This window comes from Sphingomonas sp. S6 (assembly GCF_043498045.1).
Taxonomy (GTDB): domain Bacteria; phylum Pseudomonadota; class Alphaproteobacteria; order Sphingomonadales; family Sphingomonadaceae; genus Sphingomonas.
The window spans coordinates 1-459157 of sequence record NZ_JBIEOE010000002.1; the positions used below are offsets into that span (position 1 = coordinate 1).

Annotated in this window: 397 protein-coding genes, 3 tRNA genes, 1 pseudogene, 2 riboswitches and 1 other annotated feature (1 of these 404 cut by a window edge); of the genes and pseudogenes, 207 read left to right on the forward strand and 194 right to left on the reverse strand. The window is 67.6% G+C overall.

Going from position 1 to position 459157, the window contains the following annotated elements:
* The first annotated feature begins 126 nt into the window (after positions 1-126).
* The 3 genes from ACGVWT_RS03170 to ACGVWT_RS03180 are packed head-to-tail and all read left to right on the forward strand — an operon-like array spanning position 127 to position 2689.
* The gene (locus tag ACGVWT_RS03170) at positions 127-765 is read left to right on the forward strand and encodes a 2-dehydro-3-deoxy-6-phosphogalactonate aldolase (protein WP_315460598.1); all 639 of its coding nucleotides are present in this window, start codon (positions 127-129) and stop codon (positions 763-765) included.
* Positions 762-1751, forward strand: a complete 990-nt coding sequence (gene araD1, locus ACGVWT_RS03175) for an AraD1 family protein (protein ID WP_315460597.1) — start codon at positions 762-764, stop codon at positions 1749-1751. The genes ACGVWT_RS03170 and araD1 overlap by 4 nt, the downstream gene beginning before the upstream one ends.
* A complete protein-coding gene (locus ACGVWT_RS03180; protein ID WP_315460596.1) occupies positions 1748-2689 on the forward strand; it encodes a Gfo/Idh/MocA family protein in 942 nt (313 codons plus the stop codon). Before araD1 ends, ACGVWT_RS03180 begins: the two co-directional genes overlap by 4 nt.
* A gap of 320 nt (positions 2690-3009) precedes the next feature.
* Here the strand turns inward: ACGVWT_RS03180 and ACGVWT_RS03185 are convergent, their stop codons facing one another.
* The 3 genes from ACGVWT_RS03185 to ACGVWT_RS03195 are packed head-to-tail and all read right to left on the reverse strand — an operon-like array spanning position 3010 to position 5965.
* On the reverse strand, positions 3010-4260 hold the full coding sequence (locus ACGVWT_RS03185) for an adenosylmethionine--8-amino-7-oxononanoate transaminase (protein ID WP_315460595.1): 1251 nt from the start codon (positions 4258-4260) through the stop codon (positions 3010-3012).
* Positions 4257-4874 carry a dethiobiotin synthase gene (bioD, locus tag ACGVWT_RS03190; protein ID WP_315460594.1) on the reverse strand — a complete coding sequence of 206 codons (618 nt, stop codon included), beginning with the start codon at positions 4872-4874 and terminating at the stop codon, positions 4257-4259. The genes ACGVWT_RS03185 and bioD overlap by 4 nt, the downstream gene beginning before the upstream one ends.
* Entirely contained in the window at positions 4871-5965 is a 1095-nt protein-coding gene (locus tag ACGVWT_RS03195) for an 8-amino-7-oxononanoate synthase (RefSeq protein WP_315460593.1), read from the reverse strand. The genes bioD and ACGVWT_RS03195 overlap by 4 nt, the downstream gene beginning before the upstream one ends.
* Before the next feature lie 105 nt (positions 5966-6070).
* Between ACGVWT_RS03195 and ACGVWT_RS03200 the strand changes: the two genes are divergently transcribed.
* The gene (locus ACGVWT_RS03200; protein WP_315460592.1) at positions 6071-7000 is read left to right on the forward strand and encodes a DUF4886 domain-containing protein; all 930 of its coding nucleotides are present in this window, start codon (positions 6071-6073) and stop codon (positions 6998-7000) included.
* Here the strand turns inward: ACGVWT_RS03200 and mmsB are convergent.
* The 4 genes from mmsB to ACGVWT_RS03220 are packed head-to-tail and all read right to left on the reverse strand — an operon-like array spanning position 6987 to position 11082.
* Positions 6987-7979: a 3-hydroxyisobutyrate dehydrogenase gene (gene mmsB / locus ACGVWT_RS03205; protein ID WP_315461013.1), complete on the reverse strand. Its 993-nt coding sequence runs from the start codon at positions 7977-7979 to the stop codon at positions 6987-6989. The genes ACGVWT_RS03200 and mmsB overlap by 14 nt on opposite strands.
* Positions 7892-9037 (reverse strand): acyl-CoA dehydrogenase family protein, encoded by a 1146-nt coding sequence (locus ACGVWT_RS03210; RefSeq protein ID WP_315460591.1) that lies wholly within the window; start codon positions 9035-9037, stop codon positions 7892-7894. Before ACGVWT_RS03210 ends, mmsB begins: the two co-directional genes overlap by 88 nt.
* Before the next feature lie 7 nt (positions 9038-9044).
* Positions 9045-9578, reverse strand: a complete 534-nt coding sequence (locus tag ACGVWT_RS03215; RefSeq protein WP_315460590.1) for a hypothetical protein — start codon at positions 9576-9578, stop codon at positions 9045-9047.
* A gap of 7 nt (positions 9579-9585) precedes the next feature.
* The gene (locus tag ACGVWT_RS03220) at positions 9586-11082 is read right to left on the reverse strand and encodes a CoA-acylating methylmalonate-semialdehyde dehydrogenase (RefSeq protein WP_315460589.1); all 1497 of its coding nucleotides are present in this window, start codon (positions 11080-11082) and stop codon (positions 9586-9588) included.
* A gap of 68 nt (positions 11083-11150) precedes the next feature.
* Between ACGVWT_RS03220 and ACGVWT_RS03225 the strand changes: the two genes are divergently transcribed.
* Complete coding sequence (locus ACGVWT_RS03225; protein ID WP_315460588.1) at positions 11151-12047, forward strand: LysR substrate-binding domain-containing protein; 897 nt, start codon at positions 11151-11153, stop codon at positions 12045-12047.
* Between the two features lie 113 nt (positions 12048-12160).
* Here ACGVWT_RS03225 and gyrB read toward each other — a convergent pair whose 3' ends face one another.
* The 4 genes from gyrB to ACGVWT_RS03245 form a co-directional block, all read right to left on the reverse strand.
* Positions 12161-14656, reverse strand: coding sequence for a DNA topoisomerase (ATP-hydrolyzing) subunit B (gene gyrB / locus ACGVWT_RS03230; RefSeq protein WP_315460587.1), 2496 nt, complete (start codon positions 14654-14656; stop codon positions 12161-12163).
* Positions 14657-14746: 90 nt separating this feature from the next.
* The gene (locus ACGVWT_RS03235; RefSeq protein WP_116461373.1) at positions 14747-15514 is read right to left on the reverse strand and encodes an OmpA family protein; all 768 of its coding nucleotides are present in this window, start codon (positions 15512-15514) and stop codon (positions 14747-14749) included.
* 115 nt (positions 15515-15629) lie between these two features.
* Positions 15630-16685 carry a DNA replication/repair protein RecF gene (gene recF / locus ACGVWT_RS03240; protein ID WP_315460586.1) on the reverse strand — a complete coding sequence of 352 codons (1056 nt, stop codon included), beginning with the start codon at positions 16683-16685 and terminating at the stop codon, positions 15630-15632.
* Between the two features lie 30 nt (positions 16686-16715).
* On the reverse strand, positions 16716-17498 hold the full coding sequence (locus ACGVWT_RS03245; RefSeq protein ID WP_315460585.1) for a Coq4 family protein: 783 nt from the start codon (positions 17496-17498) through the stop codon (positions 16716-16718).
* Positions 17499-17664: 166 nt separating this feature from the next.
* On the opposite strand from ACGVWT_RS03245, the gene ACGVWT_RS03250 reads away from it, so the two are divergent.
* Positions 17665-18117 carry a hypothetical protein gene (locus tag ACGVWT_RS03250; protein ID WP_315460584.1) on the forward strand — a complete coding sequence of 151 codons (453 nt, stop codon included), beginning with the start codon at positions 17665-17667 and terminating at the stop codon, positions 18115-18117.
* Positions 18118-18180: 63 nt separating this feature from the next.
* Positions 18181-18579, forward strand: a complete 399-nt coding sequence (locus tag ACGVWT_RS03255; RefSeq protein WP_207771637.1) for a glycine zipper 2TM domain-containing protein — start codon at positions 18181-18183, stop codon at positions 18577-18579.
* Between the two features lie 54 nt (positions 18580-18633).
* Here ACGVWT_RS03255 and ACGVWT_RS03260 read toward each other — a convergent pair whose 3' ends face one another.
* Complete coding sequence (locus ACGVWT_RS03260; RefSeq protein ID WP_315460583.1) at positions 18634-18807, reverse strand: hypothetical protein; 174 nt, start codon at positions 18805-18807, stop codon at positions 18634-18636.
* A 113-nt stretch (positions 18808-18920) separates the two neighbouring features.
* Between ACGVWT_RS03260 and ACGVWT_RS03265 the strand changes: the two genes are divergently transcribed.
* Positions 18921-20807, forward strand: coding sequence for a S9 family peptidase (locus ACGVWT_RS03265; RefSeq protein WP_394425289.1), 1887 nt, complete (start codon positions 18921-18923; stop codon positions 20805-20807).
* Positions 20808-20825: 18 nt separating this feature from the next.
* Here ACGVWT_RS03265 and ACGVWT_RS03270 read toward each other — a convergent pair whose 3' ends face one another.
* The 12 genes from ACGVWT_RS03270 to ACGVWT_RS03325 form a co-directional block, all read right to left on the reverse strand.
* A complete protein-coding gene (locus ACGVWT_RS03270; RefSeq protein WP_315461012.1) occupies positions 20826-21869 on the reverse strand; it encodes a cell wall hydrolase in 1044 nt (347 codons plus the stop codon).
* 213 nt (positions 21870-22082) lie between these two features.
* Positions 22083-24914 carry a pitrilysin family protein gene (locus ACGVWT_RS03275; protein ID WP_315460581.1) on the reverse strand — a complete coding sequence of 944 codons (2832 nt, stop codon included), beginning with the start codon at positions 24912-24914 and terminating at the stop codon, positions 22083-22085.
* Positions 24915-25101: 187 nt separating this feature from the next.
* On the reverse strand, positions 25102-25290 hold the full coding sequence (locus tag ACGVWT_RS03280; RefSeq protein WP_017979936.1) for a hypothetical protein: 189 nt from the start codon (positions 25288-25290) through the stop codon (positions 25102-25104).
* Positions 25291-25292: 2 nt separating this feature from the next.
* On the reverse strand, positions 25293-26429 hold the full coding sequence (gene tgt / locus ACGVWT_RS03285) for a tRNA guanosine(34) transglycosylase Tgt (protein ID WP_315460580.1): 1137 nt from the start codon (positions 26427-26429) through the stop codon (positions 25293-25295).
* Positions 26430-26472: 43 nt separating this feature from the next.
* Positions 26473-26922 (reverse strand): EF-hand domain-containing protein, encoded by a 450-nt coding sequence (locus ACGVWT_RS03290; protein WP_315460579.1) that lies wholly within the window; start codon positions 26920-26922, stop codon positions 26473-26475.
* 40 nt (positions 26923-26962) lie between these two features.
* Positions 26963-27997, reverse strand: coding sequence for a tRNA preQ1(34) S-adenosylmethionine ribosyltransferase-isomerase QueA (gene queA / locus ACGVWT_RS03295; RefSeq protein ID WP_315460578.1), 1035 nt, complete (start codon positions 27995-27997; stop codon positions 26963-26965).
* Complete coding sequence (locus tag ACGVWT_RS03300) at positions 27994-28731, reverse strand: peptidylprolyl isomerase (protein ID WP_315460577.1); 738 nt, start codon at positions 28729-28731, stop codon at positions 27994-27996. The genes queA and ACGVWT_RS03300 overlap by 4 nt, the downstream gene beginning before the upstream one ends.
* Positions 28732-28877: 146 nt before the next feature.
* Positions 28878-29384: a pantetheine-phosphate adenylyltransferase gene (coaD, locus tag ACGVWT_RS03305; RefSeq protein WP_017979931.1), complete on the reverse strand. Its 507-nt coding sequence runs from the start codon at positions 29382-29384 to the stop codon at positions 28878-28880.
* 45 nt (positions 29385-29429) lie between these two features.
* Positions 29430-30332, reverse strand: coding sequence for a polyprenyl synthetase family protein (locus ACGVWT_RS03310; RefSeq protein WP_315460576.1), 903 nt, complete (start codon positions 30330-30332; stop codon positions 29430-29432).
* A gap of 4 nt (positions 30333-30336) precedes the next feature.
* Positions 30337-30576, reverse strand: a complete 240-nt coding sequence (locus ACGVWT_RS03315; protein ID WP_017979929.1) for an exodeoxyribonuclease VII small subunit — start codon at positions 30574-30576, stop codon at positions 30337-30339.
* A 67-nt stretch (positions 30577-30643) separates the two neighbouring features.
* A complete protein-coding gene (dnaN, locus tag ACGVWT_RS03320; protein ID WP_017979928.1) occupies positions 30644-31759 on the reverse strand; it encodes a DNA polymerase III subunit beta in 1116 nt (371 codons plus the stop codon).
* A gap of 196 nt (positions 31760-31955) precedes the next feature.
* Positions 31956-32561, reverse strand: coding sequence for a porin family protein (locus ACGVWT_RS03325; protein ID WP_315460575.1), 606 nt, complete (start codon positions 32559-32561; stop codon positions 31956-31958).
* A gap of 136 nt (positions 32562-32697) precedes the next feature.
* On the opposite strand from ACGVWT_RS03325, the gene ACGVWT_RS03330 reads away from it, so the two are divergent.
* From ACGVWT_RS03330 to ACGVWT_RS03350, 5 genes are all read left to right on the forward strand, one after another.
* Positions 32698-33345: a histidine phosphatase family protein gene (locus tag ACGVWT_RS03330; RefSeq protein ID WP_315460574.1), complete on the forward strand. Its 648-nt coding sequence runs from the start codon at positions 32698-32700 to the stop codon at positions 33343-33345.
* Positions 33342-33818: a hypothetical protein gene (locus ACGVWT_RS03335; RefSeq protein ID WP_315460573.1), complete on the forward strand. Its 477-nt coding sequence runs from the start codon at positions 33342-33344 to the stop codon at positions 33816-33818. Before ACGVWT_RS03330 ends, ACGVWT_RS03335 begins: the two co-directional genes overlap by 4 nt.
* A gap of 23 nt (positions 33819-33841) precedes the next feature.
* Complete coding sequence (gene rlmN, locus ACGVWT_RS03340; RefSeq protein WP_241890134.1) at positions 33842-35080, forward strand: 23S rRNA (adenine(2503)-C(2))-methyltransferase RlmN; 1239 nt, start codon at positions 33842-33844, stop codon at positions 35078-35080.
* A 66-nt stretch (positions 35081-35146) separates the two neighbouring features.
* Entirely contained in the window at positions 35147-35596 is a 450-nt protein-coding gene (locus ACGVWT_RS03345) for a DUF4126 domain-containing protein (RefSeq protein ID WP_315460572.1), read from the forward strand.
* Positions 35597-35664: 68 nt separating this feature from the next.
* Entirely contained in the window at positions 35665-36438 is a 774-nt protein-coding gene (locus ACGVWT_RS03350) for a hypothetical protein (protein WP_315460571.1), read from the forward strand.
* On the opposite strand, the gene ACGVWT_RS03355 is transcribed toward ACGVWT_RS03350, so the two are convergent.
* On the reverse strand, positions 36439-37329 hold the full coding sequence (locus tag ACGVWT_RS03355) for a prephenate dehydratase (RefSeq protein WP_043061204.1): 891 nt from the start codon (positions 37327-37329) through the stop codon (positions 36439-36441).
* A gap of 114 nt (positions 37330-37443) precedes the next feature.
* Between ACGVWT_RS03355 and ACGVWT_RS03360 the strand changes: the two genes are divergently transcribed.
* On the forward strand, positions 37444-38163 hold the full coding sequence (locus ACGVWT_RS03360; RefSeq protein WP_315460570.1) for a cytochrome c family protein: 720 nt from the start codon (positions 37444-37446) through the stop codon (positions 38161-38163).
* 277 nt (positions 38164-38440) lie between these two features.
* Here ACGVWT_RS03360 and ACGVWT_RS03365 read toward each other — a convergent pair whose 3' ends face one another.
* Genes ACGVWT_RS03365 through ACGVWT_RS03375 form a run of 3 tightly spaced genes read right to left on the reverse strand, consistent with a single transcriptional unit; the run spans position 38441 to position 40745 of the window.
* Positions 38441-39316, reverse strand: a complete 876-nt coding sequence (locus tag ACGVWT_RS03365; protein WP_017979919.1) for a TIGR00730 family Rossman fold protein — start codon at positions 39314-39316, stop codon at positions 38441-38443.
* Between the two features lie 39 nt (positions 39317-39355).
* Entirely contained in the window at positions 39356-40030 is a 675-nt protein-coding gene (locus ACGVWT_RS03370) for an extensin family protein (RefSeq protein WP_315460569.1), read from the reverse strand.
* Positions 40014-40745: a DUF4328 domain-containing protein gene (locus tag ACGVWT_RS03375; protein WP_315460568.1), complete on the reverse strand. Its 732-nt coding sequence runs from the start codon at positions 40743-40745 to the stop codon at positions 40014-40016. The genes ACGVWT_RS03370 and ACGVWT_RS03375 overlap by 17 nt, the downstream gene beginning before the upstream one ends.
* Positions 40746-40911: 166 nt before the next feature.
* On the opposite strand from ACGVWT_RS03375, the gene ACGVWT_RS03380 reads away from it, so the two are divergent.
* From ACGVWT_RS03380 to ACGVWT_RS03395, 4 genes are all read left to right on the forward strand, one after another.
* Complete coding sequence (locus ACGVWT_RS03380; RefSeq protein WP_315460567.1) at positions 40912-42063, forward strand: phosphoserine transaminase; 1152 nt, start codon at positions 40912-40914, stop codon at positions 42061-42063.
* A gap of 132 nt (positions 42064-42195) precedes the next feature.
* Positions 42196-43773 (forward strand): phosphoglycerate dehydrogenase, encoded by a 1578-nt coding sequence (serA, locus tag ACGVWT_RS03385; protein ID WP_315460566.1) that lies wholly within the window; start codon positions 42196-42198, stop codon positions 43771-43773.
* Between the two features lie 70 nt (positions 43774-43843).
* A complete protein-coding gene (locus ACGVWT_RS03390) occupies positions 43844-44944 on the forward strand; it encodes an ATP phosphoribosyltransferase regulatory subunit (RefSeq protein WP_315460565.1) in 1101 nt (366 codons plus the stop codon).
* Positions 44945-45138: 194 nt separating this feature from the next.
* Positions 45139-46428: an adenylosuccinate synthase gene (locus ACGVWT_RS03395; protein ID WP_315460564.1), complete on the forward strand. Its 1290-nt coding sequence runs from the start codon at positions 45139-45141 to the stop codon at positions 46426-46428.
* Between the two features lie 62 nt (positions 46429-46490).
* On the opposite strand, the gene ACGVWT_RS03400 is transcribed toward ACGVWT_RS03395, so the two are convergent.
* From ACGVWT_RS03400 to ACGVWT_RS03425, 6 genes are all read right to left on the reverse strand, one after another.
* Positions 46491-46913: a hypothetical protein gene (locus ACGVWT_RS03400; protein ID WP_315460563.1), complete on the reverse strand. Its 423-nt coding sequence runs from the start codon at positions 46911-46913 to the stop codon at positions 46491-46493.
* Positions 46914-46981: 68 nt separating this feature from the next.
* A complete protein-coding gene (gene aroC / locus ACGVWT_RS03405; RefSeq protein WP_315460562.1) occupies positions 46982-48052 on the reverse strand; it encodes a chorismate synthase in 1071 nt (356 codons plus the stop codon).
* Positions 48049-48567 (reverse strand): N-acetyltransferase, encoded by a 519-nt coding sequence (locus ACGVWT_RS03410; RefSeq protein ID WP_315460561.1) that lies wholly within the window; start codon positions 48565-48567, stop codon positions 48049-48051. Before ACGVWT_RS03410 ends, aroC begins: the two co-directional genes overlap by 4 nt.
* On the reverse strand, positions 48567-49358 hold the full coding sequence (gene fabI, locus ACGVWT_RS03415) for an enoyl-ACP reductase FabI (protein ID WP_017979907.1): 792 nt from the start codon (positions 49356-49358) through the stop codon (positions 48567-48569). The genes ACGVWT_RS03410 and fabI overlap by 1 nt, the downstream gene beginning before the upstream one ends.
* A gap of 24 nt (positions 49359-49382) precedes the next feature.
* Positions 49383-50369, reverse strand: coding sequence for a YihY/virulence factor BrkB family protein (locus tag ACGVWT_RS03420; protein WP_116460620.1), 987 nt, complete (start codon positions 50367-50369; stop codon positions 49383-49385).
* Positions 50327-51268 (reverse strand): J domain-containing protein, encoded by a 942-nt coding sequence (locus ACGVWT_RS03425; protein WP_315460559.1) that lies wholly within the window; start codon positions 51266-51268, stop codon positions 50327-50329. Before ACGVWT_RS03425 ends, ACGVWT_RS03420 begins: the two co-directional genes overlap by 43 nt.
* Before the next feature lie 97 nt (positions 51269-51365).
* On the opposite strand from ACGVWT_RS03425, the gene ACGVWT_RS03430 reads away from it, so the two are divergent.
* Positions 51366-51629, forward strand: a complete 264-nt coding sequence (locus ACGVWT_RS03430; protein ID WP_315460558.1) for a hypothetical protein — start codon at positions 51366-51368, stop codon at positions 51627-51629.
* A 132-nt stretch (positions 51630-51761) separates the two neighbouring features.
* On the opposite strand, the gene ACGVWT_RS03435 is transcribed toward ACGVWT_RS03430, so the two are convergent.
* From ACGVWT_RS03435 to ACGVWT_RS03450, 4 genes are all read right to left on the reverse strand, one after another.
* A complete protein-coding gene (locus ACGVWT_RS03435) occupies positions 51762-52640 on the reverse strand; it encodes a transglutaminase family protein (RefSeq protein WP_315461011.1) in 879 nt (292 codons plus the stop codon).
* A gap of 25 nt (positions 52641-52665) precedes the next feature.
* Positions 52666-55140 (reverse strand): circularly permuted type 2 ATP-grasp protein, encoded by a 2475-nt coding sequence (locus tag ACGVWT_RS03440; protein ID WP_315461010.1) that lies wholly within the window; start codon positions 55138-55140, stop codon positions 52666-52668.
* Positions 55141-55367: 227 nt separating this feature from the next.
* Positions 55368-57896: a DNA ligase D gene (ligD, locus tag ACGVWT_RS03445; protein WP_315460557.1), complete on the reverse strand. Its 2529-nt coding sequence runs from the start codon at positions 57894-57896 to the stop codon at positions 55368-55370.
* Entirely contained in the window at positions 57889-58764 is an 876-nt protein-coding gene (locus ACGVWT_RS03450) for a Ku protein (protein ID WP_394425300.1), read from the reverse strand. The genes ligD and ACGVWT_RS03450 overlap by 8 nt, the downstream gene beginning before the upstream one ends.
* 121 nt (positions 58765-58885) lie before the next feature.
* On the opposite strand from ACGVWT_RS03450, the gene pdxH reads away from it, so the two are divergent.
* The 3 genes from pdxH to ACGVWT_RS03465 are packed head-to-tail and all read left to right on the forward strand — an operon-like array spanning position 58886 to position 61211.
* Positions 58886-59464, forward strand: a complete 579-nt coding sequence (gene pdxH / locus ACGVWT_RS03455; protein ID WP_315460555.1) for a pyridoxamine 5'-phosphate oxidase — start codon at positions 58886-58888, stop codon at positions 59462-59464.
* On the forward strand, positions 59461-60414 hold the full coding sequence (locus ACGVWT_RS03460) for a cation diffusion facilitator family transporter (RefSeq protein WP_017979898.1): 954 nt from the start codon (positions 59461-59463) through the stop codon (positions 60412-60414). Before pdxH ends, ACGVWT_RS03460 begins: the two co-directional genes overlap by 4 nt.
* Entirely contained in the window at positions 60414-61211 is a 798-nt protein-coding gene (locus ACGVWT_RS03465; protein WP_315460554.1) for a PhzF family phenazine biosynthesis protein, read from the forward strand. Before ACGVWT_RS03460 ends, ACGVWT_RS03465 begins: the two co-directional genes overlap by 1 nt.
* Before the next feature lie 145 nt (positions 61212-61356).
* Here ACGVWT_RS03465 and ACGVWT_RS03470 read toward each other — a convergent pair whose 3' ends face one another.
* Both ACGVWT_RS03470 and mnmA read right to left on the reverse strand, forming a co-directional pair.
* Complete coding sequence (locus tag ACGVWT_RS03470; RefSeq protein ID WP_315460553.1) at positions 61357-61611, reverse strand: UvrB/UvrC motif-containing protein; 255 nt, start codon at positions 61609-61611, stop codon at positions 61357-61359.
* Positions 61608-62720: a tRNA 2-thiouridine(34) synthase MnmA gene (gene mnmA / locus ACGVWT_RS03475; protein WP_315460552.1), complete on the reverse strand. Its 1113-nt coding sequence runs from the start codon at positions 62718-62720 to the stop codon at positions 61608-61610. Before mnmA ends, ACGVWT_RS03470 begins: the two co-directional genes overlap by 4 nt.
* A 494-nt stretch (positions 62721-63214) precedes the next feature.
* Here mnmA and ACGVWT_RS03480 point away from each other — a divergent pair, with 494 nt between their 5' ends.
* Positions 63215-63514 (forward strand): DUF1153 domain-containing protein, encoded by a 300-nt coding sequence (locus tag ACGVWT_RS03480; RefSeq protein ID WP_024310369.1) that lies wholly within the window; start codon positions 63215-63217, stop codon positions 63512-63514.
* Positions 63515-63612: 98 nt separating this feature from the next.
* Positions 63613-63870, forward strand: coding sequence for a GlsB/YeaQ/YmgE family stress response membrane protein (locus tag ACGVWT_RS03485; RefSeq protein WP_017979892.1), 258 nt, complete (start codon positions 63613-63615; stop codon positions 63868-63870).
* A 236-nt stretch (positions 63871-64106) separates the two neighbouring features.
* On the opposite strand, the gene ACGVWT_RS03490 is transcribed toward ACGVWT_RS03485, so the two are convergent.
* Entirely contained in the window at positions 64107-64841 is a 735-nt protein-coding gene (locus ACGVWT_RS03490) for an SIMPL domain-containing protein (RefSeq protein ID WP_315460551.1), read from the reverse strand.
* 220 nt (positions 64842-65061) lie between these two features.
* Here ACGVWT_RS03490 and ACGVWT_RS03495 point away from each other — a divergent pair, with 220 nt between their 5' ends.
* From ACGVWT_RS03495 to ACGVWT_RS03525, 7 genes are all read left to right on the forward strand, one after another.
* On the forward strand, positions 65062-66237 hold the full coding sequence (locus tag ACGVWT_RS03495) for an efflux RND transporter periplasmic adaptor subunit (protein WP_315460550.1): 1176 nt from the start codon (positions 65062-65064) through the stop codon (positions 66235-66237).
* A gap of 1 nt (position 66238) precedes the next feature.
* Positions 66239-69460 carry an efflux RND transporter permease subunit gene (locus ACGVWT_RS03500; RefSeq protein ID WP_315460549.1) on the forward strand — a complete coding sequence of 1074 codons (3222 nt, stop codon included), beginning with the start codon at positions 66239-66241 and terminating at the stop codon, positions 69458-69460.
* Between the two features lie 333 nt (positions 69461-69793).
* Positions 69794-71059 (forward strand): DUF445 domain-containing protein, encoded by a 1266-nt coding sequence (locus tag ACGVWT_RS03505; RefSeq protein WP_315460548.1) that lies wholly within the window; start codon positions 69794-69796, stop codon positions 71057-71059.
* Between the two features lie 123 nt (positions 71060-71182).
* On the forward strand, positions 71183-72289 hold the full coding sequence (locus ACGVWT_RS03510) for an ABC transporter permease (RefSeq protein WP_116460633.1): 1107 nt from the start codon (positions 71183-71185) through the stop codon (positions 72287-72289).
* On the forward strand, positions 72289-73185 hold the full coding sequence (locus ACGVWT_RS03515) for an ABC transporter ATP-binding protein (protein WP_018250648.1): 897 nt from the start codon (positions 72289-72291) through the stop codon (positions 73183-73185). The genes ACGVWT_RS03510 and ACGVWT_RS03515 overlap by 1 nt, the downstream gene beginning before the upstream one ends.
* Positions 73185-74147, forward strand: a complete 963-nt coding sequence (locus tag ACGVWT_RS03520) for an MlaD family protein (RefSeq protein WP_017979885.1) — start codon at positions 73185-73187, stop codon at positions 74145-74147. Before ACGVWT_RS03515 ends, ACGVWT_RS03520 begins: the two co-directional genes overlap by 1 nt.
* A 4-nt stretch (positions 74148-74151) precedes the next feature.
* The gene (locus tag ACGVWT_RS03525) at positions 74152-74739 is read left to right on the forward strand and encodes an ABC-type transport auxiliary lipoprotein family protein (protein WP_315460547.1); all 588 of its coding nucleotides are present in this window, start codon (positions 74152-74154) and stop codon (positions 74737-74739) included.
* A 147-nt stretch (positions 74740-74886) separates the two neighbouring features.
* Here ACGVWT_RS03525 and ACGVWT_RS03530 read toward each other — a convergent pair whose 3' ends face one another.
* Positions 74887-75741 carry a peptidylprolyl isomerase gene (locus tag ACGVWT_RS03530; RefSeq protein WP_315460546.1) on the reverse strand — a complete coding sequence of 285 codons (855 nt, stop codon included), beginning with the start codon at positions 75739-75741 and terminating at the stop codon, positions 74887-74889.
* A gap of 86 nt (positions 75742-75827) precedes the next feature.
* On the opposite strand from ACGVWT_RS03530, the gene ACGVWT_RS03535 reads away from it, so the two are divergent.
* The 3 genes from ACGVWT_RS03535 to ACGVWT_RS03545 all read left to right on the forward strand — a co-directional run bounded on the left by ACGVWT_RS03535 (position 75828) and on the right by ACGVWT_RS03545 (position 79606).
* Positions 75828-75918, forward strand: a tRNA-Ser gene (locus ACGVWT_RS03535).
* Between the two features lie 558 nt (positions 75919-76476).
* Entirely contained in the window at positions 76477-78720 is a 2244-nt protein-coding gene (locus tag ACGVWT_RS03540; protein WP_315460545.1) for a TonB-dependent receptor, read from the forward strand.
* 145 nt (positions 78721-78865) lie between these two features.
* Positions 78866-79606, forward strand: coding sequence for an SDR family oxidoreductase (locus ACGVWT_RS03545; protein WP_315460544.1), 741 nt, complete (start codon positions 78866-78868; stop codon positions 79604-79606).
* Positions 79607-79759: 153 nt separating this feature from the next.
* On the opposite strand, the gene ACGVWT_RS03550 is transcribed toward ACGVWT_RS03545, so the two are convergent.
* Together ACGVWT_RS03550 and pelA are read right to left on the reverse strand one after the other, a co-directional pair.
* Entirely contained in the window at positions 79760-80656 is an 897-nt protein-coding gene (locus ACGVWT_RS03550) for a DMT family transporter (RefSeq protein WP_315460543.1), read from the reverse strand.
* Positions 80657-80833: 177 nt separating this feature from the next.
* Complete coding sequence (gene pelA, locus ACGVWT_RS03555) at positions 80834-82075, reverse strand: pectate lyase (protein ID WP_315460542.1); 1242 nt, start codon at positions 82073-82075, stop codon at positions 80834-80836.
* A 493-nt stretch (positions 82076-82568) separates the two neighbouring features.
* Here pelA and ACGVWT_RS03560 point away from each other — a divergent pair, with 493 nt between their 5' ends.
* Both ACGVWT_RS03560 and ACGVWT_RS03565 read left to right on the forward strand, forming a co-directional pair.
* The gene (locus tag ACGVWT_RS03560; protein WP_315460541.1) at positions 82569-86147 is read left to right on the forward strand and encodes a TonB-dependent receptor domain-containing protein; all 3579 of its coding nucleotides are present in this window, start codon (positions 82569-82571) and stop codon (positions 86145-86147) included.
* A gap of 133 nt (positions 86148-86280) precedes the next feature.
* On the forward strand, positions 86281-87885 hold the full coding sequence (locus ACGVWT_RS03565; protein ID WP_315460540.1) for a family 43 glycosylhydrolase: 1605 nt from the start codon (positions 86281-86283) through the stop codon (positions 87883-87885).
* 19 nt (positions 87886-87904) lie between these two features.
* Here the strand turns inward: ACGVWT_RS03565 and ACGVWT_RS03570 are convergent, their stop codons facing one another.
* The 6 genes from ACGVWT_RS03570 to ACGVWT_RS03595 form a co-directional block, all read right to left on the reverse strand.
* The gene (locus ACGVWT_RS03570) at positions 87905-89095 is read right to left on the reverse strand and encodes a DUF885 family protein (RefSeq protein WP_315460539.1); all 1191 of its coding nucleotides are present in this window, start codon (positions 89093-89095) and stop codon (positions 87905-87907) included.
* Complete coding sequence (locus tag ACGVWT_RS03575; RefSeq protein ID WP_315460538.1) at positions 89092-92895, reverse strand: LamG-like jellyroll fold domain-containing protein; 3804 nt, start codon at positions 92893-92895, stop codon at positions 89092-89094. The genes ACGVWT_RS03570 and ACGVWT_RS03575 overlap by 4 nt, the downstream gene beginning before the upstream one ends.
* A complete protein-coding gene (locus tag ACGVWT_RS03580; RefSeq protein WP_315460537.1) occupies positions 92892-94178 on the reverse strand; it encodes an MFS transporter in 1287 nt (428 codons plus the stop codon). Before ACGVWT_RS03580 ends, ACGVWT_RS03575 begins: the two co-directional genes overlap by 4 nt.
* A 59-nt stretch (positions 94179-94237) precedes the next feature.
* Positions 94238-95032, reverse strand: coding sequence for a 2-keto-4-pentenoate hydratase (locus tag ACGVWT_RS03585; protein WP_315460536.1), 795 nt, complete (start codon positions 95030-95032; stop codon positions 94238-94240).
* 63 nt (positions 95033-95095) lie between these two features.
* A complete protein-coding gene (locus ACGVWT_RS03590; RefSeq protein WP_315460535.1) occupies positions 95096-96526 on the reverse strand; it encodes a mannitol dehydrogenase family protein in 1431 nt (476 codons plus the stop codon).
* Complete coding sequence (locus tag ACGVWT_RS03595) at positions 96523-98022, reverse strand: UxaA family hydrolase (RefSeq protein ID WP_315460534.1); 1500 nt, start codon at positions 98020-98022, stop codon at positions 96523-96525. The genes ACGVWT_RS03590 and ACGVWT_RS03595 overlap by 4 nt, the downstream gene beginning before the upstream one ends.
* Positions 98023-98135: 113 nt before the next feature.
* Here ACGVWT_RS03595 and ACGVWT_RS03600 point away from each other — a divergent pair, with 113 nt between their 5' ends.
* The 8 genes from ACGVWT_RS03600 (at position 98136) to ACGVWT_RS03635 (ending at position 109298) form a co-directional block, all read left to right on the forward strand.
* Positions 98136-99164 (forward strand): LacI family DNA-binding transcriptional regulator, encoded by a 1029-nt coding sequence (locus tag ACGVWT_RS03600; protein ID WP_116460648.1) that lies wholly within the window; start codon positions 98136-98138, stop codon positions 99162-99164.
* 79 nt (positions 99165-99243) lie between these two features.
* Complete coding sequence (gene uxaC / locus ACGVWT_RS03605; RefSeq protein WP_315460533.1) at positions 99244-100692, forward strand: glucuronate isomerase; 1449 nt, start codon at positions 99244-99246, stop codon at positions 100690-100692.
* A gap of 2 nt (positions 100693-100694) precedes the next feature.
* Complete coding sequence (gene kduI, locus ACGVWT_RS03610) at positions 100695-101537, forward strand: 5-dehydro-4-deoxy-D-glucuronate isomerase (protein ID WP_394425314.1); 843 nt, start codon at positions 100695-100697, stop codon at positions 101535-101537.
* 136 nt (positions 101538-101673) lie between these two features.
* Positions 101674-102426 carry a 2-dehydro-3-deoxy-D-gluconate 5-dehydrogenase KduD gene (gene kduD, locus ACGVWT_RS03615; protein WP_394425316.1) on the forward strand — a complete coding sequence of 251 codons (753 nt, stop codon included), beginning with the start codon at positions 101674-101676 and terminating at the stop codon, positions 102424-102426.
* On the forward strand, positions 102423-103433 hold the full coding sequence (locus tag ACGVWT_RS03620; protein ID WP_116461554.1) for a sugar kinase: 1011 nt from the start codon (positions 102423-102425) through the stop codon (positions 103431-103433). Before kduD ends, ACGVWT_RS03620 begins: the two co-directional genes overlap by 4 nt.
* Complete coding sequence (locus ACGVWT_RS03625) at positions 103420-104979, forward strand: carboxylesterase/lipase family protein (RefSeq protein WP_315461656.1); 1560 nt, start codon at positions 103420-103422, stop codon at positions 104977-104979. Before ACGVWT_RS03620 ends, ACGVWT_RS03625 begins: the two co-directional genes overlap by 14 nt.
* Positions 104980-105222: 243 nt before the next feature.
* On the forward strand, positions 105223-108258 hold the full coding sequence (locus ACGVWT_RS03630; RefSeq protein ID WP_394425319.1) for a TonB-dependent receptor: 3036 nt from the start codon (positions 105223-105225) through the stop codon (positions 108256-108258).
* Positions 108259-108308: 50 nt separating this feature from the next.
* Positions 108309-109298 carry an alpha/beta hydrolase gene (locus tag ACGVWT_RS03635; protein ID WP_315461654.1) on the forward strand — a complete coding sequence of 330 codons (990 nt, stop codon included), beginning with the start codon at positions 108309-108311 and terminating at the stop codon, positions 109296-109298.
* A 63-nt stretch (positions 109299-109361) separates the two neighbouring features.
* Here ACGVWT_RS03635 and ACGVWT_RS03640 read toward each other — a convergent pair whose 3' ends face one another.
* The 5 genes from ACGVWT_RS03640 to ACGVWT_RS03660 all read right to left on the reverse strand — a co-directional run bounded on the left by ACGVWT_RS03640 (position 109362) and on the right by ACGVWT_RS03660 (position 116580).
* Positions 109362-110390, reverse strand: coding sequence for a methionine synthase (locus tag ACGVWT_RS03640; protein ID WP_315461653.1), 1029 nt, complete (start codon positions 110388-110390; stop codon positions 109362-109364).
* A 28-nt stretch (positions 110391-110418) separates the two neighbouring features.
* Positions 110419-111405, reverse strand: coding sequence for a putative oxygenase MesX (locus tag ACGVWT_RS03645; RefSeq protein ID WP_315461652.1), 987 nt, complete (start codon positions 111403-111405; stop codon positions 110419-110421).
* Between the two features lie 123 nt (positions 111406-111528).
* A riboswitch (cobalamin riboswitch) is annotated at positions 111529-111753 on the reverse strand.
* A 75-nt stretch (positions 111754-111828) separates the two neighbouring features.
* Positions 111829-112767, reverse strand: coding sequence for a glycerophosphodiester phosphodiesterase family protein (locus ACGVWT_RS03650; RefSeq protein WP_315461651.1), 939 nt, complete (start codon positions 112765-112767; stop codon positions 111829-111831).
* A gap of 81 nt (positions 112768-112848) precedes the next feature.
* Positions 112849-115371: a TonB-dependent receptor domain-containing protein gene (locus ACGVWT_RS03655; protein WP_315471951.1), complete on the reverse strand. Its 2523-nt coding sequence runs from the start codon at positions 115369-115371 to the stop codon at positions 112849-112851.
* A gap of 69 nt (positions 115372-115440) precedes the next feature.
* The gene (locus ACGVWT_RS03660; RefSeq protein WP_315461649.1) at positions 115441-116580 is read right to left on the reverse strand and encodes an ROK family transcriptional regulator; all 1140 of its coding nucleotides are present in this window, start codon (positions 116578-116580) and stop codon (positions 115441-115443) included.
* A gap of 64 nt (positions 116581-116644) precedes the next feature.
* Between ACGVWT_RS03660 and ACGVWT_RS03665 the strand changes: the two genes are divergently transcribed.
* The gene (locus ACGVWT_RS03665) at positions 116645-117934 is read left to right on the forward strand and encodes an MFS transporter (RefSeq protein WP_315461648.1); all 1290 of its coding nucleotides are present in this window, start codon (positions 116645-116647) and stop codon (positions 117932-117934) included.
* Between the two features lie 101 nt (positions 117935-118035).
* On the opposite strand, the gene ACGVWT_RS03670 is transcribed toward ACGVWT_RS03665, so the two are convergent.
* The gene (locus ACGVWT_RS03670) at positions 118036-120606 is read right to left on the reverse strand and encodes a TonB-dependent receptor plug domain-containing protein (RefSeq protein ID WP_315461647.1); all 2571 of its coding nucleotides are present in this window, start codon (positions 120604-120606) and stop codon (positions 118036-118038) included.
* Positions 120607-120878: 272 nt separating this feature from the next.
* Between ACGVWT_RS03670 and ACGVWT_RS03675 the strand changes: the two genes are divergently transcribed.
* The 3 genes from ACGVWT_RS03675 (at position 120879) to ACGVWT_RS03685 (ending at position 125963) form a co-directional block, all read left to right on the forward strand.
* On the forward strand, positions 120879-123293 hold the full coding sequence (locus ACGVWT_RS03675; RefSeq protein WP_315461646.1) for a TonB-dependent receptor: 2415 nt from the start codon (positions 120879-120881) through the stop codon (positions 123291-123293).
* Positions 123293-124609, forward strand: a complete 1317-nt coding sequence (locus ACGVWT_RS03680; RefSeq protein ID WP_315461645.1) for an alkaline phosphatase family protein — start codon at positions 123293-123295, stop codon at positions 124607-124609. Before ACGVWT_RS03675 ends, ACGVWT_RS03680 begins: the two co-directional genes overlap by 1 nt.
* Positions 124610-124769: 160 nt before the next feature.
* Complete coding sequence (locus ACGVWT_RS03685; protein ID WP_315461664.1) at positions 124770-125963, forward strand: DUF1624 domain-containing protein; 1194 nt, start codon at positions 124770-124772, stop codon at positions 125961-125963.
* A 6-nt stretch (positions 125964-125969) separates the two neighbouring features.
* On the opposite strand, the gene ACGVWT_RS03690 is transcribed toward ACGVWT_RS03685, so the two are convergent.
* The gene (locus ACGVWT_RS03690) at positions 125970-126824 is read right to left on the reverse strand and encodes a S9 family peptidase (protein WP_315461644.1); all 855 of its coding nucleotides are present in this window, start codon (positions 126822-126824) and stop codon (positions 125970-125972) included.
* 162 nt (positions 126825-126986) lie between these two features.
* Here ACGVWT_RS03690 and ACGVWT_RS03695 point away from each other — a divergent pair, with 162 nt between their 5' ends.
* From ACGVWT_RS03695 to ACGVWT_RS03715, 5 genes are all read left to right on the forward strand, one after another.
* Complete coding sequence (locus ACGVWT_RS03695) at positions 126987-127580, forward strand: sigma-70 family RNA polymerase sigma factor (RefSeq protein ID WP_315461643.1); 594 nt, start codon at positions 126987-126989, stop codon at positions 127578-127580.
* Positions 127577-128527 carry a FecR domain-containing protein gene (locus tag ACGVWT_RS03700; RefSeq protein ID WP_315461642.1) on the forward strand — a complete coding sequence of 317 codons (951 nt, stop codon included), beginning with the start codon at positions 127577-127579 and terminating at the stop codon, positions 128525-128527. The genes ACGVWT_RS03695 and ACGVWT_RS03700 overlap by 4 nt, the downstream gene beginning before the upstream one ends.
* Before the next feature lie 90 nt (positions 128528-128617).
* Positions 128618-131491, forward strand: coding sequence for a TonB-dependent receptor (locus ACGVWT_RS03705; protein WP_315461641.1), 2874 nt, complete (start codon positions 128618-128620; stop codon positions 131489-131491).
* Positions 131488-133536 carry a hypothetical protein gene (locus ACGVWT_RS03710; RefSeq protein WP_315461640.1) on the forward strand — a complete coding sequence of 683 codons (2049 nt, stop codon included), beginning with the start codon at positions 131488-131490 and terminating at the stop codon, positions 133534-133536. Before ACGVWT_RS03705 ends, ACGVWT_RS03710 begins: the two co-directional genes overlap by 4 nt.
* 39 nt (positions 133537-133575) lie before the next feature.
* Entirely contained in the window at positions 133576-135054 is a 1479-nt protein-coding gene (locus ACGVWT_RS03715) for a tryptophan halogenase family protein (RefSeq protein ID WP_315461639.1), read from the forward strand.
* Between the two features lie 163 nt (positions 135055-135217).
* Here the strand turns inward: ACGVWT_RS03715 and ACGVWT_RS03720 are convergent, their stop codons facing one another.
* Genes ACGVWT_RS03720 through ACGVWT_RS03730 form a run of 3 tightly spaced genes read right to left on the reverse strand, consistent with a single transcriptional unit; the run spans position 135218 to position 141827 of the window.
* Positions 135218-136669: an amidohydrolase gene (locus ACGVWT_RS03720; protein ID WP_315461638.1), complete on the reverse strand. Its 1452-nt coding sequence runs from the start codon at positions 136667-136669 to the stop codon at positions 135218-135220.
* A gap of 23 nt (positions 136670-136692) precedes the next feature.
* Positions 136693-138429 carry a gamma-glutamyltransferase gene (ggt, locus tag ACGVWT_RS03725; RefSeq protein ID WP_315461637.1) on the reverse strand — a complete coding sequence of 579 codons (1737 nt, stop codon included), beginning with the start codon at positions 138427-138429 and terminating at the stop codon, positions 136693-136695.
* Positions 138429-141827, reverse strand: a complete 3399-nt coding sequence (locus tag ACGVWT_RS03730; protein ID WP_315461636.1) for a TonB-dependent receptor — start codon at positions 141825-141827, stop codon at positions 138429-138431. The genes ggt and ACGVWT_RS03730 overlap by 1 nt, the downstream gene beginning before the upstream one ends.
* A 168-nt stretch (positions 141828-141995) precedes the next feature.
* Here ACGVWT_RS03730 and ACGVWT_RS03735 point away from each other — a divergent pair, with 168 nt between their 5' ends.
* Positions 141996-142541: an RNA polymerase sigma factor gene (locus ACGVWT_RS03735; RefSeq protein ID WP_315461635.1), complete on the forward strand. Its 546-nt coding sequence runs from the start codon at positions 141996-141998 to the stop codon at positions 142539-142541.
* A complete protein-coding gene (locus ACGVWT_RS03740; protein WP_315461634.1) occupies positions 142538-143473 on the forward strand; it encodes a FecR domain-containing protein in 936 nt (311 codons plus the stop codon). The genes ACGVWT_RS03735 and ACGVWT_RS03740 overlap by 4 nt, the downstream gene beginning before the upstream one ends.
* Positions 143474-143479: 6 nt before the next feature.
* Here ACGVWT_RS03740 and ACGVWT_RS03745 read toward each other — a convergent pair whose 3' ends face one another.
* The 5 genes from ACGVWT_RS03745 to ACGVWT_RS03765 form a co-directional block, all read right to left on the reverse strand.
* The gene (locus ACGVWT_RS03745) at positions 143480-144529 is read right to left on the reverse strand and encodes a LacI family DNA-binding transcriptional regulator (protein ID WP_315461633.1); all 1050 of its coding nucleotides are present in this window, start codon (positions 144527-144529) and stop codon (positions 143480-143482) included.
* The gene (locus tag ACGVWT_RS03750) at positions 144529-146022 is read right to left on the reverse strand and encodes a tryptophan halogenase family protein (protein WP_315461632.1); all 1494 of its coding nucleotides are present in this window, start codon (positions 146020-146022) and stop codon (positions 144529-144531) included. Before ACGVWT_RS03750 ends, ACGVWT_RS03745 begins: the two co-directional genes overlap by 1 nt.
* On the reverse strand, positions 146019-147050 hold the full coding sequence (locus ACGVWT_RS03755; protein ID WP_315461631.1) for a cupin-like domain-containing protein: 1032 nt from the start codon (positions 147048-147050) through the stop codon (positions 146019-146021). The genes ACGVWT_RS03750 and ACGVWT_RS03755 overlap by 4 nt, the downstream gene beginning before the upstream one ends.
* Positions 147043-147765: a SapC family protein gene (locus tag ACGVWT_RS03760; protein ID WP_315461630.1), complete on the reverse strand. Its 723-nt coding sequence runs from the start codon at positions 147763-147765 to the stop codon at positions 147043-147045. Before ACGVWT_RS03760 ends, ACGVWT_RS03755 begins: the two co-directional genes overlap by 8 nt.
* Positions 147766-147872: 107 nt before the next feature.
* Positions 147873-150899: a TonB-dependent receptor gene (locus tag ACGVWT_RS03765; RefSeq protein ID WP_315461629.1), complete on the reverse strand. Its 3027-nt coding sequence runs from the start codon at positions 150897-150899 to the stop codon at positions 147873-147875.
* A gap of 201 nt (positions 150900-151100) precedes the next feature.
* Between ACGVWT_RS03765 and ACGVWT_RS03770 the strand changes: the two genes are divergently transcribed.
* Both ACGVWT_RS03770 and ACGVWT_RS03775 read left to right on the forward strand, forming a co-directional pair.
* Positions 151101-153383 (forward strand): glycoside hydrolase family 3 protein, encoded by a 2283-nt coding sequence (locus tag ACGVWT_RS03770; protein WP_315461663.1) that lies wholly within the window; start codon positions 151101-151103, stop codon positions 153381-153383.
* Between the two features lie 55 nt (positions 153384-153438).
* On the forward strand, positions 153439-154632 hold the full coding sequence (locus ACGVWT_RS03775; protein ID WP_315461628.1) for an MFS transporter: 1194 nt from the start codon (positions 153439-153441) through the stop codon (positions 154630-154632).
* Between the two features lie 66 nt (positions 154633-154698).
* Here the strand turns inward: ACGVWT_RS03775 and ACGVWT_RS03780 are convergent, their stop codons facing one another.
* The gene (locus ACGVWT_RS03780; RefSeq protein ID WP_315461627.1) at positions 154699-157194 is read right to left on the reverse strand and encodes a TonB-dependent receptor domain-containing protein; all 2496 of its coding nucleotides are present in this window, start codon (positions 157192-157194) and stop codon (positions 154699-154701) included.
* Positions 157195-157392: 198 nt separating this feature from the next.
* Between ACGVWT_RS03780 and ACGVWT_RS03785 the strand changes: the two genes are divergently transcribed.
* Positions 157393-158505 carry a GDSL-type esterase/lipase family protein gene (locus ACGVWT_RS03785; RefSeq protein WP_315461626.1) on the forward strand — a complete coding sequence of 371 codons (1113 nt, stop codon included), beginning with the start codon at positions 157393-157395 and terminating at the stop codon, positions 158503-158505.
* Positions 158506-158603: 98 nt separating this feature from the next.
* On the opposite strand, the gene ACGVWT_RS03790 is transcribed toward ACGVWT_RS03785, so the two are convergent.
* A complete protein-coding gene (locus ACGVWT_RS03790; RefSeq protein WP_315461625.1) occupies positions 158604-160973 on the reverse strand; it encodes a hypothetical protein in 2370 nt (789 codons plus the stop codon).
* Positions 160974-161114: 141 nt separating this feature from the next.
* Between ACGVWT_RS03790 and ACGVWT_RS03795 the strand changes: the two genes are divergently transcribed.
* Positions 161115-162107: an alpha/beta hydrolase gene (locus ACGVWT_RS03795; RefSeq protein ID WP_315461624.1), complete on the forward strand. Its 993-nt coding sequence runs from the start codon at positions 161115-161117 to the stop codon at positions 162105-162107.
* Positions 162108-162149: 42 nt separating this feature from the next.
* On the forward strand, positions 162150-163475 hold the full coding sequence (locus ACGVWT_RS03800) for an MFS transporter (RefSeq protein ID WP_315461623.1): 1326 nt from the start codon (positions 162150-162152) through the stop codon (positions 163473-163475).
* Positions 163476-163498: 23 nt separating this feature from the next.
* On the opposite strand, the gene ACGVWT_RS03805 is transcribed toward ACGVWT_RS03800, so the two are convergent.
* On the reverse strand, positions 163499-165775 hold the full coding sequence (locus ACGVWT_RS03805; protein WP_315461622.1) for a glycoside hydrolase family 3 N-terminal domain-containing protein: 2277 nt from the start codon (positions 165773-165775) through the stop codon (positions 163499-163501).
* A gap of 180 nt (positions 165776-165955) precedes the next feature.
* Between ACGVWT_RS03805 and ACGVWT_RS03810 the strand changes: the two genes are divergently transcribed.
* The 6 genes from ACGVWT_RS03810 (at position 165956) to ACGVWT_RS03835 (ending at position 175805) form a co-directional block, all read left to right on the forward strand.
* Complete coding sequence (locus ACGVWT_RS03810; protein ID WP_315461621.1) at positions 165956-166957, forward strand: LacI family DNA-binding transcriptional regulator; 1002 nt, start codon at positions 165956-165958, stop codon at positions 166955-166957.
* Positions 166954-168375: a glucoamylase family protein gene (locus ACGVWT_RS03815; protein WP_315461620.1), complete on the forward strand. Its 1422-nt coding sequence runs from the start codon at positions 166954-166956 to the stop codon at positions 168373-168375. Before ACGVWT_RS03810 ends, ACGVWT_RS03815 begins: the two co-directional genes overlap by 4 nt.
* Before the next feature lie 115 nt (positions 168376-168490).
* A complete protein-coding gene (locus tag ACGVWT_RS03820; RefSeq protein ID WP_315461619.1) occupies positions 168491-170020 on the forward strand; it encodes a tryptophan halogenase family protein in 1530 nt (509 codons plus the stop codon).
* A 212-nt stretch (positions 170021-170232) separates the two neighbouring features.
* A complete protein-coding gene (locus tag ACGVWT_RS03825) occupies positions 170233-173277 on the forward strand; it encodes a TonB-dependent receptor domain-containing protein (RefSeq protein WP_315461618.1) in 3045 nt (1014 codons plus the stop codon).
* A 60-nt stretch (positions 173278-173337) separates the two neighbouring features.
* Positions 173338-174018 carry a DUF6445 family protein gene (locus tag ACGVWT_RS03830; RefSeq protein WP_315461617.1) on the forward strand — a complete coding sequence of 227 codons (681 nt, stop codon included), beginning with the start codon at positions 173338-173340 and terminating at the stop codon, positions 174016-174018.
* Positions 174015-175805 (forward strand): family 43 glycosylhydrolase, encoded by a 1791-nt coding sequence (locus ACGVWT_RS03835; protein ID WP_315461616.1) that lies wholly within the window; start codon positions 174015-174017, stop codon positions 175803-175805. The genes ACGVWT_RS03830 and ACGVWT_RS03835 overlap by 4 nt, the downstream gene beginning before the upstream one ends.
* Here the strand turns inward: ACGVWT_RS03835 and ACGVWT_RS03840 are convergent.
* Entirely contained in the window at positions 175783-176064 is a 282-nt protein-coding gene (locus ACGVWT_RS03840) for a hypothetical protein (RefSeq protein WP_315461615.1), read from the reverse strand. The genes ACGVWT_RS03835 and ACGVWT_RS03840 overlap by 23 nt on opposite strands.
* A gap of 34 nt (positions 176065-176098) precedes the next feature.
* Entirely contained in the window at positions 176099-176509 is a 411-nt protein-coding gene (locus ACGVWT_RS03845; RefSeq protein WP_116461593.1) for a hypothetical protein, read from the reverse strand.
* A 213-nt stretch (positions 176510-176722) separates the two neighbouring features.
* Here ACGVWT_RS03845 and ACGVWT_RS03850 point away from each other — a divergent pair, with 213 nt between their 5' ends.
* Both ACGVWT_RS03850 and ACGVWT_RS03855 read left to right on the forward strand, forming a co-directional pair.
* On the forward strand, positions 176723-179272 hold the full coding sequence (locus ACGVWT_RS03850) for an ATP-binding protein (protein ID WP_315461614.1): 2550 nt from the start codon (positions 176723-176725) through the stop codon (positions 179270-179272).
* Between the two features lie 10 nt (positions 179273-179282).
* The gene (locus ACGVWT_RS03855) at positions 179283-179537 is read left to right on the forward strand and encodes a hypothetical protein (protein WP_315461613.1); all 255 of its coding nucleotides are present in this window, start codon (positions 179283-179285) and stop codon (positions 179535-179537) included.
* A 10-nt stretch (positions 179538-179547) separates the two neighbouring features.
* On the opposite strand, the gene ACGVWT_RS03860 is transcribed toward ACGVWT_RS03855, so the two are convergent.
* Entirely contained in the window at positions 179548-181752 is a 2205-nt protein-coding gene (locus tag ACGVWT_RS03860) for a TonB-dependent receptor (protein ID WP_315461612.1), read from the reverse strand.
* A 100-nt stretch (positions 181753-181852) separates the two neighbouring features.
* Here ACGVWT_RS03860 and ACGVWT_RS03865 point away from each other — a divergent pair, with 100 nt between their 5' ends.
* From ACGVWT_RS03865 to ACGVWT_RS03925, 13 genes are all read left to right on the forward strand, one after another.
* The gene (locus ACGVWT_RS03865; RefSeq protein ID WP_315461611.1) at positions 181853-184342 is read left to right on the forward strand and encodes a sulfite reductase flavoprotein subunit alpha; all 2490 of its coding nucleotides are present in this window, start codon (positions 181853-181855) and stop codon (positions 184340-184342) included.
* A gap of 240 nt (positions 184343-184582) precedes the next feature.
* Positions 184583-184897, forward strand: a complete 315-nt coding sequence (locus tag ACGVWT_RS03870) for an STAS domain-containing protein (protein WP_286165122.1) — start codon at positions 184583-184585, stop codon at positions 184895-184897.
* Positions 184894-185262, forward strand: a complete 369-nt coding sequence (locus tag ACGVWT_RS03875) for a response regulator (RefSeq protein WP_017979769.1) — start codon at positions 184894-184896, stop codon at positions 185260-185262. Before ACGVWT_RS03870 ends, ACGVWT_RS03875 begins: the two co-directional genes overlap by 4 nt.
* Complete coding sequence (locus tag ACGVWT_RS03880) at positions 185259-187286, forward strand: chemotaxis protein CheA (protein WP_315461610.1); 2028 nt, start codon at positions 185259-185261, stop codon at positions 187284-187286. The genes ACGVWT_RS03875 and ACGVWT_RS03880 overlap by 4 nt, the downstream gene beginning before the upstream one ends.
* Entirely contained in the window at positions 187273-187794 is a 522-nt protein-coding gene (locus ACGVWT_RS03885; RefSeq protein WP_315461609.1) for a chemotaxis protein CheW, read from the forward strand. Before ACGVWT_RS03880 ends, ACGVWT_RS03885 begins: the two co-directional genes overlap by 14 nt.
* A 23-nt stretch (positions 187795-187817) precedes the next feature.
* Positions 187818-189632, forward strand: a complete 1815-nt coding sequence (locus ACGVWT_RS03890; RefSeq protein WP_315461608.1) for a methyl-accepting chemotaxis protein — start codon at positions 187818-187820, stop codon at positions 189630-189632.
* Between the two features lie 120 nt (positions 189633-189752).
* Complete coding sequence (locus ACGVWT_RS03895; protein WP_315461607.1) at positions 189753-191828, forward strand: methyl-accepting chemotaxis protein; 2076 nt, start codon at positions 189753-189755, stop codon at positions 191826-191828.
* Positions 191825-192304: a chemotaxis protein CheW gene (locus ACGVWT_RS03900; RefSeq protein ID WP_116461601.1), complete on the forward strand. Its 480-nt coding sequence runs from the start codon at positions 191825-191827 to the stop codon at positions 192302-192304. The genes ACGVWT_RS03895 and ACGVWT_RS03900 overlap by 4 nt, the downstream gene beginning before the upstream one ends.
* Positions 192305-192352: 48 nt before the next feature.
* Positions 192353-194284, forward strand: coding sequence for a methyl-accepting chemotaxis protein (locus ACGVWT_RS03905; RefSeq protein ID WP_315461606.1), 1932 nt, complete (start codon positions 192353-192355; stop codon positions 194282-194284).
* Positions 194281-194415, forward strand: coding sequence for a hypothetical protein (locus tag ACGVWT_RS03910; protein WP_315461605.1), 135 nt, complete (start codon positions 194281-194283; stop codon positions 194413-194415). Before ACGVWT_RS03905 ends, ACGVWT_RS03910 begins: the two co-directional genes overlap by 4 nt.
* An 84-nt stretch (positions 194416-194499) precedes the next feature.
* Positions 194500-195348 carry a protein-glutamate O-methyltransferase CheR gene (locus tag ACGVWT_RS03915; RefSeq protein WP_315461604.1) on the forward strand — a complete coding sequence of 283 codons (849 nt, stop codon included), beginning with the start codon at positions 194500-194502 and terminating at the stop codon, positions 195346-195348.
* Position 195349: 1 nt separating this feature from the next.
* On the forward strand, positions 195350-196423 hold the full coding sequence (locus ACGVWT_RS03920; RefSeq protein WP_017979763.1) for a chemotaxis response regulator protein-glutamate methylesterase: 1074 nt from the start codon (positions 195350-195352) through the stop codon (positions 196421-196423).
* A 44-nt stretch (positions 196424-196467) separates the two neighbouring features.
* Positions 196468-198171, forward strand: a complete 1704-nt coding sequence (locus ACGVWT_RS03925) for a hypothetical protein (RefSeq protein WP_116461602.1) — start codon at positions 196468-196470, stop codon at positions 198169-198171.
* Between the two features lie 72 nt (positions 198172-198243).
* On the opposite strand, the gene ACGVWT_RS03930 is transcribed toward ACGVWT_RS03925, so the two are convergent.
* The 7 genes from ACGVWT_RS03930 to ACGVWT_RS03960 form a co-directional block, all read right to left on the reverse strand.
* A complete protein-coding gene (locus ACGVWT_RS03930; RefSeq protein WP_315461603.1) occupies positions 198244-199308 on the reverse strand; it encodes a DUF2332 family protein in 1065 nt (354 codons plus the stop codon).
* 26 nt (positions 199309-199334) lie between these two features.
* Positions 199335-201143 carry a methyl-accepting chemotaxis protein gene (locus ACGVWT_RS03935; protein WP_315461602.1) on the reverse strand — a complete coding sequence of 603 codons (1809 nt, stop codon included), beginning with the start codon at positions 201141-201143 and terminating at the stop codon, positions 199335-199337.
* Between the two features lie 34 nt (positions 201144-201177).
* Positions 201178-203928, reverse strand: a complete 2751-nt coding sequence (locus ACGVWT_RS03940) for a TonB-dependent receptor domain-containing protein (RefSeq protein ID WP_315461601.1) — start codon at positions 203926-203928, stop codon at positions 201178-201180.
* A gap of 111 nt (positions 203929-204039) precedes the next feature.
* Positions 204040-204489, reverse strand: a complete 450-nt coding sequence (gene msrB / locus ACGVWT_RS03945) for a peptide-methionine (R)-S-oxide reductase MsrB (protein ID WP_116461606.1) — start codon at positions 204487-204489, stop codon at positions 204040-204042.
* 10 nt (positions 204490-204499) lie between these two features.
* Positions 204500-205267 carry an SDR family NAD(P)-dependent oxidoreductase gene (locus ACGVWT_RS03950; protein ID WP_315461600.1) on the reverse strand — a complete coding sequence of 256 codons (768 nt, stop codon included), beginning with the start codon at positions 205265-205267 and terminating at the stop codon, positions 204500-204502.
* Positions 205264-205833 (reverse strand): type 1 glutamine amidotransferase domain-containing protein, encoded by a 570-nt coding sequence (locus ACGVWT_RS03955; protein WP_063686067.1) that lies wholly within the window; start codon positions 205831-205833, stop codon positions 205264-205266. Before ACGVWT_RS03955 ends, ACGVWT_RS03950 begins: the two co-directional genes overlap by 4 nt.
* Positions 205834-205999: 166 nt before the next feature.
* Complete coding sequence (locus ACGVWT_RS03960) at positions 206000-206425, reverse strand: organic hydroperoxide resistance protein (protein WP_017979755.1); 426 nt, start codon at positions 206423-206425, stop codon at positions 206000-206002.
* Between the two features lie 109 nt (positions 206426-206534).
* Here ACGVWT_RS03960 and ACGVWT_RS03965 point away from each other — a divergent pair, with 109 nt between their 5' ends.
* Entirely contained in the window at positions 206535-206996 is a 462-nt protein-coding gene (locus tag ACGVWT_RS03965) for a MarR family transcriptional regulator (RefSeq protein ID WP_315461662.1), read from the forward strand.
* On the opposite strand, the gene ACGVWT_RS03970 is transcribed toward ACGVWT_RS03965, so the two are convergent.
* The 7 genes from ACGVWT_RS03970 to ACGVWT_RS04000 form a co-directional block, all read right to left on the reverse strand.
* The gene (locus ACGVWT_RS03970; RefSeq protein ID WP_315461599.1) at positions 206964-208115 is read right to left on the reverse strand and encodes a copper resistance protein B; all 1152 of its coding nucleotides are present in this window, start codon (positions 208113-208115) and stop codon (positions 206964-206966) included. The two genes, ACGVWT_RS03965 and ACGVWT_RS03970, sit on opposite strands and share 33 nt — an antisense overlap.
* On the reverse strand, positions 208112-209884 hold the full coding sequence (locus ACGVWT_RS03975; RefSeq protein ID WP_315461598.1) for a copper resistance system multicopper oxidase: 1773 nt from the start codon (positions 209882-209884) through the stop codon (positions 208112-208114). The genes ACGVWT_RS03970 and ACGVWT_RS03975 overlap by 4 nt, the downstream gene beginning before the upstream one ends.
* A gap of 37 nt (positions 209885-209921) precedes the next feature.
* Positions 209922-210104, reverse strand: coding sequence for a DUF1289 domain-containing protein (locus tag ACGVWT_RS03980; protein WP_315461597.1), 183 nt, complete (start codon positions 210102-210104; stop codon positions 209922-209924).
* A gap of 19 nt (positions 210105-210123) precedes the next feature.
* On the reverse strand, positions 210124-211557 hold the full coding sequence (locus ACGVWT_RS03985) for a DEAD/DEAH box helicase (protein WP_315461596.1): 1434 nt from the start codon (positions 211555-211557) through the stop codon (positions 210124-210126).
* A 109-nt stretch (positions 211558-211666) separates the two neighbouring features.
* Entirely contained in the window at positions 211667-211996 is a 330-nt protein-coding gene (locus ACGVWT_RS03990; RefSeq protein ID WP_315461595.1) for a hypothetical protein, read from the reverse strand.
* Between the two features lie 80 nt (positions 211997-212076).
* Positions 212077-212385 (reverse strand): hypothetical protein, encoded by a 309-nt coding sequence (locus ACGVWT_RS03995; RefSeq protein WP_315461594.1) that lies wholly within the window; start codon positions 212383-212385, stop codon positions 212077-212079.
* A 351-nt stretch (positions 212386-212736) separates the two neighbouring features.
* Positions 212737-213225 (reverse strand): hypothetical protein, encoded by a 489-nt coding sequence (locus tag ACGVWT_RS04000; RefSeq protein WP_315461593.1) that lies wholly within the window; start codon positions 213223-213225, stop codon positions 212737-212739.
* A 121-nt stretch (positions 213226-213346) separates the two neighbouring features.
* Here ACGVWT_RS04000 and ACGVWT_RS04005 point away from each other — a divergent pair, with 121 nt between their 5' ends.
* The 3 genes from ACGVWT_RS04005 (at position 213347) to ACGVWT_RS04015 (ending at position 216326) form a co-directional block, all read left to right on the forward strand.
* The gene (locus tag ACGVWT_RS04005) at positions 213347-214780 is read left to right on the forward strand and encodes an FAD-binding oxidoreductase (RefSeq protein ID WP_315461592.1); all 1434 of its coding nucleotides are present in this window, start codon (positions 213347-213349) and stop codon (positions 214778-214780) included.
* A gap of 69 nt (positions 214781-214849) precedes the next feature.
* Positions 214850-215620 (forward strand): SapC family protein, encoded by a 771-nt coding sequence (locus ACGVWT_RS04010; protein WP_017979745.1) that lies wholly within the window; start codon positions 214850-214852, stop codon positions 215618-215620.
* Between the two features lie 151 nt (positions 215621-215771).
* The gene (locus ACGVWT_RS04015) at positions 215772-216326 is read left to right on the forward strand and encodes a cytochrome b (protein ID WP_315461591.1); all 555 of its coding nucleotides are present in this window, start codon (positions 215772-215774) and stop codon (positions 216324-216326) included.
* 209 nt (positions 216327-216535) lie between these two features.
* Here ACGVWT_RS04015 and ACGVWT_RS04020 read toward each other — a convergent pair whose 3' ends face one another.
* Positions 216536-217453, reverse strand: a complete 918-nt coding sequence (locus ACGVWT_RS04020) for an N-formylglutamate amidohydrolase (protein ID WP_315461590.1) — start codon at positions 217451-217453, stop codon at positions 216536-216538.
* A gap of 102 nt (positions 217454-217555) precedes the next feature.
* Here ACGVWT_RS04020 and cpdR point away from each other — a divergent pair, with 102 nt between their 5' ends.
* Both cpdR and ACGVWT_RS04030 read left to right on the forward strand, forming a co-directional pair.
* A complete protein-coding gene (gene cpdR / locus ACGVWT_RS04025) occupies positions 217556-217933 on the forward strand; it encodes a cell cycle two-component system response regulator CpdR (protein WP_017979742.1) in 378 nt (125 codons plus the stop codon).
* 61 nt (positions 217934-217994) lie between these two features.
* Positions 217995-218069 (forward strand) — tRNA-Val (locus tag ACGVWT_RS04030).
* A 90-nt stretch (positions 218070-218159) separates the two neighbouring features.
* Here the strand turns inward: ACGVWT_RS04030 and glpK are convergent.
* A complete protein-coding gene (glpK, locus tag ACGVWT_RS04035) occupies positions 218160-219650 on the reverse strand; it encodes a glycerol kinase GlpK (protein ID WP_315461589.1) in 1491 nt (496 codons plus the stop codon).
* Between the two features lie 121 nt (positions 219651-219771).
* Between glpK and ACGVWT_RS04040 the strand changes: the two genes are divergently transcribed.
* Positions 219772-221268: a glycerol-3-phosphate dehydrogenase gene (locus ACGVWT_RS04040; protein WP_315461588.1), complete on the forward strand. Its 1497-nt coding sequence runs from the start codon at positions 219772-219774 to the stop codon at positions 221266-221268.
* 138 nt (positions 221269-221406) lie between these two features.
* Here the strand turns inward: ACGVWT_RS04040 and xylA are convergent, their stop codons facing one another.
* Genes xylA through ACGVWT_RS04055 form a run of 3 tightly spaced genes read right to left on the reverse strand, consistent with a single transcriptional unit; the run spans position 221407 to position 225239 of the window.
* Positions 221407-222714, reverse strand: coding sequence for a xylose isomerase (xylA, locus tag ACGVWT_RS04045; RefSeq protein WP_315461587.1), 1308 nt, complete (start codon positions 222712-222714; stop codon positions 221407-221409).
* A 1-nt stretch (position 222715) separates the two neighbouring features.
* Complete coding sequence (xylB, locus tag ACGVWT_RS04050) at positions 222716-224158, reverse strand: xylulokinase (RefSeq protein WP_315461586.1); 1443 nt, start codon at positions 224156-224158, stop codon at positions 222716-222718.
* 4 nt (positions 224159-224162) lie between these two features.
* Positions 224163-225239, reverse strand: coding sequence for a glycoside hydrolase family 43 protein (locus ACGVWT_RS04055; RefSeq protein ID WP_315461585.1), 1077 nt, complete (start codon positions 225237-225239; stop codon positions 224163-224165).
* 386 nt (positions 225240-225625) lie between these two features.
* On the opposite strand from ACGVWT_RS04055, the gene ACGVWT_RS04060 reads away from it, so the two are divergent.
* Both ACGVWT_RS04060 and ACGVWT_RS04065 read left to right on the forward strand, forming a co-directional pair.
* On the forward strand, positions 225626-226720 hold the full coding sequence (locus ACGVWT_RS04060) for a LacI family DNA-binding transcriptional regulator (RefSeq protein WP_315461584.1): 1095 nt from the start codon (positions 225626-225628) through the stop codon (positions 226718-226720).
* A gap of 124 nt (positions 226721-226844) precedes the next feature.
* Entirely contained in the window at positions 226845-228290 is a 1446-nt protein-coding gene (locus ACGVWT_RS04065; protein WP_315461583.1) for a sugar porter family MFS transporter, read from the forward strand.
* A 19-nt stretch (positions 228291-228309) separates the two neighbouring features.
* Here the strand turns inward: ACGVWT_RS04065 and ACGVWT_RS04070 are convergent, their stop codons facing one another.
* A complete protein-coding gene (locus ACGVWT_RS04070) occupies positions 228310-229527 on the reverse strand; it encodes a hypothetical protein (RefSeq protein ID WP_315461582.1) in 1218 nt (405 codons plus the stop codon).
* A gap of 163 nt (positions 229528-229690) precedes the next feature.
* On the opposite strand from ACGVWT_RS04070, the gene nhaA reads away from it, so the two are divergent.
* Positions 229691-231088, forward strand: a complete 1398-nt coding sequence (gene nhaA / locus ACGVWT_RS04075; RefSeq protein WP_315461581.1) for a Na+/H+ antiporter NhaA — start codon at positions 229691-229693, stop codon at positions 231086-231088.
* Here the strand turns inward: nhaA and treY are convergent.
* The 7 genes from treY to ACGVWT_RS04110 form a co-directional block, all read right to left on the reverse strand.
* Positions 231062-233356: a malto-oligosyltrehalose synthase gene (gene treY / locus ACGVWT_RS04080; RefSeq protein WP_315461580.1), complete on the reverse strand. Its 2295-nt coding sequence runs from the start codon at positions 233354-233356 to the stop codon at positions 231062-231064. The genes nhaA and treY overlap by 27 nt on opposite strands.
* Positions 233353-235248, reverse strand: a complete 1896-nt coding sequence (malQ, locus tag ACGVWT_RS04085) for a 4-alpha-glucanotransferase (protein ID WP_315461579.1) — start codon at positions 235246-235248, stop codon at positions 233353-233355. Before malQ ends, treY begins: the two co-directional genes overlap by 4 nt.
* The gene (treZ, locus tag ACGVWT_RS04090) at positions 235245-236939 is read right to left on the reverse strand and encodes a malto-oligosyltrehalose trehalohydrolase (RefSeq protein WP_315461578.1); all 1695 of its coding nucleotides are present in this window, start codon (positions 236937-236939) and stop codon (positions 235245-235247) included. Before treZ ends, malQ begins: the two co-directional genes overlap by 4 nt.
* Positions 236936-239059, reverse strand: coding sequence for a glycogen debranching protein GlgX (glgX, locus tag ACGVWT_RS04095; protein ID WP_315461577.1), 2124 nt, complete (start codon positions 239057-239059; stop codon positions 236936-236938). Before glgX ends, treZ begins: the two co-directional genes overlap by 4 nt.
* Positions 239060-239165: 106 nt before the next feature.
* On the reverse strand, positions 239166-239408 hold the full coding sequence (locus ACGVWT_RS04100; RefSeq protein WP_315461576.1) for a hypothetical protein: 243 nt from the start codon (positions 239406-239408) through the stop codon (positions 239166-239168).
* Between the two features lie 283 nt (positions 239409-239691).
* Positions 239692-240243 (reverse strand): DNA-3-methyladenine glycosylase, encoded by a 552-nt coding sequence (locus ACGVWT_RS04105; protein WP_315461575.1) that lies wholly within the window; start codon positions 240241-240243, stop codon positions 239692-239694.
* Between the two features lie 16 nt (positions 240244-240259).
* On the reverse strand, positions 240260-240511 hold the full coding sequence (locus tag ACGVWT_RS04110) for a glutathione S-transferase N-terminal domain-containing protein (protein WP_017979726.1): 252 nt from the start codon (positions 240509-240511) through the stop codon (positions 240260-240262).
* A gap of 73 nt (positions 240512-240584) precedes the next feature.
* Between ACGVWT_RS04110 and ACGVWT_RS04115 the strand changes: the two genes are divergently transcribed.
* On the forward strand, positions 240585-240956 hold the full coding sequence (locus tag ACGVWT_RS04115) for a reverse transcriptase-like protein (RefSeq protein ID WP_315461574.1): 372 nt from the start codon (positions 240585-240587) through the stop codon (positions 240954-240956).
* 18 nt (positions 240957-240974) lie between these two features.
* Here ACGVWT_RS04115 and ACGVWT_RS04120 read toward each other — a convergent pair whose 3' ends face one another.
* Positions 240975-241580 carry a DUF4142 domain-containing protein gene (locus tag ACGVWT_RS04120; protein WP_286165119.1) on the reverse strand — a complete coding sequence of 202 codons (606 nt, stop codon included), beginning with the start codon at positions 241578-241580 and terminating at the stop codon, positions 240975-240977.
* A gap of 132 nt (positions 241581-241712) precedes the next feature.
* On the opposite strand from ACGVWT_RS04120, the gene ACGVWT_RS04125 reads away from it, so the two are divergent.
* Positions 241713-242132 (forward strand): DUF3597 family protein, encoded by a 420-nt coding sequence (locus tag ACGVWT_RS04125; RefSeq protein WP_116461869.1) that lies wholly within the window; start codon positions 241713-241715, stop codon positions 242130-242132.
* Between the two features lie 41 nt (positions 242133-242173).
* Positions 242174-242674 (forward strand): methylated-DNA--[protein]-cysteine S-methyltransferase, encoded by a 501-nt coding sequence (locus ACGVWT_RS04130; protein ID WP_315461573.1) that lies wholly within the window; start codon positions 242174-242176, stop codon positions 242672-242674.
* Positions 242675-242701: 27 nt separating this feature from the next.
* Here the strand turns inward: ACGVWT_RS04130 and ACGVWT_RS04135 are convergent, their stop codons facing one another.
* Complete coding sequence (locus ACGVWT_RS04135) at positions 242702-245704, reverse strand: PAS domain-containing protein (protein WP_315461572.1); 3003 nt, start codon at positions 245702-245704, stop codon at positions 242702-242704.
* Positions 245705-245808: 104 nt separating this feature from the next.
* On the opposite strand from ACGVWT_RS04135, the gene ACGVWT_RS04140 reads away from it, so the two are divergent.
* Positions 245809-246876: an enoyl-CoA hydratase/isomerase family protein gene (locus ACGVWT_RS04140; RefSeq protein ID WP_315461571.1), complete on the forward strand. Its 1068-nt coding sequence runs from the start codon at positions 245809-245811 to the stop codon at positions 246874-246876.
* Between the two features lie 12 nt (positions 246877-246888).
* Complete coding sequence (locus ACGVWT_RS04145; RefSeq protein ID WP_043059147.1) at positions 246889-247665, forward strand: enoyl-CoA hydratase; 777 nt, start codon at positions 246889-246891, stop codon at positions 247663-247665.
* A 131-nt stretch (positions 247666-247796) separates the two neighbouring features.
* On the opposite strand, the gene ACGVWT_RS04150 is transcribed toward ACGVWT_RS04145, so the two are convergent.
* Both ACGVWT_RS04150 and ACGVWT_RS04155 read right to left on the reverse strand, forming a co-directional pair.
* Positions 247797-248072: an XRE family transcriptional regulator gene (locus ACGVWT_RS04150; protein ID WP_315461570.1), complete on the reverse strand. Its 276-nt coding sequence runs from the start codon at positions 248070-248072 to the stop codon at positions 247797-247799.
* A 49-nt stretch (positions 248073-248121) separates the two neighbouring features.
* Positions 248122-251172, reverse strand: a complete 3051-nt coding sequence (locus ACGVWT_RS04155; protein ID WP_315461569.1) for a TonB-dependent receptor domain-containing protein — start codon at positions 251170-251172, stop codon at positions 248122-248124.
* Between the two features lie 365 nt (positions 251173-251537).
* Here ACGVWT_RS04155 and ACGVWT_RS04160 point away from each other — a divergent pair, with 365 nt between their 5' ends.
* The 5 genes from ACGVWT_RS04160 (at position 251538) to ACGVWT_RS04180 (ending at position 257383) form a co-directional block, all read left to right on the forward strand.
* Positions 251538-252320: an enoyl-CoA hydratase-related protein gene (locus tag ACGVWT_RS04160; RefSeq protein WP_315461661.1), complete on the forward strand. Its 783-nt coding sequence runs from the start codon at positions 251538-251540 to the stop codon at positions 252318-252320.
* Positions 252321-252390: 70 nt separating this feature from the next.
* A complete protein-coding gene (locus ACGVWT_RS04165; RefSeq protein WP_315461568.1) occupies positions 252391-253884 on the forward strand; it encodes an efflux transporter outer membrane subunit in 1494 nt (497 codons plus the stop codon).
* Positions 253884-255284 carry an efflux RND transporter periplasmic adaptor subunit gene (locus ACGVWT_RS04170; protein WP_315461567.1) on the forward strand — a complete coding sequence of 467 codons (1401 nt, stop codon included), beginning with the start codon at positions 253884-253886 and terminating at the stop codon, positions 255282-255284. The genes ACGVWT_RS04165 and ACGVWT_RS04170 overlap by 1 nt, the downstream gene beginning before the upstream one ends.
* A 176-nt stretch (positions 255285-255460) precedes the next feature.
* Positions 255461-256177 (forward strand): ABC transporter ATP-binding protein, encoded by a 717-nt coding sequence (locus tag ACGVWT_RS04175; protein ID WP_315461566.1) that lies wholly within the window; start codon positions 255461-255463, stop codon positions 256175-256177.
* On the forward strand, positions 256178-257383 hold the full coding sequence (locus ACGVWT_RS04180) for an ABC transporter permease (protein WP_116461644.1): 1206 nt from the start codon (positions 256178-256180) through the stop codon (positions 257381-257383).
* A gap of 374 nt (positions 257384-257757) precedes the next feature.
* Here the strand turns inward: ACGVWT_RS04180 and ACGVWT_RS04185 are convergent, their stop codons facing one another.
* From ACGVWT_RS04185 to ACGVWT_RS04210, 6 genes are all read right to left on the reverse strand, one after another.
* Positions 257758-258369, reverse strand: coding sequence for a nucleotidyltransferase family protein (locus ACGVWT_RS04185; RefSeq protein WP_315461565.1), 612 nt, complete (start codon positions 258367-258369; stop codon positions 257758-257760).
* Complete coding sequence (locus ACGVWT_RS04190) at positions 258356-259279, reverse strand: XdhC family protein (RefSeq protein ID WP_315461564.1); 924 nt, start codon at positions 259277-259279, stop codon at positions 258356-258358. The genes ACGVWT_RS04185 and ACGVWT_RS04190 overlap by 14 nt, the downstream gene beginning before the upstream one ends.
* Positions 259280-259424: 145 nt before the next feature.
* Positions 259425-261629 carry a xanthine dehydrogenase family protein molybdopterin-binding subunit gene (locus tag ACGVWT_RS04195; RefSeq protein WP_315461563.1) on the reverse strand — a complete coding sequence of 735 codons (2205 nt, stop codon included), beginning with the start codon at positions 261627-261629 and terminating at the stop codon, positions 259425-259427.
* A gap of 180 nt (positions 261630-261809) precedes the next feature.
* Positions 261810-264044, reverse strand: a complete 2235-nt coding sequence (locus ACGVWT_RS04200; RefSeq protein ID WP_116461648.1) for a xanthine dehydrogenase family protein molybdopterin-binding subunit — start codon at positions 264042-264044, stop codon at positions 261810-261812.
* A 3-nt stretch (positions 264045-264047) separates the two neighbouring features.
* A complete protein-coding gene (locus ACGVWT_RS04205; RefSeq protein WP_315461562.1) occupies positions 264048-265028 on the reverse strand; it encodes a xanthine dehydrogenase family protein subunit M in 981 nt (326 codons plus the stop codon).
* Positions 265025-265573 carry a 2Fe-2S iron-sulfur cluster-binding protein gene (locus ACGVWT_RS04210; RefSeq protein ID WP_116461650.1) on the reverse strand — a complete coding sequence of 183 codons (549 nt, stop codon included), beginning with the start codon at positions 265571-265573 and terminating at the stop codon, positions 265025-265027. The genes ACGVWT_RS04205 and ACGVWT_RS04210 overlap by 4 nt, the downstream gene beginning before the upstream one ends.
* 99 nt (positions 265574-265672) lie before the next feature.
* Here ACGVWT_RS04210 and ACGVWT_RS04215 point away from each other — a divergent pair, with 99 nt between their 5' ends.
* The gene (locus ACGVWT_RS04215; protein ID WP_394425490.1) at positions 265673-266719 is read left to right on the forward strand and encodes a glycerophosphodiester phosphodiesterase; all 1047 of its coding nucleotides are present in this window, start codon (positions 265673-265675) and stop codon (positions 266717-266719) included.
* Positions 266720-267007 carry a hypothetical protein gene (locus ACGVWT_RS04220; protein WP_315461560.1) on the forward strand — a complete coding sequence of 96 codons (288 nt, stop codon included), beginning with the start codon at positions 266720-266722 and terminating at the stop codon, positions 267005-267007.
* Positions 267008-267371: 364 nt separating this feature from the next.
* On the opposite strand, the gene ACGVWT_RS04225 is transcribed toward ACGVWT_RS04220, so the two are convergent.
* The gene (locus ACGVWT_RS04225; protein WP_315461559.1) at positions 267372-268160 is read right to left on the reverse strand and encodes an alpha/beta fold hydrolase; all 789 of its coding nucleotides are present in this window, start codon (positions 268158-268160) and stop codon (positions 267372-267374) included.
* Positions 268151-268810, reverse strand: a complete 660-nt coding sequence (locus tag ACGVWT_RS04230) for a DUF2459 domain-containing protein (RefSeq protein WP_315461558.1) — start codon at positions 268808-268810, stop codon at positions 268151-268153. The genes ACGVWT_RS04225 and ACGVWT_RS04230 overlap by 10 nt, the downstream gene beginning before the upstream one ends.
* A 40-nt stretch (positions 268811-268850) precedes the next feature.
* Between ACGVWT_RS04230 and phhA the strand changes: the two genes are divergently transcribed.
* A complete protein-coding gene (phhA, locus tag ACGVWT_RS04235) occupies positions 268851-269720 on the forward strand; it encodes a phenylalanine 4-monooxygenase (RefSeq protein ID WP_315461557.1) in 870 nt (289 codons plus the stop codon).
* Positions 269721-269905: 185 nt separating this feature from the next.
* Here the strand turns inward: phhA and ACGVWT_RS04240 are convergent, their stop codons facing one another.
* From ACGVWT_RS04240 to ACGVWT_RS04255, 4 genes are all read right to left on the reverse strand, one after another.
* Complete coding sequence (locus ACGVWT_RS04240; protein ID WP_315461556.1) at positions 269906-270856, reverse strand: 50S ribosomal protein L11 methyltransferase; 951 nt, start codon at positions 270854-270856, stop codon at positions 269906-269908.
* Positions 270846-271553 (reverse strand): SDR family NAD(P)-dependent oxidoreductase, encoded by a 708-nt coding sequence (locus ACGVWT_RS04245; protein ID WP_315461555.1) that lies wholly within the window; start codon positions 271551-271553, stop codon positions 270846-270848. The genes ACGVWT_RS04240 and ACGVWT_RS04245 overlap by 11 nt, the downstream gene beginning before the upstream one ends.
* A 64-nt stretch (positions 271554-271617) precedes the next feature.
* Positions 271618-272946: a methyl-accepting chemotaxis protein gene (locus ACGVWT_RS04250; RefSeq protein WP_315461554.1), complete on the reverse strand. Its 1329-nt coding sequence runs from the start codon at positions 272944-272946 to the stop codon at positions 271618-271620.
* A gap of 48 nt (positions 272947-272994) precedes the next feature.
* Positions 272995-274356 (reverse strand): methyl-accepting chemotaxis protein, encoded by a 1362-nt coding sequence (locus ACGVWT_RS04255; protein ID WP_315461553.1) that lies wholly within the window; start codon positions 274354-274356, stop codon positions 272995-272997.
* A 166-nt stretch (positions 274357-274522) separates the two neighbouring features.
* On the opposite strand from ACGVWT_RS04255, the gene sdhC reads away from it, so the two are divergent.
* Genes sdhC through sdhA form a run of 3 tightly spaced genes read left to right on the forward strand, consistent with a single transcriptional unit; the run spans position 274523 to position 277136 of the window.
* Positions 274523-274951 (forward strand): succinate dehydrogenase, cytochrome b556 subunit, encoded by a 429-nt coding sequence (gene sdhC, locus ACGVWT_RS04260; RefSeq protein WP_116461660.1) that lies wholly within the window; start codon positions 274523-274525, stop codon positions 274949-274951.
* Positions 274951-275334, forward strand: a complete 384-nt coding sequence (gene sdhD, locus ACGVWT_RS04265; RefSeq protein ID WP_116461661.1) for a succinate dehydrogenase, hydrophobic membrane anchor protein — start codon at positions 274951-274953, stop codon at positions 275332-275334. The genes sdhC and sdhD overlap by 1 nt, the downstream gene beginning before the upstream one ends.
* A complete protein-coding gene (sdhA, locus tag ACGVWT_RS04270; RefSeq protein ID WP_315461552.1) occupies positions 275331-277136 on the forward strand; it encodes a succinate dehydrogenase flavoprotein subunit in 1806 nt (601 codons plus the stop codon). Before sdhD ends, sdhA begins: the two co-directional genes overlap by 4 nt.
* Positions 277137-277315: 179 nt before the next feature.
* Here the strand turns inward: sdhA and ACGVWT_RS04275 are convergent, their stop codons facing one another.
* A complete protein-coding gene (locus ACGVWT_RS04275) occupies positions 277316-278788 on the reverse strand; it encodes a SulP family inorganic anion transporter (protein ID WP_315461551.1) in 1473 nt (490 codons plus the stop codon).
* A 75-nt stretch (positions 278789-278863) separates the two neighbouring features.
* Positions 278864-278919 (reverse strand) — a sequence feature (sul1 is cis-regulatory element that is thought to sense ions involved in sulfur or methionine metabolism; They are found in Alphaproteobacteria).
* Positions 278920-279283: 364 nt separating this feature from the next.
* Between ACGVWT_RS04275 and ACGVWT_RS04280 the strand changes: the two genes are divergently transcribed.
* The 4 genes from ACGVWT_RS04280 to hslU all read left to right on the forward strand — a co-directional run bounded on the left by ACGVWT_RS04280 (position 279284) and on the right by hslU (position 282189).
* Positions 279284-279823 carry a glycoside hydrolase family 108 protein gene (locus tag ACGVWT_RS04280; RefSeq protein ID WP_315461550.1) on the forward strand — a complete coding sequence of 180 codons (540 nt, stop codon included), beginning with the start codon at positions 279284-279286 and terminating at the stop codon, positions 279821-279823.
* Positions 279820-280086, forward strand: coding sequence for a 3TM-type holin (locus tag ACGVWT_RS04285; protein WP_315461549.1), 267 nt, complete (start codon positions 279820-279822; stop codon positions 280084-280086). The genes ACGVWT_RS04280 and ACGVWT_RS04285 overlap by 4 nt, the downstream gene beginning before the upstream one ends.
* Positions 280087-280282: 196 nt before the next feature.
* Positions 280283-280828: an ATP-dependent protease subunit HslV gene (gene hslV / locus ACGVWT_RS04290; protein WP_315461548.1), complete on the forward strand. Its 546-nt coding sequence runs from the start codon at positions 280283-280285 to the stop codon at positions 280826-280828.
* Positions 280829-280896: 68 nt separating this feature from the next.
* A complete protein-coding gene (gene hslU / locus ACGVWT_RS04295) occupies positions 280897-282189 on the forward strand; it encodes an ATP-dependent protease ATPase subunit HslU (RefSeq protein WP_116461667.1) in 1293 nt (430 codons plus the stop codon).
* Positions 282190-282404: 215 nt separating this feature from the next.
* Here hslU and mutS read toward each other — a convergent pair whose 3' ends face one another.
* From mutS to ACGVWT_RS04310, 3 genes are read right to left on the reverse strand one after another with little or no spacing between them, the layout of a single operon-like run.
* Positions 282405-284984 carry a DNA mismatch repair protein MutS gene (mutS, locus tag ACGVWT_RS04300; RefSeq protein ID WP_315461660.1) on the reverse strand — a complete coding sequence of 860 codons (2580 nt, stop codon included), beginning with the start codon at positions 284982-284984 and terminating at the stop codon, positions 282405-282407.
* Between the two features lie 26 nt (positions 284985-285010).
* Positions 285011-285283, reverse strand: a complete 273-nt coding sequence (locus ACGVWT_RS04305; RefSeq protein ID WP_315461547.1) for a type II toxin-antitoxin system RelE/ParE family toxin — start codon at positions 285281-285283, stop codon at positions 285011-285013.
* Positions 285276-285464, reverse strand: coding sequence for a hypothetical protein (locus tag ACGVWT_RS04310; RefSeq protein WP_116461670.1), 189 nt, complete (start codon positions 285462-285464; stop codon positions 285276-285278). Before ACGVWT_RS04310 ends, ACGVWT_RS04305 begins: the two co-directional genes overlap by 8 nt.
* A 90-nt stretch (positions 285465-285554) precedes the next feature.
* On the opposite strand from ACGVWT_RS04310, the gene ACGVWT_RS04315 reads away from it, so the two are divergent.
* Both ACGVWT_RS04315 and ACGVWT_RS04320 read left to right on the forward strand, forming a co-directional pair.
* Complete coding sequence (locus tag ACGVWT_RS04315; RefSeq protein ID WP_315461546.1) at positions 285555-287813, forward strand: NADP-dependent malic enzyme; 2259 nt, start codon at positions 285555-285557, stop codon at positions 287811-287813.
* Positions 287814-287903: 90 nt separating this feature from the next.
* Positions 287904-289175, forward strand: a complete 1272-nt coding sequence (locus ACGVWT_RS04320; RefSeq protein ID WP_315461545.1) for a hypothetical protein — start codon at positions 287904-287906, stop codon at positions 289173-289175.
* A gap of 57 nt (positions 289176-289232) precedes the next feature.
* Here ACGVWT_RS04320 and ACGVWT_RS04325 read toward each other — a convergent pair whose 3' ends face one another.
* Positions 289233-290021 carry an SDR family oxidoreductase gene (locus tag ACGVWT_RS04325; protein ID WP_315461544.1) on the reverse strand — a complete coding sequence of 263 codons (789 nt, stop codon included), beginning with the start codon at positions 290019-290021 and terminating at the stop codon, positions 289233-289235.
* 167 nt (positions 290022-290188) lie between these two features.
* On the reverse strand, positions 290189-291349 hold the full coding sequence (locus tag ACGVWT_RS04330; protein ID WP_315461543.1) for an acyl-CoA dehydrogenase family protein: 1161 nt from the start codon (positions 291347-291349) through the stop codon (positions 290189-290191).
* Positions 291350-291568: 219 nt separating this feature from the next.
* Here ACGVWT_RS04330 and ACGVWT_RS04335 point away from each other — a divergent pair, with 219 nt between their 5' ends.
* Together ACGVWT_RS04335 and ACGVWT_RS04340 are read left to right on the forward strand one after the other, a co-directional pair.
* Positions 291569-292966: an MFS transporter gene (locus tag ACGVWT_RS04335; protein ID WP_394425493.1), complete on the forward strand. Its 1398-nt coding sequence runs from the start codon at positions 291569-291571 to the stop codon at positions 292964-292966.
* A 169-nt stretch (positions 292967-293135) separates the two neighbouring features.
* Positions 293136-293693, forward strand: a complete 558-nt coding sequence (locus tag ACGVWT_RS04340) for a CHAP domain-containing protein (RefSeq protein ID WP_116461677.1) — start codon at positions 293136-293138, stop codon at positions 293691-293693.
* Between the two features lie 222 nt (positions 293694-293915).
* Here the strand turns inward: ACGVWT_RS04340 and msrB (ACGVWT_RS04345) are convergent, their stop codons facing one another.
* Entirely contained in the window at positions 293916-294455 is a 540-nt protein-coding gene (msrB, locus tag ACGVWT_RS04345) for a peptide-methionine (R)-S-oxide reductase MsrB (protein ID WP_315461541.1), read from the reverse strand.
* Between the two features lie 65 nt (positions 294456-294520).
* Between msrB (ACGVWT_RS04345) and ACGVWT_RS04350 the strand changes: the two genes are divergently transcribed.
* Positions 294521-294799 carry a hypothetical protein gene (locus ACGVWT_RS04350; protein ID WP_063685943.1) on the forward strand — a complete coding sequence of 93 codons (279 nt, stop codon included), beginning with the start codon at positions 294521-294523 and terminating at the stop codon, positions 294797-294799.
* Between the two features lie 119 nt (positions 294800-294918).
* Here the strand turns inward: ACGVWT_RS04350 and ACGVWT_RS04355 are convergent, their stop codons facing one another.
* Genes ACGVWT_RS04355 through ACGVWT_RS04365 form a run of 3 tightly spaced genes read right to left on the reverse strand, consistent with a single transcriptional unit; the run spans position 294919 to position 298384 of the window.
* The gene (locus ACGVWT_RS04355) at positions 294919-296154 is read right to left on the reverse strand and encodes a cytochrome P450 (RefSeq protein WP_116461873.1); all 1236 of its coding nucleotides are present in this window, start codon (positions 296152-296154) and stop codon (positions 294919-294921) included.
* A gap of 50 nt (positions 296155-296204) precedes the next feature.
* Positions 296205-297434 carry an ABC transporter permease gene (locus ACGVWT_RS04360; protein ID WP_315461540.1) on the reverse strand — a complete coding sequence of 410 codons (1230 nt, stop codon included), beginning with the start codon at positions 297432-297434 and terminating at the stop codon, positions 296205-296207.
* Positions 297431-298384, reverse strand: coding sequence for an ATP-binding cassette domain-containing protein (locus ACGVWT_RS04365; RefSeq protein ID WP_315461539.1), 954 nt, complete (start codon positions 298382-298384; stop codon positions 297431-297433). The genes ACGVWT_RS04360 and ACGVWT_RS04365 overlap by 4 nt, the downstream gene beginning before the upstream one ends.
* A gap of 66 nt (positions 298385-298450) precedes the next feature.
* Between ACGVWT_RS04365 and queG the strand changes: the two genes are divergently transcribed.
* A complete protein-coding gene (gene queG, locus ACGVWT_RS04370; RefSeq protein WP_315461538.1) occupies positions 298451-299521 on the forward strand; it encodes a tRNA epoxyqueuosine(34) reductase QueG in 1071 nt (356 codons plus the stop codon).
* A gap of 6 nt (positions 299522-299527) precedes the next feature.
* A riboswitch (SAM-I-IV-variant riboswitch) is annotated at positions 299528-299635 on the forward strand.
* Between the two features lie 58 nt (positions 299636-299693).
* Positions 299694-300749 carry a low specificity L-threonine aldolase gene (locus tag ACGVWT_RS04375; RefSeq protein ID WP_315461537.1) on the forward strand — a complete coding sequence of 352 codons (1056 nt, stop codon included), beginning with the start codon at positions 299694-299696 and terminating at the stop codon, positions 300747-300749.
* Between the two features lie 130 nt (positions 300750-300879).
* Here the strand turns inward: ACGVWT_RS04375 and ACGVWT_RS04380 are convergent, their stop codons facing one another.
* The 7 genes from ACGVWT_RS04380 to ACGVWT_RS04410 all read right to left on the reverse strand — a co-directional run bounded on the left by ACGVWT_RS04380 (position 300880) and on the right by ACGVWT_RS04410 (position 309558).
* Positions 300880-301296: an Hpt domain-containing protein gene (locus ACGVWT_RS04380; protein ID WP_116461682.1), complete on the reverse strand. Its 417-nt coding sequence runs from the start codon at positions 301294-301296 to the stop codon at positions 300880-300882.
* A gap of 82 nt (positions 301297-301378) precedes the next feature.
* On the reverse strand, positions 301379-302752 hold the full coding sequence (gene der / locus ACGVWT_RS04385; protein WP_315461536.1) for a ribosome biogenesis GTPase Der: 1374 nt from the start codon (positions 302750-302752) through the stop codon (positions 301379-301381).
* 50 nt (positions 302753-302802) lie between these two features.
* The gene (locus tag ACGVWT_RS04390; RefSeq protein ID WP_315461535.1) at positions 302803-303780 is read right to left on the reverse strand and encodes a tetratricopeptide repeat protein; all 978 of its coding nucleotides are present in this window, start codon (positions 303778-303780) and stop codon (positions 302803-302805) included.
* Between the two features lie 102 nt (positions 303781-303882).
* A complete protein-coding gene (locus tag ACGVWT_RS04395) occupies positions 303883-305607 on the reverse strand; it encodes a VWA domain-containing protein (RefSeq protein WP_315461534.1) in 1725 nt (574 codons plus the stop codon).
* Positions 305608-305699: 92 nt separating this feature from the next.
* Positions 305700-306332: a sigma-70 family RNA polymerase sigma factor gene (locus tag ACGVWT_RS04400; RefSeq protein ID WP_315461533.1), complete on the reverse strand. Its 633-nt coding sequence runs from the start codon at positions 306330-306332 to the stop codon at positions 305700-305702.
* Positions 306333-306526: 194 nt separating this feature from the next.
* Positions 306527-307843, reverse strand: a complete 1317-nt coding sequence (locus tag ACGVWT_RS04405; RefSeq protein ID WP_315461532.1) for a sigma-54 dependent transcriptional regulator — start codon at positions 307841-307843, stop codon at positions 306527-306529.
* Positions 307840-309558, reverse strand: a complete 1719-nt coding sequence (locus ACGVWT_RS04410) for an ATP-binding protein (protein WP_315461531.1) — start codon at positions 309556-309558, stop codon at positions 307840-307842. The genes ACGVWT_RS04405 and ACGVWT_RS04410 overlap by 4 nt, the downstream gene beginning before the upstream one ends.
* A gap of 224 nt (positions 309559-309782) precedes the next feature.
* Between ACGVWT_RS04410 and ACGVWT_RS04415 the strand changes: the two genes are divergently transcribed.
* Positions 309783-311129 (forward strand): dicarboxylate/amino acid:cation symporter, encoded by a 1347-nt coding sequence (locus tag ACGVWT_RS04415; RefSeq protein ID WP_116461689.1) that lies wholly within the window; start codon positions 309783-309785, stop codon positions 311127-311129.
* A 61-nt stretch (positions 311130-311190) separates the two neighbouring features.
* On the forward strand, positions 311191-312744 hold the full coding sequence (locus ACGVWT_RS04420; protein ID WP_315461530.1) for an alginate export family protein: 1554 nt from the start codon (positions 311191-311193) through the stop codon (positions 312742-312744).
* Positions 312745-312865: 121 nt separating this feature from the next.
* Here the strand turns inward: ACGVWT_RS04420 and ACGVWT_RS04425 are convergent.
* Positions 312866-312955, reverse strand: a tRNA-Ser gene (locus ACGVWT_RS04425).
* 162 nt (positions 312956-313117) lie between these two features.
* Between ACGVWT_RS04425 and ACGVWT_RS04430 the strand changes: the two genes are divergently transcribed.
* On the forward strand, positions 313118-313933 hold the full coding sequence (locus ACGVWT_RS04430) for a DUF1134 domain-containing protein (RefSeq protein ID WP_315461529.1): 816 nt from the start codon (positions 313118-313120) through the stop codon (positions 313931-313933).
* 119 nt (positions 313934-314052) lie between these two features.
* On the opposite strand, the gene ACGVWT_RS04435 is transcribed toward ACGVWT_RS04430, so the two are convergent.
* Complete coding sequence (locus ACGVWT_RS04435) at positions 314053-317238, reverse strand: TRCF domain-containing protein (protein WP_315461528.1); 3186 nt, start codon at positions 317236-317238, stop codon at positions 314053-314055.
* A gap of 184 nt (positions 317239-317422) precedes the next feature.
* Here ACGVWT_RS04435 and ACGVWT_RS04440 point away from each other — a divergent pair, with 184 nt between their 5' ends.
* A complete protein-coding gene (locus ACGVWT_RS04440) occupies positions 317423-318172 on the forward strand; it encodes an SDR family NAD(P)-dependent oxidoreductase (protein ID WP_315461527.1) in 750 nt (249 codons plus the stop codon).
* Between the two features lie 129 nt (positions 318173-318301).
* Here ACGVWT_RS04440 and ACGVWT_RS04445 read toward each other — a convergent pair whose 3' ends face one another.
* Complete coding sequence (locus ACGVWT_RS04445; protein WP_116461694.1) at positions 318302-319207, reverse strand: LysR family transcriptional regulator; 906 nt, start codon at positions 319205-319207, stop codon at positions 318302-318304.
* A gap of 136 nt (positions 319208-319343) precedes the next feature.
* Between ACGVWT_RS04445 and wrbA the strand changes: the two genes are divergently transcribed.
* The 9 genes from wrbA (at position 319344) to ACGVWT_RS04490 (ending at position 324748) form a co-directional block, all read left to right on the forward strand.
* The gene (wrbA, locus tag ACGVWT_RS04450) at positions 319344-319946 is read left to right on the forward strand and encodes an NAD(P)H:quinone oxidoreductase (protein ID WP_116461874.1); all 603 of its coding nucleotides are present in this window, start codon (positions 319344-319346) and stop codon (positions 319944-319946) included.
* Between the two features lie 187 nt (positions 319947-320133).
* Complete coding sequence (locus ACGVWT_RS04455) at positions 320134-320868, forward strand: alpha/beta hydrolase (protein ID WP_315461526.1); 735 nt, start codon at positions 320134-320136, stop codon at positions 320866-320868.
* Positions 320865-321635 (forward strand): tetratricopeptide repeat protein, encoded by a 771-nt coding sequence (locus ACGVWT_RS04460; RefSeq protein WP_116461696.1) that lies wholly within the window; start codon positions 320865-320867, stop codon positions 321633-321635. The genes ACGVWT_RS04455 and ACGVWT_RS04460 overlap by 4 nt, the downstream gene beginning before the upstream one ends.
* A 202-nt stretch (positions 321636-321837) precedes the next feature.
* Positions 321838-322287, forward strand: coding sequence for a VOC family protein (locus ACGVWT_RS04465; protein WP_116461697.1), 450 nt, complete (start codon positions 321838-321840; stop codon positions 322285-322287).
* 7 nt (positions 322288-322294) lie between these two features.
* Entirely contained in the window at positions 322295-323020 is a 726-nt protein-coding gene (gene gloB / locus ACGVWT_RS04470; protein ID WP_315461659.1) for a hydroxyacylglutathione hydrolase, read from the forward strand.
* A gap of 29 nt (positions 323021-323049) precedes the next feature.
* Positions 323050-323469 (forward strand): hypothetical protein, encoded by a 420-nt coding sequence (locus ACGVWT_RS04475; protein ID WP_315461525.1) that lies wholly within the window; start codon positions 323050-323052, stop codon positions 323467-323469.
* The gene (locus tag ACGVWT_RS04480; protein WP_315461524.1) at positions 323466-323828 is read left to right on the forward strand and encodes a hypothetical protein; all 363 of its coding nucleotides are present in this window, start codon (positions 323466-323468) and stop codon (positions 323826-323828) included. The genes ACGVWT_RS04475 and ACGVWT_RS04480 overlap by 4 nt, the downstream gene beginning before the upstream one ends.
* A 189-nt stretch (positions 323829-324017) precedes the next feature.
* Positions 324018-324449 carry a VOC family protein gene (locus tag ACGVWT_RS04485; protein WP_315461523.1) on the forward strand — a complete coding sequence of 144 codons (432 nt, stop codon included), beginning with the start codon at positions 324018-324020 and terminating at the stop codon, positions 324447-324449.
* Complete coding sequence (locus ACGVWT_RS04490) at positions 324446-324748, forward strand: polyhydroxyalkanoic acid system family protein (RefSeq protein WP_315461522.1); 303 nt, start codon at positions 324446-324448, stop codon at positions 324746-324748. Before ACGVWT_RS04485 ends, ACGVWT_RS04490 begins: the two co-directional genes overlap by 4 nt.
* A 243-nt stretch (positions 324749-324991) precedes the next feature.
* Here ACGVWT_RS04490 and ACGVWT_RS04495 read toward each other — a convergent pair whose 3' ends face one another.
* From ACGVWT_RS04495 to ACGVWT_RS04535, 9 genes are all read right to left on the reverse strand, one after another.
* The gene (locus ACGVWT_RS04495) at positions 324992-325528 is read right to left on the reverse strand and encodes a response regulator transcription factor (protein WP_315461521.1); all 537 of its coding nucleotides are present in this window, start codon (positions 325526-325528) and stop codon (positions 324992-324994) included.
* A complete protein-coding gene (locus ACGVWT_RS04500; RefSeq protein WP_315461520.1) occupies positions 325525-326805 on the reverse strand; it encodes an ATP-binding protein in 1281 nt (426 codons plus the stop codon). Before ACGVWT_RS04500 ends, ACGVWT_RS04495 begins: the two co-directional genes overlap by 4 nt.
* 370 nt (positions 326806-327175) lie before the next feature.
* The gene (locus ACGVWT_RS04505; protein ID WP_315461519.1) at positions 327176-328249 is read right to left on the reverse strand and encodes a M48 family metallopeptidase; all 1074 of its coding nucleotides are present in this window, start codon (positions 328247-328249) and stop codon (positions 327176-327178) included.
* Positions 328233-329327, reverse strand: a complete 1095-nt coding sequence (locus tag ACGVWT_RS04510; protein ID WP_315461518.1) for a YjgN family protein — start codon at positions 329325-329327, stop codon at positions 328233-328235. Before ACGVWT_RS04510 ends, ACGVWT_RS04505 begins: the two co-directional genes overlap by 17 nt.
* A gap of 555 nt (positions 329328-329882) precedes the next feature.
* Positions 329883-330800 (reverse strand): alpha/beta fold hydrolase, encoded by a 918-nt coding sequence (locus ACGVWT_RS04515; RefSeq protein ID WP_315461517.1) that lies wholly within the window; start codon positions 330798-330800, stop codon positions 329883-329885.
* Between the two features lies 1 nt (position 330801).
* Positions 330802-331005: a helix-turn-helix transcriptional regulator gene (locus ACGVWT_RS04520; RefSeq protein ID WP_116461708.1), complete on the reverse strand. Its 204-nt coding sequence runs from the start codon at positions 331003-331005 to the stop codon at positions 330802-330804.
* Positions 331002-331436 (reverse strand): hypothetical protein, encoded by a 435-nt coding sequence (locus tag ACGVWT_RS04525; protein ID WP_315461516.1) that lies wholly within the window; start codon positions 331434-331436, stop codon positions 331002-331004. Before ACGVWT_RS04525 ends, ACGVWT_RS04520 begins: the two co-directional genes overlap by 4 nt.
* Positions 331437-331504: 68 nt before the next feature.
* A complete protein-coding gene (locus tag ACGVWT_RS04530) occupies positions 331505-331741 on the reverse strand; it encodes a DUF6356 family protein (protein ID WP_116461710.1) in 237 nt (78 codons plus the stop codon).
* 25 nt (positions 331742-331766) lie between these two features.
* Positions 331767-333224, reverse strand: a complete 1458-nt coding sequence (locus tag ACGVWT_RS04535; protein ID WP_315461515.1) for a glutamate ligase domain-containing protein — start codon at positions 333222-333224, stop codon at positions 331767-331769.
* Between the two features lie 63 nt (positions 333225-333287).
* On the opposite strand from ACGVWT_RS04535, the gene ACGVWT_RS04540 reads away from it, so the two are divergent.
* From ACGVWT_RS04540 to ACGVWT_RS04560, 5 genes are all read left to right on the forward strand, one after another.
* Positions 333288-334103, forward strand: a complete 816-nt coding sequence (locus ACGVWT_RS04540; RefSeq protein ID WP_315461514.1) for an LD-carboxypeptidase — start codon at positions 333288-333290, stop codon at positions 334101-334103.
* Between the two features lie 392 nt (positions 334104-334495).
* The gene (gene thrS / locus ACGVWT_RS04545; RefSeq protein ID WP_315461513.1) at positions 334496-336493 is read left to right on the forward strand and encodes a threonine--tRNA ligase; all 1998 of its coding nucleotides are present in this window, start codon (positions 334496-334498) and stop codon (positions 336491-336493) included.
* 86 nt (positions 336494-336579) lie between these two features.
* On the forward strand, positions 336580-337113 hold the full coding sequence (infC, locus tag ACGVWT_RS04550) for a translation initiation factor IF-3 (protein ID WP_017979637.1): 534 nt from the start codon (positions 336580-336582) through the stop codon (positions 337111-337113).
* 218 nt (positions 337114-337331) lie between these two features.
* Positions 337332-340166 carry a TonB-dependent receptor gene (locus ACGVWT_RS04555; RefSeq protein WP_116461715.1) on the forward strand — a complete coding sequence of 945 codons (2835 nt, stop codon included), beginning with the start codon at positions 337332-337334 and terminating at the stop codon, positions 340164-340166.
* 182 nt (positions 340167-340348) lie between these two features.
* Positions 340349-342112: a sodium:proton antiporter gene (locus ACGVWT_RS04560; protein ID WP_315461512.1), complete on the forward strand. Its 1764-nt coding sequence runs from the start codon at positions 340349-340351 to the stop codon at positions 342110-342112.
* Between the two features lie 130 nt (positions 342113-342242).
* On the opposite strand, the gene ACGVWT_RS04565 is transcribed toward ACGVWT_RS04560, so the two are convergent.
* Positions 342243-344987: a [protein-PII] uridylyltransferase gene (locus tag ACGVWT_RS04565; protein WP_315461511.1), complete on the reverse strand. Its 2745-nt coding sequence runs from the start codon at positions 344985-344987 to the stop codon at positions 342243-342245.
* A gap of 451 nt (positions 344988-345438) precedes the next feature.
* On the opposite strand from ACGVWT_RS04565, the gene lnt reads away from it, so the two are divergent.
* Together lnt and metK are read left to right on the forward strand one after the other, a co-directional pair.
* Entirely contained in the window at positions 345439-346980 is a 1542-nt protein-coding gene (gene lnt, locus ACGVWT_RS04570) for an apolipoprotein N-acyltransferase (RefSeq protein WP_315461510.1), read from the forward strand.
* Positions 346981-347022: 42 nt separating this feature from the next.
* A complete protein-coding gene (gene metK / locus ACGVWT_RS04575; protein WP_116461875.1) occupies positions 347023-348240 on the forward strand; it encodes a methionine adenosyltransferase in 1218 nt (405 codons plus the stop codon).
* Between the two features lie 91 nt (positions 348241-348331).
* Here metK and ACGVWT_RS04580 read toward each other — a convergent pair whose 3' ends face one another.
* The 3 genes from ACGVWT_RS04580 to ACGVWT_RS04590 form a co-directional block, all read right to left on the reverse strand.
* Positions 348332-348673, reverse strand: a complete 342-nt coding sequence (locus tag ACGVWT_RS04580; RefSeq protein WP_315461509.1) for a PilZ domain-containing protein — start codon at positions 348671-348673, stop codon at positions 348332-348334.
* A gap of 82 nt (positions 348674-348755) precedes the next feature.
* A complete protein-coding gene (locus ACGVWT_RS04585) occupies positions 348756-349121 on the reverse strand; it encodes a hypothetical protein (protein ID WP_315461508.1) in 366 nt (121 codons plus the stop codon).
* Positions 349118-349930 (reverse strand): formate/nitrite transporter family protein, encoded by an 813-nt coding sequence (locus ACGVWT_RS04590; protein WP_315461507.1) that lies wholly within the window; start codon positions 349928-349930, stop codon positions 349118-349120. Before ACGVWT_RS04590 ends, ACGVWT_RS04585 begins: the two co-directional genes overlap by 4 nt.
* Positions 349931-350028: 98 nt before the next feature.
* Between ACGVWT_RS04590 and ACGVWT_RS04595 the strand changes: the two genes are divergently transcribed.
* Positions 350029-350709, forward strand: a complete 681-nt coding sequence (locus ACGVWT_RS04595) for a tRNA (guanosine(46)-N(7))-methyltransferase TrmB (RefSeq protein ID WP_116461721.1) — start codon at positions 350029-350031, stop codon at positions 350707-350709.
* Between the two features lie 3 nt (positions 350710-350712).
* Here the strand turns inward: ACGVWT_RS04595 and ACGVWT_RS04600 are convergent, their stop codons facing one another.
* Positions 350713-351534 carry a M15 family metallopeptidase gene (locus ACGVWT_RS04600; RefSeq protein ID WP_315461506.1) on the reverse strand — a complete coding sequence of 274 codons (822 nt, stop codon included), beginning with the start codon at positions 351532-351534 and terminating at the stop codon, positions 350713-350715.
* Between ACGVWT_RS04600 and ACGVWT_RS04605 the strand changes: the two genes are divergently transcribed.
* The 4 genes from ACGVWT_RS04605 (at position 351529) to ACGVWT_RS04620 (ending at position 354482) form a co-directional block, all read left to right on the forward strand.
* The gene (locus ACGVWT_RS04605) at positions 351529-352185 is read left to right on the forward strand and encodes an RluA family pseudouridine synthase (protein WP_063685876.1); all 657 of its coding nucleotides are present in this window, start codon (positions 351529-351531) and stop codon (positions 352183-352185) included. The two genes, ACGVWT_RS04600 and ACGVWT_RS04605, sit on opposite strands and share 6 nt — an antisense overlap.
* A gap of 10 nt (positions 352186-352195) precedes the next feature.
* Positions 352196-352621 carry an alternative ribosome rescue aminoacyl-tRNA hydrolase ArfB gene (gene arfB / locus ACGVWT_RS04610; protein ID WP_116461724.1) on the forward strand — a complete coding sequence of 142 codons (426 nt, stop codon included), beginning with the start codon at positions 352196-352198 and terminating at the stop codon, positions 352619-352621.
* Between the two features lie 28 nt (positions 352622-352649).
* On the forward strand, positions 352650-353132 hold the full coding sequence (locus ACGVWT_RS04615; RefSeq protein WP_315461505.1) for a GAF domain-containing protein: 483 nt from the start codon (positions 352650-352652) through the stop codon (positions 353130-353132).
* A 138-nt stretch (positions 353133-353270) separates the two neighbouring features.
* Positions 353271-354482, forward strand: a complete 1212-nt coding sequence (locus tag ACGVWT_RS04620; RefSeq protein WP_315461504.1) for an RcnB family protein — start codon at positions 353271-353273, stop codon at positions 354480-354482.
* A 54-nt stretch (positions 354483-354536) separates the two neighbouring features.
* Here the strand turns inward: ACGVWT_RS04620 and ACGVWT_RS04625 are convergent, their stop codons facing one another.
* The 3 genes from ACGVWT_RS04625 to ACGVWT_RS04635 are packed head-to-tail and all read right to left on the reverse strand — an operon-like array spanning position 354537 to position 356145.
* On the reverse strand, positions 354537-354989 hold the full coding sequence (locus ACGVWT_RS04625) for a cytidine deaminase (protein ID WP_116461727.1): 453 nt from the start codon (positions 354987-354989) through the stop codon (positions 354537-354539).
* Positions 354986-355651 (reverse strand): GH25 family lysozyme, encoded by a 666-nt coding sequence (locus ACGVWT_RS04630; RefSeq protein WP_315461503.1) that lies wholly within the window; start codon positions 355649-355651, stop codon positions 354986-354988. The genes ACGVWT_RS04625 and ACGVWT_RS04630 overlap by 4 nt, the downstream gene beginning before the upstream one ends.
* 11 nt (positions 355652-355662) lie before the next feature.
* Complete coding sequence (locus ACGVWT_RS04635) at positions 355663-356145, reverse strand: UPF0262 family protein (protein WP_017979620.1); 483 nt, start codon at positions 356143-356145, stop codon at positions 355663-355665.
* A gap of 74 nt (positions 356146-356219) precedes the next feature.
* Here ACGVWT_RS04635 and ACGVWT_RS04640 point away from each other — a divergent pair, with 74 nt between their 5' ends.
* From ACGVWT_RS04640 to ACGVWT_RS04655, 4 genes are all read left to right on the forward strand, one after another.
* On the forward strand, positions 356220-357713 hold the full coding sequence (locus tag ACGVWT_RS04640) for a replicative DNA helicase (RefSeq protein ID WP_315461502.1): 1494 nt from the start codon (positions 356220-356222) through the stop codon (positions 357711-357713).
* 188 nt (positions 357714-357901) lie between these two features.
* Positions 357902-359356, forward strand: a complete 1455-nt coding sequence (locus ACGVWT_RS04645) for a murein L,D-transpeptidase (protein ID WP_394425379.1) — start codon at positions 357902-357904, stop codon at positions 359354-359356.
* Positions 359357-359371: 15 nt separating this feature from the next.
* Positions 359372-359704, forward strand: a complete 333-nt coding sequence (locus tag ACGVWT_RS04650) for a hypothetical protein (RefSeq protein ID WP_315461500.1) — start codon at positions 359372-359374, stop codon at positions 359702-359704.
* A gap of 14 nt (positions 359705-359718) precedes the next feature.
* Positions 359719-360570: a D-alanyl-D-alanine carboxypeptidase family protein gene (locus tag ACGVWT_RS04655; protein WP_116461732.1), complete on the forward strand. Its 852-nt coding sequence runs from the start codon at positions 359719-359721 to the stop codon at positions 360568-360570.
* Between the two features lie 15 nt (positions 360571-360585).
* Here ACGVWT_RS04655 and ACGVWT_RS04660 read toward each other — a convergent pair whose 3' ends face one another.
* The 3 genes from ACGVWT_RS04660 to ACGVWT_RS04670 all read right to left on the reverse strand — a co-directional run bounded on the left by ACGVWT_RS04660 (position 360586) and on the right by ACGVWT_RS04670 (position 362654).
* Positions 360586-361878, reverse strand: a complete 1293-nt coding sequence (locus ACGVWT_RS04660) for a M20/M25/M40 family metallo-hydrolase (protein ID WP_315461499.1) — start codon at positions 361876-361878, stop codon at positions 360586-360588.
* Positions 361879-361974: 96 nt separating this feature from the next.
* A complete protein-coding gene (locus ACGVWT_RS04665; RefSeq protein WP_165800875.1) occupies positions 361975-362124 on the reverse strand; it encodes a hypothetical protein in 150 nt (49 codons plus the stop codon).
* A 74-nt stretch (positions 362125-362198) separates the two neighbouring features.
* Positions 362199-362654, reverse strand: a complete 456-nt coding sequence (locus ACGVWT_RS04670) for a universal stress protein (protein WP_116461734.1) — start codon at positions 362652-362654, stop codon at positions 362199-362201.
* 110 nt (positions 362655-362764) lie between these two features.
* Between ACGVWT_RS04670 and ACGVWT_RS04675 the strand changes: the two genes are divergently transcribed.
* From ACGVWT_RS04675 to ACGVWT_RS04700, 6 genes are all read left to right on the forward strand, one after another.
* Positions 362765-364105, forward strand: coding sequence for a pyruvate dehydrogenase complex dihydrolipoamide acetyltransferase (locus tag ACGVWT_RS04675; RefSeq protein WP_315461498.1), 1341 nt, complete (start codon positions 362765-362767; stop codon positions 364103-364105).
* Positions 364106-364121: 16 nt separating this feature from the next.
* Positions 364122-364355: a hypothetical protein gene (locus tag ACGVWT_RS04680; RefSeq protein WP_043060329.1), complete on the forward strand. Its 234-nt coding sequence runs from the start codon at positions 364122-364124 to the stop codon at positions 364353-364355.
* Positions 364352-364738: an acyl-CoA thioesterase gene (locus ACGVWT_RS04685; RefSeq protein WP_116461737.1), complete on the forward strand. Its 387-nt coding sequence runs from the start codon at positions 364352-364354 to the stop codon at positions 364736-364738. Before ACGVWT_RS04680 ends, ACGVWT_RS04685 begins: the two co-directional genes overlap by 4 nt.
* A 47-nt stretch (positions 364739-364785) precedes the next feature.
* Positions 364786-366180, forward strand: coding sequence for a dihydrolipoyl dehydrogenase (gene lpdA / locus ACGVWT_RS04690; RefSeq protein ID WP_244055976.1), 1395 nt, complete (start codon positions 364786-364788; stop codon positions 366178-366180).
* A gap of 138 nt (positions 366181-366318) precedes the next feature.
* Positions 366319-367728, forward strand: a complete 1410-nt coding sequence (locus ACGVWT_RS04695) for a hypothetical protein (RefSeq protein ID WP_315461497.1) — start codon at positions 366319-366321, stop codon at positions 367726-367728.
* 56 nt (positions 367729-367784) lie between these two features.
* Positions 367785-368129 carry a DUF3140 domain-containing protein gene (locus ACGVWT_RS04700; RefSeq protein ID WP_315461496.1) on the forward strand — a complete coding sequence of 115 codons (345 nt, stop codon included), beginning with the start codon at positions 367785-367787 and terminating at the stop codon, positions 368127-368129.
* Positions 368130-368131: 2 nt separating this feature from the next.
* Here the strand turns inward: ACGVWT_RS04700 and ACGVWT_RS04705 are convergent, their stop codons facing one another.
* Positions 368132-370489, reverse strand: coding sequence for a bifunctional diguanylate cyclase/phosphodiesterase (locus ACGVWT_RS04705; protein ID WP_394425385.1), 2358 nt, complete (start codon positions 370487-370489; stop codon positions 368132-368134).
* 75 nt (positions 370490-370564) lie between these two features.
* On the reverse strand, positions 370565-372334 hold the full coding sequence (locus ACGVWT_RS04710) for a fatty acyl-AMP ligase (RefSeq protein WP_315461494.1): 1770 nt from the start codon (positions 372332-372334) through the stop codon (positions 370565-370567).
* Between the two features lie 98 nt (positions 372335-372432).
* On the opposite strand from ACGVWT_RS04710, the gene ACGVWT_RS04715 reads away from it, so the two are divergent.
* From ACGVWT_RS04715 to ACGVWT_RS04735, 5 genes and pseudogenes are all read left to right on the forward strand, one after another.
* The gene (locus tag ACGVWT_RS04715) at positions 372433-372996 is read left to right on the forward strand and encodes a RecX family transcriptional regulator (RefSeq protein ID WP_315461493.1); all 564 of its coding nucleotides are present in this window, start codon (positions 372433-372435) and stop codon (positions 372994-372996) included.
* Between the two features lie 132 nt (positions 372997-373128).
* Positions 373129-373740 carry a cold shock domain-containing protein gene (locus tag ACGVWT_RS04720; protein WP_315461492.1) on the forward strand — a complete coding sequence of 204 codons (612 nt, stop codon included), beginning with the start codon at positions 373129-373131 and terminating at the stop codon, positions 373738-373740.
* Between the two features lie 4 nt (positions 373741-373744).
* A complete protein-coding gene (locus tag ACGVWT_RS04725) occupies positions 373745-374245 on the forward strand; it encodes a DUF192 domain-containing protein (RefSeq protein WP_315461491.1) in 501 nt (166 codons plus the stop codon).
* A 134-nt stretch (positions 374246-374379) separates the two neighbouring features.
* Positions 374380-374775, forward strand: coding sequence for an NADH:ubiquinone oxidoreductase subunit NDUFA12 (locus ACGVWT_RS04730; protein ID WP_043060321.1), 396 nt, complete (start codon positions 374380-374382; stop codon positions 374773-374775).
* A 209-nt stretch (positions 374776-374984) separates the two neighbouring features.
* Positions 374985-375218 (forward strand): annotated as a pseudogene (locus ACGVWT_RS04735) (DUF2155 domain-containing protein); the annotation flags it as partial.
* A gap of 35 nt (positions 375219-375253) precedes the next feature.
* Here ACGVWT_RS04735 and aat read toward each other — a convergent pair.
* Both aat and ACGVWT_RS04745 read right to left on the reverse strand, forming a co-directional pair.
* Complete coding sequence (aat, locus tag ACGVWT_RS04740; protein ID WP_315461490.1) at positions 375254-375997, reverse strand: leucyl/phenylalanyl-tRNA--protein transferase; 744 nt, start codon at positions 375995-375997, stop codon at positions 375254-375256.
* A 112-nt stretch (positions 375998-376109) separates the two neighbouring features.
* Positions 376110-376820 carry a ParA family protein gene (locus tag ACGVWT_RS04745; protein ID WP_315461489.1) on the reverse strand — a complete coding sequence of 237 codons (711 nt, stop codon included), beginning with the start codon at positions 376818-376820 and terminating at the stop codon, positions 376110-376112.
* Between the two features lie 185 nt (positions 376821-377005).
* Between ACGVWT_RS04745 and ACGVWT_RS04750 the strand changes: the two genes are divergently transcribed.
* Positions 377006-378004 carry an alpha/beta hydrolase gene (locus ACGVWT_RS04750; RefSeq protein ID WP_315461488.1) on the forward strand — a complete coding sequence of 333 codons (999 nt, stop codon included), beginning with the start codon at positions 377006-377008 and terminating at the stop codon, positions 378002-378004.
* 22 nt (positions 378005-378026) lie between these two features.
* Here the strand turns inward: ACGVWT_RS04750 and ACGVWT_RS04755 are convergent, their stop codons facing one another.
* A complete protein-coding gene (locus ACGVWT_RS04755; protein ID WP_394425390.1) occupies positions 378027-380126 on the reverse strand; it encodes a TonB-dependent siderophore receptor in 2100 nt (699 codons plus the stop codon).
* 168 nt (positions 380127-380294) lie between these two features.
* Complete coding sequence (locus tag ACGVWT_RS04760; RefSeq protein ID WP_116461750.1) at positions 380295-380681, reverse strand: hypothetical protein; 387 nt, start codon at positions 380679-380681, stop codon at positions 380295-380297.
* A 141-nt stretch (positions 380682-380822) separates the two neighbouring features.
* Between ACGVWT_RS04760 and ACGVWT_RS04765 the strand changes: the two genes are divergently transcribed.
* The 23 genes from ACGVWT_RS04765 (at position 380823) to ACGVWT_RS04875 (ending at position 408545) form a co-directional block, all read left to right on the forward strand.
* Positions 380823-381791 carry a cysteine synthase A gene (locus tag ACGVWT_RS04765; protein ID WP_116461751.1) on the forward strand — a complete coding sequence of 323 codons (969 nt, stop codon included), beginning with the start codon at positions 380823-380825 and terminating at the stop codon, positions 381789-381791.
* Positions 381792-381999: 208 nt separating this feature from the next.
* Positions 382000-382269 carry a hypothetical protein gene (locus ACGVWT_RS04770; protein WP_286165109.1) on the forward strand — a complete coding sequence of 90 codons (270 nt, stop codon included), beginning with the start codon at positions 382000-382002 and terminating at the stop codon, positions 382267-382269.
* 301 nt (positions 382270-382570) lie between these two features.
* Positions 382571-383074, forward strand: coding sequence for a division/cell wall cluster transcriptional repressor MraZ (locus ACGVWT_RS04775; RefSeq protein ID WP_024310403.1), 504 nt, complete (start codon positions 382571-382573; stop codon positions 383072-383074).
* Entirely contained in the window at positions 383067-383993 is a 927-nt protein-coding gene (rsmH, locus tag ACGVWT_RS04780; RefSeq protein WP_315461486.1) for a 16S rRNA (cytosine(1402)-N(4))-methyltransferase RsmH, read from the forward strand. Before ACGVWT_RS04775 ends, rsmH begins: the two co-directional genes overlap by 8 nt.
* The gene (locus ACGVWT_RS04785) at positions 383990-384625 is read left to right on the forward strand and encodes a hypothetical protein (RefSeq protein ID WP_116461754.1); all 636 of its coding nucleotides are present in this window, start codon (positions 383990-383992) and stop codon (positions 384623-384625) included. Before rsmH ends, ACGVWT_RS04785 begins: the two co-directional genes overlap by 4 nt.
* Positions 384622-386337: a penicillin-binding protein 2 gene (locus ACGVWT_RS04790; protein WP_116461755.1), complete on the forward strand. Its 1716-nt coding sequence runs from the start codon at positions 384622-384624 to the stop codon at positions 386335-386337. The genes ACGVWT_RS04785 and ACGVWT_RS04790 overlap by 4 nt, the downstream gene beginning before the upstream one ends.
* 25 nt (positions 386338-386362) lie before the next feature.
* Complete coding sequence (locus ACGVWT_RS04795; RefSeq protein WP_315461485.1) at positions 386363-387778, forward strand: UDP-N-acetylmuramoyl-L-alanyl-D-glutamate--2,6-diaminopimelate ligase; 1416 nt, start codon at positions 386363-386365, stop codon at positions 387776-387778.
* Between the two features lie 159 nt (positions 387779-387937).
* Complete coding sequence (murF, locus tag ACGVWT_RS04800; RefSeq protein ID WP_315461484.1) at positions 387938-389347, forward strand: UDP-N-acetylmuramoyl-tripeptide--D-alanyl-D-alanine ligase; 1410 nt, start codon at positions 387938-387940, stop codon at positions 389345-389347.
* A complete protein-coding gene (gene mraY, locus ACGVWT_RS04805) occupies positions 389348-390418 on the forward strand; it encodes a phospho-N-acetylmuramoyl-pentapeptide-transferase (protein ID WP_116461758.1) in 1071 nt (356 codons plus the stop codon). It abuts the gene before it with no gap.
* A 157-nt stretch (positions 390419-390575) separates the two neighbouring features.
* The gene (gene murD / locus ACGVWT_RS04810) at positions 390576-391871 is read left to right on the forward strand and encodes a UDP-N-acetylmuramoyl-L-alanine--D-glutamate ligase (RefSeq protein ID WP_315461483.1); all 1296 of its coding nucleotides are present in this window, start codon (positions 390576-390578) and stop codon (positions 391869-391871) included.
* The gene (locus ACGVWT_RS04815) at positions 391868-393100 is read left to right on the forward strand and encodes a putative peptidoglycan glycosyltransferase FtsW (protein WP_315461482.1); all 1233 of its coding nucleotides are present in this window, start codon (positions 391868-391870) and stop codon (positions 393098-393100) included. Before murD ends, ACGVWT_RS04815 begins: the two co-directional genes overlap by 4 nt.
* Positions 393085-394242 carry an undecaprenyldiphospho-muramoylpentapeptide beta-N-acetylglucosaminyltransferase gene (murG, locus tag ACGVWT_RS04820; RefSeq protein WP_116461760.1) on the forward strand — a complete coding sequence of 386 codons (1158 nt, stop codon included), beginning with the start codon at positions 393085-393087 and terminating at the stop codon, positions 394240-394242. The genes ACGVWT_RS04815 and murG overlap by 16 nt, the downstream gene beginning before the upstream one ends.
* A 145-nt stretch (positions 394243-394387) precedes the next feature.
* Entirely contained in the window at positions 394388-395803 is a 1416-nt protein-coding gene (gene murC / locus ACGVWT_RS04825) for a UDP-N-acetylmuramate--L-alanine ligase (protein ID WP_315461658.1), read from the forward strand.
* Positions 395800-396000 (forward strand): hypothetical protein, encoded by a 201-nt coding sequence (locus ACGVWT_RS04830; protein ID WP_315461481.1) that lies wholly within the window; start codon positions 395800-395802, stop codon positions 395998-396000. The genes murC and ACGVWT_RS04830 overlap by 4 nt, the downstream gene beginning before the upstream one ends.
* Complete coding sequence (gene murB, locus ACGVWT_RS04835; RefSeq protein ID WP_315461480.1) at positions 395994-396887, forward strand: UDP-N-acetylmuramate dehydrogenase; 894 nt, start codon at positions 395994-395996, stop codon at positions 396885-396887. Before ACGVWT_RS04830 ends, murB begins: the two co-directional genes overlap by 7 nt.
* A 114-nt stretch (positions 396888-397001) precedes the next feature.
* The gene (locus ACGVWT_RS04840; protein ID WP_315461479.1) at positions 397002-397961 is read left to right on the forward strand and encodes a D-alanine--D-alanine ligase; all 960 of its coding nucleotides are present in this window, start codon (positions 397002-397004) and stop codon (positions 397959-397961) included.
* The gene (locus ACGVWT_RS04845) at positions 397958-398926 is read left to right on the forward strand and encodes a cell division protein FtsQ/DivIB (protein WP_315461478.1); all 969 of its coding nucleotides are present in this window, start codon (positions 397958-397960) and stop codon (positions 398924-398926) included. The genes ACGVWT_RS04840 and ACGVWT_RS04845 overlap by 4 nt, the downstream gene beginning before the upstream one ends.
* Positions 398926-400188 carry a cell division protein FtsA gene (gene ftsA / locus ACGVWT_RS04850; RefSeq protein WP_017979577.1) on the forward strand — a complete coding sequence of 421 codons (1263 nt, stop codon included), beginning with the start codon at positions 398926-398928 and terminating at the stop codon, positions 400186-400188. Before ACGVWT_RS04845 ends, ftsA begins: the two co-directional genes overlap by 1 nt.
* Before the next feature lie 113 nt (positions 400189-400301).
* The gene (ftsZ, locus tag ACGVWT_RS04855) at positions 400302-401825 is read left to right on the forward strand and encodes a cell division protein FtsZ (protein ID WP_394425396.1); all 1524 of its coding nucleotides are present in this window, start codon (positions 400302-400304) and stop codon (positions 401823-401825) included.
* Positions 401826-402447: 622 nt separating this feature from the next.
* Positions 402448-404415: an SPOR domain-containing protein gene (locus ACGVWT_RS04860; RefSeq protein ID WP_394425397.1), complete on the forward strand. Its 1968-nt coding sequence runs from the start codon at positions 402448-402450 to the stop codon at positions 404413-404415.
* 10 nt (positions 404416-404425) lie between these two features.
* Positions 404426-405592: a deoxyguanosinetriphosphate triphosphohydrolase gene (locus tag ACGVWT_RS04865; RefSeq protein WP_315461475.1), complete on the forward strand. Its 1167-nt coding sequence runs from the start codon at positions 404426-404428 to the stop codon at positions 405590-405592.
* Positions 405593-405877: 285 nt separating this feature from the next.
* Complete coding sequence (locus tag ACGVWT_RS04870; protein ID WP_315461474.1) at positions 405878-407392, forward strand: DUF1800 domain-containing protein; 1515 nt, start codon at positions 405878-405880, stop codon at positions 407390-407392.
* A 4-nt stretch (positions 407393-407396) separates the two neighbouring features.
* A complete protein-coding gene (locus ACGVWT_RS04875) occupies positions 407397-408545 on the forward strand; it encodes a DUF1501 domain-containing protein (protein WP_315461473.1) in 1149 nt (382 codons plus the stop codon).
* A gap of 124 nt (positions 408546-408669) precedes the next feature.
* Here the strand turns inward: ACGVWT_RS04875 and ACGVWT_RS04880 are convergent, their stop codons facing one another.
* Positions 408670-408912, reverse strand: a complete 243-nt coding sequence (locus ACGVWT_RS04880; RefSeq protein WP_315461472.1) for a hypothetical protein — start codon at positions 408910-408912, stop codon at positions 408670-408672.
* Here ACGVWT_RS04880 and argS point away from each other — a divergent pair.
* Genes argS through tatC form a run of 8 tightly spaced genes read left to right on the forward strand, consistent with a single transcriptional unit; the run spans position 408883 to position 415182 of the window.
* The gene (gene argS, locus ACGVWT_RS04885; protein WP_315461471.1) at positions 408883-410610 is read left to right on the forward strand and encodes an arginine--tRNA ligase; all 1728 of its coding nucleotides are present in this window, start codon (positions 408883-408885) and stop codon (positions 410608-410610) included. The two genes, ACGVWT_RS04880 and argS, sit on opposite strands and share 30 nt — an antisense overlap.
* On the forward strand, positions 410610-411329 hold the full coding sequence (locus tag ACGVWT_RS04890; RefSeq protein WP_315461470.1) for an SPOR domain-containing protein: 720 nt from the start codon (positions 410610-410612) through the stop codon (positions 411327-411329). Before argS ends, ACGVWT_RS04890 begins: the two co-directional genes overlap by 1 nt.
* Positions 411330-411389: 60 nt before the next feature.
* Positions 411390-412391, forward strand: coding sequence for a beta-N-acetylhexosaminidase (gene nagZ, locus ACGVWT_RS04895; protein WP_315461469.1), 1002 nt, complete (start codon positions 411390-411392; stop codon positions 412389-412391).
* Positions 412392-412401: 10 nt separating this feature from the next.
* Positions 412402-413127 (forward strand): ScpA family protein, encoded by a 726-nt coding sequence (locus ACGVWT_RS04900; protein WP_315461468.1) that lies wholly within the window; start codon positions 412402-412404, stop codon positions 413125-413127.
* The gene (gene scpB / locus ACGVWT_RS04905) at positions 413124-413702 is read left to right on the forward strand and encodes an SMC-Scp complex subunit ScpB (RefSeq protein WP_315461467.1); all 579 of its coding nucleotides are present in this window, start codon (positions 413124-413126) and stop codon (positions 413700-413702) included. Before ACGVWT_RS04900 ends, scpB begins: the two co-directional genes overlap by 4 nt.
* A gap of 27 nt (positions 413703-413729) precedes the next feature.
* Positions 413730-413969, forward strand: a complete 240-nt coding sequence (locus tag ACGVWT_RS04910; RefSeq protein WP_017979566.1) for a twin-arginine translocase TatA/TatE family subunit — start codon at positions 413730-413732, stop codon at positions 413967-413969.
* Positions 413970-413998: 29 nt separating this feature from the next.
* Positions 413999-414406 (forward strand): Sec-independent protein translocase protein TatB, encoded by a 408-nt coding sequence (tatB, locus tag ACGVWT_RS04915; protein ID WP_315461466.1) that lies wholly within the window; start codon positions 413999-414001, stop codon positions 414404-414406.
* Positions 414403-415182, forward strand: coding sequence for a twin-arginine translocase subunit TatC (gene tatC / locus ACGVWT_RS04920; protein ID WP_116461777.1), 780 nt, complete (start codon positions 414403-414405; stop codon positions 415180-415182). The genes tatB and tatC overlap by 4 nt, the downstream gene beginning before the upstream one ends.
* 66 nt (positions 415183-415248) lie before the next feature.
* Here the strand turns inward: tatC and ACGVWT_RS04925 are convergent, their stop codons facing one another.
* The 3 genes from ACGVWT_RS04925 to ACGVWT_RS04935 form a co-directional block, all read right to left on the reverse strand.
* Positions 415249-415383, reverse strand: coding sequence for an entericidin A/B family lipoprotein (locus tag ACGVWT_RS04925; protein WP_017979563.1), 135 nt, complete (start codon positions 415381-415383; stop codon positions 415249-415251).
* A 279-nt stretch (positions 415384-415662) separates the two neighbouring features.
* Positions 415663-417201 carry a sensor histidine kinase gene (locus tag ACGVWT_RS04930; RefSeq protein ID WP_315461465.1) on the reverse strand — a complete coding sequence of 513 codons (1539 nt, stop codon included), beginning with the start codon at positions 417199-417201 and terminating at the stop codon, positions 415663-415665.
* A 62-nt stretch (positions 417202-417263) separates the two neighbouring features.
* The gene (locus ACGVWT_RS04935; RefSeq protein WP_017979561.1) at positions 417264-417434 is read right to left on the reverse strand and encodes a NepR family anti-sigma factor; all 171 of its coding nucleotides are present in this window, start codon (positions 417432-417434) and stop codon (positions 417264-417266) included.
* A 243-nt stretch (positions 417435-417677) separates the two neighbouring features.
* On the opposite strand from ACGVWT_RS04935, the gene ACGVWT_RS04940 reads away from it, so the two are divergent.
* From ACGVWT_RS04940 to ACGVWT_RS04950, 3 genes are all read left to right on the forward strand, one after another.
* A complete protein-coding gene (locus ACGVWT_RS04940) occupies positions 417678-418487 on the forward strand; it encodes a response regulator (protein ID WP_116461779.1) in 810 nt (269 codons plus the stop codon).
* Between the two features lie 95 nt (positions 418488-418582).
* Entirely contained in the window at positions 418583-418720 is a 138-nt protein-coding gene (locus tag ACGVWT_RS04945; RefSeq protein WP_315461665.1) for a hypothetical protein, read from the forward strand.
* Positions 418721-418818: 98 nt separating this feature from the next.
* Positions 418819-419475 (forward strand): sigma-70 family RNA polymerase sigma factor, encoded by a 657-nt coding sequence (locus ACGVWT_RS04950; RefSeq protein ID WP_315461464.1) that lies wholly within the window; start codon positions 418819-418821, stop codon positions 419473-419475.
* Between the two features lie 24 nt (positions 419476-419499).
* On the opposite strand, the gene ACGVWT_RS04955 is transcribed toward ACGVWT_RS04950, so the two are convergent.
* Complete coding sequence (locus ACGVWT_RS04955) at positions 419500-419670, reverse strand: hypothetical protein (RefSeq protein WP_315461463.1); 171 nt, start codon at positions 419668-419670, stop codon at positions 419500-419502.
* Between the two features lie 73 nt (positions 419671-419743).
* On the opposite strand from ACGVWT_RS04955, the gene ACGVWT_RS04960 reads away from it, so the two are divergent.
* The 6 genes from ACGVWT_RS04960 (at position 419744) to ACGVWT_RS04985 (ending at position 426078) form a co-directional block, all read left to right on the forward strand.
* The gene (locus tag ACGVWT_RS04960; protein ID WP_315461462.1) at positions 419744-422434 is read left to right on the forward strand and encodes a bifunctional [glutamine synthetase] adenylyltransferase/[glutamine synthetase]-adenylyl-L-tyrosine phosphorylase; all 2691 of its coding nucleotides are present in this window, start codon (positions 419744-419746) and stop codon (positions 422432-422434) included.
* Entirely contained in the window at positions 422427-422882 is a 456-nt protein-coding gene (locus ACGVWT_RS04965; RefSeq protein ID WP_315461461.1) for a peroxiredoxin, read from the forward strand. The genes ACGVWT_RS04960 and ACGVWT_RS04965 overlap by 8 nt, the downstream gene beginning before the upstream one ends.
* A gap of 73 nt (positions 422883-422955) precedes the next feature.
* A complete protein-coding gene (locus ACGVWT_RS04970; protein ID WP_315461460.1) occupies positions 422956-424227 on the forward strand; it encodes a multidrug effflux MFS transporter in 1272 nt (423 codons plus the stop codon).
* 54 nt (positions 424228-424281) lie between these two features.
* On the forward strand, positions 424282-424623 hold the full coding sequence (locus tag ACGVWT_RS04975) for a DNA primase (protein WP_116461784.1): 342 nt from the start codon (positions 424282-424284) through the stop codon (positions 424621-424623).
* Positions 424624-424971: 348 nt separating this feature from the next.
* Positions 424972-425631 carry a hypothetical protein gene (locus tag ACGVWT_RS04980; RefSeq protein WP_017979552.1) on the forward strand — a complete coding sequence of 220 codons (660 nt, stop codon included), beginning with the start codon at positions 424972-424974 and terminating at the stop codon, positions 425629-425631.
* Positions 425632-425742: 111 nt separating this feature from the next.
* Positions 425743-426078 (forward strand): HNH endonuclease, encoded by a 336-nt coding sequence (locus tag ACGVWT_RS04985; RefSeq protein ID WP_315461459.1) that lies wholly within the window; start codon positions 425743-425745, stop codon positions 426076-426078.
* Positions 426079-426126: 48 nt separating this feature from the next.
* Here the strand turns inward: ACGVWT_RS04985 and ACGVWT_RS04990 are convergent, their stop codons facing one another.
* Together ACGVWT_RS04990 and ACGVWT_RS04995 are read right to left on the reverse strand one after the other, a co-directional pair.
* Positions 426127-426774, reverse strand: coding sequence for a hypothetical protein (locus tag ACGVWT_RS04990; protein WP_315461458.1), 648 nt, complete (start codon positions 426772-426774; stop codon positions 426127-426129).
* Between the two features lie 176 nt (positions 426775-426950).
* Positions 426951-427151, reverse strand: a complete 201-nt coding sequence (locus ACGVWT_RS04995) for a hypothetical protein (RefSeq protein WP_315461457.1) — start codon at positions 427149-427151, stop codon at positions 426951-426953.
* 119 nt (positions 427152-427270) lie between these two features.
* On the opposite strand from ACGVWT_RS04995, the gene ACGVWT_RS05000 reads away from it, so the two are divergent.
* Entirely contained in the window at positions 427271-427696 is a 426-nt protein-coding gene (locus ACGVWT_RS05000) for a biopolymer transporter ExbD (protein ID WP_116461787.1), read from the forward strand.
* 21 nt (positions 427697-427717) lie between these two features.
* Here ACGVWT_RS05000 and ACGVWT_RS05005 read toward each other — a convergent pair whose 3' ends face one another.
* The 5 genes from ACGVWT_RS05005 to ACGVWT_RS05025 are packed head-to-tail and all read right to left on the reverse strand — an operon-like array spanning position 427718 to position 431050.
* A complete protein-coding gene (locus ACGVWT_RS05005; RefSeq protein WP_315461456.1) occupies positions 427718-428617 on the reverse strand; it encodes a hypothetical protein in 900 nt (299 codons plus the stop codon).
* Positions 428601-429437, reverse strand: a complete 837-nt coding sequence (locus tag ACGVWT_RS05010; RefSeq protein WP_394425408.1) for a HipA family kinase — start codon at positions 429435-429437, stop codon at positions 428601-428603. The genes ACGVWT_RS05005 and ACGVWT_RS05010 overlap by 17 nt, the downstream gene beginning before the upstream one ends.
* A 5-nt stretch (positions 429438-429442) precedes the next feature.
* Positions 429443-430504, reverse strand: coding sequence for a ribonucleotide-diphosphate reductase subunit beta (locus tag ACGVWT_RS05015; protein ID WP_116461789.1), 1062 nt, complete (start codon positions 430502-430504; stop codon positions 429443-429445).
* A 4-nt stretch (positions 430505-430508) separates the two neighbouring features.
* On the reverse strand, positions 430509-430853 hold the full coding sequence (locus tag ACGVWT_RS05020) for a hypothetical protein (protein WP_315461454.1): 345 nt from the start codon (positions 430851-430853) through the stop codon (positions 430509-430511).
* The gene (locus tag ACGVWT_RS05025; RefSeq protein WP_315461453.1) at positions 430850-431050 is read right to left on the reverse strand and encodes a hypothetical protein; all 201 of its coding nucleotides are present in this window, start codon (positions 431048-431050) and stop codon (positions 430850-430852) included. Before ACGVWT_RS05025 ends, ACGVWT_RS05020 begins: the two co-directional genes overlap by 4 nt.
* Before the next feature lie 74 nt (positions 431051-431124).
* Between ACGVWT_RS05025 and ACGVWT_RS05030 the strand changes: the two genes are divergently transcribed.
* Positions 431125-431373 (forward strand): DUF2171 domain-containing protein, encoded by a 249-nt coding sequence (locus ACGVWT_RS05030; protein WP_165800879.1) that lies wholly within the window; start codon positions 431125-431127, stop codon positions 431371-431373.
* Positions 431374-431450: 77 nt separating this feature from the next.
* Here ACGVWT_RS05030 and ACGVWT_RS05035 read toward each other — a convergent pair whose 3' ends face one another.
* Together ACGVWT_RS05035 and ACGVWT_RS05040 are read right to left on the reverse strand one after the other, a co-directional pair.
* Positions 431451-431852: an endonuclease domain-containing protein gene (locus ACGVWT_RS05035; RefSeq protein ID WP_394425500.1), complete on the reverse strand. Its 402-nt coding sequence runs from the start codon at positions 431850-431852 to the stop codon at positions 431451-431453.
* 157 nt (positions 431853-432009) lie between these two features.
* Entirely contained in the window at positions 432010-433923 is a 1914-nt protein-coding gene (locus tag ACGVWT_RS05040) for a ribonucleoside-diphosphate reductase subunit alpha (protein WP_315461451.1), read from the reverse strand.
* Between the two features lie 341 nt (positions 433924-434264).
* Here ACGVWT_RS05040 and ACGVWT_RS05045 point away from each other — a divergent pair, with 341 nt between their 5' ends.
* The gene (locus ACGVWT_RS05045) at positions 434265-435248 is read left to right on the forward strand and encodes a protein-L-isoaspartate(D-aspartate) O-methyltransferase (protein ID WP_394425412.1); all 984 of its coding nucleotides are present in this window, start codon (positions 434265-434267) and stop codon (positions 435246-435248) included.
* Positions 435249-435338: 90 nt separating this feature from the next.
* Here the strand turns inward: ACGVWT_RS05045 and ACGVWT_RS05050 are convergent, their stop codons facing one another.
* The 5 genes from ACGVWT_RS05050 to ACGVWT_RS05070 form a co-directional block, all read right to left on the reverse strand.
* A complete protein-coding gene (locus ACGVWT_RS05050) occupies positions 435339-436127 on the reverse strand; it encodes a class I SAM-dependent methyltransferase (protein ID WP_315461449.1) in 789 nt (262 codons plus the stop codon).
* Between the two features lie 64 nt (positions 436128-436191).
* On the reverse strand, positions 436192-436719 hold the full coding sequence (locus tag ACGVWT_RS05055; protein ID WP_315461448.1) for an AAA family ATPase: 528 nt from the start codon (positions 436717-436719) through the stop codon (positions 436192-436194).
* Between the two features lie 78 nt (positions 436720-436797).
* Positions 436798-437118, reverse strand: a complete 321-nt coding sequence (locus ACGVWT_RS05060; protein WP_315461447.1) for a hypothetical protein — start codon at positions 437116-437118, stop codon at positions 436798-436800.
* 13 nt (positions 437119-437131) lie between these two features.
* Positions 437132-437869, reverse strand: a complete 738-nt coding sequence (locus tag ACGVWT_RS05065) for a 2OG-Fe(II) oxygenase (protein ID WP_315461446.1) — start codon at positions 437867-437869, stop codon at positions 437132-437134.
* Positions 437870-438060: 191 nt separating this feature from the next.
* Positions 438061-440631: a putative bifunctional diguanylate cyclase/phosphodiesterase gene (locus ACGVWT_RS05070; RefSeq protein WP_394425415.1), complete on the reverse strand. Its 2571-nt coding sequence runs from the start codon at positions 440629-440631 to the stop codon at positions 438061-438063.
* Between the two features lie 184 nt (positions 440632-440815).
* Here ACGVWT_RS05070 and ACGVWT_RS05075 point away from each other — a divergent pair, with 184 nt between their 5' ends.
* Entirely contained in the window at positions 440816-442348 is a 1533-nt protein-coding gene (locus ACGVWT_RS05075) for a fumarate hydratase (RefSeq protein WP_286165102.1), read from the forward strand.
* A gap of 130 nt (positions 442349-442478) precedes the next feature.
* Here the strand turns inward: ACGVWT_RS05075 and ACGVWT_RS05080 are convergent, their stop codons facing one another.
* Genes ACGVWT_RS05080 through ACGVWT_RS05095 form a run of 4 tightly spaced genes read right to left on the reverse strand, consistent with a single transcriptional unit; the run spans position 442479 to position 444233 of the window.
* Complete coding sequence (locus tag ACGVWT_RS05080) at positions 442479-442997, reverse strand: hypothetical protein (protein WP_315461444.1); 519 nt, start codon at positions 442995-442997, stop codon at positions 442479-442481.
* The gene (locus tag ACGVWT_RS05085) at positions 442994-443500 is read right to left on the reverse strand and encodes a hypothetical protein (protein ID WP_315461443.1); all 507 of its coding nucleotides are present in this window, start codon (positions 443498-443500) and stop codon (positions 442994-442996) included. Before ACGVWT_RS05085 ends, ACGVWT_RS05080 begins: the two co-directional genes overlap by 4 nt.
* Positions 443497-443997 carry a hypothetical protein gene (locus ACGVWT_RS05090; protein ID WP_315461442.1) on the reverse strand — a complete coding sequence of 167 codons (501 nt, stop codon included), beginning with the start codon at positions 443995-443997 and terminating at the stop codon, positions 443497-443499. The genes ACGVWT_RS05085 and ACGVWT_RS05090 overlap by 4 nt, the downstream gene beginning before the upstream one ends.
* Positions 443997-444233 (reverse strand): helix-turn-helix transcriptional regulator, encoded by a 237-nt coding sequence (locus ACGVWT_RS05095; protein ID WP_017979531.1) that lies wholly within the window; start codon positions 444231-444233, stop codon positions 443997-443999. The genes ACGVWT_RS05090 and ACGVWT_RS05095 overlap by 1 nt, the downstream gene beginning before the upstream one ends.
* A 142-nt stretch (positions 444234-444375) precedes the next feature.
* Between ACGVWT_RS05095 and ACGVWT_RS05100 the strand changes: the two genes are divergently transcribed.
* The gene (locus ACGVWT_RS05100; protein ID WP_315461441.1) at positions 444376-444804 is read left to right on the forward strand and encodes a hemerythrin domain-containing protein; all 429 of its coding nucleotides are present in this window, start codon (positions 444376-444378) and stop codon (positions 444802-444804) included.
* Positions 444801-445292, forward strand: coding sequence for a GNAT family N-acetyltransferase (locus ACGVWT_RS05105; protein ID WP_315461440.1), 492 nt, complete (start codon positions 444801-444803; stop codon positions 445290-445292). Before ACGVWT_RS05100 ends, ACGVWT_RS05105 begins: the two co-directional genes overlap by 4 nt.
* A 366-nt stretch (positions 445293-445658) precedes the next feature.
* Here ACGVWT_RS05105 and ACGVWT_RS05110 read toward each other — a convergent pair whose 3' ends face one another.
* Positions 445659-446201, reverse strand: a complete 543-nt coding sequence (locus tag ACGVWT_RS05110) for a hypothetical protein (protein ID WP_315461439.1) — start codon at positions 446199-446201, stop codon at positions 445659-445661.
* A gap of 103 nt (positions 446202-446304) precedes the next feature.
* Between ACGVWT_RS05110 and ACGVWT_RS05115 the strand changes: the two genes are divergently transcribed.
* The gene (locus ACGVWT_RS05115; RefSeq protein WP_017979527.1) at positions 446305-446682 is read left to right on the forward strand and encodes a PRC-barrel domain-containing protein; all 378 of its coding nucleotides are present in this window, start codon (positions 446305-446307) and stop codon (positions 446680-446682) included.
* Between the two features lie 15 nt (positions 446683-446697).
* On the opposite strand, the gene ACGVWT_RS05120 is transcribed toward ACGVWT_RS05115, so the two are convergent.
* Both ACGVWT_RS05120 and uvrB read right to left on the reverse strand, forming a co-directional pair.
* Positions 446698-448128 (reverse strand): PQQ-dependent sugar dehydrogenase, encoded by a 1431-nt coding sequence (locus ACGVWT_RS05120; RefSeq protein WP_315461438.1) that lies wholly within the window; start codon positions 448126-448128, stop codon positions 446698-446700.
* Between the two features lie 153 nt (positions 448129-448281).
* Positions 448282-450477, reverse strand: coding sequence for an excinuclease ABC subunit UvrB (gene uvrB / locus ACGVWT_RS05125; protein WP_315461437.1), 2196 nt, complete (start codon positions 450475-450477; stop codon positions 448282-448284).
* A 137-nt stretch (positions 450478-450614) separates the two neighbouring features.
* Between uvrB and ACGVWT_RS05130 the strand changes: the two genes are divergently transcribed.
* Positions 450615-451436 carry a ferredoxin--NADP reductase gene (locus ACGVWT_RS05130; protein WP_043060734.1) on the forward strand — a complete coding sequence of 274 codons (822 nt, stop codon included), beginning with the start codon at positions 450615-450617 and terminating at the stop codon, positions 451434-451436.
* Positions 451437-451633: 197 nt separating this feature from the next.
* Here the strand turns inward: ACGVWT_RS05130 and ACGVWT_RS05135 are convergent, their stop codons facing one another.
* The 8 genes from ACGVWT_RS05135 to ACGVWT_RS05170 form a co-directional block, all read right to left on the reverse strand.
* Positions 451634-452539 (reverse strand): SDR family NAD(P)-dependent oxidoreductase, encoded by a 906-nt coding sequence (locus tag ACGVWT_RS05135; RefSeq protein ID WP_315461436.1) that lies wholly within the window; start codon positions 452537-452539, stop codon positions 451634-451636.
* 100 nt (positions 452540-452639) lie between these two features.
* A complete protein-coding gene (locus ACGVWT_RS05140; RefSeq protein ID WP_116461809.1) occupies positions 452640-453062 on the reverse strand; it encodes a hypothetical protein in 423 nt (140 codons plus the stop codon).
* A gap of 110 nt (positions 453063-453172) precedes the next feature.
* The gene (gene phoB / locus ACGVWT_RS05145; RefSeq protein WP_020486556.1) at positions 453173-453865 is read right to left on the reverse strand and encodes a phosphate regulon transcriptional regulator PhoB; all 693 of its coding nucleotides are present in this window, start codon (positions 453863-453865) and stop codon (positions 453173-453175) included.
* Positions 453865-454569: a phosphate signaling complex protein PhoU gene (gene phoU, locus ACGVWT_RS05150; RefSeq protein WP_315461435.1), complete on the reverse strand. Its 705-nt coding sequence runs from the start codon at positions 454567-454569 to the stop codon at positions 453865-453867. Before phoU ends, phoB begins: the two co-directional genes overlap by 1 nt.
* Positions 454569-455327: a phosphate ABC transporter ATP-binding protein PstB gene (gene pstB / locus ACGVWT_RS05155; protein WP_017979518.1), complete on the reverse strand. Its 759-nt coding sequence runs from the start codon at positions 455325-455327 to the stop codon at positions 454569-454571. Before pstB ends, phoU begins: the two co-directional genes overlap by 1 nt.
* Positions 455324-456574, reverse strand: coding sequence for a phosphate ABC transporter permease PstA (gene pstA, locus ACGVWT_RS05160; protein WP_315461434.1), 1251 nt, complete (start codon positions 456572-456574; stop codon positions 455324-455326). The genes pstB and pstA overlap by 4 nt, the downstream gene beginning before the upstream one ends.
* Positions 456567-457943, reverse strand: a complete 1377-nt coding sequence (pstC, locus tag ACGVWT_RS05165) for a phosphate ABC transporter permease subunit PstC (RefSeq protein WP_315461433.1) — start codon at positions 457941-457943, stop codon at positions 456567-456569. The genes pstA and pstC overlap by 8 nt, the downstream gene beginning before the upstream one ends.
* 169 nt (positions 457944-458112) lie before the next feature.
* Positions 458113-459157, reverse strand: the 3' portion of a protein-coding gene (locus ACGVWT_RS05170; protein ID WP_315461432.1) for a substrate-binding domain-containing protein. It continues 26 nt past the right edge of the window; 1045 of the gene's 1071 nt are visible here — the last part of the coding sequence; the start codon falls outside the window, past its right edge; it ends in the stop codon at positions 458113-458115.

Genomic DNA, 459157 nt, shown 5'->3' on the forward strand with positions numbered 1-459157 from the left:
TCACCCCGGCCTTGAGCCGGGGTCCCGCTTCATCCAGGCGATGGTGAGACAAGCGGGACCCCGGCTCAAGGCCGGGGTGACGGTGAGGACAGGCAACCGCCCCGCATCCCACCCGGAGCCCCAAGCATGACCGACCCCGCCAACCGCTTCGCCGAAGCCTTCGCCGCCTGCCCGCTCGTCGCGGTCCTCCGCGGCCTCACCCCTGACGAAGCCGCTCCGGTCGGCGACGTATTGGTCGATGCCGGCTTCACCCTGCTCGAAGTTCCGCTCAACTCGCCCGACCCGCTCGCCAGCATCGCCGCCCTGGCCAAGCGCTATGCCGGCCGCGCGATCGTCGGCGCGGGCACCGTCCTCAGCCCGCAGGACGTCGCCGCCGTCGCCGACGCGGGCGGCGCCCTCATCGTCTCGCCCAACACCGACCCCGCCGTCATCCGCGCCTCGGTGGCGCGCGGCCTCATCTCGCTCCCGGGCTATTTCACCCCCAGCGAAGCCTTTGCCGCGCTCGCTGCCGGCGCGCACGGCCTGAAGCTCTTCCCGGCGGAAGGCGCCGCGCCCGCCTTCCTGAAGGCCCAGCGCGCCGTCCTGCCCAAGGCGACCAAGGTGCTCGCGGTCGGTGGCATCACCCCCGACACGATGCCGCAATGGCACGCTGCGGGCGCGGACGGCTTCGGGCTCGGCTCCAACCTCTACCGCGCCGGCAAGTCCGCCGCCGACGTCGCGCGCGATGCCGCGGCGTTCGTCCAAGCCGCAAAGGATCTCGCATGACTGCTGCTCGCCTGCTCCAACAGCGCCTGCCCGACGGCACCCGCCGCGTGATCCTCGCCGAAGAGGCCGCGCATGTCCTGACCGGCGTCGCCACCACCCGCGAGCTGGCGCAGGCCGCGATCGCCGAGGGCGTCAGCCTGCTCGACGCCGCCTGCGCCCGCCGCTCAGTCGAGGCAGTCGACCTCACCGCCGCGCTGGAGGCGGGCGAACTGCTCCCCGCGATCGACCACCCCGATAGCGCCCGGCTGATGCTGGCAGGCACCGGCCTCACCCACCTGGGCTCCGCCGCCGGCCGCGACGCGATGCACAAGGCCGCCGCGGAAGGGAAACAGACCGATTCGATGCGTCTGTTCCTCGAAGGCATGGAGGGCGGCCGCCCGGCGGCCGGCGCGATCGGCGCGCAGCCCGAATGGTTCTACAAGGGCGACGGCCAGGGCCTCGTCGCGCCCGAAGCCGCCTTCGCCTCGCCCGCCTTCGCACAGGACGGCGGCGAGGAGCCCGAACTCGCCGGCATCTATCTGATCGGCGACGACGGCACGCCGTTCCGCCTGGGGATCGCGCTCGCCAACGAATTCAGCGATCACGTCACCGAACGCCACAATTACCTGTGGCTGGCCCATTCGAAGCTGCGCCAGGCATCGCTGGGCGCGGAACTGCTATTGGGCACGCCGCCGGCCGACATTCGCGGCACCAGCCGCATCGTCCGCGATGGCGCTACGCTGTGGGAAAAGCCGTTCCTCACCGGCGAAGCCAACATGTCGCACAGTCTCGCCAACCTCGAACACCATCACTTCAAATATGCCGCCTTCCGCCGGCCGGGTGACATCCACGTCCACTTCTTCGGCACCGCGACGCTGTCGTGCGCGGACGGCGTCCAGACGCAGGACGGCGACATCTTCGAAATCGAGGCGGCACCCTTCACGCTGCCCCTGCGCAACGCCCTTGCCACCGCGCCGGCCGACACCGTCATGGTGAAGCCGCTGTGAGCGCCCCGATCCGCCTCGCGCTGATCGGCATGGGCAAGATCGCCCACGACCAGCATGTCCCCGCCATCGCCGGCGAATCCGCCATCGCGCTTGCCGCGACCGTCAGCCGCAACGGCGAAGGCGTCGAGGGCGTGCCGCATTTCCACGACATCGCCGATCTGATCGCGAGCGGGCAGGGGATCGACGCCGTCGCGCTCTGCACGCCGCCGCAGGTCCGCCACACCATTGCGATGCAGGCGATCCAGGCCGGCTGGCACGTCTTCCTCGAAAAGCCACCCGGCGCGACGCTGGCAGAGGTCGCCACCCTCGAAGCAGCGGCGCAAGCGGCGGGCGTCACCCTCTTCGCCAGCTGGCATTCGCGCTACGCCCCCGGCGTCGAACCCGCTCGCGCCGCGCTCGCCGATGCGCGGATCGACCGGGTGACGGTGACGTGGCGCGAGGACATTCGCGTCTGGCACCCCGGCCAGGCATGGATCCTCGACGCGGGCGGCTTCGGCGTGTTCGATCCCGGCATCAATGCCCTCTCGATCGTCACCCGCATCCTGCCCCGCCCGTTCTTCGTCACCGAGGCGGAGCTGGATTACCCCGAAAACCGCGACTCGCCGATCGCGGCGCGCATTGCCTTTACCGACGACGCCGGCCTGCCCATCGCCGCCGACTTCGACTTCCGCCAGCAAGGCCCGCAAAGCTGGGACATCGTCGTCAAGACGGACACGGGCACGCTGACGCTCCACGACGGCGGTGCGCGCCTGATCCTGCCGGACGGCAGCTCGCCGACGACGGCGGCGGCGCTTCACGGCGAATACGCCGGCCTCTACCGCCGCTTCGCCGAACTGGTCGCGTCGGGGCAGAGCGACGTCGACATCGCCCCCCTGCGCCACGTCGCCGACGCCTTCCTGCGCGGCAAACGCAACATGGTGGAGGCGTTCGTCGAATAACCACTCCGATCGGGGCACGCCGCCGCGCCACCCCTCCCGTCACCCCGGACTCGTTCCGGGGTCCACTCCGCGGCGAGGGGGGTGGCTGGAGCCTCCTGCCGTTCCCGTGCCGACAAGTGGACCCCGGACCAAGTCCGGGGTGACGAAGGGATATTGGACGGGCTGGTGCCTAACCGACTGACACGGAAGCCCGAAACCGCCCCTCTGTCCTACATGCCGCGCGCCTGTTACGCGGCCACCCTCAATCCGCGCTCTGTCTCATCATCGCAAAAACCGAAACGATAGCCCCCCAATCGTTTCCGCCAAGGTGTTCATGTTGTCTATGTTCGCCGCGCAACCGTCGTCGCCGCATCTCCGATCGCGGCATAGATCGCGTCCAGATCGGCATCCTCGATGCAATAGGGCGGCATCACGTACACCGTATTCCCCAGCGGCCGCAGCAACAGGTCGCGCTCTCGGAAGAACGCCAGCAATCGCGGCCCCAGCGTCGACAGATAGGCCGCCGCCTCGGTCCCCAGGTCGACCGCCGCGATCGTCCCCAGCGCGCGCGCATTCCGCACGCCCTCCAACGCCGCCAGCCGCTCCGCCTGCCGCGCCGCAAGGTCTGTGACCCGCGCCAGCACCGGTTCGTCTTCCCAGATCGCGATGTTCGCCGCCGCCGCGGCGCAGGCGATCGGATTGGCGGTGTAGCTCGACGAATGGAAAAACATCTTCGCGCGGTCGTCGGAATAATGCGCCTGATAGATGTCCTCGCGCGCCATCGTCACCGCCAGCGGCACCGCGCCGCCGGTCAGCCCCTTCGACAGGCATAGGATATCGGGCACGACATCGGCCTGTTCGCAGGCCAGCAGCGTGCCCGTCCGACCCCAGCCGGTCATCACCTCGTCGGCGATGAACAGCACGTCGTGCCTCGCGCAAATGCGCCGCATCTCGGTCAGCACCCAGGGCGGATAGATCAGCATGCCGCCCGCGCCGACGATCAGCGGCTCGACGATCAGCGCCGCCGGCCCGGCGCGGCATGCCGCCTCCAGCGCATCCAGCGTCGCTTGCTCCGCGCCGGCACCGGGGAAGGGGATCGTCTCCACGTCGAACAACAGCGGCTCGTACGCCCGGTTGAACGCCCCCCGCGCGCCGACCGACATCGTGCCGATCGTGTCGCCGTGATAGCCATGCTCCAGCACCAGGATACGGTGCCGGTCCTCACCGCGATGGAGCCAGAAGCCCAGCGCCATCTTCAGCGCCACTTCGACCGCGGTCGATCCGGAATCGGAAAAAAACACCCGCGTCAGCTCAGCCGGCATCATCCGCCTGAGGCCCGCCGCCACCGCCTCGGCCGGCTCGTGGCTCCAGCCGGCGAAGATGATCTGGTCGAGCTTTCCCGCCTGCTCGGCGATCGCCGTCATGATCCGCGGCTCGCGGTGACCATGCGTCGTCACCCACCAGCTGGAAATGGCATCGACGATCCGCCGTCCGTCGACGGTGTAGAGCGCCGCGCCCTCCGACCGCGCGACCACCGGGATCGGCTCGCGCAGGCCATGCTGCGTGAAGGGGTGCCAGATCGACGAGCTCACTGGAAATCCTCCACATCGAACCCGGCGGCAAAGGCGGCGGCCAGGCTGGCGGCATCGAGATGCTCCACCCGGTCGAGCCGCCCCAGCCGCTTCACCTTCCCGATGCGCGCGATCGTCGCTTCGCTGTCGGGCTCGGGCGGGCCGTTGAAGGCGACGCCCAGCACCGGCACGCCGCGGGCGCGCAACGCCTCCAGGCTCAGCAGGCTGTGATTGATCGTGCCGAGCTGCGTGCGCGCCACCAGCACCACCGGCGCGCGCCAGCGCGCAAACAGGTCGGCGTAGAGCAGATCGTCGGTCAATGGCACCAGCGCACCGCCGGCGCCCTCGACCACCAGCGGGCCGGATACCGCGGGCAGCGTCAGCCGATCCGCATCGATCGTCACGCCGTCGATCGCAGCGGCGCGATGCGGCGAACAGGGCGTCACCAGCCGATACGCTTCGGGCAGCACGCGGGTGACGCCCAGCCGCTGCACCGTGCCTTCATCGGTGCCGTCCGCAACGCCCGCCTGCACCGGCTTCCAATAGGTCGCACCCAGCGCGGCGGCGAGCGCGGCGGCGAACACCGTCTTGCCGACATCGGTATCCGTCCCCGTCACCACGATCGTATCGGTCATCGCAAAGCCTCCGTCAGTCCCGTAATCGCCGCCGCGTCGACCTGCGTCGTGATCGACAGCCGCAGCCGTGCCGTGCCCACCGGCACCGTTGGTGGCCGGATCGCGCGCACGTCATATCCCGCGGCCTGCAGCCGTGCGGCGCGCTCCACCGCCGCGCCGTCGTCGCCGACGATGACGGGCAGAATCTGCGATCCCGTCGCAAAGCCCAGTGCCGCTTCGGCCAGCGCGACCAGCGCCCACAGCCGCGCCTGCCGTTCGGGCTCGTCGGCGATCATCCGCAGCCCCTCGCGCACCGCGGCCGCCATTAACGGCGACGGCGCGGTCGAAAAGATGAAGCCCCGCCCGCGATTGACCAGAAAGTCGCGCAGCACGCCGGGCAGGCACAGCAGCCCGCCCTCCGCGCCCAGCGCCTTGCCGCAGGTGTGCAGGCTGACGACATTCTCGCGGCCATGAAGGTCGGCCGCCAGCCCGCGCCCGCCTGCGCCGAACACGCCCGTCGCATGTGCCTCGTCGATCATCAGCATCGCACCGTGCCGGTCGGCCAGCGCGGCGAGTTCGGCGAGCGGCGCGCGGTCGCCGTCCATGCCGTACACGCTTTCCACGACGATCCACGGCACGCCCGTCCCACCATCGGCACGCCACGCCCGGATCGCATCCTCGAACGCGCCCACGTCATTGTGCGCCACCGACCGGACGGGTGCCCGGCCCAGCCGCATGCCGTCATGCGCGCTGGCGTGGATCAGTGCGTCGTGCAGGACGATATCGCCCCGCTGCGGCAAGGTCGCCAGCGCCGCCATGTTGGCCGCATAGCCGTTGGCGAAGAACAGCGCCGTCTCGCTGCCGAAATACGCCGCCGCCTCCGCCTCCAGCGCCTCATGTTCCGGATCGTTGCCGCGCAACAGCCGCGATCCGCCCGATCCCACCGCCACGCCGCGGTCGAGCGCTGCCGCCACGGCGTCCCGCAGCCGCGCCGACTGGGCGATGCCGAGATAGTCGTTCGAGGTGAAGTCGTGCCCCGTCCGCCCGCGCAGCCGGCGCAATCGTCCGGCGCCATCGAGTCGGGACAGATCGTCACGATAGAAGTCCAGCATCGCGCCGCCTTAGCAACTCGCCCGTCCCGTTCCAGTCCGCGACGACAGGGCTGGCCTTCGGGGGCAGCGATCCGGTAGGCGGCGGGCAATGTCACGGCAGGGTGGATGATGATGACAAGGATGCGGCTGCTGGCGACGATGCTGGCCATGGCCTTGGCGAGTCACACGGCGGCGGCCGATGCGAAGGGTGGGGTGCAACAGATCGCCGTCGCCGCGCCGCCGCGGACGATCCTGTTCCTCGGCAACAGCTTCACCCAGGGCGCGCATTCGGCGGTGCGCAACTGGCACGCGCACCGCGTCACCGATCTCAACCGCGAGGGCTATGGCGGTGTCCCGGCGCTGTTCAAGGAATTCGCCGACGAATCCGGCCTCAACTATGCCGTCAGCCTGGAAACGCAGGGCGGACAGAGCCTGACCTTCCACTACGACCAGCGGCGCCAGCTGTTCGATCGGCCGTGGGATGCGGTGGTCCTGCAGGAATATAGCACGCTCGACCGCGATCGGCCGGGCGATCCTGCGGCCTATATCCGCGCGGTGGGCCTGCTCGGCACGTTCTTCCGGGCGCGCAATCCGGCGGTGCGCGTCCATCTGACCGCGACGTGGAGCCGCGCCGACCTGACGTACCTGACCGCGGGCCGCTGGTATGGCCGGCCGATCGCGGCGATGGCCGACGACCTGCGCCGCGCCGCCGATCGCGCCCGCCGATCGCATCCCTGGGTCGCGGGCGTCGTACCGGTGGGGCAGGCATGGAACCGCGCCTTCGCGCTCGGCATCGCCGATCCCAACCCCTATGACGGCATCGCCTTCGGCCAGGCGAACCTGTGGTCGTACGATCAATATCACGCCAGCACTGCCGGCTATTACCTTGAGGCGCTGACCGTCTTCGGCGCGGTGACCGGCGTCGATCCGCGCAGCCTGGGCCGCGGCGAGAGGGCGGCGGACGAACTAGGTCTGTCGCCCGATCTCGCCGCGTCGCTGCAGCGCGTAGCGCATGAACAGCTGCGCGATCGGGCGGACAGGATTACAGCGTCTTGATGATGCCGGAAAAGTCCGTGCCGCCGTGGCCATCGGCGACGAACGCCTCGTAAAGCTGTGCTGCGTGCGCGCCGAGCGGGGTCGCCGCGCCGGCCTCCGCCGCCGCCTGCATCGCGAGGCGCAGGTCCTTCAGCATCAGCGCCGCGGCAAACCCGCCCTGATAGTCGCGATCGGCGGGCGTCTCGGGCCCGACGCCGGGGACCGGGCAATAGCTGGTCATCGACCAGCTCTGTCCCGAACTGACCGACGAAATGTCGTAGAAGGTCTGCGCATCGAGGCCGAGCCGTTCGGCCAGGCGGAACGCCTCGCACGTCGCGATCATCGTCGCGCCGAGGAGCATGTTGTTCGCCATCTTGGCCGCCTGGCCCGATCCGCTGGCACCGGCGTGGATCACCGCCTTGCCCATCTGCGCCAGATACGGCTGCGCGCGATCGAACCCTTCGGCGCTGCCGCCGACCATGAAGGTGAGCGTGCCGCCATTCGCCGCCGCGATCCCGCCGGACACGGGGGCGTCGACCGCCGTCAGCCCCTGGGCCGCTGCGGCTTCGGCAACGCGGCGCGCGGTGGCGACGTCGATCGTCGAACAGTCGATCAGGATCGCCGACGGCTGCGCCCGCCCGAAGACCGCATCCTTGTAGACGCCCTCGACATGGCTGCCGGCGGGCAGCATCGTCACGATCGCCTCGGCACCCTCGATCGCTTCCGCCGCGCTGGCGACAGGCAGGCAGCCCGCGGCCTTCGCCTTGTCGAGCGCATCCTGGCTGAGATCGAAGGCGCGAACGTCGTGCCCCGCCTTCGCAAGGTTCGCGGCCATGCCGCCGCCCATGTTGCCCAGGCCGATGAAGGCGACGCGTGCCATTGATGCTCTCCTAAACGTTCGATTCTGCGGTCTTACTGCCGCAGCAGGTCGCGGCCGACGATCATGCGCATGACCTGATTGGTCCCCTCCAGGATCGAATGGACGCGCAGGTCGCGCCAGAAGCGCTCGATCGGATAGTCCTTGAGGTAGCCGTAGCCGCCGTGGAGCTGCAGCCCCGCGTCGACGATTGCCGAGCCGTTGTCGGTCGCCAGCCGCTTGGCCATCGCCGAGAAGCGCGACTTGTCGGGGGCGTTGGCGGTCACCTTGGCGGCAGCGAGATAGAGCAGCGCGCGAGCGGCTTCGAGGTCCGTCGCCATGTCGGCGAGCGTGAACTGCGTGTTCTGGAACTCCGCGACCGGCTGGCCGAACTGCTGGCGCTCCTTGGTGTAGCGGATCGCCTCGTCGAGGCAGCGCTGCGCGCCGCCCAGCGAGCAGGCACCGATGTTGAGCCGGCCGCCATCGAGGCCCGCCATGGCGATCCGGAACCCTTCGCCCTCGCCGCCGACCAGATTGGCGGCGGGGACGCGGGCATCCTCGAAGATCACCTGCGCGGTCGGCGAGGCATTCCAGCCGAGCTTCTTCTCGGGCGCGCCGAACGACAGGCCGGGCGTGTCCTTCTCGACGACGAGCGCGCTGATCCCGCGGCTCTTTTCCTCGCCCGTTCGGACCATGACGACATAGACGTCGTTATAGCCGGCGCCCGAGATGAACTGTTTTGTGCCGTTGAGGATGAAGTCGTCGCCATCGCGGCGGGCGGTCGTCTTCAGCGCCGCGGCATCGGAGCCTGAACCCGGCTCGGTCAGGCAATAGCTGGCGATCTTGTCCATGCTGACGAGATCGGGAAGGAACCGCGCCTTCAGTTCGGCCGAACCGAAGCGGTCGATCATCCACGCCGCCATATTGTGGATCGAGATGAACGCGCTGGTGGCGGGACAGCCATAGGCCATCGCCTCCATGATCAGCGCCGCCTCCAGCCGCCCGAGCGCGATGCCGCCCGATTCCTCGCTGACGTAGATCGATCCGAAGCCGAGATCGCCCGCCGCCTTCCAGACGTCGACGGGGTAATGGTGCGTCTCGTCCCATTCCGCCGCGAACGGCGTGATCCGATCGGCGGTAAAGCGGCGCGCGAGATCCTGGATCTCGCGCTGGTCTGCGGTCAGGTCGAACTGGTCGGTCATGATGGTCCTAGGCCGGGCAGCGGCTGTAGCGGTCGGTGGTGGCACGATCTGCGGGGCTTTTCACCACGCGAACCAGCGTCTTGCCGTTGTCGAGCAGGGTGAGCGTGGTGGGTTCGCTCCACGTCATGCCCTCGCCGCTCATCGGCAGGTCGAAGGCGATCTGGTCGGCCTGGGTGCGCGTGATCGTGGTGGCGGTGCCGCGCGATTCGAAGAAGGACAGCCTATTGCCGGCGATCGTCAGCTTGCCCTTGTCGGCGCCGGTCGACGGGTCGCAATCGCCCGTGTTGACGCCCCAGCGGCCCTGGAACCCTTGCGGGATCGCGGTCAGCGCCACGGGTGATGCGGTGGGCAGCGGTACCGGTGCGGGCGCCGCCTGATTGCCCGGCGCCTCGAGCGGCACGACCATGTTCTGCGGATCGTCGGTCAGGTTGGACGGCGTCGGCTCGACCGCGGCGCTGCCGCCCGACTGATTGTCGAGGCTCTCGCCGCCCGAACAGGCGGCGAGACTTAGCGCGGTGGCGAGGATCAGTGTCGTGCGCATGTTCGGATCATCCCATGGTAGGAATGACGAACGCATTGCCGCCCTCGACCGCTCCATCGGGCCAACGCTGCGTCACCGTCTTGACCTTGGTCCAGAATTTGACGCCCTCCATGCCATGCTGGTTGGTGTCGCCGAAGGCGCTGCGCTTCCAGCCGCCGAAGGTATGATAGGCGACGGGCACGGGGATCGGCACGTTGATGCCGACCATGCCGACATTGACGCGCGCGGCGAATTCGCGCGCGGCATGGCCGTTGCGGGTGAAGATCGCGACGCCGTTGCCGTACTGGTGCTCGCTCGGCAGGCGTACCGCATCCTCGAAGCTCGCCGCGCGGACGATCTGAAGGACGGGGCCGAAGATTTCCTCCTTATACGCCGACATGTCGGGCGTGACGCGGTCGAACAGCGTCGGGCCGACGAAGAAGCCGTCTTCATGGCCCTGCAGGGTGAAGCCGCGGCCGTCGACGACCAGTTCCGCGCCTTCGTCGACGCCGGTCTGGATCCAGTTTTCGACCCGCTGCTTGTGCGCGGCGTTCACGACCGGGCCGTAATGCGCCTCTGCATCGGTCGAGACGCCGACGCGCAGGGCCTCGATTGCCGGGATCAGCTTGGCGCGCAGGGCGTCGGCGGTCTTGTCGCCGACCGGCACCACGACCGGCAGTGCCATGCAGCGCTCACCCGCCGAGCCGAAGGCGGCGCCCGACAGATCGGCGACGACCTGATCGAGATCGGCGTCGGGCATGACGATGCCGTGGTTCTTGGCGCCACCCATCGCCTGGACGCGCTTGCCCGCCTCGACACCGCGGCGGTAAACGTAATGGGCGATGTCGGAGGAGCCGACGAAGCTGACGGCGCTGATCGCCGGATGATCGAGGATCGCGTCGACCATCGTCTTGTCACCGTGGACGACCTGCAGGATTCCTTCGGGCGCCCCCGCTTCCAGCATCAGTTCGGCGAGGCGGACGGGCACCGACGGATCGCGCTCGCTGGGCTTCAGAATGAAGGCGTTGCCGCACGCGATCGCGACGCCGAACATCCACATCGGGATCATCGCCGGGAAATTGAACGGCGTGATGCCGGCGCCGATGCCCAGCGGCTGGCGCATCGAATAGACGTCGATGCCGGGGCCGGCGCCCTGCGTGTACTCGCCCTTCAGGACGTGCGGGATGCCGCAGCAGAACTCGATGACCTCCAGGCCGCGCTGAATGTCGCCCTTGGCATCGGCGATGACCTTGCCGTGTTCGGAGCTGAGCAGGTGGGCGAGCGCATCCATGTTCGCCTCGACCAGTTCCTTGAAGCGGAACATCACGCGGGCACGGCGCTGCGGGTTGGTCGCGGCCCAGCCGGGCTGCGCCTTTTGCGCGGCGGCGATGGCGCGATCGAGATCGGCCTGTTCGCCAAGGACGACGCGGGCCTGGACCTGGCCGCTATTGGGGTCGAACACGTCGCCATGGCGGTTGGCAACGCCGCCGGCATGGCCGACGATGAAATGGTCGATGTCGCGCATGATGCCTCTCCGTTTGTGCCTAGGATCGGCCTACGCAGGATTGCAGGCAAGGGCGTAAAATGCGATCGATGGCTGCAATTATGCAGCCGCGCTGGGACGACCTTCAGGATTTCTTGCGCGTCGCCCGTGCGGGGCAGATCGCGCGCGCGGCGGCTGCGGCGGGGGTGGATGCGACGACGCTGGCGCGGCACCTGCGACGCCTGGAGGGCGCACTCGGCCAGACGTTGTTCGAGCAATCGCGCGAGGGGCAGGTACTAACTGCGGCGGGGGAAGCGCTGCTGGTCGCGGTGGAAGCCATGGGGCAGGCGGCGGCGGGGATCGTGCCGACCGACGACGATCCCGACCGCCTGTCGGGCGTGCTGCGGGTGAGCGTATCGGAGGGGTTCGGTACGTGGTTCGTGGCGCATCACTTGCCCGATTTCACCGCGCGCCATCCCGACCTGACGATCGATCTCGTCGCGTCGAGCGGTTTCCTCAATCCGTCGCGGCGCGAGGCGGACGTCGCGATCCTGCTCGCCCGGCCGCAGACTGGGCCGCTCGTCAGCAGCAAGCTGACCGATTATACATTGGGGCTGTATGCCGGCGAGCTGTATGCGGCGCGCCACGCGCTCCCGACGGTCGCGGCGGCAGTGCGCGACCATCCGCTGGTCGGCTACGTTCCCGACCTGCTATACGCGCCTGAATTGCGCTATCTCGCCGAGATCGAGGAAGGGCTGTCCCCGCGCATCCGCAGCTCCAGCATCAACGGCCAATATCGGCTGATCGCCGCGGGGGCGGGGCTGGGGGTGCTGCCGCGCTTCATCGGCGATGCGGACAAGTCGCTCAGGCGCGTGCTGCCGGAGCGGACGATCCGCCGGTCGTTCTGGCTGGTGACGCACCAGGACACGCGCGGCGCGAAGCGGGTACGGGCGTTCCGCGAGTGGTTGACTGTACTGGTCGCGGCGCAGCGGGGACGGTTCGTATAGCACCTCGTCATCCCGGCGAACGCCGGGATCCATGGAAGGGGTGAGGCGGATGGCAGTACGCTGACGCCAGTCGCCCGTGTCCATGGATCCCGGCATGCGCCGGGATGACTAAATCAGACGTCCAGATTGGCGACGTTCAGCGCGTTGTCCTGAATGAACTCGCGGCGCGGCTCCACGACTTCGCCCATTAGCTGGGTGAAGATCATGTCGGCGGCCGACACGTCGTCGCTGGTGACGCGCAGCATCGTACGGTTGGCGGGATCGAGCGTGGTTTCCCACAGCTGTTCCGCGTTCATCTCGCCCAGCCCCTTGTAGCGCTGGATCGCGAGGCCCTTGCGGCCCGCGGCCAGGATCGCCTCGAGCAGCTGCGACGGCCGCGCGACCAGGCTTTCGCCGCGGCCGACGGTGGTGTTGACACTGCCTATCTGGCCGTCTCCGTCCGCGACGGGGTCCGCCTCCACGGCGGCGGCACCCTTGGCGGGGATCAGCTTGCCGGCATGGGCGAAGCTCTCCGCCTGCTCGGCTGCCAGCCCATGGAGCTTGCGCGCCTCGGCGCTGGCGATGAACGTCGCCTCGACGATGTGGTGGTCGGTGACGCCGCGCCACAGCCGTTCGAAGTGGATGCCGCCGTCCTCGGTCAGCCGCGCGGTCCACTTGGCTTCTTCGTCGCCCGCGTCGAGCCGGCGCGTCACTTCGGCGACGGTCGCCGCGCGCTGATCTCGAGTGAAGGTCGGGTCGAGCGCACCGGCGAGCGCCAGCACCTCGATGATACCGGCGTCGTAGCGGCGCGGCACGTAGCGCATCAGCGTGCGCATGCGGCGGGCATGGTCGACGAGATGCTTGAGGTCGGCACCCGAACGCGGGCCGCCCGGCGCCTCGAACACCATCGACGACGCGCCCGCCTCGACCAGATAATCGTCGAGCGCGGCATCGTCCTTCAGATACACTTCCGAACGGCCGCGCGTCGCCTTGTACAGCGGCGGCTGCGCGATGAAGAGGTGCCCGCGCTCGATCAACTCGGGCATCTGGCGGTAGAAGAAGGTCAGCAGCAGCGTGCGGATATGCGCGCCGTCGACGTCTGCGTCGGTCATGATGACGATCTTGTGGTAACGCAGCTTGTCCGCGTTGAAGTCGTCGCGGCCGATGCCGGTGCCCATCGCCTGGATCAGCGTGCCGATTTCCTTCGAGGAGATCATCCGGTCGAAACGCGCACGCTCCGTATTGAGGATCTTGCCGCGCAGGGGAAGGATCGCCTGGAAATGGCGGTCGCGGCCCTGCTTCGCCGATCCACCCGCCGAATCGCCCTCGACGAGGAACAGTTCGGACTTGGCGGGGTCCTTCTCCTGGCAGTCGGCGAGCTTGCCGGGCAGGCTGGCGATATCCATCACGCCCTTGCGGCGGGTAAGTTCACGCGCGCGCTTCGCCGCCTCGCGTGCGGCGGCGGCGTCGATGATCTTGCCGACGATCGAACGGCCGTGCGCCGGATTTTCCTCGAGCCATTCCGCAAGCTTGTCCGCCATCAGCGATTCGAGCGGCTGGCGCACTTCCGAGCTGACCAGCTTGTCCTTCGTCTGGCTGCTGAACTTGGGGTCGGGCAGCTTGACCGATACGATCGCGGTCAGGCCCTCACGCATGTCGTCGCCGGTCAGCGTCACCTTCTCCTTTTTGAGAAGGCCCGACTTTTCTGCGTAATTGTTGAGCGTGCGGGTCAGCGCCGCGCGGAAGGCCGCGATGTGCGTGCCGCCGTCGCGCTGGGGGATGTTGTTCGTGAAGGCGAGGACGTTCTCGTAATAGCTGTCGTTCCACTCGAGCGCCACGTCCATGCCGATCGCGTCGCGCTGGCCGTTGATCGCGATCGGTTCGGGGAAAAGCGGTGTCTTGGCGCGGTCCAGCCACTTCACGAATGCGGCGATGCCGCCTTCGTAATAGAGCTCCACCGTCTTCGGCTCGTCATGCCGCGCGTCGGTGAGGAACAGGCGCACGCCCGAATTGAGGAAGGCGAGCTCGCGATAGCGGTGCTCGAGCTTGTCGAAGTCGAATTCGGTGATCTTGAACGTGGCGGGCGAGGGCAGGAAGGTGACCCGCGTGCCCTTCTTGCCCTCCGACGGGCCGACGACCTTCAGCGGTGCGACCGCGTCGCCGTGCGCGAAGCGCATGTAATGCTCCTCGCCATCGCGCCAGATGGTGAGGTCGAGAAATTCGGACAGTGCGTTCACGACCGAGACGCCGACGCCGTGCAGGCCGCCCGACACCTTATAGGCGTTGTCGTCGCTGGTGTTTTCGAACTTACCGCCGGCGTGCAGCTGGGTCATGATGACCTCGGCCGCCGATACGCCCTCTTCGGGATGGATGCCGGTCGGGATGCCGCGGCCGTTGTCGGTCACGCTGACCGATCCGTCGGCGTTCAGCTGGATATCAATCCGGTCGCAGTGGCCGGCGAGTGCTTCGTCGATCGCATTGTCGCTAACCTCGAACACCATGTGGTGGAGGCCCGATCCATCGTCGGTGTCGCCGATATACATGCCCGGCCGCTTGCGCACCGCGTCGAGGCCCTTCAGCACCTTGATCGACGAGGCGCCGTATTCGTTCGCATTCTGGGGTTCTGCCATCGTGCCGATATAGGGGCGGGAAGGCTGTAACGAAAGCGAAATGGGGCTTCCAAGTCCTCCCCCGCTCAAGCGAGGGAGGAATGATTGGGATCAATACCGGGCGAATTCCGTCGCGCGGCGGCCGAGCAGCGTCACTTCGACGCGGCGGTTCTGGCGCATGCCGGCAGCGGTGGCGTTGGTCGCGACGGGGTCGCGCTCGCCATGGCCGACGACGCTGAAGCGCGCACGCGTCACGCCCATCGCGTCGAAGGCGGCGCGGACGCTGGCGGCGCGGCGTTCCGACAGATCCTGGTTGTGGGCATCGGTGCCGCGCGAATCAGTGTAGCCGTCGATCGCGACGCGCACGCCCGGATTGTCCCGCAGATAGCGCGCGAGGGGGCGCAGCTTCTCGATCGCGCCGGGGCGCAGACGGTCGCTGTCGGTCGCGAACAGCACATCTTCGGACAGCGTCAGCGTCGCGCCGCGCGGCGTCTGGCGGAAGCCGTAATCGTGCATCGCGCGGCGATCCCAGCCTGGGGCGAGCACCTCGCGCGTCTCGACCACCACGGTCCGGTCGCGCGCATCCCAGTCGAAGCGGTCGCGACGCGGGCCGGCGATCCGCAGGAAGGCGCTGTTGGCGTCGGCAGCCTCGGCGGGCGAGACGCGGCCGTCACGATTGCGGTCGAAATTGCGCATCACGAACGCGCGGCCGCGGGGCGTGTCGCGCAATTCGGGGATCAGGCCCTGCACGCCCGCGCCAATCAGGCGATAGGGGCGATCGCCCGGCCGGCCGCCGCTCCAGTCCCAGCGATCCTGCGCCAGCGCCGGGGTGGCGATCCCGGCTGCCAGCATGGCGGCGATGATGATGGATTTGCTCATGATAATCTCCATTGGCCCCACGCCCGATGGCGAGCCGAATGGCCGATGTGGCTTGAACGTTCCGTGAGCCGCTCCGACAGCCGGGGTTCAGCCGCGCGTGCGCCTCCGCGACCGCTCAGCCGAGCGCGATGCGCGTCGCATCCGCGCCGATCGCGGCGAACAGCGCCGGCTCCGTGCCGGTCATCCACACCTGCCCATGGCCCGCGAGCCGATCGAATAGCGCGGCACGGCGAAGGGGGTCGAGGTGGGCCGCCACCTCGTCGAGCAGCAGGATCGGCGCATGGCCGGTGCGGCTGGCGACCAGTTCGGCATGGGCGAGGACGATGCCGAGCAGCAGCGCCTTCTGTTCGCCGGTAGAGGCAAGCGCCGCGGCCTGCCCCTTGCCAAGGTGTGTCACGGCAAGGTCGGCGCGATGGGGCCCGGCGAGCGCGCGGCCGGCCGCCGCATCGCGTGCCCGGCCGTGTCGCAGATCGGCAAGCAGCTCATCGGCGGTGCCGCCCCACCCCTCCAGCAGCAGCGCCGCGCGGGCGAACGGCCCGTCGGGCTGTTCCGCCAGCCGCTCGCCGAGTGCCGCCACCGTCTCACGCCGCGCGGCGTCGAGTGCCGCGCCATGCTGCGCCATCTGCGCCTCGAGCGCGGACAGCCATTGCGGGTCGGCCGGCTCGTCCGCGGTCAGCAGCCGGGTGCGTGCGCGCATCGCGGCTTCGTAGCGTGCGGCGTGTTGCGCATGCGCCGGCACCAGCGCCAGCGTCAGCCGGTCGAGGAAACGGCGGCGCTCGCCCGCCGGCTCGACGAACAGCCGGTCCATCGCGGGGGTCAGCCACAGGACGGTCAGCCATTCGGCCAGCGTATTGGCGGTCGCGGCGGCGCCTTGGATGCGCAACTGGCGCCGTTCGGGCGTCGCCGCCAGCGTGCCGGTCGCAATCTCGACCGCGCCATCGGGCAGCGCCAGCGTCGCCGCGATACCGAAGCCGCCCGGCCCATCCTGCCGCTGCATCGCCGATAGCGCCGCGCGGCGCAGGCCACGGCCGGGCGAGAGCAGCGATACCGCCTCCAGCACGTTGGTCTTGCCCGCGCCATTCTCGCCGGTCAGCACGACGAAGCCGGGTGCGGGCGCCAGCACCAGCTCCGCATGGTTGCGGAAATCGGTGAGGATCAGGCGCGACAGCATCGCGGTCGCGCCTAGCAGGTTCTGAAGCGCTTAGGCGAGCGCGGCTTGCGCCCGTGCCTTTTGCGTGGAGGCGTAGGAGGCGAGCTGTGGCCCCAGCGCGACCTGCGCATGGCGGTAGATCACCGGATCGGCGATCCCGAGCCGCACGCGCGCCGCGTCGAGCGGTTCGTGCATCAATGCCTCATAATCCTCACCCAGCAGCCACGCGGCGCGTTTGCCGTTGCGATAGCCTTCGCGCACCGCCTTCGCGAGCAAGGTGCCGCCGGTCTCGCGGATCGACTTCAGCGCCGCGCCGGTGGCGATGAACGCCCAGCCGAGGCCCCGCGTCTGCGCGTAGGAGAAGGCGACGAGACAGGCCTCGCCCATCGTCTCATCGGCCTTGTAGCCGGTGAGGACGTGCCAGATGTCATGAACGTCGCGCGTGCGCCGCCCCATCCAGGCATAAGGATGGATGACGTCGGTTTCGGAGGGATCGAGCCGGCTGACCTCGACCAGCCCGTCGGCGGAATAGCCGGTGGTGTCGAGGAATTCGCGATAGGCGGCGCCCACCGTGCCGGGCGCGAAGCCGTTCACCCAGTCGCGGTCCGCAAAGCGGCGCGCCAGCTCGACCCGCTCATAGGCCATGCGGCCGCCCTCGGGGGTCGCGATCAGCCGGGCATAGGCCTCTGCCGTGTCGCCGACGTTCAGCGAACGCATGATGCGGAACACTTGGCTGGTGTCATCGCCATTGGCGAGCAGCTTGCGCAACGCGCCGAAGGCGGTGCGCCAGTCGCGGCGGCCGGTCGTGCCGGGGAGGGGAGGAAGCTTGGCCATGGACCGATTCCTTTACTGACAATGATGTCAGCATGACGCGGAAGTCGTGGCTTGGCAAGCGGTTGCCGCACCGATGATGCGGCCGATCGCACATCGATCGGAACAACGGGTCGCAGCCTGTGGTTGGTGGGGTTCGGAATTGCGAGCAACGACGGGACGATATGCCATGGATTACAAGAAGATCGGCTTTGGCCTCGGGGCCTTCGCAGTGGGCGCGGCGGCCTGGACCGCCGGTACGGCGCTGATCGGCCCGAAGGTAGGGGCACGGCGTGCGGCGTCCAATGACGACGACGGCGTAGGCGCCGTGCCGGGCGACAGCACCACCAGTCCGATCGCGCCGCGGCCTGCGACGATGGCGGCGGCGCCGGTCGGTATGGCGGAAACCGAAAAGCACTTTACCGAGCGCGCCGGCAATCCTGCGGCCGAGCATGTGCCGACCGATCTGATGGGCGACACGCACCCCGGTAACGACAGCCGGGCGGCCGAACCCTTCCGTCCCGATCCCACCGCGGTACCGACCGAGGATGAGAAAGAGGCACTGCGCCCCGCCACCGGCCCGGCCCCCACACTGGTCGCCGATCGTGGCAGCGGCTTCAGCGAAGCGACCGGAGCGGCCTGATCGAGTGAAACCTTTCGGTGGGCCGGGACATTCTGGCTTCACTGCGGGGAACAGGAGGATGCAATGCGGACAGCGATTTTGGCGGTAATGGCGGCGGCGACGACGCTGGCGGGATGTGCGACCTATGGCGACGATCGCTATCGGAGCTATTCGGCCTATGACTATGACCGGGTCGATCCGAGCTATAACGGCTATTATGCCGATCGCTATTATGTCGACAATGCGCGCTATCGCGAACGCCGCCTGTCGTCGAACGATCGCATCTACCGCGGTCAGGATGGCCGCTATTACTGCCGCCGGACCGATGGCACGACCGGCCTGATCGTCGGCGCGGCAGCTGGCGGTACGCTGGGCGCGGCGATCGCACCGGGTGGATCGGGCCTGCTCGGTGCGTTGCTCGGCGGTGCGGCCGGTGCGGCGATTGGCCAGTCGGTTGACCGGAACAACGTGCGCTGCCGCTGATCCACGGCGGCTGTGACGGCAAAGGGCGGCCTTGGCGGGCCGCCCTTTTTCGTGTCAGTCGTTGCCGAGCAGCGAGGATTGGCGCGGGATCGTCTCGCCCTTGGGCTGGCCCTTGTCGAGCGTTTCGCTGGGACGGCGGGCGTCGCCGTCGCGTTGGTGCTCGGTCGACAGATTGGGCGCGCGCGTTTCGGTGGTGGGCGTGGCGGCGTCGTCGGACGAATGGGGCATGCTGTCTCTCCTTATGCCGACACGAACGGCCGGCGGCAGGGCGCCGTTCCGCTTGCCGCGCCGCGCTCTTCGGTTAAGCATGGCGGGGATATCCCGCCTTGCCCGGAGTTCCGATGCGTCAGACCCTGTTCGCCGCCCTGCTCGCCACCGCCGTCGCTGCGCCCGCGGTCGCACAAGGGCTTCACCAATATTACGGCCTCGCCATCGCCCCTGACGGCAGCCGTACCGCGACGATCGAAAGCAGCGGCGGCCATACCGTCATCACGCTGCGCAGTGCGACCGACGGGCGCGTGCTGCGGACGATCGATCCCTGCGCGACCTGCGGCTATTCCGACCTGAGCTTCGCGCCCAATGGCGACCTCGTGTTCCTTGCGCGCGATCCGGCCAGCAAGGGCGTGATGCTCGACTATGCGACCGGCACGGCGACGCGGACGATCGCGACCGTCCCCGGCATCGCGCAGACGCCGCGCGTCTCGCCCGACGGCAAGCGCATCGCGCTGCTGGTGACGCTGGGCGCCGAAAAGGAAGCAGGCGCGACGCAGCCGGGCGTGCGGATGATCGGCGAGATCGGCGAGAAGAACGATGAGCAGAGGCTGGCGGTGTTCGATGTCGCCAGCCCGTCGTCGACCGTGACGCCGCTGTCGCCGGCTGGCCGCTACGTCTACGAATATGACTGGACGCCGGATGGGCGCGGCTTCGTCGCGACGACGGCGCTGGGCAATGGCGACAACAATTGGTGGGTGGCGACGCTCGACGCGATCGATGCGCAGAGCGGCGCGGTGCGCTCGATCGCCAAGCCCGCGACGCAGATTAAGCATCCTCGCGTCTCGCCCGACGGCCGAACGGTGGCCTATATCGGTGGCCTGATGAGCGATTACGGCTCGATCGGCGGCGACGTCTTCACCGTGTCCGTCGCGGGCGGTACGCCGACCAACATCACCGCGGGCGCCAAGTCGACGGTGACGACGCTCGACTGGACGGCGGGCGGCCTGCGTACGGTCACGCTGGCGGGGGACGCGACGCAATTCGGCACGCTGGTGCCCGGCAAGCCCGTCGCTCCCGGGTTCGCCAAGCCTGCCACGGCCAGCGCGGGCGACGGCCGCGCCGCCTTCTCGGCGGATGGGCGCGCGGTCGCTGCCGTCGTGCAGGATTATGAACATGCGCCGGCGATCTACGCCGGCCCGATCGCCGCGGTGCGGCAGGTCACGCACGACAATGACGCCGCGCCCGCGCTCACGGGTGCGAAGAGCGTCAGCTGGAAGAACGAAGGCTATGACGTGCAGGGCTGGCTGCTCGCGCCCCTGACCCCGTCCGCAGGCAAGGCGCCGATGATCACGATGGTCCACGGCGGCCCGTCGTCGGCGTCGGTACCGGGCTATGTCACACCCAATTCGATGAACGGCGCTCTGCTGAAGGCGGGCTATTACGTCTTCCTGCCCAACGCTCGCGGCAGCTTCGGCCAGGGCGAGGCGTTCACCGCCGCCAACAAGCGCGATTTCGGCGGCGGCGATCTGCGCGACATCCTCGCCGGGATCGACGCGGTCGAGCGCGTCGCGCCGATCGACGACAACCGGCTGGGGCTGGGCGGGTGCAGCTATGGCGGCTTCATGACGATGTGGGCGAACACGCAGACGAACCGGTTCAAGGGTATCGTCGCGGGCGCCGGCATTTCGAACTGGATCAGCTATTATGGCACCAACGGCATCGACCAGTGGATGCTGCCGTTCTTCGGCAAGTCGATGTACGACGACATGAAGGCCTATGAGGACGTGTCGGCGGTGTACCGCCTGAAGAGCGCGCAGACCCCGACGTTCATCTATGTCGGCGAGCGCGATATCGAGGTGCCGCCGACCCAGTCGGTCGAATGGTGGCACGCGCTGAAGGCCAAGGGCGTGCCGGTCAGCCTGGTGATCTATCCCGATGCCGGCCATTGCGTGACCGCGCCGGCGCAGGCTGCCGACGTCGCGCGCGGGCGATCGCGTGGTTCGACACCTATGTGAAGAACGCGAAGTAAGGCGTCAGAGCAGGGGCTTGCCCGAATCCTTGAACCGGTCGAGCACCTGGGGTGCCGCGGGCAGGTTGTCGGTCGGGCGTGCCTTGTCCGGTGTCGCGGCGGGCGGCACGATATAGCTGCCGCTCGCCGCATAGCCGGGCTGGACCTGCTCGGGCCGCGTCATCGGCGGCACCGGCGCAACGCTGGCGATCAGCGCTGGCGACGTCGCAACGGGTGGCGCGATCAGGGGCATGTGCGGGCCGGGAACCGGCTCGCCGCCGCGATAGGGCGCGCTGAACGCGGCGCTGGTGCCCCAATAGCCCTTCCATCGGTGGAATAGATGCGCGCCGACCACGTCGGTCATCACCAGGCTGCGGTTCCAGGCGGGCGTCACGGCATAGGTGTGGTAATGCGTCGCCAGCCCGACGGGTGCGTAGACATATCCGGCGAGCGCCATGCCGGCATGGCGTGCCGCCCTGATCCAGGCAGCCCGCGACGGCACCCGTGCCATCGCGCCGTCGCAGGCGAAGCTGAACTGGCAGCCTGACCGCTCGGACCCCTGATAGACGACGCCGCACACCGTGTGCGGGAAGGCCGGATGACGCACGCGGTTCAGGATCACCTGCGCCACGGCGAGCTGGCCGGCGTCGGGTTCGGACGCGGCCTCGTAATAGATGGCGGCGGTGAGGCATTCGAGCGCGCGGGCGCGATCGACGCTGGAGGCGGTCTTGGTGGAAAAGGGTGCAGCGGCGACCACGCCGGCATCGGCGCGCATCGCCGCCGCCGCGAGCGCCGCAGAGACCGGCGTGGCGGGCAGGGCAATCGTACCGGTCACGCCCGGGGCAGGGGCGGCGCCGTCGCTCGCCCTCGACGCTACGGGGGTGGCGACATCGGTGTAGAGCAGGGCGGCGCCGGGGAAATGATCTTCCGCCTCATAGCCGGCGGGGGCGGGCATCGGCGGCGGATCGCCGGCCCCATGCGCCGCGATCGCCCGCCATGCGCCCTGCGCGACGATCAACGCGAGCACGAACAGCCCGACCGCCACGAGTGCGATCCACGCCCGCGTCAACCTCCGGATCGTCTGCCTGCGGACCTGCATGCCGCCGCCATAGCGTAAGGCACGTGCTGCGTCCGCCATGGATTTCCGGGCGTGCCGGAGTGGCACGACAGGGCTGAGCGGTAGGAATTTGGGGGCGGCTTCCCCACGCAAAGCGTCACCGGAACACATCCGGGGTGACGAGGTGGGCGGGGCAGACGTCGCGTGCCCCGCCCACCTGCGCACTTACTTCAGCGTCGCGCTGTCCAGCTTCAGTTCGCCCTCGGTCAGCGTTTCGGTGGCCGGGCGCGCCGCCTTCAGCGGCGTGAGGAACTGCTTGGCGTCGCCCACCACGGCGACGCTCGCCGCCTTGGGATCGAGCAGCTCCGCCGATGCCGCCTGCACTGCCGCCGGCGTCACCGCCTCCACCTTTGCGGTGTAGCGCTGCAATTCGGTCAGCGGCACGCCGTCGAGCACATATTCGCCGATGATCCCGGCGATCCCGTCGGTCGTCTCGACGCCACGGCCGAAATTGCCGACCAGCACCGCCTTGCGCGTCGACAGCTCCGCCTCGGGCACTGGCGTCGCGCCCATCCGCGCCATTTCGGCGGTCATCAGCGAGACGACCTCTGCTGCGGTCTGGTTCTTGGTCTGCGTGCGCGCCGCGATGCTGCCCGTGGTCCGCGCCGCATCGACGCTGCTGCCCGCGCCATACGCAAGGCCGCGCTTGATCCGCACTTCCTGGTTCAGCCGCGACGAAAAGCCGCCGCCCAGCACCGTGTTGGCGACCGCAAAGGGATAATAGCGCGGATCGGACCGCGGGATGGCGACGCGTTCGACGACGACGCCCGCCTGGCCCGCGCCCGGCATGTCGACGACGACGGTGCGCGGCGCCGGCAGCGTGCCGACCGCCGGCAGTGGCGTCGGCGCGCCCGCCGGCGCACGCCAGCCGCCGAACTGCGCCTTGGCGAGCGCCTCTGCCTGTGCCGGCGTCACGTCGCCGACCAGGATCAGCGTGGCCTGATCGGGCCGCCAAGTGCGAGCGTAGGCGGCGGTGACGTCGGCGCGGGTGATCGCCTTCAGCGATGCCGGCGTGCCCGATCCGGGTGCGCCATAGGGCGAGGCGCCGAAGGTCGCGCGGTCGGCGACCAGGGCGGCGAGCTGCGCCGGGTTCTTCATCGCGACCTTCACCGCGTCGACCTGCTGCGTCCGGGCGCGCTCCAGTTCCTCGGGCGCGAAGACGGGATGCTGCGCCACATCGGCCAGGATGTTGAGGGCCGGGGCCAGCTGGTCGGACTTTACCGTCACCTCGACGCTGCCGCCTTCGCTTGCCGCATTGGCACCGATCGAGCCACCCAGGCTTTCGACCTGACGTGCGATCTCGGTCGCCGAGCGCGTCGTCGTGCCCTTGGTCATCAGATTGGCGGCGAGGCTGCTGACGCCCGAACGATCCGCCGGATCGAGCGCCTGGCCGCCCGTGCCAACCAGATAGGCGGTGGCGATCGGCAGGTCGTGACGCTCGACCGTGACGACGCGCAGACCGTTGGCGAGCCGCGCCTCGACCGGCTGCGGCAGGTTGGCGGTGACCGGCGCGCCGGGGGCGGGCGGCAGGATGCGCTGGCCTTCGGGTGCGGGCGTGACGATCGCGATGTCGGCGGGCGGGGTCAGCGCTTCGGTCCGCACGGTCGGCGCGACCGCGATCCTGTCGCCGGTCTGGCCGGCCGGCTTGGCGCTGTCGGGCAGATAGCGGATCGTCGCGGACTGGGCGTCCCCCAGATACTGACGCGCGACGCGCTGCACGTCGGCGGCGGTGACCTGCTGGATCGCGGCGAGCTGGCGATCGGCGGCGCGGGGATCGCCATCGATGATCACCGACGAGGCGAGCAGGCGCGCCTTGCCCTCCGCGGTTTCACGGCTCTTGATCGCGGCGGTGACGATCTCGTTCTTCGCCTCCGCGAGTTCGGCGGCACTGACCGGCGCGTCGCGGAACCGCGCGATCTCGCGCTTCAGCGCAGCCTCGCCCTGGTCCGCGGTCTTGCCGTCGGCCAGGATCGCATAGGCGACGAGGTTGCCCGTGCCCTGCTTGCTGTCGAGGAAGGATGAGGCATCCTGCGCCAGCTGGTCGCGATAGACGAGGCTCTCGTACATCCGGCTGCTCTCGCCCGTCGACAGGATCGTGTTGAGCACGGTCAGCGCAGGAATGTCGGCGCTACGGTCGGCGGGGACGTGCCAGGTCATGACGACCGCGGGCAAAGGCGTGTTGGGTTCGTAGACGGTATAGCTCACCGGCTTGGCGCGCATCGGTTCCTGCACGGTGACGCGCGGGATCGCTGTCGTCGGCCGCACGATCTTGCTGAAATAGCGATCCACCCAGGCGTCGAGCTGCTTGGGATCGAAATTGCCGGCGACCACCAGAATCGCATTGTCCGGCCGGTAATAGGTGGCGTGGAAGGCGCGGACGTCGTCGATCGAGGCGGCTTCCAGATTCTCGATGCTGCCGATCGTCGATCGCGCATAGGGGTGCGTCGTGTAGGATGCTGCCGACAGATAGGTGGAGAACAGCTTGCCGTAGGGGCGGGCGAGCGTGGACTGCCGCAGCTCTTCCTTCACCACGTCGCGCTCGGATGCGAAGCTCTTGGGTTCGACCACCAGGCTCGCCATGCGATCGGCTTCGGCGAACAGCAGCCGCTGCAGATGGTTGGCGGGGACGACCTCGTAATAATTGGTGTAATCGTCGTTGGTCGAGGCGTTGTTATAGCCGCCGACGTCCTCGGTCAGGCGGTCCATCTGTTCGGAAACGAGGTTGCGCGTCGCCTTGAACATCAGATGCTCGAACATGTGCGCGAAGCCCGAGCGGCCCTTGGGATCGTCCTTCGACCCGACATCATACCACACCTGCACCGCGACATTGGGCGTCGACGTGTCGCGCAGCGCATAGACGCGCAGGCCGTTCGGCAGCGTGCGCTCGGTATAGGCGATCGGCTTGACGACGGTCGCGGCAGGCGCGGCGGTCTGCGCATTGGCGGCGAGGGGGAGCAGCGCGGCCCCGAGCAGAAGGGCGGCACGAACGAGGCGCATGGGATGCTCCGGTTAGGACGAGATGATGCCGTCGGTTGAACCGGAGGTTGGGGATGGTGTCAATCGCCCCTCAGGCTGCGTCGTCATTCCCGCACAGGCGGGAATCCAGAACCGCTACCGTCGCGGCCCCATCGCGGGACCTGCGCGTCTGGATCCCCGCCTGCGCGGGGATGACGATGGCTTGAGGTCAGTCCTTCTTCTTCCCCGAATTGGCGAACAGCACCGCCGCGGCGACCGCGGCCGATCCGATGCCGACGCCGATGATACGCATCGGCCAATGGCTCTTGCGGCCCTGCACCTTGGCCTGCGCGGCGGCATCCTGCTGCGCCTTGGCCGCAGCGGCGGCTTCGAGGATCTCGTTGGGCTGATCCGACATACTCACTCTCCCTTGCCCCGTTGATACGCTGCGCGAAAACCATTCGCGAACGAGGTCAGTTCACCGGCCGCAATGGCGGCTCTGAGGTCCGCCATCAAGGCTTCGTAGAACCAGATGTTATGTTCGGTCATCAACATCGCACCCAGAATTTCACCCGCGCGGACGAGGTGGTGGATATAGGCGCGGCTCCAGGTCGCACAGACCGGACAGCCGCACGCCGGGTCGAGCGGTGCCTGATCCTCGCCGAACTTCGCATTGCGCAGGTTGATCGGGCCGTTGCGGGTGAACGCCTGGCCGGTCCGCCCCGAGCGCGTCGGCATGACGCAGTCGAACATGTCGATGCCGCGTTCCACCGCGCCGACGATATCGTCGGGTTTGCCGACGCCCATCAGATAGCGCGGCTTGTCCTGCGGCAATTGCCCCGGGGCGAAGTCGAGGCAGCCGAACATCGCCTCCTGCCCTTCGCCGACCGCTAGGCCGCCGACCGCATAGCCATCGAAGCCGATGTCGATCAGCGCATCGGCGCTCGCCTTGCGGAAGGACTCGTCGAGCGCGCCCTGCTGGATGCCGAAGATCGCATTGTTGTCGGCATGCTCGCCGCCACTGTCGAACGCATCGCGGCTGCGCTTCGCCCAGCGCATCGAGCGTTCCATCGCCGCGGCCTGGACCTCGCGCGTCGAGGTCGTCGGTACCAATTCGTCGAACGCCATCACGATATTGGAGCCGAGCAGTCGCTGGATCTCGATCGATCGCTCCGGACTGAGCAGGTGGCGCGTGCCATCGAGGTGGCTCTTGAACGACACGCCCTCTTCGGATCGCTTGGTCAGGTCGGCGAGGCTCATCACCTGATAGCCACCCGAATCGGTCAGGATCGGTTTGTCCCAGCCCATGAAGCCGTGGAGCCCGCCCAGCCGCGCGACCCGTTCCGCGCCGGGGCGCAGCATCAGGTGATAGGTGTTGCCGAGAATGATGTCGGCGCCCGCGTTGGCGACGTCGGCGGGCTTCATCGCCTTCACGGTGGCGGCGGTGCCGACCGGCATGAAGGCGGGCGTACGGATGACCCCACGCTGCATCTGGATCGTGCCAGTGCGCGCGCGGCCGTCGGTGGCGGCGATGGTGAAGGCGAAACGGGAAGACATGTCGTGCGCTTTGGCGAAAGCGGTCAGCGGTGTCGAGCCGCCGCTACCGCTTGCGCTTGCCGCCGCGCGGATCGGGGGCGCGGGGTGCCATGCTGCGGATCGTCAAACATTCTTTCCGTGTGACGGCGCCGTCCTTGTCGACGTCGAGCCGCGCGAACACCCGCGCCATCGCCGCCTGCAATTCGGCGAGCGTGATGCGGTTGTCACCATCGCTATCCACTTCGAAGGGGCTGGGCAGCGCATTGGGATCGCCCAGCCAGCGCGTCGACCAGTCGGCGAACGCGATATAGCCGAGCGAGCCGGTGTGAGCGGTGTCGATCGCGGCGAAGCTGCGCCCCACGCCCGCGGCAAGCTCGGCGCGGGTGGTGCGGCCGTCGCCGTCGCTGTCGAATGCGGCGATCGCCATCGCAACCGGCTCGACGACCAGCGTTGCGGGCGGCTGGGCCGGGGCGGCTACAGGCGTCGCCGCCTGAAGAAGAAGCGTCAGCAGCATCGGCCGCGATCATGCCAGCGGGCAGACCCGTACGCCATCGCTATCCGCGTGTCGGCAGCAGCAGCGAGGCGTCGCCGTAGGAATAGAAGCGGTAGCCGTTGGCAATGGCATGCGCGTACGCCGCCTGCATCCGCTCGCGCCCCATCAGTGCCGAGACGAGCATGAACAGCGTCGATTTGGGCAGGTGGAAGTTGGTGAGCAGGCCGTCGATGCCGCGGAAGGTGTAGCCGGGGGTGATGAAGATCGCGGTGTCGCCTTCGAAAGGGCGGATGACGCGATCCGTGCCGCTCGCGCTTTCGATCAGGCGCAGCGAGGTGGTGCCGACCGCGATCACCCGGCCGCCGCGTGCGCGGACCGCGTTCAAGCGATCGGCGGTGGCGGCGTCGATGCGGCCCCATTCGGCGTGCATCCGGTGGTCATCGGTGTCGTCCGCCTTGACGGGCAGAAAGGTGCCGGCGCCGACGTGCAGCGTCAGCGTCTCGTGGCCGACGCCGGCGGCATCCAGCGCGGCGATCAGATCCGGCGTGAAGTGCAGCGCCGCCGTGGGCGCGGCGACGGCGCCGGGTTCGGCCGCGAACATCGTCTGGTAATCGTCGGCGTCGCGCGCGTCGGTGGGGCGCTTGGCGGCGATATAGGGCGGCAGCGGCATGCGGCCAGCGCGTTCGAGCAGCAGCTCGACCGGCTCGTCCCCCGAGAAGTCGAGTGCGAGGCTGCCATCCTCGCCGCGATCGGTGGCGATGGCGGTGACGCCCGACCCAAAATCGATGCTGTCACCGTCGCGCAGGCGGCGCGCGTTGCGGACGAAGGCGCGCCAGCGGCGCGGTCCTTCGCGCTTGTGCAGCGTCGCGCCGATCTTCGCCTCGCCGCGTCGCCCCTCAAGCTGCGCGGGGATGACGCGCGTGTCGTTGAAGACCAGGCAATCGCCTGCGCGCAATTCGGCCGGCAGGTCGCGGACGATGCGGTCGCGCGTCGCATCGCCGTCCAACACCAGCAGCCGTGCCGAATCGCGCGGAGCGGCGGGCCGCAGCGCGATCCGCTCGGCCGGCAGCTCGAAATCGAAGAGGTCGACCTTCACTTGCGGGCAGGCGCCTTCTTGGCGGGCGCCGTCTTGCGGGCCGGGGCGACCGCCTTCTTCGGCGCGGCGGTACCGGCCGATTCGCCGCCCGGCAGCGTCACGGGCGCGCCAAGCGTCACCGGGGCCGGAGCAGGCGCGGGGGTGTAGGCAGGCGGATTGTCGGCGGCGATGTACGCATGGACGATCTTGGTCGGATCCGCGGGCGGCTCGCCACGCTGAATAGCATCGACATACTGCATACCATCAATCACCCGACCGAAGACGGTGTACTTCTTGTCGAGGCTGAGCTTCGGCTGGAAGACGATGAAGAACTGGCTGTTCGCGCTGTTCGGATCGTCCGCGCGCGCCGCCGACACCGCGCCGCGGACGTGGGGCAGATAGTTGAACTCCGACGGCACGTTGGGCAGCGTCGATCCGCCGGTGCCGTCACCCTTGGGATCGCCGCCCTGCGCCATGAAGCCGTCGATCACGCGGTGAAAGGCGAGGCCGTCATAGAAATGCTGGCGGGTGAGCATCTTGATCCGCTCGACCATCTTGGGCGCCACGTCGGGACGTAGCCAGATGGTGACGCGGCCACCGTCCGACAGGTCGAGCAGCCAGAGGTTTTCCTTGTCGGTGGTCAGCGGCGGCGTCGCGCGCTGGGTGACGTCGTCGGTGCCGGGAACGCTCTGTGCAAAGGCAGGCGCGGCGAACAGGCACAACAGAAACGCAAACAGACGGGCGAACGGGCGCATGAGATTCCCAACCTAGGTGATGCGAGGCGGCTTAGAGCAAATCGCAGGTTGCACCAAACTGAACATCGTGGCGGCAATGGGGCGGGGTGCCGTTCTCGCTTCGTCACTCCGGAACGATTCCGGGGTGACGGCAGGGAGAGGAGCTCTCAGCTGCCCCGTCGGCCCAGCTTCTCGACGCGCGCCACCACTTCCTCGCACACCGTCGGCGTGACGAAGCGCTGGATCGGGCCGCCGAACATCGCGATCTCCTTGACTAGCCGGCTGGCGATCGGCTGCAGCGCGACATCGGCCATCAGGAAGACGGTTTCGACGCGCGGATTGATCTGCTGGTTCATGCCGGCCATCTGATATTCATATTCGAAATCGGCGACGGCGCGCAGGCCGCGGACGATGACCTTGGCGCCCTCGCGCTCGGCGAAGTCCATCAGCAGCGAATCGAAGGCGACGACGTCGATCGATCCGGCGATCCCCTCTACCTCGCGGCGGACGATCGCCATGCGCTCGTCGAGGCTGAACATGGGGGACTTGGAGGGGTTGGTCGTCACGCCGATCACCAGCCGGTCGACCAGCTTGGCGCCGCGGCGGATGATGTCCATATGCCCCAAAGTGATGGGGTCGAAGGTGCCCGGATAGACGCCGATCCGCTCGCTCATGTCCGCCCCCTGTGTTCGATGCTTATGGTGTTTCGTGAATGTCGGTCAGCGATCCCGCTCGACGACGTAGCGTGCCACCGCGCGCAGCACATCGGCTTCCGACCCGAAGGCATGCAGGTGCGCGATCGCCTGATCGACGAGCATGCGGCATTGGTCGCGCGCGCGTTCGACGCCGAGCAGCGACAGGAACGTCTCCTTGCCGGCCGCGCCATCCTTGCGCAACGCCTTGCCGACCACCGCTTCGTCGCCCTCGGCATCGAGCAGATCGTCGGCGATCTGGAAGGCGAGGCCCAGGTCGTGCGCATAGCCGCGCAAGCTGCGGCGCCCCTCTGGCGGGACACGCCCCAGGATCGCCCCCATTTCCACCGACACCCCGATCAGCGCCCCGGTCTTCATCTGCTGCAGCCGGGTGACGGTGGCGAGGTCGAACGTCATGCGCTCGGCGACGAGGTCCATCATCTGCCCGCCCGCCATGCCCGACGGGCCGGAGGCGCGCGCCAGTTCCATCACCAGTTCGGCGCGAACGAAGGGGTCGGCATGCGTCGCGGGATCGGCGAGCACTTCGAAGGCGAGTGCGTGCAGGCAATCGCCCGCCAGGATCGCGGTCGCCTCGTCGAACGCCTTATGGACCGTCGGTTTGCCGCGACGCATGTCGTCGTCGTCCATCGCGGGCAGATCGTCGTGGATCAGCGAATAGACGTGGATCGCCTCGACCGCCATCGCGACCTCGCCCGCGCAGTCGCGGTCGACGCCGAACAGGTCGGCCGTCGCGCACAGCAGCAGCGGGCGCAGCCGCTTGCCGCCACCGATCGCGGCATGGCGCATCGCCTGGTACAGGTCTGCGCGCGGATCCGCGGGCACGGCGAGCAGCCGGTCGAAGCGCGCGTCGATATCCGCGGCGACGGCGGCAAGCGCCTGGTCGAGCGAGGGCGCGGTCGCGCTGGTCATCGGATCAGCCTGCGGCAAAGGGGCGGGTGCCGGCGGCCTTGCCCTCGGCATCGAGGCGGATCGCCTCGATCCGGGCCTGTGCCGCGTCGAGCCGGTCGGCGCAGCGCTGGCGCAGCCGATCGCCGCGTTCGTAGAGCTGGATCGATTCGTCGAGCGTCGCTTCGCCGCTTTCGAGGCGGCTGACGATGCGTTCCAGTTCCTTCAGAGCGTCTTCGAACGACAGGGTTTCGATCGGCGTATCCATGCGCGTCGCTATGGGGCAGCGGCGGGACGCACGCAAGGATGCGCGCAGAGCCCGCCGCTTACCCGAATCAGACGCGCATCGGCATGAGCACGTAGAGTGCGGGCGCCTTGTCGTTTTCGCGGATCAGCGTCGGTGCGGCGGCATCGTTGAGATGCACCTCCACCACGTCGCCATCGATCTGGCCAAGGATGTCGAGCAGATAGCGGCTGTTGAAGCCGATCTCGAACGGCATCGCGGCATAGTCGCCCGGCACCTCTTCGGCGGCGGTGCCGTTTTCGGGGCTGGTAACCGACAAGGTGATCTTGTCGCGATCGAGCGCCATCTTCACCGCGCGGGTCTTTTCGGTCGCGATCGTGGACACGCGATCGACGCCCTCCATGAAGCTCTTGGGATCGAGCTTGAGGATCTTGTCGTTCGCGGTCGGGATGACGCGGCTGTAATCGGGGAAGGTGCCGTCGATCAGCTTGCTGGTCAGGATGGCATTGCCCAGGTCGAAGCGGATCTTGGTGCCCGAAAGCGACACGCCGACCGAGCCGTCGATCTCATCGAGGAGCTTGCGCAATTCACCGACGCACTTCCGCGGCACGATCACGTCGGGCATGCCGGCGGCACCTTCCGGGCGCGGCAGCGTGACGCGGGCGAGACGGTGGCCATCGGTGGCGGCGGCCTTCAGCGTCGGCTCCGACGCTTCGTCCTGGACGTGCAGGAAGATGCCGTTGAGGTAATAACGCGTTTCTTCGGTCGAGATGGCGAAGCGCGTCTTGTCGATGATCTGCTTCAGCGTATCCGCCGGAATCTCGAACTGCGTCGGCAGCTCGCCTTCCGCGATCACCGGGAAGTCATCGCGCGGCAACGTGCCGAGGCTGAAGCGCGCGCGGCCGGCCACGATCGTCATGCGGCCTTCGGCGGCGGTCAGCTGCACCTGCGCGCCTTCGGGCAGCTTGCGGGCGATGTCGAACAGGGTGTGCGCCGACACGGTGGTCGAACCCGGCTGGTCGACCGCGGCCTGCACCGATTCGTTGATCTGCAAATCGAGGTCCGTCGCCATCAGCCGCAGCTGGCCCTCGGCCGTCGCCTCGAGCAGCACGTTCGACAGGATCGGGATGGTGTTGCGCCGCTCCACGACGGACTGGACATGGCTCAGTCCCTTGAGGAGCGTTGCACGTTCGATCGTCGCCTTCATGGATATCCCCCGTCCCCCGAGTCCGGGGCGTGTTCCTCATCAGTCCTACCCACGAAAAAGGGGTCGGAGCAAGCACTCCGACCCCTCGGGCGATTCCGGTTAACAGCCGGTTAGCGGATTGGTCGCGATTCCGGTTCCGTTATGCCCCTTACCCGTCACCCCGGGTCGAGCCCGGGGTGACGTACAAGACTTCCGATCAGAAGCGCATGCCGACGCCGGCGACCAGCTGGTGGCGATCGACGTCGATGTTGTAGCGGCCGACCGAATTGTCGGCCTTGCCGTAGTTCGAGTAGCGATATTCCCCCTTGATATAGGTGTTCGCGCCGATCTGGTGCTCCAAACCGGCACCGAGGCGGAAGCCGTCCAGATCGGTGTGATCGCGCGTCTCGGTCGACCCCTGCGTGTAGCGGGTGTCGACGCGGGCGTTGGTGTAGCCGCCCTTGGCATAAGCGAGCGTCGTCGGGTTGAGCGGCACGCCGACGCGCGCGCCGAGATAGACGTCGCGGCCCATGCCGACGCGGAAGCGATCGCCGGTGTTGATCAGATTGTCGGTGCGCGTGTCGGTGGTCGATCCGGTCAACTCGCCCTCGGCGCCGAAGACGAGGTTGTTGAGCTGCACGTCATAGCCGACCGCGCCGCCGTAGACGAAGCCATCGCTGGTATCGTGGCCATCCTTCAGCGCGTCATAGCCGGCGACGCCTTCGATACGCAGGCCGGTGAAAGGCGCGCCGGCCGTGGTCTGCGCGAACGCGGGGGCGGCGAGGGCGGTTGTGGCCACCGCGGCGAGAATCAGGTTACGCATAAGCTACTCCGTATGACGGGCGCCCCGAACGCTGGGGCGCAATGGGTCAATGGCCCAGACGGAACGGCGTTGCATGAACCTCAGCTAAACACGGAAAACCGTTGCTTTTGCGCCACAGCGATCCGAGACAGCGGCAATGACGGCTACCTCTCTGCCGGTCCGCAAGGGCCGTGACTTTATCGCGCGACATGGCGAAACCGTGTTCAATGCAGCCCGGCGGTTGCAGGGCGACGCGCCGCATACGCCGCTGACGCGCGCGGGCTTCGCGCAGGCCGATGAGATGGGGCGGGCGCTGCGCGATACGCTGGGGGCGGCGCCCGCCTTGACCTTATGGGCTTCGCCGACGGGCCGCGCGCTGCAAACGCTGGCAGTGATCGCCGAGCATCTGGACCTCGACTGGCATGGCGCGCATCACGACGCGCGGCTGGTGGAAATCGGCATGGGGCGCTGGGGCGGGCGCTATTATGCCGATGTCGTGGGCGAGGTGGGGCCGGTGATCACGCCCGAAGGCCTGCTGCGTCCGGCGCCCGATGGCGAGGACTATCCGGCGATCGCCGCCCGGGTGACCGCATGGCTGGCGACGACCGCTGACCATCCGGGCGACCGGCTGGTGATCATGCACGGCATCTCCAGCCGGGTGCTGCGCGGGGTGATGATTGGCCTGCCCGATCACCCCGAATGGCACGCGCCGATCGCCGACGGGCTGCCGCAAGGGTCGCTGGTCATGATCGAGCGGGGCGTGGAGACGATCGTCCATCGCGGCACGGGCCACGCCCCCGCGTGAGGCTGGGGGCGGTCCTGCTGCTGGCGGCGGCGGTCGCGGGGCCCGCGGCCGCACGCGAGACGCTGGGCGTCTACAAGGGGTGGGGTGCCTTCCGCGATGCGGCGCCGCACCGCTGCTACGCCATCGCCCGTCCGGTGACGGCGGGTGGACGCAGCGCGGGCTGGGCGAGCGTCGCGAGCTGGCCGGGCCGCGGGCTCAGCGCCTCGCTCCACATCCGCCTGTCGCGGGAGCGCGACCGTTCGGCGCCCGTTACGCTGACCATCGGCGAGCGCCGGTTCGAACTGGCCGCAGGTGGGCTCGACGCCTGGGCGACCGATGCACCCAGCGACCGTGCGATCGTCGCCGCCTTGCGCTCGGGCCGGAGCATGAGCGTCGAGGCGGTGGGCGGCGGGGGGCGCCCCTTCGCCGACGTCTACCTGCTCGCCGGCGCCGCCACCGCGATCGATGCCGCAACCCTGGGATGCGTCGGATAGCCCCTCCCGGCGGCGGGATGGAAATGGACGCGGTTTTCCGCTATATGCCCGCGATGCTCGACAGCGTTGCGCCCCCCATGCCCATTCCGGGCCATATCGATCCTGTGCCCGTGCCGCGCGCGAAGACGCTGCGCGAGGATGGTCGGATTGACCTCATCGGCCTCGGCAAGGACGAACTCCGCCAGACCCTGCTCGACGCCGGTATGGAGCCGCGGCAGGCGAAGCTGCGCGCCAAGCAGATCTGGCACTGGCTGTACAATCGCGGCGCGACCGAATTTTCGGCGATGACCGATATCGCCAAAGCGCAGCATCCGTGGCTGGAGCAGCGCTTCGTCATCGGCCGCCCGGAAGTGGTCGAGGCGCAGGTGTCGACCGACGGCACGCGTAAGTGGCTGCTGCGCTCGCCCGACGGGCAGGATTACGAGGCGGTGTTTATCCCCGATGCCGATCGCGGCACGCTGTGCGTGTCGAGCCAGGTCGGCTGTACGCTCAACTGCCGCTTCTGCCACACCGGCACGATGCGCCTCGTCCGCAACCTTACCGCGGGTGAGATCGTCGGGCAGGTGATGCTGGCGCGCGATGCGCTGGGCGAATGGCCGAGCCAGCCCGAGGGGCGCATGCTCACCAACATCGTGATGATGGGCATGGGCGAGCCGCTCTACAATTTCGATAGCGTGCGCGATGCGCTGAAGCTGGTGATGGACGGCGACGGCCTGGCGCTGTCGAAGCGCCGCATCACGCTCAGCACCAGCGGCGTCGTGCCGATGATGGCGCGCGCGGGCGAAGAGATCGGCGTGAACCTCGCCGTGTCGCTGCATGCCGTGACCAAGGAGGTGCGCGACGAGATCGTGCCCTTGAACAAGAAATACGGCATCGAGGAGCTGTTGCAGGCTTGCGCCGACTATCCCGGTGCCAACAATGCGCGCCGCATCACGTTCGAATATGTGATGCTGAAGGACAAGAACGATTCGGACGCGGAAGCGCACGAACTCGTCCGCCTGCTGCGCAAGTACAAGCTGCCCGCCAAGGTCAATCTGATCCCCTTCAACCCCTGGCCCGGCGCGCCCTATGACACGTCGACGCCTGAGCGGGTGCGCCGGTTCAGCGACATCATCTTCGAAGCGGGCATCTCCGCGCCGGTGCGTACGCCGCGCGGTCGCGACATCGACGCCGCCTGCGGGCAGCTTAAGACCGCCGCGGAGAAGAAGAGCCGCGCGCAGATGGATCGCGAGGCCGAGGAAAAGATGGCGGCGCTCGGCTGAGCCCCGGGCAACCCGTTGACGTAGCGCGGGTTATGACCTGGGCAACGCCACTATGGGATGCCCTTCATGCTACGCTCTTTCCTGATTGGCCTCGTCGCGGGCCAGCGCGGCATGACGCCGCTGGCGGTGGCGGCCGGCGCGGCGCGCCGGGGAACGTTGCCGGCAAAGGCACCGGGCGCTCGCCTGCTCGCGCATCCGGTCGTCGCTAGCGGCGCGGTCGCGCTGGCGGCGGCGGAGATGGCGGGGGACAAGATGGCGACCGCGCCCGATCGTACGATCCTGCCAGGCCTGATCGCCCGCGCGATGAGCGCCGGATTCGCGGGCGCAGCGCTTGCCGAGCGGCGGCGCGGGACCGGCGCGCTCGTCGCAGCCACGACTGCAGTGGCCGCGGCGTATGCGGGCCTCGCGGTACGGCGCTACGGCATGCGACGCTGGGGCCAGACTACGACCGGCTTCGTCGAGGATGCGGTAGTGCTGGCCGGCGGGATCGCCATCGCGCGTCTGCCCGCGCGCTGAGCCCTTTTCGTCTGCCGAGCGGCCGGCCCATTGCGGCCATCATCGCTGCGCGCTAGGCGCGGCCCTCGATGCGGTCCTATCAGCCATCGTCGGACCGTCGTCGGGTGCTGTCGCTAGCGCTGACCATTGCCGCGCACCTGCTGCTCGTCTGGCTGCTGATCCGCCTGGCCCCCGTGTTCGACGTGCAGAAGGAGCCGGGCCGCTCGCTCACCGTCAACATGCTGCCAGTCGGTGACAATCAGTCGACCGCGACGAAAAGCGCCAAGGCGCCGGCGCGCGCCGCCCAAGCGAGCCGCCGCACTGCGCCCGAACCGCCCGCCGCGCCTAGGACGCCCGCCGACGACACGCCGGTGCCGCCCCCGGTCGAGACGCCGTTCCCCGGCTATCTCGTGCTCAGCAGAAACGATTTCCGCGCGTCCGACGTCGGCAAGATGCCTTCCACCCGATCGGGCGGCAGCGCGGGAAAGCAGCTCGCCGCGACCGACGGACAGGGCGACGGCGATGCCGGCGAGACGAGCGCGTCGGCGGGCATCGGCCCTGGCGGCCAGCGGCTCTACGCTGCCGAATGGTATGTCCGGCCCAGCGCATCGCAGACCGGCCCCTATATGCCGCGCGAGCTGCCGGCGGGGTCGTGGGGCGAGATCGCGTGCAAGACGGCGCCCAATTACCGGGTCGAGGACTGCGTCCAGCTCGGCGATTCGCGCCCCGGCCTGGGGCTTGCCCGCGCGCTGCGCGAGGCGGCGTGGCAGTTCAAGGTCCGCCCGCCGCGGATCAACGGCAAGCCGCAGATCGGCGCGTGGGTGCGCATCCACTATGACATCGTCGATCGCGATCCGGGCTGATCAGCCCCGCGCGCGCGCCCGACGATAGGTGCCGAGCACGCGCACCCATTTGGAATGGAAGCCCAGCTCCTCCAGCGCGCGATCGACCGCGGGGTCGCCCGGCTTGCCTTCGATATCGCAGAAGAATTCGGTCGCCACGAACTGGCCGCCGCGCTGATAGCTTTCCAGCTTGGTCATGTTGACGCCATTGGTCGCGAAGCCGCCCATCGCTTTGTAGAGCGCGGCGGGAATGTTTTTCACCTCGAAGATCAGCGTCGTCATCCACGGGCCCTCGCCGACCGGCGGCTTGCCGCCACGCGCCAGCACGACAAAGCGCGTGGTATTGTGCTCGGCATCGGCGATGTCGACGCCCAGCAGATTGAGGCCATAGATCGCCGCCGCGCCCGGCGGGGCGAGTGCTGCGATCGCCGGATCGCCCAACTCGGCCACATAGGCTGCGGCACCGGCCGTGTCGGGATAGGCGGCCTGCGCGATGCCATGCGCCTTCAGCCAGTGACGGCATTGGCCCAGCGCCTGCGGGTGGCTCATCGCCTCGCGCACCTGGTCGCGCGTGCCCGGTCCCATCAGGGCATGGCGGATCGACAGGAAATGTTCGCCGGTGATGACCAAACCCGATTCCGGCAGCAGAAAATGCATGTCGGCGACGCGGCCGTGCAGGGAGTTTTCAATCGGTATGACCGCGCAATCGGCACGCCCGTCGCGCACCGCGTCGATCGCATCCTCGAAGCTGAAACAGGGCAGCGGCAGGCCGCCGGGAAAGGTTTCGGTGACGGCGACGTGGCTGTTCGCGCCCGGCGCACCCTGAAAGGCGACGGCGCGTTCCGGCTCGGCGGCGGCGGCGGCGGTCATCGCGGCGACGATCGGGCGGGCGGGGGCGGCGTAGGTCTCCATGGGGCCGCGGGCCTAGTGGCGTGGGGGCCGACCGGCAAGCGATGCTTGCGGACGGCCCGCGGCTTTCCTATGGGTTCGCTGCGCAAAGTATAAAACAGGGGCAGCGTTAGGCAGATGGATAACCGCACCAATACGATCGCCGGGTGGACGCTGGCAGCCTGCGGGCTCGCGCTCGGTCTGTCGATCGTCGGCGGCATGGCCTTCCACAGCGAGCGCCCCGAAAAGATGGGCTATGCGATCGAGGGCGTCGAGGAAGCTGGCGGCGGCGGTGAGGCCGCTGCGGTGCCGATCGCGACGCTGCTGCCGACCGCCGATGTCGCCAAGGGCGCGGAAGTGTTCAAGAAGTGCGCCGCCTGCCACACCGTCAACCAGGGCGGGGCGAACGGCATCGGTCCGAACCTGTACGGCACGCTCGGTGAGCCGATCGGCCAGGGCAAGGGCGGCTTCGCCTTCTCCGATGCGCTGAAGGGCGTCGGCGGCAACTGGGACTTCGACAAGATGAACGCGTGGCTGACGTCGCCGCGCAAGTTCGCGCCGGGCACGAAGATGACCTTCGCGGGCCTCGGCAATGCGCAGGATCGCGCCAACGTCATCGCCTATCTGAACAGCCAGGGGTCTAACCTGCCGCTGCCGGCGGCACCGGCTGCGGGTGCAGCGCCCGCAGCTGGCGGCGAAAAGGGTGCCGGGCCGGAGAAGCCCGCGACCAACGCCGCCAAGGATTCGGTGACGAACGCCGACGCCGCGAACAACCTTGGCAACACCGGCACGCCCGCATCGGGCGCGCCGTCGGTGGATCCCAACGCCGCCAAGGAAGGCGCGAAGGCGGGGAAGTAAACCGGATTTCTGCCGTCGAGGTTTCTCGTGGCGGACCGTCTACGTCCAGCCGTCGCCCCGGACGTGTTCCGGGATCTTACCGGGCCGCGAAAGTCCATAACCCGTCACCCCGGCCTTGAGCCGGGGTCCCGCTTAGCCTTCGGCCGCAATGCCGGCTCACGTGACGTTCGAAGCGGGACCCCGGGTCAAGCCCGGGTTGACGGTGCGTAGCGAGAGGTCGAGGGAGACGAGTACTCCGTCAGATGGCGCAATGTCGCGCTGACCGGCGAGCCCGCGCTTAGCCCTCCTGCTTTGCCTGTTCCTCGTAGAAGGCGCGCACCACGTCCCACGCCTCTTCGGCGGTTTCGACATAGGTGAAGATGCCGAGGTCGCGCTGGCTGACGACGCCTTCGTCGACCAGCGCCTGGAAGTTCACCACCTTTTCCCAGAATTCGCGGCCGAACAGCAGCACCGGGATCGGCTTGATCTTGCCGGTCTGGATCAGCGTCAACAGTTCGAACAGTTCGTCGAACGTGCCGAACCCGCCGGGGAATGCCGCCAGTGCGCGGGCGCGGAGCAGGAAGTGCATCTTCCTGAGCGCGAAATAGTGGAACTGGAAGCTCAGCGACGGCGTGACATAGGGATTGGGCGCCTGTTCGTGCGGCAGGACGATGTTCAGGCCGATCGATTCGGCGCCGACATCGGTCGCGCCGCGGTTGGCCGCTTCCATGATCGATGGGCCGCCCCCTGAGCAGACGACGAACTGACGCATCCCCTTCTGATCGCGCGGCACGCGGCTGGCGATCTGGGCGAGTTCGCGCGCGACCTCGTAATAGCGGCTCTTGTCGACCAGTCGCTGCGCGATCGCACGGCTCGTGTCGTCGGTGGCGAGCTCCAGCATCGCCTGCGCCTTGGCAGGCTCGGGAATACGCGCCGAGCCGTACATGACGAAGGTGGAGGCGATCTTCGCCTCTTCCAGCAGCAGTTCGGGCTTTAGCAGTTCGAGCTGAAAGCGGACGGGGCGCAGATCCTCGCGCAGCAGGAAGTCCATGTCCTGGAAGGCGAGCTTATAGGCGGGATGCTCGGTCTGCGGCGTCGAAATCGCCTGTTGGGCGGAGGCGGCATCCTGGCTGGCGCGGGGGAAGACCCGCTCGGGTACGCGTGTATCGGTCATCCGAGGGAAGTAGAGCAAAGCTTCCGCCTGCTCAACGGCCTATCGGCACAGGCCGGCGTGATCATCCTCGAGGTGCAAATGGTTGCGATGTGCCGCGTTATACGCCGGGGACAGGACCGTGCCGAACCGCCGGCAGGCCGAGGCGTGAATCGTCGTCAGGAAGCGTTGCACCGCCGGGTCCGGCGAGGTCCAGTCGTTGAGGATCGAGACGCGCCGCCCATTCTTCAGCGTGACGCCGCCGATGTCGATTGCGTTGGCGATCGCATGGCCGGAGCGTCGCCCGCCATAGGCGGTGCCGACGACGTTGCGGCAGGCATAGCTGCCCATGCTCTGCACACTTGCCAGTTCGCTGCCTAGAATCTGATACGCGGCCGGGGCCACCGCGTTGCGCACCCATGCCGAAAAGGCGCGCGCTTCCCCGCAGCGGACCGCACCCAGGCCGGGAACGGGCACGCCGATTTCGACCAGCTGCACCGCGCCGGACAGGCCGCAGCCGTTGCCGTAATCCTTGTCCGGCAGCACGCGATAGGCGACGTTCATGCTCCGCAGGTCGGCGAGGCATTGCGCGGTTTCACGAATCGACGGGGTGGCGATCGATGCGCGTGGCGCTTGCGCCGGCGCTGGCGCGGGCCGTTCGCGGCTGCCGCAACCGGTGAGCGCGATCAATGCCGCGGTCGAAAGTCCGGCTCGGCGACGGTCAATTCGGAAGGTCATGCTCCGCTATAGGCGTATCGAAGCTTGCGGGCACCTGACCGTCGGCTGATGGTGCCGGAAACGCCCCGGTCTGTAGCGCCGCATGCTGCATCGCGGTCAATTTGCGGATGATGCCGATCAGCACGATGGCGAGCGGCAGGTCGATCAACAGGTTGAGCGCGGTGAGCGAATGGGCAGCCATCAACTGGTCGGTCGTATCGGTATGGCGCCAGGCGCGGAACGTGAGATTGCCCCAGAAATTGGTGACGATCCACAGCCCCCACCAGAGCCGCAGTGCCCAGGGAACCTCCACCGCTGCGATGTCGCGAGGATTGATGGTCGCCCGCCAAGTCTCGCTGACGCCCTTGAACGGCATATAGAAGTTCGCGAACGGTATGAAGAACCAGCCGATGGACCAGCGTGGCGAGACGGTCATCTGATCGCCGGAGTCTTGCGCGAAGCCGTGTGCGTTGCGGTTGGTGACCAGGATCCAGCGCAGGATCGCGAAGCCCGCGATGCAAAAGGCGATACCGGACAGTGCCGAGGTCGGCAGGTTGATCGCATCTGACAGGCGCGCCTGACGCATTACGTCCGGCGTCACGCCGCCCGAAAACTGGTTGAGCACGGAGACGGTATAGACGGACGACGCCGCGTCGATCGCAGTCAGCGTTATCCAGGCGGCCGTCGCGATGACGGCGAATCGGCCTGCCTTCGTCGGATCGCGTTGTTCGTACATGGTCCGCCTCCTCGTCACGATAGGACCGTATTCGACTCATGCGGCGGGTGAAAGATCAATCCGCCCTCGGCCGATCCGGACTTGCCAGCCCGCGTCCGCATCTCTAGGGCCGTCGGCGGGCCACGCCGTCCCAACGCGGCGCGCGCTCTCTGTGAGGAGAGATACATTGACGGATACTGCCACCGCACCCGCGTCGGGTGTGAAGCCTGCGACCAAGCCGGCACGCCCCTTCTTCAGCTCCGGTCCCTGCGCCAAGCCTCCGGGCTGGGATGCGTCGAAGCTCGCTACCGAATCGCTCGGCCGTTCGCACCGCTCCAAGATCGGCAAGCAGCGCCTCCAATATTGCATCGATCTGATGCGCGAGCTGCTGAACCTGCCCGACACGCACCGCATCGGCATCGTGCCGGGTAGCGATACCGGCGCGTTCGAGATGGCGATGTGGACGATGCTCGGTGCGCGTCCCGTGACCACGCTCGCGTGGGAAAGCTTCGGCGAAGGCTGGGTGACGGACGCCGTCAAGCAGCTCAAAATCGACCCCACCGTCATCCGCGCCGATTACGGCCAGCTGCCCGATTTGAATGCGATCGACTGGTCGACCGACGTGCTGTTCACTTGGAACGGCACCACCAGCGGCGTGCGCGTGCCGAACGCGGACTTCATTCCCGCGGAGCGCGAGGGCCTGTCCTTCGCCGATGCGACCAGCGGCGTGTTCGCCTATGACATCGACTGGACGAAGATCGATGTCGCGACGTTCAGCTGGCAGAAGGTGCTGGGCGGCGAGGGCGGTCATGGCGTCCTGATCCTCGGGCCTCGTGCGGTCGAGCGGCTGGAAAGCTATACGCCGGCCTGGCCGTTGCCCAAGGTGTTCCGCTTGGTATCCAAGGGCAAGCTGACCGAGGGCATCTTCAAGGGCGAGACGATCAACACGCCGTCGATGCTGGCGGTCGAAGATGCGATCGCGAGCCTCGAATGGGCGAAGTCGCTGGGCGCGGGCGGTCTGATCGCACGCTCGGACGCCAATGCCGCCGCGCTCGACCGGATCGTCGACGCGCGCGACTGGCTCGGCCATCTTGCCGCGGACCCCGCGTCGCGGTCGAAGACCAGCGTGTGCCTGACCGTGGAGGGCGCCGACGAGGCGTTCATCAAGGCGATGGCCGGCGCGCTGGAAAAGGAAGGCGCCGCGTTCGACGTCGCCGGATATCGCGACGCCCCGGCGGGTCTGCGCATCTGGTGCGGCGCGACGGTCGATACCGCGGATATCGAGGCGCTCGGCCCGTGGCTCGACTGGGCCTACGCGACCGCGAAGAACGCCGCCTAACCCACTCGCTTCGTCATTCCCGCGAAGGCGGGAATCCAGACACGCAGGTCGTCGAAGGAGTCGCAACGTCAGCGGCTCTGGATCCCCGCCTTCGCGGGGATGACGACCGATACTTTTTGAAGGGATAGCTCAATGCCCAAAGTCCTCATCAGCGACAAAATGGACCCCAAGGCCGCGCAGATCTTTCGCGAGCGCGGTGTCGAGGTCGACGAAATCACCGGCAAGACGCCGGACGAACTGAAGGCGATCATCGGCCAGTATGACGGCCTCGCCATCCGCAGCTCGACCAAGGTCACCAAGGATATTCTGGAGCACGCGACCAACCTGAAGGTCGTCGGCCGCGCCGGCATCGGCGTCGACAATGTCGATATCCCCGCGGCGAGCGCCAAGGGCGTCGTGGTGATGAACACGCCGTTCGGCAATTCGATCACCACCGCCGAACATGCCATCGCGCTGATGTTCGCGCTCGCGCGCCAGCTGCCCGAGGCGGATGCGTCGACGCAGGCCGGCAAGTGGGAAAAGAACCGCTTCATGGGCGTCGAGTTGACCGCGAAGACGCTGGGTCTGATCGGTGCGGGCAATATCGGTAGCATCGTCGCCGATCGCGCGCGCGGCCTGAAGATGAAGGTCGTGGCGTTCGATCCGTTCCTCACCCCCGAACGTGCGATCGAAATGGGTGTCGAGAAGGTGACGCTGGACGAGCTGCTGGCGCGCGCCGACTTCATCACGCTGCACACGCCGCTGACCGATCAGACGCGCAACATCCTGTCGGCGGAGAATCTCGCCAAGACGAAGAAGGGCGTGCGCATCATCAACTGCGCGCGCGGCGGCCTGATCGACGAGGCAGCGCTGAAAGAAGGTCTCGACTCGGGCCATATCGCCGGTGCCGCGCTCGACGTCTTTGTGGAAGAGCCGGCCAAGGCGTCGCCGCTGTTCGGCACGCCGAACTTCGTCAGCACGCCGCACCTCGGCGCATCGACCACCGAAGCGCAGGTCAATGTCGCGATCCAGGTCGCGGAGCAGATGGCCGATTTCCTGGTGTCGGGCGGCGTCACCAACGCACTCAACATGCCGAGCCTGTCGGCGGAGGAAGCGCCCAAGCTGAAGCCGTACATGGCGCTTGCCGAAAAGCTGGGTTCGCTGGTGGGCCAGCTCACCACCGGCGCGATCACGCGCATCTCGGTGCACACCGAAGGCGCAGCGGCCGACCTCAACGCCAAGCCGATCGTCAGCGCGGTACTTGCCGGGTTCCTGCGCAACCAGACCGACACGGTCAACATGGTCAATGCGCCGCTGCTCGCCCGCGACCGCGGTGTCGAGGTGCGCGAGGTGCGGACCGAGCGCGAGGGCGATTACCACACGCTGCTGCGCGTGTCGGTGAAGACCGCGGACGGCGAACGCTCGGTCGCGGGCACGTTGTTCGGTGATCAGGCGCCGCGCCTGGTCGAGCTGTTCGGCATCAAGGTGGAGGCCGATCTCGCCGGTCCGATGCTCTATGTCGTCAACGAGGACGCGCCGGGTTTTATCGGCCGTCTGGGCACCACGCTGGGCGAGGCGGGCGTCAACATTGGCACCTTCCACCTCGGCCGCCGTTCGGCGGGCGGCGAGGCGGTGCTGCTGCTCTCCGTCGACGAAGCGGTGAGCGCGGACCTGCTCGCCAAGGTCAAGGCGCTGCCCGGCGTGAAGACCGCAATGGGCCTGGCGTTCTGATGAGACTGGCCGGGCAGCGCCGCGATACGGCGTTGCCCGGTCCCGCAGCTGTCGATAGGGCGGCGTGATCATGACTCCCCTGCTTCCCGAAGGTTTTCGCGACCGCCTGCCGCCCCATGCCGATGCCGCCGCGGCGATCGAGGCGCGCGCCTTGGAGGCGGCGCGCCTTTTCGGCTATGAGCGCGCCGATCCGCCGTTGGTGGAATATGCCGATGCGTTGGGATCGCGCTTGAAGGATGGCGCGCTGACCGATGCAGTGCGCTACGTCGATCCCGTGTCGCAGCGGACGCTGGCGATCCGGCCGGACGTGACTGCGCAGATCGCACGCATCGCGGCAACGCGCATGGGGCATCATCCGCGGCCCGTGCGCCTGTCCTATGCCGGACCCGTGCTGAAGCTGCGCAGTCCGGAACTCGCGCCGGCGCGGGAATGGCGGCAGATCGGCTGCGAGCTGATCGGGCTCGATTCGATCCCCGCAGCGCAGGAAGTGGTGTCGGTCGCGGTGTCGGCGCTGACCGCGGCGGGGGCGAGCGGCCTGTCGATCGACTTCACTTTGCCCGATCTGGTCGACACGCTGGCCGCCGGGCCGTTCCCTGTCGCCGCCGACAAGATCGACACGTTGCGCGAGCGGCTGGACGCCAAGGATGCCGGCGCAGTGGCGGCGCTGGCGCCCGATTATCTGCCGCTGGTCGAGGCGGCGGGGCCGTTCGCATCGGCGCTGGAACGACTGCGCGCCTTCGATCGCGATGGTGTGCTGGCGAGCCGGCTCGGTGGCCTGGCCGCGATCGCCGCGGGGCTAGGCGACGGCGTCACGCTGACGCTCGATCCGACCGAGCGGCATGGCTTCGAATATCAGACGTGGCTGGGGTTCTCGCTGTTCATCGCCGGGGCGCCGCGCGAGGTGGGCCGTGGCGGCACCTACACGGTGATGCACGAAGGCGGCGCGGAGGAGGCGGCCACCGGCTTCTCCCTTTACGCCGATGCAATTCTGGCGACGGCCGGCCCGGTCGAGCGGCGGCGGTTGTTCCTGCCTTTCGGCACGCCGGCCGAGGCGGGGGCGGCGATGCGCGCGAAGGGCTGGGTCACGGTCGCGGCGCTGGAGACAGACGATACGCCCGAGGCGCAGCTGGCGACGCACGTGTACGCGGATGGCGCAGCGCGGACGCTCTAGTTCCAACGATCGTTTCATCCTCACCCTCACATGTCGCCAGCGCAGCGCTGGAAGGGTGAGGCCGATCTACCACTACCCGGTTGACCCGCCGCGCGCATGCCGGTAGCTGCGCGCTCGTATTTCAGGACCATCCGTTGCGCCGAGTCCTGTCGAAGGGCGCCACGGACCACGCCGGCAGGCGGAGACCTGTATCCATGGCCAACGTAGCAGTCATCGGCGCGCAATGGGGCGACGAGGGCAAAGGCAAGATCGTCGATTGGCTCGCCGAGCGCGCCGACATGGTCGTGCGCTTCCAGGGCGGCCATAACGCCGGCCACACGCTCGTCGTCGGCGAGAACGTCTACAAATTGTCGCTGCTGCCGTCGGGCATCGTGCGCGGCACGCCCTCCGTCATCGGCAATGGCGTGGTGCTCGACCCCTGGGCGCTCAAAGCCGAAATCGAGCGACTGGGTGAGCAGGGCGTCTCTGCGACGCCGGAGACGCTGCGCATCGCGGATACCTGTGCGCTGATCCTGCCGCTGCACCGCGATCTCGACGGGCTGCGCGAGGATGCATCGGGTGCGGGCAAGATCGGCACCACGCGTCGCGGCATCGGTCCGGCCTATGAGGACAAGGTCGGCCGCCGCGCGATCCGCGTATGCGATCTGGCGCATCTCGACGATCTGGGGCCGCAGCTCGATCGGTTGCTCGCGCATCACGACGCGCTGCGCGCCGGGTTCGGAGCGGCACCGATCGATCGGGCGGGCCTGCTCGACGAACTGCGCGCGATTGCTGGCTTCGTGCTCCCCTTCGCCAAGCCGGTGTGGCGCGACCTCAACGAGGCGCGCGGCCGCGGTAAGCGCATCCTGTTCGAAGGCGCGCAGGGCGTGCTGCTCGACGTCGATCATGGCACCTATCCGTTCGTCACTTCGTCCAACACGATCGCCGGCACGGCGGCGGGCGGATCGGGCCTGGGGCCGGCCGCGGTCGGCTTCGTCCTGGGGATTGCCAAGGCCTATACGACCCGCGTCGGATCGGGGCCGTTCCCGACCGAGCTGGATGACGAAACGGGCGAGCGGCTGGGCCAGCGCGGTCACGAATTCGGCACGGTGACGGGGCGCAAGCGGCGCTGCGGCTGGATCGACACGGTGCTGCTGCGCCAGTCGGCGGCGGTAGGCGGCATCACCGGCATCGCGCTGACCAAGATCGACGTGCTCGACGGGTTCGAGACGGTGAAGATCTGCACCGGCTATCGCCTGAATGGGCAGGAACTCGATTATTTCCCGGCGCATGCCGCGGATCAGGCGAATGTCGAGCCGATTTACGAAGAAATGGAAGGCTGGCAGGAGTCGACCGCAGGCGCACGTAGTTGGGCAGACCTGCCGGCACAGGCGATCAAGTATATCCGCCGCGTTGAGGAACTGATCCGCTGCCCGGTCGCGCTGGTATCGACCAGCCCCGAGCGTGAGGACACGATTCTGGTTCGCGACCCCTTCGCGGATTGAGGATGCAAAAAAGGGCCGGGTGGCCAAGCCACCCGGCCCTTTTTTAAGGCGTCAGCCGTCGATTACGGGGTCGGCGTGGTGGTGCCGGTCGTGCCGCCCATGGTGCCACCCATCGTTCCGGTGGTCGACGTGCCGCCCATGGTGCCGGTCGTGCCGGTGCCGCCCATCGTACCCGTCGTCGTGCCCGTGCCGGTGCCGGTAGTGCCACCCATCGTATCGGTCGTGCCCGGCGCTGGAGTGGTGGTCGTCGTCGAATTCGTCGTGCCCGTCGTGCTGCCGTTCATGCCGGCCGTGCCGCTACGGCCACGCTTCATCGACTTGGACGAGCGGCTTTGCGTCGTGGTGGTGGTGCTCTGGTCGGTGGGCGACGTGGTCGTCGTCTGGCCGCCCATGGAACCGGTGGTCGAACCGCCCGTCGTGGTCTGGGCGAAAGCGGCGGTCGGGATCAGCATGGCAGCTGCCATGATCGGAAGGACCTTACGCATTGTTCTCTCCTGCAAAAATTGCTTGACCCCAACGGGTTGGTATGGAGAGTGTTCCGCCCTGTGTGCCCTCAGCGGCCCGTCTGGCCCCGGTGAAGCAACGCTTGGTCCGCTAAGACCAATGCCATCATCGCCTCGACGACGGGCACGCCGCGGATGCCGACGCAGGGGTCGTGGCGGCCTTTCGTGGCGATTTGCGTCTCCTCGCCGGTGCGCGTGATCGTGTCGACGGGGGTCAGGATCGAACTGGTCGGCTTGAACGCGACGCGCAACGTGATCGGCTGGCCTGTGGCGATGCCGCCCGCGATGCCGCCCGCATGATTGGCGAGGAAGCGGGGGCCCGTATTGCCGGCGCGCATCGGGTCGGCATTCTGTTCGCCGGTCAGCGCGGCGGCGGCGAAGCCGTCTCCGATCTCGAAGCCCTTCACCGCATTGATGCTCATGCAGGCCGACGCGAGTTCGCTGTCCAGCTTGGCATAGAGCGGCGCGCCCCAGCCGGCCGGCACGCCCGTTGCCTCGCATGCCACGACCGCGCCGACGGACGAGCCGGACTTGCGCGCCGCATCGACGATCGCTTCCCAGCGGGCGGCGGCCGCAGCGTCGGGGCAGAAGAAGGGGTTGGCGTCGATCTGTGCATCGTCGAACGCGGCGTAATCGATCCGGTCGCCGCCAATCGCCTCAACCCAGGCACGGATTTTGACCTGGGGAATCACCGCACGCGCCACCGCGCCCGCCGCGACCCGGCTCGCCGTCTCGCGCGCCGATGACCGCCCGCCACCGCGGTAATCGCGAAAGCCGTATTTGGCGTCATAGGCGTAATCGGCATGGCCGGGACGATAGGCGAGTGCGACCTCGGAATAATCCTTCGAACGCTGGTCGACATTCTCGATCATGAGGCTGATCGGCGTGCCGGTCGTCTTGCCTTCGAACACGCCGGACAGGATGCGCACCTGATCGGGCTCGCGCCGCTGCGTGGTGAAGCGGCTGGTGCCCGGGCGGCGCTTGTCGAGCCAGGGCTGGATGTCGGTCTCGCTCAAGGCGATCCCCGGCGGGCACCCATCGACGACCGCGCCGATCGCCGGCCCGTGACTTTCGCCCCAGGTCGTGAAGCGGAACAGATGGCCGAAGCTGTTGATGCTCATTGCGTTGCCCCCAGTCGCGCAAAGGCGGGTGCGTGCGCCGCCTCGCCCCGCACGCCGCACGGGATCAGTCCGCCCTGCAACGGCAGCGCCATGAAATAGTCGCCCGCATACGGCGACGCGAACCCGCTCGCGACATCGGTGGCGAAGCCGAAACGGGTGTAGAAGGCCGGTTCGCCGAGCGCGAAGCAGAGCACGATACCCGCCGACTCCAGCTGTTCGATCCCGGCGGCGACCAACGCCTCCGCCACGCCCTGCCGCCGCCATTCCTGGGCGACGGCGAGCGGGGCCAGTGCAACCGCAGCCACGGATTTGCCGCCGACGTCGACCCGCATCCGGCTGAACGCGACGAGGCCGGCGAGCGCACCGTCGATCTCGGCGACGAGGACGAGCACCATGTCGCCCTCCACGCATAGGTCACGCACCAGCGTCGCCTCGTCGGGCGCCGGGAAACAGTCGCGCAGCAGCGCGTCGATCGCGGCGACGTCGCGGCCTGCGGCGGGGCGGATCGTCGGCATCACGCCAGCGCGATGTCGGGCGCGTCCTCTGCCTTCATGCCGATGACGTTATAGCCGGCGTCGACATGGTGGATTTCGCCGGTGACGCCCGCCGACAGATCGGACAGCATGTAAACACCCGCGCCGCCGACATCCTCGATCGTCACGGTGCGACGCAGCGGGCTGTTCAGCTCGTTCCACTTCAGGATGTAGTTGAAGTCGCCGATGCCACGCGCCGCCAGCGTCTGGATCGGGCCGGCCGAGATGGCGTTGACGCGGATGTTTTCTGGGCCGAGGTCGACCGCGAGATACTTGACGCTCGTCTCCAGCGCGGCCTTGGCGACGCCCATGACGTTGTAATGCGGAATGACCTTTTCCGCGCCGTAATAGGTGAGCGTCAGAATCGACCCGCCCTGCGGCATCATCGCCCGCGCGCGTTGTGCGACGGCGACCAGCGAATAGGCCGAAATGTTCATGGTCATCAGGAAGTTGTCGAGCGTGGTGTCGTAGAACTTACCGCGCAGCTGCGACTTGTCGGAAAAGCCGATTGCATGGACGACGAAGTCGATCGTCGGCCATTCCTGCGCCAGCGCCGCGAAGGTCGCATCCAGTGCCGCCATGTCCGACACGTCGCAATCGAACAGGCGGGCGACGCCGAGCTGTTCGGCGAGCGGACGCACGCGCTTTTCCATCGCGGCGCCCTGATAGGAAAAGGCAAGTTCCGCGCCCTGCTGCGACAATTGCTTGGCAATGCCCCAGGCCAGCGACTTGTCGTTGGCGAGGCCCATGATCAGCCCCCGCTTGCCTGCCATCAAACCCGTCACGCGCTCATTACCTTATTCTGTGGTCGCGGCCTCCTGTAGCGCCGGTTCGGGGGGTTCCGCCAGTGCCGCGTTGAGATGGGCGCCGAAGACGAGGCCCAGACCGATCAGATAGAAGAACAGCAGCATGACGACGACGCCCGCGAGGCTGCCGTAGGTGAGGTCGTATCCGCCGAGCTGGCTGAGCACGAGCGGCAGAAGCGCGGTCATGCTGACCCACCAGCCTGCGGTGAACAGCGCGCCGGGCCATTTCGGGCAGTTGCTGTGGCGATATTTGCCCGGCGTCACCGAGTAGAACAGCAGATAAAGCGCGCCGAACATGATGAGGCCGGGGATCAGTCGCGACAGGCCGACCCAGCCCGCGGCGTCGCGTGCGAAGGGCAGCAGGCGATAGATGAACTGTTCCGCCGCGGTCAGGATACCCTGCACCAGGAAGCTCATCAGCGCGATGATGACCGACAGGATGATGACGCCCGACGACGACAGGCGCGACCGCCAGAAGGGCACGCTCGCCTTCACGCCGTAGGCGCGATGGAAGATGTCGCGGATCGTCTCGACGAAGCTGCCGACGGTCCACAGGCCGACGAGGCCGCCCAGCCACAGCAGCGATCCCGTCCGCGCGACCAGCACGTCGGCAATCGGCTTGCGCAGGATATCGGCGACGTTGGGCGGCAGGACATGGAGGAAGGAACTGACCGCGCGTTGCGTTTCGGCGCTCTGCCCCAGCAGCGACAGCACCGCCGCGGCGGTGATGAAGAACGGGAACACCGTCATCAGCGCGAGATAGGCGAGATTGCCGGCGTGGATGAACCCGTCGTTGAACACGCCGAGTCCGGCCCGCTTGGCGACCTCGATCGCGGCAGGGCCGGGCTTCAGCTTGGCCAGTTGATGACGGGCGCCCTTGCGCAGATGCGCGCGAGCTTCGGGGGTCAGGGCTGTCGTATCGGTCACTACCCTCGTCAGACGCCCATCGCGGCGCGCGGGTTCCGTGGGTCCTGCCATCCGTCGGCGAACTGTTGCAACGCTGCATCATCAGACGGAAGGTCGATCATCAGCGTGACCAACTGGTCGCCGCGGCTGCCATCCTTCTTGTGGAAGCCCTTGCCCTTCAGGCGCAGCGTCTTGCCCGAACTGGTCCCCTTCGGGATCGTCAGCATCACGGCTTTGTCGACGGTGGGCACGCGAACCGAACCACCCTTCACCGCTTCGGTGAGCGTGATCGGCAGGTCGAGCCGCACGTCGTCGCCGTCGCGCGTGAAGAAACGATGGCCCTGCACTTCGATCGCGACGATCGCGTCGCCCGCACCGCCGGGGCCGGGTTCGCCCTTGCCGGCGAGCTTCATCTGCGTGCCCGTCTCGACGCCGGCGGGCAGCTTCAGGTCGATCGCCTTGCCGTCGCCCAGCGTCACGCGCTGGGGCGCGAGCGTCGCGGCATCGACGAAGGGCACCTGCAACCGGTACGTGATCGTCGCGCCCTTGGGCTGCGGGCGCCGGCCGAAGCCACTGGCGAAGCCGCCACCACCGCCACGCTGCGCGCCGCCGAACAACCCTTCGAAAATGTCGCTCATGTCGGCGTCGCCCGCGCCGAATTCGAAGCCGGCGCTGCTGAAGCCGCCGCCCGCATTGGTGCGCCCGCCGCCGGGGCGTGCGCCACCGCCAAAGCCGAAGGGCGAGGCGGGGTTGCCATCGCCGTCGATCTCGCCGCGATCGAAGCGGGCGCGCTTATCCTTGTCGGTCAGCAGATCGTAGGCGCCGGTCACCTGGCTGAAGCGTTCGGCCGCCTTCGGATTGTCCTTGTTGCGGTCGGGATGCAGCTCTTTGGCGAGCTTGCGATACGCCTTCTTGATGTCGGCCTCGGACGCGCCCCGCGCGACGCCCAAAGTCTGATATGGATCGGCCATTGGTTCCCCGTTGGTGTATTATGAACCTATGTGGGGGAGGCCGCGCCGCAACGCAATCGGTGGCTGCTTCGTTGGTGGGTCATCGAGGAGAGTGATGATGACCGACACACAGCCCACGCAGGCGATGAGCACGGATCGCGGCGGATCGAACGACGGCGTCGAGGCGCCGGGCGGCAAAGCCGCGAGCGAGAGCAACGGTGGCGCCTATCCCAATCCGCATACGGGCAAGGATGCGAAGGACCGCGACGATGTCGGTGGTGGCTTCCTGGGTCATGGCGGGCAGAGCGGGATGGATTATTCCGGCACGGGTGATGGCGATACGGACGAGGACGTCGGGAACGCGAATGCTTTGACGAAGTAATTCTGGCATCCTGACCTTCGTCATCCCGGCGTGCGCCGGGATCCATGGTCGCGATGAGGCCAATAGTGCGCGTAACACCGGCGACGCCGTGCCCATGGATCCCGGCGTGCGCCGGGATGACGAAATGAGGGATTATGACAGCGGCGCCACGTCCACGCTGACCGACATGCTCTGCGCCTGCGAACCCAGCACCACGCCATCGACCGGCGCGATCTCGGCATAGTCGCGGCCGACCGCCATCACGATATGGTCGCCCGCCATCCAGATGCCATTGGTCGGATCGAGCCCGATCCAGCCGCGCGCCGGGCCGCACCACAACAGCACCCAGGCATGCGTCGCGTCGGCGCCGACCAGCCGCGGCTGCCCCTCCGGTGGGATCGTACGGATATAGCCGCTCGCATAGGCCGCGGGCAGGCCGGCGGCGCGCAGGCCGGTGATCATGATCTGCGCGAAGTCCTGGCACACGCCCTTGCGCTGGCGAAACGCTTCGCGCGGAGGCGTATCGACCAGCGTCGCATCCGGATCGAAGGCGAAATCGCGCTGGATGCGGCGGGCGAGCGCAATCCCCGCCTCCAGGCTGCCGCGCTCGGGTGACAGGTCCTCCGCGCAATAGGCCGCGATGTCGCGGTCGAGGGGGATGAGCGGCGAGGGGAACAGATAATTGGCCGGCCCCGCCGCCGACAGGTCGCGGCTGGCGAGCGCCAGCGCGGCGATCTCGCCCAGCGTGGGGTCGTCGGGTGCGGGCACCGGCACCAGTCGGTCGACCGTCAGGCGCGCGACACTTTCGATCGTCAGGCTGCGCACCGGCGTATCGACCACCAGTCGCGTGACATGGGCGAGGCCCGCTTCGGCAAGGCCGGTGCTGGTCCGCCCGGCGGGTTCGACGGTCAGGCGGTAATCCTCCAGTACCTGCCCCGGCCAGTCGATCGGCTTCAGCCGCAGGTTGCAGCGCGCGAACTTGACGTTGCCGCCATAGTCGAAACGGGTGACGTGGCGGACGTCGTAACGCATCGGATGCATGGTCATGCGCCCCACCTCATGCCAGAGTAAGGCCCACGGCGCGCAGCGGCTCGGCGCCTTGCAGGAAGTAGCGGCGTGCGATCGCGTCGGACAATTGGGCGAGGCGCCGCTCGATATCGCCCAGCGCATCGGCGTCGATCGCCGCCGCATCGGTCATCGCCAGTGTCGCGGCGAGCGCGGTGGCGTGGCTTTGCTGCGGTTCGGGCATGCCGTCGTCGCTCAGGACCGGCAGGTCGGCGAGCCGCTGGGTGATGCGCTCGGCCTGATAGGCGAGGCTGCGCGGGTTGCCGGGATCGAGGGCGACGAGATCGACGACGGGGACACGCGCGATGCCGGTCAGATACCGCTGACGATAGCTGATCTGGCTGTCGGCGAGGTCGAGTAGCGTCGACAGATCGTCCGCGGTCGCACCGGGCATGCCGAACAGGCGCAGCGCGCGCGTCATCGCGATGGCGCGCTCGATGCGCCGGCCGATGTCGTGGAAGCGCCAAGCGGCGGTGCGCCCCATATGCTCCGCCGACAGGCCGAGGATCGCGGCATAGCGGCGCTGGAGCGAGCCCGCCCGGTCGAGCATGCCGCGATGGGTGGGGAAGGGCGCTTCGAGCAGCCGCATCATGTCGGCGGACAGGCGGTCGCGCGATCCTTCGCCGATGCCGCGCGCCAGCCGGTTGATCTTCGCGACAGAATGCCAGCCCTCGTCCTCCATCGCGGTGCGCGCGAAGGCGGTGAGGTCGCCGCGGCGCATCGAATCGGGGTGGGGCGCGGCGCCATTGCCCGCGATCAGGCCGACCAGCTTGGCGACAGTGGCGTCGGACAAGGCCGCACCACCGTCCGCCGCGATCGAATGGCCCAGCATCACGCGGATCGCCGCGAGCAGCGCTTCGCCGCGCTCCAGATAACGGCCAAGCCAATAGACGTTGTCGGCGACGCGGCTAGGCAGGGTCCCGGGATTGCGGCGGACGTGATGCGAATCGGGGGCGGGGAGGAGCGAGACGGGCTCCACCGCCTCGGCACCATGGACGCAGACGTCGGCGGACCACAGGCCTTCGCCCAGCACGCTGGCGCGTGGGTCGGTCGCCTCGCCGATGCGGGCGAAGCCGCCGGGCATGACCGTCCAGCCGCCGCTCGCGTCGCGCGCCGCGAAGACCCGCAGCGTAAAGGGGCGCGGTTCCAGCGTATCGCCGATGACGACGGGCATCGTCGACAGGCGCACGATCTCCTGCCCGACATAATCCTGCGGTCGCCGGTCCATGTCGGCAAGGAGTATCGCCTTGGCGTCGTCGTCCAGCTCGCCGCCATGCACGGTGCGGCCCTGCGGCAACCCAAGCGGGGCGGGACCGAAGGCGGTGCCGATCAACATGCGATCGAGGTCTTCGGCGACGCGTGCGCGCTCGGTCGGCTGGCCGCACCACCAGGTCGCGATATTGGGCAGATGCAGGCTCTCGCCCAGCAATCGCGTCGCGAGCTGTGGCAGGAAGGCGCCGAATGCCGGCGCCTCCAGCACGCCCGCGCCCGGCGCGTTCGACAGCACGACATTGCCCGCCGCATAGGCGTCGATCAGGCCGGCGACGCCGATCTGCGAGTGCGAATCGAACGCCAGCGGATCAAGCATGCGCGGATCGACCCGGCGCCACAGCGCATCGATCCGCTTCAGCCCGGCGATGGTGCGGACGTAGAGCTGGTTTTCCAGCGCGGCGAGGTCGGCGCCCTCGACCAGCAGCAGGCCGAGATAGCGTGCGAGATGCGCCTGTTCGGGATAGCTCGGATTGTAGCGCCCCGGCGTCAGCAGCCCGATGCGCGGGTCGGCACGGCGGCACATCGCGGCGATCCCGGCGCGGAAGGCGGCGAAGAACGGCGCGTGGCGCTGGACATTGAGCCGCGCCTGCAGGCCACCCAGCGTGCGGCTGACCGCCAGCCGGTTCTCGAGCGCATAGCCGGCACCCGCCGGCGCTCGCAGATGATCGGCAAGCACGCGCCATTCGCCGGTGGGCCCACGGCCGAGGTCGATCGCGATGAAATGCAGATGCTTGCCGCCCGGCGGATCCAGCCCCACCATCGGCCGCAGGAAATAGGGGCTGCCGGTGACGAGCGCGGCCGGGATCAAACCGCGCTCGACCAGGCGCTGCGGGCCATAGAGATCGGCGATCACCGTCTCCATCAGTTCGGCGCGTTGGGTGACGCCGCGCGCGATGCCGGCCCATTCCTCCGCCTCGATCAGCAGCGGCACCGGGCTGACCGGCCAGGGGCGCTCGTCCGCCTCGCCGATGATGCGAAAGCCGGTGCCGATGTCGGCGGCGTGGCGGCGGACGCGTTCGCGGACATGGTCGAGGTCGTCGGAAGCGACGCTCGCGAGTTCGGCGAACATCGCGCCCCAGGCGGGATCGCCGCTGTCGCACAGCACGTCGCCGCCGCGCGTGCGGGCGCAATAGTCGGCGATCCAGCGCCGGGCATGCGTCTCGGCATCGAATATGGGCGCCGCCTGCGTCGCCATCGCTGTCAGCCCCCGTGTGTTGCGGCGCATCGTCTACACATGCTGGGGTGGATGCAACAGGGTTTGGGGAGGGCGGCGGTCACCGCAACCACATCGTCACCCCGGACACGTTCCGCGGTCCCCTCCGCGGCGAGGGAGATGGGTTAAGCTTCTTGCCGCGTCCTTGCGGCCCGGTGGACACCGGAACAAGTCCGGGGCGACTGGGGTGTTGCGGCAACCGCGGCGCCTCACACGTCCGGCAGCACCTGGTCCGCCACGCCCCAGCCCGCCAGTGCGCGTGTCGTCGCCCGCTTCAGCAGTTCGTCCGCGTCGCGTACGGTCCAGCGTGCTGCCGTGTCGATGTCGCGCAATTCCGTCCAAGACACGGGGGCCGACACCGGTGCGCCGGCCCGTGCCCGAGCCGAATAGGGCATGATCGCGGTGCTGCCGCGCTGGTTGCGCAGATAGTCGATAAAGATGCGGCCCTTGCGCTTTGCCTTGGTCGCGACCGCGACGAAGCGGTCCGGCTCCGCCGCGGCCAGCGCGCGCGCGAAGCGGTCGGCGAAATCCTTTACCGCGGGCCATTCCGCCTCGGGCTTGAGCGGCACGACGACATGGACGCCCTTGCCGCCCGACAGCAATGGGAAGCTGACGAGGCCGATTTCAGCAAGCTGGGTGCGAACGTGATCGGCGGCGGCCTTGGTTTCGGCGAAGCCCAGGCCCTCATCGGGGTCGAGATCGATCACCAGCCGGTCGGGCCGCTCGATCGCATCGACGTGGCTCCCCCAGCCGTGAAATTCGATGCCCCCCATCTGCACGCAGGCGACCAGACCGTCGGCGCTGTCGACGTAGAGGTAGGGTTCGACGCTGCCGTCCTTTTCCCGCACGTCGACATGATGGACGTGTTCGCCGAAGCTGCCCGCGTCGTGCTTCTGGAAGAAGCATTGTTTGGCGCGACCTTGCGGACAGCGGACCAAACTGAGCGGGCGGCGCGCGACCCAGGGCAGCATGATCGGGCTGAGCGCGGCGTAATAATCGGCGAGCTCACCCTTGGTGACGTTGCTTTCGGGGAAGATCACGCGGTCACGGTTGCTGACCTTGACGTGGATGTCCGGCGTGTCGCCTTGGTCGGGGGCGGGTTCGGGCACTTCCGCGACGACCGTTTCGGCGGGTTTGTCGCCGCGCAGGCCTAGAAAGCTCGCATGGCGCAGCAGGCCATCGGGCGTCGTCTCCGCAAAGGCGATCTCCGCGACCAGTTCGGGGCGAACCCAGCGGGCGCCGCGGATGGCTGCGCGAAAGGGTTTCAGCGCGGTCGCGTCGACCGGGGCCGCGTCCGTCTTGAGCGTCGCGAGGCGTTCGGCCAGATCGTCCATCGTCGCGGCATCGAAGCCGGTGCCGACCTTGCCCGTGTAGCGCCAGCCCCCTGTCTTGCCATCGCCTTCGCGTACGCCCAGCAGCAGCGACTTGAAGCCCCGGCGCTTGTCGGACGGCACCCAGCCGAGGATGACGAATTCTTGGCGGCGTGTGCATTTCGCCTTCAACCACGTGCGGTTGCGCCCGCCGGTATAGGGCGCGTCGGCGCGTTTCGACACCACGCCTTCCATCCCCTCGCGGCACATCGCATCGAACAATTGCTCGCCCGAGCCGAGGACGTGTTCGGAGAATTGCAGGCGTCCGTCGTCGCCGACGATGCCGCGCAGCCGCTCCTTGCGTTCGACGGTCGTCAGGCCGGTCAGGTCCTCGCCGTCGAGCGACAGCAGATCGAAGGCGAACAGCGTCATCGCGCCGCCCGCACCGATCGCGTCCTTCAGCGTCGAGAAATCGGGCCTGCCGTCCTTGAACGCGACGATTTCGCCGTCGATCAGCGCAGACGAAACGGGAAGGGCGGCGGCGGCTTCTGCGATGCCCGCAAACTTGTCGGTCCAGTCGAGGCCGTTGCGGGTGTAGACCTTGGCCGTGCCGTCAGTCACCGCGACGAGCGCGCGATAGCCGTCGTACTTCATTTCGTGCAGCCAGCCGGTGCCGGCGGGCATGCTGTCGACCAAGGTGCAGAGTTGAGGATCCCGGAAAGCGGGCAGATCCCCGCCCGGCCGCCGGGATCGATGGCGCTTTTGCGCCTTGGCGGAGGGCGCTTTCTGCGCGGTGGGCGCTGCCTTCGTCGTGCTGCGCTTGCTGCGCGCCCCGCTCCGCGCCGGGGCGGATTTGCCCTCGGCGATCTCCATCATCGTTCGGCCGGTCGATACGCTCGTCAGCGCTTCCTCGACCAACGTGTCCGTCCCACCGGCGTGCGCGTCGTCGATCTTGCGTAGCAGCCAGTTCTCGCGCTTTTCCTTGCCGCGCGGCTTCAGGCGGATCAGCAGCCATTCGCCCTTCATCCGCTCGCCATCAAGGACGAAGTGGAGGTGGCCCTTGTCGATGTCCTTGGCGGACTTGCCCGCCACCGGCGCCCAGGTGCCGCGGTCCCACAGCATCACCGTGCCGCCACCATATTCCCCTTCGGGGATCGTGCCCTCGAACGTCGCGTATGACAAAGGATGATCCTCGGTGCGCACCGCGAGACGCTTTTCGTCGGGGTCGAGGCTGGGGCCGCGCGTCACGGCCCAGCTTTTGAGGACACCGTCCGCTTCAAGGCGGAAGTCCCAGTGGAGGCGGGTGGCGTCATGCTTCTGGACTATGAAGCTGTTGCCGTTGCCGGGCGCGAGCGTACCCGCCGGCTCCGCCGTCTTCGCGAAATCCCGCTTGGCGTTATAGCGGGCGAGCGGATCGGTCTCAGGCACGTTTCTTCGCCGGCGCGCGTTTAGCGGGGGCCTTCTTCGCGGCGGGCTTTTTCGCCGGCGCGGCCTTGGCTGCCGACCCGCCCGATTTCTCCATCGACTTCTTCAGCGCCGCCATCAGGTCGACGACATTGCTACTCTTGGCGGGTGTGTCGTCGTCGACCTCCTCGATCACCTTGCCCTTCGTCTTGCGCTTGCGCTCGATCAGGTCCTTCAGCGCGTCGACGTAGCGGTCGTGGAACTCCTGCGGGTCGAAGGCGGCGCTCTTCTTGTCGATCAGCGCCTCGGCAAGGTCGAGCAATTCGCTGTCGGGCTTGGCGTCGGGGATTTCGCGGAAATAGCTCTGCGCCTTGTTCACCTCGTCGGCGTAGCGCAGCGTTTCCAGCACCATACCGCGGCCACACGGCTTCAGGCTGACGACATATTTGCGCCCGCGCATCGCCAGTTGGCCGAGCCCCACTTTCTTCGTCCGCCGCAGCGCCTCGCGCAGCACGATGAACGCCTCTTCGGCCAGATCGTCCGCCGGCACGACGAAATAGGGCTTTTCGTAATAGAGGACGGGAATCTCGTCGGCGTCGACGAACTGGGTCAGCTCCAGCGTCTTCTTTGATTGGAGCTTCACGGCGTCGATCTCGTCCTGCTCCAGCAGCACGAACTCGCCCTTCGACACCTCATAGCCCTTCATGATTTCGTCGGTGTCGACGGGGCCGACGCCGGTGACGACCTTCTCGTAATGGATCGGCTTGCCGCTGGGTTCGTGGATCTGCTTGAAGGCGACGCTGGCGCCGCTTTTCGTGGCCGAATAGATTTCGACCGGTATCGACACCAGCGCGAGCCGGATCTGTCCTTGCCAATAAGCGCGTGCGGGCATTGCGAGGGCTTTCCGTTGCGGAAGCGATTCAATTCATGGGAGAAAGAGTCGTTCCCGCTACTCCTCCCCCTGGCGGGGGAGGAATTTTCCCTTGGCATGTTTTTCCGCTAAGGGGCCGGCCATGGCCGACAATCCCTTCGCGCTGTTCGACGCCTGGTATGCCGAGGCGAAAGACAGCGAACCCAATGACCCCAATGCGATGGCGCTCGCCACCGTCGATGCCGCCGGGCAGCCGTCGGTGCGCATGGTGTTGCTGAAGGGGCACGGCCCCGACGGCTTCGTGTTCTACACCAACCGCGAAAGCCGCAAGGCGGGCGATCTGGCGGCGGTGCCCAAGGCGGCGCTGCTGTTCCACTGGAAGTCGTTGCGCCGGCAAATTCGCATCGAGGGCGCGGTGGCCCAGGCGACCGACGCCGAGTCGGATGCGTATTTCGCGTCGCGCGGCCGCGATTCGCAGCTGGGCGCCTGGGCATCGGACCAGTCGCGGCCGCTCGATACGCGCGAAACGTTCGAGGCGCGCTTTGCCGAGATGCAGGCTCGGTTCGCGGGCGGCGACGTGCCGCGGCCACCGCATTGGGGCGGTTATCGCGTGACGCCGCAGACGATCGAATTCTGGCAGGATCGTGCGCATCGCCTGCACGAACGCCGCCTGTTCACGCGGACCTATACGGGCTGGACCGAAGGATTGCTGTTCCCATGACGCGCGACGAACAACGCCGTTTCCTGCCGCTGGCGACGCGCGCCGCGCTCGCCAGCGTCAGCATGGCCTGCTTCCTGCTGGCGCTGAAAAGCTTTGCGGCCTGGCACACTGGATCGGTCGCAATGCTCGGCAGCCTGGCTGACACCGCACTTGATCTGCTCGCCAGCCTCGTGACGCTGTACGGTGTGCGACTCGCGGCGACGCCGGCGGATCACGATCACCGTTTCGGCCATGGCAAGGCGGAGGCGCTGGCGGCTCTGTTCCAAGTCGCGCTGATCACCGCATCGGCGGCGGGCATCGCGTGGCGCGCGATCACCGCGCTCGGCGAGAACGGGCCGACGGCGGACGCCGAATTCGGCATCGGCGTGTCGCTGATCGCGATCGTCGCGACGATCGTGCTGCTCTGGTATCAGCGCCGCATCATCCGATCGACGGGTTCGGTCGCGATCATGGCAGACAACGTCCATTACCAGTCCGACGTGCTGCTCAACGGATCGGTGATTCTGGCGCTGGTGGTCGACCAGTATTTGGGCTGGCACAAGGCGGACCCGATCTTCGGCATCGCGATCGCGCTGTGGCTCGCCTGGGGAGCGTTCCAGGCGTCGTCCAACGCGATCGACCAGCTGATGGACAAGGAATGGCCCGAGGATCAGCGCGCCGCCTTCCTCGACGTCGCCGCGCGCCAGCCGGGGCTGAAGGGCATCCACGATTTCCGCACGCGCCGATCGGGCAGCCACGATTTCGCGCAATTCCACATGGAGGTCGATCGCAACCTGACGGTCGGCGCCGCACATGACATCGTCGAGGGCGTCGAGCGCAACCTCAGACAGATGTTTCCGAAGGTGGAGGTGCTGATCCACCTCGATCCCGAAGGCCATGTCGATACCGACAATCCGTTAGTCGAAGCCGACGTGACGCCGCACTGGTTCGGCAAGCGGGTGGGCTATTGATGCGTATCCCCTTCGCCCAGATCGATGCCTTTGCAGAGAGCGCGTTCGGCGGCAATCCGGCGGCGGTAATGCCGCTCGCCGCGTGGCTGGCCGATGACGTGCTTCAGCAGATCGCCAGCGAGAACAACCTCAGCGAGACGGCCTTCATCGTGCCGCATGATGGCGAGGATGCCGATTTCGATCTGCGCTGGTTCACCCCCGCCGCCGAGGTGGCGCTGTGCGGCCACGCGACGCTGGCGAGCGGGCATTTCGTTCTGTCGTCGGATGCGGCGCTGACGCGGGTGCGCTTCGCGACGCGGCAGGCGGGCATCCTGGAGGTGGCGCGCGATGGCGACCGCTATCGCGTGGCGCTGCCGGCATGGGGGCCGAGCGCGAAACCGCTGGATGGCGTCGTCGCGGCGCTGGGCGTGGCCGATCCGGTCGAGACGCTATGGCACGACAAGGGCTATGCCGTGATCGTGCTCGCCGACGAGGCGGCGGTGCGTGCCGTCCGCCCGGACGATCGCGCGCTGACCGCAGAGGGGCCGATCGTCGCGATTGTCACCGCGCGCGGGCAGGCGACCGACATCGTCAGCCGCGCCTTCACGCCCTATTACGACATTTCCGAAGACCCGGTGACGGGCGCGGCGCATGCGGTGGTCGTGCCCTATTGGGCGCAGACGCTGGGCCGCGATCGCTTCACGGCGTATCAGGCGAGCAAGCGCGGCGGGCTGTTGTCCTGCGCGTTGGAGGGCGAGCGCGTGGTGCTGGGCGGGGCGTGCGTGACGGTGATCGAGGGGACGTTTCTGCTGCCGTAGAGGTATCCCTTCGTCATCCCGGCGAACGCCGGGATCCATGGACACGATGCCGCTGATCGTTTGTGTCCCACCGCCAGCCCCGCAACCATGGATCCCGGCGTTCGCCGGGATGACGAAGGGGAAGGGCGGGCTAACGCGTGGCAGCCTACCGCTTCTGCCCCTTGGTCATCGGATCGGGCTTCTTCGGCTTCACCCATCCCGCCGGTGGTTCGACCTGCTGGCGACTCGTGCCGAGACCCATCGCGCCGGGTTGCTGACGTGTAAGTCCTGCTGGATCCGCGTCCTCACCGCCGGCGCGCAACAGGCTGATGCGGTCGCGCAACTCCGCGGCCCTGGCGAAATCGAGCGCTTCCGCCGCCGCCTCCATCTCCGCCTGCAGCGCCGCGATCGAGACGGTCATGCCGCCGCCGCGAGCGCTGCGGCTTCGGTCGCCGCGATCCAGCCGCCGCCGAGCACCCGGTCACCGGCGTAGAGTACCGCCGCCTGGCCCGGCGCGACGCCATATTCGGGGGCATCGAACATCAGGCGGTCGCCCTCCAGTTGCGCTGGTACCGGCTTGGCCATCGAGCGCACCTTGGCGGTCAGCGGCCCGTCATGGTCGCCGCCAATCCAGTTCACGCCGCTCAGCCGCGCCGCCGCCACCGCCAACGCCGCGCGGGGGCCAACGACCACCTGCCGGCTCGCGGCATCGACCCGCACGACATAGAGCGGCTCGGGACTGCCGCCGATCTCGAGACCGCGGCGCTGGCCGACGGTGAAGTGAATGATGCCGCGATGCGTGCCGAGCTTGGCGCCGGCGAGGTCGACGATATCCCCCGCTGTATCGGCTTCGGGCCGCAATTTGCGCACCAGTCCGGCATAATCGCCGTCGGGGACGAAGCAGATATCCTGACTGTCAGGCTTGCCCGCAACGGCGAGGCCCATCTCCGCCGCAATCTCGCGTACTCGCGCCTTGGGCAGGCCGCCTAGCGGAAAGCGTAGATAGTCGAGTTGCTCCTGCGTCGTCGCGAACAGGAAGTAACTCTGGTCGCGCGCGGGATCGGCGCCGCGATGCAACTCGGCGCCCGCAGCCCCCGCGACGCGACGGACGTAATGGCCGGTCGCAAGGCAATCGGCACCGAGATCGCGGGCGAGGGCGAGCAGATCGGTAAACTTGGGGCCGGTGTTGCACTGGACGCACGGAATCGGCGTCTGGCCGGCAAGATAGGCGTCGGCGAAGGTATCGACCACCGTCTCGCGGAATCGGCTTTCATGGTCGAAGACGTAATGCGCGATGCCCAGCCGGTCGCACACCGCGCGTGCGTCGCGAATATCGCGGCCGGCGCAGCAGCTGCCCGAGCGCCCCGTCGCCTCGCCATGATCGTAAAGCTGCAAGGTCACTCCGATCGTCTCGGCGCCGGTGCGCGCGGCGAGCGCCGCCACTACCGAACTGTCGACGCCGCCCGACATGGCAACGACGATGCGCCGTGCGGACAGGGGGGCGGGCAGCTGAAAATCCGTGTCGTCCATAACGGTCGTCTCATACGCCGATGGCGGTGGAACCGCAAAGTAAGGATGGTTCACATATTCTTGCACCGGGCTTTACCCGACCTTCACCCCGGCGGGGATAAAGCCGTTTCTCCCTAGTGAGTAACACGAGTGCAGCCGCGTTGGATCTCAGCTTTCCCGGTTTCGACAGACGCAGCGAAGTCAGCCGGCTTCCCCGCGATCTGTCCGCGGCCGTGGCGGATGTGGCGACGCGGCAGGGTGTGCCACCGGCGCTCCGTTCCGACATGCGGAGCGGCCGGACGGGACATCGTTCACGGCTGCTGCACCCGCTCGACTGTGCCTTCAACGGCGCGGTGGCGATGCTGTTGCGGACGTTGACCGGTGCCGGAAACGGCGACGCTCACGAACATGAAGACGGCGTTTACCTAGGCGTTTCAGCCGATCTTCAAGACCGTGTCGCTAGGGACAGTGCTGCTTTCAGAGAGGGGGCCCCCCGCCCCGATCGAGGTTGAATGATGATTGAAAATCAGAAAATCCGCCCCGCCAAGGTCATCGGCCCGCTCGGCGAGTCGCTGACGCTCGATACGCTGCCGCCGCCGTCGACGACGCGCTGGGTGGTACGCCGCAAGGCAGAGGTGGTCGCCGCGGTGAACGGCGGGCTGCTGACGGTGGACGAGGTCTGCACGCGCTATGGTTTGACGGTGGAGGAATTCGCCGGGTGGCAGCGCGCGATCGACCGGTCGGGCATGCCGGGACTGCGCGTCACGCGCATCCAGCACTATAAGTCGCTGTACGAGCGCCAGCAGAAATATTGATCGATATCGTACGCTAGACCGAAACGCGTGCGGAACATTTATCCGGCCTCATGAGTCTTTCCGCCAGAGCCCACGCCGGGCGATAAACGGAGGGACTTATGGGTATCATTCTTTGGCTCATCATCGGCGGTGTCATCGGTTGGCTCGCCAGCATCATCATGCGCACCGACGCACAGCAGGGCATTTTCCTGAACATCGTCGTCGGTATCGTTGGCGCCTTCATCGGCGGCCTGATCATCTCGGGCGGTTCGATCAACAACGCGCCGCTGAACGTCACGTCGTTCCTGGTGTCGCTGCTGGGTGCGGTGATCCTGCTCGGGATCGTGAACCTCGTGCGTCGTGGCAGCGTGCGCTAAGCGCCGCATCCCCTCGAGGTTGAAAAAAGGGCCGTCCGGGCAACCGGGCGGCCCTTTTCCGTGCGCCGGATCGACCGCTTCTTTCGGCATCCCGGCGGACGCCGGGATCCACGGACAGGGTGCCGTGGCAAAGTGGGTGGCCACTTCGAACGCGTCGCAACCATGGATCCCGGCGTGCGCCGGGATAACGAAGGGTAGGGGCGGTCGGCGAATGCCGCGAACCGCCCCGCCTCACCTCACTGCAGCAGGTAGCGTACCGACAGCGTGACGGTGACGTCCTTCTCGCCCGGTGCGATCGGGGTGGCGGCATCCGCCTTCATCGCGCGGACCATCATCGGCATGATCGGCGATCCGCCGTCGTTCTGCCCGGCTTCGGCAATCGAGATGACGCGCACCACGCGCATGCCGGCGGCCGACGCATACAGATCGGCGCGGGCACGGGCGCGCTTCACCGCATCCGCGCGTGCTTCGTCCAGCGCGGCATCGGGCTTGTCGATCGACAGGTTCGGCCCTTCGATCTGGTTAGCGCCTTCCGCCACCAACGCATCGAGCACGGTGCCGGCGCGCGCGACGTCGCGGAAGCGGACGCTGACCGTGTTGGTCGCCTGATAGCCGGTGATCGCCGGCGGCTGGCCGTCTGTGTAGCGATATTGCGGGTTGAGGCCGACGTTCGACGTCGCAATGTCGCGGGGCGCAATGCCGGCGCGCTTCAAGCCCGCCATCACGCGCGCCATCCGCTGCGCATTGTCGGACAGAGCGGCGGCGGCGGTCGGCGCCTGCGAAACGACGCCGGCCCGGATCGTCGCGATATCGGGCACGCGCGTGGTGCGGCCTTCCGCCTGGATGTCGAGGATCGTGCCCTGCGCGGGCACCAGCGGCTCGACCGTGGTCGGCAGGCTCTGAGCGTGCGCGGCGCCCGTCATCGTCACCAATCCGGCGGCAGCTCCTGCCAGCGCGGTCCAATATTTCATCGCACGACTCCCGTTGTTGCGTGTCTGGGCGGTCTCTGCCGCCGATAAGGTCAACCGTTGCTGAACGACGTCGATCCGTTGCGTAGATCAATGGCTTGCGGCATGACGCGGCGACCGTGCGCCCATCGTCGCGACCAGGGCTTGAGTGCGGTGATATATTCCGATAACACAGTGCGACGGGTACAGACCGGACGTAAGCCGGGACGGGGATGGGACGGGCATGAACGAATATAACGGGTCGATCGGTCACGAAGAGCGGATGGCGCTGCCGGGGGAACCGGCGCCGTCGGGCCGCGGACGGACGATCGTCATCACCGTGATCGTGATCGCGCTCCTCGGCGTGCTCGCCTATGTCATGTTCGGGCACAAAAAGGCCGATCCCAACGCCGGCAAGAAGACCGATCAGATGCCGGCCGTCACCTATGTGGTGCCGGGTCGCAAGACGGTGGACCGCACGATCAACGCCACTGGCACGCTGGCCGCGCGGCGCGAGATGCCGGTCGGCGTCGCGGGCGAAGGCGGCATGATCACGCGCGTGCTGGTCGAGCCGGGCCAGTGGGTGAATGCAGGGCAGGTGCTCGCCACCGTCGACCGCTCCGTGCAGACGCAGACCGCGCAAAGCCTCGCCGCGCAGGTGGCGGTCGCGCGCTCCGACCAGACGATCGCCCAGGCCGAACTCGACCGTGCCCAGCAGCTGGTCGACCGCGGCTTCATTTCCAAGGCCGACCTCCAGCGCAAGGCCGCGACGCGCGATGCTGCGGCGGCCCGCGTGCAGGTGGCCGCTGCCGGCTTGCGCGAGGCCCAGGCGCGCAACGGCCGCCTCGACATCCGCGCGCCCGCCGCTGGCCTCGTCCTGACGCGTCAGGCCGAACCCGGCCAGATCGTCAGCGCCGGATCGGGCGTGCTGTTCCGCATGGCGCAGGGCGGCCAGATCGAAATGCGCGCGCAGCTTTCCGAAGCCGATCTCGCGACGCTCCACACGGGCGCGCGGGCGCAGGTGACGCCGGTCGGCAGCGACCGCAGCTTTGCGGGCGAGGTGTGGCAGGTGTCGCCGGTCATCGACACGCAGACGCGGCAGGGCATCGCGCGCGTCGCGCTGCCCTATGATCCGGCGCTGCGGCCGGGCGGCTTCGCGTCGGCGACGATCGTCGGCGGGGCGGCGGTGGCGCCGCTGCTGCCCGATTCGGCGATCCAGAGCGACGACAAGGGCAGCTTCGTCTATATCGTCGGCAAGGACGACAAGGTCGAACGCCGCAACGTCAAGATCGGCCAGGTGTCGGATGCGGGCGTGACGATCACCTCGGGCCTGGACGGCAGCGAGCGTGTGGTGCGGGCGGCGGGTGGCTTCCTCGTCCCGGGCCAGAAGGTGAAGCCGGTCGTGGGAAAGGCGAGCTGACATGAGCTTTCGCAACATCTCCGCCTGGGCGATCCGGAACCCGGTTCCGCCGATCGTCCTGTTCATCGCACTGACGCTTGCGGGCATCGTCAGCTTCATGCGGATGGACGTGAACAACGACCCCGACATCGATTTTCCGGTCGTCATCGTCGTCATCAGCCAGCCGGGCGCGGCACCGACCGAACTCGAAAACCAGGTCACCAACCGCGTCGAATCGGCGGTGCGTTCGCTGCAAGGCATCGACGAAATCACCTCGACCGTGACCGAGGGCCAGTCGACCACCGTCGTCCAGCTCGCGATCGGCACGCCGATCGACCGCGCGGTCAACGACACGCGCGACAAGATCGCACAGATCCGCAGCAACCTGCCCGAAGGCATCCTGGAACCGCAGATCTTCCGCGCGGACACGACGGACAACGATCTCGCCAGCTATTCGGCGATCGCCAGCGACATGACGGTCGAACAGCTCAGCTGGTACATCGACAACACCGTCGCCAAGGAACTGCTGTCGGTGCCCGGCATGGCCGCGGTCAACCGCAACGGCGGCGTCAGCCGCGAAATCCGCGTGATCCTCGATCCGCTGAAGCTGCAGGCGCAGGGCCTCACCGCCGCGCAAGTCAATGCGCAGCTGCGCCAGATCAACCTCAACGCCGCCGGTGGCCGCGCCGAGATCGCCGGGTCCGAACAGTCGGTCCGCGTGCTCGGCAACGCGCGCAATGCCAACGACCTCGCACAGACGCGGATCAGCGTCGGCGACGGGCGCACCATCCGTCTCGCGGACATCGCGACGGTGCGCGACCTCTACGCCGAACAGCGCAGCCGCGCCGCGGTCGACGGGCGTCAGGCGATCAGCTTCGACTTCCAGCGCGCCAAGGGTGCCTCGGACGTCAGCGTCTTCAACGAGGCGGTTAAGAAGCTGCAAGCGCTCGAAAAGCGCAACCCGAGCGTCCATTTCGTGCTGCGCTCGAACAGCGTCAAATATACCGAGGCGCAGTACAAGTCCGCGATCCATGCGATGATCGAGGGCGCGGTGCTGGCGGTGCTCGTCGTGCTGCTGTTCCTGCGCGACTGGCGCGCGACGCTGATCTCAGCGCTGGCGATCCCACTGTCGGCGATCCCGACCTTCTGGTTCATGGAGCTGTTGGGCTTCAACCTGAACCAGATGACGCTGCTCGGTCTCAGCCTCGTCGCGGGCGTGCTGGTCGACGACGCGATCGTCGAGATCGAAAATATCGTCCGTCACATGCGCATGGGCAAATCGGCCTATCAGGCGTCGATCGATGCGGCGGACGAGATCGGGCTCGCCGTGCTGGCGACGACGATGTCGATCGTCGCGGTATTCATGCCGGTCAGCCTGATGCCGGGCATTTCCGGCCAGTATTTCCAGAATTTCGGCCTGACCGTCGTCGTGTCGGTGCTGATGAGCTTGGCCGTCGCGCGCCTCATCACGCCGATGATCGCGGCCTATTTCCTCAAGAGCTTTGGCCACGCCAGCCACGGCGAGGGCAAGCTGATGGACGCCTATATGGCGGTCCTGCGCTGGACGCTCGACAGCACGCGGCAAAAGGCGAGCGCGGCGCGTGGCGGCTTCCACCGCGTTACCAGTCGCTGGCGCGACCATCGCATGTGGGTGATGGGCCTGGGAATCCTGGCTTTCGTCATGACGATCGCGATGTTCTTCGTCATCCCAATGCAATTCTCGCCGCCGCAGGACAATGACGATTCGACCGCGACGATCGAGATGGTGCCGGGCACGACGCTGGCGCAGACCGACGCGGTGGTGACGCGCGTATCCGATTTGCTCCGTCGCCAGCCGGAGGTGCAGGCGGTTTATGCGCGCACGGGTTCGAATGGATCGGTCGCCAACGGCCGCGTGACGGCGACGCTGCGCGACGATCGCAAGGTCACCAGCACGGAGTTCGAACGCAAGCTTGCGCCCGAACTCGCCAAAATCCCCGACGCGCGCGTCGGCTTCCGGTCGCAGTTCGGCTGGGGCTCGTCGGGTCGCGACATGACCGTCGTGCTCGGCAGCGACGATCCCGAACTGCTCCAGAAGACCGCGAATACCCTGGTCGACCAGATGGCGAAGCTGGGGACGATTACTCAGCCGCGCATTTCGGGCAACCTCCAGCGGCCCGAGATCATCATCAAGCCGCGCTTCGACCTGGCCGCCAATCTGGGCGTGACGACGCAGGCCCTGTCCAGCGCGATCCGCATCGCGACCCTGGGTGATATCGACCAGAATTCGGCGCGATTCAGCCTAGCCGACCGCCAGGTGCCGATCCGCGTCGCGCTCGACCAGGGCGCGCGGACCGAGCTGTCGACGATCCAGAACCTGCCGGTCGCGACGCAGACCGGTGGATCTGTGCCGCTCAGCCTGATCGCCGACATCAGCCTAGGTTCGGGGCCGACGCAGATCGACCGCGTCAATCAGCAGCGCCGCATTGCAGTGGGTGCGGACCTTGCGCCCGGCATCATTTCCGGCGTCGCGCAGAAGCAGATCGACAATCTGCCGATCATGAAGAATCTGCCGATCGGCGTGAACAAGCTGACGCTGGGCCAGGCGAAGTGGCAGGCGGAGATGTTGCAGAACTTCGTCGTCGCGGTGATCTCGGGCACGTTCCTCGTGTTCGCGGTACTGGTGCTGCTGTACCGCCGGGCGCTGCCCCCGTTCGTCAACATGGCGTCGCTGCTGCTGGCACCACTGGGCGGTCTGATCGCGCTGTGGGCGACGGGCAATCCGCTGTCGCTGCCGGTCTTCATCGGCCTTCTGATGCTGCTCGGCATTGTCGCCAAGAACTCGATCCTGCTGATCGACTTCGCCCTCGAGGAGATGAACAAGGGCGTCGACACGCTGACCGCGATCATCGACGCCGGGCACAAGCGCGCGCAGCCGATCGTGATGACCACGGTCGCGATGGTCGCGGGTATGATCCCGACGGCGCTGTCGATCGGCGGCGACGGATCGTGGCGCGCACCGATGGGCATCGTCGTGATCGGCGGCCTGATCCTGTCGACCATCCTGACGCTGGTGATCGTGCCCGCGGCGTTCAGCCTGGCGGTGGGGGTCGAGCGCTATATCGGCCCGCGGTTGGGCCGGCGTCTGCTGACCTACCGCCCCGGTGACGACGGCAGCACGGTGGTCGGCATCGCGGGTCCGGACACGCCGACGCTGGGGCCGGTGCCCGGGCGGCTGGGCCATGGCGGGCAGCCGGCGGAGTAAGGGCGGGACCCGGCGTTTGCCGGGATGACGGGGGAAAGGGTTACATGGCTTCCCTCCGCGTCATTCCCGCGGAGGCGGGAATCCATAACCGCTAACGTGGCGAGTCTTTCGCAAGGGTAGCGTGTCTGGATTCCCGCCTTCGCGGGAATGACGGAAGTAGCGGCGTGACGAAGTAGATACGTGACGGCGTAGATGCGTTACGGAAAAGGAGGCGTGACAGATAGGGCAGGGGCAGCGGCAATGACGTCCGGCTACAGGCGACGTGTTGACCAACGCATCCCCCCATCCATCACGCCTCTTGAACTTCCCCGGCTTTCGGGGATTGTTTCGCCGATGACGTCCGTTCCCCGTATCCGCGCCGGCGAGGCGGCCCCGCCAGCCCTCGTCAGGATGCGGCGGATCGCGGGTGGGCTGCTGTTGGCGATGGCCGCGATCTTCCTCGTCAGCCGGCATTATGCGCCCATCTACCCCTGGGCGGGGTTCGTGCAGGCGTTCAGCGAGGCGGCGATGGTCGGCGGCCTGGCCGACTGGTTTGCCGTTACCGCACTGTTCCGCCATCCGCTGGGGTTGCCGATCCCGCACACGGCGATCGTGCCGCGCAACAAGGATCGGATCGGCGACACGCTCGCGATCTTCCTGCGCACCAACTTCCTGCTGCCCGCCATTATCGCGCGCCAGATGCGCCGCGTCGATGTCGCGACAGCGATCGCCCGCTGGTTGACCGATCCGCCGGAAGGGGCGGGGGGGCGGTTCCGCCGGGGTGCGTCGAAGCTGGTGGCGCAGGTGCTCGACGGCCTCGATCCGCAGCGGCTGGGCGGCATGGTGAAGGCGGGGATCGCCGCGCGGCTGCGCGAGACCGATGTGTCGCCCATCCTGGGCCGGATCCTCACCGCCACGGTTGCCGACAACCGCCATGCCCCGCTGCTCGACGGCGCCATCCGCTGGAGCGCCAAGGCGCTGGCCGCCAACGAACATCTGATCCGCCAGATGGTGCATGACCGTGCGGGATCGATCCTGCGCTGGACGGGGCTCGACGAAACCGTCGCGGACAAATTGATCGACGGTCTCGACCGGCTGATCGTCGACATGGCCGAAGACCCGCAGCATCCGTTGCGCCTGAAGGTCGAGGAGGGGCTGGATCGTCTCGCCTGGGACCTGCAATTCGATCCCGAGACGCAGGAGAAGGTCGAGGCGATGAAGGTCGAGCTGATCGCCAATCCCGCGATGCAGCGCTGGATGGACGGCCTGTGGGAGTCGGCGCGTGCCGGCCTGTTGCGCATCGCCCGCGACCCCGAAGGCGCGATGCAGGGTCAGATCGGCGACCTGCTGCGCCAGCTCGGGCAAACGCTGACCAGCGATCCGCGCTTGGCGCGTACGATCAATCGCTTCGTCCGACGCACCGTCGTGGGCATCGCCGCGGATTATGGCGAGGGCATCGTCGCGCTCGTGTCGCAAACCGTCCGTGGCTGGGATACGCGCACGATCACCAGCCGGTTGGAAAATGCCGTCGGCCGCGATCTGCAATATATCCGCATCAACGGGACGCTGGTGGGCGGACTCGTCGGTCTCGTCATCCACAGCGTCGACGTTCTGCTGTGACCGGTGTCGCGCATTCGGGGCGCGGCGATTGATCGAACCGGGGCTGAACACGCCGACCGTCCCGCCGTGGGCCGTCGCACCTGCGAAACGCCTTGCCGTTTAGGGCAACTTGCCGCACAAGCCATGGCGATGAGCGGCTCACCGGACTTCCAGCAGGATAGCGGCGGAACGCTGCGCTTTTCCGGCGATCTGCTGCTGCGTACCATCGGTACGCTGCCCGAACGACTCGATGGCGTCGCAGGACCGGTTTCGCGTATCGATCTCAGCGATGTCGGGCGGATCGATACGGTCGGCGCCTGGGTGATCCACCGCTTCGCCGCCCGCCACGACGCCCAGATCGATGGCCTGGACGAGGGCGGGCGCTATCTGCTCGACCATGTCGTCGCCGCAGACCAGCCGGTCGCGCTGCCGCAGCGCCCGTCGAATGCCTTCGTCCGTCTGCTGGGCGAGATGGGCGATGCGGTCGTCATCACCTTCCGCACCCTGTACGGCCTGCTCGGCTTCCTGGGCGCGACGACGATCGCGTTCGTCAACGTGGTGCGCCACCCCAGCCGCTTCCGCTTCAACGCGACCGTTCACCGGTTCGAGGTGGTCGGCGTGCAGGCGCTGGCGATCGTGGGGCTGATGAGTTTCCTGATCGGCATCGTCATCGCGCAACAGGGCGCAGTGCAGCTCCGACAATTCGGTGCGGAGGTGTTCACGATCAACCTCGTCGGGCGCCTGACCTTGCGCGAACTCGGCGTGCTGATGACCGCGATCATGGTGGCGGGTCGCTCGGGATCGGCCTTCGCGGCGCAGCTCGGCACGATGAAGCTGACCGAAGAGATCGACGCGATGCGCACGATCGGTGTTTCGCCGATGGAAGCGTTGGTGCTGCCGCGCACGATCGCGGCGGTGCTGCTGATGCCCCTGCTCGGCTTCTATTCGTCGCTGATCGCGATCATGGGCGGCTGCCTGCTGGCCTGGGCTTCGCTCGACATTCCGCCGGTCACGTTCATCCAGCGTATCCGCGAAGTCGTGCCGATCACCGATCTGTACATCGGCCTGATCAAGGCGCCGGTGTTCGGGGCGATCATCGCGATCGCCGGTTGTTTCCAGGGCATGCTGGTCGAATCGGATGCGGAGCAGGTCGGCCTGCGCACCACGTCGGCGGTGGTGCAGGCGATCTTCCTCGTCATCGTGCTCGACGCCTTCTTCGCGGTGTTCTTCACCTGGGTGGGGTGGAACTGATGGCGCAGCGCAACACCGCCCCCGGCGACGACGGCGAGCATGTCATCCAGGTCCGCGGCCTGAAGAATGCCTTTGGCGATTCGGTGATCCACGACGGGCTCGACCTCGACGTGCGGCGCGGCGAGATTCTGGGCGTGGTCGGCGGATCGGGCACCGGCAAGTCGGTGCTGATGCGCTCGATCATCGGGTTGCAGACGCCGGTCGAGGGCGAGATCACCGTCTTCGGCGAACCCACGATCGGCCGCGAGGAGACCGAGGCTACCAATATTCGCAAGCGCTGGGGCGTGCTGTTCCAGGGCGGCGCGCTCTTCTCGACACTGACCGTCGCCGAGAACGTCCAGGTGCCGCTGCGCGAATTCTATCGCGACCTGAACCCCGCACTGATGGCGGAAATCGCCGCGTACAAGGTTGTGATGACCGGCCTGAAGCCCGATGCCGGGCCCAAATATCCGGCCGAACTGTCGGGTGGCATGAAGAAGCGCGCCGGCCTTGCGCGGGCGCTGGCGCTTGATCCCGAACTGCTGTTCCTCGACGAACCGACGGCGGGTCTCGACCCGATCGGCGCCGCGGCGTTCGACGATCTCACCCAATCGCTCCAGAAGACGCTGGGGCTGACCGTGTTCCTGATCACCCACGATCTCGATACGCTGTACGCGATCTGCGACCGGGTCGCGGTGCTGGCGGACAAGAAGGTGATCGCGGTTGGGACGATCGACGAACTGCTCGCGCTCGATCACCCCTGGATCCAGGAATATTTCAAGGGCCCGCGCGGCCGCGCCGCGATCGCCACGCAAGAGGCGAATGCGCGCGATCACCCCACTGAAGTGAAGACCAACCAACTCGCGGCAAGTCCCGCCGCAGCGACCGAACCGGCCGAACAGGCGAGAAGCGACTGATGGAAACCCGTTCCAACCATGTGATCGTCGGCGCGGTCGTACTGATCCTGCTCGCCGTGCTTGCGATCTTCACCGTCTGGATCGCCCGTCTCGGCGGCGCGAAGACGCATGAATACGACATCTTTTTCAAACAATCCGTCGACGGATTGGCGACCGGATCGACCGTCACCTATTCGGGCGTCCCCACGGGGCAGGTGAAGAAGATTGCGCTGTGGAAGCCCGATCCCCAGTTCGTGCGCGTGCGCGTTTCGCTCAACGAGGATACGCCGATCCTGCAGGGTACGACCGCGACGATCCAGGGCAGCTTCACCGGCACCAGCACCGTCGCACTGGATGGCGCGCGCAAGGGTGCGCCGCCGATCGTCTGCCCCGAACGGCCCGATCCGACGCAATGCCCCTATGGCGTGCCGGTCATTCCGACCAAGCAGGGTGGCATCGGCGCGATCCTGAACAGCGCGCCGCAGCTGCTCGAGCGCCTCTCGACGCTGACCGAGCGGCTGACCGGCCTGCTCACCGACCGCAATCAGGCCTCGATCGCGGGTATCCTCGACAATACCAACCGCCTGACCGATGCGCTCGCCGATCGCGGGCCGGAGATTGCGGCGACGCTGGCGCAAACCCGCATCGCGATCCAGCAGGCGGGCGATGCCGCACAGTCGATCGGCAAGCTCGCCGATACGACGAACGGCGTGCTGGCGGAGGACGTGAAGCCGACGCTCGCCAACCTCAACCAGACGATCGCTGCGGCCAAGCAGAGCGCGGAGACGCTCAACTCGGCAATCCAGGATGCGCGGCCGGGCCTGCAGACCTTCTCGAAGCAGACGATTCCGGAAGCCAACCGTCTGGTGCGCGACCTGCGCGTCACCGCGACCGCGCTGTCCTCGATCGCCGACAAGGTCGATCAGGGTGGGGCAGGATCGCTGATCGGCCAGCAGAAGCTCCCCGATTACAAGGGCAAGTGAGATCATGAAGACCAGACTTCTCCTTCTCGCCGCGGCCCTGCCGCTCGCCGGCTGCATTAGCTTCGGCGCCAAGCCGCCGCCCTCGCTGCTGACGCTGGAAGAGGCGGCGATGCCGGCGGTCGGCAAGGTCGAGAATTCGGCCAACGCCCGCTCGATCGTGATCCAGGTGCCGACGACGCCCGCCGCGATCGCGGTGACGCGCGTGCCGGTCGAAGAGACGCCGACCAGCCTCGCCTATGTCAAGAACGCGCAATGGGCCGAGCCGCCCGCGCGCCTGTTCGCACGAATGCTGGCCGACACCGTCACCGCGCGCACCAACATGGTCGTGCTGTCATCGGTCCAGTCGATCGCCGATCCGTCCGCGACGCTGGCGGGCGAACTGCGTCGCTTCGGCCTCGACGCGACCCGGCGCGAGGCCGTGGTGGTCTATGACGCGGCGCTGACGCCGGCGGGCAAGGACAATGTCGTCAAGCGCCGCTTCGAGGCGCACGTACCGATCGGCGCGATCGATGCGGCCAATGCCGGACCCGCGCTCAGCAACGCCGCCAATCGGGTCGCTGGCGAAGTCGCGACCTGGGTCGCAGCGAACTGATCCTGGGGGGGCATCGCTCCCGGTTTGGCAGGTGCGGGGACGGCGGTATGCCCCCCGCCAAACAATACGAACGTCATCCCAGCGCAGGCCGGGATTTCCCGGGTAACCGCCTGACGTGGGTCCCGTCGAGCCTAACGCCCCCCGGGCTTACGGCCGGCGACGCACCGCCGGCAGTACATCGCACACTGCTGCCCCGCCCAGGCTGACCATCGGCGCGTCGGGGTTCTCGCGCCGGGCGACCGCCGCGGCGAAGCGGGGATTGTCCGCCGCACGATATTGGAAGTGCGGCCGCTGCGCGGCCGGCATGTCGCTCGCCAGCCGTACCGACACGATGCCGGTACGCTCGCCCGGCGTCGCATAGACCCCCATCGGCGCATCGCTGCGCGGCAGGCCGGACAGATAGCCCATGCCCTCCACGATCCGCCCGACGACGGTATAGTTGCGGTCCAGTCGCCGCGCCGACTGGCCGATCGGGGTGAACAGCTCTGCCCCCGATCCGGTGCTCGGCAACGCATCGCGTGCGACGCCGACCATGCCATAGCAATGCGTCAGCCACGCCTGCCGCCCGTTGGTCGCGACCGGCCAGCCGTCCGCGGTGATCCCGGATGCGGTCGAATAGGGATCGGCCCGCGTCATCCGCACCGCGGGGTCGAACGCCGCAATCTCAAATTCTGCCGCCGGCTGGTCGGTCACGCCGGCGGGCAGCGGCTTCTTTTCGGTCGCATCGCCCCATTGCGCGACCCAATTTTCCTGCACGCGATAGACGCTGGCATCGTCCCACCAGTGCGCGTGCGCGAGCGTGCGGACATTGCCGACATGCGCGGGCGCGAACCGCGGCGCGAGCCGGATGACGACCTGCTTGCCGTTGGCGAGCGTCATCACCAGCAGTTCGTCATCGGGGATCGTCCGCCAATCGGCCTCGATCGGATCGGCGGGCGTTGCGGCCGGGGCGGGGGGCGTCGCCTGGAGCGGCGCGGCGGCGAGAAGCAGGCTCAGGATCATGGCGGCAGACTGACGCAACCCACGGCCACGCGCAATCACTTGCAGCGCGCCGACGGACAGGCTAGGCGCCCCCTTCCAGGACATGCGGAGCGGTGGCCGAGTGGTCGAAGGCGCTCGCCTGGAAAGTGAGTATACGCCAAAAGCGTATCGAGGGTTCGAATCCCTCCCGCTCCGCCATTTCAGCCATTTCCGGCTTGGTTGATCATCCCATAGCTGACACTAAACCGCAGAAATCAGACGTTTTTGCGTTCGCTAACGTTTGCGGCGATCCACCCCAATCCATGCTCACCAGTAGGCTCGGCTGTGGGGCAAGCCGCCGGAGGGGCAAGCTTCGGCGCTGAAGGCTCTGACCGAGTTGGGCAGCCGATACCGGCGAAACCCGTGCCGATGATGATTGTGGGCCATTGGCGGCCGGTGCCACGCCGTTCTGAGCCTGCCGTCGGGCGCTCTTGCGTGCGTGGCATGCGTATCATCGTGTCTGCCATGTCGAGCGACATGCATCTCTCCCATTGCCGATCACGCCGGCTGTTCGAGACAGAGTGGTATCTCGTTCTCCGGCGGTGAAGAGCGGGGCAGGCCATCACCGATCGAATAGGCCAAGCTTGGGCGTCCAAGCGCCTGCGAGGCGGTTTTCGCAGGGTCAGGCTGCCGCACGAGCGATGTTAGCAGTAACGGTTGCGTGATATGGTATAACATTGCAGTGAGCGCCCTCATTCAAAGGGGGACTAGGCGTTGATGCTACCGAATTTCATCCTGCTGGCGGTTGCCGCAGGACCTGCTGCCGTACCGCCCGAGCCCAACAAGGCGGCGTCCACGATCGTCGTAGAGGGACAGCGCGATGATTCTTCCGCCGCCCAACGTCTGTCGAGCGCGTCGGGCGCGACGGTCGACGGCGCGGAACTCGAACGGCGCCGCGCACCGACGCTGGGCGAGACCGTGTCGCGGGTGCCTGGCGTGCAGAATGACTATTTCGGCCCGGCGGTCGGCCGCCCGACGATCCGGGGCCAGACCGGCGGCCGGGTCGCGATCCTGGTCGACGGTCTGCCGACACAGGATGCCTCCGGAATAGGGGCGGAACATGCCGCGGCGGTGGAACCGTTCCTCGCCGACCGGATCGAGCTGCTCAGGGGCAGCGCCGCAGTCCCCTATGGCGGCGGCGCGATCGGGGGCGTCGTGAACGTGATCGACGGTCGTATACCGACGCAGCGACATGGCGGCGGGCCCACCGGCCGGGCCGAAGTTCGCAGCGGCGACAATGTCGGCGTAACCAGCATGACGCGCCTCGACGGTGGACGTGGTGCGTTCGCGTGGCACCTCGATGGCCTGTATCGGTATCAGGGGGATCAGGCGATACCGGGCCTGGCGAAAGCCGATACGTGCCGGACGTGGTCGTCGCTCGTCTCGAACACCGGGCTTCAGGCGCTGTGCCAGGTTCGATTGGCACGGCCGACCTATGTGTATGACGCTACGGTCAAACGCTATGTCGATGCGACGCCGCTGTCGGGGCAGATCATCACGAACCTCGATCCCACCGGCGACGCGGACGGGCGCCTGCCCAATAGCGCAATCCGAACCACCGCCGTCACGGCGGGCGGCAGCATCATCGTCGATGGCGGCTTTCTGGGCCTGTCGATCGGCCGGTACGACAATAGCTATGGCGTGCCCGGCTTCGCCCTCATCACATCGTCCAGAACCGGCGCCAGCCCGATCGGCGTGACCGTGGGGCAGACACGCTTCGACCTGAAGGGTGCATTGTACGATCCGCTGCCGGGTGTCGCGACGGTAACGCTGCGCGCGGCGCATGTCCGGTCACGGGACCGCGAACGCGTGCCCGATCGCGATTGGAGCCGGTTCGACGGCAGTGGTGACGAGATGCGGGTCGAGATCACCCACCGTCCGCTCGGCCCCCTGAGCGGATCGATCGGCGGGCAGATCGCCGATCGCACCCTGCGTACCGCCGAGACGACCTCCTACCTCCCCAGCGTCGCCACGGCGGAGCGATCGGCATTCCTAGCCGAACAATTAATTCTGTCGCCGCTGACGCTCAGCGGGGGCATCCGATATGACAGGGTGCGCTATGATCTCGACGAGGCCAGCGTGCGCGCAGGCCGCGGGCAGGGGGCGGCCTATGCCCGCGATGCCGATTTCCATCTGCTGAGCGGCGATGTCGGTGCGCGTCTGGCGCTGTTCAGTTCGCTGTATCTGCGGGGGCGTTGGTCGCATGCGGAGCGGGCGCCGGGGATCAACGAGCTTTACGCCAACGGCAACCATTTCTCGATCCTGACCGAGGAGCAGGGAGACGCCCGATTGCGCAAGGAGCGCGCTGAGACGGTCGAAGTCGGCGGCGGGATCGACACATCCTGGCTGTCCGCCTCCGTGTCCGCTTACAGCACCAAGTTCGTGGACTATATCTATCTCGGCAACACCGGCGTGTCGCGGACCCTGCCGGTACGCGAATGGCGACAGGGCGATACCCGCTTCCGCGGTATCGAGGGGGAGGCGACGTTCCGGGCGACCACGCGCGTCGGACGATTCGCGCTGCACGGCTTCGGCGATTATGTGCAGGTCCACCCGATCTTCACCCTGCCGGATGGCTATAGCCCGTTCGACAGTGGTTCGACCGCTGCCCTGGATCGGCAATATTATCGGCAGCGGCTCGACGGCGATTATCTTCCGCGCACACCGATGTCGCGCTATGGTGGCGATCTCGACTGGGAAAGCGGCGCGTGGCGCGCGTCGATCGGCGCGGTACGCTATCTGCGGCAGGCCGATGTCGCGAAGGGCGAGCCGATCTCGAACGGCTTTACATTGGTCGATGCCCATGTCGCCTATAGCTTCGGCACCGCGGCCCGGTACGAGGCGTTTGTCGACGTCGCCAATCTAACGAACGCAGAGGCGCGGTTGCACAACTCCTTCCTCCGCCTGCGGGCCCCTTTGCCCGGACGTGCGGTGGCGGTGGGCCTGCGCGCGGCATTCTGACGCCGATGCCCTCGGTCGCATAGCGCGCGACCGAGGGACGGTTTTTTATATGCCCACCCCATTGGAAGAACTCGGCCGTCTCGACCGCCATCCGCGTGCGAGACGGCCAGATGCAGGGAAGGGTGGCTTCTGCTAGAATCGCTCAATGGCAAGGTTCGACAACAAGCGCGTCCTCATCACGGGCGGAACGAGTGGCATGGGGCTGGCCGGGGCGACGCGCATCGTCCGGGAGGGTGGACGCGTCATCGTCACGGGGCTCGATCCGGATCGTATCGACCGGTCACGCAGCGCTCTCGGTGATCGCGGCCGGGTTCTCGCCAATGATGCCGCCGATCCTTCCAGCGTCGCCATGCTGGTCGAGGCGGCGAAGGATGCAGGCGGGCTGGACGGACTATGGCTCAACGCCGGCTATGCCGCGCTCGGTGCGCCGGAAGAGGTCGACGCCGACGCCTTCGACCGCATGATGGCCGCCAACGTGCGCGGACCGATGCTGCAACTTGCCGCCCTGTCCGAGCACCTGACGCGTGGGGCATCGATCGTCGTGACCTCCTCGTCGTCCACCTATGAGGGGGCGGCCGCGACAGGTCTGTACGCGGCCACCAAGGGCGCCCTGATTGCGATGGCGCGGTCTTGGGCAACCGCGCTGTCGCCGCGCGGCATTCGCGTGAACGTCGTCGTGCCGGGACCGATCGACACCAATTTTCGCCACTTCCTGCCGGATAACGCAAAGCGTGGTTTCGAGGATTTCGTCGTCGGACAGGTCCCGCTCGGTCGCGCGGGCACAGCGGACGAAGCCGCAGCCGTCGCGCTGTTCCTCCTGTCGGACGAGGCCTCCTATGTCACGGGTAGCCAATATGCCGTCGATGGCGGCCTCATCATGCTGTAGCCAACGATCCTCGTTTCGTTGGCCGTTCCCGATCCGAAAGGCGGGAGGCCTTGTTCGATGTCTTGTTCTGACAGATGCTGCCGCGGTGGCCGTGCCCCTCCTCGCGAGACCGCGCCGCCGGTGGGCGGCAGCGCAGCAGTTGGGCCGACAGGATTAGTCCATCGACAGGCCATGCGTAGCGTCCGCTGCGTGACTGGCATTAGGTCGCTCGCCGCGAACGACGACGATGCTGCCGAGCACAATCAGCATTCCGCCAAGTAGGACTGGCCATCCCACCGGATCACCGAACAGGCCGATGCCCAGCGTGGCACCAACCAACGGCTCGATGTTGATGAACACGCCTGCACGGGCGCTATCGACGCGAGCCGCGCCATATTGCCACGCGGCGGTGGCGAGGAAGGTGGAGAGGAGACCCTGCCCAACGATCCCGCTCCACGCGACCGGGCTGAGCGCGAGCGGTGGCGCGCCATGGAGCAGCAGAGCGATGGGTAGCACGGTGAGCGTCGCTACCACCAATGTGACGGCAGGCACCGTCATCGCCGATCGGGTCGCAGGCACGCGCTTTAGCGCCAGCAGCCACGCCAGGAAGATCAGGAGCGACGCCAGCGAAAGCGCGATGCCGATCGCGGTGCCGGCACCGCCCGGCTTGCCCGCGATCAAAGCCGCGCCACCCGTCGCCGCGACGACCCCGATCCACGAGGCGCGCGTGACGCGTTCGCCCATCAGATACGCCGAGACCGCGATCAGTGCGGGCATCGCTCCGACCAGCAGGGCAGCCAGCGTGACGGTGACTCCAGCCAGCCCCTCGAATTGGACGACGAACGCCAATCCGTACAGCGCGCCCGCCAGCAGCACCGGTGGCGAACGGAACAGCGCTCGTGCCGCCTTCGTGGCGAGGGCGAAGGGGGCAGCGACGATGCTGGCGACAATGAAGCGGAGCAGCACCATATGCGCCGGGTCGATTTCGCGCAGGGCTAATTTGCCGAGGGGAAAGCCAAGCCCCCAGGCGAGCCCTGCCAGCGTGAGGGCCAAAAATGCGAGACGGTTCATCGCGGCTCGGTGCCGCAATGCGCGCCTTTTGGCGATAGGCGGAGCGCGATCAAGCGACCTACGCTGGTGCCGGCCGGAAACGCGCCGCCGTCGCGCAGGGTGAGCCGATCCTCCAGTCAATCATTGGTCGTGGCCATGAACCAGCGGGGGGGCAAGCGCCGCCACTAGCGCTCCAGCTCAGCTGCCATAGCGGCGGCGCCATTTCGCATAGGCCGCCGCGACGTTTGCGCCGGTGGTGTTGAACCATGCGTAGCCGTTGCGGCGCTCTAGGCTGATGTCGTTGACGTCGTCGTGGATCGACCGGTCGCGATCGCCGAATACCGGGCGTTCGGTGGTGGGGTCATAGAAGCGCGCCCATAACGTCCTGGCGCCGGGCTGATCGATCAGCCGCCTGCCACCCGGCGTGGTAGCATCCGTCCAGGCATGGTTTTCGATGCCATGGGCGGCGAACCAGACGGCGCCGGACGTGATTGCCTCGCGCATCGCCGGCGATGGGTCGGGTTCCTCCATCAGAAAGCGCAGCACCGCGGCGCTTTCGGCGGTGGCGAGCGCGATCGGTTCGAAATTGCGTGCGCCGACCGGGCGGAGCGTGAGCGGGTCGTATTGTTGCGCCCAGATCGTGCGCCGTCCGTTCGCGACCACCTGGGTCGCGAGCAGCGTCGCCACCGCACGCGCCGCGGCCTCTCGCGCGGCGATGCGCAACGCTGGCGGCACGAAGCCATAGTCGCCGGTCCCGGCCGCGGTACGCTGCAGCAGCGCGGTCGCCCGCAGCATGGCATCGTCGTTCAGCGTCAGCGCGTCGTGATAGCCGCCCTGCAACGGATAGACCTGCGGCCAGCCGCCCGATGGCTGCTGCGCCTGCAACAGATAGCGGATGCCCTCGACGAAGGCGGTGCGATACCGCGCGCCGTCAGCGCCCGGCCGCCCGGCCTGCGCGCGCGCCAGAAAGGCGAGTTCGGTCGTCGTCGCATCGTTATCGATCGTGCCCACGAAGCCCCAGCCGCCCGCAAGATCGGCGGCCGCATGCGCGCCGGCCTTGCTGTCGAAGGGGATGTACATCTGGCCACGGACGCGGGCCGGAGCACTGCGATCCTGATTCTTGCCCCAGCCGCCGGTGGGTGTCTGGAAGCTGACGATATTGTCGGCGATCGCGCGCGCGGCGTCGCCGGCATACCAGGCCGGTTCGCGATCGAGCGGCATGGTCTTGATCTTGCCTTCAGGGGGCGCCGCCGGAATCGCGGCGAGGCCCTGCCGTTCGGCGGCCAAAGCTGCTTTGTCGCGCGCCATCGCGGCGGTCGAGCGCGCGATATAGTCTGCCCAGGCGTTCCGCTGCGCGGGGGGCAGGGCGCCCAGTCGGTCGATGGTCAGGGACGGGGGCGCCGCCATATGCCCGATCACCGTCGCGGCTGCCGGGGCCATGAATGTGGTCAACACACACGCCAGAACAAAGCCCTTCATCGCGCGATCCTCTCCAACTTTTGTGTCTGTGCGAAGCATCGTGCCAGTCAATGACACCGGTGACAATAAACGCTTGCGACTTTCTCCGAAATGAATAGCTTCACCCCTGCCATCAGAGTTCGACGGGACCATTGGCAAGGAGGGGGCGATGACAGATAGTATGACGAAACTACAGAGGCTTAAGTTGTTACGTCATGCGTGGCGCGGGCCGCAAGATGCCGCGGCCGGGGCGACGGCCTCTCCACTCTCCGCATCGCCCTTCAGGCCGAAAACAACTTGCTATGACACCGGTAACAAACGCTTTTTAGCTGCGGTGACGCGTTACGCCGCCCGTTTCGAGCGCGTGCGAATCGCAATTGCACCGGCACCCGCACGGCGCGTCCCTCACGCACATATCTGACCGGTGACGGGGCTGCGGCCCCGCGCCGGACGCACGTCGACAAGGCCGGGTCCCATGAGGTCGCCGGCCATATCCTGGGAGAAGATGATGACCTGCTCGACCATGCCCTTCCTCAAACTCGGGGCGTCGCTGGGCGCGCTGTCGCTTGCCAGCCTGTTTGCCGGATCGGCGCAGGGACAGGCCACCCCGATCGCCCCGGCGCAACAGGCCGGTCCGGTCGCGACCAGCGGCACTCCCGCACCGACCCATGCCGACGGCAAGGCGTCGGGCGCTCACGAGACTGCGGCGAAGGTCACGCATACGGCAGCGACCGTCGGTGGCCAGAAGGGCGCGCACGCCGACAATTTCGATCCGACCCAGGATATCGTCATCACCGGCTTCCGCGGATCGATCCAGAATTCACTCAACCAGAAGCGCTATTCGGACGTGCAGATCGATGCGATCAACGCACAGGATATTGCCGATTTTCCGGACGCCAATCTGGCGGAGTCGCTCCAGCGCCTGCCCGGCGTGTCGATCGATCGCGACAACGGCGAAGGGCGCGGCATCACCGTTCGCGGCCTGGGCGGCGATTTCAACCGCACGCGCCTTAACGGGATCGAGGCGCTGTCCACGGCGGGATCAAACGATTCGGGCACCAGCCCCAACCGCAGCCGCAGTTTCGATTACTCGACCTTCGCCTCCGAATTGTTCAGCGCGCTGAAGGTGCAGAAAAGCGCGTCGGCGGAAACCGACGAAGGCTCGCTTGGCGCGACGATCGATCTGGAGACGGGCAAACCCTTCGATTTCAAGGGGACGCGCATCGGCGGATCGGCGACCGCCAGCTATAATGAGAACAGCAAGAAGGCCAATCCGCGCCTTGCCGGGCTCGCCTCGTTCCGCTTCGGGGCGGACAAGAGGATGGGGCTGCTCGTGTCGGGCGCGTACAACAGAACCGACAATATTATCGACCAATATAACCGCGGCGTCGGCGCCTCGGACTATCTGTACCGCAGCAGCCAGTTCGTCGGCGAAGGCACGCCGCAACGCGCCGGCTTTGCGGCGCCGGTCGGCGCGATCAATTATGCCAATCCCGACGCAACGGCCTTCCAGACGGGATCGGACCCGACGGCCTATGCCAAGCTCTATCCGGGCGCGCCGTACAATACGCCGGGGCGGTTCGACGATTCGACGGTGCGGATTCCCGCTCTGCCGTCGCTGACGCATCAGGTCGTGCGCAACCAGCGCCTGGGCCTGACCGCGGCCTATCAATGGGACGTGACCGACAAGACGCGCATCTCGATCGACGGCCTGTATTCGCGATTCCACAACAGCAGCGAAAACGACCAGCTCTCTCCGGTCGGGCTCAATCGCAACAATACCAGCGCCGCTTACAATACGGCCGCGGGGCGGCTGACGCCGGCGGCGGCACGCGCGGCCTATCCGGGGCTGTGCACGCCGGCGGCAGGCAGCGACATCGCCGTGTCACAGGATTGCGGCCAGTCGCTGTACGGAACGAAGCCGGCGTTCGCCACGGCGCTCAACGCGCAAGGGCAATTGGTATCCTCGGTCCTCGGCACTGCGGCGGTGGTGCCGGGCGCGACCAACCCCAGCAATGCCAATATCTTCTCGACCAACCCCTATAATCTCGACCCGTATGACTATTACAACAATCCGAATTCGGTCGGGTATATTCCGTCGAGCAACGGCCTTGCCTATCGCGGCCAACTGATCGGTCGGCCGAGCGTCGACGTCCTGGACGCGAATGTGACGAACGGGCTGGCCGATTATCTGGTCCTGCGTAACGTCGATATGCGATCGGCGGTCGATTATTCGGAATATACGACCAAGTTCTGGCAGGGCACGTTCCGCCTGGATCAGGAATTTACCGACAATTTCAAGATGACCGCCATCTACGGCCGGTCGAAGTCGGTAAACTACAGCACCGGGCTGCTCGTCGAATTCAATCGCATGGACTCGCCCCAGAACTTCGTGTACGATGATCGCGCACACGGCGACATGCCGTTGCTCGACTTCGGGTTCGACGTCGCCGATCCGGCGAACTGGACGACGGTGAAGGGCTTTTCGGCGATCCGCCACTACGAACGCTACGTCAGCAACACCTATCAGGCAATGCGCGCCGACTTCGATTGGCGGATCAACGATCAGTTCAACATCGGCTTCGGCGGTACGCTGCGACGCTTCGGTTTCTTCACGTCGCAGGGCGAGCGCAACCTTGATACGCTCAACCCGACGCTGCTGGAGGCGGGGTCGACCACCGCGGCGAACAGCAAGATCGTGTCGTTCGGCCAAGGTCTGCAGACGCCAGCAGGCACCGTGTCGCGTTTCCTCGTGCCCGACCTTGCCAAATTCAACGACCTGCTCGGCTTCCAGTGCGATTGCATCAACAAATATGGCGACTGGCGTCTGACCACCAAGCGCAACGGCGGGTCGGCGACCTATGGCGTCGACGAATATGACAAGGGGCTCTACCTCCAGTTCGATTTCAACACGGAGATTTTCGGCCGATCGCTGCGCGGCAATGCGGGCACGCGCGTCGCCTTCACCGACGTGACGTCGACCGGGACGTCGCAGGCCGGGCGCCCGATCATCGGGCGGAACAGCTATACCGACTGGCTGCCGTCGATGAACCTCAATTACGAGATCGTCCACAACCTCATCCTGCGGATCGGCGCGTCGAAGGTGATGGCGCGCCCGCTGCTGGGCAATCTGTCCCCCACGATCACCTCGATCTCGATCCCGAGCAACGGCGACAATCAGGGTGCTTCGTTCACCATCGGCAATCCCAAGCTCGCGCCGTTCCGATCGACCAACATCGACCTCAGCGCCGAATGGTATTTTACGCGCAGCAGCCTGTTCTCGGTCGCGGTGTTCAAGAAAGACGTCGAGAATTTCCCGCAGACGGTGCTGTTCGCGGCGCCGCTGTCGCAATTTGTCGACGATGCGACGCGCGCCGCGATCCGCGCGCAATATACCAATGTCAATCAGCTCGCCTATCTCGACAACAACAATCCCTTCATCGCCCGCCAGTATCGCGATGCGCCGGGGGGTTACATCAAAGGCATAGAGATCAACTTCCAGCAGAACCTCACGTTCCTGCCGTGGGTATTCCGCAACTTCGGCGTGCTGTTCAACTACACGCACATCAAGTCGGAGCTGAACTACATTCTCGATCCGGGCGCGGTGTCCGGGGCCGGCGTGACGATCCGGCCGCAGCTGCTGGGCAAGGGCCCGTTCCTCGGGGTGTCGCCGGACGCGATCAACGCGACCCTGTTCTACGAGACCAAGGGGTTCCGCGCCCGCGTGTCGCTGGCGCAGCGGGCGGGCTACAGCACGACCTATCCGTTGGCGGCGGGATCGTGCAGCCCGGGCCTGATCACCGTCGGCGGTGGCAGCGTCGAAAGCGTCGGCTGCGACAGCCCGTTGATCAACGACTTCGCCTACAGCCGGGCGACGACCAACGTCGATGCCTCGCTCAACATCAACCTGATGAAGGGACTGTCGATTTCGGCTGAGGGGCTGAACCTGACCAACCAGACCAGCAATCGCTACGCCTATTCCGGGCAGGAGGCGGTGTCGCAATATGGCAGCTCGGGCCGCGTCTATCGTCTGGGCGCACGCTTCAGCTTCTGATCTTCCCCCATCTCCCCGGGGGCGACTTCGGCTTCGTGTACCAGTAACGGTATGCGGAGTCGCTTTCTTTGGAAAAAGGCGTGCCAATGCAACGGTATGACGTGTCGCTCCGCCGCCCGATCCGAGACGCTGCATGACCGAGTATAATCGGCGCGATGCCTTCGGTCTTGCCGCGCTGGCCGGCGGCGGCGCTCTGATTCCCGCCACTCCGGCCGCCGGAGCCGGTGCGGCAGCCAGACGTTCGCCCTGGCGCCGCGGGTACGAAGGGCAGCGGATCGCCGATCTCGGCGATGGTCGCTTCCTCAATCCGCTGATCGGCGGCGACCGGCCCGATCCCGCGATCCTGAAGGACGGCGCGGATTATTACATGACCTTTTCCAGCTTCGACAGCTACCCCGGCCTGACGATCTGGCACAGCCGCGACCTGGTCAATTGGCGCCCGCGGACGGCGGCGCTGACCCGCAACATCGGGTCGGTCTGGGCGGTCAGTCTCGACAAGCATGCCGGCCGCTACCTTCTGTACATCCCGGTCAAGGCGAGTCCCCGGAACGACATCTACGTCATCCACGCTGATCATATCGATGGCCCATGGTCCGACCCGATCAGCCTCGGCCTGCACGACCATATCGATCCCTGCCACGCGGTGGGCGAAGATGGTTCGCGCTGGCTGTTCCTGTCCGGCGGCGACCGGATCCGCCTGGCGGACGACGGCCTGTCGACGGTCGGATCGGTCGAGCATGTTTACGATCCCTGGCGTTACCCCGACGATTGGGACGTCGAGGGCTTCAGCCCCGAAGGCCCCAAGATTCATCGCCACGGCGACTGGTTCTACATGATCACCGCGGTCGGCGGCACCGCCGGACCGCCGACGGGGCATATGGTGATCGTCGCGCGATCGCGCTCGATCCACGGCCCCTGGGTCAACGATCGGGGCAACCCCGTCGTCCGCACCGTCTCCAACGACGAGACATGGTGGTCCCGCGGCCATGCCAGCCTCGTCGAGGGGCCCGACGGCAGCTGGTGGTCGGTGTATCACGGCTATGAAAACGGATTTTGGACGCTGGGACGGCAGGTGCTGCTCGATCCCGTACGCTGGACCGACGACGGCTGGTTCCGCATGCTGGGCGGCGACCTGTCGAAGCCGCTGCCCAAACCGAAAGGCGGTGAGGGCGGTCCGCACGGGCAGCCGCTGTCGGACGATTTTACCCGGCCGCTGGCGCTCGGCGCGCACTGGAATTTCTTCCGTCCCGGCCCCTCCGAACACGCGCGGGTGCGGGTCGACGCAGGCACGCTGCATCTGGCGGCACGTGGCACGGCACCCGTCAATTCCGCGCCGTTGCTGTTGACCGCTGGCGATCAGGCATACGAATTCCAGTGCGATGTGGAGATTTCGCCGGGTGGTACGGCGGGTCTGATCCTGTTCTACGACGACAAGCTCTATTGCGGGCTCGGCTTCGACGAAAAACGCTTCGTCACCCACCAATATGGCAATGAACGCGGGCGCCCCGCCAACCCACACGGATGCCGCATGCTGATCCGCATCGCCAACACACGGCACATCGTGGCGATCCACACGTCGGGAGACGGCGGTGCCACTTGGCAGCGGTTCGATCGGGGGATGGAGGTGTCCGGCTACCACCACAATGTTCGCGGCGGTTTCCTGATGCTGCGGCCGGGGCTGTATTCGGCCGGCGCGGGCGAAGCGCGCTTCCGCGATTTCCGGTTCCGCGCGCTGTAACGCTCGCGCGCGACCGCCCTTATCCTGCGATCTGCTCGGTCCTTCGCCGGCCGAAGGCGAGCAGGGGGGTATGGAACTGCGGCCACCGATGGCGCGCGCGCGGGCGCGCGGCAGTGATGCGCAGGGGCACCCACGCCTCCGCGGCGCGCAATCCCGGGTCGCTGGTGATCCGCACCACGTCGCGATCGATGGGGGCAAAATAGACGGATTCGCCAAGGCTCTCGCGTATCCGGGCCGCCGCGCGGTCCGTGTCGACTCCCCGCACATGCAGATCAATGTCGGCAAGGCCGCGGGTTACCCGGAACAGCATCCAGTGGATGTGCCCCAGCATGGCGGCGGGATCGCTGAATAGGCCGGCATCGGCCATCAGCATTTCGGCATAGACGCCCCAGCCCTCGCTGAAGCCGGCTGCATAGCGGAGCCGCAACGGATGGGGGTGGGCGAGCGCCTCCAGCGGCATCTGCGCCATATGGCCGGGCAGAAGCTCATGCGCGACGACGCTGGGCAAGGAAACGCGCGGGCGGCGCCGGATGTCCTTGAGATCGACGACGTACAGGCCCTGCACGCCCGTGGCAGGAAGGATGCGATAGCCGCCCTTACCGGCGGCGATCTCGGCCGGGTCGAGCGGCCGGACATCGACCGACAGGCATGCCGCGGGCAGCGGCCCGATCAGGCGGGGCATTTGCGGGCGGATCGTCGCCAGCGTCGCGCGCATGGCCGCCACCGCGGCGTCGCGCCCGGCGGCATCGTCGGCGAACAGCCAGCGCGGGTCGCGCCACAGCGCCTCGAACCGGGCCCCCGTCGTGCCACCCGCGATGCCCAGCCGGTCGAACAGGCGCGCCGCGCGCGCTTCCAGCGAGGCTTTGGCGGCGGCGAGGTCGCGCGCGACGATATCCAGCCGCGCATCGTTGCCCGCGACCCGCTGCGTCTGCAACGAAAAGCGCGTCGCCGCATCGCTCGCGTTCGTCAGGGCGGCGTCGATCGCAAGGCCGGCGCGGGCGGCTTGCAGGTCGAGGCGGCGGCCGGTGCTTGCGCCAGCCGCGGATAGCGGGCCGAGCAGGTCCAGCGCTTGAGCGGTCGGCAGCGTCGCCGCCGTGTCGAGCGCGGCGCCGATCGTCTGGTCGTCGTCCGTTCGGGCGAAGACCGGCGCGGCAAGGGCGGAGGCTGCTCCCGTGCCGAGCGCAGCGAGGACCTGCCGCCGCCGCATCATCGCGCGGCGTCCAGCACCACCCGGTTGTTCAGTCGCGTCACCTCGGGCGCGTCGTTGGGCAGGGTGATTTCGACGCTCGTCGCTGTGGTCGGCGAAGCCGCGATGCGGATCGTGGCGGTGCGGGGACGCAGATCGGTCGGCGCGGCGAGCGGCGGGATCGCCGATGTTGCCAGCACCGCGCCGTCGGCGCCGCGTACGGTCAGCGTGCCGCCGGTCGTCGGCTGTGCGCCAAGACTGTGGACGGTCACCGTCAGGCCGCGGCCGTTGCGCACCACGTCGTCGCGGCCGATGCCGATATCGGGACGCTGCTCGACGGGCGCGATCGGCTTGGCGAGCGTAAAGTCATAGACGGTGGTGGTGTGCGGCGCGAAGGCGATGGTGGTGCCGAGGCTGCGTTCGAGCGGCAGCGTGGTTGCGCCGCCATCGGAGACTAGCGTCTTGCCGCCGTCGCTGCTCGTCGCGCGTTGCATCGTCCACTGGCCTGCGGTGACGTTCCATGTCGTCATCTCCGCCCGCTGCACGCGATCGGTGCGGTTGTAGGCGATGACGCGGAAGTGGTCCGGCGTCGCGTTCGGCATCAGGATCGCGACGTCGCCGGCGGCGTCGGCCTCGGCAAAGCGCCACGACACCGTATTGCCCGGCCACGTCTGGTTCCGGCGCAGCGCGATCCCGCCTAGCCGTTCGCGTTGCAGAATTTCATTGGGCTGTTCGACGCGGTCGGACCACCAATGGCCTTCGGTGTACATGTATTCGTGCCGCGCCTTGTCGGCGATGGCGTCGGCATGCAGCCGTTCGAGCGCGATCACGTCCCCCGTCGCATCCCAGCGCGTGTAGAGCGCGAACGGATCGTCCTTTGCCGCCGCGGCGATGGCGTCGCGATAGCTCGTGCCTTCGGGCAGGACCGCGAAGGCATTTTCGTTCATTTCGGCCAGCGCTGCCGGTCCCGACTTAGCGATGCGGCTCGTCAACGGGCGGAGGTATTTGGCATCGCCGGTAAAGCGCCACGCGCTCCACGCACTCTGCAACGGCGTCGAGATGCCGCCGCCGTCACCGGCCCGCTCGGCGTCGCTGTCCCAGAGGATTTCGTTGGGATAGGTCCAGACGCCCTTCGCATCCTGCTTGCCGTGCGCCATCCAGCCGTCGATCACGCCGGTCACCAGCCCGCGGGCGGCGGGATTGCCGTTGTACAGACCGATCAGGATCGGCGCGTGCATGACGGTGAAGGCATAGGGCTTCTGCCACGCCCACGGCGCGTCGCGATACATCTTGCGCCCGCCGTACCAGCTGGAGGCGAAATGCAGGTGCCCGGCGGGGTTCTTCAGGATCACGCCCTGCAACGCACGCGTCGTTTCCATCAGCCGTTCGACCGCCTTGGGCTCGCCCCAGTTGAGGTACAGGCGTTCGGCGTCGGAGTTCAGCCCCTCCTCATAGGCGTGGAGCTCGTCGGTGGTGATATAGCCCAGGCCGTTGACGCGCATGCCGTTGGTGAAGACCGCATCGGACAGCGCGCGCAGCGAGGCATTCACCTTGTCGGGCTCGACCCCCATCAGCGCCAGGCCCGGCCATTGCTGCGTCAGGTCGGTGTCGTCCGAAATGCCGCCGCCGAAGTCGCCATAGGGGACCTGGCGGTGATCGATCCACCAGTCGACGAAGCGGCGGACGTATTTCAGGTCCTCGAGCTGGCGGAACGCCCACAGTGGCTCGCCTTTGGTCGGGACCGGCTGGGTAAAGGACGGCAGGTTTTCGGGGCGATAGTCGATATCCGCCCAATAGGCCTGCGCCTCCTTATGGTCCGGATCGACCCGCAGCAGGTCGGTGATGTCGGCGAACAGGCGGCGATACAGCGCCATGCGCTTCGATGCGGTATGTTCCTCGACCAGGAAGGCCCAATTGTCCTTTACCTGGTTGAAGCGGTCCGCGACATGTTCGGTGATCGCCTGCGCACGGGGCTTAAACACCAATCGGATGCGCGCGCCGTCGAGGCTTTTGGCGGAGAAGGCGGGGTCGGACGCGGCGATCGACAGATACAGGCTGTCGTTGGGCAGGATGCGATCGCGCAGGTCGAGCCACAGCGTGCGCTTCTGCCCTGGCGGTACGGTGACCGACAGGTCGATCATGTCGCGCTCGGGCCAGATCGGATCCTTGACGCGGATGTCGAGCGCAACCGGCTTGGTGCCGGGCAGCGCGGGCAGGTCGATCGCGATGCCGTCCAGCCCGTCGCGCAGATTCTGCCAACCGTAATCGAAGGCGCGGGCGACCGGCTGGTCGGGCAGTGCATCGCCCAGGCTCGCCGGGATCAGTACATGGACGATCGGCGCCATGCCGGCGGGGCGTGCCACGGTGCCGCCACCGCCCGCCGCGCCGGCGCCGACCGCGGCCTTCACTCCGGCCGTCGGCATCGCGACGACCGTCGCCCGCTCGTTGGGGGCGTAGCGGCCGGCGATGAAGCCGTTGAGCGGCGCCAGCGCCGCCAGCGTCGGCGCCATGTCGGCCCGGATCGTATAGTCCAGCTTGAAGCTGCCCGCCGGTTCGGCGCCGGCGCCGATGTCATAGGCCCACAGCTCCTGGATCGGCTGTTCCTGCATCACGTTGGTGAAGTGCAGTGTGCCGCCGGTACGGGGGGCGAACTGATCGACGCTGCGCACCACCCCCTTCGGTCGGGTGGCGAGCACCATGTCCTTGCCGTCACCCGTCCAGCTGAGGCGGCCATAGGCCGCACCGCGCAGTTCGACGCGATTGAACCGCTCGCCCGCCGGCACGGTCAGGTCGTACCGCTTGCCGCCCTCGACATAGACGTTCCAGTCGGGCAGCTCGAAATAATCGTCGCGACCCGGCAGGCGCGACCGGTTGTAGACGCCGGGCCAGGTCGTCTCGGCGATGCCGTCGACCCCCTTCCACATCCATTCCTTTAGGTCCTTCGCATCCGCAAACTCGACCTTGCGCACGCGGGTGACCGGCGCGTCGAGCACCGGCGGCAAGCTTTTGTCCCAGCCGTAGCGGTGCAGCCACGCCTGCCGCTCCCCTTGCGGATCGGCGGGGGGCAGGGGGCCTGCTTCCGCCTTCGCCGCCAGTGCGGTGATATTGGCGGCCGACAGCATCCGGTCATAGACGCGGATATCGTCGACATCGGACCCGCGCATGAAATTATAGCGGCTCTGCACCTGATGCGGCGCCAGCACGCGCCCCGCGAGGCCGAACTGGTCGAGGCCGGTGTCGAGGTCGGCGGTCTGATCCTTGCGCGCGACCTCCTTGCCATCGACGTAGAGCGTCACGCCCTTGGTCTCGTCCCAGGCGAAGGCGATATGCTGCCACGCCTTTGCGTCGGGGATGGTCGGCATGCGCCACGACACGCGGATGCGCGACAGGTTCGTGTCAGTCACGAAGGCGTCGAAGCCGTGCCCGTTCCAGTCGATACGCAGGAACGCCATGTCCCAGCTGGTGTGATCGGCGAAGCCGGCGCGAAAGATCACGAACGGCGCCTCGCCCAGCGGTTCACGCGCGCGCCAGAAGAAGGAGAGGGTGCCGCGTGTCCCGCGCATGTTGCCCGGCGCTCGCCACGCGACATAGCCATCGTCCGCCCAATGCGCCGCGCCGCCGATCGCGCCGTCGGGCACGATACGCACGTTGGCGCGGAAGTTCGGCACCGCTTCCCCGTGCGCGACCGTCGCGTCGAAGCCGGTGTCGAGCGGCGCGTGGAACAGCAGGCCGGGCGATGTCTCCTGCGCCTGCGCCGTGGCCGCCGCGAGGGCAGCGGTCGCCAGCGCGAGCGCGGAGGTCAGCGAACGCCTGCCGCCCCTCACAACGCGTCGACCCGCGCGAGGCGTGGGCTGAGCAGATGGACGACGCCGACCGCGGCCAGATAGACGCTACCCGCCACCGCGAAGATGATCGTGTAGCTGCCCGTCGTCTGCAGGATGTAGCCGGTGAATTTCGCCATCATCATGCCGCCGATTGCCCCGACCGTGCCGCCGATGCCAACCACCGATCCGACCGCCGCCCGCGGGAACATGTCCGATGGGATGGTGTAGAGGTTGGCCGAGAAGGCCTGATGCGCCGCGGTGGCGAGGCCGACGATCGCGACCGCCAGCCACAGATGGTCGACATATTGCGCGAAGAAGATCGGCGTCACCAGCAGCGCGCAGGCGAACATCGTCCATTTGCGCGCCGCATTGGCGGTGAAGCCCCGCTTCATCAGCCGCGACGACGACCAGCCGCCCGCGATGCTGCCGAAGTCGGAAATCAGATAGATGACGACCAGCGGCGGCCCGAAGCTGACGAGGTCGAGGTGATAGGTCTTGGCGAGGAAATCGGGCGTCCAGAAGAGGAACAGCCACCAGATGGGATCGATCAGGAACTTGCCGAGCGCATAAGCCCAAGTCTCGCGATAGCCGAGCAGTTTCAGCCAGCCGATCTTCTGGACCGGGTCGGCGGGATCGCTTTCGATATAGGCGAGCTCGGCCGCGGACACTTTCGTGCTTTCGCGCGGGCGGCGGTACAGCGCGATCCAGGCGACCAGCCACAACAGGCTGACGGCACCCGTCACGATGAACGCCATCCGCCAGCCGAAGGCGAGCGTGATGACCGGCACGATCAGCGGCGTCACCACCGCGCCGACATTGGCGCCGGCGTTGAAGATGCCGGTCGCGAGCGCGCGCTCCTTGGCGGGGAACCATTCGGTCACCGATTTCAGGCCCGCAGGGAAGTTGCCGCTTTCGCCGATGCCTAGAATGAAGCGCGCCACCGAGAATTGGAACGCTGAGCCGACGAAGCCGCACAGCGTATGACCGAGCGTCCAGATGACGAAGGCGATCGAATAGCCGATCCGCGCGCCGACGGCGTCGACGATCCGACCGAAGCTCAGATAGCCGATCGCATAGGCGGCCTGAAACCAGAAGATGACGTCGGCATAGGTCGTCTCCGACCAGCCGAGTTCGGCCGAGATCGTCGGCTTCAGCACCCCGATCATCTGGCGGTCGACATAGTTGATCGCGGTCGCCGCGAACAGCAAGCCGCAGATCACCCAGCGATAGCGCCCGACGGTGGCGGGCGCGGCCGTGACCTCCGGCGCTTCGATCGTTGCCATCGGTCTGTCTCTCCTGTGTCAGCGGCCTCTTGGCGGGCCGTTTGTCGTGGGATGGCGCGTTATTGCGCGGTGATCGTGCAGTGGATCGACAGGCGGCCGTCGAACCGCGCCTCCACCCGGTCGCCCACGGCGACCTGATGGACGCCGGTGACCGCACCGGTCGAAATCCACTGTCCCGCCGTAACCGGGATATTGCGTGCGGCGAGATGCTGGAACAGGAAGCGCGCCGCGCCGAAGGGGCCGTCGAGCATGTCGGCGGCGATGCCGGTGCCGATCTCTGCATCGTTGATGTAGAGCGCGACCGGCCAGCAATTGAGGTCGGTATCCTGCCAGCCGTCGATCGCGGCCCCGATGACGAGGCCGTTGTTGTTGCCGAAGTCCGAAATGGTGACGGTCGGCCCATTGGTATTGATCCCGGGGAAGGGGGAGCTCGCGATCTCGATGCCGACATGCACCGCATCGATCAGCGCGCGCGCGTCCGCCATGGAAAAGTCTCGCTGCGCCGGATCGGGCGCACGGCCGATGCGCAGGAGGAATTCCGCCTCCGCTGCGCCGAAGCCATCGGCGAAGATCGGCATCTCGCAATGTTCGGTGTTGGTGACCTGATCGGCGAAGATCGGGCCGGCCAGGCGGTCGAACCCTTCGGCGGGCGGGTTGATCCGGCCGACCTTCCAGCCAGCCACCGGACGATCGCTAAGCGCCAGTGCGGCATCCTGCACCGCATAGGCGTTCGCCAGATCGTGCGGAATCGTACCCGGATAGTCCGGCAAAGCCGTGGCGGTCCGTCGCGCCTCCACGAACGCCTGCGCAACTTGCGCGATATCGCTGTCCGGCTTCACCGCAGCCCCTCCCATGTCATTCGTCGTTATCGGATCGATATGGGAAACCGGTGTCATTGGCAAGCATCGCGAGCGTCCTCACGCGAAAAATCGCGGCCAGTCCGCCGATGTGGCGGCAGTCGCGGCGGAGACGATCGCTGCGCGCACCTCGGCGTCGGTGGCGATGGCGGACGGTACGAGATGGCCGGCCGCGACCAGTGCGTCGACCACCGCCGCGACGTCCTGCTGCTGCGCGATCGACAGCAGCGTTTCGGCTGCCGGATCGACGATCGCCGTGTCCGTGCGCGCGCGCGCCATCAGGAACGCGACCCAAGCGCCGAGGGCCCGAACCACATAGGCCGGCATGCGCCCCGCCTGCCGGTTGGCCACCAATGTATCGCCGAGGCGATAGGGCAGCTTCTGCGAGCCGTCCTGCGCGATCTGGTCCAGCCGGTGGACGATCGCGGGATTGCGGAATCGCGCCAGGATCGCCGCCGCATAGGCGTCGAGGTCGAAGCCCTGCACCGGGGTCAGCATCGGCGCGATATCCTGTTGGATCATCGCGGCGACGAATGCGGCGAGGGGGCCATCCGCCATTGCCTCTGCCACGCTCGTCGCGCCGCGCAGCAGGCCGATATAGGCAAGCGTCGAATGCGCGCCGTTGAGGATGCGCAGCTTGGCCCGCTCGTAGCTGGCGACATCCTGCGTCAGCGTCGCACCCACGCTGCCCAAGGCCGTGATGGCGTCCGCCCCGACGTCCTCGATCACCCATTGCACGAATGCCTCGCGCTGGACGGGGGCGTCATCGTCCAAGCCGATCGCCGTACTCACGTCGGTGAACAACGTCGCATCGCTTGCCGGCGTGATCGAATCGACCATCGTGGAGGGGACGCGCACAGCCTCGGCGATCCATGCTGCCAGTTCAGGGTCGCTGGCGGCGGCGAAGGCGACGAGCGCGGCGTGCAGCTTACGCCCGTTGCTCGCCAGATTGTCGCAAGGCATCGCCACGAACGGAGCGACGCCCGCTGTCCGGCGCGCGGCCAGCCCCGCCACCAGCCAGCCGACGATGCTGCGCGGCGGCTCGCCCGCCAGATCGTGGACGATATCCGCGTGGGCCATGTCCAGCGTGCCATCGGCCTGCAGACAATATCCCTTTTCGGTCACCGTCATCGTCACCAGCCGGACGTCAGGGTCGGCCAGCAGCGCCGCGACGTCCGCATGATCGTCCGGCCCCAAGAAGCGTTTGTGCGCCCCGATGATGCGCATCGCCGGTTCGGCGTCTCGCACCGCGAGCGTGTATAGGCCGTCCTGAGCGGCCAGCGCTTCTACCGTGCGGGCGCTGCGTAACGATACGGCTGCGATGCCCCAATTCGGGTCGCGCGCCAGCAGATCATCGATGTAGGTCGCTTGATGCGCGCGGTGGAACGCGCCCGGACCAAAGTGCACGATGCCGATTTTGCCCTCCGGCCGCTCGCGCGGCGCTGCGATGGCGGCCGGGACCTGGGGCAGGGTGGCGCGGGATAGTCTCATAAAGTGACGCCTCGTTTCCAGATCGCGATCTCGCGCTCGCCATTGCGTTCGGCGGCGGTGCTCTCGCCCGACGCGACCGCGACGATGCGCGAGACCAAGGCCTCGGATGCCGCTTCGAACCCGGTGTCGAGCACAGCGCCCGCGTCAAAATCGACCCAGCCGTGCTTGCGCGCGGCAAGGTCGCTGTTCGATGCGATCTTGATCGTCGGTACCGGGAATCCCAGCGGCGTACCGCGCCCGGTGGTGAACAGGATCGCGGTCGCCCCCGCGGCGGCGAGGGCGGTGGAGGATACCGCATCGTTACCCGGCGCCTCCAGCAAGGTCAGGCCGGTTTGCGTCGCCCCCTCGCCGTAATCGATCACCGCGCCGACGCGCGCACGCCCGGCTTTCTGCACCGCGCCGAGCGACTTTTCCTCCAGCGTCGTGATCCCGCCAGCGACATTGCCGGGGGAGGGGTTCTCCGACACCGGTTCGCCATGATCGAGGAAATAGCGTTTGAAGCCGTTCACCACGCCGACGATCCGGTCGAACACCTGCGGCGCGGCGGTGCGATCCATCAACGTCTGTTCGGCGCCAAAAATCTCGGGGATTTCGGTGAAGACCACGCGCCCGCCCGCCGCGACGACGCGGTCGCTCATCTGTCCGACCAGCGGGTTGGCCGTCAGGCCCGACAGGCCGTCCGATCCACCGCATTTCACGCCGAGGACGAGATCGCTTAGCGGGCACGGCGTGCGTTCCGTCCGCGCCGCTTCGGCAAGCGCGACGACCGCAGCGATGCCCTCTTCGACCTCGTCGGCGCTCAGCTGAGCGGTCAGCGTGCGGATCCGGCCGCGATGCGCTGCGGGAATCGCGTCGAGCAGCGCCGCAACCTGATTCTCTTCGCAGCCCAGTCCGACGATCAGGACCCCGCCGGCATTGGGATGGCTCGCCAGTCCGGCGAGGATGGCGCGGGTGCCGCCTAAGTCATCGCCCAGCTGCGAACAGCCGTGCGGGTGGGTGAAGGCGTGGACGCCATCTACCGCATCGCCGACCTGCGCCGCGGCGCCTGCCGCTATCCGCTGCGCCGTCCGCGCGACGCAACCGACCGTCGGCAGCACCCAGATCTCGTTACGCGTCGCGACCCGCCCGTCCGCCCGGCGATAGCCCATGAAGGTCGGCGCCTCTACCTGTGGCAAGGTCGCCGCGGGGGTCGGCGCGTAGCGATAGTCCAGCGTCGCATCGAGCGCGGTCGACAGATTGTGGCTGTGAACGTGCGCGCCGGGCTGGATGGCGGCCGTGGCATGGCCGATCGGAAAGCCGTATTTGAGGACTGATGCTCCGATGCCCATCGGCAGCAGCGCGACCTTGTGACCTCGCGCGATATCGTCGGCGAGGGTGATCACGCTCCCGATCGCGTCTCCGGCAGCCCCATCGACCGTCAGCGTGTCGCCGGCGCGTGCGTCGTCTAGCATCGTGGCGACCGTATCGGTCGGCGCCACCTTCCATGCCCTCGCCATGCCATCCTCTCGACATTCGTTTCGGTAACCGGTGTCAGATGTGTCCCGTCCGGACGATCTTTGCAAGGGTGCGGGACTGGCGGGATTGTTTCGGCCGTTTTACACCCGGTGCCATGCAGAAGACCGGCCAGCCGACGATCAACGATGTGGCGCGCGTCGCCGGCGTATCGAAGAAGACCGTCAGCCGGGTCATCAACCGCTCGCCATTGCTCAACGAAGACACGCGGAAACGTGTCGAAGAGGTCATCGCGGATCTCAGCTACATTCCGAACCCGCAAGCGCGGGCGCTGGCGCTGCGCCGCAATTTCCTGATCGGCCTCGTTCATGACAATCCCAATGCGCAGACGGTGATGAACGTCCAGCAGGGCATGCTGGAAGCGCTGCACGATACCGAATTCGAAATGGTGGTGCGCCCGCTCGATCGCGGCTCGGCGACGATGCTGGAGGATCTGCGTCACTTCCTCGAACGCCAGCGCCTGTTCGGCGTGCTGCTGATGCCGCCGATCAGCGAGAACGATTCGGTGGCCAAGCTGTGCGACGATATCGGTTGCCGTTACGTGCGCATGGGGTCGGCGGTGCTTGATGCGGCCGACCATATGGTCGCCTCCAACGACCGCGAGGCGGTGCAAGGCGCGGTCGCCTATCTGATCGAACAGGGGCATCGCCGCATCGGTCTGGTCGCAGGCCCGCACGGCTTCCGCTCGGCACGCGAGCGGCGGCAGGGGTTCGAGGACGCGCTGGCGGAGGCGGGTATCGCGCTGCCGCGATCTATGATCGCCGACGGCAATTATACCTTCGATTCGGGGTTGGTCGCGGCGGAGCGATTGCTCGATGTCGTGCCGCGCCCGACGGCGATCTTCTCCTCGAACGACGAAATGGCCGCCGGCGTGATCCATGCCGCCCGCCAGCGCGGACTGGAGATTCCGCGCGACCTTTCGATCATCGGCTTCGACGACACGCCGATCGCCGCGCACGTCTGGCCCCCGCTGACGACGGTGCGCTGGCCGATCGCCTCCATGGCCCGATCGGCGGCGCTCAAGCTGATCGCAGGCGGCATGGAGCAGGAACCGGACGTGGAAGAACCCTCGCTCTTCCTATCGACGCTGATCCGCCGCGCATCGGTCGCTGCGCCGCGCGAATGAGGCTAGGGGTTGCGTCACGATTTGACACCGGTTACCAAGCGGTCAGCCGCCTGACGAAGGGCGCTTCGAGAGGATAGAGATGGCCCGGGCTTTGCGCCTCGACCCCGACCGCCTGTTTCCGGCTGATCCGACGACACGCAGCATCGCGCGCACGCTCTATGCCGGTGTCGCGGACCTGCCGATCGTCAGCCCGCACGGCCACACCGATCCCCGCTGGTTCGCCGAGAATGCGAACTGGACCGACGCGACCTCGCTGCTGCTGGCGCCCGATCATTATCTGTATCGCATGCTCTACAGCCAGGGCATCGCACTCGACACGCTCGCGATCCCGCACAAGGGCGGCGTGCCTGCCACCGATCCGCGCGCGGCGTGGCGCGTGTTCGCGGACCATTATCACCTGTTCCGTGGGACGCCCTCGCGCCTGTGGCTCGATCATGTCTTCGCGGAGGTGTTCGGGATCGACGTCGCGCTGGAGGCGGAAACGGCCGACCTCTATTTCGACGCGATCGGTGAGGCGCTCGCCACCGATGCGTTTCGGCCGCGCGCGCTGTTCGACCGCTTCCGCATCGACTTTCTTGCCACGACCGAGGGCGCGCAGGACAGTCTCGATGCGCATCACACGATCCACGCGTCGGGCTGGGGCGGACGCGTCGTCACCACCTATCGCCCCGATGGCGTGATCGATGTCGAACATGAGGCGTTCGTGCCGGCGATGGCGCGCTTCGCCGAATTGACCGGCGAGGACGTCTATGGATGGCAAGGCTATCTCGCCGCCCACCGCAAGCGCCGCACCCACTTTCGCGCGGCGGGCGCGACCGCGACCGATCACGGCCATCCGACGGCAGCGACCGCCAATCTGACGCCGCAGGAATGCGAAGCGCTGTTCGCGCGCATCGTCGGCGGCGATTGGACCCCTGCGGATGCCGAACTGTTCCGCGCGCAGATGCTCACCGAAATGGCGGCGATGAGTACGGAGGATGGCATGGTCATGCAGATCCACCCCGGTAGTTTCCGCAACCACAATGCCGGTTTGTTCGCCAGTCACGGTCGCGACAAGGGTGCGGACATTCCGACGCGCACCGATTACGTCCGCGCGCTCAAACCGCTGCTCGACCGGTTCGGCACCTCGACCGATCTGTCGATCATCCTCTTCACGCTGGACGAGAGCGCCTACGCACGCGAACTTGCGCCGCTCGCCGGCCATTATCCGTGCCTGAAGCTGGGCCCCTCCTGGTGGTTCCACGACAGCCCCGAAGGCATGCGCCGCTTCCGCGAGATGACGACCGAGACCGCCGGATTTTATAACACCGTCGGCTTCAACGACGACACGCGCGCATTCCTGTCGATCCCCGCGCGGCACGACGTCGCGCGCCGCGTCGACTGTGCCTTCCTGGCGCGGCTCGTCGCCGAACATCGCATCGCGGACTGGGAGGCGGCAGACCTCGCGCAGGAACTGACCGCCGGCCTCGTCCGCCGCGCCTATCGTATCGACCAGAGCACGGCCGCCCCGCGCGGCCTGAAGGAGTGACCATGTACGACCGGACCTATTACGCGACGCATCCGGACATGATGGAGTGCGTGTCGAACGACGAGCTTCGCGACCGTTATCTGATCCAGGGGTTGTTCCGCGAGGGCGAGTGCGTGCTGAACTATACGCACGCCGAGCGCTTCGTGATCGGCGGCGTCGCGGTGGCAAGCGGCAGCGTCAAGCTGCCCGACCAGACCGAGCCGGCATCGGCGGCGGGCCACCCCTTCCTCGAGCGCCGCGAGATGGCGGTCGTCAACGTCGGCAAGGTCGACGGCACCGTGACGGTCGATGGCGAAAGCTTCACGCTCGGCAACAAGGACTGCCTGTACGTCACGATGGGCGCGAAGGACGTTCAGTTCTCTGGCGATGGCGCGCGTTTCTACCTCGCCTCGTGCCCGGCGCATCAGGCCTATACGACGCGCAAGCTCGGCATCGCCGACGCCAATGCGCTCGAGCGCGGCAGCCTCGCCGAATCGAACGAGCGTACCATCTTCCAGCTCGTCATCCCCGGCATCTGCGACAGCGCGCAGCTGGTAATGGGCCTCACCGTCCTGAAGCCGGGCAGCGTGTGGAACACGATGCCCCCGCACATCCACGAGCGCCGCAGCGAAATCTATTTCTACTTCGAGCTCGACAGTCTCGACACCGACCGCGTGATGCACTTCATGGGCGAGGGCGAGGCGACACGTCACATCGTCATGCAGAACGAGGAAGCGGTGATCAGCCCGCCCTGGTCGATCCACATGGGCGCCGGCACCAAGGCCTATGCCTTCATCTGGGCGATGGCGGGCGAGAACCAGGATTATACCGACATGAACGTGCTGGATATCTGCCAGCTGGCGTAAGCCGATCCTGCTCCCTCCCCTGACAGGGGAGGGTGGGCGTGCTCGCGGTACGGACGGGCGAGCACTGCCGGCCACCGCATCCCCGGACCCCACCCACCCCCAGCCCCTCCCTTGCAAGGAGGGGAGGAGCATAGTGATGAACCCCTTCGATCTTTCGGGCCGCGTGGCGGTCGTGACCGGTGCGAACACCGGCATCGGGCAGGCGATCGCGATCGCGCTGGCGCAAGCGGGCGCGGACGTCGCGCTGGTCGGGCGCACGCCGGCTGAGGACACGGCCGCCGCAATCCGCGACCTCGGCCGCCGGGCGCTGATCGTCTCGGCCGACCTGTCGAGCATCGAGCCCGTCCAGCGCATCGTCGACGAGACGGTGGCGGGGCTCGGCGGGCTCGACATCCTGGTCAACAATGCCGGCATCATCCGCCGCGCTGATGCGGTCGACTTCACCGAAGAGGATTGGGACGCGGTGGTCGACACCAATTTGAAGTCGGTGTTCTTCCTCTGCCAGGCCGCCGGGCGTCATATGATCGCAGAGGGCAAGGGGCGGATCATCAACATCGCCTCGATGCTGACCTTCCAGGGCGGCATTCGCGTACCGAGCTATACCGCATCGAAGTCGGGGATCGGCGGCCTCACCAAGCTGCTCGCCAACGAGTGGGCGAAGCATGGGGTGACGGTGAACGCGATCGCGCCGGGCTATATCGCGACCAACAACACCGCCGCGCTGCAGGCTGACGAAGCCCGCAACGCCGCGATCCTCGATCGCATCCCGGCGGGGCGCTGGGGCGACGCCGCCGACCTCGGCGGCGCGGCGGTGTTCCTCGCCTCCGATGCCGCAGCCTACGTCCAGGGCCATATCCTCGCCGTCGATGGCGGGTGGCTGGCGCGATGAGCCGGTTGCTCGCCTTCGGGGAGATCATGCTGCGCCTGTCGCCACCGGGGCGCGAGCTGTTGATGCAGACGCCGCGGTTCGACGTCTGGGTCGCGGGGGCGGAGGCCAATGTCGCGACGCAGCTCGCGCGGCTGGGACATGACGTGCGTTTCGCCAGCCGGGTGCCCGACAACGATTTGGGTCGCGCCGCGATCGCCACCTTGCGCGGGCATGGCGTCGACACGTCCGGCATTGCCTGCGGCGGCGACCGGATGGGGCTGTATTTCGTCACGTCTGGTGCAGGCTTGCGGGCGACCGAAGTGCTGTACGACCGCGCCGGCTCCGCCTTCGCCGAGGCGTTGCCGACGGATTGGGACTGGGACACGCTGCTCGCGGGCGTCACCCGATTGCATCTGTCGGGGATCACCCCCGCGCTCGGCCAAGTTCCGGCGCAGAGCGCGCTTGCCGCGGTCGAGGCGGCGTCGGCGCGCGGCATCGCCATTTCGTTCGACGGCAATTGGCGCGGCAAATTGTGGGCACGTTGGGACGGCGATCCGCGCGCGATCCTGTCGGGCATCGTCGCGCATGCCGACCTGATGTTCGGCAACCATCGCGATATCGCGCTGCTGCTGGGTCGTGACGATTTTGCCGGCGAAGGCGAGGATCGCCGCCGCGCCGCGAGCGAAGCGGCCTTTGCAGCCTTCCCGCGCCTGCAGACGATCGCCTCGACCGCGCGCGAGGTCGAGCATGTCGATCTGCACCACCTGTCGGCGCGGATCGACACGCGGGACGATACGGCGCAGACCGATACGGTCGTGCTCGCCGGCATCGTCGACCGGATCGGTGGCGGCGACGCCTTTGCCGCCGGCGTGCTGCACGCGCTGGAGACGGGCGCCGGGATCGCCGACGCCGCGCGCACAGGACTTGCGCTCGCCGCGCTCAAACATTCGCTGCCCGGTGACGCCGCATTGTTCCGCCAAGCCGATCTCGACGCCTATCTCGCCGGTGGGCTCGATGTCCGGCGCTGAGGGCTGGACGCGGCGAGGGGCGATCGGCGGGGGTGCCGCATTGCTCGCCAGCGCGGCGGCCGGCGCCGCGCCGCTGGGTCCCGTTCGCACGCGCGTGGGTAGCTTCGTCGGGACGCGCGACGGCGGCGTGCGCGCCTTTCGTGGCATCCGCTACGGGACCGCGCCACGGTTCCGCGCGCCGGTCGCCTTCGCAGCGCCCGGCCGGACCGTCGCGGCGGACGCCTTCGGTCCGGTCTGTCCGCAGCGTGGCCCCTATGGCCCGCAGGACGAGGACTGCCTGTTCCTCAACATCTGGACCGCAGAGGCCGATCCCCGCGCGCGCAAGCCGGTGATGCTGTACATCCACGGCGGGGCCTATTCGAACGGCAGCGTGACCGATCCGCTCAATGACGGGCAGGCGCTGGCGGCGCGCGGTGATGTGGTGGTCGTGACCGTCAACCACCGGCTCAACGCGCTCGGCTATCTCTACCTCGCGCGGTTCGACCCGCGCTTTGCCGACAGTGGCAATGTCGGGCAGCTCGACCTGATTCTAGCGCTGCAATGGGTGCGCGACAACATCGCCGCATTCGGTGGCGATCCGGGGCGGGTGATGGTCTTCGGCCAGTCGGGTGGCGGCGCGAAGATCGCGACGCTGATGGGCATGCTCGCCGCACGCGGCCTATTCCACCGCGCCGCGACGATGAGCGGACAGCAGGTGACCGCCTCCGGCCCGCTGCATGCGACCGAGCGCGCCCGCGCCTATCTCGCTGCGCTGCGCGTGTCCGAACGCGACCTGTCGGCAGTGCTGGCTGTGCCCACGCAGCGGCTGGTGGAGGCGCTCGACACGCGCGATCCGATCCTGGGCGGCGGGCTCTATTTCGGGCCGGTGCTCGACATGCACTGGCTGACCCGCCACCCGTTCTGGCCCGACGCCAATCCGATCGGCAACGGCATCCCGATGATGCTGGGCAACGTCCATGACGAAACGCGCGGCTTCCTATCGCCCGATTCGCCAACGGTGCGGGGGCTGAGCTGGGACAATCTCGCCGATCGGATGGCGCCCGAGCTTAAGATCGACATCCTGCCCGAATGGGTCGTCGCGCAATATCGCGCACACTTTCCCACCTGGTCGCCGACGCAGGTCTTCTACGATACGACGACCGCGGGGCGGAGCTGGCGCGGGCAGGTGATCGAGGCGGAGGCACGCGCGGGGGCGGGGGTGCCGGGGTTCGTGTATCAAGTCGATTTCACCTCGCGCACCGATCCACGTCGCGGCGCTTTTCATACGATGGACATCCCGCTGGTGTTCGGCACGCTGGGTGCGACGGGATCGCAGACGGGGATGGCTGCCGACGCACGCGCGGCAAGTGCGGCGATGCAGGAGCGCTTCGTCACCTTCGCACGTACCGGCACGCCCAATCGCGCCGGCCTTGCGCCCTGGCCGGCCTATGACCTTGGCCGCCGCGCGACGATGATCTTCGACGCCCGATCGCGTGTCGAGGAGGATCCCCGCCGCTGGCAGCGCGAGCTGTTCGCGCGCGTGCCCTACATCCAGCCCGGCACCTGAAGCGGCCATCGGGTAACCGTCTGAGACAAACCGGTATCATCCGAAAAGACTGTTGACACCGGTTACCACAAGACGCACACAAGACGCGGATAAGCGGGCGAAGACCTGCAATGTCCGGGGAGGATTGATCCAGCGCGCGGAAAATCCGCGGCAAAAGGCCCTCCTCTTCATGAATTTGGTTCCGGTCGCGCCGTTCGCGTCCGTAACCGGTGTCAGTGCGGTTTCGCCGCAGGGGAGAGAGAGATGGCGAACGGTGTTGCGATACGGAAGACGGTGCGCGCAGGGCAGTTGCGCGGGATTTCGGCGGGCGCGCTGATCCTGGCGCTGGCGATGCCGGGTGCAGCGCTGGCGCAGGCGGCGCAGATCCCGGCCACCGCGTCGCCGGGCACGCCGACCCACACCGATCCGTCCCCCGCCCAGACCGCCGTCGTGCCGGCGACGGCGGAAGCGACGCCGCAGGCCGCGGACGGGGCGGCGGTCACCGCATCGCAGCAGGACGGTGACGGCTCCGCGCCCGATATCGTCGTCACCGGCTTCCGCCGCAGCCTCGACGCCGCGCTCAACGTCAAGCGTGAATCGGTATCCTCGGTCGATGCGATCGTCGCCGAAGACATCGCGAAGTTCCCGGACCAGAACCTCGCCGAATCGCTGCAGCGCATCCCCGGCATCTCGATCCAGCGCGATGCCGGCGAAGGCCGCGCGATCACCGTCCGCGGCCTCGGCGCGCAATTCACCCGCGTGCGCGTCAACGGCCTGGAGACGGTGGCGACCTCGACCGACGGCGCGTCGTCCAACCGTGATCGCGCCTTCGACTTCAACGTCTTCGCCTCCGAGCTGTTTAACTCGATCGTCGTCCACAAGACGGCGGAAGCGTCGCTGGACGAGGGCTCGCTGGGTGCGGTCGTCGATCTCAACACCGGCAACCCGCTCGGCGGCAAGGCCGGCTTCACCGGCGTGCTGTCGGCGCAGGCGAGCTATAACGATCTCAGCAAGAACACGCGGCCGCGCCTCGCCGGGCTGCTGTCGTACAAATCGCCCGACGGCACGTTCGGCGCGTCGGTATCGGCGGCGTATCAGAAGACCGACAATCTCGAACTCGGCAACAACACGGTGCGCTGGGCGCAGGCGCGGTTCGATTCGGTGAACGGCACGCCGTGCTTCTACAACAGCAACACCGGCACGACCCCGGTCGCCAATGCGGGCGGCTTCTACCGCTCCAGCGCGGCGTGCGACCAGGCGGCGCTCGCCTTCCACCCGCGCATCCCGCGCTACGGCGAAGTATTCCACGGTCGCGAGCGTCTGGGTGTCACCGGCAGCATCCAATGGGCGCCGTCGGAGGCAACCAAGGTCTCGATCGACGGCCTCTATTCGCGCTTCAAGGAAACGCGCGAGGAGAAGTGGGCAGAGGTGCTGCTGCGCTCCAACGAGCGCTCGATCGACCTCATCAACCCGGTGTACGATTCGAAGAACAACCTCGTCTCAGGCACGCTCAACGACGCGTGGGTGCGGACCGAGCATTACAAGCGTCAGTCGAAAACGGAATTCTACCAGCTCGGCGGCAGCTGGGATCAGGACGTGACGGACACGTTCCGCTTCACGGTGCTCGGCGGCTTCTCGAAGTCGACGGCTGACATCCCGGTGGAAACCACCGTCGTATTCGACGATCGCGACGCGCAGGGTTACAAGTTCGACTACACCAACAGCCGCACGCCGCTGCTCAGCTTCGGCACGAGCGTCACCGATCCGGCGAACTTCCAGCTCGCCGAAATCCGTGATCGCCCGTCCACCGTCACCAACAAGTTCCGCACTGCGCAGCTGCGGACCGAATGGGACGTCGCCGAAGGCTATACGCTGAAGGTCGGCGGCATGTACCGCCGCTTCGATTTCGACAGCGTCTCGTTCCAGCGCGATACGGCGATCTGCGGCAATGGCGGAACGGACCTGGTGCTGGGCACCATCACCTGTTCGCCGACCAGCGCGTTCGGTCCCAACGCCGTCTACGGCTATCAGGTGACGCCTGCACTCAGCCAGCTGTTCACGCTCGGCAATGCGGGCCAGCCATCGGGCACAACGACGCAATGGCTGGTCCCCAACCTCGATGCTGCCACCGCCTACACCAAGCTCTACAGCCGTACGCCGACGCTGGTCGTCGGCGACAACCGCAGCGTGACCGAAGAGGTGAGCGGGGGCTATTTCCAGGTCGATGCGAAGGGCGAACTCGCCGGCCTCCGCTACGCGCTCAACGCGGGCATGCGCTACGCGCACACCGCGCAGGGATCGACGGGCATCAACTCGGGTGCGGTCGTGACGGTGAAGCGCGACTATGACGACTGGCTGCCGGCGGTGAACCTCGCGCTGTTCCCGACCGACAAGCTGATCCTGCGCGCCTCCGCCGCCAAGGTGATGACGCGCCCGACGCTCGGCAACCTGACGCCTGGCGGTTCGGCCGACGGCTTCAACTATCGCGTGTCGTTCGGCAATCCGCAGCTCAATCCGTTCCGTGCCGCCGCCTACGACCTCGCGGCGGAATGGTATTTCGCGCCGCAGTCGATCCTGTCGGTGGCGCTGTTCAAGAAGAACGTCGAAAGCTTCCCGGTCTCGCAGTCGATCACCAACGCGACCTTCACCTCGACCGGCCTGCCGGCCTCGGTGCTCGCGGCGTCTTCGCCCGCGGCGCTCAACCCGGCGCAGCAGGCACAGCCGATCTGGACGATCACCACCACGGTGAACGGCACGGGCGCCTCGCTGAAGGGCGCGGAGATCGCGCTGCAGGCGACGTTCAAGTTCCTGCCGGGTTTCCTCAAGAATTTCGGCGTGCTTGCCAACGCGACCTTCGTCGATTCAAGCGCGAACTATCTGGTGCAGGGTCCGGCGGTGTCGGCCTGCGTACCGGGAACCACGCCGGCGGCGGCCTGCTCGTTCGGGCCGCTCATCAATTCGACGCGCAATGCGACCTTGTTCGGTCTGTCGAAGCGGCAGTATAACGGCACGCTCTACTATGAGGACGCCAAGTTCTCGGCGCGCGGGTCGATCAGCTATCGTGGGCCGTACATCGACGCCAACAGCGGCACGGGCAATGTGTTCGAAGGCTATAATTCGACGATCAACGTCGATGCCTCCGTCCGCTACAAGCTTACGCCGAACGTCGAACTGTCGCTCGAGGGCACCAACCTGACCGACGAGTATCGTGATCGCTACACCGATCTCGATGCCAACCGGAACTACGAATACAACCACTTCGGCCGAACGGTGCTGATCGGCGCGCGCTTCAAGATGTGAGGGGGCGGGTGTGCCGGTCATGAAGGCCGGCGCACGCGTTGATGGAGGACATGCGAGTGGCTGGCATCGATCGTCGTCAGGCATTGCTCGGAACGCTTGCGGCGGCTGGCATGGCGGCATCGACGCGTGCGCGCAGCCCAGCGGCGGGGGCGGTCCCCGCCGATCCATCCGAAACCATTCTGCTATGGCCGGGCGGCGCCCCCGGTCTGCCTGCGACGCCGCCCAAAGAGGTGATCGACGAGCGCAGCAAGGACCCGGCGCTCCGCGATCGCGCGGTCTATGGCATCACCCGGCCGCGCCTTGTCGTCTTCCGGCCCCGCGTGCCGAATGGCAGCGCGGTGCTCGTGATGCCCGGCGGCGGTTATCGCTGGGTGGTCGTCGACAAGGAAGGCTATGAGATCGGCCGCTGGCTGGCCGATCGCGGCTATACGGTCTTCGTCTTGTTCTATCGCTTGCCGGGCGAGGGATGGGCGGCAGGCCCCGATGTCGCGCTGTCCGATGCGCAGCGTGCGATGCGCCTGATCCGCGCGCGTGCCGATTCTTATGGCATCCGCCCGGATCGCGTCGCGGCGATGGGCTTTTCGGCGGGTGGCCACGTGTGCGGCGACCTAGCGACGCGCTTTGCCCGGTCGACCTATGCGCTGGTCGATGCGGCGGACCGGCTGCCCGCGCGCCCCGATGCGGCCGCGCTTCTCTACGCCGTTCAGTCAATGACGCCGCCGCTGGCGCATGAAGGGTCACGGGCACGCCTGCTGGGCCCTCATCCCTCACCAGATCTGGAGACGGCGCACAGTCCGGCGGCGAACGTCCGTCGCGATACGCCGCCCTGTTTTCTGGTCCATGCCGAAGACGACGATGCCGTGCCCGTCGATAATACGCTGGCGATGCGTGCGGCGCTGAAGGCTGCGGGCGTTTCCGTGGAAACCCATTTGTTTGCGCAGGGCGGTCACGGCTTCGGCCTGCGACGCGCGGCCGGCAAGCCGGCGGCGGCATGGCCGGAGCTGTTCCGGCAATGGGCCATGTCGCAGGGACTGGGCTGACGGACATCGTCAGCACAGTCCCTGCAAGATCAGGGCGGGCACGATGTCCCACCCTGCGACGTGTCAGGCCGACAGTTCCGCGCGGACGATGGCGGCGCCCGCCGCCAGCGCGTGAAGCTTGCCCTGGGCGACGCTGCGGGACAGGGGGGCCATGCCGCAATTGGTGGCGGGGTAGAGCTTGTCCGCGTCGACGAAGCGCAGCGCGTTGCGTAGCGTGTCCGCGACCTCTTCGGGTGTCTCCACGCGATCCGTCGCGACGTCGATCGCGCCGACCATCACCGTCTTGCCGCGGATGAGCTCGATCAGGTCCATCGGCACGCGCGAATTCTGGCATTCGAGCGACACGATATCGATCGTCGAGGCCTTCAGATTGGGGAAGGTCTGCTCATATTGCCGCCATTCGGAACCGAGCGTCTTCTTCCAGTCAGTATTCGCCTTGATGCCATATCCGTAGCAGATGTGGACGGCGGTCTTGGCCTTCAGCCCCTGCGCAGCGCGTTCCAGCGTGGCGATGCCCCAGTCGTTCGCTTCGTCGAAGAAGACGTTGAACGCGGGTTCGTCGAACTGGATGATGTCGACGCCGACCGCTTCCAGTTCGCGGGCTTCCTGGTTGAGGATGCAGGCGAATTCCCAGGCCAGCTTCTCGCGGCTGCGATAATGCGCGTCGTAGAGCGTATCGATCATCGTCATCGGCCCGGGCAGCGTCCATTTGATCGGCTGGCGGGTCTGCGCGCGCAGGAAGCGGGCATCGTCGACGAAGACCGGCGCGGGGCGCGACACCGCACCGACCACGGTCGGCACGCTGGCGTCATAGCGGTTGCGGATGCGCACCGTCTCGCGCTGTTCGAAATCGACGCCGTCTAGATGTTCGATGAACGTGGTGACGAAATGCTGGCGCGTCTGTTCGCCGTCGCCGACGATATCGATCCCCGCCTGCCGCTGATCGTCGACCGCCAGGCGCAGTGCGTCCTGCTTGCCCGTGATCAGGTCTTCGCCTTCCAGCCGCCACGGCGACCAGAGCGTTTCGGGCTGAGCGAGCCATGCCGGTTTGGGCAGGCTCCCCGCGGTCGTCGTCGGCAAGAGTGTCGTCATGATCAAGATACCTTCGCGTTCGGGGCGATCACAGGCCGCAGGTCGCGGACCAGCGCTGCAGCGCGGGGCCATGCGGTTTGATAAGATGGGCTTCGGCAAATCGGCCCTGCTCGACGGCGAGGCGGCTGCGCTCTTCGCGATCGTAGACGATGCGGGTCAGCGAATAATCCTGTTCGTCCAGGCTGGGCTGATAGCGGGCCGCGGCCGCCGAATTGGCGTTGTAGATTTCGGGGCGGTAGATCTTCTGGAAGGTCTCCATCACGCTGATCGTGCTGGCGAGTTCGAGGTTGGTGTAACTATCGACCAGATCGCCGATATGGTAGAAGGCGAGCGGCGCGACGCTGTGCGGCGGCATGAAGTAGCGCGCCGTCATCCCCATCTTCGCAAAATACAGATCGGTTGGCGATCGTGTGTCGGCCGCATATTCCACCCCGAGGATGGGGTGTACGTTGGTCGTCCGGTGATAGACCTGCTTGCTGGACACGCTGAGGCAGATGACCGGTGGCTTGTCGAACTGCTCGCGATAGGCGTCCGACGACAGGAAAAGCTTGAACAGATTGCCGTGAAGGTCGCCGAACTGATCGGGCGCACCGCTGTTTCCCGACTGTCGCAGATGATCGGGCAGTACGACGCTGAAATCGTAATCGCGGATGTACGACGAGAAATTGTTGCCGACCATGCCGGCGATGCACGCGCCGCTGCGCGTATCGGTGACGCGCGTGTGCAGGATTTCGATCAGCGGAAACGCCTCGTCCTGCGCGTCAGGGCCGATCCGCAGCGCGGCCGACACGATGTCGAGCGCCACGGTGTAGCGGTCACCCGTCGGATTGTCCCAGTGCATCAGCGAATTGAAGCGCCGGTCGATCATCACCAACGTGTTGCGCAGATTGTCCCGGCGGCTCTCCCCGCGTGCCAGGTTGGCGAAATTGGTGGTGATGCGCGTGGTGTCGGCGGGGCGATAGTCCTCGTCGAACGGGATGCTGCTTATGGTGAACGTAAAGCCGCTATTCGTCATGACTCACCTGCTGTTGACGAACAGGGGCATGGAAGAGCGCGCAAGGCGTGAGCGAGGCCCGGATGGCGTGCGCCGTGGACCGTCCGCGTCAAGCGCGATCCACCGGAGGAACCCCCGTCCGAGGAACGTTATGGCGTCGGAGGCAGGTCTCCTGGCTCACGGGTCAACGCGGTGGTTCCGGCCTTCCCGGGCGCGAGTGCAGCGCCCAGTGACACGAAATGGAACCGCCGCTCGCCGCTTACAGTTGCGGGGGCAGCGCCGGATTTTGCCCGCATAGGGCATCACCGGCTTCCCGTCTTAGCCCCATCGCCATGCCTGGGATGGGGAACCTCGACACGCGTCTTGGACAGGATCGCGCCGTCTTTGTCAAGAGAGATATAAAGATATCTTTATATCGTTATGTTGGTTTTGCGGGGCGCCTCGTCAGCGACGCTGGCGCTCCCGCTCGGCGCGATAACGCAGCAATGCCTCGACGGCATCGGTCTGGATCAGGCGGGTGCCCATGTCGGCAAGGCGGCCCCAGATCGCGGCGGGATCGTGGCGGGCCTCCGGGTCGCCGCCCATGCCGGTGACGAACCCCGTGAACAGCGTGTTGATCCAGATCGGCACGCCCAGCGCCCGCGCGCGGGTCATGACCGTCGGCAGCGTCGTCAATGGCAGGACCGGCAATTCGAAGGCGATCGGCTTGATCCGCCCGTGCATCTGCGTGTCGATGATCTGCGGCACGTCGGCGGCTGCCGGATCGGCGGTGATCGGGATGACCATGAACGGCACGCGGTCATAGGGTGGGATGGCAGCGAGCGGGACGGAGGCGACACCCGCGAAGGTCTTGACGATCACCCGGTCCTGCGCGCCGGCGCGATGCACGGCATCGACGACCTCGCCGTAGATCATGTCCTTCACATCGAGGTTGAGGACGATGCGATCCTTTGCCAGCGCGAGCAGTTCGTCGAGCGTGAGGATCTGCTGGTCGGAGAGCGGGGCTGCCGCGCCGCCTTCGTCCTGCCGCAACCGCAATGCCTTCAGCTGCGCGAGGCTGAGGTCGGCCACCTTGCCGGTGCCGTTGGTCGTCCGGTCGACGCTGTCGTCGTGCATGATGACGAGATGGCCATCGCGGCTGCGCCGGACGTCGGTTTCCATCACGTCGGCGCCCAATGCGACGCACTGACGCAGCGCGGCCAGCGAGTTTTCCGGTGTGGTCCCGAGCCCGTGCAGCGGCGCGGCCTCATGACAGCCGCGATGGGCGATGACGATCAGGCCGCCGTTCGGATCGGCGAGGCGGTGCAGCGCGTCGCCGGGGGCCGCCTGAACGGCGGAACAGGCGAGGCAGGTGGCGGCGATGGCGAGAAGCGGACGATACATGGGAGGCTTTCGTGGAAGGCAACAGGTGGGGCGGGCAGCCGTTTGCAGGCCGCCCGCTGTGAGCGTCTAACGGTCAGCAGATCACCATGAGCGGCTGACGATCAGGCGCACGTTGCGGCCGAACAGCGGCCGGCCAAAGATCGCGGTCGGCACGCCCTGTCCGAAGCGGTCGCCCGCGGTATTGCCCTCGGTGAAGCCGTGCGCGTTGGTGATGTTGTCGCCGACGACCTGCACCTGCCACGCCCCATTCGACACGATCCCGCCGAGACCGAACGCGCCGTACGCGGGCAGTGCGGTGGAATTGAAGAAGTCGGTATAGCGGCGGCCGACGTAATCGTAGCGGCCGTAGAGGCTGACGTTGGTCGCGCCGAAGGTGAAGTCGGCGGTCGGGCGCACGTTCAGGAACAGCTTGGGCTCGCGAATGATCTGCTTGCCGTTGGCGCGGCTGCCGTCGAGGCCGGTGTTGCTGCTGAAATTGAGGTAGCGTGGGTTCTGGACGGTGACCGACCCGGCGAGCGAGAAGGGGCCGGGCAGACGCAGGCGGCCATCGGCCTCCATGCCCTTCGTTTCCGCAGTGCCGACGAAGGTCGTCGTCACGTCGGCGCGGCCGGTGGCCGAGTTGAAACCGGCGAAGCTGGCGTTGAGCGGATCGAACTTGGTGTAGAAGCCGGTGACGTAGAGGTACGAGCCACCCGCGGCAAGCTTGACGCCCGCTTCGTACAGCTTGGCCTTGGTCGGGATCACCGCAGGCGTGGGGTAGGCGAAGGCGATCGTCGTGTTCTGCGGCACTTCGAGCTGCGAGGCGCGCAGGTACATGCCGATATGGTGGGTGAGGTCGTAATTGGCGCCGACCGTCCAGTTGCTTGCCTGCTGCTTCAGGCGCAGCGTGCCGATGCCTCCGGTGAAGCCGCGCGTGTTGTTGTCGGCAAACGTCGTGGGATCGCCGAGATTGTAGAATGCGGTCAGTCGGTCATAGCCACTGTAGCTGTACCATTCGTGGCGGATGCCGGCGTCGAGGCGCAGCCGGTCGGTGATGTCCCAGGTGTCGGTGCCGTAGAGCGCGATCAGCTGGCCTTCGACATTGCCGGCGTTCAGCGACACCGCATCGTTAAGCGAGCCGTTATCCGTTACATAGCCCTGCACCACGCCGTTCGCGGAATAGGCTGCGAGATCGAGCGTCTTTGGCTGCGATTTCACCTGCACCAGATAGTTCTGATAGGCGGTGAACATCTTCTGGCCCCACAGCGAGCCATAGGTGCCGATGCGCACGTCATGCGTCCCGATGCCGGTGTCGACCTTGCGCGTGACCGACAGGTCGCCCTGCGTCGAATAGAAGTCGGTCTGGATCGCGCGATACTGCGCCTGCATCACCAGCCCCGAATCCGCCGACGGATCATAGGCGCCGAGGCCGTTGGTGCCGGAAACGCTGTAGCCCATCCGTGCGACATTCGGCCCGAAGGCCGTGGTCGCCGCGGCCAGATAGCCATTGGCGAAGCTGGTCGCATCGACGGGGTTCGACGTCGAATAGAAGGCGTCGAAGTGGATGGTGCCCAGCGTCATCCCGCCCTTGGCGGAGACGTGCCAGGGGCCGTAGTCGCCTTCGTAATTCGCCGCAAAGTTGCCGAAGCGGATGTGGCGGCCGTTGGCGAGATCGCCGCGCTGGTCCTGAATCGTGCCGGTCGCGTCGCGATAGCGGATGTTCACGTTGCGGAGCGACGGCGTGTTCAGCGTGCCGTCGAAATAGTCGAGGTATTTGTTCAGGCTGACCGACGGATTGCGCGGGTCGTTGGTCGGGATCGACAGATAGAACAGGTTGTGATCGTCGGTATATTGCGCCGATAGCTTGATGAATCCGTTCGCCAGATCATGCTTGATGTTGGCGCGGATCTGGCCGCCCTTGTCGCTGGGGAAACCGGAGTCGCGATAACCGTCGTGATAGCGCAGGAAGCCGCCGACCGCATAATAGGTGTCACCACCCAGCGGCCCCGCCTGATAGGCGTCGAGCCGGTAATAGCCCGTGTCGCCGACCGTCGCCTGCACCTTGCCGCGCGTGGTATCGGTGCCGGTCACCTCGATCACGTTGGCGATCGCCGCCGCGGTGCTGGCGTAGATCGGCGCCGGGCCGCCGCGCACGACCTCGATCCGGTCGGTCATCAGGTCGAGCCGGTTCATGCCGTCGCCTTGGTTGAAGAACCAGCCGTCGAGTTCTTGGAACAGCGGCAGCCCGTCCTGCTGATAATAGAGGAAGCCGCGATCGGTGGGGATGCCGCGGACGCGGGTGATGTTCTGCACTTCGCCGCCGGTCGCCTCGACATGGATGCCGGGCAGGGTGCCGATCAGGTCGGTCGTGCTCTTGGGTGCCAGCTTCTGGATATCGGCCTGCGACAGCGAATTGACGGCATAGGAGACGTCGAAGCGACGCTGCTGGCGTGCCGAGCCGGTGACGATGATGTCGGACGGTTGATCGTCCTGCGCGGTCGCGGCTGCGGTCGGGGTCGCGGTCGGCGCCGTGGCGGTCGCAGCGGTTGTCTGCGCATTGGCGATCTGCGGCAGGAACGGCATGCCGGACAGCGCGGCGCTCATTAGCAATCTGGTCTTCATCATCGCCCCCCAAAGGTCTGGATGGGGGGCCCATGGCGGCGGTCGATGACAGTTTTATTTGCTTACATGTAATTAAATAACCGATTGCGCCGTGACGGCATGAACGGGGATCATCGCCGCGCCAATGACGACTGCACGACTGCCGATCGGAGAGGCATGGATGGCAGGCAAGCTCGATCGATAATTGTCGTCGCGCGTCCGCCACCGCGCCGACAGACCGTCTGCGATCCGCCGCAGCAGCGGCAAGGGCAGGGCGCCAGAGACGACCACCGCGCCCGGATCGAGCCACACGGTGCCGCTGATCACCGCCTGATCCAGCTGCTGCGTCACCCGGTCGGCCCAGGCCGCGATCAGCGGCCCCTGCGTGTCGAGCAGCGTTTCGATCTGGGCGAGCGAATCGATGTCGACGCCCGCTTCGCGCAGCACGCGCAGCAAGTCGATGCCGGAGGGGCGCTCGTGATGCGCCGGGAACAGGCGGCCGACCTCGCCGGCATTGCCATGCTCACCCAGGAACAGATCGCGCTCGGCGATCAGGCCGCCACCGATGCCGTGGCCCAGGAACAGAGTCAGCACCGATCGGTAGCGGCCGATTATGCCGTCCTGATAATATTCGGCCAATGCGGCGGCGCTCGCGTCATTCTCGATCCAGACGGGCATGCCCAGCGCATCGCCGATCACGTCGGCGAGCGGCACGTCGTTCCAGCCCGCCACGCGGTCGACCACGATGCGCCGGTTGCGATCACCCGGCATCGCATAGCCCGGCACCGCGACGCCCATCCCCAGAAACTTGCCGCGCATGAAGCCATGGGTGGCGGCGAGCGCGGCCAGCCGTTGTTCGACGACCTGAGCGAAGACGCGCGGATCGGGACTGTCGAAGGGCGTCGCGTCATGGGCGAGCGCGCGACCGCGGAAATCGACGATGACCAGTTCCAGCCAGCCGGGATGCGGCGCCGCACCGATCGCCCAGCCGCCCTGGCCCGACACGGTCAGGGGCACCATCGGCCGGCCGCGGGCGTGCGCGTCGACCGAATCGAGCTCCTCGATCAAGCCCAGCGCGAGCAGCGATTGCGTCAACCGCGTCATCGACGCGCCGTTCATGCCGAGCCGCTGGGCAAGGCGCGTCCGCGGCGCGGCACCCTCGATGCGCAACTGCATCAGGACGCGGCGTTGCGGCTCGTTCAACACGATCAGCGGGCGATGGGGGCGGGCCATGGTGCACCGATATATTTACGCCATGTCAAATAAATGAAAGTCGGCGCGGATAGGGGCGGCGGTCATGACGACCATCCCTTCCGATCCCTCCCCGTCGCGATCGCATCCGTTGGCGGTACAGGTGGGGTATAGTGCCGCCAACATGGGCAAGAGCGTGGTGTGGACCAGTTTCGAGAGCGTGCTGCTCTTCTATCTGGTCTCGATCGCAGGTTTCGGACCGATGGCGGCGGGGGCGCTGCTGGCGGCTGCGCTGGTGTGGGATGCGACATTCGACCTCACGGTCGCGCGGTGGACTGACGCGCGCGGCACATCGGCGGGGCTTGCGCAGCTGGTGCTGGTCGGCGCGCCGCTATGCGGGATCGGTTTCTGGCTGATCTTCGTCCTGCAGGCGCCCGCTGGAATCGCTGCGGCGATCATCGCCTGTCGCATCGGTTATTCGCTGTGCGACGTCGGTCACAACACGCTGTTGATCCGGGTGGCGCAGGGACCGGGCGCTGCGGCGCGCGTATCGGGGTTGCGGCTGCTGTTCAGCGCCTCGGGCGTCGCGCTGCTGGCGCTGGCATCGGGATCGAGCCTGTCGCTCGCCACCGCCGCGGCGCAGCGCCAGTCCTTTGCGGCCGGGGCGTTGGGGGGCGGCGCACTGTATGTCGCGACGCTGTTCATCGCCATCGCGGCGACGCGGGCGCTGCCAGCCACGCCGCAGCGTTCGGTCGCCACCCCGCATCCACGCCCGCTGCGATCCTATTGGGCGCATCCGCCTTTCCGCCGGCTGCTGCTGCTGATCGCGGTCCAGGCGGCGCTGGTGCCGCTGTTCCAGCGCGCGCTGCCCTTTTACGGCGCGGCGACGCGCGGCGATCCGGCCTGGGCCGGTCCCGCACTGCTGACGATGACCATCGCCCAGTCGCTGGCGCTGCCCGGCTGGATGCTGCTGTCGCGCCGCTGGTCGCCGCGGAGGATCGCGATGGCGGCGCATGGCGTCACGGCGCTGGCGATGGTGGGGATGACGATCGCGCGGGCGGGCCGGCTCGATACGGTCCTGCTGGCGGCGCTGGGGATCGGCCTCGCCGGGATGAATCTTGCGATCTGGGCGCTGTTGACTGCGACGGTGCAGACGGCGTTCGTCGGCGATGCGCGGGGGGAGGCGACGCCCGTGGGCCTGTTCCTCGCCGTGCTGAAGGCCGCGGCGGCGTTCGGGAATCTGATGTTCGCCGCGATCGTCGCAGCGGGGCCGTGGCGGCTGACGGTGCCGGGCGGAGCGGGCATCACCCTGCTGCCGCTCAGCGCGACCGTGGTGCCGATCGCGGGCTGCGCCGTCTCGCTCCTGCTGCTGTCGCGGAACGATCGGGCGGCGTAGGTCCGCGTCGGCCTGGCGAGGCGCGCCGCTCACAAAATAGCAGCGCCGACGGGGTGCATCGGCGCTGCTGAGGAAGGCGTGCTTTTGGCTGGCGGGCGGCCTCAATAGGCGGCCGACAGCGTCAGGAACCACTGACGCGGCGGGATCGGGAAGCCCGAGTAATTGTTCGTCGCCGAGCCGACGCCAAGGGTCGAAATGCCCTTCCTGTCGAACAGGTTGGTGACGTTGAGCGCTAGCTCCGCCTTGCGCAGCGGGATGACGCCCTCCGGCACCCGCGCCGCAACGCGCAGCGAGGTGAGGAAGTAAGAGGGCACCTTCGCATCGTTGCTGAACGTCGCGTAGCGCGCGCCGACATAGTCGCCGATCACCTGCACCTCGACTGGATCGAGCGAGAGGGTGGCGACCGACTTGTTCATCCATTTGGGGATGCCGGGCAGCTGCTTGCCGCACGTCGGCACGATGCCGCCGGTGACCAGATAGCCGCCGATGCAGGTGTCCGTCGCCGCACCGATGCCGCTGGCCGTTGAAGTGTAGTCGCGCTTGTACTTCGACAGATTGTACGACGCGGCATTGTACAGCGACAGGATGCGGCCGAAGCGCAGCGTGAAGGCGGCGTCGACGCCGTCGGTCTTTACGTTGCCGACGTTGACCAGGATCGAGGTGCCGCCGGTGATCGCACCGCCGGCGATGCCACCCGGGTTGGTCGAGATCGCCAGCAGCCGGTCCTGGAAGTCGACGTGATAGTAATTGACCTGCGCGCTGAAGCCGATGCCGCCACCGAAGCTGCGGTTGCTGCGCAGGCCGGCTTCGTAAGTCCAGCTGCTTTCCGGCCGGCCGCTCTGCGCGAAAGCGTTGAACGCCGCCTGGCTTCCCGTGAACCACGGGCCGCCGCCACCCGCCAGATAGGCCTGATATTGCCGCAGGTTCTTCTGCGCGTTGGCGTAGAGCTGCTCGTGGCCGTTGACGTCATAGGTCGCGCCGACCGCGGGCAGGAACCAGCGCAGCGTGTTGATCCGCCCCTGCGGCAAATTGCCGGTCAGACCGGACAGCGAGCCGACCACCGGCTGCACCGGGAAGCGGCCGGTCGCCCATTGCGCGCTGGTTTTGAAGCCCGCCTGGATCAGCAGCCGCTCGAACGCCTGCCAGCTGTCCTGCAGATGCAGCTGCAGCTGTTCGATCTTTGCATCGCCCTGATATTGCGTGAACAGCGGCTGCGCGACCGAGAGCGGGCGGATGTAGGGCGTGCTGTTGCCCGGCGTGTTGACGTCGACGCCATACCAGCGGCGCCACTGCGTCGTGCTGTTGTGTTCGAACCAGCCGCCCAGTTCGACCTTGTGCGCGCCGAGATCGAGGTCGAGCGCGGAGATGACGCCCCATCGATCGATGCGATATTCGGTGGTGCGGGTGATCAGGCCCGATCCGCCCGTCGCGGCGACCAGCGCGGCCCCGGCCGCCGCCGCCTGCGCATCGGTACGCGCGGTGCAGTTCGTCGGGCGGATGCCGTTGGTATTGGCGGTGAAGCGGCAGTTGCTGGGCAATGTCGCGTAAGCCGGGTCGAGATAGGCCTGCGCGGTCGTGATCGACTGGCCGAGCGGCCCCGCGACGACGCCGACGCCGTCATTGTGATGGTAATAAGCGGTGTTGGTCAGCGTGATGTTTTTGGCGAGGCGTGCCTCGTAACGGCCGTAGGCGAGGTAATCGGTGCGCTGAGCGTCCGAATAATAATTGCGGTAATTGCCGCCTTCCGCCGCGGGCGAGTTGCCGAGCGCGCTGAGGTAATTGGTGCGGTAACCGTTGAAGTCGGGGTAGAAGAACGGCTTGGTGTACGGCGTGTAGAGCTGCGTCGCGCTGGCGGTGCCGCCGGCCGAGGGCTTGAAGAAGACCGTCGAATCCTCGTTCGGCTGCGTCATATCGTTATAGTCGAAGTACAGCGTCAGCTTGCCGAGGTGATCGTCGTGGACGAACTTGGCGTTGGCCTGCCAGCCGCCCTGAATACCGTTGAAGTCCCAGGCGCGGGCCCGCTGGCGGACGCCCGACACATAGGCGCTGTTGGTACCGTCGCCGAAGGTGCCGGTGTCGATCCGCACGAAGGTGCGCGACGTGTCATAGCTGCCGACGGTCTGCGCGGCCTGGATGCCGAGCGTGGGCAGCGGGCTGGAGGAATAGGTTTCGACGGTGCCGCCGAGGTTGCTGTTCGACGCGGTGGCAAGGTCGCCCGCGCCGGTCGCGACGACGACGCGGCCGACGTTTTCCGAAATCACCGCGCGCTGTGGCGACAGGCCATTGTAATTGCCGTAGCTCTGATCGCCCAGCGGGATGCCGTCCATCGTGTAGCCTAGCTGGTTGCCGGCAAAGCCATGGATGAAGATCTGGGCGTTCTGTTCGTTGTTCCCCCACGGATCGGCGGTGACATACAGCACGCCGGGCAGCGTCTGGATCGCCTTCAGCGGACTGACGCCGGGCAGGATCTTCTGCATCTCGGTGCCGGGCAGCTCGACCGCGGTGCGCGTGCGGCCACCGGTGACGACGATGGCGGCAGGCTCCGCGGCGGCATCTGCCGTCTCATCCGCGGGGGCGGGGGCGGGGGCCGTCTGCGCCTGCTGCGCACGGACGGCGACGGGACTCAAAGATGCGACGGCTACGGCCAGTAGCGACACGGACGGACGGATCATGTTCGGTTTTTCCCCACAACCGCAAAGACAAATGCGGCTCGGCGGCGCGGTAGAGCGCTTTCAGGGCAGTTTTGCTGCACTGTGACAACAGATCGGTGACACGTCCGTTGCAGGTCGATGACGGCGCGGCACGAGGCCCGAACAAGGGGCGTACGGTGTCACGAAACTGTCTTCGATGCGTCATGACGCGCATGCCAAATTGTAGCACGGCCGTAACGATCGCCGCCCAATGCCGCCCCGACAGGCCGAACGGGCCAAAGGGGACCTAAATCATGATCGCTTGCAAATGGCTTCTGTGTGCCGCGCCGATGGCGCTCGTCGCGGGCAATGCCGCTGCGCAGACTGTGTCGGCCGATGCCGCGGCGACGACACAGACCGAAACGCCGGCCACCGCGGATGCCACGGACGCCCCGTCGGGCGACATCGTCGTGCTCGGCTTCGGCCGGACGCGTCAGGTGCAGACCGTGTCGGCGATCGAGATGGAACGCCTGACCCCCGGCACGTCGCCGCTGAAGGCGATAGCCAAGCTGCCCGGCGTGAACTTCCAGTCGGCCGATGCCTTCGGTGCCTATGAATGGTCGACGCGCATATCCTTGCGCGGCTTCAACCAGAACCAGCTGGGCTTTACGCTCGACGGCGTGCCGCTGGGCGACATGAGCTACGGCAACGTCAACGGCCTGCACGTCAGCCGCGCGGTGATTTCGGAAAACCTCGCCAGCACCACCGTGGCGCAGGGCGCGGGTGCGCTCGGCACCGCCTCGACCAGCAACCTCGGCGGCACGATCGAATTCGTCAGCCGCAAGCCGTCGGACACGTTCGACCTGGTGGGATCCGGCACCTATGGCAGCAACAACACGTGGCGCGGTTTCGCGCGGCTCGACACCGGCGACCTCGGCGGCGGGCTGAAGGGCTATATCAGCTACGGCTATCTCACCACCGACAAGTGGAAGGGCTTCGGCACGCAGCGCCAGCATCAGGTCAATGCGAAGCTGATGGAAGATCTGGGATCGCGCGGCAGCATCACCGCCTTCGTCGATTATTCGGATCGTCGCGAAAACGACTATCAGGACCTCAGCCTCGACATCATCCGTCGCCGTGGGCTCAACAACGACAATATCTCGGACAACTATCCGCTCGCGCTGCAGATCGCCCGCGTCTACCAGAATCAGGCGACGCTGGCCGCCTATCAGGCGGCGAACAACGGATCGTCGGTGGGTTATGTCGCGCCGTGGACCGACGCGGGTTTCACCCTGCCGAGCGGGTTCGGTACGGCCGACGATGCCTATTACGACGCGGCGGGCCTGCGTCGCGACGTGCTGGCGGGCGTCACGTTCGACGGCAAGCTGACCGACGCGCTGTCGATCGTCTCGACGACCTATTACCACCACAACAAGGGGCAGGGATCGTGGATCACCCCCTATTCGCCGACGCCGGCGGGCGCGCTCGGCGGTAATGGCCAGCCGCTGCCGCTCGCATCGACTGCGGCCTATAACCTCGCCTCGCCGCTCGGCTTCCGCACCACCGAATATGGCATCGATCGCGGCGGCAACATCACCCGCCTGACGCTGGAGACGGGCGCGAACCGGCTGGAGTTCGGCGGCTGGTACGAAAGCAACAGCTTCACCCAGGCGCGGCGCTTCTATGGGATGAGCAACACGACGCCCGATCGCAATGCGCGCGACTTCCAGTCGAACGCCTATCGGACGCAGTGGAACGGCAAATACGACACCGAGACGCTGCAATATTTCGTGGCGGACACGCTGACGCTCGGCGACCTGACGCTGAACGGCGGCTGGAAGGGCATGCGCGTCAAGAACCAGGCGAACCTGCTGGTCGGCACGCTGGTCAACGGCAAGATCAAGGCGGAGGACTGGTTCCTGCCGCAGGTCGGTGCGGTCTATCGCCTGGGTGGCGGCGCGGAACTGTTCGCCAGCTATACCGAGAATATGCGCGCCTTCGTCTCGTCGGCGACGAGCGGACCGTTCGCCACGACCCAGGCTGGATTTAACGGAATCGCCAACACGCTGAAGCCCGAAACGTCGAAGACGGTCGAGGGCGGGGTGCGCGTGCGCAGCGGCGGGCTACAGCTGTCGGCGGCGGGCTATTTCATCGACTTCTCGAACCGCCTGCTGAGTTTCTCGAACGGCGCGGGCATCATCGGCAACCCGCCGACGCTGAACAACGCGGGCAGCGTCCACAGCTATGGCGGCGAAGTGTCGGCCTATTACCGGATCGTCCAGCCGCTCTCGCTGTTCGCCAGCTATTCGTATAACCATGCGACCTATCAGGACGACGTGCGCAATGCGGCGGGGACCGTGCTGACCGCGACCGCCGGCAAGACGGTGGTGGATACGCCGGAGCATATGGTGAAGGGCGAGGTCGTCTATGACGACGGCAGCGTCTTTGCCCGTGCCGGTGCGGACTATATGTCGAAGCGCTACTTCACCTATCTCAACGACCAGTCGGTGTCCGGCCGCGTGCTGGTGGATGCCAGCATCGGCTATCGCTTCGGCGAGGGCACGGGTATGTTCCATGGCTTCGCGATCGAGGGCAGCGTGACCAACCTGACCGACAAGAAGTATATTGCGACGATCGGGTCGAACGGCTTCACTGCGAGCGGGGACAATCAGACGCTGCTCGCGGGCGCGCCGCGCCAGTTCTTCGTCACGCTGCGTCGGGGTTTCTGATGCGGCGGCTCGCGGCCCTCGTCGCGCTGTTGCTGGCGAGCCCGGCAGCGGCATCGCCGGTGCTGCTGATCTCGCTCGACGGCCTGCGCCCCGGCGATATCAGCGACGCGAAGGCGCGGGGAATGACTCTCCCCGTGCTCAGCGGCCTGCGGGCGGAGGGCGCGAGCGCACAAGGGGTGGTGGGCGTCCTGCCGACGCTCACCTACCCCAGCCACACCACGCTGGTGACGGGCGTGTCGCCCGGCCGGCATGGCGTGGTGAACAACCTGACGTTCGATCCCGAACAGAAGAACCAGGGCGGCTGGTATTGGTATACGTCGGACGTGAAGGTGCCGACCTTGTGGCAGGCGGCGCATGCCGCGGGCCTGTCGACCGCCAACGTCCACTGGCCGGTGACCGTCGGCGCGACGGGGATCGATGAAAATTTACCGCAAATCTGGCGTGCCGGCACCGATGACGATCGCAAGCTGCTGACCGCGCTTGCGACGCCTGGCCTCGTCGCGCGGCTGGAACGCCGCGTCGGTGCGCGCTATCCGCAGGGGATTGACGAGACGGTGGAGGGCGATGCGCAGCGCGTCGCCTTTGCCGAGGCGCTGTTGGCCGACAAGCCGCAGTTCACGACCGTGTACCTTGCCGGCATCGACCATACCGAGCATCACGACGGCCCGGATTCGCCGGCTGCGAAGGCGGCGATCGAGGCGACCGATGCGCTGGTCGGGCGGCTGGTGCGGGCGGCCCGCGCGGCGATGCCGGACGTGACGGTGGTCGTCGTATCCGACCACGGCTTCCTGCCGGTGTCCACGGACATCAATCTGTTCAAGCCGTTCATCGACGCGGGACTCATCACGCTCGATGGCAAGGGGCAGGTGACGGGCTGGGAGGCGATGCCGTGGATTGCGGGCGGTACGGCGGCGATCCGCCTCGCCCGGCCCGACGATGCCGCGCTGCTCGCCAAGGTGCGCGGCGTGCTCACGGCCATGGCGGCGGACCCGGCGTACAAGATCGCCGCGGTCCTCGATCGCAGCGCGATCGCCAAAGCGGGCGGGGATGGCGAGGCGAGCTTCGTCGTCGCGATGCAGCCGGGGGTGGAGACCGGGCGCGATCCGGCGGCGCCGATCGCGAAGCCGTCCGTCTACAAGGGCATGCACGGTTACGTCCCGTGGGACCCGGCGATGCGGTCGACGCTGATCGTCGCCGGGCCGGGGATCGCCAAGGGCAAGGATCTGGGCGTCGTCGACATGCGCGCGATCGCGCCGTCGATCGCACGGCGGCTGGGCGCGAGCCTGCCGTCGGCGGAAGTGCCGACGGTCTTCTGACGATCCGGGGCACCGCCCGACCGTATCCGTGCTGATATAGTGTAACATTCGGCTTGTGCCGGATGCCGTGATCGACCAAAGGGCACCGGCCGTCGCGCCGCATCGTCGTGGTCCTGCGCAACGGGCGAACCCACGGAGACAGGCGACGATGACGGCTGCTTTGCCCGCCACGGCGACGATGGTGGCGGACATAGGTGAACGGAGTGCCGTTCGTCCCGCGACGCGCCTGCGATTGCAGGGGATCGACGCGCTGCGCGGCTTCGTCATGCTGGTGATGCTGCTCGATCACTTGCGGGAAACCTGGTTCCTGCACGTTCCCGTGCCCGATCCGGTCGATGCGCGGCTGATGCTGCCCGCTTTGTATCTGGGTCGGTTGGCGGCGAGCCTGTGTGCGCCGGTGTTCGTCGTACTGACCGGCCTGTCGGCCTATCTGTTTTTCAACCGCCATACGCTGGCGGAGACGCGGGCGTTTTTGGTCAAGCGCGGGCTGGTGCTGATGGCGCTCGACGTCTTCTATCTGTCCGAATTGTATTGGGGCGTCGCGAGTCCGACGATCTGGCTGCAGGTGATGTGGTGCATCGGTGTGTGCATGATCGTGCTCGCAGCGCTGATCGGCTGGCCGCGCCGGGTGTTGGTGGCGGTAGGGCTGGCGATCGTGTGCGGGCACAATCTGCTCGATCCCATTCATCTGCGTGCCGGCGATCCGCTGTTCCCGTTATGGGCGATGCTGCACCAGCGCGACGTGATCGCGCTGCCCTTCGGACTGGTCGCCAAGACGACCTATCCGGTGCTGCCGTGGATCGGGGTCATCCTGCTTGGCTGGTCGATCGGGCCGTGGTTCGGCGGCGACCTACCTGCGGCCACCCGCCAGCGGCGGCTGGTCATGACCGGCGGCGCCATGCTGCTGCTCTTCGCGGCGCTGCGGCTGGCGAATGTCTATGGCGACGCGCCGTGGTTCGTCGTCGCGGGTGATGCGATGCGGACGTGGATGAGCGTCTTTGCGCTCACCAAATATCCGCCCTCGCTGTTGTTCCTGCTGCTGACGCTCGGCTGCGGCGCGCTACTGCTCGCTGCCTTGGACCGGCTGGATGGCACCAAGCTGGTTGCAGCGCTTGCGGTGTTCGGGGCGGCGCCGATGTTCTTCTACCTGCTGCACCTGACCGTCTTGCGCCTGCTCTATCACAGCGCCTTCGCGATCTGGGGCGCGACGCATGGCGCGACGTTCGGCGTCGACGATTACGGCTGGGTACTGCTGTGGTATGTGGCGCTGATCGTGCCGCTCTACGTGCCGACGGCGTGGTTTGCGCGGTTCAAGGCGCGGCGGCGGGACATCGCCTGGCTGAAATATCTGTAGCGGCCGCTATCGCCCCGCCGGCATCAGGCGCTTGAGGAAGGCGGAGACCGGCCGTTCCCACACCGACGGATCGGCCTTGGCGAAGGTCTTGTGGCCATCGTCGCCGAAGGACGGCAGCCCGACGAAGGTGACCGGCGGCGTCGAAGCACCGGAATAGGCCGCATACATGCCGCGGGCGAGGTCGCGGCGAAAAAAATGGTCGTTGGCGGCGTAGAGCCACAGTTGCGGCACGCGGTTGCCTGCGCCGAAATGGCCCTCGGCGGCGATCAGCCGGTCTTCGCCGCCGCAGATATGTTCCTTGCCGTCGCCGCCGCGCCCGCCGGCAAAGCTGATGACGCCGAGTACGCCCGGCGGCGGCGCATCGGCGAGGGCGACCGCGCCGAAGCCGCCGGCGGACTGGCCGACCACGACGATCCGCGCAGCATCGGCACCCGGCAGCGCTGCGGCGGCGGTGACGATGGCGCGCTCGACCGCGGCGGTCTTCTCACCTGCCGCGACGTAATTCTCGTCCTGACATCGCCCGGCGGCCTCGAGATACGATCCGCTCGACGTGCCGAAACCGGGGCGGAGTGCGGTGACGACCATATAGCCATGGTCGACGAACCAGGCGGCGGCGCGCACGAAGCCGAGCTCGACACCGGGGAACTTGCTTTTGTCGGGCGGCGTGCCGTGGTTGATCACGACCAGCGGGAAAGGCCCGGACCCCGCCGGTCGGTATACGCGCGCGGCGAGCTGATAACCGGTGCCGTCGATCGTGATGGGCAGCGTGCCTTCGGCCACCGTCGCGCGGGGCGCCGCCATCGCGGGCGAAGCGATGGCCAAGCCGCATGTCATCAGTGCCGCGATCAGGACCTTGCGCATCCGAACTGCCCTCCAGCGTGGAATTGCGGTGGAGGATGCGCCGCGGCGCGTGGCCGAGGCAAGTGAACTCGACGACAGGTTTCCGACATGTCCGGCGGCAATTGCGACAGGCCATCGACGGAAAGTGCGCGCTGCTGCATCTAGGGGTGTTGGGGAGAAGCCGTGCATTCGGATCAACTAGTTGCCTGGGTCGGTCGTCACATCCTGCCGCATGAGCGGCGGTTGCGCGTCTGGCTGCGTGCGGCGTTCCCGACGGTGGACGTGGACGATGTGGTGCAGGAAACCTATTGCCGGATCAGTGGGCTGGACCGGTTCGATCATATCGACGATCCGCTGCGCTACGTCTTCCGCACCGCGCGCAACGTGGTGCTGGAACAGATCCGGCGCGAACGCGTGGTGAGCATCGAGGCGGCGAGCGGGCTTGCCGAGCTGGAACTGGTGCCCGAACCCACCGGATCGCCCGAAGAGATCGTCGCGGGCCGCCATGCGCTGGCACGGATCGAGCGGCTGATCGACGCGCTGCCCGATCGCGCGCGCACCATCTTTCGCCTGCGCAAGATCGAAGGCATCGGCCAGCGCGATATCGCTGCACGGCTGCGGATATCGGAAACGGTGGTCGAGAATGACGTGGCGCGCGGGCTGCGCCGCATCCTCGAACAGCTGACTGAGGAAGAGAAAGCGGAATTGCCGATCCGTCGCCGCCGACCGGCGGCCGTGCCGCGGGCGCGCGGACGGGACGGGGAGACGCGGCGATGATCGCGGAGACCGCCAGCCGCTGGGCGGCCGCGCTCGATCGCGGGCTCGATGCGTCGGAGCAGGCCGAGCTGGCCGCATGGTTGCAGGACGATCCGCGCCATCGTGGCGCGCTGCTCCGCGCGCAGGCGGCGCTGAGCCTGCTCGACCGCGGGCGCGCGCTGTCCGGGATCGAACAGGACGGACAGGACGAGGCACCTTTGCCATCGCGCAGGCGATGGTTGCGCCTGGGCGGTGCGGCGGTCGCGGCGGCGCTTGTCGCCGGTGTCGGCATCGGCCTGTGGCCCGATCGGGCGGCGCGCATCGACACGGCGCTTGGTGAGATCCGGCGCATGCCGCTGGCCGACGGATCGGTCGCGGTGGTCAACAGCGGCACGGCGCTGCGCGTCGCCTTCACGCCCGCGCGCCGCAATGTCGAATTGGCGAGCGGCGAGGCGTGGTTCCAGGTCGCGCACAATCCGAAGCGGCCGTTCGTGGTGGCGAGCGGTCCCGTGCGGGTGCAGGCGGTCGGCACCGCCTTCGACGTCCGGCGGCAGGGGGATGCGGCGCGGGTCGTGGTGACCAAGGGCGTCGTGCGCATCTGGACGGAGGGAAGCGACGTCGCGCCGATCGACGTCAGTGCCGGCCATGCCGCGACGATCGACGCCAGCGAGCGGATCGCGGTGCGCACGGTGTCGGCCCAGACGTCGGACCAGCAACTGGCGTGGCGCGACGGGCGCATCGTGCTCGACGACATGACGCTGCGCGACGCCGTCGCGGAGTTCAACCGCTACAACAGCGATCGGCTGGAGGTGGCGCCGGCGCTGGCCGGGCGGCGGGTGGTCGGCTGGTTTCGCACCTACGATATGGAAGGGTTCGCCAACGCCAGCGCGGCGATGGTCGGCGGGCGCGTCGAGCGGCACACCCTGTCGGGCGGCGGCGAGGTGACGCGGATCGTTCCTGCAAAATAAATCGTCCACCGCTGACGGAAATAGGGCCGCAATACATCCTTGAGGGCACGCGCCATGTGAAGCGCGGGCACAGTTTCAGGGAGGGGTTCCATGCGCACCGGTCATATCTTCAGTCTGCCTCTGGTTTCGGTCGCGGCGATCGCCGCAGGGATCGCGACGCCCGCCGTCGCCGCCCAGCCCGCGGTCCGCACGTTCAACGTACCGCGCCAGCCGGCCGCCACGGGCCTCGTCCGCTTCGCGCAGCAGGCCGGCATCCAGATCCTCGCGCCCAGCGACGTCACGCGCGGCCAGACGGTCGAGGCGGTGAGGGGCCAGCTGAGCATTCAGGAAGGCCTGCGTCGCCTGATCGCGACCAGCCGCCTGCGCCTCGTCTCGTTCGACGGCCGCACCGCGGTAATCGCCGCGGGCGCGCAGGGTGCCGCCCCGCGCACCGTCAGCTATGGCGCACCGCAGGACACGACCGCCGCGCCGACCGGCACGGATCCCGCACAGGCGACCGACACCGCCGCCGCGGACGATAGCCCGCAGAACGACATCATCGTCACCGGTAACACCTCGGACAAGCGGACGCTGTTCAACTCGTCGTCGAACGTGACGCTGGTCAATGCCGCCGACCTGCTGCGCAAGGCGCCCCGCTCCACCGCCGACACGCTCGAACTGGTGCCGGGCGTGTTCGTCGAAGGCACGGCGGGCCCGATCTCGAACAATTATTCGGTGCGCGGCCTGCGCGGCGGCGGCCAGAGCTTCATCACGCTGGAAGAGGACGGCATGCCGATCCTGTACGGCGGCGGCGGTGCGGACTTCTATTTCCAGAACGACATCACGATCGCCCGCATGGAAGCGGTGCAGGGCGGTACGTCGGGCGTGCTGGCGCCGAACGGCGCGGGTGCGACGATCAACTTCATCTCGATGAAGCCCGATCACGACAAGGCGACCGCGATGGTCCGCTACACCGGTACGACCTATGGCGACCTGCGCGCCGACGGCTATTTCTCCGCACCGATCGCGGATGGCTGGGCGTTCAACGTCGGCGGCTATGTCACGTCGCAGCGCGGCGTGCGGCGCACGCCCTTCACCTTCAACGCTTATGACGTGAAGGCGATGCTGGAGAAGCAGTTCGCCGGTGGCGGCTTCGTGCGCTTCACCATCAAGCATGGCGACAAGCACTTCCCCTATTACGCCGACATGCCGTTCCGCGTCGCGACCGACGGCACGATCAGCAGCGTGCCGAGCCTGGACCTGAAGCGCGACGACGTCGGCGGGCGCGGCTTCACCCAGTTTCTCGTGCCCAATGCGCCCGCGACGGGCCAGAGCCTGCGCCGCTTCAGCTCGGCGGATGGCGTCCACGTCAAGTCGACGACCTATCGCATGGATGTCGAGGTGCCGGTCACCCCGAGCCTGCGCCTGTTCGGCCGCGCGCGCTATCTGGACGGATCGTACGACTTCAACGGCATCTTCCCGGGCAGCGGATCGGGTACGGCAGGCCTGACCTCGGCGGTCAACTACCTCAATCCCGCCGTGTCGCCGCTCGCCGGGCTGACGCCGCTCAACGGGTCTACGCTCACCTATTTCCAGGTGGCCGCGGCGCGCTTCCCCAACACCGCGCAATATGGCCTGCGCAACATCCGCACCGGCCAGGTGATCGCGGCGTCGGATACCGCGACGCTGAACGCGCTGAACGGTAATGGCCTGCTCCAGCAGACGGTGCTCAACCACCAGACGCTCGCGACCAAGGACTTCGGCAGCGACTTCGGCGTCAAGTGGGATGCGGGTGGCAGCAATATCGACAATTCGCTGACCGTCGGCGGCATGGTGTACAATGTGCGCCGTCGCAACAACCAGTCGGCGGTCGCGACCGTGCTGAACGACGTGCGCAACGATTCCAACGTCTACGACATGGTGGCGTTGAACGCCGGTGGCGGCGTGATCGGGTCGCTGACCAACAACGGCATGGTCAATTACGGCAACTGGGGCCAGGGCCTGTTCAACGACGAGGTCACGTCGCTGTCGGCCTATTTCAACGACGAACTGACGATCGGCGACAAGCTGCACATCGACTTCGGTGCGCGCTACGAGCACCAGCACGTCCGCGTCGACATCGGCAATACCGCCGGAACCAACGCGCTCGTCCCGGCCGGCACGCCCGGGATCTACGACAACGTCGGCAGCACGTTCAACGGCACCTACACGCGTCAGACGGCGAATTATTCCGACTGGGCCTATACCGCCGGCATCAATTACGAGCTGACCGATCACGTCGCGCTCTACGTGCGCGGGGCGCATGGCTTCCAGACCAACGGCGGCGACACGGGCGGCACGCATGCGCCGACCGGGCTGACGCTGTATGAAGGCGGCGTGCGGTTCAATGCGCGGGGCTTCAACGCGTCGGTCATCGGCTTCCGCACCGAATTCCGCGACCAGAACTATCAGTTCATCAACCCGGCCAACCCGGCACAGGCCAGCAATGCGCTGGCGGACAATTTCACCAATGGCGTACAGGTCAATGCGACGCTGCGTCCGGTGCAATTCTTCAGCGTCGACGTGCAGGGGGTCTATCAGGACCCCAAGCTCAGCAACCTGCGCTTCAACGGCGTGGCGCAGCCGCAATATAACGGCAACACGCCGGAGCGGACACCCAAGAAGCTGCTGACGGTGACGCCGTCGTTCATCCTGCCGGGCGGGCTGGGCGAGATCTATGGCCGCTGGAAGTATATCGGCAAGATCTTCGCTGACAGCGGCAACGGCATCGCGCTGCCCGACTATAGCGTCTTCTCGGTGGGCGCGAGCATCGACGCGACGCCGCGGCTCAACCTGTCGGTCAGCGTCGACAATCTGACCGACACGAAGGGCTTCACCGAAGGCAACCCGCGGCAGGGCCAGACGCAGACGATCGTCAACGGCTATTTCTACGGCCGAGCGATCGTCGGTCGCAACGCGCTATTCAGCGCGACGCTGAAGCTGTGAGGGCGAAGGCGGGGTTGCGGCTGTCGCTGGGTCTGGCGATGGCCCTGGTGCTGACCGGGGCGGGCGCGGCGCCTGCTCAGGTCGAGCATTATGCGGTGCGCGAGGGGCTGAACGTCAACAGCTTCACGCGCGCCGGCCCGGTCGCGGCGCATGTCGTGCTGCGATCGGGCAAGCAACCCCGCCTGCTCGTTGCCTTTCCGGCGGGCAACAGCGGCACCGCGTTGTGGTTCGAACCGCTGGCCAAGGACGCCGAATGGCGGTTGGAGGGCGAACCGCAGCCGGTGACAATGCGCGATGCCAAGGGGCGCCCGCTGCACGGCGTGCGCTTCGTGGCGACGATCGCGGCGGAGCGGCTGGTGCCGCGTCAGGCGGTGCTCTCCAGCATCCGCGTGCTTCGCGACTATCAGGCGCTGGGCAAGGCGCCCGCCGAGGTGCTGACCGCGGCCCGGGTGACCGGCGACACGATGCGCTGGTCGCGCGATCGGTTGGACGGCGCAGCGGGGTACGACCTCACGATGCGGGTGACCGGTGGTGCGATCAAGGATGGCGCTATCCTCGCCGGCAAGGACGGTACGATCCGCTTCGCCGTCACAGCGCTGACTGGCGAGACGCCACTGACCCCGCGCGGCGGCGCGGACCTGCTCAATACCAAGGCCCAGCCCGATCCGGGCGCGCGCAACGCGCTGACCTTCCTCAGCTATGCCGAGAAATATCTGGCAGGCTCGTGGCGCTTCGACACTTATTTCGGGCGCGACACGCTGATGTCCGTCCGGCTGCTGATGCCCGCGCTGCAACCCGCGGCGGTGGAGACGGGGCTGGCCTCGGTCCTCGCCCGCCTGTCGCCGCAGGGCGAGGTGGCGCATGAGGAGGATATCGGCGAGTTCGCCATCCTCGACCATCAGAAGGCGGACGGTAGCCTGTCCGACGCGCCGGTCTACAATTACAACATGGTCGACAGCGACTATATGCTCGCCCCGGTCGCGCGGGCGTGGCTGCTGGATGATGCTCGCGGACGGACGCGAGCGGGGGCGTTCCTAGCGCAACGCGTCGGGGGCGAGACGATGGGCGCGCGGATGGTGCGCAACCTGCGCTTCGTCTTGCGCCAGGCGGCGCCCTTCGCCAACGATCCGGTGGCCGCTAAACTGATCGCGTTGAAGCCCGGCATGGATGCCGGTGAATGGCGCGACAGCAACGACGGGCTGGCGGGCGGGCGCATTCCGTATGACGTCAACGCCGTGCTGGTCCCCGCCGCACTGGATTCCGCCGCGGCCTTGCAAGCGAGCGGGCTGCTCCGCCCCTATCTCGCGGCCAGCGACGCGCCGGCGTTCGCGGGTGCCCGCGCGGTCGCCGACGTGTGGCGTGCCAAGGCCCCGCCGCTGTTCGACGTCACGCTACCCGCCGCCACCGCACGGCAGGCCGTGAGCCGCTACGCTGCCACGATCGCCGTGCCCGCCGCGCCCGCGCTTTCGGCAATCGGCAATGCGCCGGTCCGCTTCCCGGCGATCGCGCTCGATGCACAGGGGCGCCCGATCCCGGTGCAGAATAGCGACCCCGGCTTTGCCCTGTTGTTCGAGACGCCATCGGCCGACGCGCTGCGTGTGATGGCGGGTGGCTTTATCGATGCGTTCCCCGCGGGGTTGCGCACCGGCGCGGGCATGCTCGTCGCCAATCCCGCCTTTGCCGATGCGGCGATCCAGCGGAAATTCTCCCCCAACGCCTATCATGGCACGGTAGTGTGGAGCTGGCAGCAGGCGCTGGTCGCGGCCGGACTGGCCCGGCAGCTCGAACGGCGTGACCTGCCGGCTGATGTCCGCGCACAACTGACCCGTGCGCAATCCTGCCTGTGGGACGGGATCGACGCGACGAAGAGCGTCCAGAGTTCGGAGCTGTGGTCGTGGCGCTATGCCGATGGCCGCTACAGGATCGTGCCGTTCGGCGCGGCCGGCGCGGATGTCGACGAATCCAACGCGGCGCAGCTGTGGAGCACGGTCTATCTCGCGCTTCGCCGGCCCACCGGAACAGCGGTGGCCTGCTTGAGCCGATGACGCTCGCCGGTAGGGTCCCGATCGGATAGGCTCGGCGGCATGAGCGACACACGCATTCGCCGGATCGCGATCCTGGGCGGGGGAACGGCGGGCTGGATGACCGCCGCGGCGCTGTCGCGCGCGCTGGCGGGGCAGGGGGTCGCCATCACCCTGGTCGAATCCGACGCGATCGGCACGATCGGGGTCGGCGAGGCGACCATCCCGACCATCCACTGGTTCAATCAGATCATTGGATTTGACGAACGCCAGTTCATGACCGAGACCAAGGCGACGGTGAAGCTCGGCATCGAGTTCGTCGGCTGGAACGGCGAGGGCAGCCGGTACTTCCACCCCTTCGGCACGTTCGGGCCGCCGGGCGATGGCGCGATGTTCCTCCATCGTCTGATCCGCGCGCGTGCCGATGGCGATACCGCATCCACTGAAGCCTATTCGCTGACCGCGCAGGCCGCGCGCGCGGGCCGCTTCACGCGACCGGTGCCCGATCGGCGCTCGCTGCTGTCGACGTTGGGCTATGCCTATCATTTCGACGCCGGACTATATGCGCGCTACCTGCGCGGGCTCGCCGAACGCGCAGGCGTTACCCGGATCGAGGGCATGGTCGCGTCGGTCGAACGGCATGCCGACAGCGGATACGTCCGATCGCTGACGTTGGCGGATGGGCAGGTCGTCGCCGGCGACCTCTTCATCGATTGTTCGGGTCTGCGCGGCCTGCTGATCGGCGAGACGCTGGGCGTGGGCTATGACGACTGGTCGCACTGGCTGCCGTGCGATCGCGCCTGGGCGGCGCCGAGCGCGGCGGAAGTCGGCCGCACGCCCTTCACCCGTGCGACCGCGGCCGAGGCGGGGTGGCGCTGGCGCATCCCGCTCCAGCACCGGGTCGGCAACGGCTATGTCTTCTCGAGCCGCTTTCAGGACGAAGAGGCGGCGCGCGCGTCGCTGATCGCCGGGATGGATGGGCCGCCGCTCGCCGATCCGCGCCTGATCCGCTTTACGCCCGGCATGCGACGCGAGGCGTGGCGCGCCAATGTCGTCGCGATCGGCCTGTCGAGCGGTTTCCTCGAACCGCTGGAATCGACCAGCATCCACCTGATCCAGAGCGGCATCGCCAAGCTGCTATCGCTGTTCCCGGCGGCCGATTGCTCACCGCTGCTGGCGCGGCAGTTTAACCGCGTATTCGGACAGGAAATGCTCGACGTCCGCGACTTCCTGATCCTGCACTATCACGCCACGGCGGGTCGTACCGAGCCGATGTGGCAGGAGCGGCAGGCCATGGCGATCCCGGATACGCTTGCCGAGAAGATCGCGCACTTCCGTGCCTCGGGCCGGATCGTACTGTCGAGCGACGAGCTGTTCCGCGACGCGAGCTGGTTCGCCGTGCTGGACGGGCAGGGGGAGCGGCCGGGCGACCATAACCCGCTGATCGAAGCGGTGGGGCGCGACGACAATCTGCGCCAGCTGGCCGCGCTGCGCGCCGACATTGCGAAGGTCACGGCCACGCTGCCCCCGATACCGGCCTGATACGCCGCTGGTTTTCCTCCGCCTGCCCGGTGTTGGAACCGTATCCGAAAGCGGCGTGACCACCCCGTTCCGTGTCGATGGGGTGTGACCAAAACGTCGGGCAACGCCCCGCTCGCCAAGCGGCTGCTCGACCGGCTGGCGGATACCCTCCCCGATAGGCCGGTCAGCTGGCCGGTGTGGCGGTCTTGCGATAGTCGAGCGGAGGTTTGCGGTCGCCGAGCATCGCCTTGTAGGTGAAGCCGGGACCGCGGCGGCGGTTGAGCTCGGCCTTGGCTTGCCCAAGCACCTGCGGGCTGCGCATCAGATCGGCGGCGGTGAGCGCGATCGTCTTCGCCGCGACCGTGCCGCCCTTCGCGCCGATCGACATGCCCGAGGCGGCGACCGCCTGCCAGCTATGGGCGGGCGTGCCCGGCACCCAGGTCGCCGCGCCGAGGCCGATGGTCGGCACCACCCACGATACGTCGGCGACGTCGGTCGATCCGCCGCCATCGCCGTCGGAGATCGGCGCGACGGCCGACACGCTGTCCAGCGCCCGCTGCGTCGGCAGCGTCGGTTGCAGGCGGCCGGCCCAGGCGGTTTCCTCCGCTGTCCAGCGCGGGCCGCCGACCGCGTGCAGGTTGGCATCCATCACCTTGGCCAGTGTCTCGCTCGCCAGCATCGAATAGACGCCGCCGGTCGCCTCGAACTCGGATGTCGTGCCGGTCGCCAGCGCCGCGCCCTCGGCCGCCTTCTGGACGCGCGCCATCACGTCGCGGACGATCTGCGGGTCGGTGTGGCGGACGTAATAATAGCTTTCGGCAAAATCGGGGACGACGTTGGGTGCCTCGCCGCCGTTGGTGATGACATAGTGGATGCGCGTCTTCATCGGGATGTGTTCGCGCAAGTAATTGACCGCGACGTTCATCACCTCGACGCCGTCGAGCGCGGAGCGGCCCTTGTCGGGTGCGGCGGAGGCGTGCGCCGACACGCCGTGGAAGCGGAACTTGCCCGAGATATTGGCCTGGCTGGCGCCGGTGCTGACGCCGTTCGAATCGCCGGGATGCCAGTGGAGGACGGCGTCGACGTCGTTGAACAGGCCGGCGCGCACCAGATAGACCTTGCCCGATCCGCCTTCTTCCGCCGGCGAGCCATAGACGCGGACTTCGCCTTCGATGGCGTTCGCAACCATCCAGTCCTTGACCGCGATCGCTGCGGTGACTGAGGCGGCGCCGAAGATATTGTGGCCGCAGCCGTGGCCGGCGGCCTGGCCGGGAATGGGATCGCGCTTGGTATCGGCGCGCTGGGCGAGGCCGGGGAGGGCGTCATATTCGGCGAGGATGCCGATCACCGCCCCCTTGCCGCCGCGCTTGAAGCTGGCGACGAAGGCGGTCGGCATGCCGGCGACGCCCGGTGTGACAGTGAAGCCGGCGCGTTTCAGCTCGGCCTGGAGCAGCGCGCTGCTCTTCGTTTCCTGATAGCCGACTTCCGCTGCGTTCCAGATCGCGAGTGCGGTCTTGGCAAGGTCGGGTGAGCGGGCGTCGACGTCGGCAAGGATCGCCTGCCGCTCCGGGGCGGCGATTTGGGCGTTGGCCGGGGTCGCGGCGAGAAGGGCGAGAGCGATGGCGGGGCGGTGCATGGCGGGCATCCTGCTTCGGTGCGTCACTTGACGGGAACGGCGGCGGCGTCGGGGCGGCGGGTGTCGGCGGCGCCGAGGAAGCGGTCGCCCTCGACCATGATCGACTGGATCGAGCCCATCGTGTTCGAGCGGCGGACCTTATGGCCCTTCGCCTCGAGCAGCGGGACGATGTCGGGCGAAAAGCCTTCCTCCAGCTCCAGCGCGGCATCGCCGCCGCCCTGATTAATGCGGGGCCGTTCGGCCGCCTCGCTGACGTTCAGGCCGTGATCCATGACGTTGGACAGCAATTGCACCATCGTCGCAATAATATAGCCGCCACCCGGCGTGCCGGTGACCAGCCAGGGGCGGTCGTTGTCGAAGACGATGATCGGTGTGATCGTCGATCCGACGCGCTTGCCGGGAACGGGCAGCGTCGCGCGGCGCTCGGCTGCGGCGCCGCGGCGACCCCAGGCGAGATTGCCGAGCGAATTGTTCAGCAGAATGCCGGTGCCCGGTGCTACGACGTGCGCGCCATAGGAGGCGGACAGCGTGTAGGTGTTGCTGACCGCGTTACCCGCCGCGTCGGCGACCGAGAAGTGCGTCGTGTCGCGGCTTTCGAACGGATACGGGTTGCCGTCGGGCACGTCGTCTTTGCCCAGTGACCGATCGGGGCGGATCAGCTTGGCGCGCTGCGTCGCATAGCCTTTGCTGGCGAGGCCGAGCGCCGGCGTCCGCCAGTCCGGACCGCCGCCAACCAGCCGGCGGTCGGCGGATACGATCTTCATCGTTTCGGACAATAGGTGCAGGTTGGCGACGCTGCCCCATTTCTGCGCGCCGACGGGGAAGGTTTCGAGGATGTTCATCGCCTCCGCGACGCTGACGCCCGAGGCGGTTGGCGGCATGTACGCAATGCGCTTGCCGCGATAGCTCGACCAGATCGGCGTCGAGACGATCGCGCGATAGCCGGAGAGGTCCGCAGCATCGATGACGCCGCCGCCCGCGCGAATGCCCGCCGCGATGCGGGCTGCTAACGGGCCGGTGTAAAAGCCGTCGCGCCCCTTCGCAGCGATCGTTTTCAGCGTCGCGGCGAGATCGGGCTGCCGGAACGTCTCGCCCGCGGCATAGGCGGCCCCGTCGGGCTTGAAGAACATCGCCATCGCCGCGGGATCGTCGGCCATCAGCTTGCGCTGTGCAGACTGGGCCTGCGCCTCGTCGTCGGAGAGCGCGACTCCCTGTTCGGCCATGGCGATCGCCGGGGCGATCAGCGTGCCCCACGGCAGCGAGCCGAAGCGGCGGTGCGCCTCCCACAGTCCTGCGACGGTGCCGGGGATGGCGACGCCCTTCATCGACATCACCTTCTTGGTGTCGACCTTGCCGTCCGCGCCGAGCAGCAAATCGTCGGTCGTGTGGCGCGAGGCCTGACCGTAATAGTCGATCGCGATGTCCTGCGCGGGCTTGCCGTCCTTCGCCGCCATATGGACGAGCATATAGCCGCCGCCGCCGACATTGCCCGCGCGCGGCAGCGTCACCGCCAGCGCGAAGCCGACCGCCACCGCGGCGTCGACCGCATTGCCGCCCTTGCGCAGGATGTCGGCGCCCACGGCGGCGGCGAGCTTGTTCTGGCTGACGACCATGCCGCCACGCCCGACGATCGGCTTGTGGATCTGGTCATAGGCGACGATGTCGCCACCCGATGGCGATCGCGCCTGCGGCTCTTCTTCTTGCGCGATCGCTAGCGACGGGACGAGCAACAGGGCGAGGGCGAGGTGCCGCACGCGCATCAGAACGATGCCCGGATGTTGGCATACCAATAGCGGCCGTACGGATTGTACAGCGATCCGAGGAAGCCGTTCGACGACAGCGGCGGCGCCGCGTTGGTCAGGTTCCTGACACCGATCCGCATGCGATACTGGCCCTCGCGTTTGTTGCCGACACTGACTTGGCCGTAGAGATTGTACGTCATCTGGTCCTTGATCAACCAGGCCGCGCCGGTCGAATCGATGAGGCCGGTGTCGTCGACGTCGCTGGTATATTGGGTGAAGCCGCCGAGCTGGAACCAGCGGTAATTCCACGTCGCGGTCCCCGTCACGCGCCAGCGTGGCTTGCCGTTCTGGCGGACGAGGTCGCCCGCATCGGCGATCGCGGTGCCGGCATTGATCGTGCCCGCCGCGCGCGCGTCGATCAATTGCTGGATCGGCTGCGAGGGTTCGAGGAAGAAGCGGCGCAGGTAGGCGGCGTTGGCCGATAGCGTCAGCCGCCCCGCGCCGAAGTCCGGCAGTCGCCAGTTGACGCCGAGGTCTAGGCCGGACGCCTCCTGCGGCAGCAGGTTGACGTAGCGGTCGTTGACGAACAGCACCCGGCCCGCGGGTTGCAGGCCGGAACCGGCGAACAGCGCGATATCGTCCGCAGTCGGCGCGGCGCGCACGACATTGGCATTGGTGGTGCCTTGCACGCGCGCCAGATAGTCGGCGATCAGCGCATTGCCTTCGCCGAAGATGCCGACGATCCCCTTCTGCTTCACGTTCCAATAATCGGCGGTCAGCGTGATCCGGCCGATGGCGGAATCGAGGAAGTGCGGCTCCAGCACCACGCCCGCGCTCCACGTCGTGGAGGTTTCGGGCTTCAGGTCCGGGTTGCCGGCGCGCTGTGCACTGATCGCGAAGGACTGGGCGCAATTGGCGAAGGAGCTGATCGCCCCGGTGCGCAGCTGTGCCTCGCAGCGCACATAGTCGACGCGGGTGTTCGAGCGCGTGACGACGCGCGCGTTGATCTGTTCGAGGTTGGGCGCCTTGAACCCTTCCGCATAGCTGCCGCGCAGGCGGATGCCGCTGACCACGTCCCAGGCGCTCGCAATCTTGGGCTTCGCGACCGATCCGACGTCGCTGTAATGTTCGAAGCGGCCGGCAAGCTGGAATTCGAGGTTGCGGACGAGCGGCACGTGCATCGACGGGCCGATCACCGGCACCGCGAGTTCGGCATAAGCGGCAAAGACGGTGCGGCGGCCGCTGGTGTCGGGCGACGGGCTGGTGCCGACGAGGTCCGAGCCATAGGTGATGCCGCTGACGCTGTCCGTGAAGGTCGTCGTGCCGTCGACGCGCGGATCGCGGTCGTCGAGCTGCGTTTCGCGGCGGATTTCGGCACCGAGCGCCAGGCCGAGGTTGCCGCCCGGCAGCGACAGCAGGCGGGCGTTGGATAGCTTGAGGTCCGCCAGCGCCAGCGTCGCTTTGCTGAAGCGCGTCGTCTTGATGCGGATCGCCTGCAGCGCCGCGTCGTTGCTGGGCGTTGCATCGCGGCCCGAGGGCGTGGTGAGGTCGCTGCCGTTGAAGGGATTGTAGGCGTCCGGCGTCGACAGCCCCAATTGGCGCTGAAGCAAGGTCGCGCTGATGCCGTCCGACGTGTCGCGAACCCGCGCTTCCGAATAGAGCGCGGCGCTTTCCCACTGGAAGCCCAGCCAGTCCCAACGCAACCCGGCCAGCGCGCGATACTGGTCGTTTTCGACATGGACCAGGTTCGGGCCGGCATCGGCGACATTGTAGCTCGACAGCGTGACGGCGAGGCCGCTGGCGGGCGCGTTGATGCCGGGCAGGCGGTTGGGGTTGGCCGCGCCGTTCAGCGTCGTCGGGCCGAAGGGATTGTAGTAATTGGTGGCGGGGACGATGATCGGCAGCGAACTGAGCGTGCCGGACGACGATTGGATGCTGTCGGTCGTCGCCTTGTAATACCCCGCCTCGCCGAACAGCTCGAGACCCGGCGTCAGCTCGTAATGGCCGTTGGCGAACAGGTTGATCCGCTCGACCGAGGGGATGATGTACGTGTCGTAGGCTGCGCGCGGGTCGAAGCGCAGATTGCGGTCGGCGGCGGCGGTATTGGTGCCATCGTCGATGCACAGGCCGTTCTTGAGGCCCGTCGTCGCATTGGTCTGGCAGCCGGTGTTGGTGAGCGGCTGGATGTGGAACTGGCCCGATGCGTTCGTCAGGACGGTCGTGCCCTGACGCACCTGGACGTTGCCGACCGTCTGGAACGAGCCCCAGGGCGTGATCGACGAGCGGCCGTCGAGTGCGGTCGCGCCGTCGAAGCGCGTGCCGGCGAATAATGGGCGCTTGTCGTCGGAGGCGGTGTAATCCTGTTCCGAACTGCGCAGCGGCGTGCGGTTGGTGTAATTGGCGAACAGCGTGATGTTGCCGCGGCCCTTGCCGATGTCGGTGCCCACCAGCAGGTTGACGGTGCTTTCGGTCTGGCTCGTGCGCTCGGGGTAGCCGACCTGTCCTTCGATCTGCACGCCGGTAAAGTCGGTGCGCAGCACGGTGTTGACGACGCCCGCCACCGCGTCCGAGCCGTAGATGGCGGCGGCGCCGTCGCGCAGCACCTCTAGCCGCTCCAGCCCGAAGACGGGGATGGCATTGGTGTTGTAGGTCAGTACGGGGACGAGATTGTCGTCGGCGCGGCTGGTCGGGTGGTTCACCACGCGGCGGCCGTTGAGCAGAACCAGCGTATTGCCGACGCCGAGGTTGCGCAGGTTGACCGAACCGACGTCGCCACGCGCCGCGTTCGAGCTGTTGGGCAGATACGAACTGTTGAACGTGACGTCACCCAGCTGCGGGATCGAGCGGAATAGCTCGTCGCCGCTGACCGCGGCGGTGGCGGCGATCTGCTGTTCGTCGACGATCGTGACGGGCAAAGCGGCGGTATTTTTCGCGCCTTTGATCTGCGATCCGACGACGACGATGTCCGATGCGGGCGCTGCGGCGCCGGGGTCGGCATCCACTGCCGCTTCGACGGCTGCGTTCGAGGGGGCGAGGCGTTCGTCGCCCACCTGCTGCGGGGCGGGTGCCGCCTGAACGAAGTTGACGGGCGCGAGCGACGCCGTGTCGACCGGCATCACGCGCACCGTCCGCGGTCCGGTGTAGCGCCAGCCGAAGCCACTGCGGGCGAGCAGCATGTTCAGCGCGGCGTCGGGCGTGTAGCGGCCGGCGATCCGCGGCGCCTGGCGATCGGCAACGGCGGGATCGGTAAAGACGAGTTGAAGTCCGGCCTGCCGCGCCACGCGCATCAACGCCTCGTCCAGACGGCCTGCCGGCACGTCGATCGCAACGATCCGCTGTTCTTTCGCCATCGCCGCGCTCGGCAGCATCATCGCCGTCGCGCACGCGGACAGCAGCAGTCGATAGGTTCTGGTCATATCGTGTCCCCCCGGATCGGTATCGCAGCTTTTCGCTGCCCCCGATCCTATCGACGCAACGCAGCCACCAATGCGAACCCGGTACGCGACATTTTTTTACATTTTTGCGTCATGGGGTTCGCGATCCGCCTGAACCCGCGTCATAGAGGGCAGGGGGGACGCACAGACGTGCAGCAGGACGCGAACAACCGGATGGCGCCGGCCAAGGGCGGGGAGGGCGCGACGATCGTGGCCGACTCGCTCGGCGCCTATCGTGCCGCGCTGCGGGCATTCGTCGCGCGGCGTATCGCCGATCCGCACGAGACCGAGGATCTGGTGCAGGAAGCGTGTGCACGGCTGATCGCTACGGCGCAACAGCGTTCGCTCGAAGAGCCGCAGGCCTATCTGTTCCGTATCGCCGCCAATCTGATCGCCGATCGCGGCCGTCGCGGCCTCGTGGTGGTGCCGCTGACCGACGAGATGCATCCGTCGATCGCACCGCGACAGGAAGAGCGTCGCCGCGTCGTCGATCTGCAACAGGCGCTAGAGGCGGCGCTCGCCGAACTCAGCCCGCGGGCACGCACGATCTTCGTGATGCGCCGGTTCGACGAGATGGGAACGGGCGATATCGCCCGCGCGCTGGGGATCAGCCCGCGCATGGTGCAGAAGCATCTGACGCATGCGGTCAGCCACCTTTACGCCCGGCTGGGTCATCTGCGCGAGGTGGCGCCGTGAGCGATCGTCACGATCTGGGCCGGCGCCGCGATGCGGTGTTCGATGCGCTGCTCGGCGAGCGCGCCGACGATCTCCACCCCGACGATCGCACCGAGGCCGCCGCCTTCTGGGACTGGCTGGGCGAGCAGCCACGCCCCGCGCCGGCGCGCGACGTGCCACGCCGGCCGGCCTGGATCGGCTGGGCTGCCGCGGCGGCGCTGGTCCTGACGGTCGGCGCCAGCACGCAGCCGTGGCTGGCGGATAGCGACACGCATGCGGTGCTGACGCGCTATGTCGCTGGCCGCGCGGAACGTAAGGTCATCCGTCTGGACGATGGCTCCACCGTGATCCTGGGCGCGCAGAGCGCGCTGACGGTCAGCTTCACAGCCGATCGGCGTCGCTTGGCGCTGGAGGGGGGCGAGGCACTGTTCCAGGTGGCGCACGACACCAGCCGGCCATTCGTGGTGCAGACTCCGTTCGGCGCGGTAACCGCGGTCGGCACCGCCTTCGACGTGACGATCGGCCGCCGGGCTGCCGATGTCGCGGTAACGGACGGCACGGTCCGCGTCACGGTCGCAGTCGATGCGCGTGACGAGGGCACGCCGGTCGCCAAGCTGGCGCGCAAGGGCGAACGCGTGGCATTCGGGACGATGGAACAGGGCGGTGCGCGCATGGGCTTCATCAGCCAGGCCGAACCGGTCGGCGTCGCCGATGCCGACGCCTGGACACGCGGCCAGCTCGTCTTCCACGGCGAGCCGCTGGAGGAGGTGATCGACGCGGTCAATCGCTATGCCGTCCGTCCCGCCGACGAACTGTCGCTGACCGATCGCAGCGCCGCTCGCACACCGGTCTATGGCATCGTCGACCAGGGCGATCCCGCCGCGATCCGCGATCTGATCGATCGTCCGGAGGCCGTCGCGCCGCGTCGGGACGGAGCGACGGTGCCGCAGTGATGCCCGCTAACGCGGCGCGCCGGTGGAGGCGCGGATTGCGAGCGTGGCGGGCACTATGAGCGGTTCGGTCGAGGGTTCGCGACCCGCCTTGTCGGCGATGACGCGCTCGACGGCATTGGCGGTGACTTCGGCGATCGGCTGGACGATCGCGGTGAGCGGCGGGTGGACGAAGCGGACGATCGGCGTGTCGTCGAAGCTGACGATCGACAGATCGCCGGGGACGTCGAGGCCGCGCTCGCGTGCCAGTTCCAGCGTGGCGAGCGCCATCTGGTCGCTGCTCGCGACGATCGCGGTCGGCGGCGTCGCGCCATCCAGCAAAAAGGTGGCGGCGGCGCGGCCAGATGCGAAGCCGAAATCGCCCTGCGCCAGCAGGTCGTCGGTCGAAAGCTGTGCATCGGCCATCGCCTGGCGCCAGCCATCGACACGCCACCCGCTCAATGCATAATCGTCGGGGCCTGCGATGAAGCCGATCCGTTCGTGGCCGAGGTCGATCAGATGCTCCGTCGCGAGGCGGGCGGCGCCATCCTCGTCCATCGCCACCGCAAAGCCGCTGCCGGGCTGGCGGGACCCGATGCGCGCGAAGCTGATCCCCTGCGCCTCGAGTAGCTGCGTGATCAGCGGGTTTTCCGAATGCGGCGGGGTCAGGATCACGCCATCGGGTTGCAGCGCGGCGATGGCGCCGAGCAGTTCGCGCGCGATATGGTCGCTGTGCGTGTCGATCAGCTCGACCATCAGGCGATAGCCGTGCTCGGCACAGGTCAGCATGCCGCCGAGCAGCATCTGGTCGACCCAGTCGGTGCCTTCGCGATTGCGCCAGCCGGCGATCGTGCGCTCGCGATCGTTGAGCGCGACGATCAGATAGGATCGCGACCCCGCCATACGCTGCGCCGCGATCGAGGGGACGTAGCCGAGCTTGGCGATCGACGCCTGCACGCGCTCCATCATCTCGGGCCGGACGTTGGGCTCCTTGTTGATGACGCGGCTGACGGTCTGGAGCGACACGCCCGCATCGGCGGCGACGTGGCGGATCGTCACCGCCTGACGACGGCGGACCATCAGGCGGGCGCCGCGCCGCAATAGCGCGCGACGTAGTCGGCGTGGGCGGGCAGGCCGCGCACCGTCGTCGCCACGCCTTGACGCAGGCCGCCGAGGAAGCGGGCGAGTTCGTCGTCTGGCAGCTTGGCGGCGATGGGGTGATGGGTCTGCGGCACGATGCCCTGGCCCAGCATCACCTGAATCCAGCTGTTTTCTGCAAACAACTCGTCGTTGCGGCGGAAGACGCGGCCGGTCTCGCGGAACAGGCCGATCTTCTGGGCGAGGCTGTCGGGGATATCCATCGCGGCGCACTGGCGCCAGAACGGGGAATCGCGGCGTTCGGTGACCTTGTAATGCAGGATCAGGAAGTCGCGGATCTGATCCATGTCGGTCAGCTGCTGGTCGTTGAATTCGGCGATGTCGTGCGCCGAGATCGCCCCGGCCGGCGGCAGCAGGCGAATGAGCCGCAGGATCGCGCGCTGAATCAAGTGGATGCTGGTCGATTCCAGCGGCTCCATGAACCCGCCCGCCAGACCGATCGCGATACAGTTGCGGTGCCATTGCTTGCGGCGCGCGCCGGTGACGAAGCGGAGGCGATTGGGCTCGGTCAGCACCGCACCTTCGACGTTGCCGAGCAGGCGGTCGAGCGCGGCGTCCTGCGACAGATAGCGGCTGCAATAGACGATGCCGTTGCCGACGCGATGCTGCAGCGGAATGCGCCACTGCCAGCCGGCGTCATGCGCCATCGCGCGGGTGAAAGGGACGGGCGGGCGCACGCTTTCCGTCTGCACGGCGATCGCCGCGTCGCACGGCAGCCAGTGCGTCCAATCGTCATAGCCGACGTGCAGCGCCTGCTCAATCAGCAGCGCGCGGAAGCCGGTGCAGTCGAGGAACAGGTCGCCTTCCACCCGTACGCCGCTGTCGAGCACCAGCGCGGTGATGTCGCCGCTCTCGCCGTCCAGTTCGACGCGGGCGATCTTGCCCTCGATCCGCGTCGCGCCGTCGCCTTCCGCCATCCGGCGCAGGAAGCGGCCGTACAGTGTCGAGTCGAGCTGGTAGGCGTAGCTCATCCGATCGTCGGGCAGATGCGCGAACCTGCCCTCGCGTGCCGCGACCAGTTCGAGGCAATAGTCGTCGTAGGACTCGGTATGGCCGCGTGCCTGGCCATCGAGCCAGAAATGCTGGAAGCCGGCCGCCCAATGGTCCTTCCCCGTCAGGCCGAAGGCGTGGAAATAGCTATCGTCGGGGCCTTTCCAGCCATCGAACTGGATACCCAGTTTGAACGTCGCCTGCGTCGCCGCCATGAACTCGGCCTCGTTGATGCCGAGTAACCGGTTGAAGGTGATGAGCGGCGGGATCGTCGATTCGCCTACACCGACGGTGCCGATCGCGTCGGATTCGACCAGCGTGACGGTCGCGGTGCGGCCGAGCGTGCGGGTAAGGGCGGCGGCCGTCATCCAGCCGGCGGTGCCGCCGCCGGCGACCACGATACGGCGCGGGGTGACGGCGTTCATCGGCTCAGCGCCCGCAACAGATAGGCGCGCAGCCGCGCGGCGAGCTCGGGTGTCATCGGGTCGAGCACGCCGCGTCCCCCTTCGGGGATATGCGCCGTCACGGCGTCGTCATTGTCGAAGACGTAATAGTCGAACATGTCGCGCCAATGGGCCTTCTGGTCGGCGGGAAGATCGCGGATCGCCATCAGCGCATGGTTGAGTGCTTCCTGCGGCTGGCCCATCCAGCGCGGCGTCTGGCGCCACCAATAGTTCACCAGCACGTTGAAATCGTCCAGCCCCTCGACATGGTGCCACCACAGCGCCGGGATGTAGAGCGCGTCGCCCGGCGCCATCTCCACGACCTGGCCATGCGCCATCGCCTCGGCGAAGCGCGGGTGGCGGGTGAAATCGGGGTTGTGGAAATCGACCATGCTCACCGCGCGGCCGGCAGGGGTGTTGTCGACGGGCCCGAGATGGAGGTTGCGGAACTGGTCGCGCGGGAACAGCGTGAAGCGCCGGTGTCCGACCGCGACGACCGCAAGATTGTCCGGCACGTCATTGTGCGCGGCGATGCGCGTGCGTGTGCCCATCCAGATGCTGGCGAGCGGTTCGCGCGTCCCCAGATCGATCTGGTTGGCGGCATGCAGCCCGTCGAAATATTGGTGCATGTCGATCGAGGCGAGATAGACGGCGGGCGCCTCCGCCTGCCCGGCAAAGGAGGCGATGCGCGCGAAAATCTCGGGCAGTTTCGCATCGAACGTGCGGAAGTTCATCGCCATCGCGGCGTCGTAGAACAGGCGCCCGCCGCTGCCCGGCTGGCCGACCGCCACGGTGAAGGGGCGGTCGCGGTGATGGTGCAGCAGATAGTCGCGGGCGGCGTCCGCCGATTGCAGCCCGGCACGGACGAGCGGCCAGTCGCTCGCCAGGCCGCGAACGACGAAGGGCGTGTCGGCGGTGCACAGCCGCGCGTCGAGATCGGCGGCGTCGGCGACGGTGACTTCAGGCACGGCGGCAAGGCCGGCCAGCGGCCCCGGATCCGCCTCAGCCATTGGAGACGCGGCGGTTGCGGCGCTCGACCAAGTCGCCGAGATGCGTGAGCGAGGCGATCGCCATGTAAATGGGCTCCAAATGGCCGCCTGCGTGCAGGTCGGCGAGCGCTGCGCCATCGAGCGCGGCAAGCCGGTCCTCGTCGATGATGTGGAAGCCGATCAGGCGGTTACGGGCGCCGTCGTCCAGCGTCACGTCGAGCGTGAAGGGTTCGAGCAGGTCGTAGCGCTGGAGCGCGGCGAAGAAGGCGGGGGCGGCGCGATAGCCCTCGTCCAGTGCGCCGAGCTGATCGGCGATGCGATCCAGATAGGGGGTGGGCTGGCCCAGTTCGTCGAACAGCCGTGCGCCCTCTCCCGTCGAACTGATCCGGGGGGAGGACAGGTCGATGTGGACCTGCCCCGGGCCTTCGTCCGTCGCGCTGCCACCGATCAGGAAGGGCTGGATCTCCATCGCCAGCGGCCGATAGCGCGCGTCCCAGCGACCGCCGTCGAGGAACAGGTTTTCACCATTTTCGAAGCCGAACATGGCGAGCGCGGTGAAACGGTCCCGCGTGTCGCTGAGCCGGAACAGGATGGGGTAGGTGCCCTGCACCGCGCGAAATTCGGTGGGGACGGTGATGCAGCACATCTGCGCGTCGCCGAGGGCCGCATTCCGCTCGGTACGGATGGCGAGATCGCGGTGCGCCTCCGCGGTCAGGATCGCGTGCTGGCTGGTCATGAACGCACCACTCTTCGTCAAAATCTGGTCGTAGGCACGGGTGCCGTCTCTGCACGAAAAAAGCCAGCCTTCTCTGGAGGGAGAAGGCTGGCAGGCCCGTGGGGGACTTAGAAGGTGAAGCGGGCGCCCGCCGAGTAGCGCGCATCCTGCTTGGTCACGAAATTGATGTTGCGGTCCGAGCGAAGGTGGCCGCCGCGATTCTCGCCCAGGATGTTGATCCCTTCGGCAAAGATCGTGACGCGTGGCGTGATCGCATAGCTGATCGTGCCGTCGAGCTGGCCATAGGTGTTGACGTAGACCGGGTTGGTGCCCGCTGCGGCCAAGAACCCCTTGCGCCAATTGTAGGCGGCACGCGCGTTGATGCCGTATTTGTCGAAGAACAGCACGGCATTGGCGCTGTCCGACAGACCCAGCACCGCAAATTGCGCAACGCTCGAGGGTTTGGTGTTGTCGTACTTCTGGTTGCTGTTGACGATCGTGTAGTTGAGGATCGTGCCGAAGCCGGTGTTCCAGAAATTGTGCTGGATCGCGAATTCGAAGCCATCGATCGCGGCGGTCTGGCTGCTGTTGAACGGCGTCGAGACGATGAAATTCACCAGCGGATCGTTCGCCTGCGCGATGATCGTGCCGTTGACCACCGAGCCCGGATAGTTGGTGCCGATGTAATCGCGGATGTTGGCGAAGGTCAGATCCTGGCCGCGCGCAGTCAGAGCTGCGACCGCCGCCTGATAACGGGGGCCGTTGTAGGGCGTGGTGATGCCCGGGATCGTCGTGTTGACCTGGGTCGTGCTGATGTAGTTCGACACGTCTTTGTGGAAGTAGCCGACCGAGATGTAGCTGTCGCGGGTGTAATACCATTCCGCCGACAGATCGATGTTCTTCGACTTGTAAGGCACGAGGTTGGGGTTGCCGACCGCACCGGTGCCGCCACCGACGCGGAACAGCTGGTCGATCCGGCGACCGCCCTGCAGACTGCCGTAATCCGCACGCGCGATCGTATGGCTATACGATGCACGCAGCTTGACGTTCTCGAGCGGCTGGAAGTCAAAGTCGACCGAAGGCAGCCAGTTCTCGTAATTGCCCTTGAACGTCGTGAAGCCGCTGCCCTGGAACAGCACGTTGAATTCGTTCTGCGAATTCTGCCGCGCGCCGACCGGCGTGGGCACGAGCGCGGACGCAGAGACGTCGGTATGCTCGTACCGCAGACCGGCGATCAGGTGCGCGGTGCGCGAGAACAGGTCGAACTTGCCGTTGAACTGCGCATAGGCCGACATCGTCTTTTCGTGGACGCGCGAATCGGTGTTGTACGGAATCAGGCACTGGCCGTTGCCACCGCAGATCTTGTACGCCTGGTCGAGCAGCTTGACGACGCTCGGCAGGTCGAAGCTGTAGAACGACTTGATGATATTCGGGTCGTTCGCGCCGCTGATCCCGGAGAACTTGTCGGGGATGCTGGTCAGTTTGAACAGATTGTCGGGCAGCAATGCCGCCGCCGCGGCGCGCTGCGCCGGGCTGTCGCCGCCGGTGCCGCCCCAGGTGTCGTTCTGCAGCACGCTATAGGCCGAGCGTACCTTGTTGTCGGTATATTCCGTACCCCAGTCCAGGCTGTCCATGAAGCCGTGGCCGTGGTCGTAATGGCCGCGCACCATGACCTGGTTGATCTCGTCGCGGAAATAGGAATTGCGGAAGGCGTTGCCGGTGGGAACGATATTGGCCGCATTCAGCGGATCGATGCCCGAATACATGTTGTACGAGATCACGGGCAGTTCGTGATCGAAGTTCAGCGTCTGGTTCTGGACGCCGAAGACGGCGGTGCCGACCGAGTTGCTGTTGCCGTACGGGCTGTTCGGCTTCGATTCCGCGGTCGAGTGATGCGCATCGAGCGTCATCGTCACGCCACCCGGCGCATTCCACGTCAGGTTGCCGCCGAGCGACTTGTTCTCGTTGCGCACCGAGGTCTGCGACGCCGAATAGGCGAGATCCTTGGTTTCGCCCGCGCCGAAGCGCTCGGTGTAGAAGATCGGGCCGGCGACCGGGCCGTTGGTCCACGCACTCAGCGTGTCGTTGTGGTTGTACCAGATGCCGACGCTATTGTCGCGGATGTCGATCGTGTTGCGCGCGTAGGTGTAATCGATCGTCGCGGTCAGATCGTCGGTCGGGCGGAATTGCAGCACCGCCTGGCCGTTGATGCGCTCGCGCCGGCCATTGATGACGTCGTAGCCGCCGTTCTGCGGCACCTGATACACGTCGGTAGCCTTGGGCCGGTTGGTGATGTTGGCGTAGCGCGGGTCGCCTGGCATCGCCAGCGACCCCCAGTTGTTCTCGTTACCCAGATAGCCGTCGCGCCAGCCGATGTTGGCGGTGTTCGAACTGAAGTTGCGGCGCTGGTAGGTGCCGTTGATCAGGATGCCGATACGGTCGTCGGCGAACGTGTCGGAGATGATGCCCGAGATTTCGGGCGTGATGTCCTTGCGGCCGTTCTGCGAGGTGTCGACGACGCCGCGCGCCGCGATCGACCCGCGCAGGCCGGGCTTGTCGAGCGGGCGGGGGGTGCGGACGTTGACCGTCGCGCCGATGCCGCCGGTCGGGATGCTGGCACGACCGGACTTGTAGACCTCCAGCGCTGCCACGCCTTCGGACGCGAGCGTCGCGAAGTCGAACGCGCGCGAACCCGGTGCGCTGTTGCCATCGCCGATGAACGACGTTGGCATCTGGCGGCCATTGAGCGTGACGAGGTTATAGTCGGCGCCGAAGCCGCGAACGGTGACGAACTGGCCTTCGCCGTTCGAGCGGTCGATCGACACGCCGGTGATCCGCTGCAGCGATTCGGCGAGGTTCGTGTCGGGGAACTTGCCCATGTCTTCCGCGCTGATCGCGTCGACGATGCCCTGGGCGTTGCGCTTGATGTTGACCGAATCGCGCAGGCTGGCGCGGATGCCGGTAACGACGATGTCGCCGTCCGCCTGGCCCGCAGTGCCATCGGCCGTGGTCGGCTGCGGATCGGTCTGCGCCGGGCCGGTCTGGCCGACGGTGGCGGCGGCATCCTGCGCCGCGGCGGCAGCCGGCAGCATCAGGGCGGCGGTCGAGACGCCGATAGCGAAGTGCGAAAGCAGGCGAGCATGGACGCTGCGCATGGAAATCCTCCCCAATAGCAAAAGGGCGCGGTTGTCGCCGCGCTTCTTGGGAACGTTCACTCTTGCAAAGGCCCAAGTGTGTCAAGACGTGTCTGTACGTCGCGATCCGAGATTGTGAACGTTCTCTGGACAGGCTGGCACAAATGCAACACAAGCGGCCAAAATCGGATGTTCGGGAGGATGACGGTGACGAAGGCAAGGATGGCCGGCGGGCTGGCGACGATCGCGCTGGTCGCAGCGGGGATGACCGCACAGGCACAGGCACAGGCGCAAACGGCGCAGGTGGGTACGGCGAGAGCGCAAACCCCGTCGAACGGCGAAGCAGGCGGGCCCTCGTCGGCCCGTGCCCGCGCCGACCGGATCGTCGCGCGGATGACGCAGGCCGAAAAGATCGCACTGGTCCACGGCCTGTTCCCGCCGATGGCAGCGGGCAAGACCTCGAACGAACTCATTCCCTCCGCCGGGCATATCGACGGCATCCCGCGCCTTGGCGTGCCGCTGGTGCGCGAAAGCGACGCGTCGCTCGGCGTCGCCAATCAGGTCGAGCAGCGCAAGGGCGATGTCGCCACCGCACTGCCCTCCAGTCTCGCCACTGCGGCAAGCTTCGACCCTGCGATCGCGCAGGCGGGTGGCGCGATGATCGGGTCGGAAGCGCGCGACAAGCGCTTCAACGTTCTGCTGGCGGGCGGCGTCAACCTGACGCGCGATCCGTGGAACGGCCGCAACTTCGAATATCTGGGTGAGGACCCGCTGCTCGCGGGCACGCTGGGCGGCGCGCATATCACGGGCGTCCAGTCGAACAACATCGTCTCGACCATCAAGCATTTCGCGCTGAATGCGCAGGAAACCGGGCGCATGGTGGTCGATGCGCGGATCGGCGAGGCGGCGCTGCGCATGAGCGACCTGCTCGCCTTCCAGATCGCGATCGAGAAGGGACGTCCCGGATCGGTCATGTGCGCCTACAACAAGGTCAACGGCGACTGGGCGTGCGAGAACAAGCATCTGCTGACCGACGTGCTGAAGCGCGATTGGGGCTATCCCGGCTGGGTGATGAGCGACTGGGGCGCGGTGCATTCGACCGTGAAGGCGGCCAATGCCGGGCTTGACCAGGAATCGGGCCAGGAGCTCGACAAGGCCATCTATTTCGGCGCGCCGCTAGCCGAGGCGGTGGCGAAGGGGGCAGTGTCGGAGGCGCGGCTGGACGACATGGTCGCGCGCTATCTGACCGGCCTGATCGAGACGGGGGCGTTCGAGAAGGCGGTGCCCGCACGCACCGTGACCCCCGATTATGCGGCCCATGCGCTGGTTGCGCAGCGTACCGCCGAGGCAGGCATCGTACTGTTGAAGAACCAGGGCGATCTGCTTCCGATCGCGCGCACGGCGAAGCGGATCGTCGTGATCGGCGGCAACGCTGATGTCGGCGTGCTGTCGGGCGGCGGGTCCAGCCAGGTGCGGTCGGTCGGCGGGGCGCCGGTGGAGATCCCGCTGTCGACCGGCGGATCGGCGTCGTTCGCCCGGATCACCTATCACGCCTCCTCGCCGCTCAATGCCCTGCGCAAGGCGCTGCCGGGGGTGACGGTCGATTGGGTCGACGGGCGCAATTTCAATGCGACGCTGGACGCCGCGCGTAAGGCGGATCTCGCCATCGTCTTCGCGACGCAATGGACGACCGAGGCGGATGACGTGCCCGACCTGCATTTGCCCAACCAGCAGGACGCGCTGATCGCCGCGATCGCGGATGCCCAGCCCAAGACGATCGCGGTGATGGAAACGGGCGGCCCGGTGCTGATGCCGTGGATCGCCAAGGTGCCCGCGGTGGTGCAGGCCTGGTATCCGGGGCAGCGTGGCGGCGAGGCGCTGGCCGCGATCCTGACGGGCAAGGTCGCGCCGTCCGGGCGCCTGCCGATCACCTTCCCGGCCGACGCATCGCAGCCGCCGCGCCCGCGGCCGGTGGGCCTCGACCGGATGACCGACCTGCAGGCGGCGGCGGCGGCAAACCCGGCGGCGGCCTCCAGCTATCAACTGCAAAGCTTTCCGGTCGATTATGTCGAGGGTGCCGACGTCGGCTATCGCTGGTACGAGAAGAAGGGGCTGAAACCCCTGTTCCCGTTCGGCCATGGCCTCACCTACACGCGCTTCGCCTATAGCAATCCGGTGGTGACCGGCGGCAAGACGCTGAGCGTGACGTTCACCGTGACCAACGTCGGACGGCGCGAGGGCGTGGACGTGCCGCAGATGTACGTCGCACGCGACGATGGCGCGACGCCGATGCGGCTGGGCGCCTTCACGCGTCTCGCCCTGAAGCCGGGCGAGACGCGGCGCGTGACGTTGACCGCCGAACCGCGCATCGTCGCCGATTACGACACCGGATTGCCCGGCTGGCGGATCGCAGGCGGCCGCTATCGGGTCGCGCTGGCGCAGGATGCGGCGGATCGCACGATGGTGCCGACCGCGACGCTCGAGCCGCAGACGATGAAGCCATAGGGCACCGTCGCTGACGTGGATTGCCGGGCGGCGCAAAGGAGCGCAGGGGAGGGCGATGGCGTCCCGATTTCCCTTGCGCTCGCCCAGCTTCCTGGGGGCGGTGGCGCTGGCCAATGCCGGTGGCGTCATCGCCTATCTGCCGCTGCTGACGCTGCTGTTGCCACTCAAGGTCGAGGGGCTGAGCGGTGAGGCGCGGATCGGCGTCTTCACCGCGACCGTGTTCGCCGGTGCCATCGCCGCGAGCATATCGAACGTGCTGTTCGGCTGGCTCAGCGATCGGTCGGTGGCGCGCGGCGGCGGGCGACGGGCGTGGATGGCGGGCGGCGTGGCCGCGACCGCGGCGAGCTACGGTGGTCTGATCGTCGCGGCGACGCCGGTCGCGCTGGTCGCGGCGCTTGTCGCGTTTCAAGTCGCGGTTAATGCGCTGCTCGCGCCGATGATGGCGATCATGGCGGAAGAGGTGCCGGACGCGCAGAAAGGCGTCGCGGGCGGCCTGTTCGCATTGGGCGGACCGCTCGCGTCGATCGTCTCGACCGTGCTGGTCGGGCAGGCGATGCTGACGGAGGCGGCACGGTTCGCGATCCTGCCGGCGGCGGTTGCCGCCTGTATCGCGCCGCTGTTGCTGGCCCGCGCCCGCACCGCGGTGGCGGATCGCGATCCGCGTAGCGACGTGCGCGCGTCGCGTCGCGACCTGATCATCGCGGGCGTGGCGCGCCTGTTCGTCCAGATCGCCGGGGTCGTGACGCAGACCTATCTGCTCTATTATTTCGAGAGCATCGTCCCCGCGGCGGAGCGAGCGGGATTGCCCGCCCGGATCGGGCATCTGCTGACGATCGCGTTCATCGTCCCGTTGCCCGCGGCGTTGATCCTGGGCCGGCTGTCCGACCTGACGCGGCGGCGCAAGCCCGCGATCCTGCTAGCCGCGCTGATCGCGGCGGCGGGGCTCGCCGGTATGGCGCTGGCGCGGGGATGGCCGGCCGGGGCGGCGGCATTCGTCGTCTATACGCTGGGGTCGTCGGTGTTCGTCGCGCTCAATGCGGGCGTCGCGATGCAATTGCTGCCCAATCCACGCCATCGCGGGCGCGACCTCGGGCTGCTCAACCTCGCCAATACCTTGCCCTCTCTGCTGGGACCGCCGCTCGCCTGGGTCTTTGCGACGCCGCACGATTTCGTCGGCGTGATGCTGGCGCTGGCCGTACTGGCGGTGGGCGGTGGGCTGACGATGCTGTGCGTCCGGACGGAGCGATAGCGGGCCGGACGTGACGGCACAGGCGGAAACGGGGATGCCGGTCTCCGCCTGCCGCCTTCGCGCGCGTCAGAAATCGAAGCGGATCGCGGCGCCGATCGTACGGCCGTTGATCGAGCGCGCGCGGACCAGGCCGTTGGCCGGGATCGCGGCGTCTTCCGCTTCGGTGATGCCCTTCACGTTGAAGATATTGTTGGCGTTGACGTTGATGCTGACATTGTCCGCCGGGCGGATCACGATGAAGCCGTTGACCTGCGTATAGGCCGGCATCTTCAACTGGTTGACCGGCTGCGTGTAGCTGGACGTCGTGCCGATGACGTTGGCACCGATGCTGATCCGGCCGAAATCCACCTGTGGCGTCGCCTGATAGACGAAGGATGCCTGCCGCTGCGGACGCTTGCCGTTCAGCGTCGCGTCGGTCGCATCGCGCGTGATCTTCGAGTCGGTGTAGGTGCCAGCGGCGGTCAGCGAGAACGGCCCGCGGCGGAAGCGGCCTTCCAGTTCGACGCCGGTCGCTTCGTAATCGCGGCTGGTGAACTGCTGTTGCGAGAGCAGGTAGTTCGTCTCCTGCGTCCGCGCGTTGAACACGGTCGCATACAGGCCGATCGGGCCGGAGGTGAACTTCACGCCGCCTTCGGCCTGCTTGACGAAGTCGTACGGCTTGGCACCGTTCACCAGCGCGCCGGTGGTGGTGTTGACCAGCGGGCCGAACAGCAGGCGATCGGCGTTGACCCGGCCGCCGCGGCTGTAGCGGGCGAAGACCGCGAGCGTATCGCTGAGGCGATAGTTGGCGCCCGCCGAATAGGACAGATAGTTGTAGTCGTAGTTCACCGGCGCGCGATTGGCGGGCAGGAACGCCACCGTTTGTTCGGCGGGTGAGATCACGCCGTTGCCGTCCATGTCCTGCGCACGTGTCGTGACTGCGCCCGGCAGGTCGCCGCGGATGCCGCCCTTCGCCGAGCCGAAGTCATAGCGGACGCTGGCGTCGACGTTGAGCCGCCCGACCTCGAAGCCCAGCTGTGCGAACGGCGCGTTGGTGGTGTAGCGCACGTCATAGCTGCGGCGGCAGCAATTGCCGAAGAAGGACGCCGAATAGAGCGTGCCGCCTGCCGTCTGCGACACGCCGGCCGCGTTGCGGATATCGACCAGCACGGATCGTCCATCGCCCTGTACCGTCTGGAAGAAGGACGTCCACAGCCAGTCGGTCTTCACGTCCTGACGCGAATTATACATACCGGCCGCGATCGACAGCGCACCGCCGCCCAGATCGACCTTGCCGTTGATGCGCAGGTCGTTGGTGATGTTGTCGAGGCTGTTGAGCTTCACGTCGAACAGCACGACGCTGGCGAGCAGGCCGTTGCCGCCGAGCGCCGACGGATTGGTGATCCGCTGCCCGGCGAGCGGCCCGCTGGCGTAGAAGAGCTGCGCATTGGCACCGGCGAAGCTGTTGGCGGTCGTCTGCGCGTCACCCACCGACGCGGGGAAGGGCGAGACGAAATCGCCCGAAATCGCCGAATAGCGGAAGCGTTCGGTGATGTTCCAGCCGTCGGCGATGCGGAACTGCCCTTCGAACCCGACGGACTTCACGTCCGGATGCATGCCGTCGCCGATCTGCCGGCGGACGGGGTTGTTGTTGCCGTCCAGCGTCAGCACCGACTGGATGTAGCGGCTGTGCAGCGTATCCTCGTTGATCGAGAAGCCGGGGACGTTCTGGTAATTGGGGTCGCCGTTGCTGCCCGTCACCCGCACCGGGTTGGGAAGGAAGGCGATGCTGCGATCGTCGAGATACTTGCCGTACAGGCGGATATAGCCGCCGTCGAATTCGCGGGTGATGTTCGCCTTGATCTGACCGCCGCGCATCGCGTCATAGCCGACATGGCGCGGGCCGTCGCCGATCCGGTAGAAGCCGCTCATTTCATAGCGCGTATTGGCGTCGATATGGCCGCCATAAGCGAAGTCGGCGCGATATTCGCGATAGTCGAGGCCGCTCGACAGCTGGAACGAGCCGCCGTCCTTCTCGCCCGTCTTCGAGATGAAGTTGATGATGCCGCCCGGCGAGTTGCTGGCGAAGGTCGAGGCCGAGCCACCGCGGACCGATTCGATGCGGGCGAGCGACAAATCGTTGCGGATGAAGATGTCGGCATTGCCGAAGATGATGTCGCCGAATTCCAGCACCGGCAGGCCGTCTTCCTGCAATTGCAGGAACTTCGAACCACCGGACGCGACGGGCAGGCCGCGGACCGAGATGTTGGCATTGCCTTCGCCACCCGATGCCTCGACGCGAACGCCGGGCAGGTTGCGCAGGATTTCGGCGGTGTTGCGCGGCGGGATCTTCGAGGTGAGATCGGCGTCGAGCGAGCTGACCGAGATCGACGTGTCGAGACGGTTGCGACCCTGGGCGACGCCGGTGACGACGATGTCCTGACCCTGATCGGGCGCCGGCGCGGCATCGGCCTGCGCGGCATCGTTCGCTGCCGTATCGACGGGCGCGGGTGCGACCTGCGCGTGGGCGGTGCCGGCGATCAGCAGCGCGGCAGTGGTCAACAGATAATGGCGAGCCTTCATGCGATCCTCCCTGACACCGACTCTCTTTCGAAGTCTGCGAGGAAAGAGATAGCATTGCAGCAATCGATTGCAATGCTCATTTTCAATCGATTGCGATTGCGACGGACGTGTGGCCGATGGGCGACACGATATCGCAACGCAGGCGCCCTTGGCGTTGCCGGGCTTGCTCTGCCATGACGGGTCCACACGGAAGAGAGGATGACGGCGATGCGACGGGCGATGACGGGATGGCTGGCCGGCGTGGTCTTGATCGCGGCTGCACCCGCCGCGGGCCTGGCGCAACGCGTCACACGCGTGTCGACCACGCCGCCGCGCCTCACCGCGCTGCCGATGGCGGTCCATGGTCGCGCGGCGCGGGATGGGGAGGGAATCGTCCGCCAGTGGCCGGGCGGCTATGTGGAAACGGCGGTGCGCGGCGGCGGCGTGCTGTTCCGGGTCGGCGCCGGGGACGTGGCGCTCCATGTCCTCGTCGACGGGCGGGCGGTGGACACGCTCGTCAAGCCCGCGCCGGGGCTTTACCGGATCGGCGGGCTGTCGGACGCGCGTCATGTCGTACGGGTCGAGGTCGCGTCCGAAAGCCAGGCGGCGCCGACCGGCCTCGGCCCTTTCTACGCGGAGCCCGGCACCGTGGCCGCGCCACTGCCCCGCCGTGCGCGGCAGATCGAGTTCGTCGGCGATTCGCACACCGTCGGTTATGGCGTCACATCGCCCACACGCACCTGCTCGGAGGCTGAGGTGTGGGCGACGACCGATACGTCCCGCGGCTTCGGTGCGATGCTGGCCCGGCGTTATGGGGCGGACTATCAGGTCAACGCGATCTCCGGCCGCGGCGTCGTGCGCAACTATAATGGCTTCGCGGCGCCGAAACTGCCCGAGGCCTATCCGTACGTCCTGTTCGATCGCGCCGTGCAGGCTTCGGAGCCGGAGTGGCACCCGCAGGTGATCGTCGCGGCGCTCGGCACCAACGATTTCAGCACGCCGCTGCATGCCGGTGAGCGTTGGGCGACTCGCGCGGCGCTGCACGCCGATTACGAGGCGACGTATCTGCGCTTCCTGCGGACGCTGCGGGCGCGCGATCCGGATGCGCTGATTGTCCTGTGGGCGACCGACCTCGCCGATGGCGAGATCGCGGCTGAGGAAGGCAAGGTGGTCGCCGCGATGCGCGCGGCGGGGGACCGGCGCATCGTCTTCGTGCCGGTGACGGGCCTCGCCTTCGGGGGGTGCAACGCACACCCCTCGCTCGCCGATCAGCGCATCATCGCCGATCGGATCGGCGCGGCGATCGCCGCCAACATGACCGGCTGGCGTTAGGGGGTAACCGGGGACACATCGGCGGTCATCCCAGCGAAGACTGGGATCTTCCGGTGATAGCACGCCGGATGTCCCGCGTGTGGCATCGTCCCGTACGGTTACGGCGTCAGCCGCACCGTCACCACCGGCTGCGGCGTGTCGCGCAACGTCAGCCTCAGCGTCCCATCCGCCGGGGCCGGCACGGCGATCGAGGCGCCGGTAAATCCGTCCGGCACTGGCACGCTCTGTCCGCCGCTGGCGATGCTTCGGATCAGGAACAGCGCGTCGCCGGTGAGCGTGCATGATCCGCTCTTAGGGCAGTGCCAGGCGGTCAGCGTCGGCAGGCGCACCAGCGTCGCCAGCGGCTGCCACGGACCCGCGACGCCGCTCTGCACCAGCCGGAAGCGCAGCGCCCCATGCGCCGATGCGCCGAGCGCGGTGGTGGGGACGAGCGAGGCGATCCCCACCTCTGCATCCTGGAGCTGGAGCGGCAGCGTCACCGATCGCGAGGCCTCGCTTGCCGTTACCTCCACCGCATCGCCGGGAGAGAGGCGCACGTCGCCCCCGACCCGCAGAGAGAAGGTCAGCCGAGCATCCTGCGGCACCACGTCGTCCCCCGTCAGCGCGATCGGCAAGGCGGGGGCGGGGCCGACCCGTTCCACGGATTTCGCGACCAGCGTCGCCTGTGGGCGTGGCGCGCCGATCGTCACCTTCAGCGCGATCTGGCGGCCGTCGCGCAGCGTCACCTTCGCCTCGCGAGCCTGTTTCGGCTGGAAGGCGCCGACATCGGCCATGTCCGTCACCATCGGCAGCCGGTCGCCCGTGCCGGAGCGTTCGAGCGTCCCCGGCCGAAACAGCACGCCCGCCATGTCGAGGCTGGCGACCTGATCCAGCCGCGTGCCGGTCAGTACACCCTGCCGGTCGCCGGCGTGCAGGTCGAACCCGGCGATCCGGCTCGATTCGGCGAAGGTCCGCAAAGCCAGTCGTTGCGGCTGGTCCGATCCATAGCCGTACAGCGCCAGCGTCACAGGGCCCGGCGTCGCATCGGCCAGCGGCACCTTCAGCGACAGGCTGTCCGCATCCGCTGCCGTCCAGGCGACCGGGCGGGCGGCACCGTCCGCCTGTTCCAGCACGACGCGGGTAACACAGGGCGCCGCGCCGCCGACCAGCCGTAGCGGGGTCTCGCGCCCGACGATCAGCGTGGCGTCGTCGGCCACCCGCCACGTGCGACCCGCGGTCGCCACCAGTCGGAACGTCGGCCCCTCGAACGGCTGAAAGCCCCACAGGCCGTGGACCGTCGCGTCCGCGCTGGGCCCGAAGGCACCGTCGGTCTTGCCGAGGACGAAGCCGCCGCCGACTGGATCGATCGTCAGCGGCACCTCGCGCGTCTGTCCGTCCGCGCCCTTGACGCGCAGCGTCAGGTCGCGGGCATAGCGGGTCGCGAACACCAGGGGCGCCCCCGCGACCGGCAGCAGCAATCCGGGCCGGCTGGCGCACAGCGCGCCATCCACCCGCGCCGACAGCGGCGGCAGGATCGGTGCGGCAACGCCGGGCAGCGCAGCGACCAGCACCGATTGCGGCTTGCGGAACGAGGGCACGGTGTTGAGCAGCAGCGCGGTACTCGTGTCGTGCTGTACGCCGAGCGCTGGAATGAACTGGAGCTGCGCCGACTGGAACGCGCCGAACAGCCGCACGACGTCGCGGATCACGCCGATATAGGGGCTGTAATAGCCATAGCCCGCCTGGGGAGTCGAACTGAGCTGCAAGGCGATGTCGGCAGGCGTACCGGCCAGGGTCTGCGCGATCGAGCTGGTCTGCGCGTCGGCGAGCACGGCGGCGTTGCTCGATTGAGTCAGGCAGGCGGCGCGCGCGTCGGGCTGGCGCAGCAGGCAGTCGGTATCGAGCTTCACCGCAAGGCTGCGCGCGAGTTGCGGCGAAACGTCGGCCAGCTCCGCCGGATCGCGATGGGTGACGTTGGCGACGAAGGTCTCCAGCCGCGCCCGGTCGAGCATCGCCTGATTCAACTCCTGCGTCGCGCGCACGAACGCACCGGGTCGTCCGCGGATCGCCGACGACACGGCATCCAATGCGCCGCCGGTATCGGGGACAAGCAACACGATCGCCTGCTCCGCACCCACGGGGACGGTCGCGTCGATCGTCGCCTTCTTCGCCTTCCACGGTTCGGCATCGAACAGCCAGTCCTTGGGCGGCGGATTGGTCGCGCCACGCAGGAAGGCGAGCACGAGCCGATAGCGCGCACCCTGTGCCCGCGGCAGATCGACCGCCACGCGAATGCGGTCGCCCACCGCCAGATTGGGCACTTGTGACAGGGGAAGCGTAGCGCCGCCGTGCGTGACGCTGACCGTCAGCGAGGGGCCTGCCAGATCGAACCCCGTCGATTGCGCCCCCGCGTTGCCGACACCCATCACGGCGAGCGCACAAGCGGCGAACAGGACGCGGGTCCGGCGAGCGAGGGCGGTAGCGGTCACGGCCTCGCCTCTTAATCCCGCGGCGCACCAAGGCAATCGCCACTGGTCGCATTCCGGCGCCTTGGCCCGGGCAGCGACGGCCTATGCACCGGGACTCCGCTATGGCATCCGTCCGGACCAGAGTGACGAGGGAGGGGCCGCATGGACGACGCCACAGGACGGATCGATCGGCGCGCGATGCTGCTGGGCGCAGGTGCGGCTGCGATGGTGGCTGGCGCGGCATCCGCGGCGCGCGAGCCGTTGCACACGCCGGCCGGCGGCGGCGAACTGCCGCCGGCCTGGGAAGCGGCGGAGCGGATTCCCTTGTGGGATGGCGCCCCGCCGGGCGGTCCGTTCGTGGCGCGTAAGGATCTGGAGCGGCGCGGCCCCACCTTCGTCACCGGCGTGACGATGCCCGACCTGCACGTCTTCCAGCCTGCCAAGGCGAACGGCCGGGCGCTGCTGGTCATTCCGGGCGGCGCCTACAGTTTCGTGTCGATCCGCAACGAGGGGGTCGGCGTGGCGAACGTGTTCGCCAGGTTGGGCTATACCGTGTTCGTGCTGACCTATCGCCTGCCCGGCGAAGGCTGGACGCCGCGCGCCGACGTGCCGTTGCAGGATGCCCAGCGCGCGATGCGGCTGATCCGGGCGCGGGCGGCGCGCTACGACGTCGATCCCGCCAAGGTTGGGGTGCTGGGCTTTTCGGCGGGCGGGCACCTCGCCGCCTCGCTGCTGACGGGGTATGACGAGCGCGTCTATGCCCCACGCGACGCCGCGGATCGGGGCAGCGCGCGACCGGATGCCGGTGGGCTGCTCTATCCGGTGATCGCCGCCGCGCCGCCGCTCACCCATCCGCTGTCCGCGCAGCTGCTGCTGGGGCCGAACCCGGATGCGGCGCTGGTGGCGCGGCGTTCGCCCGCGCAGCATGTCACCGCGACGACCCCGCCGACCTTCCTCGCCCATTCGATGGATGACGGCGCGGTGCCCTGGCAGAATAGCGAGCTGTTCCTCACCGCGCTGAAGGCCGCAAAGGTGAAGGCGGAGGCGCACTTCTTCGAAGAGGGCGGCCACGGCTATGGCATCGGCCCCGACAATGCGCCCGCCGGCCTGTGGCCGCAGCTGTTCGCGCGCTGGCTCGACCGGACGCTGGGGTAACGCCCTCTCGACATCGCCGCGCGCGCGGTCGATGGGGCGGGGATGGAGCAGGATCAGCGTGAGCCGGGCCGCGTCGGCCGATGGCGCCTTGCGGGCTTTGCGGCCGGCGACTTCGCCTTCAACCTCTATTGGCAGAGCGCCATGCTCTACCTGCTGTTCTATTACACCGACGCGCTCGGCATCGGGGTGGAGACGGCGGCGGCGATCTATTTCGCCGCATCGGTGTGGGACGGGATCGTCAGCTTCGCGGTCGGCGCGCTGGTCGATCGGCATGCCGCGCCCGGCCGCTATCGCCTGGCGCTGGTCGGGGGTGCGGTGCCGCTGGGGCTCGCCTTCGTCGCCGCCTATGCGCCGCCGCCGGTGACGGGCGTGGCGGCGACGGTGTTCGTCGTCGTCGGCCATCTGCTGTTCCGGACCGCTTATGCCTGCGTCAACATCCCCTATCTCGCCATGTCGGCGCGGGTGAGCGGGGACGATCGCGACCGCTCGTTCGTCGCGGGTTTGCGCATGCTGGCGGGCACGCTTGCCGCGGTGGTCGTGGCGATCGGCACGGTGCCGCTGGGCGGTGCGCTGATGCAGGTGGGGGAGGGGCCGCGCGCCTTCCTGGGCGCGGCCTGGCTGTTCGCCGGGATCGCCAGCCTCGTGCTGGTCAGTGTCGGCTGGACGTTCCGCGATGCTATCGCGGCGCAGGACGGGCCGGTAGGGCCGGTGCCCTCGATCGGCACTTCGCTGCTGCTGGCGGTGCGCAACCGGGCGTTCGTGACGCTGGCGGGGGCGATGATGGCGATGATCGTCGCGACCACCGTGCTCAACAAATCGGTGCTTTATTATTTCAAATATGCGGTCGGCGACGAGGGCGCGGGGCAGCTGGCGCTGGCGTCAATGATGGCGGTGAGCGCGGTGGCGGTGCCGGCGTGGATGGCGGTGGCGCGCGGCATCGGCGTGCGGCGGCTGTGGTTCGTCGCGGTCGGCCTGTGTGCCGTCGGCCTGATCGTCTTCGCGCTGGCCGATGTCACCCGAGCGGGCGCGGCGCAGCTATTCCTGATCGCGATGCAGGCGGCGACCGTCGGCCTGCACTTCGCCTTTTGGGCGATGCTGCCCGATGCGGTCGACCATGGCCAGCGCACGACCGGCGTGCGGGTCGAGGGCACGTTGTTCGGCCTCGCTGCGCTGTTGCAGCGGGTTGCGATCGGCCTAGCAACGGTGGTGATCGGCCAGGCGTTCGGGCAGGCGGGCTATGTCGCCAATGTCGCGCAGACGCCCGAGGTGCTGGCGACGATGCGGACGACGATCGCGCTGATCCCGTTGGGCTGCTTCGCACTGTCCGCGCTGGTGATGGCGTTCAACCCGATCCGCCCCCGACGGTAATCGCCGGGGGCGGATAGACGGGCTTAGCGCACCAGATCGAACGTCCCGTGTACGCCATCGGCCTGAGCGGATGGCGCAAGCCACACGTCGAACGTGCCCGGCTCCACGGTCGGGCGCAGATCCTTGCCCAGGAATTCCAGCTGCGCACGGGTCAGCGTGAACGTCACCGTCTCGCTCTGGCCGGGCTTCAGCGCAACCTTGCGGAACGCCTTCATCTCGCGCACCGGCCGGGTGATGCTGGCGACGCGGTCGTGGATGTAGAGCTGCACCAGTTCCTCGCACGCGCGCTTGCCGGTGTTGGTCACCGTGGCGGAGACGGTGATCTTGCCGTCCCACGCCAGCGATGTGGGCACGGTGAGCGCATCGTAGCTGACCGCGCCATAGGTCAGGCCGTGGCCGAACGGGTAGAGCGCAGCGTTCGGCGCGGTGCGCCACTGCGCCTTATATGGCTGGCGCGGGCCGGCGGGCGCGGGGCGACCGGTCGCCTTGTGCGCGTAATAATAGGGCTCCTGCCCGCTTTCGTACGGGAAGCTCAGCGGCAGGCGGCCCGACGGCCCGACCTTGCCGAACAGCACGTCGGCGATGGCATTGCCGGTTTCCGAGCCAAGGAACCAGGTGACGAGGATCGCGGGGGCGTCCTTCACTGCGCCTTCCAGCGCCAAACCGCGGCCGTTCTTCAGCAGCACGACGATCGGCTTGCCGGTCTTTGCTACCGCTTCGGCCAGCGCCATCTGGGGCGCGGGCACGGTGATCGAGGTGCGCGACTGCGCCTCGCCCGACATATTCTCGCTCTCGCCGATCGCGAGCACGATCACATCCGCCGCCTGCGCCGCCGCGACCGCCGCGTCGATGCCACCGGCGAGCGGTTCCTCGACGTTCGAGCCTTGCGTGACCGTGACGTTGGCAGCACCTGCATTGCGCAGTCCGGTGGCAAGGTCGATCGCCTGCTTGTTGTCGCCATAGACGACCCACGGCCCGTTGAGGTCGTGCGGACCACTGGCGAAGGGGCCGATCAGCGCGATTTTGCGGCCCGTGTCGAGCGGCAGCAGGTCGCCATCGTTCTTCAACAGTACCATCGATTTCTGCGCCGCCTCGCGCGACAAGGCGATCGCTGCCTTGGTCCGCGACCGGGCCACCTCGCGCTTGCGGTCGATACGGCGGAAGGGATCGTCAAACAGGCCGAGCCTCTGCTTCACCGCCAGCACGCGCCGTACCGAGCGGTCGAGCACCTCTTGCGGCACCGCGCCTTCACGCACCAGACTGGGGAGGAATTGTGCGTAATAGTTCGACTGCATGCTCATATCGACGCCCGCCAGGAAGGCGATGCGCGCAGCGTCCTTGCCGTCCTTGGCGAAGCCCGCGGCGATCATCTCTTCGTCGCCGGTGTAGTCGGACACGATGATGCCGGGGAACTTCCACTCGTCGCGCAGCACCTGTTTCATCAGCCAGGGGTTGCCGGTCGAGGGGATGCCGTCGATCTCGTTGAACGAGGCCATGCCGCTCATCGCGCCGGCATCGAAGCCGGCCTTGTACGGCGGCAAATAGACTTCGCGCAGCGTCCGCTCGGACAGGTCGACGATATTATAGTCGAGTCCGCTTTCCGCTGCACCATAAGCGGCGAAATGCTTGACGCAGGCCATGACGGCATCGTTCGCATCGAGGCTCTTGCCCTGGAAGCCCTTCACGCGCGCGGCGGCGAACAGATTGCCGAGCAGCACGTCTTCGCCCGCGCCCTCCATCGTGCGGCCCCAGCGCTGGTCGCGCGCGATGTCGACCATCGGGAAGAAGGTCCAGTCGATCCCGGCCGCCGCCGCCTCGAACGCCGCCATGCGCGCGGTGCGCATCGCGAGGTCGGGGTCGAAGCTCGCCGCCTCGGCGACGGGCACGGGGAAGATGGTGCGGTGGCCGTGGATGACGTCGGCGGCGAAGATCAGCGGAACCTTGAGGCGCGAATCGCGCATCACCGCGGCCTGCATGCGCCGCGCCATTTCCGCGCCATTGCCGTTGAACACGCCGGTCAGCTTGCCCGCGACCGCGTCGGCAACCTGGCCGTCGAAGCTGGGCCCGTTCGACGGCGGGTTGAGGCCGGTGGCGACGCCACCGCTCCACGCCGCGGCGTTGAGCTGCAACTGACCCGCCTTTTCCTCCAGTGTCATCGCGGCAAGGATCGCCTCGACCCGCGGCGGCAGCGCGACGCCGTCCGCCTGCGCCAACAGCGCACGCGCCGGGCTGGTCGCCCATGCAGCGACCGCGCCCGCGCCGAGCAGCGCCGCGCGGCGCGAAATGGTGTGATCCGTCATGTTCCAGCCTCTCCCCTGATCTGCTATCGTCCAGCGTCCGCGCTTGCACGGATGCTTCCGGCTTTTCGCGTTGACCGTTGCCTGTAACCGGTTACACAGGCCGGGCGTGCGGTACAAGACGTGTCGGTTCACGCACGGATGATCGTTCGCGGCCAGCGGGCGACAGGGGGAGGACAAGGGTTGAAGTCGGCATCGGCCACGATCCGCGACGTCGCGCAAGTCGCTGAAGTATCGGTCGCTTCTGTCTCACGTGCACTGAATGGCCATAGTAGCGTCCATCCCGATACGCGCGCCCGCGTGCTCGCGGCGGCAAAGGCGCTGGGCTATGTGCCGCACGCTGGCGCGCGCAGCCTGTCGCTGGCGCGCAGCCATGCGATCGGCGTGGTGCTGCCCGATCTGCACGGCGAGTTCTTTTCCGAAATCGTGCGCGGCATGGATCGCGAGGTCGGTGCACGCGGCTATCACCTGCTGCTGTCGAACATGCACGCCGATGCCGAACTGGCCGCGCAGGCGATGCGGTCGATGCGCGGGCGCGTCGACGGGCTGATCGTCATGGCGCCGCAGCTGGATGCGGAGGGGCTACGCGAGGCACTGCCCGGTGGTGTGCCGGCAGTGCTGGTCAATTCGCTCGATGGGGCAGGGCGCGCCGGCTTCCGCATCGCCAATGCCGAAGGGATCGCCACGATGGTCGCGCACCTCGCCGCGACCGGGCGGCGGCGGCTGGTTCATGTCGGCGGCCCCGCGGGAAATATCGACGCGCGCGAACGCTGCGAGGGGTTCCTCACCGCGATGGCGCGCCACGCGCCCGACATCGAACCGGTGGTGATCGAAGGCGACTTTCGCGAGGATTCGGGCGCTGCGGCGGTCGCGATGCTGCGCGCGCGGGGCGTTGCGTTCGATGGCATCGTCGCGGCCAACGACATGATGGCGCTGGGCGTGCTCGCGGCGCTGCGCGAACAGGGCCTGTCTGTGCCGGGCGATGTCGCGGTCACCGGCTTCGACGACATTCCGCTGGCGCGGTATCTCGGCCTCACCACCATGCGCGTGCCGCTCGCCGAAATGGGCGCGCGGGCCGTCGCCCGGCTGATCGACGCGCTGGAGGGCGGCACGCTGACCCCCGACACGCAGGTCGTCGCCACCGATCTCGTCATCCGCACCACCACGGAAGCCCTAACGTCATGACCCTGTCTCTCGATCGCCGTGCGCTGCTGCGCCATGCGCCGCTTGCCGCCGCCGCGAGTGTGCTGCCCCGCCACGCGCTGGCCGCCCCTGCCGCAATCCCGCTGCCCGCTTGGTTCGGCGACCTCGAACAGCGCACCTTCCGCTATTTCTGGGACCTGGCCAATCGCAAGAACGGGCTGGTGCCCGACCGCTGGCCGACGCCGTCCTTCGCAAGCATCGCCGCGGTCGGCTTTGCGCTGACCGCCTATCCGATCGGGGTGGAGCGCGGCTGGATCACGCGTAAGGAGGCGCGCGACCTGACGCTGACCACGCTGCGCTTCTTCGTGACCGCGCCGCAAGGGGATGCGCCGACCGGCATGACCGGGAACAAGGGCTTCTTCTACCACTTCCTCGATATGGAAACCGGGCAGCGCTATCGCGACACCGAGCTGTCCAGCGTCGACACTACGTTGCTGTTCCTCGGCATCCTGTTCGCCGGTGCCTGGTACGATCAGGCCGACCCGGTGGAGGCCGAGATCCGCCGGCTGTCCGAAACGATCACCGATCGGGCCGACTGGCCGTGGTTCACCAATGCGCGCGGTACCGTGTCGATGGGCTGGCATCCCGGCAAGGGTTTCATCGAACGCGCGTGGGATGGGTATAACGAGGGGATGATGGTCTATGTCGTCGGCCTCGGCAGCCGCGGCAGGTCGCTCGCGGATGGGGCGTGGGACGCCTGGGCCCAGACCTATCCCGCCTTCTGGCGCGGGCAGGGGGACACGCGGCACCTCGCCTTCGCGCCGCTGTTCGGCCATCAGTACAGCCAGATGTGGATCGATTTTCGCGGCATCCGTGACGCGACGATGCGGGCCGCGGGCCTGGACTATTTCGAAAACAGCCGCCGCGCGACCTACGCCAACCGGGCCTATTGCATCGCCAATCCGATGCGCTGGGACGGCTATTCGCGCGACATCTGGGGCCTGACCGCCTGCGACGGCCCCGGCAATTTCCAATTGCCGTTCAAGGGGCGGACCGCGGAGTTCTTCGGCTATGCCGCCCGAGGCCCGCTCGGCCAGCCCGACGAGCGCGACGACGGCACGATTGCGCCGACCGCGGCGCTCGGCAGCCTCGCCTTCGCGCCCGAAATCGGCGTGCCCGCCGCCAATGCGATGAAGCGCTGGCCGAAGCTGTACGGGAAATACGGCTTCCTCGACAGCTTCAACCCCTCGTTCCGCTATACCGACGTGAAGCTGGAGACGGGGTCGGTCGACCCGAAGAGCGGCTGGGTGGCGCGCGATTATCTGGGCATCGACCAAGGTGCGATCGCCGGCGCCATCGCCAACACACGCGACGAGGGCGTGTGGCGCGTGATGCGCCGCTCGCCCGCGATCCGCCGCGGCCTGCAGCGGGCGGGGTTCACCGGGGGATGGTTGGGGTGAGCTTGAGGCCGTCATCCCAGCGAAGGCTGGGGTCTCCCGCGGCTGACCGGCCACCCCTTTGGAGAAAGGCCCCGGCCTGCGCTGGGGCGACGGATAAGCATCAGGACGCAACGCCATGACCGACGCCCATCCCAATCCCCCGCTCAAGACGATCACGATCGTCGGCGGCGGCACCGCCGGCTGGATGACCGCAGCGTTGCTGTCGCGCCTGCTGCTCGGCGCCTACACGATCCGTCTGATCGAATCGGAAGAGATCGGCACGATCGGCGTCGGCGAAGCGACGATCCCGGCGATCCGCACCTTCAACGGCCTAGCCGGCATCGACGAATTCGAGATGGTCCGCGCGACGCAGGCGACGTTCAAGCTCGGCATCGAATTCCGCAACTGGGGTGCGCCGGGCGACAGCTATATCCACGGCTTCGGCAAGATCGGGCAGGACCTGTACTGGCTGCACTGCCACCAATTCTGGCTGAAGGAGCGTGCTGGCGGACGGGCGAAGCACCTCGACCATTATGCGCTCAACACGCTGGCGGCGCGGATGAACCGCTTTGCGATGCCCGACCCCAGCAATCCGCAGTCGCCGATTGCCGATATCGATTACGCCTATCATTTCGATGCCTCGCTGTTCGCACGCTTCCTGCGTACCCGCGCGGAGGGCGCGGGCGTCGAGCGGATCGAAGGACGGATCGTCGCGGCCAACCGCCGGGGTAGTGACGGCTTCCTCGACCATGTCGTGCTCGCCGATGGCCGTACGGTGGATGGCGACCTGTTCATCGATTGCTCGGGCATGCGCGGCCTGCTGATCGGCGACGCGATGGGCGTGGGCTATGAGGACTGGAGCGAGTGGCTGCTGTGCGACCGTGCCCTCGCGGTGCCGAGCGCGCGCGGGGCGGGGCCGCTGACGCCGTACACACGCGCAACCGCGCACGGGGCGGGCTGGCAATGGCGCATCCCGTTGCAGCATCGCACCGGCAACGGCCACGTCTATGCCAGCCGCTTCGTGTCGGACGAGGCAGCCGCGGCGACGCTGCTCGAGCACCTCGACACGCCGGCGCTTGGTGATCCGCGCCCCGTCCGCTTCCGCCCCGGCAAGCGCCACCGCGCGTGGGAAAAGAACGTCGTCGCGCTGGGCTTGGCCGGCGGCTTTCTCGAGCCGCTCGAATCGACCAGCATCCATTTGATCCAGACCGGCATCCTGCGGCTGATCGCGCTGTTCCCGGGGCGTGGCTTCAACGCTGCCGACACCGAGGAATACAATCGCCAGACCGATTTCGAATATCGCGACGTGCGCGACTTCATCATCGCGCATTACAAGGTGACGGCGCGCGAGGACACGGAGTTCTGGCGCTATCTGAAGCACATGGCCGTTCCCGACAGCCTGACCGAACGATTGGAGCTGTTCCGCTCCTCGGGCCGGTTCTTCATGCATGCCAAGGCCGAGCTGTTCCGCGAGGAAAGCTGGGTGCAAGTGCTGCTGGGGCAGGGGTTGCAGGCGCATCACGATCCGATGGTCGACATGATTCCCGCCGAACAAACCACCGCTTTCCTGAAGGACGTCGAAGAGGTGGTCGCCGATGTCGCCGCTGGCCTGCCGACGCACGAGGCGTTTATCACGCGCCATTGTCAGGCGCCGAAACTGAGCTGAACGTGCGCGCCCAACATAGAGTGTGACACGCAAGCAACAATCCGGCGGATAATGAACCGATCCTGACCGGAGCGTCAGGCAGACGGTTGTAACCGGTTACGCGGGCGAGTAACCGGTTCCATACGCCCTCCGCGATCCGCGGAGCCGTCGCGCGTCGGCGGTCTCCACGGGAGCAAAAACGGGGCGATGGGACCGACGTGGAGGGGTTTGAAATGGCATCCAGGATTCATCGTGCGCGCTTCGGGCGCGGCATTTCGGCAGCGGCCCTTGCTGCAACGCTGGTCATCAGCGCGCCGGCCATGGCGCAGATCAACTCGACGCTGCGCGGCCGGGTGACCGGCGCCCAGGCAGGCGCGACCGTCACCGCGACCGATCTTAACACCGGCCAGCGCATCAGCGGCCGCGTCAATGCCGACGGCAGCTACACGATCGCGGGCCTGCGTCCGGGTACGTATCGCATCGAGGCGACCGGTCTGCCGGCGCAGCAGCTGTCGATCCCGGTCGGTCAGGTCGTGACGCTCGACATCGGCGAGGCAGCGCCTGCCGCCGACACCGCCGGCGCCGATGCTGGCACGGGCACCGACATCGTCGTCACCGGCCGCCGCGGGCAGGAAGTCCGCTCGGCGATCGTTTCGACCAACGTGTCGACGCAGCAGATCGACAGCCTGCCGCAGAACGACCGCAACTTCCTGAATTTCGCGGCGCTCGCGCCGGGCGTCGCGATCTCGACCTCGCCGGGTAGCCGCCAGGTGCAGGCCGGTGCGGTCAGCGCCGACAACATCAACGTCTTCATCGACGGCCTCAGCCAGAAGAACGCCGTGAACCACGGCGGCGTCGCCGGCCAGAACTTCAGCCGCGGCAATCCCTTTCCGCAGCTGGCCGTGCAGGAATTCCGCGTCGATACGCAGAACTTCAAGGCGGAATACGAACAGGCCGGCTCCGCGATCATCAGCGCGGTGACGAAGACCGGCGGCACCAGCTTCCACGGCGACATCTTCGGCGAATGGCAGCCCAAGGCGTTCATCGGCATTCCGTATTTCGACCGACCCGGCAAGACCAACAACCGCGAGGGTCGCCCTAAGGCGGATTACGATCGCAAGCAGTATGGCGGCGATCTTGGCGGTCCGATCATCAAGGACGTGCTGCACTTCTACGGCGCGTTTGAGGCGACCGATCAGAAGCTGCCGTCGAATGCAATCAACCTGCTGACGACCCGCAACGTCGACGGCGTCGCGGTGCCGAACGTGCCGCAGGCGATCGCCAGCCAGTTCAACGGCAGTTATCCGCAGAGCTTCAAGCAGCGCCTGTATTTCGGCAAGCTGACGCTGTTCGCGGGCGACAAGGACACGATCAACGCCAGCGCGTTCCTGCGCCGCGAGAGCAATCTGGCTGACTTCCAGGGAACGTCGGTCCCGTCGCATGGCCGGTTCCTGACCAGCAACAACGACACGTACCAGCTGGAATGGACCCACCGCAGCGAGGGCTTCCTCAACGAGTTCACCGGCGCGTACCAGAAGGTGTTCAACGGCACCCCGCGAGTCAGTAACGGGCCTGAGATCATTCTGTCGCAGGGACCGGCATCCGGTCCGGTCGGCGTCGGTGCGTCGCTCGATACGCAGGCGGAACTGGGCGCCGCCTCGTTCCAACAGTTCGACGATCAGAAGAGCTGGACGATCAAGGACAACGTCACCTTCTTCGGTGAGAAGCACATCGTGAAGGCAGGCGTGCGCCTGTCGTTCAACAAGTACGGCCGCTCGGAAGACTTCCGCAGCAACGGCACTTTCTTCTTCGCTGCGCCGTCCTACACCACTTTCGATGCATCGACCCCGATCGCAGGCTCGGTAACGACGGTGCCGGTGCGTCCCGCGACTGCGAACAACACGCAGGTCGGCGTGTTCCTGCAGGACGACTGGTCACCTGACGAGCATTGGACGATCAATGCCGGCATCCGCTGGGACTATGAAAGCAACGCCAAGAACGAGGATTTCGTGACCCCCGCGCGTATCGCGACTGCGCTGCGGAACTACCAGGGTTGGAAGGCCGCCGGGATCAACCCGGAAGACTATATCTCTACCGGCAACAACCGTAAGCCCTATTGGAAGGCATTCCAGCCGCGCCTCGGCGTGTCGTACGACGTGTACGGTGATCGCGACACGATCCTGTTCGCTGGTGCCGGCCGCTATTACGACCGTCCGCTGTTCATCACGGCGGGCATCGAAACGGTCAAGGCGATCTACCAGTCGGCACCGACGGTCTATTTCTGCGACGGTGCGGGCCAGCCGACCTGTGCGCAGGCACGTGCGTCGAACGGTGGTGTGCTGCCGAACAACTATCTCGCGTACAATGCGTCGCTGAAGACGGTCGATGGCCTACGGTCGGCGGTGACGGCATCGGGTCTGGGCGGTGACGTCTGGCTGCTCAACAACGACACCAAGCTGCCCTATTCGGATCAGTTCAACTTCGGCGTGCGCAAGCGGTTCGGCCAGATCCAGACGGCGGTGACCTTCAGCCACGTCCGCAGCCACAACATCTTCAAGTTCGTGCGCGGCAACCGCCTGCCCAACGGCCTGTACACGACGCAGGGCGACCAGTGGATCGAGGACAACTTCCCGCAGTCGGGCCAGCTGCCCGGCTATTCGGGCAAGCTGAACATCGGCTCGAACGACGGCAAGGCCTATTACACCGCAATCTACTTCACTGCGGAAAAGCCGTTCGTGACCGGGTCGAACTGGGGCTTTACCTCGACGCTGACGCTGCAGCGCGCACGTTCGAACGTGCCGCAGGAACTGCAGGGTGACGAGATGTACAACGCACCGCGCTTCGGTGCCTATGGCATGAACTATGTCGCGGGCGTCGAAAAGTGGCGCTTCGTCGGCACCGGCATCGCACGCGGTCCATGGGATACGAAGGTCTCGCTGACCGGCACGTTCAGCTCGGGCCCGTCGTTCGGCAACGTCATCTTCCGCTCGAACCCGCCCGAAAACGCCTGCTGCTACGGCAATTTCGGTGGCGTGTTCTGGCCGGGTGAAGTCGTCGGCTACGGCAGTGTCGATGCGCGCATCTCGAAGACGTTCAACCTGCCCTGGGGCCGCGGGCTGGAGGTCAGCTTCGCTGCGTTCAACCTGTTCGACTCCATCAACCGCAACTATTCGGCATGGGGCGCCGGATCGGGCACCAACCCGATCAAGAAGAATGACGGCGACGGCACCACGGGCGTTCCGCGGTCGTTCCAGGTCGGTGCGAAGTTCAGCTTCTGATCTGGTGGGGGCGGGGGTCGTGACGATCCCCGCGCCTGCCCGCGTGGCCGCGGCGTTCGCATGACGCCGCGGCTGATCCGGGTCGGGGCTGGCGACAGTCCTGTCGTCGTCGTCGACGATGTCGTCGGCGATGTCGGCAGGATTGTCGATCTGGCCGCGGCCCTGGCGCCGTTTCCGACGGTGGCGGGAAGCTATTACCCCGGCGTGCGGCGTGTGCTGACGCCGGCGGACGGCGCGGCGCATGATTATGCGACCGCACTGCTCCAGACGCTGGCGCCCTTCATCGGCGGGGCGTTCGACGTCGAGGGCTTCGACTGGATCGAGGGCAGCTTCTCGATGGTCACGGCGCCGCCCGCGACGCTGTCACCGGCGCAGCGCGCGCCGCACTTCGATGCGGTCGATCCGGGCTATCTGGCCGTGCTCCACTATCTGTCCGATACGCCGGGCAGCGGCACGGCCTTCTATCGACAGCGCAGCACCGGGATCGAGCGGGTCGATGCCGGCAATCGCGATGCCTTCATCGCGGCCGCCCGGCGCGATAGCGCTCTGCTGTCGGGCTATACTAATGCTAGCAACGCCGCGTTCGACCAGATCGGCGCGGTTGCGGCGAAGCGGGACCGCGTCGTTCTCTATCAGGGTTGCCTGCTCCATTCGGGCATCATCCCCGCCGACATGCCGCTGTCCGCCGACCCGCGCGTCGGTCGGCTGACCACCAACCTCTTCGTACAGGCGCACCGATGACCCTGCTGCTCTCGATCATGGCGGCGGCGACGCCGCAGACCTACGCCAATCCGGTCGACATCGACTATCGCTACAATTTCGAACAGGTGAACGAGGGCGTCTCGTACCGCACCGGTGCCGATCCCGTCATCGTGCCGTTCAAAGGCGCCTATTATCTGTTCCTGACGCTGGCCGACGGATATTGGCGATCGACCGACCTCGTCACGTGGCGCTTCATCACGCCCAGCCGCTGGCCGTCCGAGGGAATCGTCGCGCCCGCCGTCACGTCGGACGGCAAGCGCCTGCTCATCATGCCGTCGATGACGATGCAGGGCACGATCTACAGCACGGAAGACCCGGCGAGCGGCAAGATCGATTATTTCGTCCGCCGCATGCCGCCCCTGCCCGACGCGGTGAAATCGGGGTTGGAAGATACGATCAAGCCGGGGCAGGTGCCGCCGGGCCCGTGGGATCCGGACTTGTTCCAGGACGATGACAAGCGCTGGTATCTCTATTGGAACTCGTCGAACGTCTTTCCGATCTACGGCGCGCCGGTCAGCTTCGCCGATGGCAAGATGACCTATGGCAAGCCCCGCACATCGTTCATCCTGCTCGATCCCGATCATCATGGCTGGGAACGGTTCGGCCAGGACCACAGCGGCACGTTGCCGAACGGCACGCCGATCAAGCCCTTCATGGAGGGGGCTTGGATGACGAAGGTCGGGGGGCGCTACTATCTGCAATATGGCGCGCCCGGCACCGAATATAATGCCTATGCCACGGGCACCTATGTCGGCACGTCGCCGATGGGGCCGTTCACCTACGCCGCCTACAACCCGGTCGGCTACAAGCCCGGCGGGTTCGTGCAGGGGGCAGGGCACGGCAATACGTTCCAGGACCTGAACGGCAATTGGTGGAATACAGGCACGCCGTGGATCGGCTATAATTGGACGTTCGAGCGACGGATCGGGATGTGGCCGACGGTGTTCGACGCGGATGGCCAGATGCGCGTGTCGACGCGCTTCGGCGACTTTCCGCAGCGCATGCCGACGAGTCGGTTCACCGATCCGGATTCGCTGTTCACCGGCTGGATGCTGCTGTCCTACCGCAAGCCCGCGACGGCAAGCGCCAGCGTGGCAGGCTTTGCACCGGATCAGGCGACCGACGAGAATCCACGCACCTTCTGGCTATCGCCCGGCAAGGCGCCGGGCGCGACGCTGACCGTCGATCTGGGCGCGCCGACGACGGTGCGCGCGGTGCAGGTCAACTTTGCCGATTACAAAGCGGGCCGCTTCGGCGATGCGCCGGATATCTATACCGAGTTTCGGCTTGAACAGTCGCTCGACGGCCGGACGTGGCGGCCACTCGCCGCGACGGAAGGGCCGCGTCGCGATCGGCCCAACGCCTATCTCGAGCTGCCACAGCCGGCGCGCGCCCGCTACGTTCGCTACGTCCACGGTCACATCGGGGGGGCGCACCTCGCGATCAGCGACCTGCGTGTGTTCGGCATGGCCGACGGACCGTTGCCGGGCGCGCCGGACCTGCTGGCGGCGACGCGGGCAGCGGACACGCGGGACGCGACGATCCGCTGGCGCCGGGTGCCGGGCGCCGTCGGCTATAACGTGCGTTGGGGCATTCGACCCGATCGTCTGGCGCTGACCTATCAGGTGTTCGCCGACCGGGTCTCGCGCGGCGACGCGGCGACGCTGCCGCTCCGCGCGCTGACCGTCGGCCAGCGTTATTATGTCGCGGTGGAGGCGTTCGACGAGCGCGGCGTGTCGCGGCTCAGCCGCGTGGTGGCGATGTAGCCGCGTCTGCCAGTCGCTCGGTCAATTCCATCCAGTTGCGCGCGGCATCGCGATCGGCGGCGTCGGGAAAGACGATGTCGAGGGCCGGTGCCGCGCCCAGCATGTGCAGCAACGTCCACAGGGCGAACCGCCGTGCGCGATCGGTTTCGAGGCCGAGATCGACCTGCATCCGCTCGATCCCGGCGTCATAGGCCGCAGGCGGCACCGCATCGAGGTCGGCGGTGCCGAAATAGCGGCGCATTTGGTCATCGAGGTCCATCCCGCCCCCTAACGCGGGACGACCCCCGATGCCATCAGCGCAGATTGTCCTTGGCGGGCATCGTATAGGGGACGAAATCGCCCAGCGAGACGAAGCCGCGCGGGAATTGCGAGGCACGATCGACCAGACGGACCACGTCGATGCTGCACAGCTGCGATCCGATGGTGTTGGTGACTAGAATGTCGTCGTCGCGTAGCGAAGGCGCACCCGATCGCGGTTCGTTGAGATAGAGGCGACCGCCGACGCGATACAGGATCGCCTTGCCGTCGATGATGCGGGTCGAGGTGACGCTGGCGAGGTTAATGCAATTCGTCGGCTTGCCGGCGACGCGCCCGGCAAGCGCGGTCTGCAATTGCTGATCCGGCGTGGGGTTCGGCTTGGCGGCGGAGGCCGCGGCGGTGGTCAGCGCAAGGGCAACGCCGACGAGGAGCAGGGGCTTTTTCATGGTCCGAACCCTATCACCAACAGGCTGAACCGAGCCTGACCGGCGACGAGCCGTGAAGCGAGCGGTCGGTGGGCGCCCCAGCGTCGATTGACGCACACAGGGCGCCCGCTTTCCAGTGGGTCGATATTGGTCTAGGATAAAAAAGATGGTGGCAACGTAATGACCCTAAATTCGGGGCGGTGCGTTACCCCATGTAGAATGAGCTACCACCCGATGGCGGACGTCGATCAGGCCCCAAACCGTGCGACCGGACAGGATTTCCTGACCGGCGGGGGCGCGTGCGGCGCGCTGATTGGGGAGCGTGACTGGTCGGCAACGCCGCTGGGGCCGATTCGTGATTGGCCGCAAAGTCTGCGCACGACGACGGCACTGCTGCTTCGCTCGCCAGTGCCGATGGTAATGCTGTGGGGCGACGACGGCGTCATGCTGTATAACGACGCCTATTCGGTTTTTGCCGGCGGCCGGCATCCGCAGCTGCTGGGATCGAAGGTGCGCGAGGGCTGGCCGGAGGTCGCCGACTTCAACGACAATGTAATGCGCGTCGGCCTGTCTGGAGGCACGCTGCATTATCACGATCAGGAGCTGACGCTTTTTCGTCACGGTCTGCCCGAACGCGTGTGGATGGACCTCGATTATTCGCCGGTGCTCGACGAAACCGGCATGCCTGGCGGCGTCATCTGCGTGCTGGCGGAAACGACCGAACGCGTCGCGGCGCAGCGGCGTACCGCGTTTCTGTTGTCGCTGGCCGATGCACTGCGCGGGCTGAACACACGGGAGGCGATCAACACGCTCGCGTCCGAACGGCTGGCCGACTGGCTGGATGCCGACCGCACCTTCTACGCCGAAATCACCGACAGCGGCTGGATGACGGTCCCCTGCGATCATTGCCGGGGCGTGCCCTCGATCGCGGGTCTGCATTCGCTCGAGTCCTTCGGACCGGATTTGCTCAAGGCCTATCGCTCGGGCCAGCCGATCGTTGCCTGCGATATCCCCGGTGACGAGCGGCTGAGCGTCGATGCGCGAGCCGGACTGGCGGAGCGGCGGGTCGCCGCCTTCATCGACGTCGTGGTCTTCGACGAAACCGAATATGTCGGTGTGCTCGCCGCGCAGTCCGCGACGCCGCGGGTCTGGACTGCGGCGGAGGTCGCGCTGGTCCAGGACGTCGCCGAGCGCGTCAAGACCGCGATCGAGCGTGCCCGCGCCGAAGAGGGGCTGCGACAGCTCAACGAGACGCTGGAGGAACAGGTCGCCGCGCGGGTCGCGGAGCGCGATCAATTGTGGACATTGTCGCAGGATATGCTCGCCCGCGCCGACTATACGGGGATGATGTCGGCGGTCAGCCCGGCGTGGACGCAGGTGCTGGGGTGGAGCGAAACGGAGCTGCTCAGCCACAGCTATACCAGCATCATGAACCCCGATGATGTGGCGCACACGACGGCGGCGATCACGGACATGGCCAAAACGCGTCGGCCGACGCGGTTCGAGAACCGGATCGCGACGCGCGACGGCGGTTGGAAGCATATCGAGTGGACCGTTTCGCCGGAAGCGGACGGGGTCAATTTCGTCGCGATCGGCCGCGACCTCAGCGATGCCAAGGCGCGCGAGGCGGATCTGGAAACCGCGCGCGATGCATTGCGCCAAAGCCAGAAGATGGAGGCGATGGGCAGCCTGACCGGCGGCGTCGCGCACGATTTCAACAATCTGCTGACCCCGATCATCGGTTCGCTGGACCTGTTGGTGCGCAAGGGCGTCGGCACCGCGCGCGAACAACGGCTGATCGAGGGCGCGCTGCAATCGGCCGAGCGCGCGAAGACGCTCGTGCAGCGCCTGCTCGCCTTCGCGCGGCGCCAGCCGTTGCAGGTGACCGCCGTCGACGTCGAGCGCGTGGTCGAGAATATGGCGGGCCTGGTGGCGGCGACGCTGGGCCCGATGATCGATGTGCGGGTCGATCTGTCCGATCTGCCGCCCGCTCGCGCCGATCTCAATCAGCTGGAAATGGCGCTGCTCAATCTCGCGGTCAACGCGCGCGACGCCATGCCAGACGGCGGCGAACTCAGGATCAGCGCACGGCGCGAAAGCGTGGCGGCGCTCGACGATCGTGCCCTGCCGCGTGGTCATTACGTGCGGCTGAGCGTCAGTGATACCGGCGTCGGTATGGATGCCGACACGCTGCGCCGCGCGATCGAGCCGTTCTTCTCGACCAAGGGCGTCGGCAAGGGCACGGGGCTGGGATTGTCCATGGTGCATGGCCTGGCCGCGCAGCTCGGCGGCGGCCTGACGATCGAAAGTGCGCCGGGCATGGGCACGACGATCAGCCTGTGGCTGCCGATCAGTGCGACCGCGGCGCTCGACGACGAGCCGCCGATCGAGGTGGTGCAGGCCGTCAAGCGCCTCGGCATTGCGCTGCTGATCGACGACGAGGATTTGGTGCGGATGAGCACGGCCGATATGCTCGCGGATCTCGGCTATGACGTGGTCGAGGCGGCATCGGCGGAAGAGGGCCTGCGGCTGATCCATAACGGGCTGGAGCCGGCGGTGCTGGTGTCGGACCATTTGATGCCCGGGATGAGCGGCGCCCAGCTGGCGCGCGAAATCCGCTGCTTGCGGCCCGGCCTGCCCGTGCTCATCGTGTCGGGCTATGCAGAGGAAGAGGGGATCGACCCGGACATCCCGCGTCTGACCAAGCCGTTCCGCAATGCCGAGCTTGCCGCCAGCCTGGCATCAGCGCCGGCGTCCGTCGTATTGCCTGCCACCGCCGCCTGAGCTGCCCGCCATGGCGAAGCGCAAGCGGCTGCTGACCGCCACTCTGTCCGATGGCTATGTGAAGACGATCGGGCCGACCGCCGCGCCCTTCACCCATTATTGGCGGATCGTCGCGGTAACCCAGGCCGGCGGCACCGAGGTGTTCTGGGGCCATAGCAACTCGCTGCGCGAGGCGAACGGCAAGCGCGCCGCTACGGCCGACGCCGCCCGGCAGCGCGGCTGGAGCCGCTACGATTTCGAGGTCGTCGAACTCGCCGAAAGCTGATGGTGGCGGATCAGAACCGCATGTCCCAGCCCAGCGTGACCGTCCGCCCGCGCCCGGCGAAGTAAGCCAGATTGTCCGTCGGTAGTCGCGTGTCGCTGTTATAGTCGATGTAGAAGCGGTCGAAGATGTTCTGCGCGCTCAGCGTGACGCCGCCGATCGCGGTCTGGTAGCGGACATAGGCGTCGGCGACCGTATAGCCTGCGAAGTTGTTGCGCGGGTCCGGGTTCGCCTTGCCGTGAAAGGTGCGCGCGAAATACATCTGCGTCTGCACGCGTGCGCTGAGCGGCCCGCGTGCGTAATCCGCGGCGACGTTCATCCGGTCGGGCGAGATGTTCGTGCCGTCGAGATCGGTGTCGACGATCCCGTCGGGGTTGGTGCGATCGCTGTCGTAACGGCCGACGATATGGGCATAGCCCGTCGACAGCCGCAGCCCGTCGATCGGCATACGCGCGGCGATATTGATCTCCAGACCCTGGATCTCGACGCGCTGGCGCTGCACGTCGAAGATGCCGTTGCCTTGAGCGATCAACAGCTGGCCCTTGTCGCTCGACGACCAGAAATAGGTCGCGCTGGCGTCCAGCGGGCCTCGCTTTACCTCGACGCCGAGTTCGCGATTGTTCGAGATGACGGGGTCGATAGCGCGGAAGCGGGACAGATCGGTGGCGGGCGTATCGACCGCGCGCGTGATGCGGCCGATATCGGCCATGGTGAAGCCCTCGGCATAGCTGGCATAGGCACGAATGCCGGCGGCGGGTTCCAGGATCGCGCCGTAGTTCATCAGCACCTGACTGAACCCAGGTCGCCCGCCCTTGACCGAGACGCCGCCATAGGTCGCCGGATTGCGACCGTCATAGGTGGTCGAAGCGAGCGTGCGGTAATCGGCGATCCGCACCGATACGTTTTCCCAGCGCGCACCCCCGGCGAGGCGGATCAGCCCGTTCCACAGCTTCAGGTTCGCCTGCGCGAAAGGAGCGATGCTGCGGAAGTCCGCCGGCGGCACCCAGATGCGGTTCGTGGCGATCAGGCGTTGCTCGGTCTTATCCCACAACGTGTCGATGCCGAGCGTCGCGGTCAGTGCGTCGAGACCGGGCACGGCGCGTTCGTAACTGGCGCGCGCGCCCAGCTTGCGAGATCGATTCTCGGACTGGTCGAACAGGGTGCCGACCGGTGCGAGCTTAGGGTCCTGAAACGTCGCAATCGGCGCGATCTCGCCACCGAACGTGTCATAGGTGCGGTTGACGAACAGCTGCGCGGTCAGGTTGCCGCCCGCAACGTCGCTATCGGTGTAGGAGAGCGACAGCGCTTCGGCGCGATTGGCGGCGGGCTTTCCGGGGGCGGTGCCGGGGATGGCGCTGGTCGGGACGCCGGTGGCACGATTGCCGGCGAGGGCGATCGACGCGCCGTCGCCGTCCAGCGTAAAGCGATTGGCGATCAGGTCGAGCCGCCCCGTATCGCGCACCTGCACGCCGAACCGGGCAAAGACATCGGTGGCATCGGACTGCTGCGTTTCGCCCTGCGTCAGATTGATGCCCACGCGGCGGTCGTGTGCGTCGTAAAAGACACCGCGCCGTTCGTAGGATGCACCGATGGTCGCGTCGAAGATGCCCGTGCGATACTGCACCAGCCCGGCGATCTTGCCGCCGAAGCCGTTGCCCTGGAAGCCGTCCGCCGTCGTGCCCTGCACCAGCGTACGGCCTGACAGGCCGTCGCGGGCGGGCGGGCCGACGGTGACCTGATTGACGATGCCGCCCGTGCCGCCGACGCCTTGTAAGGCGTTGGAGCCGTAGATCAGCTCCACACGGTCGATGAAGAAGCCGTCGATCGTGAAGCCATCGCGGCTGCCGTCGCGCAGCGGCGTCGTCTGCGGGATACCGTTGATCGCATACAGCGGTGAGCGGCCGCGCAAGGTCTCGCCCGCACCCGACAATTTGCCGCGGGTCGGCGAGAAACTGGGGGTGAGGACGGCCACCGCATCGGTAACGCTGCCCGAGATCGCGATCTGCTGGTCGAGCGCGCGCTTGTCGATGACGTCGATCGTCAGCGGCAAGGCGTTGGGCGGCAACAGCGTGCGCGCGGCCGTGACGACGATATCGTCAGCCTTTGCATCGTCCGGATCGACCGACGCGTCTGCCGTCGCTGGCGCCGTGCTTTGCGCCTGCGCGGCCAGCGGAAGCGCCAGCCATGCCGTTCCCGCCAGTATCGTCGCGCGCATCATGGACGCTCCCCGCATCTCGATCCCCGTCGTCATTGACCCTTGAGGATGCGCCCGCTAACGCAACTAAATCGCAATAACAACAGCGGAACGAAAGAGCCGGATGACGCGCAGGGTCCTGTTTCAGATCCATTGGTTCCTGGGGATCACTGCGGGCCTGGTGCTGGCGGTCATGGGCGTGACCGGCGCAATGATCAGCTTCTCGCCGGAGATCATCGCGGCGATCAATCCCGGTATCGTCACGGTCACACCGCAGCCCGGACCGCGTCTGTCCGCGCCCGACCTCGTTGCCCGGTTCCAGACGCAACGGCCCGATGCCCGCATCGGCCGGCTGGTGGTCGAGCGCGATCTTAGCCGCGCGGCGATGGCAAGCTACACGACGGGACAGTCGAAGACGCGTCACGTCACCTATCTCGATCCCGTGACGGGTCGGGTGCTGGGCACGCCGCGTGGCGAAGCGGTCCTGGATACGGTGGAGAATCTGCACCGCTGGCTCGCACTGCCCGGCGGCGGTAAAGGGATCGGGCGGCAGATCACGGGCTTTTCGGCGCTGGCGCTGATCTTCTTCGCGCTGTCCGGCCTGTATCTGCGCTGGCCGCGCCGTCCGCTCGACTGGCGCAACTGGTTCGTGCTCGACCTGCGGCGCACCGGGCGCAACCTGTACCGCGCGCTGCATGCCGTGGTCGGGGGATGGGTGGTGCTGTTCTACCTGATCAGCGCCACCACGGGCTTGTGGTGGTCGTACGACTGGTATCGCACCGGCGTGCGGCATCTGCTCGTCGCCGAACAGCCCAAGGGCAAAACGGGTGCGGCTACCGAGGGCAAGGGTAAGGGCAAGGCCGATGCGCCCGTCGACTGGCGTGCCGCCTGGACGGCGTTCGACCGCGCCACCGCGGGCCGATCCTATGCGGCGGTGACGGCGACCGCGCGCGAGGGCAAAATCGAATTCCGCGCGAAGCTGCCCGATGCGCGGCACGATCGCGTGTCGGATGAGGTGACGATCGACGCGCGCACGAACACAGTGACCACCTATACCCCATATGCGCAGCGCAGCTGGGGGCAGGACATCGTCTTCGGCATCTACGAAATCCACCGCGGTGCCTATTTCGGTCTGGTCGGCCGGCTGGCGATGACGCTCGCCAGCCTGACGATGCCGCTGTTCACGATCACCGGCTTCCTGCTCTATCTGGCGCGGCGCCGTCGCAAAGCCGCGCTCGACGAGGTGATGGCGGACGATTCGCCCGCCATCGTGCCAGCCGATGCCCGGACGTTGGTCGCGTATGCGTCGCAGACCGGCACGGCCGAACGGATCGCGCGCTTGACTGCGCAGGCATTGCCCGACGCGGTCGCCTTGCCGCTGTCGGCGCTGGACGAGACGGTGCTGGCGCGTGCTTCGCGCCTCTTCGTAGTCGCCAGCACTTATGGCGAGGGTGACCCCCCCGACACGGCGCGCGCCTTTGCGCGCCGCCTCACGCAGCCATCCGGCGACCTGTCGCACCTCCATTATGCGGTGCTGGCGCTCGGCGATCGCGAATATCCCGATTTCTGCGCCTTCGGTCATCGGATCGATCGCTGGCTGCACGCGGGCGGTGCGATGCGGCTGTTTGATTGTATCGAGATGGACGGTGACGCGGTCGATGCGCAACGTCAGTGGCAGCAGCAGCTTGCCGCCCTCGGCGCGCGAACCGATCAGCCCGACTGGGCACCCGCGCCGATGGGCGACTGGCGGCTGATCGAGCGGCGCCTGCTCAATCCGGGCAGCAGCGGCGGCGCAACCTGGCATGTCGCCCTCGAACCGGTGGACGCGCCGGCCGACTGGGCGGCGGGCGATATCGTGGAAATCCTGCCGCAGCATGATCCGCGGCGTGTCGAAACCGTCCTGCACCGCATGGGCTGGAACGATACGCCCGACCTGCGCGCATGGCTCGCGACCCGGATCCTGCCGGATACCGATGCAGGCGTCATCGATCCCGAATCACTCCCGCCGCTGGCGCATCGCGACTATTCGATCGCCTCGATCGCGCCGTCGGGCCGCGTCGAGCTGATCGTACGCCACTGTCTTGCCGCGGACGGCCTGCCGGGGCTGGGATCGGGCTGGCTGACGCAGGGCGCGCCGATCGGGGGCATCGTGTGCGCGCGCGTCCGCAGCAACCCGGCGTTTCACGCGCCGGAGGCGGACGCGACGCCGCTGATCCTGATCGGGAACGGCACGGGCCTTGCCGGATTGCTCGCGCACGCACGCCACCGGCATGCCACCGGGGGCGGCCCGGTGTGGCTATTCTGGGGCGAACGCCACCCCGCGCAGGACGATTATCATGCCGCGGAGCGTGCCGCGTTGCGTGACACCAATACGCTGACGGCGGAGCATGTCGCATGGTCCCGCCTGGGGAGCGGCCCCCGCTACGTCCAGGATGCGCTGACGGCGCAGGCCGGGGTTATCGTCCAGGCGGTTTCGGACGGTGCGGCGATCTACGTCTGTGGCAGCCTGCAGGGTATGGCGGGCGACGTCCACAGCGCTTTGGCGTCAATACTCGGTGAAACGTCGCTGGAGATGATGCTGGAAACGGGGCGATACCGGCGGGATATTTATTGATCCGTATCAGGCCGTGCTGCTGACCAAATAAATCCAGCGTGTTCTGCGGCTTGAATACCTCATGTGGCACCCGCATTATTGGGGTGCGACAGCGAGCATTACCTTAAATCGCCATTTTGAGTAGAAAAGCCTTTGCGCGGCGAATTTTTTACTTCGCCGAACCGCCACCGCCCACTCAGTCTTAAATGGACATTAACCGTTAAGTCCTAATTGGCCTAATCAGCCAAGGGGGGCACCAACATGACTAGCATCCCGACTGCGCCATCGTCGTTGACGATGGCGTCGATACACGACTTCGCCCTGACGATCGGGCAGTGCCAGCAGGGAGGGGAAGGCCCGCTGACACTCGACCTGTCGCAGGTCGCGGCACCCGATCTCAGCCTTTTGCAGCTTGTCGAAAGCGCCCGTGCGCAGGCGCGCGTCGGTGGCGGCAGCGTCCGCCTGTCGGCGCCGGCCGCCGGTCCGCTCGCGGCCCTGCTCGACCGGGCCGGCTTCATCGACGCGATGACGCCCGACGACCTCGATTTCTGGTTCCACGGAGACCTGCCACAATGAGCGCTTCCATTCTTGCCGTCGACGATTCCGCCAGCCTGCGCATGGCGATCCGCATCGCGCTGACCGGCGCGGGCTATACCGTCACCGAAGCATCCGATGGCGTCGATGGCCTGACGAAGGCCAATGCGACCCGCTTCGACATGATCGTCACCGATCTCAACATGCCCAACATGGATGGGCTGACGATGATCAAGGAAATCCGCAAGAACCCGTCGCAGGCGGGTGTGCCGATCATCTTCCTGACCACTGAATCCGACCCGGAGATGAAGAACCAGGCCAAGGCGGCCGGCGCCACCGGATGGCTGGTCAAGCCGTTCGTGCCCGACCAGCTGGTGAAGGTCGCCCGCAAGGTGCTGGGGCAGTGAGCGCCGACGATCCGATCGCAGCCTTTCGCGTGGAGGCGGGCGAACTGCTCGACCAGGTCGAACAGGGGCTGCTCGATCTCACCCACCGGCTGGACGACATGGACCTCGTCAATGCGGTGTTCCGCGGTCTGCACACGTTGAAGGGCTCGGGCGCGATGTTCGGCTTCGACGCGCTCGCCGCCTTCACCCACCATTGCGAAACCGCCTTCGACCGCGTGCGCAAGGGCCAGGTGCCCGCGACGCCCGCGCTGGTCGGGGTGATCCTGTCGGCACAGGACCATATGCGCGGGCTGGTGGAGGGCAATGCCTCCGAAAGCGAAGGCGCCGCGATCCTGGCGTCGCTGCAGGAGGCGGTGGACGCCGCCTCCGGCGGTGCCGCGGCTCCCGCGAAGGATGCCGCCCCGTCGGCGCCCGCTCCGGCAACCGCCGCCGTCGCACAGGCCGCCGGCTGGAACATCCGCTTCCGCCTGCCGCCCGATTCGATGGCGAATGGCACCAACCCGCTGATGCTGCTCGACGAATTGCGCGAGCTTGGCAGCTGCACCGTCGTCGCGCTGACCGATCAGGTGCCGCCGCTGCCGCAGCTGACGCCGACGCACTGCCACATCGGCTGGGACGTCACGCTGGTGGGCGACGTCAGCCGCGACGCGATCGACGATGTCTTCATCTTCGTGATGGACGACATGGAGCTGACGGTCACGCCGATCGCGGCGGAGGCAGAGGCGGAATCGATCGCGACGGAGGATGCGGTGCCAGCAGCGGTGGCCGCAGTCGCCGCGCCGTCCGCCGCGCCGGCGGCGCCGGTCGCCGCCGCGAACGACACGGCCACCGCGCGCGCGCCTGCAAAGGCCGATGAAAGCGTCCGCGTCCCCGCCGCACGGCTGGATTCGCTAATGGATCGCGTCGGGGAGCTGGTCATCGCGCAAAGCCGCCTGTCGCAGCTTGCGCATCATGGCCACGACCTCGTTCTCCGCTCCGTTTCCGAAGAGATCGAGCGGCTGGCCGGCGAATTGCGCGACACGATGATGGTGCTGCGCATGGTGCCGGTCGCCAGCCTGTTCGGCCGCTTCCGCCGCCTGATCCACGATCTGGCACGCGACACCGGCAAGACCATCGTGCTGGTCACCGAGGGCGAGGCGACCGAAGTCGACAAGACCGTGATCGAGCGCCTGTTCGATCCGATGGTCCACCTGGTCCGCAACAGCTGTGACCATGGCCTAGAGAATGCCGAGCAGCGTGTCGCCGCTGGCAAGCCGGAGGCGGGCACCGTTCGCCTCGGCGCGCACCAGAGCGGCGGCGAGGTGGTGATCACCATCCGCGACGACGGCCGCGGCATCGATCGCGCCCGCGTCCGCGCCAAGGCGGAGGCGAACGGCCTGATCCAGCCCGATCAGGCGCTGTCCGACCAGGAGCTGTTGCAGCTGATCTTCGCGCCCGGCTTCTCGACCGCGGCGCAGATCACCAACCTGTCGGGCCGCGGCGTCGGCATGGACGTGGTGAAGCGCACGATCGAGGGGCTGCGCGGCACGATCGACATCCAGTCGGTCGACGGTCAGGGATCGACGATCAGCCTTCGCATCCCGCTGACGCTCGCCATCATCGACGGCCTGCTCGTCCGCGTCGGCGCCAGCCGCTACGTCATTCCGCTGACCGCGGTCGAGGAATGCCTGGAGCTGAGCCTCGAGGACGATATGCGCCATCGCGGTCGCAGCCTCATCACGCTGCGCGAAAAGCTGGTGCCGTTCCTGCGCCTGCGCGAACTGTTCGCCAGCGGTACGAAGCCCGATCCCTATCAGAAGATCGTCGTGGTCGCGACGGGGCAGGGCCGCGTCGGGCTGGTCGTCGACCAGATCATCGGCAACCACCAGACCGTCATCAAGCCCATGTCGCCGCTGCATCGCGGCGTATCCACCTTCGCCGGCGCGACGATCCTCGGGGATGGCGAGGTCGCGTTGATCCTCGACATCGCCCAGCTCGTCGCCGCGGGCCAACCACAAGAGGAGAGCCTGCGTGCAGCCGGATGAATCGCGCCGATCCACGGCCATACCATGGACCGCTGACGGCCAGCTCGAAGTGCTGGTGTTCGATCTCGGCGGCCAGAGCTTCGCGCTCGAGGCGGTGCTGGTCCGCGAGATCCTGGACATGATGCCCGAAACCACGGTGCCGGGGGCGCCACCGCTGGTCGCGCATGTCCTCAACTTCCGTGGGCGGATCATTCCGCTCGCCGACCTGCGTCTCGCCTTCGGCATGCCCGTTACCGGCGCGACGCTCGACAGCCGCATCGTCGTGATCGAACTCGATCTCGATGGGGAGGCGACGTTGATCGGCCTGCGTACCGACAAGGTACATGAGGTCGCGACGTTCCACGCGAACACCAGCGAGGATGCACCCGTCGTGGGCCTGCGCTGGCGCCGGGATCTGGTGCGCGCACTGATCCGGCACGAGGGCGACGACATCGTCGTGCTGCCCGATCTTGAAGCGATTTTCCTGAACCTTGCGCACGGCGACGCCGCGGCGCGCTCCATCCACTGATCCCAACGGGGGGGAATATTTACATGCGTGCTACGATCAAAATGAAATTGGGGGTCACGTTCGGCGTGGTCGTCACGATGCTGCTGCTCGTCGTCGGCATCGGCATGAGCAAGATGGGCGACATGAACGCCAATATCGCGGGCGTCATCAGCGGCCCGGCTGCCAAGCAGGAGCGCGCGCTGCGCGTGCAGGTGACGATCAACGAAATCGTGCGCCTCGAAAAAAATATGGCGCTGACCACCGATAACGGGCTGACCGCGCAGTTCGAGCAGGCGATGGAACCCAAGATCACGCTCGAAGACAAGCTGATCGACGACGCGACGGATCAGGCATCGGCCGACACCAAGCCCCTTTGGCTCGCCGTCCAAAAGTCCTGGGATGACTACAAGCCGATCAACCGGCAAATCCGCGATCTGGCGAACGTCAACAAGAACGCTGAAGCGGGGGAAATGTCGATCACCAAATCGCGCCCGATCGCGTCGGCCATGTCCGACAACATCGACCGTGTGATTGCGTTCAACAAGCAGGCGATGGACAAGGCCCGCGACGATACGTCGGCCAATTACACGAATGCCCGCAACGTGCTGCTCGGCGTCGCCGCGATGGCCGTGCTGATCGCGGTCGCCGGCGCGCTGTGGATTTCGATGATCGTGTCGGGTGGCCTGAAGCGGATCGGCGTTGCGCTGGACGCGGTGGCGATCGGCGACCTCGACCAGGAGGTTAAGGTCAACACCAACGACGAAATCAAGGACCTGGTCAACACCGTCAACGGCATGACCGCCAGCCTGCGCAAGAGCGCCGACCTCGCCACCGAAATCGCCGGCGGCAACCTGACCGTCGAGCACGAGCCGCTGTCGGACAAGGACACGCTGGGTCACGCCCTGAAGTCGATGATCGAGCGTCTGCGCAACGTCGTGGGCGATGCCTCGGCGGCGGCGGATAACGTCGCGGCGGGCAGCCAGCAGCTGTCGGCCTCGTCGGAACAGGTCTCGCAGGGTGCGACCGAACAGGCCGCGGCGGCCGAAGAAGCCTCGGCGTCGATGGAGCAGATGGCGGCCAACATCAAGCAGAACGCCGACAATGCGGCGCAGACCGAAAAGATCGCGCGCCAGTCGTCGAAGGACGCCGAAGCGAGCGGCGTGGCGGTCGACCGTGCGGTGGGCGCGATGCGCACGATCGCGGACAAGATCGGCATCGTGCAGGAAATCGCGCGCCAGACCGATCTGCTCGCTCTCAACGCGGCCGTGGAAGCAGCCCGCGCCGGCGAGCATGGCAAGGGCTTCGCGGTGGTCGCATCGGAAGTGCGCAAGCTCGCCGAGCGTAGCCAGACGGCGGCGGCCGAAATCAGCTCGGTGTCGACCGAAACGGTCAAGGCTGCGGCCGACGCAGGCGAGATGCTGGGCAAGCTCGTCCCGGATATCCGCCGCACCGCGGAACTGGTGTCCGAAATCAGCGCCGCCTGCCGCGAGCAGGACATCGGGGCGAGCCAGATCAACCAGGCGATCCAGCAGCTCGATCAGGTGACGCAGCAGAATGCCGGTGCGTCCGAGCAGATCTCGTCCACCTCGGAAGAGCTGGCGGCCCAGGCCGAAGAGCTGCAGCAGAGCATCGCCTTCTTCCGGGTCGAGGATCGCGCTTCGCCGGTCGCCCGCGCCGCCACCGCGCAGCGCAAGGCCGCCCCGGCCCGCAAGGCGGCGCCGGCCAAGAAGGCGGCCCCTGCGGCCCGTCCCAAGGCCAACTCGGTCGCCGACCAGCAAGCCCGCGCCCGCGGCTTCGCCCTCGATCTGACCCATGGCGGGCCGGACAGCGAAGACGCCGACTTCGGTCAGGCGGCGTAAGCCAAAGGGCAATCCGGCCGCCTGACGTGATCCGCCTCGTTTGCGCGATGTGCGGTCACCGGCAGGCGGCCGGAACCGGTCCGGTCATTCTTCTAGCACGACAATAAAAGGGAAATTGCGATGCTGAACAACGCCGCAACTGGAAAATTCCGATCGATCGGAACAAAGGTACTGACTACGCAGGTGGTGTCGCTGGTCGCCATCGGATCCATCGTCGGGGGCGGCGGATATTATGGCATGTCGGCGCTGACCGACGCGATGACCAGCATCTACGACGACCGCGTCGTGCCGTTACAGGAATTGAAGGCGGTCTCCGATGCCTATGCGGTGAACATCGTCGACACCACGCACAAGCTGCGTGCCGGCAAGCTCAGCGGTACCGAGGCGCTGTCGAACATCGACCAGGCCAAGCAGCAGATCGCCCAGCAATGGTCGGCCTATCTGAACACCGAACGCGACGCGAACGAGAACATGATCGCCGATGCGGTGAAGACGTCGATGCTGGCGTCCGATCGTGCGGTTCAGGAGCTGCGCGGCATCATCGCGCGTAACGACAGCGCGGCGCTGAACCGGTTCGCGACCGAAGAATTATATCCCGCGATCGATCCGACGACGTCGAAGATCTCGCAACTATCGGATTTCCAGCTGAAGGCGGCGGCCGATCTGCGCGCGGCGGGCGTGAAACAGTCCGATCTGCTGACGCTGATGATGGTCCTGGTGACGCTGCTGACGATCGGTGTGGCGACGGCGGTGGCGATGGTCGTGACCCGCGCGATCAAGCGCAGCCTGGGCGAGGCAACCGCTCTCGCCGGCGCGGTCGCGGAAGGCGACGTCTCCGCCACGGCCACGATCACGTCGAACGACGAGGTCGGCGAGCTGCTCCAGGCACTCAACAAGATGGTGTCCAACCTCAGCGCGACCGCGACGGTCGCCGAAACCATCGCCAAGGGCGACCTGACGATCGATCACCGTCCGCTGTCCGACAAGGACACGCTGGGGCATGCGATGGTCAGCATGGTGACGAACCTGCGCACGTCCGCGACGCTGGCCGAAACGATCGCGCGCGGCGACCTCTCCGCGGATGCCCAGCCGCTGTCGGACAAGGATACGCTGGGCCTCGCCTTCGCCACGATGGTACAGAACCTGCGCAAGTCGGCGTCGCTTGCGGAAACGATCGCCAAGGGCGACCTGACCGTCGAACATCAGCCGCTGTCGGATAAGGACACGCTGGGCGTCGCCTTGGTCGACATGGTGGAACGTCTGCGCAGCGTCGTCGGCGACGCATCGGCGGCGGCAGACAATGTCGCCAGCGGCAGCCAGCAGCTGTCCGCGTCGTCGGACCAGGTGTCGCAGGGCGCGACCGAACAGGCCGCGGCGGCCGAAGAAGCCTCTGCATCGATGGAGCAGATGGCGGCCAACATCAAACAGAACGCCGACAATGCGGCGCAGACCGAAAAGATCGCGCGCCAGTCCTCGATGGATGCCGAGGCAAGCGGCGTCGCCGTCAATGCCGCAGTCGGCGCGATGCGCACGATCGCCGAAAAGATCGGCATCGTGCAGGAAATCGCGCGCCAGACCGACCTGCTTGCGCTGAACGCGGCGGTCGAGGCGGCGCGAGCCGGCGAACATGGCAAGGGCTTCGCGGTGGTCGCATCGGAAGTGCGCAAGCTCGCCGAGCGCAGCCAGACCGCGGCGGCCGAAATCAGCTCGGTTTCGTCGGAGACGGTGAGCGCCGCCGCCGATGCGGGCGAGATGCTGGGCAAGCTGGTCCCGGATATCCGCCGCACCGCGGAACTGGTGTCGGAAATCAGCGCCGCCTGCCGTGAGCAGGACATCGGGGCGAGCCAGATCAACCAGGCGATCCAGCAGCTCGATCAGGTGACGCAGCAGAATGCCGGCGCATCCGAGCAGATCTCGTCCACCTCGGAAGAGCTGGCGGCTCAGGCCGAGGAACTGCAGCAGAGCATCGCCTTCTTCCGGGTCGAGGATCGCACCGCGCCGATCGCCCGCGCTGCCACCGCGCAGCGCAAGGCCGCCCCGGCCCGCAAGGCGGCGCCGGCCAAGAAAGCGGCGCCCGCGCCGCGCCCCAAGGGCAACTCGATTACCGATCAGCAGGCTCGCGCCCGCGGCTTTGCCCTCGACCTGACACAGGGCGGCCCGGACAGCGAAGACATGGAATTTGGAGAGGCAGCATGAGTGATACCAATATGATGCAGGCCGTTACCTTCGGCCTGGGTGACGAGGTGTTCGCGGTATCGGTGACGCTGGTCCGCGAAATCCTCGACTATGCCCCCGCCTTTCGGGTCCCCAATGGACCCGGCTGGCTGCTCGGGCTGACCGACGTGCGCGGGCAGGGGGTGCCGACGGTCGATCTGCGCGCGCGCCTGGGCCTCACGCCTGCGGAACCGACGCTGTCGACGCGGGTGCTGATCGTCGACGTGCCGCTAGCCGACCGCACCGTGTCGCTGGGCCTGGTGGTCGACCGCGTGCTCGCGGTCACCACCTTCGCCGAAGGGCGGCTGGAAGCGGCACCCGATATCGGCATGCGCTGGCGCTCCGATTACATCGAGGGCGTCGTGCGCGAACCCGAAGGCTTCGTCGTCGTCATCAACGTCGCCGAGATCTTCTCCGGCGACGACATCGACGCCACCGCGCTCGCCGCCGCGGCCTGACTCTGCGGCAATTCTGCTCACAAACGAAATATCGAGAGGAGAACACCCATGTCCTTCATGTCGCAGTTGAAGAAGTCTTCGCGGCCCGAGACGGCCGCGATGGAAATCCGTGCGCTGACGCAGCGGCTGGCCGAGGGCGACCTGACGCTGCGCGCTCGCGAAGATGCCGCCACCGACGAGGCGCGCGACCTGCTGGTCGCCGTCAACGCGCTGCTCGACGTTGCGCTCGGCCCGGTCGTGCGGTTGCGTACCGAGATGGAGGACATGGGCCGCGAGCATGACGCGGGCGATATCGACGTCGTCGTGCCGGTCGACGGGTTCCGCGGTGATCTCGCCGCGATCGCCCGTTCGGTCAATCGCACCGTTGCCGGCCATATCACGGTGAAGAAAAAGGCGATGGCCTGCGTGAAGTCGTTGCGTGAAGGCGATTTCGAAGCTCCGCTGGACCGTTTCCCGGGCAAGAAGGCCTTCATCAACGACACGATCGAAACGCTGCGGGGCAACCTCAAAGGTCTGATCGCCGAGATGAACCGCATGTCTGCCGAGCATGACGCCGGCGATATCGACGTCTTCGTTCCGACCGAGAAGTTCCACGGCGATTTCGCGACGATGGCGCGCGGGATCAACGACATGGTCGCCGGCCATATCGCGGTGAAGAAGACAGCGATGGCCTGTATCAAGCAGTTCGGCGAAGGCAATTTCGACGCGGAATTGCAGCGCTTCCCGGGCAAAAAGGCCTTCATCAACGATACGATCGAGGAATTGCGCGGCAACTTCCGCGCGATCATCGCCGAAATCCAGCGCCTGATCCTGGCGTCGACCGAGGGCCGGCTGGGCGAGCGCGGCGACGTCGCGCGGTTCCGTGGCGACTTCGGGACGCTGGTGGGCGGCATCAACGGAATGCTGGATGCGATCCTGCTGCCGATCGGCGAAGGCAATCGCGTCCTGGCGCTGGTCGCGAAAGGCGATCTGACCCAGCATGTCGAGATCGACTGCGACGGCGATCATCAGCGCATGAAGGATGCGGTGAACACGCTGGTGGACAATTTGACGCAGTTCGCGCGCAACGTGACGGTGGCGTCCGATCTGGTCGCGAGCGGGAGCCACCAGCTCTCCGCATCGTCGGAACAGGTGTCGCAGGGTGCGACCGAGCAGGCCGCCGCCGCCGAGGAAGCCTCTGCCGCGATGGAGGAAATGGCCGCCAACATCAAACAGAACGCCGACAATGCGGCGCAGACCGAAAAGATCGCCCGCCAGTCGTCAAAGGATGCCGAAGCGAGCGGTGTCGCGGTCGAGCGCGCAGTGGGCGCAATGCGCACGATCGCGGACAAGATCGGCATCGTGCAGGAAATCGCGCGCCAGACCGACCTGCTCGCGCTGAACGCCGCGGTGGAGGCGGCGCGCGCGGGCGAACATGGCCGCGGCTTTGCCGTCGTCGCCTCCGAAGTGCGCAAGCTCGCCGAGCGCAGCCAGACTGCCGCCGCCGAAATCAGCTCGGTGTCGGCGGATACGGTGAAGGCTGCCGCCGATGCGGGCGACATGCTTGGCCGGCTGGTGCCCGACATCCGTCGTACCGCGGAACTGGTGTCCGAAATCAGCGCTGCCTGCCGCGAGCAGGATATCGGGGCGAGCCAGATCAACCAGGCGATCCAGCAGCTCGACCAGGTGACGCAGCAGAATGCCAGCGCATCCGAACAGATTGCGTCGACCGCCGACGGGCTGTCGGGGCAGGCGGAGGAATTGCAGCACGGCATCGCCTTCTTCCGTGTCAGCGACGCCGGGGCAGGGGCGTCACGTCCCGCACCGGCCAAGCGCGCGCCCGCACCGAACCGCAAGGCCGCGACGACGACGGTCAAGAAGGTCGCGCGCCCCGCGGTCAATTCGATCCGGGACCAGACGGCGCGCGTACGCGGCTTCGCGCTCGATCTGTCACGGGGCGGTCCGGACGACGACGACGCCGACTTCGGGGCGGCCGCATGAGCGATGGCGCAACCCGGCCAGTTGTGCCGGCCATCGACATCGGCCCGCTCGTCTCAGGCGACCCTATCACCGTTCCCCCCATTCGCCGCCGCGGCCTGATCGTCGCGCGGCAGGGATCGGGCACCGGATGACATCGTCACGTCCTCGGTGCCCGACCCGCTCCCTCTCTCTCACGACCATCGGATATCTCCGTTCCGGTCGATGGACATTTGACCATGGCTTCTGCTGTTCCCGTTCAACCCGGACTTGATCACCTCAGCGCCGACCGGTTCGCCCGGCTTTCCGCGCTGATCTACGACGAAACGGGCATCAAGATGCCGCGCACCAAGGCGACGATGCTGGAGGGGCGGCTGCGGCGCCGCGTCCGCGACACGGGAACGGCGTCGCTCAACGACTATTGCGACCTGCTGCTCGCCGATCCAACCGCGAATGGCGAGATCGATCATCTGATCAATGCGGTGACGACCAACAAGACCGATTTCTTTCGTGAACCCGGCCATTTCGACTTTCTGTCGGGCACCGTGCTGCCGACCATGCTGAAGCAGGGCCGGCGCCGGATTCGTACGTGGAGCGCAGCCTGTTCGACGGGGGCGGAGCCCTATACGATGGCGATGGTGATGGATCGCTTCGCCGAGGCGAACCGCATGGAATATGGCATCCTCGCCACCGATATCGATACTGAGGTGCTGGAGACCGCGCGGCGCGGCATCTATCCCGCGGATCAGGTCGATCCGGTGCCGTCGGTGATGCGTCAGCGCTACGTCGCCGCCTCGACCGACCGGCGGGCGGGCAAGGTGCGGATCGCGCCCGAACTGCGGTCCGCGATCGGCTTCGCGCGACTGAACCTGATGGACACGCATTATCCCGTCGGCGAACCGATGGACATCATCTTCTGCCGCAACGTGCTCATCTACTTCGACAAGCCGACGCAGGAAGCGGTGGTCCGTCGCCTGTGCGACTGCCTGCGCCCCGGCGGCTATCTGTTCCTGGGCCATTCGGAATCGATTGCGGGCATGGATCTGCCCGTGAAGACCGTGTCCTACACCGTATTCGAGCGCTGCTGATATGAAACCCGTCCGCGTCCTCATCATCGACGACAGCGCCAGCGTCCGCCAGGCCATGACCGCGATCCTCGGCGAGGATCCCGACATCCAGGTGATCGCCGCCGCCGCCGATCCCTTCGCCGCCGCCCGCTACATCCAGGAAGAGGTTCCCGACGTCATCACGCTGGACGTCGAAATGCCGCGGATGGATGGCGTCACCTTCCTGCGCAAGCTGATGAGCCAGCGCCCGATTCCGGTCGTCATGTGCTCCTCGCTGGTCGAGGAGGGGTCGGAAACGCTGCTGCAGGCTTTGGAAGCCGGGGCGGTCGACGTCATCCTGAAGCCGCGCATGGGCGTTGCCGAGCATCTCACCGAAGCCAAGCTGATGATCCGCGAGACGGTGAAGGGCGCGGCCAAGGCGCGGCTCGGCGCGCGACGCCAGGCGCGGGCGGCGTCGCCGGCGCAGAAGCTGACGGCCGATGCGGTACTGCCGCCCCCCACCGGCCGCGCGATGAGCCGGACGACGGAGATGGTGGTGTGCATCGGTGCGTCCACAGGGGGCACCGAGGCGCTGCGCGAGGTGCTGGAGGCGCTGCCGGCCAATTCGCCCGGCATCGTCATCGTCCAGCACATGCCCGAAAGCTTTACGCGCGCCTTTGCCAAGCGGCTCAACGGCCTGTGCCAGGTCGACGTCAAGGAGGCGGAGGACGGCGACACGGTGATGCGCGGCCACGTGCTGATCGCGCCGGGCGGCCTGCGCCATACGCTGCTCGAACGGCAGGGCGCGCGCTACGTCGTGTCGGTCAAGGAAGGGCCCCTCGTGTCGCGCCACCGCCCGTCCGTCGACGTGCTGTTCCGCTCGGCCGCGCGCAATGCGGGGTCCAATGCGGTCGGCATCATCATGACCGGCATGGGCGACGACGGCGCGCGCGGTTTGCTGGAAATGAAGCAGGCGGGAGCGCGAACTTTCGCTCAGGACGAAGCAACCTCCGTCGTGTTTGGCATGCCCAAGGAAGCCATCGCCCGCAACGCCGCCGACAAGGTCATACCATTGGGCAATATCGCCCGCGAACTGCTCCAGGCGACGGCGCGATGAGCGCGCGCGTCCCGCATTTTCTTCTCGCCCGCAAAGGATAGGCCATGCTGCACACCTCCATCACGGCCGATCACGCCTTGGACCAGAGCGTCGGCGATCTGCAACGAACGCTGGCGCTGATGGCGGCGGGTATGGATGCGCATTTCGTACGCGCTGGGACGACGCTCGCAAGGGCCATAGAAACGATCGATCGGATCATCACTGCGATCGATGGCGTCACCGGCGCGCTCGATGAAAGCGTCGCGGGTATCGCGGTGACCAACCTGAAGGAGGTCGCGGCCGATCTCGCCAACCTGCCGGTGGTGCAGCAGGAGCGCGACACCGACATGGTGCGGGTGAGCGGCGCGGCGCGGATGTTGCGCGATCACATCATGGAGATGCGACAGGCGCTGCGCGTGCTCCATATTTACGGCCTGAATATCAAGATCGCGGCATCGGGCGAGCCCGCTTTCGTTGGGTTCGTCGACAGCATGGGACATCGGCTCGCGGCGGGCGAAGAGCATCTGGAGGGCTTCCTCGCCAAGCTGAAGGACCTGAAGGACAGCGTCAGCGCGGTGCAGCAGGCAGGGCGCCTGGTCACCAAGGAAGCGCGGCACGTCGTCCCCGCGGTGCCGGAAAATCTGGTGCGTCACGCCACCGCGCTGCACGCGCATCTGGGCACGACCGCCACGATGGCGCAGCAGGTGGCGTCGATCGCCCGCACGGTGCAGGGGCGCGTCGCGACGATGCTGGGCGCGTTGCAGGTCGGCGACAGCACGCGCCAGCGCCTGGAGCATGTCGTGTCCGCGTTGCAGATCCTGGAGGTCGTAGGCCCGTCCATCGATCCTATGGTGCGCATGGAGGTCTGTGCGGTCATCCATCCGATGCTCGCGGCGCAGCTGGAGGCGAGCGCGGTCGATTTCGACCGCGACACGCGCCTGCTGGTCGATGCGCTGCGGGCGCTGAGCCCCGACACGACCGCGCTGCTGGGCCTGATCGACAACGACACGGGCAGCAACGGCCGGCCCTTCCTGGTCGAGATCGACAAGGCGGTGGGCGAGGTCGCATCGATCACCGCGCAGCTGCAAGATGCCGACCGGCGGTCGACCGCGATGCTGGGCATGATCGGCGAGACGGTGTCCGAGCTGACGGGGCGGCTGGCGCTGTTGCAGCGCGTGCAGTTCGACGTGCAGGACATCGCCACCAATACGCGACTGCTGTGCCGCCGGCACGGCGACCTCGGCAAGGCGGTATCGGTCGTCGCGGGCGAGGTGGACGTCCATGCCCAGTCGCTGGGCAAGGCGATGGGCGGGATCCGCCAGCCGCTCGACGAGCTGGCCGCGGTGAACGCAACGCTCGTCGAAAAGCGCGCGGCGGCGGACGATCGCGATCTGGGCAGCAAGCTGTCCGATGCGCTCGCGGTGATCCGCGAGGGGTGTCAGCGGACAGAGGGCGCGGTACGCGTCGGCGGCGACGATGCGCGCCAGATCATCGAGATGCTGGCCTCGGTCGGCGATGAGATCGGCGCGGAAATGGCGCTGGGGGGCAAGATGCGCGACGCGGCGCTCGTGCTCGGCGTGATGCCTGCGATGACCGATCCGTCGGATGCGGCGACGGCGATTCTTGCCGACGTGCTGCCGCGCATCGCCGCGCTGTACACGATGGCACAAGAGCGCGAAGTACACGCCGCCTATCTGCCCGCGCACCTCGCGCCGGCGCCGGCCGCTGCGGCCGTCGCGGACGATGACGACGACGACGGATTGTTCTGAAGGGCCGCGCCCCGTGTCCGCGACGGCGGCACGGGGCGCTCGTTATAGAGCCTGGCTATAGAAAAGGGGCCGTCAGGCCCCCGTGTCGTGCCAGTCGATCCACGCCCCATACGCGTGGCAGGTGGCAAGGTGACGGGTCTTCCCGTCGGGCCAGGTCGTGAGGCGCAGATGGACCGCGTCGCGCGCCTCGGTCCATTCGAACCCGATGCGGGCCAGCGGGCGATCGGCATCGGCCCGCGCGCCCGCCTCGGCAAAGGCCCGCTCCACGGCGGCATGGCCGGTGGCATCCAGATATTGCAGCGCCATCGAATGGACGATCGTGCGGCAGATGCCGGCGGCCTGCGGTGCGGCAAGCATCTCTGGCAGCCACCGGGTGATGTCGCCCGTCTCCACGACGGGCGGGTGCGCACGCGCGATGCGCAGCGCCTGCGCCAGGCGTTCGGCGCGGTCGGGCTCGTCCGCCCAGATAAAGGCCATCAGCCGCTCGCAGGCGGCGGCATCAGCCACGTCTAGGGGGCTTAGATCGACACCCCGCGCGGACGCCACGGTGATAGGACGGATGACGGGCGCGGCGCCGTGCCACGCGGGCGCGACCCGGACGGATGACGCCGGATCGCCGGCGGCATGGCCGCCCAGATCATAGGCATAGCGATCGAGGTTGAGGTTCAGCCCGGCGCTGGCGCCGAGTTCGCGCAGTTCGCACGGCATGTCGAACTGGCTGCGCAGCGTCATCAATGCCGCCATGATCGCGGCGGTGCGCCCGACTTCGTTAGTCTGCGGCGGCGTGCGCATCCATTCGGCGATATGCGCATCGGCGGCGTGCATCGCCGCGCCGATCACGGAGTCGAAATCGCCGTCCAGCCGCCGGTACAAGTCGCTGAGTGCCGTGTCGTGGCCCGCTCGCGCCAGCGCATGCAGCGCGGCGTTGAACCGCATCGCCAGCGCGTCGGCGGCGACATCGCGCGGCCAATCGGCGATCAATGCCGCGGTGCGCGGCGCGCGGGAGAGCTGACGCTCTCCTGCTGCGAGCACGGCGGCGACGAACGGCGATCCCATCTCGCGGACGGCCATCGCTTGGCGGGCGAGCGGCCCCGTATCGCAGTCACCGTTCGTATCGGGGAAGGGCGCCCCGTGCATGGACCCGGGGCGCACGGCCATTGCGATCAAAACGTGTCCCAGTCACCATTCGCGACGCGGCGCGGCGCGGGAATGGGGGCCGGACGCGGTGCCGCGGCGGCGGGGCGGGATCGGGCCGGCCGGTAATCGGCAGCCGCAGGGGCGGGGGCCTGACCGTCGATCTCGAAGGTCGCGACCGATGCGGCAAGCTGCTGCGCTTCGGCCACCAGCTGGCGCGCCGCGGCAGAGGTCTGTTCGACCATCGCGGCATTTTCCTGCGTCATCTGGTCCATCTCGCCGATCGCAACGTTGATCTGGCCCAGGCTTTTGGCCTGATGATCGGACGATTGCGCGATTGAATCGATCGATCCGCTGACCGCACCAACGCTGTCGATGATCCGCGACAATGCCTGTCCGGTCTGGTCGACCAGGTCGACGCCGGCGCGAATGTGGGTGGAGGCGGACGTCACCTTCGTCTTCACCTCGGTCGCGGCGTCGGCCGAGCGCTGGGCGAGCGCACGGACTTCGGAGGCGACGACGGCGAAGCCCTTACCGGCTTCACCCGCGCGTGCCGCCTCGACGCCGGCATTGAGCGCCAGCAGGTTGGTCTGGAAGGCGATGCCGTCGATCAGGCTGATGATCGCGGCGATTTCGTTGCTGGCCTGTTCGATGCCGTGCATCGCATCGATCGCCTGACGCACGATCGTGCCGCCGCGTTCGGCCTCCGTTCGCGCCTGTGCCATCGCGGAGCTGGCGCCGATCGCCGCGCCCGCGCCGTCGCGGATCGACTTCGTCACCTCGTCGAGGGCCGCGGCCGATTCCTGCAAGGCGGCCGCTTCCTGTTCGGTCCGTTGCGCGAGGTCGAGTGCGGCCTGATTGATCTCGCCCGAATTGTGCTTGATCGACTGCACGCTGCCGCGCACCTCGCCCAGCACGCGCGACAGGCTGGCGGTGGCGGTGTTGAAATCGTCCGATAGCAGGCGGAATGCCTGCGGCACGTCGGCGATGCGCACCGTGAGGTCCGCGTCCGACAGGCGATGCAGGCCGCCGCCGATCGCGGTCATCGCCGCCTCGCGGTCGGCATCGTCGGCCACCTTGGCCGCGGCGGTGTCGCGGAACACGGCGACCGCGCGCGCCATGTCGCCCAGTTCGTCGTTGCGGTCCGCTTCAACCACGATGTCATGCCGTCCGCTGGCCAGTTGCGCCATCGCATCGGTCAGCAGCGTGATCGGCCGCGCGATCTGGCGGCTGAGCAGGACGGACAACGTGATCGCCACGCCAATCAGCGCGATGCCGCCGATGGCAAGCGCGATCAGTGCGGTCAGGATCGCCTTTTCCTGGCTGGCGGCGGCGGAATCGATGTCCTGCGTTTCTGCGGCCCGCAGATCGCGCAGCGGAAGTGCGATCTTGCTGACCAGCACCGCAGGGCCCGCGTCCCGCACCGCCTGCTGCGCTTCGTCGCGGCGCCCGGCCTTGACCCAGCCGATCAGCCGGTCGCCCCAGTTGCGTCGCCATTTCAGCGTTTCGCGACGGGCGGTGTTGAGCTGGCGCAGCTTGACCGGATCGGTCAGCAGCGTGTCCAGTTCAGCGGCGGTCCCGTCGAACTCCTTGCGCGCTTCCTCGTACGATTTGAGGTAGGTGACGTCGCCCGTCACCAGAAAGCCCCGGAACTGGCTGTTCTGGCGCAGGATCGCCGTTTCCAGCGTCAACGCCTTGGCATAGATGTTCTGGGCGACGTTGTTGCGTTCCGTCGACTGCCTGATCAGCATGATCGTGCCGAAGAACACCATCATCACAACCGCTGCGGTCGCGATGATGGTGAGGAACGACAGGCCCAGCTTGCGCGGTATCTTCATAATGTCCACGGGTCCCGGATCAGTGGAAAGGCGATCAGAAGCGCGAGCGCAGCGTCACGCCATAGGTACGCGGTTCGGCGAGGTACGACGAGAAGATCGCATTGCCGGTCGCAAAGTCCGGCGAGCCGAAGGCGGCGACCTGCGACGCGCTGCCCGCACCCTGGAAGGGGGCGGCGAAGGCGACCTGCTGGTAGTTGGTGTTGAGGACGTTCTGCCCCCAGAATTCCACTGCCCAGCGCTGGTCGCGGCCGCGGATGCCGATGCGCGCGTTGACCAGGAAGAAGCCGTCCTGGCGCTTTTCCAGGAACAGGTCGGAGCCGGTGTTATAGTCGCTGGTCAGGCGGCTATCGACGTAGAACAACGCGTGCATGCCGTTGTCGCCGATCGGCGGCGTCCACGACGCCGAGCTGGTGACGGTGTGGCGGGGCGCGTTCGACATCTGCGCCCCGGGCAGCAGGAACAGCGCGGCGTTCAGCGCCTCGCCCGCATCGCTGCCGACGAGGTTGTTGCGATATTGCGTGTGCGCATAGGTGTAGCCGAGGTTGAAGGTCAGATCCTCGGTCGGATAGGCGCCGGCCTCCAGTTCGAAGCCCTGCGTGATGACGCCCGAGCGCACCTTGCCCGTGCAGGCGCCGGTGGTCGAGGAATTGTCACGATCGGCACCGTTCAGGCCGGTGCTGCACGACCCGATATTCTGGACGATATAGTTGGTGCCGTTGAAGGTGTTCAGCTGGAAGTTCTTGAACGCCGAACGGAAGCCCGCGAGGTTCGCGGTAAATTTGGGCGTCGCATATTTGATGCCGATTTCGAACGCCTGCACCGTCTCGGGATCGAAGCGCAGGTTCGATGCGGCTGCCGCGGTCGGCGTGGCGAAGACGGTGCCCGACAGGTCCGACTTGTCGAGGTTGTAGCCGCCCGCCTTGTAGCCGCGCGCGTAGGACGCATACAGCAAGGTGCTGGGTGCGGGCTTCCACGACACGACCCCGGTGCCGGTGAACTGGCCCTCGGCGATCTTGTCCTTGATCGGCACGCCGGTCAGCGCCGACGTCGAATTGCCGGTGCAGGTCAGCGTGATGATGCCGCCGATCAGTGGCTTGAGCGCTGCGGGCACCGCCGCACTGGCGAGCAGGGGGCTGAGTGCGGCCTGCTGCGCCGGGCAGACGGTGTTGTTGTTGTTGAAGCTCGCATCCAGGCGCTTGTGCTCGTTGGTGTAGCGCAGGCCGCCGGTGATGCTGAGCGTGTCGGTGATCTTGAAGATGTTGTGCGTGAAGAAGGCGTAGTTGCTGCTCGTCTGGTGATAGACGTCGCGGATGCTGCCGACGTTGTTGACGGTGCTGAGGCGATCGATGCCGCTGATCACCGCCTGGCCGACCGCGGGGGTCAGCACGGCGCGGCCGGCGGCGCTGAGGCAGCCGCTTGCCGTCGGATCGCGGAGCGCGGCGGCCGGGTTCACCGTCGCGACGGCACGGCATGCGGCGAAGGCGCCATATTGCGAGCCGAAGCGCAGGTTGTCGACGACGTCGAGGTCCTCATGCGCGTAATAGCCACCGACCAGCCAGTCGAGCCGGTTGCCGAACAGGCCGCCGCTGAGGCGGGTTTCCTGCGTGAACGTCTTGAACTGGCGATAGGCGTTGCCGTCGTTCGGGCGGTAGACGATGTCGACGTTGCCGTAATCCATGTCGCCCGCGCCGCCCGCCTTATATTCGCGATAGGCGCTGATCGAGATGAGCTGCACGCTGCCCAACGTCCAGCCGATGCGCGCCGATACGCCGCCGTCGGTGGTGACGTTCGAATAGGCCTGGCCCTTGGTCTGGGCGATCTGGCGATTGTAGGGATTGCCCATGCTGGGCAGCACGCCGCCCAGGCTCTGCAGGATCGAGACGATGCGGTTCTGCGATGCGATCGAGAAGTCGCCCGGCGCGCCCGGCGTCGGGTCGAACTTTTCGCGCGTGTCGATATAGACGGCGCCGCAGCACTTTTCGTCGCGATGCGTGTAATCGCCGATCAGGCGGACCGAGAAGTCGGACGACGGCTTCCAGAACAGCTGGCCGCGGACGAAATAGCGGTTGCGGTTGTTGAAGTCGGTGTTGTTGACGACGTCGTGCAGGAAGCCGTCGCGCTTGCCGTAGACGCCGTCGATGCGGAAGGCGAGCTTGTCGGCGATGATCGGGCCGGTCAGCGCGCCGGCGAGGCGGACGGCGTCGTAATTGCCGTAGCTCGCTTCGCCATAGCCGCCGAACTTGAATTCGGGATACTTCGTGTAGATGCTGATCGCACCCGCCGACGAGTTGCGGCCCGACAGCGTACCCTGCGGCCCGCGCAGCACTTCGATACGCTCGACTTCGCCCAAATCGTTGAGGCCGGAGCCGGTGCGGCTGCGATAGACGCCGTCGATGAACACCGCGACCGAGCTTTCGAGGCCGGGGTTGTCGCCCACCGTGCCGATGCCGCGCAGGCGGGCGGTCGCATTCGCTTCCGATCCGGTGGACGAGACGATCAGCGACGGCGCCAGCTGCGCCATCTGGCGGATATCGGTCGCGCCCGAATTCTGGAGCGCTGCGGTGCTGTAGGCACTGACGGCGATCGGCACGTTCGACAGGCGCTGCGAGCGGCGCGTGGCGGTAACAACGATATCGGCAGTATTTTTCGATTCGGCTTCGGCGCGGGCCTTTTCGGCTTCGGCTTGCTTACCCGACGGTACCACGCCGCGCAGGCCCTGCGCGCCGGCTGGCGCGACGGCGCCCACGCACGACGCCGCCGCTGCCAGATATACCCACTTCCGCATCGATTATGCCCCTCTTTGATCCATTCCCTTGCCGAAGCCTTGGCCGGAAAGGGGATAAAGAGGCGTTAACCGTGCGGAATTTAACGCGTGATCTTCACGACATGGAGCAGATCAGCCGATATCTTCGACCTGATCCAGATAGGCGCCATACCCTTCCGCCTCCATCGCATCACGCGGCACGAAGCGCAGCGAAGCGGAATTGATGCAATAACGCAGGCCGCCGCGATCGCGCGGACCGTCGGGGAAGACATGGCCCAGGTGGCTGTCGCCATGCTTGGAACGCACTTCGGTGCGCACCATGCCGTGGCTGCGATCGTGCAGTTCCTCGACATTGGCGGGCTCGATCGGCTTGGTGAAGCTCGGCCAGCCGCAATGCGATTCATATTTGTCGGTCGAGGCGAACAGCGGTTCGCCCGAGACGATATCGACGTAGATGCCCGCGGCCTTGTTGCCGAGATATTCGCCTGTCCCGGGGCGTTCCGTGCCGCTTTCCTGCGTCACATAATATTGTTCGGGCGTCAGCTTCGCGATCGCTTCGTCGGTCTTGCGGTAATCGGCCATGATCGGCTCCTTAGCTAAGCGGCGGCTGTCCGTTGGAGGCCGACAGGCCGCCGTCGACGGGCAGGTTCACACCGGTAATATAGTGCGCATCTTCGCTCGCCAAAAAGGCGATGGCGCCGGCGATGTCGGCAGGCTCCGCGCCGCGGCCGATCGGGATGCGCTCTTCGAACCTGGCGATGAGGTCGGGCTGTTCCTTCATCCCTTCGGTCAACGCGGTATAGGTGAGCGACGGGTTGACCGCATTGACGCGCACGCCGGCCTTCGCCTCGTCCAACGCCAATGCGCGGGTGAAGTTGGTGACCGCACCCTTGGCCGCGCAATAGAAGCTATGGTTCCAGTCACCGCCGAGGCCCGACACCGACGAGATGTTGACGATGCAACCCTTGGCCGTCCGCAGATGCGTTATCGCGGCGCGGCTCATCTGGACGACGCCGTACAGGTCGGTTTCGATCACCTTGGCAAAGGCGCCGAAATCGCCCTCGTCGATCTTGCCGAGATGGTCGACGCCGGCATCGTTGACCAGCACGTCGATGCCGTCGAAGCGGCTGACAGCAAGGTCGATCAGCGCCTCGCAATCGGCCATGCGACTGACATCGATTTCCAGCGTCTCGACCGCGTCGCCCAACTCCGCGGCAAGGCGTTTGAGGCCCGCCGCGTCCTTGTCGCCGAGCACGAGTTGCGCGCCCTCCGCGGCAAAGCGCCGCGCCGCGCCCTCACCGATGCCTGAGGCGGCACCGGTGATGACGACGACCTTGCCGGCGAACCGATTGCTGTTCACGCGCTCGCGGCCTGCTCGGCGTGGCGACCCTCGGCGACTTCTTCGATCAGCTTCGCGCAGAAAGCAGGAAGGTCGTCGGGGTTGCGGCTGGTGACGAGGCCCTTGTCGACGACCACCTCCTGATCGACCCAATTGCCGCCCGCGTTGCGGATGTCGGTCTGCAGGCTGGGGAAGGACGTGAGCGTGCGGCCCTTTACCACGTCCGCCTCGACCAAGGTCCAGGGCGCGTGGCAGATTGCGGCGACGGGCTTGCCGGCTTCGAAGAAGGCGTGGACGAAGGCGACGACCTCCTTCGAGGCGCGCAGCTTGTCGGCACCGACGCTGCCGCCGGGGATGACGAGGCCGTCGAACTGATCCGCGGACACGTCGCCGATCGCCTTGTCGACGGTGAAGGTCTTGCCGGGGTCGAGATCGTTGTTCACCGTCTGCGCCTCGCCCGTCTCCAGGCTGATGACGACGACCTTGCCGCCGGCCTGCTCAACGGCGGCCTTGGGCTGTGCGAATTCGGGTTCCTCAGTGCCGCGGGGGGCGATGAGGATGGCGATCGTCTTGCCGTCGAGGGTCATGGAATGTCTCCGAAGGTCAGGAAAGTCTTAGGAAAGGGGGCTCCCTCGAACGATCGGTTTTCGCGGCGGTTGCGTGGGGGAGGGGATAATCTCGGACGCCCCCGAAACGACTGGAGGGGCGCTGCCGCGATCGGCAACGCCCCGTTGGTTTTACGCGTGTTGCGGATCAGGCGAGCGTCAGGCCGACGTCGACGTTGCCGCGGGTCGCATTCGAATAGGGGCAGATCTGATGCGCGGCATCGACCAGCTGCTGCGCCTGATCGCGCTCCAGGCCAGGCAGGTCGACGAGCAGATCGGCGGTGATGCCAAAACCGCCAGCATCCCGCGGGCCGATACCCACGGTCGCGGTCACGGTGGTGGCATCGGGCACCTTCACCTTCAGCTGCTGGCCGGCGGCCTTCAACGCGCCGATGAAGCAGGCCGAATAGCCCGCCGCGAACAGCTGTTCGGGGTTGGTGCCGTCGCCACCTGCGCCGCCCAGTTCCTTGGGCGTCGACAATTTGGCTTCGAAGCGGCCGTCCTCGCTGCGGGCATTGCCTTCACGGCCGCCGGTGGCGGTAGCGCGGGTGGCGTATTTGACATCGACCGACATGATGCATGCTCCTTGATGAATCTATTGTTGCGGCAATATATATCGCGATAATGACTTGTCCAGTGGCGTTCCGCAAGGGAGGAAAAGCGTGTACGACCCGTCGATGACCATGCCGCCGTCCCACCCGCTGTCGCTGGACGAGCAACTCTGCTTCTCGCTGTACGGCGCGTCGATCGCGATGACGCGCGTGTACAAGCCGATGCTCGACCGGATCGGCATCACCTATCCGCAATATCTGGTGCTGCATGCCTTGTGGGAAGAGGACGGGCGGACGATCGGTGCGATCGCCGAACGACTGTCGCTGGAATCGAGCACGATCACGCCACTGGTGAAGCGGCTGGAGGCGAGCGGGCTGGTGCGGCGGGCGCGGGATACGAAGGACGAGCGGCAGGTGCGCGTGGTGTTGACCGAGGCGGGGCAGGGGCTGCGCAGCGAGGCGACCTGCCTGGCGGAGGCGGTGTTCACGAAAACCGGGCTCAGCATCGACGAATTGCGGACGCTGACGCGGAACGTCCGGCGGTTGCAGCGGGCGCTGGCGTCAGAACCAGCCGCGGACGCCGAGCGCGAGTGATATGCCGCCGCTGCCCTCGCCATCCGCGCGGGCATAGCGCGCGGTGGCGCCGTAGCGGCGTTCCCAGTTGATCCCGACATAGGGCGCGAATTCGCGGGCGATTTCGTAGCGGAGGCGTAAGCCCGCCTCGACGCTGGACAGGCCGGCACCGACGCGGGCGTCGGGTTCGTCCTGTGCGGCAAGGTTCACCTCTACGCGGGGTTGCAGGATCGCGCGCTGGGTCAGGCGCTGATCGTACCATGCCGACCCGCGGGCGCGGACGCCCTTGTCGGAGGCGAACAGCATGGCCTCGACGTCGAACCAATAGGGCGCGGGACCCTCTACGCCGATCGCGGCATGCGTGCGACCGCCGTTCGGCCCGAGATCCTGCCGGGCGCCGGCCAACAGGTTAAAATAGGGGCCAATGGCATGGGCGTAGAGTGCCTGCACCTCGGCCTGTTCGATCGATCGACCGAACGTGCCTTCGCCTTCGCTCTTCACCACGACACGGTCGATGTCGCCGCCGAACCAGCCTTCGCCGTCCCAGCGGTAGCCGTCGCCGCCACGGCGGACCTGCGCTTCGGCAAGGTTGAACAGGATTTGCGAGAACCGCATGCCGCCATGTTCGGCGCGCATCGTGCGATCGGCGACAGTCATGACGGCGGGGTCATAGAACCGGTCGGCGGCGCGGGTGGTCGGGGGCGGGGGTGGCGGGGCGCTACCGGCGGGCAAGTCGGTGCCGGTTTTGGTGGAGGTCGCCGCTGGCATAGCGTGCATGCCGGGCATCGCATGCATCGGCATGTCTTGCGGCATCGCCGGCATCGCCGCCTCGGGAGCGGCGGTTGACGCAGGCGTGCAATGGCCCATTGCCGCATGTTCAGGCGGACAGGTTGGATCAGTCGCGATGGGCGCCGCCGGCGTGGACATCACGTGATCCGAACCGGCGTGCGAATGGCTTTGCGGCCGTATCGGCGAGCGAGCCGGGGGTTTAGGCTTTGTCTTGGGCTTCGGTTTGGCCTTTGCGGCGGGCTTCGGCGCGGCGGGCATCGTCATGCCGGGCATGCTCATGCCGTCCATATGGTGCATCTGCGCCATTGCCGGCGCGGGGAGCAGCGCGAGGATCGCCAGCGTCGCCCTCATGCCGCATCTTCCGCGCGCACCGTGACCACCTGCATCATCCCGGCGTGCATGTGATAGAGCAGGTGGCAGTGGAACGCCCAATCGCCGATCGCGTCCGCGGTCAGATCGAAGGTGACGGTGCCGCCGGGGGCGACGTTGACGGTGTGCTTGCGGGGCGCGTGGTCGCCATGACCCGTCACCAGTTCGAAGAAATGGCCGTGCAGATGGATCGGATGCGCCATCATCGTGTCGTTGACGAGCGTCACCCGCACGCGCTCGCCGGCGCGGAAGGGGATGGGCGCGGTGACGGCGTTCAGCTTCACCCCGTCGAACGCCCACATATAGCGTTCCATGTTGCCGGTGAGGTGGATGGTGAGCCGGCGCGACGGCGCGCGAACGTCCGGATTGCGATCCAATGCAACGAGATCGCGGTAGACGAGCACCCGGTGGCCGACGTCGACCAGGCCCTGCGGCGGTTCGCCGGTGCGGTCCATCGGCATGGGGGCGATCGTCTGCACGGCGGGAGTCTTGGGCAGACCGGGCGTGTTCGCGAAGTCGCGCATGCTGTGGTGCATCGGCTCGGCAGGGCCTGCGGGTTTGCAATGGCCCATGGCGGCATGTTCGGGTGGGCAGGCGGCGGGCGCGGCGGCGTGGTCCATGCCGCTCATACCGGCCATGCCATCCATGTGGCTCATGTCGCCCATGCCCATGTCCGCCATGGTGGCGAGCGGACGCGAACGGAGCGCGGGCACCGGCGCGACCATGCCGACCTTCGGTGCGAGTGTGGCACGCGCCATGCCGGAGCGGTCCCACGCTTCCGCCACGAGCGTATAGGCCTGCGCCTCCGGCTCCACGATCACGTCATAGGTTTCGGCGACGGCGATCTGGAATTCGTCGACCGTCACGGGCCGGACGTTCAGGCCATCGGCCTGCACGATCGTCAGCGTCAGGCCCGGAATCCGCACGTTGAAGTTCGTCATCGCCGAGGCGTTGACGATGCGCAGCCGCACCCGCTCGCCGGCCGCGAATAGCGCGGTCCAATTGTCGGACGGGCCATGGCCGTTGATCAGATAGGTGTAGGTGCTGCCAGTCACGTCGGACACGTCGGTCGGGTCCATCCGCATCGCGCCCCAGGCGAGACGGTCCTTGAGTGGCTGGTCCTTGCCCGCGAGCAGGCCGGCGAGCGTCTGCTTCTGGTAATTGAAGTATCCGCCCTGCAGCTTCAGCCGGCGGAAGATGGCGTGCGGGTGCAGTGGGCTGTGGTCGGACAGGACGATGACATGTTCGCGGTCGCTCGCGATCGGGTCGGGGCCGGCGGGATCGATGACGATCGGGCCGTAATGCCCCATCTGCTCCTGCAGGCCGGAATGGCTGTGATACCAATAGGTGCCCGCCTGGCGGATCGGGAAGCGGTAGGTGAAGCGGCTGCGCGCCGGAATGCCGGGGAAGCTGATACCGGGCACGCCATCCATTTGGAACGGCAGCAGCAGGCCGTGCCAGTGGATCGAGGTCTCCTCGTCCAGATCGTTGACGACGGTGAGCGTCGCGTCCTGTCCTTCGCGGAAGCGCAACAGCGGTGCCGGCACCGAGCCATTGATGCCGATCGCATGGGACGGTTTGCCGTCGATCGTCATCATCTGATGCGCGACGTGGAGCGTGACGTCCGGGCCGGTGAGCGTCGGCAGCGGTGCGGCGATACCGGCGGACACGGGCTGCGCCCAGGCGGGGAGCCACGGCACGGCGGCGGCGAGCGGGGCAGCCTGCAACAGATGGCGGCGCGTCAGGGGCAAGCGGGCATCCTTTGGCGGAACGGCCGCCGATATAGCGTCAGGGCCGCCGGTCCGACAGGGTGGCCATGATCGCGCGGCGCCGGTCGGGCGTCATCTGACCCCAGGCGACGATCTCGTCGATCGTGCGGGCGCAGCCGCGGCACAGGCCGTCCGGCTCGATCACGCAGACGCCGACGCACGGCGTGTCGATCGCGACCGGGGGCGTCCGCTCGATCACCATGCGCCGCCCCCGGAGGCGCTCAGGGCGCGATCGTGGCGTGGAGGAAGTCCGGGATCGGGCCGTTCCAGCCCTCGTCCGGCCCTTCATCGCGATTGGGGTCGCGATCGGCGTAGCGATCGTCGCGGCGGGGACGACGGCGGTCGTCGTTGCGCGGCTGCGGCGCAGCTGCGCCGGCGGGGCGGCGATCGTCGCGGGCCGTGCGTTCCTCGCGAGCCGGGCGAGCGGGCGCCGGGGCCTGTCCGACGGGGGCACTGTCGTTGGCCTTGCGACCGCCGCGATCGCGGCGGGGACGGCGGGGTTCCTCGGCGGCCGGCACTTCGGCGTCGGGGGTGTCGCCGAGGTCGAGGCGTTCGATCGTCTGGCCGGTCAGCTTTTCGATATTCTGGATGTTCTCGGCATCCTCGCTGGTGATCAGCGTGTAGGCGACGCCGGTCGCGCCGCCGCGGCCGGTACGGCCGATGCGGTGGACGTAATCGTCGGGATGCCAGGGTGCGTCGAAATTGAAGACGTGGCTGACGCCCTTGATGTCCAGGCCGCGGGCCGCGACGTCGGACGCCACCAGGATGTTGATCTTGCCCGACTTGAACAGGTCAAGTTCGGCGAGCCGCTGCGGCTGTTCCATGTCGCCATGGATTTCGCCCGACTGGAAGCCGTGCTTCTTCAGGCTCTTGTTGAGCTCGCGCACCGTCGTCTTGCGGTTGGCGAAGATGATCGCGGTGCGCACCTCGTCCTGACGCAGCAGGCGGCGCAGCGCCTCGCGCTTCTTGAACGCGTTGGTCGCCGTCGGGACGAGATATTGCTTGATGTTGAGGTTGGTTGAGGCAGGCCTCGACACCTCAATCGTCTTGGGATTGTCGAGGAACTTGTCCGCGAGCTTCTTGATCGGCGGCGGCATCGTCGCCGAGAAGAGCAGCGTCTGACGCTGCTTGGGCAGCTTGGTGCAGATTTCTTCGATGTCCGGGATGAACCCCATGTCGAGCATGCGGTCCGCCTCGTCGATGACGAGCATCGAGCAGCCGGTGAGCAGGATGTTGCCGCGGCCGAACAGGTCCATCAGGCGGCCCGGCGTCGCGATCAGCACGTCGACGCCCTTTTCCAGCGCCTTGATCTGGTCGCCCATCGACACGCCGCCGATCAACAGGGCCATCGAGAGCTTGTGGCCGGCGCCGTACTTCTCGAAATTCTCGGCGACCTGCGCGGCGAGTTCGCGCGTCGGTTCGAGGATGAGGCTGCGCGGCATGCGGGCGCGGCTGCGGCCATGCGCCAGAATGTCGATCATCGGCAGCACGAAGGCGGCGGTCTTGCCGGTGCCGGTCTGCGCGATGCCGATCAGGTCGCGCATCATGAGGACGCTGGGGATCGCCTGCGCCTGGATCGGCGTGGGTTCGCTATAGCCCGCGTCGGTGACCGCGGTCAGGAGTTCGGGGGAGAGGCCGAGATCGGCGAAGCTCATGCCAAAAGGCTCATGCAAGGGTCCGGAAATAGACGCACACGGGTGCGGCACGCCGAGCGTCGCGCTTGCCGATCTGGGCGCGAAAGTCAAGGAAAGCGTGGGTGGGGCGCTATGACGGTGCCTGTGTAGCCTGCCTGGCGATGCGGGCCCGGCGTCCCCGTATCTTGAGGGGGACGGCGACGAGGACGAACAGCATCAGGCCTACGAAAAGCCAGAGCGGACCGGTCAAACCTTGCAGCCAGGCGATCAGGATCGCGCAGGGGACGGCGATCACCGGCGTGATCTTCGTCAGCCACCACAGCATCGCGCCCCAACCGGGCCGATCGCGGACGCCTTTGCCGACGCTGAGGAGGATGATCGTCGCCACGAGCTTCGCGCCCAAGGCGAGCACGACGATCCAGCTCAGCGTTGCGATCAGGGGCGAGGGGCCGAAGAGCATGGGGCCATCATGCGGCGGCGCTTGCGAGGTGACAAGCGGGGCGATTCGGGGGCGAAAGTCAACGACGGCGTGGGTGGCGCCTAGGGATTGCTGGCTTCTTCGGCGCGGAAAGAGAGCATCGAATGTCGGAACGCGTTCAACGACTCGCTAAGGCATTTGACCGTTGGCGGGGGCGCATCCTGCGGGACGGCTTCGTCCGCTTTGAGCACGAAGGTGGCGTAGGGAAGTCCGGGCGCGTTCCGGTGAAATTCGCTCCGTATCGCTCCGCATGCTTTTGCCATCTGCTGACTGGTGCGTGCGGTGAGCAGCGGCTTGTCAGTCCTGTCGGTGGCGCACCCTGAGGCCATGACGATCAGCGCAAGCGTCGGGCCAAGTCTGCTTGTCGTCACGTGCGATCTCCAAATGGCGGGTCAGTCCGAATCGGACGATGCCACGTGCGGGTGGAGACTCGCAACGGCGCGGAAGTGGACGAAGTGGACGGTACGTTATGTCTGGAACGCCTTCCTCCCCGATGACGCGGTTCAGGTGGGGGTTCGCCGTGTCAAAGAGCGCGCTGACGATAGGCATAATCGGGGCGTGTAGGACAGGGGAAAATGGTGGGGGCGTTTCCCTCCACTTTTGCTCGTCATTCCCGCGTAGGCGGGAATCCAGACGCGCTACCGTTGCGGCTCTCGGGGAGAGGTTAGAGGTTATGGATCCCCGCCTTCGCGGGAATGACGGGGGAAGTGCCCCCCGCTCGGTCAGCGGGCGACGAGGGTCTTGAAGCGGGCGATGCCGCAGCTGGCGCCGGAGCGCATGCGCAGGACGTCGCGGTCGGCGCAGACCTTTCCGTCGGCCTTGGGGCGCAGGTAGAAGCCGTTGTAGAAATCCATCGGGCCGCAATCGTCGTCGAGGTGCGCGCGCAGGCGCTTGCCGCCGGCCATCACCAGGTCGACCGCGTCGGGGGCGGAGACCAGCGCACCGCCGATGTCGGCGACGGCGATGCATTTGGGGCCCTTCTTTTCCTTCCACTGCATCGGCTGCGGCACGGACAGGCGCGGCGCGGCGGCGGGGCTGCGCGCCGGGCCCATGCGCGGCACGCGGATGATGATGCGTTCATGGACGGTCATCTGCGCGAACTGGACGCCGTTCAGCCGGTCGGGCGACTCGCTGGCGGAGACCAGCACGGGCGCGGTGCCGGCCAGGAGCATGGGTGCGATCAGCGAGGCGGAAAACGCAGGGGTCGGCATGTTCGGTGTCGGCTCCTAGCGGCAATCGTTGAACGGAGGATGAATTTCCCGTCATCGGCGGTGAAGGCGGGCATGACCCCACATGGTTGAGCGGCGCGGCGTCCGGGGGTAGCGGACGCGTATGACTGCCGCCCAATCCGCGCTGCTTGCCGATCTCGCCCCGATACTGGGGCCGAGGGGTATCGTGACCGATCCCGCCGACATCGCGCCGTGGACGGTCGACTGGCGGCAGCGGTTTCGCGGTACCGCGCCGGCGTTGCTGGCGCCGGCCTCGACCGCCGAGGTCGCTGCGGTCGTCGCCGCCGCCGCGCGGCATCGCGTGCCGCTGGTGCCGCAGGGGGGCAACAGTTCGATGGTCGGCGGGGCGACGCCGCCCGCCGACGGATCGGCGCTGATCCTGTCGCTGCGGCGGATGAACCGGATGCGGAGCGTCGATGCGGCGGCGGGGCTTGCCGTCGCCGAGGCGGGGGTGATCCTGTCCGACCTGCACGATGCGGCGCTTGGGCAGGGGCGGCGGTTTCCGCTGACGCTCGGGGCGAAGGGCAATGCGACGGTCGGCGGGCTGGTGTCGACCAATGCGGGCGGCACGCAGGTGCTGCGCTTCGGATCGATGCGCGGGCTGGTGGCGGGCGTCGAGGCGGTGCTGGCGGATGGCAGCGTGCATGATGGCCTCGCAGCGCTGAAGAAGGACAATCGCGGTTACGACCTGACGCAATTGCTGGTCGGGGCGGAGGGGACGCTGGGAATCGTCACCGCGGCGACGCTGCGGCTGGTGCCGCTGCCCGCGACGCGCACGACGGCCTGGGCGGCGACGGGCGATCCGCAGGCGGCGCTGGCTCTGCTGCGCCGGTTCCAGGCGGCGACCGAGGCGCTGGAGAGTTTCGAGATCCTGCCCGCCGAATCGCTCGCCGCGGTGCTGGCGCATGTGCCGGGCGCGCGGGCGCCGGTGGCGGGGGCGCATCGCTGGCATCTGCTGATCGAGCAGACCGACCCGCGCGGCGGGGCGCTAACCGAGGCGGTGCTGGCCGACGCGCTGGCGAACGGGCGGATCCAGGACGCAACGATCGCGGCAAGCGACGCCCAGGCGGCGGATTTCTGGCGCATCCGCGAATCGATCTCCGATTCGGAGCGCGCGCTGGGGCCGGCGTCGCAGCACGACATTTCCGTGCCGGTCGAGGGCATGCCGCGCTTCATGATCGAGGCGGCGGCGGCGTGCGAGGCGCGCTTTCCCGGCACGCACGCCAGCGGCTTCGGCCATCTGGGCGACGGCAACATTCACTTCCACGTGCGCGCCGCGCCCGGCACCGATCCGGCGCGCTGGTATGCCGAGGACGTGCCGGTGGTGACCCGCTTCGTCGACGATCTGGTGATCGCGGCGGGGGGATCGATCGCGGCCGAACATGGCATCGGCCAGATGAAGCTGCACGAGCTGGAGCGGCTGTCGTCCCCGGCGCGGCTGGCGGCGCTGCGCGGCGTGAAGGCGGGGCTGGACCCGCTCGGCATCCTGAACCCCGGCAAGCTTGTGACGCTTGCGCCGAGGCAGCCGGATCAATAGAGCAACGCGCCAGCGTGCGGCCCACAAGCATTGCGGGTCCGCAAACTATCCACGACGGAGAGAGTTCCCATGGCCAGCGCGCCGCTTCCCCTGTTCTACAACGGCCTGGAGCCGCTCTCGAGCGAGACGCACGCCACCTGGCGCGTCCGCCAGCTGGATGCCGCCCCCTTCCTGGTCGGCCAGCACGCCATTCCGATCACCACCGACGAATTCCCGCTGGTGCAGCGCTTCATGCCGATCGTCTTCTCGATCGGTGACGATGCCATCCCGCTGGCGCTGATGGGCCTGAACGAGGGCGTCAACGTGTTCGTCGGCGACGACGGCAAGCTGACCGAGAACAATCTGTACGTTCCCGCCTATGTCCGTCGCTATCCGTACATGCTGGCGCGCCTGCGCCCGGACAGCGAAGAGCTGTCGCTGTGCTTCGACCCGACGTCGGAAGCGATCGGCGCGTTCGACGAGGGCGATGCGCTGTTCGAAAACGGCCAGCCGAGCCAGGTGACGAAGTCGATCCTCGATTTCTCCGAACAGTTCGAACAGGCCGGCGCGCGCACGCAGGCGTTCATGAACGAGCTGCGCGAGCTCGATCTGCTGATGGAAGGCGAGGTCACGATCCAGCCGGAGCAGGAGCAGCCGCCGTTCGTCTATCGCGGCTTCCAGATGGTGAACGAGGAAAAGCTGGCTGCGCTGCGCGGTGACCAGCTGCGCAAGATGAGCCAGTCGGGCATGCTGCCGCTGCTGTACGCGCACCTGTTCTCGCTGTCGCTGATGCGCGAGATCTTCGGGCGCCAGGCGCAGCAGGGCAAGATGCCGCAGCCGCAGTTCGCGCCGGTCGGTTAACGACTCGGGCCGTTCCGCCAGTCGGAACCGCCATCATCCAGACGGGCGGGTGTCGCATCGGGCGACGCCCGCCCGTTTGCGTTGGGGCCGCCCGCTTGACCCGGTCGCCGATCCGGCGGACTGTCGTTCCGACCTCGAAAGGACATGACGGATGACAGGCTGGGCTCGCGACGCACGCTATTCGACCGTGGCGATCGCGTTTCACTGGACGATCGCGGTGCTGATCATCGTCAACCTGATCATCGGCATCGGGCATGACGGGATTCCGGCGCTGCGGGCGCTGATGGGCGCACATAAGGCGATCGGCATCACCGTGCTGGTGCTGACGCTGGCGCGCGTGGCGTGGCGGATCGTGCATCGGCCCCCGCCATTGCCCGCGCATATGCCCGGCTGGGAAAAGGGGCTGGCGCATGCGACGCACTGGTCGCTGTACCTGCTGATGCTCGCGCTGCCGCTGACCGGCTGGCTGATGGTGAGCGCGCCGCCGACCACCGGACCGGCGCGGCCGCTGACGTGGTTTGGCCTGTTCGACATTCCGCGCCTGCCGGCGAGCGCGGGCGCCGCCGATCTGGGGCATGACGCGCATGGTGTGCTCGGCTGGGTCATGGTGGCGCTGATCGTGCTGCACGTCGCCGGGGCGCTGCGCCACCATCTGATCCTGCGGGATAATGTACTGGCGCGGATGGCGCCGATGATGCGCCGTTGAGACGAACGTTCATGATGGTGCGGTGAAAAAAACGTCACGAAGTGTTGCGGGGGTTGAACCAAATCGCGCCTCGCCTATTTTGTGACTTGTACGGCGCTCGTGTCCCCCCTTTCGCGAGACCGTATGGCACACCTTCGGGTGTGTCTCCTCCCTGAACCTTGGCCACTCCGTGCTTTTAGCACGGGGTGGTTTTTTTATATGCCGGCGTCTTACTCGGCGGCGAGGGCGAAGGGGGACGTGCCGCAGAGGGCTTCGTCCGCGACCGCGGCGAGCAGGCTGCGCACCAGCGCGACGGTGCGGTCGAAGCCCGGGCCAAGGCCGTCCAGCCGGGAATCGAGGTACAGCGCGCGGTCGATCTCCACCTGCACCGCATGGATGCCGCGCGCCGGGGCGGCGTGGGTCTGCAGGATATGCGCGCCGGCATAGGGCGTGTTGCGCTGCGTCGCGATGCCCATCTGCGCCGCCGCCGCTTCGATCCGCGCGAGGAAGCGCGCGTCGCTGGTCGCGCCGAAGCGATCGCCGAGGACGAGGCGCGCATGCGGGCCGACGGTCGGCATCGAATGGACGTCGATCAGCACCGCGACGCCGAAGCGCGCACGCGCCGCGGCCAGCGTGGCAGCGAGCGTCGCGTGATAGGGGCGGTGATCCTCCGCGATGCGGCGCGCGACGTCGGCGCCGGTAAACCGCCCACGCCACAGGTCGCCCGCACCGCCGGCGCGGCGCGGCACCAGGCCCAGGCCGCTGCGGATCTTCACCGACTGGCCCGATTGCGCCTGCGGGCGGACACCGTCGTCGACGCGCGGGTCGCGCTCATATTCGCTGCGGTTGAGGTCGATCCAGGCACGTGCGCGGCGCTGCACCAGCATCGTCTCGTTCGTCTGCGCGGCGCAGGCGACGGCATCGACGTGACGATCCTCCAGCACCACCAGCGCCGATTCGGGCAGGCGCAGCGCGGCGCGCAGGGCGGGGGGATAGTCGCGGCCCGCATGCGGCACCGAGATGACCACGGGACTGGCCGGCACGGGCGGGTTTTCGAAGCCGGAAGGGCTTTGCGGCGAGGCGAAGGGTGCGCCGTCTGGCACATTGTGCGCTTGTGCGCCGTCGATCCGGTCGAACGAAGCGTCCATCTGTGGCACGCCTTAGCCCATCCGCGCGTTCGGCGCTCTGGAAATCTTCATATCTGCCGGTCCATACAGGATCGACCGCAACGCTAAGGACCCGAAAAGGCGATGATCCGTATCCTGCTGGCCGAAGACGACCAGGTCATGCGCGAATATCTGACGCGGGCGCTGGAACGCGCGGGCTATGCCGTCGCCGCGGTCGACCGCGGCACCGCGGCGATCCCGCTGCTCGAAACCGAGCCGTTCGACCTGCTGCTGACCGATATCGTGATGCCCGAGATGGACGGCATCGAACTCGCCCGCCGCGCCGCCGAGATGGTGCCGGGCCTGCGCGTGATGTTCATCACCGGCTTTGCCGCGGTGACGCTGAAGGCGGGCCGCGAAATGCCCAATGCGCGCGTCCTGTCCAAGCCGTTCCACCTGCGCGACCTGGTCGCCGAGGTGGACCGCGTGTTCGAAATGGGCAGCGCCAGCGGATTAAATTGAGCGCGGCGTGAAATGAGGGCTTGCCAGCCCGAAGCAACCTGCTAATTGGCCCACCTCCGGCGGGCGTGTAGCTCAGTGGTAGAGCACTGTGTTGACATCGCAGGGGTCGCAAGTTCAATCCTTGCCACGCCCACCATCGAAAACCCCGCTAGGCCAACGGCTTAGCGGGGTTTTTGGTTTTCGGGCCTTTGCGCGCGGTCCGGCGACCGTTGCTATCCTCCATCGATTACTCCGCTTGGCGCAGCGTGCGGCGCAGGGCGTCGTGCCAGCCGGCGACGAGTGTGGCGCGGTGATCGGCGGGCATGGCGGGTTCGAAACAGGCGTCGCGGGCCCAGAGGCGTTCGAGTTCGGGCAAGCCCGACCAGATGCCGGTGGCGAGGCCGGCGTGGAAGGCGGCGCCGCGCGCGGTGGTTTCGAGATCGGCGGGGCGTTCGATCGGCACGTCGAGCAGATCGGCAAGGAAGCGGCACAGCCAGTCGTTCGCGGCCATGCCTCCGTCGACGCGGACGCTGGCCGGATGACCGCCGCCGTCGGCGATCATCGCCTGGACGAGATCGAGCGTCTGGTAGCCGACCGCCTCCAGCGCCGCGCGGGCGAGATGCGCCTGCGTCGCGCCCAGCGTCAGGCCGAAGATCGCGGCGCGCGCCTCCGCATCCCAATGCGGCGCGCCGAGGCCGACGAAGGCTGGGACCATGTAGACCCCGTGATTGTCCGGCACGCGTGTCGCCATGTCGTCGGTATCGCGGGCGTGGGTGATCACGCCGATGCCGTCGCGCAGCCATTTGATCGCCGCGCCCGCGACGAAGATCGAGCCTTCGAGCGCAAAGGTGGTCTGTCCGTCCAGCCGATAGGCGGGGGTGGTGAGCAGGCGCTGTTGCGAGCGGATCGCCTCCGCTCCCGTATTGAGCAGCATGAAGCAGCCGGTGCCATAGGTGGACTTCGTCATGCCGCGGGTGAAGCAGGCCTGGCCGAACAACGCGGCCTGCTGGTCGCCTGCGATCCCCGCGATCGGGATGGGCGCGCCGAACAGCTCGGCCGCGGTGGTGCCGAAGACATGGGCATTGTCATGGACCTGCGGCAGGATCGCCATCGGTACGCGGAGCAGGCGGCATAACTCCGGGTCCCAGTCGCCGGTGCGGATGTTCCAGAGCAGCGTGCGGGCGGCGTTGGTGACGTCGGTTGCGTGCGTCGTGCCGCCGGTAAGGCGCCAGAGCAGGAAGCTGTCGATCGTGCCGAAGGCGAGTTCGCCGCGGTCGGCACGCGCGCGAGCGCCGGGGACGGAATCGAGGATCCAGGCGATCTTGGTCGCGGAGAAATAGGGATCGAGGAGCAGGCCGGTCGCCTCGCGCACGCTCTCCTCCGCGCCGTCGCGGCGGAGCGCGGCGCAGACATCGGCGGTGCGGCGGTCTTGCCAGACGATGGCGCGGTGGATGGGTTCGCCGGTGGCGCGGTCCCAGACCACGACGGTTTCGCGCTGGTTGGTGATGCCGATGCCGGCGATGTCGCGCACGCCCACGCCGCTGGTCGCGATCGCCTCGCGCGCGGTCGACAGGACGTCGCGCCAGATATCCTCCGGATCGTGCTCGACCCAGCCGGGCTGCGGATAATGTTGCGCGAATTCGGTCTGGGCGACCGCGACGCGGCGCGCCTGCGCATCGAACAGGATCGCGCGGGTCGAGGTGGTGCCCTGATCGATCGCGAGAATATGGTTGGCCATGAGGGTCCTCTCCCGTCCGACCCTCAGTGTCGCGGGCCGGCGGGCGGCGTCAATGGCGTGGGCCGATTTTCGGATCGCACCGCGGCGGTTGGGCGTTAGGATCGGTGGACGGAGGGCGCGCGTGGCAGAGACGGATTACGACCTGCTGATCGTCGGGGGCGGCATCAACGGCGCTGGCATCGCGCGCGATGCGGCCGGGCGGGGCCTTTCCGTTTTGCTGGTCGAGGCGGACGATCTGGCCGGGCACACATCGTCGGCGTCGACCAAGCTGATTCACGGCGGCCTGCGCTATCTGGAATATGGCGAATTCCGGCTGGTGCGCGAGGCGCTGATCGAGCGCGAGCGACTGTGGGGCATGGCGCCGCACATCATCTGGCCGCTGCGCTTCGTGCTGCCACAGACGCATTCGCCGCGGGCGGCGTGGATGGTGCGGCTGGGGCTGTTCCTCTACGACCATCTGGGCGGGCGCAAACGGCTGCCGGCGACCGAGACGGTGGGGCTGGCGACGACGCCCTATGGCGCAGGGTTGCGCGATACGGCGGGCAAGGCGTTCGTCTATTCGGATTGCTGGGTCGAGGACAGCCGGCTGGTCGTGCTGAACGCACGCGATGCGGCGGATCGCGGGGCGACGATCGCGACGCGGACGCGGCTGGTGCAGGCACGGCGCGAAGGCGAGCGCTGGATTGCGACGATCGCCGATGCCGCGGGCGAGCGCACGGTGTCGGCGCGCGTGCTGGTCAACGCGGCGGGGCCGTGGGTGGACGACGTACTGGCTCGCGTTGCGGGCGGACATGCCAAGAACGCCGTGCGGCTGGTGAAGGGCAGCCATATCGTCGTGCCGCGCCTGTATGCCGGCGATCATGCCTTCATGCTGCAGAACCCCGACCGGCGGATCGTCTTCGCCATTCCCTATGAAGGTGACTTCACGCTGATCGGGACGACCGACCAGCCCTGGGAAGGGGCGCCGGCGAAAGCTGAGATCGATGCGGGCGAGACCGCCTATCTGCTCGACACCGCCAACCGCTATTTCGCCCGCGGACTGCGCGAAGACGATATCGTGTGGAGCTATGCCGGGATCCGGCCGCTGCACGACGACCATGCCGGCAATGCCTCTGCGGTGACGCGAGATTATGTGCTCGACCTCGACGCGGCGCCGGGGCAGGCGGCGATGCTGAGTATCTTCGGTGGCAAGATCACGACGTATCGCAAGCTTGCCGAACATGCGCTGGCGGAGCTGGGCGCGGTGCTGCCGGATATGGCGGGGGCGTGGACGGCGGGGGCGGTACTGCCGGGTGGCGACCTGCCCGGCGGGGATTTCGAGGCGTTCGTGGCGGCGCTGGTGCGGGCGCGGCGAGGTCTGCCGGCGACGCTGCTGCGGCGGCTGGCGCGCGCCTATGGCACCAGGGTGGCGGCGGTGCTCGGCGAGGCGCAGGGGATGCGCGACCTGGGCGAGGATTTCGGCGGCGGGCTGACCGCGCGGGAAGTCGACTATCTGGTCGCGCAGGAATGGGCGCGAACGGCGGAAGACGTGCTGTTCCGGCGCAGCAAGCTCGGGCTGCATGTGCCGGAGAGTACCGCGGCGCGGGTGGCGGCGTATCTGCGAGAGATCGGCGCATAGCCAGGCACGATCGGCGGCGCACCGTCGGTATGGCGAGCGACGCGCGGCAATGTACGGTGGCCCGATCCGTCATTGCGTCGCCACGGTTCGCAATGACGGATCGGCCGAAGGCGGTCGGAGGGTCGAGAGCCGCGCCGCTCAGCGCACGCGGGTGATGATATTCTCGATCCGCTCCTGCTGGCCCGAGCGGGGGCGGGGGTTGAGGTTCTGGCTGACAGCGAGGTCGGCGATGGTGGCGAGGTCGCTGCCGGCGATCTGCTCGCCCAAGGCGCCGGTCCAGCCCTTGTACCGCTCCGCCTTGATCGCATCGAGGCGGCCGTCCGCAATCAGCGCGGCGGCGTTGAGCAGGCCCTTCGCCACGACGTCGATCCCGCCGACGTGACCATGGAACAGGTCGGCGGCGTCGATCGACTGGCGGCGGACCTTGGCGTCGAAGTTGAAGCCGCCCGTCGTGAAGCCGCCCGCGCGCAGGATTTCGAGCATCGCGAGCGTCATTTCCTCGACCGAGTTGGGGAATTGATCGGTATCCCAGCCGTTCTGCGGATCGCCGCGGTTGGCGTCGATCGAGCCGAAGATGCCGAGCGCGCCTGCCGTCGCGATCTCATGTTCGAACGTGTGGCCCGAGAGTGTGGCATGGTTCGCCTCGATATTGACGCGGACCTCGTCCTCCAGCCCGTAGCGCTTGAGGAAGCCGTACACCGTTGCCGTGTCGAAGTCGTACTGGTGCTTGGTCGGTTCGTGCGGCTTTGGTTCGATCAGGATCGTGCCGGTAAAGCCGATCTTGTGCTTGTGATCGACGACGAGGCTGAGGAAGCGGCCGAGATTGTCGAGTTCGCGCTTCATGTCGGTGTTGTGGAGCGTCTCGTATCCCTCGCGACCGCCCCACAGAACGTAGTTCGCGCCGCCGAGGCGGTGCGTCGCCTCGAGCGCGTCGCGCACCTGCATCGCGCCCCAGGCGAACACTTCCGGATCCGGGTTGGTGGCGCCGCCGGCGGCGTAGCGCGGATGGCTGAACAGGTTGGCGGTGCCCCACAGGAGCTTGCGGCCGGAGGCGGCCTGGAGCTGTTCGAGGTGATCGACGGCGTCCGCGAAATACGCGCGGTGTTCGGCGACGGTCGTGGCATCGGCCATCACGTCGACGTCGTGGAAGCAATAGTATGGCACATCGAGCTTGCCGAAGAAGTCGAAGGCGACCGAGCGCTTGTGCGCCGCCGCGGCGGCATCGTTGGCGCCGCGGTGCCAGGGGCGATCGAAAGTGCCGCCGCCGAAGACGTCGCTGCCCGGCCAGCAGAAGGTGTGCCAGAAGCAGGCGGCGAAGCGGAGGTGTTCCTCCATCGTCTTGCCGAGGACGACGCGGGTCTTGTCGTAATAGCGATAGGCGAGTTCGGTATCGCTGTCCGGCCCTTCGTAGCGGATCGTCGGAATGTCGGCGAAGTAATCGGCCATGTCAGAGGCTCCTGATGCGGGAATATGCGTCGCGGAAGGCGGCGTATTTGGGGGCGAGGCGGTCGCGCAGGGCCGCCTGGGGTTCGATGACGTGCGCGGTGCGGGGCGCGACGCAGACGTCGGCGGGGGTGCCGCCGTCGACCGCAAGCTGCGCGAGGCGGGCGGCGCCGAGCGCGGGGCCGACCTCGCCACCGTCGAGATAGACGAGGCGCGCGTCGAGCGCCGCGGCGAGCGTTTCGCCCCAGTATCGCGAGCGGGCGCCGCCGCCGATGACGGAGAGCTGCTCGATCGTCGTGCCCGCCTCGCGCAGCACGCGCACGCCATCGGCGAGCGCGAAGGCGACGCCTTCGAGCACGGCTTGCGCCAGGCGTTCGGGACCGGTGTCGTGGTCGAGGCGCAGGAAGGCGCCGCGGACCCGTGCGTCGTTGTGCGGCGTACGCTCACCCGAAAGATAGGGGAGGAAGAGTTCGGGGCCCGTGGCGGGGCCGGCGTGTTCGGCGCGGGCGAACAGATCGGCGGCGCCGCTCGCTCCGGTGAGCTTCGCCACCCAGTCGATACAGGCGGCGGCGGAGAGGTGGACCGCCATCTGATGCCACATGGCGGGTACGCAATGGCAGAAGGCGTGGACCGCGCCGGCGACATTGGGGCGGAAGTCCTGCGTCGCGACGAAGATGACGCCCGACGTGCCGAGCGAGAGCAGGGCGTCGCCGTCACGCACCGCGCCGACGCCGGCGGCCCCCGCGGCATTGTCGCCGCCGCCGCCTGCGACCGGGACCGGCGCCATGCCCCACAGGTCGGCGACCGCGGGAAGCAGCGTGCCGGCGGTGTCGCTGCCTTCGACGAGGCGCGGCATCTGGTCGGTCGTCAGGCCGGTGGCGGCGAGCAGCGTCTCGCTCCAGCGGCGGCCGGCGACGTCGAGCCACAGCGTGCCGGCGGCGTCGGACATGTCCGAGGCTTTCTCGCCGGTCATCAGCAGGCGGACATAATCCTTGGGGAGCAGCACGGTCCTGATCGCCGCGAACGTCTCCGGCTCGTGGTGGCGGACCCAGGCCAGCTTGGGCGCGGTGAAGCCGGGCATGACGAGGTTGCCGCCACGTTCGCGGAAGGCGGGCGTCGCGGCGTCGAGCGCCTCGCATTCGGCAAAGGAGCGGCCGTCGTTCCACAGGATGGCAGGGCGAAGCGGCCGGTCGTCTGCGCCGAGCAGCGTCGCGCCGTGCATCTGGCCGGCCAGGCCGATGCCGCGCACCGATCGCCGTACCGCGGGATCGATGGCGAGGACCGCGGCACAGGTCGCCTGCCACCAGGCGACGGGGTCCTGTTGCGACCACAGGGGCTGCGGGCGCTGGACGGTGAGCGGGGCCGTGCCTTGCGCGACGAGCGCGCCGGACGAGTCCACGACGACCGCCTTGACGCCCGACGTGCCGATATCGATGCCGAGGAACATGCCCTCAGTCCTTGAACGGATCGATGGTCTGGATGCTGCCGTCCGGGTTGAAGTGCAGCTGCGTCACCTTGGCGGAGCGCAGGTGGTTTTTCCCCGACGCTTGCGTGTCGTGGTAGAACAGCCACCACTTGCCCTGAAATTCCACGATCGAATGGTGCGTGGTCCAGCCCTGTACGGGCTTCAGGATATGCCCCGCATAGCGGAACGGGCCGTAGGGCGAGGTGCCGGTGGCGTAGTTCAGATAATGCGTGTCGCCGGTCGAATAGGTGAAATAATAGGTGCCGCCTCGCTTGAACATCCAGGCGGCCTCGAAGAAGCGGCGCTCGTGATCGCTGCCGAGCACGGGCTTGCCCCGTTCGTCGAGGAGGACGACCGGGCGGGGCGCTTCGGCGAACTGCTTCATGTCCGCACGCATCCTGGCGACGCGCGGGGCGATGGCGGGCTGAGCATCCTGACGCAGGTCGGTGTCACCGGCCTTCGGATCGTAGCGATTGCCCTGCCAGCGCTGGAGCTGGCCACCCCAGATGCCGCCGAAATACATGTAGCTGGCGCCGTCGCTATCGGTGAAGACGGCGGGGTCGATCGAGAAGCTGCCGCGGATCGGCTGCGGATCGGCGGTGAACGGGCCGGTCGGCGACTTTGACGTGGCGACGCCGATGCGGAACACGCCGGCTTTGTCGCGCGCGGGGAAGTACAGGTAATAGGTGCCGTTCTTAAAGGCCGCGTCGGGTGCCCAGGTCTGTTTCGAGGCCCAGGGGATCTGCTTCACGTCGAGGCCGACGGGGTGGACGGTAACCGGGCCGCCGATCCGGTCCATGCTGAGCACGCGATAATCGTGCATCGCATATTGGTTGCCGAGATCGTCGTCGGCGATGCCGGCGTCGACGTCGTGGCTGGGATAGACATAGAGCCTGCCGTTGAAGACGTGCGCGGACGGATCGGCGAAGTAGAGGTCCTTCACCAAAGGTTGCGCGAGGTAGCGCTTGCCGTCGGGGCTGCGCGGTTCGGCGCTTTGCGCGAGGGCGAGGCCGCTCGACAACAAGGCAGCGAGCGCGAGCAGGCGGGTGCTGCGGGCGGGCATCGATATCGTCCTTCCTAAGATCGGCCTTCTGGCGAGGCCTGCAACGTCTGGATAGCGCTACCATACGAAGGTCACGGGTTCGCCGCAAGGGGTGGCCGTCAGCGAATTCGGTGATTGGGTGCGGGAATCGATGGCGACGGCGCGACAGGGGATGGCGCGCTCAAGGGCAGGATATGGGCGATCTGTGCCGTGTTTTGCATAAGGATGCGGCGCTGCGACGGCGGCGACGGGGGCGAACTGCCAGCGTCGCCAATGCGTGCGGACGGGGCGACAGAAGACCAATTGGGGACAGCGGTACGGTAACGGTCGCAACGTGGCGCTTGCCGTGGACGCGCTTTTGCGTCCATGTCGGTGGGGCTGTTTCTCCTGGGACCCGATCTGCCCGCATGGCTTCCACACCCCCTCCCTCGCGACCCTCCCGCCGATCGGGTTCGGCGCCGACGATCAGCGATGTCGCCAAGCTCGCCGGCGTGTCGCCGATGACCGTCAGCCGCGTCATCAATGCCGAAACCAACGTTCGGCCCGCGACGCGCGACGCGGTGAACGTGGCGATCCAAACGCTGAACTACGCGCCCAATCGCGCGGCGCGCAGCCTGGCGGGGGCAGGGCAGCTGCGGATTGGGCTGCTGTACAACAACCCGTCGGGCGGCTTCCTGTCCGAAATGCTGCTCGGCAGCCTGGACCAGGCGAGCCGTAACGACGTGCAGATCGTGATCGAGAAATGCGAGATCGGCGACGATCACGAGCTGGCGGTCGCACGGCACATGATCAAGGGCGGGATCGACGGCATCGTGCTGCCGCCGCCCTTATGCGAATCGCCTGCGCTGCTCGACCTGCTGGGCCAGGCGGGCGTGCCGATGGTCGGGCTGGCGACGGGGCGCGCGGGCGAGGGCGGTCTGGCGATCGGGATCGATGATCGCGCCGCGGCGGTGACGATGACGCGGCACCTGATGGATCTGGGCCATCGGCGGATCGGCTTCATCGGCGGCGACCCCAATCTGTCGGCGAGCGGTGAGCGGCTGGCGGGTTATCGCGCCGCGCTGGAAGGGGCGGGGATCGGGATCGAGGACGGACTGGTCGTCGATGGCCTGTATACCTATCGATCTGGGCTGGATGCGGCGGAGCAGCTGCTCGACCTCGCCGAACCGCCGACGGCAATCTTCTCGTCGAACGACGACATGGCGGCGGCGACCGTGGCGGTGGCTCACCGGCGCGGGCTGGACGTTCCGGGCGACCTGACCGTCTGCGGCTTCGACGACACGGTGCTGTCGACCGCGATCTGGCCCGAGCTGACGACGATCCGCCAGCCGATCGCCGATATGGCGCGCGGCGCGATCGAGGGGCTGGTCGCGCTGCTGCGTCGCCAGCGCGGGGGCGACGATGCCGCGCCTGAGGGGTCGACGCGGCTGCTCGACTATACGCTGATCCGCCGCCAGTCGGATGCGCCGCCGCGGCGCCGCCCGCGGGTGATCGAGGGATAGGTCTGCCGCCGCGCCCTGCGCAGGACGGCACCCGGTCACGCCAAACGGCTTGACCGCCTGGAATGGCGTGATAGCGATATCACATTGCACACGGCCGGCGCACGACCGGCATGAGGAGAGCGATGTGACGGACAGGCGGGGGGCGGGGCATGCCCCGGGGAATCTGGGTGCCGAGCAAGGCGTCAATCACGGCTTCATCGCCGGCATCGTCGCGGTGGCGACGATCGGCGGCTTCATGTTCGGCTATGATTCGGGCGTCATCAACGGGACGCAAAAGGGGCTGGAGGCGGCGTTTTCGCTCGGCCATCTAGGCATCGGCGTCAACGTCGGTGCGATCCTGGTCGGATCGGCGATCGGTGCGTTCGGCGCCGGGCGACTGGCCGATGCGATCGGGCGGCGGCGGGTGATGATGCTGGCCGCGCTGCTGTTTCTGGTGAGCGCGCTGCTCGCCGGGGCGGCGAGCGGCTCGATCGTGTTCATCCTGGCGCGGATCATCGGCGGCCTGGGCGTCGGGGCGGCGAGCGTAATCTCGCCCGTCTACATTTCCGAAGTGACGCCGGCCGCGATCCGCGGGCGGCTGTCGAGCGTGCAGCAGGTGATGATCATCACCGGCCTGACCGGGGCGTTCGTCGCGAATTTCGTGCTGGCCCGTTATGCCGGCGGCTCGACCGCACCGTTCTGGCTCGACTTTCCGGCGTGGCGCTGGATGTTCTGGCTGCAGGCGATTCCGGCGGCGATCTATCTGGCGGCGCTGACCGTCATTCCGGAAAGCCCGCGCTTCCTCGTCGCCAAGGGTCGAGATGGTGAGGCGAAGGCCGTGCTGACGCGCCTGTTCGGCGCGGGCGAGGCGGAGCGCAAGGTGGTCGAGATCCGCAATTCGCTGGCCGCCGATCACCACAAGCCGAAACTGTCCGACCTGATCGACAAGACGACGGGCAAAATCCGCCCGATCCTGTGGGCGGGCATCGGGCTGGCGGTGTTCCAGCAGTTCGTCGGCATCAACGTCGTCTTCTATTACGGCGCCGTGCTGTGGGAGGCGGTGGGCTTCACCGAGGACAATGCGCTGCAGATCAACATCCTGTCCGGTGTGCTGTCGATCGCGGCGTGCCTGTTCACGATCGCGACGGTCGACCGGATCGGGCGCAAGCCGCTGCTGCTGGTCGGATCGGCGGGCATGGCGGTGACGCTGGCGACGGTGGCCTGGGCGTTTTCCACCGCCGTCACCGATGCGGCGGGCGCGGTGAGCCTGCCCGGACATAACGGCCTGGTCGCGTTGGTCGCGGCCAATCTGTACGTCATCTTCTTCAACGCGTCGTGGGGCCCGGTGATGTGGGTGATGCTGGGCGAGATGTTCCCCAACCAGATCCGCGGATCGGGCCTTGCCGTGTCGGGCTTTGCGCAGTGGATCGCCAATGCGGCGATCTCGGTCAGCTTCCCGGCGCTCGCCGTGTCGCCGGGGCTGGCGGTCACCTACACCGGCTATGCGCTGTTTGCGGCGATCTCGTTCGTGTTCGTGCAGAAGCTGGTCCACGAAACGCGCGGGCGCGAACTCGAGGACATGCAGGGATGAGAGCGACCGGGCGCTGGCGTTACAGCGCCCAGTCGAGTTGCATCCACAGCTTCTGCGTGTCGGTGAATAGCCGGTCGGCGCGATAATCGGCGTAGCGCAGGCTGGCGGTCGTCTTGCCGAGCTTGGCGCTGGCGAGCAGGTTGAGTTCGTCGCCGTAGCGGCGCGACAGGCGGTCGCTGTCGAACCGGTGGTAGACGGCGGTCAGCGACACCGCCTTCAGCGAGCCGATCTGTTTCCAGCCCCAGCCGGCGCTCGCATAGGCGTCGCGAATGCCGTCGGCGGGGGTGGTGGTGAGCTTGTCGGCCCAGCCCTGGAATTTGAAGATCGCGGACAACGGCGTCTGGAAGCTGGCGTATGCGGCGCCTGCGCTCGCGCCACGGCCCGCGCCGAGCACCTCATAGCCCCCGCCGACCTTCGGACCGTTCAGGTCGAGCGACAGGTCGGCGAGCCAGTAATCCGCGGCATAGCGATTGGGGTTGCGGTGATAGTCGGACTGGCGCGCATAGCTGAACTGATAGGCGAGCTTGGCGGCGCCGAGCGACTGCGCGCCGGCCAGGCGGCCGCCATAGGTCTGGCTGGACAGGCGGTAGCCCTGCACCGCCGCTTCATCCTCATCGATCAGATAGGCAAAGCCCGTGACCTTGCCGATCGGTGAATCCCAGCCGAGGTTGGCGAGGACGGTGTTGCCGCCGATCGCCGTCGGCCGCGCGCCGCGCCCCTCGATGCCGTTCACCGTGCGGACCGACCAGATATAGCTGACGTCGGCCTTCAGTCCCGTCACGGGCGCGAACTCGGTGCGCACGGCGTCGAAGGTCTGGCCGTTGTTGCGGAATGCGGCGGCGCCGACGAAGCGTTCGTCGTCGAGCTGGATCACCTGTCGCCCCGCGGTGATCGCGAGGCCCGGCGCGGCATAGCGCACTTGCGCGCGATAGATGGCGACGCTGTCGGGATCGGCGATCAGTGGGCGTAGCGTGGCGGGGCCATGCAGGCCGTCGAAATAGTCGGGCAGGATGGCGAGATTCCCCTGTGCCTGGACGAGGCCGGAGAAGCGGCCGATCGCGGCCTGCACGCCGGTGCGCAGCCGCACGGTCACCGCATCGCTATCCTGCGGCAGGCCATCCTGTTCGACATGTTCGTACCGCAACCGCGCCTCGGCAAGCGGCGTCACCGTCTGCGCCGCGGCAGGCAGCGCCGGCAGGACGGTGGCGAGGGCGAGAAGGGGGGCTGTGAGGCGCATCGATCGGGTCCGTACGGCATCGGTGTCGCGCGGAAATGCGCTGTCCATTTTCGACCTAATAAGTGCGGAATGGTTAACAGTCTGATGACGTTGCGCTTCGGGGACGGAACGCACGCGTAGCTGAGCCGTATGGGGGGTGGCACTTATGCCATCAGGAGATCGCATGGGCCTCGCTCCGCGCCTGTCCGGGCGGGTGGAAGCCCGGGCGCATCACTCCCCCGCCGCGCGTGTCCTGGATCGGATCGGGCCGTTCTTCGCGATCGGCGAAGTGTCCGGCGGGCCGTTGCTGATCGCATCGCTCATCGCGCTGATCGTCGTCAATTCGCCCTGGGGTGCGGACTATGTCCGGATGTGGGATCGGCCGATCCGGTTGAGCTATGGCGCCTGGGCCTTCGCGCGGCCGGCGGCGGAATGGGTTAACGACCTGCTGATGCCGCTGTTCTTCCTGATCATCGGGACGGAGGTGAAGCGCGAGTTCGTCAAGGGATCGCTCGCGTCGCGCAAGACCGCGCTATTCCCGGTGGCGGGCGCGATCGGCGGGCTGATCGTGCCGGTGGCGATCTATCTGGCGTTCAACTGGGGCACGCCGACCGCGCATGGCTGGGGCGTGGTGGCGGCGATGGATACCGCGTTCAGCCTGGCGGTCGTCGCGATGTTCACGACGCGGTTGCCGCCGGCCGTGCGTGCGGTGCTGCTGGCGTTCGCGGCGATCGACGATGTGTTCGGGCTGCTCGTGATCGCCTTCGCCTATACCGCGTCGGTGCAGCCGGTGTTCCTGGGGGTGGCGGCCGCGGCGTATCTGGGCATCGTCGGCCTGTTGCGGCTGCGCTGGGTGGCGTCGATCCCCTATGTGCTGCTGGGCGCGCTGGTCTGGATCGGCGTATTCGGATCGGGCGTGCATCCGACGATCGCGGGCGTGGCGGTCGGCCTGTTGCTGCCGACGCGGTCGCGGTTGAGCCATGGCGACTTCGCCGAGCGCGTCGAGCGGCCATTGGGCGAATTGCGGGCGGCGCAATCCGAACAGGCGCGCGCGGGCGATGCCGCGGAGGCGGACGAGAAAGGCGAGGCGGTCGAGGCGAAGCTGGGGTACATCCACGAAATGGTCGCGGCGACCGACGAGGCGGCGGAGCGGCTGGTGCGCATCCTGACGCCATGGGTGTCCTATGTCGTGCTGCCGCTTTTCGCGCTGTCGAACGTGCGCGTCCATCTGTCGTCCGACGCGATCGCGGAGGCGCTGCACGCACCGCTGAGCCTGGGCATCGTCGCCGGCCTGGCGATCGGCAAGCCGCTGGGCTTCATGGCGTCGACATGGATCGCGACGCGCGTCCTGGGCGCGCGCCTGCCCGATGGGGTGACGTGGCGGATGGTGCTGGGGATCGGCGGCGTCGCCGGGATCGGCTTTACGCTGTCGCTCTTCATCACCGAACTCGCCTTCACCGACGTGGCGCAGACCGAGATGGCGTCGCTGGCCATCCTGTGCGCGTCGCTGGTGTCCGGCCTGTTCGGCTATGCAATCTTCTGGCTGGCGACGCGCTCAGCCGAGCGCGTACCAGACCGGTGAGGCGGTGAAGAGGTCGGCGGCGGCGCAGGTGGTGCCGTCGGCGAAGCGGATCGTCGCGTCCGGAACCTCGGTGCCGCGGATCAGCGCGGCGACGCGCAGCGTGGCGCCGGCATGGTGGCGGCTGAAGGCGAGGATGCGATCGCTGCCCTCGACCTGTGCCGGACGATAGTCGTCGTCGGCGAACAAAGCGGGCTTGGCGCGGCGCTGGCCGAGCAGGTCGGCGATCAGGCGGAACTTGGCGGGCGCGTGTGGTGCGTCGAGCAGGGCCTGGCGGTGCGCATAATCGACGGGGCGGCGGTTGTCGGGATCGACCAGGCTGAGATCGGCAAGCTCGGTGCCCTGGTACAGGTCGGGCACGCCCGGGACGGTGTAGCGGAGCAGCGTCTGGATCAACGTGTTGGCGTCTGCAATCGGCGCAAGGTCGGCGACGAAGGCGGTGACCTCCGCAACGAAGCGCGGATCGGCGAGGAAGGCGTCGGTAAGGGCGGCGGCGGCGGCTTCATAGGCCTCGTCCGGCGCTTCCCAGGACGAGCGGAGGCGCGCTTCGCGCAGGGCCTTTTGCTGCCATGCCTTGATGCGATCGGCGAAATCGGGCGTCGCGCCCTCGTCCGGCCAGGCGCCGACGATGGTCTGGAGCAGCATGTAGCGGTCGGCGCCCGAGACGTCGTGATCCCAGGCCCAGGAAAGCTGGTCCCATGCCTCGACGCGGGTGCGCCACGCGTCGGGCATGACGCTGAGCGCGGCGAGGCGGGCGCGGACGTCCTCGCCGCGCTTGTGGTCGTGCGTCGCGGTGGTGAGCATGGCGTGCGGCACGTCGCGGGCGCGCTGCGTCATCAGCTCGTGAAAGGCGTCGACGCCGATGCCGAGGATCGTCGCATCGAAGCCGACGTCGTTGCGCGAGAGCAGGCGGCCGGAGCGGTAGAAGGCGGTGTCCTCGACCGATTTCGCGGCGATCGGCGCGGAGAGCTGCTGGAAACGGCGCACCGCTTCGGCGGCGTCTCCCGATTCTTCACCGGCGAGCCAGGCGAGGATCGCGTCGACGACATGCGCCTCACCCGGCGGGATGAGGTCGGCGACGCGTTCGCGCACCGCGCCGCGGATCGCGGCGTCGCTCGCGGGGGCGGCATCGCCGGTGCCGTAAGTGCGGTAGACGGGGAAAACCCACAACAGCCGCTCGATCGCGCGGCGCAGCATCGCGGGCGTGACGGCCGCGTCGGTGTTCAGCGCGACGAAGGCGGCGACGCAGGCGTCGAGCTGCCCGGAGAATTGCCAGGCGAGCAGGTCCTGCCGTGCGGCGAATTCCTCAGCTTCGAAATCGAGGTAGCGGTGGCTCATGTCCTGCCACAGTTCCTCGAGCGGCAGCGCGCCGAGCGGGTCGTGGATCAGCGTCGCGATCTGTTCCATGAAATCGTAGCCGCTGGTGCCATCGACGCCCCAGCCGACGGGCTGGCCTTCGCCGGCGCCGAGGATCTTTTCGATCACGATCCAGGTATCGGGGCCGAGGCGGTCGCGAAGCGTGCGGCAATAGCCGATCGGGTCCGTGAGGCCGTCGACGTGATCGATGCGGACGCCGTCGATCAGGCCTTCGTCATACAGGCGGAAATAGAGCGCGTGCGTCGCGTCGAACACGGCGGGGTCTTCGATGCGGACGCCGGCGAGATCGTTGACGGTGAAGAAGCGGCGCCAGTTGAGCAGGTCGTTGGCGGTGCGCCAGCTGGCGAGGCGGTAATGCTGGCGGTCGAGCAGCGCGGGCAGGTCGGCGGTGTTACCCCGGTCTTCGGGGCGGATCGGGAAACGATGTTCGCCATAGGCGACGATCTGATCGCCCTCGACCGCGATGTCGCCGTTGGCGAGCGCCGTGTCGAGCGTGTCGCCGAGGACGGGGAGCAGGATCGGGCGGCTCCAGTCGATGTCGAAGACGCGGGCGTGCTCGCTGTCCCGCCCGCGGGCAAGGACGTCGTTCCACCATGCGTTGCCGCCGCCGGCGACGCCCATATGGTTGGGGACGATATCGATGATCAGCCCCATGTCGCGCGCCTTGAGCGCGGCGACGAGGCTGCGGAAGGCGTCCTCGCCGCCGAGTTCCGGATTGATCGTCGTGGGGTCGATCACGTCATACCCGTGCATCGATCCGGCCGCCGCCGTGGTGATCGGCGAGGCGTAGATATGGCTGATGCCGAGCCGGTCGAGATACGGGACCAGCGCTTCGGCGTCGGCGAAGGTGAAGCCCTTGTGGAATTGCAGGCGATAGGTGGCGCGGGGGCTCATGCGGGGCTCTTGTGCGAGAGGATGGCGGTGCGGCGGGCGACCTCGGGCCGGGCGAGCAATGCCTCGGTGGTGTCGGGCATGCGGCGGCGCCAATTGGGGTGTTCGTCGGTCGTGCCGGGCAGGTTGGGCTGTTCCTCGATCCCGACCAAGTCCTCGAGCGGCACGATGGTGAGCGGGCAGGGCGCCTGTGCGGTGAAGGCGAGCGCGGCGTCGATCGCGGGCGCGGCATCGTGTGGCACGGGGCCGCTGGCGACACCGGCCTGCGTGGCGGCGGTCCACAGCGCCTTCTTTTCGCCGACGCGGCGCAGGCGGTCGCTGGGTTCGTCGCTGTCGCTGCGCTTCAGCTTGTGCGCCCAGGTGATGTCGCGCCCGGTCCACCAGCCGGCGAGCGTCGCGGTGTCGTGCGTGCCGGTCATCGCCACCGCGCACGCGTCCCATGCCTTGGCGGGGGTGAAGCTCTTCGCGTCGCGCTCGAAGGGCAGCACGCGCATACCGTAGATGCCCCGCGCGGTCAGCGTGTCGCGGAAGCCGGGCGGCACGGTGCCGAGGTCTTCGCCGATGACGATCGCGTTCGCCCGATGCGATTCGATGGCAAGGATGCGGAGCAGATCGGTGAAGGGCATGGCGAGATAAGCGCCGTCGCCGGGCTTGCCGCCCTCAGGAATGACCCACAGCCGGCACAGACCGAGCGCGTGGTCGATGCGGATGCCGCCCGCGTGTGCCAGGCCTGCGCGGACGGTGCGGATGAAGGCGTCGAAGCCGGCGCGGCGCAGTGCGAACGGGCAGAGCGCGGTGATGCCCCAATTCTGCCCCTGCGGTCCGAGCGGATCGGGCGGCGCGCCGATCGACAGGCCGGTCAGCAGGTCGCTGCGGCGGCTCCAGGCGTGGCTGCCGCCCGCATCCATCCCGACGGCGAGGTCGGCGATCAGACCGATCCGCATGCCGGCGTTGCGCGCGGCGGCGTGGGCGTCGGCGAGGCCGGTGTCGGCGCGCCATTGCAGGAAGGCGTAGAAGCGGACGGCGTCGGCATGGTCGCGCGCGAAGGCCGCGACCGCCGGGGCGGCGGGGTCGTGATAGGCAGCAGGCCAGTCCTGCCAGCCATGCGCGCCACTCTCTGCAAAGAAATGGGCGTGCAGCGCGTCGTAAAGGGCGTGCTGCTGCCAGTCGGGACGGTGGGCGGCGGCGGCGTCGAAGCGGGCGATCTCGTCCGGCGTCGCGCGGTCGAAGGCGTGACGTAGCGCGGCGAGGCGGCGGGGGAGGGCGGCTTGCCAGTCGATCAGCGGGCCGGAGTCCGTGTCATCGTCGGCGGCGCTGGCAAGCAGGGCGTGGTGGACCAGCCGGCTCGACGGGGCATAGGGGCTGAAGCGCGACGGGTCGGCGGGGAAGAGCGCGTGCGTCGGGCTGATCGCCAGCGCGTCGGCCCCGGCACCGGCAAAGGCGCGTGTCGCTTCGGCGAGGGTGGCGAGATCGCCATAGGGGGCGGGGTGCGATCCGCGGAGGGCCGGGATTTGTACAGCCGGACCCCAGCTGTGGCCGGGCGGCGCCGGAACGCAGCGGCGCGGCGCGACGGCGAGGGTGATGGCACCGCGCGCGGTGTCGAGCCGGTGATAGCCGGGTTCGTTGATCGGTGGGATGGTGCCGTCCGCAGCAACCTGCACGATGCGCTGGGGGCCATTCTCCAGCGCCAGCGTCGCGGCGCCGGGTGCGGCGGTGGTGACGATCGGCATGCCGACATCGGCGGTGACGAAGGTCGTCTCGCCGTCGGTCGAGCGGTCGAGCCGATCGAGGATGGCGCTGAGCGTATCGTCGGCGACGGTGCGCTGGCGACCGGTCGCGTCCTCCCATTGCGCCGCGATGCCGGCCGCCTTGGCGCGGGTGGCGAGATCGCTCATCGCGCGATCCAGGCGGCGAAGCGGTCGCCCTCGGTGTGCAGCAGGCCGCCATTGCCCGCGGCGAGCGGCGCGGGCGTGTCGGCGAGGTCGAGCGCGATGGCGAGCGTGCTGCCGTCAGCCAGGCGCCAACGGGCGGTGACCGCGGCGCCGCCGGTCGCCTGTGCGCCGATCGCCATCGCACCGGTGAGGTGGGGGACGATATGGGTCATACGCAGCGCGATCAGGTCGCGATACAGCGCGCGCCATGCGGCGGCGTCGGGGCCGGGATCGGGTCGCGACGCGTCGAAGGTGCTGCGGGCGTTGGGATCGGGGATGCGTTCACGCGCCTGCGGATCGGCGAACGCGTCGAACTTGGCGAATTCCTTGCGCCGCCCCTCGCGCACCGCGTCGGCGAGCTCGTCGTGGAAATCGGTGAAGAACAGGAAGGGCGTCTCGCTGCCGTCGGTGTCGCCCATGAACAGCAAGGGGATTTGCGGGGCGAGCAGCAGCAACGCGGTCGCGGCACGCAGCTTGGCGGGATCGGTCAGCACGGTCAGCCGCTCGCCCAGCGCGCGATTGCCGATCTGGTCGTGGTTCTGAAGGAACGACACGAAGCGGGTCGGCGACAGATGCGCGCTGGGCGTCCCGCGCGGCTTGCCGTCGTGGTTGGTGGAGCCTTCGCCCTGATAGATGAAGCCTTCCGCCAGGCAGCGGGCAAGGCGCTCGGCCGGGCGATCGGCGAAGTCGGTGTAATAGGCGCTGGTCTCGCCCGTCAGCAGGACGTGGAGCACGTTGTGGAAGTCGTCGTTCCACTGCGCGTCATAGCCGCCATCCCGCAGCCGTGCGGCATCGTTGCGCTCGTTCTCGAGGACGAGGTGGATGTGGCGATCCGGGAGTGCCTCCCGGATTTCCGTGGCCATCGCGTCAAGACAGGCGTCGTCGGCGATGGCGTGGACCGCGTCGAAGCGCAGGCCATCGATGCGATAGTCGCGCAGCCACATCAGCGCATTGTCGACGAAGAAGCGGTGGACGGCGTCTTCGTGCATCGCGACCGCGCCGCCCCAGGGGGTGTGGACCTCGGCATCGAAGAAGCCGGCGGCATATTGGCCGATGTAATTCCCGTCGGGGCCGAAGTGATTGTAGACGACGTCAAGGAAGACGGAGAGGCCGAAGCCGTGCGCGGCGTCGACCAGCGCCTGCAAGTCGGCGGGGGCGCCATAATTTTCGTGCGGCGCATACGGCAGCACGCCGTCATAGCCCCAGCCGCGCGTGCCGCCGAAGGCGCCGACGGGCATCAGCTCGATGGCTGTGATGCCGGTTGCCGCGATGGTGGGAAGCTGGTCGATCACGCCGCGAAAGCCGCCGAGCACGCCGGGATGCAGCTCGACGAGCACCGTCTCTTCCCAAGGCCGCCCGCGCCAGTCGGTGACGGTCCAGGGATAGGCCGGGTCGATGACGAGGCTCCAGCCATGGACGCCGCCCGATTGCGCGCGGGAGGCGGGGTCGGGGACGACCGTATCGCCGATGCGGAAGCGGTAGCGCGTGCCGGCGGGGGCCTGCGTCGTCGCGACGAACCAGCCGTCCTCCTGCGCCGCCATCGCGAGCGAGGGGGCGCCGTCGATGTCGAGATCCACGCCCCCGGCATCGGGCGCCCATAGCGCGAAGCGGGTCCGCCCGTCGTCGAGCAGCGTCGCGCCCCAGCCCGGTGTCATGCCCGATCCTCGAACGCGCCGGTCCAGGTGAGGAGGACGGCGCCCTGAGGGGCGACTTCATAGGTGTCCTCGATCTCCACCTCGCCCTGATCGGGCTTGGCGCTGTCGATCAGGACGATACGCGTCGCATGTGGTGGGGGAAGGTGGAAGGTGACGGGATCGGGCGAGCCGTTGAGCAGCAGCGATACCACTTCCAGCTCGCCGGCCGCGTTGCGGCTGGCACGGCGCATCATCAGCGCGCGGCCTTCGGGGTTCTGCCAATCGTCGGCGCTGAGCTGCTGTCCGCGCTCGTCCCACCATTCGATGTCGTTGATGCCCTGTCCGGGCGTATCCTGCCCGTAGAGGAAGGTCGGCGCGCGCAGCACGCAGAACCGGCGGCGCAGGTCGGCGAGGCGGGCGACGTAATCGATCTGCGTCTGCCCCTCTGCGCTCGCGGCGGCCTGCCAGTCGAGCCAGCTGATCGCATTGTCCTGGCAATAGGCGTTGTTGTTGCCCTGTTGCGTGCGGCCGAACTCGTCGCCCGCGACCAGCATCGGCGTGCCGAGCGAGGCGAGCAGCGTCGTCAGCATCGATCGCTGCACGCGGCCGCGCGCGTCGTTGATCGCGGCATCGTCGGTCGGGCCTTCGTGGCCCCAGTTGCGCGAATGGTTGTTGTCGTGGCCGTCGCGGTTGTCCTCGCCATTCGCTTCGTTGTGGCGCTCTTCGTACATCACCGTGTCGGCGAGCGTGAAGCCGTCGTGCGCCGAGAGCAGGTTGATGCTCGCCCAAGGCCGGCGCGAGCGGCGGTCGAACAGGTCGCCCGATCCCGCCAGACGCGCGGCGAGATCGGCGCGCTGGCCCGCATCGCCGCGCCAGAACTGGCGGACGGTGTCGCGATACTTGTCGTTCCACTCCGCGAAGCCGGGCGGGAAGTTACCGAGCTGATAGCCGCCGGGACCGACGTCCCACGGCTCCGCCATCAGTTTCAGGCGGCCGAGCACCGGATCCTGCCGGACGACGTCGAAGAAGGCGGCGCCGGGATCGAAGCCATGCTCCTCGCGCCCCAGCGTCAGGCCGAGATCGAAGCGGAAGCCGTCGATGCCGAAGCTGGTCGCCCAATAGCGCAGACTGTCCGTCACCATCTGGATGACGCGCGCCTTGCTGAGGTTGAGCGTGTTGCCGGTGCCGGTATCGTTGATGCTGTAGCGCGGCTGGTCCTTGACCAGGCGGTAATAGCTGGCGTTGTCGAGCCCGCGCCACGACAGGGTGGGGCCCTTCTCGCTGCCTTCGCAGGTGTGGTTGTAGACGACGTCCAGGATCACCTCGATCCCCGCCTTGTGCAGGCGATGGACGGCGCGGCGCAGCTCGTCCTGGCTGTCCGACGACATATACGCCTGTTCCGGCGCGAAGAAGCCGAGCGTGTTGTAGCCCCAATAGTTCTTCAGGCCCTTTTCCTGCAGGAAGCGGTCTTGGGTAAAGCTGTGGATGGGCAGCAGTTCCAGCGCGGTGACGCCGATGCGCTTCAGGTGCGCGATGACGGCGGGGTGGCCGAGGCCGGCATAGGTGCCGCGTTCGTTCGGCGGAACCAGCTCCATCAGCTTGGTCAGGCCCTTGACGTGCGCCTCGTAGATGACGGTTTCGGACCAGGGCGTGTTGGGCTTGGTGTCGCGCGACCAATCCCAGTGATCGTCGACGACGACCGCCTTGGGCATCGCGGGCGCGCTGTCGCGCTTGTCGAAGGAAAGGTCCTCCTTCGGGTGGCCGACCTTGTAGCCGTGCAGCGCGTCGGTCCATTTGATCTGGCCGTGCAGCTTGCGGGCATAGGGGTCGAGCAGCAGCTTGTTGGGATTGAAGCGGTGGCCGTTCTCGGGCTCGTAGCGGCCGTGCGCGCGATAGCCGTAGAGCAGGCCCGGGCCGGCGTCGGGCAGATAGCCGTGCCACACCTCGTCGGTGCATTCGGGCAGAGCGATGCGCTTCAGCTCACGCTTGCCGGTGGCGTCGAACAGGCACAGTTCGATCGCATCGGCATTGGCGGAATAGACCGCGAAATTGACGCCCAGGCCGTCGAACGTCGCGCCGAGCGGATAGGGCGAGCCGGCGTCGAGCCGGTCGGGCAGGCTGTGCAAGATGAGGACCCCCATGATGTGTGCCAGCCAGAACGCAGGCGCAGCATGGAAGGTCCTCGTCGATCGCAGCCCGGCCGCACATCCCGCCATGAGGCGGACGTGCGGCCGGCATTCCGAAGACTCACTTGCCGGGCAGCGGGTCGATACCGTCGGTGCGCCATTGGCCGAGCAGCTTGCAGGTCTTGGTGGGGATGCGCGTGCCGGTCGGGTAATCGACGATGCAGACGCGTGGGTTGTAGCGGCCCTTGGCAGGCTGGGCGGCGGCGTCGCTCTGGCCGGCGGCAGGCGCTGCGGGGGCTGATGCCGGTGCGGCGGCGGGCGTGGTGATCGACAGGATGGCGGCGGCGAGCGTGGTGGCGAACATGGACTTTCCTCCCAAAGGCGACAGCCCAATCCGGCTGCGACTGTGGTAGTGCATTATGCATGCCAAACACCTAAATGGCGGAAATCTGGGCTTTCTGGCTTTTGATGAGGTGTGAAACGCGCCGAAAGCTGGTGCATCTTGCCGATGGTCGGCGGCTTTGACGTGGGAGGTTTAAGCTGCCCACTTTGCGTCATTGCGGGCGCAGCGAAGCAATCCAAGGCGTCCTGGTGCGGCTCTGGATTGCTTCGCTTCGCTCGCAATGACGGATCAACTATCGTCCCGTCTAATGCGCAGGCCGGCTGAGGTAGCGTGAACCGGCGAGGCAGAAGCGCCATGGCGTGTCCACCGCGCGGGTGATGCCGATGCGCGGGCCGGCGTGCAGGGGCGCTGCGCTGGTGGCGGGGATCAGCGTAAAGGGTGGCGCATCGATCGGAGCGTGATCGAGCCGCGCGTCCACACCGAGTGCCTGGCACAGCCGCCCCGGGCCGGCGCAGAGCAGGCGCGGATCGGCGAGGCCCCGGCGCGCGATCATCGTATCGAGACCGTGCGTGGGTTCGAGCGCGCGGATCAGCACCGCGCTGCCGGGCGCGCACACAATGTTGAAGCACCAGTGGATGCCGTAGCTGCGGTAGACATAGGCGCGTCCCGCGGGCCCGAACATCGCGGCATTGCGCGGCGAAGGACCGCGCGCGCTGTGCGAGGCGGGGTCGTCGGCATCATAAGCCTCCGTCTCGACGATCGTGCCGCCGACGCCGTCGACCAGCAGGGTCGCGCCGATCAGCGCCCGCGCGACCTGTTCGACGTCACGATCGAAGACGGTGGCAGGCGCCGACATGGCGCGGGGGTCGCGCTCAATCGACCTTGGCGAGCCACCGCTCCAGATCATCGCTGCCGCCGATCACCTCTCCGTCGATCTCGATCAACGGCGTCGTCGCGAGGCCGCGCTCCGCCTTGAAGGCATCGACCTCTTCGCGCGTGCGCAGGATATGGTCCTCGACCTCAAACCCTTCGGATTGCAGGATCTGCTTGGCGCGCACGCCGAACGGGCAGATATGGTCGGCGAGCACCATCCGGTGCAACACGGCCTTGCGGGTATCGGTCATGACGGCTCCTGACGCATCTGCGTTGTTCGGGGACATAAAAATGGAGGGCCGGCGACGTTCCGCAAGGGAGCGGATGACGCTGTATTTCGACGGCGGTGCGCGGGGCGATCCGGCGCGGATGGAGATCGGCGTGGTCGCGCATGGCCATGCCTATATTCTGGACGACATGGGCGTCGGCGACAATTGCATGGCGGAGTGGCTGGCGCTGCGGTATGCCGCCGCGATCGCTACCGCTGCGGGCGCGCGCGACGTGCTGTTCATCGGCGATGCGCTGACGATCGTCGAACAGGCGCTGGGGCGTTGGGCATGCCGCAGCCCGCAACTGCTACCGCACCGCGACGCCTGGGTGCAGGCGCGTATGGACTTCGATCGCGTCCATGTCCGCCATGTGCCGCGATCGAAGAACTTGGCCGGCATCGCGCTCGCGCGGCGTCATCCGCGATAGCGCGATGCCGGACGTGGCTTAGGCCTTCAGGCCCTTTGCCATGTTGAGGTGCGCCGCGACGGTGGGCGCGAGGCCGGTGGCGAAGGTCTTCAGCGCAGGCACGTCGCCGGTCGCGCCATAAGCGGTCAGCATGTCATAGGCCTGTTGGTGCGCCTGCTGCTGCGCCGCGATATAGGCGGTGTCGAAAGCGGTGCCGGTCAGGCCTTTCAGCGAATCGAGCTTCGCCTGCTGATCGGCGTTGAGCGTCGGGTCGGGCGTGAGCGCCGGGGTGAGGCCCGAAACGGTCGCCTTCAGCTTGTCCGTCGACGCGGTATGGGCTGCGATCATCTGGTTCGCATATTTCTTGATCGCGGCCGACGAACTGTTGTCGAGCGCGAGCTTGGAGCTGGCGATTTCGAACGCGTCGCTTGCCGCCGCGGTGTTGACGAAGGTCTGGCCGGCGGCGGGACGCGCCGCGGCACCCATGTTGGCGCCGGTCGCACCGGCATTGGCGGCGTCGAAGCCCGCGGTGTCGTTTGCCATCGTGGCGTCCGGGCTGTTGGCGGTATCGGTGCGCGATCCGCAGGCGGACAGCGCCAGTGCGAGCGCTGCGGCCGATGCGATCCCCATGAAATTCTTAGACATTGTCCACTCCCTCAATCCGGGGTGGCCAACGTTCGGACGCGGCGCTGCGTTCCGGCGCGGGGAGCATTCGGCGCACATCGACGTTTGAGGGCGCGACGGTCGCTGCTTCGGCGACGCAACGGGAGCATGACGATGAGCATCTTCGGCAGCATCATGAGCAAGGTTTTCGGCCACAAGCCCGCCGCTTCGGCCGCCCCGACCCCGGCGCCGGCGCAGGCTGCACCGCAGGCGCCGCAGCCGACATCTGCGCCGCCGCAGGCCCCTGCCGCTCCCGCCGCGCCGACGCCCGCGGCGCCGGTCGATGTCGGCGCGGTGCTGGCGGAGATGGCGACGATGAAGAATGGCGGAGGCAATTATCAGTCGTCGATCGTCGACCTGCTCAAGCTGCTCGACCTCGATTCCAGCCTCGCTGCGCGGCGCGAACTGGGGCAGGAACTGGGCGTCCATGCGGGTGAGGACGGCAGCGCCGAACAGAATATCGCGCTGCACAAGGCGGTGATGGCGAAGCTGGCCGAGAATGGCGGGATCGTGCCGGATTCGCTGCGCAACTGACGGGCTTTCCCGACGTCGGCGTTCGGGTTAGCCCGGACGCCATGACGCTCGCCGCCACGCGCCTCGATTCCCCCGTGGGTGCTCTGACGTTGGTGGCGAGTGACGCCGGCCTCGTCGCCGTGCTGTGGCCGGAGGAGGATCCCCGGCGAGTGCCGTTGGCGACGACGGTGCAGGGGGACGACCATCCGATATTGCGGGCCGCGGCAGCGCAGCTGACGGCCTATTTCGCGGGTCAGCGGCGCATCTTCGACGTGCCGCTCGATCTGCGCGGGACCGACTTTCAAAAGGCGGTGTGGGCGGCGCTGCTGACTATCCCCTATGGCGAGACGCGCAGCTATGGCGCGATCGCGCTGGCGCTGGGCCGGCCCGACGCGTCGCGGGCGGTGGGCGCGGCGAACGGGCGCAACCCGATCTCGATCATCGTGCCCTGCCACCGCGTCGTCGGATCGACGGGCAAGCTGACCGGCTTTGCGGGCGGCATGACAGTGAAGGCGCAATTGCTGGCGCTGGAACGACGCGACGGCGAACTGCCGTTCGGCTGAGGGCTGAGGCGCAACCGCCCCGTTCCGTCAGTCCGCCTCGCGTTCCAGCTTGCGCGCCTGCACCTGCGTCTCGCCCGTCCGTGCTGCGGCGATCGCGGCCTGCAGCGCATCGGCACCATAAGGTTTGGCGAGCAGCACCGCGCCGGTGCCCGGCGGCACGCCCGCCGTGTCGCCGGTCGCGAAGACGATGCCGACGCCCGGACGCAGATCGCGTGCGCGGGCCGCGAAGGCCGGGCCGGAGGCGCCGGGCAGATTGACGTCGGTGACCAGCACGTCGATCGGCACGGTCTGGAGCGCGGTGGCGGCATCCTCCGCACTCGCCGCATCGACGACGACATAGCCGCAGGCCTGCAGCATTTCGGCGGTGGTCGCGCGGATGACCTCGTCATCCTCGACCAGCAGGACCGTGACCTGTCCCGCCGCGCCCGCGGCGCTGCGCAGCGGGGCGGGCGCCGTGGTCAGGTCGCGCGCGGCGAGACTGGCGCTGCGCTGACGCTGGTTGGCCAGCACGGTGCGGAATTTTCGGGCCAGCGCCTCGCGCGTGTACGGCTTCGACAGCAGCTCGACGCCGGCGTCGAGGCGACCGCCATGGACGATCGAATTTTCGGTATAGCCGCTGGTGAACAGCACCGCGAGCTCGGGCAGCCGCTCCTTCGCCTTGCGGGCCAATTCCGGGCTCTTGAGCGTGCCGGGCATCACCACGTCAGTGAACAGCATGTCGATCGGGATGCCGCTTTCGATGACGCTTAGTGCGCTTTGCGCGTCCACCGCCTTCAGCACGCGATAGCCGAGATCGCCCAGCATCTCGACCACGGTGGCGCGCACCTCGTCATCGTCCTCGACGACCAGCACCGTTTCGGTGCCGCCCTCGATCGCGCCGGTGTTGACGATGACCTCGACGTCCTCGCTGTCCATGCTGCGCGGCAGGTACAGTTTGATCGTCGTGCCGTGGCCGGGCTCCGAATAGATCTTCACATGACCGCCCGACTGTTTGACGAAGCCATAGACCATGGACAGGCCGAGGCCTGAGCCCTTGCCTTCCGACTTGGTTGAGAAGAAGGGTTCGAAGACCTTGTCGACGATGTCGGGGGGCATGCCGGTGCCCGTGTCGCTGACCGCGAGCATGACGTACTGGCCCGGCTCGACCTCGTCATGGGTACGGGCATAGTCGTCGTCGAGATGCGCGTTGGACAATTCGATGGTCAGTTTGCCCTGGCCGCTCATCGCGTCGCGCGCGTTGATCGCGAGGTTGAGCAGCGCATTCTCGATCTGCGCAGGATCGATGAAGCAATTCCACAGGCCGCCGCCGAACACCGTCTCCACCTCGACGCCCTCGCCGATCGCGCGGCGCAGCATGTCGTCCATGCCCTGGACGAAGCGGGTGACGTTGACGACCTTGGGCTCCAGCGCCTGCCGCCGGCCGAAGGCGAGCAGCTGCGCGGCGAGCTTCGACCCGCGCGACACGCCCGCCATCGCATTGGCGACGCGGCGTTCGGCGCGATCGTTGCCGGCGATATCCTTGGCGAGCAATTGAAGGTTGCCTGACACGACCTGCAGCAAATTGTTGAAATCGTGCGCGACGCCGCCGGTCAGCTTGCCGATCGTCTCCATCTTTTGCGCCTGCGCCAACGCTGCCTCGGCGCGGCGACGCTCGCCGATTTCGGAGATGACGCGCGCTTCGAGATGTTCGTTGAGGTGGCGCAGCTGTTCCTCGGCCCGTTCGCGATGGCGGACCTGGCGCTGCAGATGCTCGGCCTGATCGCGCAGCGACTGTTCGGCGGCGCGCTGTTCGGTGATGTCGGTATGGACGCCGACCCATTCGACGATCTCGCCGTCGGCATCCGTGATCGGCTGCGCGCGGATCAGGCAGTTGCGCCACGCGCCGTCATGGCGGCGGACGCGATGTTCGAACACGAAGACCGACTTGGTGGCGACCGCGGCATTCCAGGCGGCGACGGTCGCGTCGGCATCCTCGGGATGGACGGCATTCGCCCAGCCATAGCCGGCATAGTCTTCGCGCGACTGCCCGGTCAGCGCCGCCCAGCCGGGCTGTTCGCCGGTCATCTGACCATCGCGCGAATTGGTCCACAGGACGCCGTGGACCGCCTCCATCGCGCCGCGGAAGCGTTCGTTGCTGCGGCGGACCGCCGCTTCGCGTTGCGCACGCTCTTCGATATCGTTGGCGAGGACGTGGATGCCGAGCACCTCGCCCTTCTCGTCGAAGCGCGGCAGATAGCGGATGTCGACGCCGTGGAAGCTGCCGTCGCGGTGCGAGAGCCGCCCCTCCGACCGGATCGGCTCGCCTGCCAGCGCACGCTGGATGAGCGGCAGGCGTTCGGCATAGCTCACCTCGCCGATCACTTCGCGCAAGTGACGCCCGACGACATCCTCCGGCGCGCGGCCGAACCAGTCCTGATAGGCATTGTTCGCGAAGCGGTAGGTGAGGTCGCGGTCGATGTAGGAGATCAGCACCGGCAGCGCGTCGGTGATCGAGCGCAATTCCGCGGCGCTATGCGCGACGGCGGCTTCGGCACCGATGCGTGCGGTATTGTCGATCGCGGTACACATCACCCCGCCGACCGTTCCGTCGTCGAGATAGACGGGGGTGTAGAACAGATCGAGGAAAAAGGTCTGCGGGACGCCGTCGCGCAGCAGCGTCATCGGCTGGTCGCGATAGGCCACGACCTCTCCGGTCGCGCCGCGCGCCAGGATTGCGCGGTTCCACTCCCAGATTTCCGGCCAGACGCCTTCGGCGGTGCCGCCGAGCGCTGCCGGATGCTTGTCTCCCGCGATGGCGGTGTAGGCGTCGTTGTAGATCAGGACGTTCGCCGGCCCCCACATCAGCACCTTGGGCACCGGCGAGTTGACGATATTGGCGACCGTCGTGCGTAGTGCGCCCGACCAGTCGGCGACCGGCCCCAGCGGCGTCGCGGACCAGTCATGATTGCGGATCAGCGTACCGCAGCCCCCGCCACCCAGTGGCCATTGGGGGGTGGAACCAAAAGTCTGTTCTGGACGCAACGCGGGCATGCTGTTGAAATGGGCCGGGGTTGGGCGTGAGTCAAACCCTTAGGCAGGCCATTTCGTCGGATCGGTATGGACGCGCGGCCTGCCGCTCGCCAAAGCTCACATGCATGACCCAGGATGTTTTGATCGAGATCAATGGCGCGCTCGGGCGCCTGCGGTTGCACCGGCCGCGCGCGCTCCATGCGCTGAAACTGGCGATGTGCGAGGCGATGCTCGCGGCGCTGGAGGATTGGCGCACCGATGCCGGCATCGCGGCGGTGATGATCGACCACGCGCCCTCGGCGGACGGCGATCCCAAGGGCGCGCGCGGCTTCTGCGCGGGCGGCGATATCCGCATGCTCGCCGACAGCGGCGCGGGCGATGGCGCGGCGGCGCGGGCGTTCTTCCATACCGAATATCAGCTCAATCACCGGCTGTTCGCCTATGCCAAGCCGACCGTTGCGTTCATGGATGGCGTGACGATGGGTGGCGGCGTCGGCATTTCGCTGCCGTGCCGCTATCGCGTCGCGACCGAGAACACCAAGTTCGCGATGCCGGAAACGGGGATCGGGCTGTTCCCCGACGTCGGCGGCGGCTGGTATCTATCCCGCCTGCCGGGGCGGATCGGCCAGTTCATCGCGCTGACCGGCCACCGGCTCGACGGGGCGGAGGCGCATGCGCTGGGCCTCGCGACGCATTATCTGCCCGCCAGCGCGCTGCCCGAGGTGAAGAACGCGATCGCCGCCGACCCGCACGGTATCGATGCGATCCTGACCGCGGCAAGCGTCGCGGCCCCGCACCCGCGGTTGCTCGACCATCGCGCCGACATCGACCGGCTGTTCGCCTCCGATACGCTGGAGGAGGTGTTCGCGGCGTTGGAGGCGGATGGGGGCGACTTCGCCGCGCAGCAACTCGCGATCCTGAAGACCAAGTCGCCGCAGTCGATGAAGGTTTCGCTGCGCCTGCTGTACGACGGCAGCCTGATGCAGAGCTTCGCCGACGAGATGGTACAGGAATATGCGGTCGCGACGCATGTCGTGCAGCGCCACGATTTTCTGGAAGGCGTGCGCGCGGTGATCGTCGACAAGGATAACAGTCCCCGCTGGAACCCGGCGACGCCGGAGGCGGTGACCGATCACCTGATCGATCAGATCTTCGCACCCTTGCCGCCCGCCGAGGCGTGGACGCCGAATTAAGGAGAGGCCCGCATGTCCGATTACCAGACCATCCTCGTCGAGCGGCGCGATGCCGTGACGCTCATCACGCTCAACCGGCCGGAGGCGCTGAACGCGCTCAATGCGCAGGTGCTCGCCGATCTGCTGGCGGCGCTTGCGGCTTTCGATGCCGACGCGAGCCAGGGCTGCGCGGTGCTGACCGGCAGCGCCAAGGCGTTCGCGGCGGGCGCGGACATCAAGGAAATGGCGGCGATGGACTTCGCCGCGATGTACGGGACGAACCACTTCGCGGGCTATGAGCGGCTGACGCAGACGCGCAAGCCCGTGATCGCGGCAGTCGCCGGCTATGCGCTGGGCGGCGGTTGCGAGCTTGCCATGATGTGCGACTTCATCCTTGCCGCCGACACCGCGAAATTCGGTCAGCCCGAGGTCAAGCTGGCGGTCAGCCCCGGCATGGGCGGGTCGCAGCGGCTTGCCCGCGCCGTCGGCAAGGCCAAGGCGATGGAGATGTGCCTGACCGGGCGGATGATGGATGCGGCCGAGGCGGAGCGCGCCGGCCTCGTCAGCCGGATCATCCCGGCCGCCGACCTGGTCGAGGAGGCGGTGAAGACCGCCGCGTCGATCGCCGCGATGGCGCCGCTCGCGGTGCTGGCGAACAAGGAGATGGTGAACGCCGCGTTCGAAACGCCGCTGGCGCAGGGCATCCAGTTCGAGCGGCGGCTGTTTAACGGTCTGTTCGGCACGGCGGACCAGAAGGAAGGCATGGCGGCCTTCGTTGAGAAGCGGCCGGGGAATTGGTCCGGGCGGTAGGCCCGCTCTGCCGGTCCCTATTAGGAGAGGCCGGTTTCCAGTCCGTCATCGCGAGCGGAGCGAAGCAATCTAGAGCCGGATCAGGACGCCCTGGATTGCCACGCTTCGCTCGCAATGACGAATCTGGTGCCTCATTGCGCGTCAGGCCAAGCAGGCGCGAGTTCCACCGCGACCGACACATCGGCGCCGGCACGCAGCAGCATCGTGATCAGTGACGCGATCGAAATCCTGCGATTGTCGTGATTGAGAATATTGTTGAGCGTCGAGCGGCCGATGCCGAGCCGCGCGGCGGCCGTCGATTGCGGCACTGCCCACGCCTTCACCTGATTAGATAGGGCAAGCCGCAGGTTTGCCCGGATCGCCTCGACACGGGCGTCACAGGGCGTCGGGGGATCGATCATCGTCATGGGGAAACACGGAAAGGCCCCGGGTCTCCCCGGAGCCTTCCGTCGCAGCTTAGAACTTGACGTTGACGTTCGCGAAGAACGACCGGCCGACATAATCATAGCCCGAATAGAGCGGGGCATTGCCGATGGTCGTGAAACCGATGGCGCTGATCCGCGGGGGCTTGGTGTCGAGCAGGTTCCGCACGCCGAAGGTGAACTGGTACTTCTTCTGCACGTTGAACTGCACCGAGAGCTGGTGAAGGACGTAGCCGTCCGCCTCCAGGAAGTAATTGTCGCGATACTGCTGGACCAGCGCCGGATCGGTGATGCCGGTCAGGTTGTCGAACGCGAAATAGTTATAGGTCTTGTTGTGGTCGCCACCGATCCAGTCGAGCCCGTAGCGGACGGTCATCGGACCGAAGGTGTAGTTGGCGTCGAAATTGCCGACCCATTCCGGCGAGGTGACGATGCCGTTGGCGTCGGTCAGGAATTCCTCGGGGAACAGGCGGGTCGACTGTTCGGTGTACTTGGTGACGTTCGCGTTGAAGACGAACTTGCCGCCGAACAGGTCGCGGGCGTAGCGGCCGTTGAACTCATAGCCCTTCACGATGTTTTCGGACAGGTTGACGAAGCTGCTGGTGACGGTGAGCGCCTGGTTGGCGTCACGCTGCACGAAGCGGCAGAACCCGGCGTTCGGATCGAAATTCGGGTTGCTGTAGCAGCGCGACAGGATCGTCGCCCCGCTGAGATCCGACACGCCATTGTCGACCTTCACGTCGAAATAGTCGAGCGACAGCGACAGCTGGCCGACCGATTCGGGCAGGCGCGGACGCAGCACCGCGCCGACCGTCCAGTTCGTCGAGGTTTCCGCGCTCAAGCCCGCCTCTGCGCCGCCGACGCGGAACGAGGTGATGCTGTTGCGCTGTTCGAAGTCCGCCGGCAGGCCGATCGAGGCGCAGTTGCGCGCGATGATCTGCTGGTTGGGCGACTGCTGCGCGGGCACCGGCAGCGCACTGCATGGGTCGGAGTTGGTCGGCAGGAAGCCGCTGGTCGCGCCCAGGAACTGTTCGGCGAGCGCCGGCGCGCGATACGACGTGCCGTAGCTGCCACGGAAGCCGAAGCCGCGGAACGGCTCCCATTCCGCCGAGACCTTGTAGGTCGTGCCCGAGCCGTAGGAGGCGTAGTCGGTATAGCGGCCCGAGGCGGTGACGTTCAGGCGATAGGCGAAGGGCAGGTCCTGCAGCAGCGGCAGGTAGATTTCGCCGAACGCTTCCTTGACGTTGTCCTTGCCGACCGTCGGCGTCGCGGCGGTGAGGCCGAACAGATTGCCGTTAATCGAATTGATGTCGGGCTGGTCGTTGATGCTCTGGCGGCGGTGCTCGACGCCCAAAGCCAGCTGCGCATCGCCGCCCGGCAGCTTGAACAGCGGTCCGTCGATGTTGAAGGCATAGGTCGTCTCACGGAACGCCGTCGTGCCGCGGGTATTCGCCAAGATGTAATTGCGGAAGTTCTGCGGCAGCTGGCCGCCGATCACCCCGGCGGTCAGCGCGGGGGCGGCGACGCAATTGGGGTTGGAGGCCGCGCTGACGCAGCTGAACGTGCCGTCGGGGTTGGCGACGACGTTGAGCGAGTTCGCGAGGCGATCGATCAGGAACGACTGACCGGTGTAGACGCCATCGTTCCACGACTTGCCGACATAGGCGTCATAGCGCCAGCCGGGGAAGAAGAAGTCGCCGCGGATGCCGCCCGAAGCGCGGACGTAATCGACGGTCTGCGCGTCTTCGGTCAGGCCGAAGCCGATGAAGGCGCGCGCCGCGATGATCTGGCCGCTCGACGTGTTGGTCGGGTTGGCGAAGGCACCGTTGCGGATGTTCGCCGGGAGCAGCGGGCTGCCCTGGAGATAGTCGAGCGACAACTGGCGGTACAGCGGCGACCCCGACTTGCGGCGGGTGCCGAGCAGTTCGCCATAGACCTCTGCATTGCCGAGCGCCTGCAGCTTGTAGGTCGCCGACAGATAGCCCGTGTAGGTTTCGACGCCGGTGACGAGCGGTTCGCGCTGCATCGCCGGATCGAACGTGTCGCGGTCATAGGTGCCGACGCCGAGATAGCCGGGGAACGGCCCGGTGGTGACGCCGGGGGCGGGGACGAAGCGGTTGAAGTTGCCGAGCACGCCGCTGGTGCGGCCGATCGCCTGACGCGTCGGCAGACCGAGCGTGTTGATCGTGGTGCCGCCATTGTCGATCGTGAAGCAGTTGCGCGGATCGCCGACCGGGAAGGGATCGCCCGAGCCGAACGCCGACCCCTGGCCGTCGAGGAACCCGCCGATCGGGCAATTGAAGAACGGCACGTCGCCGCGCGCGAGCGCGTTGCGCTTGCGATATTCGAGCGAGCCGATGATGCCGAGGCGATCGGTCTGCATGCCGAAGCTGGCGCTGGCGCGGCGATCGACGCCGGCCCCGACCGCGGGCACGTTGGTCTGCAGATCGAGCTGCAGGCCGGTCAGCGCCTTGTCGGTGATGATGTTGACGACGCCCGCGACCGCGTCCGAGCCGTAGACCGACGAGGCGCCGGACTTCAGCACTTCGATCCGGTCGATGATCGCGGTTGGCAGCACGTTGAGGTCGGCCGCGACCACCGAGCCGCGCGTGCCGCCCGGCGCCAGACGGCGGCCGTTAAGCAGAATCAGCGTGCGGTTGGGGCCGAGGCCGCGCAGGCCCAGTGTGTTCGCACCCGTGCCGCCGTCGGTGACGAAGCCGCCGTAGGTGTTGTTGATCTGCGACGTGCCCTGCGTGATCGCATTGCTCTGAAGGGCGTCGGCGGCGCTGGCGAAGCCCGCCTGCGTGATCTCGTCCTTGCCGATGACGGTGATCGGATCGGAGACGGAGAATTCGTCGCGACGGATGCGCGATCCGGTGACGACGATGTCGCCGCCGCTCTGCGTATTGCTGCCCGCGTCCGCATTGGGCGACTGCGGGTTCTGCTGGTCGGTCGGGACCTGGGTGGGGTCGGGAACCGGGCTGGTCTGGGTATCGGTGGCGGTGGTCTGCGCAAACGCAGGCAAAGCAGTAGCGAGGGCGAGCGGCAGGATCGCCGTCGCCGCATAGAGATGCGACAGTTTCACGAATTAACCCCTTTGGTCCCAGCCCTTTACGGGCCTGCAGGCACCATAAGATCGGTTCGCCGCATTCGGATCAAGCGACAAAATGACAGCATTGTGAACGTTTCTTGGCGTTGTGATATGTATGCAACATTGTCTTATTATGTTGCGCTGGGGCATTGGAAAACGTCGCGAGGGCGGTGGTGGGCGCACGAAAGGTCCGCAATGCTCACTAACGTTGATGCCTCTGCCATCAGGCATGACGTTATGGACTGACCCAAGATCGGCCAAAGTCCCCTATGGCACCCGCTCCGCACTCCGCTATGTCTCGGCGCGAGCGGCGGACGGATCGGTGGAATCGACGGCGCACGGGAGAGGAAGACGTGACCATGGCGTATGAGCATATTCTGGCCGAGCGGCAGGGCGAGGTGCTGGTACTGACGCTCAACCGGCCCGATCGGCTGAATGCGGCGCCGCCGGCGCTGTTCGACGAGCTTCGCGACGCGCTGGCGCGTCTGGATGGCGCGCGGGCGGTACTGCTGGCGGGGGCGGGGCGGGCCTTTTGTTCTGGCGCAGACGTCGGCGGCGGCGCGCTGGGCGCCGACAATCCCGGCGAGACGACCTATGCGGCGCTGACCGACCAGTACAACCCGACGATGCTGGCGATCGCCGATTTGGGCGTGCCGGTGGTCAGCGCGGTGCGCGGACCGGCGGCGGGGATCGGGTGCAGCCTCGCGCTCGCGGCCGATTTCTGCGTGGCGAGCGAGACCGCCTATTTCCTGCAGGCGTTCGTCAATATCGGGCTGGTGCCCGATGGTGGCGCGTCGTGGATGCTGCCGCGGCTGATCGGGCGTGCCCGCGCGGCGGAGATGATGCTGCTCGGCGAGCGTGTGCCCGCGGCCAAGGCGCTCGACTGGGGCATGATCCATCGCGTCGTTGCCGACGAGGCGCTGGACGCCGAGGCGCTGGCGCTGGCGACGCGGCTGGCGGCGGGGCCGACGGTGGCGCTGGGCCTGATGCGGCGCGCCTTGGGCCAGGCCATGGAGAGCGATTATGCCGCGGCGCTCGCCGCCGAAGCGGATGCGCAGCGCACCGCGCGCGGATCGGCGGATTCGACGGAGGGCGGCATGGCGTTTCTGCAAAAGCGCAAGCCGGCGTTTCAGGGTCGTTGATGACGCGGGCGTGACATTTTGCGACACAAAAGCGCTGGACGCGGTGCGGTGTGTTGATCACACAGGACGCATGGTTCGCCTGACCGCTTCCCCGTACGCCGCTCCGGCGCTCGCCGCGCTGGCCCTGGCAGGTTGCACCGTCGGCCCCGATTATCGCGCGAAGACGCCCGCCGAGCTGGGCGTTCCCACCGCCTATTCGGTGCCGGCGCCGGCCAGTCCCGAAGACCTGACGCGCTGGTGGTCGAACTTCGACGATCCCGTGCTGGGCCAGCTGGTCGAGCAGGCGCGCGGCGCCAATACCGATATCGCCCAGGCGATCGGGCGGCTGCGGCAGGCGCGCGAGGCGCTGGTGCAGAGCCGCGCGTCCCTGCTGCCGACGCTGTCGGGGTCGGCGGGGTATCAGCGCAACGAGAATCTGCGCGGCGGTGGCCGTTCGTTCACTTTGCCCGACGGCACCGTGGTCGACACGGGCGGGGGCGGCACCAACAGCTTCTCTGCCGGCCTGTCGGCGAGCTATCAGGTCGGCCTGTTCGGCGAGGTCCGTCGGACGGTGGAGGCGAGCCGTGCGCAATATGAAGCGAGCGGGTTCGACTATGCGACTGTACTGCTGAGCGTTGAGAGCGAGGTCGCGCGCAACTACGTGCTGGCGCGCGCCTATCAGGCGCAGCTCGCCAATGCGCGCGCCAGCCTGGCCATCCAGGACGACAATCTGGAGATCGCGGGGTTCCGCGTGCAGGCGGGCCTCGTCTCGTCGGTCGATGTCGAGCAGGCGCGCAGCCAGCGGGCGCAGACGGCGGCGAGCGTGCCGCAGATCGAACAGCAATATGCCGCCGCGGTCGCGCGGCTGGGTGTGCTGACCGGGCAGGCGCCCGGCGCGTTGCGTAGCGCGCTCGCCGCGCCGCGTGCGATCCCGAAGGGGCCGGCGAGCGTCGGCGTCGGCATTCCCGCCGATGCGCTGCGTCGGCGCCCCGACGTGCGCAGTGCCGAACGCAGCCTGGCCGCCGCCACCGCGCGGATCGGCGTCGCCAAGGCGCAGCTCTATCCGGCATTGGCGATCACCGGGAATATCAACAGCAACGCGACCAGCCTCACCGGACTCGGCGATGCGATCACCGGCGGCTTGTTCGCCGGGCTGACGCAGGCGATCTTCAATGGCGGGCGGCTGCGTGCGCAGGTCCGCAGCAACGAAGCGGCGGCCGACACCGCCTTCGCCAATTACAAGGGCGTGGTGCTGCTGGCGCTCGAGGATATCGAAAATGCCATCGTCGCGCTGGATTCGGCGCGGCGGCGCGAGACGCAATTCGCCATCGCCTATGATGCCGCCAACGCCTCGGCGATCCTGAGCCGCAGCCAGTATCGCACCGGGCTCACCGACTTCACGACGCTGAACCAGCAGGAGGCCGCCCTGCTGTCGGCGCAGAACGGCCTGACGCAGGCGCGCTCCGATCAGGCGACCGCGCTGATCGCGCTGTACGACGCGCTGGGCGGCGGCTGGGATCCCAGTGTCGTGCCGCAGGCGCCCGAACGCGGCGCCACCCCCATTTTCGCAACGGAACCCCGCTGATGGCCGACGCACAGCTCGACGATTTCCTCGGCGTGAAGCCGGCGCCGGCGTGGCGCCGCTATGTGAAATGGGCGCTAGTCGCGATCGGCGTGGTGCTGCTCGCGCTGCTGCTGAAGAGCTGTTTCGGCGGCAAGGCGGAGGCCGGCTATGCGACGCAGGGCGTGGAGCGCGGCAACCTGACCGTGACCGTGTCGGCGACGGGCAAGCTCGCCCCCACCAATCAGGTGACGGTCGGCTCGCAGCTGTCGGGCCTCGTCACGAAGGTGGTGGTCGACGTCAACGATCGCGTCCGGGCGGGCCAGCCGCTCGCGCTGATCGACCCGCAGCAGATCGACGACCAGATCCGCCAGCAGCGCGCGCAGATTGCCGCCAACCAAGCGCAGGTGAACCAGGCGCAGGCGACCGTCGCCGAAAGCCGCGCGCAGCTCGCCCGCCTCGAAGAGGTGTACAAGCTGTCGAACGGGCGCGTGCCGTCGGGCACCGAACTCCAGTCGGGCCGCGCGGATTACCAGCGGGCGATCGCGGCGCTGAAGACCGCGCAGGCGAACGTGAGCGCCTCGCAGGCGTTGCTCGCGCAGAGCCAGACGCAGCGGCAGCGTGCGATCATCCGCTCGCCGGTCAACGGCGTGGTCCTCGCGCGCCAGATCGATCCGGGCGCGACCGTCGCCGCCTCGTTCAACACGCCGACCCTGTTCGTGATCGCCGAAGACCTGTCCCAGATGAAGCTGGAGGTCGCGATCGACGAGGCGGACGTGGGCGAGGTGAAGACCGGGCAGAAGGCGACGTTCACCGTCGATGCCTTCCCCGGCCGCACCTTCCCCGCAACCATCAACCGCGTCGATCTGGGATCGAACCTGACGGTCAATTCGGCGAGCTCCACCGCGACGACGGCGACGACCGCCTCGTCGAACCAGGTGGTGAGCTATGCCGCCGACCTGACGGTCGCCAACCCCTCGTTGCAGCTGCGCCCGGGCATGACCGCGACCGCGGATATCGTGACGTCGGACAAGCAGAACGTGCTGCTCGTCCCCAATGCGGCGTTGCGCTTCAAGCCGAGCGATGGCGCGTCGGCCGGCGGATCGAGCGGCGGCATCGCCGGATCGCTGACCTTCCGCCCGCGGCGCGATCGACCGGAGCGGACCGCGACGCTGGGCCGCGGCGCGACGCAGACCGTCTACGTCAAGGGCGCCGACGGCCAGCCGCAGCCGGTGCAGGTAACGACCGGCGACAGCAACGGCACGATGACCGAGGTGCTGAGCGGCGACCTGAAGCCGGGGCAGCAGGTGATCACCGGCCAGCTGGCGGGCAATGGTGACAAGGCCGGCGGATCGCGGCGCGGCGGCGGTGCGGGCGGTGGTGCCGGCGGTGGCCGTCGCGGGGGCGGGGCCGGTGGGCAGTAACTCGCCACACCGTCACCCCGGACTTGTTCCGGGGTCCACCGGGCAGCGGGGGCAGCGCTTGAGCCTCCAGCCATTCCCCTCGCCGCGGAGTGGACCCCGGAACGAGTCCGGGGTGACGGGTAGGGCGTGGCGCTGTTGCGTGCCTCCCTCCGTGGCGGGAAAGCGGGACGTTGCCCATGGCTGACCCGCTCATCGCGCTGCGCAACGTCACCAAGGTCTACGGCACCGGCGCGACGCAGTTTCAGGCGTTGAAGGGCGTCGACCTCGACATCCAGGCGGGCGATTTCGTCGCGGTCATGGGGCCGTCGGGGTCGGGCAAGTCGACGACGATGAACATCCTCGGCTGCCTCGACGTGCCGTCCGGCGGGACGTTCCTGTTCCGCGGCCATCATGTCGAAACGCTGGATCGCGACCAGCGCGCGCTGCTGCGGCGGCGGTATCTCGGCTTCGTGTTCCAGGGGTTCAACCTGCTCAGCCGCACCAGCGCGCTGGAGAATGTCGAGCTGCCGTTGCTCTATCGCGGTGAGGACAAGAAGACGCGGCGTGAGCTGGGCATGGCGGCGCTGGAGAAGGTGGGGCTCGATCGCTGGTGGGATCATACGCCCGCGGAACTGTCGGGCGGCCAGCAGCAGCGCGTCGCCATCGCGCGGGCGATCGTGACGCAGCCCGATGTGCTGCTCGCCGACGAACCGACCGGCAACCTCGACAGCGAACGATCCGTCGAGATCATGGAATTGCTGACCGACCTCAACCGTACCGCCAACATCACCGTGCTGATGGTGACGCACGAACCCGACATGGCGGCGTTCGCGCGCACGGTCGTCCACTTCAAGGACGGTTTGGTCGAGCGGATCGAGGCGCAGCATCGGCAGGGCGAGGCGGTGGAGGCATAGATGCTAGGCACCACCTTCATCCTCGCGATCCGGTCGATCCGGCGGCATCTGCTGCGCTCGTTCCTGACGATCCTGGGCATCGTGATCGGCGTCGGCGCGGTCGTCACGATGGTGACGCTGGGCAAGGCGACGACGGCTGCGGTGCAGCAGCAGATCAGCGCGCTGGGCAGCAACGTGTTGCAGGTGCGGCCCGGCCAGGGCTTCGGCCGGGGGGGTGGCGGTCCGCCGCCGCCGCCGTTCAAGGTGCCCGACGCGGACGCGGTGGCGACGCAGATCGCCGGGGTCACCGCGGTCGCGCCGCAGACCAATGCCAGCGCCACCGCGATCTACGAGGGCGCGAACTGGTCGACGACGATCAACGGCACGACGCTGGCATTCAACACGGTGCAGCCGTGGCCGCTCGCCGCCGGGCGCTATTGGTCGCCGGCGGAGCAGGAGGCGGGCAAGGCGGTGTGCCTGATCGGCAATACCGTGCGCAAGAACCTGTTCCCGTCCGGCAATGCGGTGGGCACGCGCATCCGGCTGGGCAATGTCAGCTGCGACGTGATCGGGGTGCTGACGACGCGCGGGCAGGGCGGCTTCGGCGATCAGGACGATGTGGTCGTCATGCCGATCAAGACGGTGCAGCGCCGCTTCGTCGGGAACGACGACGTGCGCGTGATGCTGGTCGGCGTCGATCCAGCCTATTCCAGCGCGACCGTGCAGTCGTCGATCACCGCGCTGCTGCGCGAGCGCCGTCACTTGACCGGCGCGCGGCCAGACGATTTCAACATCTTCGACACCAAGCAGATATCCGACACGCTGACCGGCACGACGACGCTGCTGACCCGGATCGTCGCAGCGGTGGCGGCGATCAGCCTGGTCGTCGGCGGGATCGGCATCATGAACATCATGCTGGTATCGGTGACCGAGCGGACGCGTGAGATCGGCATCCGCCTGGCTATCGGCGCGGTCGCGCGCGAGGTGCTGTTGCAATTCCTGGTCGAGGCGGTGGCGCTGTCGTGCCTGGGCGGGATCGTCGGGCTGATCATCGCGCAAGGCGTGATCCTGGCGCTGGTGCCGCTGATGCAGGTGCCCTGGACGTTCGATCCGCAGATCAACCTGATCGCGTTCGGCATATCGGCGGTGATCGGGGTGGTGTTCGGCTATTTCCCGGCGCGGCGCGCGGCGGCGCTGAACCCGATCGACGCGCTGCGGCACGAATAAGGCGCGCAACATAGACAACATGAACACCTTAATGGAAACGATCGGGGGGTATCGTTTCGGTTTTGGTGGTGGTGAGACAGAGCGGTTCGGTGCGTTCGCCGGGTTAGCGCGGGGGCGGCGTGTAGGACAGATGGGGTGGTTTCTCGGTTTGACCTGAAGGGGTTGCGGTGGGTTGCGTCCAACATGGCTTTTGTCGTTGGGGCGGCTGACCGCTTCGCTCGCAATGACGGGCTGGGGGTAAAGGCAGGTTTTAAGATTGTTCGTCACCCCGGACTTGATCCGGGGTCCCGCTGTTTGTCGGGGCGTTCGAAGAAGAAGCGGGACCCCGGGTCGAGCCCGGGGCGACGGGGAAGGGAGCTGCGGTCCCGCGGACCCTACCGTCGGAGGCGCGTGTAGGTTTCGGGGGCGCCGACGAGGGCGCGGAGCCGCTCCAGTTCCTCGGGCGTATCGACGTCGATCAGTTCGGCGGGGGTCGTGACGACGTGCTTGCCGCCGCGGACCATGTCGCGGGCGCCCTGGTCGCCCTCCAATGCCAGCAGGGCGTCGAAGCGGTTGCGGCCGAAGACGGCGGGGGGCTTGGGGCTGATGCCGTCGCTGGAGGCGACGACGGCGTCGGGGCCGTCCGCAGCCTCGAGCAGGTGCCAGATGTGCGTCGCGGTGACGCGCGGCATGTCGGCGAGCGCGACGACCACCGCCTGGGCGCCATGCGCGCGGGCGCAGTCGACGCCGAGCGCGACCGACCGGCCGAGGCCCAGCGCCGGGTCGTCGTTCCGCACGGTCGTATAGCCATGCGCGGCATAGTCGCATTGCGCCTTGCCGACGACGGCGACGCGTTCGCGAAACGGCATGTCTTCGAGCGCGACCGCGACGTGCAGGCCGAGCGCACGGCCGAGGAAGGGTTCGTCGAGCTTGCTGCCGAGGTCGCCCATCCGCTGCGACCGCCCGGCGGCGAGCAATATCAATACGCAGTCTTCAGCGGCGATCATGAAAGGCTCCTACCATGGCCGCGGCGATCGACAGCGCGATTTCCGACGGGCCGATCGCGCCGATATCGATGCCGACGGGCGCGTCGATCCGGTCGATCTGTGCCGTGCTGAGGCCTTCTGCCGCCAGCCGTTCGCGGCGTGCGGCATGGCTGCGGCGGCTGCCGAGCGCGCCGACGTACGGCGCGTCGGTGGCGAGCGCGGCGATCAGCGCGGGATCGTCGATCTTGATGTCGTGGCTCAATGTGACGACGGCGGTGGCGGGGCCGGGCTTCAGCGCGGCGATCGCCTCGTCGGGCCAGCGATCGTCCAGCGTCACGCCCGGGAAGCGCTCTTCGGTGAGGAAGCGGGCGCGCGGGTCGATCACGGTCGTGGCGATGCCGAGCGTCGTCGCCAGCGCGGCGAGGCTCTGCGCGATCTGCACCGCGCCGACGATCAGCAGGCGGCGCGGGGGATCGTAGCGGTTGACGAAGACCTCTCCCGTCTCTTGGGGGCGCAGGTCGCTGTGGCCGGTGGAAAGGTCAGTGGTGACGGTCAGCGCCTCGCCGCGGTCGCGCGCCTCGGCGATGCGGTCGAACAATTCGGGGTCGAAGCCGGTGGCGGAGACGGGCTGCACCATCACCGCGATCTCGCCGCCGCAGGGCAGGCCGACCTCCCAGGCCGCGGCATCCGCCACGCCGTAACGCTTGAGCTGGAAGGGCGCGCCGGCAATGACGTCCGCGGCGGTCTGCAGGATGTCGCTTTCGACGCAGCCGCCCGACACCGATCCTTCGAACCGGCCATCGCCGTGGACGAGCATGTGGCTGCCCTTCGGCCGCGGGGCGCTGCCCCAGGTGGAAACCACGGTGGCGATGGCGAGCGGTTCGCCTTTCCATTCGCGCGCGGCGGCGAGGACGCTGTCGTTTTCGGCCATATTCTACCTTTCAATCCTCCCCGCTTGGCGGGGAGGGGGACCAGCGCAGCTAGTGGAGGGGGCTTTCCACAGGCGATGGCGTCTGGGGCGACGCCCCTCCACCACCGCTTCGCGGCGGTCCCCCTCCCCGCCGAGCGGGGAGGAGTTAGAGTGCCGGCAGCCCCGGCAGCAGGGCGTCGAGCGTGACGGGGAAGTCGCGGACGCGTACGCCGCAGGCGTTGTAGATGGCGTTGACCACCGCGGCGCCGGCGCCCGAGATGCCGAGCTCGCCGACGCCCTTTGCGCCGGCCGGGTTGGCGCTGTCGTCGATCTCCTCGACGAAATGCACCTCGATCTGCGGCACATCGGCGTTCACGGCGACGTGATATTCGCCGAAGTCCGGGTTGACGAAATGGCCCGAGCGCGGATCGACCACCGCCTCTTCGCTGAGCGCATAGGCGATGCCCCAGACCATGCCGCCGATCAGCTGGTTCGCCGCGGTCTTCGCGTTGAGGACGCGGCCGACGTCGAACACGCCCAGCATGCGGCGGACGCGCACCTCGCCGGTGATCGCGTTGACCGCGACCTCGACGAAATGGGCGCCGTGGCTCGCCTGGCTGGTGCGCTGGCTTTCCTTGCCGGGGGCGGTCTTGCCGCGCGCGACGATCGGCTCTCCACGCAGCAGATCCGGAAGCGCGACGCTGCGGCCGCCGGCGGTGACGCAGCCGTCCTTGAGCGACAGTTCTTCGGGCGCGGCGTTCATGCGGCGGGCGAGGTCGCTGAGGATGTCCTCGCACGCGAGCGCAGCGGCGGCGCAGGCGCTGCCCGCACCGAACGATCCGCCCGAGCCGGCGCTGGGCGGCAGGTCGCTGTCGCCCAGCCGCACCTCGACCGAGGCGACGGGCAGGCCGAGCATTTCGCCGACCGTCTGGGCAAGGATGGTGTAGGTGCCGGTGCCGATGTCGGTCATGTCGCAGGCGACGACCGCGCGGCCATCGGCCTCCAGTCGCACCTCGGCTTCGGCCTTGACGGTGAAGTTGCCGCGCAGTGCCGCGGCCATGCCGTGGCCGATCAGCCATTCGCCCTCGCGCCGGGCGCCGGGCGTACGGTTGCGTGCGTCCCAGCCGAAGCGGCGGGCGCCTTCGTCATAGCAATCGAGCAGGCGGCGGGTGGAGAAGGGCTTGCCGCTGACCGGATCGACGTCGGGTTCGTTGATCCGGCGCAACTCGACCGGGTCCAGCCCCAGCCGTTCGGCAAGCTCGTCCATCGCGCATTCGACCGCGAAGGTGCCGATCGCCTCGCCCGGCGCGCGCACCGCGCCGGTCGCGGGCAGATCGAGCCGGACGAGGTCGGTGCGGAAGCGGCGGTTTTCGCCGCCGTAGAGGGGCAGCGAGCCGAACGGGATGGGTTCGAGGAAGCGCGCATCGTCGTTCTGCGCGGCGACGCCTTCATGCGCGAAGGCGGTGATGCGGCCATCCTGCGTGGCAGCGATCCGCACGCGCTGCGTCGTCGCCGAGCGGTGGTGGACGAGATAGGCGGTCTGCGCGCGGGGGAGCGCGACCTTGACCGGGCGGCCTGTCTTCCCCGCGGCGATGGCGGCGAGGATCACCTCTGGCCCGACGCCGGTCTTGCCGCCGAAGCCGCCGCCGACGAAGGGGGCGAGGACGCGGACCTTGTCCGCATCGAGACCCAGCGCTTTTGCGATCGTGGTGCGGGCGGCGCCGATCACCTGGTTGCTGGTGCGCACGGTCAGCGCGCCATCTTGCCACCAGACGGTGCTGGCATGCGGTTCCAGCGCGGCGGGGAAGTGGACGGGCGTCGTATAGGCGAGGTCGACCGTCACGGGCGCCTCGGCCAGCGCGGCGTCGAGGTCGCCCTTGTCGATCGCGGGCAGGAAGCCGAGGTCGTGATCCTGCTCGATCGACTGCTCCGCCATCGCGAGGCGGGCAGTGGTTTCTTCGACCGATACGATGACGCATTTCGCCGCATCGCGGGCGGTCGCCTGATCCTCGGCGACGACGATCGCGACGGGCTGGCCGTAATGGAAGATGGCGTCGGTGCCGCTGTGCGCGGCGCCTTGCGAATTGCTGCCGCCGGTGACCATGCGCGGGTCGTCGTGGATGACCGCGACGACACCGGGCAGCGCCTCCGCCGCCGATGCGTCGATCCCCGTCACGCGGCCGCGCGGCACCGGCGCGCCGACGATCGCGGCGTAGAGCGTGCCGTCGGGCGCGTCCTCATAGGCATAGGTCGCGGTGCCGCTGACCTTCGCCGGCCCATCGATCCGGTCGATCGGCGCGCCCAGCACGCCCTGTTGCCCGTGCGCCAGCCCATGCGGGCGATACGCGCGGTCCATCGTCATCTCGTTCATACAGGCTCACGTCCTTGCCCGGAACCGGGTGCGGAGAATGTAAGGCGTTGGGCGGGAGGGGGAAAGGGTGGTGCCTTCATACTTCGTCACCCCGGACTTGATCCGGGGTCCCGCTATTTACCGTACTCCCGAAGAAGAAGCGGGACCCCGGCTCAAGGCCGGGGTGACGGGGCGGGGGCATCACACCGCCGGCAACCCCTCCAGCAATTTGTCGAGCGTCACCGGGAAGTCGCGGACGCGCACGCCGGTGGCGTTGTAGATCGCGTTGCCGACGGCGCCCGCCGCGCCGCAGATGCCGAGTTCGCCCAGCCCCTTGGCGTGGAGCGGGTTAGCCTGGATATCGCGTTCGTGGAGGAATTCGACCTCCAGCTGCGGCACGTCGGCGTTCACGGGGACGTGATATTCGCCGAGGTCGCGGTTGACGACCTTGCCGTTGCGCGGATCATGGACAAGCTCTTCGGACAGCGCGCAGCCGATGCCGAAGGTCATGCCGCCGAGGCATTGCGAGCGGGCCGTCTTGGCGTTGAGGATGCGGCCCGCAGTAAACACGCCGAGCATCCGCTTGACGCGCACCTCACCTGTTACCGCATGGACTGCGACCTCGCAGAAATGCGCGCCATAGCTCGCCTGGTTGAACGTCTTTTCCTGATGGCCGGCGCTGATCTCGCCCGTCGCCTCGATCCCGTCGCCGACCAGCTGGCCGAGCGGCACGCTGCGATTGTCGGCGATGACGCGGCCGTCCTTCAGCGTCATCGCACCCTCGTCGACGCCCATCGCCTTGGCGATCTTGGTGCGCAGCGCTTCGCAGGCGAGATAGACCGACGAACCGGCCGACCCGGCGCCCCACGAACCGCCGGACCCCGCACCCGGCGGCGCATCGGTATCGCCCAGATGGACGGTGACGTCCTCGATCGGCAGGCCGAGGATTTCGGCGGTGATCTGGCCCAGGATCGTATAGGTGCCGGTGCCGATGTCGGTCATGTCGGTTTCGACATGCGCCTTGCCTTGGCCGTCGATCGAGACCTTGGCGGCGGACTTCATCAGCATGTTCGATCGCGCGGCGGAGGCGACGCCCATGCCGTACAGCCATTCGCCGCGCCGGTCGGTGCCGGCGGGCTTGCGGCCCGACCAGCCGAACGCCTCCGCGCCGCGTTCCAGACACGGGATCAGCGAACGCGACGAATAGGGGATGTTCTTTTCCGGATCCTTCTCGGGCTCGTTGCGGCGGCGGAGTTCGATGGGGTCGATGCCCATCTTCTCCGCCAGTTCGTCGATCGCGCCTTCCAGCGCGATCAACCCGACCGCTTCGCCCGGCGCGCGCATCGATCCGGCGAGCAGCCAGTCGAGACGGACGATGTCGTGCGTGATCCGCCGGTTCTCGCCCGCATAGAGGAAGTGCGTCGCCATGCCGGTGGGTTCGAAGAAATCCTCGCCCGGCAGATTGCTGACCAGGGTTTCGTGGCCGATCGCGGTGAGCGTGCCGTCGGCGGTCGCGCCCAGGCGCATCCGCTGTTCTGTGTTCGAACGGCGGACGGTTGCGTCGAATACCTGCTGGCGCGCCATCACCGCCTTCACCGGGCGGTTCAGACGCTTCGCTGCGATCGCCGCCGCGACGCTTTCCGGCGCAATGCCGAGCTTCGACCCGAAGCCGCCGCCGACATAGGCCGCGACGATCCGCACCTTGTCCGCCGATACGCCGAGCGCCTTGGCAAGCTGCTGCTTGTCGGACGAGGGCATCTGGTACGCGCCGTATAGCGTCAGCGCGCCGTCTTCCCACACCGCCAGGCTGGCATGTGGTTCCATCGCGGCGGAGTTCTGCGAGGGCGTGGTATAGGTGACGTCGACGGTGAAGGCGGCGTCGGCCATGGCCTTGTCGATATCGCCCTGATCGTGGTGCGGCGGGATCTGTTGCGGCTTGGGCTCTTCCGCCTCGCTCTTGTGCGCCTCGAAATCGTAGCGGCCCTCGCCGGGTTCATACGCGACTTTCACCTGCAAGGCCGCGTCGCGCGCGGTTTCGTAGCTTTCGGCGATGACGATCGCGATGATCTCGCCGTGATAGGCGACATCCTCCACGCCCTGCGTCGGGGCGGTTGTCTCGCCGCCCTGCTGCGGGTTGCGGATGAAGCTGGCGTAATCGGTGATGACGTCGATGACGCCGGGCAACGCCTTGGCGCGGCTGGCATCGAGCGACGTGATCTTGCCCGCGCCCACCGTGGCGCGGACGAGATAGCCGTAGGCGACGTTATCGAGCGCATATTCCGCGGCATAGGTCGCCTTGCCCGACACCTTCTTCGGGCCGTCGATACGGTCGATGGGCTTGCCGATCACATCCTGCGCCGACGTGTCGAGCAGGCTGTCGGGATGCGCCGCATTCATGGTGAGCGCGTTGGTGTCGCCCTTGCCGAAACCGAACATGCCTTATTCTCCCGTCAGATCGCGAAGCGTGGCGACGAGCACCCGGCGCGTCAGCGGGATCTTGAAGTCGTTCGAGCCATAGCCCTTGGCATCCGCCAGCAGCGCGTCGGCCGCGGCGTTGAATGCGGCGTCGGACGGCGCCTGGCCGACCAGCGCGGCCTCCACCGCGGGGTTGCGCCACGGCATCGGGCCAAGGCCACCGAAGGCGAGCGATGCGGCGGCGATCTTGCCGTCCTGCACCTCGACGACGCCGGCGATCGATACGATCGCAAAGGCATAGGAGGCGCGGTCGCGGACCTTGCGATACACCTGCTTGCCGGCGGGCGGTGCGGGCAATTCGATGTGGGTGATCAGTTCACCCGTCTCCAGCACCGTCTCGATGTTCGGCGTGTCGCCGGGCAGGCGGTAGAAATCGTGGATCGAGATGCGGCGCTTGTCGCCGTCGGGGCGCTGGGTGATGATCGTCGCATCGAGCGCGCGCATCGCCACCGCCATGTCGCTGGGGTGCGTCGCGATGCACTGCTCCGACGTGCCGAGCACGGCCAGGATGCGGTTGAATCCGCCGATCGCCGAACAGCCGGTGCCGGGCTCCCGCTTGTTGCAGGGCATGGCGGTGTCGTAGAAATAATAGCAGCGGGTGCGCTGAAGCAGATTGCCGCCGGTCGAGGCCTTGTTGCGCAACTGGCCGGAGGCGCCGGCGAGCAGGGCGCGGCTCAACACCTCGTATTTCGCGATGACGCGGGGGTCGGCGGCGAGGTCGGAATTGGGCACGAGCGCGCCGATCGTCAGGCCGCCATCCTCGCGCTCCTCGATCTCGCCCAAGGGCAGCCGGCTGATGTCGACGAGCTTTTCCGGGGTTTCGATCTGCAGCTTCATCAGGTCGAGCAGATTGGTGCCGCCCGCGATGAACTTGGCGCCCGAGCTGTGCGCATCGCGCACCGCGGCATCGGCGCTGTCCGCCTTGGCATAGGTGAAGGTCTTCATGCCTCTGCCTCCGCCTTGGCGCTGCTATGGCGCAGGGCGATATCGACGGTGCCGTTCGCTTCCGCCACCTCGCGGATCGCATCGACGATGTTGGGATAGGCGGCGCAGCGACACAGATTGCCGCTCATCCGTTCGGAAATCTCGCCGTCGTCGAAGCGGGGCGCGTCGAGGTCGCCAGTGACGTGGCTCGGCCAACCCTTCTTCACCTCGTCCATCATGCCGACCGCCGAACAGATCTGGCCCGGCGTGCAATAGCCGCATTGATAACCGTCGTGGCGCACGAAGGCGGCCTGGAGCGGGTGGAGATCGTCGGGCGTGCCCAGCCCCTCGATCGTCACGATCTCGTCGTCCTGGTGCATCACCGCGAGGCTGAGGCAGCTGTTGATGCGGCGGCCGTTGACCAGCATCGTGCATGCACCGCACTGGCCGTGGTCGCAGCCCTTCTTGCTGCCCGTCAGCCCCAGATGCTCACGACACAGGTCGAGCAGCGAGGTGCGGATATCGGGGTCCGCCTGATAGGACTGCCCGTTGATCGTGAAGTGCATGGAAACCCTCGCGGTTCGGGGGTGTCGCACCCCTGTCAGATTAGGGCCGTAACGCTCCGGGTCATGATGGTTTCCGCTTTGCGAATCGCTCTCACCGGGATGCTGCTGGCATCCGTTCCCGCAACCGGGCAGGATCGTCCCATGACGCATGCTCCCCTGTCGCCTCCCATCGTGATCGCGCACCGTGGTGCGAGCGGGTCGCGGCCCGAACATACGCTGGGATCGTACGAGCTGGCGATCGAGCAGGGCGCCGATTTCATCGAGCCCGATCTGGTGCCGACCAAGGACAATGCGCTCGTCGCGCGTCATGAAAATGCGATCGGCGGCACCACCGACGTCGCGCAGCATCCCGAATTCGCCGACCGCAAGACGACCAAGACGATCGACGGCCAGACGATGACCGACTGGTTCACCGAGGATTTTACGCTCGCCGAACTGAAGACGCTGCGCGCGAAGGAGCGCCTGCCGCAGCTGCGCCCGGGCAATGCCGCCTATGACGGCCGGTATCAGGTGCCGACGCTGGCCGAGATCATCGACCTCGCCAAGCGCCGGTCGAAGGAACTGGGGCGTACGATCGGCATCTATCCCGAGACCAAGCACCCGACCTATTTCGCAAGCATCGGCCATCCAACCGACGTCCTGCTGGTCGAACAATTGCGCAAGGCGGGGTGGCATGATGCCAGCGCGCCGGTGTTCATCCAGTCGTTCGAGGTCAAGAATCTCCAGCGCATCCACGCGATGACCGGCATCCGCCTGATCCAGCTCGTCGCGGGCGAGGGCGCGCCGGCGGATGGCGCCGCGCCGTCCTATGCCGCGATGCTGACGCCTGCGGGGCTGCAGCAGATTGCGACCTATGCCTTCGGCATCGGGCCCGACAAGGCGCAGCTGTGGACGGACAAGACGGCGACCACGCCCTCCACCCTCATCGCCGATGCGCATGCCGCGGGCGTGCGCGTCCACCCGTGGACGTACCGGGCCGAAAACGCCTTCCTACCGCCCCGCTTCCGCCGGGGTACGGACAAGGCCGCGCATGGCGATATCGCGGGCGAGATCAAAGCCGGGCTGGCGCAGGGGATCGACGGATTCTTCACGGATTATCCGCTAATTGGCGTACAGACCCTTCGGTCGGCCAAGGATCATCCGTAAATGCGTATCGCCCCTGTTTCCTGTGTTGTCCTGATACCCCTCGCGCTCGCCACCACCGGCTGCGTCAGCACCGCCGCCACGATCGTGAAGGCGCCGTTCAAGGTTGCCGGCAAGGCGGTCGACTGGACGACGACCAGCCAGGAGGAGGCGGATCGCAATTACGGGCGCAAGATGCGCAAGCAGGAAGCGAAAGAGGGGCGCGAGCGCCGCAAGGCCGCGGAGCAATGCCGCAAGCATCCCGACGATCAGGATGCGTGCCGCTATTCCGGGTATCGCGCGGGGTATTGATGGGGGGCGGCGGCTGGCGTGGCGCCGTCTTCAATTGCGCCCCTTCCGTCATCCCGGCGAACGCCGGGATCCATGGTTGCGGTAGTTGCCGTTGGTGTTCGCCGCCGTCCGCCGCCCGCGTCCATGGATCCCGGCGTTCGCCGGGATGACGAGAGTGGGGGAAGCGGCGCCTGAGACCCACACTCCCGTCATTCCCGCGAAGGCTGGAATCCAGAACCTCTGACGGTTGCGATGGAGCCGCACGGTCAGCCAGTCTGGATTCCCGCCTTCGCGGGAATGACGGAGGGAGGGATGCCGGGGGGCAAAGGTGCGTCGGGTAAGGCTTCGCCGGAGCCACGGTAGGCCAGCGACGCCCCGCGCGCGCTCACCGATCCTGCGCGACGGCGTCCTTTGCCAGCGCCGCTGCCACGGCGATCAGCACTTCGGGGTGGATATGCACGCCCAGGTGGCCGCTGTTCACCTGCACCGCCTCCGCGCTGGGATCGTGGCAGATGAAGCCGTTGACGAAGCCGTCGTGCGGGCTCCAGATCGCGGTGCAGGGCACCGGCAGCGGCGCGGCGATCGCTTCGCTGCGGGCGATCACGGCGGGGTCGTCGACACGCTCGCCGGTCGCCCATTCGAACGCGCGCCAGACGTTGGTGGCGCGGCCCCAGCCGGCATAGGGCGAGCTGACCGTCACCACGCGCCGCACCAGATCCGGTCGGCGATGCGCGACCAGCCGCGCCATGATGCCGCCGAGGCTGACGCCGACCAGCGTGACCGGCCCGTCCTCCGCCTCCAATGCCTCGACGCGTGCGATCAATCGCTCGGCCTCCGCGCCGACGCTTTTGACGCCCAGGTTCCGGCCCAGCCCCCAGCCTTCGGCGCGATAGCCAAGCCCTTCGAGAAAGCGCCGTAGCACGAGGCTGGAGCCGTCGGCGTCGAACAGCCCGGGCAGGATCATCACCGTGCCGCCCGCACCCGGCGGTACCGCGGCCAGCGCGGCGGCATGCCGCCAGCGCGTCGCGAGCATCCAGGCGACGCGCGGCACCTCGCTCGCCGCGAGTGCCTTGGGCGGGGGAGGGGGCGCGTCGAAGCGCGTGCCGAAACGGGCATGCGGCGGCGGTTCGCTGCGCCAGCGGGCGAGGCCGGTCTGCAACCGGCTCAGAACCATGACAGAACCGTGATCGGGAAGGGCGTCCAGCGGCCGACCCGCACGCCCGCGTTCGCCAGCGTCGCGCCGACCCAGGCGTTGCAGGTGTGCCGGGCGCTGTAATGGCCGGTGCCGGCATAGAAGACGTCGTTCGCGCCATAGCCGCGGAAGCTGCGGCGCACCGGCGCGGCGCTGGCACGAATGCCGGCCGCGAGCCGGCGATATTCCTCGGGCCGCAGCGTCACGACGCGAATGCCGTCGCCGGGCGCAGGCGCGGGGATGTGCTCGACATGGAGCAGCGTCGCGTCGCTGCCGATCGCGGCGTGGAGGATCGTCGCCAGCCGTACATCCGCCCAAGTCGGCGTATCGAAAAAGAAGGTCCGTTCGCCCCAGCCGATCGCGATATGGTCATAACGGGCATAACGCGGATCGGCGAGGTCGGCTCCCGGTGCCCAGTCGCGCCAGTCGATTCCGGCTGCGACCTTGGGCAGCACCAGGGCGACGTGCACGCCGTTCGATTCGAGATAGACGCGTACGCCGTCCGTCGGCGGGCGCCAGGCGGCGTTGACGGGAATGGCGCCCCCGATCATCCCCGCCGCCGCATAGCCGCCGCCGATCATCGCCAGCACCGCCAGCGCCACGAGCAGTCCCCGACCGATCCGACGTATCACGCCATATAGTATCATCCGAAACCTTATGTTACGCCATGCCATGGCCACAGACACGCACGCGCTCGCTTCGCCCCCCACCGATGCCGCCGCAGACTGGACGATCCCCCAGAACTGGCAGCATTACACGGCGGAGGAGCATGCGACCTGGGATACGCTGTTCGCGCGCCAATCCCAACTGCTTCCCGGCCGCGCATCCGACGCCTATCTGCGCGGGCTCGACGTGCTGAAGCTGTCGAAACCCGGCATCCCGGATTTTGAGGAACTGTCCGAACGGCTTATGAAGCTGACGGGGTGGCAGGTGGTCGCGGTGCCGGGGCTGGTGCCGGACGATGTTTTTTTCGATCACATGGCGAATCGCCGCTTCGTCGCGGGCAATTTCATCCGCCGGCCGGACCAGCTCGACTATTTGCAGGAACCCGACGTCTTCCACGACGTGTTCGGCCATGTCCCGATGATCGCCGATCCGGTGTTCGCCGATTACCTGGAGGCATACGGCCGCGGCGGGCAGCGTGCGATGCAGCACGATGCGCTGAAATATCTGGGGCGGCTGTACTGGTATACGGTGGAGTTCGGGCTGATCCAGGAGCCCGAGGGATTGCGCATCTACGGCTCGGGCATCGTGTCGAGCTATGCCGAAAGCCGCTTCGCGCTCGACGATCCCAGCCCCAATCGCATCGGGTTCGACATCGCGCGCGTGATGCGGACGGAGTATCGGATCGACGATTTTCAGCAGAATTACTTCGTCATTCCGAGCTTCGATGAACTGCTGCGGGTGACGGTCGAGACGGACTTTGCGCCTTTGTATGAAGAACTGAAGGCGCAGGAGGACATTCCGGTCGCGGCGATCATGGAGGGGGATGAGGTGCTGACGCACGGCACGCAGGCCTATGCGCGGGGGAAGGCGGGTTGAGGTAACGAGGGCGTCATTTCCGCGGACGCGGGAGTCCAGACGCGCAGGCCTTTGAACGGGCCGTGAGGGTAAAGGTTATGGATCCCCGCCATACCCGTCACCCCGGACGTGATCCGGGGTCCCGCTCTCGGCCGGCCGGGAGAGAAGCGGGATCCCGGCTCAGGGCCGGGATGACGAGGTGAGGATTACAGGTCCAGCGCCCAGCCGTCGCGGCCCTTGGGGTCGAAGGGTGCGGTCGGCACGTAGCGGTCCGCGCCCGCGGTGAGGCGCAGGACGGTCCAGTCGCCGCGGCGGTCGATCGCGTCGAGCGTGCAGCCGCAGGCGGTGTAGGCCGCGACGACGGTCTCGCGCTGCGTTTCCAGCAGCCCCGCCAGCACGATCGTCGCGTGCGGCGCAGCGATCGCGGCGAGCTCGGGCGCCATCGACACCAGCGGGCCGGCGAGGATGTTGGCGATCACCAGATCGTAGGGCGCGGTCGCGTCGATATCGGGGTGGCGCGCGCCGTCGGCGACGAACAGCGTCACCGCGTCCGCCGCGATGCCGTTCAACGCGGCATTGTCGCGCGTCACGTCGACCGCGACGGGATCGATGTCGGTCGCGACGACCAGCGCATCGGGCCACAGTTCGACCGCGGCGAAGGCGAGCAGGCCGGTGCCGGTGCCAACGTCGATCGCCCGGGTGAAGGTCTTGCCCGCCACCGCCAGGCCGTCGAGCATGGCGAGGCAGCCGCTGGTCGTGCCGTGATGGCCGGTGCCAAAGGCCTGCCCCGCATCGATCAGGAAGGCGCGGCCACCCGCGGGCGCTGCGACGGGATGCGCGCTGGTGTGGACGACGAAGCGGCCCTCGCGGATCGGCTCCAGCCCGGCCTGGCTCATCGCGATCCAGTCCTCGTCGCCCAGCTGCGTCACGACGGGGTCGTGGCCGCTCGCGCTCGGCACCAGGGCGTGGATCGTCGCGAGCATCGCTGCATCGGGCTCATGCTCGACATAGGCGTCGAGCCGCCAGCGTTCGACGTCGTCCTCCACCTCTTCGGTGGTCATCAGCACCGCGTCGATCGCGAGATCGGAGGCGCTGTCGATCGCCTCTGCTTCGGCGCGGGTGCAGGGCAGAGTGATCCGCCAGCTATCACCGGACATAGGACGCTCCATTGATGTCGAGCACCGCGCCGGTCATCGAGGCGGGCGCTTCGAGGGCACAGAAGCGGGCGAGCGTCGCCACCTCGTCCGGATCGGCGACGCGGCCCAGCGGAATGTCGGCCAGCAGCTTGTCGCCACCGCGGCTGGCCAGATAATCGTCCGCCATGCCGGTCATGGTGAAGCCGGGGCAGATGGCGAAGGCGAGGATGCCGTCTTTCGCATAGGCGCGTGCGATCGTCTTGGTCATCGCGACCATGCCGGCCTTGGCCGCGGCATAATGCCAGTGGGCGGGGCTGTCGCCGCGATAGGCGGCGCGGCTGGCGACGTTGACGATGCGGCCCCCGACCTTGCGGTCCTGCCAGTGGAGCACGGCGAGGCGGCAGAGTTCGGCGGCGGCGGTCAAATTGATGCGCTGCGTCCGTTCCCAGTCGGCGACCCAGTCGTCGGACGGTCGGTCGAGCGGATTGGCTTCGAACACGCCGGCATTGTTGATCAGCACGTCGATCGTGCCGCCGGCCCGGGCGAGCGCCGCATCCCACAGCGCGCGGGGGGCGGCGGGGTCGGCGAAATCGGCCGCGATATCTGCCCCGCTGGCAGTGGTGGTCGCCTGGCCGATGACGGCATGGCCGCCATCGCGGAGCGTCGCGAGGATGCTGGCGCCGATGCCGCGGCTCGATCCGGTTACGATTATGGTCATGGCCGCGGCCCTAACCGGCGGTGGCCGGGCGGGCAACTACCCGCGGCAGGCGCGGAAACCCGCGTCAGGCTACGCTGGCGGAGAAGCTTTCGGCGGAGCGTTGCAGTTGTGCCAGCCGGTCGCCGACCTCGCTGAAGCCGGCGCCCAGGCACACGATCTCGCCGACGACGGCATGCGTGTCGTCGCGGATCGTGTCGACCGTCGCCGCCATCGTGTCGGCGGCGAGCGCGCCTTCGTCGATCGCGGCGGTGATGGTGTCGACCGTGCGCGCCTGTTCCTCCATCGCGCTGCGGATGCGCAGCGCCGAGTTGCGCGCCGCATCCACCGTCTGGCGGATGCTGATGTTGGTTTCGACGGTGGAGCGCGTCGCCGCCTGAATCGCGGCGATCTTGGCGGCGATATCGTCGGTCGCGCGCGCGGTCTGGTTGGCGAGGCTCTTCACCTCCTGCGCAACGACGGCGAAGCCGCGGCCGGCGTCGCCTGCACGCGCCGCCTCGATCGTCGCGTTCAGCGCGAGCAGGTTGGTCTGCCCGGCGATGTCGCGGATCAGGCCCAGGATCGATTCGATCGATTTCGCGTGATCGGACAGCGTCTCGCTGGCGCGCACCGCATCGACGGCATGTTCGCTGGCGCGCGTCGCGATGCCGGCGGCGGCTTCCACCTCGGTGCGGGCGCTTTCGATCGCATGCGTCAGGCCCGCGGCGGTATGCGCGGCGCTGCGCATGGCGAGCGCGGTTTCCTCGGCATCGCTGGCGACGCTGCTCGCCTTTTCCATGACGGTCCGCGTCGAGGTAGAGGCGGCGTCGGCCTGCACGCGGATGCGCGCGCCCAGCGCCACCGCCCCCTCGATCGACACGGCAATGCTTTCGCGGAAGGCGGCGGAGCGTTCCTGCCGCTCGCTGCGCGCCTGATCCTCGTGGACCTTGGCGAGATAGCCCGACATTAGATCGGCCTCGACCAGCGAGATACGTTGCACCGCGTCGCACATGCGCAACAGGCGCTGCGTATCGCCCGTGCAATAGCCTTCGAGGATACGGACCGTGTGGCTGTGCGAGTGGGCGAGCGCCGCCTGCAGGCTGGGCAGGGGGACGTTCGATCGCAGGCACTGGTCGGCGTGGCGGTGCGCGATCTTCACCCAGGCCTCGTCGAACGGATTGCCGTATTTCAGGTGGGCATATTCGATGCTCTCGCGCATCCGCCGCTCCAGCCGTTCACCGTGGAACAGGTGGCGGACCGGCTGCGTCGCGGGCAGCGAGAGATACTGGTCCCAGAAGCAGCGCGCGATGTCGCGATAATCCGCCTCCGACAGCAGGGCGCAAATGTCGCGCGACGTGTCGGCGAGCGTGCCGTCCCAGTCATATTCGCCCAGATGGTCGATGATGCGCCGTGGCATGATGCGATCAGCCCCGCAGCGGACGGGGCGACGGGATGGCTCGGTCCATCAAGCGGCGACCTTGGCGACGAAATCGCCCGCGCTGCTCTTCAGCGACTGCAACCGCCCGTCGAGCATGTCGAAGCCGCGGCCGACGCCGTCGATCTCCGCGGCGACGGTTTCGGTGTCCATGCGGATCGTGGCGATCGTGCTCGCCATCGAATCGGCGGCAAGCGCGGTTTCGTCGACCGCGGCGGTGATCGCGGTGACGGTCTGCGCCTGCGCCTCCATCGCGAAGCGGATGCGATCGGCCGATTCCTGCACCTCGGTCACCGTCGTGCGGATGCTGGCATTGGTTTCGACGGTGGATTTCGTCGCCGACTGGATCGAGGCGATCTTGGCGGCGATATCGTCGGTCGCGCGCGCGGTCTGATTGGCGAGGCTCTTCACCTCCTGCGCGACGACGGCGAAGCCACGGCCGGCGTCACCGGCGCGCGCCGCCTCGATCGTCGCGTTCAGCGCGAGCAGGTTGGTCTGCCCGGCGATGTCGCGGATCAGGCCCAGGATCGATTCGATCGATTTGGCGTGGTCGGACAGCGTTTCCGACATGCCGACCGCGTCGGTCGCCTGGCGCGAGGCGCGGCTGGCGATCTCGGCGGCGGCTTCCACCTCGGTGCGGGCGTCCTCGATCGCGCGGATCAGGCCTGCGGCGGTCTGTGCCGCCTCGCGCATCGCGACGGCAGATTGTTCGGCGGCGGCGGCGACCTCGCTGGTCTTGCCCAGCATGCCGCGTGCGGAGCCGGAGCTCCGCTCCGCCTGGGCGCGCAAGGTCCGGCCTTCGACCGTCGCGGTCTCGACGGCATCGGCGATGCCTTCGCGGAAATCGCCCGCCAGCCGCTCGCGCGCCGCATGCGCGCTATAGGCGGCAAAGCCGGCGAACAGCGCGACGGTCAACTCGGTTTCCATGCCGAACAGGCGCATCAGCGCGTCGACCAGCTCGGTGCGGTGCAACGTGTCTTCGGGCAGGCGCCGCTTGAGCGCCTTCAGGACGGCGCGATCGCTGGCGCAGGACATGGCGAGCAATTCCATCGTCTCGACGCCGGCGGCATAGGCTGCGGCCACCGACCGCTCGAGCGATTCGACCCAGGCCGTTCCCTCCAGGTAGCAGAAGCGGTTGCGCAGATAGGCGATGCCCGCCGTGCGGCGCCGGTCGCCCTCCATCGGCGTCCAGGTCGGTGCGCCGGGGTTGGCGGCGCGCCAATGGTCCCAATAGGCATCGACGATGTCGCCCGCGTCGGGTTCGATGATCGTCCACAATTCGCGGGCCTGCTCAGCCAGCGTGTCGTCGCCTCCGTCGAACGCCTTGATGCGACTCGCCAGGTCGATGCTGGCGGCGATGCTGGCCGGGGGCGGCAGGGCGATGTCGGGCAAAGCTGAAGTCTCCGGCGAACGAACGACGGGCCCGGTGACCGGGCCTCTCGACCGTCGTGCCTACCGCCCAAGTGGTTAATGCTCCGTTAGGAGCGGATGCTATGGGTTGCATCGGCGAACGCGTGGCCTAATAGGCACTGCAATCGATCTTGCCCGAGGACCGTTCATGGCATCCCGCACTCCGGCGCGCCCGCGCAGCCCGCATCTCTTCTCGGGCTTTATGAAGCTCCACTACAGCTGGGGGCCGCATATGCTGGTCTCCATCCTCCATCGCGCCACGGGTTCGGGGATGGCGACGGTCGGCACGGTGCTGCTGGTGTGGTGGCTGGCCGCGATCGCGGGCGGGGCGGAAAGCTACGCGACGTTCCGCGACGTGTTCACCCATGACAGCGGCGCCCTCAATCCGCTCGGCTGGGTGATCGGGGTCGGCATGACCTGGGCGTTCTTCACGCACGCGCTGAACGGCATCCGCCACCTGGTGATGGATGCGGGCGCGGCGTTCGAACTGAAGCGCAACAAGATGTTCAGTCTGGCGGTCATGGTCGGCGGCGTGGTGCTGACCGCGGCCTTCTGGCTCTACCTGGGGATGAAGTAATGGGTTCGGGCACCAGCATCGGCCGCGTCCGCGGCCTCGGCAGCGCCAAGGAAGGCGCGCATCACTGGTGGCGCCAGCGCGTCACCGCGGGTTCCAACCTGTTCCTGACGCTCTGGTTCGTCTTCTCGCTGCTGCGGCTGCCGGGCTATGACTATGCCAGCGTCCACGACTGGCTGCGCAACAGCTGGGTGGCGGTGCCGATGGTGCTGCTGATCGTGTCGGTCTTCTATCACTTCCGCCTCGGGCTGCAGGTGGTGATCGAGGATTACCAGCACGAACAGAAGCGCGTCGCCGCCATCCTCGCGCTGAACTTCTTCACGGTCGCGACCGCCGCGATCGCCATCTTCGCGATCCTCAAGGTCGCCTTCGGAGCTGCGGCATGAACGCGCCTGCCTATAAGATCATCGACCACACCTATGACGCCGTCGTCGTCGGCGCGGGCGGCTCGGGGCTTCGCGCCGTCATGGAATGCGCGCAGAACGGCCTGAAGACCGCCTGCATCACCAAGGTGTTCCCGACGCGGTCGCACACCGTCGCCGCGCAGGGCGGCATCGCCGCGAGCCTGGGCAACATGGGCCCGGATCACTGGACCTGGCACATGTACGACACCGTCAAGGGGTCGGACTGGCTGGGTGACCAGGACGCGATCGAATATATGGTCCGCGAGGCACCGGCGGCGGTGTACGAGCTGGAACATGCCGGCATGCCCTTCAGCCGCACCGACGAAGGCCGCATCTACCAGCGCCCGTTCGGCGGCATGATGCAGAACATGGGCGAAGGCCCGCCCGCGCAGCGCACCTGCGCCGCAGCGGACCGTACGGGGCATGCGATGCTCCACACGCTCTACCAGCAGTCGCTGCGCTATGACGCCGACTTCTACGTCGAATATTTCGCGCTCGACCTGATCATGGAAAACGGCGTGTGCCGTGGCGTGATCGCGCTCTGCATGGAAGACGGCAGCATCCACCGCTTCCGCAGCCACAACACCGTGCTCGCGACGGGCGGCTATGGCCGCTGCTATTTCTCGGCGACGTCGGCGCACACCTGCACCGGCGACGGCGGCGGCATGGTGCTGCGCGCCGGCCTGCCGTTGCAGGACATGGAGTTCGTCCAGTTCCACCCGACCGGCATCTACGGCGCGGGCGTGCTGATCACCGAGGGTGCGCGCGGTGAAGGCGGCTACCTCACCAATTCCGAGGGCGAGCGCTTCATGGAGCGCTACGCCCCGTCCGCGAAGGACCTGGCGTCGCGCGACGTCGTGTCGCGGTCGATGGCGATGGAAATGCGTGAAGGTCGCGGCGTCGGTAAGAACGGCGACCACATCTTCCTGCACCTCGACCATATCGATCCCAAGGTGCTGCACGAGCGCCTGCCGGGCATCACCGAGACGGGCAAGATCTTCGCCGGCGTCGACCTGACGCGCCAGCCGCTCCCCGTCACGCCAACCGTCCATTACAACATGGGCGGCATCCCGACGAACTTCCACGGCGAGGTCGTCAACCTGGTCGACGGCAATCCGGACACGGTCGTCCCCGGCCTGTTCGCGGTCGGCGAGGCGGCATGCGTGTCGGTCCATGGCGCGAACCGCCTCGGCTCGAACTCGCTGATCGACCTCGTGGTGTTCGGCCGCGCGACCGGCAAGCGCATCGCCGACATCTGCAAGCCCAACACGACGCACAATCCGCTGCCCAAGGGTTCGGAAGAGCTGTCGCTGACGCGTCTCGACAAGTTCCGCACCGCCGCCGGTGCGACGCCGACCGCCGAAATCCGCGGGCGGATGCAGCGCACGATGCAGAAGCATTGCGCGGTGTTCCGCGACAACGCGCTGCTCAGCGAAGGCCAGGCGCTGATGAAGGACATCTACGCCTCGATGCAGGACGTGCAGGTCAACGACCGCAGCCTGATCTGGAACACCGACCTGATCGAGACGCTGGAGCTCGACAATCTGGTCGCGCAGGCGCTGGTGACGATCGATTCGGCGGCCAACCGCAAGGAATCGCGCGGCGCCCATGTGAACGAGGATCACCCGGATCGCGACGATGCGAACTGGATGAAGCACACGATCACCACCTTCACCGGCTGGGGCGGCGTCGGCGGCGCCACCGCGATCGATTATCGCCCGGTGCACGATTACACGCTCACCGACGACGTCGAATACATCAAGCCGAAGAAGCGGGTGTATTGATCTGTGGGGCGTGGGCACGACGGCCGTCGTATCCGCGCCCCTTCATGTCATCCCCGCGAAGGCGGGGATCCATAACCTCTGACGCTGGCGATTGAGCCGCACGGTTAGCCAGTCTGGATTCCCGCCTCCGCGGGAATGACGGGCTTGGAGGGCAGGCGGCTTACGCTGCCCCCTTCCACTCACACCCCCATCACCAGCGGCGCATGCCGGTCGACGAGCACCGCGCTCGCGGCGTTGAGCCCGACCAGCTCCACGACCATCCCATGGCTGCGCATCTTGGCGACGACATCGTCCAGCGCCGCCACCGCGGTCACGTCCCACAGGTGCGCGCCCGTCAGGTCGATCCGCACCCGCGCCGCCGTGTCGCGCAGGTCGAACCGGTCGGCGAACATCTCCGCGCTGGCGAAGAACACCTGCCCCGACACGGTGTAGACACGCGTGTCGGTGCCGACGTCATAGGTCGCATCGACGCGCATCATCCGCATCACCTTGAACGCGAAGAACACGCCGCTCAGCAATACGCCGACCGCGACGCCAGCGGACAGGTCGTGCGTCGCCACCGTGACTGCGACGGTCGCGAGCATGACGACGCCCGACACCTTGGGATGGCGGGCGAGGTCGCGCAGCGATCCCCAGGAAAAGGTGCTGATCGACACCATCACCATGATGGCGACCAGTGCCGCGACCGGCACCTGCGCGACCCACGGGCGCAGCGGCACCATCACGACGAGCAGGAACACGCCCGCCACCAGCGTCGACAGCCGCCCGCGTCCGCCATAGCGGACGTTGCCGACCGTCTGCCCGATCATGCCGCAGCCGGCGATGCCGCCGAACAGCCCCGCGGCGACATTGGCGAGGCCGAGGCCGGTCGCCTCGCGCGCCTTGTCGCTGCCGCTCTCGGTCAGATCGTCGACGACGCGCGCGGTCATCAGCGATTCGAGCAGGCCGACCGCGGCCATCGCCAGCGCATAGGGCGCGACGATGGCGAGCGTGCGCCATTCCATCGGGACGGCGGGCAGCGCGAAGCCGGGCAGCGCATCGGGCAGGCGCCCAAGGTCGGCGATCGTGCGCAGCGGCATCGGAAACGCGACGCTGACCGCGGTCAGCACGACGATGCAGATCAGCGGCGAGGGAATGACGGTCGTCACGCGGGGTGCGAGGTAGATGATCGCGAGGCCGAGCCCGATCATCGCATAGGTGTGCCAATCGACACCGAGCAGCTGCGGCACCTGCGCCGAAAAGATCAGGATCGCGAGCGCGTTGACGAAGCCGGTACGCACCGATTGCGACACGAAACGCATCAGTACGTCGAGCCGGAGCAGCCCGAACGTGACCTGCAACACGCCGGCCAGGACGGTGGCGGCGAGCAGGTAGGACAGGCCATGCGCCGTCACCAGCGCGGCGGCGACCAGCGCGACCGAGCCGGCCGCGCCCGAGATCATAGCGGGGCGCCCGCCGAAGATCGCAATGACGATGCCGATGACGAAGGAGGCGAACAGGCCGACCTGCGGGTCGATACCCGCGACGAAGGAAAAGGCGATGACCTCTGGGATCAACGCGAAGGTGCCGACCATGCCGGCAAGAATATCCCGGCGCGCGGCAGCGGGGCCGCTGTACCATTCGGCGCGGTAGCGGGCGAAATCGAAAGTCATGTAACGAGGGTCCGTATCGACCGCGCAAGGTGAGGCATCACCGGCAAAGGCAATGGTGTGAAAGGGCGCGGTATACGTTGTCCGGCGGATCGGCGGCCGGAATAGCCACCCGGAATTGCACCGGGTCCATGCGAATGCGGCGCGGTTAGCGCGAAGCGCGCCGCGATGCAAATACGGGGCGATGGGGAGGATCGCCGCGGCCGCCCCGTCCTCACCGTCACCCCGGACTTGTTCCGGGGTCCACTCTGCGGCGAGGGGGGCGGCCGGAGGCGCGAACGCTCCCCCCGGGGCTCAGTGGACCCCGGAACAAGTCCGGGGTGACGGGGTGTTTGGGGCGAGGGGAGTGAGTCGCGGCCAAGGCGTGTTGGACGCCGGTCGCATTCCATTCCGTCCAACCGTTTGTCCGCTAAACGGAAATCCCGACGTCAGACCCACCCCCTGTCCTATTCCCGAAAACCATGATCCTCCCGCACCGTCACAGCAGGGGAGCGCATCATGACCATCCATGCCCTTATCGACCGGTTGATTGCCCGCGAGGGCGGCTATGTCGATCATCCCGCCGATCGTGGCGGCGCGACCAATTGGGGGATCACCACCGCGGTCGCCCGTGCCAATGGCTGGCAGGGGACGATCCGCGACCTGCCGCGGGCGCGGGCCGCCGAGATCTACGAGCGCGTCTATTGGCGGGGGCCGGGCCTCGACCGGATCGCCACGCGGGCGCCGATGCTGGCGGCGGAGCTGTTCGACACCGGCGTCAACATGGGCACCGCGACCGCGATCGGCTTCCTCCAGCGTGCGCTCAATGCGCTCAACCGCGGGCAGGCCGATTATCCCGACCTCGCGGCCGACGGGGCGGTGGGTGCGCGGACGCTCGCAGCGCTCGATGCCTTCCTCGCGCGGCGCGGCAAGGCGGGGGAGGCGGTGCTGGTCAAGGCGATCGATGCCTTGCAGGGCGAACGCTATGTCGCGCTTGCCGAGCGCCGCCCCGCCAACGAGGCCTTCCTGTACGGCTGGCTCGCAGGGCGGGTCTCGTGACGCCGCGCCGGCCCGCTGCGGAGGATCCGTGGGTGCGGCGCGCGCGCCCCGCCTTCCTCTACGTGATGTATGCGCTGATCCTGTGGACCATCCCGATGAGCCTGATCGCCGCGATCCGGCCCGATGTCGCCATCGCCATGGCGCGGGGGGCGGGTGCGTACCTCAACGCCATCCCCGAGCCGCTCTATGCGCTCTTCGGAACGGGCTACCTCGGCTACACGGCCGCACGGGCGTGGGGGAAGGCGAAGGGGGTGGAAGGGTAATTCACGCGAAGACGCTAAGACGCGAAGACGAAGGGGCGCCGCGTCAGCGGCCCTCCTTCGGTCGTCTCGTGAGGGGGGGAGACGCTTCGCGTGCACCCCTTCTTTGCGCCTCCGCGACTTCGCGTGAACGGCCCCCTTTGCACCCACCCGCCGCGCACCTACATCGCGCGCCATGAGCGGGAACGATCCACACGCCATGCCGGTCTGGCACGGCACCACCATTTTGTCTGTCCGTCGCAATGGCAAGGTCGTCGTCATCGGCGACGGTCAGGTCTCGATGGGCCAGACGGTCATGAAGCCCAATGCGAAGAAGGTCCGCCGCCTCGGCAGCGAGGGGCAGGTGATCGGCGGCTTCGCCGGCGCGACCGCCGACGCCTTCACATTGTTCGAGCGGCTGGAAGCGAAGCTGGAGCGTCACCAGGGCCAGCTGATGCGCGCGGCGGTCGAGCTGGCAAAGGACTGGCGCACCGACAAATACCTGCGCAACCTAGAAGCGATGATGATCGTCGCCGACCGGGACGTGACGCTGATCCTGACCGGCAACGGCGACGTGCTGGAACCGGAAAACGGCGTCGCGGCGATCGGATCGGGCGGCAATTACGCGCTCGCCGCCGCCCGCGCGCTGGTCGAGTATGAGCAGGACGCCGAGACGATCTGCCGCAAGGCGATGGCGATCGCCGCGGAGGTGTGTGTTTACACCAACGATCGCACGACGATCGAAATGCTCGAGAGCGCGAGCTGAAAAAACACGCGCGTCCGTGTGACTTTTGTGACCTTTCAAATCGCCCGATCCGGGCGAACAGGCAGATAATGAACGAAAATCTCACCCCCAAGGCGATCGTCGCCGCGCTTGACGCCCATATCATCGGCCAGGCCGACGCCAAGCGCGCGGTCGCGGTTGCGATGCGCAACCGCTGGCGACGCCAGCAGCTCTCGCCCGACCTGCGCGACGAGGTGACGCCCAAGAACATCCTGATGATCGGCCCCACCGGCTGCGGGAAGACCGAGATCAGCCGCCGCCTGGCGAAGCTGGCCGATGCGCCGTTCGTGAAGGTGGAAGCGACGAAGTTCACCGAGGTCGGCTATGTCGGCCGCGACGTCGAACAGATTGCGCGCGACCTGGTCGAGGAGGCGATCCGGCTGGAGAAGGAGCGCCGCCGCCTCGCGGTGAAGGACAAGGCGGAGGATGCGGCGATGAAGCGGCTGCTCGACGCGCTGGTGGGCAAGGACAGCAGTCAGGCGACGCGCGAAAGCTTCAAGCAGCGCTTCGCCGACGGCCATCTCGACCAGACCGAGATCGAGATCGAGCTGGAACAGGCACCGTCGATGCCGTTCGAGGTGCCCGGCGGCGCACCGCAGATGATCAACCTGACCGAGATGATGAAGTCGTTCGGTGGCGGCCAGCAATTGAAGCGCCGCAAGCTGACGGTGCGCGCGGCATGGGACAAATTGGTCGAGGAAGAGGCCGACAAGCGCCTCGACCAGGACGAGGTGAGCCGCACCGCGCTGGCCGACGCCGAGGCGAACGGGATCGTCTTCCTCGACGAGATCGACAAGATTGCGGTCAGCGACGTGCGCGGCGGTTCGGTCAGCCGCGAAGGCGTGCAGCGCGATCTGCTGCCGCTGATCGAGGGCACCACCGTCGCCACGAAGTATGGCCCGATGAAGACGGACCACATCCTCTTCATCGCCAGCGGCGCGTTCCATGTCGCCAAGCCCAGCGACCTTCTGCCGGAGCTGCAGGGCCGCCTGCCGATCCGCGTCGAGCTGAAGGGCCTGACCGAAGCGGACTTCATCGCGATCCTGTCCGACACCAAGGCGTCGCTGCCCGCGCAATACAAGGCGCTGATCGCGACCGAGGGCGTCGACGTCACCTTTACCGATGACGGCATCGCCGCGATCGCGCGCATCGCCGCCGAAGTGAACGGGCAGGTCGAGAATATCGGCGCGCGCCGCTTGCAGACGGTGATGGAGAAGCTGCTGGAAGAGGTGAGCTTCGATGCCGAGGACCGCAGCGAGCCGGTGACGGTGGATGCGGCCTATGTGGAGAAGCAGCTGGCCGGGATTGCGCGGAACACGGACTTGAGCCGGTTCGTGTTGTAATTCGGAAACTTCGTCGTTTCTCCGTCACCCCGGCCTTGAGCCGGGGTCCCGCTTCTGCCTTGCCAAAAGCGGGGTATAGCGGGACCCCGGGTCAAGCCTGGGGTGACGACGGATGTGGGGCAGGCGCATCCCGCACCCCGCGATCCGCCCGGAATGTGAGCAGGTGAAACCATCCCCCGGATGGTTTCAACGGAGCCGTTGGCCCGGCAACCTGCTCACCCCTCCCGCGCCAGCGCCTTCAGCCGGTAGAGCGTATCCAGCGCCTCGCGCGGCGTCAGTGCGTCGACGTCGATCGCCTCCACCTCCGCGCGGATCGCGTCGCACGTCTCCTCCTCCACCTGCGCGGCGGCGGCGAAGAGCGGCAGGTCGTCCAGCCCCGCGGCCAGTCCGCCGGTCTTCGCGCGGCCCGCCTCCAGCTTGGCGAGCACCGCCTTCGCCCGCGCCACCGTCGCCGGCGGCATGCCCGCCAGCCGCGCGACGGCGAGGCCGTAGCTGCGATCCGCCGGCCCCGTGGCCAGTTCGTGGAGCAGCACCAGCTCGCCCTTCCACTCGCGCGCCCGAACATGGTGCAGCGTCAGCGCGTCGCAGCGTTCCGCAAGGCGGGTCAGCTCGTGATAGTGCGTCGCGAACAGGCAGCGACAGCGATTGTCCTCATGGATCGCCTCCACCACCGCCCAGGCGATCGCGAGACCGTCATAGGTGCTGGTGCCCCGCCCGACCTCGTCGAGGATGACGAAGCTCTGCGGCGTGGCCTGCGCCAGGATCGCCGCAGTTTCGACCATTTCGACCATGAAGGTCGACCGGCCGCGGGCGAGATTGTCCGACGCGCCGACGCGGCTGAACAGCCGATCGACAAGGCCGAGCGTCGCGCTGGTCGCAGGCACGAAACTGCCCGCCTGCGCCAGCACCGCGATCAGGGCGTTCTGGCGCAGGAAGGTGGATTTGCCGCCCATGTTGGGACCCGTCACCAGCCAGAGCCGCGAATCGGGCGACAGCGTGCAGTCGTTGGCGACGAAACGCTCGCCGGCCTTGGCGACCGCGGCCTCGACCACCGGATGTCGGCCGCCGATCACGTCGAAACAGGGATGGTCGGCGATCGTGGCGCGCGCCCAGCCGCCCTCGGCCGCGCGCTCGGCAAGGCCCGCGGCGACGTCGATCCGGGCGAGCGCATCGGCGGTCGCGGCGATCGCCTCGCGCTGCGCCAGTGCCGCGGCGGTCAGCTCTTCCAGATGCGCCGCTTCGGCAGCGAGCGCATGCGCGCCGGCCTGCGACACCTTGGCCGCGACCTCGTGCAGCGCGGGGGTGTTGAAGCGCACCACGCCCGCGAGTGTCTGGCGGTGGGTGAAGCCGCTGTCGGGCTGCATCAGCGCATCGGCGGCACGGGCCGGCACCTCGACATGATAGCCCAGCACATTGTTGTGGCGGACCTTCAGCGTCGCGATGCCGGTCGCGGCCTTCATCTCCGCCTCCAGCGCCGCGATCGCGCGTCGCCCGCCCGCGCCGGTATCGCGCAGCGCGTCGAGCGCGTCGTCATAGCCCGCCGCGATATAGCCGCCATCGCTCGCCTCGATCGGTGGCGAGGGGACGAGCGCGCGGCGGAGCAGGTCGATCAGCGCGCCATGGCCGCGCAGCGCGGGCGCGATCCGGCGGAGCAGCGCCAGCGGCGCGTCGATCTGGCCCAGCCGCTCGCCGAGGTGCCACGCGCCGTCCAGCCCGTCGCGCAACTGCCCCAGGTCGCGCGGCGAACCGCGCCCCGCCGCCAGCCGCCCGATGGCGCGCCCGATATCGGGCAGCGCCCGCAGCGCGGACCGCACCTGTTCGCGCTGGCCGGCCTGGTCGTGGAAGTGCTGCACCAGATCCAGGCGCTCGTCGATCGCTCGGGCGTCCATCAGCGGTGCGCCGAGATCCCCCGCCAGCGCCCGGGCGCCCGCGCCCGTCACCGTCCGGTCGATACAGTCGAGCAGGCTGCCCTTGCGCTGGCCGTTGGTGGTGCAGGTGAGCTCCAGGCTTTCGCGCGTCGCGGCGTCGATTGCCATCGTCTCCGCGGCACGGCTGAGCTGCGGCGGTCGAAGGAAGGGCAGGGCGCCCTTGGCGGTATGCTCCAGATAGGCGACGAGGCCGCCCGCCGCGGCCAGTCCTGCGCGCGAAAAGCTGCCGAAGCCGTCGAGCGTCGCCACGCCGAATAGCGCTTTCAGCCGTGCCTCTGCGCCCCCGCTGTCAAAGCCGCCGCGCGGCCGCAGGCTGGTCGCAGCCTCTGCATGATCGCTGGTTTCGGAGGCCACTACCTCTGCCGCGCCCAATCGCGCCAGTTCCGCCCCCAATGCGTCGACCGAACAGTCGATCACCACGAACCGCCCGGTCGATACGTCCGCCGCCGCCAGCGCCACCGCGCCGGCCGCCTCGCCGATCGCGACGCACCAATTGTCGCTACGCGCGTCGAGCAGCGCTTCCTCCGTCAGCGTGCCGGCGGTGACGACCCGCACGATCGCGCGATTGACCAGTGCCTTGCTGCCGCGGGCCTTGCGCGCTGCCTCCGGGCTTTCGGTCTGTTCGGCGATGGCGACGCGGTGGCCCGCCTTGATGAGGCGCTGGAGGTAGGCGGTCGCGGCATGGACCGGCACGCCGCACATCGGCACCTTCTCGCCATCATGCTCGCCGCGGGCGGTGAGGGCGATATCGAGCACCTGGCTCGCCACCCGGGCATCGTCGAAGAACAATTCGAAGAAGTCGCCCATGCGGTAGAACAGCAGGCAATCCTCCGCCTCCGCCTTCAGGCCGAGGTATTGCGCCATCATCGGGGTGGGGGTGGAAGTCATACGGTTCAGTCTATGTTTCGGGCGCCGTGGTGGACGGAGAGGATGGTCACGTCCTCGCCCTCGACGGCATAGGTGATGATGTGCGGCGGTGCCGTCGCCAGCTGGCCACGGCCATCCTCCTTAGGCCGTCCGCGATGCGGAAAGAAGATCAGACTGTCGCCGAGGTCCGACAGGCGGGTCCGCGTTCGTAAGGCGGCATCGGGATCGAACTGTTGGATGTAGACGGTTATGGCATTGAGGTCGGCCAGTGCCTGTCGGCTCCAGACGACCCTAGCCATTCTGGGCGGCAAGCCATTCCTCAAAGGGTACGTGACCAGGTTCGCCCCATGTGCGAAGCCACTGGCGCACCACGATGTGATCGACGCCGTCGCCTGCCTCATAGCCTTGCTTGGCGCGCGCGAAGTCCGCGGCTGTCGGCAGGGGGATCGTCGGCGTAGAGAATCCGGCCTCGTGCTTCATGCCGCGATCATACCTGCTCCGCCTTTGGGTTGAAAGCCTGTGCCGGAACGGCCAAGAGCCGTAGCGTCCTTCCCCGGCAGCGAGGCCCCCATGTCCGACACAGCGTCCGTCCAATTTTCCGAGCGCGAGGCGCTGCTGTTCCATTCGGAGGGGCGCCCGGGCAAGATCGAGATCATCGCATCCAAGCCGATGGCGACACAGCGCGACCTCGCGCTCGCCTATTCGCCCGGCGTCGCGGTGCCGGTGCAGGCGATCGCCGACGATCCCGCCACCGCCTACGACTATACCGCGAAGGGCAACCTCGTCGCGGTCATCTCGAACGGCACCGCGATCCTCGGCATGGGCAATCTCGGCGCACTTGCCTCCAAGCCGGTGATGGAAGGCAAGGCCGTCCTGTTCAAGCGCTTCGCCGACGTCGATTCGATCGACATCGAGCTGAAGACCGAAGACGTCGACCGTATCATCGATGCGATCGAGCTGATGGAGCCGAGCTTCGGCGGCATCAATCTGGAAGACATCAAGGCGCCCGAATGCTTCATCATCGAGCAGACGTTGCGCGAGCGGATGAACATCCCGGTCTTCCATGACGACCAGCATGGCACCGCGATCATTTGCGCCGCGGGCCTGATCAACGCCTGCCTGCTGACGGGGCGGCGGCTGGACGAGGTGAAGGTCGTCGTCAACGGCGCGGGCGCCGCGGCGATCGCCTGCACCGAACTGATGAAGGCGATGGGCGTGCGCCACGACAACGTCATCATGTGCGACCGCGAAGGCGTGATCTACCAGGGGCGCGAGGACATCAACCAGTGGCAGTCGGCGCATGCCGCCGCCACCGATCGCCGGACGCTGACCGAGGCATTGGACGGGGCCGACGTCTTCCTGGGCCTGTCCGCCGCGGGCGCTCTGAAGCCCGAGATGGTGAAGGACATGGCGAAGGCGCCGATCATCTTCGCGATGGCCAATCCCGAACCGGAGATCCGCCCCGAACTCGCCAAGGCGGCGCGCCCCGATGCCATCATCGCCACCGGCCGGTCCGACTATCCGAACCAGGTCAACAACGTCATCGGCTTCCCCTTCATCTTCCGCGGCGCGCTCGACGTGCGCGCGACCGGCATCAACGATGCGATGAAAATCGCCGCCGCCAACGCCATCGCCGAACTCGCGCGCGAGCGCGTGCCGGAAGAGGTGGCGATGGCCTATGGCGTGCAGCACAGCTTCGGCCCCGAATATATCATCCCCGCGCCGTTCGATCCGCGGCTGATGGAGCTGGTGCCCTCCGCCGTCGCCAAGGCGGCGATGGATTCGGGCGTCGCCACCAAGCCGATCCTCGACATGGAGGGTTATCGCCAGCAACTGCGCGCCCGCCTCAACCCGACGACGTCGGTGCTCAGCCTCGCCTATGAAGGCGCGCGTGCGCGGCCGAAGCGCGTGCTGTTCGCGGAGGGCGAAGAGGAAGTGGTGCTGCGCGCCGCCATCGCCTTCAAGGAAGGCGGCTATGGTACGCCGGTGCTGGTCGGCCGCGACGACGTCTACGATCGCCTGAAGGCCTTGGGCGTCTCGAACCCGCAGGAATATGAGGTCCACAACAGCCGCCATTCGCCGCTGGTCCCGAAGATGGTCGACTTCGTGTACAACCGCCTGCAACGCCGCGGCTACCTGCGCCGCGATGTCGAGCGGATGATCAACCAGGACCGCAACGTCTTCGGGTCTGCGCTGCTCCAGCTGGGCGAGGCGGATGCGATGATCACCGGCATCACCCGCACCTGGGCGGAATCGATGCGTCAGGTGAAGCGCGTCATCGATCCGGAGGCGGGGCGCACCCCCTTCGGCATCCACGTGCTCGTCGGGCAGAGCCACACGGTCTTCATCGCCGACACGACGGTGAACGAACGGCCGACGGGCGAACAGCTCGCCGACTTCGCCGAACAGACCGCACAGGTCGCGCGCCGCATGGGCCACGAGCCGCGCGTCGCGATGTTGAGCTATTCGACCTTCGGCAACCCGAAGGGCGCGTGGGTCGACAATATCCGCGACGCGGTGTCCGAACTCGACAAGCGCAATGTCGGCTTCGAATATGAAGGCGAGATGCCGCCCGACGTCGCGCTGAACCCCAAGCAGCTGGCGAACTATCCCTTCGCGCGCCTGTCGGGCCCCGCCAACATCCTGATCATGCCGGGCCTGCAGTCGGCCCATATCGCTGCCAAGCTGCTACGCGAACTGGGCGGCGACAGCGTGATCGGCCCGATGCTGATCGGCATGGAAAAGCCGGTGCAGATCGCGCCGATGACCTCGACCGCAAGCGAACTGGTAACGCTGGCGGTGCTGGCGGCGGGCGGCATCGCACGCTGACCGGACAGGGACCGGCGGCGCGGAAAAGCGTCTTGCCGCCGGTCCCGGCCTGCGTATGATCCGCTTCGGAACCAGTTCCGGGGGGGATGTATGAAGAGGATGATGGTGGCCGCGAGCCTGCTCGCGGCGTGCGGCACGACGCATATGGCCTATGCGCAGGCGACGCTGCCGATGACCTATGGCGGCACCAAGCCGCCCGCCGTGGCGCAGACGCCGGCCGCCGATCCACGCGATACGCCCGAAGAGATCGCCAAGGATGCGGCGCGCGACCTGAAGGACAGCCATTTCTACAATCGGCCGGGTGCGACGCGTGCGCAATATGATGCGGCCTGGCAGCGCTGTCGCCTGATCGCACGCGGGTCGCGGACGCCGTCGGGGTCGATTCCCTATTATTACAATCCGGCGCTGATGTCGCCGATCGCCGCGGGGATCGGCGGCGGGCTGGGCGGCCTGATCGCCGGTGCGATCGCCGAGGGGCAGCAGCGCCGCGCCAACCGCCGCAATTGCCTGCTGATCGACGGCTGGCGCGTGGTCGAGGTGTCCAAGGAGAAGGCCGCGCGGGTCGGTGCGATGACCGACGCAGAGCGCGACGCCTATTTCAACGGCATCGTCGGCGCGCAGACCGTCGACGGCACGATCACCGAACGCACGACCTTCGCGCAGCCCGACGATCTGGTCGCGCGCGTCGATGCGCCGCTGGGCGCACCCGGTGCGCTGTTCCTGGGCAAGAAGGTGGATACCGCCGCGCCCTTCGTCCTGGCGCCCGGCGAGGCGGCAGTGGTCGTCGCCTTTCGCCGCCCGAACGCGGCAAGCGCAGGCCGGTCCGGCTTCGTGCAGCTGACGCGGTATGACACGAAGGGGCGGGACCTCGTCTATCGCCCCAAGGATTGGAAGAAGACGGGGGACAAGACCGTCTACGATCTCGGCGTCGGCAGCGCCGATCGCAAGGCGCCCTATGAGGTACAGGTGCTGCGCGTGACGCCGGGCGACTATGTCATCGCCTCGACCGCCGTCATCACCAAGATGGCGACGACGACCAATTGCTTCGGCGCGCCGACCTTCCATGTCGAGGCGGGCGACGTGGCCTATCTGGGCGACTTCATCCCGGTCGTTGACAGCAAGTCGGCGCTCGGCGTGTCGACCTCCGGCATTGCCTATGTCCGCCATGCCGATGACGCGCAGAAGGCGCTGGCCGGATCGCAGCCGGCCTTGGCCGCGGCGATGAAGCCGGCGACCTTCCGCAACAAGGCGACCTATGCCTGTTCGGCGATCACCATGGATCGCTGGGACCTGCCCGGCGTCGAGGCGCTGCCGGATGCGCCTCCCCCTGCCGAGATGGCTGCGGTCGCCGTGGCGGGGTGAGGGGGGCCGGCGAGCCGGGAGGGGCCTCGCCCGCTACCGGCCCGCCAAGCCGCATCGTTATGCGTCGATGCTGGTGCCCAGCGCGGCGTGGACCAGGCCGCCGTCGACCGTGATCGTCTCGCCGATCACATAATCGCCTGCGCGCGATGCGAGGTAGATGGCGGCGCCGGCCATATCCTCATCCGTGCCGATGCGGCCGGCGGGAATGCCTTGCGCGACGTCTTCGCCATGGTCGCGGGCGGCTTTGTTCATGTCGCTGGCGAAGGCGCCCGGCGCGATCGAGGTGACGTTGACGTGGTCGCGCACCAACCGCGCGGCCATGCGCTTCGTCAGATAGATCAGCGCCGATTTGGATGCGTGATAGCTGTACGTTTCCCACGGGTTGAGGCGCTGGCCGTCGATCGAGGTGATGTTGATGACCTTGGCCGGGCGGCCTGCCGTGCCGGCGGCCTTCAGCAGACCATGCAGCGCCTGCGTCAGGAAGAAGGGTGATTTGACGTTGAGGTCCATCACCTTGTCCCAGCCGCTTTCCGGGAACTCCTCGAACGGCACGCCCCAGGCGGCGCCCGCGTTGTTGACGAGGATGTCGAGTTTGTCCTCGTGCGCGGCGAGTTGCTCGGCGAGCGCCTTGCAGCCGGCGACGGTGCTGACGTCGCACGGTAAGGGGATGCAATTGGGGCCGAGTTCGGCAGCGGTGTCGTCGCAGGCCGGCGCCTTGCGGCTGGAGATATAGACCTTCGCGCCCTGGGCGATGAAGCCGGCGGCGATCATCTTGCCGATGCCGCGGCTGCCGCCGGTGACGAGCGCGACCTTGCCGTCGAGGCGGAAGAGGTTGGTGGTGTCCATGGATGCTCCCCTAAAGGCTGTGGAGTAGGCGTGATCGGTGTTTCGTCCCCGCCGTCATTCCCGCGAAGGCGGGAATCTAGACTGGCTGACGGCGCGTTTCTATCGACGGACCTGCGGGTCTGGATCCCCGCCTGCGCGGGGATGACGCATGGGGTGGGTGGCGATCGTCATCCGCCCCGCTTCATCGTTTCGCGCGCGATAATGACCTGCTGGATCTGGCTGGTGCCTTCGTAGATGCGGAACAGGCGGACGTCGCGATACAGGCGTTCGATGCCGTAATCGGCGATATAGCCGGCGCCGCCATAGACCTGCACCGCCTTGTCGGCGACGCGGCCGACCATCTCGCTGGCGAAATATTTCGCCGCCGCGCTTTCCAGCACGACGTCCTCGCCGCGGTCTTTCTTCGCAGCCGTTTCAAGCACCATCGCACGGGCGACGAGCGCTTCGGTCTTCATGTCGGCGATCATGCCCTGAATCAGCTGGTGTTCGGCGATCGCCTTGCCGAACTGCTGGCGACCGGTGGCATAAGCGACGCTGTCGGCGATCAGCCGTTCGGCGACGCCGACGCAGACCGCGCTGATGTGCAGCCGGCCGCGATCCAGCACGCGCATCGCGATCTTGAAGCCTTCGCCCTCCGCGCCCAGGCGATTGGCGACGGGCACCGGCACGTCGTCGAAATGCACGTCGGCAACCTTCGCGCCCTTTTGTCCCATCTTCTTTTCGGGTTCGCCGATGGTGATGCCGGGCAAGTCCTTGGGCACCAGAAAGGCGGAGACGCCGCGCGCACCCTTCTCGTCGCCGGTGCGTGCCATCACGGTGAACAGCTGCGCCTTGTCGGCATTGGTGATGTAGCGCTTGGTGCCCGACAGGCGGTAGACGTCGGCACCATTTTCGTCTTTGGCCCGGACGGCCCGCGTCTTCACGCTACCGGAATCGCTGCCGACATCGGGTTCGGTCAGCGCAAAGCTGGTGACGATCTCGCCGCTCGCGATCCGCGGCAGCCATTCGGCCTTCTGCTCGGGCGTGCCCGCCATCACCAGCCCCTGGCTGCCGATGCCGACATTGGTGCCGAAGGTCGATCGGAAGGCCGGCGTCGTCCGCCCCATCTCGATCGCGACGCGGCATTCCTCGACCATGTCGAGACCCAGGCCGCCATAGTCCTCGGCGATCGACAGGCCGAACAGGCCCATCTCCTTCATCTCCGCGACGACCGCGTCGGGAATGGCGTCGGCGGCCTCCACATCGGCCTCGAGGGGGCGCAGTCGTTCGCCGACGAAGCGACGGACGGTGTCGATCAGCGCGTCGAAGGTTTCGGGGTCGAGGGCCATGCCGTATCCACTGCGATGCCCTGATGCGGGCGGGTTGCTACCTGATTATCCTATGATCTGGTCGATGCGGCTGCAAACCCGAAATTCGAAAGCGTGATTGACCGCCCCCGGTGCGCGACTATGATCCCCGACAAAACAGGAGCTTGCATGCGACCGGCGGCAGAAGCGAAAGCAGGGGCGGCGGCCGTACCGGCGGCACGGCGCCTGGGAAGCGGTGCGATGGGCAGCTACGCCTTCGGCGCGGTCGCCTATGGTGTGAAGGATGCGGGCTTCGGCACGTTCCTGCTGCTGTTCTACAACCAGGTCGTCGGCCTGCCCTCCGCCACCGTCGGCCTCGTCGTGATGGTCGCCTTGCTGATCGACGCCTTCGTCGACCCCGCCGTGGGATTTCTGTCCGATCGTACGCGCACGCGCTGGGGACGGCGCCACCCGTGGATGTACGGCTCTGCGCTGCCGATCATGGTCGGCTGGGTGCTGCTATGGAACCCGCCGAGCGGCTGGGGGCAGGGCGCGACGCTCGGCTGGCTGTTCGCCTGTGCCGTCCTCGTCCGCACCGCGGTCAGCGCCTATGAGGTCCCCTCGGTCGCGCTGACGCCAGAACTGTCGTCGGACTATGACGAGCGGACGCGGATCATGGCGTGGCGCTATCTGTTCGGCTGGGCGGGCGGGCTCACCATGCTGGTATCCGCCTATCTCTATTTCCTCGCGCCGACGCCGGAGCATGCCAACGGGCTGCTCAACCGGCAGGGCTATATCGGCTATTCAATCCTCGGCGCGCTGCTGATGGGGGCGGCGATCCTGACCTCGGCGGCGGGTACGCATAAGGAGATCCCCAATCTGCCCAACCCGCCGATCGAGCGGCAGACGTTCCGCGAGAATCTGCGCGAACTGGCGGACACGGTGAAGAACCGCGCCTTTGCGATCCTGATGCTGGCGGGGCTGTGCGCCTATACGGTGCAGGGCATCAGCTATGCGATGTCGACCTATCTCTACACCTATGTGTGGGGGTTCCAGGGGATGATCTTCGTCTACGGCACCTTTGCCTTGTTCGCTGGTGTGCTGGTCTCGTTTGTGGCGGCGCCGCGGATCGGGCGAACGGTGTCAAAGCCACGCGCGGCCGCGGTGGCGGCCGTTTTGGGAGCATCTTTCAACATAGCACCCTATGCGCTGCGCCTGTTGCACGTCATGCCCGAGGTGGGGCAGCCGATGTTATTGCCGCTTCTGTTTATCTTCTTTGCGACCGGGACCGCCTGCAATGTCAGCGTCTTCATCCTCGGCTCGTCAATGATAGCTGACGTCGTGGAGGAGTCGGAAATTCGCACGGGCCGCCGGTCGGAAGGGGTGTTCTTCGCCGGTTGGTTCTTCGTCCAGAAATGCACGTCGGGGATCGGCATCTTCCTGGCGGGCGTCATCCTGGCGATCGCCGACTTCCCCGAAAAGGCGGTGCCCGGCACCGTACCGGTCGACACGATCGACCGGCTGACGCTGACCTTCGGCGTCACCTATCTGCTGATTGCCGGCTGCGCGGCGTTCGTCTTCACCCGCTTCCCGTTCGGCCGTGCCGAGCATGAGGCGCGGCTGGCGCGACTTGGGGCAGCAAAACTGGCTGATTCCTGAGCATTTCGCCGTTCAGCGTGGCGACAGGATCGCGATTCACCGCTCATCCCATCGCTTCGTCGGCGCGCAAACACCGTTGGGCGCTTATGGTTCCCGCGCCTGTTGGCGAAACCCCACCCCCTGTGTAGCGACATCCTCGACGAACGGGTTTTGACCGGGGGGTCAGCAAATGACTTTGAAGGCGTTGGCAGCGCGTTTTGCGCTGGTGGTATCGTGCGGCCTGATGATGGCCACCCCGGCCATGGCGCAGTTCTGGCAGTGCGCGCCGTATGCCCGCGAAATCTCGGGCATCGACATTCACGGCAACGCCAACACCTGGTGGAGCCAGGCCGCCGGCAAGTACGAACGCGGCCATGCGCCCAAGGTCGGTGCGGTCCTCGCCTTCCAGTCCACCCGCCGCATGCGCGTCGGCCATGTCGCGATGGTGTCGCGGGTGGTCAGCGACCGCGAAGTGCTGCTCACCCACGCCAATTGGTCGCGCCCCGGCGCGATCGAGCGCAACGTCCGCGCGATCGACGTCTCGGCGGCCGGCGACTGGAGCGAAGTAAAGGTGTGGTACGGCCCGACCGGCGGCCTCGGCACCTCGAGCTATCCCACCAACGGCTTCATCTATTCGGGCCACGCCCCGGCGCTGGATGACGAGCCCGCCGCGCCGACGGTCGACATGGACACCAGCATCATCGCCACCGCTGCCGCCGTGCCGGTGGTTCCGGTCGCCGCGAAGTAATTTGGGGCTGCGGACAGACCCTTACCGTTACAGCGTCCGTCATCCCTGCGAAGCCCGGGGTCTGAAAAGCCTGACCCGCATATCTAGCCAAGCGTCATCCCAGCGAAGGCTGGGATCTCCGAATGATAGCCCGCGACAGAGCCGCGAAAGATCCCAGCCTTCGCTGGGATGAGGTGAGGTTCCCGTCGTCCTAACCCACAAAGCAGGGACGGCAGGCCGCCCTCACCCCGCCCGGAACGTCATCGCCACGCCGTTCATGCAATAGCGCTTGCCGGTCGGCTTCGGCCCGTCGTCGAACACATGGCCCAGATGCCCGCCGCAGCGGCTGCAATGCACCTCGACGCGCTCCATCATCAGCGATCGATCGCTGCGCGTGCCGACCGCACCCTTCAGCGGCGCATAAAAGCTAGGCCAGCCGGTGCCGCTTTCGAACTTGGTCTTCGACGAGAACACCGGCTGTGCGCAGCCCTTGCACGCGAAGGTGCCGGCACGATGTTCGTCGTTCAGAGGGCTGGAATAGGGCCGCTCGGTACCCTCGTGCCGCAGCACGGTCCACGCAGCATCGCCCAGTTTCTTGCGCCAGGCCGTATCGCTCATCTCCACCGGATAGCGTTCCGCGGCGGCGGCCGGCGCGTTGCGGCACCCCCACAGAACGGCGCCGACGGCACCGGTGGCGGCGAGGGAGAGAAGCGAGCGGCGGCTGGGCTGATCGGTCATGATCGTGATGTAAGGCGCGATGCGGCCGGTTTCATCCCCACCCATGCTATTGATCCAGGTGGGAACTTCGCGATCGATTCGCGCGCTTGGCATGGCCGAAAGGTATTTCCATGTCCTTCCAGCAGCTCGACCCGCCGCTTCCCGTCCATGTCCTCGACAAGGGGGCAGGTTACGCCTTCGCCGTCATCGATTACGGGCAGGAGCACAATCTCATCTGGGTCACCGCGATCAACGACACCGGCGAAATCTGGTGTGCGCCCAACCCGCGCGTGCGGATGCAGGCGAATTGGACGATGGGCCGCAAGAAGCCGGCTGCGGTCGCCAAGGCGGAAGCGGGCGACTGTTCGGGCGTGGCGCCGGTGAGTGTTGAGGTGGTGAAGCCCAACTGAGGGACGGCCCTGCGCATCCCCCTTCGTCATTGCGAGCGAAGCGTGGCAATCCAGGGCGTCCTGGTGCGGCTCTGGATTGCTTCGCTACGCTCGCAATGACGAAATTCCGGACGGGACGATCAATACCGGCTGATTTCCACCGGCAACTGCCGGTAGCCATGCACGAAGCAGGCGGCGACGCGCGTCGGTTCGCCGACGACGTTTACCCGCATCCGCCGCTTCGCCATTTCCTCCATCAGGATGCCGATCTGCAACTCGGCCAGCCGCGCGCCCACGCAGCGGTGGATGCCATGGCCGAAGGCGAGGTGGCGTCGCGCATTGGGCCGGTCGACCACGATCTTGTCGGCATCCGCGCCGAACACGCTCTCATCGCGGTTGGCCGATAGGTACCACAGCGCCAGCTTGTCGCCTTCGCGGATCGTCTGCCCCATCAGTTCGGTATCGCGCGTCGCGGTGCGGCGCATGTGCGCAAGCGGCGTCTGCCAGCGGATGATCTCCTGCGTCGTGTTGGGGATCAGCGATGGGTCCGCCTCCAGCTTCGCCCGCTCGTCGGGGAAGCGATCGAGGCCGTAAGCGAGCGCGGTCATCGAGTTGCGCGTCGTGTCGTTGCCACCGACGATCAGCAGGATCAGGTTTCCAATGAATTCGAAATGATCCATGTGGCTCATCGCGTCCGAATGGATCATCATGCTGATCAGGTCGGGCGTCTGCGGCTGGCCGACCTTGGCATTCCACAGATTCTGGAAGTAGGCGCCGCATTCGTACATGTAGCCGAGGCGCTGCTTGCGCAGTTCCTCGTTCTTCACCAGTTCGATATCACCCGCCCAGTCGGACCAGAAGGTCAGCTTGCGCCGGTCCTCCCACGGGAAGTCGAACAGGATGGCGAGCATCTGCGTCGTCAATTCGATCGAGACGGTATCGACCCAGTCGAACCGCGTGTTCCACGGCAGGCTGTCGAGGATTTCGGCCGTGCGGCGGCGGATGTCGTCGCTCATCCGCACCATTTCGGACGGCGTGAAGGCGGGTGCCACTGTCCGCCGCTGCCCGGTATGCACCGGCCGATCGCGCGCAATGAACATCGGCATGCGCACGTCGCTTTCGGGGATGAAATCGGCGAGCGTGATGCCGCCGACTTCGGATGAATAGATGTCGGGCAGCGACTCGACCTCGACGATCGGCTTGTAGGTCGAAACGGACCAATAGGGGCCGTAGTCGCTATGCTCGCAACGATAGACCGGCGCCTCGCTGCGCAATTGCGCGAAGGGCGCCTGCCAGGTGTCGTCGCGGTACAACTCCGCGCGGCTAACATCGAATGGATCGACGGCGTGTGCCGCCGCCTGCATCAGGGTCGCCATCATCTCTCTCCCGTCTTTTGACGACAGGAGATACCTGACTGACACTTATGTCAATTGGCTTTCGCGCGCCGCCAGAACGGCCGGGCGCTGCCCGACTGCAATACGCCACGCCGGAACAGCCGCGCGCCGAGCGTGATGAAGATCGTCACCCACAATAGCTGCCACGCGATCGCCGCCAGATGCGGCCAGATCGTCGGCGAGGTCGCCGCGCGGCCGGCCATCGCGAAGGGCGACGACAGCGGGAACAGCTCCGCCACGGTCGCGATCCAGCCGGTGGGGTTGGCGGTGCCGGCCAGCGCCAGCGCGAGCATGCCCATCTGCAGTACCGAAATCGGCAGCGCGAGCATCTGTATCTCGCGCGGGGTCGACGCCTGCGCGCCGACGACGAGGAAGGCGGAGCCGAGCAGCAGATACGCCATGGTGAAATAGGTGACGAACAGCGCGACGAACACCGGCGTGCCGACCGCGGTCTGGATTGCCAGCGCGCGCGCGACGTCGGCGGGTAGGAACGAGCCCAATTTGGCGATGATCGTCCCCCAGAAGCCGACGAACAGCAACGCGACACCGAACATGCCCAGCAATTTGCCTAGGAACACGCTTTCCAGCGGCACCGCGGCGGCGAGCACCTCGATCACCTTGTTGTTGCGCTCTTCGGCCATCGTGCCGACGACCTGGCTGGCGAGGAACAGGTTCAACAGGAACACGCCGAACACCGCGAACGAGGCGGATTGGCGGCGGTTGCCTGCCGATCCGCTCTGCCGCTCCAGCGGCGTCTTGGTCGCGACGACGCGCGGCACGACGCTGCCCAGCTTGTCGGCGGTCAGCGTTTCCTGCGCCAGCACGCCCAGATAATCGGCAGCGCGCTTGCCGCGCGGGCCGTACAGGATCTGCGGTCGGTCGAGCGGGCCGTACAGCACCGCGCTCGCCTCATAATCCTTGCTTTCGAATGCGGCGCGCGCCTGCGCCGCGGTGTCGCCCGACGGCGTCAGCGTGGCGAGGGCGGGGGGCGCCTCTTCGTCGCGGCGGAAGACGTCGCGCAGGCGGTCGTCCGCGTCGGTCATCACGCGCGCCTGATCGGGCGAGAGGATCGCGACCATCCGCGTCTTGTCGGCGCGGCCGTCGGCGACGCTCGCCGCACCCATGCCGCCGATCGCGCCGAACGATCCCATGATGACCGGCGCGAACAGGAACAGCAGGAAGATCGGCGTGAAGACGGTCGCGATGAAGTCGCGGCGTGCGATGGTGAGCGCCTGGCGCAGCGTGCGGGCAAGGTTGGTCATGCGGCGGCTCCCCCATTCGGCTGATCGGCGCCCGGCTGGTTGGCGGCATCGCGGCCGACGATGCGGACGAAGGCGTCGTGCAGGCTGGGCCGCTCGATCGACAGGCCGCCGATGCCGTATCCGCGCGCGATCAGCGTGCCGAGTAGCCCCTCGATCCCCTCGCCGGGCAGCTGGAAGCGCCAGCCGTCTCCGTCGCGCATCGCGTCATGCGGCAGCACCTCGGCAATGGCGGCGTCGGGATGCGTCGGCAGGTAGCGGACCTGGCTGGGCAACGTACCGCGTGCCGCATCCACCGTGCCTTCGAAGCGGCGTTTGCCGCCAGCGATGATCGCAAGCCGGTCGCACACGCGCTCGGCATGCGCCATGATATGGGTCGAGAACAGCACCGTCGCGCCGCGATCGCGCTCGGCGAGGATCAGCGATTCGAGCTTTTCCTGATTGACCGGATCGAGGCCGCTGAACGGTTCGTCGAGCACCAGCAGATCGGGGCGATGCACCACCGATCCCAGCAGCTGGACGAGCTGCGCCATGCCCTTCGACAGTTTCTTGATCTTCTCGTCGATCGCATGGCCCAGCCCTGCGGCCTCCATCATTTCGGCGGCACGTGCGCGGCCGGTGCGGCGGTCGAGCCCGCGCAGCGCGCCCATGAAGGCGATGGCGTCGCGCGCCTTCATCGACGGGTACAGGCCGCGCTCTTCGGGCAGATAGCCGACACGGTCGCTCGCCTCGCGCGGGGCGGCATGACCCAGGATCGATCGGTGCCCCTCGTCGGGTTCGATAATGCCGAGCAGGGTGCGCAGCGTCGTCGTCTTGCCCGCGCCATTGGGGCCGAGCACGCCGTAGATCGCGCCGCGCGGCACCGACAGGTCGACGCCGTCGACGACGCGCCGCTCGCCGAAGCGCTTGACCAGATGTTCGGCAAAAACCGCCGGTTCGCTTGATCCCACCATCCGCCCCCATTCGCTCGACCCGAATGGGTGAGTGTGTCGTCGTGACGTCTGTGGTAGCGGGCGCGCGTGGCGAAAGACAAGCCTTCCCCGACCCCTATCGAAGCGCGGATCAAGGCCGAGGCGGCGGCGCTCGGCTTCGTCGCCTGCGGGATCGCGCATGCCGACGCCGCGCCCAAGAGTGGCGAGCGGTTGCGGCAGTGGCTCGACGAGGGGCGCCACGGCGGTATGATCTGGATGGAGGAGCGCAGTGCCCAGCGCGCCGCGCCGGCTGCCCTATGGAGCGACGTGCGCAGCGTCATCGCGCTCGGCATGAGCTATGCGCCCGCAGTCGATCCGCTGGCGCTGGCGGGCGAGGGGGAGGTCGGCCGCATCTCCGTCTATGCGCAGGGCGGCGATTATCACGATGTGGTCAAACGCGCGCTGAAGGCGCTGGGCCGCTGGCTGGCGCGCGAGGCGGGGTGCGACCTCAAGGTGTTCGTCGATACCGCGCCGGTGATGGAAAAGCCGTTGAGCGAAGCCGCCGGCCTCGGCTGGCAGGGCAAGCACACCAATCTCGTCAGCCGGGATCACGGCAGCTGGCTGTTCCTCGGCGTGATCTATACGACGCTCGATCTTGCGCCCGACACGCCGGGGCGCGACAGTTGCGGATCGTGTGATGCGTGCCAACGCGCCTGTCCGACCGATGCCTTTCCTGCGCCCTATCGCCTCGATGCGCGGCGCTGCATCTCCTACCTCACCATCGAACATGCCGGGCCGATCCCGGAGGAGTTTCGGACGGGCATCGGCAACCGCATCTACGGCTGCGACGATTGCCTTGCGGTGTGCCCCTGGAACAAGTTCGCCGCGAGCGCCGCCGCCAATATGGCGTTCCACCCGCGCGCCGAACTGACCGCGCCTGCGCTCGCCGACCTGCTGGCGCTCGAAGATACGGATTTTCGGCAGGTGTTTTCCGGGTCGCCGATCAAGCGCATCGGCCGGGGCCGCATGGTCCGCAACGCTGCCATCGCTGCGGGCAATAGCGGGTCGCCGGCGCTGATCCCCGCGCTCGACCGCCTGCTCGGCGATGACGACCCGGTGGTGGCGGAGGCGGCGGCCTGGGCCCGCGCACGGCTTGACCGCACGGGAAGCGGCGGCTAACCGCGCCGCCAGCATCAAGAGTCGAACGACGTTCGACGCCAACCTGCTCCCCGAGCAAGGTGGCGCCCCCGGCAACGGGGGGATGTGGCCGGACCGGCAACCAAACGGGACCTCACGCCACATCGTCGTTCGGCTTGTCGGTGCGATACCGCAAGCACAAGGACGACGCCCCGTGACCGCCCAGCCCCAGCAATTCGCCAGCGACAATTATGCGGGCGCCTGCCCCGAGGCGATCCAGGCGATGCTTGCCGCCAATGCAGGGTCCGCGGTCGCCTATGGCGACGACGACTGGACGCAGGCGGCCGCAGATCGTTTGCGCACGCTGTTCGCGAAAGATGCGGAGGTGTTCTTCGTGTTCAACGGCACCGCGGCCAATTCGCTGGCGCTCGCGTCGCTCTGCCAATCGTATCACAGCGTCATCTGTTCGTCGGCGGCGCATGTCGAAACCGACGAATGCGGTGCGCCGGAATTCTTCTCGAACGGGTCGAAGCTGCTGCTCGCGCCATCCGCCGACGGCAAGCTGACGCCGGACGCGATCCGCAGCCTCGCGACCAGCCGGTCCGACATCCACTTCCCCAAACCGCGCGTCGTCACGATCACCCAGCCGACCGAGACGGGGCAGGTCTATTCGATTGCCGAGGTGCAGGCGATTTCCGCGGTGTGCCGCGAACTGGGACTGAAGCTGCACATGGACGGTGCGCGCTTCGCGCATGCCTGCGCGGCGCTCGGTTGCTCTCCCGCGGCGATCACCTGGGAAGCGGGCGTCGACGTGCTGTGCTTCGGCGGCACCAAGAACGGCTTGGCGATCGGCGAGGCGGTGATCTTCTTCGACCGCAGCCTGGCCGAGGATTTCGACTATCGCTGCAAGCAGGCGGGTCAGCTCGCGTCGAAGATGCGCTTCCTCTCGGCCCCGTGGATCGGGCTGATCGAGAGTGGCGCATGGCTGCGCAATGCCGAACACGGCAATGCCGCGGCGCGGCGGCTGGCGGATCAGGTGTCGGGGCTGCCCGGTATCGAGCTGCTGTTCACGGTGCAGGCGAATTCGGTGTTCCTGATCGCGCCCGAACCGGTGCTCGATACGCTGCGGCAGCGCGGCTGGCGCTTCTACACCTTCATCGGCGGCGGCGCGCGCTTCATGTTCGCCTGGGACGCGGATCCGGTGCGGGTCGACGCATTGGCGACGGATATCCGCGGGGCCGTGGGCGCGACGCTGGAACTAGCGGCCTAGCGGCAAGCTAACGCCGTCAGCCCAGTCCCTAACCACCGTCATCTCAGCGCAGGCTGGGGTCTCTCCGTGAGGGAACGCACCGTTCGCCAATGGGAAGATCCCAGCCTTCGCTGGGATGACGTTCCCCAGGTCACCCCAATCGCCGCCCGAAGGCCCCACCCGGCGGCCGCCGCGGCACGAGCGGGTTCGCCTCGCGCTCCAGCAGCGCCAGCGTTTCGAAGAACAGCGGGCGCAGGCGCACGACATGCTCCAGCGCCTCTTCGCAGGTTTCGTGGCGCTCGACGCAGTCGCGCGCGAATTCCTCGATCGTCTCGGCCAGCATCGCCAGCGGCTCCGCACCGAACTGACGCGCCTCGCCTTTCAGCGTGTGGGCGGGGATGACCATCGCGGCGGCGGTTTGCGCGCGCATCGCCTGCTCGATCGCCGACACCGATTTCACGCCGTCTTCGCGGAAATAGCCCAATATGCGCACGAAGCCGGCGCCCAGTTCGGCGCGCGCCTGGGCGAACGCCGCCCAATCCACCAACGTGCTGCCTTCGAACGACACGGCCTTCTCCCCTCAGGATCGGACCGACCATATTGAGCAGCGGTAAACAGCAGGTTGCCGAAGCGGCCGATTAGGGCGGACTCTAATCTTTGTTGTCGAAGGGATTCTTCGGCGCGCGGAAGGTCAGTCGAACAGGAACTGCCCCAAATCCCAGGTCCTTACGCATAGAATTGACCAGATAGCGTTCATAGCTCGCCGGCAATTGATCGACGCGCGTACCAAAGATCACGAAGCTGGGCGGTCGCGTCTTGATTTGCGTGACGTAGCGCATCTTGATCCGCTTGCCGCCGGGGGCGGGCGGGGGATTCGCTTCGACCGCGCGTTCGAACCAGCGGTTGAGCTCGCCGGTGCCGACGCGCTGCGACCAGGCTTCGCGCGTTTCGAAACACGCCTGGATCAGTTGGTCGATGCCCTTGCCGGTCGCCGCCGACACGGTCATCACCGTGACGCCCTTCACCTGGGACAGACCGTCCTCCAGCGCACGCTTGACGCCGTTGAACAGCGACGAGGCGTTTTCGGCGACGTCCCATTTGTTCAGCGCGATCACGAGCGCGCGGCCTTCCGACAGCACCTTGTCGGCGATGCGCAGGTCCTGCGCCTCCAGCCCCAGCGTCGCATCGAGCAGCAGCACGACCACCTCGGCGAAATCCACCGCGTGCAGCGCATCGGCGACCGACAGCTTTTCCAGCTTGTCCTGCACCTTGGCGCGCTTGCGCATACCGGCGGTGTCGATCAGCCGCACCGCGCGGGGAATGTTGTCACGGTCGTACCACGTCCAGTCGACCGCGATCGAATCGCGGGTGATGCCGGCTTCCGGCCCGGTGATCATCCGGTCTTCGCCCAGCATCTTGTTGATCAGCGTCGATTTGCCCGCGTTGGGGCGCCCGACGATCGCGAGCTTCAGCGGTGCGTCGGGGGCGTCGTCGTCCTCGTCCTCCGGCATCGCCTCGATCGCGGCTTCCAGATGGGGGAGCAGCGCCTCGAACAGGTCTCCCATGCCCTCGCCATGTTCGGCGGACAGCTGCACCGGATCGCCGAAGCCCAGCGCGAGGGATTCGAGGATGCCCTGTTCGCCGGCCTTCCCCTCCGCCTTGTTGGCGGCGAGCACGACGGGGGTGGACGACGAGCGCAGCCAGCGCGCGATCTCTTCGTCGAGCGGCACCACGCCGGCGCGCGCATCGACCAGGAACAGCGCCACGTCGGCCTGGCCGATTGCCGCCTCGGTCTGCAGGCGCATGCGGCCGGGCAGCGTCTGGGCGTCGTGATCCTCGTAGCCGGCAGTATCGACGACGCGGAAGTCCATCCCGATCAGCGTCGCATCGCCTTCGCGCCGGTCGCGCGTCACGCCCGGCCGATCGTCGACCAGCGCGAGTTTCTTGCCGACGAGGCGGTTGAACAGCGTCGACTTGCCGACATTGGGACGGCCGACGATCGCGACGATAGGAAGACGGGACATGCCGGTGCTTTAGGGGAGGCGGGTGCAAACACCAAGTCCCGGGGAAACGCCTATCGCCCGGCGCCGTCCGCCTCCAGCCGGTCGGCGCGCTCGCGATCCTTCTGCGCGCGCCTGGCATCGCCGCGCGCTGCCCGAATATCGCTGCGCAGACGATAGGCGCGGACGGAGCGATCAAGACGGATCGCGCGGTCCATATCCTTTTCCGCCCGCGAAAGGTCCCCGCGCTGCCGATAGGCGAGCGCGCGGTTCAGATAGGCGCTCGCGAAACCGGGGCGCAGCGCGATGGCCCGGTCGAATGCGCCGATCGCGGCGGTGGGATCGCCAGTCTCCAGTGCGACGATGCCGACGCGTAACGCCGTCTCCGCGGGATCGGCAGCGCGGCTAGAGGCGCAGTCGGCGCAGGCGCGTTCCGTGTAGCGACCGACGCCGGTGCGGCGCGCGACACGCGATCCCGTGACCACAACCTCCTGCGCCGGAGCCGGGGCGGACATCGCCTCCATGGACGCTTCGGGCGCGGGGGGCGGGGGCGGCGGTGGAGGTGGGGGCGGCGCAGGTTCCACCACGGCTTCCGGCAGCGGTGCGGGCGCGGACACCGGCGCGGGTGCGGGCGCAGGGGGCGGCGGCGGAGCGGCATCCTCCTGCGCCTCTGTCGCGCGGCGGGGCGCTGAGGAGGGGGTGGCAGTCGGTTCAGCCTTTACGGCGGATGCCGGCGCCGGCCTCACCCGGTCCGCTACGATCCGCTCCGGCCGAACACCCGTGGCGGGTCGCTGGCGCGCGACCTCGCTCGGCACGTCGCGATGATCGAGCGCCATCGGGATGCCCACCAATGCGACGAGCGCGATCGAGGCGAGCGCCCCCACCGGCCCCGGCCGCAAGCGCCAGCCGGCACGTGCGGGCGGTTGGCGCCTGGGCGAAGTCGGCGCCTCCACCCCATCGAACCGTGCCATCGCCGCATCGCGCGCCGCCCGCCGCGCGGCGGGACGGGGCGGCGGCGGATCGGGCAGCTGGCGGGCGAGATCGTCGTCCATCGCGGCTCAACCGGCCGGGCAGGGGGAAAGAACGCACGCCATCCCCCCGGCTATAGCGGCATCGACGCAGCCACCGGAAGCGCCAATGCCGCCCGCCATCGCTCAGCGCACCAGCGGCGGCATCGCCTGGGCGGCATGCGCCTTGACGACGAGGTCGATGAATTCGGCGCGATAGCCGAACGGATCGGCCCCCTTCGCAGCGGCGGCGATGCGTGCGACGTCGCCATAGCCGAACCGCCCTTCATAGGTGCCGCCGCGTAGCAGCTCGGCGAACCCTGCCACCGCCGTGGCGAAGCGCGCATCGCGCGGCGCATCGGCGAAGCGCGCGGCGTGAGCCAGCGGGATCGGCCGCGCGATCAACCGGCTGATCGACGCCTTGGGCAGTTTGTAGCGGATCTTGACGAAGCCCAGCTCCGCCGCGCGCGCCTTCGCCGCGCCGGCCTTGGCGGGCTTGCCGTAGCGCAGCGGATCGACCGTGCGGGGGCCGCCGACCGGCACCACTTCGTACAGCGCCGTCACCGTCCTCCCGGCGCCGACATCGCCGGCGTCAATCTTGTCGTTGTTGAAGTCCTCGCGCGCCAGCAGCCGGTTTTCGTATCCGATCAGGCGATATTCGGCGACCGCGGCGGGATTGAACTCCACCTGCACCTTCACGTCCTTGGCGATCGGGAACAGCGACGAACTGGCTTCCGTCACCAGCGTCTTGCGCGCTTCGTTCAGCGTGTCGATGTACGCGGCGACGCCGTTGCCGTTCTGCGCCAGCGTCTGCATCAGTGCATCGTTGTAATTGCCCATGCCGAAGCCGAGCACGGACAGATACACGCCCTTGGCCCGCTCCGCCTCGATATAGGTTTTCAGCTGGTCCTGATCAGTGATGCCGACGTTGAAGTCGCCGTCGGTCGCCAGGATGACGCGGTTGACGCCCTTGGGATCGAAGACGCGTTCGGCGAGCGCATAGGCTTGGCGGATCCCCTCTGCGCCCGCGGTGCTGCCGCCCGCTTCCAACCGGTCGAGCGCGGCGAGGATGCGGGTCCGGTCGCTCGCCGGTGTTGGCTCCAGAACGGTACCGGCCTGACCCGCATAGGCAACGATCGCCACCCGGTCGTCCTCGCCCAGGCTATCGAGCAGCAGCCGCAGCGACTGTTTGACCAGCGGCAGCTTGTTCGGCTCCATCATCGATCCCGACGTGTCGACCAGGAAGACGAGGTTGGCGCGCGGCCGGGTGGTGCGGGTCAGGTCGTAGCCGCGCACGCCGACGCGGACGATCAGCCGCCCCGGCGCCCAGGGGCTGGGAAAGACCGACAGATCGGTGCTGAACGGCTCCGCCGCGCTCTTCGCGGGCGCATAGTCATAGGGGAAATAGTTCACCAGCTCCTCGGTCCGCACCGCGTCGCGCGGCGGCAGCATGCCGCGGTTGAGCGACGCACGCACGAACGCATAGGAGGCGGTGTCGACGTCGAGCGAGAATGTGGAGACGGGTGCCTCGGCGACGCGCTGGAACGGGTTCTGCTTGATCGGCGTGAAGCGGTCGCGGCCGGTCATTGAAAAGGGCGGTGCGTGCGGTGGCAATGGCATGCCGATGCGCTGCGCCGACATCATCATCATCGGCGCCGGTGCGGGCGGCGGCGGGGGCGGCGGTGCCGGCTCATTGGGGGCGATGACGCGCGACCCCGTCACCGTGACGTCGTTTGCCGCCTGCTGCGCGACAGGAACCGGCGTCTCTGTGCCAGTTCGCTGCGCGGTGTCGGCACAGCCGGCGACGAGCAGCGCGGGCAGGCCAAGTGCGGCAAGCAGGGCGGGGCGGCGGGTGAAGCGGGCACGGGTCATGGCAGTCTCCTCGAAGAACCGGCGGCACATCGTCCGCCTGTTCCTTCGACGCGGCAGCCCGCATGATCCTTGGGAACGCCCGCGCATTTTTTTTACACGCCCCCGCCCAGCCGCTTGCGCGCCTCGTGCAGGCGCCACGACACCGTCGCTTCGGCGACGCCTAGGATCGTCGCCGCTTCCGCATGGGTCAGCTGCTGCCCCGCGACCAGCACCACCGTATCGCGATAGGCGGCGGGCAGCTTCATCACCGCGCTCTTTACCCACATCGCATCGTGCAGATCGGCATGATCGCCGCCGCGCCCGATCCCGGCGATCACCGCCAGCCGTTCGGTCAGCCCGCGAAACGCGCGGCCGCGGCGCCGCGCATCGCGGCAGGCGTTGAAGGTGATGCCGCACAGCCAGGTCGAAAACCGTGCCTCACCGCGGAAGCTGCCGATCCGCCGGACGAGCGCACAGCAGACGTCCTGCGCAATATCCTCCGCATCGCTGCGCGATCCGGTCAGCTGCCAGGCGAGCGCGTGGATCCGGTCGTAATGCCGATCGATCAGTGTCCCGAACGCGTCGCGATCTCCCGCTACCGCTGCAGCGACCAGATCGGCATCGGGATCGCCTTGGGAGCTCGGCGCTGGGCCGGCGGCCGACGGCGCACCGTCCGATCGCGCCTGCCCATCAAGACCGTCCCCCGCCATGCCCGCTGTCTGCCCGATCGCAGCGCGCGACGCCATGGCCGGTGTGCATGCGCGTCAACCCGCCGTCATCCCAGCGAAGGCTGGGATCTTCCGGCGGCAGAGCGCGCCCGGAGCCGCGAAAGACCCCAGCCTTCGCTGGGGTGACGTGTGTATGGGAATAGCAGGACGGCGTTTCGCGAAGCTCTTAGGCCTCGCGCGAGACTGGTGGCGGGCCCCGTAAGGCTCCGCCCCTAGTCGCCGCGCAAGCCGCGACGCAGCGCGGTCAGGTCGATGCCATGCCGCTGCACCTTGTAGTAGAAGGTCTTTCGCGGCAGCCCCAGCCGGTCCATCGCGATGCTGGCGTCGCCGCCCGCCGCGCGGATCGCCTCCACCATGGCCTCGCGTTCGAACGCGGCAACGCGGTCGGGCAGCGTCGCGGAGGACACGGCGGGGGCGCCATCGCCCGGTTCCAGGTCGAGCACGACGCGATCGGCGAAATGCGCCAGCTCGCGCACGTTGCCCGGCCAGTGATGCTCTGCCAGCCGCTCGCGCGCCATCGCGGTCAGCGGCGGCACCGGCATGCGCAGCCGGGCGGCGGACGCGTCGACCAGATGCGCGAACAGTAGGGGGATGTCCTCGCGCCGCTCGCGCAGCGGCGGCAACCGCAGGCGCACCGCGGCCAGGCGGTAGAAGAGTTCGGGGCTGATCGCCGCCGGGCCGTGTTCGCCCGCTTCGCCACCCGCCGCGATGATGCGCAGATCGATCGGCGCCGGCGCCCGCGCGCCCGTCCGCACCGCGCGCTCCTCGATCAGCGGCACCAGTCGCGCCTGCAGGCGCGGGGAGGCGCGGTCGATATCATCGAGGAACAGCGTCCCCCGGCTCGACGCCATGACGCCCGTGTCGCCGGGGCCGAACAGCTCGCCGTCAATCAGCTCCTCGGGGATCGCGGCGCAGGCGACGGGGACGAAGCGGTGCCGCCCGCGGCGCCCAGCCCGGTGGATCAGCCGCGCGAGCAATTCCTTGCCCGTCCCCGTCTCGCCCTCGATGAACAGGTCGATGTCGGCATTGGCCAGCACCGGCACCATTTCGCGCAGTCGCCGGATCGCCGGGCTGCGGCCGACCAGTGCCGCCGCGACGCCGCCGCCATCCGCTTCCTCCGCCGCGGCGCGCAATCGCCGGTTCTCCAGCGTCAGCGCGCGTGCCGTCGCGGCGCGGCCGACGGCGGCGACCAGCGCATCGGGGTCGCACGGCTTGCTCAGGAAATCCCACGCGCCCGCCTTCAGCGCGCCGACCGCGGTCGCCACATCGGCATGGCCGGTCACCAGGATCACCGGCAGCGCCGGATCGCGCGCGTGCAGCGTCGCGAACAGCTCCAGCCCGGACATGATCGGCATGCGGATATCGCTGACCACCACGCCCGGATAGTCGGCGCCCAGCGCGTCGAGGGCGGGCGGCGCGGCGGCGAAGCTGTCGACGGTGAAGCCGGCCAGCGACAGCCATTGCGCGGTCGCGGCGCGCAGATCGTCGTCGTCGTCGACCAGCGCGACGCGGGGCGTGATCTCGCTCATGCGCGCCGCATCGCGATGGCAAAGGCGGCCCCTTGCGCGCTGGGCACCAGCCGCAGCGATCCGCCGAGGTCGTGCATGATGTCCTGCGCGATCGTCAGCCCCAGCCCCAGCCCGGTCGGGCGGCTGGTGGCGAAGGGGGTGAACAGCCGTTCGGCGATGTCCGGCGCGATGCCGGGGCCGGTATCGGCGATCGTCAGCACCACATATTCGCCCTCCTGATCGTCCAGCGAGATGGTGATCGCGGGTGTGGGCTGGCCATCCAGCGCCTCGACCGCATTCTGCAGGATGTTGACCACCACCTGTTCCAGCCGCACGCGACCGGCGACCACCATCAGGCCGGGCGGCAAGCTGGGCCAGCGCACCGCGACGCGCGACAGTCGCTCCTTCAGGATCAGCCGCGCGCCGTCGAGCACTTCGGCGAGCGCCACCGGGCCGATCGCTCCCGATCCCTTGCGGGAAAAGCCGCGCAACTCCGCCGTCACCGCACCGATCCGCTCCGTCAGCCGTGCGATGGCGTGCAGGTTGCCGCGCACCTCCTCCAGCGCGCCGCGATCCAGCAGCGCCTCGCCCGCGGCGGCATAGGTGCGGATCGCCGCGACCGGCTGTGCGGTTTCGTGCGCGACGCTGGCGGTGATCTGGCCCAGTGCCGCGAGGCGGTTCGCCTGGCGCAGCCCCTCGCGCAGGTCGTCAGCGCGTGCCTCCGCCGCGGCACGTTCGGCGATCTCGCGGCTGAGGTCCGCGGTGCGTTCCGCCACTGCCGCCTCCAGCGCCTCGGTCCGTTCGGCGCGGCGGCGGGCGCGCTCGCGCAAGGCCCAGCCCATCGCGACGAGCGCCAGCATCCCCAGCGCCGCCGCACCGGCGGCATTGCGCATCGCCGCGGTGATCGCGCCGCGCGTCGGCATCGCCAGCGTCACGCGCCAGCCGGCGGCATCCGCCGGGCTGGTCGCCATCATCAGCGTCTCGCCGTTCGCGCCATCGGTCAGCCGGCCGTCGGCATCGCGCCAGGGGCGGGGGCGCAGCGCCGCGATGCCGAAATCGGCGCGGGCCGCTGCGACGGCGGCGGGCGCTAGCGGGCGCGTCTCGGCAAAGCGCCACGATCCGCGACTGGTGACCAGGATGACGCCATGAGGCCCCGTCGCAAAGGTGATGCCGCCGGCCTGCCGCCATTCGCGTTCGACCCGGTCGAGCTCCAGCTTCACCACCACGACGCCGCCATCGCGGGTGCGCCTGGACAGGTACAGGCCCGGCCGGTGGCTGACGGTGCCGAGCGCGAACTGCTCCGCCTGACCGGTGCGCGCGGCCTGCGCATAATAGCGGCGGAAGCGATAATTGTTGCCGACGAAACTGTCGGGCATGCGCCAGTTGCTCGCCGCCAGCGTGTTGCCGTCGCGGTCGATCACATAGATCACCGCCGCGCCGGTGCTGGCGGCCAGCCCCTCCAGCTTCCGGTTCAGCACCGTGGCCATGCCGGGCGTGCCGGCCAGCGTGCCCACCACGTCGCGATCGTCCGACAGCGCTTCGGGCAGCAGGCGGAACCGGGCGATCTCGCTGGTCAGCAGCGATTGGCGCAGGCGGACATCGGCGGTCAGCGCGGCCTCGAACCGCGCCCGCGCGTTGCGTTCGGCGACCATGCCGATCGCCAGTGCCGCCAGCACGCTGGCCGCCAGCGCGGCGAGCACCCATCCGATCCGGCGCACGACTCTCGAATCCCGCATACCGGCATCGTACCCCGGTGACGGCGCGTGTGCAATTTTCGGCACTGGATGATGCGGCGAAGGCGAATAGTGACACGTCGCCGAATGGTGATATTGAGCTAAGCAACTGAAGAAGAATGATTAAAATATATGCTGCGCCTTGTTTCTGTCCGCGTGGCGCATCCGGCAACACTGGCCCCAATTACACCGCGACGCACGCGGGCCAATCGAGAGGAGCCGCATCCATGACGATCTACCCGGCCACCAGCGGAACCCCGCACGCGGTTCCGCCCGCGGCACGCCCCTGGTACGCCCATCTTTATGTCCAGGTGCTCGCCGCGATCGTCGCGGGCGTGCTGCTCGGCCATTTCGCGCCGGCCACCGGCGAAGCGCTCAAGCCGCTGGGCGATGCCTTCATCAAGCTCGTCAAGATGGTGATCGCACCGGTCATCTTCCTCACCATCGTCACCGGTATCGCCGGCATGCGCGATCTCGCCTCGGTCGGCCGCGTCGCGGGCAAGGCGTTCATCTACTTCCTGTTCTTCTCCACGCTGGCGCTGATCATCGGCATGATCGTCGCCAATGTCGTCCAGCCGGGCGCGGGGCTCAACATCGACCCCGCGACGCTCGATACCAGCAAGATCGCCGATTATGCCGAAAAGGCGCATGAAACGACGCTGATCGGCTTCCTGATGAGCATCATCCCCGACACGTTCCTGTCGTCGATGACGGAGGGCAACATCCTGCAGGTGCTGCTCGTTTCGATCCTGTTTGGCGTGGCGCTGGCGCTGGTCGGCGATCGCGGCGCGCGCGTGCTCGACCTGCTCGAGGACGTGTCGATCGCCTTCTTCAAGCTGGTCGGCATCGTCATGAAGGTCGCGCCGATCGGTGCGTTCGGTGCGATGGCCTTCACCGTCGGCAAATACGGGATCGTGGCGCTGAAGGGCCTCGCCTGGCTGGTCGGCAGCTTCTACTTCACCTCCATCCTCTTCGTCGTCGTGGTGCTCGGCATCGTCGCGAAGCTCGCGGGTTTCTCGATCTTCACGCTGATCCGCTATCTGAAGGCGGAATTGCTGCTGGTGCTCGGCACCTCGTCGTCGGAAAGCGCGCTGCCGGCGCTGATCGAAAAGATGGAGCGCGCGGGCTGCCCCAAGTCGATCGTCGGCCTGGTCGTCCCCACCGGCTATTCGTTCAACCTCGACGGCACCAACATCTACATGACGCTGGCGGCGCTGTTCATCGCCCAGGCGTGCAACGTCGACCTGACGATCGGCCAGCAATTGCTGCTGCTGGGCGTCGCCATGTTCTCGTCGAAGGGCGCGGCGGGCGTCACCGGGGCCGGGTTCATCACGCTGGCGGCGACGCTGTCGATCGTCCCATCGGTGCCGGTCGCCGGCATGGCGCTGATCCTGGGCATCGACCGCTTCATGTCGGAATGCCGCAGCCTGACCAATTTCATCGGTAACGCCGTCGCCACGGTCGTGGTCGCGCGGTGGGAGGGCAAGTTCGACCAGCAGCAGTTCGATCTGGCGGTGGCCGGTCGTCTGCCCCGGGTCGAGGATCTGCCCGCGGGTGCCGTCGCGGCCGAATGACCGCACCAGACGGCGGCGCCGGTGCCGCGCCGCCGTCCCCCACCGAATGAAAGATCGATCCATGTCGAACATCGCGCGCCAAATGGTCGCCACCGCCACGCTCGCCCTTCTCGCCGCCACCCCGGCGCTGGCCGAGACCCCCGCTACCGCCGCCACCCCCGCGACTGCTTCCGCGACCGCTGCCACGCCCGCCGGACAGGCGCTGCCGCCGAAGGAGCAGGGCAATCAGGTGCCGGCCTCTCCCGTCTCCGAAGCCTATCCCGCCGAAGCGATCGGCGACGGCGTCACCAGCGGCGGCTACAACCAGTCGCGCTGGGTCGAGGACTGGCGCCGCTATCGCGATCCCAAGAAGCGCGACGATTTTCTCGACCGGCTGAAGTTCATCCCGCTCGACGGCAAGGGCGACATCTATCTGACGCTGTCGGGCGAATTGCGCTTCCGCGTCAACGAAACGACCAACCCCAATCTGCGCGCGGGCGAGGCGCAGCGGCAGGACATCACGCGCATCGTCGGCGGCGCCGATCTGCATCTGGGCAGCCACGTCCGCCTGTTCGGCGAACTGGCGCATGGCGGCCTCGCCGGCCAGAATCTGGGCACGATCACCCCGCAGCTGCGCAACGATCTGGTCGTCCAGCAATCCTTCGTCGACCTCACCGGCACCATCGCCCAAGCCGATGTCGGTATCCGCTACGGTCGCCAGACCTTCGCGGACGGCCCGAACCTGATGGTCGTGCCGCGCGACAACAACACGATTTTCACCGTCTACAATGGCACCCGCGCCTGGGCGCGCGCAAAGCAGGTGCGCGTCGACCTGTTCGATTTCCATACGACCCAGCTGGGCGTCGGTGGCACCGGCGACGACATCAGCGATCGCGGCCGCCGCTTCTCGGGCATTTCGGGCGGGATCGTCCTGCCCAAGACGCTGTTCGGCGGCTCGAAACTGTACCTCGACCCGTTCTTCTGGCGGCTGCGCAACGATGCCGCCACCTGGGGCCGTACGACGACACGCGAGGAACGCTTCTTCTACGGCCTGCACACGCTGGGGGACATCGGACCGGTCAACCTCGACTGGACGGTCAATTATCAGGGCGGCAATTACGACGGCCGGCCGATCAGCGCCTGGCTGCTGCTGTTCGCGCAGAACTATCGCCTGGGTAAGGATCGCAGCGCACCGCGTGTCGGCTTCCACGCCGATTACGCGTCGGGCGGTGGCGCCTATACCGGCGGCACGCTGCGCAATGCGCTCGCGCCCTTCGGCAACAACATCTATTACAGCTACCAGCTGTACGCGACGCCGACGAACCTGATCGCGCTTGCGCCGACCTTCACCTTCAGCCCGCTGAAGACCGTGCGCCTGTCTGCCGAATATCAGCTAAGCTGGCGCGATACGGTCCGCGATGCGGTGTATCGCGCGAACGGCACCGCCTTCGCCGGCACGCAGAATGTCCCCGGCCGCAAGATCGCCGACACCGCCCGCCTGCAGGCGGTCTGGACGATCTCGCCCCGCGTCAACGTCACCGGCCGCTACGAACATCTGATGGCAGGCCCGGCGCTGAAGAACGCCGGCTACAGCAGTTCGGATTTCCTCGCCGGCTGGCTCAGCCTGCGCTTCTGAACGGGCGGGGGCCCCATACGACAATAGGCCACGTCCCGCGGGGAGCGTGGCCTATTGTCGTCTCAAACGAGATACACGCCGCCGCTCATCGTCGGCTGAACGAACCACCTGAACAAGCAAGTGGCGGAGACGGAGGGATTCGAACCCTCGGTACGGTTTCCCGTACGACGCTTTAGCAAAGCGTTGGTTTCAGCCACTCACCCACGTCTCCGAGCTGCGGCGTCGGGCGGCTATAGCGAGGGTCTTTCGGGGGATCAACGGGGTTGAGGCCCGCATTCGATCGTAAATTCGGCGCCGCCCGCCGTTCGTTCATTGCCGGGCAAGCGCCGGGGTGGTTAACGAGGGGCGGCGCCGTGTGGCGCGGCGAGGGGGAATGGTGATGCGGGTGATCGGTTTCGCGCTGGCGGCAAGTGCGCTGGTGGCAGCAAGTGCGCCCGCGCAGGTGACGACGATCGATCCCAATCGCGCGATCGACGGCGATCTCGCGAAGCAGGGCCGCACGACCAGCGCAACGCCGTCGCGGACGACTGCACCGCGCCCGACGCCCACGCCGACCCCGTCGGTCGAACAAGATTGGGCGGCGCAGCCCGCGACATCGACGGGCGCAGCCGGTGCCGGTTTCACCCAGGCCCCCGCACCCGCCTATGCCGGCCAGACGACCGAGGCGCAGCAGCAGGCGCAGGCCGATGCCACGCTGAAGGCCGCCTCCACCTATCAGCGCGAAGATTTGCTCGCCGCCGGCGAAGGCGTGTTCGGCAAGGGCGCGGCCGGCCTTGCTGGCATGCTGGAAAAGGTGCTGAAGGAACAGGGCGAGCCCAACGCCTATATCGCGGGCCGCGAAGCCGCGGGCGCGTTCGTGTTGGGTGTACGCTATGGCTCTGGCATCATGAGCCACAAGGTTGAGGGGCAGCAGCCCGTCTATTGGACCGGCCCGTCGGTGGGGTTCGACGTCGGCGGTGACGCCAACAAGGTGTTCGTCCTCGTCTACAACCTCTACGATACCGAAGAGCTGTTCCGCCGCTTTCCGGCGGTGGAGGGGCGCCTGTATCTGGTCGGCGGGTTCGCCGCGACCTATCTGCGCCGCGGCAACATCGTGCTGATCCCGATCCGCCTGGGCGTCGGTTACCGCGCCGGTGTCAACGTCGGCTATATGAAGATCACGCACAAGGCGAAGTGGCTGCCGTTCTGATCGGTCGGGCAAGCGTTGTACGTACGTCGACGCGCCACCCGTAAGTTCCGAGCCCCATCCGTCATCGCTTCGCTGCGCTCGCAATGACGATAGGGGCTCGTAGCCCTTCGCGGTGAGGCTCAGGCGAGCAGCGTCGCGATCCGCTCCATCCGTTCGCCAGCGTCGGCGATCCGCTCCGCCAGAATCAGCCGGCCGTTCTTCGCCTCCAGCCCGTCGACGTGCGCGGCGATGTCGCTGTCTGCCCGCGGCGTCAGCGCCACAGCGGCGGGGCCGGCATCGATCCGCGCCACGCCGTGCGCGCGGGCAAGCTCGCGCACCCGCGCCAGCGCGATCAGCCGCGCGGCGGCGTCGGGCACATCGCCGAACCGGTCGCGCAACTCCTCCTCGAACGCCTCGACATCCTCGACGTCGCGCAGCCGCGCGAGGCGGGCGTAGAGCGACAGCCGCAAATCCTCGTCCGGGATCCAGTCCGCCGGCAATCGCCCCTCGATGCCCAGATGCAGTTCGGGCGTCCAGCGCTCCACCGTCTCGCCGCGCGCGGTGCGCAGCGCGCCTTCGAGCAGCTGCTGGTACAGCTCGACGCCGATCAGCCGCATATGCCCGGCCTGCGTTTCGCCGAGCAGATCGCCCGCGCCGCGCATGTCGAGATCGCGCCCGCTGATCGCAAAGCCCGCGCCCAGCCGGTCGAACGCCTCCAGCGTCCGCAGGCGCTTCAACGTGCGCGGCGCGATGTCATGCTCGCCGTCGGTGAACAGCAGCACCTGACCCCGCCGATGCCCCCGCCCGACGCGCCCGCGCAGCTGGTGCAGCTGGGCGAGGCCGAAGCGGTCGGCATGGACGATCGCCATCGTGTTGGCGCGCGGCACGTCCAGCCCGGCCTCGATGATGTTGGTCGCCAGCAAGACGTCCCCGTCGCCGCGGCCGAAGCGCACCATCGCCTCGTCGATCTCGGCAGCGGGCATCTTGCCATGCGCCTGCAACAGCTCGAGTTCGGGCACCAGCTTGGCCAGCTGGTCCGCGAGCGGCGCCATGTCGGCGATGCGCGGCACGACCACGAAGCTCTGCCCGCCCCGCGCGCGTTCGCGCAGCAGCGCCGCGCGCAGCGTTTCGGGCGCGAAGGCGGAGACAGCGGTGCGGATCGGCTGGCGCCGTGCCGGGGGCGTCGCGATCACCGACAGCTGGCGCAGGCCGACGAGCGCCGCTTGCAACGTGCGCGGGATCGGTGTCGCCGACAGCGTCAGCACATGGCCCGCGGACAGCGCCTGCAGCTTCGCCTTGTCCGCCGCGCCGAAGCGCTGCTCTTCATCGACGATCACCAGCGCCAGATCGTGATAGGCGACGCCCTTGCCCGTGACGGCGCCCGTGCCGATCACGATATGGATGCTGCCGTCCTTCAACCCCGCCTTTACCCGGCGGGCCTCGGCGGCGGTGGACAGGCGCGACAGGCCGGCAACGACGATATCCGTGCCGGCGAAACGCTGCGTAAAGCTGTCGAGATGCTGGCGGGCGAGCACCGTCGTCGGCGCGGCCAGCGCCACCTGCTTGCCCGACAGCGCGGCGATGGCGGCGGCCCGCAAAGCGACCTCGGTCTTACCGAAGCCGACATCGCCGATCACCAGTCGGTCCATCGGGCGTCCGGAGGACAAATCGCTACGCACCGCCTCGATCGCAAGCAACTGGTCCGGCGTTTCGGAAAAAGGGAAGCCTGCGGCGAAGCGTTCATAGGCGGCGGGATCGGGATCGAGCACCGGCGCCGTCCGCTCGCCGCGCTCGGCGGCGAGTGTGGTCAGCCCGCGCGCGGTTTCGGCGATGGCGGCGTCGATCCCGACGCGCCGCTCGTGCCAGCTCTTGCCGTCGAGCGTGTCGAGCTTCACCGCATCGTCCTCGGCCCCATAGCGCCACAGCCGGTCGGCGTCGGCCACCGGCACCAGCCGCACCGCGTCGCGCGCATAGACCAGCTTGATCGCATCGCCGCCGGTCTCCCCGTCCTCCGCCAGCGTCTCCAGCCCCGCGACGGTGCCGATGCCGTGATCCTCATGGATCACCGTATCGCCGACGCGAACCTCGGTCGTCTGCAACAGGTCCGGATCGACGCGCCGCACCGCGCCGTCGTCGCGATCCGCGCGGCTACCGATCAAGTCGGCAGCGGCGACCGCCAGCACGCCCTTCGTCGCAAACCCGCGATCGGCGGGGGCGGCGAGCGTGAGCAGCGATCCGGCGGGTGCCTTCGCCACGGCGGTCCAGTCGTCCAGCGCCGTCGCGCTCGCGTCCACCGCCTTTTCGATCCGTTTGGTCAGGAAGCGCAGGTCGCGCGCGCTGCCGAGCAGCAGCACACGCCGGCCCTCGGCCACCGCCGCCTTGGCGATCTTCGCAAAGGCGCGCATCGGTCCCCGCTGCTCGACGAAGCGCGGCGGGAGATCGCCCGCACGGGCCAGCGCCTTGACGGTGCGGGCCTCGAGCGCCTTATCCCAAGCCGCCTCGTCCACCACTTCGCGCGCCGCCCGGCGGGCACCCCGCGCGGCAGCATCCGCGCTCAACAGCAGCAGGCGGCGGCGGCGGTCGTCCGCGGCGGGTGACACGACGATCGTCGCATCGGGCAGGTGATCGATCAGCGTGCAGCGTTCCTGGCCCAGCGGCGGTTCGGCGACGCGGCCCAGCTCGCGCTGCTCGACCTCGCCCGTGCTGCGCTGGTCGGCGGGGTCGTAGGACCGGATCGCGACGACATGACCATCGACGACCTCGATGCGCAGCGGTGCGTCGGCGTCGGCGGGAAACACGTCGAGCACCGCGCCGCGCAGCGCCAGCTCGCCCGGTTCGTCGACCCGCTCGTCGGCGATATAGCCCAGGCCGGTCAGCGTCTCCGCCAGCGTCGCCAGATCGCATGCGCTGCCGACCGCAACGCGCGGCGGTTCGGCATCGAAGGCGGCGGGGGCAGGGCAGGCGCGGGCGAGCGCCTCGCCGGTTGTGATCAGCGCGATCCGTGGCCGCCGGCGCTTGGCGAGCGCGCAGCGGACGGTGCGCAGCGCCGATACGCGCTGCCCGACGTTGGCGGGGGAGGCGGGCGCCTCGTCGCCGGGCAGCGCGTCTGTGCCGGGACAGACCACGACCGTCGCCGCGGGCATCATCGCGGCGAGCGCCCGGGCGAGCGCCGCCGCGCGCACCTCGTCCGCCTCCGCGGCCAGTACGTCGCCCTTGCGCAGCAGGCCGGCGAGCCCCGCCGCGGTTTCGGCAATGCCCAGCCGCCCGTGGGGCCGGTCGTCGCCGGGGGCGAGGGTCGCGATCTCCGCGGCGGACAGCGTACGCATGAACTGGGGCATCCTGTTGAAGGATAACCGGAAACACCCGCCCGGCCGTCGCCGTTCCGCGCGCGGGCAAAAGAAGATCGCCCGCATCGTCGCGGATCGCCCTGCGCAGATGATCGTTGGCAGCGCGCCCGCGTCGCGGCATCAGACCCGCAGACTTCTGCCCCTCCATTCCGTGAGAGACGCCATGACCCAGACCGCCCTCATAACCGGCGCCACCGCCGGCATCGGTGCCGCTGCCGCCCAGGAATTCGTCGCCGCCGGCTGGCGCGTCATCGCCACCGGCCGCCGCGCCGACCGGCTGGACGCGTTGAAGGCGGAACTCGGCGATTCGGTCCGCACGCTCGCCTTCGACATCGCCGATGACGCCGCCACCGCCGCCGCGCTCGACAGCCTGCCCGCCGACTGGCGCGACATCGACCTGCTCATCAACAACGCCGGCCTCGCGCTCGGTACGAAGCCTGCGCAGGAGGCGAGGCTCGACGACTGGCGCACGATGATCGCGACCAACGTCTCGGCGCTCGTCGCGCTGACGCACCGGCTGCTGCCCGGCCTGATCGAACGCCAGGGCGCGATCATCAACCTGTCGTCGGTCGCGGCGACCTATCCCTATACCGGCGGCAACGTCTACGGCGGCACCAAGGCGTTCGTGGAGCAATTCTCCCTTGGCCTGCGCTCCGATCTGCACGGCACGGGCGTGCGGGTGACCTCGATCGAGCCGGGCATGGTCGAAACGGAATTCACCGTCGTGCGCACCGGCGGCGATCAGGGCGCATCCGACACGCTCTACAAGGGCGCCGACCCGATGACCGCGGAGGATATCGCCGCGACGATGCTCTGGGTCGCGACGCTGCCGCCGCACCTCAACATCAACCGGCTGGAACTGATGCCGGTCAGCCAGTCCTTCGCCGGCTTCCAGGTCGCGCGGAAGGGGTAGGGGGCGGACCAGCACGCTCGCAACCGTCACCCCGGCGCAGGCTGGGTCTTTCGCGGCTGGCAAGGCGCCCTGTCACGCGGAAATCCCAGCCTGCGCTGGGACGACGGCGTGTGCAATCCGGATCCGCGCTCAGTCCCGTCCCGCGCACGGATCGCGCAGATGCTGCGACAGGAAGGCGATCAGTGCCTCGACCCGTGCGGGGCGTAGTGCGCTGGGCGGAGTCACGATGTGCAGTCCGATCGGCGCGGGCGCCCAATCCGCCAGTAGCGGCACCAGAGCGCCGCTCGCTAGATGCGGCCCGACGATGAAGCCCGGCAGTCGCGCGATCCCCAGGCCGGCCAGCAATGCCGGCACCAGCGCTTCGCCGCTATTGGCGATCAGCGGCCCCTGCGGCCGGATCGCCACGTCGCTGCCGTCGGCATGCTGGAAATGCCACGGCCCGGTGACGTTCGAATAGCCGAGCAGCCGATGCGCCGACAGCTCCGCGGGATGCGCCGGCGTGCCATGCTCCGCCAGATAGGCAGGCGACGCGACCAGATGCGCCGCGATATCGCCCAGCCGCCGCGCGCGCAGGCTGCTGTCCGCCAGCTCGCCGATGCGCAGCGCCACGTCGAACCCCTCGGCGACGATATCCACCCGCGCGTCCGAACAATGCAGGTCGATCTCGACGCCCGGATGCTCTTTCAGGAACGTCGCGAGCAGCGGTGCGACGTTGCTGATCCCGAAGCTCATCGGCGCCGCCAGCCGGACGCGCCCGGTCGGCACGCTCGCCGCGTCGCGCGCCGCTTCCTCGGCGGCCCGCGCCTCGCCCAGGATGCGCGCGGCATGGTCGGCGAGCGGCCGCCCCGCTTCGGTCAGCGCCAGCCGGCGCGACGTGCGGTGGAACAGCGACTGGCCGATATGCGCCTCCAGCCGGCTGATCGCCTTGGACACGGTCGCCTTGCTCAGCCCGACCGCGTCGGCCGCGCCGCTGAACGATCGATGCTCCACCACCGCGGCGAAGATCGCCCAGGCTTCCAGATCCGGCAGTCGCATCGATCCCCCCACAGGTTGCAGCCGCCAGCCTTACCCAAAGGAACCGCTTGAGGAAACGATCGGTTTCCAGCGTTTCCGTTTACGCGCAGATGGCCGCACGCCATCTTGCTGCCCACGACAGATGGAGACGTTCGCGATGACCAAGGTTCTGGTGCTCTATTATTCCTCCTACGGCCATATCGAGCAGATGGCCGACGCCGTCGCCGAGGGCGCGCGCGAGGGTGGGGCAGAGGTCGCCATCCGCCGCGTCGCCGAAACCGCGCCGGAAGAGGTCATCAAGGCCGCGCATTTCAAGACCGACACCGCGCACCCGCTGATCGAAGGCCCCGATGCGCTGGCCGAATACGACGCGATCATCGTCGGCGCGCCGACCCGCTACGGCCGGATGCCCAGCCAGATGGCGGCCTTCTGGGACACGACGGGTGGCCTGTGGGCGAAGGGCGCGCTGATCGGCAAGGTCGGTGGCGCCTTCACCTCGACTGCTAGCCAGCACGGCGGGCAGGAAACGACGCTCTTCTCGCTCATCACCAACCTGCTGCACCACGGCCTGTCGATCGTCGGCCTCGACTACGGCTTCCAGGGCCAGATGGGCGTCGATGAAGTCCGCGGCGGCTCGCCCTACGGCGCCACCACCATCGCCGGCGGCGACGGCTCGCGCCAGCCGCACGCCGAAGAACTCGCCGGCGCCCGCTACCAGGGCAAGCGCATCGCCGAAATGGCGGCGAAGCTGAAGGCGTAACGGCGCCACGCCGTCACCCCGGACGTGTTCCGGGGTCCACTGATCCGCAAGGGGAAGGCTGGAGCGTCTGGCCACCCCGTGCCACACGGTAGACCCCGGAACACGTCCGGGGTGACGGGATATTCGGAGCACGCGTCACGCCCCACGCCATGATGACGCCCGCGCGCCGCCGCGCTACCACCGGGGCATGACCCAAGCCCCCACGCAACCCCCACGCCCCCGTCTCGCCTACCACCACACGCCGGGCACCGGCCCGACCATCGTCTTCCTCCCCGGCTATGCCTCCGACATGACCGGCACCAAGGCGCTGGCGCTGGAGGCCTGGGCGGGCCGCACCGGGCGTGCCTTCCTGCGCTTCGATTACGGCGGCTGCGGCGCCAGCGAAGGCGACTTCGCCGACCAGACGCTCGCCGGCTGGCGCGACGATACGCTGGCGATGATCGATCAGATCGTCACCGGGCCGGTGGTGCTGGTGGGGTCGTCGATGGGCGGCTGGCTGATGCTGCTCGCCGCCAAGGCACGGCCCGAACGCGTGTTCGGCCTCGTCGGTATCGCGCCCGCGCCGGATTTCACCGACTGGGGTTTCACGCTCGACGAGAAAATGACGATCCTGCAAGCGGGTAAGCTGGAACGCGCCAACCCCTATGGCCCCGAACCAACGCTCTATACCCGCGCCTTCTTCCAATCGGGTGAAGCCAACCGCTTGATGTTCGGCACCATTCCCTTCGACGGTCCGGTGCGGCTGGTGCAGGGGCAGGCGGATCCCGACGTGCCGTGGCACCGATCCGTCCGGCTCGGCGAGATGATCCGTTCAGCCGATGTGCAGACGTGGCTGGTCAAGGACGGCGACCACCGCCTGTCGCGCGACACCGACGTCGCGCTGATCGTCCGCGCGGTCGAGGACGTGCTGAGCCGCTTATGATCCTGTTGTTCGCCGCCGCCTTACAAGCCGCCACCGCTGCCCCTGCCGACCCGAGGGAGGCGCGCTTCGACCGCTGCGTCGCGCTCGCCCGCACCGATCCCGCCGCCGCCCGTGCCGAAGCGGTCCGCTGGGGCGCCAGCGGCGGCGCCTGGTTCGCGCGGCAATGCGCCGGCCTCGCCTACACGCAGGAAGGCAATTTCCCCGCCGCAGCCGTTGAGTTCGAAGCGGCGGCCAAGGCCGCGGAAACCGCGCACGACAGGCGCGCCGCCAATTACCGCGCGCAGGCGGGCAACGCCTGGCTCGCGGCCGGTGACGTGCCCAAGGCGCGGTCCAACCTCGACACCGCGCTGATCGCGGGGACGCTGGAGGGGCTGGCGCTCGGCGAAGCGCAGCTCGACCACGCCCGCGTTCTGGTCGCGGCCGGCGAGCCCGAGGGCGCGCGCCGCGATATCGACATGGCGTTGAAGACCGCGGGCGACGATCCGCTGGCCTGGCTGCTGTCGGCGACGCTGGCGCGGCGCGATGGCGACGTGATCCGCGCCAGGAAGGACATTGCCGAGGCGCTGAAACGCTCCGCCGACGACGCCTCGGTGCAACTCGAGGCGGGCAATATCGCCGCGCTCGCCCGCGATGAGGCCGGCGCCCGTGCCGCCTGGGCCGAAGCCGCACGCCTCGCCCCCAACGCGCCCGCCGGCAAGGAAGCCCGCGCCGCACTCGCCCAGTTTGGCGACGCCCCCGCGGCCAAGGCGGCCCCGGCAGGACGCTGACGCCCGTCACATCCACCCCGTCACCCCGGACTTGTTCCGGGGTCCACCGGGCGGCGAGGGGACGGTTTAGCCTCTTGCCTTCCCCCTCGCCGCGGAGTGGACCCCGGAACAAGTCCGAGGTGACGAAGTGCCCCCCTCGACGGCACCGACGCCGCGCCTTACGCGTTGGGGCACGATCGTTCCCCAAGTCCAAGGGCAAGGCATGCATTACCTCCACACGATGATCCGCGTCAGCGATCCCGACGCGACGATCGCCTTCTTCAACGTGCTCGGTCTCCACGAAGTCCGCCGCATCGACAGTGAGCAGGGCCGTTTCACGCTGATCTTCCTCGCGACGCCCGAAGACGCCAAGCTCGGCGAACGCCGCGCCGAGGTGGAGCTGACCTATAACTGGCCCGCGGAGGACGGCAGCGCACCCGAAACCTACACCGGCGGCCGCAACTTCGGCCACCTCGCCTATCGCGTCGACAATATCTACGACAGCTGCCAGGCGCTGATGGACCACGGCGTCACGATCAACCGCCCGCCGCGGGACGGCAATATGGCGTTCGTGAAGACGCCCGACGGCATCTCGATCGAACTGTTGCAGGCGGGCGACCCGCTGCCGTCGGCCGAACCGTGGGCGTCGATGCCCAACACCGGCAGCTGGTGACGCCATGATGCTGGAGATCGTCCGCGTTCCCGTGCTCAGCGACAATTACGCCTGGCTGATCCATGACGACGCCAGCGGCGAAACGGTCGCGGTCGACCCCGGCGAGGCGGCGCCGGTGCAGGCCGCTGCCACGCAGCGCGGGTGGCGGATCGATCAGGTGTGGACGACGCACTGGCACCCCGATCACGTCGGCGGCAACGATGCATTGCGGGCGGCGGGCGCCCGCATCACCGGTCCGGTGCGAGAAGCCGCCAAGATCCCGACGCTCGACGCGACGGTGGACGAAGGCGACGTGGTGCACATCGGCGGATCGGTCGCACAGGTGCTGCACGTCCCCGGCCACACCGCCGGCCACATCGCCTTCCACCTGGCGCAGGACGAGGCCATCTTCACCGGCGACACATTGTTCGCGCTCGGCTGCGGCCGGTTGTTCGAGGGCACGCCGGCAGAGATGTTCGCCAACATGCAGCGCTACGCCGACCTGCCCGACGCGACGCGCGTCTATTGCGGCCACGAATATACCCAGAGCAACGGCCGCTTCGCGCTCAGCGTCGAGCCGGACAATGCGGCGCTCGTCGCCCGGATGCGCGACGTCGATGCGGCGCGCGCGGCGGGCGAGGCGACCGTGCCGACCACCATCGGCCTGGAACGCGCGACCAACCCGTTCCTGCGTGCGAGGGACGCGGAGGAATTTGCCAAGCTGCGGGCGGGCAAGGACAATTTCAAAGGCTGAGACGTTTCACCCGGCGACAGGAGCGACATATGGCGATCAGGACACCCATTGCGATGGCGACGCTGCTGCTGGCGGCGGCCTGTGCCCAGACGCCGCAGCAACGCCTTGCCGCCGAACAGGACAGCGCCGCCGCGGCCAGCGGCTTGCAGAAGGAACTCGCCGGCCTCACCCCCGGTCAGCCGATGGCGTGCATGCCGCGCTTCAACAATACGCAGGTCAAGGCGTTCGGCCCGACGTTGGTCTATTCGGTCAGCCGCACGCTGAAATACCGCACCGACACGTCGGGCGGCTGCGAGCGTGTCGCACGCGGCGACATCCTCGTCACGCAAAGCCCGATGAGCCAGGCCTGTCAGGGCGATATCGCGACCACCGTCGACCAGGGATCGCGGATGATGTCGGGCAGCTGCTCGCTCGGCCCATTCGTCCGCTACGAGCGGCCGGCGCGATGAAGGCGCTGGCGCTGCTCGCCCTCGCGCTGCCGCTGATGGCGGCACGGTCGGACCCGCTCGCCGATCGGGTGGCGGGGACGCCGGCCGACTGCATCTCGCTGTCGAGCACCAACGGTCCGGAGATCGTCGATGCGCACACCATCCTCTATCGCCAGGGCGCGGGCCGCACGGTGTGGAAGACGGGGCCGGTCGGTGCCTGCCCGTCGCTGGCGCCGCTCAACACGCTGATCGTTGACGTGTGGGGCGGGCAACTCTGCCGCAACGACCGCTTTCGCGTGCTGACGCCGGGCACGTCGATCCCTTCAGCCTACTGCCGCTTCACCCGCTTCACGCCCTACACCTTGCCGGACAAGCGCTGACGCCTGCCTGATCTACCCGCGGCGGTGAGCGCAGCATCTAGCCGCAGCCGTCACCCCAGCGCAGGCTGGGGTCTTTCGCGGCTCATGCAGCGCGTCCCAGCCGAAAAATCCCAGCCTGCGCTGGGAGGACGGCGGGAGCGGACGATAGCGACGCTGGCACCCGCGCTGCGATCACCCTATCTTGCCGGCATGCTGCGTCCCTTCCACCTCGCCTTTCCCGTCCACGATCTCGCCGCCGCGCGCGCCTTCTACGGCGGCACCTTGGGCTGTGCGGAGGGGCGATCGAGCGACGCCTGGATCGATTTCGACCTGTTCGGCCATCAGATCGTCGCGCACCTCGATCCCGCGGCGCGCGGCGTCCGCGTCGAAAATGCCGTCGATGGCCACGACGTGCCGGTCCCGCATTTCGGCGTGGTGCTGACAATGCCGGACTGGGAAGCCCTGCGCGATCGTCTCGTCGCGGCGGGCACGCACTTCGGCATCGCTCCCCATGTCCGCTTCGTGGGCCAGCCGGGCGAGCAGGCGACGATGTTCTTCTACGACCCCTCGGGCAACGCGCTGGAGTTCAAGGCGTTTGCCGACGACGCGATGCTGTTCGCCACCACGAAGGACCCCGCATGACCGCGCCGATCGAGATCAACATTCCCCATCAACTGGGCAAGCAGGGCGTCCGCGACCGGCTGGACGGCGGCATCGGCAAGATCGGCCGGCTGATCCCCGGCGGCGCGCAGGTCGATCACCGCTGGGAGGGTGACACGATGCACTTCACCGTCGCGGCGATGGGCCAGCAGATCGGCTGCCGCGCCACCGTGTCGGACAGCAACGTCCACGCGATCGTCGACCTGCCCGGCTTCCTCGGCCTGTTTGCCGGCAAGATCCGCGACGTCATCCAGCAGGAAGCGCCAAAGCTGCTGAAATAGCAAAATCCTCCCCGCACCGCGGGGAGGGGGACCGTTCGCGCAGCGAATGGTGGAGGGGCCCATCCGCGAGCATAGCGCTTGGGGAAGCCCCCTTCCGCCGCCACCACCCGAAAGTCTTCCCCCGCCAGGGGGAGGTGGCGCAGCGAAGCCTTGACGGAGGGGGAGGTCAGCGGCACGCTTCGTTCGCTTCCCGCTCCACTATTCGGCTGACGCCGAACGGTCCCCAGCATCGGCGGGGGAGGATCACCCCATGTGCCGCTTGTCGAGCTTCCGCGCCAACGTCCGCCGGTGCATCCCCAGCCGGCGCGCGGCTTCCGAAATGTTGAAGTCCACGTCCGCCAGCGTCTGGTGGATATGCTCCCATTCCAGCGTCTTGATCGACGTCGGTGGGGCAGGGGCGATGGTCGCGTCGGCATCGCCCTCAACACGCGCGAACGCCGCCTCGATATCGTCGGTATTGGCGGGCTTGGTCAGATAGTTGGTCGCGCCCAGCTTGATCGCCTCCACCGCGGTCGCGATGCTGGCAAAGCCGGTCAGCACGACGATCTTGATCCCCGGATCGAGCGCATGCAGCGCCGCGACGCAGGTGAGGCCCGACGCGCCGCCCAGCCGCAGGTCGACCACGGCATGGTCGGGCTTGAACGCCGTCGCCGTCGCCTCCAGCGTGTCCGGCCCGTCGATCATCGCGACCGCATAGCCGCGCCGCTCGAACGATCGGCCGAGCGTACGCGCGAAGTTGGCATCGTCCTCGACGATCAGCAGGCGGCGGGGGTCGCTCATCCGCGCGCCTCCAGCGCCAGGCTGGCGATCGGCAGCCGCAGCACCGTCTCGGCGCCGCCCTCTGCCCGGTTGCGCGCCTGCAACGTACCCCCCAGCGTTCGCAACACGTTGGTCGCGAGGAACAGGCCCAGCCCTGCGCCGCGTCGCGCCTTGCTGGTGTTGTACGGCCGGCCCAGGCTGTCCAGCACCTGCGGGGGGAAGCCGCTGCCGTCATCCTGCACCGTCAGCACCAGCATCGCTTCCTCCATCCGCGCCGTCAGCGCGATCCGCTCCGCCCCGGCCTCGACCGCATTGTCCAGCAGGTTGGTCAGCGCCTGCCCCAGCGCGCGATCGGCCACGATCGGCGTGTCGTCGGACAACGCATCGTGGAAGGCGACGGTGCCCGGCCAGGCGTCGATCAGTTGCCGCAGGAACCGGCGCACCGTCGTGCGTTCGGGGGCGACGCCGGTCACCTCGCCCGCCGCGAACAGGATGCCCGACACGATCGTCTTGCAGCGCATCACCTCGGCCTGCATCTCCGCGACTTCCGCCGCGAGGCGCGGGTCATGCGTGACCGCCGGATCGGCCTTCCAGTCGCCCAGCAGCACCGCGATCGACGCGAGCGGCGTACCCAGCTCATGCGCCGCGCCGCTGGCCAGCAGGCCCATGCGCACGATCTGATCCTCTTCGGCGGCACGACGGCTCAGGTCGGCGAGATAAGCATCGCGCTCGCGCAGGTTGGCCGCGATCCGCGTCACGAACAGCACCAGCAGCACTGCGGCGAGCACGAAATTGCACCACAGTGCCAGCACGTAAACGGGCGACAGATGCGTCGCGAACCACGGCGGCAGCGCCAGCGGCGGGCTGACCGCGGCGACCATCGCAAAGGCGACGGCGGTGAAGCCGACCAGCGCCCAACTCGACCAGGTATGCAGCAGCACCGCGCCCATCACGACCTGCAACAGGTACAGCGACACGAACGGATTGTTCGCGCCGCCCGACAGGTACAGCTGCACCGACAGTGCGAAGACGTCGCACACCAACGTGCCGAACAGCTGGAAATTGGTGACCGGCCAATGCGGATGCCCCAGCCACGTCATGACGTTCAGCATCACGAGCCCGGCCAGCACCACGAACATCTGCGCGATCGGCAGCGTGATGCCGAAGCCGTAATGCACCGTCAGGATCGTCGCGAGCTGCCCACCCACCGCCATCCAGCGCAGCAGTACCAGCTGCCGCATATTGCGCGCCGCGGCATCGTCGGGCGCAGGCGGCGGCAGGCGGACGGCGTGGCTCATAACCCCCGTGGTAGCGCGCGCCGCCCCGCACGTCATCCCGGCGCAGGGGAAAGGGCCGGACCGAACACTCACCCAATCCGTCACCCCGGCCTTGATCCGGGGTCCCGCTGTTGGCGACCGTCGAAGAAGCGGGACCCCGGCTCAAGGCCGGGGTGACGATGGGGCGGGGGGTGACGATGGGGGCGTGGGCTTTTCGCGTACCTCGCGGCAGAACGGATCGCTCACGTCTGTCCGAGGTCTTCGCCCACCCACCCCGTCACCCCGGACTCGTTCCGGGGTCCACCGTGCCGCACGGGGACGACCAGAGCCTCCAGCTCCCCGCTCGCCACAGACAAGCCTCGGAGCAACGGAGCCAACCAGCAACCGCCGCTCAGAACCGCCAGTCGATCGTATCCGTTTCGTCCGAGCAAATGCCGCGCAACGCCGCCCACTCACGTGCGTCCAGCGCCGGCGTGTACACCGCCCCCTTCGCCACGCTCGCCCGGAAGCGCTTCGCCCGGTCCGCCGACACCGGATGGCTGGCGATATAGGCGAACATCCGTTCCGTGCTGCCCGCGCCCTTGCCCAGCCGGTCGAAGAAGCGCGCGGTCGGCACCGGCGACAGCTTCGCATCGCGCAGCATGTCGATCGCCCGGCCATCGGCGCGCGCCTCCGCATCGCGCGAATAGGCGGTGGCGAGCAGCGCATTGGTATAGCCGCCGACATGCCCCTCCATCCCGCCGAGCAGGACGGACAGGCCCATCTGCCGCAGCAGCGATTCCATCACGTCGCGCCCGCGGACGTGGCCGATCTCATGCGCGATCACGCCCGCGACCTCGTCGGGTGATTGCGCCGCCTGGATCAGCCCGTCGAACACCACGATCCGTCCGCCGGGCAGCGTCACCGCATTGACCATCGGCAGTTTGACGACATGCACCTCCAGCGTGCGATCGTCGGGGTCGACGCGCTGCACTAGCGTCGCCAGCGCGGCGCGTCCGGCGGGATCGGAACAGCCCTTGCGGCCGAAATCGCCCATCATCACGTCGCCCAGCCGCTGTTCGGCCGACGCGGGGATCATCCGCGCAAGCAGGGCAGGGGTGCGCAGGACGACGACCACGACGATGGCCGCCAGCACCGCAAAGACGCCGACCGCGCGCCACAGCCCCAGCCGATCGACCCAGCGGCCGTAGCGATGCGCGCCCGGCAGCGCCGCGGCCAGATCGGCCGGCACCGCGCCGTCGAAGGTGATCCGCCAGCCCGGGTGCCCCTTGCGCCCGAAGCTCGCCTGCCCGGCGTCGCCGTCACCCGGCGTCAGTTCGGCGAACGCTACCCGCTCGCCGGCCTGCCCGTCGTCCGCCAGCGTGAAGCCGTCGCCCTCGGCGACCAGCTCCACCCGGCGGCGCAGCGCGGTGACGCCGTCGTAATGCCAGACGTCTGCGCGCATGGGGTCAGAACGCGCCGACATCGAAGGCGTCGAGCAGCCCTTCGCCCTGACCCGGTTCACGCGTCCGCGACTGGGTCAGCGTGTCGATCTCCACCTCGCCATAGGCCGCGAGGTGACGGATGAAGAACGCCCAGTTGCGGTACGGCACAAAGATATAGCCGACGCCGAAGGTGACCACCGTCAGCCCCAGGTTACCGAGGTACAGCTTCACCCAGTCCATCGTCGATGCCTCGAACCCGAACTCCAGCTTGCCCAGCGATGTCGCGCCGATCGCCTCGCGGAAGAAGGCGGCATAGAAGGCCATGGCGACGAGGCCCAGCACGCCGAAGAACAGGATGTAGAAGAGGACGCCCGCCAGCGCGATCGTCACGATCATCCCGCTCGTCGGCGGCGCATCGGATTTCAGCGCGGCCGCGACCCCGGCAAAGATCGCGATCAGGATACCGACGACGAAAGACAGGGCGATCGGCACGACGTAGAACAGCAGGAACCGCTTGAACACCGGCTGCCAGCGCGCATGGCTCCGGAAGGGCAACGACCCGAAGCTCATCGCATTCCAACGCTGGTTCCACAGCTTGGCCATCGCCCACGGCGTCATCAGATAGATGGTCAGGAACGACAGCAGCGTCCGCCAGAAATAGCTCCAGCCATATACGACGCCCTGGTCGTCGCTGCCGCCGCGGATGCCATGCCACAAGGTCCGGCTGAGGCGGTAGCGCAGCGCCCGGAACCGCGCGACGCCGAAGAGATACAGGATCGCGAGATAGAGCAGGCCCACCATCAGCCCCGCCGCACCCTGATGCCCGCGCATCATCACGCCCTGCAGGACGAGGTTGATGACGCCGAACGGCACGACGAACAGGACGAAGGCGAGCAGATAGCCGACGAACAGCTCCAGCCCCGTGCCCGTCCATTCCAGCCGGTCGTCGATGAACTGCGTCCGGCTCCACAGATACCGCCGCGTCCGCGTCCGCGCCCAAAAGACGTAGACGCCCAGCGTGACGATCGTCAGCAGCAGGTTGGTGAAGGCGATCGGCGCATAATCCTGCCACCGCCCGGTAAAGCGGAACGCCCGCGTCGCTGCCTGTTCGTCACTCATGTCCGTCCCCCTCGCGGGGCAATGGAGCCGAGCGCCGGGGGCGGGTCAACGACAATCTGGGTCAAGGACCGGGCAATTCCCCACCGACGCGCCCGCCCCGCATGGCATGCCCGTGTCTAACTCCCTGGGCACATTTGCCTTCGTCGCCCGGACAACGATCTGGCGTTTTTGGCTGCCAAAGTGTGACCTCGGCTCGGGTCCGGGGTCATGGAGGCAATCGCCTCCATCTCCCCAAGCTAACCGGCCGCCGGCGCGGCGCCCCTTATGGCAAGCGCCGAAAGCCCTCACCACCCCCCCCACCTCCGTCACCCCGGACCTGATCCGGGGTCCAGCTTCCTCGCGCCGGGAGCAGAAGCGGGATCGCGGCTCAAGGCCGGGATGACGGGTGCGCTGGCGTCACCTGACCGCATCCCCACCCATCCGGCCCACCGTCCGAATGGCACGCCAAGGCCAGCACTCCCAAACCCCCACATCCGTCACCCCGGACTTGATCCGGGGTCCCGCTTCTCTACCGCGGCCGCCCACATCAAAACCGAACCGACACAAGCGCCGGCATCACCCCGCAAACCCATCGATCGCCGCCTGAAACGCCGCAGGCTGGTCGAGCATCACGAAATGCGCCGCATCGCCGATCCCCACGAACCGCACGTTCGGCGCTCCGGCATAGGCCGTGGTGTACAGCGCCTTCGCCTGCGCCTCGCTCGGTCCCGACGCGGCCCAGGGATAGACGAGCGTGATCGGCGTCGCGATCTGCGGCATCGCGGGGCGCAGGTCGGTGGTCATGTCCTCGTACATCGCCTGTGCGGAGACGCGCGGATCGGCGGCCTTCGCCCAAGCGGCGACCTTGGCGCGCGATTCGGGCTTCAGCGCCAGCCGGTCGGCGATGGCGGTCGCGGCGGCGGCATCGGCGGGCTTGCCATAGCTTGCCGCCTGCATGTCGCGCATCGCCTTCGCGCGCGGTTCGATCATCGCGACGGTCGCGGTCGGCGCAAACAGCGTGCCGATAAAGGGCAGCGAATCGACGATCATCAGCTTGCCCGCATCGCCCGGATGCGCCTTGGCCAGCATCAGCGCGGCGAGCCCGCCCATCGAATGGCCGACCACCGCGGCGCCGGCGATCTTCTCCTTGGCGATCAGCGCGTGCAGGTCCGCGACCACGCCGTCGAGCACGCCCGGCGACAGGTTCGCGCCCGGCGCATCGCCAGCGAAGCCGTTGACCTGCACCACATAGACGCGGTGGGTCTTCGCAAGGCCCGGCACCACGCCATCCCATACCGCGCGCGGGCTGGACAGGCCGGGGATCAGGATCACCGGACTCCCCTTGCCGGTCGCCACCACCGAGATATGCGCCATCCGAACCTCGGCAGTAGCGGGGGCGGCGGCAGGCGCGGCGGCATGGCTCGGCGTCGGCTGCAGGACGACGCCCAGCGTCAGGGCGGAGGCGGCAAGGCGCAAACCGAGAAACCGGATCATATTATTTCTCCTTGGACGGACTGACGAAGACGTCTTCGATGGCAAGCTCGAACAGTTCGGCGATGCGGAAGGCGAGGGGGAGCGAGGGATCGTAGCGCCCCGTCTCGATCGCATTGACGCTCTGCCGGCTGACCTCCAGCTGTTCGGCAAGATGCTGCTGGCTCCAGCCGCGCGCCGCCCGCAGCGCGCGCAGGTGGTTGTTCATGCGCCGTCCCCGGCAAAGCGGTCGCGCAGCCCCATCGCGCACTGCCACAAGCCGAAACAGCCGCACCAGACGGGGAAGGTCAGGAAGGTCGGGAAGTGTCCGACGGCCCCGCCATTTTCCAGGAACCCCCAGATGGACGTGATGACCAGCATGATGCCGAGGCCACCCAGCATCGCCGTGGCCAGCCGTGTACGGATGAACTCGTCGCGCTCCTCGATCAGATAGGCGCCCATCACCAGGATCGCCGCTACGATCGGCAGCGCCGGCGCTACGGAAAGAAGCGCGAGCATTGCCCCCTGCGGCTTCTGATCACGGATCATGGCCGTGCAGGCAAACAGCACCAGCACGTACATCGTCATCGCTGGAAAAAAACGGCGCAGGTAGCGGCGCTGCGCCGGGTTCAGCTTTTCGCCGCGTCGAATCGAGAACATCACAGCCTCCTTCGTATGTGAAGGAGGCTTTACATGGAAAGCTCGCTTTACGTCAAGTGAACTTTACATCAGATGACGAATTCCACCGATCGGCGCTGGGCCTCGTCGGCGCGCTTGGCGACGATTTCGGCGTGGAGTGCGCTGATCGTGCGACTGCCGGTGGTGGTGAACAGGAACGGGAAGACGCCATGCGCCAGCGCGCCGAGCCCGCCGGCGATCATGCGCAGGCCGAACCGGGTCGCGACGCCCAGATGCTGCGTATAGCTTTCGCCGACCGAGGCGGGGTGCGCGGTAAACGGGTTCATGGATCACCTCCTGACCCGCAGCAGGCTACCCCTTCGCGCGCAGGCTTTCCAGCATCTCGGCGGCGAGCAGGCTCAGCGTGTCGTCTCTCGCGCCCATCACGACGATTCGGTCGCCCGGCCGCGCCTCGGCAACGAGCAGCGCGGCGGCCTCCGCCCGGTCTGCGACATGGCGCGCGTCGCGGCCGGCGGCGGTCAGGTCCGCGACGATGTCGGCGCTCGTCACCTCGCGGGTCACGGTGCCGCCGTGATAGACCGGATCGGGCAGGACGAGGACGTCGTCGGGGCGCAGCCGCTGCGTCAGGCTCTCGACCAGCTCGCGCCGCATCACCTTCAGCGGGCCATAGCCATGCGGCTGGAACAGGATGCGCAAGCGCCCGGGAAAGGCGTGCAGCGTGTCGAGCGTCGCGGCGATCTTGTCGGGGTTGTGCCCGAAATCGTCGATCACCGCGACCCCGCCCGCGTCGCCGACGAAGTCGAACCGGCGCCTCAGCCCGGTAAAGCCGCCGATCGCCTCCGCCGCCTGTTCCAGCGGAATGCCGGCCGCAACGACGGCGGCAATCGCCGCGAGCGCATTGGCGACATTGTGCCGGCCCGGCACGGCAAGTCGGACACGCAGCCGCACCTCGCCCGCGCCGAAGGGTGAGGGCAGGCGCGCTACCAGCTCAAACGCGATCGCAAACGGCTCCGGCACGAGGTTCTCGGCGCGCAGATCCGCCTCCGCCTCCACCGCGACGGTCACCACATTCGCCATCCCGGCGACCAACGCCGCCGTCTCCGCATCCCCTACATTGGCGACGACCACCTCGGCCTTGCCCGCAAAGTCGGCGAACAGCCGCCGCAGCTCGTCCAGCCCCTTGTGATCCAGGCTGACGTTGTTCAGCACCGCAATCCGCGGCACGTAGCGCGCGATCGACCCGTCGCTCTCGTCTACCTCGCTGACGAAGGCATCGCCCCCTTCCTTTCTATTGGCCCCCACCAGCGCGCTCGCGAACGGCGCATCCGGTGCCGCGAAATTCTTCATCACCGCGCCGTTCATCACCGTGGGGTCGCGCCCCGCCGCGTGCAGGATCCAGCCGATCATGCCCGTCACGGTCGACTTGCCGCTCGTCCCCGCGATGCCGATTGGCAGCTCGCTCGCGTTGAACAGGGCGCTCAGCAGCTCGGCACGGCTCATCCGGGCGCAGCCCAGCCGCGTCGCGGCGACGATATCCGCCACCGTGTCCTCGACGGCAGCAGAGGCGACGACGGTCTGCTCCGCCGACACGATGCCGCTGCCGTCCTGCGGGTGCAGGCGGATGCCGCGCGCGATCAGGCTGTCGAACTTGGCGGGCACGCGGCCCTGGTCCAGCCCGCGGTCCGATCCTTCGACGATTGCGCCGCGACCGGCCAGGATCGTCGCCAGCGGCATCATCCCCGATCCGCCGATGCCGACCAGAAAGAAGCGTTGACCCTGTACCGTCTCGGAAATGTTGCCGTTCGCCATCGCCCCGCGCTATCGCCGGGCATCGGCAGGCACAAGGCTCTGTCGGCCAGCAGGGGCACACGCATGCGGATTGGAGTGGTGGCGCCGGCCAGCATCGGCAACAAGGATGCCGAGGCACCGTTCATCGCCTTCACCGCCTTGGCCTATCCCGAGGTCGACCTGATCGTCCATCCGCAATGTTGGGAGGTGGACGGCCATTTCGCCGGCAGCGACCAGCGGCGTGCCGACGCGTTTCTCGAATTCGCCAACGATCCCGGCTTCGACGCGATCTGGTTCCTGCGTGGCGGCTATGGCTCGAACCGCATTCTGCCGATCGTCATGCCGCAGCTGGGGCCGGCGGCGCGGCACAAGACGTATCTCGGCTATTCCGACATGGGCTTCCTGCTCGGCGCGCTCTACGCCGCGCGGATCGGCCGACCGGTCCATGGTCCTATGGCGAGCGACATCCGCCGCACGCATGGCGACCAGACGATCGCCCGTTCGCTGGGCTGGTTGGCGCGCGGCGACCGGCAGGGGCTGGAACCGGGGCTCGACGGCCGCCCGGCGGCGGCATTCAACCTGTCGATCCTTGGGAGCCTGATCGGCACGCCCTATTTGCCCGACCTCGCCGACCATGTCCTCATCATCGAGGAGGTGTCGGAACCGATGTACAATATCGACCGGCTGCTGTTCCACATGGGCCATGCGACCCAGTTGAAGGGCATCGCCGGCGTCCGCCTCGGCAGCGTCACCGCGGTGACGCCGAACGAGCCGCAGTGGAACGAGGACATCGAATATATGGTCCGCCGCTGGTGCCGCGACCTGGGCGTACCGTATCTGGGGAGGGCCGACGTCGGCCACACCCAGACCAACCGCGTGGTCCCGTTCGGGATCGTTTGAGGGCGGCGGTAGCCACCTCCACTCCGTCACCCCGGACTTGGTCCGGGGGCCACCGAGCCGCGCGGGGGCGGCAAGAGGCTCGAGCCATTCCCCTCGCCGCAGAGTGGACCCCGGACCAAGTCCGGGGTGACGGAGAGGGGCTGTCCTACACGCCCCGTTTATGCCTAAGCTCCCCGCCATGGCCCACGTCGCGCCTTCGCCCATCACGCCGGCACCGCCGCGTCGGGACAGCACGGGTGGCCCTTTCGACCATAACGTACCGTCCACTTCGGCAACTTCCAGCGCCCCGAACGGCCGCCACACCCCCGAATCGCCCCCGCGACTCGCCTTGCGTCCGTCACACCCCCGCGTGCATAAGCCGCGCTGTCGTTACCCAAGGAAGCCTTGAACCCATGTCTGTCATGTTCCGTATCACGCTGCCCGACGGTTCCGTCCGCGAGGTTGCGCCGGGGACTACCCCCGCGGACGTGGCCGCCGCCATCGGTCCGGGCCTCGCCAAGGCGGCGCTCGCCGCGCGCATCGACGGGCAGGTGCGCGATCTCAACCGCCCCTTCGACGGCGATACGCAACTCGCGCTGGTGACCGCGAAGGACGAAGCCGACGCGCTCGAACTCGTCCGTCACGACCTCGCGCACGTCATGGCGGAGGCGGTGCAGCACCTGTTCCCCGGCACGCAGATCACCTTCGGCCCCGCGACCGAGGACGGCTTCTACTACGACTTCGCGCCGAAGGACCGCCCCTTCACCGAAGACGACCTGCCCGCGATCGAGGCGGAGATGCGCCGCATCATCGCGAAGAACGAACCGTTCACGCGCGAAGTGTGGAGCCGCGAACAGCTGATCGACACCTGGACCCGCCAAGGCGAGACCTTCAAGGCCGAATGGGCCGCCGAACTGCCCGAGGGCGAGGAACTGACGATCTACCGTCAGGGCGAATGGCTCGACATGTGCCGCGGGCCGCACATGGTCTCGACCGGCAAGCTCGACCCCAACGCCTTCAAGCTGACGCGCGTGTCGGGCGCCTATTGGCGCGGCGACCAGAAGAACGCGATGCTCAGCCGCATCTACGGCACCGGCTGGCTCAACAAGAAGCAGCTCGACCAGCACCTCTTCATGCTGGAGGAAGCCGCCAAGCGCGACCATCGCAAGATCGGCGCGGAGATGGACCTGTTTCACCTCCAGTCGGAGGCGCAGGGCTCCGTCTTCTGGCACCCCAAGGGTTTCGTGCTGTGGCGGCAGATGGAGGCCTATATGCGCCGCCGCCTCGACGCCGCCGATTATGCCGAGGTCAAGACGCCGCAGCTGATGGACGCGCGCCAGTGGGAACAGTCGGGACACTGGGGCAAGTATCGCGAGAACATGTTCGTGGTGCCGGACGAGATTCCGAACACCGAGGATGAAGGGGCCGTGCTGTCGGGCAATGCCGACCTGATGGCGCTGAAGCCGATGAACTGCCCCGCGCACGTCCTGATCTTCAAACAGGGGATCAAGAGCTACCGCGACCTGCCGATCCGCATGGCCGAATTCGGCTGCTGCCACCGCAACGAGCCGCACGGCGCGCTCCACGGCATCATGCGCGTGCGCCAGTTCACGCAGGACGACGCGCATATCTTCGTGCGCGAAGACCAGCTCGTCGACGAGGTGCGCAAATTCTGCGAGCTGCTCCACTCGGTCTATCAGGACCTCGGCTTCACCGATTATGCGGTGAAGCTGGCGCTGCGCCCGGAAAAGCGGTTCGGCTCGGATGAGATGTGGGACCAGGCGGAGCAGGAACTGCGCGACGCGGTGCAGGCGTCGAACCTGCCGGAGGACATCAAGGCGAAGTTCGAGGAACTGCCGGGCGAAGGCGCCTTCTACGCCCCCAAGCTCGAATTCCACCTGACCGACGCGATCGGCCGGACGTGGCAGGTCGGCACCATCCAGTCCGACCGCGTGCTGCCCGACCGCCTCGACGCGAGCTATGTCGGCGAGGACGGCAACCGCCACCGCCCGATCATGCTCCACCGCGCGATCCTCGGCACGTTCGAACGCTTCATCGGCATCCTGATCGAACACCACGCCGGCCGCTTCCCGCTGTGGCTGTCGCCGGTGCAGGCGGTCGTCGCGACGATCGTTTCCGACGCGGACGGCTTTGCCGAAGAGGTGGCGGCGACCCTGCGCAAGGCGGGCCTCCGCGTCGAAACCGACCTGCGCAACGAGAAGATCAACTACAAGGTCCGCGAACATTCGGTCGCCAAGGTCCCGGTCCTGCTCGTCGTCGGCAAGCGCGAAGCCGAGGAAGGCAAGGTCGCCATCCGCCGCCTCGGCAGCCAGGCCCAGCAGATCGTGACCGTCGACGAAGCGCTGGCTATGCTCCGCGAAGAGGCAACTCCGCCCGACCTGCGCGGCTGAAGGAGACGGCGCGTCTTTCAAAAGGCGCGCCGATCCCTTATATACGTTCGCAAACCACCACAGGAGCAATACCCATACGTCCTCCCATGATGCGCCGGCCGAACCAGGCGCCGCCGATGAACGGTCCTCGTTTCAACGAATGGATCCAGAGCCCCAAGGTCCGCGTCATCGACCATGAGGGTGAGAATCTTGGCGTGATGTACACGCGCGAGGCGATGGCGCAGGCGCAGGAAGTCGGCCTGGATCTGGTCGAGGTGTCGCCGAACGCCGATCCGCCCGTCGCCAAGTTCCTCGACGTCGGCAAGTTCAAGTACGAGGCGCAGAAGAAGGCGAACCTCGCCCGCAAGTCGCAGAAGACGCAGGAGATCAAGGAGATCAAGATGCGTCCGAACATCGACGACCACGATTACGACACCAAGATGAAGAAGGTCGCGGAGTTCATCGAGGATGGCGACAAGGTGAAGGTCACCATGCGCTTCCGCGGTCGCGAGCTCAGCCACGGCCAGCTCGGCATGAACGTGCTGCAGCGCGTCGCGGAACAGGTGCAGGAAATCGCCAAGGTCGAAGCCTATCCGCGTATGGAAGGCCGTCAGATGCTCATGGTGCTCGCGCCAAAGTAAGCATCCGGCCGGATCGGCGCTTTCCGTAGCGTCATCTGAAATATGCCTTTTTTGAACACCGGGTCCGGCAACGGGCCCGGTGTTGCGCATGGGAGACACTTTATTCGAAAAGCATGACGCCACTATGAAAATGGTGGACGCTCACGCCTGTGCGACCCTAGCCTCAAAAGAAAACCCGATATTCGAAAACAATCGAAATCGATCTGGAGAGGAAGCCCATGCGCCTTACCGCGTACCTGCTGTCGGCAGCGACGATCGCCATCGCTACGCCCGCGATGGCCCAGAACAACAGCCCCGAACCCTCGAGTGCGGCGACGCAGACGACGACGCCCACCGCCGCCGGTTCGGTGACGCAGGACGACCAGATGGGGGCGGACATCGTCGTCACCGCGCAGGGCCGTGCCCAGGCGCTGGCCGACGTGCCGGTCGCGATCTCGGCCGTCTCCGCCGAAACGCTGCAGAATTCGGGCGCCAGCGACATCCGTCAGCTCAACCAGCTCGCGCCGTCGCTGCTGGTGTCGTCGACCGGCTCGGAAGCCAATGGCTCGGCGCGTATTCGTGGTATCGGTACGGTCGGCGACAACCCCGGCCTCGAAAGCTCGGTCGCGGTGTTCATCGACGGCGTCTACCGTTCGCGCTCCGGCATCGGCCTTACCGAACTCGGCGAGATCGACCGGGTCGAGGTGCTGCGCGGCCCGCAGGGCACGCTCGGTGGGCGCAACTCGTCCGCAGGCCTGATCAGCATCGTCAGCAAGGCGCCGTCCTTCTCGGGCTTCAGCGGCGGCGCGGAAGCGACCTACGGCAACTACAATTTCTACCGCTTCGCCGGGAACCTCAACCTGCCCCTAAGCGAGACGATCGCGGCCCGGGTCGACGGCGTCTACGTCAAGCGCGACGGCTTCTATCGCGATTACACCAACAACACCGACGTCAATGATCGCAATCGCTATTTCGTCCGCGGCCAGCTGCTGTTCGAACCGAGCAGCGACGTGAAGTTCCGCCTGATCGGCGACTATACGCATCGCGACGAAAAGTGCTGCGCGGCGACCTATGTCGATCGCTCGGTCAACGAAGCCGTCGGCAATCTCAACGATCCGGTCGCCTCGGTGAACGCGGGCCTCGCCGCGGGCAGCAACGGCAACAACATCGTCAACGTCATCCGCGACCTCGGCCAGCCGCTGAACTATGTCAACGCCGCCGGCTACAGCCGCGACGTGTCGGTCAGCCCCGGCCGCAGCTTTGCCGGCATCACCAAGGATTGGGGCGTGTCCGGCCAGCTCGACTGGAATATTGGCGGCACCAAGCTGACGTCGATCACCGCCTATCGCGACTATGATGCGAGCCAGGGATCGGACACCGACTATAGCCGCGTCGACATCCTGTATCGCGCCGCCAACGGCAATTCGGCGCGCCGCTTCCGCACCTTCACGCAGGAAATCCGCCTGAACGGCTCGCTGTTCAACGACAAGCTCGACTGGCTGGTCGGCGGCTTCTTCGCCAACGAAGACCTGCGCGTTCTCGATAACCTGCGCTTCGGCAGCCAGTATGGTCGGTTCGCGACCTGCCGCCTGGTGTCGGGCAGCGCGCTCGCGCAATTCTATGCGCCGGGCAATGCGGGTTGCTTGAGCGCGACGGGTCGTGCGGTGCTCAGCGGCGTGGTGCCGGGCGTCGCCTCGCCCTTCGGCGCGGCGGGTCCGACCATCGTCGGCGCGATCGATACGCTGGATGCGATCAACGACAAGGGCGCATCGCGCGACGTCTACAACCAGAACAGCCGCAACTGGGCGCTGTTCACGCACAACATCTTCCACGTCACCAGCACCGTCGATCTGACGCTGGGCCTGCGCTACACCAACGAACGCAAGCGCTTCGACGCCAGCTTCACCAACGACAACGTCGGCTGCGTCGCCAACCAGCGCGCGTTGCTGCCGTTCCTGTCGAACGCCGGCCTGGCCGCCACCGCGGGCGGCATCATCGGCCTGTCGTGCCAGGGCAATTCGACCGCCGAGCTGAACGGCGTGTCGATCAACAGCGTCCGCAAGGAAGATCAGTTCACTGGCACCGCGATCCTGTCGTGGAAGCCGATCGACGATCTGCTCGTCTACGGCAGCTATTCGCGCGGCTATAAGGCGGGTGGCTTCAACCTCGACCGGTCCGCGCTGAAGTCGCCGATCCTGCCCTTCTCCGCATCGGGCGGGGCGCAGGCGCTGGCGAACTCGCTGCAGTTCGCGCCGGAGACGGTGAACGCCTACGAAGTCGGCGCGAAATACGCGACCGGGCCGTTCACGCTGACGGCGGCGGCGTTCCTGCAGGACTTCAAGAACTTCCAGCTCAACACGTTCAACGGCACCGTCTTTCTCGTCCAGAACATCAACGGCTGCTCGTCGAACCTCAACGGCGGCGATCGCGACCAGAGCAAGTTCGCCGCGGCCGGCAATTACAATGCCGCGGCGACGACCACCGGCGCCTGCCCGTCGGGCGACGTGGGCTGGGGCGTTCGGTCGAAGGGCGTCGAGCTGGAGGCCTCGCTGGTCCCGGCGCGCGACTTCCGCGTGACCTTGGGCCTGACGCTGACCGACACCAGCTATCGTGACCAGCTGGTCGGCACCGATGCCGGCGCACCGCTCGACCAGGCGCTGCGCAAGCTGCCGGGCAACCGCATGTCCAACTCGGCGGACGTGGTCACGACCGCGTCGGCGGCCTGGACCCCGCAGCTCGGCAATGGCTATTCGGCGCTGTTCTACGTCGATACGCGCATGACCAGCGACTATAATACCGGGTCCGATCTGTTCCCGCAGAAGGTGCAGGACGGCTATGCGATCGTGAACGCCCGCATCGGCCTACGTACGCCGGACGAAAAGTTCAGCCTGGAATTCTGGGCGCAGAACCTGACCAACGTGAATTACGCGCAGGTCGCGTTCAACTCGCCGTTCCAGGAAGGCGCTGCGACCGCGGCGTTCCAGGATCCGCAATATCCGGGCGGCCGTCAGCTGTTCTCGCAATATCTCGCCGAACCGCGCACATATGGTGCGACGATCCGCGCGCGCTTCTGATCCCAAGCCAGGCAACGACCCCTGGGCCGGCCGCAGCAATGCGGGCCGGCCCTTTTTTATGCGCCACGGCTGACCCGGCGGATGGCTCGGTGCGTCGCAAGCGTTTTGACGGGGGGCAGGGAACCGGCACCCGCTATCGCCGATTGGGGCGATGAAGGGGACGATCGCTGATCTTTGAATCGATGCTGGTCAAATTCGCGCTGATCGGCCTGCTCGGTATCGGCGCGCAGTGGATCGCGTGGCGGACGGGTAAGCCCGCCATCGCGCTGATGCTGATCGCGGGCGTGCTGGCGGGCCCGGTGACGGGCCTGATCGATCCGCAACGCGATTTCGGCGCGCTGCAACAGCCGATCATCAAGCTCGCGGTGGCGGTGATCCTGTTCGAAGGCGGCCTCAGCCTCAACTTCCGCGACCTTCGCCACGCCGGCCCTGCCGTGCTGCGGCTGGTCGTCATCGGCGTGCCGGTCGGGCTGGTGCTCGGCACCGGCGCGGCGTTCTTCGGCGCGGGGCTGCCGCTCGGCATATCGGCACTGTTCGGCGGCATCCTCGTCGTCACCGGCCCTACCGTCATCGGGCCGATGCTGCGATCCCTGCGCGTTCCCGCACGGGTCCGCGATACGCTGAAGTGGGAAGGCATCGTCAACGATCCGATCGGCGCGCTGCTCGCCGTCGCGATCTATGCCTATATCACCTATATCGGTCCGGATCGCAGCGCGATCGCGATCGGGCTGGACGTCGCCGCGGCGACGCTGATCGCGGGCGCGATCGGCGTCGGCCTGGGCTTCGGCCTGACGACTGCGTTCCGCCGCGCCTATATCCCCGAATATCTCAAGGCGCCGAGCGTCCTCGTCGCGGTGATCGCCGGTTTCGTCGCGGCGGACCTGATCAAGCACGAGACCGGCCTTATCACCGTCACGCTGATGGGCGTCGTCATGGGCAATCGCCAGACGCAGTCGACCGCCGCGCTCAAGCATTTCAAGGAAGACCTCGCCGTCTTGCTGATCTCGGGCGTGTTCGTCATCCTGTCCGCGACGCTGCAATGGGAGGTGGTGGAGCGCTTTCAGGCCCGTTTCCTGATCTTCCTGTTCCTGCTGCTGTTCGTCGTGCGGCCGGTCACCGTGCTCGCCAGCCTCGCCTTTTCGCGCATGCCTTGGCGCGAGCGGCTGTTCGTCGCGTGGATCGCGCCGCGCGGCGTCGTTGCGATCGCGGTCACCAGCCTGTTCGCGCTGCGGCTGGAGGATTTCGGCATGAAGGATGCCGACGCACTGGTACCCCTGGTGTTCGGCGTCGTCGTCGCGACGATCTTCGCGCACGGCTTTTCGGCGGGCTGGGTCGCGCGGCGGCTGGGGATCGACAAGGGGAAGGGCGAGGGCGTGCTGCTGGTCGGCGCCAATGCCTTCACCACCGCGCTGGGCGGCGCGTTGCAGAAGATGGGGCTGACGGTGATGATCGCCGACACCGCTAAGTTCGCGCTTCGCGCCGCGCGCAAACAGTCGCTCGACGTCCATCAGGGCGACATCTTGGACGAGGTGACGCAGGACACGCTCGACATGCAGCAGTTCCAGCACGTCATCGCCGCAACCGACAACGATTCCTACAACAGCCTCGTTTGCGCAGACCTCGGCCCCGAGGTCGGGCAGGACAAGCTGACTCAGACCGGCGTCGACGAAACGCGCCTGAGCCGCCGCCGCGCGCGCATGTTGCTGGAAGGCGGCGAGACGGTAGACGAATTGCAGGTCCGCGTCGCCGCCGGCTGGGCGTTCGGCCGGACGCGGATCACCAGCGTCTTCCCCTATGAGGCCTATCGCGCACGCCTGGCCCCCGAGGCGGAGCCGGTCGCGGTGATGAAGCCCGATCGCCGCCTGCTGCTCTTCTCGACGACGCAGCGGCCGGTAGTCGAGCCGGGCGACACGATGCTCACCTTCGCCCCGCCCGAACCGGTGTGATCGAACCCCTCGTCACCGGGCAAGTCCGCACAATCTATCGTCATCCCGGACTTTATCCGGGGTCCCGCTTCTTCTGCCGCGGGATAACAGCGGGACCCCGGATCAAGTCCGGGGTGACGATGAGATGGCCCTAGGCCGTGACGTCCTCCGTCTCGCCCGCCGCGGCGGTGCGCAGGCGGCGTTCCAGCGTCTTCAGTCGCGCGGGCTGGGTGATGCGGTCGCCGGTCAGGTCGGTGACGTAGAAGGTGTCGACCGCCCGCTCGCCATAGGTGGCGACATGCGCCGAATGCAGCGTCACCTTCGACTGGAACAGCGCATGCGCCAGCTGATTGAGCAGCGCCGGCCGGTCACGGGCGTTGACCTCGATGACGGTGAAGCGGTTCGACGCATGATTGTCGATCAGCACGTTGGGTACGATCTCGAACGCATCCGCCCGCGTCCGCGCCGCGGGCTTGGCGACGAGCCGGTCGGCGAGCTTGCCGCGATTGGCCAGCGCATCCTCGATCGCCATCGTCAGCCGCGTCAGCTGGCTGGCGTCGTCGAACGGGCGACCGAACGGGTCCTGCACCAGGAAATTGTCGATCGCCATGCCGTCGCGCGTCGTATGGATGCGCGCGTCGATAATGTTGCCGCCGGCGACATGGATCGCGCCGGCGATGCGATAGAACAGCCCCGGATGGTCGGCGGCATAGATCGTCACCAATGTCGCGCCGCGCGTCGCATAGACCTGCGCATCGATGGAAAGCTGTGCGTCCCCGGCGGCATCGATGAACCGCGCGTTATGGGCCAGCACGTCGTCCGGCTCGGCGATCCAATAGGCTTCGGGAAAGCGACGGACGAAGGCGGCGAAGCGTGCATTGTCCCACCCCAGCGTCGCCTGCAGCGTCTCCTGCCGCGTCGCGATCCGCTCGGCGCGGCCGCGCTGCTTGTGGCCCAGGCGCAGCACCTCTTCGGCCGCCTCGAACAGGTCGGCGAGCAGCTGGCGCTTCCAGCCATTCCAGGTACCCGGCCCCACCGCGCGGATGTCGACGATGGTGAGGACCAGCAGCAGGCGCAGGCGTTCGGGGCTTTGCACCACCTCGCAGAAATCGAGGATCGTCTTGAAATCGCTAAGGTCGCGCTTGAACGCGGTCGCCGACATCAGCAGGTGCCAGCGCACCAGCCACGCCACCGTCTCCGTCTCGGCGGGCGACAGGCCAAAGCGCGGGCACAGCCGCTCGGCCACCTCCGCGCCCAGGATCGAATGGTCGCCGCCACGCCCCTTGGCGATGTCGTGCAGCAGCACCGCGACATAGAGGACGCGGCGCGAGATGATGTGCTTGATGATCGCGGAGGACAGCGGATGGTCCTCCTTTAGCTCGCCCTTGTCGATCCGGCTCAGCAGGCCGATCGCGCGGATCGTATGCTCGTCCACCGTATAATGGTGGTACATATCGAACTGCATCTGCGCGACGACGCGGCCGAAATCGGGCACGAAGCGGCCGAAGACGCCCGCCTCGTTCATCCAGCGCAGCACCAGTTCGGGATCGCGCGGCGACGTCAGCACGTCGAGGAAGAAGGCATTGGCGCGCGCATCGCGGCGGTGCCCGTCGATCAGCTTGGCATCGCGCTTGGCGGCCCGCATCGCGAGCGGGTGGATCTCGACGCCGTGCAGGTCGGCGAGCTGGAAGATCTCGATCAGCCGCACTGGGTCTTCCGCGAAGAAGTCGTCGCGGGGCAGTGCGAGGCGTCCGCGGTCGAGGACGAAGCCGTGCAGCTTGCCCGGCCGGCGCCGGATCGTCGGCAGGCCGAACCGCCGCCCGCGCGCCGCGAACCGCTCGTCGAGGTGGGCGAGGAATACGCCGGTCAAGTCGCCGACGGTGCGCGCCTGCAGGAAGTAATATTGCATGAACCGCTCGACCGCGGGTTTGCCCGGCCGGTCGGAAAAGCGCATCCGCGCCGCCACTTCGCGCTGGACGTCGAAGGTCAGGCGATCCTCCGCGCGGCGGGTGATGCTGTGCAGGTGGCAGCGCACGGCTTGCAGGAAATTGTCGGCGCGGTGGAAGAGCTTATACTCCTCCGGAGTCAGCAGGCCGACGCCGACGAGGTCCGCGCCCCGCTGCACGTCGTAGATGTATTTGCCGATCCAGAACAGTGCGTGCAGATCGCGCAGGCCGCCCTTGCCCTCCTTGACGTTGGGTTCGACGACATAGCGCGTGTCGCCCATCTTGCGATGGCGCGCGTCGCGTTCGGCAAGCTTGTCGGCGATGAATTCACGCTCTGTGCCGTGCTGCACCTCCGCCTTGAAGCGCCGCGCCGCCTCGTCATAGAGCGGCTGATCGCCGATGACGTAGCGCGCCTCGAGCAGGGCGGTGCGGATCGTCACGTCGGCCTTCGCCTGGCGCACCATCTCATCGAGCGAGCGGCTGGAATGGCCGATCTTCAGCCCCAGGTCCCACAAGGCGTACAGCATCGATTCGATGACCTGCTCGGCCCATGGGGTCTGCTTGCCCGGCGTCAGGAAGCCGATGTCGACGTCGGAATAGGGCGCCATCTCGGCGCGGCCATAGCCGCCGACCGCGATCAGCGTCATCCGCTCGCCCGCGGTGGGATTGGCGAGCGGGTGGAGGCGCTGCGTCGCCAGATCGTAGAGCAGGCGCAGCAGCTGGTCGGTCAGATACGCCTGCGCGTTCGACGCCTCGAGCCCGCGCGAGGGATGGGTGGCGAGCCGCCGCTGGATTTCGGTGCGACCGTCGGCCAGCGCGGCCTTCAGCAGCTGCGTCGCCTGCGCGCGCAACGGCGCATCGGCGGCATCGATCGCCGCGATCCGCTCGGCAAGTGCACGCCGATCGATGATCGCGCGACGATTGGGAATGTGATCGAAACGGCCCTGCATGGCGGCGTCATACCCCAGACAGGGTTAACGCGACATGGGCATGGCGGGGTGGGCGCGGTCGCCAGGCTCGGGCGCCTCGCGTCGGCGATATCCGCATTTTTGGCTGTCCTACACGACCCGATTATGCCTACCCTCCCATCGCTCTTTGATACCGTGAAGCCGGCATTTGCGCGTGCCGACGGACGGGAGGGCATTCCGACGATAACGTGCCGTCCACTTCGTCCACTTCCGCAGCGGGCGCCGCTTCGTACGAGCCCCGAATGGGCGGCCGATGGGCGCGCGACATGTCCACGACTCCCCCGTCACCCCGGACGTGGTCCGGGGTCCACTCTGCGGCGTGGGGAAAGGCAAGAGGCTCTTGGGTTGCCCTTGCGGCCCGGTGGACTCCGGACCAAGTCCGGGGTGACGAGGGGCTAGCGGCGAGGGCGGCGCTCACAGTACAGCGCCGCGTATGATCGCCGCCGTGTCCCGCCGTCCCGCTCTCCTCGCTCTCCTGCTCGGCGTCGTGGCCGCCACCGGCTTCGCGCCGTTGCAATTGTGGCCGCTGACGCTCCTCGGCCTCGCCGGCCTCGCCGCGCTGGTGCGGGCCGCGCCCACCGGCCGCCGCGCTGCGTGGATCGGCTGGTGCTGGGGCGTCGGGCATTTCACGATCAATAACAATTGGTTTCAGCACGCCTTCGACTTCCAAGACAAGATGCCGCCGGTGCTCGGCTATTTCGCGGCGGTCGGCCTGGCGCTGTATCTGGCGGTGTTCCCGATGCTGGCGTCGCTGGTCGGCTGGCGGTTCCGGGGTCGTGACGGCGTGGACGCGGCCTTCGCGTTGGTCTTCGCCGCCGCGTGGATCGGCAGCGAATATCTGCGCGCCACGCTGTTCACCGGTTACGCCTGGGACCCGATCGGTGTGATCTGGCTGCCCGTGATCGGCATCGCACGGTTGTCGGCATGGATCGGCACCTACGCGCTGTCGGGCGTGACCGTCCTGTTCGCCGTAGCGCTGCTGATGGCGGTGCGGCAGCACTGGCGGCTCGCGGCGGGCCTTGCGGTAGCGTTGGCCGTCGCCGCGCTGTCCGCGCTCTGGACCCATGCCTCGTCCGCGGCGGCGGATGCGCCTGTACTGCGCGTCGTCCAGCCCAACATCGGCAACGACGTGCGCGGCGAAAATGCGGGCGAATATGCGCTGGCGACGTTGCTGCGCGGCACGCGTCATCCCGCGGGTGCGCCCCGGCTGGTGCTGTGGCCCGAAGGTCTGCTGCGCGACCTGCTGGAAAGCGGCTATCCCTATTGGATCTATGGCGATCGGCCGTCGTCGTGGACGCGCCGCCGGATCGCCGCCGCGCTGCGACCGGGCGACATCCTGATGACCAGCGCCGACACCTTGTCCTTCGATGCGCGCGGCGAGGTGTCCGGCGCCGCGAACTCCGTGCTCGCGATCGATTCCGTCGGCCGTATCGTTGGCCGGTACGACAAGGCGCATCTCGTCCCCTACGGCGAATATCTGCCGATGCCGTGGCTGCTGCGCCCACTCGGCCTCGCCCGCCTCGTGCCCGGCGATATGGACTTCACGCCGGGGCCCGGCCCGCGCACGCTGAGCCTCCCCGGCTTCGGCGCGATCGGCGTACAGGTCTGTTATGAAACGATTTTCTCGGGCGAGCTGATCGATCCGGGCCACCGCCCGCGGATGATTTTCAATCCGTCGAACGATGCATGGTTCGGCAGCTGGGGATCGCCGCAGTTCTTGGCGCAGACTCGAATGCGCGCGATCGAAGAGGGGCTGCCGATCGTCCGCGCGACGCCCACCGGAATCAGCGCGGTGATCGCCGCCGATGGCCGGCTCGTCGCGACGATCCCGCATGAGCGGGCAGGGGTGATGGAGGTGCGGATGCCGCCCGCGCTGCCGCCCACGCTGTTCAGCCGGCTGGGCAACTGGGCGGCACTGATCGTCGCACTCGCCTTCCTAGTGGCGGCAATTGCCAACCGCCGTCGAGCGCGGTAAGAGCGACATATAAAGGTATCTTTATATCGTTATGAGGCAATGATGCGCGGCAATTACATCTTCACGTCGGAATCGGTTTCGGAAGGTCATCCGGACAAGGTCGCGGACCAGATCAGCGACACGATCGTCGATCTGTTTCTGTCGAAGGACCCGGAAGCGCGCATCGCCTGCGAAACGCTGACCACGACCAATCTCGTCGTGCTGGCCGGCGAAATCCGCTGCAAGGGCGTGTACGAAAACGGCGCCTGGGCCGATGGCGCGCTCGCCGAGATCGAGGCGGCGGTTCGCGCGACGGTGAAGCGCATCGGCTACGAACAGTCGGGCTTTCACTGGAACGAGTTCACGTTCGAAAACAACCTGCACGGCCAGTCTGCGGAAATCGCGATGGGCGTCGACGAAGGCTCGAACAAGGACGAGGGCGCGGGCGACCAGGGCATCATGTTCGGTTATGCGACCGACGAGACGCCGGGCCTGATGCCGGCGACGCTCTATTACAGCCACAAGATCCTCGAAACGATGGCGGCCGACCGCCATTCGGGCACGGCGCCGTTCCTGGAGCCGGACGCGAAGAGCCAGGTCACGCTGCAGTATGAAAACGGCGTGCCGGTCCGCGCGACCGCGCTCGTCGTCTCGACGCAGCACAAGGCGGGCTATTGCCTGCAGGGTCAGAACGCCGATCCGGCGAAGTATGAGGAACTGCGCGCCTATGTCACCGGCGTGCTGACCAGCGTGCTGCCGGACGGTTTCGTCACCGACGAGACCAAGGTCTACATCAACCCGACCGGCGCGTTCGAAATCGGCGGTCCGGATGGTGACGCAGGCCTGACCGGTCGCAAGATCATCGTCGACACCTACGGCGGTGCCGCGCCGCACGGCGGCGGTGCGTTCAGCGGCAAGGATCCGACCAAGGTCGACCGCTCGGCCGCCTATGTCGCGCGCTACCTTGCCAAGAACGTCGTCGCGGCGGGCCTCGCCAAGCGCTGCACGATCCAGCTGTCGTACGCGATCGGCATCGCCGAGCCGCTGTCGGTCTATGTCGACACCCACGGCACCGGCACGGTCGCCGAGGACAAGCTGGAGGCGGTGCTGCCGCAGCTCGTGCGCCTGACGCCCAAGGGCATCCGCCAGCACCTGAAGCTGAACGCGCCGATCTACGTCAAGTCGGCCGCTTACGGTCACTTCGGCCGCGAGCCGGAAGGCGATCTGTTCACCTGGGAAAAGACCGACCTGGTCGACGCGCTGAAGGCCGCCGTCGCCTGACGATCACGCACCCTACGGTTGCATGATAGCGCCCTTCCCTATCTCGCGATGGGGGAGGGCGTTTCGGTTTGGGCCTCGAGACGCCCTTGCGTCAGCGATAGGGATTGTTGAGGTCAGCGATCCAGCCGGCACGGGGCGTGACGCCGACCCCGCGTGGCTTGCGTGCCTCGTCGAGGTCAATCAACTCATTGAAGCTGAGCCCGGCAAGTCGGTCGCTGACCCACCGCACCGTCGCTACCAGATCGGGCATCGAGCCCATGTGCAGCATCACCGTCGCACCGGTGCTGAGGTCGTTATCGTGTTCGATGCAGGCGCCATGCCGCGACAGGTTGCGGACGCGGCGTTCGCGCGATCGACCATCGGCGGTCATCACGATGGCGCGGACGATGACGCTGTTGCGCTTTTCGCGCGTGGGTTCTGGTAGCGTTTCCATGGCGTGTGCGGATCGATGTGACAGGGATTAGTCACCGGTTTGTAAATGACCCATTGTGGGGGTGATATGCGCCGAAAACGGGCTATTTCGGCGCTGTTTCGCGGTCCGGCACAAGGTGCTTCAACGCCGTGTCGATGGCGGCTTCCGCAACCCATCCCACCACGCCCGCGACGATCGCCTCCGACAAGGGAGAGGGCGTTTCCGCGGTGTCTGCCGCGCCCTTAACGTGGTGCGTTCGCTGCCGCATCGCCGTGCGGACGGCGCTGGCGACGACGTGCACGGCGAGCATCCGTGCGCCGCCACGGATCAGGTCAGGCCGGCGAGTGACCAGCCCGGCGGCGATCGTGCCGACCGATGCTGCGACCAACTGGGGCTGCTGCGCGACATCGCCCAGGAACGCCGGCAGGCTCCGTGTCGTGTCGTTGGCCGGTACGATAGCGTGGCTCACCGATTGTCTCCCTGTGGCATCTCGCCACGAACCTGTGCGTGGGCGAGCAGTGCGAAGATGCCGGCGCCGCCGAACAGATTGCCAAGCACGGCCGGCGCGATCAATCCGCCTAGTGTCTGCCATGCGCCAGTCTGACCGGCGAACCATAACAGAAATGCCTCTGCCGACCCGACGATCGAATGGCTGAAGCTGCCGATCGCAAGGACATAGGTGAAAATGCCGATGACCGTTACGCTCTGTTCACGCGCATTGGGCAGCGCCCAGGCGAGGACTGCGATCAGGAACCCGGCCGGTACCGCATTGATGAAGGTGCGCCCCGGCGACAGCTCGGGGATCCCCTGAGAGATGGTGAGCGCCGCATCGTGAATCGCCGAACTGCCCATGGCGCCGCTGGCGATCGCGAAGGCGGCGATGGCGGTGCCGCATAGATTGGCGGCGAGCACGATGCCCCACAGGCGCAGCGTCCGCCCCAGCGCCCAGCGCGACGGCCGCGTGACGAGCGGGAGCATCGCGGTGATCGTGCTCTCCGTAAACAGCTGCATTCGGCCGAGGATGACGACGATGAATCCGACCGGATAGCCCAGTCCGACGACCAACTCGCGCCAGGGCATGGCGGGCAGAGCCGTATGCAATGCGGCCTCGGCGAGCAGCGACACACTGATTGCGATGCCGGCGGCAAGACCCGACCAAAACAGCGATCGCACCGGACGGCGTAGCTCCTGCTCGCCGTCTTCGCGCACCGTGCGATGTAGATCCTTGGCGTCGGCGGCCTTCAGATCGTCGTTGGAAGAGGCGGGAGGGGCTGCCATTGCGGGCGTGGAACGGTCGATCGCGGCGCTTGGGTCCCGCCGCTGCGCGCAATTGGGGCGTTTCCCTCATGCATCAATCTGTTCTAGGGCGCGGCGCCATGAACGATCCCGCCACCATCCGCCGCCTGTACGGCCGCCGTCAGGGCCATAAATTGCGCGTCGGTCAGGCCGCGCTGGTCGAGGAGACGCTCGACGCGCTCAGCGTTCCCGAGACGGGCCCGATCGAGGGCAAGGCGCTTTTCGGCGACGACCGGCCGCTGGAGCTGGAGATTGGCTTCGGCGCGGGCGAGCATCTGGCGGGACAGGCGGCGATGCGGCCGGAAACGGGTTTCATCGGCTGCGAACCGTTCCTGAACGGCGTGGTCGGCGCGCTGGGGCATATCCGCGATGGCGGCCTAACCAATGTGCGGCTGCACATGGGCGACGCGCTTGATGTGGTGGAGCGGCTGCCTGACGCCAGCCTGTCACGCGTCTATCTGCTTCACCCCGATCCGTGGCGCAAAGCGCGCCATGCCAAGCGCCGCATGGTCAACCATGGCCCGCTCGACGCCATCGCCGCCAAGCTGAAGCCGGGCGCCGAATTCCGGCTGGGCACCGACGATCCCACCTATTGTCGCTGGGCGATGATGGTGATGGACCAGCGCCGCGACTTCGAATGGCAGGCGCGCGAGCCCGCCGACTTCCTGGTCCGTCCCGACGACTGGCCCGAGACCCGCTACGAACGCAAGGCACGTCGGCAGGGCCACGAAGTGTGGTACTTCCGCTACATCCGACGGTAGGCGTCAGCGGCGGCGCTTCGCCTTTCCCTTTTGCGGTGGGGGGACCCAGGCCGGCACGGTGACGTAGACCACCGGCGTCACGTGGGCGATCGTCCTGACCGGGTCGACCGCCGGGTCGGCGGGAAACTGGTCGCGTGCGCGGGCGAAGAGGAAGCGGGCACGGGCTGCGCCCGGCGCGGTCGCGCTGGTGCCGACCCAGCGCCAATGCCACGGTTCCCACTTCACGTTCTGACGATTGCCGCCCGGGAAAGACAGCTCGAACCCGAAGCGCGGCGCATTGGCGAGCAACCAGCGCGCGGCCGGGGTCGCTGCCATGCATGCTTCGGCATCGGGGCAGCCGTTCGCCGGGCGGACCGCGAAATCGAGTGCATAGCCCGTCGCATGTTCGCTATGCCCGGGTGGGGCGACCGAAATCGCACGCGTGGCATCGGCATTGGCGGCGCTGTCGGGATGTTCGCGGCAGAAAACCGATGCCTGGCGTAGGATCGAGCGATGGCAGGACAGGCCGCGCAGCGTGCCCATCACCGCGGGATCGCCCTTTGCCGCCGCGAGCAGGCGTTCGAGATCGGGAATGACGTCGCGCCGCAACAGGCAGCCGTGCAGGCCGAAGCCGCGTGGCGCCTCGACCAAATCGTCCGGCGGCGCGTCGCCATAGGCGAGGTGCCCGTAGACCCGGCCATCGTTCGCCATCGCCGCTGCGGCACCGGCGCAGACCTGTGCGCTGGCGGGCGATGCCAGGGACAGCAAAGCGAGAAGGGCGGGAAAGCGCATCGCGGCTGCCTCTGGCGCGAAGACCGACGGAGTGGCAAGGCGTTTCGCATGCATGGCGACCGCGTATTGTTCATCGACGGCGAGGCCCTGGTCATCGACAAGCCCGCCGGGCTGCCGGTGGACAAGCCCCGTGACGGCTCCCTCAGTCTCGAGAACCACCTCGATTCATTGAAGTTCGGCTTCCAGCGCTGGCCGCAGGCGGTGCACCGGCTGGACCGTGACACCAGCGGCTGTCTGCTGCTGTCGCGCAATCCGAAAGCGCATGCGCGTTTGCAGCAGGCGTTCGAGCGCGGTGAGGTAGAGAAGCGCTACCTCGCCATTCTGGCGGGTGTGCCGCGCGAATCGGCGGGCGAGATCGATCTGGCGCTCGCCAAGGTCAGCACGCGTGAGACGGGCTGGCGCATGGTCGCCGATCCGGCCGGCAAGGCCGCGCATACTGCGTGGCGGACGCTCGCGGTGCGGGACGGGCGCGCCTTGGTCGAATTCCGGCCGACGACGGGGCGTACGCACCAAATCCGCGTCCACGCGGCAAGCGGTCTGGGTCTGCCGGTGGTCGGCGATCCGGTCTACGGCGCGGGCGAGACGGGCGGCATGATGCTGCACGCCGCCGCCCTGACCGTGCCGCGCGCGAACAAGGAGCCGGTACGCGCCGAGGCGCCGCTGCCCGAGCGGTTCGGCGCCTGGCCGGACCTCGCCGAGGCCTGACGATGCTCCCGTGCCGCTGATCCACGTCACCCGCGCCATCGCGATCGACGAGCGCGAGATCGAGGAGAGCTTCACCCGCGCGTCCGGTCCCGGCGGCCAGCACGTCAACACCACCGACAGCGCGGTGATGCTGCGCTTCGACGTGTGGGGATCGCCCAACCTGCCCGATCTGGTGAAGCAGCGGCTGACCGTCCTCGCCGGATCGCGGCTCAGCAAGGACGGCGTGCTGACGCTGCGTGGCGACGGATCGCGGTCGCAGGAGCTGAACCGGCGCGAGGTGCGCGAACGGCTCGTCGCGCTCATCCAGGAGGCGACGATCGTCCCCAAGAAGCGCCGCCCGACCAAGCCCAGCCGATCGGCCAAGGCGAAGCGCGTCGACGAGAAGAAGGGCCGCAGCACGGTGAAGGCCAATCGCGGTCGCGTGCGGCTGGATTGATGCGGCCGCCTTGCCTACATCGCGCGCCATGTACCAGTTCGATATCTCCGGCGGCTCGAAGGCCGATCTGTACCATGACCTGCTCGGGGCGCTCGACGCGCTGACCGCGGACGAACCCGACGCCATCGCCAATATGGCCAATGCCGCCGCGCTGGTGTGGCAGTATCTGCCGGACCTTAACTGGGCGGGCTTCTATCGGATGGTGGACGGCGAGTTGGTGCTGGGGCCGTTCCAGGGCAAGGCGGCGTGCATCCGGATCCCGTTGGGCAAGGGCGTGTGCGGGACCGCTGCGGCGACGCGCGAAACGCAGCTGGTCGAGGACGTCCATGCCTTTCCAGGGCATATCGCCTGCGACGCGGCAAGCCGTTCCGAACTGGTCGTGCCGATCGTCCACGAGGGGCGGCTGATCGGCGTGCTCGACCTCGACAGCCCTGAGCCTGCCCGCTTCGATCCGGACGATGCGGCGGGGTGCGAGGCGCTGTGCGCGCGGCTGGCCGCGCGGATCGCCTGAACCGAATCGGGACAGGGCAGCGCACAGGGCAGGGAACCCGCACTCTGGCGACTCCGTTTGGCGCGTGATACGCCGCAAGGTGAATAACGTGTTAATATCCGGGGCGAAGGCATGCGCCTCGGTAACAGGGAGACGACGATGCGCAGCGTGCTGATCGCGACCGCCATTCTTGCGCTGACCGCTACCGGTGCGGGCGCGCAGGATCGCGTGGTGATGCAGGGCCCGGGGGCGAACTTCCCGGCACCGCGCGCCGGCATGGCACCGGCTCCGGCGATCCAGGGACGCGGCGCGTGGCAGCCGGCGCCATGGCAGCGCGGCGGCTATCTGGGACAGCCCGGACCGGCGCCCGTAGTGCGCCCCGTCCCGCCCCAGCCGCAGCCGCAGTGGAACGGCCCGGCGGGTCAGCCGCCGCGGGTACAGCTTGGCCGGTCACGCTGGGGCAGCAAGGTGGATGGTCGCTGGTGGGGCGGGGCCAATGCGCCCGGTGGCTGGCGGGCCTATCGCCGGCCGTACCGGGGCTATGCGCTGCCCAGCTATTGGGTGTCGCCCCGCTTCTACATCACCGACTGGCAGACCTATGGCCTGACGCAGCCGACGGCGGGCTATAATTGGGTCCGTTATTATGACGATGCGGTGCTCGTCGACGGGCGCGGCGCGGTCTACGATACGCGGCCCGGCATCAATTGGGATGCCTATGACAGCGACTATTATGCCAGCGACGACCGCGTCTACGCCGACAGCGGCTATGATCCGCGCGGCTATCAACACCGCGACAATGGCGTCGGTGGCGCCGTGGCGGGCGCCGTCGTCGGTGGTGTTGCGGGCAATCTGATCGCCGGGCGTGGCAATCGGCTGGGTGGGACGCTGATCGGCGCGGGCGTAGGAGCCGCAGCGGGCTATGCGATCGACAAGGCGGAGGATCGCGGACGCCGCCATCGCCGCGACGATCGTGGCTATGCGATCCCGGTCGCGCCGGATTATCCGCCGCCCCCGCCGCCGCAGGCCTATGCGCCGCCGCCTCCGCCGCTACCCGCTTATGCCCCGCCTCCACCCCCGCCTTTGGGCTATGTCGACAACGGCCGCGCATGGCGCTCGGCTGACGGTGTCACCACGGTGACGACCAGCGCAGGCGGTTCGGGTTATTACCAGGGCGGCTATTACTATCCCGGCGCGACGACTACGACGGTCGTGGTGCAGACCGCTCCCGTAGTCACGACGACTACGACGACGGAAACCTATGAAGACGCGGTGACGTACACCCGCCGTGCGAAGGTGGTGCGGCGTCCGATAGCGGCGCATACGAAGACCAAACGCGTCTGGCGCCCAGCGCCGACCTGCGCCTGCCAATAAGCGAAGCACGGCGCGATGCGGCGATTTGCGTCGCGCCGGCTTTCGTCTGAGGGGTTACCCGATCCCCAGATCTGCCGGGCCAAAGGCGGCGGGCAGCAGTTCCGACAGGCGGTAAGTCGCGATCGCGTCACCCTCGGCAGCGCCGCAGTGAACGAGCAGGTCGCGGCCGCCGAGCTGTGCGGCCTCATTGAGGACTTGACGGCAGCGGCCGCACGGACTGACGGGGGCGGTCCCCGTCGCACGGCCGTCGGCATCCATGGCGCCGCCGATCACGCCCACCGCGACGACCTCCCGCAGCCGCCCGGCGGCGCTCGCCGTGGCGATGGCCACCGTCTCCGCGCACAGCGACAGGCCATAGCTCGCATTCTCGACATTCGCGCCGGTGACAAGGCTGCCGTCGGTCATCAGCAGCGCCGCGCCGACCGCAAAGCGCGAATACGGCGCATGGGCGCGGGTCGCTGCCTCGCGCGCAGCACTGATGAGATCGGCGGGGGTGGTTTCGGTCATGGTGCGACTACGTCCCAGTTCACGGGGCCTTCGATGCCGTCGATGCGGCGCATATCGCTCGCCCGCCACATCTGCCACGGGCGGGCTGGATAGGTGGGGGCGAAGAAGGTGCGCATTGCCCAGATCGGGCGCTCGATCGCGGCGGTGAGTTGATAGGTCGATTCGACGGGCTTGCTGACCCGCAGCATCACCGGCTTGGCGGTGTGCGTCTCGACCATATGGATGAACGTCTTCAGGTCGGCGACCAGCGCGTCGCGATCCGGCCGCGCGGTGCAATCGCCACGGAAGCTGACGTCGACTGCCATCGGCAACGCGTCAGCGGTGCGGGGCACGAAGGCGTTGACCGCATTCGCCTGTTCCTTCGCCGGCTGACAGAGCGAATAGAGATGGATCGCGCCGCGACGCAGCCCGGCATCGGGCAGCGCCGCCCAATTCGCCTCGAATCCCGGATCGCGGCGATCGGCGCCGGAGGTGGCGACCAGATAGGCGAAGTCGGCGCCGCGCGCGCGCACCGTGCCCCACTCGATCGGTCCGGGGCGCTCGTCCAGATCGATGCCCTGCAACGGATATTGGCTCACCTTGGGATGCCAGGCCGTCGCATAGCTCCACCCGCCGATGCCGATCGCACCGGCGACGACCATCGCGCCCACCGCTTTCAGCATGCCGTACGCCATCAGCCGCGCAGGTGCAGGACGGAGATCAGCGTGAACAGGCGGCGTGCGGTATCGAAGTCAACGTCGATCTTTCCCTCCAGCCGTTCGCGCAGCAGCGTGGCGGCGTCATTGTGGATGGCGCGGCGGGCCATGTCGACCGTCTCGATCTGCTGCGGCGTCGATGCCCGGATCGCCTGATAATAGCTGTCGCAGATCGCGAAATAGTCCTTGATGGCGCGCCGGAAGCGGCCGAGCGCCAGCACCAGCGTCTCCAGATGCGTATCGTCGGCACGGTGGATGTGAATCCCGAGGCGACCCTCCGCCGATTCGATTTTGATCTTGTAGGGGCCGGCATAGCCGTCCGCGTGCTGGCGTTGGGGGGCGAAGTGATTGCCTTCCAACAGGTCGAAGATCGCGATCCGCCGCTCCTGCTCGACATCGGCCGAGCGCCAGCCGATGCTGTGCTCGTCCAGGGTGATGTCGATGATCCGCGGGTCGGCCATACGGTCCGATAGTCGGGTTGAGGCGATCCGACAAATCGTGTCGTCGCGCGAAATTTCGGGTAAGAGCGTCTCTTATGGCGACTCTAGCATTTCCGACCCCGGCGGCCCCCGCCGAACCCCTTCAGCTGCCCCGCAACGTCGAAGCCGAAGCCGCGATGCTGGGCGCGATGATGATCGACAACCGTCTGGCCGATGACCTGATCGACCGGCTGGAACCCGCGCATTTCTACGAACCCGTCCACGGCCGCATCTTCGCCGCGATCAAGACCTTGCGCGTCAACGACATGCTGGCGACCCCCGTCACGCTGCGCCCGATGTTCGAGGCGGACGAGGGGATGAAGGAGCTGGGTGGCCCGTCCTATCTCGCCAGCCTGACCGGATCGGGCGCAGGCCTGATCGGTGCGCGCCAGTTTGCGACGCAGATCTACGATCTGGCGATGCTCCGCGCGCTGGTGCAGGTCGGCCGGACGCTGGTGGAACGCGCGATGGATACGTCCGAGGAGGTCAATCCGCGCGCCCAGATCGAGCTGGCTGAGGAAGAGCTCTACAAGGTCGCGGGCGACGGCGGCGCCGAGAATGCCACCAAGACCTTCGCACAGGCGACGACGGCCGCGGTCAAGATGGCCGAGCGTGCGCTGAACAGCGGCGGCAACCTGTCGGGCGTCACCACGGGCCTCGATTCGGTCAACGCCAAGATCGGCGGCATGCACCATTCCGACCTTATGATCCTCGCCGGCCGTCCCGGTATGGGCAAGACCTCGCTCGCCACCAACATCGCGTTCAACGCGGCGCGGCGCTGGATGCGCGACATGGAGGATGGCATTCCGCCGAGCGAATCGGTGGGCGCGAAGGTCGTGTTCTTCAGCCTGGAAATGAGCGCCGACCAGCTAGCGACGCGTATCCTGGCCGAACAGTCGCAGATCAGTTCCGAATCGCTCCGCATGGGCAAGATCAGCAAGGCAGAGTTCGGCCAGCTCGCCGCCGCCGCGGCGGAGCTTGAAAAGCTGCCGTTGTTCATCGACGATACCGGCGGCCTGTCGATCAGCGCGCTGCACACCCGCGTGCGGCGCCTGCAACGGCGTCACAACAATCAGATCGGCCTGGTCGTCGTCGACTATCTCCAGCTGCTGACCAGCGGTGGTAAGGGCGGCAAGGAAAACCGCGTGCAGGAAATCTCCGAGATTTCGCGCGGGTTGAAGACGCTGGCCAAGGACATGAACGTACCGGTGCTGGCGCTGTCGCAGCTGAGCCGCGCGGTCGAAAGCCGCGAGGACAAGCGGCCGATGCTGTCCGACCTTCGCGAATCGGGATCGATCGAGCAGGACGCCGACATGGTGTGGTTCGTATTCCGCGAGGATTATTACACCGCGCAGCGCGAGCCCAAGCGCCCGATGGAGGGCGACGAAGCCAAGGTGTTCGAGGATCACGCGAAATGGGCTAGCGACATGGAGCGCGTCTATGGCCTGGCCGAGATGATCGTCGCCAAGCAGCGTCATGGTGCGACCGGCAAGGTGCTGCTGAAGTTCGATCCGACGATCACGAAGTTCAGCGATTACGCAGGGTATTGAGTCCGCTCCCCCATTCCTTCGTCAGCCCGGACTGGTTCCGGGGTGACGATAGGGGTGGGGCGTGTGGTTCGCCGACCCGGCCGGCAAAATAAACCATGCCCAAGCCATGGCCACGCGCATCGCGTTCAGCCTAGAGCGAGGTAGCCGGTGCGACAGCGCCGGTGACGCATACCCCGTAGGGACACGACATGAGACGAACGAGCGCGGCGGCTGCCATGGCGGCCACCATCCTGTCTGCAATGCCCGCGGCGGCGCAGGTGGCGCCCCCGACCGTACAGCCCACGATCCAGCAGGTGCCGGTGCCCGCCAGCGCCGCGGCGCCGGTGGTGCTGCCGCAGATCAGCGAAGCGCAGGCCGCGCAGCTGGCGGCGTTGCTGCCCGCCGACACGATCGCCCAGGGGCTGAGCCTGAACCCGCGCCCCGAGGACCCGGCGGCGCGCGAACAGCTGGTGCGCGATGCGCTGGACCATGCGCGCGCGGTGCATTCGGGGCGGCTCGCCGAAGAGGATTTCCAGCGCGACTGGGGCCTGCGACCGCCAGCCTATGACCCGCTGCCGGGGTTCGCCGAAGCCGTGCGGACCGACCGGATCGCGGCGTGGATCGCCTCGCTGCCGCCGCCCTATGCGGGCTATGACGGGCTGAAGGCAGGCCTGGTCCGCTATCGCGCCATCGCCGCGGCGGGCGGCTGGCCGACGCTGGCGGCGGGGCCGGACCTGACGGTGGGCGCCAGCGGTGCGCGCGTACTCGCGCTGCGCCAGCGTTTGGCCGTCGAGGACAAGGATGTCGCGACCAGCGGCAACACCTTCGACGCGGCGTTGCTGGAGGCGGTGCGCCGGGCGCAGCGCCGCTATGGCCTCAATCCCACCGGCACCGTCGCCGGACAGACGCTGGCGGCGCTCAACGTGCCTGCGATCGCGCGCGTGCGGCAGATCATGGCCAATATGGAGCGCTGGCGCTGGCTGCCGCAGGAGCTGCCCAAGGATCGTGTCCAGGTGAATATCGCCGCCGCGGTGATGACGGTGTTCGACGGTGACGCACCCGTGCTGTCGATGCGTGCGGTGACGGGGCGGCCGGGCGACGAGACGCCGATGCTGTCGTCGATGATCCACAGCGTGGTCATCAATCCGCCGTGGAACGTGCCGACGTCGATCGCGACCAAGGAGCTGTGGCCGAAGGAAAAGAAGAGCCCCGGCTATCTGAAGCGCAACGGCTTCAAGGTGATCGACGGCACTAGGCTGCAGCAGCAGGCGGGCGACCAGAGCGCGCTCGGCCGCTTCAAATTCGACTTCGACAATAATTTCTCGGTCTATCTGCACGACACGCCGTCGCGGGCGAAGTTCGCTAGCTTCAGCCGGCTTGCCAGCCATGGCTGCGTGCGGCTGGAGAAGCCGGAACAGTTGGCCGACCTGCTGCTGAAGGGCGATCCGACCTGGACGCCCGAGGCGATCGCGGCGCAGGTCCAGAAGGGCGAGACGGTCCGCGCGCGGTTGCCCAAGCCGGTGGCGGTGTACCTGCTCTATTGGACCGCCTTTGCCAGCGGTAACGGGCAGATGAACTTCCGGGACGATCCCTATGGCTGGGATGCGGCACTTGCCGCGAAGATCGAGGCACGATCCGCGCGTGCCGTTCTGGCCAGCCGCTGACGAGGAACGACGCAGATGACACGACGCACGATTCGGATGACGACGCTGCTGGCGGCGGCGGGGCTGCTGGCGCTGGCCGCCTGCTCGCGCCCCGAGCCCGAACAGCCGGGTGGGGAAGACAATGTGGTCGAGACGATGCCGACCGCGGATGCGACGCCGGAAGTGCTGCCCTCCGCCGAGCCGGTCGCCACGCCGACGCCGATCGCCAATGTCGCGGACGTGCCGCCCGAAAAGCCGGTCGCTCCCGATGCGCAGATGATCGACGATGCCGACGCGACGGGCATGACCGCGCGCGTTTCACGGGATGATGCGCCGGCCGTCGCAGGCAACGACGCGGCACCGCAGTAAGCGACGGTCGCGTCATGACGCGGATGCCGAACCGGCGCGCGCTTCATCGCTGGGGCGTGGCTTTGGCCCTGACGGGGCTGGTCGGCGGCAGCGTGCCGGCGCTGGCGGCGCCGCGTCCGGTGTCCGAGATCGTGATGGACGCGCGCGACGGTAGTATCCTGTATGCCGAAAACGCCGGGATCGTCCGGCGGCCGGCATCGCTGACCAAGATGATGACGCTGTTGCTGACGTTCGATGCGATCGACGACGGCAAGCTCGATCCGAGCGGGTCGATCCGCATTTCCCGCTATGCCGCGAGCCAGCGCCCGTCGCGCGTCGGCTTCAAGCCAGGCGCGCGCATGGGAGTGGAGGAGGCGATTCGCGCGGTCGCAGTGCTCTCCGCCAACGATGTCGCGGTGGCGCTGGCCGAGGCGGTGGGCGGCACCGAGGATCGGTTCGCGCGGATGATGACCGAACGCGCGCGGGCGCTGGGCATGACGGACACGTCCTTCACCAACGCGACCGGCCTGCCCGGCGCGAACCTCAGCACCGCCGAAGATATGGCGAAGCTGTCGCTGGCGCTGCTGCGCGAACATCCCAAACGCTATGCGGTGTTTTCGACGCGCTCGTTCAGCTGGGCCGGGCGGCGCGTGCAGAATCACAATCATCTGCTTGGCGCGTTCGAAGGCGCGGACGGGATCAAGACCGGCTATACCGCGGAGGCGGGCTTCGCGCTGGCCGCGTCGGCGAAGCGCGCCGGTCGTCGGCTGATCGCGGTGGTGATCGGCGAACGATCGATCCAGGCGCGCGACCGGCGGGTCGAGCGATTGCTCGACCAGGGGTTTGCGGAGATCGCCGAAGCGCGCAAGGGCGGCGCGAAGGGCTGACCGCCGGCCGTCCGGTCAGCGCCGGACGGCACGCCCCCCGAAGGTCGGCACGCTCTCGCTGCCGTCCGCCGCCAGCGCCGACACCGCGAAGAAGGTGTCGTCGACCGGCACCTGTGCGATCGTCGTCTGATCCCCCTGCACGTCGCGGGCGGTGCTCCAATCCTGCGTGTCGTTCGCCCGCCAGCGAACACGATAGCCCGCGGCGCCCGGCACCGGCGTCCAGCTGACCTTCGTGTCGCGCGACAGGTCGCCCGACAGCGTTACGGTCGCCGGCGCGGCGGGGGCGGCGGCGAGGCGGGCGATCGTCGCGGCGTTGATGGCGGTCACCTTGGCCAGATAGGCGAAGTCCATTCGGTCGATCGTGTCGCCATAGGTCACGCCGCCTTCGGTGCGCAGGTCCTGATGCTGGGCATCCCAATTCTCCGCACCGACCGAGAAGCGGACGGCGGGATAGCCGCGCTTCAGGAACGGTTCGTGGTCGCCGCCGCGGCCGAAGCGATCGGGGCGGCGATCGATCACCACGTCGAGGCCGCCGGGGATGCGGCGGGCGATGCCGTCGATCACCTTGGCGAGCGCGCGGCTGGGGCCGTCGTCCTCGCCGCCATCGCCGCGGCGCCGCATCTGGCCGGGCAGGTCTTCGACCGCGCGAATGCCTTCGGAAAAGACGCGGACGCGGCCGGCATCCTTCACGCCGCCCTGGCCGATCGAATTGCCGACGATATCGTTGTTGAGCATCGCGCTGACCTGCCACCCGCGCTGCTGCGCGGTGTCGGCAAGCAGTTCGGCGCCCCACAGCCCCTGTTCCTCGGCGGAAAAGGCGACATAGACGATCGTTGCATCGAACTGCCGCTTCGACAGCAGGCGCGCGGTCTCCAGCACCAGCGCGACGCCCGAGGCATCGTCGTTGGCGCCGGGCGCGTCGTGCGTCGCGTCCATGACGTCGGTGACGCGGCTGTCGATATGGCCGCCGACGATGATGACGCGATTGGGATCGCGGCCGGGCTGGATGCCCAGCACATCCTCGACAACGACGCCATTGGGTGCGCGCGGGCCGGTGAAGCGGCGGCTGATCCGCTCGACCCGGATGCAGCCGCCGCACGTCTTGCCGATCGCGGTGAGCTGCGCCGCCATCCAGTTGCGCGCGGCACCGATGCCGCGCTTGGGGTCGGTGGTGGACGACAGCGTGTGGCGCGTGCCGAAGCCGACCAGCGCGGTCACGTGGCCGCGCAGGCGGGTGGCGCTGGGCATCGGCGGTGAGGTGGGCGTGGCAGCCGCAGCGGCTGCGGTGAGGAGCGGCGCGAGGATCATGGCCGACGGTGTGGACCGCCGCGCGGGCCGGCTCAAGAGGGAAGGCGCGGATTTATCCGGCACACCAGCGGCTTGGCCGGCGCGCTGCCCGAGCCGTCAGTGGCGCAGATGCGAGGGTACGTCGCCGCGCTGGCTGATCATGTCGATCACGCTGCTCAGATGCGCTGCGGCGATGCCTTCGCCCAGTTCGTCGAGCGTCTGCAGCGCCTGGGTCAAGAGCGCCAGCGTGTCGATGTATCGCACCACGGGTATCATCCTGGTCTCCAAGTTGTCCTATGTTATGCTAATCGAAAGCAAAATTCCATTGTTTTTTATCGAGTTCAGCTGAGACGATCGATCGCTTCGCGGGTCAGCGAGCCGGGGATGATCATGACCGGGACGGGCAGGGCGCCCGCGTCGGTGCCGGTGAAATGCGTGACGAGCTTGCCCGGCGCACCGCCGGCGGCGGCCCCCAGCACCAGCGCGGCGATATCGGGATTGGCGGCGATGATCTCGCGGATGATCCGGGGGCCGTCGCCCTGGCGCACGGTGATCGCAGGCTTCAGTCCGGATTCGGCGACCAGCGTGCCCGCGGCCGCAGTGACGAGTCCTTCGGCGTGTTGCAGCGCCTCTTCCTCGATCGTCGCCTGCACGCCGCCGAAGGCGATGAACTCCTGCGGCGGAATCAGCGTCAGAATTTCGACGCCGCCGCCGGTCTTCACGGCGCGGCGCGCGGCAAAGCGCAGCGCGATCTCCGCCTCCGGGCTATCGTCGATCACGACCAGGTAGATCCGCATGGCTGCTCCCCTTTTCCGTTACGTGCCGCGTGGATGAAGCGCGTGCAAGGGTTGACCCCCCGGCTTTGCGGCGCGAAGGAGCAATCCGCTCCCCAGGCAAGAGGACCTGCATGTCGATCGAGATCAAGATGCCCGCGCTGTCGCCGACGATGGAGGAGGGTACGCTGGCCAAATGGCTCGTCAAGGAAGGCGACACCGTGAAGAGCGGTGACATCATGGCCGAGATCGAGACCGACAAGGCGACCATGGAGTTCGAGGCGGTCGACGAAGGCACGATCGCCAAGATCCTGATTGCCGAAGGCACCGATGGTGTGAAGGTCGGCGCGGTGATCGCGATCCTGGCCGAAGAGGGCGAAGACGCCGCCTCCGTATCCGCGCCGACGAAGAGCGAAACGCCGCAGCCCGCCGCGAAGGAATCGGAAGCCAAGCCGAACCCGGCGGACCCCAACAAGACCGGCAGCGAGGCGAAGCCCGTCGAGCGCACCGTTACGCAGGCCGAGGACCATGGCCGTCCCGCCGATGCCGGTACGTCTGACAAGGCCGGCCGCGTCAAGGCGAGCCCGCTCGCGCGCCGTATCGCCGCGGACAAGGGCGTCGACCTGTCCGGCCTGACCGGTTCGGGTCCGAACGGCCGCATCGTCAAGGCGGACGTCGAGGGCGCCAAGCCTGGCGCCGCGCCTGCCGCCGCGAAGGCCGAGGCTGCGCCCGCCGCCGCCGCTGCTGTTCCGGCCCCTGCCGCCAAGCCCGCCGCCGTGCCGGATATCCCGCACGAGGCGACCAAGCTCAGCAACATGCGCAAGACGATCGCGCGCCGCCTGACCGAATCGAAGCAGACGGTGCCGCACATCTACCTGACGGTGGATATCCAGCTCGATGCGCTGCTGAAGCTGCGCGGCGAACTGAATGCGAGCCTGGAAAGCCGCGGCGTCAAGCTGTCGGTCAACGACATGCTGGTGAAGGCGCTCGGCGTCGCGCTGATCGCGGTGCCCAAGTGCAACGTCATGTTCACGCCCGACCAGCTGATCAGCTTCAAGCGCGCCGACGTGTCGGTCGCGGTGTCGACGCCATCGGGCCTGATCACGCCGATCGTCGTCGGCGCGGACACCAAGAGCCTGTCGGCGATCTCCACGGAAGTGAAGGACCTCGCCGCGCGCGCCAAGGAAAACAAGCTGAAGCCCGAGGAATTCCAGGGCGGCACCGCGTCGATCAGCAACATGGGCATGTTCGGCATCAAGCAGTTCGAAGCGGTCATCAACCCGCCGCAGGGCATGATCATGGCGATCGGTGCAGGCGAGAAGCGCCCGTATATAGTCAACGGCGAACTGGCGGTCGCGACCGTCATGTCGGCGACCGGCAGCTTCGATCACCGCGCGATCGACGGGGCCGATGGCGCCGAGCTGATGAAGGTCTTCAAGGAGCTGGTCGAGCGTCCGCTCGGCATGCTCGCCTGACCGGGGAACGCCTGCGATGACGCGTCTGGCTTTCCTGTCCCGCCTGCCGATCTCGCGCGCGGCGATGGAGGTGATCTCCATCGCGGCGGGCCTGATCGCGGCGGTGGCGATGACCTGGGCCGCCGCCTGGTCCTATCCGCTGGGCCGTGAGGTGATCTGGTGGTGCGGGGCCGCCGCGATGGTCGCGACGGTGCTGATGGGCATCGGACCGCTGCGCCGGGCCCGCGCTGCCGATCGGGTGAGCGCATGAGCGGCCTGCCGGACGGATCGCCGACGATCCGCGTCACCGCCATGCCCGCCGACGCCAATCCCTATGGCGACATCTTCGGTGGCTGGCTGATGGGACAGATGGACTTGGCCGCAGGCTCGGTCGCCTCGCGCCATGCCGGCGGCCGGGCGGTGACGATCGCCTGCGACGCGATGAAGTTCCACGCACCGGTGCTCGTCGGCGACGAGGTGTCGGTCTACGCCAGCCTCGTCGCGGTCGGCAACACGTCGATGACGATCGAGGTCGAGGCATGGCGCCGCGCCCGCCACGCCAACGAGGCGTGCAAGGTGACGCAGGCGCGCTTCGTCTTCGTCGCCACCGATACCAACCGCCAGCCCCGGCGCGTGGCGCCGTTGCCGGCCTGACATTCTGAACTCTTCTCTCCCCAAACTCCTTTCCCCAGGGAACGACCATGGCTGACACCTACGATCTCATCGTCCTCGGCTCCGGCCCCGGCGGCTATGTCTCGGCGATCCGTGCCAGCCAGCTCGGCATGAAGGTCGCGATCGTCGAGCGTGAACGCCTCGGCGGCATCTGCCTCAACTGGGGCTGCATTCCGACCAAGGCGCTGCTGCGCACGTCGGAGGTCTATCACTATATGACCCACGCCGACGCCTATGGCCTGAAAGCGGACAATGTCGGCTTCGACCTCGGCAAGATCGTCGATCGCAGCCGCAAGGTGGCGGGGCAGCTCAATGCCGGCGTCAAGGGCCTGATGAAGAAGAACAAGGTCACGGTGGTCGAGGGCTTCGGCACGCTGACGGGCAAGGGCAAGCTGTCGGTCAAGCAGGGCGACAAGACCGTCGAGCTGGAAGCCAAGCACATCATGGTCGCCACCGGCGCGCGCGCCCGCGACCTGCCGTTCGCCAAGGCTGATGGCAAGCGCATCTGGACCTATCGCCATGCGATGGTGCCCGAAGTGATGCCGACCAAGCTGCTGGTCATCGGATCGGGCGCGATCGGCGTCGAATTCGCTAGCTTCTACAACGACATGGGCGCCGACGTGACGATCGTCGAGATGCTCGACCGCATCCTGCCGGTCGAGGATGCCGAAGTCAGCGAATTTATGACCAAGGCGCTGACCAAGCAGGGGATCAAGATCCTCACCAAGTCGGGCCTCGAAAAGCTGGAGCCGGGCGCGAACGGCGTCACCGCCGCGATCAAGGGCGCGGACGGCAAGGTGACGAGCACCGAATTCAGCCACGCGATCGTCGCGATCGGCATCGTACCGAACACCGAGAATATCGGGCTGGAAGCGCTGGGCGTCCAGACGGAGCGCGGCCACATCAAGGTCGATGGCTATGGCCGGACGAATGTCGAGGGCATTTACGCGATCGGCGACGTCACCGGCGCACCCTGGCTGGCGCATAAGGCGAGCCACGAAGGCATCGTCTGCGTCGAGAAGATCGCGGGCCAGAACCCGCATCCGTTCGAGACGTGGAACATCCCCGGCTGCACCTACAGCCGCCCGCAGGTCGCCAGCGTCGGCCTGACCGAGGCGAAGGCCAAGGACGCTGGCCATGACGTGAAGGTCGGCAAATTCCCCTTCATCGGCAACGGCAAGGCGATCGCGCTGGGCGAGGCGGAAGGCTTCATCAAGACGGTGTTCGATGCCAAGACCGGCGAATTGCTCGGTGCGCACATGGTCGGCGCAGAAGTGACCGAGCTGATCCAGGGCTATGTCATCGCGCGTCAGCTGGAAACGACCGAGCACGAGCTGATGGAAACGGTGTTCGCGCACCCGACACTGAGCGAAATGATGCACGAAAGCACGCTCAGCGCCTACGGCCGCGCGCTGCACTTCTAGGATTACGGATCAGGGCTTTTTCGTCCTTGTGAGCGGAGCGAAGCAATCCAGAGCCGGACCAGGACGCCCTGCACTGCTTCGCTCCGCTCGCAATGACGGTCTGGTCCGAAAGGCTTGGTACCAAAGAGCGGAACGGCGATGACCCAGGCGTCTGATCCGCATACCGACCGCCTCACCGCCGCGCGCGTCGCGCTCGCCGTGGCGGTCCTGTTCGGCGGCAGCCTCGCGCTGTTCTGGCCGGGATACGTATCGTACGACAGCCTCGCGCAATATCGGCAGGCGCTCAGCGGCCGATATGACGATTGGCATCCGCCGGTCATGGCGCATCTGTGGGCCGTGTTCGGGCCCCATGGTCCCGCACCGATGCTGGTGCTTCAGATGCTTTGCTATTGGGGTGGCTTCGGCGCGCTGGCAGTGACGCTAACCGCGCAGGGGCGGCGGCTGGCGGCGCTCGCAATCCTGGGGCTGGCGTGCTGGCCGGCGCTGCTCGGCTGGCAGGCAGTGGTGCTGAAGGATCTGCAGATGCTCGCGGCGCTGCTGGCGGCGGTCGGGCTGATCGCGACGTGGCGGCTGCGCGGCGCGCGCGTGCCCGCGGCGGCATGGGCGGCGGCGGGGTGCCTGGCCGCCTATGCGATGCTGGTCCGCGCCAATGCGGTATTCGCCATCGTGCCCTTGGCGGCAATGGTGGCGATCCCGCCGCGCCGGATGGGCTGGCGGCTGGCGGCGATCGCTGTGGCCGTGCCGCTGGTGCTGGCGGCGGCCGGGCCGATCAACCATCGGCTGCTCGGCGCGGGCGCGAGTGGGGTGGAGCGGACGCAGGCGATGTACGACCTGTCCGGCATTGCGGTCGCGACCGACGACACGGATACCGGCCTGACGCGGTCCGAGATTGCGACGCTGCGGGCCAAGGCCTGCGTGCGTCCGTTCTTCTGGGACCCGCTGGGCGACGGCGGGCGATGCGGGGCGGAGACGGCCGGGCTGCGCGCAGCATCGGTCGGGGCACTGTACGGGACTCTGGCGTGGGCCGTGCTGCATCATCCGATCGCTTATGCTGCGCATCGGCTTGCCCATCTGAATGCGACCGATCGCTGGCTGGTGCCGCTGCGTTGGTATGGCGCGGCACCGCCCGTGGCGAACGAGCCCAACCCCTATGATTTCCACGCGCCGGGCAAAGCGGCGGGACGCTGGCAGCAGTTCGCTGGCGTACTGGTTGAAACGCCATTCAGCTGGCCGGTGCTATGGGCGGTGCTCGCCGTCATAGGGCTCGCCGCGACTTGGCGGGCGGAGGATGCGACGGGCGGAATCGCGGCCGCGCTGTTCGCCTCGGCGGTCGGGCAGGAGGCGAGCTTCGCCGTGATCAGCATCGCATCGGACCTGCGCTATCATCTTTGGGCGATGACCGCGACGGGGATCGGCTGGGTGGTGCTGGGCCGAATGCCGCGGGGCCGCTGGGCGTGGGGCGCGGTGGTCGTCGTGCTGGTCGGCGGGGTCGCAGCGCGCCTCTGGCTGCCGCAGGCGGCACAGACCTACAGCGGGATGCTCGGCTGATCGCGTGCAACTGCGGCAGCGGGCGATCGTTGGCGGCGCGCAAGGAGAGCGATGCGATGGCCGACGATCACGAACAGATTTACAAGGATTTCAAGGACGCCGTAAACATGGCGCCGGCCGAACTCCAAAAATTCCTCGACAGCAACGACAGCAAGCGCGTCGGCTGGAAGGGCGAGGACGGCGAGGGATCAGGCGAGAGCGTCGGCCACAAATCGGGCAAGCGGATCGTGGAAATCAAGCGCAAGGCGAAGGCGGACCTGACCGACGACGATTATGCGCATATGAAAAAGGTTGTCGGCTATGTCCGCCGCCATCTGGCGCAGGGCGGCCCCGACAAGGACAAGGCGCACAGCGACTGGCGCTATTCGCTGATGAACTGGGGGCACGACCCCGAAAAATAGGGTCAGGCGGCGGCCGAGGCGTTCCAGCTGCGGGCGACGAGCGCGCGGGCGTCCTCGACGCTGAGCGGACGGCTGAAGAAGAAGCCCTGCACCTTGGTGCAGCCGAGTTGCTGCACCAATCGGTGCTCTTCCTCGGTTTCGACGCCTTCCGCCGTGGTCGCCATGCCCAGGCTCTGGGCGAGGGCGACGACGGCGCGGATGATCGCCACCGCTTCCTTCACGCCGCTGGACGCGCCCTGCACGAAGCTGCGATCGATCTTGATCGACGAGAAGCGCGTGCGCGACAGATAGCCCAGGCTGGAATAGCCGGTGCCGAAATCGTCCAGGCTCAGCCGGATGCCGAGCGACAGCAGCTGTTCCAGCACCTTGGTCGTGCCGAGCCCTTCGTGCAGGAAGACGCTTTCGGTAACCTCGAGCTCCAGCCGTTCGGGGGGCAGGCGCGAATTGGCGAGCGCGGAGGCGACGACGGCGACGAACTGCGGGTTTTGCAGCTGGTCCGGCGACACGTTGACCGCGATGCGGACGGTGGACGGCCATTGCGCGGCTTCCGCGCAGGCGGTTCGGACGACCCATTCGCCGATCGGCCCGATCAGGCGCGATTCCTCGGCAAGGGGGACGAACTTTTCGGGCGAAATCAGTCCCAGCTCGGGGTGGCGCCAGCGTAGCAGCGCTTCGAAGCCGGTCAGCCGGCCGTTCCCCGCATCGACTACGGGCTGGTATTGCAGGTGGAGCTCATTGCGTTCCACCGCCTGGCGTAGCGCCATTTCGAGCACGCGGCGCTCTTCCGCCTGGACGTGCAGTTCGGGTTCGTAGGCGTGGTAGACGCCCCGGCCAGCGTCCTTGGCGCGATAGAGCGCAAGGTCGGCGGAGCGGATCAGCATTTCCGCCGTCCGCCCGTCGCGCGGACCGATCGCCAGGCCCACCGAAGCGCCGATGTAGAGCGTGTGCGCGTCGATCTCATAGGGTTGCGACAGCGTGTCGATGATGCGGCGGGCAAGCGCCTCGACCGCGTCGATCCGCGTCGCGTCGCGCACGACGACGGCGAATTCGTCACCGCCCAGCCGCCCGCAGACGGTCGAGGCGTCCATCAACTGCGCGAGCCGCGCCGAGACGCGGGCGAGCAGGCGGTCGCCGATCGGATGGCCGAGCGTATCGTTGACCGCCTTGAATCGGTCGAGGTCGATCATCATGAAGCTGCAGCGCTGGCCGTTGCGCTCCGCCTCCGCCATTGCCTGGGCCAGCGTTTCGTTGATCATCAGCCGGTTGGGCAGGCCGGTCAGCGTGTCGAAACGCGCCATCCGGGCGATGCGATCGGCGCTCATACATTGTTCGGTGACGTCGGACCCGACGCCGCGGAAACCGCAGAAGCTGCCCTTTTCGTCGAACCGCGGGCTGGCCGACACCTGCCACCAGCGCTGCTCGCCGTTCACTTCGACCGGGATGCGCAGATCGCGGAAGCTTTCGCGCGCCTTCATTTTGGCAGCAAGTTCGCGCAGCGCGTCGGAAAAGTGGCCCGTGTCCCATGCCGGGCCGGCGAGAACGCGCAGGAACGACTGGCCGTTGATCGCGATCGGGTCGAGGCCGCAGGCATAGGCGAAGCGCGGCGAGGCCTTGACGATCTGCTTGCCCGCGTTGGTTTCCCACAGCCAGTCGGCGGCGGTTTCTTCGAACTCGCGCAGCAGCAGGCTGACTGTGTCGTTCCGTTCGGCGAGCGCGATCTGGACCGCGCGGATCACGACCAGCGCGCGCGCGCGATTGAGGCAGATGACGATCAGCATGACGGTGAACAGCGCCGCCGCCGCGGCGCCGGTCGGGCTGCCGTCCAAGGCGATGTGCAGCGACACGGCGGCGCCCAATCCGCCCAGAAAGGCGATCGTCGCCAATGCCAGCGGTGCCATCGCCATCGCGCCCGCGGTCATTAGCAGCGCCAGGATCATCCAGAGCGCGTAGGTGCCGTGCGAGCCGGGTTCGACGCGAAAGGCGAAGACCGGAACCGCCCAGACGACGGCAAGCGCCACCCCTTCCCACAGCGTCACGCGGACGTCGCGGGCGCTGGCATAGCCGCCGTCGCGATGATGGGTGCTGAGGCGGCGGACGGCTACGGCCACCGACACGATCCCGACGAGCGCAGCCCAGCCGATGAGATACGGTAAAGGCTCGCTGCCCGCGAACAGAGGGACGACCAGGGCTGCGCCGATCAGATTCGCGGCCAGCAGGAACAGCGCCAGATGGCGGCCCGCATCGAGCTGTTTGGATCGGATCCGCGCCCATTGCGCGGCATCGGTGCCGTCGGTCAGACCGAGCAACTGGGCGAATCCGATTGCTTCGGAATCAACGGTTTGAGGCGGCGCGACTGTCACGCCACAGGTGTTAAGAGGTCGAAGTTTACGGATCGTTAGGGCGGCGCCGGTTCGTCGCCGCCCCGTCGACCAAATTTATGCGGCGATCGGATAGGGTTTGATGTCGCCGCTGAGGTACAGATTGCGTGCCTTGGCGCGGCTGAGCTTGCCCGAGCTGGTACGCGGCAGCGTGCGCGGCGGGATCAGCTCGATCACGCAGTTCATGCCGGTGACCGACCGGACGCGCTCGCGAATTTCGTCGCGCAGGCGCAGGCGCTCGGCATCGTCGCTGCTGCGGCACTGGACGAGAACGGCGGGGGTCTCCTCGCCGCCGGGCGTCGTGATCGCGAAGGCGGCGATGTCGCCCGACTTGAAACCGGGCAGCTGCTCGACCGCCCATTCGATGTCCTGCGGCCAGTGGTTCTTGCCGTTGACGATGATCATGTCTTTGGCGCGGCCGACGATATAGATGTAGCCGTCCGACATATAGGCCATGTCGCCGGTATCGAGCCAACCGTCGACCATGCAGGCGTCGGTCGCCTCCTGATCCCGGAAATAGCCGACCATGACGCTGGGGCCCTTGCACCACAATTTGCCGATCGCGCCGTCGGGCAGCGGCGTGCCGTCCTCTTCGCGAATCTCGACCGTCATGTCGCGCACTGGCTTGCCGCAATTGACTATGGCGCGGAAGCGCTGCGGGCGCGGGCCGTCGTTAGCGGCGAGCGAATCACCCCCGCCCGATAGCTGCGTTTCCTCGACCAGCTCGACGCGGATGCCTTCGCCCGGCGGCATCAGCGACACGGCCAGCGTCGCCTCGGCAAGGCCGTAGCTGGGCAGGAAGGCGCTCGCCTTGAAGCCCGCATCGGCGAAGGCGTCGACGAACGCCTGCATCACGTCGGGGCGGATCATGTCGGCGCCATTGCCGGCGACGCGCCAGCGCGACAGGTCGAATCGTTCGGCTGCCTTGGTCTGCGACGACATGCGACGCGCGCAGATGTCGTAACCGAAGGTCGGCGAATAGGACAAAGCGGTGCCGTCGTGGCGCGAGATCATGTCGAGCCAGGCGAGCGGGCGGCGCGCGAAATCCTCGGTCTTCAGATAGTCGGTCGACACCTGGTTGGCGATCGGCGACAGGAAGCAGCCGACCAGGCCCATGTCGTGGTACCAGGGCAGCCAGCTGATGCAGCGATCGGTGCCGTCGATCTGCATGCCGTGGCTATGCGCGGCGAGGTTGTTCAGCAGGGCGTGGTGCGTGATCGCGACGCCGTGCGGGAAGCGCGTCGAGCCGCTGGAATATTGCAGATAGGCGATCTGTTCGCCATGCGCCTGCGGCAGCGCGGCTTCCGGTGCCTCGCGGGTCACGAATTCGGACCAGTCGATGCCGTCCGTGCCTGCCAGCCGCGCGGCCTCTGCCGCCATCGCGCTCAGTTCGGGCGGGAAGATCAGCATCTTGGGGTCGCAGCTTGCCAGCTGGACGCGCAGCTGCTCGATATACGAATCGCGGCCGCCGAAGCTGGTCGGCAGCGGCAGCGGCACCGGCCAGGCGCCGGCATAGATGGTGCCGAAGAACAAGGCGGCGAATTCGGGCCCCGTTTCGGCGACCAGCGCGATGCGATCCTCGGGCTGCACGCCCGCCGCGATCAGGCGATAGGCGGCGGCGATCGCGTCGCTGCGCAACTCGGCGAAGGGATAGGGGCGCGCCAGCGTGCCGCGCGCATCGTGGAAATTCAGTCCGCGCACGCCGGTGGCGGCATAGTCCAGCGCCTCGCCCAGGGTGGCGAAATCGGCGAAGCGGCGCGGCAGCGCGTCGAGCGTCGGGGTAGGGGCCGGTCGGGGAGTCGGCGAAGCCGCAGACTGATCGGTCATCGAAATTCCTGTTCACGCGCCGCTATCACGCGGCTGTCATATCCTGGCGCTTTAACGCGCGATCAACGTTCTCATTCCGTTGCCACTGTGGCAACAACATGGCCGTGCCCGCCGAACGTCGCCCTCCGCGCCCTCTGGACGCCGCTGCGCTCGACCGGCTGGCGCTGCGCTACGTCGAACGGTTTGCGACGACGCAGGGCAAACTGGCGGATTACCTGCGGCGCAAGGTGCGCGAAAGGGGCTGGGAAGGCGAGCCAGCCGATCCGGCGGCGATCGCCCAGCGGATGGCGGCGCTGGGCTATGTCGACGACCGGCTCTATGCCGAAAGCAAGGCGGCGTCGCTCGCGCGGCGCGGGCTGGGCGCGCGACGGGTCGGCGCGGCGCTGCGTCAGGCGCATGTCGCGGACGTGGCGGAGGAGCTGGCGCCCGACATCGCCGCGCGGGCGCTGACCGCGGCGCTCACCTTTGCACGGCGACGGCGCGTCGGACCGTTCGGGCCGGAGGTGGCGGATCGTGCGATCCGCGACCGGCAGCTGGCCGCGATGCTGCGCGCCGGCCATCCGCTCGACCTGTCCCGACGCATCCTGGCGGCGCGCGACCTGTCCGATCTGGGACTCGAATCAGACGATGAGGCTGCGGTTCAAGCCTTTTTCTTGCCCTGAGCGGTCCAAAAACCCGTGAAAGCTTCGTTTCATAATTGCGGCTGCGACGAACCGTGCTAGCGTGTCGGCGACAGGGGTGCAGTAATGCGTGGCGAGCCGCAACGGGAGTGCGACGAGCGAGACGACGGGCAGATGCCCGGCGACCGTGAGCGCGCGTTCGGGCGACAAACGGAATCCGGGGATACGATCGATGCCGGCGCGCCGGACGCGACGGCCCGCGCGGCTGCCGCAGACGAAGGCCCCATCGCGATCGGCGGCGTCGTCAAATGGTTCGACGCGACGCGCGGCTTCGGCTTTGCGGTGGCGGACGATCCTGCATTCGGCGACGTGCTAATCCATTTTTCGGTGTTGCAGCCGCATGGCCGGCGTAGCCTGCCCGAAGGGGCACGGGTGGAGACGCTGTCAGTGCAGCGCGGTCGCGGCTATCAGGCGCGCGAAGTGATCGGCATCGACCTGACCAACGCGATTGAGGATGCGCCCCGGTCACCGCGCAATCCCGATCGCGTCGATCCGCTCAGCCTGATCGATGCCGCCGGCGCGTTCGAAGGCGCGGTGGTGAAATGGTTTAACCGGCTGAAGGGCTATGGTTTCCTGGTCCGCGATGCGGATGGGGCGGATGTGTTCGTCCATATGGAAACGCTGCGTCGTGCGGGGCTGGCGGTGGTCGAGCCCGGCCAGCGGTTGCGTGCGCGGATCGTCGCGGGCAACAAGGGGCCTCTGGCGGTAAGCGTCGAAGAGGATTGAGACGATGATCGGAACGAAGGCGCTGGTGGCGATCGTCGCGGCGCTGGGGCTGGGCGCGGCCGGGGTCGCGGTGCAGACCGGTGTCTTCTCGCACGATACGCCGGCGAAGGATGCGGCCAAGACGCTGTTGCCGATCACGATCGCCAGTGCCAACGGCACGCACAGCTTCACGGTGGAACGCGCGGTCACGCCCGCCGAGCAGGAACGCGGGCTGATGTACCGCACCGACCTGAAGCCCGACGGCGGCATGCTGTTCTGGCCCTATCCGCCCGAAGGCGGCGGTCCGCGTCAGGCGAGCTTCTGGATGAAGAACACGCCGACGCCACTCGACATCCTGTTCATCCGCGCCGACGGCACGATCGCGACGATTGCCGAAAATACCGTGCCCTTCTCCGAAACGCCCGTCCTGTCGCGCGAGCCGGTGGCGGCGGTGCTGGAACTGGTCGGCGGCCGCGCGGCGGACCTGGGCATCGCCGAAGGCGACAAGGTGACCTGGGAGAAATAGCGGGGCAGCGGGTGCGTCTCCGCGCGGGCGGCATGGCCGCCGACGCTCTTCACGCGGATTCTCGCCACGGCCGTCATCCCCATCGCGATCCCCTGTTGAAGGGCGCAGCGGACACGGGTAAGCGCTGAGCCACTATGGGCATCAACCTCAATCCCTTCACCTGGTGGACCGGCGCGTCGTGGGGCACGATGCTCTATGGTCTGCGCGGCATGGCGCAGATGGGCACCGACCAGCTCGGCAACGTCTATTACGAAGGCGGCAAGGACGGCAGCGGCCGCAAGCGGCGCTGGGTGATTTATGAGGGTGCGAACGATGCCAGCCGGGTGCCGCCCGAATGGTTCAGCTGGCTGCACCATCACATCGACGACGTGCCCGATCGCGCGCTGCCGCCGGTGCGTGCGTGGCAGAAGCCGCCGATCCCCAACATGACCGGCACGCCGCTCGCCTATCGCCCCTCGGGCTCGCTGGAGAAGGGCGGCAAGCGTGCCGCCGCGACCGGCGATTACGAGGCGTGGACGCCCGAAGGGTGAGCCCACGGATCGGCCGCTGGCTGGCCGCCGGCGTCCTGCTGGTCGCGATCGCGGTGGCCGGGGTCTTCGGCTATCGCGCCTGGCATGGCAGTAACGGTCCGGCGAACCGCACGGTCGCGACGCAGGATCTGCCCGCCGATCCCGCCAAGGGCGACGGGATCGAGACGATCGCCGCCTCCGACACGACGCTGCCGACCGGCGGCACGCCGATGGCCGAACGGGTCGCCGTCGTTGGGCTGCTCAACAAGCGCAACGGCGTCAGCCGCGACCTGACGTTGAAGCCGGGGCAGGCGGTGCGTGTCGGCGATGCGATCGTGCGCCTGCGCGCCTGCGAAAAGACCGCGCCCTGGGAGCAGGATCAGCTGACCGGCGCCTTCGTCCAGCTCGACGTGCGCGGCACCGACCGGCACTGGCGCCGCGCCTTTTCCGGCTGGCTGTTCAAGGAACGGCCGGCGCTGAACGTCGTCCAGCACCCCGTCTATGACGTGTGGACCAAGAGCTGCACGATGTCCTGGCCGGAAACCGGTCCCGACACGGTGTCGGCCGCGACTGGCGGCGCGGCACGCTCGAGCGCGAAGAAATCGGGCGAGGCGGATGCCGAAGCAAACGGGGGCGACGATGCCGCGCCCGCCGACGAGCCGGTCGCCCCGTCGAGCGCGCCGGCCAGCAACGCGCAATAATCGCTCCGGTCGATCTCCACCGCGCCCAATGAGGCGAGGTGGGGCGTCTGGAACTGGCAGTCGAGCAAGGTGAAACCGCCGGCCTTCAGTCGCGCGACGAGCCAGGCGAGCGCCACCTTCGATGCATCGGTCCGGCGGCTGACCATCGATTCGCCGAAAAAAGCGCGGCCCAGTGCCAGGCCGTACAGGCCACCGACCAGATCGTCGCCGTCCCAGCATTCGATCGAATGCGCATAGCCCATGCGGTGCAGCGTCACGAACACCTGCTCGATGCCGCTGTTGATCCAGGTTTCCGGGCGATCGTCGGCGCTTTCGGCGCACAGCTGGATCATGCGTTCGAACGCAGTGTCGGTGGTGACGCGAAAGCGGCCACGCGCGATCGTCTTGCGCAGCGACGCGGAGAGGTGGAAGCCGTCGATCGGCAGGATCGCGCGGGTACGCGGTTCGACCCAATAGACGCTGTCGGCGTCGCGGTGATCCGCCATCGGGAAGACGCCCATCGCATAGGCGCCGAGCACGAGTTTCGGGTCGAGCGTCTCCATCGCCGGCCAAGGTGGCGGTGGCGAGGGGGTATGGCAAGGTGGCGCGGCCCGGATCGGACCAGCACCAGCGGCGGGTGCGTTTAGACTCGCCGTATCCGCGCACCGCGCCGGATCAGCGCGCCACCCGCTTTTCGATCGCCCGCCACAGGCCGGCGAAGGCGGTCGCCGCCGCGCTGCGCGGCGCATAGGTGGCGACGGGCGCGCGGTGATCCGCCATCGCCTCGACCGCGCTCGCCATCGGGATGGCGGGCCAGTCGGGCTGCGCGGCGAGCGCGGCGGCGTGCAGGCGGCGGCGGCGGTCGACCATCATATGGACGGGCAGCACCGGCACCTTGCCGCCGAGATGGCGCACCACTTCTTCTGCGGCGCGCTGGGCGAGGGCGGAGGGGATGATCGGCATGACGATCAGGTCCGCGGCACGGATCACTTGTTCGCTGGTTTCGGTGAGCCCTGGCGGACAATCGAGCAGCACGTGGTCGTAACTGCCGAGGTCGGCGACCAATTTGTCGAGCCGCCGCTTCTTGCCGAGATCGTGCAGCAACACGTCGAGATCGCGCAGCGACGCGTCGGCGGGGATCAGGTCGAGCTGCGCGATCTCGGTCGGCCGGGCGTGGCGCGCGACCTTGGTGTCCTTGGTGAACAACGCGCGCGCCTGATCGCCGGCGGGATCGCGGCCCAGCACCCAGCTGCTCGCTGCCTGCGGGTCGAGGTCCCACAAGGCGGTGCGGCGCTTCGACAGGGTGGCGGCGCAATAGGCCAGGTTGACGGCCAGCGTGGTTTTGCCGACGCCGCCCTTCGAGCTGTAGATCGCGATCGTTGCCATGGGGCGGGATCGTACCGTTATGGACCCGATCGGGCAATGCGCCATGCACGCCATGAGGAAAGCTGGGGGCTGGTCCGAGCAAAGGTGCTTTGTCGGACGCGATGCCGCCCGATACGGGCCTGAGGCAAGGCGCGGCGGCATCAGGTGGCGATGCGCTGCGTCACCATCCGGATCGGGAGTTCGATATGCTGCGCCGTGCCGTCCTCGGATCGACGATCCTGCTTGCCGCGTCCGTTGCGCCGTCGACGGCTGGGCGGGCATCCGGGCCGGTGCGCAGGACCGTGCCGATCGTTTCGCGGCCCGGCGTGTGGCAGGCGCCGGCGGGTGGGCGGCAGGAGCCGTTATGGGCGGCCGCCGTCCGCCTCGCCAAGCCGGACAGCGGCGATGCACCGGAGGTAACCGGCAACGGGTCCGCGATCGTCGGCGGGCGGATGTGGCATTGGGCGGGATCGATCACGCGGCCGACGATGACGGTCTTCCGGCCGCAGGGGCGCAACACGGGCACGGCCATGCTGGTGCTGCCGGGCGGCGGCTTCACCGTCGTGGCGATGGACCTGGAGGGCACGGAAATCTGCGACTGGGCGGTGCGGCAGGGGATCACCTGCGCGGTGCTGAAATACCGGGTGCCGCAAGCGTGGCCAGTGGTGAACGGGCAGCAGCAGCGACCCAAGGTGCTGCTGGGGCTGGAGGATGCGCAACGGGCGATGGGGCTGCTGCGCCAGCGCGCTGCCAGCTATGGCATCGATCCGCATCGCATCGGCGTCATCGGCTTTTCGGCCGGTGCCTATCTGGCCGCGGCGATGAGCAATACCGAGGCGCGGACCTATCCCATCGCCGATGCCGCCGATCGTCAATCGCCGCGCCCGGACTATGCGGTGATCGCCTATACCGCGCGGATGCTCGATGACAGCAAGGGCCGCAACAGCCTGGAATTGCGACCCTGGGTGACGATCAGCCCGAAGGCGCCGCCGACCTTCATCCTCCACGCGATGAACGATTCCACCGACCCGATCCGCCAGCCAATGGCCTATGCCCTGGCGCTGAGCGACGCGGGCGTGCCGGTCGACATGCGCCTGTATGCCAAGGGCGGCCACGCCTTCGGCCTGCGCCCGACCGCCGACCCGGTGACGCGCGAATGGCCGGGGGCGCTCAAGCAGTGGCTGCGCGATATCGGGATGCTGTGACCGGTCCGGCCGCGGGTCGACTCTAAAACCGGTTCGCCAACGTCACGCGCAGGTTTCGCGGCGCTCCGGGGACGGTCCATACGTTCGCGTACGAACTGGCGATATAATAGGTGTCGAACAGGTTATCGACGTCCGCGCGCACGCTGAGCCGCGGCGTGACGGCATAGCTCAGCGTCGCGCGCGCGATCGTATAGGCGGGCAGGCGATAGCTGGTGCCGAACGGATCGCCGGCGCGCGTGCCGACGTAAGTGATCCCGCCGCCAACGCCCAAGCGGCCGATCGTCTTCAGCGCGAACAGGCTGCCCGCATGGCGCGGGACGTTCGACAGCGGCTTGCCGATCAGCGTGCGGTCCTGATCGTTGCGGATCGTCGCGTCGACATAGGTATAGGCGGCGGTGACGTAGAGATCGTCGGGGCGGACATAGGTGAGTTCCGCCTCCGCGCCACGCGACCGCTGGCGGCCGATCTGGCTCTTCACGAACGGATCGACCGAATTGGGATTGAGCACGTTGCGTTTTTCCATGTCGAATACGGCGGCGGTGCCGGTCAGGCGGCGCTGGAACAGGCTGACCTTGACCCCCGCCTCGGTCGAATGGCTGCGTTCGGCATCGAAGGTCGCCGTGCCATCGGACGGATTGAGCCGCAGCGAATCGCCCCGGCTGGCGTAGAGCGATACGCCCTCCCGGACTTGCCACGATACGGCCGCGCGCGGCGTGACGCCGGCATCGCGCGTGTCGAGTTCGCGGACGGTCAGCCGGTTAAAGACGTCCTCGCGAAAGCTGTTCCACCGCGCGCCGAGCAGCAGCGTAATGGGGCCGCGGCGGACCACGTCCTGCGCATAGACGCTCTCGCTGCGAAACGACGCGGTGCGGCTGAGCGAGGCGGGCGGGGTCGGCAGCGGTTGGCCGTAGATGGGGGCGAACAGATCGATCAGCAAGATCGGGCGCGTCGTCGTGCCGCGTGCGCGATCGAGCCGGAAGTCGAGCGCATGCCGCACGCGATCGACGCCGATGCGCAAATCGTGCTCCAGCCCCAGCAGGCGAAGGCGCCCGGTCACTTCGGCACGCAACGACAGATCGTTCCATGCAAAGTCATGATAGCGGCGGTCGCGCCCGGCGGTGCGCCCGTCGCTCTGCACGCCGCGTGCGCCGAAATCGACCATCGTGCCAAAGCCGCGCAGCGACCCGTCGCGCTGGCTGCCGCCCAGCTCCAGGCCGATGCCCGATCCCAGATCCGCAAACAGGCTCGCCTGTTGCCACAGGATACGCTGCGTGATGCGGCCGTCCGCCGGCTCGCCGAGGAAGGTGATGCGATCCATTGCGCGAGCGTTGCCGGCGATGCCGACCACGCCACGATCGAGCACCGACCGGTTGCGCATATATTCGGCCTGATAGAGCAGGCGCAGTCCCGGCGCAGGCGTCCAGGCGATCGAGGGCGCGATCAGGCGGCGCGATCCGCCGACATGATCGCGGAAGCTGTCATGGTCTTCCGCGACGCCGATCAGGCGGACGGACAGGCCATCGGCGATCGGGCCGCCGACGTCGCCCGTCACGCGACGCTGGTCCCAGCTGCCGACCATCGCGCTGGCGGCCGCATGCGCGTGATCGAGCGGCGCCTTGGTGACGATGTTGATCGATCCGCCCGGCTCGCCGCGGCCGGACAAAGCGGCGCTCGCGCCCTTCATGACTTCGACGCGTTCGATCGTCGCGCTGTCGACCGGCGGATTATAGCCCAGATTGCTGCCGAAGCGGTTGATCAGGATATCGGGGCCGGTGTTCTCGTCGCCCGCAAAGCCGCGGATCGCATATTTATCCCACAGGCCGCCGAAATCATTCTGGCGGGTGACGCCGCCCGCATAATCCAGCGCATCCTGCAATCGCGTGGCGTTGAGGGGCGTCAGGTCGTCTTCGTCCAGCACGCGCACCGATTGCGGATAGCGGAGCAGCGGCGTGTGGCTGCCGATGATGCTGGCGCTGGCCGACCGCGCAGTCACGACGATGTCGGCATTGGCCTCGGGCGCGGGCGTGTCGCCGCCGGTGGTCTGCGCCATCGCCGGCGCCGCAAGCCCGAAGGCGATGGCAAGAACGGACACGGCGACGCGCCGATCGTGTGCAAATTTCACGCAGCAAATTCCTGAGATCGGCCGGGATGGCCCCGGTTTCGACGGTCAGCTAATGAAGTTGCGGATAGTTCGCAATAGCAATGTGGGAAGGGCGGCCTTGCGCCGCGCATAAGAAAAGGGCCGGCGGAGCGATCCGCCGGCCCTTGTGGAAAGTCGGTCAGTCGTGGGTTACGACTTGCAGGTCTGCGAGGCCTTGCCCGGCTGCGACACGGTGATGTTCGACGCATTGCCGGTCAGCTTCCAGCCGCCCTCGGCGGTCAGCGGCTCGCCGGCCTTTTCGGCGGTCAGGCGGGCAGGCGTGCCGGTCTGCGACGTCTTGACGAGGGCGAGCTTGTCGCCGTCGAACAGCGTCACGTACAGCAGGCTGTTGTCCTTGCAGCGGAAGGTCTTTTCCGCCTTGATCGCGGGCGGCAGTTCCACCGGCGCGCGGTTCGCGAGCTGGTTGGCCATCGGATCCGGATTCGAATCCAGCACGTCCGGCTGCGCGGGCTTGGAGTTGCAGGCGGCCAGCGCGAGGAGCGCGGCGGTGGCGGCGAACAGGGGGAGGCTCTTCATAGCGAGGGCACGCTTTGCGCATGCGAAGGGGGAGCGTCAAGGCGATCCGTCGGATTTGGCCGTTCGGTTGATCGTGCGGCTTTGCGCTTCCCAAGTGCAGCTTTGCTTGTCGCAGGCCCGGCCACGCGCCATCTAGCGGGCATGCATACGACCCCAGACACGCTTGCCCTGATCGGCAACACGCCCCTCGTCCGGCTGAAGGGGCCGAGCGAGGCGAGCGGCTGCGACATCTTCGGCAAATGCGAATTCGCCAATCCGGGCGCCAGCGTGAAGGATCGCGCGGCGCTGGGCATCGTCGAGGATGCGGAGGCGCGCGGCGTGCTCCATCCCGGCGGTACGATCGTCGAAGGCACGGCGGGCAATACCGGCATCGGGCTGGCGCTGGTCGCCAACGCCAAGGGCTATCGCACGATCATCGTGATGCCCGAAACGCAGAGCCGCGAGAAGATGGACACGCTGCGCGCGCTGGGCGCCGAGCTGGTGCTGGTGCCGGCGGCGCCCTATTCCAGCCCCTGCCACTTCGTTCACACCAGCCGCCGCATCGCCGAGGAACGCGACAATGCGATCTGGGCGAACCAGTTCGACAATGTCGCCAACCGCCGCGCGCATATCGTCGGCACCGCCGAGGAGATCTGGCAGCAGATGGACGGACGGATCGACGGTTTCACCTGCGCGGCGGGCACCGGCGGCACGATCGCGGGTGTCGGCCTGGGGCTGAAGGCGAAGGACGAGCGCGTCTGCATCGCGCTGAGCGATCCGCACGGCGCGGCGCTATACGATTATTACGCGCACGGCGAGTTGCGCAGCGAGGGATCGTCGGTCGCCGAAGGGATCGGGCAGGGGCGGATCACCGCCAATCTGGAGGGCGCGCCGATCGACACGCAATTCCGTATCTCCGACCAGGAGGGCTATCACTGGGTTCGCCGCCTGCTCGACGAGGAGGGGCTGTGTCTGGGCCTGTCGTCCGGCATCAACGTCGCAGGCGCGGTGCGGCTGGCGGAGCAATTGGGGCCGGGCAAGCGGATCGCGACGATCCTGTGCGACACGGGATTCCGCTATCTCTCGACGCTGCATGATCCGGCATGGCGGGCGGAGAAGGGGCTGGGGTGAGAAGGGAGTTTCCCCCTCTTCGTCATTCCCGCGTAGGTGGGAATCCCTAACCGCTATCGCTGGCGATAGAGCCGTGACGTCAGCGCGTCTGGATCCCCGCCTGCGCGGAGATGATGGTGGGGTGGGGGGGCTGTCTGTCGCCCGCGACTCGCCGCCCAATCGACAAGTGCCCGACAAAGCGGTACAGCCGCGCGACAAGATGAGAGCCGTGCGAGACACTCACCAGACGATGCAACGGATCAAGGTCGGCGTGATCGGCCTTGTCGCCGTCGTCATGCTCATCGCGATCGCCACCGCTATTCTGGGGTCGGCGACGCGCGAAAAGCCGATCGCCACCGCCGGATCCGCCCAGGCCGACGTCGTCGCGAATATCGCCATGACCAATGCGGGCGCCGCGGCGGCGGCCGATGCCTCGGGCGAACCGCTGGCCGAACTCGGCGTCGCCCCGGCCACCGGCAACGCACAAGCCGCACGATGATCCTTTTTCGGGGAAATCCGGGGACGGCGCCCCGCGCCGACGGAATCGCACGCCCGCACGCGTGGTTAGCGCCTGTGGCATGCATGCCACCATGGGGGTGTTTCCCGCCCGGTTAGCCGCCTTCTGGGGGCTTTTCCCCGCTCATCCCCAAAAATCCCGTTGCATCCCCGGTTGGCTGTTGGTAGCGACAGTCAACAACGGGGCAGGCATCATCGTTTGCGTTTGGGCGCAAATGCATGGGAGGCGGTGAAAATCCGACTTTCCAGACGATGAGCCGTGCGCGTCAGGGTGCGAGACGGGCGTGTTGGAAAGGGGCGACTATCAGGGAAGTGGACTCGCTCTTGTCGATGACAAGGGTCGCGTCGCCATCCCCAATGCGCTCCGCCACACGCTGGCTGCCAACGCCCCGCGTGCCGACGGCAAGGACGGCGGCACCGTCATCATCGCCGCGCACGAGGATCAGCCCTGCCTGATCGCCTACGATCCCGCCTATATCGCCGAGCTGAAGCGCGAATTGAACGAGCGCGTCGCCCTGTCGCGCGGTGCGGACGGCAAGATCGACCACAATATCAAGCGCGGCGGCGCGAACGGCGAGGCGGTGCCCTTCGATGGCTCCGGCCGGTTCATCATGCCCGGCTTTCCGCGCTTCTACGCCAATATCGGCGCGCATGCCTTCTTCTGGGGCACGCTCGACTATATCGAGATCTGGGACCCCAAGACCCTGCTCTCGACGCCGGGCATCGCGCCCCAGATGGTCGCTGCCTGCCGCTATTATTGTCAGGACAAGGGGGTGCCGCTTGACTGACGCGCCCCACATCCCCGTGCTGCTCGCCGAAGTGGTCGCCGCACTCGCCCCCGCCCCGGGCGAGGTGATGGTCGATGCCACCTTCGGTGCGGGCGGCTACACACGGGCGATCCTGCAGACCGGCGCCACCGTCATCGCCTTCGATCGCGACCCCGACGCGATTCGGGAAGGGCGCGCGGCCGGTATCGAGGGGCTGACGCTCGTTCACAGCGACTTTTCCGCGATGGAAGCGGCGATCGATGCGCCCGTCGATGGCCTGACGATGGATATCGGCGTGTCGTCCATGCAGCTCGATCAGGCGGAGCGCGGCTTTTCGTTCCAATCCGACGGCCCGCTCGACATGCGGATGGCGCAGGATGGCCCCAGCGCCGCGGACTTCCTGAACACCGCCGACGAGGACGCCATCGCCGACGTGCTGTACCATTATGGCGACGAGCCCAAGTCGCGCCGCGTCGCGCGCGCGATCGTCGCGGCGCGGCCGCTGAGCCGCACGGGCGAATTGGCCACCGTCGTGCGCAAGGCGCTGGGCCACCGGCCGCACGACAAGAAGGATCCGGCGACGCGGACCTTCCAGGCGATCCGTATCCATGTGAACCGGGAATTGGGCGAGCTGGCCGACGGCCTCGCCGCCGCCGAACGACTGTTGAAGCCTGGCGGCCGACTGGCGGTGGTGACGTTCCACAGCCTGGAGGATCGCATGGTCAAGCGCTTCCTGCGCGAACGCTCCGGCAACACGCCCGGCGGCTCGCGGCACCTGCCGCAGGCGGGAGCGACGCGGGCGCCCAGTTTCGAGCGCGTCGGCCGCGGCATCCGTGCCGGCGAGGCGGAACTGGCGCGCAACCCGCGCGCACGATCGGCAACTTTGCGGACCGCCATCCGGACGGCCGCTCCTGCATGGAATGAAGAGGTGACGGCATGACGGCGGCGTATCGGTTGAAGGGGATCGGATGGTTCGGTGGCTGTGTCGCCATCGTCCTCGGTTTCTACCTGGTCTCGCTGCAGGTCGCGACCGAGCGCAAGAAGCTCGAGAGCATGGATCGCAAGATCGATGCCGCACAGCGCGATATCCGCGCGCTGGAGACGGAGTTCGAAACGCGCGCCAACCTCGCCCAGCTCGAAAAGTGGAACGGCGAGACGCTGTCGCTCGCCGCGCCGACCGCCGGCCAGTTCGTGACCGACGAGGCCGCGCTCGCCAGCCTCGACGTCAATCAGGTGGGCGTGCCCACCGACGGCAAGTCCGGGATGCAGATGGCGTCGCTGGTCGTCCCGTCGCAGCCGGGCGTCAGCGTCGCCGCGCCCGCCGCGACGCCCGCGCCAGCGGTGGTGCAGGTCGCAGCCGCGATGCCCAAGGCGCAGCGCGCGGTGATCAAGGTCGCCGCCATCGAAAAGAGCGCGCCGATGCTGGCGAAGCTGAACGAGGCGGCCCGTGCCAAGGCGGCGGTCGCGAAGGTGCGGCCTGAGGCGGTCGCGATGCTCGACAAGAAGCTGCTGTCCGACAGCACGCTGGGCGATATCCTCAGCAGCGCGCGCGCCGAGGCCCGCAAACGTTGACCGTCATCGTCGCCCGTCCAGCCCAGGCCCAGCATCGCAGCGCCGGCCAGCGTCATGCGCTGGTCGCGACGTCGCATATGCGGCTGATGATGCTGATGATGCTGTTCGCGGCGGCGGTGGTGCTGATCATCGGCCGGCTGGCGATGCTCGGCATTCTGTCGGGCGGCGAGGCGGCGGCGCGGACGGCGGCACTGGCGGCGCGCGGCGATATCGTCGATCGCAACGGCGCGCCGCTCGCGCGGACGATCGATGCGTGGACGATCGCGGTCCATCCGCAAAAGATCATCGGCGACAAGATGGAGATCGCCGCCCGGCTCGCGGCGCTGATGCCCGATCGCGGCGACCAGGCGTGGTTCTATCATCAGCTTACCCGCAACATCAGCTTCGTCTATCTGCAGCGCCGCGCCAGCCCGGCGCTGGTCGAGCAGGTGAATGCGATCGGCGAGCCGGCGCTGGTCTTCGCGCGCGAAACGCAGCGCCTGTACCCGCAATCGACGATGGCGGCGCACGCGCTCGGCTTCCTGTCGACCGACGGCCACGGCATGAGCGGTATGGAGCGCGTGCTCGACGAACGGCTGCTCGATCCGGCGCAGGCGGGCAAGCCGGTCGCACTGGCGATCGACGCGCGCGTGCAGGCGGCGATGGAGAGCGAGCTCGGCCGCGCGATGGGCACCTTCTCCGCACGCGGGGCAGGCGGCATCGTGATGGACGTGCACACGGGCGAAGTGCTCGCGATGGTTTCGCTGCCCACGTTCAACCCCAATCGCGTCGGCATGGCGGGCAGCGAAGAGCTGCGCAACCTGACCACGCAGAGCGTGTTCGAGCTGGGGTCGACCTTCAAGCCGATCACCGTGGCGACCGCGATCGACACCGGCACGATCACGATGAACCGCAAGTTCGACGCGACGCATCCGCTGAAGGTCGGCGGCTTCACCATTCACGACGAGCGCGGCGATCCGCAGCGCTGGCTGTCGATGCCCGAAACGCTGATCTATTCCTCCAACATCGCCACCGCGCGGATCGCCGACGAGGTGGGCCCGCAAAAGATGCAGACGATGTTCCGCAAGCTGGGCTTCGACACCCGGCCCGACATTGAGTTGCGCGAAAAGGGCCGGCCGCTGTGGCCACATTACTGGGCGCGCACGACGACGATGACGACGGCTTATGGTCACGGCATCGCGGTGACGCCGCTGCACCTCGCCAGCGCCTATGCGGCGTTGGTCAATGGCGGCATCTGGCGTCCGGCAACGCTGATGAAGATCGCGCCGGGGCAGGCGCCCGCCGGCCGCCGCGTGATCAGCGAGGCGACCAGCTACAAGATGCGCCAGATGCTGCGGCTGATCGTGCTGCGCGGCACGGGCCGCAAGGGCGAAGCCCCCGGCTATCGCGTCGGCGGCAAGACCGGCACCGCCGAGGCGGCGGTCGCGGGCGGCTACGACCATTCGCGCAACGTCGCGACCTTTGCCGCGGCTTTCCCGATGGATGCGCCGAAATACGTCGTGCTCGCGATGCTCGATTCGCCGCAGGGCACGAAGGAGACGGGCGGCTGGAAGACCGCGGCATGGAACGCCGCGCCCGTCGTCGGCCGGACGATTTCGCGCGTTGGTTCGATGCTGGGCGTGGTGCCCGATGCCCAGCACGACATCGACGTCGCTGACATGATGCCGCTGATCTGGCAGGAGACGCCGCCGAAGCAGGCGAACGGCAATTGACGAGCCGATTATTGAGGAGCGCGACATGAAGCTGGGGACGCTCACCGGCGGGAGTGAAGAGGCGGTGGTCACCGGCTTTGCGATCGACCATCGCAAGGTCGCGCCGGGCACCGTCTTCGGCGCGTTTCAGGGCGCGCGGGTGAATGGCGAGGATTATATCGCCGATGCGGTGCGATCGGGTGCGATCGCCGTCGTGACGCGGCCGGGCGTGCCGGTCGAGGGTGCGGTCGCGATTGCGTCCGACAGCCCGCGCGAACGCTTCGCGCAGCTCGCCGCGCAATTCTTCGCGCCGTTTCCAGAGGTCGCGGTTGCCGTGACCGGCACGAACGGCAAGACCTCCACCGTCGAAATGACGCGGCAATTGTGGCGGATGGCGGGCGAACATGCCGCCTCGATCGGGACGCTGGGCGTCACCACGGCCGACGAACGCGTGACGACCGGGCTGACGACGCCCGACGTCGTCACCTTCCTGTCCAACGTCGCCGGGCTGGCGCGCGAGGGCGTGACGCATGTCGCCTTCGAGGCATCGAGCCATGGCCTGACGCAATATCGCACCGAGGGGCTGCGCGTCGCCGCGGCGGCCTTCACCAACCTCAGCCGCGATCATCTCGACTATCACGGCGACATGGGCGCCTATCTCACCGCCAAGCTGCGGCTGTTTTCCGAAGTGCTCAGTCCCGATGGCGCCGCGGTCGTCTGGGCGGACGACGTCGAATCGGCGCGGGTGATCGACCTTGCCCAGGCGCGCGGCAACCGGCTGGTGACGGTCGGCGAGCGCGGGAGCACGCTGCGCCTGGTCGAGCGCGATCCGACCTTGCTGGGGCAAGGGCTCGTGATCGAGGCGGAGGGCGCGACGCATCGCGTCACGCTGCCGCTGATCGGCGGCTATCAGGCGGCGAATGCGCTCGTCGCGGCGGGGCTGGTCATCGCGACCGGCGGGGACGTGACGCAGACGATCGCCAATCTCGCCCGCCTGCAACCCGTCCGCGGGCGGCTGGAGCGCGCTGCGATCGCCCGCGGCGGCGCGCCCGTCTACGTCGACTATGCGCACACGCCCGACGCGCTGGAGGCGGCGATCGCCGCGTTGAAGCCGCATGCCGGCGGCCGGCTGATCGTCGTTTTCGGTGCGGGCGGTGACCGCGACGCGGGCAAGCGCGAGACGATGGGGCAGGTCGCGCAGATGCAGGCCGACCTCGCGATCGTCACCGACGACAATCCCCGCACCGAGGATGCCGCCGCGATCCGCGCCGCGATCCTGAAGGGCGCACCCGACGCCCGCGAAATCGGCGACCGCCGCGAAGCGATCGCCACCGCGATCCGCGAAGCCGGCCCGCGGGACATCGTGCTCATCGCCGGCAAGGGCCATGAGCAGGGCCAGATCGTCGGCGACCTGGTGCTGCCGTTCGACGACGTCAGCGTGGCGCGGGAGTATGCGGCGTGAGTGCTCTGTCAGTCCTCCCCGCGCGCAGCGGGGGGAGGGGGACCGCCGGTCGCAGACCGGTGGTGGAGGGGGCGCCGTCGCAGACGGCGGACTGCGGCCGCCGCCCCTCCACCGGCTTCGCCGGTCCCCCTCCCCAAGCGGGCTTGGGGAGGAACTAAGATGCTCTGGACCGCCACCGAGATCGCCGCCGCCACATCCGGCACCGCCTCGACCGACTTCGCCGTGACCGGCGTAGCGTTCGACAGTCGTGAGGTCGGCCCAGGCGACCTGTTCATCGCACTCACCGGCGACAGCACCGACGGCCACCGCTTCCTTGATCAGGCGTTCGCGCAAGGGGCGGCCGGGGCGATCGTGTCGGCCGACACGCCTCATCCGCACGTCCGGGTCGCCGATACCTTCGCCGCATTGAACGATCTCGGCCGTGCCGCCCGCGCCCGCATGGGCGGCACGGTGATCGGCGTCACCGGCTCGGTGGGGAAGACCAGCGCCAAGGAAGCGCTGTTCGCGGCCCTCGACCGGTTGCTGACGGGCGCAGTGCATCGCTCGGTCAAAAGCTACAACAACCATACCGGCGTGCCGCTCAGCCTCGCGCGTATGCCGCGCGACACCCAAATCGGTGTGTTCGAGATGGGCATGAACCACGCGGGCGAGCTGTCGCAGCTCACGCGCCTCGTCCGTCCGCATATCGCGATCGTCACCGCCATCGCCCCCGCCCACACCGAATTCTTCCCGGACGAAAGCGCCATCGCCGACGCCAAGGGCGAGATCTTCCAGGGCCTCGAGGCCCCTGATGGATCGCCAGGCGGCACCGCGATCATCCCCTATGACAGCCCGCATCGCGACCGGCTGATGGCGGCCGCCGCCCCCTATGCCGCGCGCACCGTCACCTTCGGCCTGAGCAAGGGCGCCGACGTCCATGCGGTCGAGGCGATGCGGCTGCCCTCGGGCGGCTCGTTCGTCACGGCGAAGGTGGGCGCACGCGAACTGTCGTTCACGCTGTCGCAGCCGGGCATGCATTGGGTGTCGAACGCGCTGGCCGTGCTGGCGGCGGTCGATGCTGCCGGCGCCGACCTTGCCCGTGCCGGCCTTGCGCTTGCCGAAATGGGCGGCCTCGCTGGGCGGGGCCTGCGGCGCACCACGCGTGTCGGTGAGGGCCAGATGCTGGTCATAGACGAAAGCTACAACGCCAACCCCGCCTCGATGCGCGCGACGCTGGCGGTGCTGGCCGAAGAGCCGGGCCGGCACGTCGCGGTGCTGGGCGAGATGCGCGAGTTGGGCGACGATTCCGCTGCCTATCACGCCGCCCTCGCCGAACCGATCCTTGCCGCGCGCGTCGAAACGGCGCTGCTCGTCGGCGAAGCGATGGCGCCGCTGGCCGAGGCCCTTGAGGGACGCGTCGACATCATGCATGTGCCGGATGCTGCGACGGCGCTGGACCGGCTGAAGAACCTGGTCCGGGCAGGAGACGCGGTACTCGTCAAAGGGTCCAATGGTGTCGGCCTGTCGCGCCTGGTCGCGGGCCTAGAGTCAGGTATTGCGATCGAGGATCGCTTGGGGGGCGGAACGTAAATGCTGTACTGGATCGCCGAGCACCTGGGCTTCACCGGGCTGCTGAACCTTATCCGCTACCAGTCCTTCCGGACAGGGGCGGCGGTGGCGACCGCGCTCTTCATCGGCTTGATCATCGGGCCACGCTTCATCGGCTGGCTGCGCGTGCGCCAAGGCAAGGGGCAGCCGATCCGCGCCGACGGCCCGCAGACGCACCTGGCCAAGCGGGGCACGCCGACGATGGGCGGGCTGATGATCCTGACCAGCATGGCGCTCGCGATCCTGATCTGGATGGACCTCAGCAACCCCTATGTCTGGGCGTGCCTGTTCGTGACGCTCGGCTTCGGCGCGATCGGTTTCCTCGACGATTACGACAAGGTGCGCAAAGCGAGCACCGCCGGCGTGTCGGGCAAGACCCGGCTGCTGCTCGAATTCGCCATCGCCGGCATCGCGTCGTGGATCATCATGCAGCAGAACGGCCCGCACCTGTACCTGCCGTTCACCGATCGCCTGTACCTCGACCTCGGTTATTTCTTCCCGCTGTTCGCCGCCTTCACCATCGTCGCCTTCGGCAATGCGGTGAATCTGACCGACGGGCTCGATGGCCTCGCGACGATGCCGGTCATCATCGCCTCCGTCGCGTTCATGCTGATCGTCTACCTCGCGGGTAACGTGAAGTTCGCGACCTATCTCGGCATCCCGCACGTGCCGGGCGCGGGCGAACTCGCGATCTTCTGCGGCGCGGTGGTCGGCGCCGGACTCGCCTTCCTGTGGTTCAACGCACCGCCCGCTGCGGTATTCATGGGCGATACCGGCAGCCTCGCGCTGGGCGGCGCACTCGGCACGATCGCGGTCGTCGCGCACCATGAGATCGTGCTGGGCATCATCGGCGGCCTGTTCGTCGTGGAGGCGCTGTCGGTCATCATCCAGGTGTTCTTCTACAAGCGCACCGGCAAGCGCGTGTTCCGCATGGCGCCGATCCACCACCATTTCGAACAATTGGGCTGGAGCGAGCCGACCGTCGTCATCCGTTTCTGGATCATCAGCCTCGTGCTGGCGCTCGCCGGCCTGTCAACGCTGAAGCTGCGGTGAGGACGATGCCGGTCGCCCCAAACACACCGTCACCCCGGACTTGGTCCGGGGTCCACCGGGCCACGAGGGGTCGCTGTGCTCCTCTAGCCGCGTCCCTCGCCGCAGAGTGGACCCCGGACCAAGTCCGGGGTGGCGACGCGTGTTTGGCAGCAGCGGCATGATCCTCTCCACCGCCTGGAAGGGCCAACGCTACGCCGTCCTCGGCCTTGCCCGCTCCGGCATGGCGACCGTCCGCGCGCTCGCCGCAGCCGGTGCGTACGTCGTCGCCTGGGACAGCGATCCCGCCGCCCGCGAGCGCGCGCAAGCGATCGACGGCGTCATCGTCCACGACCCCGCCACGCTCGACCTCACCGGCGCCGCCGGGCTGGTCGTGTCGCCCGGCGTGCCGCTCAACACGCATCCGTTGGTCGCGCAGGCGCGCGCGGCGGGCGTGCCGGTAATCGGCGACATCGAACTGTTCGCGCAGGCCCGCGCCGAACTGCCGCCGCACAAGGTCGTCGGCATCACCGGCACCAATGGCAAGTCGACGACGACCGCGCTGGTCCACCATATCCTGAAGACCGCCGACGTCCCGACGCTGATGGGCGGCAACATCGGCCTGCCGATCCTCGAACAGGATCCGCTGCCGGAGGGCGGCGTCTACGTACTCGAACTGTCGAGCTATCAGATCGACCTGACGCAGACGCTCGATTGCGACGTCGCGGTGCTGCTCAACATCACACCCGATCACCTCGACCGCTATGATGGGTTCGAGGGCTATGCGGCGTCCAAGGCGCGGCTGTTTGCCATGCAGTCCGACGATCACGATGCGGTAATCGGGGTTGGTGACGAAGCGTCGGACCAGATCGCTCACAGCCTGTCGGCGCGCAACGAGCACGTCGTAGTTATCGGCTCGGAGCCGATCGGCAACGTCGCGGATTGGCCCTCGCTGCAAGGGCCGCACAATGCCCAGAATGCTGCCGCGGCAATGATCGTCTGCGCGAAGCTTGATGTGCAAGTCGGGGTGATCGAGACCGCCCTCCGCACCTTCACCGGCCTGCCCCACCGCATGGAGCGCGTCGCCGAGCACAACGGCGTCGCGTTCATCGACGACAGCAAGGCGACCAACCCCGAAAGCACCGCGCCCGCGCTCGGCGCGTTCGAGCGCATCCACTGGATCGTCGGTGGCAAGCGCAAGGGCGACGATCTCGACGCCTGCGCGCCGTTCCTAAGCCACGTCGTCGCGGCCTATACGATCGGCGAGGCGGCCGAGCTGTTCGCCGACATCCTGACCCCCAAGCTCCCCTACGTCGAACGCAGCGGCGACCTCGCCACCGCCGTCCGCGCCGCCGCCGCTGCGGCGCAGCCTGGAGAGGTCGTGCTGTTGTCGCCGGCCTGTGCTAGTTTCGACCAGTTCCGCGATTACGAGGCGCGGGGTGCTGCGTTCCGCGCGGCTGTCGAGGCTTTAGCATGACGGGCGCCAGCATGACCGAGGGGGAACGCGACAGCCTGATCGCCAAGGTGAAGCGCAGCGGCGGTCGCGGCGACCGTTCGCCGCTCGGCACCTGGTTCTGGGACATCGACCGGATGCTCCTGCTGCTCACCTTGTTCCTGATCGCGATCGGGCTGGTGGCGGTGGCGGCGGCGAGCCCCGCCACCGCGGTCCGCTATTCGGGCGAGCATCACAAATTCACCGCGCTCTATTATTTCTGGCGTCAGCTGATCTGGGTCGGCATCTCGCTGCCCGTGCTGTTCGGCGTGTCGATGCTGCCGGTGCCGCTCGCCCGCCGGCTGGCGCTCATCGGGGCGGCAGTGCTGATCGTCTGCCTCGCGCTCACGCCCTTCGTTGGCAACAGCATCAACGGCGCGCGGCGCTGGATCGGCTATGGCTTCGCCTCTTTCCAGCCGTCCGAATTTTTAAAGCCGCTCTTCATCGTGACGGTCGCCTGGCTGCTGTCGCTGAAGGCGAAGGATCCGACGCTGCCGACCGTACTCATCACCGGCGCGATGACCGGGCTGATCGCGCTGCTGCTGATGATGCAGCCCGACTTCGGGCAGACGGTGATCTTCTGCACCGTATGGATGGCGCTGCTGATGATCGCCGGCACGCCGATGCGCGTGCTGGGCGGGATCATTGCGATGGTGCCGGTCGGCCTCGTGTGCGCCTATATGTTCTACAGCACGGCTCGCAACCGCATCGACGCCTTCCTGTTCCCGAGCGTCGAAGGCGAGGGCGCGAGCGATCACTTCCAGACCAACGCCGCACACGCGACGATCACCAGCGGCGGCTGGACCGGCACCGGCCCCGGCGGCGGTACGGTGAAGTTCGGCCTGCCCGAAGCGCATACCGACTATATCTATTCGGTGATCGGCGAGGAATTCGGCCTGATCGCCTGCGCGATCATCGCGCTTGTCTTCCTGGCGATCGTCGTGCGCGTCTTCGTCAAGCTGCTGGACGAGCAGGACGAATTCAAGCTGCTCGCCGCCAGCGGTCTTGCGGTGCAGTTCGGCGCGCAGGCGCTGGTGTCGATGGCGGTCAACACCGGCCTTGCCCCGTCCAAGGGTATGACGCTGCCGTTCATCAGCTATGGCGGGTCGTCGATGATCGCGCTGTCGATCGGCATGGGGTTGCTGCTCGCCTTCACCCGGCGCAATCCATTCCTGACGCGCAGCCCGTATGTGGTGAGATGGGGTTCGAATTGAGCAAGCATTACGTCCTGGCAGCCGGTGGCACGGGCGGTCACATGGTCCCCGCCGCGGCGCTGGCGGAGGAGCTGACCCGGCGCGGCCATCGCGTGGCGCTGGTCAGCGATGCACGCGGCGTCCGCTTCCCGGGCCTGTTCGAGAACGTCCAGACGCACGTCCTCCCCGCCGGTCGCTTCCAGGTGAAGAAGCCGCAGGGCTGGGCGAGCGCGGTGCGCGAGATGCTGCGCGGTCGGGCGATGGCGCGCGAGCTGTACCGCACATTCAAGCCCGCCGCCGTGATCGGCTTCGGCGGCTATCCCGCCTTCCCCGCGCTGCTCGCGGCGTTTGCGGAGAAGATCCCGACCGCGGTGCACGAACAGAATGCTGTCCTCGGCCGCGTCAACCGCGTTGTCGCGGGTAAGGTCGATGCGATCGCGACCTCGTACAAAACGACCGAACGCCTTGCCGCCAAGCACGAGAACAAGGTCCACCTCGTCGGCAACCCGGTGCGCGACGCGGTGCTCGCCTTGCGTGCAAAACCCTATCCGCTGCTGGAAGAGGACGGCATCTTCCGCGTCCTCGTCACCGGCGGCAGCCAGGGCGCGAGCATCCTCAGCCAGGTGGTGCCCGACGGTCTCGCCATGCTGCCCGTCACCTTCCGCCGCCGCCTGCAGGTGACGCATCAGGCGCGGATCGAGGATATCGACGCGGTGCGCGCGCAATATGCCGAGCATCAGATTCCGGCCGAACTGGCGACGTACCTGCCCGACATGCCCGAACAGCTCGCCTGGGCGCACCTCGTGATCGCGCGCGCCGGCGCGTCCACCATCGCAGAGCTGACCGCGGCGGGCCGCCCGGCGATCCTCGTGCCGCTGCCCGGCGCGACGGATGACCACCAGACCGCCAATGCGCGCGAGATCACGCGGGCGGGCGGCGCACGCACCATCCCGCAGCCCGAATTTACCGCCGTGGAGCTAGCCAAGCAGATGCAGAAACTGGGCCTCGACCCCGCGGCGCTGGAAAATGCCGCCGCCCGCGCGAAAAGCGTCGGCCGCCCGACCGCGGTCAGCGACCTCGCCGATCTGGTCGAAAGCCTCGACGCGCCGCTGTCGCGCCTCCCCGTCGGCGTGCCGACCAAGCCCAAGGCGGTGACGGCATGATGGGCAAGATGGCATTCCTCCCCGGTACGGGGAGGGGGACCATGCGCAGCATGGCGGAGGGGCAGCACCAGGCGGCGGCTCTGCTTGGCTGCCCCTCCGTCAGCCTGACGGCTGCCACCTCCCCGTTCCGGGGAGGAGTACGATGATCCGCGGCGTCGCAACGGATATCGGTCCGATCCACTTCGTCGGCATCGGCGGCATCGGCATGTCGGGCATCGCCGAAGTGATGAAGAACCTCGGCTATACCGTGCAGGGCTCGGACGTCGCCGAAGGCTATGTGGTGCAGGGCCTGCGCGACAAGGGCATCGCAGTCACGATCGGCCATGCCGCGGAGAACGTGGCGGACGCTGCCGTCGTCGTTACCTCGACGGCGATCACGCGGACCAACCCGGAGGTCGAGGCGGCGCTGGAACGGCGCATCCCCGTCGTCCGCCGCGCGGAAATGCTCGCCGAGCTGATGCGCCTCAAATCCACCGTCGCGGTGGCCGGCACGCACGGCAAGACGACCACGACCTCGATGGTCGCTGCGCTGCTCGATGCCGGCGGCGTCGACCCCACCGTCATCAACGGCGGCATCATCAACAGCTACGGCAGCAACGCGCGCCTGGGCGCCAGCGACTGGATGGTGGTCGAGGCCGACGAGAGCGACGGCAGCTTCCTGCGCCTCGACGGCACGATCGCGGTCGTCACCAACATCGATCCCGAACACCTCGACCATTACGGCAGCTTCGACGGTGTGAAGGACGCGTTCGTCGAATTCGTCGAAAACGTGCCCTTCTACGGCGCAGCCTTGCTCTGCCTCGACCACCCGGAGGTGCAGAACATCCTGCCGCGCGTCCGTGACCGGCGCGTCGTCACTTACGGCTTCTCCGCACAGGCCGACGTACGCGGCATCAACGTCACCCCGGTGCCGGGCGGCAACCGCTTCGAATGCATCGTGCGGGAACGTGACGGCACCAGCCGCTCGATCGAGAATATCGAACTGCCGATGCCCGGCCGCCACAATGTCCAGAACGCGCTCGCCGCGATCGGCGTGGCGCTGGAACTCGGCATTCCCGATGAGACGATCCAGCGCGGCTTTTCCGCGTTCGGTGGCGTCAAGCGCCGCTTCACGCATGTCGGCGAAGTGGCGATGGAGGACGGCAACGTCACGATCATCGACGATTACGGCCACCACCCGGTCGAAATCCGCGCCGTGCTCGCCGCCGCACGCGAAGGCGCGGAGGGGCGCGTGATCGCCGTCGTCCAGCCGCACCGCTATTCGCGCCTCGGCAGCCTGATGGAAGACTTCCAGACCGCGTTCAACGACGCCGACCGCGTGCTCGTGACCCCGGTCTATGCCGCGGGCGAGGCGCCGGTCGAGGGCGTCGATGCGCAGGCCTTGGTCGAGGGATTGAAGCGCCGCGGCCATCGCTCCGCCGCGACCGTCGCCGATGCCGATGCGCTGGCCGACGAACTCGCCGCGACGATCCAGCCCAACGACATGGTCGTCTGCCTCGGCGCGGGCGACATCACCAAATGGGCGGCGGGCCTCGCCGCAGCGATCGGAGCACGGCGATGACCGACTGGTTCGATGCGGGCCTGAAGCTCCAGAAGCAGATGCTCGATGCCCAGCGCCAGGTGTTGGAGGCCGGCGGCAACGCGGTCGATGCCGGCGCCGCGATGGTCGAGGCGCAGGAGGCGACGCGCAAGGCGGCCGAGGCGAACCTCGCGGCTTTCCAGGCGTGGACGCGGCTCTGGGGCGTCGGGCCTTGGTAACTGCGCTGCCCCCGGTCCGCGGGCGCCTGACGGAGGGCGCCGCGCTGGCGCCGCTCGTCTGGTTCAAGGCGGGGGGGAATGCCGAGTGGCTGTTCGAACCCAAGGACGCGGACGACCTGTCCGCGTTCCTCGCTGCGCTCGACCCGGCGGTGCCGGTGATGGCGCTGGGGCTGGGATCGAACCTGATCGTGCGCGACGGCGGCGTACCGGGCGTGGTGGTGCGGCTCGGCAAGGCGTTCGCGCAAGTTCAGCGGCTCGACGACGTGACGCTGCGCTGCGGCGGCGGGGCGAGCGGGATCCTCGTGTCGTCGACCGCCCGCGATGCGGGCATCGGCGGGGTCGAATTCCTGCGCTCGATCCCCGGTACGGTCGGCGGCTTCGTGCGGATGAACGGCGGCGCCTATGGCCGCGAGGTCAAGGACGTGCTGGTCGAGGCCGATGTCGTGCTGCGCTCCGGCGAACGCGTGACGCTTGGCCTCGCCGACCTCGGCTACACCTATCGCCACAGCGCGCTCGCCGAAGGCGCGGTCGTCGTCTCCGCGACCTTCCGCGGCATGCCTGCCGAACCGGCGGTCGTCCAAGCGGAAATGGACCGCATCGCTGAGGCACGCGAAGCGTCGCAGCCGCTTCGGTCGAAGACCGGGGGATCGACGTTCAAGAACCCCGACGGGCACAAGGCCTGGGCGCTGGTCGACGCCGCCGGCTGCCGGGGCTTGCGGCGTGGTGACGCTCAGGTATCTGAGAAACATTGTAATTTCCTGCTCAACCTCGGCTCGGCCAGCAGCGCCGATATCGAGGGTTTGGGCGAAGAGGTGCGGGACAAGGTGAAGGCGCAGTCGGGCGTGACGTTGGAATGGGAAATTCAGCGCGTGGGAGTGACGGCGTGAACGCCACCATCGTCATCCCCGCGAAGGCGGGGATCCATAACCTCTGCCGTTTCGGTGGCGCCGACAGGTCAGCCAGTCTGGATTCCCGCCTGCGCGGGAATGACGGAGGTATCTGTGGCTGACGACACGCGTCCAACCTCCCTCCACATCGCGGTCCTCATGGGTGGCTGGTCCGCCGAACGCCCCGTGTCGCTCATGTCGGGCAATGGTTGCGCCGATGCGCTCGAAGCCAACGGCCATCGCGTCACCCGCATCGACATGGGCCGGGACGTCGCGGCGCGCCTTGCCGAGGCGCAGCCCGATCTCGTCTTCAACGCGCTGCACGGCTCGCCGGGCGAGGATGGCAGCGTACAGGGCATGCTCGATCTGATGGGCATCCCCTATACCCATTCGGGCCTCGCCACCTCGGTCATCGCGATCGACAAGGTGCTGACCAAGCAGGTGCTCGTCCCCGCCGGCGTGCCCATGCCGGGCGGCCGCATCGTAAAGTCCGCCGACATTCACGAACGCGATCCGTTGCAGCGCCCCTACGTCCTCAAACCGATCAACGAAGGCTCGTCGGTCGGCGTCGCGATCGTCACTGACGATGGTAATTATGGCAACCCGATCGGCCGTGACGTGACCGGCCCGTGGCAGGAGTTCGACGAGTTGCTCGCCGAACCCTATGTCCGAGGCCGCGAGCTGACCACCGCCGTGCTGGGCGAACGCGCGCTGGGCGTCACCGAATTGAAGCCCAAGAACGGCTGGTACGATTTCGACGCCAAATACACCGATGGCCTGACCGAACACGTCTGTCCCGCCGACATCCCCGACGAGATCGCCGACGCCTGCAAGCGGCTGGCGTTGGAGGCCCACCGTCTGTTGGGCTGCAAGGGCGCCAGCCGTTCCGACTTCCGCTGGGACGACGAGCGCGGCGTCGACGGCCTGTTCCTGCTCGAGGTGAACACGCAGCCCGGCATGACGCCCTTGAGCCTCGTTCCCGAACAGGCACGCCACATCGGCATGAGCTACGAAGCGTTGGTGCAGGCGATCGTCGATGAGGCGCTCGCCGACTTTAAGGCTTCCGCGGGATGAGCCGCACGATCAAGCGCGGCCCGCCGCCCAAGCGCCCTGCTGCCCGGCGCAAACAGCCCCTGCGCAAGGTCGGGATGTTCGAGCGTGCGGTCGCTGCGCTGCCGGTCAGCGAGGAGACGATCCGCAAGGCGGCGACCTGGACGATCACCGGCGGCGGCATCGCCGTGGCGCTCGCCGCGCTGACGTGGATCGGCATCCCCGGCATGATCGGCACCGCCATCGCCGAAGGGGCGGGGCAGGCGGGCTTCCGCGTCGAGCAGATCGAGGTGACCGGCCTCAAGCGCATGGACCGGATGAGCGTCTATGCCGTCGCGCTCGATCAGCAGAGCCGCGCGATGCCGCTCGTCGACCTGGAGGCGGTGCGCCAGAAGCTGCTGCGCTACGGCTGGATCGCCGACGCGCATGTCTCGCGCCGGCTGCCCGATACGTTGCTGATCGACATCGTCGAGCGCAGCCCGGCGGCGGTGTGGCAGGACAATGGCCAGCTGACGCTGATCGACAAGGACGGCGTGCTGCTGGAACCGGTGAAGCCGGAGGCGATCCCCGACCTGCCTTTGGTGATCGGCCCCGGTGCGGACCGGCAGGAGGCAGGCTATCAGGCACTGCTCGCCGCGGCACCGGCGCTGAAGCCCCGCGTCAAGGCGGCAACCTGGATCGGCAACCGCCGCTGGGACCTGACCTTCGACAGCGGCGAAACGCTGGCGCTACCTGAAGACGGCGCGCCCGCTGCGCTGCTGAAATTCGCTGAGCTCGACGGCGCGCGGCCCCTGCTGGGGCGCGGCTGGATGCGGTTCGACATGCGCGATCCGAGCAAGCTCGTCGCGCGCAAGCCCGGCGCCAGCATGGCGCATGACGTGCCCGATCCCAGCGAGATCGCGGCGCCGGCGGGGACACAGACCGATACCGGTGCGGGAAACACCGGCGATCGACACGCGGCAGACGCGCACACGGGGGCGGAAGGCTAATGGCGAAAGTAGCACCGGAAGGACTCATCACCGCGCTCGACATCGGTTCGTCCAAGGTGTCGGCGATGATCGCGCAAAAGGGCGACGGCGGCGAATTGATCGTGCTCGGCACCGGCCAGCGCGAAAGCCGCGGCGTCAAGCGCGGCTATATCGCTGACATGGGCGCGACCGAGGCCGCGGTGCGCGAGGCGGTGGAGCAGGCCGAACGCATCGCCGGCATCAATATCGAAAACGTCTGGGTCGGCTTCTCGGCCGGCGGCCTCGTCAGCGACGTTGCCGAGGTCGAATTCGAACTCGGCGGTCATCGCGTCGAACAGCAGGATATCGACGCTTTGCTCGCGGCGGGGCGCAATTCGATCGACCCGCAGGGGCGGATGGTGCTGCACGCACAGCCCGCGCTCTACACGCTCGACGGGCTGACCGGCGTGAAGAAGCCGTTGGGGCTTCATGCCGATCGCCTCGGCGTCCACATTCACGTCGTCGCCGCGGACGGGTCGCCGGTGCGCAACCTCGACCTGTGCGTCCGCTCGGCACATCTGGAAGTGAAGTCGATCATCGCCGCGCCGGTCGCGACCGGCCTTGCCTGCCTGTCCGATGAGGAGCGCGAGCTGGGCGTCGCTTTGGTCGAGATGGGGGCGGGGATCACCAACGTCTCGCTGTTCGCGGGCGGCATGCTCGTCGGCTTGTGCTCGATCCCGATGGGCGGGCAGGATATTACCGACGATATCGCCAGCGCCTTCGGCACCCGCCGCGCGCAGGCCGAGCGGATGAAATGCTTCCACGGTTCGGCCAATGCTAGCCCACGCGACAATCACGAGATGATCCCCGTGATGCCGATCGCCGCCGAGGACGACGTGCATGGCGGCATGCAGATCACCAAGGCGCAGCTGATCGGCGTCGTCCGCCAGCGGCTGGAGCATCAGATGGACGAGATCCGTAAGTCGCTCGCCCAGCTCAAGTTCGAAGGGCCCGTGGGGCGGCAGGTCGTGCTGACCGGCGGCGGCGCGGAGCTGAAGGGCATCGCCGATTACGCGCAGCAGGCGCTCGGCCGCTCGGTGCGTATCGGCCGACCGCGCGGGCTGACCGCGCTGCCGGAGGCGCATGGCGGGCCGGCGTTCGCGACATTGGCGGGCCTCGCGTTCTACGCGGCGTCCGATCCGATCGACCTGCGCGGGGTGGCACCCCAGCAAACCACCGTTCATCGCCAGCGTGGCATGGGCATGGTCCGCAAGCTGATTCAGGCTGCGCGGGCAAATTATTAAGCGCTGATGACCTTTCGCGCTGTTTTCCTATGGAAGAGCGTGAATCGTTGAGGCAAAAGGTTAATCAGGGTCCCGGCGCGCAATTCCGGACAGGGGCGGAGAAAGTTTAGGCCATGAGCATCGAATTCATCACTCCCGAGGTCGACGAACTGACCCCTCGTATCGCCGTGATCGGCGTGGGCGGCGCGGGTGGCAACGCCATCGCCAACATGATGCGTGCCGACGTGCAGGGCGTCGACTTCCTGGTCGCGAACACCGACGCGCAGGCGCTGAAGTCCTCGATCGCGCCGCAGCGCATCCAGCTGGGTGCGAAGATCACGCAAGGGCTGGGCGCCGGTTCGCGGCCGGAAATTGGCCGTGCCGCCGCGGAAGAGACGATCGACGATCTCGCCAAGCGGCTTGAGGGCGCGCACATGTGCTTTATCGCCGCCGGCATGGGCGGCGGCACCGGCACCGGCGCCGCGCCCGTCATCGCCAAGGCTGCGCGCGACATGGGCATCCTGACCGTCGGCGTCGTCACCAAGCCGTTCAGCTTTGAAGGCAACCGTCGCGCCAAGAGCGCCGATGGCGGCATCGAGGAACTGCAGAAGTATGTCGATACGCTGATCGTCATCCCTAACCAGAACCTCTTTCTGATCGCCAACGCGAACACGACCTTCAAGGAAGCGTTCGAGATGGCGGACGAGGTGCTGCAGCAGGGCGTGCGCGGCATCACCGACCTCATGGTCATGCCCGGCCTCATCAACCTCGACTTCGCCGACGTCCGGTCGGTGATGCAGGAAATGGGCAAGGCGATGATGGGCACCGGCGAAGCGTCGGGCGACAATCGTGCGCTCGAAGCCGCGCAGAAGGCGATCGCCAACCCGCTGCTCGACGGCGTGTCGATGCAGGGCGCGAAGGGCGTCATCATCTCGATCACCGGTGGCGACGACATGCGTCTGCTCGAAGTCGACGAAGCCGCGAACCACATTCGCGATCTGGTCGATCCCGATGCGAACATCATCTGGGGCTCGGCGTTCAACCCGGAACTCGAAGGCCGCATCCGCGTGTCGGTCGTCGCGACCGGCATCGATTCGGACGCCAAGCCCGGCCTCGCCGCGCCTGCGGCCGAACCGACCAAGTCGTTCAGCTTCGGCATGGGCCGCAAGACCGACGACAGCACCTCCTTCCGTCCCAGCGCTGCGGCGCCGACCCCGGTGAGCGCGCCGGAGCCCGCGTCGGCTCCGGCCGCCGCGCCGTCGCCGTCGGTGTCGTTCACCGCGCCGCCGGCCGCTCAGCCCGCGCCGCAGCCTGCGCCGCTCGATCTGCAGCCGACGCAGGCGGTACAGCCCTCGGCGCCTGCCGCCGCCGACGACGAGCTGGTGCTGGGCGCCGAAACCATGGTTCCGCCGACGCCGAAGACCTATGGCGAAGAGCCTGCCGCGCCGGCCCAGGCCCCCGCGGGCCGCCGCTCGTGGATCGCGCCCGGCAGCGACGCAGCCCCCGCCGACGCCGCACCGCAGCCGCGCGTGAAGCTGGGCGGCACGCTGTTCGAACGCATGTCGAACGCCGCCCGCGGCCCGGCGCGCGACGACAGCGAAGGCGAGCCGAAGGAACCGCTCGACCTGCCGCGCTTCCTGCACCGCCAGAACAACTAGTAACCGGAACGGGGCGACCGCTCGCCCCATCCAACCCGTCACCCCGGGCTCGTTCCGGGGTGACGCGGTATTTGAGGCAACCCCTGCGGGTTCCCGAACTGTCGGTTCGCAAGGCTTCCGACCCGGTCCACTGATCCCGCCACGCAGCCGGCGGGCGAGAGCAAGGGCCTCGTTCGGACTGCCCGCCTTTAACCGGTAACCGTATGGCGGAGGCGGTTCGCCTCACTCCTCCGTCACCCCGGACTTGTTCCGGGGTCCACCGGTCCGCGGGGGCAACACGGGAGCCTCCAGCTTCTCCCTCGCCACACAGTGGACCCCAGACCAAGTCCGGGGAACGGCGTTTTTGCGGAAATGCCACTGCCCCCGATCGGCGGTGCGAGGGTCACAGGCCATGCCGGTCCCGAGCGTGCCCCTCCACCGCGTCCCATTCCGAACCACCTAACCCGCATTCGTCGCCGGCGCGTCTCGCTTCACCGCGTGGCCGGGCGCCGGGACATTGCCGGTTCAGCCGGTTCCGGCTTTAGCGTGATGGTATCTCATGCGTGTCATCGTCCCCGCTTTGTTGGCGTCCGCGGCCCTGCTGCTGGCATCCGTCCCGGCCGCATCTCCGGCGCAGGAGGTCGTGCAGCCGCTGCCCGGCACCACCGACGCGGATCGGCTCGCCGAACAGATGCGGGCGCTCGCCGCCAATCCCCGCGATCTGAATGCGCTGGTCGCGGCGGCCGACCTGTCGCTGTCGCTTGGCGACCTCAGCGGCGCGGCGTCGCTCTATGCACGCGCCGAAAAGGTGTCGCCGAACGATCCCCGCATCAAGGCGGGCGAGGGCGCGATCCTCGTCCGATCCGAGCGGCCCGGCGAGGCATTGCGCTATTTTTCGCAGGCCGAGGCGGCAGGCTATGACGTGCGCCGTTATGCCGGCGATCGCGGCCTCGCCTACGACCTGATCGGCCAGTCGGAACGGGCGCAGCGCGACTATCGGCTGGCGTTGCAGGCCGGCGCGAATGACGAGGTCATTCAGCGTTACGCCCTGTCGCTCGGCATCGTCGGTCAGCGCGACGCGGCATTGCAGCTGCTCGATCCCCTGGTCCGCAAGCAGGATCGCAGCGCGTGGCGGACGCGCGCCTTCGTGCTGGCGATGACCGGCGACCAGCCCGGCGCGGAAAAGATCGTCACCACCATGCTGCCGCAGGGCATGGCGCAGGGCCTGCTGCCCTTCTTCCAGCGCCTGCCGGCCCTGTCGCCCGCGGATCGTGCCTTCGCCGTCCATTTCGGTGAGGTCCACGCCTCGCCCGAACGGATCGCCGACGCCCGCCTCGCGCCCGTCCTGCCGCAGCTGGCCCCCGAACGGCCGCCGGTGGCGCTGGCGGCGGTACAGACGCCGACGCGTCCCACCGGTCGGGATACGCGCCGCGGCCGGGCGACGCGCGAGACGAAGCAGCCGACGGTCGCGCTTGCGGCCAACACACCATCCGCCGCCACGCCCACCGGCGCTCCGTCCTATCAGGCGGTCACCGCGGCCCTCGCGCGTGTCCAGCCGGTGCCAGCCGCCGCAAACCCCGCGCCCGTCGCGCAGGCGAGCACGACCACGATGGTGCAGCCTTTGCCGCCGCGTGCGTCCGCGGTGCCGGTGGCGACTCCGACCCCTACCCCAACCACCGCCTCCGCCGCCAATGTCGCGATCGCCAGCGCGATCACGCGCCCGGTGGTCACGCCCGCCCCCGCGACGGCGAACCCGGTGGCTGCCACGGCGACGCCGCAACAGCCCGTCGTCACGGCGGTGGCGGCGGCGCCCGTGACGGCCAATCCGGCGATCGCGACCGCAACGCCCACCCGGCCAGCCGCCGTCAGCACGACGGTGGCCTCCACGCCAGCGACCGCGGTCGTCCAGCCGCTCCCCGCCACCCGCCCGGGCGAGGTCGCCAGCGCGACACCCATCGTGTCGGTGCCGCCTGCGAAGCCCGACGGCGATTCGGTGCTCGCGCGTATCGTCGCCAGCCTGTCGATCCCGGCGTCCGAACTCGGCGTGACCGAGCCGGTCCGCGCCGCCCCGGCGCCCGCCACCGCCGACGACACCGCCGCGCGCGTGCTCGCCGAGGCGAAGGCGAAGGAGGAACGCGACGCCGCCGCCGAAAAGGCGCTCGCGCTGAAGGCCGCGGCCGACAAGCGCGCCGCCGATCGCAAGGCGCTGGCCGACAAGAAGGCGCTCGCCGCCAAGAAGCTCGCCGACGAAAAGGCCGCCGCCGCCAAGAAGGAAGCGGCCGAAAAGAAACTCGCCGAAGCCAAGGAAGCCGCCGAAGCGAAGAAGCTCGCCCGCGCCAATCCGTCGCGCATCTGGGTGCAGGTGGCGGGCGGCGCCAACGAGGACGATCTGCCCAAGGCCTGGGCGGCGGCCAAGGCCAAGTCGCCCGCGCTCGCCGGCAAGAGCGGGTGGAAGACGCCGCTGCGCGCCACCAACCGCGTGCTGACCGGCCCGTTCAAGACGGATGCGGAGGCGCGCAGCTTCGTCAACCAGCTGACCAAGCAGGGGATCGGCGCCTTTACCTTCACCAGCGACGCGGGACAGGTGGTGGAGCGGCTGTCGGCGAAGTAAGGCCGGCGGCATGACCGCCATCGCCCCCTGGGCTTCCCACCCCGCCGCCAGCCGTGGCCGCCTCCATCCCGAAGGGGAGGGGACGGCGCGCGGGCCTCGCGACGATTTCCAGCGCGACCGCGACCGCATCATCCATTCGATCAGCTTCCGCCGCCTGCGCCACAAGACGCAGGTGTTCATGGCGCCCGACGGCGACCATTTTCGCGTCCGCTTGACCCACAGCCTGGAAGTCGCGCAGATCGGCCGCACGATCGCGCGCGTGCTAGGCCTCAACGAGGATCTGACCGAGGCGCTGTGCCTCGCGCACGACATCGGCCACCCGCCCTTCGGCCATGCGGGGGAGGATGCGCTGAAGTCGGCATTGGCGGACGCTGGCGGCTTCGACCACAACGGCCATACGTTGCGCACGCTGACGCATATCGAGCGGCCCTATCCGCGCTTCGACGGCCTCAACCTGACGTGGGAGATGCTGGAGGGGCTGGCCAAGCACAACGGACCGGTCCGCCATCCCGGCTGGGCGTTGCGCGAGGCGGACGACGCCTTTCCCCTCGACCTGACGAGCCACGCCAGCCTGGAAGCGCAGGTCGCGGCGATCGCCGATGATATCGCCTACGACAACCATGACATCGACGATGGCCTGCGCGCCGGGCTGCTGACGCTCGACCAGCTTCTCGCCGTGCCGATCGTCGCGCGCGGCTGGGATGCGGCGCGTGTGCGCTTCCCCGATATCGCGCCGCGGCGGCTGGCGCATGAGCTGGTGCGCAGCCAGATCGGCACGATGGTCAACGACCTGATCGAAGAGACGCGCGGGCGCATCGCCGCCTCCGGCGTCGCCACCGTCGACGACGTGCGCGCGGCGGGACAGGCGCTGTGCGGCTTCTCGCCCGCGATGCGTGAGGAGGAGCGCGACCTCAAGCGCTTCATGTACGCCAACCTCTACCACCACCCGCGCCAGCTCGCGGCGGCGGATGCGGCGCATGGCATCGTCCGCGGCCTGTTCGCCGCCTATCGCGACGATCCCGCGACGATGAGCCCCGAATGGGCCGCCGACGTGCCGACGGAAGAGCCCGCGCGCAGCCGCCACATCGCCGACTTCATCGCCGGCATGACCGACCGCTACGCCATCGCGCGCTATCGCGAACTGGTCGGCGACATCGACCTGCCCGAGGGGTTCTAAAGCGCGGTGCAATTACCCCTTCCGTCATTGCGAGCGCAGCGAAGCAATCCAGGGCGTCTTGGTCCGACTCTGGATTGCTTAGCAACGCTCGCAATGACGACCTCATCTAGACCCGTCATCCCGGCGAAGGCTGGGATCTCCCGGCGGTAGCGCGCTCCAGACGTCGCAAGAGACCCCAGCCTCCGCTGGGGTGACGTTCGCGCGCGGCAACGCCGTTTTACCAACCGGCATACTTCTGCGACAAACCCGGATTATGCCCGCTCGCACGTGTTGGAGTGAGTCGTGATGTCGGACGCTGCCGTAGCGATGAACCGGTTCGGGCTGGGGGCCACGCGGGGGCAGGAGCCGCCCCGCAATCCCAAACGCTGGCTGCTCGACCAGATCGACGCCTATCAGCCCGCCACACCCGTGCTGGCCACCGCCCCCACCAGCGCTGCGGTGTCGGAGGATATCGCCGCCTATCAGGCCGAACAGCGGGCGATCCGTCAGGCCGCAATGGCCAAGCAGGGCGCTCCCGCCGCCGCGGCGGTGGTGACACCGCCGCCCGCTCCGGCGATGACGCCGATGACGTCCAACATGGCGGCCACCGTCATGGCACCCCCATCGCCCGCGCAGGAAAAACGCAGCGCGCAGCAGGTTGCGCGGCAGGACGCCCGGCGACTCGCGCAGGACGATTACACCACCCTCGTCGGCCTGCGCACCGCATCGGCGCTCACCACGCCGACGCCCTTCGCCGAACGGCTGGTGTATTTCTGGTCGAACCATTTCGCCACCTCGGCCGACAAGCTTGAACTGATCGGCCTCGCCGGCACGTTGGAGAATGAGGCGATCCGCCCGCACGTGATGGGCCGTTTCGCCGATATGCTGTTCGCGGTGGAGCGGCATCCGGCGATGCTGATCTATCTCGACCAGGCGGTGTCGATCGGCCCCGACAGCCCGCTCGGCCTGGGCGCCAAGGGGCGCCGCCGTTCGGGCCTCAATGAAAATCTCGCGCGCGAAATCATGGAGCTGCACACGCTCGGGGTGCGCACCGGCTATACCCAGGCGGACGTCACCGAATTCGCCCGCGCGATGACCGGGTGGACGGTGGGCGGGATCGGCGGCGGGCCGGCGGCGCGCTTCGTCGCGGATCGGCCGGTTGGCTCCTTCGCCTTCGTCCCAGCGGTGCATCAGCCGGGCACCCGGACGATCATGGGCAAGGCCTATGCGCAGGATGGCGAGGCGCAGGCCTCCGCGGTCCTTACCGATTTGTCTGTCCATCCCGCGACCGCGCATCACATCGCCACCAAGCTCGCCCGCCATTTTGCCGGCGACAACCCGCCCCCCGCGATGGTCGCGCGGTTGGAGAAAGCGTTCCTGTCGTCGCGCGGCGATCTGCCCACCGTCTATCGCGCACTGATCGCATCGCCCGAAGCCTGGGCAGCGGCCCCCGCCAAGTTCAAGACGCCATGGGAATGGAGCGTCTCCAGCTATCGCGCGCTCGGGGTTGCGGATGTGCCGGCCAAAGCGATGCAGGGCCTGCTCGACCAATTGGGCCAGCCGATGTGGAAGCCGGGCCAGCCGATCGGTTACGACGATACCGCGGCCAGCTGGGCGGCCCCCGATGCGGTGCTGCGGCGGGTGGAAGCGGCACAGCGCTTCGCCTCCAAGGCGCCGCCGTCGCTCGACGCGCGCGCGCTCGCACCACAGCTGTTCCCCGCCGCCCTGTCTCCCATGACCACCCAGGCGCTGTCGCGCGCCGAAAGTCCCGCGCAGGCGCTCGCGCTGCTGCTCGTCTCGCCCGAAATGATGCGGAGGTAATCCCATGGACCGTCGTGCCTTTCTCGCCCGCAGCGGCATCGGCCTGCTCGGCACCTTCGCCCCCCGCATCGCCTTCGCCAAGGCGGCGACGCCCAAGCGCTTCGTCTTCGTCATCCAGCGCGGCGCTGCCGATGGTTTGGGCACGATCGGCGCGATCGGCGATCCCGCCTTCGTCGGCGCGCGCGGCGATCTTGCCGCCGATGTCGCCAATGGCACCAAGCTCGATGCGATGTTCGCGCTCCACCCCGCGATGACGACCGCTGCCGCGCTGTATGGCAAGGGACAGGCGCTGTTCGCGCACGCCGTCGCCTCGCCCTACCGCGATCGTTCGCATTTCGACGGGCAGAACGTGCTGGAGACGGGCGGCACCGGCGCCTACCAGCTGAAGGACGGCTGGATGAACCGGCTGCTCGGCATCGTGCCGACCGACGATGCCAAGGCGATTGCCGTCGCCGCCACCGTGCCGATGGCGCTGCGGGGCGCGCGCGAAGTGGCAAGCTATGCGCCCTCGTCGCTGCCCGATGCGTCGGGCGACCTAATGGCGCGGGTGACGCAGCTCTATCGCGGCGACGACCAGCTCCACCGCCTGTGGGGCGAGGCGATGCAGACGCGCGAACTGACCGACGATCTGGCCAAGGACAATGGCCGCAACGCCGCCGCGACCGGCGCGCTCGCCGCCCGGCTGCTCGCCCCCGCCAATGGCGCGCGGATCGCGACGATCGAAACCGGCGGATGGGACACGCACGCCGGTCAGCGCGGCCGGCTGGCGCAGCAGCTCAAGGGCCTCGATGCCATGCTCGCCGCGCTCCAGACCGGACTCGGGCCGGTGTGGGATGACACGTTGGTGCTCGTCGCCACCGAATTCGGCCGCACCGTCGCGGTCAACGGTACCGGCGGCACCGATCACGGCACCGGGACCGCGACGATGCTGTTCGGCGGCGCGGTGAAGGGCGGCCGCGTGCTCGCCGACTGGCCGGGCCTCGCCACCGCCAACCTGTATGAAGCGCGCGACCTGAAACCGACCACGCAGCTCGATGCGCTGATCGGCGGCGCGGTGGCGGATCACTTCGCCGTCGACCCCTCCCGCGCGATGACCGCGCTCTTCCCGGCGAGCCAGCGCACCGCGGCGATCGGCGGCCTGCTGCGGGCGTAATCGGCGTGTTGGACGGGGTGCGGCGTAACTAGCTGCGTACCAAGGCGAATCGAGCGGCCCTGTCCTACAGCGCGGCCATGTGCTCCATTGCCCTCACACCGTCACCCCAGCGAAGGCTGGGGTCTCACGCGGCTCCTGCCGTGCGCTGAAACAGGAAGATCCCCGCCTGCGCTGGGATGACGTCTGGTGGAAGGCACCGCTCTTTCTCATCGGCACACAAACCGAAACGATAGCCCCGGATCGTTTCGCCCAAGGTGTTCATGTTGTCTATGTTCGGGCGATTTGAACCCACCCCCGTCTTGCGGTAGAGCGCGGCGCTTTCGCCGAACGGACGCTCATGACGCTTTACACCCGCTTTGCCGCGCATGTCGCCGCGGCCCTAGATACCCTGGTCGCCGCGGGCACGCTGCCCGCCGATCTCGACCGCCGCAACGTGACGGTCGAGCCGCCGCGCGACGTGACGCATGGCGACCTCGCCACCAACGCCGCGATGGTGCTTGCGAAGCCTGCCAAGACCAACCCGCGTGCGCTCGCCGAAGCGCTCGCGACCGAACTCGGCAAGCTGGACGAAGTGGCGGAAGCGACCGTCGCCGGCCCCGGCTTCATCAACCTGCGCCTCACCGACGCCGCATGGCGTGACGAGCTGACCCAGATCGCGGCGGCGGGCGACGATTACGGCCGCTCAGCGAGCGGCAAGGGCGTGCGGGTCAACGTCGAATATGTCTCGGCCAACCCGACCGGCCCGATGCACATGGGCCATTGCCGCGGCGCGGTGGTCGGCGATGCGCTCGCCAGCCTGCTCGAATTCGCCGGGCATGAGGTGATCCGCGAATATTATGTCAACGACGCCGGCGGCCAGGTCGACGTGCTCGCCCGCTCGGCGCACTTGCGCTACCGCGAGGCGCTGGGCGAAGACGTCGGCGCGATCCCCGAAGGTCTCTATCCGGGCGACTATCTCGTGCCCGTCGGCAAGGCGCTCGCCGAGGAATATGGCGACCGCTACGCGTCGGCGCCGGAGAGCGAATGGCTCGCGCTGTTCCGCACCCGCGCGGTCGCGGCGATGCTCGTCATGATCAAGGACGATCTCGCCCTGCTCGGCATCCACCACGACCTGTTCTCGTCGGAGGCGGAATTGCAGGCGGCCGGTAAGCCCGAAGCCGCCGAGGCATGGCTGCGCGAGCACCATCTGGTCTACGACGGCGTGCTCGAAGCCCCCAAGGGCGAAACGCCCGAGGATTGGGAGCCGGTCGAACTGCCGCTGTTCCGCTCGACGCAATTCGGCGACGATCAGGACCGCCCGATCAAGAAGTCCAACGGCCAGTGGACCTATTTCGGCGCCGACCTCGCCTATCACTTCCAGAAGAGCCAATCGGCCGACCAGCTCATCGACATCTGGGGCGCCGACCACGCCGGCACCGTCAAGCGCATCCAGGCCGCCGTCGCCGCGCTGACCGGCGGCAAGACGCGCTTCGACGTCAAGCTCGTCCAGATGGTCCGTCTGCTGCGCGGCGGCGAGCCGGTGAAGATGTCGAAGCGCGCGGGTAATTTCGTGACGCTCGCCGATGTCGTGCGCGAAGTCGGCAAGGACGTCGTCCGCTTCACCATGCTGACGCGGCGCTCGGACGCGCAGATGGACTTCGACTTCGCCAAGGTTGTCGAGGCGTCGAAGGACAATCCGGTCTTTTACGTCCAATACGCCCACGCCCGCGTCGCCTCGCTCCACCGCCGGGCTGAGGAAGCAGGGATCGCGGCCGAGGGCGCCGACCTGTCCCGGCTTGATACGGAAGAGCTGGCGCTGGTGAAGCTGGCGGCGCAATTTCCGCGTATCGTGGAAACCGCGGCGACGGCGCGCGAACCGCACAGGATTGCCTTTTATCTGTATGACTTAGCTGCCGCATTCCATGCCCTGTGGAACGTCGGCAACGACCGTCCGGAACGGCGTTTCCTGGTGGTCGAGGATCATGATGCCACGCGTGCGCGTCTCGCCTTGGCGAGCGCCATCGCACAGATTATTCGTAATGGCCTCAGCATCATGGGTGTTGTCGCGGTTTCGGAGATGAAGTGATGACGGACGGTCTGGACCTGCGCGACGAGGAGCGGCTGCCCTGGCTCGAAACCGTCGAGCCGGACGAGGAGCGCGGCGCGCCGATCGGCAAGGTGCTGGCGCTGGTCGTGCTGGGCCTGGCCGTCCTCGCCGCGATCATCTTCGGCATCTACAAGCTGCAGAACCGCGCCACCCCCGACGGCGATCTGATCGCCGCGCAGGAAGGTGACTATAAGGTCAAGCCCGACGATCCCGGCGGCCTGAAGGTGAAGGGCGAAGGCAATGCCGCCATCGCGACCAGCGCCGGCAAGGCAGGCAATGGCTCGATCGACCTGAGCGCGGTGCCGGAGAAGCCCATCGACGGCCATCGCGTCACGCCGAATGCCAAACCCAGCGGCTCGGGCGGTGCCAATGCCGTGGCGCAGGTGCCGGCCTCGGGCGGCCGCCTCGTCGCCGCGCAGCCGGTCAGCGCGCAGCGGGGCGCTGCGGCGGGACCGGCGGCCAGCGGCTCGCTGGTCCAGCTCGGCGCCTATCCCAGCGAGGCGGCGGCGAACACGGCCTGGACCGGCTTTTCCAAGCGGTTCAGCTATCTCGCGCCGCTCGGCAAGTCGGTCCAGTCGGTCGCGATCGGTGGCCGCACGCTGTACCGCCTGCGCGTGAATGCGGGCAGTGCCAATCAGGCGGCGGACATCTGCGGCCGCCTGCGCGTCGCCGGCGAAAGCTGCTTCGTCGCGAGCTGAGGCGGTTATGCGGTGGCGCGGCGCTCGCATATTGGCGGCGTCCGCGCTAACCGGTCCGGCATGAAGCCCGTCATCTTCGGCATCGCCGGCCTAGAGCTCTCCTCCGACGAACGCGCCTTTTTCGCCGAGGCGGAGCCGGCTGGCTATATTCTGTTCAAGCGCAACACCGCCACCCGCGAACAGGTGCGCGCGCTGACCGATTCGCTGCGGGCGCTGTCGGGCAACGATCGCCTGCCGATCCTGATCGATCAGGAAGGCGGCCGTGTCGCGCGGATGGGGCCGCCCGAATGGCCGGCATTCCCCGCCGGGCCGGCTTTCGCCACGCTATATGACACCGCGCCCATGTCGGCGATCCAGGCGATGCGTGCCAACGGACAGGCGCTGGGCCTGATGCTGGCAGAGGTCGGCATCACCGTCGATTGCGCGCCGATCCTCGACATCGCACAGCCCGATACGACCGACGCGATCAGCTGCCGGACCTATGGCGCCGAGCCGATGCAGGTCGCCGCCTTGGGCCGTGCGATGCTGGAGGGGCTGGCAGCCGGCGGTGTCGTCGGCGTCGTAAAGCATATGCCCGGCCATGGCCGCGCGGTGGTCGACAGCCACCATCTGCTCCCCACCGTCCGCGCATCGGCAGAGGCGCTGGAGGCGGACCTCGAACCGTTCCGCACGCTGCGCCATGCGCCGATGGGCATGACCTCGCACATCGTGTTCGATGCGTGGGATGCCGAGCGCCCGGCGACGCTCTCCCCGACCATCGTCAACGATGTGATTCGCGGCATGATCGGTTTCGACGGACTGCTCATGACCGACGACATCGATATGAAGGCGTTGTCGGGCACCGCAGGCGAAAAGGCGGCAAGCGCAATCGCGGCGGGATGCGACCTCGTCCTCGACTGCTGGGCGCGGATGGACGAGATGGTCGAGATCGCCGGGCGGCTGGGCTCGATCAGCGACGCGGCACGCGCGCGGCTGGACACGGCGATGGCAAGCGTCGGCGCGCCCGAGGGCGACTTCAACGAGCTGATCGCACGCCGCGACTCCTTCCTCGCGCTGGCGTGACGGCGGATCGGTGGCGCAACCCGAACAGCTGACGCTCGATCTCGAGGGCTGGGAGGGGCCGCTCGACCTGCTGCTGACGCTGGCACGATCACAGAAGGTCGATCTGCGCAGCATTTCGATCCTGGCGCTGGTCGAACAATATCTGCGCTACATCCACCAACGACAGTCGGTGCAGCTGGAAGTCGCGGCGGATTACCTCGTGATGGCGGCATGGCTGGCATATCTGAAATCCGCGCTGCTCCTGCCGCGCCAGGCGGAGGACGAAGCGGATCCCGAAGAACTGGCGCTACGGCTGCAATTACGCCTCGAGCGGTTGCAGGCGATGCGCGAGGCGGGCGCGCGACTGATGGCGCGTGATCGGCTGGGCCGTGACGTTTTCGCGCGCGCCACGCCGGAGGGGCTGCGCACGATCCGCCATGCGCAATGGCAGGCGGACATCTACGACCTGATTGCCGCCTACGGCCGGGTCAGTGCGCGAACGCGGCCCGTGATGCACGTCGTCGCCGATCGCGAGGTGATGACGCTGGAGGCGGCGCTGGAGCGCGTGGCGCGCCTCGTCGGCGAGCGGCTCGACTGGTCGATGCTCGAAAGCTTCCTGCCGGAAGGATCGGGGCGGTTGCGTAAGTCGGCGCTCGCCTCGTCGTTCCTTGCCGCGCTCGAGCTCGCCAAGCAGGGGCGCGTCGAATTGCACCAGCAGGCCGCGTTCGCGCCGCTCTACGTTCGGGCGGTGACATGACGCCACCGGACGATGGCGTGCGGGCCGTCGAGGCGTTGCTGTTCGCCGCAGCCGAACCGCTGGGAATCGATACCATCCGCGTGCATGTCGGCGGTATCGACGTGCGCGCGGCGTTGGCCCGGCTCGAGCAGGATTATGCGGGGCGGGGCATCGCGCTCGTCCACCGCGGTGGGCGCTGGCATTTCCAGACCGCACCCGATCTGGCGCACCTGCTCCGCCGCGATCGCGACGAGGTGCGCCGCCTCAGCCGCGCTGCGACCGAGACGCTGGCGATCATCGCTTATCACGAACCCGTCACGCGCGCCGAGATCGAGGCGATCCGCGGCGTACAGACCGCCAAGGGCACGCTCGACGTGCTGATGGAGGCAGGCTGGGTGCGTCCCGCGGGCCGACGCGAGGTGCCGGGGCGACCGCTGATGTTCGCGACGACGCCCGGTTTCCTGGCGCATTTCGGGCTGTCCAGCCGACGCGATCTGCCCGGCATCGACGACCTGCGCGCCGCCGGTCTGCTCGACCCCGTCGATCTTGCACTAGAGCAAGCTTTGGAGGTGGCAAAGGACGATGAGAGCGACTAGATAGTTGGGCATTCTAGGAGATATGCCATGGGCAGCTTCAGCCCGATCCATCTGCTCGTCCTCGCCGTCGTCGCGATCCTACTGCTCGGTGGCGGGCGGTTTTCGAACCTGATGGGCGACGTCGCCAAGGGCGTGAAGAACTTCAAGAAGGGCATGGCCGAAGACGACGACGCGGCCGCGAAGCCTGCTGCACGTATCGAGGCGCAGAAGACCGCCGACCCTGCGTTCGATCGCGACGGTAACCGCATCCGCGACGAACAGCGTTGATCCGCGTCGCCCGATAGTATCCGGCGTCCATGTTCAACATCGATTCGAGCGAGTTCCTGTTGGTCGCGATCGTGGCGCTTGTCGTGATCGGGCCGAAGGACCTGCCAAAGGCGATGCGCGTCGTCGGCTATTGGGTCGGCAAGGCGCGCGGCGTCTCGCGCCAATTCCGGCAGGGCTTCGACAATATGGTCCGTGAGGCGGAACTGGCCGAGATGGAAAAGCGCTGGGCGGCCGAAAATGCGCGGATCATGGCGGAGCACCCGATGACCTCCGATGCGGAGTCCGAGGCCGCTGCGGGTGTTTCGCCCGCGCCGACGCCTGCCGGGCAGCATGAGGTCCAGCATGACGAGGCAGAGCCGGTCATGGTGGAAAAGCCCGTGGTTGCCCCGGCCCCCGATCATAAGCCTGCACCGCAGTCCGACGGTACGCCGTCATGAGCGATGTGGAAGACGAGATCGACGCCAGCCGCGCGCCCCTGCTCGATCACCTGATCGAACTGCGCCGTCGCCTGCTCTATTGCATCGTCGCGGTCGTGCTGGCCTTCGGCGTCAGCTATTTCTTTGCCGAGAATATCTTCGCCTTCCTCGTTCAGCCGCTGCTGGCGGTGGGGCAAAAGACGTTGATCTACACGCAAATCTTCGAAGCGTTCTTCGTGAAGGTGAAGGTCGCCTTCTTCGCGGCGATGATGATCGCCTTTCCGGTGATCGCCAACCAGCTGTGGCAGTTCGTCGCGCCGGGCCTGTACCGTAAGGAAAAGCGCGCTCTGCTGCCGTTCCTGCTCGCGACACCGGTTCTGTTCATCGCCGGCGCGGCGCTCGCGTATTATATGGCGATCCCGATGGCGCTGCATTTCCTGCTGGGATTCCAAGGGAATATCGGCGGCGTACAGCAGGAGGCGTTGCCGGGCATCGGCAACTACCTGTCGTTCGTGATGCAGTTCCTGTTCGCCTTCGGTCTTGCCTTCCTGTTGCCCGTGCTGCTGATGCTCTTAGAGCGTGCGGGCATAGTGACGCGTAAGCAACTGATCGGCGCACGGCGCTATGCCATCGTCGCGGCGACGGCGATCGCGGCGGTGCTGACGCCGCCTGACCTGATGAGCCAGGTGCTGCTCGCGGTGCCGCTGATCCTGCTCTACGAACTCGCCATCATCGGCATCTGGTTCACCGAGCGTCGTCGCAGCAAGGACACCGGCACCGACATCGTCGAGGCATAAGAAAAGGGCCTCCGCTCATTGAGGAGCGGAGGCCCTGCGCAGCCGGGTGAGGCTGAGCCCGAAGGCTTACTTGGACTTGTCGGCCGTCTTGGCGACCGTCTGGCCGGCTGAGCTGACGTCCTTGCCGACGCCTTCCACCGTGTTGCACGCGCTGACCATGAGCGCGCCCGCGACGACGGCGAAACCGAGAACCTTGCGCATAAAACCTCCTGAACGTGATAGCCCGAGAACAATGATCGGTCAGGCCATTCGTTCCGGCTCCGCAACTGAGCGGGCAGGGACACGAAGGTTTTGAGGCTGGAAATGAGTAAGGCCCGAAAGCATCACCGGGGGGGGGGAGGGTGGATGCTTCCGGGCCTATGTCGTGGATCGCGAGAGCGGGGGGCATAAGGTCGCGATCCGCAGTGCATAACACGGCCAACGGACCCCGGTTCCACGTCCGTCGGCGAATTTTTACGAATCTTTATCGTCTATAAGCCGTCAATCGCGGCCCATCACGGCAATCGCGATTTCATAGGCGCCGGTCATCGGATCGTGGTGCAGGGGCGCGCGCAGCTGCCGCGACAGACCCTCGATCACTCGGCCGTAGCGAGTCGATAGCAAGGTCTCCAGCCGTTCGCTTTCCACGAACGCGCGCGAAACGACCCGCAGCTTTGCCTTCTTGTCGTCCTCGCCGGGTTTGACCGCGACCCGGACCTGGGCGGCGGCATCGCAATTCATCGCCAATTCGATCGTCTCGGTGACGAGGAACGCGACCGCGACGGCGACGTCCTGGTTCACGAGGTAGGGATCGACATCCAGCACGATCGACAGGCTGGTGGCCCCTTCGGGCGCTGTCGCACGGATGTTGGAGGCGAGCTCGCCGATCACCGATCGCAGGTTGAGGCCACGATTGTCCTCCATCTCGGCGAAATGGTTGCGGTGAACGACGGCGAGCGCATCGACGCGGCGCTGGATCGAGGCATAGGCTGCGGTCGCATCAGGGCTGGGCGCGCCGCGAGCATGGAAGTTGATTAGGCTGGAAATGACCTGAAGGTTGTTCTTCACCCGATGATGGACTTCACGCGTCAGCTTGGTCTGGCGCACCACCGCCTCCGCTAGACCAGCTTCGTGCAGCGCCACCGTGCGGCTGATCGCGCGGAAGGTGTCACCCAGTTCGCGAATCTCCTGCGCGGGCAGGGGGCCGAGCTTGCCCGGATCGATGACCTCACCGGGCGTGTAGGCCGCTACACTGGCGCGGAGTACACGCAGCGGCCGGATCAGCAGCCGATCGACGATGAACCACGACAGGCCTGCCGCCGCGGCCCACATCAGCAGTGGCAGCATCAGCGCCACGAGGAAGGACGAGGTGATGGGCGCGCTGCGGATGCTGGTGCGCAGCGCGAGGCCGCCAAGGCCAAGATCGGTCTGCACCGTCTCGACCCGATCGAACGCGCCTAGATCGGGAATGCGCGAGAGCGTCAGCGTTTCGTCGTCATGTACTAGCGCGCTTGCAAGCGGCATCGCCCGTGTGCCGGGGGCCGCGAGCTGCGTCAGGAAGGCTTTGGGGAAGAAGACGCGTGCCGAAGGGCCATGGCGCAAGCCCGGCAGTGACAAGATCAGGCCGCGATCGGGTACAATCGCTGCGCCGACCGGCGTGCTGGTATCGATCGCGACAGTGGCGTCGAACGGTTCGCCGCACAGCAGCCGGCCATTGCGATCGACGATCGAAAAGCGCGTGCCGATCGTCGATTGCTGCGCAAATACGCCTTGCGCACGGGCGCAGCTGGGCGCGTCACCGGCGTCGGCCTGCAACGCGGTGACGGCGACGCGCAGCGCGGTCATGTCGCCGACAAGCTCGATGGCGATACTGCGCGCGCTTTCGTTGGCGGCAATGCGCAGCCGGGCGCGCGCTTCAGCGTCCGCGGTCCGGCCGGTCTGCAGCGTGGCGCCGATCGCAATCAGGGCGAGTAGCAGCAGTGCGACGCTGAGCGTGATGAAGAGCTTGGCGCCAGTTGGCAGGCGCGAGAGCATGGACATGGGGGCCATCGCCGTACGGCGCGGTAACGAGGCTGCGTCGGGTTGGGAGGCCATGCCCCCTGCTAGGCGAGCTTGTTCAGCAGGTCGAGCATTTCGTCTGGCACCTGTTCCTCGATGGTCTTTTGATAGGCCGAACGCAGGGCCGCGCCCATGTCGCGATCCTTGCTCTGAACCTTGGCAGGAGACTTCTTGGAAGACGCCTTCTTGTCCTTGTTGCCGGGCAAATCCAACATGTCCCCCTGGTGACCCGGCTAAACCCGGGCAGTCGACGCTACACGAACGGACCCGCTTTGCAGGTGCGGTTTGGCCGTTCAAGTGGCGATGAAACCAAAGTCGCGTTCGTTGGTTCCATTGCAGCGCGAAAATTCCGCAGGTCCGAGGGGGCGGGTGGGTTCTTCGACAAACACCGTTGTAAAGGTACGGGCGCCCGCTCAGATGGGGTGCCCGTTCAGTATCTCAGGGAGTGAACACGACCCATGTCGCTTGGACAGCAACTCGCACCGCACCTTCCTTTCCTGCGGCGCTACGGCCGGGCCCTGACCGGCAGTCAGAATCAAGGCGACAAATACGTCCGTGCGACGCTGGAGGCGATCGTTGCGGCGCCGGACCAGTTTCCGCGCGACGTCGATCCGCGGCTCGGCCTGTATCGCATGTTCCAGGGCATCTGGGCTTCGGCCAATGCCGATGGCGAAGCGCAGACTTCGCAGAGCGATGCCGAGGGCACCGAAGCGGTGGCGCGTGCGCGCCTCGCTCGCATGACGCCGCTGTCACGGCAGGCGCTGTTGCTGACCGCGATGGAAGGCTTCTCGCCCGAAGATGCTGCCTATCTGATCGAGGTCGACACCAGCGAGGTCGAGAGTCTGGTCGCCGAGGCGCTGGCCGAAATCGAGAAGCAGACGCGTGCGCGCGTGCTGATCATCGAGGATGAGCCGATCATCGCGATGGATATCGAGACGATCGTACGCGATCTGGGCCATGAGGTGACGGGCGTCGCCGTCACTCGCGACGAAGCGGTCGCGCTGGCGATGGAAGATCGCCCCGGTCTGGTGCTGGCGGATATCCAGCTGGCCGACGACAGTTCGGGCATCGATGCGGTCAAGGACATCCTCGCCGAATTCGAAGTGCCGGTGATCTTCATTACTGCCTTCCCCGAACGCTTGCTGACCGGCGAGCGGCCCGAGCCGACGTTCCTCATCACCAAGCCGTTCCAGCGGTCGACGGTGAAGGCGGCGATCAGTCAGGCGCTGTTCTTTGATGAAGCGACGGTGCCGGCGGCGGTGGCCTGACGGCGTAGCGGGCGTGGTTGGGCTCTGTCCCACCCGCCCGTCATCCATTGACGAAAAGTTACGGACCCAAAACGGGTTTCGGGGGTTTGATGATCATGGCTGATCCAAACGAACCAGTGCATGTCACCGCAACCGAAGCCCGTGCGGGCGCGACCCCGGGAGTTGCCCGCTACGTGCTCGGCATTTCGCTGGTGTTCGTCATCGCCATATTTGCCTTTCTGATCTTGCGCTGACCGCAAGGCTTTTCGGCCGCACGACTGGTATTTGCCGGAAGAGACACCTATTTCGCCAGACAGGCGGCGATGTTGTCCCCGGCTTCGAACGGATTTGCATGACCCAGCCCGCTACGCGCGACGACCAGTATGACGATGACGACGATGCGGTGGTCGAGCCGATCGAACACGTTGCGCTGTCGGATCCCGAATTCAAAAAGCAGCTTGCGCAGGTCATCCCGCATTTGCGCGCTTTTGGCCGCTCGTTGTCGGGCAGCCGCGATCTCGCCGACGATCTGGTGCAGGAAACGCTGCTGAAAGCATGGGCGGCGCGTCAGCGCTTCCAGGCCGGCACCAACATGCGTGCCTGGACCTTCATCATTCTGCGCAACCTGTATTTGTCGCAGATGCGTCGTGCGCGCTTCAAGGGCGAGTGGGACGATCTGGTTGCGGATCGCATTCTGGCGGCGCCGGCAAGCCAGGATCGCCACGTCGAACTGGGCGACATGCAGCGTGCCTTGCTGCACCTGCCGCAGCCGCAGCGCGAGGCGTTGATCCTCGTCGGTGCCGGTGGCTTCGCCTATGAAGAAGCTGCTGAAATCTGCCAGGTTGCGGTCGGCACGATCAAAAGCCGCGTCGCGCGCGGGCGCGTGGCGCTGGAAACGATCCTCAATGATGGGACCCTGCCGTCGCGCCGCGAGCATGAGCAGGACGTCAACAAGACGGCGCTCGATACGATCATGGGGGAAGTCGACGAGCTGAGCCGCGGGCGCTGAGGTAACCCGCCGCTTTCGCGCGGATCAGTGCGTCGCGCGATCGATCCGCTTCAGCAACATCGCAAAGTCTTCCGGCATGTCCGCGCAGCCGAAAGTGCCGCGCAAGCTGTGGCCGAGTGCGTCGGTCGAGCGCGGGCGCCGGACGACATAGTCGCCCTGACGGCTTTTCTCGACGTGATGCGCATCGGCGTTCATAATCGTTCCAACGGCCGGATACGCGAATTGTTGCGTGAGAATGACATCGGTCGTTCGCGAAGGATGTGACGCGATGCCCTCCGGTTCAGGCTCCGATTTTACCGATGCCATCCAGCGTGCACGATCACATGCGCCCTTTCTATCGCTGCTGCTCGATCGTGAGCCGGTGCTGGCGGAGCGGCTGGCGGCGGGGCAGATCGAGCTGGGCTTCACCAGCGCCGAGGCGGATATGCCAGTCGCACGACAGTTGCGGTTGGACCGGAGAGCCTTGGCGTTATCGGTGGCGATTGGCGATCTCGCCGGGGCGCTCGATCTTACCGCGGTAACGCACGCCTTGACGGATTTCGCCGACGCAGCGCTCGACCGCGCGATCCGTGCCGCGATTGCGGAGCGAACGCCGGGGGAGGAGCCGCGCGGCTTCGTCGCTATTGCGCTGGGCAAGCAGGGCAGTCGCGAACTCAATTATTCGTCCGACATCGATCCGATCCTGCTGTTCGATCCCAAAACGCTCCCACACCGGGCGCGTGAGGAACCGGCAGAGGCGGCGGTGCGGATCGCCAAGCGCGTCGTCGAGCTGCTGCAGGCGCGCGATGGCGATGGCTATGTGCTGCGGGTCGACCTGCGGTTGCGCCCATCCCCCGAAGCGACGCCGATCGCGCTGCCGGTCGAAGGGGCGATCGGCTATTACGAAAGCCAGGCGCTCGCATGGGAGCGGGCGGCGTTCATCCGGGCTCGGGTAGCGGCTGGCGATAAGGCGCTAGGCAGCTATTTCCTCGAGGCGATACGACCATTCGTGTGGCGGCGCGGGTTGGACTTCGGCGCGATCGGCGAAATCCGCGACCTGTCGCGGCGCATTCGCGACCATTATGCGAGCGGCCAACGCTTCGGCCCCGGCTACGACCTGAAACGGGGGCGGGGCGGTATCCGCGAGGCGGAGTTCTTCGCGCAGATCCATCAGCTCATCCATGGCGGGCGTGACCCTGCACTGCGGGCACCGGCGACGCGCGATGCCTTGGCGGCACTCGCCGCAGCGGGCTGGATCGGCGCGGACGAGGCTGCGGCGCTTACCCGATCCTACACCTTGCTGCGCACGATCGAGCATCGTGTTCAGATGGTGGACGATCGGCAGACGCACACGCTGCCGACCGGCGAGGCGCTGGACGGGGTGGCGCGGCTTCATGGGCTGGCGGACGGCGCCGCCCTGGTCGAGCTGTTGCGCGAACCGGTAGCGACCGCCGGGCGGATCTATGATGCGCTCGACGATGGGCAGGCGGCGGGGCTGCCGCACGAGCCACAGGCGCTGGCCGACTGGCTCGAGACCGCGGGGTTCGCGGCAGATGGCGAGGGGGCGAGCAAGGCCGCTGCGCGGATCGGAGGGTGGCGGGCAGGGCGCTATCCCGCGCTGCGCAGCCAAGCGGCACGCGCTGCGCTGGAGGCGGTGCTCCCCGTACTGATGCCGGCGCTGGCCGGAGCGCCGGACCCCGCCGCGGCGCTGCTGCGGCTCGATGTCCTGTTCGAGCGGCTGTCGAGCGCGATCAATATCCTGCGCTTGCTGGAGGCGCGGCCGGGGCTGGCGACCTTGCTCGCGACGATCCTCAGCCATGCTGCGCCGCTCGCCGACGCACTGGCGACACGGCCCGAACTGATCGACTGGTTGATCGACGCGAGCGCATTCGAATCCCTGGGCAGCGTTGCCGAACTGGCCACCGAATTGGGGGCGGGGGACGAGGGCGATTATCAGGCGCTGCTCGATACCGTTCGGCGGTTGGTCGGCGAGAAGCGCTTTGCGGTGGGGGCACAGATCGTCGCAGGGGCGGCGGACCCACTCGATGCGGCGGGCGGCTATGCGCGACTGGCGGAGGCGGCGATCGAGGTCCTCGCGGCGGGGACGGTCGCCGAATTCGCCCGGGCGCATGGCCGGGTGCCGGACAGTGAGTTGATGATCCTCGCCTTCGGTCGCACGGGCGGTGGCGCGCTGACCCACGCTAGCGATCTCGATCTCGTCTATCTGTTCACGGGCGACTTCGCGGCGGAATCGGATGGCGCGAAGCCGCTGGGCGCGACGCTCTATTACAACCGGCTGGCGCAGCGGATCACGGCCGCGCTGTCGGTGCCGACGGCGGCGGGGCCGCTCTATCCGGTGGATACCCGGTTGCGGCCGTCGGGAACGCAAGGACCCTTGGTGGTGTCGGTCGAGTCCTTCGCGCGCTATCAGCGGGAGGACGCCTGGACGTGGGAGCATATGGCGCTGACGCGGGCGCGGCCGGTGTTCGGCTCGCCCGCGGCCCGTGTTGCCGTCACCGGGGTGATCGCCGAGGTGCTTGAGGGCGCGCGACCCGAGCGAGACTTGCCCGCAGAGGCGGCAACGATGCGCGCCGACATGGCGCGGCACAAGCCGCCCGCCGGGCCTCTCGACGCGAAGCTGCTTCCGGGAGGGCTCGTCGATCTGGAATTCACCGTGCATCTGGCGCAGCTGCTGCATCGGAGCGGTTTCGATCCCGATCTGCGCGTGGCCATTCCGGCACTGACCGCGGCGGGGGTGTTGCCCGATGGGCTGTTGACCGCACACGATCTGCTGACGCGGCTGCTCGTGACGCTGCGGCTGGTCGCACCCGATGCGCAGGAGCCGCCGCCCGCGACGCAGGCGCTGATCGCGCGGGCGTTGCGGCTGCCCGACTGGCCGGCGGTGCTTGCTGCCTTTGCGGCGACGCGGCAGGAGGTGGAGGCCGCATGGCGCGGCATGACAGGAGGATGCGATGGATGACGGCGCGCCGATGCCGGCGGTGAGCGTGACGACCCCCGATGGCCAGACGATCCGGCTGACCGATCTGCCGCTGCCGGCCGTCGTCTATTTCTACCCCAAGGACGATACCAGCGGCTGCACCCGCGAGGCGCAGGACTTCTCCGCGCTGGCCGAGGACTTTGCCGCTGCGGGTACGAGCGTGATGGGGGTCAGCAAGGATCCGCCGGCCGCGCACACCAGGTTCATCGCCAAACATGGCCTGACCGTAAATTTGGGCAGCGACGAGGATGGCAGTGTCTGCGACGCGTTCGGCGTGTGGGGCGAAAAGAAGCTCTACGGCAAGACGTATATGGGGATCGAGCGCGCGACCTTCCTGTTCGGCGCGGACGGCGCGCTGGTGCGCGCGTGGCGCAAGGTGAAGGTGCCGGGCCATGCTGCCGCCGTACTGGAGGCGGTGCGCGCGCTCTGACGGCAGGTGGGCGGCACCATCGGTGCCGTAGCGGGTTCCTGTTCGCGTCGCTTGCGCCTACAGGGAAGCCATCGTGACCCGTCAGACCTTGTCCACCGCGCCGGCCGTCGCCGGCGCCCCGTCCACGACCGTTGCCCCGGAACCGGCGGGCGCCCCGATCGGCTTCGTCGAGTTCGTCGCGCTGGTGGCGGCGCTGATGTCGCTGGCGGCGCTCGGTATCGATTCGATGCTCCCCGCGCTGCCCGCGATGGGCCGGTCGTTGGGCGTGGCGACCGAGAACCAGCGCCAGTTCATCATCACCGCCTTCATCCTGGGCTTCGGCGTCGCGCAACTGGCGCATGGGCCGCTGGCGGATCGCTATGGGCGGCGGGCGGTGCTGTTGTGGGCGATCGGGGGCTATGTGGTCGCCAACATCGCCTGCGCGGTGTCGGCGAGCTTCACGCTGCTGCTGGCCGCGCGCGTGTTCGGGGGCGCGATGGTGGCGGCGACGCGGGTGGCGACGGTGGCGATCGTGCGCGACTGCTATCACGGCCGGCCGATGGCGCGGGTGATGTCGATCGCGTTCATGGTGTTCATGGTGGTGCCGGTGATGGCGCCGGCGTTCGGCCAGACGGTGCTATTGTTCGCCAATTGGCGCGGCATCTTCTGGGTGGTCGCGGGCCTCAGCCTCGGCATCTGGACCTGGTTCTTCATCCGCATGCCCGAAACGCTGCGCCCCGAAGCCCGGCAGCCGATGTCGGTAGCGCGCATCTGGGCTGGGTGGAAGCAGACGCTCGGCGACCGCTTGTCGTTGGGGTACACGCTGGCGTCGACCTCGCTGATGGGCGCGCTGTACGGCTACCTCAATTCGGTGCAGCAGATCATGTTCGACACGTTCGACCGGCCCAAGCTGCTCGCCGTGATGTTCGCCGTGACCGCGACGCTGATGGCGGGTGCGAACCTGACCAATGCGCGGCTGGTGATGCGGCTGGGCACGCGGCTGATCAGCCATAGCGCGGTGACGATGCTGGTGGTGCTGAGCGCGATCCACCTCGCCATCGCACTCGCCGGATATGAGACGCTGGTCGGCTTCGTCGTGTTGCAGGCGCTGACCATGGGCTGCTTCGGCCTCGCCACGTCCAACTTCTCGTCGATGGCGATGGAGAATATGGGCGGGATCGCCGGCACCGCCTCCAGCGTGCAGGGGTTCACCAGCATCACCGTCGGCGCCGTGGTGGGCGTCGTGATCGGGCAGGCATTCAACGGCACCACCGCGCCGCTGGCCGCGGGGTTCCTGATCTGCGGCCTGATGTCGCTGCTGGTCGTCGCGATCACCGAGCGGTTCCGCCTGTTCCGCCCCGCCTGACGGAACCCGGCCCGCATCCCCGCCGTTCGACCCGGGCAATCCAGGAGAGATACGATGGGCGGACATCAGGTGCAGAGCCACGGGTCGGGCGACGATGGCTATGACGAGGAAGGCTATGACGAGAGCCAGCGTGCCGAGATCCTGGAGGCGACGCGCAATGGCCCCAGTGACGGCTTGGTCCTGACCGATCTGAACCCTGACCTGGGCGACGACGATGTCGAGGACGAATCGATCGACGAGATCGACATGGATTCCGAGGAGGTCGGCGAGACCGACGCCAGCGTGACCATGGACGAAGCCGACATGGACGAGGATGACGCCCAGGACGATTTCGACGCCGACGCGACCGACGACGACACGCTGGACGACGCCGACGACGCTGCCCTGCGGCCCTGATTTCCCCTCGTTCCCCCATGCGCTGACGGCGCTGCCTTCCGGTCGGAAGGTGGCGCCTTAGCCACGTCCGGGCCCGATCCTTTCGCACCTGCGTTAGTAGATTTGTCGGCGCCTTGGTATTTCCGACACACCCGAATTGCGGCGCCGCTGGGGCATCTGCCTTGGAAATGCGCGGTTTCGTTCATCGGCTAGACAGGAACTGTGGCAAGTTTGTCACGTTTCCCGGCCGATCCGGTAAAAGCCGTCCCGCGCTGCAACAAAGCCGTAATCTCCGTGTTTGGAGGGGCCTGGGCAGCGAGCGGACACGGTCCCCGCCGCCCGAGTTGAGGCAATAAAGGTATTCACATCATGCGTAAGCTCGCCCTCGCGGCCGCCGTTGCGGCAGCGTCTTTTGCCGTCCCCGCCTTCGCGCAGGACATGTCGACCACCGCGACGACCGACGCGACCGCGCCGGCTCCCGTCGACGCGCAGGCCGACACCGCGCCCAAGGCTCCGGACGGCACGCGCGCTTTCGGTATCGAGCCCTATGTCGCCGTGATGGGCGGCTGGGAGCAGTTCGATCGTCAAACCGTCGCCGGCATCCCCGCGCAGCCCAAGGGCTATAACCTGGACGGCGCGCTGATCGAAGGCATCGTCGGTTTCAACGTGCCGCTGGGCCCCGTGTTCGTCGGCGCCGAGGGCGCGGTCGCCAAGGGCGTGTCGGGTGACATCGACTGGCAGTATGGCGCGTACGGCCGCTTCGGCTTCCGCGCTGGCGACAGCGGCCTGTTCTACGGCAAGGTCGGCTACCGCTGGAACAACTTCAACAACTTCGCACCGGGCGTGCAGGGCGACCTGAAGCGTGACTATCACGCGACCGTGTACGGCATCGGCACCGAAGTCGGCCCGAAGGACATTGGCCTGGGCGGTCTGACCGGCAATTCGGGCCTGCGCCTGCGTCTCGAAGTGTCGACCTTCGACAATGCGCACAGCTTCCGTCCGATGGGCGGCGTGGTCGCGCACTTCTAAGCGCGTATCGCACCCGGCAACGGGTGACGGCTAGCGAGGGGGCGGATCTGCTGCGGGCAGGTCCGCCCCCTTTGCATTGGGGCGGGGCGCCGGCGTTCCTATATCCGGGCCATGACCGGACGCGTGAAGCGCAAGGCGGGGCTGGCCGCCGCCGAGGCCCTGACCGCCCGCAGCGCGGCGCCCGAGACGTGCGCGCTGTGCGAGCGGCCGCTGGGCACGCGGGTGGAGTGGCACCATCTGGTCCCCAAATCCGAAGGCGGCCGCGTGACGGCGCCGGTCCATCCGATCTGCCATCGCACCATCCATGCGACCCTGCCCAACGCGCAGCTGGCCCGCGACTATGCCGAGCCCGCGGTGCTGCGCGCGCACCCCGACATCGCGCGGTTCCTGGCGTGGATCGCCGACAAGCCCGCCGACTTCCACGTGCCGGTGCGGCGGCGTCGCTAGCCGCGGACGGTTCGAAAAGTCACAAAAGTCACGCCGACGCACGTGGTTTCACGGTTCATGTTCGGGCGGCGGGTGCGGGCGGTAATCGTCGATGTCGATCAGGTCCGCCTCGACATCGGTGTCGGTGATCGCCTCCATCGCCGGCCCGAAGCCCATCGCGCGGACGGCGAGATGATGTGCGCGCAGGTTCGCCGCATCGCGCGAATCGAACAGCCCCGGGTTGAGGTGCCGCAGCAGGAACATCAGCATCCGGTCCGATGGCCGGCAGATTTCGGCGGCGATGCGGCCTTCGCGCCAGACGACCTGCGGCGTGCCGCTGATCGCGCGCTCCATCGCGACGCTGAGCAATCGGCCGCTGGCCCGCATCATCGCGGCATCCCACGCCTTGGCAAAGGCCGCGCCCTGCGGATGGTTGCGCAGGCGATAGGCGGAGCGCGGTGTGATGTCCGCCATCTCTGCCGCTTCGGTGATGCGGCCGGTGTTGGCCAGCGTGTTGAGGAAGATGCGCTGGCGTTCTGCGGTCCAGCCGTCGTGACGACGGCGCAGCTCGACGGTCAGGCGATCCTCGACGATCTCGCGCGGCGCGCGGGGCGGGGGTTTGCGCTTGGGCCGGCGATAGGACGGCGGGTCGAAGGCGGCGTCGTCCGCATGCGAGCGCGGGATGGGGCCGGAATCGTCGTCGGGGAAGGATGACATACACGATGCTCCTGTTCGAGGAGCCGATCCAGCTACGCGCGATCGGGCGTGTAGGACAGGGGGTGTCGTGAGACGCAGGAAAAGCCGCCATCGATCAGCGGCTTGGCCGGGCGGCGGGAGCGGTGCGATCCAACAGGCGATGCCGGATCGCCGCGGTGCAGCCCCGGCGAGCGCGATCAGGGGGCGAGCAGGTTGGCGACGGCGGCGACGTCGGCGGCATTGGCGCCCGTGGCGGTCGCATCTGTGGTGGTCGCAGGAGTGGCGGCGCCGTTGCCGGCGGGCGCCGATCCGGCGACGTCATAGGCGAACCACAGGATGCCGCCCGCCCAGAGCAGCGCCGCCCAGCGGCTGCGGAAGAGGCGGGGGTTGGGGAGCATCGCGGCAGTCTGGCCCGGCCGGCCTTGCCGGACGGTTGCGGGGGAGGGTTAATCGCCCGCCCTTGACGGCAGGCACGCATCGTGATGTTCTACCATCACATCGATAAGGAGACGTCAGGATGCCACGCAAGCGTGCCTTCTCCGCCCCGGCCGGCCCCGCCTTTGACGCGCCGCTGTCCGACCTCAACATCACGCCGCTGATAGACGTGATGCTGGTGTTGCTGGTGATGATGATCCTGACGCTGCCGACGGTGCTGCACAAAGTGCCGATCGACCTGCCGCAGGGCAAGGCGCCGCCGTCCGAGACGGTGACGCACCCGCTGGTGCTGGCGCGCGACGGCACGGTGACGCTGGATGGCGCGGCCTTGAGCGACGCCGGCATGCCCGCGCGGTTCAAGGCCCTGGACGCCGACCCCAAGGCGCTGCTGGTGATGCGCACCGACCCGGAGGCGCGCTACGCCCGGTTCGACGCGGTGCTGGCCGAGGTGAAGCGCGCGGGCATCACGCGGTTGGGGTTCGCGGGGAATGAGGCGATGGTGGAGTGAAGATTACTTTAAAACTAAAACCTAGTTAAGTTTTAGTCGGGGTTGCACACTCGCATGGACACTCATGTTTGGCTGACCTTTCTTGGGAGTCGGTTCGGCTAGCGATGCCAGTTCTATAACGAACCGATTGCGGTCGTCGCGGCTTTCCCAATTGATCAGTGTTGCGCCCTGGTGTTCAGCCGCCTCCAGTGACGGGGCAATAATGGATTCCATGCCAGAGCTTGCTTTGTAAACAAGCTTTGGCTTGGTGTTATCCTCGCCGAACGTCATGCGAGCCTGTTCAAATACAAGTGCAGATATTGCGATATTGGCGATCGTGCGGCGAACAGAACTGTCGTCGGCTGAGGCGTCCGCAGTCTGAATAACGTGCATTGCTCCATTTTTCAGGATTAAATCCGCAGATAGCCCTTCCGCTACTTTGTGATTCTCAACAATCCGATGCGTTTCCAAACCCTCACCCTTTTTGGCAAGGACGCGTTCGGACTTAAATGCGGATTTAACCTCTAGCAAAAGCTTGGTAGGGCGACTGCGCACTGCGCGAGGTGGTGCCTTTTCAGGCTCGACTAGCTTTTCCAGCAGCTTGCTTATATTTGCATTATAAGAAGCTTCGTCGTTAGAATAGAACTCCCCTAGCGATGAGAAAGCTATGGGCGTTGCGTTTGACATAAAGGCAATGCGATCGATTGCATTCGCGCTCACGTTCTCGCGAGCAAAATCATCAAGAACGGCTAGATCATTTAGCGTCTCACGAACGGCGTCAAGGTCTACCGCCCCGGAAATAGCGCGAAGCTTATCAAGGCTCTTAGGCGCGCGTACATCCAGCTTATTGTCTTTGAGGATTACAATCGCGAGGTTCAGGCGCTCGTTGCGCACTTCGTCCGCGGGAAATTGTGCAACTGCGAATTTATAGCAGTGATTCATCGCCTAGCCCCGACCGTAAGGCCGCAAGCCGACTCGCAATCTGGTGTTTTGACCAAAGCTCACAGATGCTCTCTTTCTGTTCGGCGCTCATCCAGTCATCCGGCATTAGGCTCAGAAAACGGGTGATCGTCTCTGCCGGAATTGCCGCAAGCCGGTCGATCATTTCGATCGCCGCTTGCGGAAAAAAGCCGTGCCGAAGCCGTAGGAACTTACCTATGCGGACTGTGGGGTCGCTGGCAACCGGGAACTTGATAGCCGCCAGCCCTTCTAAGCTACATGAGGCAAAATCGAAAACGCATAGCCGTCTCGTAAAGCCCTCAGTTTGCAGCAGAAAATTCTGCATGCTTCGGTCCCAGTTTCCGGCGAAAAGGTCGAAGGCATATAACTGCGAAAGGTATGCGCCAGGCCAGCTTGAAGGCTGGCCAAGTTCCCCCCGCTGGGGGGTCATCAACAGGTTGTGGAGTTCCATCGCCGATGCCGGGGATGCAATTTGGCGCGAGCCGAAGAAGGAGGCGTCTGCGTCCCATCGTTCGACGATAGCGCACTCCGGTGTGGCAAAGCCGACATGATGAGCAAGGTGCGTGAAGAACCATTCAGTCGCTCGAATTCGCCGGCCGCTGTGATCCCCTTTGCAGTAGTATGTCCCGCCCCGGTCTCCCTCACAGTGAAATAGTATATCTGCCCCATTTGGGGGAGCTGGATAGATCGTGCTCGCGCGAACAGGAAAAAGGCTTGGTTCTGCCGACATGAATGGGGGCACGATCCTACCATCGCTCTTGATAAGCAAGTCCTCAGGTCGGGATCCCCTAAATGTCGGCATTCCCTTTACTCCGCCGCCACCCCAGCGCGCGAAAACATGTCGCCGCCATCCAGCAGGCCCAGGTCCTCGTTCGCCGGCTTGACCGCCTTGGCCTTCTGGCGCTTGTCGAAGCTGTCCCAGACGTCGTTCCACTGGCCCTTGGTCGCGGCCTTCGAATATTCGGTCGCGCGGGTTTCGAAGAAGTTGGCGTGCTCGACGCCGTTGAGCAGCGGGGCGAGCCAGGGAAGGGGGTGTTCGTCGATCATGTAGATCGGCTTCAGCCCGAGCTGGCCCAGGCGCCAGTCCGCGATGTAGCGGATGTACTTCTTGATCTCCTTGGGCGTCATGCCGTTGACCGGGCCCATTTCGAACGCGAGGTCGATGAAATTGTCCTCGAGCCGGATCGTGGTCTGGCAGACGTCGGCGATATCGTCCTTCACCGCCTTGGTCAGGCACTGGCGTTCGGCGACGAAGGTGTGGAACATCTTGATGATGCCCTCGCAGTGCAGGGACTCGTCGCGCACCGACCAGCTGACGATCTGGCCCATGCCCTTCATCTTGTTGAAGCGCGGGAAGTTCATCAGCATCGCGAAGCTGGCGAACAGCTGCACGCCTTCGGTGAAGCCGCCGAACATGGCGAGCGTGCGGGCGATGTCCTCGTCGCTGTCGACGCCGAAGTTCTGCATGTAATCATGCTTTTCCTTCATCTCGGCATATTCGAGGAAGGCGCCATATTCGCTCTCGGGCATGCCGATCGTGTCGAGCAGGTGGCTGTAGGCGGCGATGTGGACCGTCTCCATGTTGCTGAACGCGGTCAGCATCATCTTGATCTCGGTCGGCTTGAACACGCGGCCGTATTTCTCGTGGTAGCAATCCTGCACCTCGACGTCCGCCTGGGTGAAGAAGCGGAAGATCTGGGTGAGCAGGTTGCGCTCGTGATCGGTCAGCTTCTGCGCCCAGTCGCGGCAATCCTCGCCCAGCGGCACCTCTTCGGGGAGCCAGTGGAGCTGCTGCTGACGCTTCCAGAATTCGAACGCCCAGGGGTATTCGAACGGCTTGTACTGCTTGGAGGCTTGGAGGAGGGACATGGGGTTACTCCGAGGAAGAGGATGAAGGCGTGCCGTTCGAACGACGGCGCTTTTGTAGAAAACTGTATATGTAGCCGGTGATGATCGCGGTCTGCGGCAACCATAGAACCACGAAAAGAACATAGCTGAGAGTGCCACCGTGGCTCAGCAGGGCGGAGCTATCCCACAAGCCTTGGAGCCAGCATCCCCGAGCCAGATGGCACGGATAGCCATAGGCATCTGGCCACCCGAGCCTGTCGCTAAGCCACACGGTGAGGGCAATCCAGCTGACGATGCCCCCGACTATCATCAGGCAGCCAGTCGTGCCGAGTATTTGGCGATTGCCGTTGTGCACTGCAAGAAAGCTCACGGCTGCGCGCTCCACTGCCACATCGCATAGGCGGAGAAGCCGAGGACGATGCCGCCGGCGACCATCATGATGCCGGCCATGCGATAGACGTAAACGCGCGCCGGCCCCTGCGGGCTGCGGAGCTGGAGCAGCAGCCACAGGCCGGCGAGGCCGAGCACCGCGGCGACGGCGAACATGATGAAGCTTTCGCGCGGCATCAGTGCTGCGCCTCTGATGCATCCATTTGGAACACGGGTCGTTTCACCGCCGAACCCAAGCCAGGAGACGCATCATGCACGATCACAGCAACATCAAGGAACACATGAAGGTCGTCGGCGCGGACGGCGTCCACGTCGGCACCGTCGACCATGTCGAGGGCGAGCGCATCAAGCTCACCAAGAACGACAGCCCCAGCACCGAAGACGGGCAGGGCGCCAAGCACCATTACCTGCCGGCCGGCCTGGTCGCCGAGATCGAAGGCGACACGGTGCGCCTGTCGGCCACCGCGCAGAACGCCCAGGACATGTTCGAAGAGGCGTGAGCCATGATGCCCTCTCCCCTTGTGGGAGAGGGAGGGGCCCGCAGCCGTAGGCTGTGGGAGGGTGAGGGGGCTGTCCATTACGGGCAGCCCTTTTGCTTAGCCGCGACTACACGGGCGATTGTCGACACGACGCCGTCGATGGCTTCCATCACATCGGCATTGGCGAAGCGGATCACGTCATAGCCTTCGTTCTGGAGGAAAATGGTTCGGGCGGCGTCGCGTTCGACTTTGGCGGCGTGGTCGTCGCCGTCGACTTCGATGATCAGTCGGTGACCATGCGAGCAGAAATCAGCGTGATAGGGACCGAGGGGAACCTGTCGGCGGAATTTCGCCTCGGGCAGCGCCTCGCGTAAAGCATGCCAGAGACGGCGTTCGGGTTCGCCCATCGCCGTGCGCAAGCTGCGCGATCGGTTGACCGCGTGTGCGGGCAGCTGCTGGCGCTTGGTCAGGCCTTCCGCATTCCCCCTCACCCTTCCCACGGCCTGCGGCCGCGGGCCCCTTCCCTCTCCCACAAGGGGAGAGGGAGGTTCACCTGTTCCCTCTCCCCTTGTGGGAGGGAGCGCCGCAGGCGCAGAAGGGTGAGGGGGGTGTGGCATGCCGTGACCTTCCCGTCAGGCGATCAGCGGACTCCCGCCCTCACTGACACGCCAGGCACTCGTCATAGTCCGTCGTCTCGCCGATCTCGAACTTCGGCGCGGCGATGGTGTTGTCCGCTTCCACGCCGCCCGATCCGGCGAAGCCCGCGCGCTGCACGCTCTTCGAGCGCAGGTAATAGAGCGACTTGATGCCGAGCTCCCAGGCGCGGAAGTGGAGCATCAGGAGGTCCCACTTCTCGACGTCGGCCGGGATGAACAGGTTCAGTGACTGCGCCTGGTCGATATAGGGCGTGCGGTCGCCGGCAAGTTCGAGCAGCCAGCGCTGGTCGATTTCGAAGCTGGTCTTGTAGCAGTCCTTCTCTTCCACCGACAGGAAGTCGAGGTGCTGGACCGAGCCGCCGTGTTCGAGGATCGAGTTCCACACCGCGTCGCTGTTCTTGGATTTCTCCTTCAGCAGCTTTTCCAGATACGGGTTCTTGACCGAGAAGCTGCCCGACAGCGTCTTGTGCGTGTAGATGTTCGCCGGGATCGGCTCGATGCACGCGCTGGTGCCGCCGCAGATGATGCTGATCGACGCGGTCGGCGCGATCGCCATCTTGCAGCTGAACCGCTCCATCACGCCGACGTCGGCGGCATCGGGGCAGGGCCCACGCTCGGCGGCGAGCGTCATCGACGCCTGGTTCACCTGAGCGCTGATGTGCTTGAAGATGCGCAGGTTCCAGCTCTTCGCCATCGCGCCTTCGAACGGCAGTCCGCGCGCCTGAAGGAAGGAGTGGAAGCCCATGACGCCAAGGCCGACCGAACGTTCGCGCGCGGCGCTATAGGCAGCGCGTTCCATGCCCGGTTCGTGGCGGTCGATGTAATCCTGCAGCACGTTGTCGAGGAAGCGCATGACGTCTTCGATGAAGACCTTGTCGTCCTTCCACTCGTCCCACGTTTCGAGGTTGAGCGACGACAGGCAGCACACCGCGGTGCGATCGTTGCCGAGATGGTCGCGGCCGGTCGGCAGCGTGATTTCCGAGCACAGGTTCGACGTCGAGACCTTGAGGCCCAGGTCGCGGTGGTGCTTGGGCATCGCCTTGTTCACGTGATCGGCGAAGACGATGTAGGGCTCACCGGTCTGCAGGCGGGTTTCGACGAGCTTCTGGAACAGCGAGCGCGCGTCGAGCGTCGCGCGGACGGTGCCGTCCTTGGGGCTGAGCAGGTTCCATTCGCGGCCGTCGCGCACCGCTTCCATGAAGGCGTCGGTTAGCAGCACGCCATGGTGCAGGTTCAGCGCCTTGCGGTTGAAGTCGCCGCTCGGTTTGCGGATTTCGAGGAATTCTTCGATCTCCGGATGGCTGACGTCGAGATAGCAGGCGGCCGAACCGCGGCGCAGCGACCCTTGCGAAATCGCGAGCGTCAGGCTGTCCATCACGCGGACGAAGGGGATGATGCCGCTCGTCTTGCCGTTGAGGCCGACGGGTTCGCCGATGCCGCGCACGCTGCCCCAATAGGTGCCGATGCCGCCGCCGCGCGATGCGAGCCAGACGTTCTCGTTCCAGGTGTCGACGATGCCGTTCAGGCTGTCGGGCACCGAATTGAGGTAGCAGCTGATCGGCAGGCCGCGCCCCGTGCCGCCGTTCGACAGCACCGGCGTCGCGGGCATGAACCACAAGCGGCTGATATAGTCATACAGGCGCTGCGCGTGCGCGGCATCGTCGGCATAGGCCGAGGCGACGCGGACGAAGAGGTCCTGATAGCTTTCGCCCGGCAGCAGGTAGCGATCGTTCAGCGTTTCCTTGCCGAAATCGGTCAGCAGCGCGTCGCGGCTGTGATCGACCTCGACGGGATAGGGGCGGGCGTGGATCGCCTTGCTGCCGCCATTCGCCTCTGCGGCGGCGGGTGCCTCGGCGGCGACGGTGGCGTCGATCGTATCGGTCATGGCCTCACCCTGCGTGTCCCTGAAATCCATCGATTACCGTCCCTTGTTCCATACATGTTCGACTCGGGGCGACATGCGCAGCATATCACCCGGGCGCCCCGATGGTGAGAACAAAAAGGGGTCGCGGTTCACGGCCGCGTTGTGCCCCATGGCGGATCCCGCGAGGGATGCCGTCATCGATCTCTACCAGCGATTGGGTTCACCCCCGAACGCAACCCCCACAAATTGTGGCAAAGCGTCGCCGCGGGCAAGAGGCTTAATGAAGCGGCAGCCGTGCGGTTCCGGTGCGAACGGGGCGCGGCGGGCCGGCCGAGGGGCCGCGACGCGTGGACTTCCGCGGCTTCCGTAAAGTGCAAGCGGCGAGTGGCGGCATGAAAATTTTTTTAGTGGCCGACGAGGCCATTCCGGACGCGATTCAACCCGTGTCGTCCCGCCCGCCGAACATGAACGAAAGTTTCGTTGCGGCGGCTCAGGATACCGTCGATGCCGCGGCGATGCGTCGTCGTTCGTCCCTCCTCCTTGTCCTGTCTGTCGTGACGCTCGCCAGCTGTGCGCAGCGGCCGGTGGCGGGGGTCGATATGCTGAGCCTGCTGGCCAAGGCGCATGCGCACCAGACCCCGGCGCAGCAGCGTGCGGCGATGGTCGCCGACATTCGTGCCGACATTCGCAGCAACCATCCGGCGGCGGACACGCCGGCCTTGGCGCGCGCGCTGGCGGCGATCGGGACGATCCCGCGCGAGGACTTCGTCGAGGCCCAGGGGCGGGCCGCGGCCTATGTCGACCTGCCGCAGGCGATCGGCCACGGCCAGACGATTTCCGATGGCTATGTCGTCGCGGTGATGACCGCGGCGCTGGATCTGCCCGCGGACCGCAGCGCCCATGTGCTCGATATCGGCACGGGATCGGGCTATCAGGCGGCGGTGCTCGCAGCCGTCGCGGCGCGCGTCGCCTCGGTCGAGATCGTCGCGCCGCTTGCCCGCACGGCGGCCGCGCGCCTGCGCCGCATGGGCTATGCGACCGTCACCGTCCGGGCCGGCGATGGCTTCCTGGGCTGGCCGGAGCAGGCGCCCTTCGACGGGATCGTCGTCGCCGCCAGCGCCACCGCGGTGCCGCAACCGCTGATCGACCAGCTGAAGGTCGGCGGCCGCATCGTGATGCCGATCGGCGCGTCCGACAGGAGCACGCAATTGCTGCGCATGACCAAGCGCGCCGACGGTACGCTCGACCGTTGCCGGCTGGGCCCGGCGCTGTTCGTGCCCTTCACCGGCGGCCGCGTCCCCCCGTTCGCGCCCCGCGCGCTGACCGACCGGACGATCCCGCTGTGTTTCCGCGCGCCGATCGTGGGGGTGGTTTGAGGGGCGCGAGCGGGCGAGGCGTCTTCGACCTAAGGGCTGGGGCGGCATTCCCGCCGACGATGCAAATTTGGGCAACCCAACACGGCAGCGTCATCTGCGCCCGATGAGCAATTCGGATGCCTTTGTGATGGTGAAGACCCCATTCTCGCGTTCGAAGGCGTCCTGAACGGCAGCCGCCAGCTGCTCTATGATGCCCGGCTTATCGGCAATCGGCAGGCTAGTCAGATAGCCTAACAAATCGACGGGATCGGTGACGCGCAGCTCGTCGTCGTACCGGATGACATCGACGCTGGCGAACGCGTCGTGCATGAGCGCGAGGCCTTGCTCCGACGAAAGCGGTTCTGGTCGTGGATCAGCCTGGCCTCCGAATGGCGCCCGCGCCAACGCCGACAGCTCTGCCATCGTACCTGCTGGATTGAGCACCACGGCCACGGCACCGCCTTCGCGCGTTACCCTTGCCATCTCCTTCAGCCCGGCCGTCGGGTCGGCGAGGTGATAGAGCATGTGGATCGCGATCGTCGTGTCCACGCTGGCATCGGCCAGCGGCAGGGCAACGGCGTCAGCCACGGACACCTCGACATCGTGCCACCGCTGCACGGCGGCAATGGCGGCGCGGGCAGCGTCCACCATGCCTTGCGAGATATCAGACAGACGCAGCTTCAGGTCGGATGGCACCCCTTGCGGCGCGTTCGTCCAGAACGATCCCGCACCACACCCGACGTCGGCGATGACACCGCCCGCGGGCAGCGGAATGTTGGCGGACAGCCACTCGAACCAGTCGCCCCGCCCATAGCGGGTATGCAAGATCGACCGCGCTTTCAGCCGATCGGGGAAGCGATATTGAACATCGCGAAGATAGCTTTGCTCACTGCTTGCCATGACGCCCTCGGTGATGAACTGCGCACCGGTTTATGGCGCTCTTGGCTGTATGAGAATACGGACCTTACCGCCTCAAGCCGTTCGCGCGGTAGAAGGTGGTCAGCGCCGTGGTCGACGCGATCTGTATCTTGGGCAGGGTGATGCCGTCGAACATGTCGCGGTAGCGGGTCCGGTTGGCCCTGGTGGCGATGGCGATGTGCCGGATCATGTCCCATTTCACGCTATCGCGACCGCCTTCCAGCCCGCCGCGACGGTCGCGCTCGAACCAGCAGCGTCGGATGTACCGATACAGGCTGGTCGTCGTCGGGACGTCGAGCAGGATGACGCCGGTGGCTCGGTGCATGCGTTGCGGCAGCAGTCGAGAGTAATTGCCGTCCATCACCCAGCGGTCGCCAGCGATCGCGGCATCATGCAGCGCCGCGAATTCGGCTGGCGGTCGTGGCACCCAGTCGGTGTGCGGGAGATGGTGGAGTTGGTCGAGGTGGACCACCTCCAAACCCTTGGCGTTCCCGATGGCCTCCGCGAGCGTGGACTTGCCGCTGTTCGATGGTCCCATGATGCAGATGCGTGTGCCCAGCTCGTTCAGCGTCATGGCGCGCGATACCTCCTCGCGGGACGCAATATGTCCGCGGGAGCGGCTTCACAACGGATGGTGGCGTGGGATCGAGACTTAGCGCCCCATGCCGTTAATGCTGCCAGGCATGGCATCATGTGCCCGCACGGCGGCGCCGATGCGCTGGTCGATACAGGTGAGCAGGGCGGTGCTGGTCCGCGGCCTCTGCGCGACGCAGGTGCGGGCGGCGGGGCAGGCCAGTGCGTCGATGAGGGCGTCGCCGCTGGAGACGGTGATGCGGCAAACCTTCAGCACGCCACCGTCGAGGTCGAGCGACAGGCGGAGGCGCGAGAGGTGGCGGCCGGTGACTTCTATGTCCGGCTGCGATGGCGCGGCGGGCGGGGTGGCGAGCTGGGCGAGGAGGAGGGCGAGCAGCACCGGTGCGCCCGTGTCAGCGGCGGCCCTTCAGCGCGCGCATTGCGCGGACCGAGCTGTCGACGGCGGGTGTCGCGACCGGCGCCGGGGCGGGCAGCGGGCTGTTCCAGGGGCGCTCGCGGAACCACTTGGTGATGATGTACTTGGTGCCGGCGATGACCGGCTTGCCCTGATGGACGGTATAGGGGTTGGGCTTGCCTTCGGCGTCGATGTTGTTCCAGCACAGCATGGTGCCCATTTCAGGCACGAAGTCGTGGTCGAGATGGTGGAAATAGGTTTCGCCGCCCGCCTCGGGCTCGTTGAGGTAGATCATCGCGGTCCAGGTGCGCTGGCCGCAGCGCCGCAGGTGCGAAGTCTCTTCGGGGTCGGTCGATTTAAAGTAATCGGCGTGGCTGCGGAATTCCTGGCCCACGGCATAGCGCTGGCCCTGCACGCTTTCGCCAAACTGCGGACCGACGCCGAGGAACAGCGAGATGCGCAGGTCGAGCAGCTGGATGAGCGGTTCGTCGACGTCGAACGCGCAGGTTTCGCTGGTGCGCATCTGCGACACGCCATCGGCGACGCGCGACCGCTGGCGGTTGGCATCGATCATCGTACACATCAGCGCGCATTCGTCGGCGTTGAGGAAGCCGCGCGCCATGACGAGATCGATGTAGGGATTGTGCAGTTCGACCCCGCCCGCGAAGCGCATGGCGTGGATGGCGGCTTCGTCGAGACCGAGCGTGGTGATGTCGATCGGCGCGTGCATGCTCATCGAGGGCGGTTCCTGCCACCCGGTCGGCGGAATGCCGGCGGGTGCGGACCGGGTTAGCGGGTGATGGTAAACGCGGGTTTAACGCCGGGGTGGCGTGAGGGTGGCGGCGTTTGGCGCGGCTGGGGCGCGTGCTTCCGGGAGATCCCGGCCTTCGCCAGGATGACGGTCGGGCCGGCCGGGGTGACGCCGGGTCAGCCGTGGCGCAGGCGGCTCATGGGGGCGTTGAGCCGGTCGAGGTCGATGCGTTCGTTGAACGCGATACCGGCGCGGCCGTCGTGCGCCCAGGCGATGCGCGCGGCGACCATCTGGTCCTCCGCCACCTCGAGCATCACGTCGACGCCCACCGCCTCGCCATCGATGTTGATGCCGTCGATCAGCGCGCCGCTGCTCGACATGTTGCGGATGCGCACGTCGCCCTGCTTGCGGCCGATCTCGATCCGGGCGGAGCGCAGCATGCGCGTGCGGGGCGCGCGGCTGATCCGGTGGCCGACGGGGTGGGCGGGCGCGGCTTCGCCGAGCTGCGCCATGACGTCTGCGGCGGGCACGCCGCGGCCATAGACATAGCCCTGGATGTGGCTGCAGCCGAGGTGGCGGACCAGGTCGATCTCGTCCTGGATCTCGACGCCCTCCGCAGTGGTCTCCATGCCCAGCGTTTCGGCGAGCGACACGATCGCGCGTATGATCGCGGCGTTGCGGTTGCCGGGGGCGGCGGCGCCGCGCACGAAGCTCTGGTCGATCTTGATCTTGTCGAAGGGCGCGGTGCGCAGATAGCCGAGACTGGAATAGCCGGTGCCGAAATCGTCCAGCGCCAGGCGGACGCCGATCGCCTTCAGCGCCTTGAACATCGCATCGGTCGATCCCGAGCCGGCGAGGAAGACGCCTTCGGTGATCTCCAGTTCCAGGCGGCGCGCGGGCAGGCCGCTATGCGCGAGCGCGGAGGTGACGATCGCGGGGAAGGCGGGATTGGCGAACTGGATCGGCGAGACGTTGACCGCGACGCGGACGTCCCCGGGCCACCGCGCGGCATCGGCGCAGGCGGTACGCAACACCCATTCGCCCAGCGGCTCGATCAATCCGCATTCCTCGGCAACCGGGATGAAATCGGCCGGCGAGATCGGCCCGCGCACCGGATGGTGCCAGCGGATCAACGCTTCATAGCCGACGATCTTCGCATCCCTCGTCGACACGACCGGCTGATAGTGGAGGACGAAGCCGCCCTCGGTCAGCGCCAGGCGCATGTCGTCCTCGAGCGCCTTGCGGCTCTTCGCGCCGGCCAGCATGTCGTCGGAATAGAAACGGTGGACGCCGCGCCCGTCCGCCTTGGCGGCATAGAGCGCGAGGTCGGCGTTGCGGATCAGCGCCTCGGCATCCTTACCGTCCTGCGGCGCGATCGCGATGCCGATCGAACAGCCGATCGTCACCGACGTGGCGGCGACGAAATAGGGCTGCGACAGGCCGGCGATCAGCTCGCGCGAAAGAAGCGCAAGCGCGTCGCGGCGGTCGTTGCCGGGCAGCAGGACCTGGAATTCGTCACCGCCGAGGCGCCCGACGAGCCCGGCGTCGCCGACGATCCGTTGCAGGCGCTGCGCGACCTGTTTCAGCAGCTCGTCGCCCGCCTGATGACCCAGCGTATCGTTCACCGCCTTGAACCGGTCGAGGTCCATCAGGAACAGCGCGGCGGGGCTGTGCGTGATCGCCTGCTGTTGCAGCGTCTTGTCGAGGCTATGGCGCATGCGCTGGCGGTTGGCGAGGCCGGTCAGGCTGTCGAACAGGGCAAGGCGCGTGATCTCGGCATCCGAACGACGCTTTTCGGTGAGGTCGCTGCCCGAGCCGATGAAGCCGCCGAAGCGGCCGAGATCGTCGATCATCGGCCGGCCGGACATTGACCACCAGCGTTCGGCGACTTCCGGCGCGTCGCCGGCGCCGCAGATCATGTAATCGGCAAAGGCGGTGCGCGACGACAGATGGAAGGCGAGCGTGCGCTCGGTACCGATCGCGGCGCCGTCCATGCGGAAGACGTCGGTGAGGAACTGGCCGATCGGATGCGGCTGGCCGTTCTGGACCAGATCGTCGGCGACCTTGCGCGACAGATAGGTCAGCCGGCCCTGCCGGTCGCTTTCCCAGAACCAGCCGGTGCCGTGATCTTCGAATTCGGCGATCATCTTGAGCGCGAGGCGGCCGTTGCCGCTGTCGATCATGTGATCATAGGCGGTGCGCGCATCGAGCCGGGCGAGGCGGACGATCACGAAGCCGAAGGCGGTGACGAAGGGCAGCGCGACGAGGGTGGCGAGGACATGCCCCGCCGCGGCCGGCATCAACGAAAAGCCGACCGCGAGCGACAGCGTGGCGATGCGGATCGGCTGAAGCGCGAGCGCGACCAGCGCGATGCTCGCCGCGATGCTGACCCAGCAGACGATGGCGAACGACCCGTGCGGCAGATCGGCGGCGAGTACCGCCATCGCACCTCCGACCGCGAGCGCGGCGACCGCGGTGATGCGCACGCGCTGAAACACCGGCCAGCGATCACTATGCTGCCCGATCGAGGTGAACCACAGGACGCTCGCGCTCGCGATCAGCAGCAGCAGGGCGATGACGAAGGGGAGGGAGAGGCCCGTCGCATGGGTCCCCACGCCGAGCAGCACGCCCATCGCGGCGAGCGATACACAGGCCAGCGGCCACAGCGTCGCGACCATGCCGAGACGCTGCCCGAGCGACACGACGACATAGTCCGGGCTGTCGTAGCGCACGCCCAGAATCGTCATCGCCGACGCGTCCGGTCCCCGCATATCAAGAGGTTGAGGTCGGGTCATGCGATTCATGGCACCGGAATACCCCCGCGATCCTTGATAAATCCCTGCAAAGGGGACCGAAACGGCCAGATCGCAGCGATGCTTGGCGGGGGCGCAGCCGGGGGGTAAAGGCTGCTTCCCGAAGGAGCTTTCGCCTGTGACCAGCCTGCCCGTGACCATCCGCGCCGCCGACCTGATCGACAGCGTCGCCGACGCCCTGCAATTCATCAGTTACTATCACCCGATGGATTACATCCGCGCCCTGGGCGACGCCTATGAGGCCGAACAGAGCCCGGCCGCCAAGGACGCGATCGCGCAGATCCTGACCAACAGCCGCATGTGCGCGGAGGGGCATCGTCCGATCTGCCAGGACACCGGCATCGTCAACGTCTTCGTGAAATGGGGCATGGACTGTCGCCTGGACGACAACAGCCGCTCGATGCAGGAGGTGGTCGACGAGGGCGTGCGCCGGGCGTACCTGCACCCCGAAAATAAGCTACGCGCGTCGGTCCTCGCCGATCCGGCGTTCACGCGCCGCAACACGCGCGACAACACGCCGTGCGTGCTGCATGTCGAGATGGTGCCGGGCGCGACCGTCTCGGTCGATGTTGCGGCCAAGGGCGGCGGCAGCGAAAACAAGTCGAAGTTCAAGATGATGAACCCCAGCGATTCGATCGTCGACTGGGTGATCGAGATGCTGCCGCAGATGGGCGCGGGCTGGTGCCCGCCGGGGATGCTGGGCATCGGCATCGGCGGCACCGCGGAGCATTGCGTGCTGCTCGCCAAGCAGGCGCTGATGGAGCCGATCGACATGGGACCGCTGAAGGCGCGCGGGCCGAAGACCGATATCGAGGCGTTGCGCATCGAGATCTTCGACAAGGTCAACGCGCTGGGCATCGGCGCGCAGGGGCTGGGCGGCCTTTCGACGATCCTCGACGTCAAGATCAAGGACGCGCCCTGCCATGCGGCGGGCAAGCCGGTCGCGATGATCCCCAATTGCGCTGCGACCCGCCATGCGCATTTCACGCTGAACGGCAGCGGCCCGGCCTATCTGGAAGCGCCGAAGCTCAGCGAGTGGCCCGACGTCAACTGGACGCCCGATAAGGCCGCGATCCGCGTCGACCTCGACACGTTGACGCCCGACGTGGTGCAGTCGTGGAAGCAGGGCGACCGGCTGCTGCTGAACGGCAAGATGCTGACCGGCCGCGACGCCGCGCACAAGCGCATCGCCGACATGCTGGCGCAGGGCGAAGAGCTGCCGGTCGAGTTCAAGGGCCGCGTGATCTATTACGTCGGTCCGGTCGATCCGGTCGGCGAGGAAGTGGTCGGCCCCGCCGGCCCCACCACCGCGACGCGCATGGACAAGTTCACGCGCATGATGCTCGACCAAGGGCTGCTGGCGATGGTCGGCAAGGCCGAGCGCGGCCCCGCCGCCACCGACGCGATCCGCGAGGCGAAGAGCGCCTATCTGATGGCGGTCGGCGGCGCGGCCTATCTGGTGGCGCGCGCGATCAAGGGCAGCAAGGTCGTCGGGTTCGAGGACCTGGGGATGGAAGCGATCTACGAATTCGAGGTCAGCGACTTCCCCGTCACCGTCGCGGTGGATAGCGAGGGCAATAACGTCCACACGCTGGCGCCGTTGGTGTGGCGCGAGAAGATCGCGAAGGAAGGGCTGTTGCAGCCGGCGTGATGCCGGTCTCCATGTCCGTCATCCCAGCGCAGGCTGGGATCTCCCGGTGAGAGCGCGCGACAAGAGCCGGGAGAGGCCCCAGCCTGCGCTGGGGCGACGCGGGGGGCTTCGGGCCGAGGGGTAAGGCGTTTCACCCTGCCTGATCGTCGTCCTGCTGCCAGCGGACCGCCCAGCTCGCCTGGGCGGCGGGGGTGGCGTTGATGATGGTCAAGAGCAGGAACAGCGTCTGCGCCGCGCCCTGCATCAGCGCCGCCTTCGGCCAGTCGAAGGCGATGCCCGCCATCAGCACGAACAGCGCGAGAATCGTGGTGATCGCGAAGACGGCGAAGGTCCACAGATAGGCGCGGGCACGGACCGCGCGGTCCCATTCGTCGGTCTTTTCAGTGCCGCCATAGGGTTTGAGCGGGCCGACGATCTTGACGAACGTGCCGAGCGCGAAGCCCAGCATCTCGATGCCATAGCCTGCAAGCGCGAGCGGCGTTTGCATGCCGCGGGTGAGCGACAGCGCGATGCCGGCGAAGGCCAGGGCGAGCGCGATCGTGGCGGGCCAGCGCAACGGGCGGCGGCGGGGCGGGTGCTGCGACAGCGCCGGAATGCCGGTCCAGCCGACGAGCGCGTCGAGGCGCTGGAGATTTGTCTTGTCGGTCACAGCGGCTCGTCCTCCGGGTCGGGCATCGGCACCATGAATTCGGCGAAGAGAATGGGGAGCGTCAGCATGGTCATCACCGTGGCGTAACCGATGGCGCCCCACTGGCTGCTCGTGACCGGCATCGGCCAGCCCAGGCGGCTGGCGACCATCAGCCAGAGGAACAGCGCGCTGACGGCAAGGATATCGATCAGATAGGCGCGGCGCATCGCATCGGACAGCGCAGCCCGTTCGAACTCGTCATAGGTCGCGAAGCCGCGGGGGCTGAGCCAAGCCTCCCGCGTGAACGGCGATCCGATCGAACTGACGAACAGCAATATGCTGAACGGCATGACGTTGGGCACGATGCCGCCATGGTCGCCCGTGCCCAGCATGGCGAAGACGGGGATCGCCAGCACCGAGGCGAGGCCCGCGGCCAGTCCCCAGCGCACCGCATAGCGGCGCGGGCGACGCTGCATCTCGTTCGCGGACCATTTGCGGATGTCGTAGCCGTCGCGGTAGCTCATGCGGCGTCCTCGGGATCGGGGAAGGGGATGGCCCATTCGGCGAACAGGGCGGGCAGGTTGGTGGCGGAGGCGGCAAGCGCGAGGCCCCACACGGCCCAATCGCCCCAGCGGTGCGGCATCGGCCAGCCGTACGCGGTCGCGGTGGCGCACCAGCCGAGCGCGCCGGCACCAAGCGCCGTGACGACCCAATAGGCATGCTGCGTTGCGCGCATCAGGGCGCCGCGTTCGAATTCGTCGTACTCACCCCACTTATTCTTTGCGAAAGGGGAACGACCGGCGCCCACGTTCATCGCGGTCGTAATCACGAACCAGCCTAAGGGCACGCCGTGATCGTCTGGCAACCACATTTGCCCGACGGCAAGCGCAACGCTGACGATGACGGCAACGAGCAGCCACCAGCGCAACTTGCGGCTGCGATAGGGACGTCCACCCCCGAACTCCGGCGGCATCTCGCCGGGTGCATAGCGCCCGGTCCAGCGGCGGCTGTCATAGCCCATCAGGCGTCTCCGGCCCGGCGCAGCGCGTCGGTGAGCGAGGGGAAGGGAGCGAGCGAGAAGATCAGATCGACGGGCACATCGAAATAGGCGGCGATCTTCAGGCCCAGTTCCAGGCTGGGGTTGTAATCGCCGCGTTCGAGATAGCCGATCGTCTGCGGATTGACGCCGACCGCCTCCGCCAGCTCGCGCCTCGACACGTTGCGGTCGTTCCGGAACAGGGCGATGCGGTTGTGCATGCGTCCATTTTGCATGATCTGTTGTGTTTACACAACGATTCGTTTTGGCTTCGCGAGGAGACGTGGCAGCCTCCCGTATTTACCCGCCAGAAACCGAGATGGCTTAGTATTTGATTCGACGCCAATTCTGTGGGGGATGGCCATGTTGAGCAGGAGGACGTTGTCCGCCGAACATGACGAGCTGCGCGAACTGGCCGCAGCGCTGCTGGCTTGCGTGGCGGCGGCGCATTTCGATCCGTCGCGTTTGGGAAAGGCGCGGTGGCTGCTGACCCGCAAGCTGCTGGCGCACCTCGCGAAGGAGGATGCGTTGCTCTATCCTCGGCTGCGCGCGGGCCGCGACCCGCGGGCGGCGGAGGTCGCGACGCGCTTTGCGGCGGAGATGGGATCGCTCGCGGATCGCTACCGCGCCTATATCGCGGCGTGGCCCGCGGAGCGGATCGCGGACGACTGGATTGCCTTCGGTGCCGCCACGCGGCAGATCCTGCAGCAGCTGCTGCGTCGGATCGAGGGGGAAGAGACAATGCTCTACACGCTGATCGAGGAGACCCCGTCGCGCCGGACCGCAGCGTGACGGCGCAGACGATCCGCGCGGCGCGGGCCGACGACGTGGCGGGCGTCGTCGCGATGCTCGCGCCCGTGATCGCGCTGGGCGAAGCCTATGCCCTACCGCGCGACATGACCCCGGCGGCCATCACGGACCATTGGTTTGCGGCGGCGCATCACGTGTTCGTGGCCGAGCGCGATGGCGTGCTGCTGGGCAGTTATTACATACAGGCCAATCAGGCGGGCGGCGGCGCGCATGTCGCCAACGCGGGCTATGTCACGGCCGAGGCGGCGCGCGGGCAGGGCGTCGCGCGGGCAATGGCGGAGCATTCTTTCGATGCGGCGCGGGCTGCGGGCTTTCGCGCGATGCAATTCAATTTCGTGCTCGCCAGCAACACGGTCGCGGCGAACCTGTGGCAGGCGCTGGGCTTTGCGATCGTCGGACGGGTGCCTGCGGCGTTCGACCATCCGCGGCTGGGCCCGGTCGATGCGCTGGTGATGCACCGCTTCCTGTAACCCAAAAATGAGAAGAGGGTGCCGGGCGCCTCCCGGCGACCCGACACCCCCCAAACATGGTCAGCGGCCAGAGAGCTCCAGCCCGGGAGACCATGAGGCCTCTTCAACCCATGACGACATCGTTGATTGGGGGAGGATACCCCCCGGTGCCGCCGTATCGGGTCTTAGAAGCCAGTCCCCCGAACGAACTGAACCGACCCCACTGCTGAACCATGAGACATCGGATCACCTCCTTTCGCTTGTGATAGCCATGTGCCGGGGACCCCCGCCACACCGGCAATGTGCGCATCACCGCAGCCACTTGCAAGACTTGTAATGCAACGCGTTTTGCACGAGCATCGCGCCCCTTGGCCCTCAGCGTTTGAGCTAGCGCCGGCAATCCTCGGTAACGCGCTCGATCTCGGCCCAGGCGGGCAGGACCAACGTGCCGCTGCCGGGCTGCTCCACCACGAACCGTCCGCGGCTGAAGCCCATCGCGTCGAGCAGGCTGTCGTTGGGCGCGAGCGTGGTCGCGACATAGAGCGGCGTGCCGCCGGTCGGGCGCATCGCCAGCGCGCGCGTGGTGCTGGTGGTGCGGACCGTCAGCGGCGCGAGCACGCTGCCGGCGCGCGACAGGAAGATCTGGCGGCTCGACAGGTCGCAACGCAGCGTCACCAACGCATCGCTACCCGCCACCCCGAACAGCGCCAGGCTGCCACGCGCATCGCGGCGATAGGTCCAGGTGCCCGGCGTCAACGGCCAGTCGCGCCAGTCGCTGCCGCGCGCCGTGGCGACCGGGGCAGGCTGCGGGCGAACGGGCACGGGCGTCGGCGTGGCCGGCGGCGCGATCGGCTGGGGCACGCAGGCGCCGAGCGGGGCGAGCAGGGCGAGGGCAAGACCGGGGGCAGGATTGAAGGCGAAACGGCGCATGGGCGGGGCTTATGGGGGAAGCGGCAGGCGCGCTCAAGGCGCGTGAACATGGAACCGGCGCGGCCACAAGGCGGTTCACCCGGCACGAAACAGGAGCTTTTCGATGTCCACCGACACGCAGACCGCCACCACCCAGCTGCTCGCGCAGGCCAATATCGCCCATTCGCTGAAGGTCGAAAGCCGCGACGGGGATCAGGTGGGCGCGGTCTATGCGTTGATGGTCCACAAGGGATCGGGCCGCACGACGCACGCCGTGCTGAGCCTGGGCGGGTTCCTGGGGATGGGCAAGAGCTTCTACCCGGTCCCCTTCGGCCTGCTGCAGTTCGATCCGGTGCGCGACCTGTACGTCATCACCATCGACCGCCGCATCCTGGAAGGCGGCCCGAGCTGGGCCAACAATGCCCCCGTGTTCGACCAGGCCTATGCCGATCGCGTCGCGAGCTACTACGGCGTCGGCAGCGAGAATCTCGCCGCGGGATGAGTGGGATGCGGGCGCTCAGCCCGCATCCACCCGGAAAATGTCGCCACCGGCAGCGACGATGTAAAGGGTGCCGCTGGCATCGGCGCTGATCGCCGTGGGTTCGCTCAGCGTCCCCACATCCGGCGCGAAATCGGCCCGCCGCCGTTCGATGGTGCTGGCGGTGATGAGCGTGCCGCCCAGCTTCGCCGCACTCGTCGCGAAAATGGCGCCGCTGCGATCGGCAAAGACATATTGGCCCGACAGGCTGGCAATGGCGCCGCGATAGACGATCCCCCCGACGATGCCGGTGCCCATGCCGGGGCCGGTCCCGAAGCGATATTCCAGTGCGGGATCGACCAGGCCGGCCGGCGCGCCACTGCGCACGGTGACCGTACCTTCCTTATAGGGCCAGCCGAAATTGCTGCCGGCGCTAGGGTCGATCAGATCGACCTCATGCCGGCTGTCGCCGCCGCGATCGGCGAGCAGCAAGCGGCCATCCAGCAGCGTGGTGCCCCGCGGATAGCGGAGGCCGCTGGCGATGCGGCGGACGAGGAAATATTGCGGACTGGTCCCGGCAAAGGGATCGGGGTTGCGCTCGACGGCATACAGTTTGCCGAACACCGACGTCCCGGACTGGCTGCCCAAGGCGGGATCGGTGGCACCGATGGCATCGCTGGTGGCGATATAGAGCTTGCCGTCCGCAGCGAGCTGGGCGGTGCCCGTGGCGCTCGCGCCAGCGGGCATGGCCGCAACCAACACCGTTTCGGACGTCAGTGCCGGTGAACCGAAGATGCCGGACCGCTGGCCGATCGCCGCGATCAACGCCCCGTTGCTCGCGGTGTACAGCACGACGAACTGCCCCGACTTCGCATAGTCCGCCATAGGCGCGATCGCGGCGAGGCCGCCTTCGCCGGCGGTCGAGACGTTGACCGTCAGAAAGAGCGTCTTGGTGCCGCTGGTGGGATCGAACAGGAAGATGCGCCCGCCGCGTTCGGGCACGAAGACGCGCGTGTCGCCGGGAATGGAGACAAAACCGACCGGGCGATCGAAGCCGCTGCCGATGCGGCGGACGACGACACCTTCGCGGTCGTTGGTCACCGTCACGCGTAGATCGAGCGTCGTCGTGGCCTGACCGTCGCTGGCGGTGATCTGGACGAGGTAGACATTGTCCTCGTCGCTGTCGGTCGGCAAATCGTAATTCGGTGCGGTCGCGAAGCGCAGGCGATCGCCGTCCAAGACGAAGCGTGCGGCATCGCTGCCGCCGCTGATCGAATAGGTGATCGCATTGTTGTCGGGATCGGTGGCTGCCGCCTGATAGAAAGACCCGGCAAAATTCTCGGTGACGCTGGCGGTCGTCACCGAAGTGAACGCCGGCGGACGATTGGCGATCGGTGTAGTCCCGCCGCCGCCATTTCCATCGCCGCATGCCGCCAGCCCAAGGGCGGCGCCGACCGTTGATAGTCGCATAAGAAATTTCAAAGACTTCTTGCCGGCATCACCGGCCGCATCACGATCCGTCACGCAAACACTCCCCCCTAAGTCTTTCGACCTTAGGGGGAAGTGCGCTGCCGTCCTAGAAAAATTCGGAAAGAAACTCGGCCGAAGGCCGCGGCCGCAAAATTACCGCCCTCGACGACCTCCCATGCGCATTTTCTGTTCCTTGCCGTACCGCGTTTTGCGCGTTCCGGGTTTGCCTTCGTTCGAGCGGCCCAGGATCGGGGCCTTTTGCTCGTGCACGGGCAGGCCCAGCTCTTCGTTTTCGAGCTGGCGGATCTCGTCGCGCAGGCGGCCGGCGGTTTCGAATTCGAGGTCGGCGGCAGCCTTGCGCATCTGCCGTTCGAGGTCTTCGATATAGGCGCGCAGATTGTGGCCGACCATGTGCGGGCGGTCTTCGTCGATGGGGACGGTGACCTGATCGCCCTGGCTGACGTGCGCGATGATGTCGCCGATGTTGCGGCGGATCGTCGTCGGCGTGATGCCGTGTTCGGCGTTATACGCCTCCTGCTTTTCGCGACGGCGCTGCGTCTCGTTCATCGCCCGCTCCATCGAACCGGTGATGCGGTCGGCGTACAGGATCACGCGGCCGTCGACGTTGCGCGCGGCGCGGCCGATGGTCTGGATCAGCGAGGTTTCGGAGCGGAGGAAGCCTTCCTTGTCGGCATCGAGGATCGCGACGAGGCCGCATTCGGGGATGTCGAGCCCTTCGCGCAGCAGGTTGATGCCGATGAGCACGTCATAGACGCCCAAGCGCAGATCGCGGATCAGCTCGATACGTTCCAGCGTCTCGACGTCCGAGTGCATGTAGCGAACCTTGATCCCTGCTTCATGCATATATTCGGTCAGGTCTTCGGACATGCGCTTGGTGAGCGTCGTCACCAGCGTGCGATAGCCTTTGGCGGTGGTCGCCTTGCACTCCTGGATCAGGTCCTGCACCTGTTCCTCGACCGGGCGGATTTCCACGGGCGGGTCGATCAAGCCGGTGGGGCGGATGACCTGCTCGGCGAAGACGCCGCCGGTCTGCTCCATCTCCCAGTTGCCGGGCGTTGCCGAGACGCTGACCGTCTGCGGGCGCATCGCGTCCCATTCGTTGAAGCGCAACGGCCGGTTGTCGATACAGCTCGGCAGGCGGAAGCCATATTCGGCGAGCGTGATCTTCCGACGATGGTCGCCGCGCGCCATCGCGCCGATCTGCGGCACGGTCTGGTGGCTTTCGTCGACGAACAGGACGGCGTTTTCGGGGAGATATTCGAACAGGGTGGGGGGCGGTTCGCCGGGCAGGCGACCGGTAAGGAAGCGGCTGTAATTCTCGATGCCGGCGCAGCTGCCGGTCGCGGCGATCATTTCGAGGTCGAAGTTGGTGCGCTGTTCCAGGCGCTGCGCTTCGAGCAGTTTCCCTTCTGCGATCAGTTCCTTCAGTCGTTCGGACAGCTCGTGCTTGATCGCCTCGCCCGCCTGCTTGAGCGTCGGCCCGGGGGTGACATAGTGGCTGTTGGCGTAGACGCGCACGCTGTTGAGCGACGCGACCTTCTTGCCGGTCAGCGGATCGAATTCGGTGATCTCTTCGATGTCATCGCCAAAGAAGCTGATCCGCCACGCACTGTCTTCATAGTGCGACGGGAAGATTTCGAGCGTGTCGCCCTTCACGCGGAAATTACCGCGCTGAAAGGCGGCGTCGTTGCGCTTGTACTGCAACGCCACGAGCTTGCGCACGATCTCGCGCTGGTCGACGGTCGTGCCCTTTTTCAGGTCAAAGATCATCGCCGAATAGGTTTCGACCGAGCCGATACCGTAGAGGCACGAGACCGAGGCGACGATGATCACGTCGTCGCGTTCGAGCAGCGAGCGTGTCGCCGAATGGCGCATGCGGTCGATCGATTCGTTGGTCGACGACTCTTTCTCGATATAGGTGTCCGACCGCGGCACGTACGCCTCGGGCTGATAGTAATCGTAATAGCTGACGAAATATTCGACGGCGTTTTCAGGGAAGAAACTCTTGAACTCGCCGTAGAGCTGCGCCGCCAGGATCTTGTTGGGGGCGAGGATCAGCGCGGGGCGCTGCAATTCCTCGATCACCTTGGCCATGGTGAAGGTTTTGCCCGAGCCGGTGACGCCGAGCAGCACCTGGTCCTTTTCGCCGGCGCGCGCGGTCGCGGTCAGCTCGGCGATCGCGGTCGGCTGATCGCCCGACGGCTGGTATTCGCTGACCAGCTTGAACGGGCGACCGCCCTCCACCTTGTCGGGGCGCGCCGGGCGGTGGGGGATGAAGCTCTGGCCGGTTTCCGGCTCGTCGAGGGTGGTGCGAATCTGGATGACCATATCGGGAACGGATATGGGGTGGGGGGCAAGGCTCGGCAATGTCCGGATGGGGTCCCGACAAGCTTTGCTTCGGTTGACCGTGGGGCGCGTGCTTCATATTGCGAACCCTTCTCGAACAACCCGAAGTCCTGCCCGCGATGACTGATACCCGCACGCCGAAGACGATCCCCGAAACCAAGGCGTTCGCCAACGTCAAGGTGCTGTGGGTGCGCCACTGGAACGATCGGCTGTTCAGCTTCGCGGTCGAACGCCCGGCGAGCTTCCGCTTCCGTTCGGGCGAGTTCGTGATGATCGGCCTGCCCGGTGACGGCGAGGGCGCCAAGCCGATCATGCGCGCCTATTCGATCGCCAGCCCGCATTATGCCGAGGAACTGGAGTTCCTGTCGATCAAGGTCGAGGACGGGCCGCTGACGTCGAAGCTGCAGCTAATCGAGGCGGGCGACGAAGTGTATATGGGCAAGAAGCCGACCGGCACGCTCGTCACCGACGCGCTGATCGGCGGCAAGCGGTTGTTCTTCTTCTCGACCGGCACCGGTCTCGCGCCGTTCCTCAGCCTGGCGCGCGATCCCGACGTGTACAGCATGTTCGACCAGGTGATCCTGGTCCATTCGGTGCGGCAGGTCAGCGATCTGGCCTATCACGACGAATTGCAGGCGCGCCTCGCCGACGATCCTCTGGTGTCGGAGGAAGCGGCGACGCAGTTCCACTATATCCCGACGGTGACGCGCGAGCCGTTCCGCACGACGGGCCGCATCGGCGACCTGATTGAGAGCGCGGCGCTGTTCGGCGATCCGGTGCAGGGCGCGAAGAAGCTCGATCCGGAGACCGACCGCATCATGCTGTGCGGATCGATGGCGATGATCCGCGAAACGGCGGCAATGCTGGACGGCATCGGCTTCGAGGAAGGGTCGAACGCCAAGGCCGGGACGTATGTGATCGAGCGGGCGTTCGTCGACTGATCCGCGGCGCCCTGCCGGCGCGAGCCGGCGGGGCGTGGATCGTTCGTGTCCGATCCATCCGCCCTGACCGGCCGTCATCCCAGCGTAGGCCGGGATATCCGGGTCAGGGCGCCCGAGGAGAGCCGCGAAAGACCCCAGCCTGCGCTGGGGTGACGGTTTCGGGCCCGGGGTAACGTTTCGGGCAGAGCGGTAACCGTTCAGCCGCCCTGGAGCAGCTTGCCGATCGTCATCGCCTGTTCGGCCCCGGTCTTCGGCACGATCTCGCCGTGGCGGTTGGCGATCGCGTCCCACGCATCGGCGACGCCTTCGGGCGACAGCGCCTCGCCGGTCAGCAGCGTACCGGGCGTCAGCGTGACATAGGAGGCCTGGAAGACGCCGGCGCCGGCGCCCAGGATCACGTTGCTCGGCGCATTCTCGCTGACGAGATACAGCGCGCCCGGCGCGACCTTTTCGGGGGCGAAGGCTTCGAAGGCGGCGGCGGGGAACAGATCCTCGGTCATGCGCGTGCCGGCGGTCGGGGCGATCGTGTTGACGCGGATGTCGTTCTTCGCGCCCTCGATCCCCAGCGTCTTGGCGAGGCCGGCGAGGCCCAGCTTGGCGGCGCCGTAATTGGCCTGGCCGAAATTGCCGAACAGGCCGCTGGACGACGAGGTCATCAGCACGCGGCCGTAATTCTGGTCGCGGAACGTCTCCCAGCACGCCTTGGTGGCGAAGGCCGAGCCGAGCAGGTGGACGCGAACCACGAATTCAAAATCGGCCGGCTCCATCTTCGCGAAGGTCTTGTCGCGCAGGACGCCGGCGTTGTTGATGAGGACGTGGATGCCGCCCCAGGCCTCTTTGGCGCGGGCGACCATCTCGACCATCTGATCATATTCGGCGACGTTGCCGCCGTTCGACATCGCCTCGCCGCCCGCGACGCGGATTTCCTCGACCACGGCGAGTGCGGCATCGGAATGGCCCGTGCCGTCACGGGCGCCGCCGAGATCGTTGACGACGACCTTGGCACCGCGCTTGGCGAGTTCGAGGGCGTAATGGCGACCGAGGCCGCCGCCGGCTCCGGTGACGATGGCGACGCGACCGTCGAAGCGGATCGGACTGGACATGGAAAAGGCGCTCCTTCCACGATGGGATGAAGCGCCTTCCATACCGGACCTTCGAACGGGCGCAACACAGGATGTCGCGCCCGCCGATGGTCAGCCTTGCTTAGCGACGCGCGCGGCGCTTCGCCTTGTGCGGGGCCTGGCTCGCCTGCATGCAGCCGTCATACTGACCCTTCTTGCAGATCGGGTAGCTTTCCTTCGCCGGGGGCGGCGGGAAGGCCTGATCCGGGGTCGGCGCCGGACGGAAGACCGGAGGCAGCGTCGAACCCGGCGTACCGCCGGTCACGGCCGGGCCGGTCGGGGCATAGCCGCCAGCGGGCGAGCCGGTGGTCTCGGCGGGCGGCATGCTCGCCTGCGGTGCCGGGGCAGCGGGCGGCGGCGGCGGGGTCTGCGCGTCGGCGGGCGCCGCGGCGGGATCGGCCGGGGCCGGGGTCATCGTCTGATCAGCCGGCGCCGGGGCGGGCGTGGTCTGCGCCATAACCGGCGCTGCGATCATCGCCGTGGCGGCGAGCAGAATGAGCTTCATCGCGGGAATCTCCTTTGAAACCTCATGCGCCGACAGGTGTCAGCACCGAGGCCCAACGTCTTATCCCACGCTTTTCTCCTTCGTTTCGCCGCCGATTCGATCTTTTGATGTTAAGTGCCTGAATCGAGGGAATAACCCGCAGAGCGCACGGTGCGGATCAGATCGGGCCGGTCGCCGATGTTGATCGCTTTGCGCAGGCGACGGATGTGAACGTCAACCGTCCGGCTCTCGATATCGCTGTCATGGCCCCATACCGCGTCGAGCAGGCGCTCGCGGCTGAACACCCAGCCCGGATGTTCCAGGAAGTGCTTGAGCAGGCGGAATTCGGTGGGGCCCAGCGGCACGACCTCGCCGCCGCGGCGGACCTTATGGCCGACCGTGTCCATCTCGATATCGTCATAGGTCAGCGCTTCGCCGGCGAGCGCGGGGCGGACGCGGCGCAGCACCGCGCTGACGCGGGCGACGAGTTCGCGGGGCGAGAAGGGCTTGGTGACATAATCGTCGGCGCCGGTTTCCAGGCCGCGGATGCGGTCCTCTTCCTCGCCGCGCGCGGTCAGCATGATGATCGGCACGTTCTGCGTTTCGGTCATGCGACGCAGGCGGCGGCAGACCTCGATCCCGCTCAGCCCTTCGACCATCCAGTCGAGCAGCACGATATCGGGCGTCTTTTCCTTGGCGAGCAGCAACGCTTCCTCGCCATCGGGGGTGTGCGCGACGTCGAAATCCTCACGCTTGAAGTGATAGATGAGCAATTCGGCGAGAGCGGCATCGTCCTCGACGAGCAGCATGGATGCGCGTGCCATCAGAATATGTCCTCGTGCGTAGCGCCGTCGCGATCGCGATCGGCCATCTGGGTTCCGGTTGCGGCGAAATAGACCATCTCGGCGACGTTGGTGGCGTGATCGCCGACGCGCTCCAGGTTCTTGGCGACGAACAGCAGGTGGGCGACCTGGCTGATCGTGCGTGGGTTCTCGACCATGTAGGTGACGAGGGTGCGGAAGATGCTGTCGTAGAAATCGTCGAGCGCGGCGTCGCTCTCGACCACGCGGATCGCGGCTTCCGGGTCGCGCGCGGCGAAGGCGTCGAGGGCGGCGCGGACCATGTCGCTCGCCATGCGCGCCATGGAGGGGAGCAGCGACAAGGGTTCGATGCGGTGGCTGCCGCCGTCGGCATCGATCATCGGTACGCGCTTGGCGATATTCTTGGCGTAATCGCCGATACGCTCGACGACGGCGGCGATCTTGAGCGCTGCGACCACCTCGCGCAGGTCGACCGCCATGGGGGCGCGCAGCGCGATGATGCGCACCGCGAGCCGCTCCACCTCCGCCTCGATCGCGTCGATCGCCTTGTCATCGGCGCGAACGCGCGCGGCGAGAGCGGGATCGGGGCGGGCAAGCGCCTGCATCGCCTGCGCGATCGCATCCTCCGCAAGCCCGCCCATCTGCGAGATCATGCCCCGCAGCTGGCCGATATCGGCGTCGAATGCCTTGACCGTGTGATCGACCATCAGCCGTACCTGCCCGTAATATAGTCGCGGGTCCGTTCCTCCCGCGGGTTGGTAAAGATGTCGCTGGTCGCGCCGCATTCGACCAACTGGCCGAGGTGGAAGAAGGCGGTGCGCTGGGATACGCGCGCAGCCTGCTGCATGTTGTGCGTGACGATGACGATCGCGTAGCGGCCGCGCAGTTCGTGGATCAGTTCCTCGATGCGCGCGGTGGCGATGGGATCCAGTGCGCTGCACGGTTCGTCCATCAGGATGACTTCGGGTTCGACGGCGATGGCGCGGGCGATGCACAGCCGCTGCTGCTGGCCGCCCGACAGCGCGGTGCCACTGTCGGACAGACGGTCCTTCACCTCGTCCCACAAACCTGCGCGGAGCAGCGATTCCTCGACCAGGTCGTCCAGGTCAGCGCGGGCGGTCGCGAGGCCATGGATGCGGGGGCCGTAGGCGACGTTTTCGTAGATCGATTTGGGGAAGGGGTTCGGCTTCTGGAACACCATGCCGACGCGCGCGCGCAACTGCACGACGTCCATGTCGGGGGCGTAGATATCCTCGCCGTCGAGCAGGATCTGGCCCGTCACGCGGGCGCTCGCGACCGTGTCGTTCATGCGGTTGAGCGTGCGCAGGAAGGTCGACTTGCCGCAGCCCGACGGGCCGATGAAAGCAACGATATTGTCCGAATCGACGTCGATCGAGACATGGTCGATCGCCTGCGTATCGCCGTAGCGGACGCTGACGTCTCGGGCGGAAATTTTGGGGGTCACCAGCGGGTCTCGAAACGGTTGCGGAGGTAGATGGCGAGGCCGTTCATCGCGAGCAGGAAGACGAGCAGCACGATGATCGCGGCGCTGGTCTTTTCAACGAAGCCGCGGTCGACCTCATCCGACCAGAGGAAGATCTGCACGGGCAGGACGGTGGCGGGATCGGTCAGGCGCGATGGCGGCGCCGCGATGAAGGCGCGCATGCCAATCATCAGCAGCGGTGCGGTCTCTCCCAGCGCGCGGGCCATGCCGATGATCGTGCCGGTCAGGATGCCGGGTAGCGCGAGCGGCAGGACATGGTCGAACACCACCTGCACCGGCGAAGCGCCGATCGCGAGCGCGGCGTCGCGGATCGATGGCGGCACCGCCTTGATCGCATTGCGGCCGGCAATGACGATGACGGGCATGGTCATGAGCGCCAGCGTCAGCCCGCCGACCAAGGGCGCCGAGCGCGGCAGATGAAAGGTGTTCAGGAACACCGCGAGGCCGAGTAGGCCGAAGATGATCGAGGGCACGGCGGCAAGGTTGTTGATCGATACCTCTATGAGGTCGGTCCAACGGTTCCGCGGTGCATATTCCTCGAGGTAGAGCGCAGACAGCACGCCGATCGGGAAGGCGAGGCCCAGCGTCACCGCCATGGTGAGCAGCGATCCCTTCAGCGCGCCCCAGATGCCGACGCGCACCGGATCGGTCGCATCGGCGCCGGCGAGGAAGTGCATGTCCCACCCTTCGGACAGCACGCCGCGCGCCTGCAGCCGGGCGACGATCGCCTCGGCTTGGGCCGTGCCGTCGTGCTTGGCGGCGACGTCGATGTCGGTCGAGGTGGGCAGGGCGAAGGTGGTGCGCGTGGCGAGCAGCGTGGGGTCGCGCTTGATCGCGTCGCGTACGGTGAGCCAGGCGGCGTCCGAGATCAGCTCCGGCCCGCGCGGACCATAAGCGCGGATCGCGGCGGCATCGACCGCCTGTTCGAGTCCCGCATCCGCGAGCGCGCGATTGGCGCCGCGCCCCTTCAGCTGCGCCGGCGCGATCGGCAGGCGCGCCGCGGCGAGGTCGATCGGCAGCGCGATGCGGGTTTCGCGAAAGCCGCTCGCGCCCTGCCAGATCATCGTCGCGAGCAGGAAGGCGAGGAACCCCGCCGACAGCCAGACCGCGGCAAGGCCGAGCCGGCGGAAGCGACGTTCCGCGGCATAGCGACGCTGCGTCCGCCGCTTCACCGCGGCGGGATCGCGGAGGGGGCGGGGATCAGTCATAGGCCTCCCGATACCGCTTCACGACGGTCAGCGCGACGACGTTGAGCGCCAGCGTGATGACGAACAGGGTAAGGCCGAGCGCGAAGGCGGCGAGCGTCTTGGCGCTGTCGAACTCCGCTTCGCCGGTCAGCAGGTCGACGATCTGCTTGGTGACGGTGGTGGTGCTGGCGAAGGGATTGGCGGTGAGCGTTGCGACGCCGCTCGCCGCCATGACGACGATCATCGTCTCGCCGATCGCCCTGGACACCGCGAGCAGGATGCCGCCGACGACGCCGGGCAGGGCCGCGGGCAGGATCACCTTGCGGATCGTTTCCGACTGGGTCGCGCCCATCGCGAGGCTGCCGTCGCGCATCGCGGCGGGGACGGCGGCGATCGAATCGTCGGCCATCGACGAGACGAAGGGGATGATCATGATCCCCATCACCACGCCCGCCGCCAGCGCGCTTTCCGACGAGGCGTCCGCGATGCCGAGCGCGAGACCCAGCTGGCGGACGGCGGGCGCAACGGTGAGCGCGGCGAAATAGCCGTAGACGACGGTGGGGACGCCCGCGAGCATCTCCAGCACCGGCTTCATCCAGCGGCGCGTGGCGGCATGCGCATATTGGGTGAGGTAGATCGCGCTCATCAGGCCGAAGGGCACGGCGACGGCCATCGCGATCACCGCGCCGATGAAGAACGTGCCCCAGAACAGCGGCACCGCGCCCAGGCTGGCGCCGGGATCGTCGGGCAGGAAGACCTGCGGGCTCCAATGCGTGCCGAACAGGAATTGGCCGATCGGCACGATGCCGAAAAAGCGCCCCGATTCGTACAACAGCGACGCGACGATGCCGACCGTGGTCAGGATCGCGAGCAGCGACGCGCATAGCAGCAGCAGCATGACGACGCGCTCCACCTGCGTGCGCGCGGCGAAATCGGGGCGGACGCGGGTGAAGGCGAGCGCGCCGCCGCCGATCGCGAGGCACAAGGCCAGCGCGGTGGCGATCCAGTCGTAGCGCGCTTGCGCGGCGGCATACGCGGGGGCGAGACGGACGGAAAGTGCGTGGAACGGCACATGGCTGCGCCCGCTCGCCAGCGCGCGGGCTTCGGACAGGATCGAGGCGCGCTCGAAGCCCGGCGGGGGCAGCGTCGCCGCGGCGGGCGTCGCGATCACCGCATCGGTGACGAGCGCGGGCGAGGTGAGGCTCCACGCCGCCAGGAACAGGAGCGGCGGCACCAATGCGGCGAGCGCGACGAAATAGCCGTAATGGACGGGCAGAGCGGTGAAGCGCGCGACTCCCGGCTTGCGGAACGTCGCCGCCCGCATCCGCGCCGCGAGCCAGCCGATCAGCGCGAGGCCGAAGACGACGATGACGAGGGCGAGGCCGCTCATGCGGCGGCCTGCGAATGTTGCGGGAGGACGGCCAGGCACAGCCCGTCACCCCGGACTTGTTCCGGGGTCCACCGGGCCGCGAGGGTAGCGTCGGAGCCTTTGGCCCGCCCCCTAGCCGCAGAGTGGACCCCGGAACAAGTCCGGGGTGACGGGGAGAAATTGGCGCGCGTCACAGCGGCAAATCCGCCGGGTTGAGCGGCGTTGCGTTGGCGATCACCGCGGCCGATGCCGCACGGATCACGGGCGGCGCCGCGATCAGGCCGCGGCGGACGAGCGGCCCGCCCGGCCCCCAGGCTGCGGCGTACAGGCGCAGGAAGGTGTCGAGGCCGGGGATGGCGCGCAGGTGCCCCTTCTTGACGTAGAGGTACAGCGGGCGCGACCCCGGATAACGGCCGTCGGCGATCGCGTCATAGGTCGGCAGCACGCCGTTGATCGCGACGCCGTTCACCGTATCCGCATTGTGTTCGAGATAGCTGTAGCCGAACACGCCGATCGCATCCGGGTTGGCGCTGAGCTTCTGAACGATCAGATTGTCGTTCTCGCCCGCGTCGACATAGGCGCCGTCCTCGCGGATACGCGTACACAGCGCGCGATGCGCGTCGGGGTCGGTGCGGGCGAGCAGGCGCGCCCGCGGATCGATCGCGTCGCAGCCGCGCGTCAGGATCAGTTCGGCGAGCGCATCGCGCGTACCGCTGGTCGCGGGCGGGCCATAGACCTGAATCGGGGTCGCGGGCAGCGCCGGGTTCACGTCGCGCCACGTCTTCGCGCGATTGGGCTTGCCGAAGGGCGTCGCGGCGAGCGCGCGATACAAATCGGCGGGGGTCAGGCGCATGCCGGGCCCGTTCTTCGCCTCGGCAAAGGCGATGCCGTCGATGCCGATCTGGATTTCGAGCACCGGTCCGACGCCGTGCGCTTCGCAGGCGGTATATTCGCTGCGCTTCATCCGGCGCGAGGCATCCTCGATATCCGGATGTCCCGCACCGATGCCGGCGCAGAACAATTTCATGCCCGCGCCTGTGCCGGTCGATTCGATCACCGGCGAGCGTGCATCGGGGTTGTCCGCGACGAAGGCCTCGGCGACCGCCGTCGTGAAGGGATAGACGGTGGACGAGCCGACGACGGCGATCTGATCGCGCGCGCCGCTGCCGCCGCCATTCGCCTCATCCTTGCACCCTGCGAGGCAGAGCGCCAGCGTCAGCAGAGAGCCGGCCAGC

Coding starts and splice junctions, on each gene's coding strand:
- fabI (WP_017979907.1), bottom strand. CDS start 49,358: ATGGCAGGCAAGCGGGGGCTGATCATGGGCCTCGCCAACGACAAGTCG.
- mutS (WP_315461660.1), bottom strand. CDS start 284,984: ATGATGGCGCAATACCTCGGCCTGAAGGCGGAGGCGGAGGATTGCCTG.
- msrB (WP_315461541.1), bottom strand. CDS start 294,455: ATGGGTGGGGATGAAACCGGCCGCATCGCGCCTTACATCACGATCATG.
- ACGVWT_RS03840 (WP_315461615.1), bottom strand. CDS start 176,064: ATGGACCTCGATGACCAAATGCGCCGCTATTTCGGCACCGCCGACCTC.
- ACGVWT_RS04190 (WP_315461564.1), bottom strand. CDS start 259,279: ATGGCCGAAAACGACAGCGTCCTCGCCGCCGCGCGCGAATGGAAAGGC.
- ACGVWT_RS04890 (WP_315461470.1), top strand. CDS start 410,610: ATGACGGACGGTCTGGACCTGCGCGACGAGGAGCGGCTGCCCTGGCTC.
- ACGVWT_RS04170 (WP_315461567.1), top strand. CDS start 253,884: ATGGCCGACGCACAGCTCGACGATTTCCTCGGCGTGAAGCCGGCGCCG.
- pelA (WP_315460542.1), bottom strand. CDS start 82,075: ATGGCCCCGGCAGCCGCGACGGTGATCGGGCATATGGCGGCGCCCCCG.
- ACGVWT_RS03440 (WP_315461010.1), bottom strand. CDS start 55,140: ATGGCGACGCAGGCGGCGCCCATATTCGATGCCGAGACGCATGCCCGG.
- ACGVWT_RS03485 (WP_017979892.1), top strand. CDS start 63,613: ATGGGTATCATTCTTTGGCTCATCATCGGCGGTGTCATCGGTTGGCTC.
- ACGVWT_RS04730 (WP_043060321.1), top strand. CDS start 374,380: ATGGGCATCAACCTCAATCCCTTCACCTGGTGGACCGGCGCGTCGTGG.
- murF (WP_315461484.1), top strand. CDS start 387,938: ATGCTCTGGACCGCCACCGAGATCGCCGCCGCCACATCCGGCACCGCC.
- ACGVWT_RS03500 (WP_315460549.1), top strand. CDS start 66,239: ATGAGCTTTCGCAACATCTCCGCCTGGGCGATCCGGAACCCGGTTCCG.
- ACGVWT_RS03985 (WP_315461596.1), bottom strand. CDS start 211,557: ATGAGCTTCGCCGATCTCGGCCTCTCCCCCGAACTCCTGACCGCGGTC.
- ACGVWT_RS03565 (WP_315460540.1), top strand. CDS start 86,281: ATGACCGAGTATAATCGGCGCGATGCCTTCGGTCTTGCCGCGCTGGCC.
- lpdA (WP_244055976.1), top strand. CDS start 364,786: ATGGCTGACACCTACGATCTCATCGTCCTCGGCTCCGGCCCCGGCGGC.
- ACGVWT_RS04365 (WP_315461539.1), bottom strand. CDS start 298,384: ATGGTGGGATCAAGCGAACCGGCGGTTTTTGCCGAACATCTGGTCAAG.
- ACGVWT_RS03865 (WP_315461611.1), top strand. CDS start 181,853: ATGACGCGCAGGGTCCTGTTTCAGATCCATTGGTTCCTGGGGATCACT.
- ACGVWT_RS03545 (WP_315460544.1), top strand. CDS start 78,866: ATGGCAAGGTTCGACAACAAGCGCGTCCTCATCACGGGCGGAACGAGT.
- scpB (WP_315461467.1), top strand. CDS start 413,124: ATGACGCCACCGGACGATGGCGTGCGGGCCGTCGAGGCGTTGCTGTTC.
- ACGVWT_RS03400 (WP_315460563.1), bottom strand. CDS start 46,913: ATGCGTAAGGTCCTTCCGATCATGGCAGCTGCCATGCTGATCCCGACC.
- ACGVWT_RS04620 (WP_315461504.1), top strand. CDS start 353,271: ATGCGCAGCGTGCTGATCGCGACCGCCATTCTTGCGCTGACCGCTACC.
- ACGVWT_RS04925 (WP_017979563.1), bottom strand. CDS start 415,383: ATGCGCAAGGTTCTCGGTTTCGCCGTCGTCGCGGGCGCGCTCATGGTC.
- ACGVWT_RS04635 (WP_017979620.1), bottom strand. CDS start 356,145: ATGGCCGACCCGCGGATCATCGACATCACCCTGGACGAGCACAGCATC.
- ACGVWT_RS03370 (WP_315460569.1), bottom strand. CDS start 40,030: ATGACCTTCCGAATTGACCGTCGCCGAGCCGGACTTTCGACCGCGGCA.
- ACGVWT_RS03390 (WP_315460565.1), top strand. CDS start 43,844: ATGACTCCCCTGCTTCCCGAAGGTTTTCGCGACCGCCTGCCGCCCCAT.
- ACGVWT_RS04420 (WP_315461530.1), top strand. CDS start 311,191: ATGTCGAACATCGCGCGCCAAATGGTCGCCACCGCCACGCTCGCCCTT.
- ACGVWT_RS04595 (WP_116461721.1), top strand. CDS start 350,029: ATGAACGATCCCGCCACCATCCGCCGCCTGTACGGCCGCCGTCAGGGC.
- ACGVWT_RS03805 (WP_315461622.1), bottom strand. CDS start 165,775: ATGACGGATCACACCATTTCGCGCCGCGCGGCGCTGCTCGGCGCGGGC.
- ACGVWT_RS04815 (WP_315461482.1), top strand. CDS start 391,868: ATGACGGGCGCCAGCATGACCGAGGGGGAACGCGACAGCCTGATCGCC.
- ACGVWT_RS05115 (WP_017979527.1), top strand. CDS start 446,305: ATGTCCACCGACACGCAGACCGCCACCACCCAGCTGCTCGCGCAGGCC.
- thrS (WP_315461513.1), top strand. CDS start 334,496: ATGTCTGTCATGTTCCGTATCACGCTGCCCGACGGTTCCGTCCGCGAG.
- ACGVWT_RS05130 (WP_043060734.1), top strand. CDS start 450,615: ATGACTGATACCCGCACGCCGAAGACGATCCCCGAAACCAAGGCGTTC.
- ACGVWT_RS04480 (WP_315461524.1), top strand. CDS start 323,466: ATGAAGGCGCTGGCGCTGCTCGCCCTCGCGCTGCCGCTGATGGCGGCA.
- ACGVWT_RS03955 (WP_063686067.1), bottom strand. CDS start 205,833: ATGACCCTCGACGGCAAGACGATCGCCATCCTCATCGCCCCCCGCGGC.
- ACGVWT_RS03505 (WP_315460548.1), top strand. CDS start 69,794: ATGACGTCCGTTCCCCGTATCCGCGCCGGCGAGGCGGCCCCGCCAGCC.
- ACGVWT_RS04430 (WP_315461529.1), top strand. CDS start 313,118: ATGGTGATGCGGGTGATCGGTTTCGCGCTGGCGGCAAGTGCGCTGGTG.
- ACGVWT_RS03745 (WP_315461633.1), bottom strand. CDS start 144,529: ATGGTCCGCCGTCGTCAGGCGGTGACGATCCGCCACGTCGCCGCCGAT.
- ACGVWT_RS03905 (WP_315461606.1), top strand. CDS start 192,353: ATGTCCTTCATGTCGCAGTTGAAGAAGTCTTCGCGGCCCGAGACGGCC.
- ACGVWT_RS04720 (WP_315461492.1), top strand. CDS start 373,129: ATGCCCGGCGACCGTGAGCGCGCGTTCGGGCGACAAACGGAATCCGGG.
- ACGVWT_RS04830 (WP_315461481.1), top strand. CDS start 395,800: ATGACCGACTGGTTCGATGCGGGCCTGAAGCTCCAGAAGCAGATGCTC.
- ACGVWT_RS04100 (WP_315461576.1), bottom strand. CDS start 239,408: ATGTTCGCCACCACGCTCGCCGCCGCCATCCTGTCGATCACCACGCCC.
- ACGVWT_RS04700 (WP_315461496.1), top strand. CDS start 367,785: ATGGCCGACGATCACGAACAGATTTACAAGGATTTCAAGGACGCCGTA.
- ACGVWT_RS04525 (WP_315461516.1), bottom strand. CDS start 331,436: ATGTTCTCGATTCGACGCGGCGAAAAGCTGAACCCGGCGCAGCGCCGC.
- ACGVWT_RS03775 (WP_315461628.1), top strand. CDS start 153,439: ATGGCGTCCCGATTTCCCTTGCGCTCGCCCAGCTTCCTGGGGGCGGTG.
- ACGVWT_RS04600 (WP_315461506.1), bottom strand. CDS start 351,534: ATGCATGCGAAACGCCTTGCCACTCCGTCGGTCTTCGCGCCAGAGGCA.
- ACGVWT_RS03195 (WP_315460593.1), bottom strand. CDS start 5,965: ATGCTGGACTTCTATCGTGACGATCTGTCCCGACTCGATGGCGCCGGA.
- ACGVWT_RS03825 (WP_315461618.1), top strand. CDS start 170,233: ATGGCATCCAGGATTCATCGTGCGCGCTTCGGGCGCGGCATTTCGGCA.
- cpdR (WP_017979742.1), top strand. CDS start 217,556: ATGATCCGTATCCTGCTGGCCGAAGACGACCAGGTCATGCGCGAATAT.
- ACGVWT_RS03835 (WP_315461616.1), top strand. CDS start 174,015: ATGACCCTGCTGCTCTCGATCATGGCGGCGGCGACGCCGCAGACCTAC.
- ACGVWT_RS04015 (WP_315461591.1), top strand. CDS start 215,772: ATGACAGGCTGGGCTCGCGACGCACGCTATTCGACCGTGGCGATCGCG.
- msrB (WP_116461606.1), bottom strand. CDS start 204,489: ATGGCCGATTACCGCAAGACCGACGAAGCGATCGCGAAGCTGACGCCC.
- ACGVWT_RS04510 (WP_315461518.1), bottom strand. CDS start 329,327: ATGAGTGACGAACAGGCAGCGACGCGGGCGTTCCGCTTTACCGGGCGG.
- ACGVWT_RS03850 (WP_315461614.1), top strand. CDS start 176,723: ATGGCGGACGTCGATCAGGCCCCAAACCGTGCGACCGGACAGGATTTC.
- ACGVWT_RS05050 (WP_315461449.1), bottom strand. CDS start 436,127: ATGGCAAGCAGTGAGCAAAGCTATCTTCGCGATGTTCAATATCGCTTC.
- metK (WP_116461875.1), top strand. CDS start 347,023: ATGCGCGGCAATTACATCTTCACGTCGGAATCGGTTTCGGAAGGTCAT.
- glgX (WP_315461577.1), bottom strand. CDS start 239,059: ATGGGGGTCCTCATCTTGCACAGCCTGCCCGACCGGCTCGACGCCGGC.
- ACGVWT_RS03480 (WP_024310369.1), top strand. CDS start 63,215: ATGATTGAAAATCAGAAAATCCGCCCCGCCAAGGTCATCGGCCCGCTC.
- pstC (WP_315461433.1), bottom strand. CDS start 457,943: ATGAGCGGCCTCGCCCTCGTCATCGTCGTCTTCGGCCTCGCGCTGATC.
- ACGVWT_RS04440 (WP_315461527.1), top strand. CDS start 317,423: ATGACCCAGACCGCCCTCATAACCGGCGCCACCGCCGGCATCGGTGCC.
- ACGVWT_RS04175 (WP_315461566.1), top strand. CDS start 255,461: ATGGCTGACCCGCTCATCGCGCTGCGCAACGTCACCAAGGTCTACGGC.
- ACGVWT_RS03750 (WP_315461632.1), bottom strand. CDS start 146,022: ATGAACGCCGTCACCCCGCGCCGTATCGTGGTCGCCGGCGGCGGCACC.
- ACGVWT_RS05000 (WP_116461787.1), top strand. CDS start 427,271: ATGCCACGCAAGCGTGCCTTCTCCGCCCCGGCCGGCCCCGCCTTTGAC.
- ACGVWT_RS03360 (WP_315460570.1), top strand. CDS start 37,444: ATGGATAACCGCACCAATACGATCGCCGGGTGGACGCTGGCAGCCTGC.
- ACGVWT_RS03525 (WP_315460547.1), top strand. CDS start 74,152: ATGAAGACCAGACTTCTCCTTCTCGCCGCGGCCCTGCCGCTCGCCGGC.
- nagZ (WP_315461469.1), top strand. CDS start 411,390: ATGAAGCCCGTCATCTTCGGCATCGCCGGCCTAGAGCTCTCCTCCGAC.
- aat (WP_315461490.1), bottom strand. CDS start 375,997: ATGGAGACGCTCGACCCGAAACTCGTGCTCGGCGCCTATGCGATGGGC.
- ACGVWT_RS03245 (WP_315460585.1), bottom strand. CDS start 17,498: ATGGCCAAGCTTCCTCCCCTCCCCGGCACGACCGGCCGCCGCGACTGG.
- ACGVWT_RS03510 (WP_116460633.1), top strand. CDS start 71,183: ATGGCGATGAGCGGCTCACCGGACTTCCAGCAGGATAGCGGCGGAACG.
- xylA (WP_315461587.1), bottom strand. CDS start 222,714: ATGGCCGATTACTTCGCCGACATTCCGACGATCCGCTACGAAGGGCCG.
- ACGVWT_RS04475 (WP_315461525.1), top strand. CDS start 323,050: ATGGCGATCAGGACACCCATTGCGATGGCGACGCTGCTGCTGGCGGCG.
- ACGVWT_RS04350 (WP_063685943.1), top strand. CDS start 294,521: ATGTCCTTCCAGCAGCTCGACCCGCCGCTTCCCGTCCATGTCCTCGAC.
- ACGVWT_RS05100 (WP_315461441.1), top strand. CDS start 444,376: ATGTTGAGCAGGAGGACGTTGTCCGCCGAACATGACGAGCTGCGCGAA.
- ACGVWT_RS04115 (WP_315461574.1), top strand. CDS start 240,585: ATGACGCTGTATTTCGACGGCGGTGCGCGGGGCGATCCGGCGCGGATG.
- murD (WP_315461483.1), top strand. CDS start 390,576: ATGATCCTCTCCACCGCCTGGAAGGGCCAACGCTACGCCGTCCTCGGC.
- ACGVWT_RS04785 (WP_116461754.1), top strand. CDS start 383,990: ATGACGGCGGCGTATCGGTTGAAGGGGATCGGATGGTTCGGTGGCTGT.
- ACGVWT_RS04145 (WP_043059147.1), top strand. CDS start 246,889: ATGTCCGATTACCAGACCATCCTCGTCGAGCGGCGCGATGCCGTGACG.
- ACGVWT_RS04240 (WP_315461556.1), bottom strand. CDS start 270,856: ATGTCCGGTGATAGCTGGCGGATCACTCTGCCCTGCACCCGCGCCGAA.
- ACGVWT_RS04670 (WP_116461734.1), bottom strand. CDS start 362,654: ATGCGGATCTACCTGGTCGTGATCGACGATAGCCCGGAGGCGGAGATC.
- ACGVWT_RS05095 (WP_017979531.1), bottom strand. CDS start 444,233: ATGCACAACCGCATCGCCCTGTTCCGGAACGACCGCAACGTGTCGAGG.
- ACGVWT_RS03425 (WP_315460559.1), bottom strand. CDS start 51,268: ATGGCCGATCCATATCAGACTTTGGGCGTCGCGCGGGGCGCGTCCGAG.
- ACGVWT_RS04180 (WP_116461644.1), top strand. CDS start 256,178: ATGCTAGGCACCACCTTCATCCTCGCGATCCGGTCGATCCGGCGGCAT.
- rlmN (WP_241890134.1), top strand. CDS start 33,842: ATGGACGCGGTTTTCCGCTATATGCCCGCGATGCTCGACAGCGTTGCG.
- ACGVWT_RS03930 (WP_315461603.1), bottom strand. CDS start 199,308: ATGCACGGGGCGCCCTTCCCCGATACGAACGGTGACTGCGATACGGGG.
- ACGVWT_RS03265 (WP_394425289.1), top strand. CDS start 18,921: ATGCGTCAGACCCTGTTCGCCGCCCTGCTCGCCACCGCCGTCGCTGCG.
- ACGVWT_RS03625 (WP_315461656.1), top strand. CDS start 103,420: ATGTCCGGCGCTGAGGGCTGGACGCGGCGAGGGGCGATCGGCGGGGGT.
- mraY (WP_116461758.1), top strand. CDS start 389,348: ATGCTGTACTGGATCGCCGAGCACCTGGGCTTCACCGGGCTGCTGAAC.
- ACGVWT_RS05085 (WP_315461443.1), bottom strand. CDS start 443,500: ATGAGCTACCGCGACGGCTACGACATCCGCAAATGGTCCGCGAACGAG.
- ACGVWT_RS04005 (WP_315461592.1), top strand. CDS start 213,347: ATGACTGCCGCCCAATCCGCGCTGCTTGCCGATCTCGCCCCGATACTG.
- ACGVWT_RS04055 (WP_315461585.1), bottom strand. CDS start 225,239: ATGCCCGCCCGCAGCACCCGCCTGCTCGCGCTCGCTGCCTTGTTGTCG.
- ACGVWT_RS03420 (WP_116460620.1), bottom strand. CDS start 50,369: ATGGCAGGACCCACGGAACCCGCGCGCCGCGATGGGCGTCTGACGAGG.
- ACGVWT_RS03855 (WP_315461613.1), top strand. CDS start 179,283: ATGGCGAAGCGCAAGCGGCTGCTGACCGCCACTCTGTCCGATGGCTAT.
- ACGVWT_RS04950 (WP_315461464.1), top strand. CDS start 418,819: ATGACCCAGCCCGCTACGCGCGACGACCAGTATGACGATGACGACGAT.
- mnmA (WP_315460552.1), bottom strand. CDS start 62,720: ATGGACGACACGGATTTTCAGCTGCCCGCCCCCCTGTCCGCACGGCGC.
- ACGVWT_RS03170 (WP_315460598.1), top strand. CDS start 127: ATGACCGACCCCGCCAACCGCTTCGCCGAAGCCTTCGCCGCCTGCCCG.
- ACGVWT_RS04845 (WP_315461478.1), top strand. CDS start 397,958: ATGAGCCGCACGATCAAGCGCGGCCCGCCGCCCAAGCGCCCTGCTGCC.
- ACGVWT_RS04745 (WP_315461489.1), bottom strand. CDS start 376,820: ATGGCAACGATCGCGATCTACAGCTCGAAGGGCGGCGTCGGCAAAACC.
- ACGVWT_RS04185 (WP_315461565.1), bottom strand. CDS start 258,369: ATGATCGCCGCTGAAGACTGCGTATTGATATTGCTCGCCGCCGGGCGG.
- ACGVWT_RS03800 (WP_315461623.1), top strand. CDS start 162,150: ATGGAGCAGGATCAGCGTGAGCCGGGCCGCGTCGGCCGATGGCGCCTT.
- ACGVWT_RS04630 (WP_315461503.1), bottom strand. CDS start 355,651: ATGCTGAAAGCGGTGGGCGCGATGGTCGTCGCCGGTGCGATCGGCATC.
- ACGVWT_RS04530 (WP_116461710.1), bottom strand. CDS start 331,741: ATGAACCCGTTTACCGCGCACCCCGCCTCGGTCGGCGAAAGCTATACG.
- ACGVWT_RS04410 (WP_315461531.1), bottom strand. CDS start 309,558: ATGCGGGATTCGAGAGTCGTGCGCCGGATCGGATGGGTGCTCGCCGCG.
- ACGVWT_RS04980 (WP_017979552.1), top strand. CDS start 424,972: ATGCGTAAGCTCGCCCTCGCGGCCGCCGTTGCGGCAGCGTCTTTTGCC.
- ACGVWT_RS03860 (WP_315461612.1), bottom strand. CDS start 181,752: ATGATGCGCGCGACGATACTGGCGGGAACGGCATGGCTGGCGCTTCCG.
- ACGVWT_RS04340 (WP_116461677.1), top strand. CDS start 293,136: ATGACTTTGAAGGCGTTGGCAGCGCGTTTTGCGCTGGTGGTATCGTGC.
- ACGVWT_RS03675 (WP_315461646.1), top strand. CDS start 120,879: ATGATCGCTTGCAAATGGCTTCTGTGTGCCGCGCCGATGGCGCTCGTC.
- tgt (WP_315460580.1), bottom strand. CDS start 26,429: ATGTCTTCCCGTTTCGCCTTCACCATCGCCGCCACCGACGGCCGCGCG.
- ACGVWT_RS03770 (WP_315461663.1), top strand. CDS start 151,101: ATGGCCGGCGGGCTGGCGACGATCGCGCTGGTCGCAGCGGGGATGACC.
- ACGVWT_RS04560 (WP_315461512.1), top strand. CDS start 340,349: ATGCTGGTCAAATTCGCGCTGATCGGCCTGCTCGGTATCGGCGCGCAG.
- ggt (WP_315461637.1), bottom strand. CDS start 138,429: ATGCGCGTGCGGCACCTCGCCCTCGCCCTGTTGCTCGTCCCGTCGCTA.
- ACGVWT_RS03595 (WP_315460534.1), bottom strand. CDS start 98,022: ATGGCGAGGGCATGGAAGGTGGCGCCGACCGATACGGTCGCCACGATG.
- ACGVWT_RS03795 (WP_315461624.1), top strand. CDS start 161,115: ATGGACGACGCCACAGGACGGATCGATCGGCGCGCGATGCTGCTGGGC.
- ACGVWT_RS03960 (WP_017979755.1), bottom strand. CDS start 206,425: ATGTCGGTCGATGTCAAATACGCCACCCGCGCTACCGCCACCGGCGGC.
- ACGVWT_RS05070 (WP_394425415.1), bottom strand. CDS start 440,631: ATGACGATTCTGGGCGTGCGCTACGACAGCCCGGACTATGTCGTCGTG.
- ACGVWT_RS03700 (WP_315461642.1), top strand. CDS start 127,577: ATGATCGCGGAGACCGCCAGCCGCTGGGCGGCCGCGCTCGATCGCGGG.
- ACGVWT_RS04490 (WP_315461522.1), top strand. CDS start 324,446: ATGACCGCGCCGATCGAGATCAACATTCCCCATCAACTGGGCAAGCAG.
- gyrB (WP_315460587.1), bottom strand. CDS start 14,656: ATGGCAGAACCCCAGAATGCGAACGAATACGGCGCCTCGTCGATCAAG.
- uxaC (WP_315460533.1), top strand. CDS start 99,244: ATGGCCCGGGCTTTGCGCCTCGACCCCGACCGCCTGTTTCCGGCTGAT.
- ACGVWT_RS03590 (WP_315460535.1), bottom strand. CDS start 96,526: ATGAGACTATCCCGCGCCACCCTGCCCCAGGTCCCGGCCGCCATCGCA.
- ACGVWT_RS03925 (WP_116461602.1), top strand. CDS start 196,468: ATGCTGCACACCTCCATCACGGCCGATCACGCCTTGGACCAGAGCGTC.
- ACGVWT_RS05110 (WP_315461439.1), bottom strand. CDS start 446,201: ATGCGCCGTTTCGCCTTCAATCCTGCCCCCGGTCTTGCCCTCGCCCTG.
- ACGVWT_RS04105 (WP_315461575.1), bottom strand. CDS start 240,243: ATGTCGGCGCCTGCCACCGTCTTCGATCGTGACGTCGAACAGGTCGCG.
- ACGVWT_RS04945 (WP_315461665.1), top strand. CDS start 418,583: ATGGCTGATCCAAACGAACCAGTGCATGTCACCGCAACCGAAGCCCGT.
- ACGVWT_RS03670 (WP_315461647.1), bottom strand. CDS start 120,606: ATGATCCGTCCGTCCGTGTCGCTACTGGCCGTAGCCGTCGCATCTTTG.
- ACGVWT_RS04205 (WP_315461562.1), bottom strand. CDS start 265,028: ATGAAGACCTTCACCTATGCCAAGGCGGACAGCGCCGATGCCGCGGTG.
- ACGVWT_RS05120 (WP_315461438.1), bottom strand. CDS start 448,128: ATGCGACTATCAACGGTCGGCGCCGCCCTTGGGCTGGCGGCATGCGGC.
- ACGVWT_RS03275 (WP_315460581.1), bottom strand. CDS start 24,914: ATGCGCCTCGTTCGTGCCGCCCTTCTGCTCGGGGCCGCGCTGCTCCCC.
- ACGVWT_RS04540 (WP_315461514.1), top strand. CDS start 333,288: ATGCGGATTGGAGTGGTGGCGCCGGCCAGCATCGGCAACAAGGATGCC.
- ACGVWT_RS04435 (WP_315461528.1), bottom strand. CDS start 317,238: ATGCGTACGCTGTCCGCCGCGGAGATCGCGACCCTCGCCCCCGGCGAC.
- ACGVWT_RS05010 (WP_394425408.1), bottom strand. CDS start 429,437: ATGCCGACATTTAGGGGATCCCGACCTGAGGACTTGCTTATCAAGAGC.
- pstA (WP_315461434.1), bottom strand. CDS start 456,574: ATGACTGATCCCCGCCCCCTCCGCGATCCCGCCGCGGTGAAGCGGCGG.
- ACGVWT_RS04060 (WP_315461584.1), top strand. CDS start 225,626: ATGGCTTCCACACCCCCTCCCTCGCGACCCTCCCGCCGATCGGGTTCG.
- ACGVWT_RS05065 (WP_315461446.1), bottom strand. CDS start 437,869: ATGAGCATGCACGCGCCGATCGACATCACCACGCTCGGTCTCGACGAA.
- ACGVWT_RS04990 (WP_315461458.1), bottom strand. CDS start 426,774: ATGTCATCCTTCCCCGACGACGATTCCGGCCCCATCCCGCGCTCGCAT.
- ACGVWT_RS04360 (WP_315461540.1), bottom strand. CDS start 297,434: ATGACCAACCTTGCCCGCACGCTGCGCCAGGCGCTCACCATCGCACGC.
- ACGVWT_RS03665 (WP_315461648.1), top strand. CDS start 116,645: ATGACGACCATCCCTTCCGATCCCTCCCCGTCGCGATCGCATCCGTTG.
- xylB (WP_315461586.1), bottom strand. CDS start 224,158: ATGTTCCTCGGCATCGATATCGGCACGTCGGGCGTCAAGGCGGTCGTC.
- ACGVWT_RS03325 (WP_315460575.1), bottom strand. CDS start 32,561: ATGCGTAACCTGATTCTCGCCGCGGTGGCCACAACCGCCCTCGCCGCC.
- ACGVWT_RS04120 (WP_286165119.1), bottom strand. CDS start 241,580: ATGTCTAAGAATTTCATGGGGATCGCATCGGCCGCAGCGCTCGCACTG.
- glpK (WP_315461589.1), bottom strand. CDS start 219,650: ATGGCCAACCATATTCTCGCGATCGATCAGGGCACCACCTCGACCCGC.
- ACGVWT_RS04195 (WP_315461563.1), bottom strand. CDS start 261,629: ATGAACGAGATGACGATGGACCGCGCGTATCGCCCGCATGGGCTGGCG.
- ACGVWT_RS04695 (WP_315461497.1), top strand. CDS start 366,319: ATGACCCAGGCGTCTGATCCGCATACCGACCGCCTCACCGCCGCGCGC.
- ACGVWT_RS03720 (WP_315461638.1), bottom strand. CDS start 136,669: ATGCACCGCCCCGCCATCGCTCTCGCCCTTCTCGCCGCGACCCCGGCC.
- ACGVWT_RS04935 (WP_017979561.1), bottom strand. CDS start 417,434: ATGTTGGATTTGCCCGGCAACAAGGACAAGAAGGCGTCTTCCAAGAAG.
- hslV (WP_315461548.1), top strand. CDS start 280,283: ATGCCGGTCTGGCACGGCACCACCATTTTGTCTGTCCGTCGCAATGGC.
- tatB (WP_315461466.1), top strand. CDS start 413,999: ATGTTCAACATCGATTCGAGCGAGTTCCTGTTGGTCGCGATCGTGGCG.
- ACGVWT_RS03330 (WP_315460574.1), top strand. CDS start 32,698: ATGACGGCTACCTCTCTGCCGGTCCGCAAGGGCCGTGACTTTATCGCG.
- ACGVWT_RS04280 (WP_315461550.1), top strand. CDS start 279,284: ATGACCATCCATGCCCTTATCGACCGGTTGATTGCCCGCGAGGGCGGC.
- ACGVWT_RS03990 (WP_315461595.1), bottom strand. CDS start 211,996: ATGCTCTTCGGCCCCTCGCCCCTGATCGCAACGCTGAGCTGGATCGTC.
- ACGVWT_RS03715 (WP_315461639.1), top strand. CDS start 133,576: ATGAGCGACACACGCATTCGCCGGATCGCGATCCTGGGCGGGGGAACG.
- ACGVWT_RS04335 (WP_394425493.1), top strand. CDS start 291,569: ATGGGCAGCTACGCCTTCGGCGCGGTCGCCTATGGTGTGAAGGATGCG.
- ACGVWT_RS03260 (WP_315460583.1), bottom strand. CDS start 18,807: ATGCCCCATTCGTCCGACGACGCCGCCACGCCCACCACCGAAACGCGC.
- murG (WP_116461760.1), top strand. CDS start 393,085: ATGGGGTTCGAATTGAGCAAGCATTACGTCCTGGCAGCCGGTGGCACG.
- ACGVWT_RS05135 (WP_315461436.1), bottom strand. CDS start 452,539: ATGTCCAGTCCGATCCGCTTCGACGGTCGCGTCGCCATCGTCACCGGA.
- phhA (WP_315461557.1), top strand. CDS start 268,851: ATGGCCACAGACACGCACGCGCTCGCTTCGCCCCCCACCGATGCCGCC.
- ACGVWT_RS03200 (WP_315460592.1), top strand. CDS start 6,071: ATGATGATGACAAGGATGCGGCTGCTGGCGACGATGCTGGCCATGGCC.
- ACGVWT_RS04555 (WP_116461715.1), top strand. CDS start 337,332: ATGCGCCTTACCGCGTACCTGCTGTCGGCAGCGACGATCGCCATCGCT.
- ACGVWT_RS03450 (WP_394425300.1), bottom strand. CDS start 58,764: ATGCCCGCACGCGCTTATTGGCAAGGACAGATCCGGCTCGCGCTGGTG.
- ACGVWT_RS03630 (WP_394425319.1), top strand. CDS start 105,223: ATGGCGAACGGTGTTGCGATACGGAAGACGGTGCGCGCAGGGCAGTTG.
- ACGVWT_RS04660 (WP_315461499.1), bottom strand. CDS start 361,878: ATGATCCTCGCGCCGCTCCTCACCGCAGCCGCTGCGGCTGCCACGCCC.
- ACGVWT_RS04225 (WP_315461559.1), bottom strand. CDS start 268,160: ATGGTTCTGAGCCGGTTGCAGACCGGCCTCGCCCGCTGGCGCAGCGAA.
- ACGVWT_RS04325 (WP_315461544.1), bottom strand. CDS start 290,021: ATGGACACCACCAACCTCTTCCGCCTCGACGGCAAGGTCGCGCTCGTC.
- dnaN (WP_017979928.1), bottom strand. CDS start 31,759: ATGAAGGCGACGATCGAACGTGCAACGCTCCTCAAGGGACTGAGCCAT.
- ACGVWT_RS05030 (WP_165800879.1), top strand. CDS start 431,125: ATGCACGATCACAGCAACATCAAGGAACACATGAAGGTCGTCGGCGCG.
- ACGVWT_RS03640 (WP_315461653.1), bottom strand. CDS start 110,390: ATGACGACACTCTTGCCGACGACGACCGCGGGGAGCCTGCCCAAACCG.
- ACGVWT_RS04715 (WP_315461493.1), top strand. CDS start 372,433: ATGGCCGTGCCCGCCGAACGTCGCCCTCCGCGCCCTCTGGACGCCGCT.
- wrbA (WP_116461874.1), top strand. CDS start 319,344: ATGACCAAGGTTCTGGTGCTCTATTATTCCTCCTACGGCCATATCGAG.
- ACGVWT_RS03540 (WP_315460545.1), top strand. CDS start 76,477: ATGCTACCGAATTTCATCCTGCTGGCGGTTGCCGCAGGACCTGCTGCC.
- ACGVWT_RS04400 (WP_315461533.1), bottom strand. CDS start 306,332: ATGGCGTCGCGCGCTGCGATCGGGCAGACAGCGGGCATGGCGGGGGAC.
- ACGVWT_RS03980 (WP_315461597.1), bottom strand. CDS start 210,104: ATGGTGATCGAGCGGACGCCCCCGGTCGCGATCGACACGCCGTGCGTC.
- ACGVWT_RS03940 (WP_315461601.1), bottom strand. CDS start 203,928: ATGCGGAAGTGGGTATATCTGGCAGCGGCGGCGTCGTGCGTGGGCGCC.
- ACGVWT_RS03600 (WP_116460648.1), top strand. CDS start 98,136: ATGCAGAAGACCGGCCAGCCGACGATCAACGATGTGGCGCGCGTCGCC.
- ACGVWT_RS04465 (WP_116461697.1), top strand. CDS start 321,838: ATGCATTACCTCCACACGATGATCCGCGTCAGCGATCCCGACGCGACG.
- ACGVWT_RS04220 (WP_315461560.1), top strand. CDS start 266,720: ATGCGTATCGCCCCTGTTTCCTGTGTTGTCCTGATACCCCTCGCGCTC.
- ACGVWT_RS03705 (WP_315461641.1), top strand. CDS start 128,618: ATGCGCACCGGTCATATCTTCAGTCTGCCTCTGGTTTCGGTCGCGGCG.
- ACGVWT_RS04675 (WP_315461498.1), top strand. CDS start 362,765: ATGTCGATCGAGATCAAGATGCCCGCGCTGTCGCCGACGATGGAGGAG.
- ACGVWT_RS03520 (WP_017979885.1), top strand. CDS start 73,185: ATGGAAACCCGTTCCAACCATGTGATCGTCGGCGCGGTCGTACTGATC.
- ACGVWT_RS04995 (WP_315461457.1), bottom strand. CDS start 427,151: ATGCTCCCCAACCCCCGCCTCTTCCGCAGCCGCTGGGCGGCGCTGCTC.
- ACGVWT_RS04000 (WP_315461593.1), bottom strand. CDS start 213,225: ATGCCGACCCCTGCGTTTTCCGCCTCGCTGATCGCACCCATGCTCCTG.
- aroC (WP_315460562.1), bottom strand. CDS start 48,052: ATGAGCATCAACAGCTTCGGCCATCTGTTCCGCTTCACGACCTGGGGC.
- ACGVWT_RS03345 (WP_315460572.1), top strand. CDS start 35,147: ATGCTACGCTCTTTCCTGATTGGCCTCGTCGCGGGCCAGCGCGGCATG.
- kduI (WP_394425314.1), top strand. CDS start 100,695: ATGTACGACCGGACCTATTACGCGACGCATCCGGACATGATGGAGTGC.
- ACGVWT_RS03280 (WP_017979936.1), bottom strand. CDS start 25,290: ATGTCGGATCAGCCCAACGAGATCCTCGAAGCCGCCGCTGCGGCCAAG.
- ACGVWT_RS03895 (WP_315461607.1), top strand. CDS start 189,753: ATGCTGAACAACGCCGCAACTGGAAAATTCCGATCGATCGGAACAAAG.
- ACGVWT_RS04910 (WP_017979566.1), top strand. CDS start 413,730: ATGGGCAGCTTCAGCCCGATCCATCTGCTCGTCCTCGCCGTCGTCGCG.
- ACGVWT_RS03235 (WP_116461373.1), bottom strand. CDS start 15,514: ATGAGCAAATCCATCATCATCGCCGCCATGCTGGCAGCCGGGATCGCC.
- ACGVWT_RS03395 (WP_315460564.1), top strand. CDS start 45,139: ATGGCCAACGTAGCAGTCATCGGCGCGCAATGGGGCGACGAGGGCAAA.
- ACGVWT_RS03495 (WP_315460550.1), top strand. CDS start 65,062: ATGAACGAATATAACGGGTCGATCGGTCACGAAGAGCGGATGGCGCTG.
- ACGVWT_RS03650 (WP_315461651.1), bottom strand. CDS start 112,767: ATGTATCGTCCGCTTCTCGCCATCGCCGCCACCTGCCTCGCCTGTTCC.
- ACGVWT_RS03310 (WP_315460576.1), bottom strand. CDS start 30,332: ATGACCAGCGCGACCGCGCCCTCGCTCGACCAGGCGCTTGCCGCCGTC.
- ACGVWT_RS03465 (WP_315460554.1), top strand. CDS start 60,414: ATGCGTATCCCCTTCGCCCAGATCGATGCCTTTGCAGAGAGCGCGTTC.
- ACGVWT_RS05005 (WP_315461456.1), bottom strand. CDS start 428,617: ATGAATCACTGCTATAAATTCGCAGTTGCACAATTTCCCGCGGACGAA.
- ACGVWT_RS05015 (WP_116461789.1), bottom strand. CDS start 430,504: ATGTCCCTCCTCCAAGCCTCCAAGCAGTACAAGCCGTTCGAATACCCC.
- ACGVWT_RS04580 (WP_315461509.1), bottom strand. CDS start 348,673: ATGGAAACGCTACCAGAACCCACGCGCGAAAAGCGCAACAGCGTCATC.
- ACGVWT_RS04390 (WP_315461535.1), bottom strand. CDS start 303,780: ATGGACGACGATCTCGCCCGCCAGCTGCCCGATCCGCCGCCGCCCCGT.
- ACGVWT_RS04275 (WP_315461551.1), bottom strand. CDS start 278,788: ATGACTTTCGATTTCGCCCGCTACCGCGCCGAATGGTACAGCGGCCCC.
- ACGVWT_RS03660 (WP_315461649.1), bottom strand. CDS start 116,580: ATGGCCCGCCCCCATCGCCCGCTGATCGTGTTGAACGAGCCGCAACGC.
- ACGVWT_RS03585 (WP_315460536.1), bottom strand. CDS start 95,032: ATGGGAGGGGCTGCGGTGAAGCCGGACAGCGATATCGCGCAAGTTGCG.
- ACGVWT_RS04975 (WP_116461784.1), top strand. CDS start 424,282: ATGGGCGGACATCAGGTGCAGAGCCACGGGTCGGGCGACGATGGCTAT.
- ACGVWT_RS03845 (WP_116461593.1), bottom strand. CDS start 176,509: ATGAAAAAGCCCCTGCTCCTCGTCGGCGTTGCCCTTGCGCTGACCACC.
- phoU (WP_315461435.1), bottom strand. CDS start 454,569: ATGGTCGATCACACGGTCAAGGCATTCGACGCCGATATCGGCCAGCTG.
- ACGVWT_RS04725 (WP_315461491.1), top strand. CDS start 373,745: ATGATCGGAACGAAGGCGCTGGTGGCGATCGTCGCGGCGCTGGGGCTG.
- ACGVWT_RS04625 (WP_116461727.1), bottom strand. CDS start 354,989: ATGACCGAAACCACCCCCGCCGATCTCATCAGTGCTGCGCGCGAGGCA.
- der (WP_315461536.1), bottom strand. CDS start 302,752: ATGTCCCGTCTTCCTATCGTCGCGATCGTCGGCCGTCCCAATGTCGGC.
- ACGVWT_RS03635 (WP_315461654.1), top strand. CDS start 108,309: ATGCGAGTGGCTGGCATCGATCGTCGTCAGGCATTGCTCGGAACGCTT.
- ACGVWT_RS03970 (WP_315461599.1), bottom strand. CDS start 208,115: ATGAGGGCGACGCTGGCGATCCTCGCGCTGCTCCCCGCGCCGGCAATG.
- ACGVWT_RS03375 (WP_315460568.1), bottom strand. CDS start 40,745: ATGTACGAACAACGCGATCCGACGAAGGCAGGCCGATTCGCCGTCATC.
- ACGVWT_RS04590 (WP_315461507.1), bottom strand. CDS start 349,930: ATGGCAGCCCCTCCCGCCTCTTCCAACGACGATCTGAAGGCCGCCGAC.
- ACGVWT_RS03730 (WP_315461636.1), bottom strand. CDS start 141,827: ATGACCAGAACCTATCGACTGCTGCTGTCCGCGTGCGCGACGGCGATG.
- ACGVWT_RS03890 (WP_315461608.1), top strand. CDS start 187,818: ATGCGTGCTACGATCAAAATGAAATTGGGGGTCACGTTCGGCGTGGTC.
- ACGVWT_RS04865 (WP_315461475.1), top strand. CDS start 404,426: ATGACCGCCATCGCCCCCTGGGCTTCCCACCCCGCCGCCAGCCGTGGC.
- ACGVWT_RS03680 (WP_315461645.1), top strand. CDS start 123,293: ATGCGGCGGCTCGCGGCCCTCGTCGCGCTGTTGCTGGCGAGCCCGGCA.
- ACGVWT_RS03315 (WP_017979929.1), bottom strand. CDS start 30,576: ATGGATACGCCGATCGAAACCCTGTCGTTCGAAGACGCTCTGAAGGAA.
- ACGVWT_RS04515 (WP_315461517.1), bottom strand. CDS start 330,800: ATGATCCGGTTTCTCGGTTTGCGCCTTGCCGCCTCCGCCCTGACGCTG.
- ACGVWT_RS04655 (WP_116461732.1), top strand. CDS start 359,719: ATGACGCGGATGCCGAACCGGCGCGCGCTTCATCGCTGGGGCGTGGCT.
- ACGVWT_RS04875 (WP_315461473.1), top strand. CDS start 407,397: ATGGACCGTCGTGCCTTTCTCGCCCGCAGCGGCATCGGCCTGCTCGGC.
- bioD (WP_315460594.1), bottom strand. CDS start 4,874: ATGACCGATACGATCGTGGTGACGGGGACGGATACCGATGTCGGCAAG.
- ACGVWT_RS04750 (WP_315461488.1), top strand. CDS start 377,006: ATGCTGCGCCGTGCCGTCCTCGGATCGACGATCCTGCTTGCCGCGTCC.
- ACGVWT_RS04765 (WP_116461751.1), top strand. CDS start 380,823: ATGCATACGACCCCAGACACGCTTGCCCTGATCGGCAACACGCCCCTC.
- hslU (WP_116461667.1), top strand. CDS start 280,897: ATGAACGAAAATCTCACCCCCAAGGCGATCGTCGCCGCGCTTGACGCC.
- ACGVWT_RS03900 (WP_116461601.1), top strand. CDS start 191,825: ATGAGTGATACCAATATGATGCAGGCCGTTACCTTCGGCCTGGGTGAC.
- sdhD (WP_116461661.1), top strand. CDS start 274,951: ATGGGTTCGGGCACCAGCATCGGCCGCGTCCGCGGCCTCGGCAGCGCC.
- lnt (WP_315461510.1), top strand. CDS start 345,439: ATGATCGCCGCCGTGTCCCGCCGTCCCGCTCTCCTCGCTCTCCTGCTC.
- ACGVWT_RS04960 (WP_315461462.1), top strand. CDS start 419,744: ATGCCCTCCGGTTCAGGCTCCGATTTTACCGATGCCATCCAGCGTGCA.
- ftsZ (WP_394425396.1), top strand. CDS start 400,302: ATGAGCATCGAATTCATCACTCCCGAGGTCGACGAACTGACCCCTCGT.
- pdxH (WP_315460555.1), top strand. CDS start 58,886: ATGGCCGACAATCCCTTCGCGCTGTTCGACGCCTGGTATGCCGAGGCG.
- ACGVWT_RS04140 (WP_315461571.1), top strand. CDS start 245,809: ATGACCCAGGATGTTTTGATCGAGATCAATGGCGCGCTCGGGCGCCTG.
- argS (WP_315461471.1), top strand. CDS start 408,883: ATGACGCTTTACACCCGCTTTGCCGCGCATGTCGCCGCGGCCCTAGAT.
- ACGVWT_RS04125 (WP_116461869.1), top strand. CDS start 241,713: ATGAGCATCTTCGGCAGCATCATGAGCAAGGTTTTCGGCCACAAGCCC.
- ACGVWT_RS03410 (WP_315460561.1), bottom strand. CDS start 48,567: ATGCCGACGATCCGCCCCGCCGCAGGCCGCGACGTCGCCGCGATCGAC.
- ACGVWT_RS04135 (WP_315461572.1), bottom strand. CDS start 245,704: ATGCCCGCGTTGCGTCCAGAACAGACTTTTGGTTCCACCCCCCAATGG.
- ACGVWT_RS04330 (WP_315461543.1), bottom strand. CDS start 291,349: ATGGCCCTCGACCCCGAAACCTTCGACGCGCTGATCGACACCGTCCGT.
- ACGVWT_RS04310 (WP_116461670.1), bottom strand. CDS start 285,464: ATGAAGCACGAGGCCGGATTCTCTACGCCGACGATCCCCCTGCCGACA.
- gloB (WP_315461659.1), top strand. CDS start 322,295: ATGCTGGAGATCGTCCGCGTTCCCGTGCTCAGCGACAATTACGCCTGG.
- ACGVWT_RS04070 (WP_315461582.1), bottom strand. CDS start 229,527: ATGCGCCTCACAGCCCCCCTTCTCGCCCTCGCCACCGTCCTGCCGGCG.
- ACGVWT_RS04940 (WP_116461779.1), top strand. CDS start 417,678: ATGTCGCTTGGACAGCAACTCGCACCGCACCTTCCTTTCCTGCGGCGC.
- ACGVWT_RS04795 (WP_315461485.1), top strand. CDS start 386,363: ATGAAGCTGGGGACGCTCACCGGCGGGAGTGAAGAGGCGGTGGTCACC.
- ACGVWT_RS03220 (WP_315460589.1), bottom strand. CDS start 11,082: ATGCGCGACATCGACCATTTCATCGTCGGCCATGCCGGCGGCGTTGCC.
- ACGVWT_RS03355 (WP_043061204.1), bottom strand. CDS start 37,329: ATGGAGACCTACGCCGCCCCCGCCCGCCCGATCGTCGCCGCGATGACC.
- ACGVWT_RS03915 (WP_315461604.1), top strand. CDS start 194,500: ATGGCTTCTGCTGTTCCCGTTCAACCCGGACTTGATCACCTCAGCGCC.
- araD1 (WP_315460597.1), top strand. CDS start 762: ATGACTGCTGCTCGCCTGCTCCAACAGCGCCTGCCCGACGGCACCCGC.
- ACGVWT_RS04485 (WP_315461523.1), top strand. CDS start 324,018: ATGCTGCGTCCCTTCCACCTCGCCTTTCCCGTCCACGATCTCGCCGCC.
- ACGVWT_RS04315 (WP_315461546.1), top strand. CDS start 285,555: ATGTCCGACACAGCGTCCGTCCAATTTTCCGAGCGCGAGGCGCTGCTG.
- ACGVWT_RS03815 (WP_315461620.1), top strand. CDS start 166,954: ATGACCCTGTCTCTCGATCGCCGTGCGCTGCTGCGCCATGCGCCGCTT.
- ACGVWT_RS04200 (WP_116461648.1), bottom strand. CDS start 264,044: ATGTTCGGTTTCGGCAAGGGCGACACCAACGCGCTCACCATGAATGCG.
- ACGVWT_RS03460 (WP_017979898.1), top strand. CDS start 59,461: ATGACGCGCGACGAACAACGCCGTTTCCTGCCGCTGGCGACGCGCGCC.
- treZ (WP_315461578.1), bottom strand. CDS start 236,939: ATGACACCGGGCTGGGGCGCGACGCTGCTCGACGACGGGCGGACCCGC.
- ACGVWT_RS03820 (WP_315461619.1), top strand. CDS start 168,491: ATGACCGACGCCCATCCCAATCCCCCGCTCAAGACGATCACGATCGTC.
- ACGVWT_RS03255 (WP_207771637.1), top strand. CDS start 18,181: ATGCGGACAGCGATTTTGGCGGTAATGGCGGCGGCGACGACGCTGGCG.
- ACGVWT_RS04405 (WP_315461532.1), bottom strand. CDS start 307,843: ATGAGCGAGATCACGCCCCGCGTCGCGCTGGTCGACGACGACGACGAT.
- ACGVWT_RS04985 (WP_315461459.1), top strand. CDS start 425,743: ATGACCGGACGCGTGAAGCGCAAGGCGGGGCTGGCCGCCGCCGAGGCC.
- ACGVWT_RS03655 (WP_315471951.1), bottom strand. CDS start 115,371: ATGATGAAGACCAGATTGCTAATGAGCGCCGCGCTGTCCGGCATGCCG.
- ACGVWT_RS05040 (WP_315461451.1), bottom strand. CDS start 433,923: ATGGATTTCAGGGACACGCAGGGTGAGGCCATGACCGATACGATCGAC.
- ACGVWT_RS04645 (WP_394425379.1), top strand. CDS start 357,902: ATGAGACGAACGAGCGCGGCGGCTGCCATGGCGGCCACCATCCTGTCT.
- ACGVWT_RS04880 (WP_315461472.1), bottom strand. CDS start 408,912: ATGCGCGGCAAAGCGGGTGTAAAGCGTCATGAGCGTCCGTTCGGCGAA.
- phoB (WP_020486556.1), bottom strand. CDS start 453,865: ATGGCACGCGCATCCATGCTGCTCGTCGAGGACGATGCCGCTCTCGCC.
- ACGVWT_RS05025 (WP_315461453.1), bottom strand. CDS start 431,050: ATGCCGCGCGAAAGCTTCATCATGTTCGCCGTCGCCGCGGTGCTCGGC.
- ACGVWT_RS03430 (WP_315460558.1), top strand. CDS start 51,366: ATGACCGACACACAGCCCACGCAGGCGATGAGCACGGATCGCGGCGGA.
- ACGVWT_RS03490 (WP_315460551.1), bottom strand. CDS start 64,841: ATGAAATATTGGACCGCGCTGGCAGGAGCTGCCGCCGGATTGGTGACG.
- ACGVWT_RS03350 (WP_315460571.1), top strand. CDS start 35,665: ATGCGGTCCTATCAGCCATCGTCGGACCGTCGTCGGGTGCTGTCGCTA.
- ACGVWT_RS03550 (WP_315460543.1), bottom strand. CDS start 80,656: ATGAACCGTCTCGCATTTTTGGCCCTCACGCTGGCAGGGCTCGCCTGG.
- ACGVWT_RS03910 (WP_315461605.1), top strand. CDS start 194,281: ATGAGCGATGGCGCAACCCGGCCAGTTGTGCCGGCCATCGACATCGGC.
- sdhA (WP_315461552.1), top strand. CDS start 275,331: ATGAACGCGCCTGCCTATAAGATCATCGACCACACCTATGACGCCGTC.
- ACGVWT_RS04520 (WP_116461708.1), bottom strand. CDS start 331,005: ATGAACAACCACCTGCGCGCGCTGCGGGCGGCGCGCGGCTGGAGCCAG.
- ACGVWT_RS04110 (WP_017979726.1), bottom strand. CDS start 240,511: ATGACCGATACCCGCAAGGCCGTGTTGCACCGGATGGTGCTCGCCGAC.
- ftsA (WP_017979577.1), top strand. CDS start 398,926: ATGGCGAAAGTAGCACCGGAAGGACTCATCACCGCGCTCGACATCGGT.
- ACGVWT_RS04210 (WP_116461650.1), bottom strand. CDS start 265,573: ATGCACTTCACGATCAACGGGCAGTCCTATCAGGCGGACCCCGATATC.
- ACGVWT_RS03935 (WP_315461602.1), bottom strand. CDS start 201,143: ATGAAGATACCGCGCAAGCTGGGCCTGTCGTTCCTCACCATCATCGCG.
- ACGVWT_RS03965 (WP_315461662.1), top strand. CDS start 206,535: ATGCCGCCGTCCCACCCGCTGTCGCTGGACGAGCAACTCTGCTTCTCG.
- ACGVWT_RS04160 (WP_315461661.1), top strand. CDS start 251,538: ATGGCGTATGAGCATATTCTGGCCGAGCGGCAGGGCGAGGTGCTGGTA.
- ACGVWT_RS03215 (WP_315460590.1), bottom strand. CDS start 9,578: ATGCGCACGACACTGATCCTCGCCACCGCGCTAAGTCTCGCCGCCTGT.
- ACGVWT_RS03530 (WP_315460546.1), bottom strand. CDS start 75,741: ATGATCCTGAGCCTGCTTCTCGCCGCCGCGCCGCTCCAGGCGACGCCC.
- ACGVWT_RS04215 (WP_394425490.1), top strand. CDS start 265,673: ATGCTGCTGGCATCCGTTCCCGCAACCGGGCAGGATCGTCCCATGACG.
- ACGVWT_RS04460 (WP_116461696.1), top strand. CDS start 320,865: ATGATCCTGTTGTTCGCCGCCGCCTTACAAGCCGCCACCGCTGCCCCT.
- ACGVWT_RS04955 (WP_315461463.1), bottom strand. CDS start 419,670: ATGAACGCCGATGCGCATCACGTCGAGAAAAGCCGTCAGGGCGACTAT.
- ACGVWT_RS04605 (WP_063685876.1), top strand. CDS start 351,529: ATGCATGGCGACCGCGTATTGTTCATCGACGGCGAGGCCCTGGTCATC.
- tatC (WP_116461777.1), top strand. CDS start 414,403: ATGAGCGATGTGGAAGACGAGATCGACGCCAGCCGCGCGCCCCTGCTC.
- ACGVWT_RS04245 (WP_315461555.1), bottom strand. CDS start 271,553: ATGACCATAATCGTAACCGGATCGAGCCGCGGCATCGGCGCCAGCATC.
- ACGVWT_RS03225 (WP_315460588.1), top strand. CDS start 11,151: ATGGCTGCAATTATGCAGCCGCGCTGGGACGACCTTCAGGATTTCTTG.
- ACGVWT_RS03690 (WP_315461644.1), bottom strand. CDS start 126,824: ATGCGCAAGGTCCTGATCGCGGCACTGATGACATGCGGCTTGGCCATC.
- kduD (WP_394425316.1), top strand. CDS start 101,674: ATGAACCCCTTCGATCTTTCGGGCCGCGTGGCGGTCGTGACCGGTGCG.
- ACGVWT_RS04930 (WP_315461465.1), bottom strand. CDS start 417,201: ATGTCCATGCTCTCGCGCCTGCCAACTGGCGCCAAGCTCTTCATCACG.
- ACGVWT_RS03560 (WP_315460541.1), top strand. CDS start 82,569: ATGAGGTCGCCGGCCATATCCTGGGAGAAGATGATGACCTGCTCGACC.
- ACGVWT_RS03765 (WP_315461629.1), bottom strand. CDS start 150,899: ATGCGCAGCGTCCATGCTCGCCTGCTTTCGCACTTCGCTATCGGCGTC.
- ACGVWT_RS04495 (WP_315461521.1), bottom strand. CDS start 325,528: ATGAGCGACCCCCGCCGCCTGCTGATCGTCGAGGACGATGCCAACTTC.
- ACGVWT_RS04020 (WP_315461590.1), bottom strand. CDS start 217,453: ATGGACGCTTCGTTCGACCGGATCGACGGCGCACAAGCGCACAATGTG.
- uvrB (WP_315461437.1), bottom strand. CDS start 450,477: ATGGTCATCCAGATTCGCACCACCCTCGACGAGCCGGAAACCGGCCAG.
- ACGVWT_RS03760 (WP_315461630.1), bottom strand. CDS start 147,765: ATGACCAGCCAGCACGCGATCCTGACCGCGGAGGCGCACCGCGATCTC.
- ACGVWT_RS04870 (WP_315461474.1), top strand. CDS start 405,878: ATGTCGGACGCTGCCGTAGCGATGAACCGGTTCGGGCTGGGGGCCACG.
- ACGVWT_RS04395 (WP_315461534.1), bottom strand. CDS start 305,607: ATGACCCGTGCCCGCTTCACCCGCCGCCCCGCCCTGCTTGCCGCACTT.
- ACGVWT_RS03515 (WP_018250648.1), top strand. CDS start 72,289: ATGGCGCAGCGCAACACCGCCCCCGGCGACGACGGCGAGCATGTCATC.
- ACGVWT_RS03870 (WP_286165122.1), top strand. CDS start 184,583: ATGACTAGCATCCCGACTGCGCCATCGTCGTTGACGATGGCGTCGATA.
- ACGVWT_RS04685 (WP_116461737.1), top strand. CDS start 364,352: ATGAGCGGCCTGCCGGACGGATCGCCGACGATCCGCGTCACCGCCATG.
- ACGVWT_RS04415 (WP_116461689.1), top strand. CDS start 309,783: ATGACGATCTACCCGGCCACCAGCGGAACCCCGCACGCGGTTCCGCCC.
- ACGVWT_RS04320 (WP_315461545.1), top strand. CDS start 287,904: ATGAAGAGGATGATGGTGGCCGCGAGCCTGCTCGCGGCGTGCGGCACG.
- ACGVWT_RS04455 (WP_315461526.1), top strand. CDS start 320,134: ATGACCCAAGCCCCCACGCAACCCCCACGCCCCCGTCTCGCCTACCAC.
- ACGVWT_RS03830 (WP_315461617.1), top strand. CDS start 173,338: ATGACGCCGCGGCTGATCCGGGTCGGGGCTGGCGACAGTCCTGTCGTC.
- ACGVWT_RS03645 (WP_315461652.1), bottom strand. CDS start 111,405: ATGACGAATAGCGGCTTTACGTTCACCATAAGCAGCATCCCGTTCGAC.
- ACGVWT_RS03435 (WP_315461011.1), bottom strand. CDS start 52,640: ATGCGTTACGACGTCCGCCACGTCACCCGTTTCGACTATGGCGGCAAC.
- ACGVWT_RS04965 (WP_315461461.1), top strand. CDS start 422,427: ATGGATGACGGCGCGCCGATGCCGGCGGTGAGCGTGACGACCCCCGAT.
- ACGVWT_RS04535 (WP_315461515.1), bottom strand. CDS start 333,224: ATGGCGAACGGCAACATTTCCGAGACGGTACAGGGTCAACGCTTCTTT.
- ACGVWT_RS04650 (WP_315461500.1), top strand. CDS start 359,372: ATGACACGACGCACGATTCGGATGACGACGCTGCTGGCGGCGGCGGGG.
- malQ (WP_315461579.1), bottom strand. CDS start 235,248: ATGAGCGATCTCGCCACCCGCGCCAAGGCGGCCGGCATCGCGGCGCAA.
- ACGVWT_RS03300 (WP_315460577.1), bottom strand. CDS start 28,731: ATGCGCCCGTTCGCCCGTCTGTTTGCGTTTCTGTTGTGCCTGTTCGCC.
- ACGVWT_RS03580 (WP_315460537.1), bottom strand. CDS start 94,178: ATGGCAACGATCGAAGCGCCGGAGGTCACGGCCGCGCCCGCCACCGTC.
- ACGVWT_RS03470 (WP_315460553.1), bottom strand. CDS start 61,611: ATGACCGTCTCGATCGCGGCGCTGCAGGCGGAGATGGAGGCGGCGGCG.
- ACGVWT_RS05055 (WP_315461448.1), bottom strand. CDS start 436,719: ATGACGCTGAACGAGCTGGGCACACGCATCTGCATCATGGGACCATCG.
- ACGVWT_RS04760 (WP_116461750.1), bottom strand. CDS start 380,681: ATGAAGAGCCTCCCCCTGTTCGCCGCCACCGCCGCGCTCCTCGCGCTG.
- coaD (WP_017979931.1), bottom strand. CDS start 29,384: ATGAGCGAGCGGATCGGCGTCTATCCGGGCACCTTCGACCCCATCACT.
- infC (WP_017979637.1), top strand. CDS start 336,580: ATGATGCGCCGGCCGAACCAGGCGCCGCCGATGAACGGTCCTCGTTTC.
- ACGVWT_RS04355 (WP_116461873.1), bottom strand. CDS start 296,154: ATGGCGACCCTGATGCAGGCGGCGGCACACGCCGTCGATCCATTCGAT.
- ACGVWT_RS04150 (WP_315461570.1), bottom strand. CDS start 248,072: ATGACGATGATCGATCCCCCGACGCCCTGTGACGCCCGTGTCGAGGCG.
- ACGVWT_RS03290 (WP_315460579.1), bottom strand. CDS start 26,922: ATGCTGCTGACGCTTCTTCTTCAGGCGGCGACGCCTGTAGCCGCCCCG.
- ACGVWT_RS04565 (WP_315461511.1), bottom strand. CDS start 344,987: ATGCAGGGCCGTTTCGATCACATTCCCAATCGTCGCGCGATCATCGAT.
- ACGVWT_RS03875 (WP_017979769.1), top strand. CDS start 184,894: ATGAGCGCTTCCATTCTTGCCGTCGACGATTCCGCCAGCCTGCGCATG.
- ACGVWT_RS03210 (WP_315460591.1), bottom strand. CDS start 9,037: ATGACCGACCAGTTCGACCTGACCGCAGACCAGCGCGAGATCCAGGAT.
- ACGVWT_RS05090 (WP_315461442.1), bottom strand. CDS start 443,997: ATGGGCTATGACAGCCGCCGCTGGACCGGGCGCTATGCACCCGGCGAG.
- ACGVWT_RS04250 (WP_315461554.1), bottom strand. CDS start 272,946: ATGCCACGGCGCATCATCGACCATCTGGGCGAATATGACTGGGACGGC.
- ACGVWT_RS04615 (WP_315461505.1), top strand. CDS start 352,650: ATGTACCAGTTCGATATCTCCGGCGGCTCGAAGGCCGATCTGTACCAT.
- ACGVWT_RS04445 (WP_116461694.1), bottom strand. CDS start 319,207: ATGCGACTGCCGGATCTGGAAGCCTGGGCGATCTTCGCCGCGGTGGTG.
- sdhC (WP_116461660.1), top strand. CDS start 274,523: ATGGCATCCCGCACTCCGGCGCGCCCGCGCAGCCCGCATCTCTTCTCG.
- ACGVWT_RS04165 (WP_315461568.1), top strand. CDS start 252,391: ATGGTTCGCCTGACCGCTTCCCCGTACGCCGCTCCGGCGCTCGCCGCG.
- ACGVWT_RS03755 (WP_315461631.1), bottom strand. CDS start 147,050: ATGGCTGAGGCGGATCCGGGGCCGCTGGCCGGCCTTGCCGCCGTGCCT.
- serA (WP_315460566.1), top strand. CDS start 42,196: ATGCCCAAAGTCCTCATCAGCGACAAAATGGACCCCAAGGCCGCGCAG.
- ACGVWT_RS05140 (WP_116461809.1), bottom strand. CDS start 453,062: ATGAAGCTCATTCTGCTCGCCGCCACGGCGATGATCGCAGCGCCGGTT.
- ACGVWT_RS04710 (WP_315461494.1), bottom strand. CDS start 372,334: ATGACCGATCAGTCTGCGGCTTCGCCGACTCCCCGACCGGCCCCTACC.
- ACGVWT_RS03570 (WP_315460539.1), bottom strand. CDS start 89,095: ATGATGCGGCGGCGGCAGGTCCTCGCTGCGCTCGGCACGGGAGCAGCC.
- ACGVWT_RS04505 (WP_315461519.1), bottom strand. CDS start 328,249: ATGTCGGCGCGTTCTGACCCCATGCGCGCAGACGTCTGGCATTACGAC.
- ACGVWT_RS03780 (WP_315461627.1), bottom strand. CDS start 157,194: ATGAAGGCTCGCCATTATCTGTTGACCACTGCCGCGCTGCTGATCGCC.
- recF (WP_315460586.1), bottom strand. CDS start 16,685: ATGCTGTCGCGCCTGATCCTCACCGATTTCCGCAACCATGCGGAGCTG.
- ACGVWT_RS04305 (WP_315461547.1), bottom strand. CDS start 285,283: ATGGCTAGGGTCGTCTGGAGCCGACAGGCACTGGCCGACCTCAATGCC.
- nhaA (WP_315461581.1), top strand. CDS start 229,691: ATGGGCCTCGCTCCGCGCCTGTCCGGGCGGGTGGAAGCCCGGGCGCAT.
- ACGVWT_RS03620 (WP_116461554.1), top strand. CDS start 102,423: ATGAGCCGGTTGCTCGCCTTCGGGGAGATCATGCTGCGCCTGTCGCCA.
- ACGVWT_RS04500 (WP_315461520.1), bottom strand. CDS start 326,805: ATGAGCCACGCCGTCCGCCTGCCGCCGCCTGCGCCCGACGATGCCGCG.
- ACGVWT_RS04010 (WP_017979745.1), top strand. CDS start 214,850: ATGGCCAGCGCGCCGCTTCCCCTGTTCTACAACGGCCTGGAGCCGCTC.
- treY (WP_315461580.1), bottom strand. CDS start 233,356: ATGAGCCCCCGCGCCACCTATCGCCTGCAATTCCACAAGGGCTTCACC.
- ACGVWT_RS03920 (WP_017979763.1), top strand. CDS start 195,350: ATGAAACCCGTCCGCGTCCTCATCATCGACGACAGCGCCAGCGTCCGC.
- ACGVWT_RS05045 (WP_394425412.1), top strand. CDS start 434,265: ATGAAAATTTTTTTAGTGGCCGACGAGGCCATTCCGGACGCGATTCAA.
- ACGVWT_RS03365 (WP_017979919.1), bottom strand. CDS start 39,316: ATGACCGATACACGCGTACCCGAGCGGGTCTTCCCCCGCGCCAGCCAG.
- ACGVWT_RS03785 (WP_315461626.1), top strand. CDS start 157,393: ATGACGGCGATGCGACGGGCGATGACGGGATGGCTGGCCGGCGTGGTC.
- ACGVWT_RS03250 (WP_315460584.1), top strand. CDS start 17,665: ATGGATTACAAGAAGATCGGCTTTGGCCTCGGGGCCTTCGCAGTGGGC.
- ACGVWT_RS04640 (WP_315461502.1), top strand. CDS start 356,220: ATGGCGACTCTAGCATTTCCGACCCCGGCGGCCCCCGCCGAACCCCTT.
- ACGVWT_RS04680 (WP_043060329.1), top strand. CDS start 364,122: ATGACGCGTCTGGCTTTCCTGTCCCGCCTGCCGATCTCGCGCGCGGCG.
- ACGVWT_RS04130 (WP_315461573.1), top strand. CDS start 242,174: ATGACGCTCGCCGCCACGCGCCTCGATTCCCCCGTGGGTGCTCTGACG.